This window comes from Aurantimicrobium minutum (genome assembly GCF_029893825.1).
Taxonomy (GTDB): Bacteria; Actinomycetota; Actinomycetes; order Actinomycetales; family Microbacteriaceae; genus Aurantimicrobium; species Aurantimicrobium minutum_C.
Window position 1 is genome coordinate 1,090,230 of record NZ_JARXXV010000001.1, and the last position, 457,114, is coordinate 1,547,343.

The 457,114-nt window shown below is 54.9% G+C and carries 469 protein-coding genes, 12 tRNA genes, 1 other RNA gene and 1 riboswitch (2 of these 483 only partly in view); of the genes, 279 read left to right on the plus strand and 203 right to left on the minus strand.

The annotated features are described in order from the left end of the window. The 3 genes in view from M2120_RS05215 to M2120_RS05225 are tightly spaced (at most 10 nt apart) and all read left to right on the plus strand, a layout consistent with a single transcriptional unit that may run on beyond the window. Positions 1-43: the final stretch of a response regulator transcription factor gene (locus tag M2120_RS05215; protein ID WP_280797658.1), read on the plus strand. Its footprint begins 641 nt before the window's first position; 43 of the gene's 684 nt are visible here — the last part of the coding sequence; its start codon lies beyond the left edge, outside the window; the stop codon is at positions 41-43. 10 nt (positions 44-53) lie between these two features. Next, positions 54-734, plus strand: a complete 681-nt coding sequence (locus tag M2120_RS05220; protein WP_280797659.1) for an MIP/aquaporin family protein — start codon at positions 54-56, stop codon at positions 732-734. Beyond that, complete coding sequence (locus M2120_RS05225) at positions 724-1,134, plus strand: arsenate reductase ArsC (protein ID WP_280797660.1); 411 nt, start codon at positions 724-726, stop codon at positions 1,132-1,134. Before M2120_RS05220 ends, M2120_RS05225 begins: the two co-directional genes overlap by 11 nt. A gap of 4 nt (positions 1,135-1,138) precedes the next feature. Here the strand turns inward: M2120_RS05225 and M2120_RS05230 are convergent, their stop codons facing one another. Beyond that, positions 1,139-2,491, minus strand: coding sequence for an FAD-dependent oxidoreductase (locus M2120_RS05230; RefSeq protein WP_280797661.1), 1,353 nt, complete (start codon positions 2,489-2,491; stop codon positions 1,139-1,141). A 70-nt stretch (positions 2,492-2,561) separates the two neighbouring features. Here M2120_RS05230 and purD point away from each other — a divergent pair, with 70 nt between their 5' ends. The 10 genes from purD (at position 2,562) to M2120_RS05280 (ending at position 10,441) form a co-directional block, all read left to right on the plus strand. Further along, positions 2,562-3,830 (plus strand): phosphoribosylamine--glycine ligase, encoded by a 1,269-nt coding sequence (purD, locus tag M2120_RS05235; protein WP_280797662.1) that lies wholly within the window; start codon positions 2,562-2,564, stop codon positions 3,828-3,830. Next, positions 3,830-4,717 carry a phosphoribosylaminoimidazolesuccinocarboxamide synthase gene (locus M2120_RS05240; RefSeq protein WP_280797663.1) on the plus strand — a complete coding sequence of 296 codons (888 nt, stop codon included), beginning with the start codon at positions 3,830-3,832 and terminating at the stop codon, positions 4,715-4,717. Before purD ends, M2120_RS05240 begins: the two co-directional genes overlap by 1 nt. Before the next feature lie 59 nt (positions 4,718-4,776). Continuing rightward, positions 4,777-5,433: a YczE/YyaS/YitT family protein gene (locus tag M2120_RS05245; RefSeq protein WP_280797664.1), complete on the plus strand. Its 657-nt coding sequence runs from the start codon at positions 4,777-4,779 to the stop codon at positions 5,431-5,433. A 67-nt stretch (positions 5,434-5,500) separates the two neighbouring features. Further along, positions 5,501-5,959, plus strand: a complete 459-nt coding sequence (locus M2120_RS05250) for a hypothetical protein (RefSeq protein ID WP_280797665.1) — start codon at positions 5,501-5,503, stop codon at positions 5,957-5,959. 85 nt (positions 5,960-6,044) lie between these two features. Next, on the plus strand, positions 6,045-6,641 hold the full coding sequence (locus tag M2120_RS05255; protein ID WP_280797666.1) for a DUF305 domain-containing protein: 597 nt from the start codon (positions 6,045-6,047) through the stop codon (positions 6,639-6,641). After that, entirely contained in the window at positions 6,641-6,853 is a 213-nt protein-coding gene (locus M2120_RS05260; protein ID WP_280797667.1) for a heavy-metal-associated domain-containing protein, read from the plus strand. The genes M2120_RS05255 and M2120_RS05260 overlap by 1 nt, the downstream gene beginning before the upstream one ends. 68 nt (positions 6,854-6,921) lie before the next feature. Next, on the plus strand, positions 6,922-7,779 hold the full coding sequence (locus M2120_RS05265) for an SGNH/GDSL hydrolase family protein (protein WP_280797668.1): 858 nt from the start codon (positions 6,922-6,924) through the stop codon (positions 7,777-7,779). A gap of 19 nt (positions 7,780-7,798) precedes the next feature. Next, complete coding sequence (locus tag M2120_RS05270) at positions 7,799-8,947, plus strand: glycosyltransferase family 4 protein (RefSeq protein ID WP_280797669.1); 1,149 nt, start codon at positions 7,799-7,801, stop codon at positions 8,945-8,947. An 82-nt stretch (positions 8,948-9,029) separates the two neighbouring features. After that, complete coding sequence (locus tag M2120_RS05275) at positions 9,030-9,551, plus strand: DedA family protein (protein ID WP_280798161.1); 522 nt, start codon at positions 9,030-9,032, stop codon at positions 9,549-9,551. Next, positions 9,548-10,441 carry a UTP--glucose-1-phosphate uridylyltransferase gene (locus M2120_RS05280; protein ID WP_280797670.1) on the plus strand — a complete coding sequence of 298 codons (894 nt, stop codon included), beginning with the start codon at positions 9,548-9,550 and terminating at the stop codon, positions 10,439-10,441. The genes M2120_RS05275 and M2120_RS05280 overlap by 4 nt, the downstream gene beginning before the upstream one ends. A 44-nt stretch (positions 10,442-10,485) precedes the next feature. On the opposite strand, the gene M2120_RS05285 is transcribed toward M2120_RS05280, so the two are convergent. Then, positions 10,486-10,995, minus strand: coding sequence for a hypothetical protein (locus M2120_RS05285; protein WP_280797671.1), 510 nt, complete (start codon positions 10,993-10,995; stop codon positions 10,486-10,488). 137 nt (positions 10,996-11,132) lie between these two features. Between M2120_RS05285 and M2120_RS05290 the strand changes: the two genes are divergently transcribed. Beyond that, on the plus strand, positions 11,133-15,107 hold the full coding sequence (locus M2120_RS05290; protein WP_280797672.1) for a Pls/PosA family non-ribosomal peptide synthetase: 3,975 nt from the start codon (positions 11,133-11,135) through the stop codon (positions 15,105-15,107). A 2-nt stretch (positions 15,108-15,109) separates the two neighbouring features. Beyond that, positions 15,110-16,402 carry a M1 family metallopeptidase gene (locus M2120_RS05295; RefSeq protein ID WP_280797673.1) on the plus strand — a complete coding sequence of 431 codons (1,293 nt, stop codon included), beginning with the start codon at positions 15,110-15,112 and terminating at the stop codon, positions 16,400-16,402. On the opposite strand, the gene M2120_RS05300 is transcribed toward M2120_RS05295, so the two are convergent. Then, positions 16,399-16,968 (minus strand): 4'-phosphopantetheinyl transferase family protein, encoded by a 570-nt coding sequence (locus M2120_RS05300; protein ID WP_280797674.1) that lies wholly within the window; start codon positions 16,966-16,968, stop codon positions 16,399-16,401. The two genes, M2120_RS05295 and M2120_RS05300, sit on opposite strands and share 4 nt — an antisense overlap. A 9-nt stretch (positions 16,969-16,977) precedes the next feature. Continuing rightward, complete coding sequence (locus tag M2120_RS05305) at positions 16,978-18,615, minus strand: alpha-glucosidase (protein WP_280797675.1); 1,638 nt, start codon at positions 18,613-18,615, stop codon at positions 16,978-16,980. Positions 18,616-18,747: 132 nt separating this feature from the next. Here M2120_RS05305 and kynA point away from each other — a divergent pair, with 132 nt between their 5' ends. From kynA to M2120_RS05345, 8 genes are read left to right on the plus strand one after another with little or no spacing between them, the layout of a single operon-like run. Further along, positions 18,748-19,596, plus strand: a complete 849-nt coding sequence (gene kynA / locus M2120_RS05310) for a tryptophan 2,3-dioxygenase (protein ID WP_280797676.1) — start codon at positions 18,748-18,750, stop codon at positions 19,594-19,596. Positions 19,597-19,605: 9 nt separating this feature from the next. Next, the gene (locus tag M2120_RS05315) at positions 19,606-20,562 is read left to right on the plus strand and encodes a hydrolase (RefSeq protein ID WP_280797677.1); all 957 of its coding nucleotides are present in this window, start codon (positions 19,606-19,608) and stop codon (positions 20,560-20,562) included. Continuing rightward, on the plus strand, positions 20,559-21,806 hold the full coding sequence (locus M2120_RS05320; protein ID WP_280797678.1) for a kynureninase: 1,248 nt from the start codon (positions 20,559-20,561) through the stop codon (positions 21,804-21,806). Before M2120_RS05315 ends, M2120_RS05320 begins: the two co-directional genes overlap by 4 nt. Positions 21,807-21,851: 45 nt before the next feature. Then, the gene (gene purS, locus M2120_RS05325) at positions 21,852-22,100 is read left to right on the plus strand and encodes a phosphoribosylformylglycinamidine synthase subunit PurS (protein ID WP_110234659.1); all 249 of its coding nucleotides are present in this window, start codon (positions 21,852-21,854) and stop codon (positions 22,098-22,100) included. After that, entirely contained in the window at positions 22,100-22,801 is a 702-nt protein-coding gene (gene purQ, locus M2120_RS05330) for a phosphoribosylformylglycinamidine synthase subunit PurQ (RefSeq protein ID WP_280797679.1), read from the plus strand. The genes purS and purQ overlap by 1 nt, the downstream gene beginning before the upstream one ends. A 5-nt stretch (positions 22,802-22,806) precedes the next feature. Next, positions 22,807-23,298: a DUF3817 domain-containing protein gene (locus M2120_RS05335; RefSeq protein ID WP_280797680.1), complete on the plus strand. Its 492-nt coding sequence runs from the start codon at positions 22,807-22,809 to the stop codon at positions 23,296-23,298. A 51-nt stretch (positions 23,299-23,349) separates the two neighbouring features. Beyond that, positions 23,350-25,641, plus strand: coding sequence for a phosphoribosylformylglycinamidine synthase subunit PurL (gene purL / locus M2120_RS05340; RefSeq protein ID WP_280797681.1), 2,292 nt, complete (start codon positions 23,350-23,352; stop codon positions 25,639-25,641). Between the two features lie 9 nt (positions 25,642-25,650). After that, entirely contained in the window at positions 25,651-27,126 is a 1,476-nt protein-coding gene (locus M2120_RS05345) for a sialidase family protein (RefSeq protein ID WP_280797682.1), read from the plus strand. Between the two features lie 96 nt (positions 27,127-27,222). On the opposite strand, the gene M2120_RS05350 is transcribed toward M2120_RS05345, so the two are convergent. The 12 genes from M2120_RS05350 to M2120_RS05405 form a co-directional block, all read right to left on the minus strand. Then, positions 27,223-27,681 (minus strand): HtaA domain-containing protein, encoded by a 459-nt coding sequence (locus M2120_RS05350; protein ID WP_280797683.1) that lies wholly within the window; start codon positions 27,679-27,681, stop codon positions 27,223-27,225. 2 nt (positions 27,682-27,683) lie between these two features. Beyond that, the gene (locus tag M2120_RS05355) at positions 27,684-27,986 is read right to left on the minus strand and encodes a chorismate mutase (protein WP_280797684.1); all 303 of its coding nucleotides are present in this window, start codon (positions 27,984-27,986) and stop codon (positions 27,684-27,686) included. Positions 27,987-28,010: 24 nt separating this feature from the next. After that, positions 28,011-28,925, minus strand: a complete 915-nt coding sequence (locus M2120_RS05360; RefSeq protein ID WP_280797685.1) for a DMT family transporter — start codon at positions 28,923-28,925, stop codon at positions 28,011-28,013. Positions 28,926-28,987: 62 nt separating this feature from the next. Continuing rightward, positions 28,988-29,311 carry a hypothetical protein gene (locus tag M2120_RS05365; RefSeq protein WP_280797686.1) on the minus strand — a complete coding sequence of 108 codons (324 nt, stop codon included), beginning with the start codon at positions 29,309-29,311 and terminating at the stop codon, positions 28,988-28,990. A 9-nt stretch (positions 29,312-29,320) separates the two neighbouring features. Further along, complete coding sequence (locus M2120_RS05370) at positions 29,321-30,226, minus strand: hypothetical protein (RefSeq protein WP_280797687.1); 906 nt, start codon at positions 30,224-30,226, stop codon at positions 29,321-29,323. 57 nt (positions 30,227-30,283) lie between these two features. Next, on the minus strand, positions 30,284-31,570 hold the full coding sequence (locus M2120_RS05375) for an adenylosuccinate synthase (protein ID WP_280797688.1): 1,287 nt from the start codon (positions 31,568-31,570) through the stop codon (positions 30,284-30,286). Between the two features lie 100 nt (positions 31,571-31,670). Next, positions 31,671-32,291: a class I SAM-dependent methyltransferase gene (locus M2120_RS05380; protein WP_280797689.1), complete on the minus strand. Its 621-nt coding sequence runs from the start codon at positions 32,289-32,291 to the stop codon at positions 31,671-31,673. Next, complete coding sequence (locus tag M2120_RS05385; RefSeq protein WP_280797690.1) at positions 32,269-33,525, minus strand: APC family permease; 1,257 nt, start codon at positions 33,523-33,525, stop codon at positions 32,269-32,271. The genes M2120_RS05380 and M2120_RS05385 overlap by 23 nt, the downstream gene beginning before the upstream one ends. 10 nt (positions 33,526-33,535) lie before the next feature. Continuing rightward, the gene (locus M2120_RS05390; RefSeq protein WP_432418532.1) at positions 33,536-34,189 is read right to left on the minus strand and encodes a TrmH family RNA methyltransferase; all 654 of its coding nucleotides are present in this window, start codon (positions 34,187-34,189) and stop codon (positions 33,536-33,538) included. A 2-nt stretch (positions 34,190-34,191) separates the two neighbouring features. After that, complete coding sequence (pyrE, locus tag M2120_RS05395; RefSeq protein WP_280797692.1) at positions 34,192-34,746, minus strand: orotate phosphoribosyltransferase; 555 nt, start codon at positions 34,744-34,746, stop codon at positions 34,192-34,194. 36 nt (positions 34,747-34,782) lie between these two features. Further along, the gene (locus M2120_RS05400) at positions 34,783-35,703 is read right to left on the minus strand and encodes a DMT family transporter (RefSeq protein WP_280797693.1); all 921 of its coding nucleotides are present in this window, start codon (positions 35,701-35,703) and stop codon (positions 34,783-34,785) included. Positions 35,704-35,716: 13 nt separating this feature from the next. Further along, positions 35,717-38,923: an efflux RND transporter permease subunit gene (locus tag M2120_RS05405; RefSeq protein ID WP_280797694.1), complete on the minus strand. Its 3,207-nt coding sequence runs from the start codon at positions 38,921-38,923 to the stop codon at positions 35,717-35,719. Between the two features lie 164 nt (positions 38,924-39,087). On the opposite strand from M2120_RS05405, the gene M2120_RS05410 reads away from it, so the two are divergent. The 4 genes from M2120_RS05410 (at position 39,088) to M2120_RS05425 (ending at position 42,137) form a co-directional block, all read left to right on the plus strand. Next, a complete protein-coding gene (locus M2120_RS05410; RefSeq protein WP_280798162.1) occupies positions 39,088-41,055 on the plus strand; it encodes an APC family permease in 1,968 nt (655 codons plus the stop codon). Beyond that, positions 41,042-41,470, plus strand: coding sequence for a fluoride efflux transporter FluC (locus M2120_RS05415; RefSeq protein WP_280797695.1), 429 nt, complete (start codon positions 41,042-41,044; stop codon positions 41,468-41,470). The genes M2120_RS05410 and M2120_RS05415 overlap by 14 nt, the downstream gene beginning before the upstream one ends. Continuing rightward, positions 41,471-41,851: a fluoride efflux transporter FluC gene (locus tag M2120_RS05420; protein WP_280797696.1), complete on the plus strand. Its 381-nt coding sequence runs from the start codon at positions 41,471-41,473 to the stop codon at positions 41,849-41,851. A 91-nt stretch (positions 41,852-41,942) separates the two neighbouring features. Continuing rightward, positions 41,943-42,137, plus strand: coding sequence for a DUF3073 domain-containing protein (locus tag M2120_RS05425; protein WP_280797697.1), 195 nt, complete (start codon positions 41,943-41,945; stop codon positions 42,135-42,137). On the opposite strand, the gene M2120_RS05430 is transcribed toward M2120_RS05425, so the two are convergent. Further along, positions 42,138-42,890: a sulfite exporter TauE/SafE family protein gene (locus M2120_RS05430; protein ID WP_280797698.1), complete on the minus strand. Its 753-nt coding sequence runs from the start codon at positions 42,888-42,890 to the stop codon at positions 42,138-42,140. 9 nt (positions 42,891-42,899) lie between these two features. Beyond that, positions 42,900-44,006 (minus strand): phosphoribosylformylglycinamidine cyclo-ligase, encoded by a 1,107-nt coding sequence (gene purM, locus M2120_RS05435; RefSeq protein WP_280797699.1) that lies wholly within the window; start codon positions 44,004-44,006, stop codon positions 42,900-42,902. Between the two features lie 97 nt (positions 44,007-44,103). Here purM and purF point away from each other — a divergent pair, with 97 nt between their 5' ends. Next, positions 44,104-45,561 carry an amidophosphoribosyltransferase gene (gene purF / locus M2120_RS05440; protein ID WP_280797700.1) on the plus strand — a complete coding sequence of 486 codons (1,458 nt, stop codon included), beginning with the start codon at positions 44,104-44,106 and terminating at the stop codon, positions 45,559-45,561. 12 nt (positions 45,562-45,573) lie between these two features. On the opposite strand, the gene M2120_RS05445 is transcribed toward purF, so the two are convergent. From M2120_RS05445 to ubiE, 4 genes are read right to left on the minus strand one after another with little or no spacing between them, the layout of a single operon-like run. Beyond that, positions 45,574-45,867 carry a potassium transporter Trk gene (locus M2120_RS05445; RefSeq protein WP_280797701.1) on the minus strand — a complete coding sequence of 98 codons (294 nt, stop codon included), beginning with the start codon at positions 45,865-45,867 and terminating at the stop codon, positions 45,574-45,576. 1 nt (position 45,868) lies between these two features. Then, positions 45,869-46,228 (minus strand): sterol carrier family protein, encoded by a 360-nt coding sequence (locus M2120_RS05450; RefSeq protein WP_280797702.1) that lies wholly within the window; start codon positions 46,226-46,228, stop codon positions 45,869-45,871. Between the two features lie 5 nt (positions 46,229-46,233). Then, positions 46,234-47,283: a polyprenyl synthetase family protein gene (locus tag M2120_RS05455; protein WP_280797703.1), complete on the minus strand. Its 1,050-nt coding sequence runs from the start codon at positions 47,281-47,283 to the stop codon at positions 46,234-46,236. A gap of 31 nt (positions 47,284-47,314) precedes the next feature. Further along, on the minus strand, positions 47,315-48,022 hold the full coding sequence (gene ubiE / locus M2120_RS05460) for a bifunctional demethylmenaquinone methyltransferase/2-methoxy-6-polyprenyl-1,4-benzoquinol methylase UbiE (protein ID WP_280797704.1): 708 nt from the start codon (positions 48,020-48,022) through the stop codon (positions 47,315-47,317). 36 nt (positions 48,023-48,058) lie between these two features. On the opposite strand from ubiE, the gene M2120_RS05465 reads away from it, so the two are divergent. Continuing rightward, positions 48,059-49,333, plus strand: coding sequence for an isochorismate synthase (locus M2120_RS05465; protein WP_280797705.1), 1,275 nt, complete (start codon positions 48,059-48,061; stop codon positions 49,331-49,333). Here the strand turns inward: M2120_RS05465 and menD are convergent. After that, positions 49,330-51,021 carry a 2-succinyl-5-enolpyruvyl-6-hydroxy-3-cyclohexene-1-carboxylic-acid synthase gene (gene menD / locus M2120_RS05470; RefSeq protein WP_280797706.1) on the minus strand — a complete coding sequence of 564 codons (1,692 nt, stop codon included), beginning with the start codon at positions 51,019-51,021 and terminating at the stop codon, positions 49,330-49,332. The two genes, M2120_RS05465 and menD, sit on opposite strands and share 4 nt — an antisense overlap. Beyond that, entirely contained in the window at positions 51,018-51,302 is a 285-nt protein-coding gene (locus tag M2120_RS05475; protein WP_280797707.1) for a PLD nuclease N-terminal domain-containing protein, read from the minus strand. The genes menD and M2120_RS05475 overlap by 4 nt, the downstream gene beginning before the upstream one ends. A gap of 62 nt (positions 51,303-51,364) precedes the next feature. Here M2120_RS05475 and M2120_RS05480 point away from each other — a divergent pair, with 62 nt between their 5' ends. Continuing rightward, positions 51,365-51,652 carry a DUF4229 domain-containing protein gene (locus M2120_RS05480; RefSeq protein WP_280797708.1) on the plus strand — a complete coding sequence of 96 codons (288 nt, stop codon included), beginning with the start codon at positions 51,365-51,367 and terminating at the stop codon, positions 51,650-51,652. On the opposite strand, the gene M2120_RS05485 is transcribed toward M2120_RS05480, so the two are convergent. Genes M2120_RS05485 through M2120_RS05495 form a run of 3 tightly spaced genes read right to left on the minus strand, consistent with a single transcriptional unit; the run spans position 51,623 to position 54,625 of the window. Continuing rightward, positions 51,623-52,552 (minus strand): 1,4-dihydroxy-2-naphthoate polyprenyltransferase, encoded by a 930-nt coding sequence (locus tag M2120_RS05485; RefSeq protein ID WP_280797709.1) that lies wholly within the window; start codon positions 52,550-52,552, stop codon positions 51,623-51,625. The genes M2120_RS05480 and M2120_RS05485 overlap by 30 nt on opposite strands. 11 nt (positions 52,553-52,563) lie before the next feature. Further along, a complete protein-coding gene (locus M2120_RS05490) occupies positions 52,564-53,727 on the minus strand; it encodes an AMP-binding protein (RefSeq protein WP_280797710.1) in 1,164 nt (387 codons plus the stop codon). 7 nt (positions 53,728-53,734) lie between these two features. Then, the gene (locus tag M2120_RS05495) at positions 53,735-54,625 is read right to left on the minus strand and encodes a 1,4-dihydroxy-2-naphthoyl-CoA synthase (protein ID WP_280797711.1); all 891 of its coding nucleotides are present in this window, start codon (positions 54,623-54,625) and stop codon (positions 53,735-53,737) included. A gap of 45 nt (positions 54,626-54,670) precedes the next feature. Here M2120_RS05495 and M2120_RS05500 point away from each other — a divergent pair, with 45 nt between their 5' ends. After that, entirely contained in the window at positions 54,671-55,645 is a 975-nt protein-coding gene (locus M2120_RS05500; protein WP_280797712.1) for an o-succinylbenzoate synthase, read from the plus strand. Positions 55,646-55,648: 3 nt separating this feature from the next. Here the strand turns inward: M2120_RS05500 and ccsB are convergent, their stop codons facing one another. The 5 genes from ccsB to M2120_RS05525 are packed head-to-tail and all read right to left on the minus strand — an operon-like array spanning position 55,649 to position 60,193. Further along, on the minus strand, positions 55,649-56,566 hold the full coding sequence (gene ccsB / locus M2120_RS05505) for a c-type cytochrome biogenesis protein CcsB (protein WP_280797713.1): 918 nt from the start codon (positions 56,564-56,566) through the stop codon (positions 55,649-55,651). Next, positions 56,559-58,199: a cytochrome c biogenesis protein ResB gene (gene resB, locus M2120_RS05510; RefSeq protein ID WP_280797714.1), complete on the minus strand. Its 1,641-nt coding sequence runs from the start codon at positions 58,197-58,199 to the stop codon at positions 56,559-56,561. Before resB ends, ccsB begins: the two co-directional genes overlap by 8 nt. Continuing rightward, complete coding sequence (locus M2120_RS05515; RefSeq protein WP_280797715.1) at positions 58,183-58,935, minus strand: cytochrome c biogenesis CcdA family protein; 753 nt, start codon at positions 58,933-58,935, stop codon at positions 58,183-58,185. Before M2120_RS05515 ends, resB begins: the two co-directional genes overlap by 17 nt. After that, positions 58,935-59,537 (minus strand): TlpA disulfide reductase family protein, encoded by a 603-nt coding sequence (locus M2120_RS05520; protein ID WP_280797716.1) that lies wholly within the window; start codon positions 59,535-59,537, stop codon positions 58,935-58,937. Before M2120_RS05520 ends, M2120_RS05515 begins: the two co-directional genes overlap by 1 nt. Then, positions 59,534-60,193, minus strand: a complete 660-nt coding sequence (locus M2120_RS05525) for a histidine phosphatase family protein (RefSeq protein ID WP_280797717.1) — start codon at positions 60,191-60,193, stop codon at positions 59,534-59,536. Before M2120_RS05525 ends, M2120_RS05520 begins: the two co-directional genes overlap by 4 nt. Before the next feature lie 66 nt (positions 60,194-60,259). Between M2120_RS05525 and aspS the strand changes: the two genes are divergently transcribed. Both aspS and M2120_RS05535 read left to right on the plus strand, forming a co-directional pair. Further along, on the plus strand, positions 60,260-61,570 hold the full coding sequence (aspS, locus tag M2120_RS05530; RefSeq protein WP_280797718.1) for an aspartate--tRNA(Asn) ligase: 1,311 nt from the start codon (positions 60,260-60,262) through the stop codon (positions 61,568-61,570). 9 nt (positions 61,571-61,579) lie between these two features. Further along, on the plus strand, positions 61,580-62,281 hold the full coding sequence (locus M2120_RS05535) for a GNAT family N-acetyltransferase (RefSeq protein WP_280797719.1): 702 nt from the start codon (positions 61,580-61,582) through the stop codon (positions 62,279-62,281). A gap of 46 nt (positions 62,282-62,327) precedes the next feature. On the opposite strand, the gene M2120_RS05540 is transcribed toward M2120_RS05535, so the two are convergent. Further along, complete coding sequence (locus M2120_RS05540; protein WP_280797720.1) at positions 62,328-62,588, minus strand: glutaredoxin domain-containing protein; 261 nt, start codon at positions 62,586-62,588, stop codon at positions 62,328-62,330. Between the two features lie 94 nt (positions 62,589-62,682). Here M2120_RS05540 and M2120_RS05545 point away from each other — a divergent pair, with 94 nt between their 5' ends. Next, on the plus strand, positions 62,683-63,066 hold the full coding sequence (locus M2120_RS05545) for an SHOCT domain-containing protein (protein ID WP_280797721.1): 384 nt from the start codon (positions 62,683-62,685) through the stop codon (positions 63,064-63,066). 59 nt (positions 63,067-63,125) lie between these two features. Here the strand turns inward: M2120_RS05545 and M2120_RS05550 are convergent, their stop codons facing one another. From M2120_RS05550 to M2120_RS05565, 4 genes are all read right to left on the minus strand, one after another. Next, the gene (locus M2120_RS05550) at positions 63,126-63,428 is read right to left on the minus strand and encodes a Dabb family protein (protein ID WP_280797722.1); all 303 of its coding nucleotides are present in this window, start codon (positions 63,426-63,428) and stop codon (positions 63,126-63,128) included. Continuing rightward, complete coding sequence (locus tag M2120_RS05555; RefSeq protein WP_280797723.1) at positions 63,425-63,682, minus strand: glutaredoxin family protein; 258 nt, start codon at positions 63,680-63,682, stop codon at positions 63,425-63,427. The genes M2120_RS05550 and M2120_RS05555 overlap by 4 nt, the downstream gene beginning before the upstream one ends. A gap of 83 nt (positions 63,683-63,765) precedes the next feature. Further along, positions 63,766-63,864 (minus strand): 30S ribosomal protein bS22, encoded by a 99-nt coding sequence (locus tag M2120_RS05560; protein ID WP_003792170.1) that lies wholly within the window; start codon positions 63,862-63,864, stop codon positions 63,766-63,768. Between the two features lie 82 nt (positions 63,865-63,946). Beyond that, entirely contained in the window at positions 63,947-64,426 is a 480-nt protein-coding gene (locus tag M2120_RS05565; protein WP_280797724.1) for an ArsR/SmtB family transcription factor, read from the minus strand. Positions 64,427-64,475: 49 nt separating this feature from the next. On the opposite strand from M2120_RS05565, the gene M2120_RS05570 reads away from it, so the two are divergent. Beyond that, on the plus strand, positions 64,476-65,861 hold the full coding sequence (locus M2120_RS05570; RefSeq protein WP_280798163.1) for a TrkH family potassium uptake protein: 1,386 nt from the start codon (positions 64,476-64,478) through the stop codon (positions 65,859-65,861). After that, positions 65,854-66,525 carry a potassium channel family protein gene (locus tag M2120_RS05575; RefSeq protein WP_280797725.1) on the plus strand — a complete coding sequence of 224 codons (672 nt, stop codon included), beginning with the start codon at positions 65,854-65,856 and terminating at the stop codon, positions 66,523-66,525. Before M2120_RS05570 ends, M2120_RS05575 begins: the two co-directional genes overlap by 8 nt. Positions 66,526-66,528: 3 nt before the next feature. On the opposite strand, the gene proC is transcribed toward M2120_RS05575, so the two are convergent. Then, positions 66,529-67,380 (minus strand): pyrroline-5-carboxylate reductase, encoded by an 852-nt coding sequence (gene proC, locus M2120_RS05580; protein ID WP_280797726.1) that lies wholly within the window; start codon positions 67,378-67,380, stop codon positions 66,529-66,531. A gap of 47 nt (positions 67,381-67,427) precedes the next feature. Between proC and M2120_RS05585 the strand changes: the two genes are divergently transcribed. Further along, the gene (locus M2120_RS05585; protein ID WP_280797727.1) at positions 67,428-68,390 is read left to right on the plus strand and encodes a cation diffusion facilitator family transporter; all 963 of its coding nucleotides are present in this window, start codon (positions 67,428-67,430) and stop codon (positions 68,388-68,390) included. Here the strand turns inward: M2120_RS05585 and tadA are convergent. After that, positions 68,387-68,857: a tRNA adenosine(34) deaminase TadA gene (tadA, locus tag M2120_RS05590; protein ID WP_280797728.1), complete on the minus strand. Its 471-nt coding sequence runs from the start codon at positions 68,855-68,857 to the stop codon at positions 68,387-68,389. The two genes, M2120_RS05585 and tadA, sit on opposite strands and share 4 nt — an antisense overlap. A gap of 234 nt (positions 68,858-69,091) precedes the next feature. Between tadA and M2120_RS05595 the strand changes: the two genes are divergently transcribed. Further along, the gene (locus M2120_RS05595) at positions 69,092-69,709 is read left to right on the plus strand and encodes a winged helix-turn-helix domain-containing protein (protein WP_280797729.1); all 618 of its coding nucleotides are present in this window, start codon (positions 69,092-69,094) and stop codon (positions 69,707-69,709) included. A gap of 181 nt (positions 69,710-69,890) precedes the next feature. Next, the gene (locus tag M2120_RS05600) at positions 69,891-71,312 is read left to right on the plus strand and encodes a cryptochrome/photolyase family protein (protein ID WP_280797730.1); all 1,422 of its coding nucleotides are present in this window, start codon (positions 69,891-69,893) and stop codon (positions 71,310-71,312) included. 74 nt (positions 71,313-71,386) lie between these two features. Here the strand turns inward: M2120_RS05600 and M2120_RS05605 are convergent, their stop codons facing one another. The 5 genes from M2120_RS05605 to M2120_RS05625 form a co-directional block, all read right to left on the minus strand. Beyond that, positions 71,387-71,746: a rhodanese-like domain-containing protein gene (locus M2120_RS05605; RefSeq protein WP_280797731.1), complete on the minus strand. Its 360-nt coding sequence runs from the start codon at positions 71,744-71,746 to the stop codon at positions 71,387-71,389. Between the two features lie 37 nt (positions 71,747-71,783). Next, a complete protein-coding gene (locus M2120_RS05610) occupies positions 71,784-72,629 on the minus strand; it encodes a transglutaminase family protein (protein WP_280797732.1) in 846 nt (281 codons plus the stop codon). Continuing rightward, positions 72,626-73,555 carry an alpha-E domain-containing protein gene (locus tag M2120_RS05615; RefSeq protein WP_280797733.1) on the minus strand — a complete coding sequence of 310 codons (930 nt, stop codon included), beginning with the start codon at positions 73,553-73,555 and terminating at the stop codon, positions 72,626-72,628. The genes M2120_RS05610 and M2120_RS05615 overlap by 4 nt, the downstream gene beginning before the upstream one ends. Further along, positions 73,555-75,243, minus strand: a complete 1,689-nt coding sequence (locus M2120_RS05620; RefSeq protein ID WP_280797734.1) for a circularly permuted type 2 ATP-grasp protein — start codon at positions 75,241-75,243, stop codon at positions 73,555-73,557. The genes M2120_RS05615 and M2120_RS05620 overlap by 1 nt, the downstream gene beginning before the upstream one ends. Before the next feature lie 81 nt (positions 75,244-75,324). Further along, entirely contained in the window at positions 75,325-76,410 is a 1,086-nt protein-coding gene (locus tag M2120_RS05625; protein ID WP_280797735.1) for an alpha/beta hydrolase family protein, read from the minus strand. A 92-nt stretch (positions 76,411-76,502) separates the two neighbouring features. On the opposite strand from M2120_RS05625, the gene M2120_RS05630 reads away from it, so the two are divergent. Both M2120_RS05630 and M2120_RS05635 read left to right on the plus strand, forming a co-directional pair. Further along, entirely contained in the window at positions 76,503-78,002 is a 1,500-nt protein-coding gene (locus M2120_RS05630) for an APC family permease (RefSeq protein ID WP_280797736.1), read from the plus strand. An 8-nt stretch (positions 78,003-78,010) separates the two neighbouring features. Beyond that, a complete protein-coding gene (locus tag M2120_RS05635; RefSeq protein WP_280797737.1) occupies positions 78,011-79,342 on the plus strand; it encodes a flavin monoamine oxidase family protein in 1,332 nt (443 codons plus the stop codon). A 21-nt stretch (positions 79,343-79,363) separates the two neighbouring features. Here M2120_RS05635 and M2120_RS05640 read toward each other — a convergent pair whose 3' ends face one another. After that, on the minus strand, positions 79,364-79,624 hold the full coding sequence (locus tag M2120_RS05640) for a DUF2256 domain-containing protein (protein ID WP_280797738.1): 261 nt from the start codon (positions 79,622-79,624) through the stop codon (positions 79,364-79,366). On the opposite strand from M2120_RS05640, the gene M2120_RS05645 reads away from it, so the two are divergent. Beyond that, positions 79,623-80,153 carry a PadR family transcriptional regulator gene (locus M2120_RS05645; protein WP_280797739.1) on the plus strand — a complete coding sequence of 177 codons (531 nt, stop codon included), beginning with the start codon at positions 79,623-79,625 and terminating at the stop codon, positions 80,151-80,153. The genes M2120_RS05640 and M2120_RS05645 overlap by 2 nt on opposite strands. Before the next feature lie 3 nt (positions 80,154-80,156). Next, on the plus strand, positions 80,157-81,887 hold the full coding sequence (locus M2120_RS05650) for an ABC1 kinase family protein (RefSeq protein WP_280797740.1): 1,731 nt from the start codon (positions 80,157-80,159) through the stop codon (positions 81,885-81,887). Here the strand turns inward: M2120_RS05650 and M2120_RS05655 are convergent. The 3 genes from M2120_RS05655 to M2120_RS05665 form a co-directional block, all read right to left on the minus strand. After that, entirely contained in the window at positions 81,884-82,624 is a 741-nt protein-coding gene (locus M2120_RS05655; protein WP_280797741.1) for a DUF429 domain-containing protein, read from the minus strand. The two genes, M2120_RS05650 and M2120_RS05655, sit on opposite strands and share 4 nt — an antisense overlap. A 70-nt stretch (positions 82,625-82,694) precedes the next feature. Continuing rightward, positions 82,695-82,767: transfer RNA gene (locus tag M2120_RS05660), tRNA-Arg, on the minus strand. Positions 82,768-82,837: 70 nt separating this feature from the next. After that, entirely contained in the window at positions 82,838-83,632 is a 795-nt protein-coding gene (locus M2120_RS05665; protein WP_280797742.1) for a transglutaminase-like domain-containing protein, read from the minus strand. A gap of 111 nt (positions 83,633-83,743) precedes the next feature. On the opposite strand from M2120_RS05665, the gene M2120_RS05670 reads away from it, so the two are divergent. After that, the gene (locus tag M2120_RS05670) at positions 83,744-84,577 is read left to right on the plus strand and encodes an exodeoxyribonuclease III (protein WP_280797743.1); all 834 of its coding nucleotides are present in this window, start codon (positions 83,744-83,746) and stop codon (positions 84,575-84,577) included. 5 nt (positions 84,578-84,582) lie between these two features. Continuing rightward, positions 84,583-84,921, plus strand: coding sequence for a hypothetical protein (locus M2120_RS05675; RefSeq protein ID WP_280797744.1), 339 nt, complete (start codon positions 84,583-84,585; stop codon positions 84,919-84,921). Here the strand turns inward: M2120_RS05675 and M2120_RS05680 are convergent. After that, positions 84,918-85,520 (minus strand): hypothetical protein, encoded by a 603-nt coding sequence (locus M2120_RS05680; protein ID WP_280797745.1) that lies wholly within the window; start codon positions 85,518-85,520, stop codon positions 84,918-84,920. The two genes, M2120_RS05675 and M2120_RS05680, sit on opposite strands and share 4 nt — an antisense overlap. A gap of 83 nt (positions 85,521-85,603) precedes the next feature. Beyond that, the gene (locus M2120_RS05685) at positions 85,604-86,437 is read right to left on the minus strand and encodes an SDR family NAD(P)-dependent oxidoreductase (RefSeq protein ID WP_280797746.1); all 834 of its coding nucleotides are present in this window, start codon (positions 86,435-86,437) and stop codon (positions 85,604-85,606) included. Positions 86,438-86,564: 127 nt separating this feature from the next. On the opposite strand from M2120_RS05685, the gene M2120_RS05690 reads away from it, so the two are divergent. From M2120_RS05690 to M2120_RS05700, 3 genes are read left to right on the plus strand one after another with little or no spacing between them, the layout of a single operon-like run. Continuing rightward, a complete protein-coding gene (locus tag M2120_RS05690) occupies positions 86,565-87,923 on the plus strand; it encodes a DUF6421 family protein (protein WP_280797747.1) in 1,359 nt (452 codons plus the stop codon). A 10-nt stretch (positions 87,924-87,933) separates the two neighbouring features. Beyond that, positions 87,934-88,986, plus strand: a complete 1,053-nt coding sequence (locus M2120_RS05695) for a threonine aldolase family protein (RefSeq protein WP_280797748.1) — start codon at positions 87,934-87,936, stop codon at positions 88,984-88,986. Beyond that, positions 88,986-89,351, plus strand: a complete 366-nt coding sequence (locus M2120_RS05700) for a hypothetical protein (RefSeq protein ID WP_280797749.1) — start codon at positions 88,986-88,988, stop codon at positions 89,349-89,351. The genes M2120_RS05695 and M2120_RS05700 overlap by 1 nt, the downstream gene beginning before the upstream one ends. Positions 89,352-89,418: 67 nt before the next feature. Here M2120_RS05700 and M2120_RS05705 read toward each other — a convergent pair whose 3' ends face one another. The 3 genes from M2120_RS05705 to M2120_RS05715 all read right to left on the minus strand — a co-directional run bounded on the left by M2120_RS05705 (position 89,419) and on the right by M2120_RS05715 (position 93,585). Continuing rightward, positions 89,419-90,000: a nitroreductase family protein gene (locus tag M2120_RS05705; RefSeq protein ID WP_280797750.1), complete on the minus strand. Its 582-nt coding sequence runs from the start codon at positions 89,998-90,000 to the stop codon at positions 89,419-89,421. Positions 90,001-90,110: 110 nt separating this feature from the next. Next, positions 90,111-92,309 (minus strand): ATP-dependent Clp protease ATP-binding subunit, encoded by a 2,199-nt coding sequence (locus tag M2120_RS05710; RefSeq protein WP_280797751.1) that lies wholly within the window; start codon positions 92,307-92,309, stop codon positions 90,111-90,113. 115 nt (positions 92,310-92,424) lie between these two features. After that, positions 92,425-93,585 (minus strand): class I SAM-dependent methyltransferase, encoded by a 1,161-nt coding sequence (locus M2120_RS05715; RefSeq protein ID WP_280797752.1) that lies wholly within the window; start codon positions 93,583-93,585, stop codon positions 92,425-92,427. Between the two features lie 200 nt (positions 93,586-93,785). On the opposite strand from M2120_RS05715, the gene M2120_RS05720 reads away from it, so the two are divergent. Beyond that, positions 93,786-94,604, plus strand: a complete 819-nt coding sequence (locus M2120_RS05720) for a hypothetical protein (protein WP_280797753.1) — start codon at positions 93,786-93,788, stop codon at positions 94,602-94,604. Between the two features lie 91 nt (positions 94,605-94,695). Here the strand turns inward: M2120_RS05720 and M2120_RS05725 are convergent. The 6 genes from M2120_RS05725 to pheA all read right to left on the minus strand — a co-directional run bounded on the left by M2120_RS05725 (position 94,696) and on the right by pheA (position 99,448). Next, positions 94,696-94,787, minus strand: a tRNA-Ser gene (locus M2120_RS05725). A 70-nt stretch (positions 94,788-94,857) separates the two neighbouring features. After that, entirely contained in the window at positions 94,858-96,177 is a 1,320-nt protein-coding gene (locus tag M2120_RS05730; protein ID WP_280797754.1) for an LCP family protein, read from the minus strand. Between the two features lie 33 nt (positions 96,178-96,210). Then, positions 96,211-96,298: transfer RNA gene (locus tag M2120_RS05735), tRNA-Ser, on the minus strand. A gap of 89 nt (positions 96,299-96,387) precedes the next feature. Further along, positions 96,388-97,215, minus strand: a complete 828-nt coding sequence (locus tag M2120_RS05740; protein WP_280797755.1) for an HAD family hydrolase — start codon at positions 97,213-97,215, stop codon at positions 96,388-96,390. Then, the gene (gene serS, locus M2120_RS05745) at positions 97,216-98,484 is read right to left on the minus strand and encodes a serine--tRNA ligase (RefSeq protein ID WP_280797756.1); all 1,269 of its coding nucleotides are present in this window, start codon (positions 98,482-98,484) and stop codon (positions 97,216-97,218) included. 19 nt (positions 98,485-98,503) lie between these two features. Beyond that, entirely contained in the window at positions 98,504-99,448 is a 945-nt protein-coding gene (pheA, locus tag M2120_RS05750; RefSeq protein WP_280797757.1) for a prephenate dehydratase, read from the minus strand. A 35-nt stretch (positions 99,449-99,483) separates the two neighbouring features. Here pheA and pgm point away from each other — a divergent pair, with 35 nt between their 5' ends. Beyond that, entirely contained in the window at positions 99,484-101,106 is a 1,623-nt protein-coding gene (pgm, locus tag M2120_RS05755; protein WP_280797758.1) for a phosphoglucomutase (alpha-D-glucose-1,6-bisphosphate-dependent), read from the plus strand. A gap of 15 nt (positions 101,107-101,121) precedes the next feature. On the opposite strand, the gene M2120_RS05760 is transcribed toward pgm, so the two are convergent. Further along, positions 101,122-101,856, minus strand: a complete 735-nt coding sequence (locus M2120_RS05760; protein ID WP_280797759.1) for a M15 family metallopeptidase — start codon at positions 101,854-101,856, stop codon at positions 101,122-101,124. Beyond that, on the minus strand, positions 101,853-102,242 hold the full coding sequence (locus M2120_RS05765; RefSeq protein ID WP_280797760.1) for a winged helix-turn-helix transcriptional regulator: 390 nt from the start codon (positions 102,240-102,242) through the stop codon (positions 101,853-101,855). The genes M2120_RS05760 and M2120_RS05765 overlap by 4 nt, the downstream gene beginning before the upstream one ends. A 114-nt stretch (positions 102,243-102,356) precedes the next feature. On the opposite strand from M2120_RS05765, the gene M2120_RS05770 reads away from it, so the two are divergent. Beyond that, positions 102,357-104,165: an MDR family MFS transporter gene (locus M2120_RS05770; RefSeq protein WP_280797761.1), complete on the plus strand. Its 1,809-nt coding sequence runs from the start codon at positions 102,357-102,359 to the stop codon at positions 104,163-104,165. Positions 104,166-104,237: 72 nt separating this feature from the next. Here the strand turns inward: M2120_RS05770 and M2120_RS05775 are convergent, their stop codons facing one another. After that, positions 104,238-104,378: a hypothetical protein gene (locus M2120_RS05775; RefSeq protein WP_280797762.1), complete on the minus strand. Its 141-nt coding sequence runs from the start codon at positions 104,376-104,378 to the stop codon at positions 104,238-104,240. A 36-nt stretch (positions 104,379-104,414) separates the two neighbouring features. On the opposite strand from M2120_RS05775, the gene M2120_RS05780 reads away from it, so the two are divergent. Genes M2120_RS05780 through M2120_RS05795 form a run of 4 tightly spaced genes read left to right on the plus strand, consistent with a single transcriptional unit; the run spans position 104,415 to position 108,065 of the window. Continuing rightward, on the plus strand, positions 104,415-105,176 hold the full coding sequence (locus M2120_RS05780) for a hypothetical protein (protein ID WP_280797763.1): 762 nt from the start codon (positions 104,415-104,417) through the stop codon (positions 105,174-105,176). Next, on the plus strand, positions 105,173-106,282 hold the full coding sequence (locus M2120_RS05785) for a glycosyltransferase family 4 protein (protein WP_280797764.1): 1,110 nt from the start codon (positions 105,173-105,175) through the stop codon (positions 106,280-106,282). Before M2120_RS05780 ends, M2120_RS05785 begins: the two co-directional genes overlap by 4 nt. Next, positions 106,279-107,289 carry a PqqD family protein gene (locus M2120_RS05790; RefSeq protein ID WP_280797765.1) on the plus strand — a complete coding sequence of 337 codons (1,011 nt, stop codon included), beginning with the start codon at positions 106,279-106,281 and terminating at the stop codon, positions 107,287-107,289. Before M2120_RS05785 ends, M2120_RS05790 begins: the two co-directional genes overlap by 4 nt. Beyond that, positions 107,286-108,065, plus strand: coding sequence for a galactosyltransferase-related protein (locus M2120_RS05795; RefSeq protein ID WP_280797766.1), 780 nt, complete (start codon positions 107,286-107,288; stop codon positions 108,063-108,065). The genes M2120_RS05790 and M2120_RS05795 overlap by 4 nt, the downstream gene beginning before the upstream one ends. Here the strand turns inward: M2120_RS05795 and M2120_RS05800 are convergent. After that, positions 108,062-108,862: an HlyD family efflux transporter periplasmic adaptor subunit gene (locus M2120_RS05800; RefSeq protein WP_280797767.1), complete on the minus strand. Its 801-nt coding sequence runs from the start codon at positions 108,860-108,862 to the stop codon at positions 108,062-108,064. The genes M2120_RS05795 and M2120_RS05800 overlap by 4 nt on opposite strands. A gap of 62 nt (positions 108,863-108,924) precedes the next feature. On the opposite strand from M2120_RS05800, the gene M2120_RS05805 reads away from it, so the two are divergent. Together M2120_RS05805 and M2120_RS05810 are read left to right on the plus strand one after the other, a co-directional pair. Beyond that, on the plus strand, positions 108,925-111,126 hold the full coding sequence (locus M2120_RS05805; protein ID WP_280797768.1) for a cysteine peptidase family C39 domain-containing protein: 2,202 nt from the start codon (positions 108,925-108,927) through the stop codon (positions 111,124-111,126). Next, positions 111,123-113,258: an ATP-binding cassette domain-containing protein gene (locus M2120_RS05810; RefSeq protein WP_280797769.1), complete on the plus strand. Its 2,136-nt coding sequence runs from the start codon at positions 111,123-111,125 to the stop codon at positions 113,256-113,258. The genes M2120_RS05805 and M2120_RS05810 overlap by 4 nt, the downstream gene beginning before the upstream one ends. A 44-nt stretch (positions 113,259-113,302) precedes the next feature. Here M2120_RS05810 and M2120_RS05815 read toward each other — a convergent pair whose 3' ends face one another. From M2120_RS05815 to M2120_RS05875, 13 genes are all read right to left on the minus strand, one after another. Next, complete coding sequence (locus tag M2120_RS05815; protein WP_280797770.1) at positions 113,303-114,097, minus strand: hypothetical protein; 795 nt, start codon at positions 114,095-114,097, stop codon at positions 113,303-113,305. Positions 114,098-114,416: 319 nt separating this feature from the next. Next, positions 114,417-114,605, minus strand: coding sequence for a hypothetical protein (locus tag M2120_RS05820; RefSeq protein WP_280797771.1), 189 nt, complete (start codon positions 114,603-114,605; stop codon positions 114,417-114,419). A 27-nt stretch (positions 114,606-114,632) separates the two neighbouring features. Next, complete coding sequence (locus M2120_RS05825) at positions 114,633-114,791, minus strand: hypothetical protein (protein ID WP_280797772.1); 159 nt, start codon at positions 114,789-114,791, stop codon at positions 114,633-114,635. A 67-nt stretch (positions 114,792-114,858) separates the two neighbouring features. Then, a complete protein-coding gene (locus M2120_RS05830) occupies positions 114,859-115,011 on the minus strand; it encodes a hypothetical protein (RefSeq protein WP_280797773.1) in 153 nt (50 codons plus the stop codon). Between the two features lie 125 nt (positions 115,012-115,136). Beyond that, complete coding sequence (locus tag M2120_RS05835; RefSeq protein ID WP_280797774.1) at positions 115,137-115,379, minus strand: hypothetical protein; 243 nt, start codon at positions 115,377-115,379, stop codon at positions 115,137-115,139. Between the two features lie 51 nt (positions 115,380-115,430). Then, complete coding sequence (locus tag M2120_RS05840; protein WP_280797775.1) at positions 115,431-115,571, minus strand: hypothetical protein; 141 nt, start codon at positions 115,569-115,571, stop codon at positions 115,431-115,433. A gap of 244 nt (positions 115,572-115,815) precedes the next feature. Next, the gene (locus M2120_RS05845; protein WP_280797776.1) at positions 115,816-115,980 is read right to left on the minus strand and encodes a hypothetical protein; all 165 of its coding nucleotides are present in this window, start codon (positions 115,978-115,980) and stop codon (positions 115,816-115,818) included. Positions 115,981-116,084: 104 nt separating this feature from the next. Continuing rightward, on the minus strand, positions 116,085-116,237 hold the full coding sequence (locus M2120_RS05850) for a hypothetical protein (RefSeq protein WP_280797777.1): 153 nt from the start codon (positions 116,235-116,237) through the stop codon (positions 116,085-116,087). Positions 116,238-116,282: 45 nt separating this feature from the next. Then, a complete protein-coding gene (locus M2120_RS05855; protein ID WP_280797778.1) occupies positions 116,283-116,471 on the minus strand; it encodes a hypothetical protein in 189 nt (62 codons plus the stop codon). Between the two features lie 382 nt (positions 116,472-116,853). After that, complete coding sequence (locus M2120_RS05860) at positions 116,854-117,045, minus strand: hypothetical protein (RefSeq protein ID WP_280797779.1); 192 nt, start codon at positions 117,043-117,045, stop codon at positions 116,854-116,856. 9 nt (positions 117,046-117,054) lie between these two features. Continuing rightward, positions 117,055-117,213 (minus strand): hypothetical protein, encoded by a 159-nt coding sequence (locus M2120_RS05865; RefSeq protein ID WP_280797780.1) that lies wholly within the window; start codon positions 117,211-117,213, stop codon positions 117,055-117,057. 48 nt (positions 117,214-117,261) lie between these two features. Continuing rightward, on the minus strand, positions 117,262-117,927 hold the full coding sequence (locus M2120_RS05870; protein WP_280797781.1) for a pyridoxamine 5'-phosphate oxidase family protein: 666 nt from the start codon (positions 117,925-117,927) through the stop codon (positions 117,262-117,264). Continuing rightward, a complete protein-coding gene (locus M2120_RS05875) occupies positions 117,920-118,771 on the minus strand; it encodes a DNA-methyltransferase (RefSeq protein WP_280797782.1) in 852 nt (283 codons plus the stop codon). Before M2120_RS05875 ends, M2120_RS05870 begins: the two co-directional genes overlap by 8 nt. A 37-nt stretch (positions 118,772-118,808) precedes the next feature. Here M2120_RS05875 and M2120_RS05880 point away from each other — a divergent pair, with 37 nt between their 5' ends. Beyond that, on the plus strand, positions 118,809-119,135 hold the full coding sequence (locus tag M2120_RS05880; RefSeq protein ID WP_280797783.1) for a GNAT family N-acetyltransferase: 327 nt from the start codon (positions 118,809-118,811) through the stop codon (positions 119,133-119,135). On the opposite strand, the gene M2120_RS05885 is transcribed toward M2120_RS05880, so the two are convergent. The 4 genes from M2120_RS05885 to M2120_RS05900 are packed head-to-tail and all read right to left on the minus strand — an operon-like array spanning position 119,136 to position 123,457. Further along, positions 119,136-119,981 (minus strand): alpha/beta fold hydrolase, encoded by an 846-nt coding sequence (locus M2120_RS05885; RefSeq protein WP_280797784.1) that lies wholly within the window; start codon positions 119,979-119,981, stop codon positions 119,136-119,138. Next, a complete protein-coding gene (locus tag M2120_RS05890; protein WP_280797785.1) occupies positions 119,981-121,447 on the minus strand; it encodes a peptide MFS transporter in 1,467 nt (488 codons plus the stop codon). The genes M2120_RS05885 and M2120_RS05890 overlap by 1 nt, the downstream gene beginning before the upstream one ends. Positions 121,448-121,451: 4 nt before the next feature. Further along, the gene (locus tag M2120_RS05895; protein WP_280797786.1) at positions 121,452-122,177 is read right to left on the minus strand and encodes a type 1 glutamine amidotransferase; all 726 of its coding nucleotides are present in this window, start codon (positions 122,175-122,177) and stop codon (positions 121,452-121,454) included. Further along, positions 122,174-123,457 (minus strand): Mur ligase family protein, encoded by a 1,284-nt coding sequence (locus M2120_RS05900; RefSeq protein ID WP_280797787.1) that lies wholly within the window; start codon positions 123,455-123,457, stop codon positions 122,174-122,176. The genes M2120_RS05895 and M2120_RS05900 overlap by 4 nt, the downstream gene beginning before the upstream one ends. A 139-nt stretch (positions 123,458-123,596) precedes the next feature. On the opposite strand from M2120_RS05900, the gene M2120_RS05905 reads away from it, so the two are divergent. From M2120_RS05905 to M2120_RS05920, 4 genes are read left to right on the plus strand one after another with little or no spacing between them, the layout of a single operon-like run. Beyond that, positions 123,597-125,474: a potassium transporter Kup gene (locus tag M2120_RS05905; protein ID WP_280797788.1), complete on the plus strand. Its 1,878-nt coding sequence runs from the start codon at positions 123,597-123,599 to the stop codon at positions 125,472-125,474. A gap of 42 nt (positions 125,475-125,516) precedes the next feature. Next, positions 125,517-125,948, plus strand: a complete 432-nt coding sequence (locus M2120_RS05910) for an Lrp/AsnC family transcriptional regulator (RefSeq protein ID WP_280797789.1) — start codon at positions 125,517-125,519, stop codon at positions 125,946-125,948. A 33-nt stretch (positions 125,949-125,981) separates the two neighbouring features. After that, positions 125,982-127,565, plus strand: a complete 1,584-nt coding sequence (locus M2120_RS05915; RefSeq protein WP_280797790.1) for a phytoene desaturase family protein — start codon at positions 125,982-125,984, stop codon at positions 127,563-127,565. Positions 127,566-127,573: 8 nt separating this feature from the next. Then, entirely contained in the window at positions 127,574-128,209 is a 636-nt protein-coding gene (locus M2120_RS05920; RefSeq protein WP_280797791.1) for a LysE family translocator, read from the plus strand. Here M2120_RS05920 and M2120_RS05925 read toward each other — a convergent pair. From M2120_RS05925 to M2120_RS05935, 3 genes are read right to left on the minus strand one after another with little or no spacing between them, the layout of a single operon-like run. Beyond that, entirely contained in the window at positions 128,206-129,600 is a 1,395-nt protein-coding gene (locus M2120_RS05925) for a dihydrolipoamide acetyltransferase family protein (RefSeq protein ID WP_280797792.1), read from the minus strand. The genes M2120_RS05920 and M2120_RS05925 overlap by 4 nt on opposite strands. 10 nt (positions 129,601-129,610) lie before the next feature. Beyond that, on the minus strand, positions 129,611-130,591 hold the full coding sequence (locus tag M2120_RS05930) for an alpha-ketoacid dehydrogenase subunit beta (RefSeq protein ID WP_280797793.1): 981 nt from the start codon (positions 130,589-130,591) through the stop codon (positions 129,611-129,613). Next, on the minus strand, positions 130,591-131,727 hold the full coding sequence (locus M2120_RS05935) for a thiamine pyrophosphate-dependent dehydrogenase E1 component subunit alpha (protein ID WP_280797794.1): 1,137 nt from the start codon (positions 131,725-131,727) through the stop codon (positions 130,591-130,593). The genes M2120_RS05930 and M2120_RS05935 overlap by 1 nt, the downstream gene beginning before the upstream one ends. Before the next feature lie 109 nt (positions 131,728-131,836). On the opposite strand from M2120_RS05935, the gene M2120_RS05940 reads away from it, so the two are divergent. Then, positions 131,837-132,235, plus strand: coding sequence for a phage holin family protein (locus M2120_RS05940; protein ID WP_280797795.1), 399 nt, complete (start codon positions 131,837-131,839; stop codon positions 132,233-132,235). Here M2120_RS05940 and M2120_RS05945 read toward each other — a convergent pair whose 3' ends face one another. Both M2120_RS05945 and M2120_RS05950 read right to left on the minus strand, forming a co-directional pair. Further along, complete coding sequence (locus tag M2120_RS05945) at positions 132,236-133,567, minus strand: hypothetical protein (RefSeq protein WP_280797796.1); 1,332 nt, start codon at positions 133,565-133,567, stop codon at positions 132,236-132,238. Continuing rightward, the gene (locus M2120_RS05950) at positions 133,567-133,794 is read right to left on the minus strand and encodes a hypothetical protein (RefSeq protein ID WP_280797797.1); all 228 of its coding nucleotides are present in this window, start codon (positions 133,792-133,794) and stop codon (positions 133,567-133,569) included. The genes M2120_RS05945 and M2120_RS05950 overlap by 1 nt, the downstream gene beginning before the upstream one ends. Positions 133,795-133,910: 116 nt before the next feature. Here M2120_RS05950 and purB point away from each other — a divergent pair, with 116 nt between their 5' ends. Next, positions 133,911-135,290 carry an adenylosuccinate lyase gene (gene purB / locus M2120_RS05955; protein ID WP_280797798.1) on the plus strand — a complete coding sequence of 460 codons (1,380 nt, stop codon included), beginning with the start codon at positions 133,911-133,913 and terminating at the stop codon, positions 135,288-135,290. A 20-nt stretch (positions 135,291-135,310) separates the two neighbouring features. On the opposite strand, the gene M2120_RS05960 is transcribed toward purB, so the two are convergent. Further along, positions 135,311-135,724, minus strand: a complete 414-nt coding sequence (locus M2120_RS05960) for a MarR family winged helix-turn-helix transcriptional regulator (protein WP_280797799.1) — start codon at positions 135,722-135,724, stop codon at positions 135,311-135,313. Between the two features lie 88 nt (positions 135,725-135,812). Here M2120_RS05960 and M2120_RS05965 point away from each other — a divergent pair, with 88 nt between their 5' ends. Together M2120_RS05965 and M2120_RS05970 are read left to right on the plus strand one after the other, a co-directional pair. After that, the gene (locus M2120_RS05965; RefSeq protein ID WP_280797800.1) at positions 135,813-136,193 is read left to right on the plus strand and encodes a DUF6069 family protein; all 381 of its coding nucleotides are present in this window, start codon (positions 135,813-135,815) and stop codon (positions 136,191-136,193) included. A 9-nt stretch (positions 136,194-136,202) separates the two neighbouring features. After that, on the plus strand, positions 136,203-136,466 hold the full coding sequence (locus M2120_RS05970; protein ID WP_280797801.1) for a hypothetical protein: 264 nt from the start codon (positions 136,203-136,205) through the stop codon (positions 136,464-136,466). A 63-nt stretch (positions 136,467-136,529) separates the two neighbouring features. On the opposite strand, the gene M2120_RS05975 is transcribed toward M2120_RS05970, so the two are convergent. The 8 genes from M2120_RS05975 to M2120_RS06010 form a co-directional block, all read right to left on the minus strand. Beyond that, a complete protein-coding gene (locus tag M2120_RS05975) occupies positions 136,530-136,799 on the minus strand; it encodes a hypothetical protein (RefSeq protein ID WP_280797802.1) in 270 nt (89 codons plus the stop codon). Beyond that, positions 136,796-137,356 carry a DUF308 domain-containing protein gene (locus M2120_RS05980; RefSeq protein ID WP_280797803.1) on the minus strand — a complete coding sequence of 187 codons (561 nt, stop codon included), beginning with the start codon at positions 137,354-137,356 and terminating at the stop codon, positions 136,796-136,798. The genes M2120_RS05975 and M2120_RS05980 overlap by 4 nt, the downstream gene beginning before the upstream one ends. Before the next feature lie 39 nt (positions 137,357-137,395). Further along, the gene (gene dnaB, locus M2120_RS05985; protein WP_280797804.1) at positions 137,396-138,763 is read right to left on the minus strand and encodes a replicative DNA helicase; all 1,368 of its coding nucleotides are present in this window, start codon (positions 138,761-138,763) and stop codon (positions 137,396-137,398) included. A gap of 451 nt (positions 138,764-139,214) precedes the next feature. Continuing rightward, a complete protein-coding gene (gene rplI / locus M2120_RS05990) occupies positions 139,215-139,667 on the minus strand; it encodes a 50S ribosomal protein L9 (protein ID WP_280797805.1) in 453 nt (150 codons plus the stop codon). Between the two features lie 11 nt (positions 139,668-139,678). Then, positions 139,679-139,942, minus strand: coding sequence for a 30S ribosomal protein S18 (gene rpsR / locus M2120_RS05995; protein ID WP_280797806.1), 264 nt, complete (start codon positions 139,940-139,942; stop codon positions 139,679-139,681). A gap of 62 nt (positions 139,943-140,004) precedes the next feature. Then, complete coding sequence (locus M2120_RS06000; protein ID WP_280797807.1) at positions 140,005-140,484, minus strand: single-stranded DNA-binding protein; 480 nt, start codon at positions 140,482-140,484, stop codon at positions 140,005-140,007. Between the two features lie 5 nt (positions 140,485-140,489). Then, complete coding sequence (rpsF, locus tag M2120_RS06005; RefSeq protein WP_096382942.1) at positions 140,490-140,867, minus strand: 30S ribosomal protein S6; 378 nt, start codon at positions 140,865-140,867, stop codon at positions 140,490-140,492. Between the two features lie 167 nt (positions 140,868-141,034). Then, entirely contained in the window at positions 141,035-142,459 is a 1,425-nt protein-coding gene (locus tag M2120_RS06010; protein WP_280797808.1) for a CCA tRNA nucleotidyltransferase, read from the minus strand. Positions 142,460-142,520: 61 nt separating this feature from the next. Here M2120_RS06010 and M2120_RS06015 point away from each other — a divergent pair, with 61 nt between their 5' ends. The 5 genes from M2120_RS06015 to M2120_RS06035 all read left to right on the plus strand — a co-directional run bounded on the left by M2120_RS06015 (position 142,521) and on the right by M2120_RS06035 (position 148,270). Then, positions 142,521-144,512: a DUF6049 family protein gene (locus M2120_RS06015; protein WP_280797809.1), complete on the plus strand. Its 1,992-nt coding sequence runs from the start codon at positions 142,521-142,523 to the stop codon at positions 144,510-144,512. Positions 144,513-144,616: 104 nt separating this feature from the next. Further along, on the plus strand, positions 144,617-145,570 hold the full coding sequence (trxB, locus tag M2120_RS06020) for a thioredoxin-disulfide reductase (RefSeq protein WP_280797810.1): 954 nt from the start codon (positions 144,617-144,619) through the stop codon (positions 145,568-145,570). 15 nt (positions 145,571-145,585) lie between these two features. Then, entirely contained in the window at positions 145,586-145,912 is a 327-nt protein-coding gene (gene trxA / locus M2120_RS06025) for a thioredoxin (RefSeq protein ID WP_110232575.1), read from the plus strand. Positions 145,913-145,997: 85 nt separating this feature from the next. Further along, positions 145,998-147,317 (plus strand): PLP-dependent aminotransferase family protein, encoded by a 1,320-nt coding sequence (locus tag M2120_RS06030; RefSeq protein ID WP_280797811.1) that lies wholly within the window; start codon positions 145,998-146,000, stop codon positions 147,315-147,317. 11 nt (positions 147,318-147,328) lie between these two features. Continuing rightward, the gene (locus tag M2120_RS06035) at positions 147,329-148,270 is read left to right on the plus strand and encodes a D-alanine--D-alanine ligase family protein (RefSeq protein WP_280797812.1); all 942 of its coding nucleotides are present in this window, start codon (positions 147,329-147,331) and stop codon (positions 148,268-148,270) included. 30 nt (positions 148,271-148,300) lie between these two features. On the opposite strand, the gene M2120_RS06040 is transcribed toward M2120_RS06035, so the two are convergent. The 8 genes from M2120_RS06040 to rpmH are packed head-to-tail and all read right to left on the minus strand — an operon-like array spanning position 148,301 to position 153,131. After that, on the minus strand, positions 148,301-149,263 hold the full coding sequence (locus tag M2120_RS06040; RefSeq protein WP_280797813.1) for a ParB/RepB/Spo0J family partition protein: 963 nt from the start codon (positions 149,261-149,263) through the stop codon (positions 148,301-148,303). Continuing rightward, on the minus strand, positions 149,250-150,200 hold the full coding sequence (locus M2120_RS06045; RefSeq protein WP_280797814.1) for a ParA family protein: 951 nt from the start codon (positions 150,198-150,200) through the stop codon (positions 149,250-149,252). The genes M2120_RS06040 and M2120_RS06045 overlap by 14 nt, the downstream gene beginning before the upstream one ends. A gap of 36 nt (positions 150,201-150,236) precedes the next feature. Beyond that, the gene (rsmG, locus tag M2120_RS06050; protein WP_280798164.1) at positions 150,237-150,860 is read right to left on the minus strand and encodes a 16S rRNA (guanine(527)-N(7))-methyltransferase RsmG; all 624 of its coding nucleotides are present in this window, start codon (positions 150,858-150,860) and stop codon (positions 150,237-150,239) included. Between the two features lie 17 nt (positions 150,861-150,877). Further along, on the minus strand, positions 150,878-151,381 hold the full coding sequence (locus M2120_RS06055; protein ID WP_280797815.1) for a protein jag: 504 nt from the start codon (positions 151,379-151,381) through the stop codon (positions 150,878-150,880). Between the two features lie 2 nt (positions 151,382-151,383). Further along, positions 151,384-152,340, minus strand: coding sequence for a membrane protein insertase YidC (gene yidC / locus M2120_RS06060; protein WP_280797816.1), 957 nt, complete (start codon positions 152,338-152,340; stop codon positions 151,384-151,386). Positions 152,341-152,347: 7 nt separating this feature from the next. Continuing rightward, complete coding sequence (gene yidD / locus M2120_RS06065) at positions 152,348-152,656, minus strand: membrane protein insertion efficiency factor YidD (protein WP_348519941.1); 309 nt, start codon at positions 152,654-152,656, stop codon at positions 152,348-152,350. After that, entirely contained in the window at positions 152,653-152,985 is a 333-nt protein-coding gene (gene rnpA, locus M2120_RS06070; protein ID WP_280797817.1) for a ribonuclease P protein component, read from the minus strand. Before rnpA ends, yidD begins: the two co-directional genes overlap by 4 nt. Positions 152,986-152,993: 8 nt before the next feature. After that, on the minus strand, positions 152,994-153,131 hold the full coding sequence (rpmH, locus tag M2120_RS06075) for a 50S ribosomal protein L34 (RefSeq protein WP_096382907.1): 138 nt from the start codon (positions 153,129-153,131) through the stop codon (positions 152,994-152,996). A 330-nt stretch (positions 153,132-153,461) separates the two neighbouring features. Between rpmH and dnaA the strand changes: the two genes are divergently transcribed. The 9 genes from dnaA (at position 153,462) to M2120_RS06120 (ending at position 163,366) form a co-directional block, all read left to right on the plus strand. After that, positions 153,462-154,877 carry a chromosomal replication initiator protein DnaA gene (gene dnaA, locus M2120_RS06080; protein WP_280797818.1) on the plus strand — a complete coding sequence of 472 codons (1,416 nt, stop codon included), beginning with the start codon at positions 153,462-153,464 and terminating at the stop codon, positions 154,875-154,877. Between the two features lie 346 nt (positions 154,878-155,223). Next, a complete protein-coding gene (dnaN, locus tag M2120_RS06085; protein WP_280797820.1) occupies positions 155,224-156,366 on the plus strand; it encodes a DNA polymerase III subunit beta in 1,143 nt (380 codons plus the stop codon). Positions 156,367-156,385: 19 nt separating this feature from the next. Further along, the gene (recF, locus tag M2120_RS06090; protein ID WP_280797821.1) at positions 156,386-157,513 is read left to right on the plus strand and encodes a DNA replication/repair protein RecF; all 1,128 of its coding nucleotides are present in this window, start codon (positions 156,386-156,388) and stop codon (positions 157,511-157,513) included. Then, entirely contained in the window at positions 157,506-158,051 is a 546-nt protein-coding gene (locus tag M2120_RS06095) for a DUF721 domain-containing protein (RefSeq protein WP_280797822.1), read from the plus strand. Before recF ends, M2120_RS06095 begins: the two co-directional genes overlap by 8 nt. 123 nt (positions 158,052-158,174) lie before the next feature. Beyond that, a complete protein-coding gene (gyrB, locus tag M2120_RS06100; RefSeq protein ID WP_280797823.1) occupies positions 158,175-160,148 on the plus strand; it encodes a DNA topoisomerase (ATP-hydrolyzing) subunit B in 1,974 nt (657 codons plus the stop codon). Between the two features lie 67 nt (positions 160,149-160,215). Continuing rightward, positions 160,216-162,696 (plus strand): DNA gyrase subunit A, encoded by a 2,481-nt coding sequence (gyrA, locus tag M2120_RS06105; RefSeq protein ID WP_432418551.1) that lies wholly within the window; start codon positions 160,216-160,218, stop codon positions 162,694-162,696. Continuing rightward, complete coding sequence (locus M2120_RS06110) at positions 162,689-163,114, plus strand: DUF3566 domain-containing protein (protein WP_280797825.1); 426 nt, start codon at positions 162,689-162,691, stop codon at positions 163,112-163,114. Before gyrA ends, M2120_RS06110 begins: the two co-directional genes overlap by 8 nt. 61 nt (positions 163,115-163,175) lie before the next feature. Continuing rightward, positions 163,176-163,249, plus strand: a tRNA-Ile gene (locus M2120_RS06115). Positions 163,250-163,293: 44 nt separating this feature from the next. After that, positions 163,294-163,366 (plus strand) — tRNA-Ala (locus tag M2120_RS06120). A gap of 41 nt (positions 163,367-163,407) precedes the next feature. Here the strand turns inward: M2120_RS06120 and M2120_RS06125 are convergent. After that, positions 163,408-164,160 carry a TetR/AcrR family transcriptional regulator gene (locus tag M2120_RS06125; protein ID WP_280797826.1) on the minus strand — a complete coding sequence of 251 codons (753 nt, stop codon included), beginning with the start codon at positions 164,158-164,160 and terminating at the stop codon, positions 163,408-163,410. A gap of 174 nt (positions 164,161-164,334) precedes the next feature. Here M2120_RS06125 and M2120_RS06130 point away from each other — a divergent pair, with 174 nt between their 5' ends. Next, positions 164,335-168,438 carry a fibronectin type III domain-containing protein gene (locus M2120_RS06130; protein WP_280797827.1) on the plus strand — a complete coding sequence of 1,368 codons (4,104 nt, stop codon included), beginning with the start codon at positions 164,335-164,337 and terminating at the stop codon, positions 168,436-168,438. Positions 168,439-169,239: 801 nt separating this feature from the next. On the opposite strand, the gene M2120_RS06135 is transcribed toward M2120_RS06130, so the two are convergent. After that, positions 169,240-169,605, minus strand: a complete 366-nt coding sequence (locus M2120_RS06135) for a DUF1801 domain-containing protein (protein WP_280797828.1) — start codon at positions 169,603-169,605, stop codon at positions 169,240-169,242. A 22-nt stretch (positions 169,606-169,627) separates the two neighbouring features. Between M2120_RS06135 and M2120_RS06140 the strand changes: the two genes are divergently transcribed. Next, positions 169,628-169,894 carry a YdeI/OmpD-associated family protein gene (locus M2120_RS06140; protein WP_280797829.1) on the plus strand — a complete coding sequence of 89 codons (267 nt, stop codon included), beginning with the start codon at positions 169,628-169,630 and terminating at the stop codon, positions 169,892-169,894. On the opposite strand, the gene M2120_RS06145 is transcribed toward M2120_RS06140, so the two are convergent. Genes M2120_RS06145 through M2120_RS06155 form a run of 3 tightly spaced genes read right to left on the minus strand, consistent with a single transcriptional unit; the run spans position 169,895 to position 172,057 of the window. Next, positions 169,895-170,923: a lipid II:glycine glycyltransferase FemX gene (locus tag M2120_RS06145; RefSeq protein WP_280797830.1), complete on the minus strand. Its 1,029-nt coding sequence runs from the start codon at positions 170,921-170,923 to the stop codon at positions 169,895-169,897. Positions 170,924-170,948: 25 nt separating this feature from the next. Continuing rightward, on the minus strand, positions 170,949-171,581 hold the full coding sequence (locus tag M2120_RS06150; protein WP_280797831.1) for an LON peptidase substrate-binding domain-containing protein: 633 nt from the start codon (positions 171,579-171,581) through the stop codon (positions 170,949-170,951). A gap of 5 nt (positions 171,582-171,586) precedes the next feature. Next, a complete protein-coding gene (locus M2120_RS06155) occupies positions 171,587-172,057 on the minus strand; it encodes a hypothetical protein (protein ID WP_280797832.1) in 471 nt (156 codons plus the stop codon). Positions 172,058-172,157: 100 nt separating this feature from the next. Here M2120_RS06155 and M2120_RS06160 point away from each other — a divergent pair, with 100 nt between their 5' ends. Next, complete coding sequence (locus tag M2120_RS06160) at positions 172,158-172,697, plus strand: peptidylprolyl isomerase (RefSeq protein ID WP_280797833.1); 540 nt, start codon at positions 172,158-172,160, stop codon at positions 172,695-172,697. Between the two features lie 195 nt (positions 172,698-172,892). Continuing rightward, complete coding sequence (locus tag M2120_RS06165) at positions 172,893-173,585, plus strand: rhomboid family intramembrane serine protease (protein WP_280797834.1); 693 nt, start codon at positions 172,893-172,895, stop codon at positions 173,583-173,585. 59 nt (positions 173,586-173,644) lie between these two features. On the opposite strand, the gene M2120_RS06170 is transcribed toward M2120_RS06165, so the two are convergent. Continuing rightward, complete coding sequence (locus M2120_RS06170; protein ID WP_280797835.1) at positions 173,645-173,890, minus strand: cell division protein CrgA; 246 nt, start codon at positions 173,888-173,890, stop codon at positions 173,645-173,647. Positions 173,891-173,941: 51 nt separating this feature from the next. On the opposite strand from M2120_RS06170, the gene M2120_RS06175 reads away from it, so the two are divergent. Genes M2120_RS06175 through M2120_RS06185 form a run of 3 tightly spaced genes read left to right on the plus strand, consistent with a single transcriptional unit; the run spans position 173,942 to position 175,481 of the window. Further along, positions 173,942-174,694 carry a class E sortase gene (locus M2120_RS06175; protein WP_280797836.1) on the plus strand — a complete coding sequence of 251 codons (753 nt, stop codon included), beginning with the start codon at positions 173,942-173,944 and terminating at the stop codon, positions 174,692-174,694. Further along, positions 174,694-174,852 (plus strand): hypothetical protein, encoded by a 159-nt coding sequence (locus M2120_RS06180; RefSeq protein ID WP_280797837.1) that lies wholly within the window; start codon positions 174,694-174,696, stop codon positions 174,850-174,852. Before M2120_RS06175 ends, M2120_RS06180 begins: the two co-directional genes overlap by 1 nt. Further along, a complete protein-coding gene (locus M2120_RS06185) occupies positions 174,849-175,481 on the plus strand; it encodes an anthranilate synthase component II (protein ID WP_280797838.1) in 633 nt (210 codons plus the stop codon). The genes M2120_RS06180 and M2120_RS06185 overlap by 4 nt, the downstream gene beginning before the upstream one ends. Before the next feature lie 3 nt (positions 175,482-175,484). On the opposite strand, the gene pknB is transcribed toward M2120_RS06185, so the two are convergent. From pknB to M2120_RS06230, 9 genes are all read right to left on the minus strand, one after another. Next, positions 175,485-177,290: a Stk1 family PASTA domain-containing Ser/Thr kinase gene (gene pknB, locus M2120_RS06190; protein WP_280797839.1), complete on the minus strand. Its 1,806-nt coding sequence runs from the start codon at positions 177,288-177,290 to the stop codon at positions 175,485-175,487. A 31-nt stretch (positions 177,291-177,321) separates the two neighbouring features. Then, on the minus strand, positions 177,322-178,992 hold the full coding sequence (locus M2120_RS06195) for a protein kinase domain-containing protein (protein WP_280797840.1): 1,671 nt from the start codon (positions 178,990-178,992) through the stop codon (positions 177,322-177,324). Then, a complete protein-coding gene (locus M2120_RS06200; RefSeq protein ID WP_280797841.1) occupies positions 178,989-180,446 on the minus strand; it encodes a peptidoglycan D,D-transpeptidase FtsI family protein in 1,458 nt (485 codons plus the stop codon). The genes M2120_RS06195 and M2120_RS06200 overlap by 4 nt, the downstream gene beginning before the upstream one ends. Then, positions 180,443-181,834 carry an FtsW/RodA/SpoVE family cell cycle protein gene (locus tag M2120_RS06205; RefSeq protein ID WP_280797842.1) on the minus strand — a complete coding sequence of 464 codons (1,392 nt, stop codon included), beginning with the start codon at positions 181,832-181,834 and terminating at the stop codon, positions 180,443-180,445. Before M2120_RS06205 ends, M2120_RS06200 begins: the two co-directional genes overlap by 4 nt. Before the next feature lie 3 nt (positions 181,835-181,837). Continuing rightward, entirely contained in the window at positions 181,838-183,064 is a 1,227-nt protein-coding gene (locus M2120_RS06210) for a PP2C family protein-serine/threonine phosphatase (RefSeq protein WP_280797843.1), read from the minus strand. A gap of 9 nt (positions 183,065-183,073) precedes the next feature. Further along, on the minus strand, positions 183,074-183,592 hold the full coding sequence (locus M2120_RS06215; RefSeq protein ID WP_280797844.1) for an FHA domain-containing protein FhaB/FipA: 519 nt from the start codon (positions 183,590-183,592) through the stop codon (positions 183,074-183,076). After that, entirely contained in the window at positions 183,585-184,331 is a 747-nt protein-coding gene (locus M2120_RS06220) for a DUF3662 and FHA domain-containing protein (protein WP_280797845.1), read from the minus strand. The genes M2120_RS06215 and M2120_RS06220 overlap by 8 nt, the downstream gene beginning before the upstream one ends. Before the next feature lie 89 nt (positions 184,332-184,420). Continuing rightward, a complete protein-coding gene (locus tag M2120_RS06225; RefSeq protein WP_280797846.1) occupies positions 184,421-185,812 on the minus strand; it encodes a sensor histidine kinase in 1,392 nt (463 codons plus the stop codon). Further along, positions 185,809-186,486 carry a response regulator transcription factor gene (locus M2120_RS06230; protein WP_280797847.1) on the minus strand — a complete coding sequence of 226 codons (678 nt, stop codon included), beginning with the start codon at positions 186,484-186,486 and terminating at the stop codon, positions 185,809-185,811. Before M2120_RS06230 ends, M2120_RS06225 begins: the two co-directional genes overlap by 4 nt. A gap of 122 nt (positions 186,487-186,608) precedes the next feature. On the opposite strand from M2120_RS06230, the gene M2120_RS06235 reads away from it, so the two are divergent. From M2120_RS06235 to M2120_RS06265, 7 genes are all read left to right on the plus strand, one after another. Beyond that, positions 186,609-187,022 (plus strand): hypothetical protein, encoded by a 414-nt coding sequence (locus M2120_RS06235; RefSeq protein WP_280797848.1) that lies wholly within the window; start codon positions 186,609-186,611, stop codon positions 187,020-187,022. Continuing rightward, positions 187,015-187,401 (plus strand): hypothetical protein, encoded by a 387-nt coding sequence (locus tag M2120_RS06240; protein WP_280797849.1) that lies wholly within the window; start codon positions 187,015-187,017, stop codon positions 187,399-187,401. Before M2120_RS06235 ends, M2120_RS06240 begins: the two co-directional genes overlap by 8 nt. After that, the gene (locus tag M2120_RS06245) at positions 187,373-188,371 is read left to right on the plus strand and encodes an FAD:protein FMN transferase (protein ID WP_280797850.1); all 999 of its coding nucleotides are present in this window, start codon (positions 187,373-187,375) and stop codon (positions 188,369-188,371) included. Before M2120_RS06240 ends, M2120_RS06245 begins: the two co-directional genes overlap by 29 nt. Further along, positions 188,368-189,903, plus strand: a complete 1,536-nt coding sequence (locus M2120_RS06250) for a 2Fe-2S iron-sulfur cluster-binding protein (protein ID WP_280797851.1) — start codon at positions 188,368-188,370, stop codon at positions 189,901-189,903. Before M2120_RS06245 ends, M2120_RS06250 begins: the two co-directional genes overlap by 4 nt. A 46-nt stretch (positions 189,904-189,949) precedes the next feature. Next, positions 189,950-190,032: transfer RNA gene (locus M2120_RS06255), tRNA-Leu, on the plus strand. Positions 190,033-190,171: 139 nt separating this feature from the next. Then, positions 190,172-190,576 carry a hypothetical protein gene (locus tag M2120_RS06260; protein WP_280797852.1) on the plus strand — a complete coding sequence of 135 codons (405 nt, stop codon included), beginning with the start codon at positions 190,172-190,174 and terminating at the stop codon, positions 190,574-190,576. 191 nt (positions 190,577-190,767) lie between these two features. Next, complete coding sequence (locus M2120_RS06265) at positions 190,768-191,184, plus strand: hypothetical protein (RefSeq protein ID WP_280797853.1); 417 nt, start codon at positions 190,768-190,770, stop codon at positions 191,182-191,184. Between the two features lie 77 nt (positions 191,185-191,261). Here the strand turns inward: M2120_RS06265 and M2120_RS06270 are convergent, their stop codons facing one another. From M2120_RS06270 to M2120_RS06285, 4 genes are all read right to left on the minus strand, one after another. Further along, positions 191,262-191,930 (minus strand): HAD hydrolase-like protein, encoded by a 669-nt coding sequence (locus tag M2120_RS06270; protein ID WP_280797854.1) that lies wholly within the window; start codon positions 191,928-191,930, stop codon positions 191,262-191,264. A 66-nt stretch (positions 191,931-191,996) separates the two neighbouring features. Next, positions 191,997-192,692, minus strand: coding sequence for an endonuclease NucS (gene nucS, locus M2120_RS06275; protein ID WP_280797855.1), 696 nt, complete (start codon positions 192,690-192,692; stop codon positions 191,997-191,999). 10 nt (positions 192,693-192,702) lie between these two features. Further along, on the minus strand, positions 192,703-193,419 hold the full coding sequence (locus tag M2120_RS06280; RefSeq protein WP_280797856.1) for an HAD family hydrolase: 717 nt from the start codon (positions 193,417-193,419) through the stop codon (positions 192,703-192,705). Beyond that, complete coding sequence (locus tag M2120_RS06285; protein ID WP_280797857.1) at positions 193,416-194,231, minus strand: SDR family NAD(P)-dependent oxidoreductase; 816 nt, start codon at positions 194,229-194,231, stop codon at positions 193,416-193,418. Before M2120_RS06285 ends, M2120_RS06280 begins: the two co-directional genes overlap by 4 nt. A gap of 64 nt (positions 194,232-194,295) precedes the next feature. On the opposite strand from M2120_RS06285, the gene M2120_RS06290 reads away from it, so the two are divergent. From M2120_RS06290 to M2120_RS06320, 7 genes are all read left to right on the plus strand, one after another. Continuing rightward, entirely contained in the window at positions 194,296-196,344 is a 2,049-nt protein-coding gene (locus M2120_RS06290) for a M13 family metallopeptidase (protein WP_280797858.1), read from the plus strand. Positions 196,345-196,366: 22 nt separating this feature from the next. After that, positions 196,367-197,752, plus strand: a complete 1,386-nt coding sequence (locus M2120_RS06295; protein WP_280797859.1) for a glycine--tRNA ligase — start codon at positions 196,367-196,369, stop codon at positions 197,750-197,752. An 18-nt stretch (positions 197,753-197,770) separates the two neighbouring features. Continuing rightward, positions 197,771-198,670 carry a hypothetical protein gene (locus M2120_RS06300; protein ID WP_280797860.1) on the plus strand — a complete coding sequence of 300 codons (900 nt, stop codon included), beginning with the start codon at positions 197,771-197,773 and terminating at the stop codon, positions 198,668-198,670. 50 nt (positions 198,671-198,720) lie between these two features. Continuing rightward, complete coding sequence (locus tag M2120_RS06305) at positions 198,721-199,050, plus strand: YtxH domain-containing protein (protein WP_280797861.1); 330 nt, start codon at positions 198,721-198,723, stop codon at positions 199,048-199,050. A 2-nt stretch (positions 199,051-199,052) separates the two neighbouring features. Next, on the plus strand, positions 199,053-199,478 hold the full coding sequence (locus M2120_RS06310; protein ID WP_280797862.1) for a phage holin family protein: 426 nt from the start codon (positions 199,053-199,055) through the stop codon (positions 199,476-199,478). Continuing rightward, a complete protein-coding gene (locus tag M2120_RS06315; RefSeq protein WP_280797863.1) occupies positions 199,468-199,782 on the plus strand; it encodes a DUF3618 domain-containing protein in 315 nt (104 codons plus the stop codon). Before M2120_RS06310 ends, M2120_RS06315 begins: the two co-directional genes overlap by 11 nt. A gap of 82 nt (positions 199,783-199,864) precedes the next feature. Continuing rightward, positions 199,865-200,659, plus strand: a complete 795-nt coding sequence (locus tag M2120_RS06320) for a uroporphyrinogen-III synthase (RefSeq protein ID WP_432418533.1) — start codon at positions 199,865-199,867, stop codon at positions 200,657-200,659. Here M2120_RS06320 and M2120_RS06325 read toward each other — a convergent pair. Continuing rightward, positions 200,649-201,554: a rhodanese-related sulfurtransferase gene (locus M2120_RS06325; RefSeq protein WP_280797864.1), complete on the minus strand. Its 906-nt coding sequence runs from the start codon at positions 201,552-201,554 to the stop codon at positions 200,649-200,651. The genes M2120_RS06320 and M2120_RS06325 overlap by 11 nt on opposite strands. Before the next feature lie 80 nt (positions 201,555-201,634). Here M2120_RS06325 and M2120_RS06330 point away from each other — a divergent pair, with 80 nt between their 5' ends. The 10 genes from M2120_RS06330 (at position 201,635) to M2120_RS06375 (ending at position 208,886) form a co-directional block, all read left to right on the plus strand. Then, positions 201,635-202,567, plus strand: a complete 933-nt coding sequence (locus M2120_RS06330; RefSeq protein WP_280797865.1) for a metal ABC transporter substrate-binding protein — start codon at positions 201,635-201,637, stop codon at positions 202,565-202,567. After that, positions 202,564-203,340 carry a metal ABC transporter ATP-binding protein gene (locus M2120_RS06335; protein ID WP_280797866.1) on the plus strand — a complete coding sequence of 259 codons (777 nt, stop codon included), beginning with the start codon at positions 202,564-202,566 and terminating at the stop codon, positions 203,338-203,340. The genes M2120_RS06330 and M2120_RS06335 overlap by 4 nt, the downstream gene beginning before the upstream one ends. 2 nt (positions 203,341-203,342) lie before the next feature. Beyond that, a complete protein-coding gene (locus M2120_RS06340; protein ID WP_280797867.1) occupies positions 203,343-204,197 on the plus strand; it encodes a metal ABC transporter permease in 855 nt (284 codons plus the stop codon). After that, positions 204,194-205,003, plus strand: a complete 810-nt coding sequence (locus tag M2120_RS06345; RefSeq protein WP_280797868.1) for a metal ABC transporter permease — start codon at positions 204,194-204,196, stop codon at positions 205,001-205,003. The genes M2120_RS06340 and M2120_RS06345 overlap by 4 nt, the downstream gene beginning before the upstream one ends. Then, on the plus strand, positions 205,000-205,395 hold the full coding sequence (locus M2120_RS06350) for a Fur family transcriptional regulator (protein ID WP_280797869.1): 396 nt from the start codon (positions 205,000-205,002) through the stop codon (positions 205,393-205,395). Before M2120_RS06345 ends, M2120_RS06350 begins: the two co-directional genes overlap by 4 nt. Before the next feature lie 189 nt (positions 205,396-205,584). Next, complete coding sequence (gene rpmB, locus M2120_RS06355) at positions 205,585-205,821, plus strand: 50S ribosomal protein L28 (protein WP_110234752.1); 237 nt, start codon at positions 205,585-205,587, stop codon at positions 205,819-205,821. Further along, positions 205,821-205,988, plus strand: coding sequence for a 50S ribosomal protein L33 (rpmG, locus tag M2120_RS06360; RefSeq protein ID WP_114128369.1), 168 nt, complete (start codon positions 205,821-205,823; stop codon positions 205,986-205,988). Before rpmB ends, rpmG begins: the two co-directional genes overlap by 1 nt. Then, positions 205,989-206,294 carry a 30S ribosomal protein S14 gene (gene rpsN, locus M2120_RS06365; protein WP_280797870.1) on the plus strand — a complete coding sequence of 102 codons (306 nt, stop codon included), beginning with the start codon at positions 205,989-205,991 and terminating at the stop codon, positions 206,292-206,294. 247 nt (positions 206,295-206,541) lie between these two features. After that, a complete protein-coding gene (locus tag M2120_RS06370; protein WP_096382795.1) occupies positions 206,542-206,820 on the plus strand; it encodes an HU family DNA-binding protein in 279 nt (92 codons plus the stop codon). A gap of 92 nt (positions 206,821-206,912) precedes the next feature. Further along, entirely contained in the window at positions 206,913-208,886 is a 1,974-nt protein-coding gene (locus M2120_RS06375) for a cytochrome c oxidase assembly protein (RefSeq protein ID WP_280797871.1), read from the plus strand. Here the strand turns inward: M2120_RS06375 and M2120_RS06380 are convergent. After that, entirely contained in the window at positions 208,883-209,881 is a 999-nt protein-coding gene (locus M2120_RS06380) for a hypothetical protein (RefSeq protein WP_280797872.1), read from the minus strand. The genes M2120_RS06375 and M2120_RS06380 overlap by 4 nt on opposite strands. A gap of 68 nt (positions 209,882-209,949) precedes the next feature. Between M2120_RS06380 and M2120_RS06385 the strand changes: the two genes are divergently transcribed. The 5 genes from M2120_RS06385 to M2120_RS06405 are packed head-to-tail and all read left to right on the plus strand — an operon-like array spanning position 209,950 to position 213,321. Further along, entirely contained in the window at positions 209,950-211,245 is a 1,296-nt protein-coding gene (locus M2120_RS06385; RefSeq protein ID WP_280797873.1) for an ATP-dependent DNA helicase, read from the plus strand. 2 nt (positions 211,246-211,247) lie between these two features. Further along, positions 211,248-211,670 carry a thiol-disulfide oxidoreductase DCC family protein gene (locus M2120_RS06390; protein ID WP_280797874.1) on the plus strand — a complete coding sequence of 141 codons (423 nt, stop codon included), beginning with the start codon at positions 211,248-211,250 and terminating at the stop codon, positions 211,668-211,670. A gap of 41 nt (positions 211,671-211,711) precedes the next feature. Then, on the plus strand, positions 211,712-212,317 hold the full coding sequence (gene dcd, locus M2120_RS06395; protein ID WP_280797875.1) for a dCTP deaminase: 606 nt from the start codon (positions 211,712-211,714) through the stop codon (positions 212,315-212,317). Then, positions 212,280-213,005 (plus strand): TetR/AcrR family transcriptional regulator, encoded by a 726-nt coding sequence (locus M2120_RS06400; RefSeq protein ID WP_280797876.1) that lies wholly within the window; start codon positions 212,280-212,282, stop codon positions 213,003-213,005. The genes dcd and M2120_RS06400 overlap by 38 nt, the downstream gene beginning before the upstream one ends. Before the next feature lie 37 nt (positions 213,006-213,042). Beyond that, on the plus strand, positions 213,043-213,321 hold the full coding sequence (locus tag M2120_RS06405) for a LuxR C-terminal-related transcriptional regulator (protein ID WP_280797877.1): 279 nt from the start codon (positions 213,043-213,045) through the stop codon (positions 213,319-213,321). Here M2120_RS06405 and idi read toward each other — a convergent pair whose 3' ends face one another. Further along, the gene (idi, locus tag M2120_RS06410) at positions 213,322-213,867 is read right to left on the minus strand and encodes an isopentenyl-diphosphate Delta-isomerase (RefSeq protein ID WP_280797878.1); all 546 of its coding nucleotides are present in this window, start codon (positions 213,865-213,867) and stop codon (positions 213,322-213,324) included. It abuts the gene before it with no gap. 61 nt (positions 213,868-213,928) lie between these two features. Between idi and M2120_RS06415 the strand changes: the two genes are divergently transcribed. The 9 genes from M2120_RS06415 to M2120_RS06455 all read left to right on the plus strand — a co-directional run bounded on the left by M2120_RS06415 (position 213,929) and on the right by M2120_RS06455 (position 229,744). Continuing rightward, positions 213,929-214,972 carry a polyprenyl synthetase family protein gene (locus M2120_RS06415; RefSeq protein WP_280797879.1) on the plus strand — a complete coding sequence of 348 codons (1,044 nt, stop codon included), beginning with the start codon at positions 213,929-213,931 and terminating at the stop codon, positions 214,970-214,972. Beyond that, positions 214,969-215,883 carry a phytoene/squalene synthase family protein gene (locus tag M2120_RS06420; protein ID WP_280797880.1) on the plus strand — a complete coding sequence of 305 codons (915 nt, stop codon included), beginning with the start codon at positions 214,969-214,971 and terminating at the stop codon, positions 215,881-215,883. The genes M2120_RS06415 and M2120_RS06420 overlap by 4 nt, the downstream gene beginning before the upstream one ends. Further along, positions 215,880-217,493: a phytoene desaturase family protein gene (gene crtI / locus M2120_RS06425; protein ID WP_280797881.1), complete on the plus strand. Its 1,614-nt coding sequence runs from the start codon at positions 215,880-215,882 to the stop codon at positions 217,491-217,493. The genes M2120_RS06420 and crtI overlap by 4 nt, the downstream gene beginning before the upstream one ends. Before the next feature lie 5 nt (positions 217,494-217,498). Then, positions 217,499-217,831 carry a lycopene cyclase domain-containing protein gene (locus M2120_RS06430; protein ID WP_280797882.1) on the plus strand — a complete coding sequence of 111 codons (333 nt, stop codon included), beginning with the start codon at positions 217,499-217,501 and terminating at the stop codon, positions 217,829-217,831. Further along, positions 217,832-218,155 (plus strand): lycopene cyclase domain-containing protein, encoded by a 324-nt coding sequence (locus tag M2120_RS06435; protein ID WP_280797883.1) that lies wholly within the window; start codon positions 217,832-217,834, stop codon positions 218,153-218,155. It abuts the gene before it with no gap. After that, positions 218,152-219,033, plus strand: coding sequence for a prenyltransferase (locus M2120_RS06440; protein WP_280797884.1), 882 nt, complete (start codon positions 218,152-218,154; stop codon positions 219,031-219,033). The genes M2120_RS06435 and M2120_RS06440 overlap by 4 nt, the downstream gene beginning before the upstream one ends. Before the next feature lie 157 nt (positions 219,034-219,190). Further along, the gene (locus tag M2120_RS06445; RefSeq protein WP_280797885.1) at positions 219,191-227,608 is read left to right on the plus strand and encodes a DUF7507 domain-containing protein; all 8,418 of its coding nucleotides are present in this window, start codon (positions 219,191-219,193) and stop codon (positions 227,606-227,608) included. A gap of 34 nt (positions 227,609-227,642) precedes the next feature. Then, the gene (locus tag M2120_RS06450; protein WP_280797886.1) at positions 227,643-228,734 is read left to right on the plus strand and encodes an NADH:flavin oxidoreductase/NADH oxidase; all 1,092 of its coding nucleotides are present in this window, start codon (positions 227,643-227,645) and stop codon (positions 228,732-228,734) included. A gap of 71 nt (positions 228,735-228,805) precedes the next feature. Continuing rightward, positions 228,806-229,744 carry a hypothetical protein gene (locus tag M2120_RS06455; protein WP_280797887.1) on the plus strand — a complete coding sequence of 313 codons (939 nt, stop codon included), beginning with the start codon at positions 228,806-228,808 and terminating at the stop codon, positions 229,742-229,744. A 66-nt stretch (positions 229,745-229,810) separates the two neighbouring features. Here the strand turns inward: M2120_RS06455 and M2120_RS06460 are convergent, their stop codons facing one another. After that, positions 229,811-231,187: an MFS transporter gene (locus tag M2120_RS06460; RefSeq protein WP_280797888.1), complete on the minus strand. Its 1,377-nt coding sequence runs from the start codon at positions 231,185-231,187 to the stop codon at positions 229,811-229,813. A 74-nt stretch (positions 231,188-231,261) separates the two neighbouring features. On the opposite strand from M2120_RS06460, the gene M2120_RS06465 reads away from it, so the two are divergent. The 7 genes from M2120_RS06465 (at position 231,262) to M2120_RS06495 (ending at position 238,674) form a co-directional block, all read left to right on the plus strand. After that, entirely contained in the window at positions 231,262-232,023 is a 762-nt protein-coding gene (locus tag M2120_RS06465; RefSeq protein ID WP_280797889.1) for a TetR/AcrR family transcriptional regulator, read from the plus strand. A 251-nt stretch (positions 232,024-232,274) separates the two neighbouring features. Continuing rightward, positions 232,275-234,134 (plus strand): molecular chaperone DnaK, encoded by a 1,860-nt coding sequence (gene dnaK, locus M2120_RS06470; RefSeq protein WP_280797890.1) that lies wholly within the window; start codon positions 232,275-232,277, stop codon positions 234,132-234,134. A 2-nt stretch (positions 234,135-234,136) separates the two neighbouring features. After that, positions 234,137-234,757, plus strand: coding sequence for a nucleotide exchange factor GrpE (locus M2120_RS06475; RefSeq protein WP_280797891.1), 621 nt, complete (start codon positions 234,137-234,139; stop codon positions 234,755-234,757). A 33-nt stretch (positions 234,758-234,790) separates the two neighbouring features. Then, positions 234,791-235,765, plus strand: coding sequence for a DnaJ C-terminal domain-containing protein (locus M2120_RS06480; RefSeq protein WP_280797892.1), 975 nt, complete (start codon positions 234,791-234,793; stop codon positions 235,763-235,765). A 25-nt stretch (positions 235,766-235,790) separates the two neighbouring features. Continuing rightward, positions 235,791-236,207, plus strand: coding sequence for a heat shock protein transcriptional repressor HspR (locus M2120_RS06485; RefSeq protein WP_280797893.1), 417 nt, complete (start codon positions 235,791-235,793; stop codon positions 236,205-236,207). Between the two features lie 24 nt (positions 236,208-236,231). Then, positions 236,232-236,408: a hypothetical protein gene (locus tag M2120_RS06490; RefSeq protein ID WP_280797894.1), complete on the plus strand. Its 177-nt coding sequence runs from the start codon at positions 236,232-236,234 to the stop codon at positions 236,406-236,408. Between the two features lie 244 nt (positions 236,409-236,652). Then, complete coding sequence (locus M2120_RS06495) at positions 236,653-238,674, plus strand: DEAD/DEAH box helicase (protein WP_280797895.1); 2,022 nt, start codon at positions 236,653-236,655, stop codon at positions 238,672-238,674. 57 nt (positions 238,675-238,731) lie between these two features. Here M2120_RS06495 and M2120_RS06500 read toward each other — a convergent pair whose 3' ends face one another. Next, entirely contained in the window at positions 238,732-239,646 is a 915-nt protein-coding gene (locus tag M2120_RS06500; protein ID WP_280797896.1) for a DMT family transporter, read from the minus strand. 166 nt (positions 239,647-239,812) lie between these two features. On the opposite strand from M2120_RS06500, the gene M2120_RS06505 reads away from it, so the two are divergent. After that, the gene (locus M2120_RS06505) at positions 239,813-241,834 is read left to right on the plus strand and encodes an acyl-CoA dehydrogenase (RefSeq protein ID WP_280797897.1); all 2,022 of its coding nucleotides are present in this window, start codon (positions 239,813-239,815) and stop codon (positions 241,832-241,834) included. A gap of 71 nt (positions 241,835-241,905) precedes the next feature. Here the strand turns inward: M2120_RS06505 and M2120_RS06510 are convergent, their stop codons facing one another. Further along, on the minus strand, positions 241,906-243,519 hold the full coding sequence (locus tag M2120_RS06510; RefSeq protein ID WP_280797898.1) for an MFS transporter: 1,614 nt from the start codon (positions 243,517-243,519) through the stop codon (positions 241,906-241,908). 55 nt (positions 243,520-243,574) lie between these two features. Between M2120_RS06510 and M2120_RS06515 the strand changes: the two genes are divergently transcribed. Next, positions 243,575-244,876 carry an Nramp family divalent metal transporter gene (locus M2120_RS06515; protein WP_280797899.1) on the plus strand — a complete coding sequence of 434 codons (1,302 nt, stop codon included), beginning with the start codon at positions 243,575-243,577 and terminating at the stop codon, positions 244,874-244,876. Here M2120_RS06515 and M2120_RS06520 read toward each other — a convergent pair. Further along, a complete protein-coding gene (locus M2120_RS06520; RefSeq protein ID WP_280797900.1) occupies positions 244,873-245,103 on the minus strand; it encodes a DUF5652 family protein in 231 nt (76 codons plus the stop codon). The two genes, M2120_RS06515 and M2120_RS06520, sit on opposite strands and share 4 nt — an antisense overlap. Positions 245,104-245,162: 59 nt before the next feature. On the opposite strand from M2120_RS06520, the gene M2120_RS06525 reads away from it, so the two are divergent. From M2120_RS06525 to M2120_RS06545, 5 genes are all read left to right on the plus strand, one after another. Further along, on the plus strand, positions 245,163-245,813 hold the full coding sequence (locus tag M2120_RS06525) for a Pr6Pr family membrane protein (RefSeq protein ID WP_280797902.1): 651 nt from the start codon (positions 245,163-245,165) through the stop codon (positions 245,811-245,813). A 41-nt stretch (positions 245,814-245,854) separates the two neighbouring features. After that, positions 245,855-246,787 carry a polyphosphate kinase 2 gene (gene ppk2, locus M2120_RS06530; RefSeq protein ID WP_280797903.1) on the plus strand — a complete coding sequence of 311 codons (933 nt, stop codon included), beginning with the start codon at positions 245,855-245,857 and terminating at the stop codon, positions 246,785-246,787. Between the two features lie 2 nt (positions 246,788-246,789). Next, positions 246,790-247,518 carry a dienelactone hydrolase family protein gene (locus M2120_RS06535; protein ID WP_280797904.1) on the plus strand — a complete coding sequence of 243 codons (729 nt, stop codon included), beginning with the start codon at positions 246,790-246,792 and terminating at the stop codon, positions 247,516-247,518. A gap of 23 nt (positions 247,519-247,541) precedes the next feature. Continuing rightward, positions 247,542-251,141: a methionine synthase gene (metH, locus tag M2120_RS06540; RefSeq protein ID WP_280797905.1), complete on the plus strand. Its 3,600-nt coding sequence runs from the start codon at positions 247,542-247,544 to the stop codon at positions 251,139-251,141. Between the two features lie 123 nt (positions 251,142-251,264). After that, on the plus strand, positions 251,265-251,750 hold the full coding sequence (locus tag M2120_RS06545) for a hypothetical protein (protein ID WP_280797907.1): 486 nt from the start codon (positions 251,265-251,267) through the stop codon (positions 251,748-251,750). Here the strand turns inward: M2120_RS06545 and M2120_RS06550 are convergent. From M2120_RS06550 to M2120_RS06560, 3 genes are read right to left on the minus strand one after another with little or no spacing between them, the layout of a single operon-like run. After that, a complete protein-coding gene (locus M2120_RS06550) occupies positions 251,747-252,514 on the minus strand; it encodes an ECF transporter S component (protein WP_280797908.1) in 768 nt (255 codons plus the stop codon). The two genes, M2120_RS06545 and M2120_RS06550, sit on opposite strands and share 4 nt — an antisense overlap. Beyond that, on the minus strand, positions 252,511-254,265 hold the full coding sequence (locus M2120_RS06555; protein WP_280797909.1) for an ATP-binding cassette domain-containing protein: 1,755 nt from the start codon (positions 254,263-254,265) through the stop codon (positions 252,511-252,513). The genes M2120_RS06550 and M2120_RS06555 overlap by 4 nt, the downstream gene beginning before the upstream one ends. A gap of 35 nt (positions 254,266-254,300) precedes the next feature. Continuing rightward, on the minus strand, positions 254,301-254,828 hold the full coding sequence (locus M2120_RS06560; RefSeq protein WP_280797910.1) for a hypothetical protein: 528 nt from the start codon (positions 254,826-254,828) through the stop codon (positions 254,301-254,303). 108 nt (positions 254,829-254,936) lie between these two features. Between M2120_RS06560 and M2120_RS06565 the strand changes: the two genes are divergently transcribed. Then, the gene (locus M2120_RS06565) at positions 254,937-255,311 is read left to right on the plus strand and encodes a hypothetical protein (RefSeq protein WP_280797911.1); all 375 of its coding nucleotides are present in this window, start codon (positions 254,937-254,939) and stop codon (positions 255,309-255,311) included. Here M2120_RS06565 and M2120_RS06570 read toward each other — a convergent pair. From M2120_RS06570 to M2120_RS06605, 8 genes are all read right to left on the minus strand, one after another. Further along, complete coding sequence (locus M2120_RS06570) at positions 255,308-255,919, minus strand: hypothetical protein (protein ID WP_280797912.1); 612 nt, start codon at positions 255,917-255,919, stop codon at positions 255,308-255,310. The genes M2120_RS06565 and M2120_RS06570 overlap by 4 nt on opposite strands. Positions 255,920-256,046: 127 nt before the next feature. Continuing rightward, positions 256,047-257,237, minus strand: coding sequence for a YncE family protein (locus M2120_RS06575; protein WP_280797913.1), 1,191 nt, complete (start codon positions 257,235-257,237; stop codon positions 256,047-256,049). 270 nt (positions 257,238-257,507) lie between these two features. After that, complete coding sequence (locus M2120_RS06580; protein ID WP_280797914.1) at positions 257,508-258,068, minus strand: TetR/AcrR family transcriptional regulator; 561 nt, start codon at positions 258,066-258,068, stop codon at positions 257,508-257,510. Between the two features lie 47 nt (positions 258,069-258,115). Beyond that, a complete protein-coding gene (gene hemL, locus M2120_RS06585) occupies positions 258,116-259,426 on the minus strand; it encodes a glutamate-1-semialdehyde 2,1-aminomutase (RefSeq protein ID WP_280797915.1) in 1,311 nt (436 codons plus the stop codon). After that, the gene (gene hemB, locus M2120_RS06590; protein WP_280797916.1) at positions 259,423-260,397 is read right to left on the minus strand and encodes a porphobilinogen synthase; all 975 of its coding nucleotides are present in this window, start codon (positions 260,395-260,397) and stop codon (positions 259,423-259,425) included. Before hemB ends, hemL begins: the two co-directional genes overlap by 4 nt. Beyond that, a complete protein-coding gene (locus M2120_RS06595) occupies positions 260,394-261,140 on the minus strand; it encodes a uroporphyrinogen-III synthase (protein ID WP_280797917.1) in 747 nt (248 codons plus the stop codon). Before M2120_RS06595 ends, hemB begins: the two co-directional genes overlap by 4 nt. Further along, positions 261,137-262,063 (minus strand): hydroxymethylbilane synthase, encoded by a 927-nt coding sequence (gene hemC / locus M2120_RS06600; protein ID WP_280797918.1) that lies wholly within the window; start codon positions 262,061-262,063, stop codon positions 261,137-261,139. The genes M2120_RS06595 and hemC overlap by 4 nt, the downstream gene beginning before the upstream one ends. Further along, positions 262,056-263,309: a glutamyl-tRNA reductase gene (locus tag M2120_RS06605; protein WP_280797919.1), complete on the minus strand. Its 1,254-nt coding sequence runs from the start codon at positions 263,307-263,309 to the stop codon at positions 262,056-262,058. Before M2120_RS06605 ends, hemC begins: the two co-directional genes overlap by 8 nt. Before the next feature lie 74 nt (positions 263,310-263,383). Here M2120_RS06605 and hemE point away from each other — a divergent pair, with 74 nt between their 5' ends. From hemE to M2120_RS06625, 4 genes are read left to right on the plus strand one after another with little or no spacing between them, the layout of a single operon-like run. Continuing rightward, on the plus strand, positions 263,384-264,463 hold the full coding sequence (gene hemE / locus M2120_RS06610; RefSeq protein WP_280797920.1) for a uroporphyrinogen decarboxylase: 1,080 nt from the start codon (positions 263,384-263,386) through the stop codon (positions 264,461-264,463). A gap of 5 nt (positions 264,464-264,468) precedes the next feature. After that, positions 264,469-265,815, plus strand: a complete 1,347-nt coding sequence (hemG, locus tag M2120_RS06615; protein ID WP_280797921.1) for a protoporphyrinogen oxidase — start codon at positions 264,469-264,471, stop codon at positions 265,813-265,815. Further along, on the plus strand, positions 265,812-266,498 hold the full coding sequence (gene hemQ, locus M2120_RS06620) for a hydrogen peroxide-dependent heme synthase (RefSeq protein WP_280797922.1): 687 nt from the start codon (positions 265,812-265,814) through the stop codon (positions 266,496-266,498). The genes hemG and hemQ overlap by 4 nt, the downstream gene beginning before the upstream one ends. Then, a complete protein-coding gene (locus M2120_RS06625) occupies positions 266,495-267,592 on the plus strand; it encodes a ferrochelatase (protein WP_280797923.1) in 1,098 nt (365 codons plus the stop codon). Before hemQ ends, M2120_RS06625 begins: the two co-directional genes overlap by 4 nt. A 52-nt stretch (positions 267,593-267,644) precedes the next feature. On the opposite strand, the gene M2120_RS06630 is transcribed toward M2120_RS06625, so the two are convergent. The 4 genes from M2120_RS06630 to M2120_RS06645 form a co-directional block, all read right to left on the minus strand. Further along, positions 267,645-268,310 (minus strand): hypothetical protein, encoded by a 666-nt coding sequence (locus tag M2120_RS06630; RefSeq protein ID WP_280797924.1) that lies wholly within the window; start codon positions 268,308-268,310, stop codon positions 267,645-267,647. A 485-nt stretch (positions 268,311-268,795) separates the two neighbouring features. Continuing rightward, positions 268,796-268,871, minus strand: a tRNA-Phe gene (locus M2120_RS06635). A 51-nt stretch (positions 268,872-268,922) separates the two neighbouring features. Then, positions 268,923-268,996 (minus strand) — tRNA-Asp (locus M2120_RS06640). Positions 268,997-269,025: 29 nt separating this feature from the next. Then, a tRNA-Glu gene (locus tag M2120_RS06645) sits at positions 269,026-269,101 on the minus strand. A gap of 158 nt (positions 269,102-269,259) precedes the next feature. On the opposite strand from M2120_RS06645, the gene M2120_RS06650 reads away from it, so the two are divergent. After that, positions 269,260-270,546, plus strand: a complete 1,287-nt coding sequence (locus M2120_RS06650; protein WP_280797925.1) for a M23 family metallopeptidase — start codon at positions 269,260-269,262, stop codon at positions 270,544-270,546. 64 nt (positions 270,547-270,610) lie between these two features. Here the strand turns inward: M2120_RS06650 and M2120_RS06655 are convergent, their stop codons facing one another. Then, positions 270,611-271,102, minus strand: a complete 492-nt coding sequence (locus tag M2120_RS06655) for an inorganic diphosphatase (protein ID WP_280797926.1) — start codon at positions 271,100-271,102, stop codon at positions 270,611-270,613. Positions 271,103-271,148: 46 nt separating this feature from the next. Between M2120_RS06655 and tilS the strand changes: the two genes are divergently transcribed. From tilS to M2120_RS06725, 14 genes are all read left to right on the plus strand, one after another. After that, a complete protein-coding gene (tilS, locus tag M2120_RS06660) occupies positions 271,149-272,174 on the plus strand; it encodes a tRNA lysidine(34) synthetase TilS (RefSeq protein WP_280797927.1) in 1,026 nt (341 codons plus the stop codon). Positions 272,175-272,201: 27 nt separating this feature from the next. Further along, positions 272,202-272,771: a hypoxanthine phosphoribosyltransferase gene (gene hpt, locus M2120_RS06665; RefSeq protein WP_280797928.1), complete on the plus strand. Its 570-nt coding sequence runs from the start codon at positions 272,202-272,204 to the stop codon at positions 272,769-272,771. An 80-nt stretch (positions 272,772-272,851) separates the two neighbouring features. After that, on the plus strand, positions 272,852-274,870 hold the full coding sequence (gene ftsH, locus M2120_RS06670; protein WP_280797929.1) for an ATP-dependent zinc metalloprotease FtsH: 2,019 nt from the start codon (positions 272,852-272,854) through the stop codon (positions 274,868-274,870). Between the two features lie 2 nt (positions 274,871-274,872). Further along, the gene (gene folE / locus M2120_RS06675) at positions 274,873-275,457 is read left to right on the plus strand and encodes a GTP cyclohydrolase I (RefSeq protein WP_280797930.1); all 585 of its coding nucleotides are present in this window, start codon (positions 274,873-274,875) and stop codon (positions 275,455-275,457) included. Then, positions 275,450-276,265, plus strand: coding sequence for a dihydropteroate synthase (folP, locus tag M2120_RS06680; RefSeq protein ID WP_280797931.1), 816 nt, complete (start codon positions 275,450-275,452; stop codon positions 276,263-276,265). The genes folE and folP overlap by 8 nt, the downstream gene beginning before the upstream one ends. Continuing rightward, positions 276,258-276,620, plus strand: a complete 363-nt coding sequence (gene folB, locus M2120_RS06685; protein WP_280797932.1) for a dihydroneopterin aldolase — start codon at positions 276,258-276,260, stop codon at positions 276,618-276,620. Before folP ends, folB begins: the two co-directional genes overlap by 8 nt. Beyond that, positions 276,620-277,129 (plus strand): 2-amino-4-hydroxy-6-hydroxymethyldihydropteridine diphosphokinase, encoded by a 510-nt coding sequence (folK, locus tag M2120_RS06690; protein ID WP_280797933.1) that lies wholly within the window; start codon positions 276,620-276,622, stop codon positions 277,127-277,129. Before folB ends, folK begins: the two co-directional genes overlap by 1 nt. Further along, entirely contained in the window at positions 277,126-277,608 is a 483-nt protein-coding gene (locus tag M2120_RS06695) for a DUF3180 domain-containing protein (protein WP_280797934.1), read from the plus strand. Before folK ends, M2120_RS06695 begins: the two co-directional genes overlap by 4 nt. Continuing rightward, entirely contained in the window at positions 277,592-278,314 is a 723-nt protein-coding gene (locus tag M2120_RS06700; RefSeq protein WP_280797935.1) for a Rossmann-like and DUF2520 domain-containing protein, read from the plus strand. Before M2120_RS06695 ends, M2120_RS06700 begins: the two co-directional genes overlap by 17 nt. A gap of 2 nt (positions 278,315-278,316) precedes the next feature. Beyond that, positions 278,317-279,186 (plus strand): pantoate--beta-alanine ligase, encoded by an 870-nt coding sequence (panC, locus tag M2120_RS06705; RefSeq protein WP_280797936.1) that lies wholly within the window; start codon positions 278,317-278,319, stop codon positions 279,184-279,186. Beyond that, a complete protein-coding gene (gene lysS, locus M2120_RS06710) occupies positions 279,183-280,685 on the plus strand; it encodes a lysine--tRNA ligase (RefSeq protein WP_280797937.1) in 1,503 nt (500 codons plus the stop codon). The genes panC and lysS overlap by 4 nt, the downstream gene beginning before the upstream one ends. A gap of 27 nt (positions 280,686-280,712) precedes the next feature. Beyond that, positions 280,713-280,892, plus strand: coding sequence for a hypothetical protein (locus M2120_RS06715; RefSeq protein WP_280797938.1), 180 nt, complete (start codon positions 280,713-280,715; stop codon positions 280,890-280,892). Continuing rightward, positions 280,889-282,352: a cardiolipin synthase gene (cls, locus tag M2120_RS06720; protein WP_280797939.1), complete on the plus strand. Its 1,464-nt coding sequence runs from the start codon at positions 280,889-280,891 to the stop codon at positions 282,350-282,352. The genes M2120_RS06715 and cls overlap by 4 nt, the downstream gene beginning before the upstream one ends. An 8-nt stretch (positions 282,353-282,360) precedes the next feature. Next, the gene (locus tag M2120_RS06725) at positions 282,361-283,371 is read left to right on the plus strand and encodes an aldo/keto reductase (RefSeq protein WP_280797940.1); all 1,011 of its coding nucleotides are present in this window, start codon (positions 282,361-282,363) and stop codon (positions 283,369-283,371) included. Here the strand turns inward: M2120_RS06725 and M2120_RS06730 are convergent, their stop codons facing one another. From M2120_RS06730 to M2120_RS06745, 4 genes are read right to left on the minus strand one after another with little or no spacing between them, the layout of a single operon-like run. Further along, the gene (locus M2120_RS06730; protein ID WP_280797941.1) at positions 283,372-283,854 is read right to left on the minus strand and encodes a YbaK/EbsC family protein; all 483 of its coding nucleotides are present in this window, start codon (positions 283,852-283,854) and stop codon (positions 283,372-283,374) included. Then, complete coding sequence (locus M2120_RS06735; protein WP_280797942.1) at positions 283,851-284,174, minus strand: TfoX/Sxy family protein; 324 nt, start codon at positions 284,172-284,174, stop codon at positions 283,851-283,853. Before M2120_RS06735 ends, M2120_RS06730 begins: the two co-directional genes overlap by 4 nt. 1 nt (position 284,175) lies before the next feature. Then, entirely contained in the window at positions 284,176-284,523 is a 348-nt protein-coding gene (locus M2120_RS06740; protein ID WP_280797943.1) for a carboxymuconolactone decarboxylase family protein, read from the minus strand. Beyond that, complete coding sequence (locus M2120_RS06745) at positions 284,520-285,452, minus strand: pirin family protein (protein WP_280797944.1); 933 nt, start codon at positions 285,450-285,452, stop codon at positions 284,520-284,522. The genes M2120_RS06740 and M2120_RS06745 overlap by 4 nt, the downstream gene beginning before the upstream one ends. Before the next feature lie 180 nt (positions 285,453-285,632). Here M2120_RS06745 and M2120_RS06750 point away from each other — a divergent pair, with 180 nt between their 5' ends. From M2120_RS06750 to M2120_RS06775, 6 genes are all read left to right on the plus strand, one after another. Next, positions 285,633-288,152, plus strand: a complete 2,520-nt coding sequence (locus M2120_RS06750) for an ATP-dependent Clp protease ATP-binding subunit (RefSeq protein WP_280797945.1) — start codon at positions 285,633-285,635, stop codon at positions 288,150-288,152. A gap of 25 nt (positions 288,153-288,177) precedes the next feature. Further along, positions 288,178-288,687 carry an amino-acid N-acetyltransferase gene (locus M2120_RS06755; RefSeq protein WP_280797946.1) on the plus strand — a complete coding sequence of 170 codons (510 nt, stop codon included), beginning with the start codon at positions 288,178-288,180 and terminating at the stop codon, positions 288,685-288,687. A gap of 13 nt (positions 288,688-288,700) precedes the next feature. Next, positions 288,701-289,339, plus strand: a complete 639-nt coding sequence (locus M2120_RS06760; protein WP_280797947.1) for a hypothetical protein — start codon at positions 288,701-288,703, stop codon at positions 289,337-289,339. Between the two features lie 52 nt (positions 289,340-289,391). After that, positions 289,392-290,669: a GAF domain-containing protein gene (locus tag M2120_RS06765; RefSeq protein WP_280797948.1), complete on the plus strand. Its 1,278-nt coding sequence runs from the start codon at positions 289,392-289,394 to the stop codon at positions 290,667-290,669. A gap of 96 nt (positions 290,670-290,765) precedes the next feature. Beyond that, positions 290,766-292,289 (plus strand): acetaldehyde dehydrogenase ExaC, encoded by a 1,524-nt coding sequence (exaC, locus tag M2120_RS06770; RefSeq protein ID WP_280797949.1) that lies wholly within the window; start codon positions 290,766-290,768, stop codon positions 292,287-292,289. Between the two features lie 29 nt (positions 292,290-292,318). Beyond that, the gene (locus M2120_RS06775; RefSeq protein ID WP_280797950.1) at positions 292,319-292,711 is read left to right on the plus strand and encodes a DUF779 domain-containing protein; all 393 of its coding nucleotides are present in this window, start codon (positions 292,319-292,321) and stop codon (positions 292,709-292,711) included. On the opposite strand, the gene radA is transcribed toward M2120_RS06775, so the two are convergent. Beyond that, positions 292,708-294,072, minus strand: a complete 1,365-nt coding sequence (gene radA, locus M2120_RS06780; protein WP_280797951.1) for a DNA repair protein RadA — start codon at positions 294,070-294,072, stop codon at positions 292,708-292,710. The genes M2120_RS06775 and radA overlap by 4 nt on opposite strands. A gap of 73 nt (positions 294,073-294,145) precedes the next feature. Between radA and M2120_RS06785 the strand changes: the two genes are divergently transcribed. From M2120_RS06785 to M2120_RS06805, 5 genes are all read left to right on the plus strand, one after another. Next, positions 294,146-294,235: transfer RNA gene (locus tag M2120_RS06785), tRNA-Ser, on the plus strand. A 45-nt stretch (positions 294,236-294,280) separates the two neighbouring features. Beyond that, the gene (locus M2120_RS06790) at positions 294,281-294,535 is read left to right on the plus strand and encodes a hypothetical protein (protein WP_280797952.1); all 255 of its coding nucleotides are present in this window, start codon (positions 294,281-294,283) and stop codon (positions 294,533-294,535) included. A gap of 9 nt (positions 294,536-294,544) precedes the next feature. Continuing rightward, a complete protein-coding gene (locus M2120_RS06795; protein WP_280797953.1) occupies positions 294,545-295,084 on the plus strand; it encodes an NUDIX hydrolase family protein in 540 nt (179 codons plus the stop codon). 119 nt (positions 295,085-295,203) lie between these two features. After that, the gene (locus tag M2120_RS06800) at positions 295,204-296,358 is read left to right on the plus strand and encodes a hypothetical protein (RefSeq protein ID WP_280797954.1); all 1,155 of its coding nucleotides are present in this window, start codon (positions 295,204-295,206) and stop codon (positions 296,356-296,358) included. Between the two features lie 2 nt (positions 296,359-296,360). Beyond that, positions 296,361-297,419: a hypothetical protein gene (locus tag M2120_RS06805; RefSeq protein WP_280797955.1), complete on the plus strand. Its 1,059-nt coding sequence runs from the start codon at positions 296,361-296,363 to the stop codon at positions 297,417-297,419. 3 nt (positions 297,420-297,422) lie between these two features. On the opposite strand, the gene M2120_RS06810 is transcribed toward M2120_RS06805, so the two are convergent. From M2120_RS06810 to M2120_RS06820, 3 genes are read right to left on the minus strand one after another with little or no spacing between them, the layout of a single operon-like run. Continuing rightward, on the minus strand, positions 297,423-297,893 hold the full coding sequence (locus tag M2120_RS06810; protein WP_280797956.1) for a hypothetical protein: 471 nt from the start codon (positions 297,891-297,893) through the stop codon (positions 297,423-297,425). 49 nt (positions 297,894-297,942) lie between these two features. Next, positions 297,943-298,401: a SprT-like domain-containing protein gene (locus tag M2120_RS06815; RefSeq protein WP_280797957.1), complete on the minus strand. Its 459-nt coding sequence runs from the start codon at positions 298,399-298,401 to the stop codon at positions 297,943-297,945. 5 nt (positions 298,402-298,406) lie between these two features. Next, positions 298,407-299,267: a spermidine synthase gene (locus M2120_RS06820; RefSeq protein ID WP_280797958.1), complete on the minus strand. Its 861-nt coding sequence runs from the start codon at positions 299,265-299,267 to the stop codon at positions 298,407-298,409. 232 nt (positions 299,268-299,499) lie between these two features. On the opposite strand from M2120_RS06820, the gene rpoB reads away from it, so the two are divergent. The 44 genes from rpoB (at position 299,500) to glmM (ending at position 337,836) form a co-directional block, all read left to right on the plus strand. Then, positions 299,500-302,994, plus strand: a complete 3,495-nt coding sequence (gene rpoB / locus M2120_RS06825; protein WP_280798167.1) for a DNA-directed RNA polymerase subunit beta — start codon at positions 299,500-299,502, stop codon at positions 302,992-302,994. A gap of 40 nt (positions 302,995-303,034) precedes the next feature. Further along, positions 303,035-306,910 (plus strand): DNA-directed RNA polymerase subunit beta', encoded by a 3,876-nt coding sequence (gene rpoC, locus M2120_RS06830; protein WP_280797959.1) that lies wholly within the window; start codon positions 303,035-303,037, stop codon positions 306,908-306,910. Between the two features lie 88 nt (positions 306,911-306,998). Beyond that, the gene (locus tag M2120_RS06835) at positions 306,999-307,637 is read left to right on the plus strand and encodes a hypothetical protein (RefSeq protein WP_280797960.1); all 639 of its coding nucleotides are present in this window, start codon (positions 306,999-307,001) and stop codon (positions 307,635-307,637) included. Positions 307,638-307,850: 213 nt separating this feature from the next. Further along, positions 307,851-308,225: a 30S ribosomal protein S12 gene (rpsL, locus tag M2120_RS06840; protein WP_096382570.1), complete on the plus strand. Its 375-nt coding sequence runs from the start codon at positions 307,851-307,853 to the stop codon at positions 308,223-308,225. After that, entirely contained in the window at positions 308,225-308,695 is a 471-nt protein-coding gene (gene rpsG, locus M2120_RS06845) for a 30S ribosomal protein S7 (RefSeq protein WP_096382567.1), read from the plus strand. The genes rpsL and rpsG overlap by 1 nt, the downstream gene beginning before the upstream one ends. Positions 308,696-308,738: 43 nt before the next feature. After that, entirely contained in the window at positions 308,739-310,856 is a 2,118-nt protein-coding gene (gene fusA / locus M2120_RS06850) for an elongation factor G (RefSeq protein ID WP_280797961.1), read from the plus strand. Between the two features lie 83 nt (positions 310,857-310,939). Beyond that, positions 310,940-312,133: an elongation factor Tu gene (gene tuf, locus M2120_RS06855; RefSeq protein WP_280797962.1), complete on the plus strand. Its 1,194-nt coding sequence runs from the start codon at positions 310,940-310,942 to the stop codon at positions 312,131-312,133. 223 nt (positions 312,134-312,356) lie between these two features. Continuing rightward, positions 312,357-313,847 carry an APC family permease gene (locus M2120_RS06860; RefSeq protein WP_280797963.1) on the plus strand — a complete coding sequence of 497 codons (1,491 nt, stop codon included), beginning with the start codon at positions 312,357-312,359 and terminating at the stop codon, positions 313,845-313,847. Between the two features lie 72 nt (positions 313,848-313,919). Further along, on the plus strand, positions 313,920-314,816 hold the full coding sequence (locus tag M2120_RS06865) for a cytochrome b/b6 domain-containing protein (RefSeq protein WP_280797964.1): 897 nt from the start codon (positions 313,920-313,922) through the stop codon (positions 314,814-314,816). A 64-nt stretch (positions 314,817-314,880) separates the two neighbouring features. Further along, positions 314,881-316,548, plus strand: a complete 1,668-nt coding sequence (locus M2120_RS06870) for a SulP family inorganic anion transporter (RefSeq protein ID WP_280797965.1) — start codon at positions 314,881-314,883, stop codon at positions 316,546-316,548. 361 nt (positions 316,549-316,909) lie between these two features. Then, positions 316,910-317,218, plus strand: coding sequence for a 30S ribosomal protein S10 (rpsJ, locus tag M2120_RS06875; protein ID WP_030147986.1), 309 nt, complete (start codon positions 316,910-316,912; stop codon positions 317,216-317,218). Between the two features lie 8 nt (positions 317,219-317,226). Continuing rightward, positions 317,227-317,883 carry a 50S ribosomal protein L3 gene (gene rplC, locus M2120_RS06880; protein WP_280797966.1) on the plus strand — a complete coding sequence of 219 codons (657 nt, stop codon included), beginning with the start codon at positions 317,227-317,229 and terminating at the stop codon, positions 317,881-317,883. A gap of 3 nt (positions 317,884-317,886) precedes the next feature. Further along, the gene (rplD, locus tag M2120_RS06885) at positions 317,887-318,534 is read left to right on the plus strand and encodes a 50S ribosomal protein L4 (protein ID WP_280797967.1); all 648 of its coding nucleotides are present in this window, start codon (positions 317,887-317,889) and stop codon (positions 318,532-318,534) included. Beyond that, entirely contained in the window at positions 318,534-318,839 is a 306-nt protein-coding gene (gene rplW, locus M2120_RS06890; RefSeq protein ID WP_110232724.1) for a 50S ribosomal protein L23, read from the plus strand. Before rplD ends, rplW begins: the two co-directional genes overlap by 1 nt. A gap of 25 nt (positions 318,840-318,864) precedes the next feature. Next, entirely contained in the window at positions 318,865-319,701 is an 837-nt protein-coding gene (gene rplB, locus M2120_RS06895) for a 50S ribosomal protein L2 (protein ID WP_277494943.1), read from the plus strand. Positions 319,702-319,716: 15 nt separating this feature from the next. Continuing rightward, on the plus strand, positions 319,717-319,998 hold the full coding sequence (gene rpsS, locus M2120_RS06900; protein ID WP_096382546.1) for a 30S ribosomal protein S19: 282 nt from the start codon (positions 319,717-319,719) through the stop codon (positions 319,996-319,998). 26 nt (positions 319,999-320,024) lie between these two features. After that, positions 320,025-320,420: a 50S ribosomal protein L22 gene (gene rplV, locus M2120_RS06905; RefSeq protein WP_280797968.1), complete on the plus strand. Its 396-nt coding sequence runs from the start codon at positions 320,025-320,027 to the stop codon at positions 320,418-320,420. Then, positions 320,420-321,175 (plus strand): 30S ribosomal protein S3, encoded by a 756-nt coding sequence (rpsC, locus tag M2120_RS06910; RefSeq protein ID WP_280797969.1) that lies wholly within the window; start codon positions 320,420-320,422, stop codon positions 321,173-321,175. Before rplV ends, rpsC begins: the two co-directional genes overlap by 1 nt. Before the next feature lie 2 nt (positions 321,176-321,177). Continuing rightward, positions 321,178-321,597: a 50S ribosomal protein L16 gene (gene rplP / locus M2120_RS06915; RefSeq protein WP_096382539.1), complete on the plus strand. Its 420-nt coding sequence runs from the start codon at positions 321,178-321,180 to the stop codon at positions 321,595-321,597. After that, positions 321,597-321,899, plus strand: a complete 303-nt coding sequence (gene rpmC, locus M2120_RS06920) for a 50S ribosomal protein L29 (RefSeq protein ID WP_280797970.1) — start codon at positions 321,597-321,599, stop codon at positions 321,897-321,899. The genes rplP and rpmC overlap by 1 nt, the downstream gene beginning before the upstream one ends. Next, on the plus strand, positions 321,899-322,195 hold the full coding sequence (rpsQ, locus tag M2120_RS06925; RefSeq protein WP_096382535.1) for a 30S ribosomal protein S17: 297 nt from the start codon (positions 321,899-321,901) through the stop codon (positions 322,193-322,195). The genes rpmC and rpsQ overlap by 1 nt, the downstream gene beginning before the upstream one ends. A gap of 31 nt (positions 322,196-322,226) precedes the next feature. Next, entirely contained in the window at positions 322,227-322,595 is a 369-nt protein-coding gene (gene rplN, locus M2120_RS06930) for a 50S ribosomal protein L14 (protein ID WP_280797971.1), read from the plus strand. A gap of 2 nt (positions 322,596-322,597) precedes the next feature. Next, positions 322,598-322,957 (plus strand): 50S ribosomal protein L24, encoded by a 360-nt coding sequence (rplX, locus tag M2120_RS06935; RefSeq protein ID WP_280797972.1) that lies wholly within the window; start codon positions 322,598-322,600, stop codon positions 322,955-322,957. Next, entirely contained in the window at positions 322,957-323,544 is a 588-nt protein-coding gene (gene rplE / locus M2120_RS06940) for a 50S ribosomal protein L5 (protein WP_110232731.1), read from the plus strand. Before rplX ends, rplE begins: the two co-directional genes overlap by 1 nt. A gap of 60 nt (positions 323,545-323,604) precedes the next feature. Then, positions 323,605-324,003, plus strand: coding sequence for a 30S ribosomal protein S8 (rpsH, locus tag M2120_RS06945; RefSeq protein WP_110232732.1), 399 nt, complete (start codon positions 323,605-323,607; stop codon positions 324,001-324,003). Positions 324,004-324,009: 6 nt separating this feature from the next. After that, positions 324,010-324,546, plus strand: coding sequence for a 50S ribosomal protein L6 (gene rplF, locus M2120_RS06950; RefSeq protein ID WP_280797973.1), 537 nt, complete (start codon positions 324,010-324,012; stop codon positions 324,544-324,546). A gap of 2 nt (positions 324,547-324,548) precedes the next feature. Further along, positions 324,549-324,920: a 50S ribosomal protein L18 gene (gene rplR, locus M2120_RS06955; RefSeq protein ID WP_096382520.1), complete on the plus strand. Its 372-nt coding sequence runs from the start codon at positions 324,549-324,551 to the stop codon at positions 324,918-324,920. Further along, positions 324,917-325,594, plus strand: coding sequence for a 30S ribosomal protein S5 (rpsE, locus tag M2120_RS06960; RefSeq protein ID WP_432418534.1), 678 nt, complete (start codon positions 324,917-324,919; stop codon positions 325,592-325,594). The genes rplR and rpsE overlap by 4 nt, the downstream gene beginning before the upstream one ends. Next, the gene (gene rpmD / locus M2120_RS06965; protein ID WP_280797974.1) at positions 325,594-325,779 is read left to right on the plus strand and encodes a 50S ribosomal protein L30; all 186 of its coding nucleotides are present in this window, start codon (positions 325,594-325,596) and stop codon (positions 325,777-325,779) included. Before rpsE ends, rpmD begins: the two co-directional genes overlap by 1 nt. Beyond that, the gene (rplO, locus tag M2120_RS06970; RefSeq protein WP_280797975.1) at positions 325,779-326,474 is read left to right on the plus strand and encodes a 50S ribosomal protein L15; all 696 of its coding nucleotides are present in this window, start codon (positions 325,779-325,781) and stop codon (positions 326,472-326,474) included. The genes rpmD and rplO overlap by 1 nt, the downstream gene beginning before the upstream one ends. A gap of 88 nt (positions 326,475-326,562) precedes the next feature. After that, complete coding sequence (gene secY / locus M2120_RS06975; RefSeq protein WP_280797976.1) at positions 326,563-327,885, plus strand: preprotein translocase subunit SecY; 1,323 nt, start codon at positions 326,563-326,565, stop codon at positions 327,883-327,885. Then, positions 327,885-328,472 (plus strand): adenylate kinase, encoded by a 588-nt coding sequence (locus tag M2120_RS06980; RefSeq protein WP_280797977.1) that lies wholly within the window; start codon positions 327,885-327,887, stop codon positions 328,470-328,472. Before secY ends, M2120_RS06980 begins: the two co-directional genes overlap by 1 nt. A gap of 15 nt (positions 328,473-328,487) precedes the next feature. Further along, the gene (gene map, locus M2120_RS06985; RefSeq protein ID WP_280797978.1) at positions 328,488-329,333 is read left to right on the plus strand and encodes a type I methionyl aminopeptidase; all 846 of its coding nucleotides are present in this window, start codon (positions 328,488-328,490) and stop codon (positions 329,331-329,333) included. Positions 329,334-329,396: 63 nt separating this feature from the next. Further along, positions 329,397-330,989: an RCC1 domain-containing protein gene (locus M2120_RS06990; RefSeq protein WP_280797979.1), complete on the plus strand. Its 1,593-nt coding sequence runs from the start codon at positions 329,397-329,399 to the stop codon at positions 330,987-330,989. A 160-nt stretch (positions 330,990-331,149) separates the two neighbouring features. Further along, a complete protein-coding gene (gene infA / locus M2120_RS06995) occupies positions 331,150-331,371 on the plus strand; it encodes a translation initiation factor IF-1 (RefSeq protein ID WP_096382508.1) in 222 nt (73 codons plus the stop codon). A gap of 61 nt (positions 331,372-331,432) precedes the next feature. After that, positions 331,433-331,546 carry a 50S ribosomal protein L36 gene (gene rpmJ / locus M2120_RS07000; RefSeq protein ID WP_047561540.1) on the plus strand — a complete coding sequence of 38 codons (114 nt, stop codon included), beginning with the start codon at positions 331,433-331,435 and terminating at the stop codon, positions 331,544-331,546. A 170-nt stretch (positions 331,547-331,716) separates the two neighbouring features. After that, on the plus strand, positions 331,717-332,091 hold the full coding sequence (gene rpsM, locus M2120_RS07005; RefSeq protein WP_096382505.1) for a 30S ribosomal protein S13: 375 nt from the start codon (positions 331,717-331,719) through the stop codon (positions 332,089-332,091). Between the two features lie 43 nt (positions 332,092-332,134). Continuing rightward, on the plus strand, positions 332,135-332,533 hold the full coding sequence (rpsK, locus tag M2120_RS07010) for a 30S ribosomal protein S11 (protein ID WP_096382503.1): 399 nt from the start codon (positions 332,135-332,137) through the stop codon (positions 332,531-332,533). A gap of 80 nt (positions 332,534-332,613) precedes the next feature. Then, the gene (locus M2120_RS07015) at positions 332,614-333,606 is read left to right on the plus strand and encodes a DNA-directed RNA polymerase subunit alpha (RefSeq protein ID WP_280797980.1); all 993 of its coding nucleotides are present in this window, start codon (positions 332,614-332,616) and stop codon (positions 333,604-333,606) included. A gap of 48 nt (positions 333,607-333,654) precedes the next feature. Further along, entirely contained in the window at positions 333,655-334,239 is a 585-nt protein-coding gene (rplQ, locus tag M2120_RS07020) for a 50S ribosomal protein L17 (protein WP_280797981.1), read from the plus strand. A 90-nt stretch (positions 334,240-334,329) separates the two neighbouring features. Beyond that, positions 334,330-335,325, plus strand: a complete 996-nt coding sequence (gene truA, locus M2120_RS07025) for a tRNA pseudouridine(38-40) synthase TruA (protein ID WP_348519942.1) — start codon at positions 334,330-334,332, stop codon at positions 335,323-335,325. A gap of 145 nt (positions 335,326-335,470) precedes the next feature. Next, positions 335,471-335,917: a 50S ribosomal protein L13 gene (gene rplM, locus M2120_RS07030; RefSeq protein ID WP_280797982.1), complete on the plus strand. Its 447-nt coding sequence runs from the start codon at positions 335,471-335,473 to the stop codon at positions 335,915-335,917. Between the two features lie 34 nt (positions 335,918-335,951). Then, positions 335,952-336,443 carry a 30S ribosomal protein S9 gene (gene rpsI / locus M2120_RS07035; RefSeq protein ID WP_280797983.1) on the plus strand — a complete coding sequence of 164 codons (492 nt, stop codon included), beginning with the start codon at positions 335,952-335,954 and terminating at the stop codon, positions 336,441-336,443. A 31-nt stretch (positions 336,444-336,474) separates the two neighbouring features. Next, positions 336,475-337,836, plus strand: a complete 1,362-nt coding sequence (glmM, locus tag M2120_RS07040) for a phosphoglucosamine mutase (RefSeq protein WP_280797984.1) — start codon at positions 336,475-336,477, stop codon at positions 337,834-337,836. Between the two features lie 7 nt (positions 337,837-337,843). Here glmM and coaA read toward each other — a convergent pair whose 3' ends face one another. Further along, positions 337,844-338,797 carry a type I pantothenate kinase gene (gene coaA, locus M2120_RS07045; protein ID WP_280797985.1) on the minus strand — a complete coding sequence of 318 codons (954 nt, stop codon included), beginning with the start codon at positions 338,795-338,797 and terminating at the stop codon, positions 337,844-337,846. Between the two features lie 57 nt (positions 338,798-338,854). Between coaA and glmS the strand changes: the two genes are divergently transcribed. The 9 genes from glmS to M2120_RS07090 all read left to right on the plus strand — a co-directional run bounded on the left by glmS (position 338,855) and on the right by M2120_RS07090 (position 348,190). Further along, positions 338,855-340,705 (plus strand): glutamine--fructose-6-phosphate transaminase (isomerizing), encoded by a 1,851-nt coding sequence (gene glmS, locus M2120_RS07050; RefSeq protein ID WP_280797986.1) that lies wholly within the window; start codon positions 338,855-338,857, stop codon positions 340,703-340,705. A 4-nt stretch (positions 340,706-340,709) separates the two neighbouring features. Continuing rightward, on the plus strand, positions 340,710-341,069 hold the full coding sequence (locus tag M2120_RS07055; protein WP_280797987.1) for a holo-ACP synthase: 360 nt from the start codon (positions 340,710-340,712) through the stop codon (positions 341,067-341,069). Further along, positions 341,066-342,193, plus strand: coding sequence for an alanine racemase (gene alr / locus M2120_RS07060; RefSeq protein WP_280797988.1), 1,128 nt, complete (start codon positions 341,066-341,068; stop codon positions 342,191-342,193). Before M2120_RS07055 ends, alr begins: the two co-directional genes overlap by 4 nt. Continuing rightward, positions 342,193-342,663: a tRNA (adenosine(37)-N6)-threonylcarbamoyltransferase complex ATPase subunit type 1 TsaE gene (gene tsaE / locus M2120_RS07065; RefSeq protein WP_280797989.1), complete on the plus strand. Its 471-nt coding sequence runs from the start codon at positions 342,193-342,195 to the stop codon at positions 342,661-342,663. The genes alr and tsaE overlap by 1 nt, the downstream gene beginning before the upstream one ends. Then, entirely contained in the window at positions 342,660-343,301 is a 642-nt protein-coding gene (tsaB, locus tag M2120_RS07070; protein WP_280797990.1) for a tRNA (adenosine(37)-N6)-threonylcarbamoyltransferase complex dimerization subunit type 1 TsaB, read from the plus strand. The genes tsaE and tsaB overlap by 4 nt, the downstream gene beginning before the upstream one ends. Continuing rightward, positions 343,298-343,780 carry a ribosomal protein S18-alanine N-acetyltransferase gene (gene rimI / locus M2120_RS07075; RefSeq protein WP_280797991.1) on the plus strand — a complete coding sequence of 161 codons (483 nt, stop codon included), beginning with the start codon at positions 343,298-343,300 and terminating at the stop codon, positions 343,778-343,780. The genes tsaB and rimI overlap by 4 nt, the downstream gene beginning before the upstream one ends. Beyond that, positions 343,780-344,835 carry a tRNA (adenosine(37)-N6)-threonylcarbamoyltransferase complex transferase subunit TsaD gene (gene tsaD / locus M2120_RS07080; protein ID WP_280798170.1) on the plus strand — a complete coding sequence of 352 codons (1,056 nt, stop codon included), beginning with the start codon at positions 343,780-343,782 and terminating at the stop codon, positions 344,833-344,835. The genes rimI and tsaD overlap by 1 nt, the downstream gene beginning before the upstream one ends. A 9-nt stretch (positions 344,836-344,844) precedes the next feature. After that, positions 344,845-345,207, plus strand: coding sequence for a DUF4190 domain-containing protein (locus M2120_RS07085; RefSeq protein WP_280797992.1), 363 nt, complete (start codon positions 344,845-344,847; stop codon positions 345,205-345,207). 118 nt (positions 345,208-345,325) lie between these two features. Then, positions 345,326-348,190 (plus strand): aminotransferase, encoded by a 2,865-nt coding sequence (locus M2120_RS07090; protein ID WP_280797993.1) that lies wholly within the window; start codon positions 345,326-345,328, stop codon positions 348,188-348,190. On the opposite strand, the gene M2120_RS07095 is transcribed toward M2120_RS07090, so the two are convergent. Continuing rightward, positions 348,187-349,386, minus strand: coding sequence for a class I SAM-dependent methyltransferase (locus M2120_RS07095; protein ID WP_280797994.1), 1,200 nt, complete (start codon positions 349,384-349,386; stop codon positions 348,187-348,189). The genes M2120_RS07090 and M2120_RS07095 overlap by 4 nt on opposite strands. A 130-nt stretch (positions 349,387-349,516) precedes the next feature. Here M2120_RS07095 and groES point away from each other — a divergent pair, with 130 nt between their 5' ends. Next, the gene (gene groES / locus M2120_RS07100) at positions 349,517-349,813 is read left to right on the plus strand and encodes a co-chaperone GroES (protein ID WP_096382469.1); all 297 of its coding nucleotides are present in this window, start codon (positions 349,517-349,519) and stop codon (positions 349,811-349,813) included. A 153-nt stretch (positions 349,814-349,966) separates the two neighbouring features. Further along, a complete protein-coding gene (gene rarD / locus M2120_RS07105; RefSeq protein ID WP_280797995.1) occupies positions 349,967-350,914 on the plus strand; it encodes an EamA family transporter RarD in 948 nt (315 codons plus the stop codon). Positions 350,915-350,931: 17 nt separating this feature from the next. Here rarD and M2120_RS07110 read toward each other — a convergent pair whose 3' ends face one another. Then, on the minus strand, positions 350,932-351,579 hold the full coding sequence (locus M2120_RS07110) for a glycosyltransferase (RefSeq protein ID WP_280797996.1): 648 nt from the start codon (positions 351,577-351,579) through the stop codon (positions 350,932-350,934). Between the two features lie 273 nt (positions 351,580-351,852). Between M2120_RS07110 and M2120_RS07115 the strand changes: the two genes are divergently transcribed. The 3 genes from M2120_RS07115 to M2120_RS07125 all read left to right on the plus strand — a co-directional run bounded on the left by M2120_RS07115 (position 351,853) and on the right by M2120_RS07125 (position 355,709). Continuing rightward, positions 351,853-352,656, plus strand: coding sequence for an ABC transporter substrate-binding protein (locus M2120_RS07115; RefSeq protein WP_280797997.1), 804 nt, complete (start codon positions 351,853-351,855; stop codon positions 352,654-352,656). Positions 352,657-352,852: 196 nt separating this feature from the next. Beyond that, positions 352,853-354,166, plus strand: a complete 1,314-nt coding sequence (locus tag M2120_RS07120; protein WP_280797998.1) for an ABC transporter substrate-binding protein — start codon at positions 352,853-352,855, stop codon at positions 354,164-354,166. 229 nt (positions 354,167-354,395) lie between these two features. Continuing rightward, on the plus strand, positions 354,396-355,709 hold the full coding sequence (locus tag M2120_RS07125; RefSeq protein ID WP_280797999.1) for an ABC transporter substrate-binding protein: 1,314 nt from the start codon (positions 354,396-354,398) through the stop codon (positions 355,707-355,709). A 125-nt stretch (positions 355,710-355,834) separates the two neighbouring features. On the opposite strand, the gene guaA is transcribed toward M2120_RS07125, so the two are convergent. The 6 genes from guaA to guaB are packed head-to-tail and all read right to left on the minus strand — an operon-like array spanning position 355,835 to position 363,126. Next, positions 355,835-357,400, minus strand: coding sequence for a glutamine-hydrolyzing GMP synthase (guaA, locus tag M2120_RS07130; protein ID WP_280798000.1), 1,566 nt, complete (start codon positions 357,398-357,400; stop codon positions 355,835-355,837). Next, complete coding sequence (locus tag M2120_RS07135; RefSeq protein WP_280798001.1) at positions 357,397-357,915, minus strand: DUF3817 domain-containing protein; 519 nt, start codon at positions 357,913-357,915, stop codon at positions 357,397-357,399. Before M2120_RS07135 ends, guaA begins: the two co-directional genes overlap by 4 nt. 9 nt (positions 357,916-357,924) lie before the next feature. Then, on the minus strand, positions 357,925-358,683 hold the full coding sequence (locus M2120_RS07140; protein ID WP_280798002.1) for an SURF1 family protein: 759 nt from the start codon (positions 358,681-358,683) through the stop codon (positions 357,925-357,927). A gap of 2 nt (positions 358,684-358,685) precedes the next feature. Further along, positions 358,686-360,440, minus strand: a complete 1,755-nt coding sequence (locus M2120_RS07145; RefSeq protein WP_280798003.1) for a glycerol-3-phosphate dehydrogenase/oxidase — start codon at positions 360,438-360,440, stop codon at positions 358,686-358,688. Beyond that, positions 360,440-361,603 carry a GuaB3 family IMP dehydrogenase-related protein gene (locus M2120_RS07150; protein WP_280798004.1) on the minus strand — a complete coding sequence of 388 codons (1,164 nt, stop codon included), beginning with the start codon at positions 361,601-361,603 and terminating at the stop codon, positions 360,440-360,442. Before M2120_RS07150 ends, M2120_RS07145 begins: the two co-directional genes overlap by 1 nt. 20 nt (positions 361,604-361,623) lie before the next feature. Next, a complete protein-coding gene (guaB, locus tag M2120_RS07155; RefSeq protein ID WP_280798005.1) occupies positions 361,624-363,126 on the minus strand; it encodes an IMP dehydrogenase in 1,503 nt (500 codons plus the stop codon). A 263-nt stretch (positions 363,127-363,389) separates the two neighbouring features. On the opposite strand from guaB, the gene M2120_RS07160 reads away from it, so the two are divergent. The 4 genes from M2120_RS07160 to M2120_RS07175 are packed head-to-tail and all read left to right on the plus strand — an operon-like array spanning position 363,390 to position 367,438. Further along, entirely contained in the window at positions 363,390-364,739 is a 1,350-nt protein-coding gene (locus M2120_RS07160; RefSeq protein ID WP_280798006.1) for a branched-chain amino acid ABC transporter permease, read from the plus strand. A gap of 11 nt (positions 364,740-364,750) precedes the next feature. After that, entirely contained in the window at positions 364,751-365,737 is a 987-nt protein-coding gene (locus M2120_RS07165; protein WP_280798007.1) for a branched-chain amino acid ABC transporter permease, read from the plus strand. Continuing rightward, entirely contained in the window at positions 365,730-366,680 is a 951-nt protein-coding gene (locus M2120_RS07170; protein WP_280798008.1) for an ABC transporter ATP-binding protein, read from the plus strand. The genes M2120_RS07165 and M2120_RS07170 overlap by 8 nt, the downstream gene beginning before the upstream one ends. Next, a complete protein-coding gene (locus tag M2120_RS07175; RefSeq protein WP_280798009.1) occupies positions 366,680-367,438 on the plus strand; it encodes an ABC transporter ATP-binding protein in 759 nt (252 codons plus the stop codon). The genes M2120_RS07170 and M2120_RS07175 overlap by 1 nt, the downstream gene beginning before the upstream one ends. Before the next feature lie 95 nt (positions 367,439-367,533). On the opposite strand, the gene M2120_RS07180 is transcribed toward M2120_RS07175, so the two are convergent. The 3 genes from M2120_RS07180 to M2120_RS07190 all read right to left on the minus strand — a co-directional run bounded on the left by M2120_RS07180 (position 367,534) and on the right by M2120_RS07190 (position 369,993). After that, positions 367,534-368,463, minus strand: coding sequence for a HaeIII family restriction endonuclease (locus M2120_RS07180; protein WP_280798010.1), 930 nt, complete (start codon positions 368,461-368,463; stop codon positions 367,534-367,536). Positions 368,464-368,477: 14 nt separating this feature from the next. Continuing rightward, a complete protein-coding gene (locus M2120_RS07185) occupies positions 368,478-369,539 on the minus strand; it encodes a DNA cytosine methyltransferase (protein WP_280798011.1) in 1,062 nt (353 codons plus the stop codon). 64 nt (positions 369,540-369,603) lie between these two features. After that, positions 369,604-369,993 (minus strand): hypothetical protein, encoded by a 390-nt coding sequence (locus M2120_RS07190; RefSeq protein WP_280798012.1) that lies wholly within the window; start codon positions 369,991-369,993, stop codon positions 369,604-369,606. A gap of 58 nt (positions 369,994-370,051) precedes the next feature. On the opposite strand from M2120_RS07190, the gene M2120_RS07195 reads away from it, so the two are divergent. Then, positions 370,052-370,483: a cupin domain-containing protein gene (locus M2120_RS07195; protein WP_280798013.1), complete on the plus strand. Its 432-nt coding sequence runs from the start codon at positions 370,052-370,054 to the stop codon at positions 370,481-370,483. On the opposite strand, the gene M2120_RS07200 is transcribed toward M2120_RS07195, so the two are convergent. The 3 genes from M2120_RS07200 to M2120_RS07210 all read right to left on the minus strand — a co-directional run bounded on the left by M2120_RS07200 (position 370,480) and on the right by M2120_RS07210 (position 371,333). Further along, positions 370,480-370,866, minus strand: a complete 387-nt coding sequence (locus M2120_RS07200; protein ID WP_280798014.1) for a type II toxin-antitoxin system VapC family toxin — start codon at positions 370,864-370,866, stop codon at positions 370,480-370,482. The genes M2120_RS07195 and M2120_RS07200 overlap by 4 nt on opposite strands. Next, a complete protein-coding gene (locus M2120_RS07205) occupies positions 370,863-371,132 on the minus strand; it encodes a hypothetical protein (protein WP_280798015.1) in 270 nt (89 codons plus the stop codon). The genes M2120_RS07200 and M2120_RS07205 overlap by 4 nt, the downstream gene beginning before the upstream one ends. 116 nt (positions 371,133-371,248) lie before the next feature. After that, positions 371,249-371,333: transfer RNA gene (locus tag M2120_RS07210), tRNA-Ser, on the minus strand. A 111-nt stretch (positions 371,334-371,444) separates the two neighbouring features. On the opposite strand from M2120_RS07210, the gene ffs reads away from it, so the two are divergent. The 12 genes from ffs to M2120_RS07270 all read left to right on the plus strand — a co-directional run bounded on the left by ffs (position 371,445) and on the right by M2120_RS07270 (position 384,411). Continuing rightward, positions 371,445-371,541: signal recognition particle sRNA small type (gene ffs, locus M2120_RS07215), an RNA gene on the plus strand. A 74-nt stretch (positions 371,542-371,615) separates the two neighbouring features. Beyond that, positions 371,616-373,691: a DNA polymerase III subunit gamma and tau gene (locus M2120_RS07220; protein ID WP_280798016.1), complete on the plus strand. Its 2,076-nt coding sequence runs from the start codon at positions 371,616-371,618 to the stop codon at positions 373,689-373,691. A 2-nt stretch (positions 373,692-373,693) separates the two neighbouring features. Next, on the plus strand, positions 373,694-374,290 hold the full coding sequence (gene recR, locus M2120_RS07225; RefSeq protein ID WP_280798017.1) for a recombination mediator RecR: 597 nt from the start codon (positions 373,694-373,696) through the stop codon (positions 374,288-374,290). Positions 374,291-374,311: 21 nt separating this feature from the next. After that, positions 374,312-375,409 carry a M20 family metallopeptidase gene (locus tag M2120_RS07230; protein ID WP_280798018.1) on the plus strand — a complete coding sequence of 366 codons (1,098 nt, stop codon included), beginning with the start codon at positions 374,312-374,314 and terminating at the stop codon, positions 375,407-375,409. Between the two features lie 86 nt (positions 375,410-375,495). After that, entirely contained in the window at positions 375,496-376,761 is a 1,266-nt protein-coding gene (locus M2120_RS07235; RefSeq protein WP_280798019.1) for an aspartate kinase, read from the plus strand. Next, positions 376,758-377,819 (plus strand): aspartate-semialdehyde dehydrogenase, encoded by a 1,062-nt coding sequence (locus M2120_RS07240; RefSeq protein ID WP_280798020.1) that lies wholly within the window; start codon positions 376,758-376,760, stop codon positions 377,817-377,819. Before M2120_RS07235 ends, M2120_RS07240 begins: the two co-directional genes overlap by 4 nt. Positions 377,820-377,952: 133 nt before the next feature. Further along, entirely contained in the window at positions 377,953-379,428 is a 1,476-nt protein-coding gene (locus M2120_RS07245; RefSeq protein ID WP_280798021.1) for a malate:quinone oxidoreductase, read from the plus strand. Between the two features lie 59 nt (positions 379,429-379,487). After that, positions 379,488-380,678, plus strand: coding sequence for a sensor histidine kinase (locus M2120_RS07250; RefSeq protein WP_280798022.1), 1,191 nt, complete (start codon positions 379,488-379,490; stop codon positions 380,676-380,678). After that, positions 380,671-381,768 carry a hypothetical protein gene (locus tag M2120_RS07255; protein WP_280798023.1) on the plus strand — a complete coding sequence of 366 codons (1,098 nt, stop codon included), beginning with the start codon at positions 380,671-380,673 and terminating at the stop codon, positions 381,766-381,768. The genes M2120_RS07250 and M2120_RS07255 overlap by 8 nt, the downstream gene beginning before the upstream one ends. Continuing rightward, positions 381,768-382,424 carry a DNA-binding response regulator gene (locus M2120_RS07260; protein ID WP_280798024.1) on the plus strand — a complete coding sequence of 219 codons (657 nt, stop codon included), beginning with the start codon at positions 381,768-381,770 and terminating at the stop codon, positions 382,422-382,424. The genes M2120_RS07255 and M2120_RS07260 overlap by 1 nt, the downstream gene beginning before the upstream one ends. Beyond that, positions 382,424-383,086, plus strand: coding sequence for a thymidine kinase (locus tag M2120_RS07265; protein WP_280798025.1), 663 nt, complete (start codon positions 382,424-382,426; stop codon positions 383,084-383,086). The genes M2120_RS07260 and M2120_RS07265 overlap by 1 nt, the downstream gene beginning before the upstream one ends. Before the next feature lie 11 nt (positions 383,087-383,097). Further along, a complete protein-coding gene (locus tag M2120_RS07270) occupies positions 383,098-384,411 on the plus strand; it encodes a UDP-glucose dehydrogenase family protein (protein ID WP_280798026.1) in 1,314 nt (437 codons plus the stop codon). Between the two features lie 7 nt (positions 384,412-384,418). Here M2120_RS07270 and murJ read toward each other — a convergent pair whose 3' ends face one another. Then, the gene (gene murJ, locus M2120_RS07275) at positions 384,419-386,035 is read right to left on the minus strand and encodes a murein biosynthesis integral membrane protein MurJ (protein WP_280798027.1); all 1,617 of its coding nucleotides are present in this window, start codon (positions 386,033-386,035) and stop codon (positions 384,419-384,421) included. A gap of 69 nt (positions 386,036-386,104) precedes the next feature. Between murJ and M2120_RS07280 the strand changes: the two genes are divergently transcribed. After that, on the plus strand, positions 386,105-387,181 hold the full coding sequence (locus M2120_RS07280; RefSeq protein WP_280798028.1) for a lipid II:glycine glycyltransferase FemX: 1,077 nt from the start codon (positions 386,105-386,107) through the stop codon (positions 387,179-387,181). Positions 387,182-387,184: 3 nt separating this feature from the next. On the opposite strand, the gene M2120_RS07285 is transcribed toward M2120_RS07280, so the two are convergent. Both M2120_RS07285 and M2120_RS07290 read right to left on the minus strand, forming a co-directional pair. Further along, the gene (locus M2120_RS07285; protein WP_280798029.1) at positions 387,185-388,132 is read right to left on the minus strand and encodes a metallophosphoesterase; all 948 of its coding nucleotides are present in this window, start codon (positions 388,130-388,132) and stop codon (positions 387,185-387,187) included. Beyond that, positions 388,132-390,732 carry a transglycosylase domain-containing protein gene (locus tag M2120_RS07290; protein ID WP_280798030.1) on the minus strand — a complete coding sequence of 867 codons (2,601 nt, stop codon included), beginning with the start codon at positions 390,730-390,732 and terminating at the stop codon, positions 388,132-388,134. Before M2120_RS07290 ends, M2120_RS07285 begins: the two co-directional genes overlap by 1 nt. A gap of 48 nt (positions 390,733-390,780) precedes the next feature. On the opposite strand from M2120_RS07290, the gene M2120_RS07295 reads away from it, so the two are divergent. Together M2120_RS07295 and M2120_RS07300 are read left to right on the plus strand one after the other, a co-directional pair. Further along, positions 390,781-390,942, plus strand: a complete 162-nt coding sequence (locus M2120_RS07295; RefSeq protein WP_280798031.1) for a hypothetical protein — start codon at positions 390,781-390,783, stop codon at positions 390,940-390,942. 20 nt (positions 390,943-390,962) lie between these two features. Beyond that, positions 390,963-391,433: a RidA family protein gene (locus M2120_RS07300; protein ID WP_280798032.1), complete on the plus strand. Its 471-nt coding sequence runs from the start codon at positions 390,963-390,965 to the stop codon at positions 391,431-391,433. Positions 391,434-391,517: 84 nt separating this feature from the next. Here M2120_RS07300 and acs read toward each other — a convergent pair whose 3' ends face one another. After that, a complete protein-coding gene (gene acs, locus M2120_RS07305; RefSeq protein WP_280798033.1) occupies positions 391,518-393,473 on the minus strand; it encodes an acetate--CoA ligase in 1,956 nt (651 codons plus the stop codon). A 361-nt stretch (positions 393,474-393,834) separates the two neighbouring features. Between acs and M2120_RS07310 the strand changes: the two genes are divergently transcribed. The 9 genes from M2120_RS07310 (at position 393,835) to M2120_RS07350 (ending at position 402,746) form a co-directional block, all read left to right on the plus strand. Then, positions 393,835-394,749 carry a CpaF family protein gene (locus M2120_RS07310; RefSeq protein ID WP_280798034.1) on the plus strand — a complete coding sequence of 305 codons (915 nt, stop codon included), beginning with the start codon at positions 393,835-393,837 and terminating at the stop codon, positions 394,747-394,749. A gap of 43 nt (positions 394,750-394,792) precedes the next feature. Next, positions 394,793-395,584 carry a hypothetical protein gene (locus M2120_RS07315; RefSeq protein WP_280798035.1) on the plus strand — a complete coding sequence of 264 codons (792 nt, stop codon included), beginning with the start codon at positions 394,793-394,795 and terminating at the stop codon, positions 395,582-395,584. An 80-nt stretch (positions 395,585-395,664) separates the two neighbouring features. Next, positions 395,665-395,856 carry a DUF4244 domain-containing protein gene (locus M2120_RS07320; protein ID WP_280798036.1) on the plus strand — a complete coding sequence of 64 codons (192 nt, stop codon included), beginning with the start codon at positions 395,665-395,667 and terminating at the stop codon, positions 395,854-395,856. Next, on the plus strand, positions 395,834-396,172 hold the full coding sequence (locus M2120_RS07325) for a hypothetical protein (protein WP_280798037.1): 339 nt from the start codon (positions 395,834-395,836) through the stop codon (positions 396,170-396,172). The genes M2120_RS07320 and M2120_RS07325 overlap by 23 nt, the downstream gene beginning before the upstream one ends. After that, entirely contained in the window at positions 396,162-396,503 is a 342-nt protein-coding gene (locus M2120_RS07330; protein WP_280798038.1) for an Rv3654c family TadE-like protein, read from the plus strand. Before M2120_RS07325 ends, M2120_RS07330 begins: the two co-directional genes overlap by 11 nt. 63 nt (positions 396,504-396,566) lie before the next feature. Continuing rightward, a complete protein-coding gene (gene topA, locus M2120_RS07335; RefSeq protein WP_280798039.1) occupies positions 396,567-399,401 on the plus strand; it encodes a type I DNA topoisomerase in 2,835 nt (944 codons plus the stop codon). 3 nt (positions 399,402-399,404) lie between these two features. Continuing rightward, positions 399,405-400,025: a dTMP kinase gene (tmk, locus tag M2120_RS07340; protein ID WP_432418536.1), complete on the plus strand. Its 621-nt coding sequence runs from the start codon at positions 399,405-399,407 to the stop codon at positions 400,023-400,025. A gap of 37 nt (positions 400,026-400,062) precedes the next feature. Then, positions 400,063-401,232, plus strand: a complete 1,170-nt coding sequence (locus M2120_RS07345) for a DNA polymerase III subunit delta' (protein ID WP_280798040.1) — start codon at positions 400,063-400,065, stop codon at positions 401,230-401,232. After that, positions 401,229-402,746 carry an alpha/beta hydrolase gene (locus M2120_RS07350; RefSeq protein ID WP_280798041.1) on the plus strand — a complete coding sequence of 506 codons (1,518 nt, stop codon included), beginning with the start codon at positions 401,229-401,231 and terminating at the stop codon, positions 402,744-402,746. Before M2120_RS07345 ends, M2120_RS07350 begins: the two co-directional genes overlap by 4 nt. Here M2120_RS07350 and M2120_RS07355 read toward each other — a convergent pair. Both M2120_RS07355 and M2120_RS07360 read right to left on the minus strand, forming a co-directional pair. Beyond that, positions 402,743-403,510, minus strand: coding sequence for a M48 family metalloprotease (locus M2120_RS07355; RefSeq protein ID WP_280798042.1), 768 nt, complete (start codon positions 403,508-403,510; stop codon positions 402,743-402,745). The two genes, M2120_RS07350 and M2120_RS07355, sit on opposite strands and share 4 nt — an antisense overlap. A gap of 4 nt (positions 403,511-403,514) precedes the next feature. Then, the gene (locus tag M2120_RS07360; RefSeq protein WP_280798043.1) at positions 403,515-403,877 is read right to left on the minus strand and encodes a BlaI/MecI/CopY family transcriptional regulator; all 363 of its coding nucleotides are present in this window, start codon (positions 403,875-403,877) and stop codon (positions 403,515-403,517) included. 83 nt (positions 403,878-403,960) lie between these two features. Here M2120_RS07360 and M2120_RS07365 point away from each other — a divergent pair, with 83 nt between their 5' ends. The 6 genes from M2120_RS07365 to M2120_RS07390 all read left to right on the plus strand — a co-directional run bounded on the left by M2120_RS07365 (position 403,961) and on the right by M2120_RS07390 (position 410,387). After that, the gene (locus tag M2120_RS07365; protein WP_280798044.1) at positions 403,961-404,467 is read left to right on the plus strand and encodes a copper chaperone PCu(A)C; all 507 of its coding nucleotides are present in this window, start codon (positions 403,961-403,963) and stop codon (positions 404,465-404,467) included. A 45-nt stretch (positions 404,468-404,512) separates the two neighbouring features. Beyond that, positions 404,513-405,769: a Dyp-type peroxidase gene (locus M2120_RS07370; RefSeq protein WP_280798045.1), complete on the plus strand. Its 1,257-nt coding sequence runs from the start codon at positions 404,513-404,515 to the stop codon at positions 405,767-405,769. Beyond that, entirely contained in the window at positions 405,766-406,365 is a 600-nt protein-coding gene (locus M2120_RS07375; RefSeq protein ID WP_280798046.1) for a copper resistance CopC family protein, read from the plus strand. Before M2120_RS07370 ends, M2120_RS07375 begins: the two co-directional genes overlap by 4 nt. Positions 406,366-406,408: 43 nt before the next feature. Beyond that, positions 406,409-406,484: transfer RNA gene (locus M2120_RS07380), tRNA-Thr, on the plus strand. Between the two features lie 43 nt (positions 406,485-406,527). Continuing rightward, positions 406,528-408,780: an MMPL family transporter gene (locus M2120_RS07385; protein ID WP_280798047.1), complete on the plus strand. Its 2,253-nt coding sequence runs from the start codon at positions 406,528-406,530 to the stop codon at positions 408,778-408,780. Between the two features lie 134 nt (positions 408,781-408,914). Then, entirely contained in the window at positions 408,915-410,387 is a 1,473-nt protein-coding gene (locus tag M2120_RS07390; protein ID WP_280798048.1) for an NAD-dependent succinate-semialdehyde dehydrogenase, read from the plus strand. A gap of 79 nt (positions 410,388-410,466) precedes the next feature. Here M2120_RS07390 and M2120_RS07395 read toward each other — a convergent pair whose 3' ends face one another. From M2120_RS07395 to M2120_RS07465, 15 genes are all read right to left on the minus strand, one after another. After that, positions 410,467-412,392: an ABC transporter ATP-binding protein gene (locus M2120_RS07395; RefSeq protein ID WP_280798172.1), complete on the minus strand. Its 1,926-nt coding sequence runs from the start codon at positions 412,390-412,392 to the stop codon at positions 410,467-410,469. 21 nt (positions 412,393-412,413) lie between these two features. Continuing rightward, entirely contained in the window at positions 412,414-412,776 is a 363-nt protein-coding gene (locus M2120_RS07400) for a hypothetical protein (protein WP_280798049.1), read from the minus strand. Between the two features lie 13 nt (positions 412,777-412,789). Further along, the gene (gene ribH, locus M2120_RS07405; protein ID WP_280798050.1) at positions 412,790-413,263 is read right to left on the minus strand and encodes a 6,7-dimethyl-8-ribityllumazine synthase; all 474 of its coding nucleotides are present in this window, start codon (positions 413,261-413,263) and stop codon (positions 412,790-412,792) included. Then, positions 413,260-414,543, minus strand: a complete 1,284-nt coding sequence (gene ribA / locus M2120_RS07410; RefSeq protein WP_280798051.1) for a GTP cyclohydrolase II — start codon at positions 414,541-414,543, stop codon at positions 413,260-413,262. Before ribA ends, ribH begins: the two co-directional genes overlap by 4 nt. 1 nt (position 414,544) lies before the next feature. Then, the gene (locus M2120_RS07415; protein ID WP_280798052.1) at positions 414,545-415,171 is read right to left on the minus strand and encodes a riboflavin synthase; all 627 of its coding nucleotides are present in this window, start codon (positions 415,169-415,171) and stop codon (positions 414,545-414,547) included. Further along, positions 415,171-416,208 carry a bifunctional diaminohydroxyphosphoribosylaminopyrimidine deaminase/5-amino-6-(5-phosphoribosylamino)uracil reductase RibD gene (gene ribD, locus M2120_RS07420; protein WP_280798053.1) on the minus strand — a complete coding sequence of 346 codons (1,038 nt, stop codon included), beginning with the start codon at positions 416,206-416,208 and terminating at the stop codon, positions 415,171-415,173. Before ribD ends, M2120_RS07415 begins: the two co-directional genes overlap by 1 nt. Positions 416,209-416,299: 91 nt before the next feature. Next, a riboswitch (FMN riboswitch) is annotated at positions 416,300-416,441 on the minus strand. A 72-nt stretch (positions 416,442-416,513) separates the two neighbouring features. Further along, positions 416,514-417,527, minus strand: coding sequence for a tryptophan--tRNA ligase (gene trpS / locus M2120_RS07425; RefSeq protein ID WP_280798054.1), 1,014 nt, complete (start codon positions 417,525-417,527; stop codon positions 416,514-416,516). Positions 417,528-417,535: 8 nt separating this feature from the next. Continuing rightward, on the minus strand, positions 417,536-418,375 hold the full coding sequence (locus M2120_RS07430) for an exodeoxyribonuclease III (protein WP_280798055.1): 840 nt from the start codon (positions 418,373-418,375) through the stop codon (positions 417,536-417,538). A 16-nt stretch (positions 418,376-418,391) separates the two neighbouring features. Continuing rightward, on the minus strand, positions 418,392-419,297 hold the full coding sequence (locus M2120_RS07435) for a YihY/virulence factor BrkB family protein (protein WP_280798056.1): 906 nt from the start codon (positions 419,295-419,297) through the stop codon (positions 418,392-418,394). 72 nt (positions 419,298-419,369) lie between these two features. Next, on the minus strand, positions 419,370-419,645 hold the full coding sequence (locus M2120_RS07440) for an HPr family phosphocarrier protein (RefSeq protein ID WP_280798057.1): 276 nt from the start codon (positions 419,643-419,645) through the stop codon (positions 419,370-419,372). Further along, positions 419,638-420,756, minus strand: a complete 1,119-nt coding sequence (locus M2120_RS07445) for a PTS fructose transporter subunit IIC (protein WP_280798058.1) — start codon at positions 420,754-420,756, stop codon at positions 419,638-419,640. The genes M2120_RS07440 and M2120_RS07445 overlap by 8 nt, the downstream gene beginning before the upstream one ends. An 87-nt stretch (positions 420,757-420,843) precedes the next feature. Further along, on the minus strand, positions 420,844-421,263 hold the full coding sequence (locus tag M2120_RS07450; RefSeq protein ID WP_280798059.1) for a PTS fructose transporter subunit IIB: 420 nt from the start codon (positions 421,261-421,263) through the stop codon (positions 420,844-420,846). Beyond that, a complete protein-coding gene (locus M2120_RS07455) occupies positions 421,263-421,724 on the minus strand; it encodes a PTS sugar transporter subunit IIA (protein WP_280795514.1) in 462 nt (153 codons plus the stop codon). The genes M2120_RS07450 and M2120_RS07455 overlap by 1 nt, the downstream gene beginning before the upstream one ends. Continuing rightward, entirely contained in the window at positions 421,721-422,707 is a 987-nt protein-coding gene (locus M2120_RS07460; RefSeq protein WP_280798060.1) for a 1-phosphofructokinase family hexose kinase, read from the minus strand. The genes M2120_RS07455 and M2120_RS07460 overlap by 4 nt, the downstream gene beginning before the upstream one ends. Then, positions 422,704-423,465 carry a DeoR/GlpR family DNA-binding transcription regulator gene (locus M2120_RS07465; RefSeq protein ID WP_280798061.1) on the minus strand — a complete coding sequence of 254 codons (762 nt, stop codon included), beginning with the start codon at positions 423,463-423,465 and terminating at the stop codon, positions 422,704-422,706. Before M2120_RS07465 ends, M2120_RS07460 begins: the two co-directional genes overlap by 4 nt. A 217-nt stretch (positions 423,466-423,682) precedes the next feature. Here M2120_RS07465 and ptsP point away from each other — a divergent pair, with 217 nt between their 5' ends. Further along, complete coding sequence (ptsP, locus tag M2120_RS07470) at positions 423,683-425,326, plus strand: phosphoenolpyruvate--protein phosphotransferase (RefSeq protein ID WP_280798062.1); 1,644 nt, start codon at positions 423,683-423,685, stop codon at positions 425,324-425,326. Between the two features lie 87 nt (positions 425,327-425,413). On the opposite strand, the gene M2120_RS07475 is transcribed toward ptsP, so the two are convergent. The 4 genes from M2120_RS07475 to sdhC are packed head-to-tail and all read right to left on the minus strand — an operon-like array spanning position 425,414 to position 428,893. Beyond that, entirely contained in the window at positions 425,414-426,169 is a 756-nt protein-coding gene (locus M2120_RS07475; protein ID WP_280798063.1) for a succinate dehydrogenase iron-sulfur subunit, read from the minus strand. Positions 426,170-426,171: 2 nt separating this feature from the next. Beyond that, positions 426,172-427,986 carry a succinate dehydrogenase flavoprotein subunit gene (gene sdhA, locus M2120_RS07480; RefSeq protein WP_280798064.1) on the minus strand — a complete coding sequence of 605 codons (1,815 nt, stop codon included), beginning with the start codon at positions 427,984-427,986 and terminating at the stop codon, positions 426,172-426,174. Positions 427,987-428,018: 32 nt separating this feature from the next. Further along, positions 428,019-428,471 carry a succinate dehydrogenase hydrophobic membrane anchor subunit gene (locus M2120_RS07485; RefSeq protein WP_280798065.1) on the minus strand — a complete coding sequence of 151 codons (453 nt, stop codon included), beginning with the start codon at positions 428,469-428,471 and terminating at the stop codon, positions 428,019-428,021. Beyond that, a complete protein-coding gene (gene sdhC, locus M2120_RS07490; RefSeq protein WP_432418538.1) occupies positions 428,468-428,893 on the minus strand; it encodes a succinate dehydrogenase, cytochrome b556 subunit in 426 nt (141 codons plus the stop codon). The genes M2120_RS07485 and sdhC overlap by 4 nt, the downstream gene beginning before the upstream one ends. Positions 428,894-428,950: 57 nt before the next feature. Between sdhC and M2120_RS07495 the strand changes: the two genes are divergently transcribed. Next, on the plus strand, positions 428,951-430,075 hold the full coding sequence (locus tag M2120_RS07495; protein ID WP_280798067.1) for a mannose-1-phosphate guanylyltransferase: 1,125 nt from the start codon (positions 428,951-428,953) through the stop codon (positions 430,073-430,075). A gap of 3 nt (positions 430,076-430,078) precedes the next feature. Next, entirely contained in the window at positions 430,079-431,203 is a 1,125-nt protein-coding gene (locus tag M2120_RS07500; RefSeq protein ID WP_280798068.1) for an adenosine deaminase, read from the plus strand. Between the two features lie 5 nt (positions 431,204-431,208). On the opposite strand, the gene M2120_RS07505 is transcribed toward M2120_RS07500, so the two are convergent. Beyond that, positions 431,209-432,063 (minus strand): purine-nucleoside phosphorylase, encoded by an 855-nt coding sequence (locus M2120_RS07505; RefSeq protein WP_280798069.1) that lies wholly within the window; start codon positions 432,061-432,063, stop codon positions 431,209-431,211. 40 nt (positions 432,064-432,103) lie between these two features. On the opposite strand from M2120_RS07505, the gene M2120_RS07510 reads away from it, so the two are divergent. Continuing rightward, positions 432,104-433,540 carry an NAD(P)H-quinone dehydrogenase gene (locus M2120_RS07510; protein ID WP_280798070.1) on the plus strand — a complete coding sequence of 479 codons (1,437 nt, stop codon included), beginning with the start codon at positions 432,104-432,106 and terminating at the stop codon, positions 433,538-433,540. An 83-nt stretch (positions 433,541-433,623) separates the two neighbouring features. Here M2120_RS07510 and M2120_RS07515 read toward each other — a convergent pair whose 3' ends face one another. Continuing rightward, on the minus strand, positions 433,624-435,399 hold the full coding sequence (locus M2120_RS07515; RefSeq protein WP_280798071.1) for an acetyl/propionyl/methylcrotonyl-CoA carboxylase subunit alpha: 1,776 nt from the start codon (positions 435,397-435,399) through the stop codon (positions 433,624-433,626). A gap of 88 nt (positions 435,400-435,487) precedes the next feature. After that, complete coding sequence (locus tag M2120_RS07520) at positions 435,488-436,114, minus strand: Maf family protein (protein ID WP_280798072.1); 627 nt, start codon at positions 436,112-436,114, stop codon at positions 435,488-435,490. A gap of 33 nt (positions 436,115-436,147) precedes the next feature. Between M2120_RS07520 and M2120_RS07525 the strand changes: the two genes are divergently transcribed. Further along, complete coding sequence (locus M2120_RS07525; protein WP_280798073.1) at positions 436,148-437,437, plus strand: class I SAM-dependent RNA methyltransferase; 1,290 nt, start codon at positions 436,148-436,150, stop codon at positions 437,435-437,437. Between the two features lie 13 nt (positions 437,438-437,450). On the opposite strand, the gene M2120_RS07530 is transcribed toward M2120_RS07525, so the two are convergent. After that, the gene (locus tag M2120_RS07530) at positions 437,451-437,666 is read right to left on the minus strand and encodes a hypothetical protein (RefSeq protein WP_280798074.1); all 216 of its coding nucleotides are present in this window, start codon (positions 437,664-437,666) and stop codon (positions 437,451-437,453) included. Next, positions 437,663-439,261 (minus strand): acyl-CoA carboxylase subunit beta, encoded by a 1,599-nt coding sequence (locus tag M2120_RS07535; protein ID WP_432418539.1) that lies wholly within the window; start codon positions 439,259-439,261, stop codon positions 437,663-437,665. The genes M2120_RS07530 and M2120_RS07535 overlap by 4 nt, the downstream gene beginning before the upstream one ends. 77 nt (positions 439,262-439,338) lie before the next feature. Between M2120_RS07535 and M2120_RS07540 the strand changes: the two genes are divergently transcribed. Next, positions 439,339-440,148: a biotin--[acetyl-CoA-carboxylase] ligase gene (locus M2120_RS07540; RefSeq protein WP_280798076.1), complete on the plus strand. Its 810-nt coding sequence runs from the start codon at positions 439,339-439,341 to the stop codon at positions 440,146-440,148. 36 nt (positions 440,149-440,184) lie between these two features. Continuing rightward, positions 440,185-440,724, plus strand: a complete 540-nt coding sequence (locus M2120_RS07545; RefSeq protein ID WP_280798077.1) for a PH domain-containing protein — start codon at positions 440,185-440,187, stop codon at positions 440,722-440,724. Positions 440,725-440,733: 9 nt separating this feature from the next. On the opposite strand, the gene M2120_RS07550 is transcribed toward M2120_RS07545, so the two are convergent. Together M2120_RS07550 and M2120_RS07555 are read right to left on the minus strand one after the other, a co-directional pair. Continuing rightward, positions 440,734-441,486, minus strand: coding sequence for a polyprenol monophosphomannose synthase (locus M2120_RS07550; RefSeq protein ID WP_280798078.1), 753 nt, complete (start codon positions 441,484-441,486; stop codon positions 440,734-440,736). After that, positions 441,483-441,959, minus strand: a complete 477-nt coding sequence (locus M2120_RS07555) for a GtrA family protein (RefSeq protein WP_280798079.1) — start codon at positions 441,957-441,959, stop codon at positions 441,483-441,485. The genes M2120_RS07550 and M2120_RS07555 overlap by 4 nt, the downstream gene beginning before the upstream one ends. On the opposite strand from M2120_RS07555, the gene M2120_RS07560 reads away from it, so the two are divergent. The 3 genes from M2120_RS07560 to M2120_RS07570 are packed head-to-tail and all read left to right on the plus strand — an operon-like array spanning position 441,950 to position 445,039. After that, complete coding sequence (locus tag M2120_RS07560) at positions 441,950-443,143, plus strand: 5-(carboxyamino)imidazole ribonucleotide synthase (protein WP_280798080.1); 1,194 nt, start codon at positions 441,950-441,952, stop codon at positions 443,141-443,143. The two genes, M2120_RS07555 and M2120_RS07560, sit on opposite strands and share 10 nt — an antisense overlap. Positions 443,144-443,159: 16 nt before the next feature. Continuing rightward, positions 443,160-443,660, plus strand: coding sequence for a 5-(carboxyamino)imidazole ribonucleotide mutase (gene purE / locus M2120_RS07565; protein WP_280798081.1), 501 nt, complete (start codon positions 443,160-443,162; stop codon positions 443,658-443,660). After that, complete coding sequence (locus M2120_RS07570; protein WP_280798082.1) at positions 443,657-445,039, plus strand: LCP family protein; 1,383 nt, start codon at positions 443,657-443,659, stop codon at positions 445,037-445,039. The genes purE and M2120_RS07570 overlap by 4 nt, the downstream gene beginning before the upstream one ends. A 54-nt stretch (positions 445,040-445,093) precedes the next feature. Here the strand turns inward: M2120_RS07570 and M2120_RS07575 are convergent, their stop codons facing one another. Genes M2120_RS07575 through M2120_RS07585 form a run of 3 tightly spaced genes read right to left on the minus strand, consistent with a single transcriptional unit; the run spans position 445,094 to position 448,865 of the window. Then, entirely contained in the window at positions 445,094-446,365 is a 1,272-nt protein-coding gene (locus M2120_RS07575) for an O-antigen ligase family protein (protein WP_280798083.1), read from the minus strand. Between the two features lie 7 nt (positions 446,366-446,372). Beyond that, the gene (locus tag M2120_RS07580; protein ID WP_280798084.1) at positions 446,373-447,677 is read right to left on the minus strand and encodes an O-antigen ligase family protein; all 1,305 of its coding nucleotides are present in this window, start codon (positions 447,675-447,677) and stop codon (positions 446,373-446,375) included. A 9-nt stretch (positions 447,678-447,686) separates the two neighbouring features. After that, positions 447,687-448,865, minus strand: coding sequence for an acyl-CoA dehydrogenase family protein (locus tag M2120_RS07585; protein WP_280798085.1), 1,179 nt, complete (start codon positions 448,863-448,865; stop codon positions 447,687-447,689). 21 nt (positions 448,866-448,886) lie between these two features. Between M2120_RS07585 and manA the strand changes: the two genes are divergently transcribed. The 4 genes from manA (at position 448,887) to M2120_RS07605 (ending at position 454,982) form a co-directional block, all read left to right on the plus strand. Beyond that, positions 448,887-450,047, plus strand: coding sequence for a mannose-6-phosphate isomerase, class I (manA, locus tag M2120_RS07590; RefSeq protein ID WP_348519946.1), 1,161 nt, complete (start codon positions 448,887-448,889; stop codon positions 450,045-450,047). Positions 450,048-450,190: 143 nt separating this feature from the next. Beyond that, complete coding sequence (locus M2120_RS07595; RefSeq protein ID WP_280798173.1) at positions 450,191-450,514, plus strand: WhiB family transcriptional regulator; 324 nt, start codon at positions 450,191-450,193, stop codon at positions 450,512-450,514. An 81-nt stretch (positions 450,515-450,595) separates the two neighbouring features. Next, positions 450,596-453,493 carry a glycosyltransferase gene (locus M2120_RS07600; RefSeq protein WP_280798087.1) on the plus strand — a complete coding sequence of 966 codons (2,898 nt, stop codon included), beginning with the start codon at positions 450,596-450,598 and terminating at the stop codon, positions 453,491-453,493. Further along, complete coding sequence (locus tag M2120_RS07605) at positions 453,477-454,982, plus strand: DUF5719 family protein (RefSeq protein WP_280798088.1); 1,506 nt, start codon at positions 453,477-453,479, stop codon at positions 454,980-454,982. The genes M2120_RS07600 and M2120_RS07605 overlap by 17 nt, the downstream gene beginning before the upstream one ends. A 7-nt stretch (positions 454,983-454,989) precedes the next feature. Here the strand turns inward: M2120_RS07605 and M2120_RS07610 are convergent, their stop codons facing one another. Next, positions 454,990-455,424 carry a metallopeptidase family protein gene (locus M2120_RS07610; RefSeq protein WP_280798089.1) on the minus strand — a complete coding sequence of 145 codons (435 nt, stop codon included), beginning with the start codon at positions 455,422-455,424 and terminating at the stop codon, positions 454,990-454,992. Positions 455,425-455,503: 79 nt separating this feature from the next. On the opposite strand from M2120_RS07610, the gene M2120_RS07615 reads away from it, so the two are divergent. Continuing rightward, the gene (locus M2120_RS07615) at positions 455,504-456,436 is read left to right on the plus strand and encodes a hypothetical protein (protein ID WP_280798090.1); all 933 of its coding nucleotides are present in this window, start codon (positions 455,504-455,506) and stop codon (positions 456,434-456,436) included. Positions 456,437-456,441: 5 nt separating this feature from the next. Further along, positions 456,442-457,114, plus strand: partial view of a hypothetical protein gene (locus M2120_RS07620; RefSeq protein WP_280798091.1) — the 5' portion only. Its footprint extends 176 nt past the window's final position; 673 of the gene's 849 nt are visible here — the first part of the coding sequence; the start codon lies at positions 456,442-456,444; its stop codon lies off the right edge, out of view.

A 457,114-nucleotide genomic window follows, 5' to 3' on the forward strand; every position in this document is an offset into this window, starting at 1 on the left:
CCTAGTGACTGTTCGTGGCTTGGGTTATCGCTTCGACGCCTAGGTTTTCCCAGGTGCACACTCTCAGACTCGCCCTCGCAGAGTTCTTCGGAACTCTCGTCCTCGTTGCCACCGTGGTGGGCTCAGGAATCATGGGCACAAACATGTCGAGTGACCCTGGTGTTGCGTTATTGATTAACACACTCTCCACCATCTTTGTGCTGGCACTTCTCATTGTGATCTTGGGTCCCATGAGTGGCGCCCACTTCAACCCTGCTGTCACTCTGGTTCTGTGGGCAAAAAAGCTTCAACCAGGCAACAACGTCATCCCCTATGTCATCGCCCAGATTGCCGGAGCCTTCAGCGGAGCAATCTTGGCGAATGTCATGTTTGACCAAGCACCTATACAAATCGCGACAACCGAACGTGTTTCCCCTGGACTCTTTATCGGTGAGGTCGTAGCCACAGCAGGTTTGCTGGCGGTGATACTTGTTTTCATCGCCCGTGACCAGGCACGGTTTGTTCCCTTTGCCGTGGCGGCATGGATTGGCTCTGCCTACTTCTTCACTTCCTCCACGTCCTTTGCTAACCCTGCCGTGACGATTGGCCGCGTCTTTAGCGACACCTTTGCCGGTATTGCTCCTGCTTCTGTTGGCCCCTTTGTTCTCGCCCAGTTCATTGGTGCAGGACTAGGTGCTGTGTTGGCCTGGGCCATCATCGACCCCACACACAAGAAAGAAAATCATGTCGGATAAGAAAGCAACTGTTCTCTTCGTCTGCGTTCACAACGCAGGCCGTTCCCAGATGGCTGCTGGCTACCTCCAGCACCTCGCGGGTGACCGCATTGAAGTACTTTCGGCTGGTACCGAACCCAAAGAACAGATCAACCCTTCGGCCATTGCCGTAATGGCAGAAGAAGGTATCGACCTGACCTCTTCTATTCCCAAGGTTCTCTCTGACGAGGCAGTCCTTGCTTCTGACTACGTCATCACCATGGGGTGCGGGGATAAGTGCCCGTTCTTCCCCGGTAAGACGTACCTCGACTGGCCATTAGAAGACCCCGCGGGGAAGGGGATCGACTCTGTTCGACCCATTCGTGATGAGATTCGCGCCAAGGTGGAAGCACTCATCGAAGAGATCGACGCAAAGTTCTAACTACTTAAGGGCGTGAAGCCTTGAGCATGGTCTCGCGATCAACAACCTTGATGCGCGCACGGCCCTCTGGTTCACCAAGCTTCTGCTCGTATTCATCCAGAGCAGTCCAGCCCTCAGCGGTGGTGAATTCAATACCGCGTGATTCCATCAGATCCACGATGGCACCCTCTTCAGGCTCTTCGGGAGTCCACCAAGACGACGTGTCTTCTAAGACATGCGCAATGGTTTCCATGGCGTCGCTCTTGGTGTGACCAATGAGACCGACTGGACCACGCTTGATCCACCCAGTGGCATAGACTCCCGGAATGTGCTTGCCGTTGGCGTCCACAACTTGACCCTCGTGGTTTGGGATTACACCCTTTGCAGTGTCAAAGGGAACATCCTTGAGTGGGGAGCTGTAGTAACCAATGGCTCGGTAGTAGGCCTGGATTTCGATCTCGCGGATTTCACCGGTTCCCACAACACCCCCGTTGCCATCGGGTGCGGTGCGCTCGTAACGGAAGCCGGTCACGTTGCCGTCAGCATCTCCGAGTACTTCGAGTGGGTTGGCATAGAAGTGCAGGTGGAGTCGACGTGATGCCTTACCCGTTTCACGGGTGCGCCACTCGTTCATCACCTTGTTGAGAACAAAGACCTGCTTGTTGGAATCAATGAGAGCCTGGCTTGCAGGGTCCATTACAAAATCTTCGTCATAGACGATCATGTCCACGTCGCGCAGTTCACCCAGTTCACGAAGCTCCAGTGGTGAGAACTTGGCTTGTGCTGGGCCGCGGCGACCAAAGACGTGAACGTCGGTCACAGGAGAGGCCTTGAGGCCCTGGTAGACGTTGTCAGGGATCTCGGTAACAAGAAGGTCATCTGCGTGCTTGGCCAGCATGCGGGCAGCATCCAGTGCCACGTTTCCGTTACCAATCACTGCAACAGATTTCGCAGTCAGTGGCCAGGTGCGAGGAACATCAGGGTGGCCGTCATACCAGCTGACAAAGTCAGCAGCACCGTAGCTACCGTTGAGATCAATGCCAGGAATGTTCATGGGAACATCCTTAGTTGCACCGGTGGCGAAGATGACCGCGTTGTAGTGCTTCTTCAGATCGTCCATGGTGATGTCAACGCCATACTCCACGTTGCCAAAGAGGCGGATATCTCCACGATCGAGAACCTCACGCAAAGCAGTGATGATTCCCTTAATGCGTGGGTGGTCTGGTGCTACGCCGTAACGAACAAGACCATAGGGAGCAGGGAGGTGCTCAAACAAATCGATTGAGATATCGAAATCACGCTCCGCTTTCATCGCAATATCTGCTGCGTAGATTCCTGCGGGGCCGGCGCCAACAATGGCCAGACGAAGCTTAGTCACGGGGTATTAATCCTCATACGTGTCATATCAAGTGAATCCCCAGTTTAGCTGGGGGCAATAGGCTTAAGAGGTGAAAATCCTGGTTCTTGGCTCCGGCGCTCGCGAGCACGCAATTGTTACTGCCCTCTTAGCTGAAAATGCTGACCACGAAATCACTGTTGCCCCCGGCAATGCAGGCATTGCCCACGATGTTCCATGCGTGACCACAGACATTCTCGACCCCGAAGCTGTCGCTTTCTTGGCCGAAGGCCTCGACGTCGACTTGGTCGTGGTTGGCCCCGAAGCTCCCCTGGTTGCTGGTGTTGCTGATCCACTGCGCGAGATGGGCATTCCCGTCTTCGGCCCCAACCAGGCAGCCGCTGCGCTGGAAGGTTCCAAGACATTTGCCAAGCGCATCATGGATGAAGCCGGCGTTCCCACGGGTCGCGCGATCAAGGTGTCCACTTTGCTCGATGCCGAGACAGCTCTCGACGACTACGGTGCTCCCTACGTCATCAAGGCTGACGGTCTCGCTGCGGGTAAGGGTGTTCTCGTAACGCACGACCGTGATGCTGCAGTTGCTCACGCTTCCCACTACCTCACTCAAGGTTCTGTCCTGATCGAGGAATTCCTCGACGGCCAAGAAGTGTCCCTGTTTATGTTTGCCGACGGGCACGATGTTCTGCCGCTTTCTCCTGCACAGGATTTCAAGCGCCTGAAGGACAACGACGAAGGCCCCAACACTGGTGGCATGGGTGCCTACTCTCCCCTGCCGTGGCTTGCAGACCAGTTCGGCAGTGAAGACGCATTCGTCACCGAAGTCATTGAGACCATTGCTCTTCCCACCGTGCGCCAGCTCGAGAAAGAAGGCACACCCTTCCAGGGTCTGCTCTACTGCGGCCTGATTCTGACCTCTAAGGGAATTCGTGTCATTGAGTTCAATGCTCGCTTTGGTGATCCTGAGACCCAGGTTGTTCTTCCTCGTTTGAAGACTGCGTTATCTGAGCTCATGATGGCTTCGGCAGAGGGAACTCTTGCCGGACGCGAACGTCCCGAGTTCTCCGACGAAGCTGTTGTCACCGTGGTACTGGCGAGTGAAAACTACCCCGAGACTCCCGTGACCGGGCGCGTACTTCTTGGGATTGATGACGCCAATGAGATTGAGGGTGTTCATGTCACCCACGCTGCCACCGCAGTTTCTGACGGTGACCTCATTGCCACTGGTGGCCGCGTGCTGAGCGTTGTCGGACGTGGAGCGGACTTCGCCGAAGCACGTTCACGTGCTTACGAAGGCCTCGCCAAGATTCAGCTTGAAGGCGGACAATTCCGCAGAGATATTGCACTAAAGGTAGTCAAGTAATGACTGGCTTTACCGGAGGCGACAAGCTCGACCTAGCTGGGTGGGAGCACGCCTATTCCGGCAAGGTTCGTGACTTGTATGTGCCCACGGGACAGACCCTGGAGTCCACCCCACGTGTTCTGGTCGTCGCCAGTGATCGTGTGAGTGCATTCGATCACGTGCTTGAACCTGGCATCCCTGGTAAGGGCGAGCTGTTGACGAAACTTAGCCTGTGGTGGTTTGAGCAACTCGGTGTTCCCAATCACTTGCGTGAAGGTGACATCCCTGCCGAGGTTCAGGGCAAGGCAATGCTCGTTGCCAACCTGGACATGTTCCCCGTGGAATGCGTCGTCCGCGGCTACCTCTCCGGTAGTGGTTACCTCGAATACCTCGAGACCCAGAGCGTGTGTGGAATTGCACTACCTGCAGGACTCAAGGATGGCGACAAGCTTCCTACTCCGATCTACACGCCCGCCTGGAAAGCTCCCTTTGGTGAGCACGATGAGAACATCACCTTTGAGCGCACCGTTGAACTCGTGGGTCTTGAAGATGCCACTGCGCTGCGTGATCTCTCTCTGCAGATTTTCACCCAAGCATCTGAACTTGCCGCAGCCAAGGGAATCATCTTGGCCGACACCAAGTTCGAGTTTGGTCGTGACCGCGAGACCGGTGTGATCACCCTCGCCGACGAAGTGTTGACCTCTGACTCTTCTCGCTACTGGGATGCTGCTGCTTATGCAGCTGGCACTACTCCAGCCGAGAAGATGACCAGCTTTGATAAGCAGATCGTGCGCAACTGGCTTTCAGCACATTGGGACAAGCAGGGAACTCCTCCTGTGCTCCCTGCTGAGATCGTAGAGAAAACTGCTGCGCGTTATCGCGAGCTCATCTCCCGCATGCTCGGCTAGGCGTAACAATTCTCTGGCGATATTTAGCTCTGAACCAACAGTGGTCCTAGCCTAAGAACATGCGTCGTTTGCTTGGCACCATCTTTGAGGTTCCCACTCAGGGTGCTGCACTGTGGAAGCGCATTGCACTTGTTGAAGTAGGTCTCATCGTCTGCGGTGTGGCATTTGCCATCATGCTGCGTGCCAATATCGGGCTCGACCCGTGGGATGCGTTTCACCAAGGCATCTCGAGGATCACTGGCGTCGCCATTGGCACAGTAACCGTCATCGTGAGTTTTGCAGTTCTTGTGCTCTGGATTTTCCTACGCCAAAAGCTTGGCATCGGCACCATCATGAACTCCATCACGATTGGTCTCACCATCAATGTGTTCTATGCCTGGATTCCTGACGCCCCCAACTACTTAATTGGTGTGGTCTATTTCCTCGTAGCCATCCTGATCAACGGTGTGGGCATCTCGATGTATATCGGTGGTGGATTGGGCCCAGGTCCCCGTGATGGTTTGATGACCGGATTGGTCAAGAAGACGGGCCGTCCTGTCTGGTTCGTCAGAACAGCCATCGAAGTTGTTGTTCTGGCATTAGGTTGGGCTTTCGGCGGAACACTGGGTCTGGGAACAGTTCTCTACGCCTTCATTATTGGCCCCGTTGTTCACGTGATGCTGCCCTGGTTCAACTTAGACAAGGTCAAAGAACCTGAGGAAATGGAAGGGCACTAACCCCCCCTCTCGCTGGCCGGAACCAATTCCTAGCTCATTCATAGGTTCACCTGTCACACTGACAACTATGAAACGTCACAGTGTCTTGCCCGCGATTTTCGCAATGGTGACAGTGGCGTTCCTTTTTGCACTTGCACCGGCTTTTCACGCCGTGTGTGTTTCTGCACTTAGTCACAGTTCTGAATCACACATGAGCCATGTCATGGCTGATGGAACAGTAATGAATATGACTACCGAGGTCACTACTGCAGTGATGAACATGGACTCATCCCTTCCGAATGTGCCCGAAGGCCTCTCCGCAATTACGGGTTCTGACACAGCGCATGTGATGGGAAACATCATGATTACTGCTGGGCTCACCTTGCTGACGTTCTTAGCATTTCGTTATTGCAAACATGTTCTTGCCCGTGAATTTAGAGTCATTGCCACACAACTCGCTTCGGCAATAATCCCCACTAGAGGAATCGTCAGAGCGAGACCACCCAGCCAAGTCGATCTGAACATGTTGTGTATTTCCCGAACATAAACCTTTCGTCATTGTGCGCAGGCGACGTATGCCGCCATTGCACTGCGAAGTTCACTTACAAACAAAGACAAAAAGGTAAAAACTAATGTTCAACAAGAAATACACAATTGCTGGAATCACTGCCGTTGCACTCGCAGGAGCAGTCTCCCTCTCCGGCTGCACCATCAACATTGGAGGAACTGACTCTAAAGGCATGATGGACGGCGGCATGATGAGCAACAACGAGAGCTCCTCTGCCTACTCTGGAACCGACATCATGTTCGCCCAGATGATGATTCCCCACCACCAGCAAGCCGTGGATATGTCCACCCTTGCTGAAACCAACACCACCAACCCTGAGATCTTGGCTTTGGCCAAGCAGATCAAGGACGCTCAAGCTCCAGAGATCAAACAAATGACAGCATGGATTGAATCTTCCGGTGCTGGAATGGACATGGGCCATGACATGGGGATGGGTGGCATGCTCACCGATGAACAGATGACAGCACTGAAAAACGCAACCGGTGCTGCCTTCGACAAGCTCTACCTCGAAGGCATGATTGGTCATCATCAGGGCGCCCTGCAAATGGCCAAGATGATTGAGAACTCAGATAATGCTGAGGCCAAGAAACTCGCTGCCAACATTATCTCCAGCCAAAGTGCAGAAATCGACAAGATGAAGCAGATGCTGGCGAGCATGTAATGACCACCGCATCATTCACCGCAACAGGAATGACGTGTCAGCACTGTGTTGCCAGCGTCACCAAGGAAGTGAGCGAACTCGCTCACGTCACCTCGGTCACGGTTGATTTGCCTACCGGAAAGGTACTGGTGGACAGCGATGCTCCTATCCCTCCGGCTGAGGTCATCACTGCTATCAACAAGGCTGGCTACTCAGCTGAAGTGAGTAAATAGCCCCCACTGTTTGCCTACCGTTTAGTGTCAAGTGGCCACACGTTAATCCTCATCGTGACGATTGAAGTGTGGCCACTGCTGTCATTCGACGATACGTAGCCCTAGGTGATTCGCTCACAGAGGGTATCGGTGATGACCGTTTCGAACAGGATCGAATATTCGCAGGCTGGGCAGATCGATTTGCTGTCTTGCTCAACCAGGATGCTATAGCTGCAGGTGAAGATTTCCTCTATGCCAATCTCGCCGTGCGGAGCAGAAATTCATCAGAGATTCTTTCCCACCAAGTTGACGAGGCTTTATTACTTGAGCCAGACCTGGTGACCATCATGGCGGGTGCGAATGACTTGTGGCGTCCTCGCAAAAGTTGGGAACTCGTTAGAGCACAATTCACTGTTGCTGTTGAGCAACTGAAAGCAGCAGGCGTCACTGTTGTGTTAACCAATTGCATCAATCCAGTGCACCATTGGTCCTTTCGAGGCGGAGCACTTCGCGCCAAAGAACTCACCAAACTGATCGAAGAGGTTGCGCGAGAACAAAACGTCTTAGTACTTGATGTCTATCGCAGCCCAACGCTACGACGCTTACGAGTCTGGTCAGACGACTGTGTTCACTTTGGCCCTCGCGGACACGCACATGTTGCAAACAAAGCAGCGAAGCTTCTAGGTCTGCCCTATCGAATCGAAACCCCGGTACTTGAGCCGCGCCTCAAAGATGGGATGACATTACTGGAACATGCCAAATGGATTGTCACACACGTGACGCCATTTGTTGGCAGAAGATTGCGTGGCATTGCAGCTGGTGACGGCATCAAGCCTAAGCGTCCCGTGTTGTCTCGCATACACGACCACCCCTGGACAATTCGCCGTTCGAAGTCTTCACCACTCGTTCACTCGCCATTTCCCACAGCGACAGTTCTGGCCGAATAAGTCTTTATAGCTTGGGGACATGAGCATGCGGATCGCTATCGTGACAGAGTCTTTTCTCCCCTCACTCAATGGCGTGACTAACTCAGTACTGCGAGTAGTTGACACACTCAAAGAGGCAGGCCATGAAGTCATCATCATTGCCCCCACTGCGCCAACTAAGCGATATCTAGGGTTCAAAGTTGTTCGAACATTGGCCTTGCCATTTATGCAATTCCAAGTGGGACTTCCCCCATTGGCGCTTCAAGCAACTCTTGAAAATTTTAAGCCAGACGTGATCCACGTTGCTTCCCCGTTTTTCTTGGGAGGTCAAGCAATTGCAATCGCCAACAAGCTCGGCATTCCGACTGTCGCGATTTACCAGACCGACATTGCCGGGTATCTCCAGCGCTATGGGATGCAGTTTGCAAAACCTGTGGTTGATCGGTTTGTTGCCGCTATCCACGGCCCCGCCACAATGAATTTGGCACCTACTCCCGAATCTGCCGCATACCTGCTCAAGCTTGGCGTACAGAGGGTAGGCGTGTGGGGTCGAGGAGTAGACCTGGAACTCTTTCACCCCCGCAACAAGGACGAAGCAGCTACTTCAGAATTCCGCGCTCTCCACGCGCAAGGAAAAAAGAACCTGATCGGTTTTGTGGGTCGCCTGGCGCCCGAGAAGCAAGTTCATCGCATGCTCGAGTTGGCTGACCTGCCAGATACCGCACTGGCCATCGTGGGCGATGGGCCTGAACGAAAGAAACTCGAAGCCCTCTTCGCAGGCAAATCAGTGAGCTTCACTGGCGCATTGCAAGGCCAAGAACTCTCATCCGCTTACGCTGCCTTTGATGCTTTTGTTCACTATGGAACTGAAGAGACCTTCGGGCAGACCATTCAAGAAGCTCAAGCTTCTGGAATTCCGGTGGTTGCCCCCGCTGTAGGGGGGCCACGTTTCCTCATCACCGATGGCGAAAATGGTCGTTTAATTGAACCTGAAAACAAAACAGGTTTCATTGATGCCGTGACCGAAATCTTGTCTGTCCCTCGACTTGCTGCCCGTATGGGTGAAGCAGGTCGACGTTCGGTCTTGAAGAAGTCCTGGAAAGCAAACAACGAAAACCTGCTGAAGACCTACCGCGCAGCGGTGGCCTTCACCGGCACTGAGCTGGAGTCCAGTCCTGAACTGGTTTGATGCCCAAGGAATCATTGAGGCTCTCGGGGCTCTCGCCGTCCTGGGAGTAGCTGCGCTAATTTTTGCTGAAACTGCCACGATTCTGGGATCGTTCCTCCCTGGGGACTCATTGCTGTTTCTACTCGGGCTAACCCTGTCGACGGTGTTGACAACTATTCCGTTGATCGCCGCAATAGGGCTTGTCTTTTGTGCCGCGGTGGCAGGGTCTGAGTTTGGATACTGGTTAGGGCACAAGTTGGGTCCTCGAGTGTTTAACCGTGATGACACCTGGTTTTTCAACAAGAAAGTCGTAGAGAAGACAAAAGAGTTTTATCGCCACTACGGGGCGCGTGCAATTATCTTGGCCCGGTTTATCCCCGTTCTTCGTGCACTGGTCCCCTTGACAGTGGGGATGTCTGATTTCGGCTGGCGTCGCTATTTGGTTTACAACATCGCAGGCGCCATCGCGTGGGTGGCTGGTCTGACGACAGCTGGCTATTTCTTAGGAACAATCCCCTGGGTTCGACACAACATCGAATTAGTGGTGATCAGCTTCGTCATTATTTCTTCGTTGCCACTTCCCTTTGAAATCATCCGAAACAGACTCAAGAATCGCTCATCGTGATCACATCAATTACAAAAGCAGTCATTCCTGCAGCGGGTATGGGAACGCGCTTCCTCCCCGCTACCAAGGCCATGCCCAAAGAAATGCTCCCCGTCATTGACAAGCCTGCAATTCAATATGTCGTAGAAGAAGCGATTGGCAGCGGACTGAATCACCTTCTCCTCATCACTGGGCGAAACAAGCAAGCTCTGGAAAATCATTTTGATCGGAACGTGGAGTTAGAGACCATACTCACTGCCCGAAAAGATGTGGCGAAGCTAGAACAGATCACCACAATTACCGAAGATGTTGATCTTCACTACGTCAGACAGGGAAACCCCCTTGGACTTGGTCATGCCGTGCTCAAGGCAGAAACCTTTGTAGCAAGAGAACCTTTCGCGCTACTCCTGGGCGATGACATCATCGAACATGGCGACGACCTCCTCGCTGAAATGATGTGGATTGCTCACACAGAACGAGCATCAGTCATTGCTCTCATGGAAGTTCCACAATCACATCTGTCCCGTTATGGTGTTGCTGATGTGGTCCCCACTGAAAGTGAGCACATTTTTGGGATCAAAGGGTTCGTTGAAAAACCGGAAGTGGAGTCAGCACCGTCTCGGCTCGTTGCCATCGGCAGATACGTTCTGCAGCCTGGTGTGTTTGACGTACTCAATAAACTTGAGCCAGGTTTTGGCGGCGAAATTCAACTCTCTGATGCACTAGACCAAATGGCAAAGAATCCCACCCTGGCAGGGCCTGTATTTGGCTTGGTCCACGAATACCGCCGATTTGATACCGGAGACAAACTCTCATATCTCAAGGCCATCGTTCAGCTCGCTGGCGAACGTGAAGACCTCGGCCCTGCCTTTAATAAGTGGCTCAAGAAATACACCAAGGATCTTAAATAATTAGAGGCGCCGGTTACCCAACGCCTCTAATTGATGAATCTGTCTTACTTTCCTGACGCCTTGATCTTGGCCAGGAGAGCCGCCTTGGTCAGGCCGGTGTAACCGGTAATTCCCTTAGTTCGGGCGTAGTCACGAAGTGCAACAACAGTCCAGCTAGCAGAAGGTGTTGCAGAACGTGCAGCGGGCTTCGCGGCAGGATTTGCAATTGGCTTTGGTGCTGCCTTCTTTACTGCTGGCTTAGAAACAGGCTTCTGTACCGCAGGAGTTGAAGCAGCTTTCACCACTGGCTTCGCTGCAACCTTTGCTGCAGGCTTCGCTGCTGACTTAGTTGCCTTCTTTGCCTTTTCAACCTTTGCAGTGGCCTTGACGACAACCTTCTTTGCGGACTTGGTTGCCTTTTTGAGGTCCTTCTTGGCGAGGGATTCTGCCTCGTCAGCTGCCTTCTTGATTGACTTCTTTGCCTTGGTCTCGAGCTTCTTTGCGAGGCCGCGAGCTTCAGTCAGTCTTTTGGAGAGCTTCTTTTTGAGCTCTTTTTTGTCTTTAGCATTTGCCATGAGAATTCCTTCAGGGGTTTTCGTTTCTCTTGCTTGCGAGAAAAAGCTATGGGGCGAAGGTTAACAAACCGCTTACTTCGTGCCGTGTCGCCAACTTGTTCATTTAGCGTTCACTGGCACGCGCAATAATGTGCCCCATGTCCGAAAATCCTTCTGAGCGCCTTGAGACACAGTCTGCGCTTTCTCGAGTGAGCAGTGCCTCGGCCCCACGGACACTCATTGACATATTCCGCGAGGTTACCAATTCCAATGCTGATGAAACAGCCTTGGACGACGGTTCTACTCGTCTGAGTTATCTCGACTTGACCGAACAAGCTCAAGCCGTTGCTCATCAACTCCACTCTTTTCGAATCGGTCGAGGTGACCGAGTGGGAGTTCGAATTGAATCCGGAACCGTTGATTTATACATCGCAATTTTGGGAATTCTTCATGTTGGAGCTGCATACGTCCCTGTAGATGCTGACGATCCTGATGATCGTGCCCGAATTGTCTTCTCTGAAGCACAAGTCAAGGGAGTCATCGAAACAGGTGGCAAATTCTTCCAACCTTTTGGGCCAGATCAAGAACTGAAAGAAGTAGGCCACATAGATTTTGAATTCAGAGAGCGCTTCACTCCTGAAGCATTCGACCCGACTCCCACTGATGACGCGTGGATAATCTTTACCTCCGGCTCGACGGGAACGCCCAAGGGCGTTGCGGTCTCCCACCGCTCTGCTGCTGCTTTTGTAGATGCTGAGTCTCGGATGTTTTTGCAAGCCGAACCAATCAATGCCCAGGATCGAGTGCTCGCTGGTCTCTCCGTTGCATTTGATGCATCGTGTGAGGAAATGTGGCTTGCCTGGGGTCATGGTGCATGCCTTGTGCCTGCGCCTCGTTCTTTGGTGAGATCAGGTACTGACCTTGGGCCTTGGCTGATGGCAAATGGCATAACCATCGTCTCGACCGTGCCCACATTGGCAGCGATGTGGCCTGAAGATGCCCTCGAAAACATTCGACTGTTGATTTTCGGTGGTGAAGCGTTCCCCCTCGAGTTGGCTGAAAAGTTGACTTCACCTGGCCGCGAAGTCTGGAACACCTATGGCCCCACCGAGGCAACCGTCGTTGCCTGCGGGGCTCAAACCACAGGTAGTGGGCCCATCAGAATTGGGCTTCCCCTTGACGGCTGGGACCTCGCAGTAGTGGACGCCGAAGGGCACCGTGTTGCTGAAGGTGAAACCGGTGAGTTAATCATCGGCGGTGTGGGGCTTGCGAGATATCTCGATACAGATAAAGATGCCCAGGTTTACGCTCCCTTCCCCACATTGGGATGGGACCGTGCTTATCGCAGCGGCGACATGGTTCGCTTTGAAGCAGAAGGTTTGATCTTTATTGGTCGTGTTGATGACCAAGTCAAGGTCGGTGGACGCCGGATCGAACTGGGTGAAATCGAAAGTGCTCTGAGTGCTCTTCCCGATGTCACCGCAGGGGCTGTGGTTGTGCAGACAACTCACGCAGGAAACAAGGTTCTTGTCGGCTACATCAGCGTCAATGATGTTGAGGCTTTCTCTATCGCTGATGCACTGGCGTCCTTGCGTGAATCTCTCCCAGCACCTCTCATTCCGTTACTGGTTCCTCTTTCTGAGCTTCCGGTCAGGACCTCCGGCAAAGTAGATAAAGCTGCTCTGCCTTGGCCACTAGCTACCGCCGACCTTGATGAACTCGATTTCACAGAGATCGAACGACGCGTCGCCAGCGAATGGGCAGAGGTTCTCGGCGTTCCCGTGACGGACCTCAACACACACTTCTTCGACATCGGTGGTGGTTCTCTGGCAGCTGCCCAACTAGTTGGAAGACTCCGTACCCTGTACCCCAGCATGACGGTGGCAGATATCTATGCCCACCCTCGGTTGGGTTCCATGTCTGACTTCATCGATGTCAGCACAGCAGGAGAACTTATTCCCTCCGGGTCGTTCCACAAATCACCTAAAGTTCCCCAATCCCCGCAGCTCATCCAGGCAGTGCTCTCAATTCCCTTGTTTGCGTTGGCAGGACTGAGATGGTTGTTTTATGCCCTGACCGCATCCACGTTGCTGGGCTTGCTGGGCGTTGTTGACTTCCTGCCGTCTGCTCCGCTTGCCATTTTGATACCGGGCATTTTGTTATTTGGCTCCCCGTGGGGCCGAATGTTGCTCAGCGTTGCGATTTCCAGAACTGTGCTCGCAGGGTTGCGACCCGGAAACTATCTCCGCGGAGGCTCCACCCATTTGCGATTATGGTTCGCTGAACAGGCAGCCTCGCATATCGGTGCGGTGACCTTGGCAGGAGCGCCCTGGGTCACCGCGTATGCGCGGGCACTGGGTGCTCGAATCGGAAAGGGTGTCACCATGCACACCCTCCCTCCCATCACTGGGATGTTGTGGGTTGGTGCCGGGGCGTCGATTGAACCTGAGGTAGACCTCTCGGGGTATTGGATTGATGGCGATGTTGTTCGAGTAGGAGAAATCCGAATTGGTGCTCATGCAACCATTGGTGCCCGCAGCACTCTCGCCCCTGGAACTCGTATTGGCAAATTGGCTGAGATTGCTCCCGGCTCGAGCGTGTTTGGAAAAGTTCCTGCAGGACAGCTCTGGAGTGGATCTCCTGCAAAGCGTGAAGGCAAGGTCAAAGCGTGGTGGCCACAAGAACCAGCCAGACAATCTCGCGCATGGGGGGCGCTCTTCGCGTTCTCCTCCGGAGTCTTTGCTCTCTTCCCACTCGTGTCTTTGTTGGGAGGTGCGGCTGTCGTATTGGCCGCATTGCAACAAACACAGTCTGTCTCTGATGTGCTCTATAGCGTTGCAGTGGGATTTATCCCTGCGACTTTGCTCGCAGGATTTATCTTCACAGTTCTTGTTCTTGCTTCTGTCCGCATTCTCAGCCTCACGATGCGAGAAGGCATCTTCCCAGTTCACAGCTGGGCGGGGTGGCAAGCATGGAGTGTTGAGCGAATCCTTGATTTGGCTCGCACGTTCCTCTTTCCTCTTTACTCAAGCCTTTTCACCCCGATCTGGCTGCGCATGCTGGGGGCCAAGGTTGGACACAACGTGGAAGCGTCAACAGTCTTGATGCTTCCGAAAATGTCCACCATTGGAGACGATGTCTTTTTGGCAGATGACACCATGATTGCTCCCTACGCGCTCGGAAACGGTTGGATGTTTATTGGGCCGGTAGAAATTGGGAAGCGAGCTTTCATCGGCAATTCAGGCCTGGCGCCTGCCGGACGCAAAGTTCCCAAAGATGCCTTGGTAGCTGTCCTTTCGAGTGCTCCTCGGAAGGCAAAAGAAGGATCATCTTGGTTGGGCTCTCCACCCATGCGCTTGCGCAGACTCATCGCTGAGGGGGACCGCGAGCGCACCTACAAGCCATCTCGCTGGCTGCGGATAGCTCGTAGTTTGTGGGAGCTGACCAGGTTTGTTCCAGTGCTCGTTACCGCCCTCATTGGTTTTGCCGTGGTGTGTGGAATTTTGCTGGCGGATTCCCTGTGGGGAATGTGGGCAGCAATCCTGCTCAGTGGACCTCTGTTGTGGGCCGCAGGAATCATCGCCGCTGCTGTGAGCACCATTGCGAAGTGGGTTCTTGTGGGCAAGATCAAGCCCCAAGAGAAGCCACTGTGGTCTTCATTCATCTGGCGCAATGAAGTGGCCGATACGTTCGTGGAAATGGTAGCTGCCCCTTGGTTTGCTAACTACATGAATGGCACACTCGGACTTGTCTGGTGGTTGCGCAGCCTGGGCGCCAAGATTGGTGGCGGAGTCTGGTGTGAAACGTATTGGCTCCCTGAAGCTGATCTGGTCACTCTCGGCGACGGCGCCACTGTCAATAGAGGCACTGTTCTGCAAACACATCTGTTCCATGACAGAGTGATGAGTATGGACACGGTAACGGTGGAAGCGGGCGGAACTCTCGGCCCCCATAGTGTGATTCTTCCTGCCGCACGAATCGGTGCACACAGCACTGTCGGTCCGGCATCCCTCGTAATGCGTGGTGAAGGTGTTCCAGAAGGAAGCCGCTGGAGTGGCAACCCTATTGGCCCATGGCGTGAAGTAACTGTGCGGAAGTACTTTTCAGACACCGCGTCAGTGAAGACGGTGTGATCGTGGCGGTAGATTCCTACACCCCAGATTCAGGCAGTGCAGATTTCTTCATTGAGCACTACTCACTCAATCTGCATTACAGAATGTCATCAGGACACCTCAAGGCTGTTGCCACCCTCGCAGTAACGTTGCTGCGTGCAGTTCAACAAATCTCTCTAGACATCTCAGGGCTTCATGTGGGAAAAGTCTCTGTTGATGGCAAAGCGAATAAAAACTTCAAGCAAAGCCCTACAAAACTCTCGCTCAAACTCGGTGAGGAGCTTCCTGCGGGTTCCAGCTTTGAACTTGAAGTTCACTATTCTGGTACCCCTCGCCCCCGCAGTTCTCGCTGGGGAACAGTCGGATGGGAAGAGCTAAACGATGGGATCGTTGTTGCTGCACAACCCACGGGCGCACCCACCTGGTTCCCGTGCAACGATCTCCCCCGCTACAAATCAACTTTTGAAATATCACTCACTACCGAACGTAGTTACGCTGTCGCTGTAACTGGCGAGTTGATGAGTTCCTCGGACAAGTCAGGATTTACAACCTGGAACTTCCGGCAAGACATTCCTACACCTACCTACCTCGCTTCCATTCAAATTGGGCGTTACCGTCAGCGCGAAGAAGAATTTTCTGGGGTCACAGTTCACACCTTCTTCACACCTGCAAACCAAAGCAAAGTCACTTCTGATCTCTCCAAACTTGAAGATATGCTCTCGTACTTTAATGAGACCTTTGGCGAGTACCCCTTCCACAGTTACACCGTAGTTGCCACCGCAGACGAACTGGAGATTCCTCTCGAAGCCCAAGGTATGGCTATCTTTGGCGCCAATCACCTCAACGGAACCAACCCTGAAGAGCGACTGGTTGCTCATGAGCTGGCCCACCAATGGTTTGGGAACAGCGTCGGGATTGCCCAATGGCGCGATATCTGGCTCAACGAAGGTTTTGCGTGTTACGCCGAGTGGCTCTGGTCTGAAAAAGCAGGTGGAATAACCACACAAGGGATGGCGGAGTCCCACCATGTCTTGTTACGCCAGCTCGATCAAGACCTTCTGCTCGCCGATCCCGGCCCCGACCTCATGTTTGATGATCGAGTCTATAAAAGAGGTGCCTTAACACTTCACGCTTTGAGATTAGCTGTTGGAGACAAGGCATTCTTTGCCATCCTGAAGCAGTGGGTTGCTGAACATGCTCATGCTCTTGGTACGACCGAAGATTTCATCGAGTTATGCCAGAACAGCACAACTGAAAATCTAGAGCCCCTGTTTGAGCGTTGGCTTTTTCAGAGAGCTCTCCCTGCCCTGAACTAACGGCTCACTGCAAGAGCAAGTACATGCCTCTCGTGCTGTGTGGCGTTGTGCACGGTGTACTGGGAAGTGACGACAGTTGGGTCCAACTCATCGATACTGACGGCATTTCCAACTCCCATGGCTTTCACAATCGCTTCGTATTCACACCAAGAACCTAGGGTGACTGTGTGGGTTCCTGCTCTGCCTGCCACCTCTCGAGTGTCGTCTATGTATCCCCGCTCTATATCAACGCCAATCCGACGACCACTGATGCCTGCTGCAACTAACTTCTCTCCGCTCGATGACAAGCTGATGTGAACATCAGTGTCTTCCAAGATGATGGCGCCATGATCCATTCCACATTCTCCACAGCGTGCTATCGGAATTACTGAAGTCCAATCCTCCCCCAGAATATCCCCGCCCAATTTTCTGGCGAGATACCTACCAGAGAGATATCGCTGTGACAACACCTGCCCAAGGGAAGCAGCGCGAGCGCGCTCTGAAGAAGTGAGTAATGAAAATAACTCAGCAGATTCCTGTTCACTCAGTGATGTTGCGCCCCAGAGCAAAACAAAGGAATCAGACATTTATGGAAATCAGTTCTGTAGCGTCACGAAAGCTTGCCACGGAGCAAGCACATCAGACTTAACACCGAGAACTGCATCGCCAGATACTGATTCTGGAAGTTCGACAGTCTCATTCGACAGGTTAGCCACTACGGTCAAAATGCGGCCGTTGAGTTCACGAGTGTAGGCGAAGAGCTGCTCATGTTCCATCCAGAGCATGTCGAACGACCCATTAACAACGACATCCATGCCGTGACGCATGGCGATGAGTTTTTGGTAATGGTGGAATACAGAATCAGCGTCATCAACAGCAGCTGCTGCGTTGACCTCAAGGTAGTTGGAGTTCACCGAAATCCAGGGTTCACCGGTGGTGAAGCCAGCATTGGCGGAGTCATCCCACTGCACTGGCGTGCGGGCATTGTCGCGTCCTTTATAACCAACCGCGTTCAGCACATACTCTTCGGAAATACCCTGCTCTGCCGCTTCTGCTGCCCAGTTGAGGGTTTCGAGGTCGCGGTATTGGCTGAGCTTGGTGAAGTGCGCACTTGTCATACCGAACTCCTCACCCTGATAGACATAGGGCGTTCCGCGCATCAGGTGCAGCACGGTGCCAAAAGCTTTTGCTGAGTTCACCCGGTGCTCGGCAGAGTCATTACCCCAGCGCGAGACGATGCGTGGCTGGTCGTGGTTGTTCCAATACAGGGAGTTCCAGCCAACCTGCTCTAGACCCTTTTGCCACTTGTTCAGGTTTTCTTTAAGTGCCTTGACGGTAAAGGGAACCAGATCCCACTTGCCGAAACCACCCTCACGAGTGTCGAGGTCCATGTGTTCGAAGGTGAACACCATGTTGAGCTCGTGGCGTTCAGGAGCGGTGTATTGCTGAGCAAGCTCAACGGTGCAGCCTGGCATCTCGCCTACCGTGATGAGTCCCTTATCTCGCAGAACCTCACGATTCATTTCCTGCAGGAATTCGTGAATACGTGGACCGTTCATCCAGGGGCCGAACAGGTCCTCCCCATCCGAGAAGTCCTGATGCTTGGAGATGAGGTTGATCACGTCCATCCGGAAACCATCAACACCCTGCTCGAGCCACCAATTCATCATCGAATACACAGCTGCACGAACTTCGGGGTTCTCCCAGTTCAGATCTGGCTGTTTCTTGGAGAAGATGTGCAGGAAGTATTGCTGCGTGGTTTCGTTCCACTGCCAGACAGACCCAGAGAATGCAGCTTGGTGTGATGTGGGTTCGTGTCCATCCACGGCATCGCGCCAGATATACCAATCACGCTTGGGGTTATCGAGCGAGGAGGAGCTCTCTACAAACCAGGGGTGTTCATCGGAGGTGTGGTTAACCACGAGGTCCATCACGAGCTTCATGCCGCGGGCATGGGTCTGCTCAATCAGATGACGAATATCCTCGAGCGTGCCAAAGAGGGGGTCAATGTCTTGATAGTCCGAGATGTCATAGCCGTTGTCATCTTGTGGGGACTTATAGACCGGAGAAAGCCAGAGAACATCAACGCCGAGGTCTGCAAGGTAGTCGAGCTTGGAGGTAATGCCGGGGATGTCTCCGATGCCGTCACCATTCGAATCAGCGAACGAGCGAGGGTAGATCTGGTACACAACGGCACCCTTCCACCAGTCTTCTTTGCCCAGAGTGATGCTCATGTGTCTCCTTGTTGTCTCAAGAGTCAACTTTATTAGTGTGTGGTCTACTAGAAACTTTTTCTCACAAAGTGCTGACGAAGAGGGTTCACTTCTAGCTAGGGTTGGGGAGTTCCCACAAGGAGGTAGAACCACATGGGCGTAGAAAATAACACCCGAGATATTGAAGAAACCGTCGTCACGGACTTTAGTGACCGCATGAGCTATGGCGGTTATCTTGACCTCGACACGTTGCTCTCCGCCCAGAAGCCGCTGAGTGACCACCACGATGAACTGTTGTTCATCATTCAGCACCAGACCACTGAGCTCTGGATGAAGCTGATGGTGCACGAACTGATCGGTGCTGCAAACTATCTGCGCAACGATGACCTTGGACAAGCCCTCAAGTGTATGGCGCGTCTGAAGCACATCCAGAAGACCCTCACCGAACAGTGGGCCGTGTTAGCCACGCTCACCCCCAGCGAATACGCCCAGTTCCGTGACCGCTTGGGAAACTCAAGCGGCTTCCAGTCCTTCCAATACCGTGCCATCGAGTTCATGCTGGGCAACAAGAACGAGAAGATGATCCGCGTCTTCGACGCCGACCCTGATGCTCAGGCGCTTCTGGTCTCTGCGTTGAATGCACCCAGCATCTATGACGAATTCCTTCGTTACCTTGCACGTAAGGGATATGACGTCCCCACCTCCATCCTTGAACGCGATGTGACGAAAGCATGGACGTTCACTGATGAATTGATGCCCGTTTTCATCGAAATCTATAACAACCACGATGAGCACTGGGAAGCCTACGAAACCTGTGAAGAGCTGGTAGACCTCGAGGAGAACTTCCAGTTCTGGCGTTTCCGCCACCTGCGCACCGTTCAGCGCATCATCGGCATGAAGATGGGCACCGGCGGATCTTCCGGTGCCCCCTTCTTGCAGAAGGCACTCGAACTCACCTTCTTCCCCGAGCTCTTTGCCGTGCGCACAGAGATAGGTCAGTAGCTCTTCTTCATGAGCACAGCAACGCAACCCACTAACCCCTACGGGGTTGGGGTTGGCGCACGTCTGAACTCCGGCGAGCGCGGAACTGTGTTCCCCCTATTCGGTGATGCACACGTTCACCTAGGTCTGGTTGAACCTGAATCTCTGCCGAGCGGTGGCATCGGCAGGGTTCTAGATCTCGGCTGGTCCTTAGCTGCACAACAAGACTGGTCACAGGGAAGCATTACCGGTTTGAATGTTGATTACGCCGGTAACTTCTTGGCTGCTCCTGGTGGATACCCTTCGGATCGTTCCTGGGCACCGCGCGATGCAACCGTCTTCGTGGAAGATCCTGTGTTAGCAATTGCGCAACAAGTTGCTGCGGGTGTCAGCGCCATCAAAATCACTCTCAATGCTGATGCCGGACCTGTGCACTCGGATGAGGTCCTCCTGCACTTGGTTAAGGCAACACATGCAGCAGGACTCACCCCTGTAATTCACGCTGAAGGTGAGGGACAGGCTGAACGGGCGATTCATGCAGGCCAAGTAGTTCTCGCCCACACCCCGTTCTCTGAGCTGTTGAGCGACGAAGAAATTTCTTTTGCCGCACAGAATAATGTGGGGTGGATGAGCACCCTCGACATCCATGGCTATGGCGACTATGGCACCGTTTTTGAGATTGCATCGGCAAACCTGACGCGATTTATAGCTGCCGGTGGCAACGTGTTCTATGGCACGGATCTGGGTAATGGGCCGCTGCCGCTCGGGATCAATGTGCGAGAGCTTCGTGCACTGCAGGCTTGTGGTCTCACGGATTCCGGGCTTGCTGCCTCGCTGTTCTCGTGGTGGGAAAAGACCGGCTCGGTCTCTGCTCCCTCAAACCGGATGAGCTTTATCTCCGACATTTCAGACAGCAACAGTTCAGATGTGTGCACGTGGCTTGCCTCTGCGCGTATCGTCGAAACCACCGAAGTGGAGTCATCATGACCAGTTTTGAAACCCGAGCAGCCCAGCTTGATGCTGCTGATCCGTTAGCTGCCCACCGCGCCAAGTTCTATGGCACTGATGAGGCAACACAGTCTTCAACGCCGGGAATGCCCCTGGCCTATTTCGATGGCAACTCTCTGGGACGGCCCATGACGGCGAGCTTCGATCGCATCGAAGCTTTCTTGCGTCACGACTGGGGCACTCGCCTCATTCGCAGTTGGGATGAGCAGTGGCTGAACTTTCCCCTCGAGCTGGGAAACAAGATTGGTGCCGCTGCACTGGGTGCTGCACCTGGTCAAACCTTTGTGGGGGACTCCACCAGCGTGCTGCTCTACAAGATGGCACGTGCAGCTATCGCTGCGCGTCCCGGTCGCACCGAGATCGTGCTCGATACCGACAACTTCCCCACCGACCGCTACCTCCTGGAAGGTATAGCGGATGAGCTCAAGATGACCTTGGTGTGGATTGAAGCAGACACTTCTGCTGGTGTCACCCCTGAACAGGTTGCTGCCGTGGTGAACTCCAACACCGCGCTAGTTCTGCTGAGCCACGTTGCCTACCGCTCAGGCTTCATGGCAGATGCTCCTGCCATTACCCAGATCACTCACGATGCTGGTGCATTGATCGTCTGGGACTTAAGCCACTCGGTGGGATCAGTTGTCGTTGAGCTGGACAAGTGGAATGTCGACATTGCCGTGGGATGTTCCTATAAGTATCTCTGTGGCGGTCCCGGTGCTCCTGCCTGGGCATATGTGCGCAAGGATCTTCAGACCCAGATTGAACAACCTATTCAAGGCTGGTGGGGAACCAAAAACATGTTCCTCATGGGACCTGGCTATGACCCCGAGAATGACCTGCGCCGCTTCATCACTGGAACCACTCCGGTCGTGGGCATGCAAGCCATGATTGACCCTGTCGAACTCATTGGCGAGGTCGGCATTGAGGCCGTTCGTGCCAGGTCTCTCCTGCTCACTCAGTACGTCATTGACTACACCGATGAGGTGCTGGCGCCTCTGGGCGTGACCGTGGCTACGCCTCGCGATCCCGCCCAGCGTGGTGGTCACGTCACTCTCAACCACCCTCACATGCATGAAGTGAATGCGCTGTTGTGGAAGGAAGACATCATCCCCGACTATCGCGATCCACACGGATTGCGTATTGGCCTCTCACCTTTGACAACTTCCTTCCACGAAGTCTTCATTGGTTTGGAAAGAGTCAAAGAGACACTGCTTTCTCTCGGGTAGGATTGAGGTATTCCCCCCGCTCGCGAAATCGCTGGAGTCGCCCCCATGCCCACCATCGTCGTCGAGGTAATGCCCAAGGCTGAAATTCTTGACCCCCAGGGCAAGGCAGTCGCTGGTGCGCTTACCCGTCTAGGTCACAACCAGTTCTCCGGTGTTCGCATCGGTAAGCGCTTCGAGCTCACCGTAGACGGTCCCGTCACCGCTGAGACTCTCGCAGCAGCCAAGACCATCGCAGAGGACATCCTCTCGAACTCGGTCATCGAAGATGTCGTCAGCATCTCCGAGGCCAAGTAATGCGCGTCGGAGTCATCACCTTCCCCGGCTCACTCGATGAGCGTGACGCTCAGCGTGCTGTAAAGCTTGCGGGTGGAACACCCGTTGCCCTGTGGCACGGAGCTCACGACCTAGAAGGCGTGGAAGCAATCATTCTTCCTGGTGGCTTTAGCTACGGCGACTACCTGCGTGCAGGATCTATCGCCAGCCACGCCCCCATCATGGCTGAGGTCATTGATGCAGCCCACAAGGGTATGCCGGTTCTGGGTATTTGCAACGGTTTCCAGATGCTTGCCGAGGCTCGTCTGGTTCCTGGTGCTCACGGTCGTAATGACTGTGGCACTTTTGTTCGTCGCGATCAGAAGTTGATCGTGGAGAACAACAACACCGCGTGGACCAAGGACTTCGCCCAGGGCGAAGAAATCATTATTCCTCTCAAGAACGCTGATGGTCGTTTCGTCGCCGACGCAGACACCATCAAGCGCATTGAAGACAACGGTCAGGTCACCTTCCGTTATGTCGGTGTGAACCCCAACGGTTCACTCGATGACATCGCAGGTGTCTCCAACAAAGCTGGCAACGTTGTGGGCTTGATGCCTCACCCTGAGCACGCGGTTGAGCCTGGCTTTGGTCCAGACACTGCGGCAGCAATGCGTTCAGGTCTTGATGGTTTGAAGTTCTTCACCTCTGTAATTCAGAGCACGCTGCTGTCCAAGGCATAAACACCGTGTCCGTAACCAGCACACAGAAGCAGGCAGGGTTTACCCCTCGCAAGCTCTACTTTGTGCTGGCTATCGCAGAGGCCTGTACATGGACCTTGCTCATTACTGGCTTGATCCTCAAAGCAACAGTGGGAATTGAACCCTCACTGCTGACCACCATTGGTGGACTGCACGGATTTGTTTTCATCACCTATGGTGCAACGTCCATCCTGATTGCCTTCAACCAGCGCTGGGGTTTCTGGGTTGGTTTGCTCGCCGTCATCACGGCGATCTTGCCTTACGCCACAATTCCTTTCGAGTTGGTTCAGGCCAAGCGCGGAGCGCTCGAAGGGCAGTGGCGTTTCGAAGCAACAGATGATCCTCGCGATAAGAAGCCGCTGGATCGCTTGTTCCGCTGGTTCCTCAAGCACCCTTTGCTGCTCATCTTGGTGATCGTGATCGCCATTGTTGTTGTCTTTTCAACCCTGCTCATCCTCGGCCCTCCTGGAGGACGCTAAGGACATGAGTACCAATTCTTTCCACACCACCCACGAAGAAGGGACCGACGCGTGAGCAGCCACGTCGCCGACACCGTAGAAAACGCCATTGCGACTCCAGACAAGGTTCAGCCCTACGGCGCCCTTGGTCTCAAGGATGACGAATACGCAGAGATTCGCAAGATCCTTGGTCGCCGTCCCACCTCGGGCGAGCTGGCGATGTATTCCGTGATGTGGTCGGAACACTGCTCCTACAAGTCTTCGAAGATCTACCTGCGCCAGTTCGGCCAGAAGGTCAGCGAGAAGATGAAAGAAAAGCTCATGGTTGGCATGGGTGAGAACGCTGGTGTTGTCGACGTGGGTGAAGGCTGGGCTGTCACTTTCAAGGTGGAGAGCCACAACCACCCCAGCTACATTGAACCTTTCCAGGGTGCTGCCACCGGTGTGGGTGGAATCGTCCGTGACATTATCTCGATGGGTGCTCGCCCCGTTGCCGTGATGGATCAGCTGCGCTTTGGTGCCATTGACCACCCCGACACCCCTCGTGTTCTGCACGGTGTTGTGGGCGGTATTAGCTTCTACGGGAACTGCCTGGGTCTTCCCAACATTGGTGGCGAGACCTACTTCGATGCCTGCTACCAGGGCAACCCTCTCGTTAACGCACTCTCTGTGGGTGTTCTCCGCCACGAAGACCTTCACTTGGCTAACGCGTCTGGGGTGGGCAACAAGATTGTTCTCTTCGGTGCTCGCACCGGTGGAGACGGTATCGGTGGAGCATCAATCCTGGCATCCGACTCGTTCGACTCCACAGGACCCACCAAGCGTCCCGCCGTACAGGTTGGTGACCCTTTCGCCGAGAAGGTACTCATTGAGTGCTGCCTCGAGCTCTACCGCGAAGGCCTGGTAGAAGGTATTCAGGACCTCGGTGCTGCGGGTATTTCTTGTGCAACGAGCGAGCTTGCTTCGAACGGCGATGGCGGCATGTTTGTTGAACTCGACCACGTACTTCTTCGCGATCCCACCCTCACCGCTGAGGAAATCCTCATGTCGGAGAGCCAGGAGCGCATGATGGCTGTGGTCAAGCCTGAACTGCTGGATCAGTTCATGGCTGTAGTAAACAAGTGGGATGTTGAAACGAGTGTTCTTGGTGAAGTAACCGACACCGGTCGTCTCATCATTCACCACGGTGGTGAAGAGATCGTGAATGTCGATCCTCGCACCGTAGCTATTGATGGGCCTGTTTATGAGCGCCCCGTTGCCTACCCCACTTGGATTGATGCCCTACAGGCAGACTCTGCTGACAAGCTGGCTCGCCCCACATCAGGTGCTGAGCTCAAGGACCAGTTCCTGACCCTCGTTGCCAGCCCCAACCTGGCTGACAAGTCGCTCATCACCACACAGTATGACTACTTCGTGATGGGAAACACTGCGCTCAGCTTCCCTGATGACGCCGGCATGATCCGCGTGGATGAAGAATCTGGTCTCGGTTTCGCTATTGCTACCGACGCCAACGGTCGCTACTGCCAGCTCGACCCCTACCAGGGTGCTCGCCTGGCTCTTGCTGAGGCTTACCGCAACGTTGCCGTCTCGGGTGCTGTTCCTGCAGCGGTTACTGACTGCCTCAACTTCGGTTCTCCTGAGAACCCTGAAGTGATGTGGCAGTTCAAGCAGGCTGTTGCTGGCTTGGCAGATGGATGCTTGGAGCTCGAGATCCCCGTTACTGGTGGAAACGTCTCCTTCTATAACCAGACAGGTGATGCCCCCATCCACCCCACACCTGTTGTGGGCGTGCTGGGTGTTATAGATGATGTTGCACGTCGTATTCCTTCCGCTTGGCAGGACGAAGGCAACAACATCTACCTCCTCGGCTTCACTCGCACTGAGCTCGATGGTTCAGCTTGGGCTGGCACCATCCACAACCACCTCGGTGGTGTTCCACCTGTGGTTGACCTGAACCAAGAGAAGGAACTTGCAGACCTTCTGCAGGGCGCTGCTATTGAGAGCCTTATTCTCTCCGCACACGATCTCAGCGATGGCGGTCTGGGACAGGCACTTGCTGAATCGGTTTCACGCTTCGGTGTTGGTGCACGCATCTGGCTCGATGAAATCATCGAGCGTGACGGTGTTGATGCTGCGACTGCATTGTTCTCTGAATCCACCGGTCGAGTGATTGTCTCTGTTCCACGAGAAGATGATGTTCGCTTCGTGGGACTGTGTGAAGCACGCAACTACCCTGTCCTTCGCATCGGCGTGACCGACCAGGGTGGAGCTGATGCCAAGCTCGACGTTCAGGGACTGTTTGAGGTTTCTGTCGACGAGATTCGTCAGCGCAGCAACGAAACACTGCCCAAGTACTTCGGTTAGGAGTTGAAGATGCTTCGACGACTCAGAGCCTTAGCAATAAGCTTCATTGTCTTTGCCTTCTTCATCGTCGAAATTCCTGCTGCACAGGCGACCACATCGTGGACTCCGCCGTTGGAAATTTCAGCGCCGCTGACTGACAGCAATGCGCCTCAAGTCGTTTCTGATTCTTCAGGCAATTTCATCACCCTTTTTCAAAACAAGGTTGGCTCCAACTTTGAAATTCGCTCCAGCTACAGCACCGATTTCGGCACTACGTGGAGTGCTCCTGCAACTATCTCTTCGGGGACGAGTGCGGTCAACCCAAACATCATCTCAGTTGGGCCACGCGCATTTGTTGCCGTGTGGAACCAAAACGATGGAACCACCACACGAGTTGCCTCCGCAAAGACAACAGACAATGGCGTGACCTGGAGTTCACCGGTTTACATTTCCATTGCTGGGCAAAACACTCGTGCCGCCGACATCGCTTTTGACGGACAGAACAGCCTCGGCGTTGTCTGGACTAGGCAGTTAAGCGGCTTCACTTATTCGACTACGGCTTCAGGCAGTTCCGACCTGGGAACTACGTGGGCAACTCCACAAGATCTCACGTCAACAACACCTGGAAGCATTTCCCCACAAATTGCCAGTACGGGCACGGGTTCCTTCGTGGCGATGTGGCATCGGCTCACAAGCCCCGTGGGCGTCCAAAGTTCTTCCACCACAAACTCCGGCACAACGTGGAGTGCTCCAACTTTGGCAAGTGACGCTGCGGTCGCTTCTTCATACCCTCAACTTGTGAGTACTTCATCAAACAAAGTTGTCGCCACCTGGCTCCAAGACATTAGCTCAGTCAATGTATTGAGTAGTTCAATCAGCCTGAACAACGGGGCGACGTGGTCGACCCCAGTCCGGATTTCAAACCCAAGTTCGACTTCAACTGCCGCCCAACTGATCAGAACTGCTAATGGCACCCTCGTGAGCGTGTGGTATCAAAACATTGGTTCCGGTGACCAAATACTTTCGTCGCGTAGCGTCAATGACGGGGCAGCGTGGAGTGCGCCCACGCTGGTTTCTTCACAAACTGCTTGCTACATCCCCCAGATTGCAGCTGATTCCTCGAGCACACTCACTGTTGCATGGTTGTGCGGACAAAGCCCAAACTCTGTGATTTCGGTTTCCACCTCCACCGATAATGCCTCATCATGGGCCCAGCCGACAGCACTAACTCAGTCACCACTATTTGGAGATTTTGTTTCACTAGCGGTCAGCCCTGCTGGTGACACCACAGCTGCCTGGCAGATGAATTATTCAGGACAGCTCTACAAGGTGTATTCATCGAGCTACATCGTGAGCGTGGTTCCGCCTCAGCCTCAGCCAAATACGCTTCCGCCAACTGGCGTCAACTCTTCACTCGAGCACTTTGCCATTTGGCTGCTTGCGAGCGGAGTCGTGTTCCTGGGTGTTCGCCGCATCTCACGTAAGAAAACACTTCCCACCTGCTAGGTGTCACAGGCTCTTAACGAGCTTCGAGCAGGCCCCATCGCAGGGGCCCACCCGAAGAATCTGAGTTTCTCAGAAAAATATGCCTGTTGGCAAGGGTTATTTGGTTACCAGCGTGAGCGGGTTGAGCTCTTGGCCCACGTTATATTGCTCACCCATCACGCCTCTTCCTTCTGCAGTGAGTGCAGTGGTGAACATGAGTGGGTGTGAACCGGGAACGACGTTGAGTTCAACGAATGGAACTTGAGCCTCGGGTGAAAGAACACCACCTTGGGCAATGGAAAGTATTCCGTGGCCTGCGGTCAGTTCAATACGAGGATCCTTGATGGAGATATTCATCATTCCCCAGTGCCCTGAGAAGTGAGCAGTTCCCAAGAAATGCAGCACTCCAGTGTGCTCTGTTTCGTTGAAGTCAGACGCCGCATCGTTGAGCGCAAAAGTGAAACCTTCTGCAGTTCTCAGCGCAGGTTCTTTGGCTTCGATCACGCCATCTTCGATGCGGGAAAGATACGCAATCAGGCTGTCTTTAACAGCCCAGTGCAGTTCATATTCAGCCATGATTAGCCGCGAGCTTGTTCGTGGTGGTGAATAACCTCTTCCACGACAAAGTGGAACCACTTCTCAGCGAATGTGGGGTCGAGGTTTGCTTCCTCCGCCAGCGCACGCAAGCGTGCGACTTGGCGGGCTTCACGAGCTGGGTCTGAGGGGGGTAGATCGTTGTTGGCCTTGAGTGTGCCAACCTTCTGAGTGAACTTGAAGCGCTCAGCAAGCATGTGAATCAGTGCTGCATCAATGTTGTCGATGCTCTCGCGAATCCCAGCGAGTTCAGCTGCAACCTCAGGGGTCATCTCGTTCGAAGCCATGCTCTCAGGTTATCGCAGGAGAGATTAGTTCTTGACTTGCCTACGCATAATCAAAACACCGGCAATCACGATGGCACCGCCCACAGGTTCATACCAGTGCAGGGTTTCTCCTAGGAAGACCACACCCAGCATGATTCCCACAATGGGCATGACATAGGTCACTGATGAAGCTCGGGTGGGACCCCAGGACTCCAGCACATCGTTGAACCAGAGATAGGCAAGTCCAGTGCCGCCCAGACCAATCACGCCGATGGCCGCGATGGTGGTCCAATCAATGGTGACCGGGCCCATCGCCAGAAATGGCGTCATGAGCAACATAAATGCTGCTGCCGCAGCAATTTCAATGATGGAAATGGCTTTGGCTGAGACTCCTGAAGGGAACACGAACTTCTTCAGATACGTGCCAGAGAACCCATACATCACTGCGGCAGAGAGGGCAGCAACCTGACCCCAGAAACTTCCCCCCAGATCGGTGATGGTCCAGGGCGCGATGATGACAACCAGACCCACTAGGCCCACCGAGACACCCAGTGCCTGGTTGCGGTTGAAGTTCTCAACGCGCAACACATAAACCGCGATGATGGCGGTCATGATGGGCGTGAGGCCGTTGTAGATGGTGGCAACAGCAGAGGTGATGTATTGCTCTGCCCAGGGGAAGAAGATGAAAGGGATGCCAATACCGATAACACCGGCAACAGCGATGTGACCCCAGAGCTTGATGTCTTTGGGGAGCTGTTGTCTGGATATTGCCCAGAACACGAGCATGAAAATACCGCCGGCGACGACACGAGACCAGGCAACCTGTCCCCAGCTCAACGTGGTCAGCGCAATCTTGATGAAGAAGAAACTCGAGCCCCACAGCAGTGCCAGCGAGATGAACTTGATCGCAATAAGTGCGGAAGATTGTCCCTGTTTGTTGGCAGCAGCAGAGGAATTCATAACCTCTTCAGCCTAGACCTGCGCAGGTCATTTGGGTATGAATAATTGAGTTATGCCCGCGGTTATCTATGTGCCTCAGACTCTGCGCGCTGGCGCCAGAAATCTAGAGTTCCATCCGAAATGGCCTGCTTCGCTGTGGCCACTTCGGCTGGTGTCACCAGTCCGCTTTCCACTGCAGAGCCAATATCTGCGGTCGAAAGAAGCACTGCGGCCAGAATCACACCTTTGGCGCTGACGTCACTGGGGAGCTTTTTTGTGAGAATGTCGCTGGTGGCTGAAGGTGTAACCGCTGGCTTTGCCTCGGGGACACACGCAGTGAGCCCTGCCGCACATATTGCGGCAAGGCTTAGTACTGCAAGGAAACTCTTCACAACAACAACTCGCACAAATTCAGGCTAGTGGTTGCTCTTGCCCGAATTTCCCTTGCCCTGACTTCCAGGGTTTGATGGCTTACCGGACCCACTTGAGTTCTGACTTCCGCTGACACCGGAGTTGTCGCCGTTAGATACTTCAGGGATGGTGATGGAACCAGAATTAGATGAACCACTCTGACTGTTCTGCTGTTCCTGCTCGGGAAGCGTTGGTGTGTGAGCTCGTCCGCGGACCTCACCGACAACTGAGTTGAGGCGTGCCTGAACCTCGGCATTAGCACCGGGGATCCCCGCAACAACTGCTGCATCAAGCTTTGCTGTTGCACGATTAAGCCGTGCTTCCAGTTCTGCGCGCTGTGCTTCCAACTCTGCTAGCGCGGTAACCTGCTGATCTTCTGGAAGGTCAGCTACTGCGGCGATGGCGGCGTCAAGATTCGTGAGCTCTGCCTGAGCATGTGCAATCTGAAGCTGAAAGCCAAGAGTGCGGGCACAGGTGGAAGTGGACTGGCCGTCAGTGCGACATGCTTCAAAGTCAGAGCGGATTTGTTCGAAGGCAGCAGCCCATGCCGGTGCTTCTTCTTCCCAGACCTCGGTTTGCTCAGTCAAGTTTTCATCAATGAGGTCTGACAGTGCCGGATCCGTTGTTGGATCTGGAGCAGGTGTTGCCTCTGGTGTCGTTTGATCGGCTGCATCAACAATCGCGGGGTCAATGATGCCCTGCTCAACAGCATCAGAAATATCCTGTTGAAGTTCATCGAGAAGCGTGGGGTCTGTTACTTCAGTTCCCAGGCCTTCGAGAGATGAGTTAATGATTGTCTCAGTAGTGGCGTCAGATGTCACTGCTTGAGCGGCACTCACTCCAAACCCAAACACAAGTGCTGGGAGGATGGTGCCAACGGCAAGAACAGATAACAGAGATCGTGACTTCATGTCACAAGTCTGCTCTGTGAAACTGAGCGAAACCTGTGTAAAGAGTGGACTTTTTCTCTAGCCGACGAGGTCGTGCTGCACGATAATCGCATCGCGTGCTGGGCCCACACCAATGGCGGAGAAACGTGCACCACTCATGGCTTCCAGAGCAGTGACATAGTCCTGAGCGTTCTTGGGCAGATCGCTGAAAGTGCGAGCTCCGGTGATGTCCTCATTCCAGCCTGGGAAGTATTCCAGGATGGGCTTGGCGTGGTGGAAGTCACTCTGGTTGACCGGAACCTCATCGTGACGAACACCGTCCACGTCATAGGCAACACAGACAGGAATCTTTTCAAGTCCGGTCAGCACGTCCAACTTGGTGATGACGAAGTCGGTCACACCATTAATGCGAGCGGTGTAGCGAGCAATCGGTGCGTCATACCAACCACAGCGGCGAGGGCGCCCAGTGGTGGTTCCAAACTCAAAGCCCTTGGCGCGGAGGTATTCACCGTCCTCATCGAAAAGCTCCGTGGGGAATGGACCTGCACCCACGCGGGTTGTGTAGGCCTTGATGACCGCAATCACGCGCTCGATCTTGTTAGGACCTATACCCGAACCGGTCGAAGCACCACCTGCGGTGGCATTCGACGAGGTGACGAAAGGATAGGTTCCGTGGTCGATGTCGAGCATGGTTGCCTGACCACCTTCGAACAAGACGACCTTGTCTGCATCGAGTGCCTGGTTGAGCTCCAGTGCGGTGTCGGCAACCATCGGCGCCAGACGCTCACGGTAGGAGAGAAGTTCATCAATCACGGCATCTGCAGAGATGGCACGACGGTTGTAGATCTTGGCAAGCAAGTGATTCTTGATTTCGAGTGCTGCCTCTACCTTTTGACGCAGGATGCCTTCGTCGAAGATGTCTTGGATACGAATACCCACGCGGTTGATCTTGTCGGCATAGGTGGGGCCAATGCCGCGGCCGGTGGTGCCAATCTGGCGCTTACCAAGGAAGCGCTCGGTGACCTTGTCCAGTGTGCGGTGGTAGTCGGTGATGACGTGAGCGTTCGCGCTCACACGCAGCTTGGAAGTGTCGATGCCGCGGGAGTTCAGGGCGTCGAGTTCAGCAAAGAGAACAGAGATATCGATAACCACACCATTAGCAATGACGGGAGTAACACCGGGGGTCAAAATGCCGGAAGGCAGGAGGTGGAGGGCATACTTCTCGTCACCAATAACAACGGTGTGACCGGCATTGTTTCCACCGTTGAACTTCACAACGTAGTCGATGCGCTCGGCGAGAAGGTCGGTAGCTTTACCCTTACCCTCATCGCCCCACTGGGCACCAATCAAGACGATTGCTGGCATGACGATTTCCCCTCGTCTTCAGTACGGCCTGTGCAACTGCGACCTGCCAGTAATTCATTCTACCGGCTAAATAACGCCCATTTCCTGCGGTTACTTCAGGCTAAGTAGTGGCCACAAGCACAACGTCGATGGCCTTGCGCTCGTGTCCACCAGAGATGAAGAAACGATCACGCAACGTCAGGGTGTGCACGGTCAGCCCCAGCGCTTCACACGCTGCACGAAGCTCGTCCTGAGTGGGGTTCAGCTCGGGACTGGGTGGTCCACCAAAGCCATGCTCGAGGTTTTCGCGAGCGTGCCACACACCAAAGAGCGTGCCGCCTGAGCGCAGACTCTGCGCTGCCGTGGTGATCGCGGCAGCGAGGTCTGCGGAAGGAATTTGAAGATAGGCCAACACAGCCAAATCAACAGGCTTAGTCACACAAGATTCAGGGTTGGTCGCGTCAACAGCTGTCCCGGTGCAGAGGTCCGACAGGCCTTCGTGCTCTGCACGCTTGAGAAACTTTTCCACGGCAACGGCAGAGAAGTCAGAGTTCTCCACGCGCCAACCACGGCTGGCAAACCAAAGTGCGTTACGGCCTTCTCCGCCACCGAGGTCCAGCATCTTGCCGGCAGGGAGATCGGAGAGGTATTCGACCACAAACTCGTTGGGTTCTTGAGACCAGACCAGCTCTGCTTCGGCGTAACGTTTGTCCCAGGCCTCAGGTAAGTTTCGAGTGGTCATTCCTGAAGCCTATTCTTTGCATGCGAATAATTCTGAAGGTTACTCCCGCGGCAATGACCACCAAAGCAGAGACGAGTGAAAATATTGGCAAGGTGAAAATCAGTCCTGCACACACGATAGCCCCTAGTGCAGACCACACCCTCGGGTAGCGGCGATGTGACTGATCTTGTCTCAAGGCAGAGATGTTAGTAATGAAGTAATAAAAGAGAACCCCGGCGGAACTAAAACCAACAGCGCTTCGAAGATCTGTGACACTCACGAGCAGGATTGATATCAGACCAACGAACAGTTCTGCACGGTGTGGAACCTGAAATCGTGGATGCGTGGCAGAAAGCCAACTAGGCAAGTCGTTATTTCTCGCCATGGCAAACATAGTTCGACTTATTCCAGCTATCAAAGCCAACAGAGATCCCCCGGTCGCCAATGCTGCAGCGACAACAATGAGGGGGCCCCACGACTCAAACCCCAGAAAGTGCACCGCGTCAAGCAGCGGTTGAGAACTACTGGCTAACCTTTGTGCTCCAAGAATGTGCAACAAACTCCACCCCACCCCGGCATAAATCGCCAGGACAATGACCAGAGAAATCACGATTGCTCGAGGAATAGTTTTCTGAGGTTGCTGAACTTCCTCTCCCAAGGTGGCAAGTCGTGCATATCCAGCGAAGGCGAAGAAAAGCAAACCTGCCGCTTGAAGAATTCCATAGATATCAAATTCCGAGCTGGCCCCTTGGCTTCCTGGGGAGCTCAGAATTCCCACACCGATGAACATCGATAAGACAATGCCGACAGGAATCACAATAAGAATTGCCAGCACAGCTGTGCGAGTTATTCCTCTCAAATTCACAAACGTCAGAAATGCGATTGCAGTGATGGCACCGGGCCTTTGCCACGGCTCAGGAAGAACATAAGCCGCAAAGGTCAACGCAATGGCGGCGGAGCTGGCAAGTTTTCCAATAACAAATGACCAGCCGGCAAGAAAACCCCACCACGGCCCCAGCATTTCTCTGCCGAAGGCATATGTCCCACCTGAGGTAGGAAATTGTGCTGCCAATTGAGCAGAAGATGTGGCGTTCAGCCACGCCACAAGTGCGGCCAATCCTAGAGAAACCAGTAACCAAGATCCAGCTGACTGTGCAGCCGGTGCAAAGGCGGCGAATACGCCAGCCCCGATCATGGAGCCAAGTCCGAGGGCAACGGCTCCGGGGAGTCGAAGTCCTCTGCGCAATTGGCTCATACGTCGGATATTAGCTGGCGGAGGTGTCGGAAAAGTTAACGTGCTGCATGACCCATGAGTGCATCGTCACGGCAGCAGCTGCACTGGCATTAATGGAACGCGTGGAACCAAATTGAGTAATTTCAATCACTGCCTCAGCAGCCAAGATGGCCTCGGGAGAAAGCCCGGGGCCTTCTTGTCCAAACAGGAACAAGCAACGCTCTGGCAGAGCATAGGTTTCGATCTTCACGCAACCAGGGACATTGTCAATGGCGAGGATAGGCATGTTCTCTGCCTTCGCCCACTCGACAAGCTCTGCCACGGTGTCGTGGTGGACAACGTGCTGGTAGCGGTCAGTCACCATTGCTCCACGCTTGTTCCAGCGGCGGCGTCCCACAATGTGGACGGTGTCTGCCCCAAAGGCATTGGCTGAGCGAACGATGGAACCGATGTTCATATCGTGCTGCCAGTTCTCAATGGCGACGTGGAACGGGTGACGCTTCTCATCCAGGTCAGCCACGATGGCTTCCATGGTCCAGTAACGGTAACGGTCAATGACGTTACGAGTGTCGCCCTTTTCTAGAAGCTCCGGGTCAAACCAAGGTTCTTGAGGAAGTTCGCCAACCCATGGGCCAACACCAGAGGTGCTCAGCTCATGCGTCGGAGAATCAGGCAGTTCAGCCACAGTCACTGAGGCTCGAGACCGAGGTCCTCGAGACCAATCGCATAGAAGTAGGGGTAGCCAGCAGTTTCAATACGCTGACGAGCATCGGTTGCACGGTCCACAACCACAGCAACACCGGCAATCTCAGCGCCCACCTTCTCAAGGGCTTCGATAGCCTTCAGCGGTGATCCACCGGTGGTGGAAGTGTCTTCGAGCACAACCACACGCTTGCCGGTGAGGTCAGGTCCTTCGACCTGACGGCCACGGCCGTGGTCCTTAGGCTCCTTGCGCACAACAAAGGCGTCATAGGTCAAACCCTTGGCAGCGCCTTGGTGAAGAACTGCGGTGGCGATGGGGTCAGCACCCATTGTGAGACCACCCACGGCGTCCACATCTGGAATCTGTGCCAGCACGTCCAGCATGACCTGACCGATCAGTGGGGCAACGCGGTGGTCGAGAGAGATCTTGCGCATGTCCACGTAATACGTGGCCTTCTTACCGCTGGTCAGAGTGAAGTCGCCGTGAAAGACGGCTTCTTCTTTAATGAAGTTGATCAGCTGTTCGCGTGCAGAAGTCATGGCTTCAGTTTATCGAAGTGCTGAAGGCAGGAATTCCTAGTGAGCCAGTGGCTCGAGCGGAACGATGTCTTCATCTTCTTCACCGGGAGTTCCGGCAATGTGTTCCTTCTTACCCTTGGTGGGCCACTCCACAATCACCATGGCGCAGACCATAAATGCGCCACCAATAATGGTCTTCAGCGCGAGAGTTTCTTGGCCCACTGCGACGGAGACCACGGCCGTGAAGATCACCTCAAGGGTCAAGATGATGGCCACGCGTGCAGGTTCCATTTGTGCCTGCGCCCAGGTCTGCACAAAGAAGCCGATCACGGTGGCAAAGATTGCCGTGAAGAGGACAGCGAGCCAGACATCCACGGTGGGAGGACCTTGATAGCCATCTGGTAGTGCACCAATCCAGCACACCACCGCAACGAAAAGAAGCTGAACGAAGGTCAGCGCATAGGAATCAAGTCCGGAGCTGAAACGTCCCAGACCCACGATGTGCAGGGCATACAGCACAGCACACACAATTCCCCAGATCTGACCAACCTCAATCGAGACGCCCGTGATGGAAATCAAACCCAAACCAATCAGCGCCAAAATGGCACCGATAGCCACCTTCACCCCAACCTTGCGGCGGAAGATCAACCAGCCCAACACCGGCGTGAGCACCACATAGGTTCCGGTGAGGAATCCAGTAATTGCCGCAGTCGTCATTTCTAATGCAATGGTTTGCGTGATGTAGGCAAGTCCGAGCAAGACACCCAGCACGGCTCCCACGGCCAACATCTTGCCCTTGAGGGCAAGGACCACCTTGGGTTTGATCAGCAACATAATTGCTGCTGCAATCGTGAAGCGAATAGCAAGGAAGTCAAAGAAGGGCTGTTGCTCAATTGCCGGCTTCATCACGACAAAGGCAACGCCCCACATTGCGGCCACTGAAACCAGTGACCACAATGCGAGGCGGGATGTCTTCATCCCTCCAGCCTAGCTAGGCAGAAGGAGTGCGGCGACGGATAGGAGTGTCGTCGTCACCGTCGTCATCAATCACGAGGGTGTCGAAAACTGGTTCCTTGGTCACAACTTCTGAAGCAGTGGTGCCAGCCTTCGCTGCCTTCTTCGCTTCACGCTTTTGTTTGCGCTTTTCGCGACCACCTTCAACCAGGTTGTAGATGGTGGGCAGCACAACCAGAGTGAGCAGTGTGGAGGAGATCAAACCACCAATCACGACGATGGCCAGCGGCTGAGAGATAAACCCACCAGAACCTGTGATGCCGACAGCCATTGGAATCAAAGCAAAGATGGTCGCCAGTGCTGTCATCAAGATGGGGCGCAGACGACGCGAAGCACCCTCAATGAGTGCCTGCGTAACGGCAAGACCCTTAGCGCGGTACTGGTTGACCAAGTCAATCAGTACGATGGCGTTCGTCACGACGATACCGACCAACATCAACAGACCGATGAAGGAAGGAACACCGAGTGGAACACCGGTGATGACCTGCAGGCCAATCGCACCGGTTGCGGCAAATGGTACCGAGATGAGCAACAGCAAGGGCTGGAGCAGCGAACCGAAGGTTGCCACCATGATGATGTACACCACGAGGATGGCAACAAGAAGAGCAATACCCAGCGAGCTGAAGGCAGCTGCCTGGTCAGCGCTCACGCCACCAATCTTGGCCGAAGCACCTGCAGGAAGGTTGATGTCCTTGAGCGCCTTGGTCACTGCAGCAGTTGCTGTTCCGAGGTCAGCACTGTTGGGAGTTACAGTCACAGTCGCACTGCGCTGACCCTTCACGGTGGTGACCGTGGCAGGGCCATCCTTGACCGAGACGCTGGCCAAGGTCTCCAGTGCAACTGGTCCCTTGTTTGTGGGAATACTCAGTGCAGCAATCTCTGCTTCAGTGGTGGGTGGATCGTTAGATGCGATGTAGATATCCAGGGTGGTTCCCTGAATCGCAACCGTGCCGATAGTGGTCGGACGCATGGCCTGGGCAACATAACCTGCGAGCGCAACCTCAGAGAAACCTGCAGCGGCAGCATCTGAGCGGTTGACGGTAATCGCAACATAGGGGCGAGCCTCAGTGAGGTTGCTGGTGACCTGCTTGACCGCAGGAAGGTTACGCATGGTCTTATCAACCTGGGCTGCCGCCTTATCTAGTGCTGCCTGGTTGGGCGCAGTGATGTCAATGGCGATGTCACTGGATGCACCGAAACCACTGGAAGCACCAACCGTAATGGTGTCCTTAGGGGCAACCTTCTCAGCTGCGACGCGAGCTGCGTCTTGGATCTTCTGTTGGTCGCCGCCTTCTTTGGTGGTGACCGAATAGGTGATCGCGGTATCGCCACCACCGACGAAGGCATCGCGCAGAGCATTACCGGAGGAACCGATGGAGACCTGAACAATCTCCACACCTTCGGTGTCAAGCAAGGCACCTTCAATGTCGGTAGCCATGACGTCTTGGGCTTCCAGGCTGGTGCCGGGCTTGATCGCCTCGGTCACGGTGAAGGTGTTCTGGCCGGAGGATCCCAAGAAGTTGGTCTTCATCAGGGGCAGGATTGCTCCGGTGCCAACAAGAACCAGCACCGCCAGAATGATGGTGGTGACGCTGTGCTTGAGAGTCCAGTTGATAACTGGCAGGTAGCCCTTCTGCAGGAAGCCTGCCTTTTCTTCACCAGCTAGTTCAGCAGCCTTAGCCTTGGCAGCGTTCTTGCCTGTTTCCGAGGGAGCGCGCAGGAACCAGTAGGCCAGCACGGGAACGATGGTGAGCGAGACCAGCAGTGACGCAACAAGTGCGATGGTGACGGTCAGGGCGAAGGGACGGAACAGTTCACCGGTGATGTCACCGACGAAAGCCAAAGGCAAGAACACGGCAACAGTGGTTGCTGTAGAAGCAGTAATTGCTCCGGCAACCTCGCGGACAGCATCCACGATGGTCTTCGCACGATCAACACCAGGCACCAAGCGACGCTTGATGTTCTCAATGACCACGATGGAGTCATCAACCACACGACCAATAGCGATGGTCAATGCACCGAGGGTCAAAATGTTGAGGGTGTAGTTCGCGGCTTGCAAACCGATGAATGTAATCAGCACCGAGGTGGGGATGGAGATAGCGGTCACCAGGGTGGATCGAATCGACATCAGGAAGATGAGGATAATGATTACCGCGAAGAGGAGACCGAGCAGTCCTTCAGTGGTGAGCGACTCAATCGACTTCTGAATGTAGGGAGCCTGATCGAAGACGGTAGTGAAGACTGCATTGTTACCCACACTTTTTTCGAGAGTAGGAATGACCTTCGTTACTGCCTTGGACACGTCAACCGTGTTGGCGCCAGGAAGCTTGGTCACTGCAATGGTGAGCGCTGCTTTTCCGTTCACGCGAGAAAGCGTGGTGACAGGTGCATCGGTCAAGGCAACGGTGGACACATCACCGATGGTGACGACACCAGGACCTGTTGCCCCCACGATGGGCAGTGCAGCAATCGCATCAACCGAGTTGATACGTTCACCAATCTGAACCGAAAGGGTCTGGTCGTTCTCAGTGATTTCACCGGCAGGAATCAGGAGGCCATTGGCATCCAGAGTGTCCTTGAGTGCGGCAGAGGTGAGTCCTTGTGCAAAAAGTGCCTGCTGGTTGGGTTCGATGGTGACGCGCTTCTCAGGAGCACCCAACAAGATAGCGTCACGAACACCAGTGACATCCTTGATGTCAGCCAGAGTAGATCCGCGCAGAATATCTGCAAGTTCAAGAGTGTTCAGATCACTAGAGACGGCAATCTGCATCACGGGGAAGTCACTGAATGATCCGGAAATGACCTGGGGGTCAACATCAGATGGAAGCTGCGACTTAATGCGGTTGATGGCCTGGTTAATTTTCTGTTCAGAAATGATCAGGTCGGTGCCATAGGTAAAGGACACCGAGATCAGGCTCAAGTTGGTGCTTGAGGTTGCTGTTGTGTTTTCGATGCCCGGAACACCTTGGATAGCTGTTTCGATGGGGCCAGAGACGTCCTGGTTCACTACCTCAGGCGCTGCACCGGGGTACACCGTGAGCACAGCAAGCTGAGGGAACTGCACGCTGGGAGCCAGTTCCTGCTTGAGATTGGTCAATGCAAGGCCACCAAAGATGGCGACAACAATGGTTACCAGCGCAATCAGGGCGCGGTTTTTCATACTGGCTTTAGCTAAGAAATACACAAACCACAGTCTGACAGTTCTTTTTAACGAACTGTTGTGAGTTCTCTGACGGGTGAATCGGCGTAAAGTTACTGTTCGTGAGTCCTGAAGACACCGGAACTGGTTCCATTCCTGAATCAAAGTCACCTAAGCGCTGGATTATTGGTGACCCACTCCCGACAGCCATGCTTGAAGGTGAGTTGCTGAAGAAGCGCATCGCCCTTCCGATCTTCGCCAGTGACCCACTTTCCTCGGTTGCCTATGCACCGCAAGAACTTCTCATGATTCTGCTCATCGGTGGATTAGCTTTCTTGAGCTTTGCTCCGTGGATTGCAGCTGCCGTGATTTTGCTGATGGTCGTGGTGATTGCCAGCTACCGCCAGCTGATCAAGGCATACCCTTCCGGTGGTGGTGACTACGAAGTTGCTCACAAGAACCTGGGAGAAAAAGCCGGTGTCGTCGTTGCCTCGGCGCTGCTGGTTGACTACGTCATGACCGTGGCAGTGTCTGTTGCTTCTGGTGTGGACAACATCATCTCTGCCATCCCCGAGCTCGCACCAGAACGCGTGTTGATCGCTCTGGTGTGCGTCGTCATTCTTGCTGCGATCAACCTGCGCGGTGTTCGAGAGTCTGGCAAGGCATTCGCCATCCCCACCTACTTCTTTGTTTCCAGCGTTTTCATCATGATTGTGGTTGGTCTCGTTCGCACCGCTATGGGTGATGCGCCTATCGCAGAATCCTCCCAGTACATGGTCGAAGGTGAGAGCGTTGCTCAAGCTGCGTTGATTCTGTTGCTGCTTCGTTCCTTCGCCAGTGGTTGTGCTGCACTGACCGGTGTGGAAGCAATCGCGAACGGTGTGCCCGCATTCCGCGTGCCCAAGATTAAGAACGCGCAGACCACCCTGCTGATGATGGGTGCCATCGCAATCACCTTGTTCGCCGGCTTGATTGCCCTGTCTTTTATTTCAGGCGTGCACTACGCAGAAAATGCTTGCCAACTTATTGGCTACGCCAACTGTGAGACGGTGCCGCAGCGCTCACTGATTGCTCAGATTGCTGCTGCCACTTTTGGTAACAACACCATCTTCTTCTACGCCATTCAGGCAGGTACTGCGCTGGTTCTTTTGCTGGCAGCTAACACTGCATTCAATGGCTTCCCACTCTTGGGTTCTGTTCTTGCCCACGATGGCTATGCACCTAAGGCACTTGAAACCCGCGGTGACCGCTTGATCTACTCCAACGGTGTGATTGCCCTAGGCCTAGCCGCCGCCATCATCATCGCGGTGTTCCGAGCTGACCTGACACAACTTATTCAGCTCTACATCATCGGTGTATTCGTCTCCTTCACCCTGGGTCAAACCGGCATGGTGGTGCACTGGACCAAGCTACTTAAGACAAACCCTGACAACCGAGGCAGCATCATACGTTCGCGTCTGATCAATGTGACAGGTGCCACTTTCACCGCCATCGTGTTGATTATCGTGACCATCACCAAGTTCTCTCACGGTGCCTGGATTGTCTTTGTCGCAATGCCCATTCTCTACACCCTGATGATTGGTGTGAACCGCTACTACCGCGACGTTGAGGCAGAAGTTGCCGTAGATGCAGACACCACCTTTGGCGCCAAGGGCGACCACGCCATCGTGCTCGTGGGCAAGATGCAAAAGCCCATCCTCAAAGCCATCGACTACGCCATCGCTGCTCGACACGATTCCATCGAGGCGGTGCACGTGTCCATTAACGAAGTCTCCACAGCCAAGCTGGAACTCGACTGGATTCGTCAAAACATTCACTTGCCCCTGCGCATCATTAGCTCGCCTTATCGCGATCTGAGCTGGCCACTGATTCAGCACATCCGTGAACACCGTGCTGCGCACGGTTCCGAGATTGTGACCGTATATCTTCCCCAATACATCGTGGGTCACTGGTGGGAGCACGCTCTTCACAACCACAAGGCACGTCGCCTCAAGATGAAGCTCATGCTTGAACACGGTGTTGCTATTGCTCTCGTGCCCTGGCTGCTCGACTCGACTGACCTGATATATGGTCGTCGTTCACGTCCGGTTCCTGGGCAGGACCGTCGTGGTGAACCGGTGCGTCCACTCGCGCGCAAACCCATGACTCCTGCAAAGCGTGCAGATGACGAGAAGTAAGAAGTTAGCTTCGGCGAGGAAAGACATCCTCGCAGTTGCAATTGGTGGTGCCCTAGGCACCGCCTTGCGCATACTTCTCGACATCTTGTTGAGCTTGGTGTTCTTCACCATGTCGCTGGTGAGCATCATGACCATTAACGCCATCGGTGCTTTACTGCTCGGTTTCCTTGTTGCCGGTATCTGGACCAGGAAATCCACACCACAGTGGATGAAGCTCGCGGTTGGCCCAGGTGTGCTGGGCGGTTTCACGACCTTCTCTGGTGTGATGCTGCAAGCACTGTTGGTTCAAAACCCGTGGGCAACTGCTGGCTATCTCGCCCTTTCTATCGGAACAAGTCTTTTTGCTGCGTTGCTCGGCTTCTGGCTGGGAACACCGTTCGCTTGGAAGAGGGCAACCCGAAAGGTGGCGAAGTAAATGAACTTCATTTCCCTCATCCTCGCCATCATTGCTGGCGGTATTGGCGCCGCTCTGCGCTATGGCACCACGGTGATCTTTCCAGCAAAGAAGGATGGCTTCCCGCTGGCTATCCTGGTCGTGAACTTGGTGGGTTCGATGCTGGTTGGATTGTTCACTGCCCTTTTAGCCAATGCGATCCTTTCCCCTGAGGTGGGCTTTGTTCTCGTTGCCGGGTTCTGTGGTGGCTTCACCACCATGAGCACCTTCGCCGTGGACTCGATTGAGAGATTGCGCTCTGGTCACTGGATGCTTGCCGGGCTCAACATTGTGGGCAGCACTGCACTCGGACTTCTGGCCGTGAGCGGCGGATACCTCCTTGGCGGCGGTCCGCTCAGTTAAACACTGAAATCCCAGTGTTAGACTTACGTTTAGATTTTTCCTAATGGTCATCCGGTGAATTTTTCCCGGTTAGCAAGGTAAGGGGTCTCGCATGGGGCGTGGCCGTCAAAAAGCGAAGCACACTAAAGTTGCGCGCGAGCTGAAGTACTTCAGCCCAGACACTGACCTTTCGGCACTCGAAAAAGAGATCGGTCATGTTTCTGAAAGCGACGAGTATGTCGATAAGTGGGCTGACCTTTACCCAGACGACGAAGACGAAGAAAGCGAAGCTGCCGCTTCCGCCTAACTACTTCCTGTTCAGTCTGCGCACTGAGCTCTGAATAGCAACACCCAGCAGCAGTAATCCAAACAGCTGTGCTGAAAGTTGTGCGGGCAACAAGAATGCCAACGCAACTCCGCCGAACGATGCTGCCACGGCAGCTAGTCCGACAATCGCGCCTTCTTTGAGAACAACCAACCCCGCGCGTAGATTCGGGATAGTGCCCGAGATCGCGGTGGGCACCATCGCCAGTAGAGATGTTCCCTTGGCCAACAATGGCGCCAGGCCAAAGACTGACATGAAGACCGGGACCGCAATAACTCCGCCGCCAATGCCCAGCATGCCTGAGGCAACACCCATGAGCAGCCCCAAACCAATCAACCCTGCGCCTGAAACAAACGTCAGCTCGAAAGCACCGTGAGATACCTCAGTGATGAAAATCAATCGGATAGCTTCAATCACCATCATGGTGATGAACGTCCAGTGCACAACCGCAATGGGGAGCACCCGCAATAACTTCGAGCCCAGTGGAGCACCCACGATGGCACCGAGAGAAACAAAGACAGCAACCAGCACGTCCACCTGGTGATTGGCGGCATAGGTTAATGCGCCAACAAAGGATGTGGGAACAATGGCAAGCAGTGATGTGGCAGAAGCTCGACGCTGATCGAACTTTGCCCACATCATCAACAGCGGCACCATGATGATGCCACCGCCGACACCGAAGAAACCGGAGAGGAATCCTCCCACCACACCTGTGATGAGCAGAGGAAGAATCATGTGTGTGAACTAGTTGGCGTAGTTTCCAACTAGGCGCACAGCACCACCGTTGACACCCTTAGCGCCCTGCTCGAAACCGGTGAAGTCACGCTCTGAAGTTGAGACCATGCCAACAACCCATGAAGGAATACCGAGCGAGGAAAGCTTGCTGGTCACAGCAGAAGCAGAACCTGCACTCACCACGGCAAACATGCCGATGCCGAGGTTCCAGGTTCCTTCAGTGCTTTCGAGAGATTCGCCCGAGAGTGAAGTGAGGACACGGAACACATTGGAGGGAGACCAGGTCGAGCGATCCACTTCAACCCATGAACCCACCGGGAGAACGCGAGCCAAGTTGGCTGCAATTCCACCACCGGTGACGTGGCTGAGGGCGTGAACACTGCCGGCAAGTGCGGGGTCTGCGAGAACCTCAACGAGTGGGCCGGTGTAGAGACGAGTGGGCTCGAGCAGAACCTCACCAACAACCCCGCCAAAGTCTGCGGAAGTGTCTGAGTATGCCAACTTGTTCTCGGCCAGGATGTGGCGAACAAGGGAGTAACCGTTGGAGTGGAGTCCGGAGGATTCCATGGCGATAACGACATCGCCGTTGACCACGCGCTCAGCGCCGAGAGCATCAGCTGCTTCAACAACACCAACCGCGGCACCGGCCACATCGTAGTCATCCACGCCAAGCAGGCCTGGGTGCTCTGCCGTCTCGCCACCAACAAGTGCAGTACCGGTTGCTGAGCAGGCATCTGCGATGCCTTTGACGATGGCAGCAATGCGGTCAGGGAAGACCTTGCCGCAGGCAATGTAGTCGGTCATAAACAGTGGACGTGCGCCACAGACGATGATGTCGTCTACAACCATGCCGACCAGGTCCTGGCCAATGGTGTCGTGCTTGTCGAGTGCTTGCGCAATCGCAACCTTGGTTCCCACACCATCGGTGCTGGTTGCCAGCAGTGGACGATCAAAAGTTTTGAGGAATGAGACGTCAAAAAGTCCCGCGAAACCACCTACGCCACCGAGGACTTCGGGCCCATGAGTGGCCTTAACGGAGGCCTTCATGAGTTCAACGGCAAGGTCTCCGGCTGCGGTGTCGACACCTGCACGTGCGTAGGAAGAATTCTGGCTCACAGCATCAAGTCTATCCTCAGGAAAGATGTGCCAGACTTGACTAGGAACTCGCCAGAGCTCCTTTACGCACCTCGAGTTTCAGGAGCTCCCACCGCATATGTGTGGCATCGTCGGAATCGTCTCTACTGAGCCGGTCAATCAGCAAATCTACGACGCACTGTTGCTTCTGCAGCACCGCGGTCAGGACTCCACAGGCATCGCTACTGCAGATGGTTCACACCTGCACATGCACAAGACCAAGGGTCAGGTTCGTGAAGGATTCCGCACCCGCGACATGCGTAACCTGGTTGGAAACGTCGGCCTGGGCCACGTTCGCTACGCCACAGCTGGTGCCGCATCGAACGAAGAGGAAGCTCAGCCCTTCTACGTCAATGCTCCCTATGGCATCATCTTGGTTCACAACGGTAACCTCACCAACACTCGTGAACTCACCAATGACCTCTTCCGTGTTGACCGTCGTCACGTCAACACTTCCAGCGACACTGAACTTCTGCTCAACGTTCTGGCAACCGAATTGCAAGGAACCGTTTCTGGTACCGAGCTGGGCCCTGAGCATGTTTTCACTGCGGTAGAAAACCTTCACAAGCGCGTGGAGGGCTCCTACGCCGCCATCGCCATCATTGCCGGCCATGGCCTGCTCGCCTTCCGCGACCCCTTCGGCATTCGCCCCCTGATCTTGGGCAAGCGCCCTACCGAAAACGGTAAGACCGATTACGTCGTTGCCTCAGAATCTCTGGTTCTGGAATCCGGAGGCTACGAAATTGTTCGAGATGTCGAACCCGGCGAAGCTGTATTCATCACTAAAGACGGTGAACTCTTCTCTCGCCAATGCGCAGAGAACCCCATTTTGCGTCCCTGCTCGTTTGAGTATGTCTACCTTGCACGTCCTGACTCGGTCATGAACGGCATCTCGGTTTATGAAACTCGTCTGCGCATGGGTGACCGCCTGGCTGCCACTGTTGCGCAGTATGCGCCACTGGGTGACATCGATGTTGTGATGCCCATCCCCGACTCGTCACGACCTTCTGCCATGCAGGTGGCACGCAAGCTGGGCGTGGAATACCGCGAAGGTTTCTTCAAGAACCGCTACGTCGGTCGCACCTTCATCATGCCTGGCCAAGCACAGCGCAAGCGTTCAGTGCGCCAAAAGCTCAACGCCATGTCCGCAGAGTTCAAGGGCAAGAACGTGCTCATCGTGGATGACTCGATTGTGCGCGGAACAACCTCACGCGAAATTGTGGAGATGGCCCGTGCAGCTGGTGCAAACAAGGTGACCTTCACCTCTGCAGCTCCACCGGTTCGTTACCCCCACGTATATGGCATCAACATGCCTTCGCGTCAGGAGCTCATCGCTCACGGTCGCAAGATTCCAGAGATTGCTCAGGAGCTTGGTGCAGACCACCTGATCTACCAAGAGGTTGCCGATATGGAAGCAGCCATCATGGAGGGCAGTAACCTGACCGCTCTCGACGTGAGCTGCTTCACCGGTGAATACGTCACCGGAACCATCACTCCTGAATACCTGGAGTGGGTCGAGCGTAATCAGCTCAGCTAGTTCTGTAAAGAACTACTTCTTCGTCACTTCGATGTGCTCGGCAGTTGCCTGAGTCACATGGCGTGAGTAGTAGCGGTCAGCGATGAGCGCAAAGACCAGCCCGAGCGTTCCACCGAGGGTTCCGGTGATCAGCAGCATGAAGCCAAAGATCTGGGTGAGAGTGAACTCACTGTCATTGGGCAGCGAGAAGGTCAGAATCAACGCGGCAACAATGCCAAGAATGATTCCGGCAATCATGAATGCCAAGAACTTGGGTGAACGGCGAACCGTGACCTGCTCTGTGGTGATGCTTTCTTTTTCGCTCATGTCACCATTGTGCCAGTGGTAGCTGGGAGCTCAGATCACTGCGCACACCAGAGGCACTGATTTTTCCTGCGTCATAGGCTTCTGCCCAGCTCACCATGCCGGTAGCCAGCGCAATCCAGGTCAGTGAATCCATCTCCACCACATTCGGGGGTGTTCCCCGAGTATGTTCTGGACCTTCCACGCACTGGATTGCTCCAAAAGGTGGAACTCTAAGCTCCACGGTGTGCCCTGGTGCTGCATCGCTCATCATCTGAAGCAAATACCGCACCGCACCTGCCACATCGTTTCGTTCGGTGGAGCCGGCCTGCACCGCAACAACGGCCGCGTGGCCCTCAACAGGATCAACCCGAGGTTTTGCCATGGTGCTTATGCCGAGCGAGATACGACGTGCTCTGCAAAAGCAGACAGTGCCTGCTTCACTGGACCTGAGGGAAGAACCTCCAGTGCAGCAACAGCTTCTGAAGCCCAGCGTCGTGCTTCTTCACGAGTGGCCTGAGTGACAGGGTGTGCATAGAGCTCAGCAATAGCTAGTTCTAGGTCGGCATCTGCTTCGGCAGAATCAACATCGGCATCATCGCGAATACGGGCAAGCAGTGTTGCTGCCTCTGGGTCAGTTGCCGCCTGCTGTTCCAGCAGAAGTGTGGGCAGTGTGGGAACACCTGCACGCAGGTCTGTTCCTGCCTTCTTGCCAGTGTCACCCGAGTCTGGTGAGAGGTCTAGAACATCATCAGCGAGCTGGAACGCAACACCGATCTTGTCCCCGAACTCGACCATGGCGTCTTCGTATTCCAATGGAGCGCCCGAGTAAACAATGCCGCAGCGTGCTGCTGCAGAAATCAATGAGCCGGTCTTGTCTGCCAAGACCTGGATGTAGTGGGAGATGGGATCTTCATCCGGGCGAGGGCCGATAGTCTCGTGCAGCTGCCCGAGGCACAGGCGCTCGAAAGTTTCAGACTGGAGCAGCATTGCCTTCTCGCCCAGACGGGTCATCAGGGTGCTTGCTCTGGAGAACAACAGGTCACCGGTCAGGATTGCTACCGAGTTTCCCCACACCTCGTGAGCGCTGGGAACACCACGGCGAAGCGGAGCTTCGTCCATCACGTCATCGTGATAGAGCGAAGCCAGGTGGGTAATTTCGATGGCTTGTGCTGCGGTGACAACCTCAGGAGTTGCACCATTACCCAGCTGTGCAGTGAGCAAAGTCAGCATGGGGCGCACGCGCTTACCACCCGCACCGAAGAGGTAGCGGCCGGAGACATCAGCCAGGGCATCAGCGAAGTGAAGCTCTTTACTCAAGCCGTCTTCGATGGTGGCGACACCGGCATCAATGACGTCTGCCAGCTGCTTTGTCTCGGGCGAAGCAAACAGGCGCTGGCGCAGAGAAAGACGACCGGTGACTCCGGCTACTCCGCTCACGCTTGCATTCACCCGTTTAGCCTAGTCCTGCTTACTCGACTGGCTTAATGCCGCGGTGCAGGGCAACCACGCCTGCGGTGAGGTTGCGATACGCCACGTTCATAAAGCCAGCTTCACGAATCCACGTTGCGAGAGTTGCTTGGTTGGGCCAGTCCGCAATCGAGTCTGCGAGATAGGTATACGCCTCGGTGTTTGTGGACGAAAACTTCGCTACAACAGGCATCACCTTACGCAGGTAGAAGTTGTAGCCGGCGCGAATAGGTGCAACCGGTGGAGTCGAGAACTCGCAGATCACTATTCGACCACCAGGTTTGGTCACGCGGTAAAGCTCAGCAAGTGCCCTCTTGGGCTCAACAACATTCCGAAGACCGAAAGACATGGTCACTGCATCAAAGCTGTTGTCTGCAAAGGGAAGCTTGGTTGCGTCAGCTTCAACAAACTCCAGCAAAGGATTTTGGCCATGCTTTTTTCGACCAACCTCGAGCATGCCGGGTGAGAAGTCGGCAGCTACGACATGCGCACCGGACTTCGCCAATGCGACTGAACTTGTGCCCGTGCCGGCAGCAAGGTCCAACACTCGCTCGTCTGCTTGAGGGTTCACTGCACGGGTCGTGGCAATACGCCACAACACGGCATTACCGGCAGAGAGCAGGTTGTTGGTGACGTCATAACCGGCAGCAACGTCGTCAAACATTGCCGAAACGGCTTCGGGCTTCTTAGACAGGTCAGCGGTAGTCACAAGAGAAGTCTACGGCTCAGGCGTAGGCTGTCTCGGGTGAGCTTGTCAGCATCCCGTGGACTACGTGTGGAGTCGGTGTCGTTAACCGCCTCGCCTGAGTTGTTCACGCTTCTTCGCGTCGACTCACCACTTATGTGGTGGCGACGCGGTGACGGCATGGTTGGCATTGGCGAAATCGAGACGTTGAGCTTCTCCGGGAAGACCCGCATCGCAGAGGCGGGCGCCACTTGGCGTGAAGTTTCTGATGCAGCACAGATCACAGATTCTGTGAATGTTGCCGGTTCTGGCCTTATCGCCTTTGGCACTTTTGCCTTCCGCTCCACTTCGGCTGTTCCCAGTGTGCTGATCATTCCTCAGCTTGTTGTTGGACACCGTTCAGGGCAGTCGTGGCTCACTCGTATTTCCTTCGCTGACGAAGAGGTATCGCCGCTGACGACACAGGCGGCTTCGGAACTACTTACCGAACTTGTGAACTCGAATGCGTCACTGGGTCAAGCACCTCTCGTCCCGCTCTCCCCAGCCAGCTTGTCCGAGGCAGGATTCACCACTGCGGTGAACAAAGCAATTGAACGCATTGAGAGCGGCAAGGTGGAGAAGGTGGTTCTCGCTCGTGAACTGGAAGGAACACTGGGCACAGGAGCAGACCTCCGTGTTGCCATCACTCGCCTTGCTGAAAGCTATCCCGACTGCTGGACTTTCAGCGTTGATGGACTGTTTGGTTCTAGCCCCGAAACATTGATTACTGTTCACGGGAAGAAGGTCACTGCACGAGTTCTTGCTGGAACAGCGAAGCGGGGCAATGACAGCGCCACTGACCTTGCTTCCGCTGCAGAGCTAGCCTCCAGTCACAAAGATCTCGATGAGCACGGCTTTGCCACGCGTTCAGTTCTGAACGCTCTGGCTCCCTATGCTCAACAGCTCACCGTCAGTGAGTCACCGTTCACACTCAAGCTTCCAAACGTGTGGCATCTGGCCACCGATATTGCTGGAACCTTAGCCAGTGGTTCGAACTCTCTGGACCTGGTTTCTGCACTCCACCCCACTGCCGCAGTTGCCGGAACACCCACCCAAGCAGCCGTAGAAGTAATCGACGACCTGGAACCTTTTGATCGTGGCCGCTATGCCGGACCTGTTGGGTGGATCGGTGCCGAAGGTGAAGGCGAGTGGGCAATCGCGTTGCGTTGTGCTCAGCTCACCGATTCCACAATCACTGCCTATGCAGGTTGCGGCATCGTGTCGGACTCGGTTGCTGCCCAGGAACTGGTGGAAACAGAAATGAAGTTCCGTCCCATCATTGATGCACTGAGTTAGCGCTCGAGTTCCACTTCAACAAGCTCGGGTCCATCCCCGGCACCGGTGAGTGCACGTTCAAGTTCACTCACAGTTGCCACCTTGGTGTAACCCCAGCCATAGGCCGCTGCGAGTGCGGCTAGATCTGCGTTCTGTGGCGTCAGAAAAACGCGATCCATATCTGCTGGCGATGCGCTCTGACCAACCTCAAGGGCATCAAAGATTGTTCCACCGCCATCATTGCCCACAATCACCTGGATGCGGGGGCGCACTTCCTGTGTGCCAAACAGCAGTGAACCAGCATCATGCAGAGCAGCGAGGTCCCCCACGACAACGCGAGTCAAAGCATTCTCTGAGGCAAGCGCAACACCTATCCCAGTGCCGATGGTGCCATCAATACCGGCAAGACCGCGATTGGCATGAACCCTGATCTTCTTCCCGCCAACAAACATGTCAGCAACTCGAATCAACCTCGAAGCGGCAAAAACCAAACGGTCATGTGGCCAGGTTGAGCGCCACAGCGCATCCACCAGAAGTTCTCTGGAAATCTTTACCCGCGAGGCAGCAAGTTCTGCTGCCAGGAATGCTTTCTTTTCCTCGATGCTTTCTGAACGTGATGCCGAGACATTAGGAGCAGTTGCCAAGGCTGCATCTATGGCTAAGGATTCGTAACGCTCAAACGCGTCGCGTCCATTCACAATCCATAGCCCAAGCCAGTCTCGATCTGTGTCACCGTCTTCAACAACGACTTCATTGACGAAGGACGCCACGTTAAGACCTGGGTTGTAACCCTCTGGTGCGCTCCCACGAACCACAATGGTTTCGATACCGGTGCTGGAGTCTCCAATGAGAGCAGGAATCTCGCGACTGAGTGTGGGGTGACCAAACACCACGATGCGGTCTATCTGACTTGTGAGTTCAGGGTTGGCCAGTAATTCACGATAGGAAGGGATGAGATTTCGGCCATAGCGGGAACCGCTCGTCACTTCCGCAATGAGGGGCCAGCCACCTTCGTGAGCAACCTCTTCTGCCCGTGGGCCTGCATCTGCACCAGCGATGACGATTGTTCGAGGACCGCGCTCTAGAGCAAGCGTTATGCCCTTCGCCGTTGAATCTTGTGACGAAGTGACCCGAGCGAGTTCTCGAACCTCAACCACACTCGAGAGTGGCTCACGGAACCCCACATTCAGATGAACAGGGCCTGGTGCGAACAGGTCAGTGGCGGTTTCATAGGAAAGTTCTGCCAGTTCGGTTCCACGACGCTGAGCCGTAGAACCGGGGACCGGTGCTGGCTCATCGATGCTTAGGCGAACTGCGGGACCAAAGATATCGTGTTGGTGCGTGGTCTGGTTGCTGCCTATTTCTCGCAGCTCTTCGGGGCGATCTGCGGTAACCAGAATCATCGGAACGCCGGCATGATGTGCTTCTAGAACAGCAGGGTGAAGATTCGCAACAGCCGAACCCGATGTTGTGATCACTACTGCTGGCTTGCGTGATTCAACCGCTATTCCTAATGCCAAGAATCCGGCAGCTCTCTCATCGATGCGCACATGCAGTTTGACATCTCCACGGCGTTCGAGTTCAGCAGCAACCAAGGCGAGAGCCTGTGATCGTGCTCCCGGGGACAGCACAATGTGCTCCACGCCCAGCTCCACCACATGGGTAAGGAACTCAGCGGCAAAGAGTGAGGCAGGTGCTGGCTTGGTCACTGGGGACCATCACCCGGGGGGTTTGTGTTGAGCCCGCGAAGGAAGTCAATGTCATCATCTGGAGCAATTGGTCCACGGCGTGATCCTGGAGCGTTCTTTTTGCCACGCCCCACGGTCCACCACAACACGGACCCCACAATCGGCAGAACAAGAATGAGGAAAATCCATAGCCCCTTGGGAACGCCTCTCACACGAAAGCGATCAATGAGAATCGCATCAATGAGTGAGAACACCGTGAGTGCCACGGCAACGGCAACCAGGATGATGATCAGTCGGGTCATAGTTATTCCAGTCTAGGTTGGCTCTCGAAAAGCTCACAGCCACCTCCACCTAGACTTGGACTGTGAAGAAAACAACCTGGGTCTGGTTCACGTTGATGCGTTTGGCAGCTTTCGCCATTCCGCTGATCATCATGCTGTGGCTGGGAATGATTCCTTGGCTTGCTGCCACTCTCTCCGCCATTATCGGCCTCTGTGTTTCTTACATCTTCTTCTCAAAGACGCGCAATGAGCTCTCTGCTGCGCTCTATGAAAAGCGTGCTGCCAAGAACATTCCTTCAGATAAGGATGCTGAAGCTGAAGACGCTGAGGTTGAAGCAGGCTTAGCTGAAGAAAGCAAAGGCAAGGCCTAAGCCATAGAGCAGGCCAGTCAGGCTGGCCAGCTTCAATGCCAAGACGTATTCCTTGGCTGACTTCGACATCACCGTGATCAAGCACGCTGGCAGTCCTGCCAGCAATGCAAAGAAGGTCAGGAAGGCTGCAGAGTAAAACAGCCCGAGGTAGATGACGATTCCAAACGGAATGAGCATCAAGAAGCAGAACAACACTGCCGAGGGGGTGCGACCCATTCGTACAGCAAGGGTTTTCTTTCCGGCACGAGTATCTGTCTTGATGTCACGAATGTTGTTGACCACCAGCACGGCACACGAGATCAAACCAATACCAATGCCACCGATGAGAGCTTCCTGGCTGAACACCCCAGTTTGCACATACGCAGTTCCAACAGTTGCCACGAGGCCAAAGAAGATAAAGACCATCACTTCACCCAGGCCCGCATAGCCATAGGGGCGACGACCGCCGGTATAGAACCAGGCAGCGACAATGGCGAGAGCACCAACTACCAACATCCACCAGGCGCCGGTGAGGATCACGATGACAAGACCAGCTGCGGCAGAGATCCCAAAGAACGCGAGAGCAACCGCCAGCACACGCTTAGGGTGTGCCATTCCTGAACCGGTGAGACGTGCAGGCCCAACCCTGAAGTCGTCTGTTCCACGAATACCGTCCGAGTAATCGTTGGAGTAGTTCACGCCAATTTGGAGAGCAAGCGCAACTACTAAACACAGCAGAGCGATCGGTGCGTTGAACTGATCGGTGATTGCAGCTGCACCTGAACCAATGGCGACCGGAGCAAACGCTAACGGAAGAGTGCGTATACGTGCACCCGAAATCCAATCCCCGGCTGTGGCCTTGCGAGGTTTGTGTGACGGGGTTGAGCCTCTGTGGTTTTTCTTCTTGCTGGTCTTACTCATAGCTCAACAGCCTACTTTCCGGATGAGGCGAGTGTGGCGAGGGTGATCAAGTCTGGTTTGCCTGACGTCAGCCTCGGAATCTCTTCAACAAAGCACACCGTCTTGGGTGCTGCGACGCGTCCTAGCTGTGCAACGATCTCGTCATAGATGAGCGCAGAAAGTTCTGCATCTTCGTCTCGACCAGGGATAACAACTGCGGGACGAACACCCCATTCCGAATCTGGAATATGAATAACGAGTGCTTGTGAACAGCCCGCAATACCGCGAACTACTTGATCAACTGCATCGAGATCAATCTTCAATCCGCCCGAAGTAATGACCCGGTCTAAGCGCCCAAGCACTGTAAGTAAGCCGTTTTCTAAGCTTCCTGCATCACCCGTGTGATACCACGTCACTTCATTCCGTTTTTGGAATGTTTTTGCTGTGCGCTCTTCATCACCCACATATCCGGTAGCGAGCTGAGGTGCAGAAATAAGAATCTCTCCGGTTTCTTCCGCAATCTCTATCGCAACGGCATCCAAAGGGACTCCGTCATAAACACACCCACCTGAGGTTTCACTCGAGCCATAGGTTGTGACAATTCGTGCACCTAGTTGTGCTGCGCGTTCACGGAGTTCCGGCTCCAACGCTTGGCCGCCAATGAGGATGGCATCCAGGCGCTGCAGCAGCTTCGCTGCGTGCTCGCTTTCTTCAGCCTCGTCTAACACTCGAGCCAACTGAACAGGTACAAGTGCGGTGTAGCGACGAGAACCCGTCATCTCCTCGACAGAGGAGAGAAAGGTTCTGGCGTCGAATGGACCGCTGGGCATCAACACCGGTTCACTACCTGACTCAATGGAGCGAACCAAGACGGACATTCCTGCAATGTAAGTCAGGGGGAGCGCTAGGAGCCACTGTCCTGGCCCACCCAGTCGTGCGTGTGCCGCTGTTGCACTTGCCTTGAGTGCCGCTGCACTCAGCGCCACCGTCTTGGGTTTGCCTGAGGTTCCCGAAGTTTGAATCAGTAATGCTGTTCCTTCAGGTGCAACCGTGAGTGGCTCCTCCCCTGCTGCAACCATGCGTGAAGCTCTGGCATCGCGCACAAGCACTGCAGGCCCATTGTTGTTCAAGGCATCAGTGAGCGCGACGAGAACGTCGTGCGGCGCAGAAGCATCGCAGAGGATCACACTCGTCATGGGTTGCCTAGTAGTGCCAGGGGTATGGCGACCAGTCTGGTCCGCGCTTTTGTAAGAAAGAGTCGCGGCCTTCCACTGCTTCATCCGTGCCATAGGCCAGCCGAGTCGCTTCACCTGCGAAAACCTGCTGCCCCATGATTCCGTCATCAACTGCATTGAAGGCGAACTTGAGCATACGAATGGCAGTAGGTGACTTGGTCATGATGGTGCGGGCCCACGCCAGAGCTTCGGTCTCCAGATCTGCGTGATCCACAACCTTGTTGACGGCACCCATTTCATAAGCTCGCTGAGCACTGTATTCCTCAGCAAGGAAGAACACCTCGCGAGCAAACTTCTGACCAACCTGCTTGGCGAAGTAGGCACTGCCGTATCCGGCATCAAATGAGCCCACATCAGCATCGGTCTGCTTGAAGTGTGCATGTTCACGGCTGGCGATTGAAAGGTCACACACCACGTGCAGTGAGTGTCCGCCACCAGCAGCCCAGCCAGGGATGACCGCAATAACAACCTTGGGCATGGTGCGAATCAGGCGCTGCACTTCAAGAATGTGAAGGCGACCGGTTCCTGTGGAACCGTCGGCGTATTCATAGCCTGCCTTGCCGCGAATGCGCTGGTCTCCTCCGGAGCAGAAAGCCCATCCGCCATCTTTAGGGCTGGGTCCGTTACCGGTGATCAGGACAACGCCTACTTTGGTGTTCTGGCGAGCATCATCGAGTGCGCGATACAGCTCATCTACCGTCTGGGGGCGGAAAGCATTGCGCACCTCGGGGCGGTTGAAGGCAATACGTGCCACTTGGCCGCGCACATCAAGGTGATAGGTGATGTCCGTGAAGCCCTCAGAGCCAGGTGCAACAACCCACTGTGTGGGGTCAAAGATGTCCGAAACGGGAGATGCCATGCCTCCAGCCTACGAGAACCACGGCAACGGTGGGAGACTAGGCATGTGCATCCACCCCTGTCAGAGCTTCTCGCCTCCGCGCGCGTCGTCGCGTTACCTCTTGCGGTGAAGTTCCGTGGGTTGTGGACCAGGGAGCTGATGTTGTTCCAGGGGCCTGAGGGCTGGACCGAATTTAGCCCCTTCGTCGAATACAACGATGATGAAGCGGTGCACTGGTTACGCGCAGCTATTGAGTTTGGTTGGAGCCCCCTGCCTGAGCTGCATCGCGACGCCATCATGGTCAATGCCACTGTGCCGGCGGTGGGCGCCGAGCAGGTTGCTCAGGTTCTCTCACACTTTGACGGCTGTCGAACAGCCAAGGTCAAAGTGGGAGAACCCGGACAGCAACTCAGTGACGATGTGGCCAGGGTTCGTGAAGTGCGTCGAATTTTGGGTCCAGAAGGTCGCATCCGGGTTGATGCCAATGCGGCGTGGAACGTGGATGAAGCTGAGCATGCCTTCCATGCACTGGCAGAGTTTGATCTGGAATACGTCGAGCAGCCTTGTGAGACGCTGGCAGAACTTGCGCAGCTGCGTGAGCGCACCCAGTACATGGACGTGCCCATTGCGGCGGATGAAAGCATCCGCAAAGCAGAAGACCCGCTGGCTGTTGCCCAAGCCGTTGCCGCAGATGTTCTGGTGCTCAAGGCGCAACCCTTAGGTGGAATCTCCACGATTGTGGAACTTTCCGAATCCGTGTCACTGCCGGTGGTGCTCTCCAGTGCCCTCGAATCTTCGGTCGGCATCGCCATGGGACTTTATGCCGCCGCTGCCGTGAAGGAACTGAACTTTGACTGCGGCTTGGGCACCGCCTCACTACTGGCAGCAGATGTCACTGCTGAACCTCTGGTTCCAGTTGCTGGCCAGATTGCCGTGCAGCGTCCGGTAGTTAGCGAAGAGCTGGTGGAGCGCTTCGCAGCAGATCCTGACACCACTTCGTGGTGGCTGGAACGGCTGGAGCGCTGCTACGACCTGCTCTAGCTTTTAGAGGCCTGAGTATGCGTGCAGGCCCTTGAAGAAGATGTTCACCACGGTGAAGTTGAACATGACCGCAGCAAAACCAATCATGGCCAACCACGCTGAACGGCTTCCGCGCCAACCACGAGTCGAGCGTGCGTGGATGTAACCGGCATAGATAGTCCAGATGATGAAGGTCCAGACTTCCTTGGTGTCCCAACCCCAGTAACGGCCCCATGCCTTTTCTGCCCAGATCGCGCCGGCGATGAGGGTGAAGGTCCACAGAACGAAACCGATAATGATCAGGCGATAGGCGTAGTTCTCAAGCTGCACCGAATCTGGCAAGCGAGTAAGGAACCCGAGGCGAGTCTTTTCATTCGCCGCGACAGAGTTCTCTCGCTTGGTTTGCAGCAACTGCATGAGTGAGAGCGCGAAACCAAGTGCAAAGAATCCGGTAGCAAGGGTTGCCACGAAGACGTGGATCACTAGCCAGTAGGACTGCAGTGCCGGTGGCAATGGCACGATCTCGACGTAGTAACGAGTGGCAGCAAGTCCTAGCAACAGCAGAACCAGACCCGTCACGAAGGAGCCCAGGAATTTCATATCCCACTTGAGGTTCACCAGCAGGAAAACACCGGTGATGATGAGGGTTCCGGTCATCGCGAACTCATACATGTTGGCCCAGGGCACACGTGAGGCAGCCAAACCGCGCATGACGGTGGCAGCAAGTTGCAGCAGCCAACCAATCACAGTCAGTGACATGGCAATACGGGCGAGCTTGCGACGCTCGGGAACAACAGTGACGGTCTTAGCTTCACCAACGGGTGCACTGTCCTGGCTCGCACCACGTGCGAGGTCTAGGGTGAACAGCACGAAGGCAATGGCATAGACGGCCATCGCGGAGTAAAGAGAAAGTACTGAGTACTGGGAAAGAGTGTCAGTCACGGGTTAATCCTAAAGCTCGTTCTAGCTTGTCTTTCAAGGTGGTTACAGCACCTTCGAGCGTGGGGTCGTCACCACGGGCGAGACCTGCACATTCAGCTGTGACCGAACCGTCCGAGTTTTCAGTGACCGAAACCCACATGCGTCTGCGCGGGATGAACAGTGAGATCAGCAGCCCGGCAAGCGCGGTCAATGCAAAGACCAGCACCCAACCCTGTGTGGGGTCACGGTGAATATCCAGGGACACAAAACGCTTCACGCCATCGAAGGTGACTGTTCCCAAGCCGTTGGGAAGATCAGCCGTTTCACCCGGCTTGAGCTCAATCGCTTCGAGTGGAGAATTACGACCGGCAAGTTTGGTCATGTCTTTGGTGTCGAGGGCAAAGACTGAGCGGGGCACCCCGTTATCCAGGCCAAGGTCACCGCTATAAACGTCAAAGGCAAGCTGTGGGTCAATCAGGTCTGGATACATGGAGAAAGATGCTCCGCTGTGACCGGTGCTCACAGTGGGATAGAGGAACCCAATCAGGCCAAGCTGTTCACTGAGTCCATCTGGCAGCTTGATCACACCCAGTGAGGTGAGGTTCTTATCCTGAGGCAAGAACTCGACAGAGTCGGTGAAGATCACGTTTCCTTGTGGGTCACGAATGGTGACGGTGGGGGCATAGCCGTTACCAAGGAGATATACATCAGTGCCGGCAATACGCAAAGGTTCATTGACCTTGATGGTCTGCTTCTGTGGCTTTTCGCCCTTGATCTGTGTGGTCACATCAGCGGTGTAGTCCACTGGCTGGCCAATCGCATTGGTGTTCTGCTCTTCATAAACAGCAGTGAACTTATCCAGCTTGATTGTGTAGGGAGGAAGAGTGACGGGGTCGAAGAAGCGACCTGGGTTGAAGGAGTCGAAAGCGATGAGTGAGTTGGTGAAAGCTTGGCCTTCATATATTGCGCGCTGGCCGGCGAAGCCAAAGCCACCGCCGAAACCAACAGCTATGAGCACACCCACCAAGGCAAAGTGGAAAATGAGGTTACCGCTCTCGCGCATATACCCGCGCTCTGCAGAGACGGTAATGGCTGCTGCACTCTTGAGCTTTCCCTTGCCGCCGGCAGCTCGGTCATAGCGGGCAACGCGGTAACGATCTGCCTTGAGGACTGAGCGTGCTGCCTCGAGAACTTCTTCAGCACTCTTGCCTGAGACTGTCAGCTGCGCATATGCGGGAAGTCGAACCAGGTTCGCTGGGGTCACCGGTGGTGCAGCACGCAGTGCCTCAATGTGGTGCTTGGTGCGGGGAAGAACACAGCCAATCAGCGAGATGAACAGCAGCAGGTAAATCGCAGAGAACCAAGCCGAGGAGTAGACATCGAACATCTGGAACTTATCCAGAATTGGTGCGGTGTCCTTGTGGTCCACGAAGTATTGACTCACGCCGTTGGGGTCCGAGCTGCGCTGGGGAACCAAAGATCCTGGCACGGCAGCAATAGCCAAAAGCAGAAGCAGTAGCAGCGCTGTGCGCATGCTGGTCAGTTGTCGCCAGAACCAGCGCAACCAACCCACAACGCCCAAGTTGGGGTTCACAATCTTGGCGTCGGCATCAACAACCGGCTTGGAATCAATGTGATCAGAGGGACGGGACAAAGTTACTGATCACCGCCTGTAGTTGATAGATCCACGCAGTCCATAATCCGGTCACCATGAGAACACCCATGACAATCAGCAGAACTCCACCGAAAATGTTGATTGCTCGAATGTGGCGCTTGAGGAACGCAACCGAGCCTGTTGCCCAGCCTAAGCCCAATGCCAGTAACACAAACGGGATACCTAAACCGAGGCAGTAGGCAAGACCCAGCAATGCCCCGCGCCAGGGCGAGGCAGCATCAATACTCAGCGACAGAATCGCGGTCAGTGTGGGACCCATGCAAGGAGTCCAACCCAGCCCAAACACAATGCCAAGAAGTGGCGCACCTGCCAGGCCAGTAGCCGGTGAGATCTTGAGCTTGGCTGTGCGCTGGAAGAATCCGAACTGGCCAATGAATACCAAGCCCATGGCAATCACGACGAAGCCCAGGATGACGGTGATGAGTGCTTGGTATTGAACCAACCATGCACCTAGAGCACCGAAAGCTGCGCCGTAGGCAATGAACACGACAGAGAATCCGGCAATGAACAAGCACACTCCGGCCACCATGCGTCGAATGTTCTTTCTGCGCTCCTGCGCAGTCGTTGCCGGAGCAGTCACTCCGCTGACATAGGCGAGGTATCCAGGAACTAGTGGGAGCACGCACGGTGAAGCAAAAGAGATGAGCCCGGCAAGCAATGCCAAGGGAATGGCAACAAGCAGTTGCCCGCTGTAAACCAGCTCACCCACGTTCATTAATTCGAGCCCGATTCCTTGGAAATATCGGTCACCAGTGTTTTCAAGATCGAGGGATCTTTGAGCTGGCCCAAAATGCGGGCAGCAACGCGGCCTTGGGAATCCAGAATCAACGTGGTGGGAACAGCGTTAGGTGGAACCTGGGAAGCAAAAGCTAACTGAACCTGACCATCTTGATCAATGATGCTGGGATACGTAATCCCGAAACGAGAGTTGAAAGTATCGATGGTGGGCGCTTGATCACGCACATTTACACCCAGGAAGTTCACACCCTGAGGAGAAGTCTCTTGAAAGACCTGCTCTAAATCAGGAGCTTCCGCGCGGCACGGTGCACAGCCTGCGTACCAAAAATTCACGACCAGAACATTCCCGAGGTAGTCAGCCGAAGAAACGGTGGCACCGGTTTCAGTCGTGCCCGAGAACGTGATGACGTCTCCGCGGTTTTCCAGAGTGATCTCTGTAATGGAACCATCCCCGGCGATGTAGTTCTTATTGGAGCCTTCACGATATTGCTCGGCGAGGGGATCGCTCGCGCAACCGGTGAGAGTGAGGGCAAGTGCGGCAACACCTGCTGCAAACACAATGCTGAGGTTCTTTCTCATACTGCTCCCACATCCAATGCAGTAGCGGTGAGTTCGGCTGCCGGCTCGACGTAACCCACTTCAACAAAACCCAGCTCAGGTTTCATGGGGTCAATCAGCTCAAGAGTGGTGATGCTCGAAAGCGTGCACCTGCGAGCGCGAGGATCATGGAAGAGGTTCTTTCCATTCACGTCACGGTGCACCATCCAGATCGGCAGCTGGTGGCTGACGATGACAACGTCACCACCAGGAACAGAGGTTGCAGCGTCAATCATTGCCTCGCGCATACGTGCTGCAATGGATTGGTAGGGCTCACCCCAGCTGGGACGGAACGGGTTGATCAAGTATTTCCAGTTACCAGGATCCTTGAGAGCTGACTCAGAGCCTCGCATGCGCTTGCCCTCAAAAGCGTTGGTGGGTTCAATCACTCGTTCATCGATATCGATGGGCAATGCCAGTGCCTTCGACACTGGCGTAGCTGACTCTTGTGTGCGCTGCAGAGGGGAAGCAATCAGGCGCGAATAGGCGCGTCCACGACCTGCTAAATCTTCGGCAGCGAGGGCTGCCATCTGGTGGCCTGCATCGGAGAGTCCATACTCAGGCAAGCGTCCATACAGAACCCTGTTCGGGTTATAAACCTCGCCGTGGCGAACGAGGTGTAACTGCGTGGCCACCATGCTTCTAAGTCTACGGAAGGCGTACCGGTGAATTTGCCGAGAGTCCCCACAGTAAACTTGGTGCTTGTGACTGAACGCATCGTAATTAAGAACCTGGCAACCATCCCCGAAGGCCCCGTCACCGTGGCCGGATGGGTCGATAAGGTCCGTGACCAGAAGAAGGTGCAGTTCGTTGTGCTCCGTGACGAGAGTGGCGCAGCGCAGCTGGTTCACCCTCGTGCCGAAGAAACGGACCCCATTGCAGAGATCATCTCTGGACTGGCAACTGGTTCCTTCATTCGCGTCACTGGTGAGCTCAAGCTTGATGAGCGCGTCAAGCTCGGCGGTCTGGAAATCAAGATCGAGAACATCGAAGTCGTCACCGCGGCAAACCCTGAGACTCCTATTGCTGCAGACAGCGGCATTGACAAGCGTCTGGACTGGCGCTTCCTCGACCTGCGTGAAGCTCGTAACAACCTCATCTTCCGTGCTCAGACCACTCTTGAGCACGCCATGCGCACCTACTGGATTGAACGTGACTTCATCGAGATTCACACTCCCAAGCTCATGGCTAGCGCGAGTGAGTCCAACGCTGAACTGTTTGAGGTTGAATACTTCGAAGGCAAGGCTTACCTTGCTCAGTCTCCACAGTTCTTCAAGCAGATGGCTCAGTCTGCTGGTTTCGGCAAAATCTTCGAGATCGGCCCCGTCTTCCGCGCAGACCCTTCTTTCACTTCTCGCCACGCAACCGAGTTCATCTCTGTTGACGCCGAGATCAGCTGGATTGACAGCCACGAAGACGTCATGAAGATGCAGGAAGAACTTCTCGTTGCAGCCATTAGTGCCGTGAAGGAAAAGCATGGCGAAGAGATCAAGGAACTCTTCGACGTTGATGTTGTCGTCCCTAGCCTTCCCTTCCCCCGCATTCCTCTGGCTGAAGCTAAGAAGATTGTTGCCGAGCGTGGCTATGAAGTTACTCGCAACGATGACGACATGGACCCTGAAGGTGAACGCCAGATCGCTGCCTACGTTGCAGAGAAGTATGGCCACGAGTTCGTCTTCCTGACCGACTACGCAACAAGCATTCGCCCGTTCTATCACATGCGAAATGCAGAAGATCAGACCATCACCAACAGCTACGACCTGATCTGGCGCGGTACTGAAATCACCACCGGTGCACAGCGTGAACACCGCATCGATGTGCTCGAGGCTCAGGCTCGCGAGAAGGGCCTTGACCCTAAGGAACTCGAGTTCTACCTCGACTTCTTCCGCTACGGAGTTCCACCACACGGTGGATTCGGTATGGGTCTCTCCCGCGTGATGATGCTCATGTTGCACCAGCCCAACCTGCGTGAAGTTACCTACCTCTTCCGTGGACCTAACCGTCTCACTCCGTAGGCTTGTGACGTGTCGCACCTCAACGAATTTGACCAACCGGTTGGAGAAGTTGTTGCTGGCTGGTCACCTCGGCAGTTGCCAACAGAAACGCACATAACTGGCTCGTACTGCAGACTCGAACTTCTCGATTTGAGCACTCACGCTGAAGATTTATTTGAGGCACACTCACTAGATACTGACGGACGCAATTGGACCTACATACCTGTGGGGCCGTTCGAGAATAAGTCAGAATTCATTCATTGGGCTCAGGGAGCCGTTGCTCTATCTGACCCGCGACACTATGCAGTGATTGACCTCCAAACTAACAAAGCCACTGGAACGCTTGCCCTCATGCGCCATGACCCTGCAAATGGCGTTATCGAAGTGGGGTATGTACTGTTTTCCCCACTTCTTCAACGCACTCGAGTTTCTACAGAAGCCCAGTATCTGTTGATGAAATATGTATTCGATGATTTGGGGTATCGCCGGTACGAATGGAAATGCGACAGCCACAATATTCCTTCGCAGAAAACCGCAACACGATTAGGTTTCAAGCTCGAAGGAATATTTCGAAATCACATCGTCTACAAGGGGCGCAATCGTGACACTGCGTGGTACTCCATTACCCGCGAAGAATGGCCTGAGATAAAAAACAGGATTTCTTCTTGGCTCATGCCTGAGAACTTTGACAGTACCGGTGCACAGTTAAAGCCACTGAGAGCAAACGTCTGAGATTTTTGACTAACCCCGACAACGGGATGTCACAGATTGTGATCCGCTAGATTGCACCGAGCTCGGTGAGCTTGGCGTGAAGTTCACTATCTGCAGGCTCAACCTGGAATGCACCGTCAGGGAAAGCAATGACTGGAATGTTCTTGCGCCCAGCAATACCTTCGGCAATAGCAGCGGCTTCGGGAACTGCCTCGAGGTCAACGTAGTCATAGTCGACACCGAGAGTGTCGAGAAGTGACTTGGAGCGACGGCAGTCGCCGCACCACTGTGCGCCATACATTGTGATTCGGTCTTGTGGATTACTCATACCTTTAGCTTAATCCTCGCTACGATTACATGTTGGGTAAATTTCCCACACAGGTTTCGGTTTCACCGCTTCCACTCTTGAAAGGTTTATCACTATGGGCGACATGTCCTTCCTCACAATGTTCATCTGGGCATTCGTATTCATTGCTTACCTGATGGTTCTCTTCTCGATCGTGGGAGACCTCTTCCGCGACCACAAGATGTCCGGTTGGGCTAAGGCTGCATGGATCTTCTTCCTCATCATCGGTTTCTGGATCACCGCGCTGATCTACCTCATCGTTCGCGGTGGCGGTATGGCTGCACGCCAGCAGGCTGCAATGCAGGAAGCACAGCAGCAGGCTGACGCTTACATCAAGCAGGTTGCAGGCGAGTCTTCTCACGCAGACGAGATCGCCAAGGCACAGGCGCTCAAGGACTCCGGTGCACTCACCGCAGCAGAGTTCACTGCTTTGAAGAAGAAGATTCTCGCTTCAAAGTAGTCAGTAACTACAGCGAAGGCCCCGGGGAAACCCGGGGCCTTCGTCGTTAAGTCTCTGACTTAGAACTCGTAGTCAACTGCGGTGCGTTCTGCCGCATACTTCTTGATCACCTTGGCCGCTTCCTCGTGGGCAGGATGTGCTGCATAGGCGGCAAGACCTTCGGCATCATCAAAGGTTGAATCAAGCACGACGTCGTAGTTTGCTCCCACGAACAAAGCGTTAGGTCGAACCGTCAGAGACCGCAGAGTGGGAACCACTCCGTTGAGACCTTCGAGTGCTGCCCGAATCTCTTCCGCCTGGGCGAGCTTCTCCTCGGGTGAGTCAGTTGCTAGTTTCCACATCACGATGTGACGAATACTCATGAGAGCTCCTTGAGTGCATTGGTGAGGCGGTCAGGGTCGATACGCCAATAGTTGTGAACGTTGCCGTTAATTAACAGCACAGGTATTTGATCCCAATAGGAATCGAAGAGGTTTTTATCATCCTCAATGCTGAGCTCTTCAACAGTTATAGGGAGCTCAGGCAGAGAGGTCACCACGGTATTGACTACCGCTTCTGCGTCTTCACAGAGGTGGCATCCTGGCTTGCCTATCAGGGTGAGGGTGATCTGGGACACCCCTCCAGACTAGGACACCTCAGGAACGCAAAAAGCGTCAGACCCTGACGGTCTGACGCCTTTACGCGGTCAAGAAGTAGTGTCTACTTCTTGTTACGACGCTGGTGACGAGTCTTACGAAGCAACTTACGGTGCTTCTTCTTCGCCATACGCTTGCGGCGCTTCTTAATGACTGAACCCACACGAACCTCACAAAATTTGGGCTAGATCGCGATGACTGCGATCAATGATTAGGCAATTAATGCCTCGTGGAAGTCTAGCGGATTACTTACCGCTGGATTTACGTAGGCGGGAAACTACATTACGGACAGCATCTTTGGTGGTGTTCTGGAGATCACCAAAGGCTTGTGTCACCTGGAACACAGTGGTGGCAGCTGCACTACCCACCGAGGTTCCCGCTGCAACAACAGCTTCATCTGCCGCGGCAAAGAGTCGTTCCTGGCCGGCATCATCTAGATCGCCGGGGAAGTTCACACTGAGGAAAGGAATCGCCCAGTCTTCGAGCTCCTCGAGTGGGGTGGGGTCCAGGTGGTAGAGACGGTGCTGTCCTTCTTCACGCACTCTCACCAATCCCGCATCACGCAAGACCTTGAGCTGCTTGGAAACGGTGGGCTGACTCAGGCCGGTGCGAGCTACCAGCTCGCTCACGCTCATCTCACCAGAACCTGTTTCCAGGTTCTCTAAAAGAATCTGCAGCATCTCGCGGCGGGTGGAGTCTGCGACTACGTCAAAAATGTCAGCCATGAAACAAGGTTACCGCCCTATATGCACCGCGTAGCATGAAGAGGTGAAGATGATCCGTGAAGCGATAGAGGCATTCGCCTCCCGCTCACCTTCCCGTTTTGCCATTTTGGTATTTGCGGCCATCATCGCGCTCTTCACGATTTTGCTGAGCTTGCCAGCAGCAAGTGCTGATGGCACAGCAACCAACTTTCCTGACGCCTTCTTCACTGCAACCTCAATGGTGTGTGTGGCAGGACTGACCACTGTGGACATGGCCACACACTGGTCCCCCTTGGGTAATGCTTTTGTTTTCCTTGCCACCCAAATTGGTGCACTCGGTGTTTTGACCTTGGCGTCAATTCTGGGTGCCATCATTGCTGGCCGTTTGGGTCTTCGTGCCCGTCTGATGGCCGCTAGCGACACCAACCCACTGCGACTTCACGCAGGTCCCGTAGCCGAAGGTCAGGCCATTCGTCTCGGTGAAATCGGTGGATTGCTTGCCACCGTGGCCATCAGTGCATTGGTCATTGAAGTGGGCGTTGCCATTGCGGTGCTACCCAGCGTCTTGGCCACAGGCTACGGCTTGGCGGAATCGCTGTGGTACAGCATTTTCTACTCCGCGATGGCCTTCACCAATACTGGGGTGACTCCCAATGTGGAAGGTCTCACCCCCTTCGCGCATGACTACTGGTTCTTACTGATGCTCATGTTCGGTGTGACGTTGGGAAGTATTGGTTTCCCAGTTCTCTACGCACTCTCACGAAACTTCCGTCGCCGCGCCAAGTGGTCTCTACACGTCAAGCTCACGATTGTTGCGTGGAGCGCTCTCTGGATTCTGGGAACGATTGCGTTCTTGCTGCTGGAGCAAAGCAACGGAGCAACGTTTAGAAACATGAACCCTGGTGAGCAGGTGTTCCAGTCTGGCTTCATGTCGACCATGGCACGCTCTGGCGGTTTTGCTTTGATTCCCACCAGTGAATTGGACTCTGCCAGCTTGTTCTTGACGGACATGCTCATGTTCATCGGTGGTGGCTCTGCATCAACTGCCGGTGGTATCAAGGTGACCACGATTGCTGTGTTGTTGCTGGCTGCCTTTGCTGAAGCTCGTGGACGTTCCTCCATAGAAATCTTCCAGCGCCGAATTCCTGGTGATGTTCTCCGCCTCGCGGTGAGTGTGTTGTTGTGGGGAGCAGTCACTGTTGCATTGGCAACCATTGTGCTTCTCACCATGACAGATGCACCTTTCGAATTTGTTCTCTTTGATGTCATCTCTGGTTTTGGCACGGTAGGTCTCTCTACTGGTGTCACAGCCAACCTTCCCGACCCGGGGGTTTACCTCATGGCTCTTGTCATGTTCATGGGTCGTGTCGGTACAGTTACCCTGGCGGCTGCACTTGCTGTGACCCAAAAGGGACAGTTGTTTACCCGCCCTGAAGAAAGGCCGATCGTTGGCTAAGAACACCCGCAAAGACGATGCAGTCCTCGTGATAGGCCTGGGGCGCTTCGGTGCCGCCACAGCTGACACCCTGGCCAAGCTCGACCGTGAAGTCCTCGCTGTCGATACCGACATGGACCTCGTGCAGCAATGGTCTGAGCTCGTCACCCACACCGTTCAAGCAGATGTGACCAAGCTCGAAGCACTCCAGCAGATTGGTGCAGAGAAGTTCAACACAGCCATTGTGGCTGTGGGCTCTTCTATCGAGGCCAGCGTGCTCATCACGGCGAACCTGGTGGATCTTGGTATTCCACAAATCTGGTCTAAAGCAGTTAGCGCTTCACACGGAAAGATTCTTGAGCGCATCGGCGCCACCCACGTGATCTATCCCGAAGCTGAAGCCGGCGAGCGCGTTGCTCACCTGCTCAACGGTCAGATGTTGGACTTCATTCAGGTCGACAGTGACTTTGCAATTGTGCGCATGCTTCCACCTGCACTTCTGGTGGGCAAGACTCTCAGCGGTGCTGGGGTGCGCAACCAATACAAGCTCACTGTGGTGGGACTGAAGAAGCCTGGTGCTTCTTTCACTTATGCCACTGCTGACACACTGGTTGAATCTGGTGATCAGATTTTGGTCTCTGGACACCCTGACGCCATTGAGAAATTCGCCGCACTTCCTAAGTAGGAATTATTCGCCGCGGGCCATTTCTTCTGAGCGAGCAATCGCTGCTTGAGTTCCCTTGAGCAGGATGTCTTTGATGTCTTCTTCATCGAACACGGCAATCGCACGCTCAGTACTGCCCTTGGGGCTGGTCACCTGGCGGCGCAGTTCCTGAGGTTCTTCACCGGACTGAGCAAGAAGTTCCACAGCGCCGCGGAAGGTGCCCTGCACCATCTTCTGTGCTTGTTCAGCGGTGAAGCCGTGGTCCATGGCCACCTTGGTGAGTTGCTCAATGAAGTAGAACACATATGCAGGTCCTGAACCCGAGATGGCCCCCAGGGCATCAATCTTGCCTTCAGGCAACACGATGACTTCTCCCACTGTGCTGAACATCGAGCAAATCAGTTCAAGCTGCTCAGCAGTGGAACGACTACCGGCAGCAATACCGGTTACGCCCAGCCCAATCTTGCTGGGGGTGTTGGGCATGGTGCGAATGACTGAAACATGTTCGGGTAAGTGAGCTTCCATCGTTGCAGTGGTCACACCAGCGGCAACACTCACCACGATGGCTCCTGGTTCCAGGGCTGGAGAGATCTCATCGAGCAGGTCTGGCACCATTGCTGGCTTCACCGCGACGAGAACAATCTGTGCACCTGCCACCGCTGCAAGGTTTGCCTGGGGGTCACTAGCGGTTGCCCATGCCTGGACACGTGGTTCGGTGTCGAAGCTGGCAGCGTTTTCTGCGCTGCGGTTCGTCACCCGAACTGGACCATCAACACTCACGTGAGGGGCAAGGAGGCCGGCCAGGATGGCGCGAGCCATCGATCCGGCGCCCAGCATGGCGATGTTGGGAAGGGTTACCTGCGTTTTCTCATTCACCTGCTCATTCTAGGATTGGTGAACAAGCCAATGAGGGAGATCCGTACATGAGTGCATCAGGTGGAACAAAAGCAATCATTGCCGCACTGCTGGCAAACCTGGGTATTGCCACCACCAAGTTCATTGCGTGGATGTTCTCCGGCGCAAGTTCAATGCTTGCCGAAGCAGTCCACTCGCTGGCTGACTCGGGAAACCAGCTCTTGCTTCTTCTCGGTGGCAAAAAGTCTCGCAGGCGTGCTGACGGTAAACACCCCTTCGGTTATGGGCGCGAGCGCTTTGTTTATGCCTTCGTGGTTTCCATCATCTTGTTCAGCGTCGGTGGCATCTTCTCCATCTACGAGGGCATCCACAAGCTTGAGCACCCTGAGCCCATCAAGATGTGGTGGCTACCCATCTTGATTTTGAGCATCTCCATCATTTTGGAGAGCATCTCGCTGCGCACCGCGTTGAAGGAAGCCAGCCATTTCCGTGGCAAGGCGTCGTGGATTCAGTTCATTCGTCACGCGAAAGCACCTGAGCTTCCCGTCGTAATCTTGGAAGACACTGCAGCCCTCTTGGGCCTCGTGCTCGCATTCTTCGGTGTTGGTCTGACCGTGATCACCGGAAACAGCCTCTTCGATGCCCTTGGCACTATCGCGATCGGTCTGCTCTTGGTTGTGGTGGCCGTGATCTTGGGGCTAGAAACCAAGGGGCTGCTGGTGGGCGAAGGCGCCAGTGTTGAAGATGTGCAGGCTATTGAGAAGGCCATCATCTCTGGTGGTGAAACTGACGGCATCATCCACATGAAGACCCTCTACCTCGGTCCCGATGAATTCATGGTGGGAGCGAAGCTCGCCTTCCCTGCCGAGCTGCGCTTTGCTGAAGTGGCTCAGGCTATCGACACCATCGAGGCACGGGTGAGGGATGCAGTTCCTGCAGCTCGCGTGATTTATATCGAACCCGATGTTGCCCGACTTGATCGCACCGTTTCTGTTGCTACCGATGCCATCGTGATTAAGGGAACGGACTAACCGAGCTTCTCTCGGAAGAACTCGGTCAGTAACTGACCACACTCTTCGGCACGAACTCCCGGAATCACCTCAACCTGATGATTGAGTCTGCGGTCACGAAGAAGATCAAAGACGGAACCTGCGGCCCCAGCTTTCTCATCCCACGCGCCATACACAACGGTGGGGATGCGGGCTGCCAGGATTGCTCCGGCACACATCACGCAGGGCTCGAGGGTGACCACGAGCGTGCAGTCGCTCAGTCGCCAATTACCCAGCTTCGCTGCGGCCGCACGAATGGCCATCACTTCTGCGTGGCCGAGAGGGTCTTCATCTCGCTCTTTGGTGTTGCGACCGGTGGCAATTACCTCACCATGAGAATCAAGAATCACAGCACCGACAGGTACATCATCGGAGTGTGCACAGGCACGTGCTTCCACCAACGCAAGCTCCATCTGGGCCTTGCGTTCGTGCGAAGTGGGGACAGCCATACCTCGAGCCTATATCCGCTTATTTGACAGGGTTTAGCGCTCTCCGGTTAACTTGTCTTATGACTTCCGGCGCTCACACCATTTCTGGTGCTCACGGCATGATGCCCGTGATGAGCTGTGCCTGCCGTCGAATGTGTTGCAGCAACTAATTCAGCTGCTTTCCCCATTCGACTTTCATCAACACATCGTCCGTGTTAACCCGGCCTGATGTTTAAGGCACCATAAAGGATTCTCATGTCAACACCCACAGAACGTCCTATCCCTAAGGGCTTCGCTCTCTATGTCGGCCTCGACGAGGCAACCGCAGCTGAGCGTGGACTCGATCTCGGCAAGGTTGTGGAAGCTCTCAAGAAGCTCACTAACGAACTTGTTCCTGGGACCGAAACCTATGCCGCAGTTGCGCTTGCTCCAGCCAGCTCACGTGGTCGTCAGGTGGACCTGGTGCGCCTTGCACTGCAGGAGCCTTCGGCTGTGGCCAAATACAAGCCGGAAGATGACTTCGAGCCATCCGATGGAGACGGTGGTGTCGTGGTGGATATCTCACGCAAGCGCGTGCTGATTGACTACCAAGCAGCTCCTCTGACGTTTAAAGAGTTTGAACTGCTTCAGTTCTTGGTGGTGCACAAGGGTGAAACCATTTCTCGCGAGGCCATCATCAAGGCACTATGGCGCGAAGATGATCTCGACATTCCTAATGAGCGCACCATTGATGTGCACGTGCGTCGCCTTCGTTCCAAGCTGGGTCGTTTCGAGGACATTGTTCGCACCGTGCGCGGTGTGGGGTATCGCTATGACCAGCACGCAGACGTGACCGTTATGCATGCAGGGACTCCTTCGCCTGACCTGTTCTAAAGTTCTCAGGAAATCCGCAGGAAAAACTCTTCCCTCTCGTTACCAATCCGTTATAAAGTGACATTACGAGCAAGCTTGCTGTGGCTCTCTCGTGAATGTGATTGCAAAACTCTTGGTGTAAAACAAGGGCCGGTCGGATCCCCCTTTCCGACCGGCCCTTTCCTATCCCTAGGCTGTACTCATGACCTGCTCGATTGTGTGGCTTCGTGATGATCTCCGCGTTGCAGATAACCCTGCCCTTGCTGCAGCGGTAGATCGCGGTGAACCCGTCGTCGTCGTATTCATTCTTGATGAAGTCTCTCCGGGAATACGTCCGCTCGGTGGCGCAACGAAGTGGTGGCTCCACCACAGCCTGACCGCGTTGAAGGACAAGCTCCACCGCCTGGGTGGTCAACTGGTGTTGCGCCAGGGGGCAGCTCCTGATGTATTGCGAAACCTCATTCGCGAAACCGGGGCAACTACCCTTTATTGGAACCGTCGCTATGGCAAACCCGAACGCGATATGGATGCCAGCATCAAGGAATATGCCAAGGCCTCTGGCCTTGACGCACACAGCTTCCAGGCAAATCTGTTGTTTGAGCCGTGGACTGTTCGCACTGGCTCAGGCACCCCCTACACCGTCTTTACTCCGTTCTGGAAGTCGTGCATTAACCGCCCCACACCTCCGCGCCTACCCGCACCGGCGCCTGCTGCAATCACCTCACCGGCTGCACTGCCAGAAAGTGATGACCTGGATTCGTGGGGACTCCTGCCCACAAACCCCAACTGGGCGCTTGCATTCCCCCACCGCTGGACCGTAGGAGAAAACGGAGCACACGCCGCACTGGAGCGCTTCTTTGACTCACGTCTAAACCGCTATGCCAAGGGACGTGACTTCCCTTCGGAGTATTCAACCAGTGAACTCTCTCCCCACCTGCGCTGGGGAGAAATCAGTCCATTCCAGATTTGGCATGCCACCGATGAGCACCGCCGCGCTGCTGGAAACTCTGCCGAAGTCCAGACCAACGCTGCCAAGTTCTTGGCAGAACTTGGCTGGCGTGAGTTCAGTTATCACCTGCTCTATCACTGGCCGGATTTGGCCACCGTGAACTTTGATGCACGCTTTGATCACTTCCCGTGGGGTGCAGCTGATCCTGAGATTCTTGAAGCGTGGCAACAGGGTCGCACCGGTATTCCCATGGTCGATGCTGGAATGCGTGAGCTGTGGCAGACCGGCTATATGCATAACCGTGTTCGGATGATTGCAGCATCCTTCCTCATTAAGAACCTTCTCATCGACTGGCGTGTGGGCGAAGCATGGTTCTGGGACACCCTGGTTGATGCCGATCCTGCCAGCAACGCAGCTTCATGGCAGTGGGTTGCCGGCAGCGGCGCTGACGCTGCCCCGTATTTCCGAGTCTTCAACCCAGTGTTGCAAGCAGACAAATTTGACCCCAAGCGTGAATATCTTCACCGCTACCTGGGTGAATACGAACATCCCATGCTCAGCGGATATCCCGAACCCATCGTGGATTTACTGGAATCACGTAATCGTGCACTTGAGGCATTCAAGTCACTAGCTGATGTTCCCCGGAGTATTGCTCCGCCAACTATTGATCTCTAGAGCATCGATCTCACACTCGTCAACGACGAAGAGGCCCTCACCGTGGTGAGGGCCTCTTCTGTGTGAACTTCTCGTTACTGGACGATCTTGATTCCGGTAGCACTGGAGGCATCGTTGATGCCGTGAGCATCAGTCACCTTGGTGAAGCCAGACGCCTTCATAATCTCCACTGCCTTGGCCGAGCGATTTCCTGAGCGGCAGTAGACAACATAGTCACCGTCGGTGGGGAGCTGGCTGAGGATTGTTCCGAAGTTTGCGTTCTCAACATCTATGTTGACAGCGCCATCGAGGTGACCTGCGCTGTATTCATCAGGGGTGCGCACATCAATCACGATGGTGTCTTTGCTCACGTTGATGTGTGCCGAAGGAGCACAGGCAGCAAGAGCAAATGTTGCCACTAACGCAAGCGCGATGAGGGTAAAGATTTTCTTCATAGCTCAAGAATATCAGATACCCCTAGGGGTATGTGATCTAGGCCTCTTTGGTGATCTCAACCTTGACGAAAACACCTGATGCACTCGCGCCTGCATAGACACCGCGCAGTGGGGATACATCCTTGTAGTCGCGACCACGGGCAATCAGCACGTGGCGCTCACCAATGTTGAGCATGTTGGTGGGGTCATAGCCAAACCAGTCACCGGTGAACCACTCAACCCAGGCGTGTGATTCGCCCACGATGGTCTCGCCAATCTCCGCATCAGGCTTCGACTGAAGATAACCGGAGACATAACGGGCAGGGATTCCCACAGCACGCAAAGCACCGAGTGTGACGTGAGCGATGTCCTGGCAGACTCCCTTTTTGTTCTCCCACGCATGGGTTGCCGTGGTCTGAACTCCGGTCACGCCCTTGGTGTATTCGATGTTGTCATAGATGGCAGCAGCGATGGCCTGCGCGGTTTCTGCTGGGTTCTTGTGTTGAGCAGCAATCTCCTGGGCGAGTGCAACAAGCCCCTCAGGTGGTGAGGTGAGTCTGGTTTGCTCAGTGAACTCAACAAACTTCGTGGAGCTGGTGCGTGCTGCTTCCAGCTCCTCCCAGCTGATGTCGGGAACTTCACGCAAAGCAGGGCGGACTTCAACAACACTGGTTGCGGTCACCGACAGTTCAGTGTGAGGAGTGAGGACTTCAAAGGTGCTCACCTGAGTTCCCCAGTAGTCGACATAGCCGTGCTGGGCAGCGGTGGGGTGAATCTGAAGGTTTGCCTGCAGAACAAACTGCTCGTTGTTACTCACAGGCAACATGCGTGCTTCGTTATAGGAAGCAGTTGCCGGAAGTTCATATTTGAACCCCGTGCGGTGGACTATGCGGAGACGACTCATGAGTTTTCTCCAATCCACACCGGAACGGCGCTGGTGGGGAAATACTTCAAACGAATCTGATCGCTGGCAGCACTGGTGACGGCCTGGACTTCTTCCATGTGGGCAGGAAGGTCATCCATGAGTTCAATGATCGGGCGGAACTCAAGTTCACTACGAATACCACCGAGTAAACGCAGCGCCTGGTCCACAACACCGGCGCGACCTTCGCGTGGATCAATCTCGCGCAAGCATTCCTCGGCCTTAGTGACCGAGTAGAGAATCGAGCGAGGGAACAGGCGGTCTGTGAGCAAGAACTCTGCCGCGTTCCGAGTCGAAGGAACTCCGCGGTAGGTGCGAAGGTAGGCCTCATAGGCGCCACAACTGCGCAGAATCGTGGTCCACGACGGACCGCTGGCGTCAGTCAGCGACCTCGTCGCTAACAGACGGGCGGTCATATCTGCACGCTCAATGGCGCGACCAAGTGTGAAGAACTGCCACGCTTCATCGTGGCTTGTGGCAGAGTCCACAATGCCGATAGCCAGCGCAGCACGTTCCCGGACGTAGCGGAAGAACTCGTGTGTCTTATCCGCAGCAACCTTTTTAGGAATGCGGGCGTTGGTGCTGTTGAGGCACTCCCACAATTCAGTGGAAACAATCTCGCGAGCACGACGAGCATTCTCTCGTGCTGACGCAATAGCAAAGGCAATAGAACCAGGGTGCTGACGATCCACCGCTAGATCGTTGATCACGTCTTCACGGGTGACGAGCCTGCCTGGAGGAAGATCAGTACCCATTACCGAAAGCAGTGAGCGGCAGGCAGTGTCTTCATCAATCCAGGGGTCTTCCAGCAACAGCTGCAGGTGAACGTCCAAGATGCGCGCAGTTCCATCAGAGCGCTCAACATAGCGACCGATCCAGAACAGGGATTCTGCAATTCGAGAAAGCATTAGTTCACCCCTTCCTCGGTTGACTGCTGTTGTTGTTCCTGCTGTTGGTGGCGCTTGGTAGCGTCATGATCTTGCGGCAAGACCGAAGGCAATGATGCCTTCGACTCGTGAGAGGTCTGAGAGGTGGAATCAAGTTCATCCGATTCGAGAGTGGCCTGGCCGGCCACGAGGTCCGAAACACTGACGTGTTCGCGCTTACCCTTGCCGGGTCGTTCGTCGATAGGCCCGACAACCCATGTGTCCTTCGAGCCACCACCCTGGCTCGAGTTCACCACAAGCTCCCCCTCAGGAAGAGCAACACGAGTGAGACCACCTGGAAGTACAAAGACATCGTCACCGCTGTTGACGGCAAAAGGTCGCAAGTCTGCATGGCGAGGTCGCATGCCATCCTCAACGAGTGTGGGGATGGTGGAGAACTGAACTACAGGTTGAGCAATCCAGCCGCGAGGATCAGCAATAAGACGTTCACGCAGTGCATCGAGTTCATCCTTCGATGCGTCTGGCCCCACGACAAGGCCCTTACCGCCCGAACCATCTACAGGTTTGACCACGAGTTCATCGAGGCGGTCTAGAACTTCTTCGAGAGCTGCTGGCTCTTCCAGACGCCAGGTGTCCACGTTGGGAAGGATTGGTTCTTCGCCGAGGTAATACTTGGTCAACTCGGGCACGTAGGTGTAGACGAGCTTGTCATCGGCAACACCATTACCCACAGCATTGGCAATAGTGACGTGACCCAGACGAGCAGCAAGTAGCATGCCAGGAGAACCAAGGATTGAATCCGGACGGAACTGCAGTGGGTCAATGTATTCGTCATCCACGCGACGATAGATCACATCCACACGCTTGGGACCGGCAGTGGTGCGCATCCAGACACGACCGTTCGAGCAGAACAGGTCACGTCCTTCCACCAGCTCCACACCCATCAAACGAGCAAGCAGGGTGTGTTCGAAGTATGCCGAGTTATAGACACCGGGAGTAAGCACCACGATGGTGGGCTCGTCCACACCATCAGGTGCTGAAGCTTGAAGCGCCTGGAGAAGTTTGTAGGGGTAGTCACCGACCGGGCGAACACTCATCTCCACAAAGAGCTCAGGAAGTGTCTGTGCCATCACGCGACGGTTAGAGATGACGTAGCTCACACCTGAGGGAACACGCACGTTGTCCTCGAGTACTCGCCAGTCACCTTGCTGGTCGCGAATCAGGTCAATGCCTGCCACGTGAATACGAACACCATTTGCGGAACGGATACCGGCAGCCTGGCGGTGGTAGTGACTCGAGGTACTGATCAGCTTGGCGGGGATAACTCCATCTCGCACCGCATTCTGTGGACCATAGACATCTGCCAAGAACATTTCGAGAACCTTGACGCGCTGCTGCACACCGCGCTCAACGTTGTTCCAGTCATCTGCTTCGATGACACGGGGAACAGCATCGAGCGGGAATGGACGTTCTTCCCCCGCAAAGTCGAAGGTCACGCCCTGAGCAAGATAGGAGCTCGCTAGCGCTTCGGTGCGACCACGAAGTTCTTCCTGCGACATCTGCGCAAGAGCGTTATAGAGCTCCTTGTAGGGGGCACGAGGATTACCGGGCTTGTCTGTCTTGGGGAACATCTCGTCCCACGCAGCAGCACCCTTGCGCACACGCGGAGTTTCACGCGTGTTGCTATAACCGTCGAACAGGGTCTCCATAGACCGATTCTGCCATCAAAGAGTTACGAGCGGGTTACCGATTTAGTTATTCAGTAACCCGCCCGTAATCAGTGAAGAGTGTTAGAACTTGGAGTTCAGCCAGGTACGAGCCTCATCAACCGAGGCCTGGGGCAACGAGAAGTGGTCGTCATTAGGGTAGGTCGAAGAGCTGATGTCTCCCCCGAGTGCCTTAATGGCGTCAATGTAGCCAAGCTGCCAAGGCAGTGGGCACGGACCGTTAGGGTCTTGACCATCAATGAGAACCAACACAGGGCACACTGGCTTCTTCTGAGCTGCGGATGCTTTCTCAAACGCGCCCATCCACACAGGAAGCTTGGCGGTGTTGACCTGAATTACGGGGCCACTGAGGTTGTAATTGCGGGTCAAGATATCGCTGAAGTGGTGGACAGAAGCTGTGTTCCAATTCTCCTCAAACAGTTTCTTGCCCAGCGGAGAGAACACATCATCGAGAGAGAGTTTGTCGGGGAATGCTGCCGTCATCGCCGCCAAGATCATGAACAAATGTCCATCTGGAGGCACCGGAGTACCACTGCCCAGTGCGCTGCCCAAACCAGGCAACTTCAAAGCAATGGAGGGAACACCTGGCGACATGGCGACTGAACCAATCAGTTCAAGGTCACCGTAATCTGCTGCTTCCAGTTCAGCAGCAGCTGCAACAGTGCCACCGCCTTGAGACCATCCAATCAATCCAACTTTGTTACCCGCGCCAACTTTCATCTCTCGTGCGGCGTGAACGATACGTATTGCGTCAAGAGCGTTAGTGCGGTTAACCGTGTATTGGTGAATGCCTTCAGTCCCGATTCCTTGATAATCCGTTGCCACCACGACATAGCCTTCATCGATGAACTTCTGCAGACCCGGAACACCATAATCAATTGGGGTAGTTGACCCCGAAGCGAAATACAGGGTCAACTCTCGTGCAGGATCTTCCTGCGCAGAGGGGCAGGATGCGTCACCCATGCCCGTTGTGCCATGCGCCCAACTCATGATCTTGCGATCTGTGCCTTCGCCAGCAGGAGCAATCACCAATCCAGTTGACTGCGTTGGCTTGCCATGCAGATCGTAGGACGCGTATCGAATTTTGTAAGCGTCAGCTCCAGCAATAGAGGTCGAAATCTTTTCTTGGCTGATGAGTACGTTGCCCATGAGTTCTCCTGATTAGACGGTTAGTTCAGTCTATGAGAGCAGGATGAGCTCAAGTAGCATGACCTTAGCTGCAGCGTTGGAGAGGATTACCCATGAGCGCAACAATCCAAAGCCCCTCACAAGGCAAAGGGCTCCAAGCAAACACTCTGGGTGTTTTCGGTTCCACCGTCATTGGACTCGCCTCGACTGCACCGCTTTACTCTCTCGCAGCGACCCTGGGATACGTCGTTCTTGCCGTCGGTGCACAGGCGCCCCTCGTTTTCATCATCGCTGCCATCCCGATGATTTTTGCTGCCTTCGCATATCAAGAACTCAACCGCTCCATGCCTGACTGTGGCACGACCTTCGTCTGGGGCACAAAAGCTTTCGGCCCCATTACTGGCTGGATTGGCGGCTGGGCTCTCGCCGTTGCCAGCGTGATGGTGTTGGCAAACGTCAGCGAAGTCACAGCCATCTATTTTTGGTACCTGGTAGGCAATGTCGGTTTTGCTGAAGACCCCGCCATTGTGATTTGGACTGCCGTTGCCTTCATTGCTCTGATGACGGCAATCAGTGTTCTCGGACTCCAGATCGGCGAGCGCATGCAAACCGTTCTCATGATCTTCCAAATTGGCCTCTTGGTCGCTTTTGGTGTTCTCGCATTCATTAATGCCGCCGGCGGATCCAACCCTGACTCCGTTCAATTCTCATGGTCGTGGTTTGATGCAACTCAATTGGACTCGTGGTCGGGCTTTATGCAGGCCGTACTTCTCGCCCTCTTTATCTACTGGGGTTGGGACACCTGTCTGGCACTGAATGAAGAGACCCGCAATCCGAAGAAGACCCCTGGTCGAGCAGCATTGCTCACCATTGTGATTCTCATCGTGGTCTATGTTGGCGTCACCATTGGTGTGATGATGTTCTCCGGCTTTGGAGAAGCAGGCTTTGGTCTGGCAAACCCTGACAACTTAGATGATGTGTTCTCAGTACTTCGAGACGTGTTCTTTGGACAGTGGGGTTGGCTTCTGATCCTGGCCGTCATGATCTCTGCCGCTTCCTCAACGCAGACAACCATCCTGCCCACTGCTCGAGGAACACTGTCGATGGCTGTCTATAAAGCACTACCTGCCAAGTTTGCTCAGATTCACCCCCGCTACAAGACCCCATGGTTCTCCACCGTGGTGATGGGTGTTGCCGCGATTGTCTACTACGTCGTGATGTCCTTCCTCTCCACAGATATGTTGGCGGACTCATTGTCCTCAATGGGTCTCGCGATTGCGTTCTACTACGCCATCACGAGCTTCTCAGCGATGTGGTACTTCCGGAAGACGTTGCGAGAGAGTGCACGTAATCTGTGGATGCGAGGGATCTTCCCCTTCTTGGGTGGTCTTCTTCTGACCTATGCATTCATTCAGTCAGCGCTGGACATGTTCAACGTTGACTATGGCTACACCGTGCTCCTGGGTGTGGGTGGTTCGTTCGTGATCGGTGTGGGCGCCATTTTGATCGGCTTTGTCTTGATGGGTGCCTGGTGGTTACGACCTGGCTCCAAGCAGTTCTTCCGTGGAGAGAGCCTGAACAAGGACACCCCTGTTTTGGTTCCTGACATTTAACGATTGCTATGAGTAAAGAACACACCACCATCGTTATTGGTGCAGGAGTCGCCGGACTTACTGCAGCGCGTCTGCTCAACCAACAACGCACCCAGGTCATTGTGCTCGAAGCACGCAATCGCATCGGTGGCCGTCTGCATTCCGAACACCGAGATGGCTATGTCACCGACCTAGGTGCATCCTGGATCCACGGCATAGATGACAGCCCCGTTGAAAAGATGTGCTCCTACCTGGGAATGCCCATGGTCGAGTTCACGGTGGGCAGCTTCCAACCAGATAGTCGCCCCATTCTCTATTTCAGCCCCGAGGGCGATCAGCTCACGCCTGAGCTAGCTCATGCCTTCACCCAGGACATCCACACCTTCGATGAGATTCTCGTGGCGGTCATCTCCACAATTCCTACCGGCAGTTCCTATGCCGACGCAGTTGAGATAGCTCTGAAGAAAACACGATGGAACGAGGATCGTTGCGCCCGTGTACGTGAATACATGCAGCACCGCACCGAAGAACAAGACGGTGCACACTTCACCCAGATCGATGCGCACGGCCTCGACAACGAAGAAGTGGATGGTGACGAGGTTGTCTTCCCGCAAGGCTATGACCAACTAGCTCACGGTCTTGCCCGCGGCCTTGATATTCGTCTCGAGCACACCGTTACTCGCGTCACCTGGAACAGTAGCGGTGTCTCGATTGAGACTGACCGAGGAAGCTTCTCGGCCGATCAGGTCATCATCACCGTTCCGGTGGGAGTGCTCCAGTCAGAGGGCTTCATTATTGAACCTCCGTTGCCCGAAACGGTTGAGAAGGCTCTGAGTAGTTTCCGGATGAATGATTTTGAGAAAATCATTCTCCGTTATGACCAGAAGTTCTGGGATGAGGACATCTACGCTTTCCGTCGCCAAGGACCTGCCGGTGATTGGTGGCACTCTTGGTATGACCTCACCAGCCTGCATGGAACACCAGCATTGCTGACATTTGCGGCAGGGCCCTGCGCAATTGAGACTCGTCACCTCTCCGATGAGGCGGTTGCTGAACTCGTCACCACTGCACTTCGTCAGATCTATGGAGAAGCTGTCCCCGCTCCGCACACGATTCATCGCACCAATTGGAAAGAAGACCCGCTTGCCCTGGGAGCATATTCCTTCCTCACCGTTGGTGCAGAAACGTCAGAACACGACCATCTCGCAACCCCGGTTGGTGGGGTCCTCCACATCGCCGGTGAAGCCACCTGGCGAGATGACCCTGCAACGGTTACCGCTGCACTGATGTCAGGACACCGAGCTGCCGAGAACGTGTTGAAACGACCCGTTCCCATCAGCACGTTGTGGGAGCAGTACTAGCACAGCACTAGGAAGTACTGCCTAGCCCTTCTTGCATTTCTCGGAGCAGTACTTCACGTTCTCCCAATCACGTGCCCACTTCTTACGCCACTCAAAGGGCAGACCACAACGCTCACAGACCTTGGGGGCAAAGCCGTTCTTTGTCTGGGCGATACGATGCATGGCTTCACCATAACCCAAGCAACCGATTCGCAGAGAGCGAAAGCTCTTCCGGTCTCCCGTGAAGCGATATATCGTTAACACGTTGCTTTCGCCACGGTCCCACCATAAAGGAGCCCCCATGAAGAATTCCTCTACTGACTGGTCACTAGGATCTGCCCTCAACACTCTTGAAGAATTGGGGGGGCAATTCAAGCGCAATGTCGACATGCGCATGCGCAAAGGTGATGTTCGCATGGCTGTCATTCGCTTACTGAGCGAGTCACCCATGCACGGCTACCAAATCATTCACGAGATTGAATCCCGCAGTGGTGGGGCATGGAAGCCAAGCCCTGGTTCCGTTTATCCCACGCTCCAAATGCTCGTCGATGAAGGTCTCCTCGAGTCCAAGGAAAACAAGGGGCGCAGAACATACTCCCTCACCTCCGGCGGTGTTGAAGTTGCCGCCGCAGAAGCAGAGAAACCTGCTCCTTGGGAAACAGGTTTTGATCGCCCCACCGGTCCTCGTGGAACACTTGCCATCTCTGGCATGAAGATTGCGAAGGCCGCCGCTGAAGTTGCGCGCACTGGCTCTCCCGAACAGATGGAGAAGGCGGCACAGTTGCTCGATGAGGCAGCGAAAAAACTTTCTGCCATTGTGTCGCACAATTAAGGGGTGGGTAACCCCGAGACAGGTATAGCCAGCGAGCCATTAAGTGCTCGCGAAGCTCGCGCGCGCTATCGCAGAATTTTGCGCTTTGCCGCTCTTCACCTCGCTTCCCTGTGGTGGTTTGAACTCGTACTACCTCGATTTGGTCTGAACTCTATTGCGAACAAGACCCGAACGAGACGACTTCAACGCATTGCACGCAGCTTTCAAAAGCTAGCTCTAGATCTCAGTGGTCTTCTGATTAAGCTTGGCCAGTTCATGTCAACGCGCCTGGACATCCTCCCCGCGGAAATAACCAAAGAACTTGAAGGTCTCCAGGACGAAGTCCCTGCCGTGGACTTCGCGCTTATCCGTGCCATGGCGGAGAACGAACTAGGGCTACCCCTAGAGCAGGTATTTACTTCTGTTGAATCCACTCCACTGGCAGCTGCATCACTGGGTCAGGTTCACCGTGCAGTCTTATCTGACGACGAAGCTGCAGAGTTGGGATTCTCCAACGTAGTTCTGAAAATTCAACGCCCGGGCATTGACGGCATTGTCGAGGTTGACCTCAGCGCACTTCGTCGAGTGGCAGGCTGGCTCAGCCGAATTCGACTGGTCAATCGTCGTGCAGATGCACCGGCACTGATGGACGAATTCGCTGCCACCTGCCTCGAAGAGATCGACTACCTCAACGAGGCTGCAAATGCTGAGCGATTTGCTGAGAACTTTGCCGACAATCCTCGCGTTCGTGTTCCTGGGGTTGTCTGGGAGAGATCCACTCGTCGCGTACTAGTCCAAGAAGATGTTACAAACATCAAGATCACAGACCTAAGTTCTCTCCGAGCTGCAGGGATTGATCCTGCTCAGGTTGCTGATGAATTCGCAGCAATCATGTTTGATCAGGTGTTCATCCACGGCTTCTTCCATGCTGACCCTCACCCGGGAAATATCTTTATCCAGCCCCTCGACGAAGAGGATGAGTTTGGCCAAACCTGGCGCATGACTTTCATCGACTTCGGCATGATGGGCGAGGTTCCCTCAAGCTTAGGCAAGGCACTGCGCACCACCGTGATTGCTGCCGCATCACGCGATGGTGCTGGAATGGTCGATGGAATGCGCGAGATTGGTGTCCTGATGCCCAGCGCTGACACCGTTGAACTAGAGCGAGCACTCACCAAAGTCTTTGACCGTTTCGGGGGCATCAGCTTTGTCGAGCTTCAAACTATTGACCCTCGCGAGTTCAAGTCATTCGTGAATGAGTTTTCCGACATCGTCAGAGCCTTACCGTTTCAATTCCCTGAGAACTTCCTCCTGGTTATCAGAGCGATCTCGTTGACCTCAGGAGTGTGTAGCTCGGTGAATCCACAATTCAACATTTGGAACGCCATCGAACCCTACTCTGCCAAGCTCATCAAGGCAGAGGGCGGTAACGTCATCGAGGCGTTCCTCAGAGACGGGCTCACTTCTCTGAGCCTTCTTGCTCGATTGCCCAAACGAGTGGACTCTCTCATCACCAGGGCAGAACTCGGTCAGCTCTCGCTGCGAAACCCAGAACTTGAGAAGCGAACATCTTCAGTTGCACGCGCCGTGAGAAGAGTGGTCTCCGCTGTACTTTTTGGGGTGTTCTTCATCAGTGGCCTGATCACTATCGACACCAACACCACTCTGGCCACTTGGATGTTTGTAATTTCAGCAGTGCCTTTATTACATGCTCTTTTTGCAGACGTCATTGCACGTCGAGGCCCGTTGCCCTAATCGATGAGGGAGTTCAGTGTTCCCTGAGGCAAACAAATCCAACCTTCTGTCCTCGCGCGTGACAGTTGATCCTCGCGTGGGGTTAGGGCCTGCCCCCGAGTAACAGCACGTGCAGCAAAAGCAGCAATAACCGCGTCAAAAGCATCACACGACGAAACCATGAGGTCTTCAAAATCTCCCGGGTTGAACCACGCCACTTCTGCTTTCAGTTCACAAATGAGGCCTTTTCGTATGTCTTCGGACGTGCGGTAACCAGAGGTGTGAAAACCCCACAACCGCAAAGATGCTCCTGGATATACCTCTGCGATTCGTTCAGTGCCCACACGATTGAGTGGTACTCCTGCCTCTGAAAGGCGAGAAAGTAACCCTGCGCATCTCATTGCCGTAAGCCCCAAACGATCAGTGGAGACACTCAATGGCCAGCGACCTGTTACTTCTCGAACATGACGGTCCGTCTCGCGATATGCCAAGCTCCTGCGCCACGTCATTCCACCATCAAAGTCATGCTGTGAGAAGTTACCGTCAGCTTGCTGAACCATGAAATTCACAAATTGTTCAGGCCACCCCAATGCGCAATCGATACCGAGCTTGTCTACTTGAGAAGCAAGATTAACAATGGGCTCATCGGTAAGACCCAGTTGGAGATCGACAACTACAGCTCGTGAAGAACTCCACTCCACAACTGCAAGCGCAGTCCCCTTGGGTTCCGCGGCAAGATCTACTCCGGCTGTCAGCACAGCCTCACACTACCTAAACTCTGATGATCGCAGGCAACAAAAAAGACCCACCAGAGTGGGTCTTGATTTGTGCGCCCGAAGGGATTCGAACCCCTAACCTTCTGATCCGTAGTCAGATGCTCTATCCGTTGAGCTACGGGCGCAGTGTTGTAAACAACTTTGAAAGCATAGCAGGGCTCGCGCCTAGCTAAAAATTCGATTGAAGCTCAATCCCTACGCGGGGAGGTTGATTAAGGTTGCATGGTCATCTTCGACCATGTCATCTGCCTCAGCGTTGACTGCCAGTGAACCAAAGTTCACTTGGCCGCCAATAACGGTGAGCCAAGCGGTGTCTGCAGCATCGCGACCGGTCGCAATGCGCATGAGTGTGTGGCGTGGAGCACGTCCCGTTGGGTCAAATACGTGCCAGGAACCATCGATGAATGCTTCGGTAACAGCGTGGAAGTCTGCGGGGGTCACGCCTGGTGCATAAGTGGAGACCAGTCTGGCGGGAACATCCAGTGCACGCAGCAGAGCGATGTTCAAGTGAGCAAAGTCTCGACACACCCCATTGCGAGAGATGAGGGTGTGAAGCGCTCCATCGGAGGAGCGGCTTGTTCCGGGGATGTAGTTCAGTTGCTGGTTCACCCAGTCACGAACAGAGTTCACCAGTTCAACCCCAGCCAGTCCTGCAAACTCAGCACGGGCCACATTTCCCAGCTGATCAGATTCGCAATAGCGACTCTGGCGTGAATACAGAATCAGGTCAGACTCGGTCACAGGAGGCGGTGGAGTGGTTCCTGTGATGGTGGCGTCATAGGCAACGCTCACACGGCCTGAGTTCACCTCGGCAATGTGAATACGACCACCATGGTGGTCTGCTAATTCACGAACCGGAACTTCTACTTCGTCTTGGCGAACGATGAGCTGCTCCTGGACATTGTTCTTGTCTGCCACGGCGACAGAAAGCAACAGCCGGGCTGGTGCTTTGGCGTGGAGAACGATGTGGGTGGAAGCAGTGCGCTGCATATCTACAGTGTCCGGTCTGGTCAGAAGAAAAACAAGAGACAGGCCCCCACCTGTTAGAGAAGAATATCGGTGAATTCGGGTCCTGAGTTCACCAGCGACTACCTTAGAAGCATGCGCATTGCCACCTGGAACGTGAACTCTATTCGTGCTCGTGTGGAGCGCGTGGTGGACTACATCGTTCGTGAAGACATTGATGTGCTGTGCATGCAGGAGATCAAGTGTCGGGATAGCCAGTTCCCTTATGACCAGTTCACTGCCGCCGGATATGAGGTTGTTCTTCATGGCCTCAACCAGTGGAATGGTGTCGCTATCGCCTCACGTCTTCCCCTAGAAGATGTTCAGATTACTTTCCCCTCGCAACCAGGTTTTGGTGAACTTGACGATGAAGGCAACGCTCCGCTGGAAGCGCGTGCGATTGCCGCCACCGTTGATGGTGTTCGGTTGTGGAGCTTGTATGTTCCCAACGGTCGTGAACTCGACCACCCGCACTACGCCTACAAACTCGAATGGCTTCGAGGTCTTGCCCGGGACACCGCAGGCTGGTTGGCAGATTCTCCGGATATGCCACTTGCTCTCTTAGGCGACTGGAACGTTGTTCCTTACGACCACGATGTCTGGGACATCAGTGAGTTCGCTGGCAGCACCCACGTCTCTCCCCCAGAGCGTGAAGCCTTCTTTGCCTTTGAAGCTGTGGGCCTAACCGATGTTGTGCGACCCCTTATCCCCGAGGGCTATACCTACTGGGACTACAAGCAGCTGCGCTTCCCTCGCAATGAAGGTATGCGCATTGACTTCATCTTGGGTTCGCCCGCATTTGCTGAGCTTGTCGACAGCGCAGTGATTGCCCGTGACGAGCGAAAGGGAGATGGCCCTAGTGACCACGTCCCCGTCGTGGTTGACTTAGTGCGCGACGGCAATGACGATGACCGCCCCATGATTTGGTAGGAATGATGACTGCAACGAAGAAGTCCACCACCCTCAGCATTGTGTTGCTGGTTGTGTCCGTGCTCAGCACACTGGTGCTTTTTATACCTGCTCTCTTTCTTGCCATGGTCAGCGATAGCTGCAGCGCGAACACCTGCAACATGACGGTGTTCAGCATTGGTTTCTATATTGCTGTTGCAGGTCCAGCTATTTCGACCCTGTTGGGTTTGGTGTTCACCATCCGGGCCTTGGTGCAAAAGAAAGACGCCGTGAACTTCGCCCTGATTGGGTTGGGTGGAACCTATGGGGCATTCATGCTGGGTGTGGCCATCACGTTTATTGTCGCTGCCAGCAAGACCTCCTAATACTCAGGCGTCTGGTCTTCAATCAGCTGAGCTAGATCCAAGTTGATGAATTGGCGCAGCCGGTCGCTGCGCTCTTCTTCGTAGTTTTCTCCGCCGAACTCGATAGCTTCTTTACGGTCAAGTGTGCGTTCCATTTCACGTGAGAGCTCAGCCCAGGCGAGAGAGTGTGCTTCGGTGATGAGTGCACGAAGCCACTGTTCATTGGTGAGGTTTTCCTTAAGTCTGCGGGCGACTTCTTCCAACGAGCCCAAGCGAATGGTGAGGTTGTTGACGTCTCCGCGGCGATAGTCATCCTTGAACATTGCCTCACCGCGAAGGCGGCGAGCACGGGTGAGATCTGCGGATACAGCTGCAGCGGTCTCGAGGTTTTCTACTGCCAAGGTAGTGATGACTTCTTTGGCGGGTTCTAAATAGATGCTGGGGTCAAAGGCGTCAGGTTGAGTAATGGCCTGCACCAATATCTTGTTCTTGATGGCCATCACAGCACCAAGTCGGGCCATGGCCAAACCATCGTCAGCAGAGGAGGCGATGCTCTCTAGGATTTCTGGGGTGGGTTCAACAGGGGCACTGTTCTTGCGCCACATGCGCCAGTTAGCCATGCGTTCTCCCTGGAATTGCCTACACTTCCAGACTACCGAGGCACAGCTGACACTTCGCTGAAGGGTGAGGTGTTCTCCCCTAGCTACTTCCGCCCAGTGAACTTATCCATGGTGTTGTAAACACCAAAGACGTTGCCGGCGATGGCATCGAACCAGCCCTGAGGCAAGATACCTTTGAGCACCTTAGAAAGGTGAACGGTCCAGGGCAGCATCAGCATTGCTTTGCCTGAGCGCATTGCGCTCCACACCCGGTCCACCACATACTCAGGTTTCATGATGGGGGTCATCAACGGTCCCTTGACGCCCTCAAACATTCCCGTGGAGATATAGCTTGGGCACACTGTGGTGACCTTGATGTTGGTGTAACCCTGCTGGATCAGCTCTAGTCGAACCGAATCACTCCAGCCAATCAATGCCCACTTGCTGGAGGCATAGACACTCATCTTGGGGTTAGACAGGGTTCCTGCAGCGGATGCAATGTTCACAATGCGTGAGGGACGCTTGCCGTCAATCATGCCGCGCAAGAATTCGTGGGTGATATACATCGGAGCTAGTGAGTTGATCTTCATGATGAACTCGGTGTCGCGCTCATTCTCGTGTTCCCAGAAGTAGGTGCCCCGCACAACGCCAGCGTTGTTAATGATGACGTCGACGCCTCCGTGATCGGCGATCACTTTGGCGGCGGCCTTCTCTATTGCTGTGCGCTGGGCAATGTCGACCAGCATGGGCACGATCTCTTGGCTGTCATCAGCGTGAACGCGCAGAGCTTTAGTGGTTTCGGTCAAGGCTTCTTTATTGATGTCCCACAGAATGATGGTTTCTGCGCCTTCGGCAACTGCACGTTCGGCATAGAGGCGGCCCATGCCCATTGCTGCACCGGTGATGAGGAATCTGCTGCCCGTAACAGTGAAAGTCATAGCTTTACTCTACTCGTGGCGATTTATTGCGTGAGATTGCTATTTTGATGCGTTTTCTTGACAAAACTTGCGCTTTTCACGCAAGATTTCGCTGAAACGTGCGCGCATTCAGGCGTACCGTAGAGGTATGACACAACTACTTGACCTCACTGCTGCTGCAGACATTACTGAAACCACTCCTGCATGGGTTGCACTCAAGAATGCGGCCGTTGCTCTTCAGGCAATGCAGATCAAGGATGGCTCTATTCCCGAGACCAGCAACCACGCTGCTGCTCGCGAGCATGTTGCTGTGATCATTGAGTCGATTCACGAACTCCTCCCCGCTTTCCCTCACGATGCTTCCTACCTCGAAGCAGTCATTGCGGACCTGGGTCGCTGGGTTGAAGGTGGCTTTGTCGAGCCAGACTTCCTCGCCTCCATCTTGGAGTTCGCTCCTGCGGCAAACCGTGTCAACGGTGTTCGCCACCTCGTTGTCTTCCCGATGTATACCCAGAACGGAAGCACCAACCGCTTCATTGAGGCCGTACTGGTTGAAGTCATGTGGCCGGACTTCATTGCCGAGCTTGAAGCTGGCGATTACGGTAACAAGTTGTTTGTTCCACTGCGCTTTATCGATTTCACGCCTGGATACGACACCAACTCAGCAGTGCTGTTCCCTGAGACCGTTGCCATGCGTGAAGTTCCTGCCTTCACCTGGGGCGCTATTTTCCAGGATCGCGAAGCTGCCCGCTTCGCCGTGGTGACCAAGGCAGCCGCTGAGATCACTGGACTAGAACTTCCTGCAGATGCTGCCGAGTTGCTCACCAACCAGAAGCTCTCTGAAGAAACCTTCATCATGTGGGATCTCATTCACGATCGCACCCACATGAGTGGCGATCTGCCCTTCGACCCCTTCATGATCAAGCAGCGCATGCCCTTCTTCCTCTACGGCCTGGAAGAGCTGCGTTGTGACCTCACCGCGTTCCGCGAGTGCGTGAAGATTGAGCGTGGCGGATCGGCTGACCCAGAAACCCGTCACCACGCACGTCTGGTTCAGTATGCAGTTGTATTCGACCGCATCTTCCGCTTCGCCATGACCGGTACTCGCAAGCGCAACTACGACGCGGTTGCCGGACAGCTCATGTTTGCGTGGATGCACCAGCGCGGTGTGCTGCACTGGACCAACAACAAGCTTTCCATTGATTGGGCAGCACTGCCCGATGTTGTGGTTGAACTCGGAGACGCAATCGACGAACTCTACTGGCGCTCCATCGACCGTCCCAAGATTGCACACTGGCTTGCTGCCTACGAACTGGTTGCTGCAACCCTCACCCCACACCCCGCTTCAAAGTGGGCAAAGGGTGCTGACTTCCTTCCTGTTGCAGGAGAACCCGGTGAACTCACCGACCAGCTTCTGGATGATGAGTTCCCTCTGTCGATGTTCTATGAAGCACTTCAGCGCAAGATTGCACCTGTGATTGAGTCAACTAAGGGAATCCGGGCGTAGGCTCAGTTTCATGCAACGAGTACATGACGCCGCCTGGCGCGGCTTTGCCTCTGATAACTATGCCGGCGTGCACCCACGGGTGCTGGAAGCACTTTCTGCGGTGAACGGTGGACATCAGATCGCCTATGGCGAGGATGTCTACACCGAGCACCTGCACCAAGTGATGACCACTCACTTTGGTATGGGTATTGAGGTGTTCCCTATGTTCAACGGAACCGGAGCAAACGTACTCAGCTTGCAGTCCATGCTGCCTCGCTGGGGTGGTGTGATCTGTGCAGAAACAGCACACGTGAACAACGATGAATCTGTTGCTCCCGAGGCAGTCGGTGGCATCAAGCTGCTCACCGTGGCAACTCCTGATGGCAAGCTCACCCCTGAGCTCATTGATCAGCAAGCCCATGGCCGTGGTGATGAACACCGTGCCCAGCCTTTGGCAGTCACCATCACTCAGTCCACTGAGCTGGGAACGGTTTACACCCCCGAAGAGGTCAAGGCGATTGCAGACCACGTTCACTCTCTCGGCATGAAACTCCACATGGACGGTGCTCGCATTTCCAATGCCGCAGCGTCCTTGGGAGTTCCCTTCCGTGCGTTTACCCGCGATGCCGGTGTTGATGTGCTCAGCTTTGGTGGCACCAAGAACGGTCTGATGGGTGCAGAAGCAGTTGTTGTGCTCAACCCTGACGCCGTGGATGGCTTGATTTACTTACGCAAGATGAACATGCAGCTTGCCTCCAAGATGCGCTTCACCTCAGCCCAGCTCATTGCTTTGCTGGAAGGTGACCTGTGGCACCACCTGGCAAACCACGCCAACCAGATGGCTCAGCGCTTGCGTTCCGCTCTCGAAGGAACCCCCGGTCTCACCTTCACTCAGCAGACACAGTCCAACGGTGTCTTTGTGACCCTGCCCGCTGGTATTGCTGATGAACTGCGCAAGGAATTCCGCTTTTACGACTGGAATGCCCTCACCGGTGAAGTTCGCTGGATGTGTGCATGGGACACCACCGAGGATGACATCGACTACTTTGCAGAAGCTGTGAAGAAGGTTCTGGCAGGCAAGTAATGCCACACATTGTTCTCACTGGTTCCACCCTCGACATCCAGATGTCCTTCTGGGAACGAGTAGGTTCACTGTCCTCCAACATCTCAGTGCCACTGACTGCTGTTGTTCACGCAACAGATGACACCAGTTTCATTCGTCACGGTCTGGGTTTCCGCACTGGCGGAACCGGCATGCCCGGTTTCATTGCAGAAGGCCACTTCCGCAAGAACGGTAACCGCATCTTCGCCAACTGGCGCCGGGGTGAACAGGTTGTTGTCATTGACCTGCAGGGTCAGAAGTGGGACAAGTTAGCCATCGGCTGCTCAGATGCCAAGGCTCTGGCAACCCAGATCAACACAGCTATCGCTGGCCTGAGCAACAACTAAGACACAACAACTAAGAAACAAAGCAGAACGCCCCCCGATTTCTCGGGGGGCGTTCCGTTTTGAAGATTTAGTCTTCGAAAGCGCCGTAGCGAACAATCTCAGCCAGCTCGTGACGAACACGTGGAGCCTTCTCGCGCTCTGCGAGTGCCTCAGGAAGTTCATCTGCTGGAGCAAGCTTGCCCACAGCAATCGCAACGAATGCTTCGTAGCCCGCAGGAAGGTTGAATGCTTCCTTGAGTGCCTCAACGTCGGTGCCAGCAACCTGGTGAACGTAGAGTCCATCAGTCTGTGCCTGAATGCTGAAGTGAGCTACCGACTGACCGAGGTCATAGATTGCGTAGTGGTTAGGAGTTCCATCAGCACCAGCAGTCTGAGCAATAGCAACAACGATGGCGGAAGCGTTGGGCATCCATGCACTGTTCCAGCCAGCAAGGGTGGGAACGATCTTGTTGAAGGTCTCATCACCGCGGAAACCAACAATGTAGCGCCAAGGCTGGCTGTTGTTTGCCGAAGGCGACCAACGTGCTGCTTCAAATGCAGGGGTGAGATCTGCAGGAGTAAGGGTTGCGGTGGTGTCGAAGGAGCGTGGGCTCCAGCGAGCTGCCAAGACTGGGTTAATGGGGGTGCTGGTGTGTGCGGTGCGAGACATTTTTATCCTTGTGTGTTTGTGTAAAAACGTGGAATAAGCGTGCAAGAACACGGGCATCCGCTAGTGATAACCGGATACCCGTGTTCTTATTCCCTGATTCTCAAAGTTTTTTATTCGTCTTCGAGAAGTTCTGCTTCGATGAATGGATCTTCATCCCCAGCATCGAAAACAGGGTGGATCTTGTCTGCTGTGACGGTGAGCTGATCGCCTTGGAGATCAACGCGAACCAGATCACCATCACGAACTGCGCCACTGAGTAGTGCCGAAGCCAGACGGTCGTCAATCTCGTGCTGCATCAGGCGGCGCAGCGGACGTGCTCCATAAATGGGGTCATAGCCACGCTCTGCCAACCAGGTGCGTGCAGCTGGGGTTACTGCCAGCTCAAGGCGGCGCTCTCCCAGTCGCTTCTGCAGACGGTCGATGTAGAGCTCAACAATTTGTCCCAGGTCTTCCTGGCTCAGTGCTGAGAACACCACGATGTCATCGAGACGGTTCACGAACTCAGGCTTGAATGCTTGGCGAACAGTTTCGTTGACGGCACGTTCCTTCTCGTCCAAACTCAGCTCGGGGTCAACGAGGAATTGTGAACCCAGATTCGAGGTGAGGATCAAGATGACGTTGCGGAAGTCCACGGTGCGACCTTGACCGTCAGTCAGACGACCATCGTCGAGAACCTGAAGCAAGACATCGAACACCTCAGGGTGTGCCTTCTCGACTTCATCGAGCAAAACAACAGAGTAGGGGCGACGACGCACTGCTTCGGTGAGCTGACCACCAGCTTCATATCCGACATATCCGGGAGGGGCACCCACCAGACGTGAGACAGAGAACTTCTCCCCATACTCACTCATGTCGATACGAATCATGGCCTTCTCATCGTCGAAGAGATACTCCGCCAATGCCTTTGCCAGTTCCGTCTTTCCCACACCGGTGGGACCGAGGAAGAGGAACGACCCGGTTGGTCGATCAGGATCAGATATTCCAGCACGTGAACGGCGCACAGATTCTGAGACAGCTTGCACTGCCTTCTTCTGACCAATCAGGCGCTTGCCCAACTCTGCTTCCAGAGTGAGCAGCTTCTCCGTCTCACCCTTGGTGAGGCGGTCAACCGGAATACCTGTCCAGGCAGCGATCACTGAGGCAATGTCGTCACTAGTGACCTGGTCATTGACCATGCGTTCGGTATCTGTTTGCTCAGCAGATTCTGCCGCAGCAAGCTGACGCTCGAGCTCTGGAATTTCTGCATAGAGCAAGCGACTTGCTTGCTCGAGCTGACCTTCACGTTGTGCACGCTCTGCCTGAATGCGGGCAGCATCCAGCTTGGTCTTGAGTTCACCAACACGGTTCAGGGCGTTGCGCTCAAGCTCCCAGCGCTTCTCCAAATCATCAAGTCGCGCTTGGCGCTCCGCCATGTCTTCACGCAGCTTCGCTAGGCGTTCTTTCGAAGCGTCATCCTTCTCTTTCTTCAGAGCAAGCTCTTCCAATTTGAGACGGTCCACGCTGCGGCGAAGTTCATCAATCTCGACCGGAGCCGAGTCGATTTCCATACGCAGGCGACTCGCTGCTTCATCGATCAAGTCAATGGCCTTATCGGGAAGCTGGCGGCTTGTGATGTAACGGTTAGAGAGTGCTGCCGCTGCCACGAGGGCGTTATCAGCGATAGCGACCTTGTGGTGTGCTTCGTAGCGTTCTTTCAAACCACGCAGGATTGCCACGGTGTCTTCAACACTGGGTTCTCCCACAAACACCTGCTGGAAGCGACGCTCGAGTGCTGCATCCTTTTCAATGAACTCGCGATACTCATCCAGCGTGGTGGCACCAATCAGGCGCAGCTCTCCACGAGCAAGCATGGGCTTGAGCATGTTGGCTGCTGCCACGGAGCCTTCGCCACCGCCAGCACCCATCAGGGTGTGGAGTTCATCAATAAAGGTGATGATCTGACCATCAGACTCATTGATTTCTTTAAGTACGGCCTTGAGGCGTTCTTCAAATTCACCTCGATACTTTGCACCCGCAATCAGGGCAGAGATGTCGAGGGAGACAAGCTGTTTGTTCTTGAGGCTGTCGGCAACGTCGCCGGCGACGATGCGCTGGGCGAGTCCTTCCACGACTGCTGTCTTTCCCACGCCTGGTTCACCGATCAGGACGGGGTTGTTCTTGGTGCGTCGAGTAAGCACTTGGCTGACTCGACGGATTTCCGCATCGCGACCGATAACGGGATCGAGCTTGCCGCTCTTTGCAATTTCGGTGAGGTTGACACCGTAAAGCTCGAGCGCGCTCTTGATTTCTTCTTGCGGCTCTTGTTGCATGTTCTTTCGTTCTCCTTGTGTGGATTTCACCCTCAACAAAGTTGAGTGGTGATGACTCAAGTTTACGACAGGCCCACAATAATCTCTAGGGGCCTAGCTGAAAGAAAGCTGAGAACTAGGCCTTGATTGAGCGGGTCACGGTGAACTTGGGCGTCCTGCGGACTTCCCTGGTTTCCCCCACCAAATTACGCAATGCAGGCTTATAGCTGAGGTGTCTATTTGCCACCACCCACAGCTCCCCGCCTGGTTTGAGCACACGCCCTGCCTCGGCAAAGAGCCTCAAGCTTGTTCCGGCGTGAACAGCAGCGCCAGAGTGAAAAGGTGGGTTGAACAGAATCAGATCTGCAGAAGCATCAGGTTGTGCAGAGAGCCCATCGTCTCGGACAACGCTCACCCGATCACTCAAGGCATTTGTCTCAATCGTGGCCTTCGCAGATTCAACAGCGGCGGCGGACTGATCGCTGGCGATCACCGTCGCCGAGGGACGCAACTTCGCAATCTGTGCAGCAAGAACTCCCGTTCCACACCCAAAGTCAATGATGCGCATGCCCTGCTGACCCGATACTCGATCCAAAACAGCCAGCAGGTCATAGGTTCCAATATCTATGGAGGTGCCGGCAAATGCGCCACCCTGAGCACACACCGTCAGATCAATATCGGCATGGTGTTCACTCCTGGGCCAGTTACCTAGCGCCTTGCGTGCGATCTCTTCCTTCGGTCCTCGAACGCGCAACACACGTGACTTCTGTTCCGCCAAGCTCGCTTCAACAGTGTCGAAATAGCGGGCAAGAACCTCGTTCATACTCAGCGTCATGTGTTTGATTCGACCGCCTGCCAACACGAGAACATCAGAGGAGGCATAGGCGGCAATCAGTGCTGCCCACTGATCCAGCTGTTCTAGAGCACGAGGCAATCGAAGAACAACTACACGGGCGCCCTGAACTAATTCCTCACTGAGTGCGAAGTGTTCAAACGTTGCTCCTGTCGGAATCGCAGCAGCAAGTTCGGCAGCGTTATTGAGCAGAGCTCGTTCACCAGAGAGAGCATCTTGGTGAACCTTCACATTGGTGAAACCACACTCTGCCAGTGCTCCCAGCGTGAGAGCGCCATGGGTATCACCGATGACCGTGAGGGTCGTCTCTGTTAGAGAAGGATCAGAAGAGATCGCATCGCTGAGCTCACGAAGCAGTAACCGATCAGCGGCGTCGACCGCCACGAGTTCGGGGGACTCCAAATCAGGCCAGCGCCTGAGGGAATCAAAAGGGAAAGAACTCACCTGTTGAGACTATGTCAGAAAGACAATCTGCCGATGCAGAAGAAAGAACTATTTGCGGAGACGGCGGGATTTGAACCCGCGATCCCCTTACGAGGACTCCGCCTTAGCAGGGTGGTGCACTAGGCCGAACAGAACAAGCCACCCACACTTGTTGTCCTGGCTTCGATGTTCAGGTTGTATTTGGGCGATAGGTTTGAAAGGTGATGAAAGCAGAATCTTCAACCCTTCGCAACACAATGCACAAGTTAGCTATCGGCACAGTTGTTTCCGTTGCCACAGTTCTTGCACTCACAGGTTGCGCAGGGCAGCCGACTTCACAACCATCTGCGTCTAAAGATTCTGAAACCAAGACAGTGGAGTTCGAGTGGATTGCCACCTCAGCCGCAGGAATCATTAGTGGGGCTCCTGAAGATTTCACCCTCGAGATGTCGGGTTTGAATCCTGAGGTGGTGCAATATGCCGAGCGACCCGCCCGTTTTTTCGACACCATTACCCTGAAAGATCTTGTGAATTCGCCCGGATTATGGGTAGCGAGTGACCCACCTAATGCGGTGTTGACCTTTTACACAAGTGACAGTAATCAGGCTCCCGAAACTTTGCCGGTGGTACTGTCAGCCCCGAATTGGGATGAAGCCTCTGGAAAACTTACCTTTCACGGAAAAGTGCTTTCTGAACGCGAAAAGTTACCATCAAACATTTCTGCAGTCACAGCTGCGATTGATGGCACGGTCACGCAATATGGCGCCGTTGGAATGGCTGTGACCTATAACACAGTGCTGTCGACCACCGCGGCAACGGTGATGTTCTCGACTACCGAGGGTATTCCTTGCGCCTCAGTCACGCTCACCCCGGGGAAAGTTAATCTATTGCAAGTCATGTCGCCAGGCTGCAACATGGTCGGCCGAGTGATTTTGACTTACAGTAGCCCAACCAGTTACACACTTACTTATTCAGGTTCAGTTTCTGACGGCCGCAGCGGAACAACGAGCGGCAACTGGCTCGTTGGCAACCTGCAATAGCCAAACAGATAGCTTGGCAAAAACTAATCCCACCACTGAGAAACCCCCTGAAGAGTATGTTCAGGGGGTTTCTCAGTGGTTTGTGGCTTCCTGGCGGAGACGGCGGGATTTGAACCCGCGGTCCCCTTACGAGGACTCCACCTTAGCAGGGTGGTGCACTAGGCCGAACTATGCGACGTCTCCATGTATTTCTGCAAGCAGAACTACCTTGAGCAATCATACCCGGACAGTTCTGCCCGAGAATAATCGAGGATTACTGCTGGTCGAGTGTGCGTCCAGCGGAGCAGGTGTACTGACCAGCTGTCTGGCCAGAAACGTTCTCAGGGAGCACAGCAACTTCAGCAGCGGTTACTGATGGCGTTGGAGTAGCTGTCGCTTTACCTGAAGTAGAAGGCGTTGGAGTTGCCGAAGCCTTCTTGGCTGCCTTGGCTGCGGCCTTTGCCGCTGCTGCTGCATCTGCGGCGGCCTTGGCGGCAGCATCAGGATCCGCTACCGAACCACGACCCGTGGTTCCACTGAGGCCAACTGGCTGATCTGCCAGAATCGCAGCGAAGAGAGCATCTGCCTCTGCCTGGATCGGCTGTACCTTGCCGGCATAGACACCTTCACCGCCGGTGGCACCAGGGTATTGAACGAAGACGATGTTCTCTAGCGGAATGTCCTTCAGTGCCATCGCAATCGACACCATGGTGTCGAGGCTGTTCAAGCTGTTGGAGAGGGTCATGTTGGAGATGGCTGCCTTCGCCAGACCAAACAGAGCAACAGGGTTGGTCAGAGTCTGAGCGCTCTTGAGCTTGCGCACGAGAGAAGACAGGAACACCTGCTGGTTGCTGATGCGGCCCAAGTCACTTCCGTCACCAACGCCGTGACGTGTGCGGAGGAACTGGAGAGCTTCAAGGCCAGAGAGAGTGTGCATTCCGGCATCGAGGAAGGTCTGGGTGTATTCGTCCTCGATGGGCTCGGCGACACACACCTCAACACCGCCGACAGCGTTTGCCATCTGGATCACGCCGTTGAACTGAATCATGGCAGCGAAAGGAATGCTCAACCCGGTGAGTTCTTCCACTGTGAGAACAACACAGGGAAGGCCTCCCTCATTGAGAGAGCCATTAATAGGACCAGTCCAGCCACCGCCGCCATCTGGGCAGTTGGGGTAGTGAACAACGAGGTCACGAGGGATGGAGACAACAGTTGCGTTGGTGTGATCTGCCGAGATGTGAAGCAAAATGTTCACGTCATTGAGCGTGCTACCAGGGTCAGCGTCAAAGACTCCAGGGTCGGTGCCTTCGCGGGAGTCACTACCGACGAGCAGGAAGTTCACACCACCCTCAATGGCTCCAATGTCAGGAATCTTCTGATCATTGGCCAAAGCAACACCGGCGTTTGCGCTGCGACTAATGTCCCAGAACGCGATTCCGGCAATTGACATAGTGGCCACCAGCACAACAGCTAGTGCTGCACCGATGAAACCGAGTACCGAGCGTGACCCCTTAACGGGTGCAACACGACCATGACGGATGGCAGCACGAGCCGAGCGAATACGACGCTGGCGCGAAGCTTTCTCCTCGCTCATGTAGTCCCCTGTCATAGGCGTTGTGAAAATATATGGCGGAGGGCGTGGGATTCGAACCCACGATGCATTGCTGCACACTGGTTTTCAAGACCAGCTCCATCGGCCGCTCGGACAGCCCTCCTTGTTGCTTCAGAAGAAACAACTCGATGAGTCTACCCGAGAACAGCCCTTCTAGGCTTTCAGAGCTTCCTGCGAAAGCCCTGATAGGGGTTAGGGCAGCTTGTTGAGGGCTTCGAGTAGGCCTAAATCCTGCACATTTCCGCAGATTTCGTTGGCCACTGCCTTGATCTCTGGTTCTGCATTGCCCATGGCAACTCCGCGACCAAGTTCAGCTGCCCACTCAATCATCTGGATGTCATTGTTACCATCACCTGCGGCAAAGACCCGTGAGCGGGGGAAGCCGAGTGCTTCGCGCACCTTCTCCAAACCAGACGCTTTGCTCACACCTTCGGGGGCAATGTCCAACCAGGCAGCCCAGCCGATGGAGTAGCTGACTTGCTTCAGACCAATCCGCTCCACAACTTGGAGGAAGTCCTCCGTGTCGTGATCTGGTGAAACCACGACAACGCGGGTGGCACGAAGGTTCAACAGACCTTCGAACTCAACCTGGTGCGCCAGGAGTGTGGGATCAACACCCGGAAGTGGCTCTGTGAAGTAGTAGTCACCGTTCTCATCTTCAACGGCATAGCGACCGTCGGGGAGGTGACCCTTGATCAGCTTCAACACTTTTTCTGGATTAAAGGTTTCGATGTAGTGCTTGGCATATCCATCTTCTGCCAGAGCATCCTTCTTCAGCAACATGGCCCCGTTGGAACACACCACATACTCAGGCCAGATGTTCAACTGACGCAGCACCGGGATTGTTTCCACTAGTGAACGACCGGTAGCCAACATGACTTCGTGTCCACGATCAGAAGCTGCCTTCACGGCAGCTACCACCTCGGGTGCAACATCACCGCGATGGGTCAGCAGGGTGCCATCAACATCGAGGGCAACCAACCAACGCTGGTCTTCGGCAAGTGTTGAATCAGAGGACACTTATGCGCCTACGGGAGAAATAACCGAGATGCCGCCGAGGTAGGGGCGAAGTGCTTCAGGAATAATGACGGAGCCATCTGCTTGCTGGTGGGTTTCCAGGATTGCAACCAACCAGCGAGTAGTAGCCAGAGTTCCGTTGAGGGTGGCAACCGGTGCGGTCTTGCCGCTTTCCGTGCGGTAACGGGTTTCGAGTCGACGTGACTGGTAGGTGGTGCAGTTCGAGGTGCTGGTGAGCTCGCGGAATGCGCCCTGGGTGGGGACCCAAGCTTCGATGTCGAACTTGCGTGCTGCACTGGAACCGAGATCACCTGCGGCAACATCAATCACGCGATAAGCAAGACCAAGGGATTGCAGCATGTTTTCCTGCCAGGCAACCAAGCGGTCGTGCTCTGCCTCTGCCTCTTCCGGAGTGGTGTAGACAAACATCTCCAGCTTGTTGAACTGGTGCACGCGGATAATGCCGCGAGTGTCCTTGCCGCTTGATCCGGCTTCACGGCGGTAGCAGGTCGACCAGCCGGCATAACGAAGTGGTCCGTTTTCCAGGTCGATGATTTCATCAGCGTGGTAACCGGCGAGCGCAACTTCACTTGTGCCGGTGAGGTAGAGGTCGTCAGCAGGGAGGTAGTAAATCTCGTCAGAGTGTTCACCCAAGAAACCGGTGCCCTGCATGATGTCGGGGCGTACAAGTGTGGGGGTGATCAGTGGAACGAAACCTGCTTCGAGAGCACGGTCGAGTGCCAAGTTCATTAGGGCAAGCTCTAGGCGTGCACCAATACCGCGCAAGAAGTAGAAGCGAGCACCAGAAACCTTGGTTCCACGGGTCATGTCGATAGCGCCGAGGCATTCACCCAGCTCGAGGTGGTCCTTGGGTTCGAAGTCGAAAGTGGGAATAGTGCCCACCTCGCGCAGGGTGACGAAGTTATCTTCGCCGCCGGAAGGGATTCCCTCAATGATGGGGTTTTGAATCTTGCGGGCAGCTTCGGTGTAGGCCTCGTCTGCAGCAGATGCTGCAGCGTTTGCTTCCTTCACCTTGGCAGCAAGCTGAGCAACTTCGGCCAGAAGTGCCTTCTTCTCATCACCTTGTGCTTGACCAACCTTCTTGCTGAACACGTTCTGCTCGGCACGAAGTTCTTCGAATGCTGCCAGTGCAGCACGGCGCTGAGCATCTGCTGCCAATGCAGCATCTACCAATGCAGGGTCAGAACCCCTGGCCACCTGGGAGGCTCGAATAACGTCAGGGTTTTCGCGGAGCAATACTGGGTCAATCACATGCCCAGTTTACTCAGCACTAGTCGCCGAGTATTTCCGCGAGCCAGGCGCGTGCGTCGGTGAACACTCCATCGGCATAGCGCTTGGAGTGTTCGGTGGTGACTTTGTCTGCGCGGGGGTAGGAACCCAGGAAGATCACCTTGGGGCTGAAACGGCGCAGTCCCAGTAGTGCGTCAGCAACACGCTCGTCACGAGCGTGACCTTCCGCATCAATAACGAAGCGGTAGCGACCGAACTCATCCCCAATTGGACGTGACTGAATCAGCGAGAGGTTCACACCGCGGGTGGCGAACTGCTCGAGCATTTCCAGCAGTGCACCAGAGCGGTCATCGGGCAATTCCACGATCAAGCTGGTCTTGTCTGAGCCGGTGGGCTCAGGCAGTTGAGTGGTCTTACTCACCAGAACGAAGCGGGTGACGGCGTTGGTGTTATCCGCAATGCCGGAAGCGAGGACTTCTACGTCATAGTGGCGAGCAATCCCGGCAGGGGCAATGGCAGCATCTGCGGTGTTGTCTTCCAGCAGGCTTGCCGCAGCGGCAACGTTACTGGAAGAGGGAATGTGTCCGTGGTGGGGGATGTTCTTTTCCAGCCAGCCTCGGCACTGGGCATAGGCAACCGGGTGGGCATTGACAATGTTCACATCCGCAAGGGTGGTTGCCTTGCGCGCGACCAGTTCAAATTCAACGGGCACCAGGTATTCGCCAATGATGCGCAGGTTGGGGATATTGGCCAATGCATCCTGGGTTGCAGTGACGCCACCTTCCACCGAGTTTTCGATGGCAATCATGGCGGCAACCGAACGCCCTGAAACCACATCGGCGAGTGCTTCGCCCACATTGTTTACTGAGTGCCAGGTCTTTCCCGCGGCTTCAGGAACCTGTGCCAGGGCAGCTTCAGTAAAGGTGCCGGCAGGGCCTAAATAGCTATATGCCGGTGCCGTCGTTACTTTTTCTGAAGAACCCATGTCTCAAATGCTACCGGGAGTGGCAAACTTGGCTTGTGACTACCCGCGCCGGAACCCCAGCCCTGCCTTCCGATCTCATCGATATCGATGCCCTCGTGAAGGCCTATTACGACCTCACCCCAGATATGAGCGTGCCCGAACAGCGCGTGGTCTTTGGCACGAGTGGTCACCGTGGCTCTTCTCTCAACGCTGCGTTCAATGAGCAACACATCCTGGCAACCACTCAGGCCATTGTTGAATACCGTGCGTTGCAGGGCATTACCGGGCCACTGTTTATTGGTGCTGACACACACGGCTTGAGTGCACCTGCGCAGAAGACTGCACTCGAAGTACTTGCTGCTAACGGTGTGCGCACGCTCAAGGATTCTCGTGACGGTTTCACTCCCACACCAGCTGTGTCCCACGCGATTCTCGCTTATAACAATGGAGGCCACGCGGATCAAGCCGACGGCATTGTGGTCACCCCCAGCCACAACCCACCCCAAGATGGTGGTTTCAAATACAACCCTCCTCACGGTGGTCCCGCCGATGGCTCTGCCACCAACTGGATAGCTGCCCGAGCCAATGAGCTCATTGAGGCTGGTCTGGTTGATGTGAAACGCACCAACCCTGAAGGCCTCACCGAGGACTATGACTTCCTCGAGCACTACGTTGCAGATCTAGAGAACGTGATCGACATGACAGCGATTGCCGAGTCCGGTGTAAACATCGGTGCCGATCCTCTGGGCGGCGCATCCGTTGCCTACTGGGCTGCCATCAAGGATCGTTACAACCTCAATCTCACCGTGGTGAACCCCGAAGTTGACCCTGCCTGGTCGTTCATGACCCTGGACTGGGACGAAAAGATTCGCATGGATCCTTCGAGTCCTAACGCGATGGCTTCGTTGATTGCCAAGCGTGGAAGCTTTGATGTGCTCACTGGTAATGATGCCGATGCTGACCGCCACGGCATTGTCACTCCCGATGCGGGGCTGATGAACCCGAACCACTTCTTAGCCGTGGCTATTGAGTACTTGTTTGCGAATCGTCCCGGCTGGCGCCCAGATGCCCGCATAGGTAAGACACTGGTTTCCAGCACCATGATCAACTTTGTAGCTGACGGCTTGGGCCGTGTGCTGTGGGAAGTGCCGGTGGGCTTCAAGTGGTTCGTGCCTGGTCTGGTTGATGGCTCTGTCGGTTTCGGTGGTGAAGAAAGCGCGGGGGCTTCCTTCCTGCGCAAGGATGGCACCGTGTGGACCACCGACAAGGACGGCATCATCCTTGCACTGCTGGCCGCTGAGATCATTGCCGTCACCGGCAAGACTCCCTCTGCTCTCTATCGTGAACTCACCGAGCGCTTTGGTGAACCTGCCTATGCCCGTGTTGATGCGGCAGCCAACCGTGAACAAAAGGCTCGCCTGGGCAAGCTCAGCGGTGATGACATCACCGCGACGGAGCTTGCTGGCGATCCCATCATTGCCAAGCTGTCTCATGCCCCCGGTAATGGTGAAGCTATCGGTGGCGTGAAAGTGGAAACAGAGTATGCGTGGTTTGCTGCACGCCCTTCTGGAACCGAGGATGTTTACAAGATCTATGCCGAGTCCTTCCGCGGACCCGAGCACCTCAAGCTCGTTCAAGCAGAAGCAAAGAAGATTGTCGACGCTGCGCTGAACTCCTAAAGGGAAAGTAGTTCTTTAGTAGCTAGGTGCCGGCTCGAGGCCAAAGAACTCTTCGAGAGTGGCAATGCCCTTGTTGTGCATTGCAGTAGCAACTTCGATTCCGACGTAGCGGTAGTGCCAGGGCTCGAATTCATATCCTGTTGTTCCGGCATATCCGTCTGGGTAGCGCAAGACGAAGCCATACTGCCAGGCATTGGCTGCGAGCCAAATACCGCCAGGGGTGCCCGCAAAACAAACATTAACTAGACAGCCGTTGCCATCATCAAGATCGACAGCAAGCCCAAGCTGATGTTCTGAATATCCGGGGCGCGCAGCTCTCAAGTCTGCGCCTGCTTCTCCGAGAATCCCTAGATATTCGTTGTAGGTATTTTGTTGTCCCAGATAACTTCTATACGCACTCGAAATTGAAAGCGCCACCCCTTGTGACAAAGCTGCTTGGGAAAGTTGATCAAGAGCTGCACTTGCTTCTGCTCGAAGGGCAAAACCATTGACATTCGTGATGGACGTGGGAATTACAAGGTCGGTCGGTTCGTAATCGACCGTCGCCAAGGGGCGATGTTTGTTGACGATTACAGTGACTGCCGCCGGATCATCCAGGTTATAGGTGGGTGTTGGAGTTGGTGTCGGGGTTGGCGTGTGAGTAACCGTGTGGGTTGGCGTGGGTTTAGCCACTGGTGTCACTGTTCCAGCGCAACCACTCAGAGCTATTGCCAGTGGCACTGAGAGTGCAACGGCAACACGAATGCTCACGACCCCGGGTTCTCCTGGTCGTATTGTGCACGCTTTTCAATGATGAGGTCGATGTTATCGAGCGTCCAGTCTGCGAGCGCCCGCACGGGAACAATCAGGGTGCGACCAAGCTCGGTGAGGTCATACTCGAACCAGGGCGGAGTATCCGCATGAACAATGCGCTCCACGAGGCCATCACGCTCGAGCTGACGCAGCGTCACGGTGAGCATGCGCCGTGAAATTTTGGGGATACGCTCTGCCAGCTGGGTGTAGCGCATGGGCTCTTTGCTGAGCATCCCTAAGAGCACCAGGCTCCACTTGTCACCGATGTGGGAGAGCACGGAGAAAAAGACTTCGCGGTCTGTGGCGTGGATACGCTCTTTCAGGCCAGCCATGTCCTGGTTCATGTGTTCACCCCCAGAGAAGTTTGTTTTGTAATTCCTCTGTCTAAGATACTATGGGTAACCGCAGTTACTATTAGTAACTCCTCAAAGTTTCCTTTCCCAAGCCAAAGGCTATGTATGTCAACTAAAGCTGTTGCTGACGCAATCATGTCCAAGCGTGAAATCTTGTTCGTGATGATCGGACTCATGTCCGGAATGTTCCTCTCTGCACTCGACCAGACCGTGGTGAGCACCTCCATGCGCACCATCGCGGATGACCTCGATGGCATGAGCCTCCAGGCGTGGGTCACCACCGCCTACATGATCATGTCGACCATCTCGACCCCGCTCTATGGCAAGCTCAGCGACATCTTTGGACGTCGCCCGCTGTTCATCATTGCAATCTCCGTCTTCGTCATCGGCTCGCTGCTAGCAGGAACTGCAGACACGATGTATCAGCTCGCTGGTTACCGCGCAATCCAGGGTCTCGGTGCTGGTGGTTTGATGGCGCTGCCATTGGCCATCATGGGTGACATGCTCGCTCCACGTGAGCGTGCAAAGTACCAGGGCTTCTTCCTTGCCGTCTTCGGCGTCTCCTCCGTCATAGGACCACTCATTGGTGGTGTTCTTTCCGGAACTCCTGAAATCCTTGGCATCACCGGATGGCGTTGGGTCTTTTTGATCAACGTGCCTATCGGCATCGTTGCACTGGGTATTGTGCTCAAGGCACTTCACCTGCCCAAGACTCACCACCGTGTTCGAATCGACTGGTGGGGTGCGGCAACGGTTATCACTGCAACCGTTCCACTGCTGGTCGTTGCTGAGCAGGGTCGCGAATGGGGCTGGCTATCCACCGCATCCATTTCCTGCTACCTCATTGGTGCCTTCTCGGCTGTTGCCTTCGTCATGATCGAACGCTCCATGGGAGATGACGCACTCATCCCCATGAAGATGTTCAAGTCACAGACCTTCACCATGGCCACCATCCTGGGTGTGTTTGTCGGATTCGGCATGTTCGGTGCAATGATGACCATTCCTCTTTATCTCCAGCTGGTCAAGGGTGCTACCCCCACCGAGAGTGGTTTGCTCATGCTTCCCATGATTTTGGGAATGATGATTGCCAGCATCGTCTCCGGTCAGGTCATGGCTAAGACCGGAAGCTACAAGTGGTTCCCCCGCATTGGTACTGCCTTCATGATCGTGGGCTTCCTGCTGTTCACACGCCTCACCTGGGACAGCCCACTGTGGTTCGTCATGATCGGCATGTTCTTCATGGGAGCCGGTCTGGGTCAGCTGATGCAGACCCTGACCGTTGCCAGCCAGAACTCGGTAGGTCCACGTGACATCGGTGTTGCCACCAGCTCCTCCACCTTCTTCCGCACCATGGGTGGAACTGCCGGAACTGCAATCTTGTTCTCGGTGCTGTTCAACACCATTCCTGAGGCACTCAAGAAGGCTTTCGAAACTCCTTCGATCACCGCAGGTGTTGCCAAGGCCCTGGCAAACCCCAAAGTTCTCTCAGACCCAGCTAACGCTGCCATTCTCGCTGTCTATAAAGACCCCACCCAGGTGGGAAGCTCACTCGACGGTGACACTTCCTTCCTCGTGGGAGCTAACCAGGCGCTAGCTAAGCCATTCTTGGTGGGCTTCGCCGATGCAACGGTGAGCATCTACTGGATCGGTTTGATTGTGGTGTGTATCGCATTCATCCTGAGCTGGTTCCTCAAGGCAACTCCACTTCGTCAGAAGTCCGCCATGCAGGAAGCTGCAGATGCAGACGCTGTCCTCATTGCTGAGAAGGCAGCCGAGATGACCGGTTCCATGGTTGAACCTGGAACTGCCACCGGTGCTATTGCCCTCAAGGCTGCCGAAGAGCGCGAAGCTGCCCGCGAAGCACACAAGGCAAAGACTGAAGCCAAGGCTAAGAAGAAGGCCAAGACTCCCTAGGTCTGATAAACACTACAAGCTTTGCCCGGGTTTTCTCCTGGGCAAAGCTTGTCATTCATGCACTTCCAGGGCCTACTCTTTGAGATGGCTCATCACGCGCGGAGTGACATAGGAAGAATCCTCACTGAGAGCGAGGATTTCTTCGCGTTCTTCTTCAGTGAGCGATTCACATGCTTGAGCGAGAGCGCTGTCGGGTCGAATTGTGCCGGCCATAAATTCAGAATAGTTGGCGGACACTATATTTGAGGAATGCCGCAGACATTTGTGATCATGACACCGCTAAAGAATGCTGCGCGGCATCTCGATAGATACTTTGAAAACATTGCGTCATTGGAGCAAGACCCCAGCGTCATCAGCCTGGGATTTCTTGTGAGCGACAGCACAGATGGCACACTCGAAGCACTGAATGCGCGTCGAGAGGAACTCGAGCAGAAATACCGCAACGTCACGATAGTCGCGAAAGACTTTAATTTCGCCATTCCAGAAGACTTTCACCGGTGGTCAAATGCAATTCAAGCACCCCGGCGCATCGTTCTCGCTAAAAGCAGGAATCACCTCCTTTTTGCGGCACTCAGGGATGAAGACTGGGCAGTGTGGCTGGATGTTGATGTTGCGTGGTATCCCCCAGATGTCTTGACCAAGATGGTTGCGACAGGAAAATCAATCGTTCACCCCAACTGTGTGATCGAACGTGGTGGAAAGGCATACGACGGCAACGCCTGGCGCCAGGACGGAACCCTATTCATGCACGGCATGCGTGGTCACGAACTTGTTCGCCTAGAGGGTGTTGGTGGCACCATGATTCTCATCAAGGCGGACATTCACCGAGACGGTTTGGTATTTCCAGCTTTTCCCTATGGTGTGCGATCTCCCTATTCCCGCAGCCGTAACGAGGTTGTCGGTATTGGTGGTGGTGAATTCGAAACAGAAGGCCTTGCCATGATGGCGAAAGACATGGGGCACGAAACGTGGGGCATGCCGAATCTCGAGATCCTTCACTTGCCCGAATGAACAAACGCGTAACGTTCATCACTCCCCTCGTTCCCGGCTCAACTGGCAACGGTCTCTCAATGCGAGCAGGCGTCTGGTTGGAATGCCTCGCGCAAGATTTCGATGTTGATGTTGTGGTCATACCGATTTACCCTGCTGATCCCAGTGCTCCTGATTTTGTGCGCAGACTGGCTGGAACAGTTTCCGTCTTCGAGTGCTCTCGTGGACAGGTCAGCGGGACAGTGGTGCTCAACGAGGCAGACCAAGGCCGAATAGAACAGCTTGTTCAACACAGTTCCCTTGTTGTGTTCTTCCGGTTAGCTATCTCTGAAATCGTGCGCAGTCCCACGTTTCCCTCCACGCCTCGAATCCTCGATTTAGATGATGCCGATTGGGTGCGAGAAGAACGTTTGGGAAAACAACTTCTTTCCCAGGAGCTTTCCACCCTCACATCCGTGGTGAGTAGTTCGTGTGATGTAGTGACGTTTGCGGAACCACCTGAAACAATCAGTGATGTGCACGATGTGGTGAACTCTCACATTGTGCATGTACCCAACATCAGTAGAGGTCCCTCTTCACCAGTCTCACCTGCTAGACAACCATCCACTGATCTCATTTTTGTGGGAAGTTTGGGCTACGCACCCAATGAGCAAGGAATACTTTGGTTTATTTCAGAGGTGATGCCGCTCCTGACTGAGGCAAGACTGACAATTGTGGGAACGTTCCCTTCACAACAATTACGGGCACTCGAATCAGAAAAAATCCGAATTGCTGCTCACGTTCCCGAAGTTGACTCATGGTATGAATCTGCATCTGTGGCCATCGTTCCACTCTTTGCGGGTTCGGGTACTCGAACGAAAATTCTTGAAGCTTGGGCTCACGAGCTTCCGGTCGTCAGCACAACACTAGGCATCGAAGGTATCGAAGACACTCGTGGAGCACTGATTGCTGATACTGCTAGCGAATTTGCTCGTGCATGCCACAGACTTCTGGTTGACAAAGTATTGGCAAAAAATATTGCTGCCGCTGGTTATGAAACTTGGAGCCACCGCTACTCTCTTTCGCATGCACGTCATCACATATCCTTGGCTGTAGAGAAAGCTCTCGAACTCGGAAATACTCGATGAACCCCACCAAACGTGACGACCTCACCATCGTGCCTGCGCACGACGGCTACTTAGTGACCGTTCCTGATTCTCAACTCGTCACGTGGCTCAATCGCACCGCTTATATTGTGTTGCAGCTGTCAACCGGGACAAATTCAGTTCACGGTATCGCTGCCGCGGTTCGCGAACTCTTCGACCTCTTTCACAACCCGCGAGCTGAGGTAGAAAACGCATTACGTGAACTTCAGTCCTCAGGTCTTATTTCTGATCTAGCTAGTGAAACCACATCAGAGCAATCACTGCTCATACTGGTGTGGGCACCGGGTGAATCCATCTCTGTTTCTACGCTCAAAAACATCACCTCAATAACGCAGACCCTCGACAGCCACGACATAACGCATCACATGGCAATTGACAACCATGCTGATCATGCTCTCTCTCGCAATAGAGCACTCAGTGCCATGCTCATGAGAAATACCTTCTCGCATGTCCTCCTTATGGATGCAACTCAACAAGCAAGTGAAGCAGTGGCCGGGGTCTCACTAGGTCGCATCCTTTCCAGTGAACATGACTTTGTCAGCATTCCCGTGAAAAGCTCCGATCCCAACTGGGCAAAGGTTTCTGCAGGGAGCCTGCTCACCCCTCAACAACTTTCAGGTTTTTCCTTCACCTATAACGTCATGTTTGACGAGCTCAAGGGACCACGCGTTCGTAGCTCAGGTTTTATCGAGGCATCACATACCAGTACGGCAGCGGTGGTGATTTCTCGAACAGGTTTAGAAAAACTAGTCTCCACCTCACATGTCACTCGTTACCGTGGACTAGTTGGGGATGGTCGCATTGAATACCTCGAGCACTACTGGGGTTTCTTTGACACACTTGTTTCTTCCCAAAGGCTGGTCACCGGTGACGTTGCATTTTGCGAACGCTGGAGAGCGGCTGGCGGGCACATCATGGCCGACACCACAGGAGCATTTGGTCTCTCCCTCAGCGGTGCCCGCGAGGCAATCAAACAGAACAAAAAATGACCTTCGTCGCCATAGTTCCCTTCCGCAATGACTCCGCAGGGATTCGTCGCGCCAACGCCGAAGCAGTGCTGAACTGGCTGAGCGGACTTGGGATTTCAGTCCTGCTTTCGGAACATTCTGCTCAGCCAGATAGTGAGCTCATCGTGCCCGATGGGGTTCGGAGAATTCACACACCTTCATCCGAGGCGTTCAATAAAGCTCAAGCCTGTAATGCAGGGTTCAAGAACACCACCGAAGATGCCATTGCCTTGGTGGATGCAGATACCGTGATGAACTCTCGAGTGTTTATCGCTGCACTCAAGCGTGTTGCAGCAAAAGATGAAGTAATCCGCCCATTTGGTTCCCTTACTGACCTGACTGTGACGGAAACAGAAAAATATCTCACGACTCAGGAATTGCCTGTTTCTGCCGATACACAGCGCGATGATCGTAGAAGCGGCGATGTCATTCCGATGTGTGGCGGCATTGTCATCCTCACACGCGAACGCTATTTCTCCGTCGGCGGCTTCGATGAACGATTCCGCGGATGGGGTGGCGAAGACGATGCTTTTGGATATGCACTCGCCCGATCCGGTGCAACGATCATGATTGTGAAAGCAGAACCTGCCTATCACTTGTGGCATGACCGCAACATGATCGCGCGCGCTACACACCCGCACTACCGCAACAATGTTGCCTTATCGCGGTGGTGGCACTCGGCTCCAGCAGAAGAACTCAATAAGCAGATTGAATCAGCGCAATTAATGCTGACGCCGGGATGGCCTGCGCGGAACTAGTTCCCCGTGAAGGCCTGCCACGGAGTCTGGTTGCGCAGCACAATCTTTGCATCCACAACGGTTCCGCTGGAGACATCATCAGCATCCTTGGGGCCACCGCCTGACCACTTCAAGCCATAAGCACCGTTGGGATCGGTTTCCAATTCAACATAGATTTCTTGCACAGGACCTGTTGCCATTAATTCCTGCGCCAACCCGGTGTCTCCCAAGATGAGCTGGAGTCGCTCAGCAGTTGCAGGAAGAGCATCTACCTTGACGATCTTGCCGACAATATAACCGGCCTGGGTGAGGTCAGTTGTGGTGGGGCTCACTTCAACCTTGAGTCCCGGGACAACATCACCCATTGCGGCGACAGGAACAAAGAGGAGTCCGACCATCGGCTCAGTGTTGTGAGCAATAGTCATCACAGGCGCACCTGCCCCAATGAGGGCATAGCTCGATGTGGACAAGGACATCACTGTGCCATTGATGGGTGAGGTAATGGGGACATCAACACCTTCAGGAGTCTGAACAGTGGCAACCACATCACCTTCAGAAACAGATGTTCCAGTGGGAAGGATGTCTTTGGAAATGGTGCCCTCGACAGTGGAATACACCTCAACGTTGCCTGGGGGGTTGACCATGACACCCATTGCTGGGGCCTTGACCGCGAGCTGGCCTCCAAAAAGCCACAGTAAGCCACATACTGCAGCAACTACAGCCACGATCAAACCAAAACGAGCTGGTGTGGTGACGAGGCGGAAGGGGCGGTCAACATCCCCCGAGGGCTCTTTGGCAATTGCACGATTCCTGAACACAATTTGATTGTAGCCTTGAGGAGAAACTTCACAGTTATCTATCAGCCAGGAGGGTGGGGCACTTGTCTATAGAAGCGCCTGCTGCGCCGGAACAAGCCGCACCGGAACAACCAGATGAGTTTGCTTTTACTCACTCTCTGAAGAAAAAACGCACCGCTGTCCCCACTGTGCTTCAAATGGAAGTCACCGAGTGTGGCGCCGCTTCCTTGGCGATGATTCTTGCCCACTACGGAAAGTGGGAAACTCTCGAAAACCTCCGACTAGCTTGTGGTGTTTCTCGCGATGGGGCAAGTGCCAAGAGCGTAGTTCAAGCTGCCCGCCAATACGGACTCGAAGCCAAAGGCGTCAGCATCTCTTTGGAAGGTTTAGCCAATCAGACTTCTCCTGTGATTGCCTACTGGGATTTTGCTCACTTTGTAGTTGTCGAAGGAACCTCAAGTAAAGGCGTTTTCCTCAATGACCCCGCACGCGGTCGGGTGCTGGTCAGTTGGGAAGAGGCAGATAAGTCCTTCACTGGCCTGATATTGAGACTGAAGCCCACCGAAGAATTCACGAAGGGTGGTTCTGCTCCCAATGCGCTCGCCTCAATGAAGTGGCGCGTCAAAGGCATGAGTAGCGGTATTGGCTTTTTGCTTATTGGTGGTCTGGTCTCCGCCGTACCTGCTCTGTTGGGTCCACTCGCCCTCCAAGCATTTGTTCAGCAATATCTCATTGCAGGACTCAAAGAATGGGCAGGCATTGCACTGTTCATCATGAGTGCCAGCCTGGGCTTGGGAATGTTATTGGGGGTTTGGCAGAGCATTGTTGCTCGCAAGCTCACCCAAGCAATGACTGTTCGGGAAGCCCAGATCTTGGTTCGTCGCGCACTGCGACTTCCCACCTCCTTCTATGCACAGCGTTATCCCGGTGAAATTGCAGCTCGCTTGCAGCTCATTGATTCTGTCTCTCAAATAGTTGCCGGAACGATTGTTCCTGCAGCGGTAGGTTTCATTACTTCGATCGCGGTTGGTTTTGCACTCTTTGCCTTCTCCTGGCAGTTAGCGGTCATTGCCTTAGTTGCCGCAGGTACCGTTCTGCTCACCGTGCGCGCAGTGCAGTCCAAGCGTATGGATCTATCTGGCCGTATCGGTCAAGAAAATGCAGCCTATGCCGGCGCAGTCGGATACTCCCTCCGTTCCATCGAAACCATCAAGGCAACAGGTGGTGAAGCACACGCTCTGCGCACTGTATTGGGTCACTATGCCAAGGTGAACTCAGTGAGCAATGACCTGATGATGTCCTCCTCCATTCTGGGAATGCTGCCAGGCCTGGTCAGCACCATCGCGGGTGCGTTGGTGATAGGCGTGGGTGGTTTACTCGTTGAAAGTGGTTCGCTCTCGGCCGGTGGCTACATTGCCGTCATGGCATTGATCCCCATATTCATGCGTCCCATTGGCTTATGGTCTTCTGCTATTGACACACTCCAGCAGGCTCGCACCTGGATTACCCGTCTCGATGACCTTCTCCAGCAGCGTGAAGAAATTGTGGGAACCCAGCAGCCCAAAGGTAACGGGGTTCTCGAAGTCAAAGACATCACTTTCCGGTACTCACCTCTTGCAGCACCCAGTGTTGAATCCCTATCGTTCCGGCTTGAACCTGGAAAACGCGTCGCACTCGTTGGTGCTTCTGGCAGTGGAAAGTCCACAGCGGCTCGTTTGGCGGTGGGCCTTCTCCAGCCCACTAGTGGTGAAGTTCTTCTCGATGGTGTTCCCGTGGCAGAAACTGCACCTGCCATCCGTTCACAATCCCTCGGCTACGTCGAGCAAGATGTGGTCTTGTTTGCCGGCAGTATTCGTGACAACATCACCATGTTCGATGACCTCATCGACACTGCAGAGGTAAAAGCTGCAGCCGAAGCTGCCTCGATTGCGGAAGAGATTGAGTCTCGTCCCGGCGCCTACGAATCCACCCTCTCTGATGGCGGGCGCAACATGTCAGGTGGCCAGCGTCAGCGCCTCGAAATTGCCCGCGTCATGTTGCGCAAGCCCGGCATCGTGGTGCTGGATGAAGCCACCAGTGCGCTCGACCCTATCGTGGAAGAGCAGGTGATGAACTCACTACTTGCCTCCGGATCCGGACTTCTCATCATTGCTCACCGCCTGTCCACCGTGCGTGACTGTGACGAAATCATTGTGATGAACAAGGGCAAAGTTGTTGAGCGAGGAACCCATGAGGAACTTCTCGCCTCAGGCGGTCACTACGCAGAATTGGTAGGTTCCGAATGAGCCAGGCACAGTCAGCACAGCATGCAGTGCGCAGTGTTGTCGAAGGTGGCCGCATGGCTGCCCACGAAACGACCGAAAACGATCTCATTAATGCGGTCTTGCGGTGTGCAGAGTTTGAGAAAATTCAAGTCCCTAAGTCACGCATCTCCCCTGCGCTACGCACCCACCCCACCACACCAGATCATGCTGCGCGCGCGCTCGGTATTGCTGTGCGAAAGATTGATCTCGCCTCTGAAAAGAAATGGTGGATTGCTCAATCAGAAGCACTCCTTGTCAACTTCCGTGGGGAATGGCTAGCTATTACCCCCCGTGGAGTTCGTTCAGTCCTCCACCTCTCAAATGGAGCAACCGTTAACGTCACGGCAGAAGTTGCGCAAGAAATTCAGCCCGATGCCTGGGGTCTCATCCCATCGCTGCAAGATGGGCCCACCGGGGTTAAGCAACTCATTCGCCTGGGATGGAGCCACGGCTCTGTTCGTGATGTGCTGTTCTTGGTCGCAACTGCCGTGGTTTCCATCTTCATTGGCATGATCGTCCCGGTCACAAGCGGTCTGATCATTGGAGAACTTGTTCCCGCCGGGGAAGCTCAAAGCATCGTGGTGCTGATGGTGATCTTAATTTTGATTGCAGTTATGACAACGTTTATTGCAGCAAGCCAAGGCCTCATTATTCAGCGACTCTCAGCACGTTTCGGTATCCGGATTACCGAGGCAATCTATGAGCGCGTGTTCCGTTTGCCTGCATCTTTCCACCGTGAAAATGTTCCCGGCGAGCTTGGAGAGCGTATTGCTGGTGCCGGTATTTTCCGCAGCGCCATGGCCTCTATTGTGCCCTCGATCATCTCTGCAGTTGGAGCTTTGATTGGTAGCGTCATCGTTTTGAGCTACCTCAGCCCCTCGCTTGTTGTCGGAGTTGTTGGCTTAGCGTTGCTCTCGGTTCTCATTGGTGTGGCCATGCTCCCCAAACTTGGCCACAATGCCAGCCGTCAAACAGAGTCAAACATTGAGCTCACTGGTTTGACGTTCTCCATGCTGGTGGGTATTGCCAAGATCCGCACGGCAGGTGCGGAAGAGCGTATGTTCTCTCGCTGGACCTACCGCTTTGCCAAAATGCACATGGCCTTGCGTGATGTCAGCCAGACAAACCTCATCATGGGTCTTGTTTCCAGCCTGCCCACGGCGTTAGTACCGATCATTCTTGTCGTTTCCGAAGCAACCGGTGCGAGCCAGCTCACCATTGGTGAGTTCACCACTGCTACTTCCGCTTCTGCCTCTGCGGCAGCAGCGATTGTGGGCTTGCTGCCCTTAGCTATCGGTCTGGTTTCGGCATGGCCCAGCATTGTCTCTCTCAAACCAGTCCTTGAAGCAGAACCAGAACCTCTGGGTAATGCTGGGGGAGATCCCGGGGTTCTCTCCGGTCGTGTTAGTTTCGACACCGTCAACTTTGGCTACACCCCCGAGATGAACATTTTGAGCGATGTTACTTTCAACATCCCAGCGGGCACCATGACGGCGATTGTGGGAGCAAGCGGTTCCGGCAAGTCCACCATAATTCGACTGCTGTTGGGCCTAGAGACACCTGAGTCAGGAACTGTGCTCTATGACGGCCAAGCACTCAGTTCGCTCGACCGTGCTGCCGTGCTGGCCCAGATGGGTATTGTTCCCCAGGAATCAGCATTGATCCCTGGTTCCATCTTGGAAAACATTTTGGCTAGTGCTCCCGGTAGCACTGAAGAAGATGCCTGGCGCGCTGCCGAGCGCGCTGGTATTGCTCAAGACATCCGTGAGATGCCCATGGGCATGCAGACCGTCATCAGTGACGGTGCCAGCACCTTCTCAGGTGGACAGAAGCAACGCCTCATGATTGCGCGAGCACTCGTCAACGAGCCCCGCATCCTCATCCTGGATGAGGCAACCAGCGCCCTAGATAACCACACTCAAACCATGGTTTCGGAATCTATTGAGAACCTCGGATCCACGCGAATCGTAGTGGCTCACCGCCTGTCCACGATTCGCGGAGCAGATCAAATCATTGTGCTTGATAAGGGCAAGGTGATTGAGGTTGGAACCTATGACGAACTCATGGCGCTCAATGGTGCATTCACCAAACTAGCTTCTCGTCAGATTGCCTAAGTTCAGCTAACACAATCTCTAGCCTTGAGCTAATCGGTAGTAATTCAGTCTTTCTTTAACTCTTGCTGAGCTTTACGTGCCTTGGTGTATTTCGAGGCAGCTTTCAGGCTGTCTTGGATATTTCCTGAAATACGAACAGGGCCGATGTGCTTGGTGGGTGTCTTGAGATCTGCCCATACCTGACCACCGACTGAACGCCAGCGATCACACAGCGCGTAGTCTTCCGAGAGATAGACACCCTTGTCATCGATGAAAGGGTCCATGAAGGTCCAGCCACTCTGTTCACCATCAGATGCATGCAGTCCCTGGGTGGCATGAGAAACGGTGTCACTCTCGGAGATTTTCACGAGAGCTTCGCGTGAGAGCAACATCACTGCCGACCCGATCGCATGTACTGGGATAAACCCATCAACTGCTTTCTGCTTGGGTTCATACCAGAGCGCATACTGGTTGGCGATAACTTGCAGTTCTTCTGCCGAAGCATCTGGGACGTAGTCCAAGTGCTCACGAATTTTGTTCCAATTTACGTCTCTAAAAGGAACAACACAGCCCACAAAGTCATGACCCGAACGAATAATGCGTTCAATGCCTTCTGGACTCACCGTGACATCAGCGTCAAGCATGAGTAAGTGAGTGTATTTCTCGTTTCTGGTGACCACACTGGCAAAGCAATTTCTGCTTCGCGTCACCAACCCATCGGGTTGGGTAATAACTTCAAGAGTCCAGCCGATCTTATTGAAGTGTTTCTGCAGGTTCATGACCGAGTGCAAGTATTCGTGAGAAATTACTCCCCCGGCAACAGGAGTTCCGAGGTAAACGTGGGGGGTTTGAGTAGTCATATTAGAAAGAAGGGTCGAAGGGAATAAAGCCCGATTTGCCGCTTGCAGCGCGCTTTAAGAGATCGTCATCTGGTTTGAGTTCTTCATTTTCAAATATTGGTTCTGTAGCCATTAGATTCCTTGAGAGCAGCGAAGTTGCAGCAAAAAGATGCATACTTGTCTCAGATTACTGCTCTCACTCAACCAAAAAGGTGTTAAACGCCACAAGCTCTCTTTCAATATCGGTGCGTGCCATGTCTGTTCTCGTACCATTTTTCGAAAATGGGCCTTCTCCGCCCTGCTGCTTACTTTCGCTGCAAAACCGTTGTGTACTCGAAGTTCACACTGATACGGTCCCATCTGGCCCAGGTCCCAAAACAACGTTGATATAGACGATGCTGTTGTAGGTGATGTTCATGGAACTAGGTTGATCAAGAATATTCCTGTTGCCGCCTGCGGCGACAGCTAGTGACTCGTCATCTATCTCTAATTCAACTGCAGAATTCACAGATTCTTGTTCATCTTTCATGACTCACAGCCCTTCACACGTGTTGAACTACTGCCGGTGTCCGATGATGTTGATGGTGGAGTTAACGGAATAGTTTAAGGTTCCACCTGTGCCATCTATTGGAGAATTTAACAGAGTCAGTCCACCTGCAGCTAGGGCTAGCGACTCGTCATCTACGTCAACTTCGTTGTCAATATTTTCTGTCATGCGCTTTCCTTACAATCCGAGAACAAGACTCAATCAATCCCCACCTTGCTGAATCACTATCAGCTCTTCACGAGAAATAGATTGTCTCGTTGTAAGTGTAGGTGGTATTTGTCGGTGGATGGTTGGGTAAGTTGTAGTTCACTAAGCCACCAGCTGCTGTCTCGAGCATCTCGTCATCAACATCGATTTCTTCATTGTCTGGAGTTAGATCTTTGCTCATGAGCATTTCTCCCTCAGTTGGCGATGAGATAAGAGTGGTTAAGTAAAATCTTGGACAAATGTCCAAATAGTCTCCACTATTTCAGCTGAATATGAACAGCCGCGTAACTGCGCTAAATCGATTTACTATCCCACAGGACCATGCGGAGAAAGGGTAGGACCGGGCTGTATGAGGTCCATATGGTGCGGAGCAAAGTTAGTTACAGGAGCAGTGACGGAAGGCAAACCCGGGTTAAAAGACACAGGGTTCGATGGTTGAGACTGACTGCCACCAGGAAAAATTTCTCCGGAAGATCCTCCGGATGCAATCTCTAAAGCATCGTCATCGAGTTCAATTTCTTCGTTTTCAGAAGTTGGTTCAGTAGTCATTTGGATCCTCAGAAATTTCTTTAGCACTAGCCCAACAAGTTGCTATCAGGCCTAGTGGTAGATGGTGGCGTTTTGGGAATAGTTGTAGCTTGGGGGTGGGTCTGTTGGAGAATTCATCATCTTTATTCCACCTGCAGCTAGAGCTAGCGACCCGTCATCTACGTCAACTTCATTGTCGATATCTTCTGACATGCACTTTCCTTAACATCCAAGAATGGAACTCAATCAGTCTCACTGTAGCTCAATAAATTCTTGACTTCAGAACAAGTGCTATTTCACGTTATCTCAGAAAATTGGTGCGACTTCTGTCAGTGAATAATGAGGTGTGAACGACCATGTCCCGGGTGTGACATTGGGAAAAGTGAATTTAATCACAACAGTGCTTGTGCTTTGGTGGCTTGGAGCCCCGCCACATCAGCTGCTAACTCTAGAGAGTCTAGACGCCGGTAATCGGATAAGTTAAGTGGCCTGTGGTGGGGTCGTAGGTACCACCGCCAGGCGTGGTTATTGGCGAATTAGTAATAATAGTGCCAGGCCCTGTTCCACCTGAGGCTAGCTCTAGAGCCTCGTCTTCAATTTCAAGTTCATCTTCAAAATTCATGACCTAACCCTACTTCGAAATCTTGCTCAGACATACTTTCTCATTACCGACTTGGCTGACTGAGGAAAATACATCTGCGGCAGAATACTTTCCTCATCCTTTTCCTAAAAGGATGAATCAAAGGGTATAAAAGTCGACGCATACACAATCATGGTTGCATTTGTAGCATCACTAGGTTCAGGATCTGAAACTGCTCCTCCGCCCGAAGCAATTGCTAACTGGTCGTCCTCTAGTTCGTATTCTTTGTCATCGCCCATTAGGTAAACCTCTTTGCGTGTTAGGGAAGTTAAAACCAAGTCAGGTTAGACATGATCTAGGTAATGATCACTGAAGTTTGAGATGACAGTGGTCACGGAGACTGTAACAACTGGATCAGCTATTTGAGAAGGGTCCAAGACAGGTTTGGCGCCCCCTTTTGATGGTGCAACACCACCCGCAGCAAGTGCAAGTGCGTCATCATCAAGCTCTACTTCATCGTTGTCATCATGCATAAGCTTTTCCTCAATCCCGCCTATTGATTGTCAATCAGTAAGCGGGGGCATCTATGTGATGTGTAGAGAAGTTAGAGACGGCAGGAATGGTAGCTATTGGATAAATTACATCACCACTTTGACCAGTGTCCTGGTTCCGCCTTTGAGATGGTGCAAGGCCGCCCGCAGCTAGCGCGAGTGCGTCATCATCAAGCTCAAATTCTTCATCGTTTTCCTGCACTTAATAACCTTAACTCTTTGTGAATGCCCTAGAACCAGAGAATCTCAAAACGAGTATTCACTTCAAGTACTTCTAATTCAAGACTTTCTAGTTTCAGTTGGCTGCATAACTCTTCACAAGGTGCTCTAACAAGTAGCTCTGGGAGATCCCAGGCTGTTGCCTTCAGCGAGTCGGTCGAGAAGATACAGGTGGAGGAGTTACTTGCCCTGTGGTGGGGTCTACCGTATATCCGCCAGGCAAGGTTATCGGGTCCATACCAATCGAATTAGAAGAAGGATTGGATTGAACACCGCCACCTGCGGCAAGCTCTAGAGCCTCGTCTTCGATTTCTAGTTCATCTGGGTATTCAGTCATTATGCTCTCCTAAGAAACCGTGTCCGTGATGGTTGATTGGAAGTAAATTGTCTCGTTCACAGTGTAGTTCGGTTGCGGCGGTGAGTTCAGAAGGTTATGTAATACAACCCCACCGGCTGCAGTTTCAAGAACCTCGTCATCTACTTCAAATTCGTCGTTATCGTTCATGACTTCTCTTACCTCGTTTTTCACCTGTTGCGGAGGGATTCGACTACTTCAGCTTAAGCGTTGAACCTGTGCAATCACAGAGGGTGAAACAGGCGTTCCCTCTGGAGTCATCTCGGAGGCGTAAGGCTCGCCAGCCACTACACGAAGTGGCAGCACGCCCGCCCAGATAGAGCGGTCATCGCCGTCATCTTCGAATTCGTCTGGAGGTGCGGCACTGACTTTCACGCTGGCTCGCTCGAGCGGAACGCGCAAAACCATGGTGGCTGCCAGTTCCTTCTTCGTGGTCTCTCGAACCTCGTCCCAGCGTCCGGGCATCATGTGGTTGGTCAAGATTGCGAGGGCTTCGAGCTTCTCATCGCCTTCGACCACAGTTGCACTACCCATGATTACGGCAGAGCGATAGTGAATGGAGCTTTCAAAAGCTGAGCGTGCATAAACCAGGCCATCGAGCAAGGTCACCGCGATCGAGAGCGGACGTCCGTCCGCCATCTCGCGGAAGATCCCCGAGCCAGTGGAGCCATGAATAAGCAAGGTGTCACCGTCGCGGCCAATACCCACCGGGAGAACAACGGGCTGGTCTCCGCGCAGAATCGCAACGTGACCCACAATGGCATCATCGAGGAGAGCATTCAGTGCGTCTCGATCAAAGACCTGCTTCTCAGGAATGCGCTTCACTCGAAGCTCTTCTGTCCGGGGAAGTTCAGCATTACTCAAAGTGAACAGCTCCTTCAAGCGGTGCAAAGCGCGAGCGCATCACGGCGAGCGCTTCGGGGTTTTGATCAACCAAGATGAAATGACGGCCTAAGGAAGCGGCAACAGCACCTGTTGTTCCGCTGCCGGCAAAGAAGTCCAGCACGGTGTCACCCTCGCGAGAAGACGCCTGGATTATTCGACGCAGAATTCCTTCAGGCTTTTGGGTGGGGTAGCCGGTCTTCTCTTTGCCCGTGGGCGAGACGATGGTGTGCCACCACACATCGGTAGGAAGCTTGCCCTTGGCAGCCTTCTCCGCGGTGACGAGACCCGGAGCCATATAGGGCTCGCGGTCCACCTCTTCTGAGTTGAAGTAGTAGTTCTTAGGATTCTTCACATAAACCAAGATGGTGTCGTGCTTTGCTGGCCAGCGGCCCTTCGCCTTAGCACCGTAGTCATAAGCCCAGATCAACTCGTTGATAAACGAATCACGACCAAAGAGAGCATCGAGCATCACCTTGGCATAGTGGGCCTCGCGGTAGTCGAGATGAAGATAGAGCGTGCCATCATCGGCAAGCAGACGCCATGCTTCACGCAAGCGAGGCTCTAGGAAAGCCCAGTAGTCATCGAAGCGATCGTCATATTTCATGAGGTCGCTGCGGGTGCGCTCATAGCTTTTGCCTTTGAAGCCCACCAAACCTTTAGTGGAATCATCCGCGGCAAGGACCGAGGTCACCTTGCTGCGTGATTGCTCACGCCCGGTGTTAAAGGGAGGGTCGATATAAATCAGCGTGACAGATTCATCCGGCAGGGTCGCCAAGACGTCGAGGTTGTTTCCCTCGATTACGCGACCAGTGCCAAAACTCACGTGCCCATTCTCGCAGTAATCGTCCTAGGCTCGTTCTATGAGCACTGAAGTAGTCCACCAGCCCGGACAAAGCCGCTATGTCATTTTGAGTGATGACAAGGAAGTGGGTGTTGCCCACTACGTCTCCCGTGAGGGTGACATCATGATCACGGGCACCTTCATTGACCCTGCTCATCGCAATGAGGGCTTGGGTGCTGTGCTGGTTCGTCGCACTATCGATGACATCATCGCCACCACAGACAAGAAGGTCACCTCAGGGTGCTGGTTTGTCACCCAGTGGCTGGATCTCCACCCCAACTATGTCGAGAAGGCACGCTCAGGTGGTGTCGACGCAGAGCTGGGCAACACCTGCCGCATTGTCTAGTTAGGACGCGACTCGTTCCGAAATCCACGAGATCATGTCGTCGATGACTTCTTCTTTGTTGGTCTCATTGAAGATTTCATGACGAGCCTCTGGATAAATACCCAGCGTCACATCGGTTTGACCAGCTCGTTCGATATAGCTTTCAGCAAGCTTGATGTTGCTGGGTTTTCCACCCAAGGTGTCATCTTCTCCCACAATCATCAGAAGTGGAACCTGAGCCATGTCCTTGGCAGGCTTGCCAAATAATCGCAGGCCATCGGCAACACCGTAAAGCTTGAGAGTGTCAGCTTCGAAAGTCCAGGGGTCTTCCTTGAATGCTTTCCAGACCGCAGGGTCACGGCTGAGCCACTCGTGTCCTGTGCAGCCGGGTGCATCGAAGCGCTTGTTGAGCTTGCCGGCATTCATCGAACCTGGCTGGCGATATGCACTTCCCGAGAACACCACAGCGGCATAGTCTGCCGCGTGGTCATTAATGAGCACTTGGCCCATCAAAGAGCCCATGCTGTGGCCAAGTAGAACAATGGGAACTCCAGGGTTCTCAGCACGAATGATGTTGGTCATCTCGGTGAAGTCGGCCACGGCAGCACGGAAACCGCCAGGGCCTAACTTGCCGAGTTTGGACAAGTCGCCACCGAACTGCTTCACACCGGTACGGCCATGGCCACGTTGGTCTGGAACATAGGCGGAGTAGCCAGCAGAGTTCAGGGCAGCTGCCACGTGGGCATAGCGACCTGCGTGATCTCCAAGGCCGTGCATGATCTGGACCACGGCACGTGGGTTCGGAACCGAGTACACGTCATAGACAATGACAACGCCCTGGGAGTCAGTGAACTCGGTGGTGATCATTAGCGAACGCCTTCCATCAGCTTCAATACCCACTTACGAATGAGTAAGAGCACAATACCGAGTCCAATGGCCGCAAGACCAGAGTAGGCAAAGTAATCAAAGTTCAGCTCTGGGTGCTTCTCGTCATACAAACCAGCAAGCTGGCCAGACATTGCCGTGCCCAATGCGCTGGAGAGGAACAACAGAGCAACCATTTGGGTGCGGTAGGCAGTCGGTGCCAGCTTGGTGCTCACCGAGAGGCTGACTGGTGAAATCAGCAGTTCAGCAATGGTGAAGACGAAGAGAATTCCCACCAAGGCCAGAAGAGGTGCGGTGTGGGGTGCTGCGTTATAAACGGTGAGGAAGAGCAGGAATGCCACGCCCATCACAATTGTTCCGAGGCCCATCTTCACCGGAGTGCTGGGCTGCTTGGTTCCCCACTTGGTCCACAGTGCTGCAAAGACACCCGAGAGAGCCAAGATGAAGACGGGGTTGATCGACTGCACCCAGGAAACAGGCATGTCCCAGCCGAAGATGCTCAGGTTCAGCTGGTCGTTGGCAAAGACCGTGACCACAGTGAACTGCTGCTGATACAGAGACCAGAAAGCGGCACACGCAATGAAGAGTGGAATGAAGGCCAGCACGCGATTGCGTTCAATCGGCGTAATTAGCTTGCTGCCCAGAATCACGATGAAGTAGGCAATTGCTGCAGCTGCGGTCACAATGATGATCACCGTGGCAAGGTTGCTGCTGGTGATAACTCCGGAGAACACCAGAAGAGCAATGAGAGCGACACCGGCGAGCGCGAGTAAACCAACCAGCCACTTTTTATTGGAGGGAAGTGGGTTAGGAACTACACGAGTCTGGGGCGGAAGCTTGCGGCGACCAATGGTGTACTGGATCAGACCCGCAGCCATACCCACTGCAGCAAGACCGAAGCCCCAGTGGAATCCATAGGTGGTCTGCAAGAAACCGGTTGCGAGCGGACCCACAAAAGCACCTAAGTTAATGCCGAGGTAGTAGAGAGAGAAGCCAGCATCACGGCGAACATCTCCTGGGGCATAGAGCTGACCGACGATGCTCGTCGCGTTGGCCTTGACGCCACCGGCGCCGATTGCAATCAGAATCAGACCAACGGTCAGCCCGGCATAGGCGGGAAGCACCGCCAGTGCCACGTGACCAAACATCACCATCACGGCTGCATAGAACAGGACTCGTTCACTGCCGAAGAGCCGGTCTGCTAACCATGCGCCCAAGATGGTGGCCAGATACACTCCACCGCCATAAGCACCCACGATTCCGGTAGCGACCTTAACGTCGATACCGAGGCCACCCTTAGCCACGGGGTAGAACATGTAGAGCAGCAAGATGCCCTGCATGCCGTAGAAGGAGAAGCGCTCCCACATCTCCACACCAAAGATGGTGGTGAGTTGACGGGGTTGACCGAAGAAGGTTTTCTCAGGCTGAACTGGAGCAGTTGTCGACATGGGATTACCTATTCTTTGTCACAAAATCGAGACGCTCCTTGCGCAGCGCCTCCACTTCAGCCTCGACGATGTGTTCGAGCTTACGGTCAATTGCCCAGCTCAGGAGTTGTTCGGCAACCTGAGGGTTACGAACCAGGCAGGGCCCGTGCAGGTAGGTGCCAATGACGCGGCCATTGATCGCACCTTCGGTAGTGCCGTCGCCGTTACCAATCCCGGAGGTGACGGACGCAAATGGTTCAACCCCAGAACCGAGGTGAGTGAAACCACCGTGGTTTTCATACCCGGTCAGCACCGCAGAAATACCTGCAGGTCCTGAAGACAGTGGGTGTGCCACAAGCTCTCCCACCGCACGCTTCTCTAAGCGGTCGGTAGTGACATCAAGCAGGCCAAGACCTGCCGAAGGCTTGCCCTCAGCATCAAGGAACGTGTGGCCCAAGATTTGGTAGCCGGCACAAATAGACAGCACAGCAGCACCATTCTTCACGCCTTCGGCGAGCGCACCGCTGGCGTGCAGCGCAGCTGCGGCAGCGGACTGCGCGGTGTCTTCACCACCACCTAAGACATAGATATCTGCATTCGCAGGAACCTTGTTGCCGGGAGAAACTTCCTCAACCGAAACAGTGATGCCGTGGAGCGCAGCGATGTGGCGCAGCGCCGCCACATTTCCGCCATCTCCATAAGTGCCGAGCAGCGTGGGATAGATCGACGCAATCTTGACGGTCTTACTCATGCGTCCACCTCGCCTTCAAGTGCACCCACGCGAATCTTTTGGAACGCTGTATAGGTTGCAGCGCAGTCAATGACGTCAATAGCGCGAACGCTGTCAGGAAGATCAGCATCAGGAGCGAACGGGTCTTCCACCACGACAGAATCAACACCGGCGTGGAGCAATCGCACGGCCAGATCGCGGCGGCGATTGCCGGACGCGATCACCGTGCGTCCTGCCAAACGTTCAAAAGGAACATCCCAGAGCCAGGAAGGGTCGCGGCCATCTGCACTGTTTGAGTTGATCATGACAATCACCGGTGTAGGTGCTGGGGGCATGATGTCGAGCAGTTCACTCCAGCCCGCGGGGTTCTTAGCCAACAGCAGTCGCACCTTCAGCGCACCCGATTGAACAACCGCATAGCGGCCAGATACTGCCGAAACGGTGGACATGAGTTCCACAGCCTTGGGCAAGTTGTATCCGAGTTCACTGCACGCGGCTAAAGCCATGGTGGCATTCGAGGCATTGAAACGACCAGGCAGGTTCAGATCGGAGAGATCAAACTTTTCACCCGTTGGTGAAATGGCAGTAGCGGTGGTCTTCCCCTGTGCCGCCTTCCACTCAAAGTTCCATGAAGGGGTGGGGCGTTTTCTTCCGCAACCCGAACAGCTCCAGGTCTTCTCATCACGGGAAAGCAGAGTTCCACACTCTGGGCAGACTGACGAGTCAGCAGTCCATGCCTGGCCTGCTGAAACCCAGACGATCTTCTTTGTCTTCTCGGCAGCAAAGACCACGATGGGGTCATCCGCATTAGCAATGATGAGAACCTCGGGGTTCTCTTCGATCATTTTGCGCCACTTGCGCGCAAGCATCGCCACTTCACTCATGCGGTCAAGCTGATCGCGGCTCAGGTTGGCGAGAAGCACAACCTTCGGCTTCGTCTCTTTCACGATCCGTGGCAGATATGCCTCATCGACTTCGAGCACTGCTTGAGCGCCTGGAGCGCCGGTGGCCAAAGCCCACACAGCGCCTTCGGTCATGTTGGCCCCGGTAGTGGGCGAAGCGATTGGTCCACCCTGGCTCATTGCTGTTGCAAGCAGACGAGTGGTGGAGGTCTTTCCGTTGGTGGCAGAAACTAAGGCTGCAACTCGTCCTTGAGCTAAGTCCTCAAGAGCGTGGGGAGAAAGTTTGAGGGCAACAGTGCCGCCAATGATCATGCCCTCGCCTCGTCCAGCCAACCGCGAAGCGGTGGCAGCAAGTTTGCCCGCAGAAATCGCCAGACGGGTTCGCAGGGGCGTATTCACCTCTCCACTTTATTCTGTGACGAAGTCTTTCCCCTGTTGGCGTTTGCTTGTTTGAAATAACAGTGAATAAGAGTAGTGTCATCCACTGGTGCGCCGGGAAGTCTGGTCGGCAAAATATTTCCTGACCCCGATTGGCAAAATGAATATTCAATCTCCCAGCCGAAAATCTGCCAAAGGAACATTGCTCCTCGCATTAGGCGCACTCGGCGTTGTCTACGGCGACATTGGAACAAGCCCGATTTATGCCTTCAAAGAGTCGGTCAATGCTGCAGGAGCTTCCAGAGATGACGTTCTAGGAATTGTTTCGCTTATTTTTTGGACTCTCACCATAGTCGTAAGCATCAAATATCTCTTAGTCGTACTTCGGGCAGACAATCATGGCGAAGGTGGCGTACTGGCGCTGTTTGCTTTACTTCCCCAGAGGATTCGTGAAGCTCGAAAAGGTCCCAAAGCAGCGATTGTTTTTATGATGCTCTTGGCCGCATCTTTACTCTTTGCCGACGGGCTGTTAACTCCTGCGATTTCTGTGCTTTCCGCAACTGAGGGACTTGGCACAATCAACCCTGACTTAGCTCAGTTCGCTGTGCCTGCAACAGTTGTAATTTTGCTGATCCTCTTTATTTTTCAGTTCCGTGGCACAGGGTTTATGGGGACTATTTTCGGCCCAATCATGATGCTGTGGTTCATCAGCATCGCGCTGTTTGGAATTAGTCAACTTGTCCAAAATCCAGAAGCCTTCATTGGCCTCAATCCTGCATTTGCTATTGAATACATTGGCAACCATGGATGGTTCACTCTTATCGTGATGTCCTCAGTTATTCTTGCGGTTACAGGAGCCGAGGCACTCTATGCAGATCTGGGGCATTTTGGAAAATCACCCATTCGTATCAGCTGGTTTGCGGTTGTAAACATCAGTTTGGTGCTGAGTTACCTTGGACAAGCTGCCCTGGTGCTGCGGAAACCTGAAATGGCAGAAAACCCCTTCTTTGGTCTTGCGCCAAATGAAGGCTGGGTTATCTATTTAGTTCTGCTTTCAACAGTTGCCACCATCATCGCTTCACAAGCTCTCATCAGCGGAGTCGCCTCTATTGCTAGCCAGGCCATTCGTTTAGGTCTTATTGCTCGAATGAAAGTTGTTCACACCAGCCACAAGCATGAGGGCCAAATCTATGTTCCCTTTGTGAATGCAATTGTTGGTATTGGTGCAATCGCTTTAGTAATCATCTTCGAAACTTCCTCCGCTCTTGCCGGTGCATATGCATTTGCCATTGCTGGAACGATGATGATTACGACCATCGCGTTGTTCTGGATTGCGCTAGAAAATTGGAAGTGGCGCCCCTATTTGGCGATTCCATTGCTTTCGGTTTTCTTAGTCATCGACGTCGCCTTTGTGGTGTCAACATCAACGAAGATTTTCAAAGATGCCTGGGTACCACTTCTGATCGGTTTTGTTGTTGCGTCAATCATGTGGATTTGGCGCAAGGGTAGATACCTTCTCAACGAAATGTTGACGAACGAAACCATGACTTGGAACAAAGTCGATCAACTTCGAAGCTCCAAGAAAATATCTGTCACCCCGTCGGTTGGCATTTATCTTGCCGCCAATCCTTCTTTGGTTCCACAGGCACTCGAATCACAAATTCGTGCTCTGAAATCTATGCCCCAGAAGATTGTTATGGTTCACGTCGTGACTACCGAGCAGCCCTATTCGAAAGAAAAGCCGCTATACATAGAACTCTCTGAGTACCTTGCTCGAGTCACTGTATTTTCTGGATTTATGGAGTTGACTGACCTGCCTAAGGCGCTTCGGAGCAAACATATTCGCGAGCACTTTGATGAGAAAGAAGCCACCTACTTCGTGGCGACGCGAAAGTTCGTCAACCCACATGACGGAGACCTCAACAAGGTTGAAGACCTTATTTTCTCTGCCATGCACAGAAACTCTGAATCTGCATCGGAATACTTCAAGCTTCCGGCTGGTCGAGTAATCACAATCTCTGTTTCGATGGAGGACTAATCCAACATCCCCTGAGAGCAAGCGCGCTTATAAGCTCATCTCATGGACAACTTGGACCGTCGCATCATTGACCAGCTGCGTCAGAATTCTCGAGCCGCCTATGGAGACATTGGTGGGGTTATTGGGCTCTCTGCTTCCGCAGTCAAACGACGTGTTGACCGCCTCGTTTCTGATGGTGTGATCCGTGGCTTCACTATCCACGTTGACCCTTCAATCGAAGGCCTCGAGACCGAAGCTTATGTGGAGTTATTCTGCAGAGGAACCGTTGCACCTGACGAACTTCGCCGTTTGCTCGAGGGCGTTCCTGACGTGGTTGATGCAGGAACTGTATCTGGAAGTGCCGATGCGATAGTTCACATGCGCAGTCACAACATTGCCAGCCTGGAAGACGCACTTGAGGCTGTCCGCAATGCTCCCAACGTGGATCACACGAGAACCTCTATCGTGATGTCACGTCTGATTTATCGCCAATAGTTTGTGGCCAAACGTCCCCGCTAGGCTGGGGGTATGAGCAAAGAAGCCTACGACGTCGTCATCGTCGGTGGTGGTCACAACGGTCTGACCGCTGCTGCATATCTCGCAAAGACTGGCCGGTCTGTTCTCGTGCTGGAGAAAAGCGACCACCTCGGTGGTGCTGCTATTTCTGCTCAAGCATTTGAGGGTGTTGATGCTCGCCTGTCTCGCTACAGCTACTTGGTCAGCTTGCTGCCACAGAAGATCATCGATGACTTAGGTCTCGACGTGAAGTTGATCCGTCGTCGCTACTCTTCCTACACTCCTGTTCCCGGAAACCCTGAAGTGGGTCTGCTGGTGGATAACCAGGATGCTGCCGCAACTGCTTCCTCCTTCTCTCGCATTGGAGAAGGTGCCGATGCTGCTGGCTTTGAGAAGTTCTATGCCAAGACCATTACTTTGGCTCAAGCATTGTGGCCTTCGGTGACCGAACCACTCGTGACCCGTTCCGAGGCCAAGGCCCTCGTTGGTAATGACGCTGTGTGGGATGAATTCATTGAGCGCCCTCTGGGCGAAGTCATTGAACGCGACATTCAGGGCGAGATCGCCCGTGGTGTTGCTTACACCGACGGCATCATCGGAACCTTCTCTGCCCCTCACGACGCGAGCTTGGATCAGAACCGGTGCTTCCTGTATCACGTCATCGGTGGCACCACCGGTGACTGGGATGTTCCCACTGGAGGCATGGGTGCCGTCTCGGGAGAGATTGCTCGCGCTGCGCGCGAAGCTGGTGCGACTCTCGTCACCGAAGCTGAAGTGACGGCCATTGCCCCTGCCGAGAAGGCCGGCGAAGCCGCCTCTGTTTTCTATAGCAAGGATGGCGTCGCCACTGAAGTGACTGCGCCATGGGTTCTTTCCAACGTTTCCCCGTGGGTACTTGCTCAGCTGTTGGGTGAAGAACTTCCTGCCGAGAAGCGCCCTGAGGGTGCTCAGGTCAAGGTGAACCTGTTGCTCAAGCGTTTGCCTAAGCTGGCTGATCCCAATGTGACTCCTGAGCAAGCTTTTGGTGGCACTTTCCACATCAACGAGAAGTACTCTCAGCTGCAGACCGCATTTGAGGAAGCTTCCTCAGGAAAGGTTCCGTCGACTCTGCCCTGCGAGATCTACTGCCACTCGCTGAGCGACCCGAGCATCTTGGGTCCCGAACTGCGTGCTTCTGGCGCACAGACCCTGACCGTGTTTGGCATTCACGCACCACATGCTCTCGTCAACCGCGAAAACAACGACGCGGTTCGTGCTGAACTCCAGGCTGCGGTATTGCGCTCACTCAACAGCGTTCTTGCTGAGCCCATCGAAGACGTGCTCATGCGCGATGCCAATGGTGAGCTGTGTGTGGAGACTAAGACCACCCTCGACCTCGAGGACGCGCTCAACATGACCGGTGGAAATATTTTCCACGGACTTCTCTCTTGGCCCTGGGTTGAAGACGGTGATGACCTCTCCACTCCAGCCAAGCGTTGGGGTGTGGCAACGGAGTACCCAGGTGTTTTGCTCTGTGGTTCTGGTGCTCGTCGCGGTGGTGCTGTCTCCGGTATTGGTGGCCACAACGCCGCTATGGCCGTTCTCGAAAGTAACTAATTTCAGCTATGCCTCCTATTGAGAACCTGATTGCGTTCAGCATCGCGGCGCTGGTGATCATTTTGATCCCCGGCCCTTCCGTGATGTTCGCGGTCGGGCGCTCACTTGCCTTGGGCAAGGGCGCCGGTGTTCTCACTGTGGTGGGTAATGCCCTCGGAACTTCTGTCTGGTTAATTGCCGTTGTGCTGGGTCTCGGCGCGATTGTGGCTAGTTCGGAAATCTTGTTCTATGGCATCAAATATGCCGGTGCTGCCTACCTTGCCTATCTCGGTATTCAAGCTTTCCGTCACCGTAAAGACCACGGCTTCGATATTGATTCCTCCGGTGTTCAACAGCCCAAGCTGAAGACTTTGCGTGAAGGTTTTTTGGTGGGCATTAGTAACCCTAAGACCATGGTGTTCTTCACTGCCGTGCTTCCTGGCTTTGTTGACGTGAAGCAGGGCAACGTGATGTTGCAGCTGTTTATTCTCGGTTTAATTTTTGAAATCGTGGGTGTGCTCAGCGACTCGATGTATGCCATCGGTGCAGGTTTAGCGCGCGACTGGTTTGCCCGTGATCCCAAGCGCCTGGCCATCGTTCAGGGCACCGGCGGCATCATGATTGTCGGCTTGGCCATCTGGGTGGCCTTCTTCGACTCGCTCTAGTCGAGAAGTAGCGCAGGCTCTTCAACCACGCTGGCTACGTCTGCCAGGAAGCGGCTTGCCACGTCACCGTCAACTACGCGGTGGTCGAAGCTGGCACCCAAGGTGGTGACAAAGCGAGGACGAACTTCGCCATCCACTACCCAAGGCTTTTGCTTAATTGTTCCCAGCGCCAAAATGCCCACTTCACCAGGGTTCAAGATGGGTGTTCCGGTGTCCATACCGAACACACCAATGTTGGTGACCGTGATCGTTCCACCTGCCATGTCTGCAGGTGACGTCTTACCGTCACGAGCATCCAGGGTGAGCTTCTCCAGAGACTGGGCAAGCTCCAGCAGGCTCATCTCCTGTGAATCTTTCACGTTAGGAACAATGAGACCTCGAGGAGTAGCTGCTGCAACACCCAAGTTCACGTAACGGTGAACAATGATCTCTTTGTCGGTCCAGGTGGAGTTCACTGTGGGGTTGCGTCGCACTGCCCAGATGATGGCCTTAGCCAGAATCAGCAGTGGCGACACCTTTACACCAGCAAAGTCAGGAGAGTTCTTCAAACGCTTGACGAACTCCATGGTGCGAGTGGCATCCACGTCAACAAAGACGGACACGTGTGGAGCAGTGAAAGCGCTCTGGACCATTGCGGTGGCGATAGCCTTACGCACACCCTTGACCGGAATGCGCTCTTCGCGCTCTTCAGGCCATTCGGGGGTTTGAATGTTGCGGAAGACCGAGGCCTGCGATGCGTGACGAATCACATCATCGCGAGTGATTTCTCCGGCAATACCGGTGGCCTGAACCTCTGCGAGGTTCACATCCAAGTCCTTAGCAAGCTTGCGAATCGGTGGCTTAGCAATAACCGGAACAGCTTCGGTCACAGGAAGCGAAACAGGGCGCTTAGCAGCAGGAGCTGCAACAGCCTGTGGAGCTGGTGTCACCACTGCAGGCGCAGCAGGTGGGGTTGGTGCAGGAGCGTTACCGCCGCGGCGGCGGCGGGTGGCAGCGTGTCCACCAACTCCGTAACCAACCAGAACACTTCCGGACGCTTCCTCCTTGGCATCCTTTGCTCCGGCAACCTCGCTGGCATCGGTGACGAACACTTCGTTCGCCATCGCTGCCTGGGCGAGGGTGGGGGTGGGGGCAGTGAGCATCGAATCACCTGCAGTTGTGATGGTGATAATCGCGGTTCCCACCTCGACGGTTTCGCCTTCTTGGGCAAGAAGTTCGCCCACCTGACCCTCATAGGGGCTCGGCAGTTCAACCAGAGACTTGGCAGTCTCAATCTCAACGAGCACGTCGTTGATGGCGACCGAGTCGCCTGGCTTCACTTTCCAGGAGACAATCTCTGCCTCGGTCAGACCTTCGCCAACGTCGGGGAGATAGAACTTAGATACCGTCATCTGGTCACTCCTAGTAACTCAGCACTCGGTCGACAGCGTCGAGGACGCGGTCCGAGTCGGGTAGGTAGATGGCTTCCAGCTTTGCTGGAGGGAAGGGGGTGTCGAAGCCGGCCACACGCAGCACGGGTGCTTCGAGTGAGTAGAACGCCTTCTCAGTAATGGTTGCTGCCAGCTCAGATGCCAGGCTGACATTGCCGGGGGCTTCCTGAGCAATGACGCAACGACCGGTCTTGCGAACTGATTCCAAGATGGGTGCGTAGTCGATGGGTGACAGCGAGCGAACGTCAATGACTTCCAAGCTCATACCCTCAGTTGCGGCAACCTCTGCTGCCTGCAGCAGAACACTCACCATGGCTCCGTGACCAATGACGGTCACGTCGTTGCCTTGGCGAACTACGCGGCTGGCGTGGAGAGGGAAGTTCGATGCCGACGTGTCGACATCTGCCTTAGGCCAATAACGGCTCATGGGCTCGAAGAAGATGACGGGGTCGTTCGACGCGATAGCTTCTTGAATCATCCAGTAGGCGTCGTGAGGATTGCTCGGGCTGACCACGCGCAAACCTGCTGTGTGGAGGAAGTATGCCTCGTTGCTCTCCTGGTGGTGCTCAACTGCACCAATGTGGCCGCCATAAGGAATGCGGATCACGACGGGGAACTGCATGGCACCCTCGTGACGGTTGGTCAGCTTGGCTAGCTGGCTGGTGATCTGGTCAAAGGCGGGGTAGACGAAACCGTTGAACTGAATCTCCACCACTGGGCGGTAGCCACGCATGGCCAAACCGATAGCTGAACCGACGATTCCCGATTCGGCCAAAGGAGTATCGAGCACACGATCTGCACCGAATTCTTGCTTGAGACCTTCGGTCACACGGAAGACACCACCGAGGGTTCCGATGTCTTCACCCATCAAGATGACCTTGGGGTCGTTGAGCATGGCCTGGCGCAGACCTAAGTTGATTGCTTTACCTAAAGGAAGGTTTTCAATAGCCATTAGTGGCCTCCTCCCTGCTCATCAAAAGACGCTTCGTAGTTGGCAAGCCACTCACTCTGTTCGTCCATTACCGGGTGAGGGTCTGAGTAAACGTGGTTGAACATGCTGGCAGGTTCGGGGTTGGGAAGCTCAATCGTGCGGCGACGAACATCGCTGGCAAAATCTGCTGCTTCTTGGTGAACCTCGTCAAAGAACGACTGTGGTGCTCCCGAGTTACGCAAGAACGCTTCCATGCGAGTAATGGGGTCACGGGCAATCCATGACTCCAACTCAGCGTCGGTGCGATACTTCGTGGGGTCATCGCTCGAGGTGTGGGCACCGATGCGGTAGGTGTGAGCCTCAATCAGGCTGGGGCCCTTACCGCTGCGGGCGTCATCGAGCTGCTTTGCGGTAACCGCATAGCTGGCGAAGACGTCATTACCGTCGACCTGAACACCGGGGATGCCGAAACCTTCACCGCGCTTATAGAGCGGAACGCGTGCCTGAGTGCTGACCGGCACTGAGATAGCCCAGTGGTTGTTCTGCACAAAGAAGACCTGAGGGGTTTGGTAGCTCGCAGCGAAGACGAGTGCTTCGCTGACATCTCCTTGGCTGGTCGCACCATCACCGAAGTAAACAATGACTGCCTGGTCGGTGTCTGTGTTTCCGGTGTTGGTTGCACCATCAAAGTTGATGCCCATGCCGTATCCGGTGGCGTGCAGTGCCTGTGATCCGATAACCAGCGTGTAGATGTGGAAGTTGTTGTAGGCAGGGTTTGTTGGGTCCCACCCACCGTGCGACAAACCTCTGAGGACGCGGATGATGTCCACAACATCTATGCCACGAATCATGCCAATCGCGTGCTCGCGGTAAGCGGGGAAGATGTGGTCTTGAGCCTTGGCAGCATGCCCGGAACCAACCTGTGCACCTTCTTGGCCGTGGCTGGGAACCCAGAGAGCGAGTTGGCCCTGGCGCTGCAAGTTCGTTGCTTCGGTATCAAAGCGGCGAATCACAACCATGTCGCGGTAGAACTTGCGGTGGTCTGCTTCAGTCAGGCGCTGGAAATAGGGCAGAAACTCTTCTGCGCTTGCGCTGGGGGCATAGTGTCCCTCGGGCGTGAGGAACTGCACCATGGGATCTAACGTCTCATCGGCCATATACCCAATCTATCCGGTCACAGCCCGCGGAACTGGTAGGTCTTCTACAATCTCTTTCGAAAACCGTAGGAGAATCCCAACTATCAGTCACACCTGCCACAATGGAGATATGAAGTCTCTTCTGCTTTCCACCGTTATTAACGCCATTGCTCTGTGGTTGACCACCGTTTTGATGCCTCAAAACGTGCGGATCATCCCGGAAAACCAGCAAACTCTGGGCTTTGTTTTGACCCTCGCGTTTGTGGCATTCATTTTCGGCATTGTGAACGGCACCATCGGCCGCGTGCTGCGCTTCTTGGCCTTCCCCATCTTTGTGCTGACTCTGGGCTTCATGGCTCTCGTAGTTAATGGCCTCATGCTTATGTTCGTTGCCTGGTTGACTCAGGTTGTGGGCTTTGGTTACGGCCTTGAGGTCTCCAGTTTCTGGGGTGGTTTCTGGGCTGCCATCGTGCTCTCGATTGTCAGCTGGGTTCTGGGCCTCATTCTGCGCCCAGCTGCTGGGAAGTAATTACTTCACGCGATCTGCACGCCACAGCGTGACGGTGGCATCTCCCTGCGTCAGGAAAGTGATGCGCCTGTGCTGAGCAGAAATTGTGCTGTCTCCACTTCGGTCCATCACCGCACCTGTCTCGATATAGCGAGAGAGGTTATGTGCAGGTAAGAGCTCACCCCGTGGCGCAGCAGTAGTTGAATACAACGACCTTGTCACGGTCACATGAGAGGCAACAGCTGCAGTTGTGGCAACACCGCTCAGTGACGGAATGACGTCTTCGGCATGCTCCACCGCAATCAGATTCACTTCTGCTGGAATCTCGACCTGATGCAGTGGTGCACCTACTGTCACCACGTCACTGACGGTGTAGTTACCCGAAGCCGCTAATTGTGCGGCGACTAAACCACCTTGGGAATGCCCCACCAAAATGACGTTGTCTTGTGCAGTGATTCCGGCAGCCCGCATCGCTGCTTCTGCAGCGATGTAGCTGCCAGAATCAAGCTCAGCTATGGCGCTGATATTGCTGGTCATATCCCAGGGTTCTCCAGTGGGTTGAACTCCTGCATCGATGGTGCCGCCGAGATACACCACATAGCCTGAAGGGTAGTGCTCAATCCTGATCTGGGCAGCACCCTCATCTGCTCGGGGTATGCGCTCTATGAGATCTTGATACCCCCGGGGAGGCGGGGTGCTTCCTGCCGCATCTTGATGCACGCGAATAGGGGTTTCCTGCAGTGCCGTGGCACCCACCACACCTAATCCTGTGATGACGGCGGTTGCAACAAGGTCCTCGCCAGCTAATGGACCTGACCTTGCTGGTTGGGGCATTCCCAGCACACCAGCCAGCAAATCATCTGCACCCGAGACGAGGTGTGCTGTGGTCTTCACCACCAGGGGTTGGCTCATGAACTGGCCAGAGTCTGGGAGTTTCTTTTCTAGGGCAGTAATGAACTGATCAAATGGGCTGCCCGGGGTCAGCCGCCGTGCTGCTGCCAGTGCCAACACAATGGCGACTCCTCCCACAACCGCAGGTCCAAAGCTATGAATCAACACAGGCATTGCTCTGCCCAGATTCCACATCAACGTTGAACTGAGATCTTCAGAAATCTGTCGCAGATAGCTTTCCCTCAACGCATATTGACGGGAACCCTCGGCCGTTGCGATGGAGAGTTCTCGAAGTAGTTGAACGGCACGCGTTGCTTGCAGATATGCATGCTGAGCCTGGGGTGATGTGGTGGAGAAGGCGCGGGCATGCTCGAGCGCATGCTCGAGCTTCCACAGTTGAGCATGCAGGCGTCCCGATAAATCATCGAGGGCAATAGTGTCCGCGCCAGTTCCTGCGCGCATCACGGTTGTGTCATCTCTGCCGAGAGGACTTCCCAGCGGGCAGTGTGCAATACCGAAATGACATGTTCAGCACTGTGATCAAAGTTTCTGCGTGAAGGGCCAAACCACAGGGGATCGGGAATACCGACCTTCACTGTGACGAGGGCACTATCGAGAGCATCGGCGAGCGCCAGCCACTGGCTGCGCCCGGCTGGCGTGAAGCCCCCTGATCCCTGTAATTCCCACATTCGAGACACTGTGCCCGGAGAACAGTTCCCTGTTTGTGTGAAACCTCAATCTTGTGGAGTGAATGTTGGGTCTAGCCCTGTGAAGGGATAGCTGTTTTGTTTGGGAGAATAGAAGCATGACGCTTCCTACACAGGTCCTTAGCCCACTCGATGGTCGTTACCAGGCTGTCGTTTCACCTCTGGGTGAATACCTCTCCGAGGCAGGCCTGAACCGTGCTCGTGTCACGGTTGAAGTGGAATGGCTGATCTACCTCACCAACCACAGCATGTTTGGCACCAGCCCATTGAGTGCAGACAACGTTGCTGCATTGCGTGCACTGGTTTCTGACTTTGGTCAGGCTGAGATTGACGAGCTCGCTCGTCTGGAAGCAACTACCCGTCACGATGTGAAGGCTGTGGAGTACTTGGTCCGCGCCAAGCTTTCTGAGCTTGGATTGGACCACATTGCTGAGCTGACTCACTTTGCCTGCACCAGCGAAGACATTAACAACCTCTCCTACGCACTGATCGTGCGCGATGCAACCAAGAACATCTGGTTGCCTGCCCTGCAGGCAGTTATTGCTCGTCTGCGTGAACTCGCTTTGCAATACCGCGACGAGGCAATGTTGGCTAAGACTCACGGTCAGCCTGCAACCCCCACCACCATGGGTAAGGAACTGGCTGTCTTTGTTTACCGCCTCGAGCGCATTCAGAAGCAAATTGAAGGTTCGGAATACCTGGGCAAATTCTCTGGTGCAACCGGAACTTTCTCTGCTCACCTCTCTGCAGACCCTGCAGCGAACTGGCCACAGATTTCTGAAGAGTTTGTAACTTCACTTGGCCTGACCTGGAACCCCCTGACCACCCAGATCGAATCACACGACTGGCAGGCAGAGCTTTACACTCGTATTTCTCACGCAAACCGTGTGATTCACAACCTGGCCACAGACATCTGGACCTACATCTCGATGGGCTACTTCCGCCAGATCCCTCAGGCCGGTGCTACTGGTTCCTCCACCATGCCTCACAAGATCAACCCCATCCGTTTTGAAAACGCAGAGGCTAACCTCGAGCTTTCGTGCGCAGTTCTCGACTCGCTTTCTTCAACCCTGGTCACTAGCCGTTTGCAGCGTGACCTCACTGACTCCACCACCCAGCGCAACGTGGGTGTGGGTTATGGTCACTCTCTCTTGGCTCTGGATAACATCCGCCGTGGTTTAAGTGAGATTGATCTGGACTCTGCCGCTCTAGCTCACGACCTCGACACCAACTGGGAAATCCTAGGTGAAGCCATTCAGACCGTGATTCGCGCTGAAGTTGCTGCGGGACGCTCGAGCATCTCCGACCCTTATGCGCTGCTGAAAGAACTCACCCGCGGTAAGCGCATTGGCCGTGAAGACCTGATTGCGTTTGTCTCTGGCCTAGAAATCGGAGAGGAAGCTAAGGCTCGTCTGCTGGAGCTCACTCCTGCTGGCTATGTTGGCCTTGCTTCAGGCCTTGTTGATTACCTGAAGTAACCACGGTTTCCTCGTCAGTTTCAAGAAATCTTCTCAAGCAAGGTTTTTAAGACCGAACGTTCGCTTTCAGTCAAAGAGTTCATAGCTGGACTGAGTTCTGCAATGCGGGCTTCAAGTCTGTTTCTCAGCTCAATTCCTTGTGGAGTGAGTTCCAGCATTTTGACTCGGCGATCTGGACCGGGTACTCGTTTGACGAGTGACATCTCCTCCAGTTGATCCGCTAGAGGTGTGATGTATGACTTGTCACACCTCAGCCGTGATGCCAACTCAGACATGGGGGCTGGCCCTTCCATGGCGCAAAGGGCTCGAGTAACTGAAACAGGAATATCCATTTCATTCGCGATAGTTGCGAAAAGGTCTTTTGCCTTGTCAGAACTCGCTACAAGCAAATACGAAAGAACTCTGGCCTCGCTGAGCGCGTCTTGTTCGGACATTGAATTCTTTCGTTTAGTTTGTAGATAGTTTAGTTACTAAACTATATTTGTCATTGTTACCGAACTTCTTAATCCCCATTGGAGAAAAATGTCCCATCAATTCCAAATAAGCACGAAGCGTGTTGCTATCGGAACTGTAATTGCTTTACTTGCAAACATCGTCATCTACCTGATTGGTTCAGCAGCTTCAGCAACATGGCAAGTTGGTCTTCCCACAACTGTCAGTTTACCGCTGGTAGTTCTAGCAACCGCTGTCCCGATGATCCTCGGTGGTCTTGTGGTTGGGCTTGTCTCGAAGCGTTGGCCAGGAGTTATTGGAATAGCTTCATGGGTCGTATTGGTCTTTAGCATCGCCGGGGCGCCAAGTGGATACATAGCTTCTCAGAATGCTGCAACTGGAGTTGCTCTTGGCGCAATGCATGTTGTTGTTGGTTTTGCATGGTTTATTTCGATTCGAAACAAGAAGTAGGTGCGTGAAATGAAGCAATATATGGCCGTCAGCACTTTCCACGAAGGCGTGGACATGCAGGAAGTCCTTCGTGTTGTACCCGAAGAAAAACTGAAAGTCGCAGAATTGCAGACAGTTGGACAACTAGGCCAGATTCGGATGGCTGTGCCTCGCGGAAAAGTTTTTCTAGACGTTTTTGCCGAGACTGATCAAGCTGCATTAGAAGTGGTCCGTGAACTTCCCCTGTCTCAGTGGTGGGAAATTGAAGTATTTGAACTTTCTGGAACCGCTTAGTTTTGACCTCAAGCAAGTTCAATCAAGAATGCCCCTCAGGTGAGGGGCATTCTTGGTTAAGTCTTAGTGACCTGTCTTCTCAGGTGCTGTTTTCTCAGGTTCATGGTTCTGCTCTTCAATATCGAGCAGTTCGTTCTTGTTGGGCTTGATTGCCAGAACAAACATGGCCATTGCCACCAGGCAAACAATAAACACGATTCCGAAAGAGATGCTGCTGAGAATCAGGTCGCGTGAGGACATCAGCACAACAAGGCCGGTGAAAATACTCAACAGTGCAGAGACGATGAGGAGCTCTACTGGCTTGAGACGGTCACGGAGTGTGGGGGTGCTCATGAGGAAACCTTTGTCGTTGAGGTGGATTCGGAACGTAGTGAGATGCCGGCAATGACTTGATACACACCAACAATGGCGGCATAGGCACCAAAGATGCCCACGGCATAGACGTCATTCATGGGAATGACTGCTTCAATAATGGCCAAGATGGCTGTGAAACCACCGATGGTGAGCCATTCCTTGGCAACCGTGCGATTGCTTTCGCGGTAACCGGCATAGAGCTCAAGAACTGCAGAGACACCAGCCCAGATGCTCAGCACCAGTAAAAATGCGGGAAGACCACCATTGAGCGTGGCGGCAGCAACAGCTGCTGCCACAACAGTGGCAATGGATTGGATGCCGAAGAGCGTGCGATTGAGACCTTCGAGAGGAATCGACATCACGCTGAACATGATGGTGGCAGCCAAGATAAAGGCAAAGCCGACGAATACGGTCAGTCCCACTGCGGCTGCGTGGTTACGTGTGAACGTAATGATCACAGCAGCAACGAGTGTGGGGATGGCGCGCAAAATAAGCGCGTTGCCCACACGAGGAAGAGAACTTTCAGCGATTGCCACGGTTCAAGTCTACGGCGTCGACCAGGGGTGTTTTCCCGGCTAAACCTTAGGCATATCGGCAAAACGAGAGAGGTGACCCTGGAATCCGACCGTGATTGTGGCGGTAGGACCGTTACGGTGCTTGGCAACGATGAAGTCTGCCTCACCTGCACGGGGGTTCTCTTTTTCGTATGCACTTTCACGGTGCAGAAGGATAACCATGTCCGCATCCTGCTCGAGCGATCCAGATTCACGCAGATCGGAGATTGCGGGCTTCTTATCTGATCGTTGTTCCGGACCACGGTTGAGCTGAGACAGGGCAATAACGGGAACTTGAAGCTCCTTCGCCATGAGCTTGAGTGCACGTGAGAACTCAGAAACTTCTTGCTGGCGGCTTTCAACCTTCTTGCCTGAGGTCATCAGCTGCAAGTAGTCGATCACAACCATTTTCAGGCCAACCTTTTGCTTGAGGCGACGGCATTTAGCGCGAATCTCCACCAAGGTCATGTTGGGGCTGTCATCGATATAGAACGGAGCATCGTTGATGCGGCCACGTGTGCTGGCAATCGTGGTCCAGTCACGGTTGTCCACTGTTCCCTTACGCATGTTCTGGAGTGGAACGGATGCTTCAGCAGAGAGCAAACGCATTGCGATTTCTGACTTACCCATTTCGAGGGAGAAGAAGATTGCCGGCATATTGTTCTTGATCGAGGCAGCACGGCAGAAGTCCAGCGCCAGTGTCGACTTACCCAGAGCAGGACGTGCTGCCACGATGATGAGCTGACCGGGGTGGAAGCCGTTGGTGAGCTCATCCAGGTCAGCGAAACCGGTGGGAACACCGGTCATCTGACCATCGCGACCCTTCGCGGCCTCAATTTCAAGGATTGCCGTGTCCACGGCATCCGTCAGTGGCACGTAATCTTCGGTTTCGACAGAACCGGTGACCTGATAAATCTCTGCTTGTGCTGTGTTGACCAGGTCTACTGCTTCACCTTCACCGGCGTAGCCCATCTGAACGATGCGAGTTCCTGCCTCAACCAGGCGGCGCAAAAGTGCTCGTTCAGAAACAATGTTGGCGTAGTAGCCAGCATTTGCAGCGGTGGGGACCAGCGAAGTGAGGGTGTGCAGATACTCTGCACCACCAGCACGGCCGAGTTCACCTGATTTGGTGAGTTCATCGGTGACGGTAATGACGTCTGTGGGTTCACCGTGTGAATACAGAGACATAATGGCGTCAAAGATGACCTCGTGCTTAGGGATGTAGAAGTCATTCCCACGAAGAATCTCGACGACGTCCGCTACTGCGTCCTTGCTGAGCAGCATGCCGCCGAGAGCACTTTGCTCCGCAAGAAGATCGTGCGGAGGAGTTCGTTCGCCTTGCCAGTTTTCGCGAGAGTCGCCGGGAGTACCGAGGTGTGCAATAGACATGCTCACGACTCCTTATATTTCTGGGCAGGTGGATAGCAATGAAGATAATCCAAGCCTCTGACATTGATCTGAGTAGAGACCTAATGAGAGGTGTATCCCAAGATTAGGAAGTTGGTCTATACACAGCAAATAGTCCTGTGGATAACTCTGTGCATGAAACCTGTGAAACGCCGGTGAGACTGTTCATAAGCTGGGGATTAAGTTGTGGATAGAGGAAAAAGTTTACCTAAAAAATTCATTCTGAACAGCTATTTTAGTTATCCCAAGGTGTGAACATTAATTTCCTTCAAGCATGTGTTTAAGCTTGGGGACAATTCATACATGTGTGTATAAATTTGACCCCTTAAACCTCTTGCGTTGTACCCCATACAGGAGTACATAACGACAATTTCAGGCAACAAGAAAGGGCGGGAAGCATACGCTTCCCGCCCTTGAGAGTTCTTTTCAGGAATTACTTTGCAGCAACAACCTGGATGGTGATGGTTGCAACGATGTCGTCACGCAGACGAACGGTTGCTTCGTGCTCACCAGTGAACTTGATGGGGTTTGCAATCTCGATCTTGCGCTTGTCGATAGCGCCAACACCGGCACTCTCAACAGCAGCAGCAATGTGCTCGGTCTTGACCGAACCAAAGAGACGGCCGTCGCGGCCAACCTTCACAGCAAGCTTGACCTTGTTGTTTTCGATCTTTGCCTTGAGGGCCTGTGCCTCTTCGAGAGTTGCGAGTTCGCGAGCTACGCGAGCAGCACGAATCTGCTCAACTTGCTTCTCGCCACCGCGGGACCAGACAACTGCCAGGCCCTGAGGAACCAGGTAGTTACGTGCGTAACCGTCCTTTACCTCGACAACGTCACCAGCAGAACCAACACCGGAGACTTCATTCGTAAGAATCAACTTAGACATGTGGGGACTCCTTAGCGGCCAGCGCCTGCGTAGGGAAGAAGAGCCATCTCGCGGGCGTTCTTAACTGCCTTGGCGATGAGGCGCTGCTCCTGGACAGAAACACCGGTGATACGGCGAGCGCGGATCTTTCCACGCTCAGAAACGAACTTGCGAAGAGTGGCGACGTCCTTGTAGTCGATCACACCAACGCGGATAGCCTTCGCAGGTGCGAGAGCCTTAGCGCCCTTTGCACCGCGGAGTGGCTTGCGGGCTCCGCCGCTAGCTTTTCCAGCCATGATTACCTAACTTTCGTAAATTTTTAAGGGGTTCAACGTGTGCTGAACCTCAAGAGGGATGCTTAGAACGGCGTATCGTCAGCGGGGATACCAGGGGTGTTCCATGGATCTGCTGCAGGAGCGGTTGGCGAACCCCAAGGTTCGTCGTTGCCTGCAGGCATACCTGGGCGACCCGAGTTAGCCGCGCGGCTCACAGTTGCCGTGGCGTAACGAAGCGAAGGACCGATCTCATCTACTTCGAGTTCGATCGTGGTTCGCTTTTCGCCTTCCTTGGTCTCGTAAGAGCGCTGCTTGAGTCGACCGGTTGCAATGACGCGAGAGCCCTTAGTCAGGCTGCCTGCGACGTGCTCGGCAAACTCGCGCCACACGCTGGCACGAAGGAAGAGAGCCTCGCCATCTTTCCACTCGTTTGATGCGCGATCGAAATTGCGCGGAGTAGAGGCAATGGTGAAGTTGGCGACTGCGAGTCCGTTCTGCGTGTAACGCAGTTCGGGGTCACTCGTGAGGTTACCCACCACGGTGATGACTGTTTCGCCGGCCATGTTACTTACGCGTCCTTCGAAGCCTTGGCGGGAGCGGCAGCCTTGCGGGCAGCCTTCTCGTCAGCAAGCTTTGCAGCAGCGGCAACCATAGCGATGGCTTCCTCTGCACGCAGAACCTTGGTGCGCATAACAGCTTCAGAAAGCTTCAGCTGGCGGTCAAGCTCGACGGTTGCGTCGGCGCTTGAGGTGAAGTTCACGACAGCGTAGATGCCCTCGGACTTCTTGTTGATCTCGTAAGCCAAACGACGCTTACCCCAGATGTCAACGTTCTCGATGGTTCCACCATCGTTACGAATGACGTTGAGGAACTTGTCAAGGCTGGGAGCTACGGTGCGCTCATCGATCTCTGGATCGAGGATGACCATCAACTCGTACTGATGCATGACTAACCCACCTCCTTCGGACTAAAACGGATACAGACGGTCTGTATCAGGAGGGTTGTGCATGTGCCATCTGAGGAGGCCGGATACTTCCGGCGCACAGACAACTTCCCCAGTCTAGACCGGAATCGGGCCTTGCGCCAATCCGCGCAGGCCCACATCGGCTCAAACTAGCGGTTGGCCCACCAGGTCAGCAGTCGTTCCTTGGCTAGCTTTGGGCCGATGGGGCCCTCATCTAGTCGAACGTTGAGCAAGTAGTTATAGGCCTGTCCCACGTCACGGCCTGCCGGAATCCCCAGAATCTCCATGATTTCTTCACCATTGAGGTCGGGGCGAATGGCCGCCATCTCCTCTGCTTCGGAGAGTTCGGTAATGCGATTCTCCAAATCGTCATAGGCAAAAGCGAGGCGGTCTGCCTTGCGCTTATTGCGCGTGGTGACATCGGCGCGAGTGAGGATGTGGAGACGCTCAAGCAGCTCTCCCGCATCGCGGGCATAGCGCCGCACGGCAGAATCACTCCAGGCTGCATCGGAATAACCAAAGAAGCGCAGGTGTAATTCGATCAGTCTGGCCACGTTCTGCGTGGTTTCCTTATCGAAGCGCAGCGCTTTCATGCGTTTGGTGGCCAACTTGGCGCCGACGAGGTCGTGGTGGTGGAAGCTCACCGCGCCACCAGGTTCAAGGTGGCGAGTTGCTGGCTTGCCAATATCGTGCAACAAGGCGGCTAAACGCAGGGTGAGATCGCCTGGTTCTCCCGGGTGTCGCTCTTTCTCAAGATCAATGGCCTGCTCCAGCACGGTCAACGAGTGTTCGTAGACGTCTTTGTGGTGGTGGTGCTCATCAACTTCCAGGCGCAGCGCTGGAATTTCAGGCAGTACCAAAGCAGCAATGCCCGTGCTCACCAGTAATTCAATGCCTGCACGTGGCTTGTCCGTGAGCAAAAGCTTGCATAATTCTTCATTAACCCGCTCGGCCGAGATGTTCTCGATCGAGGCGGCGTATTCGGTCATTGCCCATTCGGTTTCTTCATCCAGGGCAAAACCCAGCTGGGAGGAGAAACGGGCAGCACGCATCATGCGCAACGGGTCTTCGGTAAATGACACCTCTGCGGACTTGGGCGCTCGCAAAATGCCTGCCATCAGGTCTTCAACCCCGCCGGAGGGGTCAACCAGAACCAGTTCAGGTAACCGAACGGCCATCGCATTCACGCGGAAATCGCGTCTGGTCAGGTCTTCTTCGAGACTGTCACCAAATGCCACGATGGGCTTGCGGGTCTTGCCGTCATACTTGTCTGCCCGGTAAGTGGTGATCTCAACCTTCTCGCCGGCTATTTGTGCACCGATGGTGCCAAAGTCACGGCCAATATCCCAGTGTGCTTCCGAGATGGGCTCAACAACCCGGATGATGTCATCCGGTAGTGCATTCGTGGTGAAATCCAGGTCGTGCACTATGTGACCGAGGAACGCATCACGCACTGGGCCACCAACAAGAGCAAGCTCATATCCGGCATCGGCAAATGCTGCCGCCAAGCGTGAAACACTGGCCGACTTACTCAACTGAGTAATGGATTCGATTGCGGAAGAAACACTGAGCATTTCCCGTCAGTCTACGGGGAGCATCCAGATGTTCACCGGTTGCGACGCCTACAATGGCAGGATGCCTTCCCTGCTGATCAGACGCGCTGTGCGCACTGTGTCTGCAACGATTCTCACCGTTGTGGTGAGCGCAGCAGGGGTCATCACTGGCACACAGGTTGCCCAGGCTGCCCACACCGCTTCAATTGTGCTCACCCCAGCTGTGGTCAGTGCAGGCCCGGGCGAGAATTTGGCTATCACCGTGCACGTGAGTAACACCAGTTCCGTGGCCCTGCCCGAAGGTGAAGCGGTGATTACCGCGCCTTCAACGGCCATTTCTTCTGTTGAAGATCTGGACGCCTGGTTTGCTGCCTCAGATAAGGACACTCAGCCTGGTCGCTATCTCGACACCATCGATATTCCCGAGGTTGCAGCTGGAAAAACTGTTGATGTGACGGCTGAGATTGCCCTGTCTGCAGGTCGTTTCGGGGGAGTATGGGGCGCTCGCGGTCTTGCGGTTGATTATGTTCTCGACGGAGACAGCGCGGCGAGCTCCAGGTCTTCATTCATCTGGACCCCCACTGCTGCACCAAGTTCAGTAGCTTTCACCGGAATTTTGCCCATTGTTCCCCCGCCCAGCACCTCAGGTTTGCTCACCGCTCAGGAGCTGACTGAACTGACTGGTCCCAGTGGGATCTTGACCCGCCAACTCTCTGTTGCACAAGCTCGCCCGGTTGCCATCGGTGTTGACCCACGCATTCTCGCCTCGATTGATGCCCTCGGAGACAAAGCCCCCGAGGGTGCTCTGGCGTGGTTAGAACTGCTGACTTCTCTGCCCAACGAGAGCTTCCTGCTCTCCTACGCAGATGCAGACATTTCTGCCCAGGCGCAATCTGGTCTCCAGACACTACTTGCCCCCTCAATCTCTGATGTGGTGACGGCACCGGTTGACACAAGCCCCAGTCCAACCACCAGCGGGGCCCCCAGCACCACTCCTTCTGCAAACCCCGCCCCCGTTGCACGTCCGGTCTTCACCCCCACGGTGAACAACATTGCCTGGCCTGTGGCGAACTCAGTAATTGCTTCTGATCTGGGTATTTTCTCTGGCAGTGGCTTCACGGCTGCCATCTTGTCTTCGGGCAATGTCAGCGGCGATGTTCTTTCTGTCGGTGTGGCAAGTGGGTTGCCCTCCGTGGTGACCCTGGATGGTCTTAGCTCCGCACTGAACAACAATGATGCTTCCCGCGCTGCCGCCTACCTGGCCGTTTCTGCCAGTGACGAGACGCAAGCAGGCAAAGCTTTTGCCGCGTTGCCACGTGAAACATTCAGCATCACCGGACTTACCAAACTTGGCATGACCTTGGACACTGTGCTGGGTCAGAACTGGGTAAGCACTGGCTCGCTGACCACAAGCCTGGCTGGTGCATCGTCAGCATTAGGTATCACAGACTCCCCCGAGTCCTCACAGCGCATTTCGGTCGTGAGCAGCTTGCTTGCACGCAATGCGGCTTTGGGTTCTTTCGCGACCATTGCCGAAGACCCCACGTTGATTACCAACCCGGCAAGCAGGGAACTCGCTGCCGTGCTTTCAGTGGGCTGGATTACCAACTCCCAGTGGTCCACTGCCGTGACCCAGAGCATGCGTGCGAGTCAGAAAGTGCTCAACTCGGTCTCTGTAGTTACCAGTAGCACCATCAACATGGTCGGTGGTCAGGCAAATATCCCGATTTCTGTGCACAACGCCTTGCTGCAACCAGTGACCGTGGTGGTCAATGCTGATCCAAACAATGCCCGCCTGATTGTTAAGGGTGCGGAAAAAATCACCATTCAGCCCGAATCACAGGCCAAGGCACAGATTCCTGTGCAAGCACAGGTCAGTAATGGCAGTGCCATCCTCTCGGTGAGCTTGCAGTCTGTCGATGGTGTGCCCGTGGGTGAACCCGTCTCCATCCCCATCAATGTCCGTGCCGACTGGGAGCTGTGGGGCCTGGGCGGGGTTGCGATTGCCTTTGTTGGTCTGCTCACCGCTGGTGTGATTCGAACCCTGCGACGTCGTCGCAGTTCACAAGCCTAAACAGGCCCACATAATCTCCAGCTGTGGGAATATCCGGCCAGTAGACTGGGTTTACTTCTGTGCCGAATAATTCGGCGTCATTCTTTGTTTTTCTTGGAGTTTTCGTGCGTCAAGTCATCATCATTGGTTCAGGTCCCGCCGGGTATACCGCCGCGATCTATGCTGCACGCGCCAACTTCAAGCCCCTCGTCATTGCTTCCTCTGTGGAGGCCGGTGGCGAACTCATGAACACCACTGAGGTAGAGAACTTCCCTGGATTCCCCGAAGGAATCATGGGCCCCGAGCTCATGATGAAGATGCAGGAGCAGGCAGAAAAGTTCGGTGCTGAAATCCTGATGGATGACGTCGTCAGCGTTGAATTAGCTGGCGACATCAAGCGTGTGACCACCGGTGGTGGCCAGACTTTTGAGGCTCTCAGCGTCATCTTCGCTACCGGTTCTGCCAACCGCAAGCTCGGTCTTCCAGATGAGGATCGCCTCTCCGGTCACGGAGTTTCCTGGTGTGCAACCTGCGATGGTTTCTTCTTCCGCCAAAAGACCGTGGCCATCGTTGGTGGTGGTGACTCCGCTATGGAGGAAGCGAACTTCCTGACTCGCTTTGCAGACAAGGTCTATGTCATTCACCGCTCAGAGACTCTGCGTGCATCAAAAATCATGCAAGATCGTGCACTCGCAAACCCCAAGATTGAATTCCTATGGAACTCTGCTGTTGATTCACTCAACGGAGAGGCTGCATTGGAGAGCGTCACCCTCAAGAACACCGTCACCGGTGAAAAGAGTGAGGTTGAACTCCAGGGATTGTTCATTGCCATTGGTAATGACCCCCGCACCCAGCTCATTCACGGCCAGCTCGACCTCACCCCTGAGGGAACAGTTGCCGTGAAGGGTCGCTCCTCTAAGACCAACCTCACCGGTGTCTTTGCCGCTGGTGACGTGGTTGACCCCACCTACCGTCAGGCAGTTACCGCTGCCGCCAGTGGAACTGTTGCTGCCCTCGATGCAGAACACTTCCTCCAGTCACTTCCTGCCGACGTGCTCGCGCATGCCGAAAACAACTAAACACAAGGAGTAATCATGTCTGCAGCACCCGCAGTTACTGACGCCAGCTTTGACGCTGACGTTCTCAAGAGCGGCAAGCCTGTTCTCGTTGACTTCTGGGCTGAATGGTGTGGCCCTTGCCGCGCTGTCGGACCCATCCTCGACCAGATCCGTGCAGAACACGGTGACAAGATCGAGATCGTGAAGCTCAACGTGGACGAAAACCCACAAACCGCCATGGCCTACCAGATCACCTCGATTCCTGCGATGAAGGTTTTCGTCAACGGTGAAGTGACCAAGACCATCATTGGTGCCAAGCCCAAGCCAGCGCTTGAGCACGATCTGGCCGACTACATCGGCTAATTCGCACTCCTTACGTTGGCCGTCTGAGAATCATCAGGCGGCCAACGGCGTTTAACCCCCAAAATTCCCAACTACGATTGTCTACATGGCCGAGAACACCGAGACCGGTCAAGGAATCAACCTTGACCCCTGGTTCAATCACTATGCCAGCCGTTCGTCCGGTCTGAGTGCCTCTGAAGTGCGCGCGCTGTTCGCGGTTGCCTCTCGCCCTGAAGTTGTCTCCCTCGCCGGTGGTATGCCCTACGTCCGCGCACTGCCTGAGTCGCTGGTCAATGGCGCCTTGGAAAAGGTGATGCAAGAAAACGGGCCTATGGCCATGCAATACGGTTCTGGTCAGGGCGTTCCTGCACTGCGTGAACAAATCCTGGAAATCATGGCCTTGGAGGGTATTTCAGCCTCGGTCGATGATGTTGTGGTCACTACCGGAAGCCAGCAGGCTCTGGACTTAGTGACCAAGCTCTTCATTGATCCAGGTGACGTGATTTTGGCTGAAGCACCCAGTTATGTGGGAGCTATAGGTGTTTTCCGCAGCTACCAGGCAGATGTGGTGCACGTCCTGATGGACGAGCACGGACTCATTCCTGAGAAGCTGCGTGAGGCAATCGCTGAGGTGAAAGCCTCTGGCCGCACCATCAAGTTCCTCTACACAATCCCTAACTTCCACAACCCTGCTGGTGTGACCCTCTCGGCCGAGCGTCGCCCCGAGATTCTGCAGATTTGCCAGAGCAACGGCATTCTCATCTTGGAAGATAACCCCTACGGCCTGCTTTCTTTCGAAGAGGACGTTCCTCCCGCTATTCGTTCACTCAACGAAGACGGTGTGATCTATTTAGGTTCGTTCTCTAAGACCTTGGCACCGGGTTTCCGCGTGGGCTGGGCGCTAGCCCCTCACGCTATTCGCGAAAAGCTGGTTCTGGCTGCTGAAGCTGCCATTTTGTGCCCCAGCTCATTCAGTCAGATGGTGATTTCTGAATATCTCAGCCAGGCGGACTGGAAGGGTCAGATTGAAACCTTCCGTGGTGTGTATAAAGAACGCCGTGATGCCATGCTCGAAGCACTCGAGGAGCACCTGCCCGATTTGAGTTGGAATGTGCCCAACGGTGGTTTCTACATCTGGTGCTCACTACCTGAAAACCTTGATTCCAAGGCGATGTTGCCTCGTGCGGTGACCGAACTTGTTGCTTACACCCCCGGAACCGCGTTCTTTGCTGACGGTGGTGGACGCCAGAACCTGCGTCTGTCTTTCTGCTACCCCACCCCGGAAAACATCAAGGTCGGTATTCGCCGACTGGCCACCGTCATTCGTGGCGAGTTAGACCTGCTTGCCGACTTTGCCGGAACCGGTTCCTTGACCGCAGCCGCCGGTGACGACAACGTTATTGCCCCACCACCAGACCTGAGCTAAAAGAGGCCTTTATGTCATCACTCAACATTGCAGTGCTTTCCGGTGGTATTTCCCACGAACGCGAGGTTTCCTTGCGATCTGGGCGCCGTGTTGCTGACGCTCTGACTGCTCGTGGTCACAACGTCACCATCATTGACCCAGATGCGTCTTTGTTTGCTCAGCTGAACACCCTCCAGCCCGATGTGGTCTGGCCTGCACTCCACGGTTCTAGTGGTGAAGATGGCGCCATCTTGGATCTTCTTCACGCTGCTGGCCACAACTACGTCGGTCCCTCCGCGGCCGCAGCGCGCTTGGCCTGGTCCAAGCCTGTTGCCAAGACGTTGGTTTCACGTGCTGAGGTGAAAACAGCTCCTTCCATCACTGTTGCACGTGAAGCATTCCGTGAACTTGGTGCCGGGTCAGTTCTTGAATTAATTGCCTCTGAACTGGGTAATCATGTTGTTGTGAAGCCTGCTTCTGGCGGCTCAGCACAGGGTGTGTCCATCGTGACAAAGTCCGAAGATCTCCCTCGTGCCATGGTTGATGCCTTCACCTACCACGACGTTGCGCTGGTGGAGAAGTTCATTGCGGGCACTGAAGTGGCCGTGACGGTCACAGATGGTGTTACCGGGGCCTCTGCCCTGCCTGCGGTCGAAATCGTGCCTCTGGATGGCGTCTACAGCTTTGAGGCCCGTTATAACGCCGGCGAAACCACCTTCTTTGTTCCAGCGCGAGTATCGGACGAGGTAGCAGCCAAGATTGCTGCTGCGGCGGTGAATGTTCACGAGACCTTAGGCCTGTCACAGCTTTCTCGTATTGACCTCATCGTGGACGAAAACGGGGAGCCCTGGTTCTTAGAGGCCAATGCGCTTCCTGGCTTGACCGAGACCTCGAGTGCACCACTGGCTATTGAAGCTTCTGGTGTTGACCTCGGTCAGCTTTACGAAGCTCTCGCTCGCGCAGCAGCCAACTAGGCGGTTGCCCGCCCACGTTTCACGTGGAAACTAATTCTGACCGAACGGTGTCTCGCCGAGTTCGGTGAGGATTCGGTTGAGGTCACCAATGGTGGCAAATTCGATGCTGATCAGGCCTTTTTTAGCTGACAGTGCAATTTTCACTCGGGTGTCGAGACGATCACCGAGGCGCTCAGCGATCTCGTCGAGGTGACCGCGACGGGTGCCAGCAACAGGCTTGGGCTTCTTGGCCGTGGGGGCTTCACCCGCGAGTGCTTCAGCCGCGCGAACCGAGAGGTCCTCGTTCACAATCTTGTCAGCCAGGCGCTGCATGGCGTCGGGGTCGCCGACCGCCAAGATGGCACGGGCGTGACCTGCGCTGAGCACACCGGCAGCAACGCGCTTTTGAACCAGGGGTGGCAGGCGCAGCAAACGGATGGTGTTTGAGATCTGGGGACGTGAACGCCCAATACGCTCAGCAAGCTGTTCTTGGGTAATACCAAAGTCAGCCATGAGCTGTTGGTAGGCAGAAGCTTCTTCCAGGGGGTTCAGCTGGGAACGGTGGAGGTTTTCCAGCAGGGCGTCGCGGAGCATGTCTTCATCTGCGGTGTCGCGGATGATGACCGGGATCTGCTCGAGGCCAACTTCCTTTGATGCGCGCAGACGACGCTCACCCATGATGAGTTCATAGTTCTCAGAACCAGGGATGGTGCGAACCACGATGGGCTGCAAGATACCGATTTCACGGATACTGTGAACCAATTCCGCCAGATCTTCGGGGTTGAAGACCTTGCGTGGCTGCTGAGGGTTGGGAACGACCAGGTTGGGGGAGATGAACGCCAGACGCGCACCTGGAACCTCAACCAAATCGGCATCATTGTTTTCCACAACAGGAATAGCCCCGGTGCCCACCTGGTCAGGGAAGAAGACGTCTACGGGGCGCTCGGAAGCTGGCGCTGTCGGAATGAGTGAACCAATACCTCGGCCTAAGCCTGTGCGCTTATTCGTTGCCATGGGTTGCCTCCTGGGTTGTGGTTCCGGCAGACACAGGTGCACCGCGCATAGCGATTTCGTGTGCTGCTTCGATGTAAGAAATAGAGCCGACCGACAAGGTGTCATAGCTGACAACTGTCTGGCTGTAGCTGGGGGCCTCAGAAACGCGCACAGCGCGTGGAATGACGGCGTTGAGCACCTGCTGGGGGAAGTGCTGGCGCACATCTGCTGCAACCTCGTGGGCGAGGCGTGTGCGGCTATCAAACATGGTCAGCAAGATGGTGGAGACCTGTAGGTAGGGGTTCAGCCCCTGGTTAATCATCTCAATGGTGCTCAGCAGCTGAGAGAGGCCTTCCAGCGCGTAATACTCACACTGAATGGGGATGAGGACTTCGCGTGCGGAAGAAAAGGCGTTGATGGTGAGCAAGCCCAACGACGGTGGGCAATCGATGAAGACGTAGTGATACTGGTTGCCTTCGGCAAAGAAACGCTCAAGCGCATCGCGCAGCAGATATTCGCGGCGATCAATGCTGAACATTTGAATTTCGGCACCAGCAAGGTCCAGGTTGGAGGGAGCGCAATACAGTTCTCCTTCCTCGGTGCTCTTCTGAATGACAGAACTTAGCGGCTTACCCTCGACCAATACGTCATAAATGCTGGGGATATCACCGTGGTGGTCGATTCCCAGTGCCGTGGAGGCATTTCCTTGCGGATCGAGGTCAATAACCAGCACACGGGCACCGAACCGGGCTAGTGCTGCCGCGATGTTGACGGTAGTTGTGGTCTTTCCCACGCCACCCTTTTGGTTAGACACCGTGAACACTCGTGGCCTGCTGGGCAATGGGGGTGCAGGGCCGTCCAGAATGCGACGGCGTGCAGTGAGATCACTCAGTTCGCGCGCCAAAGGGGAATCGATCTCCACAGCGGGAGTATCAATCGATTCTTCTGGATGTTTCACGTGAAACCTTTGGGTCAAACAAGTGCGGAACGAGGTCTACTCAACTGTAGCCCGAACCACCCTCGTTACGTCATCGAGGAGGCCTTCACCCAGAGTGAGGACCTCGACATTGCTGAGTTTGAAGGCGCGAATCTGCTTTGTAGCGGCGTCAATTTCCGCTGCGGCGCCTGCGCCCTTCATCAAGACGAGTTCTCCGCCGGGGCGAACCAGGGGAGCGGTCATGGGGATGAGCTTCTTCAGGGCGCTGACCGCGCGAGCGGTGACTTGATCCAGCAGAACGTCCCTGCGCACATCTTCTGCACGATCGCGCACAACCGTGACGTTGGTGAGCCCCAGCGCTGCAACCTGATCGTTGAGCCAGGCCGTGCGACGCTCCATGGGTTCAATCAAAACAAACTCGACGTCTGGGCGGGCAATAGCCAACACCAGCCCGGGAAGGCCGGCGCCACTACCCACATCTCCCACGCGGCCATGAAGCAACGGCGCAACAATGCCGCAGTTGAGAATATGGCGAGACCACAGGCGTGGAAGCTCCAAGGGACCAATAAGCCCCAGTTCTTCGCCGTATTGAGCCAAGTTGGCTGTGAATTGGCGGGCTAGGGCTAACTGATCACCAAATACGAGAGCCGCTTGAGCTGGCTCTGCTTCATACTCGGGAATCAATGTTTCACGTGAAACTATGCGCCGGCGGTGATGACGGTGTGGCGGTCCTTGCCCTCACCATCGGAGTGTGACACCAGGCCACGCTCGCTCACCAAGTCGTGCACAAGCTTGCGCTCGTAGGAACTCATGGGAGGAAGAGCTGCTGCCGCTGCGCCTGCTTCGAGGCGTGCTGCAGCTGCGTCAACGAGAGCTGCGAGCTCCTGCTCGCGGGTTTCGCGAGAGCCGCCCACGTCCAAAATGAGGCGTGAGTACTGACCAGTCTTGTTCTGAACAGCCAAACGAGTGAGCTCCTGCAGGGCAGAAACTGTCTCGGGACGAGAGAGAACGCGAACATTTCCCTGCTCCGATGCGGTTACTGAAACATAGGCGCGGCCATTGCGCGCATCAATGTCGAGGTCGCCGTCGAGATCAGCGATATCAAGGAGTTCTTCGATGTAGTCAGCTGCTACTTCGCCCTCGTTTTCGAGGTCAGAGATGCTGGGAGCAGCTTTGGGCTCAGTTGTGAGGTCTTCAGACATAGTTATTTCTTCTTTCCGGACTTCTTTGCGCGGTTCTTGCTCACGGGCTGCGCGCGTTGAATGGGCTTAGGGGCTTCTACTTCAATAACCTCAGCGGCTCCCTTGGGAAGCTTTCCGCGACGAGCAAGGCGCTCTTCACGGTCTTTAGCTGCCTGGCTACCAGGGGTTGGCATGTTGCGAATAACGATGAACTGCTGTCCCATGGTCCAGAAGTTGGACACCAGCCAGTAGAACATCACGCCGAGGGGGAATGCGAAACCAGAGAATGCGAAAACGAGGGGGAGGACGTAGAGAAGGATGCGCTGCTGACGGAAAGCAGGGCTTGCCTTGGTCTCTTCAGACATGTTCTTTGACACGATCTGCAGCTGAGTAATGAACTGCGAAGCAGTCATCAGCACAACCATGACACCCGCGATCACCATGACGGCAACCTGTGGTGGGTTCATCGAAGCAGCGCCCTGGAAGCTTTCGTGCAGGGGTGCAAGGCCAAACAGGCTTGCGTTAGAGAACTGAACCGCGAGCTGCTGGGTCATGAAGCCGATACCGGCATTACCCTTCTGAGCTTCACTCAGTACGGAGAACAAACCGAAGAAGATCGGCATCTGCAGCAGCAAGGGAAGGCAGGAACTCAGTGGGTTGCTGCCCGTGCGACGGTAAAGCTCCATGGTCTCGCGTGACATTGCCTCGCGAGAGAACTGGTCCTTCTTGCCCTTGTATTTGTCCTGGATCTTCTTGAGTTCAGGCGCAATTTCAAGCATCTTGCGCTGGCTCTTAATCTGTCGAACAAAGACCGGGATCAGGGCCGCGCGAACAACGACCACCAGACCGACAATGGCCAGAACCCAGGTTGCACCTGCAGCGGGATCCATGCCCATCGCGGTAAACAGGGAGTGGAAGCTGACCAGAATGAATTCGATAGCCCACTTAATGGGCCACAGAATCGCGCCGATAATGTCCATAGGAGCGTTATGCCCTTCCTTCGTTCATCACAACGAAACCTAGTGTTGTGACTCTAAAAAACTTGTGCTTCGCTGGCGGTACATCATCGACGCCACCGAGTGCCCACGGGTTGCACCTCCCTAGCCTACGCAGTGTTAGGCCAGAACCCACAATGAGACCCCGTTGTTGAAGTGCTTGAAGTCCGTAATGTGAGCACGTGGGGTAGTACCGACAGACATCTCCATACAGCGGAGAGATCACTTTTCGATAGACCAGCGCTAAAGAAATCATGATGTTTCGTGGCAGTAGATAGAGAAACCACAAGAGCTTCTTCATGCGTGAACCTTCAGCTTCTCTAAGGTCTTGAGCACATCAGAGTGAAGCTCGTCCCAGCTCGCCGCAGCTGCAGCGGGCAAGGCGCGGATGACTATATCCGCACTGCGCGCATCTTTGACTTCCCATGCGATTGCTCGAAGCTGGCGGCGTACCCGGTTACGAGTCGGCGCATTACCTACAGCTTTAGAGGTGACAATCCCGAAACGAGAAAGACCTCGGTCGCTGGCTAGTGCATAAGCAACAACCAAAGACGAGGTCTGTTTCGTTCCGCGACGAGTAATTCGGCGGAAGTCCGTTGGCAAAGCCAATCGGTGTGCCCGATCGAGCACGGCCGATACTAAGCGGAGAGTTCGGAGCGGCCCTTACGGCGGCGAGCTGCCAGGATGGCACGGCCGGCGCGGGTACGCATACGAAGGCGGAAACCGTGCACCTTGGCGCGGCGGCGGTTGTTTGGCTGGAACGTTCTCTTGCTCATAAGTCAATCTCCATAGGAAGCTGATGTCGCGCGCCCACGAGAGCGCGGCGCAAAACATTGGGATGCGCTAAAGGCATCAACCTATTAAATCTAAGGCTTTGTGGCGCTCGCGTCAAACCAGAGCACACATCAACCCAAGATTATGAATGTAAGTGCCCCACCTTTTTTGTAACGACACGCAAAAATGTTTAAACCCGAGTTGCCTTCATCCACAGGTTTTCGATACGGTCGTAGAAGTTATCCCCAGCTTTTCACGCTTACGGTCGTAGGTCTAGGTGAAACAGTCACACTACGGTGGATAACTTGGGCATCTATCAAGAGGGGATTGTGATGAGCGACGACAGCATGCGTTCCACGTGGAACTCCATTCTTGAAGCTCTCGCCTCTGATCCTGGTGTGACCCCTCCGCTGTATGGCTTTGCTTCTCTGATTGAGCCCAAGGGCATCATGGCGGGAACGATTTATCTCGATGTTCCCAATGACTTCACCCGAAGCATGGTTGAACAGCGTCTTCGCGGACCACTGTTGACCGCTATCGGCAGCCTGGGTGAACTCAGCGAAGTAACCACCTTCGCTGTGGTTGTGAATCCCGACTTGGTCGCACTCGACGAACCGGTTGCGGCGGTAGAGGTTGAAGAAGTCAAAGAAGACCGAAACCCGGTAACAGCGCCAACCATCATGGCCACCGAGAGTGAACTGGAATCTAGGCTCAACCCTCGCTACAACTTCGACAGTTTTGTTATTGGTGGATCAAACCGTTTCGCACACGCTGCTGCGGTAGCTGTAGCTGAAGCACCGGCAAAGGCATACAACCCTTTGTTTATCTACGGTGAATCCGGTTTGGGTAAGACCCACCTCTTACATGCCATTGGTCACTACGCCCAGAGCCTGTATCCCACCATTCGTGTTCGTTATGTCAGTAGCGAAGAGTTCACGAACGACTTTATTAACTCCATTGCAAACAACCGTGGTGCTGCTTTCCAGTCTCGTTACCGCAATATCGACATTCTTCTCATTGACGATATTCAGTTCTTGCAAGGTAAAGCAGAAACTCAAGAAGCCTTCTTCCACACGTTCAACACCTTGCATGATCACAACAAGCAAGTTGTGATTACCAGCGATGTTCAACCCAAGCACCTCACTGGCTTCGAAGATCGTATGCGTACTCGTTTTGAGTGGGGTTTGATCACCGACGTTCAAACTCCTGACTTAGAAACTCGTATTGCCATTCTTCGTAAGAAAGCAGAACGTGAAAAGCTCAGTGTTCCTGACGACATTATGGAATTTATTGCCACCAAGGTGACAAGTAATATCCGTGAACTTGAGGGAACTCTCATTCGTGTGACGGCTTTTGCCAACCTGAACAAGCAGGCAGTGGATCTTCCCCTTGTTCAAACTGTTCTCAAAGACCTGATCACCTTGGATGAAGACGACATCATTGCTCCAATTGACATCATCAATAACACCGCGGATTATTTCCGCCTGGGTATTGATGAGCTCACAGGCACTTCACGAGCACAGGCAATTGCTACAGCACGCCAAATTGCAATGTATTTATGCCGCGAAATGACAAACCTGTCTCTTCCTAAGATTGGTCAGCTCTTTGGTGGCCGTGATCACACCACAGTAATGCACGCCTGCAAGAAGATTGCAGAGCTGATGAAGGAACGTCGTTCGATTTATAACCAGGTAACTGAGCTCACGACCCGCATTAAGCAAAGAAATTCCTACGCACGCAACAACTAAGGTGTTTTCCCCTTGTGGATAACTCTGTGAATATGTGGGGAAATCGCCGAGCGGGGCTGTGTACGAAAAATTCTTTAATGTGAATAACAACTATTCATCGAATTCTCTTTGCGTCACTGTGTGAGTAACAACTCACAGTAAAAACACAACTTACGCGAATGTAGTTTCAAGTACTGAGGCGAAATTTGTTGAGTTATTCACACTATCCACAGGCGTTAAGAAGATTAAAGAGTTAATTAATAATTCAGGATCATTCCATAACCTTTATTCGGAGTGCTTTTTTCGCCTGTAAAAACCGCGATAGCATGAGAGACCCGGATTAGGGGAACTACGGAAAGGCTCAACGGTGAAGTTTCAAGTAAACAGAGATGTGCTCAGCGAAGCGGTCTCTTTTGCCGTCAAAATGCTCCCAGCACGCACCACACTTCCCATTCTTTCTGGTGTGCTGATCGAGGCGACTACTGAAGGCCTCGTATTGTCATCGTTCGACTACGAAGTTTCAACACAAACCAAAGTTGCAGCAACTGTAGATACTCCAGGACGAGTATTGGTTTCAGGTCGGCTTCTTGCAGAGATCGCGAACCGTCTCCCTAACGCACCAGTGACCTTCGAAACTGTTGAATCACGTATTCAGGTCAGCTGTGGATCAGCAAACTTCACTCTTTTATCGATGCCTGTTGAGGAATACCCCACAATTCCTCAAGTTGAAGGAGAAACCGGTGTTCTCCCAGCTGAAGAATTCTCTGCAGCTGTAGCTCAAGTAGCAGTTGCCGCTTCACGTGATGATGTTACCCCAGTCATCACTGGTGTTCAGCTAGAAATCACAGGTAATTCACTGAGCCTGGTTGCTACTGACCGCTACCGTGTTGCTATTCGTGATATTCCATGGGAATCAACCGGTTCTGTTGCAGATATCACTGCACTTGTTCCTGCACGTACGATGCAAGAAATTGGTAAGACTTTTGGTCACAGTGGAAACATCTCGATTTCCATCACCAACAAAGACGACCGTGAACTCATTGCCTTCACGGCAGATAACAAGACAGTTACTTCCTTGTTGATCAAGGGAAATTTCCCACCCGTTAAGCGTTTGTTCCCCGAAAAAGTTGAAAACTACGCAGTAGTGAACACCGCAGAACTGATTGAGGCTACCCGCCGCGTGAAGTTGGTTGTTGAGCGCGAAGCAGCACTTCGCTTCACCTTCGCAAACAGCGGTTTGACACTGGAAGCAATTGGTGGAGAACAAGCACAGGCTTCGGAAACCATTGATGCAGTTATTTCTGGTCCTGATGTTGTTGTTTCACTCAAGCCAGACTTCCTGCTAGATGGTTTGGGTGCGGTTCATTCAGAATTCACTCGCATTGGCTTTACCTCGGTTGAAAATCCTGCAAAGCCAGGTCCTGTATTAATCACCAGCCAAACCTCGAAGGACACTCCTGCAGAAGATGCTTACCGCTACCTCCTGCAGCCCAACCTTCTCCTTCGCTAAAGCACTGAAAATCTGAGCGATGCACGTCAGCTCACTCAGTCTTCGTGACTTTAGGAACTACGCCCAGGCCGATATTGAGCCAGGTTTAGGTTCTGTTGTTCTCGTTGGCTCTAATGGCCAAGGTAAAACCAACATTGTTGAAGCCATTAATTATTTGGCAACTCTGGGTTCTCACCGCACGAGTATTGATTCGGCGTTGATTCGACAAGGCTCAGAAGCAGCAATTATCCGAGTCAACTTGGCGCATGACTCTCGTACGATCTTGTTAGAAGCCCAACTCAATAGAAATAGTGCAAATAAAGCCCAGGCAAATCACGCAAATGCCAAAATTCGTGATTTTCCCCGCTACATCTCCACCGTGATCTTTGCCCCCGAAGATCTCATGCTTGTTCGGGGTGAGCCATCGGGTCGCCGAAAATTCATGGATGACCTCATTATTCAGCGCACACCCCGCCTAGCTGGCGTTGTTTCTGACTACGACCGGGTGCTCAAACAAAGAAACACCCTTCTCAAGACGGCCCGAGTGAAAGATATTGATGCAGGGAACCTGGGAACGCTGGATATTTGGGATGAACGCCTTGTTGAGCTCGGAACAGAAATAACGGCAGAACGCACCCGCCTCTTGCAGGATCTTTCCGGACCGCTAGCCCTGGCATATCAAGCTATTGCCGGAAGTGATCACGAAGTCAGTATCGAGCTCAAGCCCTCGATTGACGGAGCCGAATCCGCCACGGCCTATGCCGAAAAGTTCAGAAACCTGTTGGAATCTGGCCGAGTGCAAGAAATCGAACGCGGAATGACTCTGGTTGGGCCGCATCGAGACGATGTTGAATTCGGTTTGAACAATTTGCCCGCAAAAGGTTATGCCAGCCACGGCGAAACCTGGTCTTATGCTCTGTCACTTAAGCTCTCGGCAGCCAGGCTGCTCCGCAGTGAATCAGTTCTGGGTGATCCGATCCTGATTTTGGATGACGTATTTGCAGAATTGGACTCCGCTCGGCGTGAACGCCTCGCGGAGGCCGTCGCTGATTTCGAACAGACCTTCATTACTGCAGCCGTGGCAGAAGACGTTCCTTCACAGCTGATGACACAAGTGTTTCACGTGAAAAAGGGAACCATCAGCACAGAAAACCCTGCTCATGAGTGAAATCAACGCGAACGGGCCTGACGCCGCTGACGCGGCGGGGCCCGAAGAATCGGAAGCCCTGGCGCTGTATTCACGACTGAAGTCCAAGGCAACCGGAACTCCCCGCGGGAAACTCTCCCGGGATGCCCGGGCGCGCAAACGCACCGCAGAAGAGCATGCCAACGAAATGCCCTTCTCCCCTGGCCGGGATCCCAAAGGCCTCGATGATGTGTTGACTTCGCTCTCACAACAACTGGGCTGGAAGGCTCCGCTGGCTAAATCAGACCTGTTGACGGACTGGCCAAATATTGTGGGTCCCGACATCGCTGCCAGAACAACACCGCTAGGAATAGACGACGCCACATTGACCGTTTTGTGTGAGTCAACTGCCTGGGCAACGCAGCTTCGATTAATGCGCACCGAGGTCTTGACTAAGGTTCTCCAAGCACACCCCGAATCAGGTGTGACGGCTATCCGCTTTCAAGGACCCAACGCCCCAAGCTGGAAACGTGGCCCCAAATCAATTCCAGGGCGTGGTCCTCGCGATACTTACGGCTGAGAATAGGTTTCTGGTCAAGCGATAAATAAAAACGCGCCAGAGCCCGTTTCTCCCGATTTTCCCAGCCCCCAAAAGATAGAATTAGGGGCAATTGCGATACATGCATAGGGAGTTACAAAACGTATGTCTGACGAATCTGAAAAGCCAACACCAGATGGCGAATATGGCGCCAGTAATATTCAGGTTCTCGAAGGACTCGAAGCAGTTCGAAAGCGTCCCGGTATGTATATCGGTTCGACCGGACCTCGCGGTCTGCACCACCTGGTCTATGAGATCGTCGACAACTCCGTCGATGAGGCGCTCGCCGGATACTGCGATGACATCAAAGTTTTCATGCGCAAAGACGGCAGCATCCGCGTTATCGATAACGGTCGTGGAATCCCCGTAGATATTCACCCCACCGAAGGTAAGTCGACCGTTGAGGTTGTACTCACTGTGCTGCACGCAGGTGGAAAGTTCGGTGGCGGCGGATACGCCGTCTCCGGTGGTTTGCATGGTGTGGGTAGCTCCGTCGTAAACGCACTGTCTTCTCACCTCGAAGTTGAGGTCAAGCGTCAAGGCTTCTCCTACACCCAGAGCTACAACATTGGTGTTCCAGAAGCACCGCTGGCCAAGGGTGGTCCCACTGACGAAACCGGAACCACCATTACTTTCTGGCCCAGTGCAGACATATTCGAAACCATCGTGTTCGACTACGAAACCCTGCGTGCACGCTTCCAGCAGATGGCCTTCCTCAACAAGGGATTGCGCATCACTCTGATCGATGAGAACCAGGTCGATGACGAAGGCAATGCACTCACCGTTTCCTACATGTTTGAAAACGGCTTGATGGACTACGTCGAGTACCTCAACACCATTAAAAAGAACGACATTGTTCACGATGAGATCATCTACTTCGAATCCGAAGACACCGAGAAGAAGATCTCCTGCGAAATCGCTATGCAGTGGACCACCGCATACAGCGAAAGTGTTCACACCTACGCAAACACCATTAACACTCACGAGGGTGGAACCCACGAAGAAGGCTTCCGTGCCGCAATGACCACACTGGTCAACAAGTACGCACGCGAAAAGGGCATCCTCAAAGAGAAGGACGAAAACCTCTCCGGTGATGACGTCCGCGAAGGTCTTACCGCAGTTGTCTCCATCAAGCTGGGTGAACCACAGTTTGAAGGTCAGACCAAGACCAAACTGGGAAACACTGAAGCGAAGGCATTCGTTCAGCGCATCACCGGCGACTTCTTAGGTGACTGGTTCGAGCGCAACCCCAACCAAGCAAAGGAAATTATTCGCAAGGCATTGCAGGCAGCAACCGCACGTATGGCTGCTCGCAAGGCCCGCGAAACCGCACGCCGTAAGGGTCTGCTTGAGGGTGGCGGTATGCCCGGCAAGCTCAAGGACTGCGCCAGCAAGGATCCGTCCATTTCCGAAATCTTCATGGTGGAGGGTGACTCCGCTGGTGGTTCTGCCGTTCAGGGTCGTAACCCCGAAACCCAGGCCATCCTTCCTCTGCGAGGCAAGATTCTCAACGTGGAGAAGGCACGCCTAGACAAGGCTCTGGCTAACAATGAAGTCCAGGCCATGATCACCGCCTTCGGTGCAGGTATTGGTGAAGACTTCAACCCAGAGAAGGCCAGGTATCACAAGATTGTGCTCATGGCCGATGCTGATGTTGATGGCCAGCACATCACTACCTTGCTGCTGACCCTTCTCTTCCGTTACATGAAGCCATTGATTGAGCTTGGTTATGTCTACCTTGCGCAACCACCGCTGTATCGATTGAAGTGGTCCAACGCTGATCACGAGTATGTCTACTCGGACGAACAGCGTGATCGTCAGCTTGAGGCAGGACTTGCCTCAGGCAAGAAGATCCCCAAGGACAACGGAATCCAGCGCTACAAGGGTCTGGGTGAGATGGACTACCGCGAACTGTGGGACACCACCATGAACCCCGAAACTCGCACCCTGCTCCAGGTCACCCTGGATGACGCAGTGGCTGCGGACGAAATTTTCTCAACCCTGATGGGTGAAGACGTGGAGTCACGTCGAAACTTCATCCAGAAGAATGCAAAGGATGTGCGTTTCCTTGACATCTAACGATCAACTAGTCACCACTGACGAAAACGGAGAGAACCGCATCCAGCAGGTAGACCTGCAGCTGGAGATGCAGCGCTCCTACCTCGACTACGCCATGAGCGTTATCGTGGGCCGCGCACTTCCCGATGTTCGCGATGGTTTGAAGCCAGTTCACCGCCGCGTGATCTACGCGATGTATGACGGTGGCTACCGCCCCGATAAGGCATTCTCTAAGTGTGCTCGTGTAGTCGGTGACGTGATGGGTCAGTTCCACCCACACGGTGACTTGGCTATCTATGACGCACTGGTTCGTCTGGTTCAGCCCTGGTCACTGCGCTACCCACTTGCTCTGGGACAGGGAAACTTTGGTTCAGCCGGTAATGACTCTGCGGCTGCTCCTCGTTACACCGAAACCAAGATGGCTCCTTTGGCGCTGGAAATGGTTCGCGACATCGACGAAGAAACCGTCGATTTCCAGGACAACTACGACGGCCGCACTCAAGAGCCTTCGATTCTTCCTTCCCGTTTCCCCAACCTGCTGGTCAATGGATCTGTCGGTATTGCCGTGGGTATGGCAACCAACATTCCTCCCCACAACCTGCGTGAAGTTGCCGAAGGTGCACTGTGGGCATTGGCTAACCCCGATGCAACGCGTGAAGAACTTCTCGAAGCGCTGATCTCTCGCATCAAGGGCCCAGACTTCCCCACCGGTGCGCAGATCTTGGGCATCAAGGGAATTCAGGATGCTTACCGCACCGGTCGTGGTTCCATCACGATGCGTGCCGTGGTCAGCGTTGAAGAACTCCAGGGCCGAACCTGCCTGGTCGTGACCGAGCTTCCCTACCAGGTCAACCCTGACAACCTCGCCATCAAGATTGCCGAGCTCGTCAAGGACGGCAAGATCACCGGTATCGCGGATATCCGCGATGAAACCTCTGGCCGTACCGGACAGCGCTTGGTCATCGTGCTCAAGCGTGATGCTGTAGCTAAGGTCGTTCTCAACAACCTCTACAAGCACACTCAGCTGCAGGAAAACTTTGGCGCCAACATGCTCGCCATCGTTGACGGAATTCCTCGCACCCTTTCCATCGATGGATTCATCTCCAACTGGGTAGAACACCAGATTGATGTCATCGTTCGCCGCACGCAGTTCCGCCTGCGCAAGGCAGAAGAGCGCATGCACATCCTCAAGGGCTACCTTGCTGCGTTGGATGCTCTCGACGAAGTTATCGCTCTGATTCGTAAGAGCCCCACGGTTGAAGATGCTCGTGACAGCCTGATGTCATTCCTCAAGATTGACGAGCTGCAAGCTCGTGCCATCTTGGAAATGCAGCTGCGCCGCCTGGCAGCACTCGAGCGCCAGAAGATCATCGACGAGGCAACCGAACTGGAAGCTCAGATCACGGAGTTCAACGCGATCTTGGCAAGCCCTGCTCGTCAGCGTGAGATCGTCTCGGAAGAACTCACCGACATTGTTGCCCGCTACGGCGACGACCGTCGCTCCGAGATCATGCCTGGCTTTGATGGTGACATGAATGTGGAAGACCTCATTCCTGAAGAGGAAATGGTCATCACCGTTACCCGCGGTGGCTACATCAAGCGCACCCGCAGCGACAACTACCGCAGCCAGCACCGTGGTGGTCGTGGCGTGAAGGGTGCGCAGCTTCGTGCAGATGATGTGGTCGAGCACTTCTTCGTCACCACCACACACCACTGGCTGTTGTTCTTCACCAACACCGGTCGTGTTTACCGTGCGAAGGCGTATGAAGTTCAAGAGGCAGGTCGTGACGCGAAGGGTCAGCACATTGCTAACCTGCTCGCACTTGCTCCAGAAGAGCAGGTCACCCAGATCCTCGACATCCGTGACTACCAGGCAGCTCAGTACCTGGCCCTGGCAACACGTGATGGTCTGATCAAGAAGACCGCACTGACCGAATACGACACCAACCGCACCGGCGGCATCATTGCCATCAAGCTGCGCGAAGGTGACGAGCTGGTCTCGGCACTTCTGCTGGAAGCAGACTCCGATGTTCTGCTTGTTTCACGCAAGGGTATGAGCATCCGCTTCACCGCAACCGATGAGGCATTGCGCCCCATGGGTCGCTCCACCTCGGGTGTGACGGGTATGAAGTTCCGAGGTGGAGACAGCCTGCTGTCGGCATCACTGGTTTCTGACTCCGGATTCGTCTTCGTGGTCACCGAGGGTGGCTACGCCAAGCGCACCTCAGCAGATCAGTACCGCACACAAAACCGTGGTGGTTTGGGAATCAAGGTTGCCAAGCTCAGCGAAGACCGCGGAGACCTGGTGGGATCACTGATTGTGGAAGAGGAAGACGAAGTTCTTGTCGTTCTCGAATCCGGCAAGGTTGTCCGCTCTTCTGTCAACGAAGTACCCGCCAAGGGACGTGACACCATGGGTGTTGTCTTCGCTAGATTCGAAGAGGGCGACAAGATTCTTGCCGTCGCTCGCAATTCAGAGCGTAATCTTGAATCTGCAGAAGATGCAGTTGAAGAAGAAGTAGCAACAACCAGCGGAGACGCTGTAGTGGAAGAGGCAACAGATGAGTAACGCATTGGCACAGAAGCTCAAGGACAAGCTTCCCAAGAGCGAACCCAAGGGACCCGCAGCTAAGCAGGTTCGCCTGAAGCTCGTCTACATCGACTTCATGTCTGCGCTGAAGATGTCCTTCCTGCTTGGACTTGCACAGTTCATTGTGGTTGTCATCGGAACCTTCCTGCTTTACCTAGTCTTCGTTCAGACCGGTATCTTCACCACCGCAAACAGCGTTGCTGGTGAAGTGCTGGGCAACAACTCCTTCGACATCAACAGCATTGCTTCCATGGGTAAGACCGTGGGCGCGGCTGCTGCCGTGGGCGTTGTGAACATGATTGTGATCACCGTGATGGGTGCAATTTGCGCTGTTCTTTACAACGCAGCAGCAAAGATCACCGGCGGTCTTTCTGTCGGTTTCACCAACCAGCAGTAAATAAACCTAGGCTCGATTTAGAGATTTGCCGGCTTTCCGGTAGTCTCGAATCTGCCTAAGCGGGGCTATAGCTCAGGTGGTTAGAGCGCTTCACTGATAATGAAGAGGTCCCAGGTTCAAGTCCTGGTAGCCCCACGCAATTGCACTGAACATTTTCATGTAAAGTAGTAAAAGCAATCGGGGCCTTAGCTCAATTGGTAGAGCGCCTGCTTTGCAAGCAGGAGGTCAGGAGTTCGATTCTCCTAGGCTCCACATAAAGAAAACACCCGCCAGAAATGGCGGGTGTTTTTTCTTTAGCTTTCTCTCGCACTCAGTATGAGGCGATCGATAAACACTCTCACTTGATGTTGTACGTCAAGCCGATCGTCGACTTCAAGAATTTCTTTGTTTCCACCACCAGCACCTGTCATCCACAGGGTTGGGCCAACCATTGCCCATTGGATTCGAATGGCAGCGGGAACTTCGGCAGCAAAAGGGCTCTCAAGTACATCTTCCGGTTCTCGAACTGTGTCCAACTGAAAATCAGTCATGGTTCCTGCTTTTAAGTCACTAACAAGCATGGACATAACGCCGACCGAAAAACCAACAGCTGCTGCTAGTCGCCTCGGAAACTTTTCATTCAAAATTCGAGTGACGTTTTCGGAAACCTGAGGCAGGTGTGCGATACCCACAACCATGCCGTATTTAATTGCTCGATTAATTTGAGCTTCCAATACTGCCCGCATGCGCTCTTCTGGCGAGGAATACGTATGGCCGAGAGCTTCCTTGATACTTGCAATCCAAAGTTCGTGCACATGCACAAATACTTCTGCGAGCAACCCGTCAAAAGTTCCGAAGTGGTAGGTAATCAGAGAGTAATCAACGCCCAGCAAATCGCACAGAGAGCGCGCGTTCACATCAAGAATTCCTCGGCGGGAAATCTCAGACATTGCCAGCGCGACAAGCTTATCTCTGGTCTCAGACTGATTAGTCAGCCCGTAAAGTGCCCAGAATGTTTCATCTAAAGGCGCAGGTTCACTAGGTGAACTCTTTTTTGCTCTGCTCATAGTTGCTGCTTCCCGCCCACCCCAGATTACTTGACTTTGACGTAATAAAAGCGCGAAATTATGCGGAATTTGACTCTATTCCATAGAATAGAGTCGCTCATTTTGGTTAGTTTTACCCTCATTGTTTTCACCTCTTTTGAGCTGCGCATTTAGCGCCAACAGGAGTAAATAAAAATGAACGTGCTGAAGATCAATCGCCTCACTGCGATTATGAAAAAGTTCTATTCGCTTATTGCAGTGATAGCACTTGTAGTCAGTACCTTCGTTTCACAGGCAACCCCAAGTCCTGCTTTTGCAGCTGATTATTCAGCACCCCTCAACACCACTACAGCACTTTCTGGATACAGCGTTAATGCCTCGATTACCGGAACAGTTCGCGTATTACTCAGAACGAGCAATCCTTCAGGTCAACTCTCTGTCACGAGTTATGCAAACTTATGGGGAATTAGAAATACCCCCAACTACACAGCCACGACGGGTAATTCCACACTAGGAATTGCAGGACAGATGATTGGGCTCTCCGGTCCAGCAGCTTCCATAAATGCGGCATTGGCTACGTTGCAATATTCTTCGTCAACCACTGGAACTGACACAATCACCATGTGGGTATCTAACGGTAGTGAGTACATTCCATTAATGAATGGCTCAAATGTAGAGTTCCACTACTACGTTTTCAGAGATGACGCCCAAATTCCTTCCGTAGCAACATCAATGGCAACTGCTATTGGAACAATGGACGGTCAAACAGGTGTTACGACGTACTTAGCAACACTGCGATATCAGGTCGAGGATGTATTTGCCTCCCAAATCATGGTTGGTTGGGGCAACAGAGATCAGGCCTGGATTGCTGCTAGGGATGATGTCGAAGGCCAGTGGAAATGGTTTGGTCCAGATGCGGAAGGTGTTCAATTCTGGAATGGTGATAACTCGGGAATTTATTCAGTAAATGGTGAGTACTGGAACTGGGGTAGAACTTCCGCAAATGCTGGTTTACAACGGCCTGTGGGCAATGTCGGCAAACACTGCATGATGTTAAATGCGGCTTCAGCATTTACATATGGTCTGGTACGCATGAATGGCGGAAATAACTACTGGTATGGCTGGCACAACGGCCTGTGCAGTTACGGCACTAAGTGGATGTATGAAGCCCTGGTTCCAACACAGCCTGCCGGACAAAACAGCACTGTTTCGGCAGCAAACTATTCAATGACACCCTCACTTAAGACTGTTGTCATTGCAACCCCACCAGATCAACCTACAGGTTTGACTGCAGTAGCGAACTCAAGCGGAAATGTCGATCTTTCGTGGTCTGCTCCTTCGAATACAGGTACAGATCCATTAAGTGACTACACAGTTCAATACTCACAATCCTCAACTTTTGCATCTGGTGTGACTACATGGAGCCACGCTGCGTCTACTCAGACAACAGCCAGTATTAGTGGTCTTTCTGCAGGTGCAACTTATTACTTTCGTGTCGCCGCAGTATCAACCATGACTGGTTCTTACAGTTCAACAAGTACCTTGACTCTGCCACGCCTTCCGAGTTCGCCACTGAACTTTGTAGCTACACCAGGCAATCAAACCATCGACCTGAGTTGGAGCGGCCCATCCGATGATGGCGGTTCTGCCATCACTGGATACAAGCTCGAATATAAGGAAAGCACTTCGAGCACCTGGATTGTGGCAAGCAGTTCTATTGCGGGAACCACCTACTCTCTGAGTTCACTCACTAACGGAACGAACTACGACGTTCGGGTATCTGCGAGCAATGGTTTCTGGGGATCTACAGTCAGCTCAACTTCCGTTAAGCCCTTTGGCGCAGTATCCAATACGGCAGTGCCCACAATTGGCGGTGCAAACGCTGCTGGTGAAATTCTTACTGCTTCTGATGGAAGCTGGAACTCAAATGGTGCCACCGTTACCACCACGAATTATCAATGGCAGACCAGAAACTCCCCTTCAGATGGATGGTCTGACATTTCTGGGGCTACCAACAGTACATATGTATTGACAGGCACAAACGTTGGAAAGTATCTGCGAGTCAAGGTCTCCAAAACTAATGGCGCCAACTCGGGGACATTTATAGATGCCTTCAGTGAGACATCAGGAATTATTCAAACCGGCTTAGCGTCAACTCCAGGAAACCTTGCCACTGTTTTTGGCGATAGTTCAATCAATGTCTCCTGGAGTATTCCCACGAGCAATGGTGGAACCATTTCAGGCATCCGCGTTGAGTACTCACTTGATGGTGACGTATGGAACCTGAGCCAACTCCTCTCCGCAAACAGCACTTCTCACACGATCACAGGACTAACAAACGGCACGGGGTACTTTGTCCGTGTAACAGCAGTGACTGCTGCAGGTAATGGCGCGTACGCCATAAGTGGTGATTTTGTCATCCCAGCAAGCAACCCAATAAACACCTCTCTCCCTTCAGTTTCAGGAACTGCGTCATACGGTTCGATACTGTCTGCTAACGCAGGTTCTTGGAACTCAAACGGGCGAACACTCGGTAATGCCAACTACCAGTGGCAATATTCAACGAACTCAGGCAGCACCTGGAATGATCTCACGGGTGAAACCGGTGATCAATTGACCGTTTCGGGAAATATCGGTGCACAACTCCGTGTGAAAGTGACTCGGTCAAACGCGGTGGGATCCACGATCGTGTATTCGAGTGCAACATCAGCAGTTACAGCATCAGCACCAACGGGCCCACAGAGCGTGAGTGTTACTCCCACTGATCAAACACTTACTGTGACCTGGGTGGCACCTTCGAACACAGGTGGTGTATCTCTCACTGATTATCAAATCCAGTATTCAACTGATGCCGTGACGTGGAACACAGTTACCAGAACCGCATCTTTGACTACCTCTCAAAGCATCACCGGCCTGACCAATGGCACAAATTACTACGTTCGAGTCAGAGCACTCAATGGGTTGAATGGAGCTTGGGCTTTTTCTGGAAGCACCCAGGCCCCTCGAGGGTTACCTCTCCAGGTGAGCTCTCCTGCCGTGAGTGGAACTCCAAACTATCAACAGCTCCTCACCGCCTCCTTGGGCCAGTGGAATTCAAATGGCGCAACGATCACACAAACCACATATCAGTGGCAAACTTCTTCGGATGGCTCCACGTGGACCAACATTTCCGGTGCGACCACGAATGAGTACCGCGTTACAGCACCTGTTGGAAATACGCTTCGTGTGAAAATTATTCAAACAAACTCCGTGGGATCTACAGAAGTCTTCACATCGGCAACTTCAGCAATTGCCGCTGTGAACGCGGCAGCACCAGCGATTGTGCTTCGCGAAACAGGTAATGCACAATTCACTGTGCGCTGGAGCGCTCCTGCACACAATGGTGGTGTCCCTCTAACCGGGTATACCGTTGAGTACTCCACCGACCAGCAGGCATGGACTTCAAGTTCTGAAAGCACAACTGCGTCAGAAAAAATCATCACCGGTCTTACTAACGGTCAAACTTATTACGCAAGAGTGCGGGCAGAAACTGATCGAAACGGTGAATGGACCGTAGTGTTAGGACCTATTCGCCCAGCTGCTCCGGTCGTGCCAGTAGTCACACCTCCGGCATCTCCTCGAGTTATTCCGTCATCGTCATTGGCTCGAACCACTCCTGTGACGACAGTTCAGCCAGATTGGTCTGTTGTTCAGAACAACATCATGCCTGTTCCTGTTGCTCCAAGCACTCTGTCGCTGCTCACTCCTGGCTCAGCAACAATTACCTCTGATGGCCGAGTTGAGCTTGTTCCTTCGGGGTCAGTCGCACTGATAAATGGAAGCGTCGTTTCATCTGCAGTATTCAGTGAAAAAGGCGATCAAGCAGTTGCTGACACAGGATTGACCCAAGTTGGTCTTCAGTTTGCATCCAGTGCCGGTGTTGCTCTCCCTGGGGACAACATCAATCTGCGGGCTAGTGGGTTTGCTCCAGGTAGTCCTCTCGTTGTGTGGATTCAATCCACTCCCACCAAGTTGGTGGCAACGACAGCAGACACAGAAGGTTCTGAAGCTACTGAGTTCATGATTCCTCGTAACCTCAAGCCGGGTTCACACACTCTACAAATCAACGGTGTTGATGCAAACGGAAATATTGTGAGTTTGGCATATGGAATTGAAGTTCAAACCACCCCAACAGATTCACAAGCTCAAACTCAGACTGAGCAGCAATCCACAATTTTCGAAATTTTGGGATTATGTACTCTTCCTGTAATTCTTGCAATTAGTGTGTTTTTCTTCATGCGAAGAAAAACATTGAGATAAATCACATTTCCTTGCTTGGATATGCAAACCGAACACCAAACAGAAATGGCAGATGTCCGTTTTCATTTACGGCATTTAGAATTGTCTAGTTGGGGACCAAAATTTATGGAGAAGTTTTGAGACCTCACATTATTCGCGGAGCTGTTCTCACTGTTCTCACTTTCGCCATTCTAGGTTTTTCGGTCTCGCCAGTACAGGCCAGTCCCAACCCGAATTTATGGTGCTGGTCAATGCAATCTGGTGCGGTGAGAGGGACATTTTCGATGAACCCAGCTACGCCCGGAAATGGGACGGCACCTCAAGGGACATATACCTTGACGGGGTTTAGCGTGACGTCCTCAAACGTTTCGGGAATTTACCCTGGATCAATTTCGAACGGTATTTATGCGTTTGGTACTCAACCTGATTACACGATTGTGTGGAATGGTACTCAACCAACGTCGTGGAATCGTCAAAACGGCTTTTACACAAATGGCTTCGCCATCGAGTCAGGACCTCAAGGCTTTACAACTCGATTTATTTTTGACACGAATTATCAACTGGCTGAGGATGCTTTCGTGGGCCACTTCTACTCCCCAATAACCCCTACGTTGAGCCCCGCTGATACAAATGGATTGTGCCCGGGAGACATTGCTCCTACTGCTACTCCAACTCCAGCACTATCTACGACCTCAGTCTCGCAACCCCAGGAAGCCTTACTAGTCCACACAGGTTTTGAAGATACCTTTACCCTCGGCGCAATAGGCGGCATTGCTGTTTTATTGGGGATTGCCCTAAGACGTTCGAGGCCCAAAAGCTAGGTCACTTGCCTGGGCGAAGTGACCTATAGTCCCAGATAATCTCTGAGCTCAGGCGCAGGTAGCGACGAAGGTCTTCCACATTGATCGACGTCACATCTGTGTAGGTGATGCCGGCAGCCCTGTGCTTACCAATGCCTAACAGCCCGGGCTCTGAGAAATCTTTTCCACTCCAGAAGAGCACCTTCACGCCATGCTTGTGATTTTGGTACCCCACCACGGGAATGTCCTCGAGAAAGAAGACGGGCGCTCCATGCCAGACCTTGAAAGTGGCGGAGGGAAGTGCTTGCTGGAACTCTCCAAAAAGGAAGTCGATGACAGGGCGGTTGGCGGGGTCACTGCCCTCGTTGTATTTCACAACATCATTCATAGCTTCAGACTACGCTGGCCACATGAGCTCTCGAGAGATGCGTGACAAAAAGGGTAACCTGCGTCGCAAGCTCGTGGAGATGCCTGCGGACGTGAAGCTCGCTCTGGAGCAAACAGGCTTGCGTGCTGACTATGACCACAGGCCTGCTTATCAACGCAATGACTACCTCGCGTGGATCACGAGAGCCGTTCGGCAAGAGATTCGCCAGAAGCGGCTGAATCAGATGCTGGACGAACTGAAAAAGGGCGGCGTCTATATGCGGATGGACCACCCTGCTTCGAAGAAGTAATTAGTACCAGTAGTCCTTGCGCAAGCGTGAGTAAAGACCAAGGAACTTGGTCTCAAACTTGTTCCATAACTTCTGCTTGGAGTTCAACGGATACTCAAAGGCAGGCATGTAGGTGTCAACGGTGGAGTTGAAGCCTGTCTTGAAGTGCCAGAGGCCTTCCATGGCACCAGCTGTGATGTTCTCAGGGTCTGGAACGTTACCGAGGTCATAGGCCTCAAAGCCTTCGGCTTTGAGATCTCGCATAATGGTCCACTGCATCAGATGCGGTGCAGGGAGGCGCTTTTGGGTGCGAATGGAACCGCCGTCTTTGTACCAGGCCTTTTTGCCGAAAGTGAAAACTACGGCAGCTGCGATGAGAGTGCCTTCGTGGTGAGCCATGTAGAGGCGGGCTTGGCCGGCTGCATCGAATGTTCCCCAGGCTTTGCGCAGGTAGTCCTCTGATCTAAAGAAAGCACCGGAACGATCTTTTGTGCCTCCCACGAGACCCAACAACTGAACTATGTTCTCCTCGGAGAAGGGAACACGGTTGACTTCGATATCCGCCTTCATGGCAAAGCGCAGGTGATTGCGTGCCTTAGGGCCAAAGCTGGCAAACATGGTTTCTTCGTCTGGGGTCAGATCGACGGTGACCGACCACTGATATTGCGAGGGATAGGCCTCAACCCAGCCATGGCGCTTGTAAGCAGCAATGAGTTCGGGGTCAGTTTCTTGGTAGGTCTCGATTTTGTAGGCAAGGTTCTTACCCCCGGCAAGAGACTTGGCGTGCTCGGTGAGCACGGCAACCTTCTCAGGGGTAATGCCTGAAACTCGCGGAGCATGAATGAGGTTACCGAGACCAAAGGCAGGTCGAGTGAACTCCTGCACAGCAAGAACTTCTTCACCTGAAGCATTGGTCAAGTGCTGACCGGAGGGTTCCCAACCGGAACCGGTCTTGAATTGTGCCCACGCAAGGGATTGCATGAAGTGAGGGTGGTGTTGCGTGTGCAACACAGCGTCATTCCATGATTCAGAGTGCTGTGGGCCGGTCATTGCTCCAGTATCTCGCAGGAAAGACCTAGGGCAGAGGTGACTCCCCGGCATCAAGTCCATCAAGGAAACGGTTACCACCAGCACAAATAGCCAAGGCAGTTTCTAAGAGCGTCTCAAGATCTTCCGACTCCAGCATGGTGTGCTGTTCTTGGGGAGGAACTGGCAGCATGGCTGCCAGTTGCCACACTGCCGCAATGGGATCATCTGAGACTTCGGTGTCGGCTTCCCACATCATCTCGCCATACGAGCTTGCTCTGGCGAGAAGGCTTCGAACTTCGAGTTCAAGACTCATGCGTTGAGAGTCGAATGCGTCATCCCAGACCAGATCCGGAAGATAGGCAACCTCTGCACGCGGATAGGGGTCAGGTTCTAACCATTGAGTGACAACAAAACGTTTGGTGCCAGTGGCAGTAATTCCCAGGAAGTCATCGGTCATGCCAAAGTCATCGACTTTGGCAACTGTGCCGATGGTGAGGCGCTCGGGCTGCTCACCGGCTGCCACGCGTTGTGGATGCAGGGGAACACCAAAGACAGGGTTCTGAGAACCGACGAGATCGCCCATGAGTTTGAGATAGCGGGGTTCAAAAACCCTTAATGCCAAAGGCATATAGGGCATGAGCACTGACCCCACTGGGAATTGGGGCAGAACTAAAGCCATGGGGCTTATTCGTCTTCAGAGACCCAGAGTTCGTCGTCAGCGCGGAATGTTTGCCAGACGACGTAACCAATACCCAGCAGGGCAGCAATACCAATGCCTGCAGCGATGTATTTTCCCGCGCTCGCAGTTGCGGCAGGGGCAACCGCCTTCTTACCTGCAGCAAGCTTGGCAACCTGCTTGGTTACTTCTTTCACGCGCTTGTCGCGGGCAGCATCGATAACTGAAAGAGTGGAGCCAATGACTGAAGCAACGGTGGGAAGTACATCGTCGACGAGCTTGTCACGAGTGTTCTGAGCCGCGACGCGAGAGGTCTTCACCACGCGGGGGAACACTTCTTCGCTGGTGACGCGACCGAGTTCACGACTTGCTTCACGAACAACGCTGCCAGCGTGAGCGAGCACCCTTTGCTGTTCGCGCAGAAGTTCTTCTGCGTGAGCCTTAAGTGCTTCTGCTTCTGTCATCTTTTTGCGTGCCATAGTTCCATCTTGCCACTGTTGTCTGGGAATGCCACTAGAGCTGTTCCCCGGTGAGCGAACGAGGAACATATTCTCAGGCGCCATATGAAAAGATTGAGCCATGTCTATTCACACTGCAGTTGCCACGATGAACACCACTCTTGGCCCCATCAAGATCAACCTCTACGGAAACCACGCTCCTAAGACCGTGAAGAACTTCGTAGGACTGGCCACCGGAGAAATCGAGTGGACTGACCCTCGCACCGGTGCAAAGCGCAACGATCCTCTCTATAACGGCGTTGTGTTCCACCGCATCATTCCTGACTTCATGATCCAGGGTGGCGACCCGCTGGGTACTGGTACTGGTGGACCCGGATACCAGTTCGATGACGAGATTCACCCTGAACTCAACTTCACCCAGCCCTACGTTCTCGCAATGGCGAACGCGGGTACTTACGGTGGAAAGGGAACCAACGGTTCTCAGTTCTTCATCACCACTGCACCCACCACCTGGTTGCAGGGTAAGCACACCATCTTTGGTGCTGTGGAGGACGAAGCAAGCCGCGCCATCGTTGACCAGCTGGGCAATGTCTCGACCGATGGTCGTGACCGTCCACTCGACGACGTGGTGATTGAATCCATCACCATCGAACAGGTCTAACTTTTCGTGACCAACGAAACAGGCTTTGGGGCTACCGCTGAGGTAGCCCCTTCCTGTTATCGCCACCCGGGTACGCCAACCTACATTCGTTGCCAGCGCTGCGAACGTCCTGTGTGTGTGCAGTGCCAGGTGCAGGCACCGGTTGGCGTGATTTGCCCTGAGTGTTTGGGCCAAGCACAGGCCAAGACGCCTCGTATGGGCAGACAACCCTTGGGTGGCCGGGGTAACCAAACCCCCGTTGTGACCTACAGCTTGATCGCCATTTCGGCATTGTTGTATGTGGCCCAACTCATTCCTGGTCTGGATGCCACGAACTATCTGGCATATGCGCCGCTGTATAGCTTTGGCGAATACAGCGCCGTGGGCGCACCATATGAGCCATGGCGCATGCTTACCTCGGTTTTTGCCCACTCAACAGGCTTTGTTTTCCACATCATTTTGAATATGTATACGCTGTGGATTTTTGGCCAAATGCTTGAACGAATGCTCGGCAAGGCTCGATTCCTCACGCTGTATTTAGCATCTGGCCTTGCCGGATCCCTGGGCGTCATGTTCTGGGCACCCCATGACACTTTCGTGGTGGGAGCCTCGGGCGCCATCTTTGGCCTCATGGGCGCCTTCTTGGTGATTCAACGCAAGCTGGGAGGCGAAACAACCCAGTTATTAGTGCTTGTAGGCATCAACTTGGTCATTGGCTTCCTGCCGGGAATGAGCATCTCATGGCAGGCACACCTGGGTGGTTTGTTGGGTGGAGCACTGCTGGGGTTCATCTTTGTGCAGACTCGCAAGTACACCCAACGCAAGCTTCAGCTGGGCTTGCTCAGTCTCACTGTGCTGATCTTTGTGGCATTAGCCCTCTCGCACGCCCCGATGTTTGTCGCAGGTTAACAACGAGAGTTATCCACATGGTTGTCCACATGGGGAGAATTACACGCGTGTAATTAGAGTTAGCGCCACCGAGTGGTCATCAAGAAGCCGATGAAGGCGATGCCGAAACCGACCAGGATGTTCCACGAACCCAGAGCCAAAATGGGCAGTGTGCCCTGGCTGATGTAGAACACAATGATCCACACAAGTCCGATGAGCATGAAGCCAAACATGACGGGCTTAAACCATGCGGGGTTCGGTGCGTCTGCGCCATGTGCCTCAGGGTTACGAGGTGCCTTAGTGCGCTTCTTCTTTTCTGCAGCCATAGTGTTCAAAAGTCTACCCTTTCTTCAGCAACTCCACAGGAAGAGCTCTACATGACGGGTAAAGTTAGACAGGTGTTCAAGCCAGCAACCTTCTCTCGCATCATGGGAATTACTGGCGAACTCTTAATCACCTTCGGCACCATCGTCTTGTTGTTTCTTGCTTGGCAGCTATGGATAAACAACGCAGTTGTCGCAGGCCAGCAGCACTCCGCTACTGCAGAGATGTCTAAGCAGTGGTCGACAGACAAAGATAGGTCAGAGTCGGCCCCGACCACGCAAGACTATGGACCAGCACCCGCTTTTGCTGGCGCTGCAGAGGGTGCCAAGTTTGCCACCATCTACATTCCCCGTCTTGGTGCAGACTCCACGCGTGTAATCAAGAACAGCGTTGACCTAAGCACCGTGCTCAACAATGGCTACTTTGGCCACTACACAAATTCTCAGTGGCCAGGACAGCCAGGAAACTTCGCTCTCGCCGTCCACCGCACCAACTGGGGTAGTCCATTCGGGGATGCACCGAAGCTGCAACTAGGCGACAAGATTTATGTTGAAACAGCGGATGGGTACTACACCTATGCATTCCGCAACTATGAGTTTGTTCTTCCCACAGCAGTAGATGTGTTGCTGCCTGTGCCCGGGTCTAATGCTTCCCCAGGAGATCAGAGCATTCTGACCATCACGACCTGTAATCCTCTGCTTGGCGATGCTGAACGCATGATTGTCTATAGCGTGCTGGAATCCTGGCAGCCTCGTGATGCAGGCCCACCTGCCGAAATGGCTAAAACTCAGAAGGTGAATTCTTAATGTATGCAGCGTTATGGCGCATATTGCCTGGCACTTTGTGGATCAAGATTGCCATCCTGACCGCATCTGCAGCAGTTGTGATTACCCTGCTCATGATGTTTGTCTTCCCTGCCGTGGATGCGGCAATTTCTGTGCGAGAGGTTACGGTTAACCAATGACCAAGATCTTGGTAATCGATAACTACGACAGCTTTGTCTACACCCTCAACGGCTACCTCCAAGAGTTGGGTGCTGAAACTGTCGTGGTTCGAAATGACCAGATTCCTCTCGCTGAGCTGGATGCAACCCTCGCCAGTTATGACGGTGTGCTGGTTTCTCCCGGTCCAGGTAAGCCTTCTGATGCGGGTGTCTCTATTGCTGCTGTCCACTCTGCGCGTCAGCAAAACATTCCCCTATTGGGCGTGTGCCTCGGCCACCAAGCAATTGGTGAAGCTTTTGGAGCAACCGTCACCAATGCTGAAGAGCTCATGCACGGCAAGACTTCATTGATCAATCACAATGACAGCACACTCTACACAGCTGTCCCTCAGCCATTTACTGCAACCAGGTATCACTCACTGGCCGTGGTCAACGACACCGTTCCAGATGAGCTCATCGTAACGAGTTCCACCACCGGTGGAGTAATCATGGGCCTTCAGCACGTCGAAGCGCCCATCTTTGGTGTTCAGTTCCACCCAGAGTCTGTTCTCACCGAGGGCGGCTACACCATGCTGGGTAACTGGCTAGAAGTCTGTGGTCTCGAAGGCGCAGCACAGCGTGCTCTGACCAAGAGCCCACTGATTCGCTAGGGATTAGCCTGCGCAGTAGGTAATGGTGATTGCTGTTCCCTGGGGAACAACACCGGGGGCAACAGACTGTGACTTCACCGTGGGGTTATCGGACTTCGCACAGCTCGTGTCTGCCTGAACAGTGGGGGTAATCGAGAGAGTGCTGAGCAGGTTGTTTGCTTCAGTCACCGTCTTGCCCTTGAGGTCAGGAATCTCAATCTTGCCATCGGAGACAACCAGGTTCACCTTGCTGCCCTGAATGAGCTTGGTTCCGAGGGTGGGGCTGGTGCTGATGACCATTCCTGCAGCATAGGAAGGAGAGTGGCCTTCTGTGGTCGTTCCGACCACGAGGCCAACTGCCTCCAATTGAACCTTGGCGTCGGCCACAGACATGTCGGAGACTTGTGGCACTTCAACCATCGTCTTACCTGCGGAAACATAGACCGTGATTGCAGTTCCTGGATCAACAACAGTTCCCTTGGCGGGCTCAGTGCGAATGACCTTGCCCTTCTTTACCAGTGCAGAGTTCTCGACAACCGTGCTGGTAATGAGGTCGAGGTCTTTGAGCTGTTTGAGAGCGTCCGTGTCCTTTACGTTCTGCAAGGCAGGAACAGTCACGGTGGAGGAGGGGAAGATGTTGGTGGGTTGGAGGGTCGCTACCCACAGTCCCACACCTGCGATAGCACCAAACACCAACGCAATGATTGCCACAACAGCCACCACGCGCTTGGGTTCTGGACGATACTGCTCAGGCTGAATCAACGTGGGAGCGGTTTGAGGGTCGTCACCAAAAAGGAATAGGAAGTCATCGGGCAGCTCAACAGGTGTAGTTGATTTTTCAACTGCCGGGGCAGCAATGTTGGAACCCAGCAGGCTCTCCATATCTGCAGAAGCAGAAGGCGAGGTTGTTTCGATAGCCACAGCAACAACTTCTTCGGCAGGAACAGGAGCTACAAACTTATTCAGCGAGGCAGGCTTAGCGTTTTCGGCAGCACGAAGCTCACGACCGAATTCCGCAGTGGTTTGGAAGCGGTCTGCTTTGTCTTTGGCCAGCGCGGTGAAAACAACCTGATCCAGCGCGAGGGAAACTTTGGGGTTTAGCGAGCTGGGTGCTGGTGGGTGTGCGTGAATGTGCTGGTGTGCAACGGCAACAGCAGTGTCACCCGTGAAGGGAACTTTGCCAGTGAGCATTTCAAACAGCACAATGCCGACCGCATAGAGGTCGGTGCGAATGTCCACCTTCTGGCCCTGTGCCTGTTCGGGGGAGAAGTAGGCAGCGGTTCCCAGAATGGAGGTGGTTGTTGCAATGTCGTCAAAGGTCTCTGCAACAGCTCGAGCAATACCGAAGTCCAGAACCTTCACCTTGCCCTGACGGGTGAGCATGATGTTGTCTGGCTTGATGTCACGGTGAACAATGCCCTTGTTGTGTGCAAACTCAACAGCAGAGAGAAGTTCTTTGGTCACACGAATAGCTTCAGGAACCTTGAGAGGTCCACGAGCGACAAGCTTGGATAGTTCCAACCCGTCCACATATTCCATCACCAGATAGGCATAGGTGTTCTTGGTTCCATCTGGAGATGTCTCAGTGGTTTCCCCGGCGTCGAGAACACTGACAATGTTGGGGTGGTCCATGGCCGAAGACGCCTTGGCTTCTTGCTTGAAACGTTGGCTGAACTTCTTGTTGGCAGCAAGTTCTTCATTGAGCACCTTGATGGCAACCTTGCGGCCCAGCACAGTGTCCTGGGCTACATAAACGTCTGCCATGCCTCCGCTTCCGATGAGCTTGGTGAGCTCATAGCGTCCAGCGATGACTTTGTTACTCAGTGGCACTGATTCCCCTTGATAAGACTATGTGTCTAATCTATCCCAGCGCTGAGACGGTGAAGGTGGTTGTGGGGGAACTAGAGGTTGCCGCCAGACCAGCACAGGTCACCTGGTAAGCAATGGTGTGGCTACCAATGTTGCTTGGTGCGGTGAACGGTGCAGATGCGTTGGGCACAGACGATACGGGCGAACCATCAACCAAGACGGTGTAGCTTTCCAGGCTGTGACCTGCAGGACATGCTGTGTATCCTGCCCAGGTGGCGATGAGTGCCTGCCCTGGAGTGGCGTTGTCGTCATTGAGCGTTGGTGCCGCCGTTGGTGCTGGCGCTACAGGAAGATCTCCGTAGTAGGTCACATTGATGGTGGTGCCGTTTGGAACCTTGGGTCCGGTGGGGTTTACGTCGTAAACGATTCCTACCTTGTCAGCACTGGGTGCTGCCGTTCCCTTCACGGCGTTGACGTTCATGTTGAGCTTTTCCAGCGCAGCAGTAGCGTCAGCCAAAGACTTGCCCACGTAGTCTGCCTTGTTGATGGCTGCCGTTGTGGGTGTTGCCGAGCCAGTAGGTGTCGGCGAGGCAGTCTTCGTCTTGGTGGGGCTTGCGGACTGAGTAGTGTCAGTCGGTGCAGGCGTAGGTGAGTTACCACCAGAAGTCAACGCAACGACAGCACCGATGAGAACCAGCACCAACACACCAATGAGTGCGATCAGTGGCCAGGTCCAGGGGCTGCGCTTCTTCTTTTCTGTAGTTTCAACAGGCTCGGGTGCATCAGGAATGTTCAAAACAGTCGTTGCTCCAGTTGCGGCAGTTCGTGGCATGACCACGGTTGCGTCCAATGGGGTGGTTGTGGTGCCCAGCACTCCAGGAACTGCAGCGGCAGCACCTTGAAGATCTCCACGGCGTAGTGCTTGTGCTGCACGGGCCAGGTTGGCAGAAGAGGCGGGACGGTCAGCTGGCTTCTTCGCAATGCAGGAGTAAACCAAGTTGCGAACAGGCTCAGCAATAGTGTCGGGAAGTGGTGGAGGCTCTTCGTTAATCTGAGCCATCGCGATAGCGACCTGAGACTCACCGGTGAAGGGACGCTTACCTGCGAGGCATTCGTAGGCGACGATACCGAGTGAATAAATGTCGGTAGATGGAGATGCGGGGTGACCGCTCGCCTGTTCAGGCGAGAGGTATTGAACGGTTCCCATGACCTGACCGGTTGCTGTCAGTGGAACCTGGTCAGCAATACGAGCAATACCGAAGTCGGTGATCTTCACGCGACCTTCGGGAGTGATGAGCATATTTCCAGGCTTGATGTCGCGGTGAACTAGTCCGGCGCTGTGGGCAGCCTGGAGTGCTGCAGAGGTCTGAGCAATAATGTCGAGGACCTTGTCGATAGACAGGGTCTTCTCTCGTTCAATCACGGCAGAGAGCGGTTCACCGGGAACCAGTTCCATCACGAGGTAGGCAGATCCTTCTTCCTCGCCATAGTCATAGACGTTGGCAATACCTTCGTGGTTCACCAGGGCAGCGTGACGGGCCTCGGCGCGGAAGCGCTCAAGGAAGCCGGGGTCACCCAGGTATTCATCCTTCAAGATCTTGATCGCGACGAGGCGACCAATGACAAGGTCAGTAGCCTGCCAGACCTCACCCATGCCACCAATGGCAATGCGTGACTGGAGTTCATAACGACCACCGAAGGTCATTCCAGCTGTTGGTCTCATTTGTTTAATCCTGCCTCTAGGACTTTTCTTGCGATGGGCACTGCGATGTCGTTGGTGTAACCGTTTTGTCCAAGACCACCACCGTTCTCAATAAGAACAGTGACGGCATATCGTGGAGCATCGGCCGGAGCGAATCCGGTGAACCAGAATGTGTACGGTTCCCCGTCCCCATTTTGGGCCGTACCGGTTTTACCCGCGACCTTTACTCCATCAATTCTCACATTAGTTATGAGATTGCTGTTATCGACGTTGTTGATCATCATTTGGGTGATGGTCGCAGCGTTCTCCGGGCTGATTGCCTGAGAGAATTCTTTCGCTTCAAACTGAGAAATTGGTTTGAGCGTAGGTTCGAGGATTTGGTCGAGCACGGTGGGATACATCACCTTGCCGCCATTGGCGATGGCGGCTGAGACCATCGCTATTTGCAACGGGGTTGCACGCACATCATATTGACCAAATGAGGCCAGTGCTGTTTGTGGGTCATTCATCACGACCGGGAATTCACTGGCAGCGGTCTTCATGGGAATCTCGAATGAGGTGTTGAAGCCATACTTCTTTGCCTGATCCAAAATCGCTTTGCGACCTAGCTGCAGACCCAGCTGAGCAAAGGGGATGTTGCAGCTCAGTCGCAGTGCGGTAGCTAGTGTCACCGTTGCGCCTGGACCGCAGGATGTGTGTGTGGCGTTCTCAATGAATACGTCTGTGCCGGGCAGCTGGAACTGTGCGGGGTTTTCAAATGTGCTCTCTGGTGTGTACTTGCCTGACTCGAGTGCGGCAGAGACCATCACCAGTTTGAACACCGAACCGGGAGGGTTCATGTCACCAGTAATTGACTTATCAATCAAAGGCTTGAGCGGGTCTTCGATGAGGGTGTTATAGGTGGAGATGACTTCATCCGCGTTGTGTGCAGCCAGCAGGTTGGGGTCATAACTTGGCTTAGACACCATAGCCAGAATCTTGCCCGTGCTGGGTTCGATCACCACAACAGCACCCTCGTAGTCACCAAGTGCATCAAATGCTGTTTGTTGCAGAACGGGATCAAGGGTCAGTGCAACAGTTGCCCCCTGTGGTTCCTGCCCGGTGAGGATGGCATTGAGCTGGTTCAAGAATTGAGACCCGGTCTTGCCGCTGAGGTAGTTGTTCAGTGAGCCCTCAATACCGGTCATTCCCTGGTTCAAGGTGAAATACCCGGTCACGTTCGCATAGGTTGCGGGGTTGGGATAGGTGCGCTGGTAGCGGTAGTTGTCATCGACAGGAACAGACTCCGCAATCGGTGCTCCCGCAACCAGGATGGACCCGCGCTTGTAGCGGTAGCTATCAAAAATGGTGCGGGTGTTGCGTGAATCCGCATAGAGCTGATCTGCCGTGATTACCTGGACGGTACTCGCGGCAAGGAACAACACAACAAACATGCCAATCACGGCGATGGTGACGCGTTTGAGCTCCCGGTTCATCCCACCACCAGCCTTGGTTCGCTGCGGATGGAATCAGAGAGACGAAGAAGCAAGGCGGCAATAATCCAGTTGGCAACCAGCGAACTACCACCGGCAGCTAGGAAAGGCGTGGTCAAACCGGTGAGGGGAATGACCCTCATCACGCCACCAATCACGATGAAGCACTGCAGCGCAATCGTGAAAGAAAGTCCCACGGCAAGGAGTTTGCTGAAGTCATCGTGGCCAGCAAAGCCAATGCGCAAGCCACGACCAACGAGCAGAAGATAGAGACACAAGATGGCAAAGATGCCAGCCAGGCCAAGCTCTTCACCCAAGCTGGCAATGATGTAGTCGCTCTGGGCAACAGGAGTGATCTCGGGCATTCCTTCACCCAGACCAGTACCAATTACCCCACCGTGGGCAAGGCCAAACAGGCCCTGAACAAGCTGGTAACTACCACCGTCTGCGGAGAAGTTCGCATCGTTGAAGGCGTCATACCAGTTCGCAAAACGGCCATGCACGTAGTCCAGGGTCTGATTAGCAACGACAGCACCGAAGGCAACCAAGCCCAAACCAAGAGCCACCCAGCTACCTCGACCCGTGGCCACATAAAGCATGACGAGGAACAAACCGAAGAACAGAAGTCCAGTACCGAGGTCACGCTGGAACACGATGACCGCCATCGACAACACCCACACCACCAAGATGGGCCCGAGGTCGCGTCCTCGGGGAAAGCGCATACCGAGGAAAGTGCGACCGACCATGGACAGGCTTTCGCGGCGCTGAACAAGATATCCGGCAAAGAAGACCGCAAGGGCAATCTTGGCAATCTCACCAGGCTGGAAGGTCAGGCCGGCAATCTGAATCCACACCCGGGCCCCGTTCACGGAGATACCAAGACCTGGAACCATAGGTAGAGCAATCAAGATGACAGCAAATAAACCTGCCACATAGGTGTAGCGCTGAAGAATGCGCTGGTGACGAATGAGAACGATGGTTCCCAGCGCAGCACCCAGTGCCAGCGCAGTCCACGCAATCTGCTTATTTGCTAGTGAATCCCAGCCCTCATTACCCAAAGCCAGGTCAATGCGATAAATCTCGGCAATACCTAACCCGTTGAGCACGGTGGCAATGGGCAAGATGAGCGCATCTGCCTGTGGGGCAACAAAACGCATCGCGACATGAATAGAGAGCACCAAGACGGCGAGCAAACCACACACCGCCAGTGGCCCGGCATCAATCTTTCCGAGAACCCCCCATTGCACAAGCACGAGCGCAGCAACATTGATCGCGCTCGCGATGAGAATAAGAATGAGCTCCACATTGCGCATGCGCTGGGACACGCGAACACGCTTGAGACGACCGATAGATCCGGTCGCAACGAAATCTGGAGAAGCTGACACCGACATGAACTACTTGGCCTTGGGGGTGAGCGAGTCGACTAATGACTGAGCTTCTTGATAGCTACCAAAGGGAATGCCGTTTGTGATCTGCTCTTGCTGGTAGGCGGTGAGGCTGTCTAAAGGAATATCGGTGTCGACATAGACATGGGAGAGACCAAACCCAAGAACGTTTTGGGAAATTCCTTGATAAATCACTACAGAGTCGGAATCCCCGCCCACATAAAACTGGGTTTGACTCCAGCGATATCCGAGAATCGCACTAATCACGATGGCACCCAACACCACAATCATGGAGCCGATCAACACTGCGCGGCGGCGAATACGCTTCGCCTTCACGGCATCAAGCTGGGCGGTCAAGGCATTGTGTGGAACACTCATGCCGCCGGTGGAAATGGGGAGCTTTTTAGGCTTGGGCCGTGGCTTGAGGTTGGGCGTCGGGATGAGCTTTGGCTCAGGGGTCTTGACCGCCATCGGTCCTGCGGCGGACCCAACCAGTTCGGCGATCTTTTCAGGGTCATCTGCGGTGATATCTACGACCACCACGGTGACGTTATCGGGAGCGCCACCGGTCAGGCTGGCCTGGACGAGGGTGTCAGCTGCGTCATCTGCGGTTTCTGCCTCCATCAAGAAAGGCTTCAGACGATCGCTATAAACCACTCCGGTGAGACCATCTGAGCAGAGCATCCAGCGGTCACCTTCGGCGACATCGAGAACCACAGTGTCGATCTCAGGGGATGCATCAACATCACCGAGCACACGCATGAGCACGGATCGACGAGGGTGATCGTGTGCTTCTTCTTCAGTGATGCGTCCACTGTCGATCAGTCTCTGAACAAAGGTGTGATCGACGGTGACCTGAGAAAGATTTCCTTCACGCAAGAGATAGATGCGCGAGTCACCGATGTGGGCAATGACCACCTGTCTGCCCACGCGCAGCATGGCGCTGACGGTGGTGCCAAGCCCGGCAAGTTCGGGGTGTTCATAGACAACATCCGAAAGCATGTCATTTGCTTGCAACAAAGCTGCCAGCAGTTCCTGCTGAGCATCTACGACGCTCGAGTATTCCTTGTCCAGCTGCAATAGGTGTCGAATAACCAGGTGTGAAGCAACGTCGCCACCTGCGTGACCACCCATGCCGTCAGCAACAACGCTGAGGTAGGTGCCTGCGTAACCGGCATCCTGGTTGGATGCTCGAACCATGCCCACGTTCGAGGCGGCTGCGCTGTGTTTGGACATAACCTTCGCCTAGCGGCGAACCTCAAACGTCATTGAGCCAACACCGATAGGAGTGTTCAGTGGAATAGGTGTGGGAGTGGTGACGCGAGAACCAGACAGTGTTGTGCCATTGGTTGAATCAAGGTCACGAAGTAACCAGCTTCCACCGCGAACCTCCAGGCGAGCGTGGTGGGTTGAGGTGTAGTCATCCTGGATTACCAAGCTGGAATCGGGAGAACGCCCAATGGTAAGAACGTCGCCTTGCAGCGGAAGTTCCTGGCCTTGCAGAGCACCCGAGGTAATGACGAGCTTGAGGGGTGTCCCATCTGCAGGTGCAATTTCGGTGTTGGCTGGCGCAGAAACCCGTGGCTGTGCAGAAGTGAGGAACGCGCTCGCGTCGGGGGCAACCGCAGGCTTGGCAGCAGCAGGCATCTTGCGCACACGCTGACCAAAGAGATCACTGCGCACGGCATAAACCACGAAGAAGACGAAAACCCACAGCGCAATCAGGAACCCTATGCGCAAGATGAGTAGCGTGAGCTCACTCACGAGGACCCCAGAATCCACCAGGTTCAGCAGCGCGGGGAGTTTGCACTGTTTCTGCAGACGTTGATTCTTGCCCAGCGGCCTGAGGCAGCAGTCTCAACACGATTGTGGTTTGGCCAATCGTGATAACAGAATCAGCTTCGAGAGCTGCCGAGACGAGACGCTGCCCGTTCAGGCTCGAACCATTGGTTGATCCGAGGTCATTTGCTTGGGCACGTGTTCCATCCCAGAGGATCTCCACGTGCTTTCGTGAAATGCCGGAGTCGTCCACGGTGATGTCAGCTTCTGTGCCACGACCAATGATGGTGCGGGATTTAGAGACGGGGTAACGCTTGCCCGCAATCTCCAAGACAGCGACCCAGGTGACGGCTCCGCTGACATTCTCGGAATCAACCTGAACTACGCCCACGGCTAGAGAAGGGTCAGAGCGCAAAGAAATCTTGATACCGCCAGCGAACTGGTAGTGCTGAGTGGCTGCGTGCTTGGTCACGAGTCGAGTGAGCTCATCAGTGAGGGTTGCGCCCATTCCAGCCATACGCTCATAGTCATCTGGTGCGAGGCGAACTGTGAACTTGTTGGGAACCAGCACACGATCACGGGAGACAACAGCTGCCTTGGTGTCGAGTTCACGACGGAGCGCGGCAGTAATTTCTACAGGCTGCAGGCCAGAGCGAAAGGTCTTCGCGAAGGCGCCATTGACAACGCGCTCAAGGCTGCGCTCTAGGTTGTCAAGAATGCCCACGTGTCTCCTTAGTCAGGGATTTAATCCTTCCCAAATCGTACTCGGGCGAGTGTGGAGCTAGCTGAATGCGCGCCGTGATGCAGCAGACTTCAGTTCCGAGCTAAGTCGAAACTGACGCTGGCATCGAGACCGCCTTCGGGTCGTGGCGCCAGCTGCGCTTTGCCGCCTGAAGCCCTGGCAAGTTGAGCAACAATTGCCAGCCCTAAACCACTGCCATGTCGATCAGAGTTTGCTCGCCAGAATCTGTCGAAGGCTCTGGTGCATTCTTCTGGGGTCAAACCTGGACCTTGATCGAGAACATGCAAGCTGGCAAGAGTTCCAGCAGTGATTACACGGACAGTAATTTTGCTCTTGAGCGGGCTGACCGACAAGGCGTTATCGATGTAGTTGTCCACGATTTGCTCAACCGCATTGGGCACGGCAATAACTTCAGCTGAGACGGGACCCTCATAACGGAGCTTGACCCCTGATTCAGCCGCGAGTGCTTGCCACTGTTCTATACGGTCTCGAGTCAACACTGCAAGGTCGACAGTCACACGCTGGACATTTGCTGCTTCGGTTCGGCTGAGCAAGAGCAGACCCTCGATGAGGTTACTTAATCGGTCTGCCTCAGCTTCGGCTGCGGCAAGGCGTTCAGCGGCACCGGCAGGATCGCTCTCGAGAAGTTCGTGTGCTCTCTCAAGTCGCAGTCGCAGTGCGGTTAGTGGTGTGCGCAATTGATGAGAGGCATCTGCCGCGAAGGTGCGCTGCTGGTTAATGAGCAGTTCTAGGCGCTCTGCCATGTCATTGAAAGATTCAGCTAGAGAAGTGATTTCTCTGGTGCCCTTGTCTTCATCCGCTCGAGTGCGCAGGTTCCCGGCAGCCAACTCTTCGGTTGCTTCCTGGAGAGCACGAATTCTCTTGGCAATGGAACCGGCGACAATGTAACCCACGATGGCTGCCAGGAGGAGAGCCATGATGGCAACGATGCTGAGCAAACGGAGTTGGTCATTGACCCTGTTCGCAATGATGTAGTCGGGGTAGGTCAGTCGAACGGCACCCAAAATGTCCGAACCGCTCAAAATCGGAACGGTGACGTAGAGAAGTTCTTGATTGAGCGTCGTTGAAAAGCGATGTCCGGTGCTGATCTGCCCGTTAAGCGCCTGAGCTATTTCAGGGCGGTTCAAATAGGACGTACCCAAATCAGCTTGGTCATCATCGCTGACGACCACTGCGGTTCCCTGGTCATTAACAATCACAACGCGAGATCCACCAGCATCTCGATATTTCTTCACTGCTGCGATGAGCTCACCATCATCACTGACGCTGTCAGTCTCAAGTGCTTGCTCGCTTCGACCAGCCAGGACGAAGGCGTCGCGTTCGAGCGAGGTGGTAATGCGTTCGTGTTCAACCTGTTGCAGATAGAAACCCAAAGGAATGTCTTGAACCAATAGAACCAGCAGGGTCACCGACATGAGTGCTGCGATAAAACGCCATTTCATACCTGTTGCTCAAATCGAAATCCAACACCGCGGACAGACTCAATCCAGTGCGGATTACCGAGCTTCTTCCTGATTGCTGCAATGTGAGCATCTAGGGTCTTGCTGGTTCCATACCAATTGGTGTCCCAGACATCGTGCAAAATATCTGAACGCTTGAAGACAGCACCCGGGTCAGTGCTGAGGTATTCGAGAAGTCCGAACTCTTTGGCGGTGAGATGAATAACCTCTCCGTCTAAGGTGATGCGTTGTGTGCGGGTATCGATGGTGAGCGGTCCGAAGACTCGTTCAGCGGCAGGAAGAACCTCTTGTTCCGCTGAAATTGTCCTGCGCGCTACCGCACGAATGCGAGCCACAAGCTCACGCATACCAAAAGGCTTAACGATATAGTCATCGGCACCTATTTCAAGTGCGACCACGCGATCAATCTCTTCATCGCGGGCACTGACCACGATGATAGGGACGTTGCTCGAGAGACGAATTGTTCGGCACACGTCAGTGCCATCCATATCAGGAAGGCCAAGGTCAAGGAGCACAATTTCAGGATCGAACTCTTTCACAGCGGTCAGGGCAGCGGCACCACTAGTGGCATGGAAAGTGTCGAAGGTTGAACTGCTGAGTCCATCGAGGAGACCGTCGGCAACCGACTGGTCATCTTCAACAAGAAGTACTCGCATAGTTCCATTCTGGCTTTATGCAGCTGAACATTCACCGCCATAAAGCAGTGCTGTGGAAAATTGGACAAATCTTGGATTTTCTCGGGGGCGGTCTTTACTCGCGGTTTCGTAACGTGAAAGGTATGAAGTCTCAACTCATGACAGCCCTCTCGATTGTGGGCGTACTCGGAACCGCTACTACGGCAATGGCCGTCAACACTGACGCGCTGTCCAACTTGGACCCTTCAGCAATTGGAAACGCGACGGACACTCTGCTTCCAGATCCACTGGCAACGACAGACCCCGCACAAGTCACCGACCCTAACGCCCCAACGGCGACACCTGCACCTGTCGACCCCAGCGCAACACCTGCTGTCCCTGCTGTTCCAGGGCAGGCACCAGCTGTTCCTGCGGTGCCTAGCGTTGAGGCTGCACAGGTGCATGGAACATCCGGCGGTTCAGGCACACGGGTCGCAACTGCTAACGGTGTCGCTCCTGCACACCATGAAGAAGATCACGATGACGAAGGCGAACACGAGGAGGAAGATGATGACTAAGAGAATTCATCCTGCCGAATCCTCACGCAAGCTCATTGGAGTTGCCTCAGGAGTTGCCTTGGTAGGTATTGTCACGGGCTTTCAATTTTCTGCCAATGCACAAGAGGACGAACAGGCACAGCAGGTCTCGCCAACTCAGTCTGCATCTTCCTCAGCGGTAGCCAATTCCACAACACCTGTCGAGGAAGCTGTGCCAGCGGCCGTTCCTGCAGCGCCAGCCACTGAAGTTCAGCAGGCAGAAGTTGTTCAACAGCAGGCAGCGGTTCCGGTAGAAGCTCCGGCACCAGCTGCTGTTGCCCCTGTTGCTCCAGCAGCCCCGGCGGCACCTGTGGCTCCCGCAGCCCCCGTCAATGGCACAACGGCAGGTTCTGGCGGATAGTTATTACATGGTGGATGACATCTCTAAAGGTGCCCTGCGCGCGGTTTTCACTGAAACGAATTCCTTGCCCGGGGTACTTTCGCGTAGGCAGAAAATCATGGGTGGTCATGGCACGATCACACTGGTGGGGGGAAGTGAGAAACTCCTCGATCAGTGTTGGGCATTTGCTCACCGGTGTGAACAGCTCTGGAGTCGATTTCTTCCAGAAAGCGATATCACTCGACTGAACTGGGCAGAAGGCAAACCTGTTGACGTAGATCCCCTGACGCGCCAACTCATTGCTGCCATGATTGCTGGGCATACTCTCTCGCAGGGAAGCTATGACCCCACCATGCTTCCACAGGTTCTAGCAGCTGGTTACTCAGCTTCCACTGTTGACCCCACGGCAGTTACGACGCTGCCAAATACAGTGCGGGCACCCGGAAATATTGAAGGAATTCAATTCACCGATGACGCAGTGTTCATGCCTCTGGGAACAACACTGGATCCAGGAGGACTCGGTAAAGGTTTTACCGCTGACCTCGTAACTGCCTTTGGTCTAGAGCAGGGAGCGTACGGAGTGATGGCAGAGTTTGGCGGAGACATAGTTGTTCAAGGAGATGCCCCCGACGGGCAGGCATGGCGTCTTGGTGTGGAGAATCCGTATTCTCCCAACGAGCACGTCTCGATTATTCGTTTGCAACGCGGCGCCATTGCGACCTCTAGCCAGCTCAAGCGACGTTTTGGTGAGGGAGAGGACCAGACGCATCACCTCATTAACCCCGCCACACAGCACAGCGCTCGCTCACGTGCACAGACCGTAACGGTCATTGCCGCTTCAGGTGCTCGTGCTGAAGCGCTCACAAAAAGAGGTTTTGTGGACAAGCCCGAGGACTACCTCGCGTGGTTGCCTAAAGTAGGAGCAGCAGGACTTCTGCTGTTCGCCGATGGAACACAGCAGACCTCCACAAACTGGAGCACGTATCTATGAACGACCCACATATCTGGTGGTATCTCACCAGGGCGAGTGCACTCATTGCCTGGGTACTCATGACGATGTCTGTGCTCTGGGGAATTCTGTTGTCCACCAGAGTGATGCGCAGGATTGACAACCCCGCCTGGTTGCAAGATCTTCACCGTTATTTGGGTGGACTCACCTTGTTGATGGTCGCCCTGCATATGGTCACGCTGATGCTGGACGGTTGGCTTCAGTTCTCGTTAGCCGAAACGCTGGTGCCGTTTGCCACAGACTTCAAACCTCTGGCTGTCTCCCTCGGCATCATTGCCTTCTATATTCTCTTCGCCGTCCAAGCAACGTCGTTGGTGATGAATAAGCTTCCCCGGAAGTTCTGGAAAGGTCTTCACTACTCCAGTTACGTCGCACTCCTTCTCGTGGCGCTGCATGCAGGTTGGACCGGAACAGATGTGGGTGCTTGGTGGTATCGCGTACTTGCCATAGTGCTCATTGGTGTTGCAACCATTTCTGTGTCGGTCCGCATCATTACCGGCACCAAAACCGGCGGTGCATCCAAGCCTGACTCGGCGAAATCTTCCACACCCCCGGCAGAAGAGTTACGCCCAGCACCTCTTCAACGCGAGACCAGGACCATGGTTGTGGGAAGCATTTCTCCCGTCGCCGATGACGTACTTGCTATTCGGTTACTTCCCTTAGGTGGGGGCCAGCTTCCGGTCTGGCATCCTGGTGCCCACATCACACTGCACCTGCCCAACGGTCTCGAACGTCAGTATTCCCTCTGTGGTGATCCCGCAGAGCGCACCCACTTCGACATTGCCGTGCTGAAGACCGTTACTTCTGAGGGAGGAAGTGAATGGATTCACTCCAGCCTCACACCCGGCATGACTTTAGAAGTTTCGGGTCCCCACAATCACTTTGAGCTCGAACCAGCAAACGAATACCTTTTCATCGCTGGCGGCATCGGCATCACTCCCATTAAGGGAATGATCGAGTCGCTTCCTGAACGCCGCAAGTGGAAGTTGGTTTATGCCGGCCGCAGTCGAACTTCGATGGCTTTCCTTGACGAATTACTCGAGCGCTACCCGGATCGAATCGAGGTTTTTGCCTCCGACGAAAACGAAGGAACGCTTGATGTCTATGCATTGACGTCAGCGTCTAAGGCAGAGGTGTATTGCTGCGGACCTGAGTCTCTCATGAGCAGCGTGGCCAGCTTTGTTCCAGCCGAGCGCATGCACCTTGAACGTTTCATCGCGCTTTCCCGAGACAGCATTATTCCGGCAGCGCCTATCGAAGTCACCTGTAAGAAGAGCAGGAAAAGCTTCGTTGTCGATTCTGACGAGAGCATCTTGGAAGCTCTCGAAGAAAATGGCCTCCCCATCATTGGTTCATGCAAAAAAGGTGTGTGTGGAACATGCGAAGTCCGTGTGGTGGAGGGTAAACCTATCCACCTCGACTCCGTCATGGATGATGAAGAAAAGGATCGCCTCAAGGTGATGTACCCCTGCGTTTCGCGTGCTGAATCCGGAAAGCTCGTTCTCGACATCTAGCTCAAATGGCGCAGGGGCCTCACTCCGTGATAGCCTCGACCAGTTCGCGCGAGTGGCGAAATGGCAGACGCGCTGGCTTCAGGTGCCAGTGCCCGCAAGGGCGTGGGGGTTCAAGTCCCCCCTCGCGCACGAACAAAATCCCCGGAGAAATCCGGGGATTTTTCTTTCCCCGACACAGGGTGTCCCACCTCTATCCATATCTGGATGCCCGCTGGGAGAATGGTGAGTACGCGCCCTTTCGGGCTTTCATCACTAAGGAGTCATATTCATGGCTAAGTACACCCTGCGCAAGGTAGCTGCTGTTGCTGCTATCGCCACTGTCGCAACCTTCGGTCTTTCTGCATGTTCAGCCCCAGCACCCGAACCCACGCAGTCGGCAATCGGCGGAGACATCGTTGCTCCCATCGAGCTGAACTACCAGGACATCGACGGCCAGACCCTCGAGCTTGTTGTGGGCCAAGTTGTCAACATCAACTACGGCGGAATCAACGACGGTGAGATCACCGTGTCGATCTCTGACCCCAAGGTTGTTGAGTACTCGGCTGCTGCTTACGAGAACGACACTCAGTTCTCGGCTGGCCTCAAGGCTCTCTCTGCTGGTGAGTCCACCGTGACCTTCACCTTCGCAGGCGAAGACCCCAAGGAGCTCAACATTCAGGTTCTTCTGAAGTAGTTCATCTCTTCAAGGAAAGGGCGCCCCAGTGGGGCGCCCTTTCTGTGTTAAACCCCTCAACAAGCACTCAGAAAACTCTCAGACTACACACAGCTAAATCCCAACTTAAACCTTTGGTACAGAGATAACGTTGTCTCAAGAGCAAACCGCTCACACAGCACAGACTTCAACACCCAAGGAGAAACGCAATCATGATGAAGAACAAGAACATCGCAAAAGCAAGTGCATTTGTCGCTCTCGCAGCAGCAACCGCAATCAGCCTTTCAGCTTGCTCCACCGCAGCAGACGAAGACAGCTCGGCAAACGACGAGTCCAGCGAGTCCAGCCAGGTGGTAGCACCCACGATCATTGACGTCGCAACCGCTGACGGTCAGACCATTGACATCAGCAACGGTGGTTTCGTTGACATCACCACCGGTGACACCGACCCAGCTGACTGGTCAGCAGTTATCTCTGACCCTGCAGTTGCCGCTTTCACCGCTGGTGGAAAGTCTGGCGATGCAGTGATGAACCCAGGTCTGCAGGGAACTGCAGCTGGAAGCACCAAGGTTGAGCTCACTAACAAGACCACTGGTCAGGTTGTGACCTTCACCGTCAACGTCAAGTAATACAAGTACGGCCTCCAACCCCAAGACATACGGCCCTTCCCGAATACGGGAGGGGCCGTTAGTCGTTTAACGAGTGACTATCCCAGCAGGAGTTCGCGCAAGCGATCGGCAGAGTAGACAGTGGCAATTGCGCCGGCAGCCTCGGTAGGTGAGCCGTAACCCCACTCCACAATGATCGTGGGCACGTTGTGAGCAGCTGCTCCCTCGACGTCATAGATGCGATCACCAATCAGGACGCTGTGTGAAGTGTCAGCTCCTGCGTGTGCCAACTCGGAAAGAGCGTGGCCCACCACGTGTGCTTTTGACGTGCGGGCATCATCTTCTGAAGCGCCAGCAATGACATCGAAATACTTGGTGAGATCAAAGTGATCAAGAATGGCACGAGCTTGGGTCTCGGGCTTGCTGGTGGCAATTGCCAGGGGAACAGATGCAGCCTGCAAAGACTCCAGTAGACCAACAACGCCAGGGAAAATTGCGGAATCAAACGCACCATCACGGCGGAAGTCGTTGCGATAGATAGCGAGAGCCTCACGAGCTTTTTCTTCGCTCAGGCCAGCTCGCTCCTGCAACGAAGCAAGAAGAGGCGGGCCGATATACGCCATGAATTCGTCCCGAGAAGGAATGGGGAGCCCAAGGTGCTTAAAGGTGTCGGTCAGAGCTTCAATGATTCCGGGAGCTGAATCAAGGATGGTGCCATCCAAATCGAAGAGAACAGAGGACCACGTGCGAGTAACGACAGAATTCATAACTTGGTAAGCCTAGGCGCGACAGCACTGAAATGGTCTTATCTCAGCTAGGCATTTCACCCTGCGCTAGAAAAGACGACCGTGCTTATCTTCCACACCGCGCATCTCGTCGTAATCAAGGATGAGGGTGCGAATACCGCGGTCTTCGGCCAGGGTCTTGGCCTGAGGCTTGATCTCTTGCGCAGCAAAGACGCCGGTGACCGGAGCTAGGTGGGGATCGCGGTTCATCAGCTCGAGGTAGCGAGTGAGCTGCTCCACACCGTCGATCTCGCCACGGCGCTTAATCTCCACAGCAACAGAATTACCATCTGCATCTCGCGCCAAGATATCGACCGGACCAATCGCGGTGAAGTATTCACGGCGAACTAGGGTGTAGCCCTCGCCCAGAAGTTCAATCTGGGCAGCGAGAAGTTCTTGGAGTTCTGCTTCAACTCCGTTCTTAATGAGCCCTGGGTCTTCTCCGAGCTCATGCTCCACATCGTTGTAAATCTCATAAATGCTCACCACAAGCATGTCTGCGGTCTTGGCGTGTGTTACCCGCCAAATCTCGGTGACCCCCACAGCTGCCTGATCTTGTTCAGGTTCATGGGTGGTGAGGGTGCACGGAGGGCTCATCCAGTTCAGTGGTTTATAGGAACCTCCATCTGAGTGAATCAGGAGAGAACCATCCTGCTTGAGCATGAGCACACGCGTTGCTAACGGAAGATGAGCACTGAGTCGACCGGCATAGTCGACTGAACACTTCGCAACAACAAGACGCATGAGTTAGAGATTACTGAGCATTACCGAGCAGGAGTTCCAGCAACTCTGCTGAATCTGAAACGGTGGCCATGGCTCCAGCAAATTCTTTCTCGTGGGCATACCCCCAGCGCACCAACACCGTGGGGATGCCGTTCACGGCAGCACCCTCGGTGTCATAGAAGCGATCGCCGATCATGAGGGCATTGGTGTTACCGAGCTGCCGCAGTACTTCAGCAATCACAGCAGCCTTATCTTTGCGCTCCTCATTACCGCCAACAATGGCAGTGAAGTAAGGGGTCATGCCGTAGGCATCACACAGCCGCTCTGCTTCGTGCTGAGGTTTGCTCGTGGCAACACCCATAGGAATTCCTGCGCTGTGCAGTGTGGCAAGCGTCTCCAGAATCCAGGGGAACAGGTGCTGATCTTTCAGCCCATCGCGTTCGGAGAGCGAACGGTAATACGCGCGAGATTCATCGATGCGAGCCGTGCCAATAAAACGCAGCAAGGATGTTCCCGTGGGTGGTCCGATGAGGAACTTCAACTGGTCATCGCTGGGTGGTGTCACACCAAAGTGGAGCAAAGTCTCGCGCAGTCGTCTCACAATGGCGACAGCAGAATCGAGCAGAGTGCCATCCATATCCCACAGCAATGGAGTCCAGGGACCTGGAGTGCTCAGCACGGGGCCTGGTGTGTAATTCACCTCAACCGTGGTGGGGGGAGTCTCGACAAACTCGGGGTGCTCACTCATGCGCTAGCTCCCGCACGAGGCACTCGTTCTTCACCGATGGTGTTACCTCCATCAACAGTGATTACCTGACCGGTGATGTAGCTGGCACTAGGAGAGGCAAGCCAGGCAACTGCGGAAGCAACCTCTTCTGGCGTTCCACTGCGACCGGCAGGAACGAGGCGGCCTTCGGCAGCTTCCGACTCCAACTGACTGCCAGTGGCAATCCATCCGGGAGCGACAGCGTTGGCAGTTATACCGTGCTCTGCTTCATCAACGGCTAACCCTCGGGTGAGACCCACCATGCCCGCTTTCGCTGTGGCATAGGCGAGGTCTCCACGAGTAGCCATGGAAGATCCGGAGACACTGGTGATGTTGATAATGCGCCCCCACTTTGCCGAGCGCATGAAGTGAATGACAGCTTGGGTGGCGTGGAAGGCAGTCGTGAGATTCATGCCGAGGGAGTCATTCCACTCGGTCGTGCTCATGCCGATGTTTCCCTGGGGGATGCTCTCATCTGAGACCGTGACCATGCCGGCGTTGTTCACCACGATGGTGGGTTGAGCAGACACGTTGGCCAAAGCAGTGACCAGTTCTGCCTCAGCTTCTTCCGTGTCGAGACGGCACACAATTCCAAGTGCATCAATATCGAGGGCAGCAAGTTCTGTAACTCGTTCATGAATGCGTTCTGTGGTGCCAGTGATGATCACGCGTGCACCGAGTTCGCCTAATGCCTTGGCACAGGCGAAACCAATCCCTGATGGACTGCCCGCTCCAGTGATGAGGGCAGTCTTACCATCGAGGGAAAGCCCTGCAGGCAGATGCGGAAAAGTCATAACTTCAGGCTACCTAACAGCGAACATGCATGAAGCAGCACGAGCCAACTTCTAGGCTGGACTCATGAGTAATAAGAGCGGCCTCTCTGGAATCGACATCACTGAACTGGATGACACAGTTCGTCCCCAAGATGACCTCTACCGTCACGTGAACGGGAAATGGGAAGAGCGCACCCCCATTCCTGCGGACAAGGCACGCTATGGCTCATTCCACATCCTTGCCGAGGAAGCAGAGAAGGCAGTTCGCGACATCATCGTCGAGGGTCAGGATGCCCCTGAAGGATCACAGCAGCGCACCGTCGGCGATTTGTACTCCAGTTTTATGGACACCCAACTTATTGAATCATTGGGAGTCGCCCCGATCGAGTCGCAGCTCGCGGTTGCAGGAAACGTCGCCACGATTTCACAGCTGCTCGACACCGTCGCTCGTCTCGAGCGCCACGGTGTCGGCGGATTTATGCACCTCTTTGTTGATAATGATCCCGGTAATCCTGAGCGTTACCTCGTCTTCGTCGAGCAGGGTGGACTGAACCTGCCAGACGAGAGCTACTACCGCGAAGAGAAGTTTGCTTCTGCTCGCGAAGCATATGTGGGTCACATTCAACGCATGTTTGAACTCACTGCTGAGCACCTTCCCACCACCGCAGGTTTAGATAATGCTGCGGTGCGAGCACAGCGAGTGTTTGATCTGGAAACTGCGCTCGCCGCAGCCCACTGGGACAACGTGCGCACTCGCGACTCCGTTGCCACCTACAACCCGCTGGGTTGGGCAGAAGTTCGTGAGCTCGTAGCCCGCGGTGCTCGCACCGCCATCGACCTCGAGGCAGTGGTGGGCTCTGACCCCGACGAGCACGTGGCAGACCTCGACATCTGGCTCACTGCACTAGAAGCACCTGCTGGCGCTTTTGACACTGTCGTAGTTCGTGAGCCCAGCTTCCTCGAAGGATTGGGTGCTCTGCTCACCCAAGAACATCTTGACGCCTGGCGTGACTGGCTGAGCTGGAACATTATTCACTCCGCAGCCCCCTTCCTGCCCGCCGCCTTCGTCTCAGAAAACTTTGACTTTTATGGCCGCACCCTCACCGGCACCCCTGAACAGCGTGAACGCTGGAAGCGCGGAGTTTCCTTGGTTGAAGGAGCAATGGGTGAAGCTGTGGGACGGGTATATGTGGAGCGGCACTTCCCCGAGCGCGCCAAGGCAGAGATGGATGTGCTTGTTGCGAACCTGATCGAGGCCTACCGCGAATCCATTACCAACCTGGACTGGATGAGCGAAGAGACTCGTGGCCGTGCACTTGAGAAATTAGACAAGTTCACTCCCAAGGTTGGTTATCCCGTCAAGTGGCGTGACTATTCCTCACTCGTGGTCAGCCCAACAGACCTGGTGGGCAATATGCGCCGAGTTGCAGAGTTTGAGTTTGCCAGGGAACTGGGCAAGATCGGCAAACCCATTGATCGCGATGAATGGTTCATGACCCCACAAACCGTCAATGCGTATTACAACCCTGGTTTCAACGAAATTGTGTTCCCCGCCGCCATCTTGCAGCCACCCTTCTTCCACCCGGACTGGGATGACGCAGCTAACTATGGCTCCATCGGTGCCGTGATTGGCCACGAAATCGGTCACGGGTTTGATGACCAAGGTTCTCGCTTTGATGGCGATGGCTTGCTCACCGACTGGTGGACCGACGCTGACCGTGCTGCTTTTGAGCAGCGCACAAAGTCGCTGATTGACCAATACAACGAGCTCTCCCCCCGGCAGGTTCCCGGCCACTTCGTCAACGGTGAACTCACCATTGGCGAAAACATTGGCGACCTGGGCGGACTAGCTATTGCCTGGAAGGCCTACCTCATCTCGTTGAATGGGCAAGAGCCTCCGGTGATCGATGGACTCACGGGAGCTCAACGCTTCTTCCTCAGCTGGGCACAGTCCTGGCAGCAGAAGGGCCGTGATGAGGAAGTTATTCGCTTGCTTGCGATCGACCCGCACTCACCCAATGAGTTCCGGTGCAACCAAATTGTCCGCAACATTGATGCTTTCTATGACGCATTCGATGTCCACCCCTCCGATGCCCACTGGCTTGACGCTGATCAGCGCGTCAGCATCTGGTAGTCGTTAAGTAGAATTGCTCGTTATGGCCCCCACCTCTCGTCTTGACTCTGTAATTGCTCTAGCTCAGCACCGTGGCTTTGTTTTCCAAGCCGGTGAAATCTATGGCGGATCCCGTTCTGCGTGGGACTACGGCCCCTTGGGTGTTGCACTCAAAGAGAACATCAAGAAGCAGTGGTGGAACTTCATGGTTCAGCGCCGCGACGACGTCGTTGGCCTGGACTCCTCGGTCATTCTTCCTCGTAAGGTGTGGGAAGCATCTGGACACGTTGAGGTTTTCTCTGACCCCCTCGTGGAGTGCACGAGCTGCCACAAGCGTCACCGTGAAGATCACCTGATCGAAGCTTTTGAAGAGCGCAAGGGCCGTGCTCCTGAAGGTGGCCTGGCTGAGGTTCCCTGCCCTGACTGTGGTGTTCGTGGCGCATGGACCGAGCCCAAGCCTTTCTCTGGTTTGCTCAAGACCTACCTCGGCCCCGTGGCTGAAGAAGCAGGCATGCACTACCTGCGTCCCGAGACTGCTCAAGGAATCTTCGTGAACTTTGCCAACGTGCTGCAGGCAGCACGTATGAAGCCCCCCTTCGGTATTGGCCAGATTGGTAAGAGCTTCCGCAACGAGATCACTCCTGGAAACTTCATTTTCCGAACCCGTGAGTTCGAACAGATGGAGATGGAATTCTTCGTTGAGCCCGGCACGGATGAAGAGTGGCACAAGTACTGGATTGACCAGCGGTTCAACTGGTATGTCGACCTCGGTATTGACCCTGAAAACCTGCGTCTCTATGAGCACGCTAAGGAGAAGCTCTCGCACTACTCCAAGCGCACCGTGGACATTGAGTACCGCTTTGGTTTCCAAAGCGGAGAGTTTGGTGAGCTAGAAGGTATTGCGAACCGCACTGACTTCGACCTCAAGACTCACTCCGAGCACTCAGGCAAGGATTTGTCCTACTTCGACCAGAACAAGAACGAGCGTTGGACTCCCTTCGTGATCGAGCCTGCGGCTGGTCTGACTCGCTCACTCATGGCATTCCTGGTTGATGCGTATGTGGAAGAGGAAGTCGAAACCGCTAAGGGTGGAACCGACAAGCGCACTGTGCTAAAGCTTGATCCACGACTTGCTCCCATCAAGGCGGCTGTGCTTCCGCTGTCTCGCAATGAGCAGCTGTCACCGCTGGCGAAGGAGATCGCTGCAGAACTGCGTTTGTCCTGGAACATCGACTTCGATGACTCCGGCGCTATTGGTCGCCGTTACCGTCGTCAGGACGAGATTGGTACGCCGTTCTGCATCACCGTTGACTTTGAAACCCTCGAGGACAAGGCCGTGACGATCCGTCACCGCGACACCATGGCACAGGAACGCATCCTCATTGAGGACCTGCACATGTATCTCGCACTTGCTCTCAAGGGTGCCTAAGTAACGAGGTAAATCACCATGGCCTCTGCAAAGCCAGCGAACCGCTGTGATGTGTTGGCCATAGGTAGCGACCTCGCAACCTTTTCCGCAGCGCTTGATTGCGCACGCATTGGACTCAAGGTTGATGTGTGGATTCCTAAGACGGATGAAAACGCAGGTGTTGCAGATTTTTCTCACCGCGGCGCAGTCGTGGCAGCTGCGCTTGATGAGTTAGGTGTTCCCTACGACATCGTCATTCCTGCACCTGGCGAAGAAGAAGTGTGTGGCATTCCTGCCAACCCGTTTTCTCTTCGTGTGAGAAACACTGTGGGATGGAAGGGTGCCTGGCGCGTTTATCTCGATCGCCTCAAGCCCGTTCTCACCATTGGCGCAGAACAGGACTTGGCCAAACTGGTGCGAACCAGAATGGGAGAAGCGGCTCTCGATAAACTGGTTAACCCTGTTCTCCTCGAACGCTATGGATTGCCTGCCGAAGAGCTCACTGTTGATGCAGTAGCTCCGGGACTGTCCCAAGCCCTCACTCGCGGAGGGTCACTGAGCAGCGGCGTGGCAGAACTGGTTGCAGAAGATGCTCGGGTTGCCCAGCGCGTGGTGGTCCCAGGCGGGCTTGCCGCCATCACCTCTGCCGCCGTGGCACAGCTGGAGTATTTCTCGGCAACGGTCACCCGAGTTGCCGACCCCACAAAGAAGCTGGCTAGTGCCTGGAAAAAAGCTGGTGTTGTTCTAGCTGACTTTGGTGAGGTAGAACTGCCGGAGGGTATCGACACTGAACGCGTAGCCGAAGTCGGATTGTCTTCCGAATACCCAGGTTTAGAACGAGCAATCCCTGCCTCTCAACATGCTGCATTGAGCATGCGACGGGTGCTTCTCAGTGACCCTGAAAAACCTCCCGTTGGGACTCTCAGCTTCGAGGGCTAGGCTAGATACGCAACATATGCGATTTTTGACATATTGAACGGAAAGAAATCATGAGAGGCAAGTTCCTTTTCATTGTGGGTCTAGCCGTGGGCTACGTCTTCGGTACTCGTGCTGGGCGTAAGCGCTACGAGCAGATCAAGACTGCCGCCCAGAACATCTGGGAGTCCGAGCCCGTTCAGTGGTCCGTCAAGCAGGCACAGGATGCCGTTGGCGATGTTGCTGAAGAAGCACTGACTGCAGCCAAGCGCGTGATTCACCAGGTCACAGGCGACAAGCCCGCCGCCAAGAAGACTCCTGCTGCAAAGCCTGCAGCGAAGCCTGCTGCTAAGGCAGCGACCGAACCTGCAGCCAAGGCTGCAGCTAAGCCTGCTGCGAAGTAATCATGGCAACCTCGTCCTCATCGCCTGAGAAGGAGAACACCGAGCGATCGCTGTTCGCTCTCTTGCGCGATCTCCCCGGTCTGCTGATGGACCTCGTTCGCGCAGAGTTTGAACAGCTCAAGCGCGAGATGGCTCGCAAGCTGAAGAGCTTGGGCATTGGCGCAATCCTGGTGGTCATCGCCCTCGTGTTGCTGAGCTTCCTCACTTTCACTTTGCTACTGGCTGGAATCTTCGCGCTTGCATTAGTGATGCCGCCGTGGGCTGCAGCACTGACGGTTTCAGGACTTCTGCTTCTGGTCATCCTGATTTTGGTTGGCGCTGCCGCCGTTCAGTTTAAGAAGGGGAGCCCACCACTTCCCACCGAAACCTTCGACAGTGTTGTGAAGGACGCTCACGCCGTGAAGGGGGATGACGACTATGGCTTCTAACTCGAAACTCTCTCAAGTAACTGAAGAAGAGTTCTACGCAGAACCTTCATTCGTTTCCACACTCAGCAACGCTGAGTTGCAAGAGCACCTGGCTGCAACACGAGACAAGCTTTCCTCGACCCTCGATGAACTCGAAGACAAGGCAAATGTTCCTAAGCAGTTGGGCAAGGCCAAAGATCGACTGCAGGCACGCTTTACGGTGCTGAAGGAAGAACAGCCACTGGTTCTTCTGGGTATTGGCGTGGGAGCCGTAGCACTGGCTGGAATCATCATTGCCGGTGTGTTCCGTTCCGGCCGCCGCTAACTTTAAAGACCTGTTTGCCCGCCATTAATGGCGTGAGGCAGTTTTCTCAGTTTGTTGTCTGAGGAAACTGTCGCGACAATAGATGACGATGTCTTTTACCTCTCCTATTGAGACGCGTCCCCTCTATGGGCACCGCGTCCTTGTGCCTCGCGGTGGACCTTGGGGCGACTCTGTCGCATCTGCTCTCCGCGCTAAGGGCGCATCTGCGGTAATCGCACCGATGGTGAACTTCGCCCCAACAGATGACGCCCCCGCTCTCGAAGCAGCGCTTGCTTCACTGGCTGCAGGTGAGTTCGACTGGATCACGCTGACCAGCGCCACCACTGTTGATGTGTTGATGGCTCACCAGGCAGTTATTCCGCCGACCACCAAAGTTGCCTGCGTGGGTGAAACCACCGCGACAGCTTTGGCTGCTGCTGGTTACAAGGCTGACCTTGCACCCAGTGAAGAGAACACCGCACACGGTCTGCTCGAAGAGTGGACTGCTGCAACCGGTGGAGTGATTCCGCTGCGAGTTCTGACTCTGCGTTCACAGATTGCCGTTCCCGTTCTGACCGAGGGTCTGATTCGCATCGGCCACAGCGTTCAATCTGTGGTTGCCTACCGCTCGGTCGGTGTCGATGTCGCCGAGGGCGTCATCAACGATGTGCGCAACGGAAAGATCTCAGAAATCTTGGTGACTTCGGGTTCTGTTGCAGAACAGATTGCCATTCAGATCGGTGACATTCCTGCCAAGACCTTGGTTGCAGCTATTGGTCCTCGCACGGCAAAAGACGCAGATGCTTACGGCTTGCGCATCGACGCTGTTGCGGAATCGATAGATATCGAGTCGATGGTCAACCTATTGGTTGACCGAGCGCTGAGCGTTAAGCCCTAACTTTCGCGTGCTCATCGCAGTAAACGGGGTTTGCTGCACAGTCCTTACAGACAACCATCTGTTCGCGACACATCTTGTCAGCGCAGTTGATCATGTTGTTTGACTTGGTGCCGCAGCACACACAGGTTCCGATCAGAGCAACATCGGGTGCAAAGTCCATCGAGATGCGCTTGTCAAAGACATAGAGCGAACCTTCCCACAGACCCTGGTTTCCACGAGCCTCGCCATAGCGAACAATGCCACCATCAATTTGGTAGATCTCCTTGAAGCCACGAGCTTTCATGATCGGGGTCAAAATTTCGCAGCGAATACCGCCGGTGCAGTAAGTGACGATGGGTTTGTCCTTGATGTGGTCATACTTGCCACTTTCCAGTTCACGCACGAAGTCGTGAGTTGTCTTCACATCAGGAATGATCGCGTTCTTGAAGCGACCAATTTCTGCTTCCCACGCATTGCGGCCGTCGAAGAAGACAACCTCGTCGCCGCGTTCTTCAACCAGTGCATCGAGTTCGTGGGGCTTGAGCTTCTTTCCGCCACCGACGATTCCCTTGTGATTGACCTCGATTTCATCGGGAACACCAAAGGCAACAATCTCGGGACGAGCTTTCACGCTGAGGCGGGGGAAGTCGAGGCTGTAGCCATTCTCATCGAGGCCTGTGCCATCGCTCCACTTGGCATCCATCTTCTTGAAGCCGGGGTATTCCTTGGTCTTGCGCAGGTACATCTTGACGTTGTCGATGTCGCCACCGACGGTTCCGTTGATGCCGTGCTTGGAGATCAGGATTCGACCACGCAGGTTGAGACCTTCGCACAGGTCGCGCTGCCACAGGCGAACGGCCTCGGGGTCAGCAACGGGTGCGAATGCGTAGTAGAGAAGAACTTTGGGGACTGCCATGTATATAAGGGTACGCGCCCACAGCGAACAGCGCACCATCCGTATTGACAATGATTCTCAATAACACCTATTTTTGAGAGGTGAAGAAATTAGCCGCACTCCTTGTTTTGCTCCTGGGAGCACTGGGCTTGACCGCCTGCAGCACCCCTGCCGACCCCAGCCAAGGACTCACAGTTGTGGCAACGACAACCCAAGTGACGGAATTCACTTCCACCGTCGTGGGCACTGCCGGCACAGTAACTGGACTGATCCAGCCCAACCAGAGTGCGCACTCGTTTGATCCTTCCGCCAAGCAATTGCTTCTGCTTTCTCAAGCTGATGCCGTCGTGATCAATGGAGCAGATCTGGAGCCTTGGCTGCAGGATGCTCTCTCTGCAGCAAACTTTTCTGGAGAAGTCATTACCGCTTCCACCGGAATTCCTCTAATTGAGAGTGATCCTCACGTGTGGACCTCACCGAAGAATGCCCAGCAGATGGTGGACAACATCAAGACTGGTCTTGATGGTTTGCCCGGTATTACCGAGGAACAAAAGCAGACATTTGAAACCAATGCAGATGCGTATGACACTCAGCTTTATGCGCTCAACACCTGGATCACCACAAACATTGATCAGGTGCCAGCGGCACAGCGGTTGCTGGTGACCAACCACGACGCCTTCACCTACTTCGTAGATGCCTTCGGCATCAACTTCTTAGGCTCCATCATCCCCAGCTTTGATGACAACGCTGAGCCCAGCGCCGCTGAGTTAGATTCACTCATTGCCCTGATCAAGAACTCGGGTGCCACCGCAATATTCTCTGAAGCCTCCATCTCACCCAAGTTGGCCAAGACAATCGCCAGCGAAGCTGGCGTCAAGGTCTACTCCGGAGACAACGCTCTCTACTCAGATTCTCTCGGCGTCTCAGGCTCAGAAGGTGAGACCTATATCAAGGCGACCATTCACAACGTAACCATGCTGATGAATGCATGGGGATATCCCGTCCAGCCACTACCTGCGGAGTTGACATCATGAGTCCTCGCACCAGGCCCATCCCGATCATCACAGATGACGCACTGACCATCACGGGTGGTTCCTTCAGCTATGGGGACACTCCAGCCCTGACCGATGTGACCATCTCGGTAAAGCCAGGTGAGGCCATGGCACTGATTGGTCCGAACGGGTCTGGTAAATCAACTCTGCTCAAGGGTGTGCTGGGATTGATTCCACTGGTGGAAGGTTCGATGGGCCTGGGCACGACGGCGGGCATTGGCTACCTCCCCCAAACCGAACACATTGATCCTGAATTCCCGGTCACCCTCAAGCAGGTGGTGATGATGGGTCGCTATCGCAAGCTGGGGTTATTCCGCTTCCCCGGCAGTGCTGACCGCGCTGCAGTCAGGGAAGCAATCGCCAGCGTGGGACTGGGCAACGTGGCCAACAAGAGATTCGGCTCTCTCTCCGGAGGTCAACAGCAACGTGGATTCTTAGCTCGTGCCTTGGCAGCCCAGCCCAGTCTGTTGCTGCTGGATGAGCCCTTCAATGGCTTAGACCAGCCCAACCGTGATGCACTGATGCAGACCTTGCGTCAACTCAAGGCTGCCGGTGTTGCCATCATCGTCACCACGCATGATCTCGAACTGGCTCGGGAAGTGTGTGACACTGTGCTGTTTGTCAACGGACGCCAGATTGCCTTTGGCCCCAAAGATGAAGTCCTCACCCTGGCGAACCTGCAAGAGGTATTCCACGAGTTCCAGGTTGAAATCGACGAACACACAGTGGTCGTCCCCGGTCACGAAGGTCACTAAAAGTGAACCTGCTCGACTCCTTCACCACTGCATTCGCTCTGCCCTTCATGGGCCGAGCGCTACTGGTATTGATCGTGTTGAGTATTGCCGCAGGGCTGATCGGTGTCTTCATCAACCTGCGAGGTCTTGAGTTCCTGACAGATGGCCTCACCCACGCGGTGTTCCCAGGTTTAGCAGCCGGCTTCGTCTTCGGCGGCCAAGGCGGTGTTCTCATCGGAGCATTGGTTGCCGCTGCCGCAGCAACCATAGTGCTCACGCTGATGAGTAACAACAAGGTCACCTCTGACGCCACCACAGCAATCGTGTTGACAGCGATGTTCAGCATCGGGGTGATCATCGTGTCAGCATCACCAGGCCGTGCAGGAGGTTTGGAACAACTCCTGTTCGGACACCTGCTGACCGTGACTGATTCGGAAGCACTCATCACAGCGATCGTGGCGGCAATCGCCCTCGTACTAGTTGTGCTCACCTTTCGCCGCCAGGTCTTTCATGCCTTCGACCCCGAAGGCAGTGCTGCTGCCGGCTATCGCCGGGTCAGCACCGAGCTAGTGCTCAACGTGGCTATTGCTTTGGTCATTGTTGCGGCATCAAATGCGGTCGGAAACCTCCTCGTGCTTGCTGTGCTGATTGTTCCAGGCGCACTGTCACGCCTGGTCACGACCAAACTGGGTGCACTCTTTGTCGTTGCCGTGGGTTCGGCACTACTTGCCTCCTGGATTGGCCTCTCCCTTGGCTTCAACATCTCTGTCGTGGGCGGGGTTGATGTTCCTGCCGGGGCAACCGTGGCACTCAGTTTTGTTCTGCTCTATTCGATTGCGCTCATCGTGCGCGTGGCCCGTAAGGGGTTGAACGCATGAGCTATTTCGAACGGGCATTGATTGTGATTGTGCTGGTGGGTGCCCTTGCCGGTCTTGCCGGAGTACTGGTTGTGCTGCGCAAGCGCGTGCTTTTTGCTCAAGCCCTCACCCACGCGACCTTCCCCGGAGCCATCATCGCCACCATCTTGGGAGCGAGCCTCCAGATTGGTGCTCTGATTGCCTGCGTGAGTTTGGCCATCATCATGACCTTTCTCAGCCGCATTCGTGGTCAAGGCACACAAGCCGCTTCCGGCGTGATGCTCACCGCAGGTTTTGCTGCCGGTGTATTACTGCAGGCCATGAATCCGAACATCCCAATTCAAATCGACTCTTTCTTGTTCGGTTCGATTCTTTCGGCAACCTGGATCGATGGACTAGTCACAGCAGGGGTGCTACTCGCCATCATTCTGGCGCTGCTGATCTGGGGCAAGCAGATCCTTTACTTCCTCTTTGATGCAGAAAGTTATGCCGCAACAGGAGCGAAGCCGTGGCTGATTGATGCCGCACTCTTACTCATCACGACCGGTGCAGTTGTGGCAGCAATGCCAGCGGCCGGCGCCATTCTTGCCATTGCCCTCATCGCAGCTCCGGCAGCAGCTGCCAGATACTTCACCGACAAGATTTTTGTCATGTTCTGGCTCGCCCCAACCTTGGGCGCGCTCGCCGGAGTCTGTGGGCTCTTGCTTTCCAGGTGGTTAGCCGTGAGTGCGGGAGCGAGCATTGCCCTTGTTGCTGCAAGCATCTTCTTTATTGCATGGGGAACATTCACCATGCGACGCCCAGCAGTTGTGGGAGTAACCCGATGAAACGCAACACATGGCAACGCGAAGCAGTGAGAGCAGCACTGAATGAGCGCGGAGATTTCATCTCCGCACAGAAACTTCATGCCCTGCTGAAGTCAGCTGGATCCACCATCGGTTTGGCTACGGTGTATCGAGCATTGACCGACCTGGTCGCATCTGATGAAGCCGATGCTCTGCAGTCTCCTGACGGCGAGAACATCTACCGGGCATGTTCGACTGATGGACATCACCATCACCTGATCTGTCGCCAATGCGGTCACACCGAAGAGATTGAAGCCGAAGCGGTGGAGGCGTGGGCAGCCACAGTGGCAGCTGAGCATGGGTTCACCCAACCACGACATGTGGTTGATGTATTCGGGCTCTGCGGTAACTGCTCCGGGCCAACTTCGGCATAATCTCGGGGAAGTAGAGCTGGCCCAGTTTGCTTAATGCCCGAAGGTCAACGTAGACTTGACCCTTGGCTGCGCGGAATTCCTCGCGTAAGCAGTGCACGTTCTCTCTCACTTCGTGAGTTGTGGGTGTTCGTGTGCAGACAAGGAATCTTGGGCAAGACAATCCCGTCTTGCGGTATTAGGAGGATAGACATGGCTGCGACCTGTCAGGTGACCGGAGCCGTACCCGGCTTTGGGCACGCAATTTCACACTCGCACCGACGCACCAAGCGTCGTTTCGACCCCAACATTCAGAAGAAGACGTACTACGTACCTTCTCTTCGTCGCAATGTAACGCTGACTCTGTCGGCTAAGGGAATCAAGGTTATTGACGCACGCGGAATTGAATCCGTCGTCAAGGACCTTCTCGCTCGTGGGGAGAAGATCTAATGGCTAAGCAACAGGACGTACGTCCCATCATCAAGCTGCGCTCAACTGCAGGCACTGGTTACACCTACGTGACTCGCAAGAACCGCCGCAACACCCCCGACCGTCTTGTACTCAAGAAGTACGACCCCGTAGTGCGTCAGCACGTTGAATTCCGTGAGGAGCGCTAAATGGCTAAGAAAAGCAAGATTGCTCGTAACGAGCAGCGCAAGGTAGTAGTTGAGCGTTACGCTGCAAAGCGTCTCGAACTCAAGAAGGCTCTTGTAGATCCCAACGGCACCGATGCTTCTCGTGAAGCAGCACGTGTTGGTCTGCAGAAGCTTCCACGTAACGCTTCCCCCATCCGCGTTCGCAGCCGCGACGCGATTGATGGCCGCCCCCGTGGTGTCCTCACCAAGTTCGGTATCTCTCGTGTACGTTTCCGCGAGATGGCTCACCGTGGCGAACTGCCCGGTATCACCAAGTCGAGCTGGTAATCCAACAGGATTAAGGCACTGGCCACGAACTGTAAAAAGTTCGTGGCCAGTACTGTTTTAACCCCTATTTAAACCCTCAACCTTGGGTCGAGGTCTTCTCGTGCCACGCCGACACGAATTCCCCGTAAATACGCGGATGTGCTGATACTTTTTCGATTGGTCAGACAGACCAAACGAGACGGCCCTTGTGGCTCAACCGTTCCAAACACAGTGCTACCTCGGTAGCTCAACGTCCAGGAGGACACAAATGGCTCTCAACAAGTCTGAGGTTGTCGCAGCAGTTGCCGCTCACACCAACCTTTCGCAGGCAAACGTAAACGGCGTTATCGACGCACTGTTCGCAGTTGTCTCCGCTGAAGTTGCTAAGGGTGGAAAGGTAACCATCCCCGGCTTCATCTCCTTCGAGCGCACCAACCGTGCAGCTCGCACCGGTCGTAACCCTCAGACCGGCGCAACCATCCAGATCGCAGCTTCCAAGTCTGTCAAGGTCTCGGCTGGTAGCAAGCTCAAGGCTGCTGTTAAGTAGTCACGAGTTTCACTCGCTTGAAGTGGGTGTGAGCCTTCGGGCTCACACCCACTCTGCAGTTAACGAGCACTAATCATCTCTAGGCTTGTCTTGTGCCCCGTTTGTTCAAGATAGCCATCCCCGCGCTGACCGTGCTGGTCGCGCTTGCTGTCTTGCTCGCAGCCCTGGCATTTGGCGGAGGTTCCCGCACGCCAGCGCTGGGTGACCCGGGCGTGGTCGTTCGTGTGGGCTTGCCCATTGCCAAGTTGTTGGTGGATCTTTCTGCCGCAACGATGATTGGTTCGCTCGCACTGGCACTGTGGGCTTTCGCCTCGCGGGAACGCGCCTATCTTCGCAGCATTGATATTGCCGCTGCTGCAGCGCTGGTGATGACTCTCGCTTCTGCTGTCACGGGATTCCTCACCTTCTTGAATGTGAGCCTGACCCCCTTCTCTGCTGATGCCACATTCGGCAATCAACTGGGCTTCTTCTTCACCAGCATTCAGCTGGGCCAGGCCTGGCTGATCACCACCTTGCTCGCTGCCTTCGTTGCAGTGCTGTGTATTGCGGTGACTAATCAGACCGCTCTCTTCTTTGTCGGCTTGGCAGCGGTGGGCACTTTGGTGCCCATGGCGCTGCAAGGTCACTCTGCCGGAACCTCAGGTCACGCCATGGCGATCACGTCGATGGGTTTGCACCTGGTATTTGTCTCGGTCTGGCTTGGTGGTGTGATCACTCTGGTCTTGCTGCGTGGAATTATCGACAAGGACCGCCTCGCGGCCATTGTCTCCAGGTTCTCCACCCTGGCCATCATTGCCTTTATCGTGGTTGCTGTTTCTGGTGTGGCCAATGCGATGGTTCGAATTGGAACTTTCGACAAGCTTGTGGGCACGCCCTATGGCCAGCTGGTGCTGGCGAAGGTTGCCGCCATGGTGGTCTTGGGTGTTTTCGGTTTCTGGCAGCGCGGCTTCTTGGTCAAGAGAATGGCCGGGGCTGCTGCGCAGAAGATGTTCTGGTGGTTTATTGCGCTCGAGCTCATCATCATGGGTGTTGCCTCCGGCCTAGCAGCAGGTCTTGCTCGCACACCCACTCCGGTGAGCGAGGCACTGAATCAGAACCCCACTCCTGCTGAAATTCTGACCGGATCTGTTCTGCCTCCTGAGTTCACGTTTGACCGTTACTTCACGGTGTGGAACTTTGACCTGATCTGGTTGCTGTTCTGTTCCTTCGCCATCTTCTTCTATGTGGTTGGTGTCTGGCGCTTGCACAAGCGTGGAGATAAGTGGCCCTGGTATCGCACGGTGCTGTGGATTGCAGGTATGGTCCTGCTGTTCTACATCACCAACGGCGGTATCAACGCCTACGAGATGTATCTCTTCTCAGCCCATATGGGTGCACACATGACTTTGGGCATGATGGTGCCTATCCTGTTGGTGCCAGGAGCTCCCGTCACACTGGCTTTGCGCGCGATTGAAAAGCGTAAGGATGACAGTCGTGGTGGACGTGAGTGGATACTCAAGGCAGTTCACTCCGGTTATGCGAACGTGATCTCTCACCCGCTCTTTGCCACCATCAATTTTGTTGGCTCGCTCTGGCTGTTCTACTACACGCCAATCTTTAGGTGGGCAACTAGTGACCACATCGGTCACGAGTGGATGATTGTTCACTTCCTTCTTGCCGGATACCTCTTTGTTCAGTCCCTGATTGGTATTGATCCGGTCAAGACTCGTTACCCCTACCCTTTCCGCCTCATTCAGCTTTTGGCAGCAATGACCGTGCATGCCTTCTTTGGCCTAGGCATCATGTCCAGCGAAAACTTGATGCTTGCTGACTGGTTCGGCGCCATGGGACGAACCTGGGGTTCAACTCCGCTGGAGGATCAGCAGGCTGGTGGCGCTATCGCATGGAGCGTGGGCGAACTACCAAACCTCGTGCTTGCACTTGTGATCGGATACCAATGGAATCGATCTGACGCGAAGGAAGCCAAGCGTAAGGATCGTCAAGCAGACCGCGATGACGATGCTGAACTCAAGGCATACAACGAGATGCTTGCCCGCCAGGCCGCAGAAGACAACGCGGAGTCCTAGGACAGCACGATTGCCAGGCTGCCGTCTGAACGAATGGTGATAGTGATGTTGAAAACAGCATCAACTATCTCGTCCAGTGGCGAGATGGTCCCGTCATACAGGGACTGCACCTCACCGGTAATGCGCAGTTTCGCCACGGCATTGTTTACTGCCCAGGCACTCTCGCCGGGAACAACATCAATAGTGGGGTATTCCGCTACTTCCCAGCTGGGCTCACCCACAATGCGGTTGCCGGTTTGGTAGCCAAAGTTACAACCGGTGGGTTGCAGCACGCGTTGCTTCACACAGGAATCCAGGAAGTCATCTACCTCTTTTTGCACGCGTTTGTTGAAAGCTGTGTTGGCCTCAACATCGACGACGACTTCTTCGGTGTCACCGGGGGAGGCAATGTTTACTACGACCTTCTTAGCCGTGAGCCACGTTGAGGTGTGATCGAAGACATAGTTCCCTGGAGCAAAGAGGAGATAGGTTCCTGTTCCGCCCCAGACAGTTGACTCTTTACCTGAGGTGGTAGAACGAAGATCAATAAGCCCAGACTTCCCCACATCAAACGAGGCGTCATGCCACACACTCACCTTGGCGGTGGCAACGGGGAGTTCAGCAAAGGCCCACGACTCGAACAGACCCAGCATGGTCCCGATGCGCTTGAGGGTGAAGGTTCCGGTGGCCTTCTCGCCGCCGACAAGATAGCTTGCCGTCACTGTCGTTTTTGCGTCGGTGCCGCTGACCTTGGTGATCTGAATGTTGCTGAGTTCACCCATTGCAGAACCACGAAGGAGTGCACGGTCAGCGCCTTCAGGCAGCTTGTCTGCCACACCTGGCATCGACAGTGCCGAGGCAGCGTCATGCCGAGAGAGCGCGGAAAGGTATTGGCTGACAAACCCCGACGCACTAAAGAGCGACTGGTTGATGCCGATACCGACAAAGAGTGTGACCAAGAGAAGTGCTGCAGTGGCTAACCCAAGATAGGTGCCCTGGCGTTTGGTCAATTTCACCTCTACATCCTACAAAGCGCGCCTGTGAGCAACCGGATGCAGAGCCTGCACGCAGGTAAACTTCACGGGTGAACACCGTCTCCTTATCGGCCCAACAGCAGGAGGTGTTTAACCTCATCGAGGAGACCAGAGAGCACGTGTTCATTACCGGACGTGCTGGAACAGGGAAGTCCACCCTGCTGAACCATCTGGCTTTCACCACCGAGAAGACGATCGCGGTGTGTGCTCCAACTGGCGTGGCCGCACTGAATGTCGGCGGCCAAACAATTCACTCTTTGTTTCGCCTGCCCACGGGGTTGATTGGTTCTTTGGATCTCAACCATGGCCCAGATCAACGCAAGATTCTCAATGCCATCGACACTCTCGTGATAGATGAAGTCTCCATGGTCAACGCGGACATCATGGATGCCATTGACCGCGCCTTGCGTGAAGCACGTCACCGGAAGAAGGAAAGCTTCGGTGGAGTTCAGGTCATCATGTTCGGTGACCCCTACCAGCTCTCACCGGTTCCTCCCCGCACGCCAGAGGAGAAGGAATACCTTCAAGCCCGCTATGCCTCGAACTGGTTCTTTGATGCCGCAGTATGGCAAGACACCCCACTGCGCATCATTGAGCTGACCGAAATCCACCGTCAGCGTGACGATGCGTTCAAAGAAATGTTGAACGCTGTTCGTCACGGAACGGTGACACCCACCCTCGGAGCCGCACTCAACGCTGCCGGTAATCGTCCAGTGCCAGAGGGCGAAGACATCATCATCTTGGCCACCACAAATGCTCGAGTCAACGCCATTAACGCTGAGCAGCTTGCCAAACTTCCCGGCAAGAAGAAGGTGGCGGCAGCAGACGTGAGCGGCGACTTCGCCGCTAATGCATTCCCCGCCGATGAGGACTTGGAGCTCAAACTCGGAGCGCAGGTGATGTTCCTGCAAAACGACAGCGAAGGAAGATGGGTCAACGGGACGGTGGGAACCGTGACCAAGATCACTGATACCGTTTTTGTCTCAGTCGCCGGCTCCGAATATGAAGTGCACCCAGTTACCTGGGAACGCTACAAGTACTCCTACAAACAGAGCACTGATGAGCTCACCCGTGACGTCGTTGCTGAGTTCACCCAGTTCCCACTTCGCCTGGCGTGGGCAGTGACCATCCACAAAGCACAGGGACAAACCTATGACCGTGCTCTGATCGATATGGGCTCACGCGCATTTGCACCTGGACAGACCTATGTTGCACTCAGCCGCATCACTTCGCTCGATGGCCTCTATCTGACCAGACCTTTGCGACCATCAGATGTGATCGTGGATCCCGATGTGGAGAGATTCATGGGCAGGGTTGAGTCTCTAGGTCACAACCTCGAAGGATAAGAATGATTGTCCTCATCGATGGTGACTGCGCACTGTGTGTAGGTTTGGTCGAATGGTTGGGCAAGCGCATCCCTGCCGAGAAACTAAGCCCAGAACACATCATGTTTGTTCCAGGCGAGTCAGGCTGGGGACAGCAGCTACTCCACACCGCAGGGGTGGAGGATTTTGATTCTGTAGTGGTGCTTCGCGGTAACCGAGTGCTCCAAGAAAGTAATGCCGTGCTCGCGCTTGCTGATCTGCTTCCTCGGCGCTGGAAGATGGTGGCAGCGATTGCACGGGTAGTTCCACCACCGATACGAAACGGGATCTATCGCTGGATTGCTCGCAATCGAATCACGTGGTTTGGACGAAAAGAAGTGTGTTCGATTGATCCTCGGGTAGCCGTGGTGACCTACGGCCCCCGCGGACTTCTTAAACGCCCCTGAACTGCCCTAACACCGAGCTTTTCCTTAGATAGGCTTAGGACATGCTTCTTTCTGATCGCGATATTCGTGCTGAGCTCGAGTCGGGCCGTATTGGTCTCGAGCCCTCAGCTGACGACATGATTCAGCCCTCGAGCGTTGACGTTCGCATCGACCGGTACTTCCGTCTCTTCGACAACCACAAGTACCCCTACATCGACCCTGCTGAAGACCAGCCTGACCTCACTCGCTTGATCGAGGTCGACCCTAACGAGCCTTTCATCCTGCACCCTGGCGAGTTTGTTCTTGGTGCAACCTACGAGCAGGTAACTCTGCCTGACGATATTGCAGCTCGCCTCGAAGGTAAGAGCTCTCTTGGCCGTTTGGGTCTGGTGACCCACTCCACCGCGGGCTTTATTGACCCAGGTTTCTCCGGTCACATCACTCTCGAGCTTTCCAACATGGCAACCCTGCCCATCAAGCTGTGGCCAGGCATGAAGATTGGCCAGCTCTGCTTCTTCAAGCTCACCTCTCCTGCAGAGAAGCCTTATGGTTCGGCAGAGTACAAGTCCCGCTACCACGGTCAGCGTGGTCCCACGGCTTCACGCTCGTTCCTCAACTTCCACCGCACTGATGTCAGTGCAACGGATGCCGGAGCTATCGGCGGCTAATTTGGGGAAACCCGTCACCTCAAAGTCCGAAAACACTCGTAACCGCATTCTTGATGCGGCTATTGAGGCGTTTGCAGGAAACGAAGTGGATTCTGTCTCCATCGTGGATATTGCCTCACGAGCTGGAATCACGAGCCAGGGAATTTATCGCTACTTCCCGAACAAATATGAGCTATTTCTTGCCGCGGTTGAAAAGGACTACAGCGAGTTATTCGATTCCGTAATCACAAGGTTGACTCTCCACCCAGCACCTTTTCTTTCCGGAGAAATTTGGCGACAAATTCTTCTGGAGGCACCTGAGCATCCCCTAGCTGTAAAGGAAGTGGCAGGACGTGACCCGCAGGTTCTTGATCGGGTGAACAACAGTGAGCATGCCTTGACGCTTATTGAAGCTCTGAAATGCGAAATAGCTCACGCAATTTCTGAAAAATTTCTTCGCCAAGATTTAGACCCCATCATTCAAGCCGAAGCAACGGGTTTCATCATGCTCAACATATCCATTCCCATGGCCTTTGCTGGGAAATTTAATTCCCCCGAATGGTTTGCCATGGCAGGAACCCAACTTGCAGCCTGGTTTTATCCTCTTCCAAATTTTCAAGACCCATCAGTCGCGAAAGTATTTGAGGAGAAAATCATTTCTCTGGGCCCTAATGCCGTATTAAAAAATTACAAAAACAGAAATATGTAACTAATATTGTGATGTACGCGTCGAAAACAAGGACATCATGATTAACTCATCCTCCGTGAATATCGGTGCTGTTCCGACCCGTTACGGCTTTCCTCACACATCACCAGTTGAGCAGCTCACTCGTCGCCAATACCAAATACTTCGTGCCTTAGCGGTGGGTCAAAGCAATAAATCCATAGCCGCTGAATTAGGTATCACCGAGAACACAGTCAGCAATCATTTGCTTGTCATCTACAAAATCCTTCAGATATCTGAAGAAACAAATCAGCGAGTCATGGCGGCGCTGGTATTTCACCGGCTGGCAGGCAACGAGTAATTAGCCCGCCGGGGAAAGATATCCAGCAACAGCCAATCGAGGCAGCTGCAGGGTGAGCCACGGGCTGAACGCAAAAGCTGATTTTTCGACAGCGGCTAGCAGTCCCGAAGGATCGGCCCAGGCATACTCGGCAACCTCTGAAGGGTTAGGAACTGGTTCCTCATCCACGATGGCGATATAGACGGGGCAAATTTCATTCTCGACAATTCCGGACGCATCTACTGCGCGATAACGGAAGTCCGGTAGCGCACTCTTCACAGATGCCAGCTTGAGTCCGAGCTCTTGCTCTGCTCTGCGGTGGATGGCATCAACAAAGTCTTCCCCAGGGCCTGGGTGGCCACAGAAAGAGTTTGTCCACACACCAGGCCAGGTCTTTTTCTCCAGTGCACGTCGAGTGACAAGAATCTGTCCGTCACGGTTGAACACGTGACAGGAGAAGGCGAGGTGGAGGTGAGTGTCTTCGGTGTGGACGGTCGCCTTATCTGCAGTGCCGATTGGGGAGCCATCTTCAGACAAGAGCACAACCAGTTCACGGGAATCGCTCATGTTTTGCTCCTGCCTTGTCAGTTAGTCTGGGATGGTGAGTGTTCCAAGTCAAGAAACCGAAATGACGCGCCATCTTGCGCTCGTAGAAGAGGTTCTTGAGCACTTCTTTAGCCTATCCACTGAACGTGCTGCTGTATTAGCGCCAGCCTATGAAGCGCTATGGAAGACCCTGCGCTCAAACACCGCCGGTGGGAAGCGTTTCCGCCCGCAGATGGTGATGACCGCCTACACCTCACTGGGTGGATCTGACCTTCGCTCTGCAGCTCATGTGGGGGCATCTTTCGAACTCCTCCACACCGCGCTCATCGTTCATGACGATGTAGTGGACCGTGACTTTGTCCGCCGTGGAATCCCAAATGTCTCCGGAAGTTATCGTGATGTGGCACAAACTGCCGGGTTATCTCTTCCGACAGCTGAACATCGAGGAATGTCGGTAGCTGTCATTGCCGGCGACTTGGCACTGACCGGTTCCTTCCGTTTGATGGAGCGAGCCACAGCGAACCCAGCTATCCGTGATGCCCTGGTTGAACTGCTCGATCGTGCAGTGTTTGACTCTGCAGCCGGCGAACTCATTGATGTGGACTTCTCGCTCTATGCCGGAATGCCCAGCATCGAAGAAATCGTTCACATGGAGCGACTCAAAACCGCTGTCTATTCTTTTGAAGCACCCCTGCAAGCAGGAGCAATCCTTGCCGGTGCTAGTGACGACGTCATAACTGCACTGGGCGAATTTGGTCGCAACATTGGTATTGCCTACCAAATCGTGGATGACCTGTTAGGTGTCTTCGGTAATGAAGCCTCCACAGGAAAGACCACATTGGGCGACCTTCGTGAAGGAAAACGTACTGCCCTCATTGCCTTCGCATCTCAGACATTAGAGTGGAGCTCTATTGCTCACCTCGTCGGGGACAGCACCCTCTCGGATTCTGAGGCGGCCACCGTGCGAGAAGTGCTTGAACGCACTGGCGCGAAGAAGTACACCCAGCGACTCGCTTCGGACTACGCCGACGAAGCTGTCGCTGCTCTTCATGGGGCGGGAGTGCCTCAGCAACTCACCGACCAACTCACCCCACTTGTTTCTGCTGTCGTGGAGCGCGTGCGATGAATAATTCCAAGCTGACACAAGATGCCTCTGTGCCGGTCAGCGAACAGCCCACCAGACAGAGTGCGCTTTATGACAAAGTTGCTGAACAAACCGCGAGCATGATCATTCGTGAGTACTCAACCTCCTTCGGCATGGCCGCGAAACTCCTGGGCTCTGGTGTTCGTCAAGACGTGGAGAACATTTATGGTCTCGTTCGCTTGGCAGATGAAATCGTTGATGGTGTTGCGGCATATGCCGGCGTTGACGAGAAAGAGATTCGTCGCCTGCTGGACGAATTAGAGCAGGAAACCGAAGCAGCGATGAAGCGCGGATATAGCACCAACTTGGTGGTTCATGCTTTTGCCCTCACTGCGCGCAGGACCGGAATCACCCCTGAACTCACCAGGCCTTTCTTCACCTCCATGCGCGTGGACATCACCCGCGTCACCCACACCCAGAAAAGTTTTGAAGACTACGTCTATGGTTCTGCCGAGGTGGTGGGTCTGATGTGTTTGAAAGCATTCTTGGTGGGCAAAGACCTCACCCCTGAAGAGAATGACACTTTTGTCACCGGCGCTAGAAAGCTCGGTGCTGCATTTCAAAAGGTGAATTTCTTGCGCGATCTTTCTGCTGATGTGGATGAACTAGGCCGTAGTTATTTCCCCGGCATCAACATCGCCACCTTCACTGAAGAACAGAAGATGGTTCTAGTTGCTGACATCGATGCAGACCTCGCTGTTTCTGGTGCCATCGTTCCGCTGCTGCCCAGTTCTAGCCGCAAGGCTGTTGCTCTGGCACAGAATCTCTTTGCCGAGCTCAACCGCCGAATTGAACGCACGCCAGCTGCTGAACTCAAGCACACACGGGTGAGTGTTCCAACCTTTGTGAAAGCACGTATTGCCCTGGCAGTACTGATGGGAAAAACCTCATGACCAAATCTGTTGTCATCATCGGTGGCGGTATCGCCGGACTTGCTTCGGCAGCGCTCCTTGCTCGCGATGGGTATCAGGTCACCCTGCTGGAGAAGCACAAAGAAGTAGGTGGTCGTGCAGGAACGTGGGAGAAAGACGGCTTCCGTTTCGACACCGGCCCTTCCTGGTATCTCATGCCTGAAGTGTTTGACCACTTCTATAAGCTCATGGGCACCTCGAGTAAAGAGCAGCTTTCACTATCCAAACTGAACCCTGGATACCGTGTCCTCTTCGAAGAAGACGGTGTCTATCCAGCACGCCCCGTGGATGTGTTGGACAACCGTGAAGACAACCTCGAACTCTTTGAGACACTCGAACCTGGCTCTCGCCCCGCGATGGAGCGCTATCTGGACTCTGCCAAAGACACCTATGAGATGGCCAAGAAGCGCTTCCTCTACACCAGCTTTGAAAAGTATGGGCCTCTCATGCGAGCTGATGTTCTGCGCAGAACCCCCAAGCTGGCCAAGCTCCTGCAGGAGTCTCTGCATAAGTTCGCTTCACGTCACGTGAGCGATCCTCGCCTGCAGCAGATACTGGGATACCCCGCAGTGTTCTTAGGCTCGAGCCCCTTCATTACTCCGTCGATGTATCACTTAATGAGCTACCTCGACCTCGAAGATGGTGTGCTGTATGCGCAGGGCGGTTTCAACCGCGTGATTGAAAGCATTCGCGATATTGCGCTAGCTGAAGGTGTGAAGATCATCACCGAAGCGAATGTGAGCAAGATTCTCACGGTGGTAAACCCTGCTGGCCACAAGACCAAGGCAAAGGCTGCCGGTGTTGAATACACCAAGGGCAAGTCGAAGTCGGTCACAACCTTGTCTGCAGACATCGTGGTCTCGGCTGCCGACCTGCACTTCACCGAGACGCAGCTTCTTCCAGAACCCTTGCAAACCTATGGCGAAAGCTATTGGGAGAAGAAGGTCTCTGGCCCCAGTGCAGTTCTTGTGTATTTAGGCGTCAAGGGTGATATCCCCGAGCTTGAGCACCACACCCTCTTCTTCACGAACGACTGGGACGCGGACTTCAAGAAAATCTTTGGCGAGGACACCTCTGTGCCCACGCCAGCCAATATCTATGTCTGCAAGCCCAGTGCAACAGATGCTTCTGTCGCGCCACAGGGCGACACAAACCTGTTTATCTTGGTGCCCATCCCCGCAGATGTTTCCATCGGTAAGGGTGGAGTTGATGGCAAGGGAAGCAAGCAGGTTGAAGACATTGCCAACAGCGCAATTACTCAGATTGCGCAGTGGACTGGTGTGCCAGACCTTGCCCAGCGCATCACCGTTCGCCGCACTGTTGGGCCAGCTGACTTCGCTCACGATCTCAACTCGTGGAAGGGTGGAGCCCTGGGCCCCAGCCACATCCTCTCCCAGAGTGCGTTCTTCCGTTCGGGAAATATCTCCAAAAAGGTTTCAGATCTTTACTACACCGGTGGAACAACCATTCCCGGAATCGGTCTGCCGATGTGCTTGATCAGTGCCGAGATCTTGGTCAAGCGCTTGCGCGGTGACACCACAACTGAGCCACTTCCAGAACCTCTCTTCCCCACGGTCGACAAGACTGCCTAGAGCCGATGAATTTTCTCTATCTTGCCGCGTTGCTGGTGTCTCTCACCGGCATGGTGATGCTGGATAGACGCTTCACTCTGTTCTTTTGGCACGACGCTCGCCGTGCAACAGTTGTGCTCACAACTGGAGTTGTGTTCTTCCTCATCTGGGATCTCACCGGCATCGATGCCGGAGTGTTCTTCCGAGGCGAAGGCCAGTGGATGACGGGCATTCAGCTGGCACCAGAGTTGCCACTTGAGGAAGTGTTCTTCCTCACTCTGCTGTGTTACATGACCATGAATGTGTTTGTGGCGGTTGGCAGAGCAGTCACCAAAGCTTCCTCCGAGGAGGTGAAGTAGGTGACCTATTCTCTTCTGAACACCATCTTCTTAGGGTTGGCAGTCTGGTTTGCGGTTATTGCGGCCGTGGTCAATAGCAAGCGTGGCGTGAAGGTGACTAGGTCACTGCTATGGACATTCGGGATCACGCTTGCTGTGATGTTGCTCACTACCGCTGTCTTCGACAATGTGATTATTGGAGTCGGACTGGTCGCCTATGACCCCAGCACACTGATGGGTGCTTTCATCGGGCTTGCACCTCTGGAAGACTTTGATTACACCATCGCGGCAGTGATTATCTTGCCGGCTCTGTGGACATTGCTCGGTACAAGGAAGAAGAGATGAACACACTCAAGCAGCTCTTTGTCTCGTCCAGGCCACTGTCGTGGATCAACACTGCTTTCCCTTTCGCGGCCGCGTATCTGATGACCACACGTCAGGTTGACCTCACCTTCATCCTGGGCACCATCTTCTTCCTCATTCCTTACAACCTGGCAATGTATGGAATCAACGATGTGTTCGACTACGAGTCAGACATGCGCAACCCGCGCAAAGGTGGTGTGGAGGGCGCGGTCTTAGACCGCAGTCTCCACAAGGTCACCCTGTGGGCAGTTGTCATCACGAACGTTCCGTTCCTGATTTATTTGGTAGCTATCGGTAATGCCGGCGCCAACATCACCTTGGCTGTCAGCATGTTTGCTGTTGTTGCCTATTCGATGAAGGGCTTGCGCTTCAAAGAGATCCCTGTGTTGGACTCCCTCACCAGCAGCACTCACTTCGTGAGCCCTGCTGTGTATGGCGTTATTCTTGCCGGTGCGACCTTCACCCCGGCACTGTGGTTGATTCTTAACGCATTCTTCTTGTGGGGAATGGCGTCGCATGCTTTTGGCGCTGTGCAAGACATTCAGGCAGACCGCGAAGGCGGGCTGAAATCCATCGCCACCGCTTTTGGAGCAGCATGGACCGCTCGCTTCGCTCTGGTTTGCTACGCGCTTGCTGGTGTTCTGATTCTGTGCGGTGCGTTCTTTGCTGAACCAACCTGGCCGTTCTGGGTAGCTTCCGTTACCGCCGTTCCTTACATCCTGATGGTCTGGCCGTTTAGGAATCTCAGTGACGCAGATTGTGAGCAAGCCAATCGGGGCTGGAAGAAATTCCTCGGGATTAACTTCTTTGCTGGCTTCATTGTCACCATGTTGCTGATCTTCACCTGGTTACACGGCTAACCAAAGTTATTCTCAGAAACCCTCACCGGAATCCGGAGGGGTACAAGGGTCGCAATTTTCATACTTTTCGTATACAGTGGGTAGTTTAGACAGGTGTTTTTCCCTATGAATTAAGGTTAAAACTCCTTACTTTTTCTTCTCCAAGGGGTACAACATCATGAGAAATGCATCAATGTTGTTCCTCTGGCGTGGAATCAAGAGACGTTTCAATCTCCGTCGTTCAGTAGCGAAGAAAGCAGTTGCAGTACTGCTCACCGCCGCGTTTCTTTCCACCACTGCGTTTGCAGATTCAGCATTTGCTGTAGCTGGTTACCCCAACCCCAATAACAACGGAAGCGGAACTCAGGCATTTGCTCAAGGTTCCTACATCATTGATGCAGGTGCGGTTACGGGCTCGGCAACCAAGCAAACAATCGCTCAAGGCATCAAGCCTTATGGTTTGATCTACGCCTTGGTGAAGGCGAAGATCCCAGTTGAGTGGGCAATCGATCCCAATAAAGCACCAATCAGTCAGACCACCGGTAACTCTGCAGCTGATTTTACGTTTGACTGTGATGGCAGTGGCACTACGTATGCAAACAAGGCATACAAATCTGGTGCTTTCATCATTCCTGAGGCATTCGCGGCACAAGCTCAGAGCATTGTCGCAACCTGGCGAACAAAAGGTGTCACTGTTGACGGCCCATGTACTCAGGACCCTGTTACACCTTTCCCCATTTTCGCGACTATTTCAGGTTGGCCACGCGCTGTCCTTGATGCACAAAATGGCTCTGTCGCTGCGACGTATTTTGCCAACGCTGAAATTCCAGCACCTACTGCGACTCTTGATCCAGCAAACCCACCTGCGTACCGAACTGCTGCTCCCAGCCAGCTCACCGCCTGTGATGACATCTACATCATGCCTCACGCGGATCCCACCTATGCCACTCACAACGCTCTGATTCCATTCATTAAAGCTGGTGGATCTTTCTACGCGAGCTGTCACGCAGTGAGCGAAATTGAGAACATGGTTTTCCCTGCGGCGGGTTCCCAGGTTGCTGGTGCGACCGGAACAGCAGGTGCTTTTGCTATGAACCTGCTGGGTACTAGCGGACTGGTCAACTACGGTAGCCACCAAGCACAGGGTTCTGTTCCTTACGCTTTCTACAAGTCACCCACCGACACTGCAGCACCCACGACCGATGCAGGCACTGCGATTGAATCAGTTCGCGCAGGCGACCCTATTGCACAATTCCTCGGTGTGACAGATGCTTCAACTCAAAACGGGTCTGAGCAGATTTACATTCCTAAGGCTGGATCAAAGTGGCGTTCCACCACTCAGATCATTTCTTACGACCCCACCCAGCCAGATGCAACGGCAACTAACAACGTAGGAACCGCGGCATCATTGCTCTACGGACCTGCCTATGGAAACACCAACTACGGCTGGGTCATGTACCAGGGCGGCCACAGCGTCAACAAGGGTACTGTCGATGACGTCGCATCTCAGCGTGCCTTCTTCAACTTCTTGCTCCTCACCGCTGTTGACCGTCGTCTGAACGGCAACGCCAGCACTTCACGTTCACCAATTGTTTCTGTTACCGAGCCTGCGGCGGGAACCGCAATCGCTGGAGGTAACACCGTTCCCGTTGCTGGTGCCGCAACGGGTGGATCAGGAAGCTACAACTACAAGTGGACTGCTGCGTGTTATGACACCAATGGCAATGCAGTAACAGGTGGCACGTTCTTTGACGCGACCAAGGCAAAAACAACCTTTACTGCTCCGGACGTAACAGGAAACGTCAACTGCAACATGACACTCACTGTCATCGACACCTGTGGTCGATTCAGTTTCGGCTACTCCAGCGTGATCTACTCGCCTGAAGCAGATGTCACCGTTACCAAAACCGCTTCTCCCACCACAGCAAGTGTCAACGGAGACATTACCTACACGCTTGAAGTCAAGAACAACGGTAAAACCGCAGGAACTACAGCTGGCGATGGCAACGTTGCGACAAAGGTCACGCTTACTGACCCACTCCCCAGCGGTGTCACATTTGATTCAGTATCAGCTCCTGTCTATTCAGGAACAGCACCTTCTGGTGCGACGTGTACAGAACTCAATGGCACCGTAACCTGTGATCTTAAGTCGATGCAAGACGAGCAAACAGCTACGGTGACGATTGTTGCCAAGGTTGCCTTGAGTGCTCGGGGCCAGACGCTCGACAACACTGCGAAAGTTACATCTTCCTCGGCAGATTCGACCACAGGTAATAACAGTGCGACTGTTTCCACCGTAATTCGTAACTCTGGTATCGCAATTGACGTCACCACCAGCCCTGGTTATGCAGATCCCTCGGGAAGCAGCGTTACGTATACCTACACGGTGACAAATCCTGGCACGAGCGCGATCTCCAGCGTGGTGGTTAAAGATCAAAATGGAACACCCGCTAATACGGGTGACGACATCACGCTCACCACACACACTGGTGATACGGATGCTGATAACCAGCTCGATGTGAACGAAACCTGGGTTTACACCTCGACCCGTTCTGTTTCTTCGTCTACGAATGACGACAACACTGATTCATCCGCTACGACAAAGCAAACTAGCGGTGTTGCTTCAGGTAGTGACGGCTCAGCGACTGTTTCTAGCTCCGATGACGTTGTTGTCACCCTCGTCACGCCCCACATCACATTGAGCAAGACTCCTTCAAACCAGGTTGTTCAAGCTGGCAGCGATGCAAGCTTCACAATCAAGGTCACCAACGACAGTGATGGTCCTGCAACGATTACTAACATTGTTGTTTCTGACACTTTCACAACTGGTGGAACTCTGAACTGTCAGGCAGGGGCAATGCCTTTCACTATTGCCTCACTCCAGAAGGATGAAGTGTGGCAGACGACGTGTAAAGTCGTGGCAATCACCGGAGGCGGAACAAACACCCTTTCTGCAACTGCCAATAACCCTTACAAGGGAACAGCAATGACGATTACGTCATCGGCCGTAAACATCACTTTGGGTACCCCAGCACTTCTTCTCTCCAAGCTTGTTTCACCGGGTGGAGCTGTTTCGCCTGGCGACATCATCAACTACAAGCTCAGTGTCACAAACACTTCAGCGACCACTCAGACGGGTGTAGTTCTCACGGACCAGCTTGGTGCTGGTATGACTGCCGGAACAGCAACCATTACGCGTACTGACACCTCAAGTGCCAGCGGCAAGTCTTATGGAACTGTCGCGTGGGATAAGTTCAATTACACCCAGGGCAGCACCACGATGAGTAACTGGAACATCAGCACTCAAGGCTGGAGTGCAACAACTGCGAACTGGGTTACTGATGGAACGTCTACTGCGACGAACAAGGGGATCAAAATCTCCACTAAAAACTCCAACGGTAACACTCTCCAGAAGATCGAAGATCAGTCGGTCCTGATCGCCACCCAAAGCGGTAAAACTTCGATTCTCAAGAGAAGCGTTCCCCTCTCTTCTGGCAATGAAGCTGTATCCGTTCTGTTTGAGTGCGCTGTTGACACCTCTACAGCGGCGACCAACCAAGCTGGATTCTCGTTTGTCGTCAAATTAGGTTCTTATACTTCTGGCGAACAAGTGTGTACAAGTGCACGGAAGTCGTTCAAGGTTGATGTCCCGGCATCTTTCTACACCGAAGCAACTGCTACGGCGAAGGAACTGAGCTTCACTGCGCAAGGAACTGGAACCACGGCTGGAAGCAACGGTTCAACCATTTATCTTGATGACGTATTTGTTGTTACGGGCGCTGTGATCACCGATTCGTTCACTGGCGCTAACAACTCGTCTTCACCATACGTTTCTAATGGCTTTGGCTGGAGTGGGGCGAACTGGACAGAGACAGATAGCTCTTCAAAGATGAGTCTTTCAACTACGTCTTCGAGCCGTCTAGGTACCGCTGTTTATTGGAGTGGCTCAAGTGGTAACAGCGGTTACATCACCCGCACGTATTCACTTAACCCTGCTGATTATGCTGGCGCCAAAATTGGTTTCAACTGTTATGGCAGCCTCAGTGGAACGTCGAACTATCTCAAGATTGAGGTCGGCAGTGCAGGAACATACACAACAAAGTTCACGACTGCGACTGATGCAAATCCTTGTAACACCAGCACAAGTACAGACTCGTCTACCAGCCGTGGTGTAGTAGACCTTGGCACCTTAACCGCCGGTGAAAAAACTTTGCGCATCACCATGGCAGGTGCCAACAAGATCATGTTCGATGACTTGGTTGTCAGTGGACAAAGCAAGGGTGGAACTGCGACATCAATATCAAGCTCCGCATTTGCTGCAGCGCTTGCGGGCCCCTACAGCTTGGCGCCAAACGAAAAGCTTGAAATCAACTTCCCGGTAACGATCAGTGCACCCTTCCCCGTGCTCGGTGCCACAACAATTACCAACGGCGCAACCGTAGTTAGTACCCAGCAAACAACTCCTTCATCTGCTTCGGTAGTCAGCGACCTTGCTGTGACCGACTATAAGGTCACCAAATCCGTCAGTGCTGCACACATTCTCAAGAACCAGACGGGCAATTTTGTTCGTAGTGGTGAAGCAGTTACCTACACTTACACCGCGGTTAACAATGGAACTGTTCCCATTAAATCCGTCGTCATCAGTGACCCAGCATGTGCTGTAGTTCCTTCACTTGTTTCATCTTCAGCAACCTCGAACAACTTCCTGGATCCAGGTGAAACGTGGGTTTACAACTGCACAGCTAAGACCCTCACGACTACCGATTCAGGGACTGTAACCCTCGATGGTGTTATTGATGACCCAGATAATGCTGGAGCATTCCTGGACATCCCTTCGGTAACAGATGCATTGACAGTCAATGTCTTCAGCCCAACAATGTCGGTTGTTCCAACACCAACATCAAAGACCATTTACTCTGGCCGAACTGTTACTTACAGCTACAGCGTCACTGCTTCTGGTGGAGCTATTGCAAACCCCATTGTTACTGCTCAGAACTGTTTGAACATGCGTTACTCAGCAGGTGACACAAACAGCGACCGTATTCTCCAGACCACTGAAACCTGGACCTTCACCTGTACTACAGGTGCGATTACCTCGAACCTTGTCTCTCAGTCTGTGGTCGCTTCGGGTACCGATGTTTATGTTGGTCTTCCTGTCACTTCCGCTAACGTCCCCGTTGCGGTTACCGTAGTTCTCCCTGCAGCACTGACTATTACCTCAACAGTTTCTAACCCTGCAACGAGTGCGGGCCCAGCATCGACAATCTCTGTTGGCGAAACAAACGCTGTGACCTATCGGTACACCGTTACAAACACCGGCCACTCTGATGTAGCAGCTCCAAAGGTTTCGGATGACCACTGTGCTCCTGTAACTTACTCCAGTGGTGACACCAACAGTGATGGAATTATCCAGACCACTGAAACCTGGATCTACACCTGTTCGCCCTCTACTGCTTTGACACAGACCACCATCAGTGAAGCAACCGCGTCAGGTACTGACGGAGTTGGCAACACCGTAACAAGTGATTCATCCACCAACACGGTCAACGTACTTGCACCTGGACTGCTGCTGTCCATCATTGCTGGAACTGAATACACCAAGGTGGGCAACTCTGTTTCTTACATCTACACCGTTGAAAACTATGGTGCGACAGTAGTCAACTCGTTCACGCCAGTTGACGATAACTGTTCACCACTCACGCGTGTAACTCCTGACCTAGTCGGAGATAGTGATGGCCTTCTTGAGCCAGGTGAAAGCTGGAGCTACCTGTGTACGTCAGGTCCTCGCAACGCAGACACCCTCAGCACCTTTACTTTGCAAAACGTTGTTGACGCTACGGTTGGAACGGCATACACCCCCACACCTGTCAACACCAAGGTCTTTGTCATCGACCCAACTTTGACTGTTGCACAAACCGCAACCTCTTACGTTGGCTCAACAGCTGTTGTTCGTGATGGACCAGACCTCGCAGTTGATGCCTATATCGGCGATAAGGTCATCTTCAACTACAGCGTGCATGCCGACAAGGGTGTTAACGCCTCAAATATTGCCGGCCTGAACTCAATGCTGATTGAGCAGATTGTTGACCCTGCGTGTTCACCACTGTCACCTGTATTAGGTGTCAACGGATTCAACGCTGGAGACCAGAACAACCCTGGAATCCTCGATCCAGGCGAAACGTGGACATTTTCATGTGAATCCACAACTTTGACGAACACCATTGGTTTGAAGACTGCTCAAGCGCTCATTGAAGCAAACTCCACGTTGGATGACCCCAACGCATTGAACAACACCAAGCTTGCGTACTTTAGCCTCCAAGCAACAGCCAACACCGTCGATGTCTTTGCGGCACCGACCGTAACGACTAATGCTGCAACTTCTGTACTCAGCACCACGGCAACCATCAATGGTTCGCTTGAATGGGGTGGCCTCATTACGGCAGCAACCCTGTGTTACTCGAGCGTCCAAGCAGACTTGGCTGGTTGTGCGGCAGGAACAAGTGGCACCAGCGTTCAGCCAACTCCGCACTCCATCGTTGCGAGCGGATCAACTCCAGTTTCCTACAACCTCACAGGTTTGACTCCTGGAGTGACCTACTATTTCAAGGCCCTAGGTCGTAACAGTGTGGGCACTGCCGAGGGCATCGTGCGCTCATTCACCACTGTTGCAATTGCTCCTACTGCTACCACTCAGGCAGCTACTAGTGTCTCGCGAACAGCCGCAACGCTAAATGGTGCCATCGGCTGGGGCGGGTCTACAACCGCGATTTCGTTCTGCTACGGAACCAACAGCAATCTCACTGGTTGCACAACCGGAACACCGACACCTGGTTCTGCCACGTCTGATGGTTCGGTTGCAACGGCACTGAGCCTGACTGGTCTTACCCCAGGAACTACCTATTACTTCCGAGTAAGTGGTACTAACAACACGGGCACCACTGATGGTTCAATCCTGAGCTTTACAACTCCAGCAGGAGTGCTCCCACGTAGTGTTGTTCCTCGAATTCAAGGAAACAACTCCTCAACTCCAACCGTTACTCAGGGTTCTACCGGAACAATGATCCCTGTCTTTAGTGCAGGAACTGGTGTTCCTACATTCTCAACTTCGACCTCGTCGATTTGTACGGTTGATCCTTCGACTGGTGCTGTCTCCTTCATTGGTGTGGGCGAGTGCGTCATTGATGTCACTTCTCCAGCAACTTCTGACTACGAATTAGCAACCCACACTCCAATTCACATCACTGTTGTGGCAACTCCCCAGACCATTTCTCTTGCTAACCCAGGAACTCAGAACTGGACTGGAACCAGCACAACTTTGCCCCTCAACCCCACTTCCTCTTCTGGCCTGCCGGTCTCCATGACCAGCATGACTCCAGCTGTCTGTGAGGTTCGCGGCTCGGACGTTGTTGTCTTGGGACCTGGTTTGTGCCAGATCTTCGGATATCGCGCATCTGGTGCATTGAACGGAATCAACTACTCTGCTGCAACTTCTGTGATCATGTCCTTCACCATCAACGCACCTACACCAGTGCCCGTTGCGCCTGTTCGACGTATCACCTCGATTCCTTCGCTGACGCCAAACCTGCCTGCGCCAAGTTCTGCTCCAGTTCAGCGCACGCAGCCAACTGCCGCACCGGTCATCCCCATCACGTCTTCAGCTACAAAGAGCCTTGCTGCTGCGGCTACGGAAAAGATTTCAGGATTTACCCCTGGTGAGTCACTCACTGTTCAGGTCACGGGTTCTCGTATCTCGGGACAGTTCGTTGTCTCGCCTGGCAGCGTCGGTGATGTTGTGGGCATCGCGAAGGCGCTTGAAGAGTCCACCCAGCGCACCCAGTCTGACTTCGCGAAGGTCACCGCGGTTTCTCCTGTTGAGGGTAAGCCACAAGCTGATGATCTCTATGACGTGCCTGTAACACCTGCAGTTCAAAAGGTGTTTGCTGCTTCCGGACTTCAAGCACCACGCTTAGTCAGTGACGTCTACTCCTCTAAGTCTGCAAACTGGCTCTCGGTTGAGTCAGCAGTTTCTAGCTATGTTCCTGGCAGCAAGGTTTACCTCGTTGTGACAACCCAGCCCATCATTTTGGGTGCTGCCACGGTTGATAAAAACGGTGAAGCAGTCATTGACGGGCTTCTGCCTCTGGACGCACTCGAGCAGGGTGGCCACAACATTCGCTTGGTTGGAACACGTCAAATTGAAGGTGTGTCCGCTGATGCTGATGGAAACATCAAGCTCACCGACAAGGCGATGAAGGCTATCAAGGCATTCGACCAGGGCACTAAAGCCACCGTAGAAATGCAGGGAACCAAAGTTTCTGCAATTCGAGAGATTCCTCTAGAGAAGGAAGTCGCGTGGTGGACTGTTTGGCTTGCTCTCGCGGCGTCTCTTCTTGCACTCTTACTGCGTTTCGTTCGTAAACCTGTCAGATTCCGTCGTCGTGTGATTGCCGGAGTCCTTGCGGTAGCTGCTGGGGTCCCAGCCTTGGCTTACGGATGGTTCACTGCTTCATACGAGTTGTGGATTGGAACTCTCGTCGCTCTGGGAACAGGAATCTTTGTTCTGGTGTGGGGAAGAAAGAATCGCAAGAAGAACTAGCTCGGTCTTGAATTTTCAGGACTAGCTTAGAAACATGCCTCAGCCTGCACTCTTTACTCCTTTCACCGTTCGCAACCTCACGATCCGAAATCGGGTGTGGGTGCCACCCATGTGTATGTATAGCGCGCTGGGTAAGGACGGAGTACCCACTGCTTTCCACACCGCGCATTACGGCGCGATGGCTCTCGGTGGAGCTGGCTTGATCATCGTTGAGGCAACTGCCGTCAACCCTGAGGGCCGCATCTCTTTCCATGACCTTGGAATCTGGAACGACGAGCAAGTTGCTGCGTTCAGACCCATCACTGCTTTCATTTCAGAGCAGGGTGCAGTTCCAGGAATACAGCTAGCTCATGCAGGCCGCAAAGCATCGACCTATCCGGGTTGGGGTTATGACGGCATCGATGGGACCGTGCCAGTGGAAGAAGGTGGCTGGCAGACGCTGGGACCTTCGGCCAATTCGTTCACGGGCTATGCCCCAGCGCATGCCATGAGTGAAGAACAGATAATCCAAGTCGTTGCTGACTTTGCTTCTGCAGCACGTCGCGCTGTTGAAGCAGGGTTCAAGGTTCTAGAAATCCATGCAGCTCACGGCTACCTTATCCACGAATTCCTCTCACCTCTCACCAATGAACGCACCGATGACTTCGGTGGCCCGTTGAAGAATCGTGCGCGACTGCTGCTCGATATTGTTCGAGCAGTGCGCAAGGAGGTGGGCGAAGAGATTGTTCTCTTTGTTCGCTTCTCTGCCACGGACTGGATTGAGGGTGGTTGGAATGAAGAAGAAACCAGCATCGTTACTGACTGGGTAAAGGACCTGGGCGTGGACGTCGCGGACATTTCAACTGGTGGTCTGGTTGCTGAGGCGCATATCCCCACGGGACCGGGATACCAGGTTCCGATGGCTCACTATGTCAAAGAACATGCACATTTGCCCGTGGCGGCGGTGGGCATGATTACCACTGCTCAGCAAGCGAATGAGATTGTGGAGTCAGGCCGTGCTGATGCAGTGTTGATCGGCAAAGAAACGCTCCGCGACCCACACTTCGCACTGCGTGCTGCAGCGACGCTTGGTGCCCAGATTGACTACGGCATCCCCCAGTATCAGTGGGCTCCCTACGGTCGATAGCAAGCGAGTTCCTCAGTATTGTCACGCTCTGATATCCTATTTAATCTAATTAGATTAAATTTGGAGTCTTGATGTTCAATCGAGTGCGCAACGCATTGATTGTTGCTGCTGTAGTAGCTGCAACTGCCTTTTCTGCTCAGGCAGCGAGTGCTTTTCCTGCAGGGGACACCTTGTATGCAATCGCATACGACACCCCTCGCGAAGGAACTCTCAAGATCGTCAACCCTTCAACTGCGGCAACAACAATAGTAGGTACTGCGGGAACGGGTGCCGGCCAAAACCCGGGTCTATCAGTAGGAGATACTGCGCAGGGCGCCTACAACCCCAATGAGCCATCAAAGGGATATTGGATCTTCTTTGACGGCACTACCAAGCTTGCTTCTGTAAACCTTGCTACAGGTACAAGCACAGTAATCGGTCCTTTCGGAGCGCCTTCTGACATGGTTTCTATTGCCATTGGTGCCGATGGAAGTGCGTACGGTTTGGATTCTGCAGGAAGCCTGTTTAGCGTGAATTTGCTGACAGGTGCCGCAACTCTTATCAATACAGCTCCGCCTGCTGCAGTTTCAGCTTTTGCCTTCAACCCGGCAGACTCAACTTTCTATGCTGTGACTGCTTCTAAGCTCTGGAGCGTAAATACAACAACCGGAGTCTTCACGCAGGTTCAGACCGGTTATCCTGCAGATGTTCGCTCTATATCTTTTGATGCTGATGGAGTTTTGTGGGGAACAGAATCAACTTCTTACCGCTTATTTACCACGACGGTTGTTTCAAACACTGTTGCATCGATTAGTACCGTGAGTAGCACGGGCATCAACTCGCAGAGCTTGTTCATCAAGTACGTGCCTGTGACTCCGCCTGCACCTACTCCAGTAGTTCCTTCAACACCAACGCTTGCAAACACAGGGATCAACTCACAGGCTGCTTGGGCAATCGGGGCACTTGGGGCAGTCATTGTGACAAGTGGGTCAGTATTGATTTTCATCGCTCGTCGAAAAAAGCAAAGCTAGGAACCTTCAGATACAGCACTGGCTCATACTGGGGTATGAGCCAGTGCTTATTTAAGCTCTTTAGACCTATCGAATGAATTTTGCGCGGAGGGGAATCATCAAGAGAAGACCTGCGAGCAAGACCACAACGATGCCGAGGATGCCGAAGTAGGTGGCACCACCAAGCACAACGAAGAGCGCAAACAAGGATGGCGCCAAGAAACTAATGGCACGTCCTGTGGTGGCATAGAGACCGAAGAGCTCCCCTTCCTGACCTTCAGGTGCAAGGTGTCCAAGGTAGGCGCGAGCAGAAGCTTGAGCTGGACCTACGAAGAAGGTCAGCATCAAGCCACCGATCCAGAAGGCGGTTGCGCCACCATCGTGGAAGATGAACAAGCCGATGCCTGTGAGCACAAGACCAGCCAGCGCAATGACGATGACGCGCTTGGAACCGATCTTGTCGTCGATCCAACCCGAAAACAGAACGCCAATACCCGCGACAAGGTTGCCGCCGATGGCAAAGAGGATGACTTCGGTGAAACTCAAACCGAAAACGGTTCCAGCCAAGATGCCACCAAAGGCAAAGACTGCTGCCAGGCCGTCACGGAAGACCGCACTGGCGAGGAGGAAGTAGAAGGTGGGGCGAGAGTTCTTATACAGGTCAGCAATCTTGCGGAACAAGATCTTGTAAGACTCGATAATTCCTACATTCTTGCCCTTGGAAGTCGCCACATTCTCGGGGACATTAAGCAAGATGGGGATGGAAAATATGAGAGACCAGATAGCACCGAATACTGCGACAACACGAATGTTCATTCCTGCCTCGGTGGTGACGCCAAACCAATAGGGAGGGTCACCGAGGACAAAGCCAACCAGGGCGATGAGAAGAACAACAATTCCGCCGAAGTAGCCCATGCCCCAGCCAAAGCCGGAGATGCGTCCCATGTTCTTGGGCGTCGAGACCTGGAGCAACATGGCGTTGTAGTTGACGTTTGCCATCTCATAGAACACGTTGCCGATGGTGAGCAGCACAATGCCCAAGACAAAGAACTGTGGTGAACCCTCCACAAAGAACATGGCGGCTGTGGCCAGAATCACGATACCTGTGTTGATGCCCAGCCACAGCTTGCGCTTACCGCCAGCATCGGTGCGCTGGCCCACAATGGGGGCAAACAGTGCCACAGTGACACCACCGATGGCCAAAGCCCAACCAACCCAACTAGTGAGGTTGGCCTCGGCGGCTTGGAAGTTGGCTAAAGCAGGGCCGGTGGCAACACCTTCGCCACCAGCTGCTTCGTAAGCAGCAACAATCTTGGGATCAATGAAATAGCTCGAGACGATGTAGCGAGCAAAGACGAATGTGGTGATGAGCACACTGAAGGCGGAAGTTCCCCAGTCCCAGAGTGCCCAGGAGATGACCTGTTTGCGGGGGACGGAAACTATTACAGCGCCGGTGCTAGACATGTCTTCAGGCTACCGGGAGTTGGTCAAACTCGGCACAACATATTCATGAACTTCTGGCTTGGTATTCTTGGTGAATGGCGGGTAAAAAGAGACTTTCAGCGGGGCAACCCCCAAAGCTCGATGCGTCATTTTGGGCGAGATACACAGCCGACCCAAACCCAAGCCCTCGGGACAGGTTGTTGTATGTGACGATGTCCGAAATATCTCGTCGGGGCATCCTTGACGTCAATGCAGGCGCAATTTGTGAACTGCTTGACGTGAAGCCCCCTATGGTGAACTACTACTTTGAATCTTTTGATGCGCTTCTGGCTGAAGCGGCAGCTCAATGTTACGAAAATTGGCTTGAATGGACGCAGCGAGCAATCGAGAAAAAGGCATCGACGCCATCTCAACGTCTTCGCAACTTTTTTGACAGTGAGGTAGAACGGGCCATTTTTTATGGCCCAGTCATCGTGTTCTCGGCTTATCCAACATTGTCTGAGCAAGTGAGAAATGTCCTTATCAACAAGTTCAAAAAGCGCATGGAAGCAATTTTTGAGTACCACATTTGTGTTCTCGCCTCGATATTCCACGACATGAAGCTAGGTCAAGTAACACCAATCGAATTCGATGTTGACTCCAGACCTTTCAAGTCTTATCAACTCACCAGAACTAAAGAAATGCTCGCTGCCGGAAGCGCGATGTGGTCGATTAGTGGTTTGAATTTGTGGGCAACCGATTCCCATGTAGGTACCGGTAGCCTGCTAAAAACCGGCGGAAAAATAGCCAGGAATGCCGCAATCGAGATGCACATAAACCGTGTCATTTCCTCGTTTGAAGGCGATTTCGCCAAGTAGCTCCTGCATGTCACCGGCAAAAAATCTGTTTGATCCCGAGGTCCTTGAGTCTCCGGTGATCCAGCATGTTTCCGGTTTTTGACCAAAGTTGAGTCGAGAAAGCTCAAGATTTGCTGTGAACACTTGACCTTTCTTCATTCCCTTGGCAAACTTGATATATCAAGACTCAAGTCTTGAACAAGCTTCGGTGAAAACCGCATCAAAACAAGGAATTTCCAGCTCACACTGGAATGAAGAAGGAGAAACAACATATGTCACGTGCAGTAGGAATTGACCTCGGAACCACCAACTCGGTCGTTTCCGTACTCGAAGGTGGCGAGCCCACCGTTATCGCTAACGCTGAAGGTTTCCGCACTACCCCCTCGGTAGTCGCTTTCACCAAGGACGGCGAAGTACTCGTTGGCGAGCCCGCAAAGCGCCAGGCAGTAACCAACGTTGATCGCACCATCGCGTCGGTCAAACGTCACATCGGTACCGACTGGACCGTCGCTATCGACGACAAGAAGTACACCCCACAAGAAATTTCTGCTCGTATCCTGGGCAAGCTCAAGCGCGACGCAGAAACCTACCTCGGTGACACCGTCACCGATGCCGTCATCACCGTCCCTGCATACTTCAACGATGCAGAGCGTCAGGCAACCAAGGATGCTGGTGAAATTGCAGGTCTCAACGTTCTGCGTATCATCAACGAGCCCACCGCTGCGGCGCTGGCATACGGTCTGGACAAGGGTAAGGAAGACGAGCTCATCCTCGTATTCGACCTCGGTGGTGGAACCTTCGACGTTTCCCTGCTCGAAGTTGGCAAGGACGATGATTTCTCCACCATCCAGGTTCGTGCAACCTCCGGTGACAACCGCCTCGGTGGTGACGACTGGGATCAGCGCATCGTGGAGCACTTGATCAAGAAGTTCAAGGAGACCACTGGTGTTGACGTGTCCAAGGACAAGATTGCGCTGCAGCGTCTGAAGGAAGCAGCAGAGCAGGCAAAGAAGGAGCTCAGCTCCTCCATGAGCACCAGCATTCAGTTGCCATACCTCTCCCTCACCGAGAACGGCCCAGCCAACCTCGATGAGACCCTCACCCGTGCACAGTTCGAGTCGATGACCGAAGACCTCATCGCTCGCACCAAGAAGCCATTCGAGGATGTCATCAAGGAAGCAGGCGTCAAGGTCAGCGACATTGCACACGTCGTGCTCGTTGGTGGATCCACTCGTATGCCCGCAGTTGCTGAACTGGTGAAGACTCTCACCGGCGGCAAGGAGCCCAACAAGACAGTGAACCCAGATGAGGTTGTTGCTGTTGGTGCTGCACTGCAGGCAGGTGTTCTTCGTGGAGAGCGCAAGGATGTTTTGCTCATCGATGTCACCCCACTGAGCCTCGGTATCGAGACCAAGGGTGGAATGATGACCAAGCTCATCGAGCGCAACACCGCGATCCCCACCAAGCGATCCGAAACATTCACCACAGCTGATGACAACCAGCCCTCGGTATCCATTCAGGTATTCCAGGGTGAGCGTGAATTCACTCGTGACAACAAGTCACTGGGTAACTTCGAGCTCAGCGGTATTGCACCAGCGCCTCGTGGAGTTCCACAGATCGAGGTCACCTTCGACATTGACGCTAACGGTATCGTGCACGTGTCCGCTAAGGACAAGGGCACCGGTAAGGAACAGTCGATGACCATCACCGGTGGATCATCACTTCCCAAGGAAGATATTGAGCGCATGGTTCGCGAAGCAGAAGAGCACGCAGCCGAAGACAAGGCACGTCGTGAGTCTGCAGAGATCCGCAACGGTGCTGAGCAGCTGGCTTACTCCATCGAGAAGCTCATCAAGGAGAACGAAGACAAGCTTCCTGAAGACGTCAAGAACGATGTCCAGGCAGATGTCGACGCACTCAAGACTGCTCTAGCAGGTGAGGATGACGCAGCAGTGAAGACTGCTTACGACAAGCTCATGGAAAGCCAAGGCAAGCTCGGTGAAGCAATCTATGCAGCCGGTCAAGCTGAAGGTGGTGCCGAAGGTGCTGCTGAAGGCGAAGCAGCATCTGATGACGACGTCGTCGACGCTGAAGTTGTCGAAGATGACGAGGCTGACAAGGACAACAAGTAAGCATGTCCGACCAGAACAACAACCCAGTAGAGGAGCCCCTGAATGGGGGCTCCTCCGCCGGGGAGGCCAACGAAGCTGGCGAGAACGCCGGTTTTGTTGAAGACCCTGGTTATGACAACGCCGAAGCTGTTTCTGTAGAAGACGCTGATGTAGAGACCTCTCTGTCAGATGCCGACCTTTCTTTCCTCGAAGAGGCAGAAAATGATCTGGCCGCAGAGCGTCTGGCAGACCTTCAGCGGGTAACTGCTGAATACGCCAACTACCGCAAGCGCACCGAAGCGAACCGTGAAATCGAACGCGAACGAATCATCGGCGACACTGTGAAGATTCTTCTTCCAGTACTCGATGACATCGACCGTGCCGAGAAGCACGGCGACCTGGCTGAGGGCTCCGCCCTGGCAGCCATCGCCGGCAAGCTTCGCGGAGTGACCGAGCGTTTAGGTTTGGTTGCCTATGGCGCAGCAGGCGATGTTTTTGATCCCAACCAGCACGAAGCAATCTTGCAGCAGCCATCTCCAGATGTCACTGTGGAGACAGTGCTGGATGTTGTCGAGACCGGTTACACCCTCGGCAGCACACAGGTTCGCGCGGCCAAGGTGGTCGTGGCAGTTCCTGCAGAATAATTTTCGAAACGACTAGACAGAAAGGGGGCGCATATGGCCAGTCAAGATTGGTTCGATAAAGACTTTTATAAAGTCCTCGGCGTCTCCAAGGACGTCTCGGAAGCGGAACTGAAGAAGGTATACCGCAAGCTTGCTCGCGAGTATCACCCCGACTCCAACCAGGGCAATGCCAAGGCTGAAGCAAAGTTCAAAGAAATCTCGGAAGCATACTCTGTTCTCTCCGACAAGGAGCAGCGAGCTGAGTATGACCAGATTCGCGCCATGGGTTCTGGTGCACGATTTAGTGCCGGTGGACCCAGCGGTGGCTTCGATGACGCCTTTAGCGGCTTTGGTCGCGGAGGCCAGCAGTTCAACTTCCAGCAAGGCGGCGGGTTCGAAGACATCCTCGGTGGAATGTTTGGCGGAGGCGGCCGATTCGGCCAGTCCTCCGGCGGCTTCCGTGGATTTGGTGGACCGCAGAAGGGGCAAGACATTGTCTCCTCGGTCACGATTGACTTCTTTGAAGCTTTCCACGGCGAAACTATGAGCTTGCAGACCAGCGAGGGTCGCACCGTTAAGGTGAAGATTCCTGCTGGCGTTGCCGATGCGCAAAAGATCCGCTTGCGTGGCAAGGGTTACCCCAGCCCCGACGGTGGTGAAGCAGGCGACATCGTCCTCACCGTCAAGGTGAAGAAGCACCCTGTCTTTGACCGGGATGGATTGAACGTCAAGGTCAATGTTCCGGTCACCTTCGTGGAAGCTGCACTTGGTGCAACTATTGAAGTTCCCACCCCCGACGGGGAAACAGTGAAGCTCAAGGTTGCCCCTGGCACACCCAGTGGACGTTCTTTGCGCGTGAAGGGTCGCGGAATTAAGACCGCGAAGGGCACCGGTGATCTGCTCGCCGTTGTTCAGATTGCTGTCCCCTCTCACCTAGACGACAAGGCACGTGAGGCACTCGAGCAATTCTCTGCAGTTGCGCCAACCGAGAACCCTCGCGCAGACTTAATCCACGACGCCAAGCGTTAGACCCCCACTCGAGAGAAGGAAAAGCATGGACGAAAACCAGCCCATCTTCACTATCTCGATGGCGTCTGAGCTAGCGGGAATGCATCCGCAAACCCTGCGTCAATATGACCGCATCGGCCTGGTTCAGCCAGGCCGAACAGCGGGTCAATCCCGCCGCTATTCCATGCGTAATGTGGCACAGCTGCGTGAGGTCGCCAGGCTCAGCGCCGAGGGACTTTCCCTTGAAGGCATCCGCCGCGTGCTTGAACTGGAAAACCAGAACGACGCACTGCGTGCTCGAGTGCGCGAGTTAGAGGCAGCGCTCGCCGATGCTTTGCTGAACCAGCCTGGCCGTCGCGTCTTTGCCGCCGGCTCTGCCGGTGAAGTGGAGAGCCTGCGTTCTGGAACACGTTCCCGCCGCCGCACAGATGTCGTTATTTGGCGCCCCTTCGGGCGTGACTAAACACGAGAGAGTGAATCCACCATCATGAAGAGACTCAGCCCAGCACTTTCTGCCCTATACCTTGTGCTGATGATTGCAGTAGTGATCAGTGTCGATGTGGCATTCTTCCAACACCATCCAGAGATCCGCTTGATTGGAAACATTGTTGTGGTGGCACTTTTTGCTGGCGGATACTTCCTGCTTGCTCGCCTCAAGAAGTAGTTCCCACCAGGGCAACCTTAAACTTTTTCTTGAACCTTTCGGGCATCTCCCGTATAGTCGAAAGGTCGGCTCTTGACACTGCACAGTGGTGCAGATGGGTTTGTAAGTCAGGTGGGCCGGTTCCCCAACAATTCTGTTGGAGATAGTCACTCGAAGTGAATCGGTCCCGGCCAAAGACTGCCCGGGTTCTTATCAGCACGTATTGTGTGCTGTTTTGCCTTGAATCCAACCCAGAAATAACGTCATGCCTAAGAACAAGAAACCTGCCGGCGGTCGCCCGGCTAAGAACTTTGAACCTCGCTACGGCGCAAAGAAGTCCGGTGGGCCTTCCGCTGGTTCTCGTAGCCCAGGTCACCGCGGTTACCGCCCCGAGTCCACTGAGGCTCCACGTAAGAACCGTTGGACTAATGAAGACCGCGACGCACGTCGCGGCGCACCTGCTGGCGAGCGTCCCTCATACGGTGACCGCGCTCCACGCGGTGACCGTAACGAGCGTCCCGCATACAACCGTGGTGAGCGTTTTGAGCGCCCAGCATATGGTGAGCGCAACGATCGTCCCCGTTACGAGCGTTCTGAACGCCCCGCATACGGTGACCGTGCACCTCGCGGAGATCGTCCTTCTTACGGTGAGCGTTCTGAGCGTCCCCGTTTTGACCGCAATGAGCGTCCCGCATACAACCGTGGTGAGCGTTCTGAGCGTCCCGCATACGGTGACCGTAAAGAACGCCCTCGCTTTGACCGTGATGCTCCTCGTGGAGAACGTCGATTCGAAGAGCGTTCTGAGCGTCCCCGTTACGACCGTGCAGATCGCCCCGAGCGTGCTTCCTATGGTGAGCGTTCAGAGCGCCCTCGTTATGAGCGTTCTGATCGTCCTTCGTATGGAGATCGCGCACCTCGCTCTGACCGTTTCGACCGTTCAGACCGAGGACCTCGTAACTTCGGTGGCGATCGTCCACGCTGGAACAAGGACGAGGCTCCTCGTAGTTCCGCCTCTGATTTCTACCCATCCAAGGAAGAGAAGCCACGCTTCAACCCTGAAGATGATGTCGTACTCGAGCGTCTTGAAGCACAGTCAACCACAGCAGCTGATGTTGATGGTGTGAGCTTCGCCGACCTCGGTCTTGGCGGAAACATCTGCCGTCAGCTCGCAGAGATGGGTGCAGTCGCACCATTTCCCATCCAGGCAGCAACCATCCCTGACGTTCTTGCTGGCAAGGATGTTTTGGGTCGTGGAAAGACTGGATCGGGCAAGACCATTGCATTCGGTTCTCCAGTTGTTGAACGCCTGATGGAAAACAACGGTGGTAAGGACCGTAAGCAGGGACGTCCAGCACGTGCACTGATTATGGCTCCTACCCGCGAACTGGCCATGCAGATTGATCGCACCGTGCAGCCCATTGCGCGCTCGGTGGGACTGTTCACCACCACCATCTTCGGTGGTGTTCCTCAGCACAAGCAGGTGATGAGCCTGCGTCGTGGTGTGGACATCATCATCGCGACCCCTGGCCGCTTGGAAGACCTCGTTGAGCAGGGTCACATCGACCTCTCCAACATCGTGGTGACCGTTCTTGATGAAGCAGACCACATGTGTGACCTCGGCTTCCTTGAGCCAGTCCAGCGCATTATGCGTGCCACCAAGGCAGACGGTCAGCGCCTGCTGTTCTCGGCAACCTTGGATAAGGGTGTTGCCGCAATCGTGAACGAGTTCCTCAAGGATCCTGCTGTGCACGAGGTTGCTGGTGAAGACCAGGCTTCGTCAACTATTGACCACCGCGTCTTGGTTGTTGAGCACCGTGACAAGCCTTTCGTCATCGAGCAGCTTGCTTCTCGCGAAGGAAAGACTCTCATCTTTGCTCGCACCCGCGCATATGCTGAGCAGCTTGCTGACCAGCTCGAGGATGCAGGTATTCCTGCAACCAGCTTGCACGGTGACCTGAACCAGAACCGTCGTACCCGCAACCTTCAGTTGCTTACCAGCGGTCGCGTAAACGTGCTGGTAGCAACAGACGTTGCTGCTCGTGGTATTCACGTTGATGACATTGACCTGGTGATCCAGGCTGATGCTCCTGATGAGTACAAGACCTACATGCACCGCTCTGGCCGCACCGGCCGTGCGGGCAAGCAGGGAACGGTGGTCACCATCATTCCTCGCACCCGCCAGCGTCGTATGAACGACCTGTTGGGCCGTGCTGAGATTGAAGCAGAGATGGTTCCTGCACAGCCCGGTGACGAACTGCTCGATCAGCTCGCTTCATCAAACGCGTAGTAACTATAAAGAAGAGCCGCACCTAAAAAGGTGCGGCTCTTCTTCGTTAAGTCCTGTTTAGCTCAACGCCAACATTCCGGCAGCGGCCAAAGCTAGCACCATGCCCACAAGCTGAAGCTTCGTGATCTTCTCTCGAAGCACAACAGCAGCCAAGATGATGGTGCCTGCTGGATACATCGCGGTGAGTACCGACATCACACTCAGGTTTCCGAGCTGAATACCAATCAGCAGGAGGGCATTTCCGGTTGCATCGAGCAGACCGCAACCAATGGCGAGCAGAATACCCTTCTTGTAGTCCAGTGCACCCCCGTCACCCACAACCAAATCAGCACGAGGCTTGCCATCTTTACCGAATAAACCGCGACGGTGAGCCCAGCGAATAAGTGCCATCACCGCGACGGAACCGAACATGATGGTTACGTTGACCACACGGTTGAACACGAGGGGATAGAGGCCAGCGGAAGAGGGTGCCTGGTCGAGCACGATGAGGAACAACCCGATCAAGATACCGGCGAGCACAGCGAAGATGATTCCGCGAGCTCGTGGCTTCACTGCCTCTTTTTCAGGGGTGAATGCCACAAGAACAATGGCTATTGCGCCAATGCCGAGCGCAAGATAACCAAACCAAGCAAGGCTTTCGTGAGAGACGAAGATTGCCCACATCACCGGGAAGATGGCCGAGACTAACGCGCCCAGCGGTGAAAGGATACTCATCGGGCCAATAGCTAAAGACGCATACAGCAACAGAATGGCAAGAGCCCCGCACACACCAGAAAGAAGACCATAGATTACGGTCTCGGGGGTGATTGTTCCTGGGATGAACAGCGTGAAACCGGCGAGAAGGAATAAGCCCACCAGTCCTGCGGTGCCGGTGGCAAGGAAAGCACCCATGCGCTTGGATGCCATACCGCCGAGGAAGTCACCGCTACCAAAAACGAGTGCGCCTGAGAGGCCAAAAATTACGGTGAGCATTCCTCCAGCCTAAGTGTTTCCTGAGAGTGTCGGTGCGGAAACAACAAACAAATAGCCTCGTTTTTCTGCTGGATTGTAGAAGCCCCACACACGTGTTGCTCAACTTTCCCGTGCAGGGTGAAATAGTTCTGCAGTTGTAGCTATTCACCGTGAAAGGGCTGAGGTCATGTCAGTCATCGACAAAATCGACACTGAAAACGAGTCAGCAACCGTTGACCGTGCTTTTCTGCAGCGCTACTTACTAGGCAAATGGGCAGATATTCGTCTGGCATCTCGCGAATTAGCAGGACGCACAGAAATGCAGGGCATTCCCGGACTCTCGAAAGATGAACACCGTGCCCGGGTTTTAGGCCAACTCAAACTTTTGGTTGAAAACGGCCAGGTTAATCTCTCTTTCCCCAGGGAGTTTGGTGGCCTGGAAGACCACGGCGGCAACCTTGCTGCCTTCCAAGAGCTTGTTGTTGCTGACCCTTCGATGCAGATCAAGTCCGGTGTGCAATGGGGTTTGTTTGCTGCCGCTATTTTGCACCTGGGCACTGCCGAGCACCACAAGCTGTGGCTTCCAGATGCAATGTCCTTGAAGACTCCCGGCGTCTATGCCATGACCGAAACCGGTCACGGTTCTGATGTGTCATCGATTGCCACCACTGCAACCTACGATGAACAAACCCAGGACTGGGTGATCAATACTCCGTTCCGCGGTGCATGGAAGGACTACTTGGGAAACGCTGCACTTCACGGTCGTGCAGCGGTGGTCTTCGCACAGCTCATTACCCGTGGTGTGAATCACGGTGTGCACGCGTTCTATGTCCCTATTCGCGACCACGACGGGAACTTCTTCCCTGGCGTAGGCGGGGAAGACGATGGGCTCAAGGGTGGGCTCAACGGTATTGATAATGGCCGCCTGCACTTTGACCATGTTCGTGTTCCACGCACCAACCTATTGAACCGTTATGGTGACGTTGCCGAAGATGGCACCTACACATCACCTATTGCCAGCCCAGGTCGACGATTCTTCACCATGCTGGGAACACTGGTGCAAGGTCGTGTTTCCTTGGATGGCGCTGCCGTCAATGCTTCCAAGCTTGCCTTGCAGATTGCGGTGACCTACGGCAACGAACGTCGCCAGTTTGGACAGCCAGGTCACAGCGAAACAGTTCTGCTCGACTACCAGCGCCACCAGCGTCGACTCATTCCGCTGATTGCCACCACCTATGCGCAAGCCTTCTCACAAGAGGTGTTGCTGGAAAAGTTCGACTCGGTTTTCAGCGGAGCAGATGACACCGATGACAACCGTCAAGACTTGGAAACACTGGCAGCCGCGCTGAAGCCCCTGTCCACGTGGCATGCACTTCACACACTTCAAGAAGCACGTGAAGCATGCGGTGGCCAAGGCTTCTTGGCAGAGAACAGACTGACTGCACTGCGCGCAGATATGGACATCTATGTCACCTTCGAAGGCGATAACAATGTGCTCTTGCAGTTGGTGGCCAAGCGTTTGCTCACCGACTACAGCCGCAAGTTCAAGGATGCTGACACCGGAACTCTTGCCCGTCTGGTGATGGAACAGGTCACCGAGCGCGCAGTGACCGGGTCTGGTCTTCGCCGCCTGGGACAAAACGTTCATGACCGTGGCTCAACAGCTCGTGCAGTGAAAGAACTGCGTGATCCTGAGATGCAGCGTGATCTGCTCACCGATCGGGTCGAGACGATGATTGCCGAAATTGCTCTGGAACTTCGCGATGCTAAAAAGACGGGCACCGAAGCCGAGGTGTTCAACCAGAAGCAAAGCCAGCTGATTGAAGCAGCCTCTGCTCACGGGCAGCTCCTGCAGTGGGAAGCATTCACCGATGCGCTGGAGCACATCGAAGATGAGGGAACCCACCAGGTTCTCACCTGGGTGAGAGATCTCTTTGGGCTACACCTCATCGAGAACAACCTTGCCTGGTATTTGATGAAGGGTCGACTCTCAGCACAACGAGCTGAAGCAGTGACGGCCTATGTTGATCGCCTCATCACTCGGCTTCGCTCACACGCTCAAGACCTGGTCGATGCCTTTGGCTATGGACCAGAACACTTACGTGCTGAGATTGCCACCGGTATCGAAGGCATTCGTCAAGAAGAAGCTCGTCACTACTTCGAAAAGCTTGCCGCGAGTGGGCAAGCACCTGTTCCAGAAAAGCATTAGACACACAACGCCTCCAAGCACGAGAGAGCCGGCCCCCAGATGGGAGCCGGCTCTCTCGATTTGTGTGCGTGTTAGATCACGTGGGCGTCGGGGCCATCGTGAATCTGCTCAACCTCTTCCTTACGGGTTGACCCGAGGGAGAGGGTGGCCAGGAAGCCCAGGGCGAGGAATCCTGCTGCAGCAAAAGCGCCATAGCGGGTTCCATCAGAGATGGACTGCTTAGCGAAGGTCGCGATGGGTTGAGTCTGAGGGTTCTTCTCAAGACCCACAATGGCGCCACCGGCACTATCTACTACTGCGCTGACCACCTTGGTGACCTCAGCCTGAGGAAGCTTCTCATTGGTGAGGTCGTTGGTGAGCTGGACCTGAACCGAGGTGAACAAGATGGTTCCCAAGATCGCGATACCCAGTGCTGAACCGAGCTGGCGAGCAGTGCTTTGTGTTCCAGAAGCCTGACCGGATTCCTGAACGGGAACGTCCTTGAGGATCACGTTGGTGAGCTGTGCTGTTGCCAGACCGACACCCATTCCATAGACAAAGAGCCAAGGAACGACGTTGATCCAGGTGGAGGTGGGGCTAATGCCGAAACCAACACCGGCAACACCGACGATTTCCAGGACAATACCCAGGCGAACCATGGAGACAGGGGAGACCTTGCCCGAGAGCCCACCAGCAAGACCAGAGGCAACGAAGGCACCACCGGCGAGACCGAGGAGAACAAAACCTGTTTGGAGGGCGTCATAGCCAATGACGAATTGCAACCACAGTGGCAGGGACAAGATGATGCCGAACTCACCGAGTGCGATGACCATCGCAGCGATGTTTCCGTTACGGAAGGAAGAAATACCGAAGAGCTTGAATGCAATCAGCGCTTGCTTGCCTGCCTTGAGGCGGGCAGCACCGTGAGCGATGAAGAGTGTGGTAGCCAGCACGAAGATCAAGAACATGACTGGGATGATCGAAACCTTGCCAGGCCAAGTCCAGTCGCCGACGGTGAAGGGCTTGTTTACTTCCCACCAGCCATAGGTGCGACCTTCGATCAGGCCAAAGACCAGAGTGGACATCGCGATGATGGAGTAGACGGCACCGAGCCAGTCGATTCCGCTCTGAGACTTCTCTTCCTTAGATTCAGGAACGGTAAGAAGTGCGCCGATGATGATGATCAGACCAATGGGGATGTTGATTCCGAACGCCCAACGCCACGAGTAGTCAGTAGTCAGCCAGCCGCCGAGCAGTGGACCAACGGCAACCATTCCACCAATGGTGGAACCCCAAATGGCGAACGCGATACCGCGTTCCTTGCCTTGGAAGTTGGCGTTCACCAGAGAGAGAGTGGTGGGCAGCACCATGGCACCACCAAATCCTTGCAGCACACGTGCAGCAATCAGAAGGTCACCGTCTTGTGAGAATCCTGCAATCACCGAAGAGATCACGAAGATCGCCATACCGATCACCATCAGTCGTCGTCGACCGAAACGGTCAGAGAGAGATCCGAAGACCAGAATCAGGGCAGCAAAGACCAGAGTGTAAGACTCCTGAACCCACTGCACCTGGGTGCTGGTGATTCCGAGGTCTTCAATAATCGACGGAATGGAGACGTTGATAATGGTGGAGTCAACGATGATGAGCGAAACAGCAAGGCTAATAAAGAGCAAGCCAAACCAGCGTGTACGTGGGGAAGTCATTGTTTCAATCTACTCTCGTTCACCCGCGTAGGCTGGGCTTAGAAGGGAGTTCTTCATGAGTATTCACGACGTTGAATTAGTTGATCCTGAAGACTCCACGGCTAAACACCACCCCACGAGAGACACCGTCCGTGGGCGAGGGTACTTCCGCAGGCTCGGTCCGGGTATCGTCACCGGTGCTGCCGATGACGATCCTTCGGGCATTGGCACCTACAGTCAGGTTGGAGCTGCCACTGGTTATCGCCTGCTGTGGAGTGCACCACTACTTCTTCCGCTAGCTTTTGCCGTTCAGGAAGCGTGTGCACGTATTGCTTTAGTCACCGGTCACGGCCTTGCCGGTGTGATCAAGGCACGTATGCCGCGCCCCATTCTCTATATCTGCCTTGCCCTGGTTGTCATTGCGAACACCGTCAACATTGCTGCCGACCTTGGCTCTATGTCTGCAGCTCTCCAGCTGCTGATACCTATTCCGCAGTTCTTGGGTGTAATTCTCTTTGCTGCGGTCATCGTGGTGGCTGAAGTTTTTGTTCCGTATCACCGCTATGCCAAGTTCCTGCGCTGGTTGTGCTTGTCTCTTCTTGCCTACTTCGCTGTGATGTTTGTAGCAAAGGTCGACTGGGCCCAGGTTGGTCGAGATCTTGTTGTTCCCCAGTTCGAGTGGACCAAGGGGGACATCGCGTTGCTCATTGCGATTGCGGGAACAACCATCTCTCCCTACTTGTTCTTCTGGCAGTCTGCCGAGGAAGTGGAGGAGCGACGCTCCACCAAGCACTACCGCGTGACAAAGACACACATCCAAGCCATGCGTGGGGACGTGTTTGCCGGTATGGCTACCGGTGTCTTCGCAATGGCCGCCATCATGATTACTGCTGCTGCCACGCTGCATAAGAACGGTGTGACCAATATCCAAACTGCAGAAGAAGCAGCACAAGCACTGGTTCCTATTGCAGGTGATTATGCCGGTGTGCTGTTCCTGCTGGGCATTCTGGGAACTGGTCTGCTCAGTGTTCCTGTGCTTGCCGGAGCAAGCTCCTATGCCATGGCAGAAACTTTTGGTTGGCGAGAAAGCTTGGAGCGCAGACCCAGTCAGGCACGCGCGTTCTATGCCGTGATTTTTCTCTCTATCTTGGTGGGGCTCACGCTCAACCTCGTTGGCCTCAACCCCATGCAGTTCCTCATCATCGCTGCCATCACCAACGGCTTAGCAGCACCTGTGTTGATGGCTGTGATCTGGTGGATTGCCTCGGATGAGAAATTGCTTGGCAAGTGGAAGTGCCCGCTATGGTCGAGGCTGCTCTTGGGTATCGCAACGATGGCAATGGCACTACTGCCATTGCTGTGGGTGTTGGCTCCCTAGGAAGCTACCTCTTCGTGCTTCTTACGCTTGCTGAAAACGAAGAGGTAAAGGATCTCGAGGATGCCCGCGGTGTTCAAAATGAACAACACCACAAACCAGGGCACCGACTTAAGTGAACCAGCGCGGTAAAGGGCAAAGCCCTTCCAGACCGCGCTCCACAGTGCCAGCACCAAGATGAGAGCAAAGATGCCGGGCTGTTCGGTGAGGAGACCTTGATCAGTATTCATAGTTCAATCTTACAAATTGACCCTGTTAGTTGACTGGGCATGGTGCTAGCGTCGAGCTCGTGAGCACAACGTCGCGCAAAGTCACTGCCGTTATTCGCTGGGGTATTTCTGCCTGGGTTTTAGCTGCCATCGTGACCCAGATCTGGTCTGAGGTTGCCAACAATGCGTTCTACCCAGAGAAGTACTTCAGTTACTTCACCATCCAATCCAGTCTGATAAACATCGTGGCATTTGCGGCCGGTGGCTATCTCGCGTGGACGACCGTTCGCGACACCAGACTGTTCACCATTGTTCGTTTTTCTGTCTTTTCCTATGCCATCGTCACGGGGGTTGTTTATAACGCCCTGCTGCGCAACATTCCTTCGGAAGGCTATGAACCTCCCGCGTGGTGTAACGAGAGCACCCATGTCTGGGTTCCAATTGTCATCGTGCTGGAATGGCTGTTTGCTTCCGGTCGTATAGCCCTGCGTATTCGTGCAATGTGGTGGGCGTTGCTGTATCCACTGGCGTGGGTTGGTTTCACCGTGGTTCGAGGAATGATCACTGGCTGGTGGCCTTACCCCTTCCTCGAACCTGATGGCCCCAATGGTGTCGGTGGCGTTGTTGCCTACGTTCTGGGTATTGCCGCATTTATGTCATTCAACGCCTTCATTGCACTGGTGATTGCAAGGGTGTGGGCGAAGCTACGACACCAACCCCTGCACCCATAAGTATTAACTCAGCGTTAACCATCGAGTCCTAGGCTAGGAAGATGAGCCCCACCAGCGACGGCAACTTCGACACTGCAGAGATCCTCAAGGCAACATTTACTGCCGAGGATCTGCTCGATGACGATGCCCCCAAGACGCTTGCCGAGGATGACGCCTGGCGCCAGGGCTTCCCCTATGACACCAAGCTCACACGCAAAGAGTATGACCACCGCAAGCACGTGCTACAGGTAGAGCTGCTGAAGCTCCAGGTGTGGATCAAGGAAACCGGTCAACGTGTTGTGATTGTGTTCGAAGGTCGAGATGCTGCCGGTAAGGGTGGAACGATCAAGCGCTTCATGGAACACCTCAACCCTCGTGGTGCGAGGGTGGTGGCGCTGGAGAAGCCCACCGAGCGTGAACGTAGTCAGTGGTATTTTCAGCGCTACGTGGAGCACCTTCCTGCTGCGGGTGAGATCGTGATGTTTGACCGCTCCTGGTACAACCGTGCAGGTGTGGAGCGCGTCATGGGTTATTGCACCGACCAGCAGTATCAAGAATTCATGCGCTCTACTCCTGAGTTTGAACGCATGCTGGCGCAGTCAGGTATCAAGATTTTCAAGTTCTGGTTCTCGGTTGGCGAAGCTGAACAGCGCCGCAGGTTCTTAGAGCGTCGCACAGATCCTGTGAAGCGCTGGAAACTCTCACCCACAGACCTAGCCTCGTTGGATAAGTGGGATGCTTACACCGAAGCGAAGGAAGCCATGTTCTTGGCAACCGATACGGACGTTGCACCCTGGACTGTGGTGAAGTCGAACGATAAAAAACGTGCTCGTCTCGAGGCCATGAAATGGGTCCTCAACGCCTTCGATTACGACGGCAAGGATTCTGCTGCAATCGGCCCCAATGATTCACTCGTGATTGGGAGTCCCTCAGAGGTCTATGACCAGGGAGAGAATCCCACCACCGCCATTCCTATTGTGAAGAAACTGCGCTAGCGATGACTCTTGCCGTCACACTCACGGACATCTCTATCCCCCTTGAGGGAGATGACCAACTTCACGGAGTGCTGGCAGTTCCAGCAGGGAAAGGACCTTTCCCTGCAGTTGTGATGGTGCATGAAGTCTTCGGCATCGATGAGTCGATGCGCTCGCAGATTACTCGGATGGCCAGTGCAGGATATCTCGTGCTGATGCCAGACCTCTTTAGCCGAGGCGGAATGAGGAAGTGCCTCAAGGCAACGTTTAGGGCTTTGGTTGATGGAACGGGCCAGGCCTATGTCGACGTGGAAGCTGCCAAGCAATTGCTCCTTGCTCGCCCCGATTGCACCGGCAAAGTTGGCGTGGTCGGATTCTGTATGGGTGGAGGCTTTGCGTTGCAACTGGTCAGTAAGGGGTATGACGCTGCCGCGGTGAACTACGGTCAAGCGGCCAAAGACCTTGATGCCCAGTTAGTGGGCTCGTGTCCTATCGTTGCCAGTTTTGGAGGGAAAGATCTCTCACTCAAGGGTGCTGGCCCCAAGTTGGAAGCAGCATTGACCAAAGCAGGTATTCCGCACGACGTGAAGGTCTATCCAGATGCGTCACACGCATTTATGAATCCCACTCAAGCAGGACCCAAGGCTCTGCGCCCTTTCATGCACACTGTTGTGGGATTTAAGCCTCGGCCAGATGATGCGGCCGATGCGTGGTCACGCATCGAGGCGTTCTTTGGCGAACATCTGGCCTAGTCCAGCCACGTTAAGCTTGAAGGGTGTCTACACCCGCCATTCCCGCACGCTCACAAGCATTACTTGATGCGCTCACGACGCGCGTGGTTATTGCGGATGGTGCGATGGGCACCATGCTTCAAGATCACAACCCCAGCTTGGATGACTTCCAGCAGCTCGAGGGATGTAATGAGATTCTCAACGTCTCCCGGCCTGACATCATCACTGCTGTTCACGATGCCTACTTCGAAACCGGTATCGACTGTGTTGAGACCAACACCTTTGGCGCTAACTGGTCCAACCTGGGTGACTATGGCATCGAAGATCGCATCACCGAGCTAGCCCAAGCCGGTGCCGAAATTGCACGCGCCAGCGCAGAAAAGTTTGAAGCAGCTGATGGCCGCATGCGTTGGGTTCTGGGCTCGATGGGCCCTGGCACCAAACTTCCCAGTCTTGGCCACACAACCTATGCCAATCTCAAGGCCACCTTCGCGGAACAAGCTGTTGGCTTGATTCGTGGTGGGGCAGATGCGTTCCTGATTGAAACTTCTCAGGATCTGTTGCAGACCAAGTCTGCTGTTAATGGCTGCAAGCAGGCCATTGAAGAAGAGGGCATCAAGCTTCCCATTTTCGTTGAGGTGACGGTGGAGACCACCGGAACGATGTTGATGGGTTCTGAAATTGGTGCAGCGCTGACCGCACTCGAGCCGCTAGGCATCGACATGATCGGGTTGAACTGTGCAACTGGCCCTGCCGAGATGAGCGAGCACCTTCGCCAGCTCTCCAAGTATTCAACCGTTCCCATCATGGTGATGCCCAACGCAGGTTTGCCGGAACTCACTGCCGATGGCGCCCGCTACCCTCTCGGCCCAGAAGAGTTGGCCACAGCACACGAACAGTTTGTGAAAGAGTTTGGTCTTGCCCTGGTAGGTGGGTGCTGTGGCACGACACCTGCGCACCTCAAGGCGGTCGTCGACCGTGTCGGCGGCATGGCGCTCACTCCTCGCAACCCTGTCCACGATGCCGGTGTTGCTTCTCTGTATCAGCACGTTCCCTTTACACAGGACAACGCCTTCCTCGCAATTGGTGAACGCACCAATGCCAATGGCTCGAAGGCGTTCCGCGAAGCAATGCTCGAAGGTCGCTGGGATGACTGTGTGGATATTGCTCGTCAGCAGGTTCGTGACGGTGCTCACTTGCTGGATGTATGTGTGGACTATGTCGGCCGAGATGGCACCGATGACGCCCGCGAAATCGTGTCACGATTTGCCAGTGCATCCACGCTGCCTTTGGTGATGGATTCCACCGAACCTGCAGTGTTGCAGGCAGGCATGGAACTGATCGGTGGCCGCCCCGTCATCAACTCCGTGAACTTCGAAGACGGCGATGGCCCCACCTCTCGCTTTGGTCGAATCATGCCTTTGGTCAAGGAGCACGGTGCTGCCGTGATTGCCCTCACCATCGACGAAGAGGGCCAAGCTCGCACCACCGAAGACAAGGTGCGTATTGCCTCTCGCTTGGTAGACACCCTGGTCAATGACTGGGGCATGCGCGTGGATGACATCATCGTCGACGCCCTCACTTTCCCCATTGCCACCGGTCAAGAAGAAACTCGCCGGGACGCGATTGAGACCATCGAAGCCATTCGTCAGATCAACGCCAAATATCCCGGAATCCATACCACTCTCGGTGTTTCCAACGTGTCCTTTGGTTTGAACCCTGCCTCTCGTGCCGTGCTCAACTCGGTCTTCATTCACGAAGCAGTCGAGGCAGGCCTCGACTCTGCCATCGTGGATGCAGCCAAGATTGTTCCCCTGGCATCAATTCCAGAAGACCAGCGCAAAGTTGCGCTGGATCTGGTCTGGGACCGCCGTGAATACGATGCCGATGGCGCCGTCACCTATGACCCGCTGGCCACCATGCTTGACCTGTTTGATGGCGTGGACTCGGCAAGCCTCAAGGATGCTCGCGCTGCAGAACTTGCAGCACTTCCTGTTGGGGAACGTTTAGAGTGCCGCATCATTGATGGCGAAGCGAAGGGTCTGGAAGAAGACCTCGACCTTGCCAGGGCTAATGGCACCAGCCCCCTTGAAATCATCAACGATCACTTGCTGGCAGGTATGAAGATTGTGGGTGAACGCTTTGGTAGTGGCGAGATGCAACTGCCTTTCGTGCTGCAGTCGGCAGAAGTGATGAAGGCAGCAGTTGCTCTGCTCGAACCTCACATGGAGAAGAGTGACGAAGCAGGCAAGGGAACCATTGTTCTTGCCACTGTCCGTGGTGATGTGCACGACATCGGTAAAAACCTAGTTGACATCATCTTGACCAACAACGGTTATGACGTCGTCAACATTGGTATCAAGAAGACCATTAACGAGATCATCCAAGCGGCTGAAGAAAACGATGCCGACGTCATCGGTATGAGTGGACTGCTCGTGAAGAGCACCGTGGTGATGAAAGAGAACCTCGAGGAACTCCAGAGCCGCGGCTTAGGCACGAAGTGGCCAGTGATTCTTGGTGGTGCTGCCCTGACCCGCACCTTCGTAGAAGATGACCTCGCCTCAATGTTCAATGGCACCGTTCGTTATGCGCGTGATGCCTTTGAAGGTCTCGCACTGATGGAACCTCTGGTTGCCATTGCTCGTGGTGCCGATCCAGACTCTGTGGGACTTCCTGCGCTCAAGAAGCGCATCCACAAGAAGAGCTTGCTCGAGGTCACCGAACCCGAGAACATGCCTGCTCGTTCCGATGTTGCCCTGGATAATCCCGTGCCAACGCCTCCATTCTGGGGAACCCGCATCGTCAAGGGTGTTGCGCTGGCAGATTACGCTGCTTTCTTAGATGAACGTGCCACGTTCATGGGCCAGTGGGGCCTCAAGCCCAGCCGCGCCGATGACGGTGCGAGTTATGAAGAACTCGTGGAGACCGAAGGACGCCCACGTCTGCGTTACTGGCTGGACCGTATCCTTGCCGAGGGCATCATGGATGCCTCTGTTGTCTATGGCTACTTCCCTGCTGTGTCAGAAGGTGATGACCTCGTCATCCTCAACCATGGTGATGACCCAACAGGTATTCTGGGCCAACCAGGACTTTTAGCACCGGATGGTGGTTCTGCGTCGCTTCCAGGCGGGGGAGCCCTCGGCTCCGACCGCCTGCGTTTCACCTTCCCTCGTCAACGTAGAGATCGTCACTTGTGCCTCTCAGACTTCGTGAAGTCACGCGAAAGTGGCCAGATTGACGTCGTGGGCTTCCAATTGGTTACCGTGGGTGCCACCGTGGACACCTTCACCGCCAAGATGTTTGCTGAGAGCTCCTACCGCGACTATATGGAGCTCAACGGCCTGGCCATGCAGCTGACCGAGGCCCTAGCGGAGTTCTGGCACTCCAGAATGCGTGAAGAACTGGGTTACAGTTCAGAAGATCCCGCGGATCTTGCTGGAATGTTCAAGCTTGACTACCGGGGTGCCCGTTTCTCTCTGGGATACCCTGCATGCCCAGATATGGAAGACCGTAAGAAGGTTGTCGAACTGCTACGCCCTGAGCGCGTGGGTGTTGAGCTGTCTGAAGAGCTTCAGCTTCACCCCGAGCAGTCCACCGACGCCCTGGTGTTCCACCACCCCGAGGCTAAATACTTCTCTGTTTAGTCAGCTCTAGCGGATTTTCGCTGAGATAGCCCGCAAGGGATAGTTCGCATGCGCAAAATCACTATTTCAAATTTGTACATAAAAAATACACAAAATTATGTACAAATTTGATAAAGTTGCACCGTGTGGTACTCAAACCCGGATGTCATCGTCAGCGTCGCCGATGCACGAGAGAACTTTTCTAAGATTCTGAAGACCTTCCGAGCAGATCCGAATGCTCTTCCCGTGGTACTGGGTGCACACCGCAAACCTGAGGCGGTCATTGTTCCCTATAAGGAATACATGGCCGGCCGCAGGGTGCTCTTAGGTGGTGCAGGAAACGTGAGCATGGATACGCTTGGTGAGATGAGCGATGTGCTTCACAAACTCGCAGCCATGAACAACATTGATGAACTTGCCATCTTTGGCCCTGCACTGACCGATTCACTCGGCGAAGACGATGCCCTCGACATGCTCGTCGGGCCAAACCCCAGTGCCACCTACTTTGACCTGGTGCAGTTTGCTACCGAAATGGAACTTGTTCTGCGAAGATTCGTCAATGTGGTCAATCGCGACGGACTCCACCCCATCGCAGATGCGCAGACCCTCGAAGAAGCTGTCTATATCTAGAGTTTTGCTCTCCTGAGCGCTTTGAGCGCGGGAACCCCGCTCAAAGCCAGACCAATACCGGTGGTCACTGCTCTCACGGTGTCCCAGGTCAGTGTCGAGGTGACAAGGGTGTAAATCCCAAAGCGGCCCAGATTCTCAGGAAGTGAACCGGCAGGCAAGTAACTGATTGAGGTTTCAGGCCCAGCACCAAAAGGCCAGAACCAGAGATTCATCAAAGCTCCGAATAAATACGAGGCAAAAACCCCATAGCCAATGAGCCACAGGATTTCTTTGCGCCTAGCAGCTTTATCTGCTGTGCCCGTGATCTTGCCGGGGAGTAATCCGGCCCCGGCACCAACCCAGCCAGCTGCAAACATTTGAAACGCTGTCCACGGGCCGAACCCGCCCCACAGAATCGAAGACAGGGCAATCGTCAACATGCCAAGCAGGAATCCAAAACGAGCACCGTAGGCTCGTCCACCCAAGATCAAGATGATGAAGACTGCTTCAAAGCCACCCACTCCGGTGCTGGCAATGCGCACGGCTGCGCCTACCGCAGCAAGGAGCCCCAACAAAGCAAGCGTTTTGGAACTCGACACGGCGCCATCAAGAAGAAGAGAGATGACGACCAGTAGAGCAGGAACGAGAGCAAAGACAACCACGGGCACGGCAGCTTGAGCTTGCTGAGGAAGTGCAGTTGCAAACAGGGGCCACGCAAAAGCACACGCGGCCAACGCTGTCGCGAGAAAGACGAAAGAGTTCTTGAGGTTCAATTGTGCAATCATGCACTCACCTCCTCGGAAACAAGTTCCCCTTCTCGAATAGCGAAGACTGGGCAACCCACGTCAGAAACGAACTGCTCATCGTGGGATGCAAAGAGAACGGCAGTTCCGGTCTCCACAACACAGCGCAACACTTCAGCCATTGCTGTGCGCGCAACGGAGTCCAGGCCTCTGGTTGGTTCATCAATGAGTACAACCTGTGGTTTCCACGACAGCTGGAGAGCAATGGCCAGAGCGACCTGTGTTCCTGCAGAGAGGTCGCGGGGGTGTGTTCTAAGCAGTTCAGGATTTTCTTCACTGGCCAAGATTGACCAGAAGGTCAAAGCGCTGAGGCCGCTGTGAGCATGGCCTGCGAGTTGATCTGCACGAGTGAGTTCCTCATCAAGTGTTTCGCAGATAAAGAGTGAACTCAGATTCTCTGGCACCAGACGAACCACAGCGTGTGACTGCGGTGCTGAAGCCAGTGCACTCAACAGACTCGACTTCCCCACACCGTTAGGACCGGTGACAGCACACATCTGGCCTACGTGAAGTGAAAGTGTGGCATCAGTAATGAGTTGTCGTTCTCCGCGTGAGACGGACAAGTTCTCAACTGAGAAGATCTCATCTGTGCCAACCAAGGGAAGCGAGCGGGCTGGGACAACCTGAGAGCTGCTGCTCCACAAACCCTCATTAAGTTCCCCTGAACTGAGGGAAAGCCAGTGAGGTGACAGGCCTTCAAGTTCAGCGGTGTGATGCTCTGCCATCACGATTGTGAGATGTTCTGAACGCTGAAGAGTGCCCAAGAGAGACACCAGTTCAACTCGTGACTGACGATCTAGATCGGCCAGTGGTTCATCTAGAAGCAGGATGCGTGGCCGAAGCGCTAGGGCAGCGGCTATTGCCACACGAGTTGCTTCACCTGCCGAGAGAAGTTCAATCGGCTGGCCCGCAATGTGGTCCAAAGAGAACTGTGAAATAAGTACCTGTGCTCTGGTTGAGGACTCGGCTTTGGTGTATCCACTGACCCTAAGACCGAACTCCAGCTCTTCTCGGGCTGTAGCAGCGGCAAATCCCATGCGTACATCTTGTGGAACGTAACCAATGAGACCAGCGGTGTGACGTGGTGCTGTGGCATTGCGATCAACACCGCCAATGGTGAGAGATCCCGTCACTTTGCCGTTGTGGAAGTGTTGACTCAGTCCTGCGATGCTCTCCAGGACAGCCGTCTTTCCTGAACCGGTATGACCGGTGAGGACAGTGAGCTGTCCAGCTGGGAAGTCGAATGTGATGTTGCTGAGAACGGGAGTAGTTCCATAGGACAGAGAGAAATTCTGGAAGGAGATATTCGCGTGGTCTTCACACTCTGCTGTTCTTGTTGCCCCGAAACCCCGAACATCCATAGCGGCTGCTAAAGCAACAGCTCGTTCAATGGTGTGCTCCAGCAAGGGAACAAGAAAAGCTGAACGAGAGTGCATCCCACGCAGTATGCGCGCAGTGTTCAACTGCCTCACCTGGTGAATCAAGGTGGGATAACTGGAGAGAGCAATAGCTAACGCAGTACCAATGGAACGTCCGTAACGAAGTGCAGACATTGCCGGCAACAGCTTTCGCACATCAACTAATGCACTGAGGAAACCACAGACCACAATTACTGCTGCAAAAGGAAGAGCCAGTAATGCTGCTTGCGAAAGTGCAGCCCAGCTGAAACTGCCGAAGACCAGTCGGTAAGCAATGCGCAGCAGGATGAAAACAGCAGCAAACGTGAGGCTCACCCAGAAGGGAGCCCACCGTCCGCGGCTGTGAGAGATCATTCGACTACGGGTGTGGGTGTGCTGTCACCGGTAGTGAAGACGAAACCGAGAGACTCACCCTTCTTCACCGTGAGGTCACCAAGTCCGGCCTGAGCGTAATCCCACGAAGCTGTGTCAGAACTCTTTTGCCACAGTGCCCAATAGGCGTTTGCGGGAGGCATGCCGGCACAGGTTTCAGTGAACTCAGCTTGTCCGGGAACAACCACGGGTTCGGTGGGCGAAGGAAGACCGTTTACTCGACACACAATCGCGTCACCGTAGGTGGCGGTTCCCTCGGTTGAAAAACCAGCGTCGTGAACTACATCTATAGCTTTGGCAGAGTCGCCCGGTATCTCAATGCACTGAGAACTATTGGTGCCATCTAGAACTCCGAAGTTCACCACAACCTCAACTCCATTGCATGCTGAGGTTTCAGGTGCTGTGGAGCTCTCTGTTGTTGGAGCTGTTGAAGCACAGCCAACGAGAAGCGCTGAGCAAGCTACAACCACGGTTGCAGTGAGAGAAGCCCGAGACAAGGTATACATATTTCTCCAGAGTGGTGACACGAATAACGCAGCTGGAGGCTTCCGGGATGTGCGCGGTAGTGCAAGTTTATCCCGGGAGCTGCCTCGAGACAGACATAGGATGAGCTCATGACTGAACGTGAACTTCTCGAACTCTGGAACAAGAACCGACAGCAGATAGTGGTGTCTCAGATGGCACCGACTTTCCTGCTAATTGTGACCGTGGGGCTGATCACTTTAGGTCTCGCAGGCGGCCCGCTGTTCTTGAGTCTGGCAACCCTAGGCATTCTTCTTGCCTCGGGAATCCTGGGCGCGCTCGTTCAGTATGCAAGTGCTACTGAAGCGATGGCTGTGGCAGCAGATCTAGCCCAGGTGAAGTCTCCCTCAGCGGCAAGCCGTCAAGTGATCAAGTTCGCTCCGTGGTTGAACGTGGTGCGATTTGTCACTCCCGCCATCTTCACGTTGATCTTCCTGTTCCTGGCTTCAATCCTGTTGGTGGGCTAGAAGCCAAAGTCTCCAAAATCACCAAAACCAGCATCACCAAAACCAACGTCACCAAATCCGCCGCCATCGGCAGAGATTGTCTCGGCCCCGCTAAAATCTGAGCCGGCGTCGGTTCCAGTGTCAGCGCCGGTATCTGCTGCCATGTCCCCGCCCATATCCATGGGCATGAAAGCGCTCATTAGTGTTGAAGCAATGACGTAACCTGCCACGCTTCCGAGCAATGAACTGGCAAACATGGATCCAAATCCGGGACCGGTCTGACCTGCTTGGCCGAGTGTGCGCTCCATAGTTCCTGGCTGGCGCATCTCAGAACGAGTTGCCGAAACAGCAAGAGCGCGGGGCTCGTCACTGACCGGCCCTTCGCCGGCAGGCGCGTTGGCGCTGAGCTGAGTAAAGAGCATCTTGCGCTGCTCAGGGGTGAGCTTGGCAAACGCCTCTTCGTGGACCTGCTCGATAGCTTCCGGTGATGCGGTGCGCAGGAGATAGCGGTAACGCTCAACGGCAATCTCATCCTGGTTGCGTGCGGCTGAGGCCTGACGAACATGGTTGGTTGTGCGACGGCACTCCTCTTCGGAGTTTGTTCCAAAGAGTTGATCTAGAAATCCCATGGGTTCAGGTAAAGGAACTTCTCTGTGAGTGAGCTGAGGCTTGACTGAATTTCGAAGCTCCTGAAATATGAACTGAACCCTGAAACCAGCAGTTTGAATAGGGAGTCACTTCTTAGTCAATTAGGAATTAATAATGACGTTCAACGCTTCGAAGATTTCGGCGATGGTAGCCCTTAGCTCGAAGTTTGAGTGATATTCCTAAAACAGTAATTAGTAAAGCGCTACTACTCACCCAGAATGCAACAGGAAGGGGAGCACCAGTCGATGCTAGTTGGGGGGAAGATCCACTGGAACTGTTGATTGGTGGTGATGAAGAAGATGGGGTCACATCAGCTACAAAATCAATAAGTGAGACTGAGTTATCCCACAGGTTTGCAGTCAGGAGCTGCCCACCTGTTGAAGAAACGCTGACACCGTAAGTGGATACTCCAATTTCAACCGGTGCTGTCAAAGTCATTGTTGTCATATCGATAACGCTGAGGTGTGTTTCATATTGACGAGAGATATAAGCAAACCTGCCATCTGTGGACAAGGCAATTGAACTGAGGCTTCCGGAAGCTCCCTCGTTCAAACCCGAAACAGTACTTACTACTGTGTTCGTCATAGTGTCTATGACAGAGATGGAATCGCTACCCCAGTTGAGAACTAGTGCTTTCTCTCCGTCTGGTGTGATTGCAACCCAAGAGGGTTGAGTCCCTACAGGAATCGTCGCTATGACAGTGTTGGTCTGAAGATTAATTACGCTGACGTTGTTGCTTCCGAAATTAGCGACGTATGCGAATGCGCCGTTCGGTGTGACACCAATGTATTCAGGTGATACGCCTACAGTAATTTCAACAGGATTAGCTGTGCCTAATGCTGCGTTAACCAATGCAACAGCATTATTTCCAGAGTCTGCGACTAGCGCTGTTGTATTTCCGGGCACGAATGCAGTTCCACGAACGATATACCAATTAGGGTCTGTAATTGTGTGAGTCACTGAGTTCGTCGCAACATCAATTACAGAAACCGAAGAGTCCCACGTGTTTGACACAAGTGCGAATGTCCCGTTTGAATTCACACTCACAAAATTAGGCCGACTTCCCACTGGGATAGTCGTGCCGAGGGAAGTGCGAGAAGAGGTATTGACGACCGAAACTGTTCCCGCATTTGAATTAGTTGAGTAAGCCTTGGACTGGCCGGGTACAAAAGCAACAGCAAACGTGTTACCTGCCGAGGTAGGAATTCTTGAAATTAAGTACGTAGTTGCGAATGAGACTGCAGGAAATGCAAATACTGCCAGATAGGCTAGGGACGCAATCCAAGGCAGTTTTTTCATATTGAAATTCTAGGCACTTTTTCACGGTGACTCACTGATGCTAGGAGTCACCGTGGTTGGGGATCCTTGTAAACCTAGAACAAGTGATGACTACGACTGGGGTTGATTCCGTGACTTCACGATTTTCAGTCGTGCGCGGATTGATAACGCTGGATGAGTTGCGGTCACAAACCCTTTTATTACACAGGTGATTTGTAAAGCTCGACTATTGCCGTTTGGTCGGTTTGAAGCTGTTGCGGGCTAAACGATTCAATATCAAAACACGAGTTGTTAGAGCGCTGCTTCAATTCCAGCAATGACAAACTTCTCTAAAGCGGCAGCTTCAGTGACGAAAGGTTTGCCTGAATCAATTCGTTCTGCCGCAGAGGTAATCGCGGCAAAAATGAGACTGACTTGGGAAGAAGGATCTTCGAGACCTAGTTCTTTCAGCGGTGAAATGAGGCTGGTTAGAAAATATCCATGCATGGCCATGAGCTCGCCACGTTGTTCTTCGCGAAGATTCTTGACAGAAATTTCTCTGACCACACGATGTTCTTTGCTTGCCATGTGCGCGAGGGAGTAATGAATCCACAAACGCACTTGTTCCATCGGTTCTGGTTCAGCAGAAACAATGCGATCAATCTCATTACTGAGATCTGCCATGTCGTTAATGAGCAACTCGCCAAGAATGTATTCCCGGGAAGAGAAATACTGATAAATCGCTGGGCGTGACAATCCAGTTACCTGAGCGATACGAGCCATGGAAACACCCTCAATTCCTGAGGCATCTAGCAACTCGAGGGAAGCCGTCAAGATTGCTTCTCTGCGGGTATCTGCAATCGGTGAAACCATGATGGTTAATCCTATAAGCGTGCGGAAATGACTCTCACAGTCAGTTCTCAGCTTGAGCGCAATTTCGCTTGTTGAGCCGCAACCTTCGCTGCTTTGGCGATCTTTTCCACGTCTTCATCTGTCAAAGCCCCAGAAACAAACCATGCCTCAAAAGCAGACGGAGGTACAGAAATTCCCTGTTCAAGCAATGAATGGAAGAACACCGCGAAAGCCGAAGTGTCCTGTTCTTTGGCGTCATCGAAGTTATTGACGTGATTTGGTGTGAAGAAGAAGGAAAAGAGGTTTCCCGCTTGCTGAAAACTGTGTTCGACTTCTGCAGCGGTTAAGGCTTCGGAGATAGCAGAACCCACCTCACGAGCTCTGGAATCAAGCGCCGAATACAACTCAGCGTCACACAGTTCTAGCGTTGCGAGACCGGCGGTGGTGGCGACAGGGTTTCCACTCAGTGTTCCTGCTTGATACACAGTTCCGCTGGGGGCGAGAAGTTCCATGACGGCAGCTGAGCCGCCCACAGCAGCTAACGGCATTCCGCCGCCAATAACCTTGCCGAAGGTGAACAAGTCTGGAGTCCAGTCCTCTTCAAGACCAAACTTTCCCCACCATCCGCCTTGAGAAATGCGGAAACCCGTCATCACCTCATCCAGGATGAACAGCGAATGGTGTTTCTTTGTGATGTCCGAGAGGAATTTGTTGAAACCTGGCACAGGTGGAACGACACCCATGTTCGCCGGGGTTGCTTCCGTGATCACAGCGGCAATCTCAGAACCACGCTCATCGAAGAGCTGCGTCAGGGCATTAAGGTCATTAAAGGGAACAACGATGGTGTCTTGGGTCTGACCAGGAGTAACACCTGGAGAGTTGGGCAATCCGAGGGTCGCAATTCCAGAGCCTGACTGCACCAGCAAAGAATCGCTGTGTCCGTGGTAGCAACCGGCAAACTTCACTATGAGGTTGCGGCTGGTTGCAGCACGAGCAAGGCGAACTGCCGTCATCACGGCTTCTGTTCCGGAGGAAACAAATCTCACGCGTTCACATGCAGGTACCCGAGCTGAAATTTCTTCAGCGAGCAAGACTTCTCCTGGTCCAGGTGCGCCAAAGGAGAATGACTTCTCCATCGCTGACTTCACGCGGCTGAGAACATGAGGATGTGCATGACCCACAATCATGGGACCCCATGAACCCACAAGGTCAACGTATTCATTGCCGTCAACATCCCAAACCTTTGAACCCTCACCTTTAACGAAGTAGCGAGGAGTGCCGCCTACCGACTGAAACGCCCGGACGGGTGAACTCACTCCACCAGGAATGATGCGCTTGGCTCGGTTGTGCCATTGGAGAGATGTCTCAAAAGTGGTCATGATTGCTCCTTCAGTTTTTGGGCAAATTCAAGAGCCCAGTAGGTGCAGATAATGTTTGCTCCAGCTCGTTTGAGGGCATAGAGCAGTTCGAAAATGGTTGCCTCGCGTGGGATTACACCTTGGGCAGCTGCTGTTTCAACCATGGAATACTCGCCCGAAACTACATAGGCAGCCACAGGCTTGGAAGACAGTTGCGCTGCTTGGCTGAGCACGTCCATATAGGCGAGGGCAGGTTTCACCATCACCATGTCCGCGCCCTCTTCCAGGTCCAAGAGAATCTCTTCGGCGCCTTCTTTTGTCCGACGGAAATCTTGTTGATAGGTTTTGCGATCGCCCGAAAGTTGTGATTCAACGGCATTGCGGAAGGGGCCATAAAAGTTCGAGGCATACTTCGCGGCGTAGGCAAGGATCCCAGTGTTTACAAACCCGCGAACATCCAAGCCAGCACGAATAGCTGCTACCTGTCCGTCCATCATTCCGCTGGTACCCAGAAGATCAGCTCCTGCGTCTGCGAGAACTGTTGCCATCGCTACGTAGTGTTCAAGTGTCGCATCGTTATCAACTTCGCCACTTGAGTCCAACACTCCACAATGGCCGTGATCGGTGAACTCATCCAGGCACAGATCCGCCACGAGAACTAGCGCATCCCCTACATGCTCACGTGCTGCTCTGATAACTCGAGACAAGATTCCCTCAGACAGGCATGCCTGACTTCCTGTCCCATCTCTGTGTTCTGGAACCGCAAAGAACATGACAGAAACGATTCCGGAAGCTATCGCGTCATCGAGGACGTGAAGGAAGGATTCCTCTGTATGTTGAAGCACTCCAGGCATTCCAGAGATTACGCGAGGTTCAGTAATCCCCTCCTTGACGAATACGGGAAGCATGAGATTCTTGGGGCTTAGTGTGACATCTGCAACGAGCTCGCGCATCGCGGGGGTGGTTCGAAGCCGTCGTGGACGATTAATCATGAGCTGTGTGCTTTCAGATATTCGGAGATGGTCAGGGCAACAGTTTCAGGGCTGGGGTCGGCGGATACTGCGGAAACAGTGAGACCCAGTACCCCTGCTTGGGTAGCAGTTGTACGTCCAGCACAAAAGACAGGAAGATCAACAATTCCGTTGAAACCTACGAACGCTCGCGCAGCGCTAGGGGAGCGGAGCAGCACACCGGAGATCTGATTCGCAGCAATCTGTTTCACAGAAGCAGGGATATGTGTGACCGATTCTGTCGCATAAATAACTTCTTCAATGAGTTCAAATCCCCGTGAATTTAAGGTCTGGGAAAGAGATTTCATGGCTATAGAGCTGGAAGGAATGACGACCGGACAAGGTTCAGTCTCAGCAATCACCTTGGCTAAAGATTGCGAATCAGCCTCCGACGAACGAAGCACCTTTTCCGCCCCCACCTCACGTAATTGCTTTTCGGTTTCAGCGCCGATGGCTGCGAACCTCAGGTCGCGCTGCGTCTGAATAATCTTTTGAAGCTCACCTGTTTTGAGTTCTGCCTGAAAAAATGACAGCGCATTAGTTGACGTTGCTACAAGCCACTTGTTTCCCGGAGCAATCAACGCTTCGCGCAGTCGTGCGATGCCCACTGGGTTATGCACCTTGGCAATGCTCAGATAGGGGTCGACAATACAGTCGACCCCGTAAGACTCAAGTGCTGATTGATCTACTTCATTTCTGTTTGCCCGGATGAGGAGAATGCTCATTTCCATGCCACCCTCTCCGAGATAGGGCTTGCCTTCAAACGCGATGCAATTTCGAGACCTAACTGACTCGCCTGTGCCCAATCTTCTATTTCCAGAAAAGCACTGAGTTCGGCTCGCTGGGCCTCCCCCGAGCTTTCGACGGATAACTCTGCACAAAGAGTGAGGATTCCCTGATCCCACGTTGCCCATGCTCCAATTGCTGTGGCACAACCCGCATCCAGTCCGACTAATACGTGGCGTTCTGCCGCGACAAGTAGTCGGGTCTTCTTATCATCCAGAACAGCGAGGAGCTCTCTGATCTCCGAATCTTCCGATCGGCATTCAATAGACAATGCGCCCTGTCCCGCTGCAGGGATGAAGTCGTTGTTGTCGAAGATTTCACATGCTTCTTCCGCCCGCCCGATACGGTTTAACCCCGCCATTGCTAGCAGTGTGGCATCGAACTCTCCCTGTTTAACTTTGGCAATTCTGGTGTCGATATTTCCGCGGATGGAATCTACTGTGAGATCGGGGCGCAGCTGCCGAATACGTGCCGCTCTCCGAGGTGAAGACGTTCCAACGACTGCCCCTGCATGCAACTGCATCAGGGGGATATTTCCTCTACTGACGAACCCATCACGCGAATCTTCACGGACGGGAATGCATGCAGTGTCGATTCCAGGGAAGGGCTGGGCAGGGAGATCTTTCATTGAGTGCACAATGAAGTCGACCTCATGTGAGAGCAGAGCGTCGCGCAAAGCAGAGACGAAAAGACCCGGGGTCTTTGATTGATTGAGCGGTTCGGTGCTGATGTCGCCCTGTGTCTGGATCAACACTTCTTCGACCGCTAGATCAGGATGCTTCTCGCAAAGCTGAGAGATAAAAAGTCGAGTTTGGGTGAGTGCAAGCAGACTGCCTCTGGTTCCTACGCGTAATTTAGCCACGATCATTGACCTCAATGTTGAAGAGGAGTCGAACAGCATTGATGTAGTCTTCGTGGTTGCCGTCAACTGCAAGCTCTTTTGCCTTCACTGATGGCGCGTGCAAAATCGCATTAGTCACTTTGCGCAGCGACTTTTGTACTTCTTCGGCAGCAGAATTACCTGACTTTCGTCTCACGCTTTCAATCTCTTCATCAACCCAGAGTCCGATGTGTGAACGAAGTGCGGCAACGACAGGATCGATACTCCGAGACGCCATGCTGTTTTCAAAATTAGTCACAGCGGTGTGAATGATTTCTCGCGCGGTGAGGACTGAATCAATGTGTTCTTGAGGTGCACGATGTCTTATTTGATCTAGATCAATCACACTCATTCGATTGAGTTGTGACACCGCGGGTGCAACATCCTTCGATAGAGATACATCGATAAGGACTAAATCTGACTTACCTGATCTGTGAGCAAGTACTTCCTGAGCCAGGGTTTCATCGATGGCGTAGCCCTTTGCCCCGCTTGCACTGATGACGAGATCCACTTCTGCCATAACTTGGACAAGCTGATCTTTGTTCACGGGAGTTGTGTCATGGTTTTCTGAGAACTTTTCTGCTCGTCCCGCACGTGAGTAAACAAAGATGTTGTCCACTCCGGCCCGCTGGATTGCCGCAGTGACAACTCGGGAATATGCTCCAGTGCCAATGAGAAGAACCGACTTTCCGGTAATCCCACCCAGCTCTTCAGAAGCGACATCTAATGCGGTTGTGATGACTGAGCGCCCTGATGCACCCAGACCAGTTTCTGTCGTCACGGCCTTCGCGACAGAGGCTGCGTTTTGGAACAAGTGGTTCAAGTTTTTGGAAACAAAGCCACGTTGATGAGCTTGTGTAAGTGAGCGTTTGACTTGACCAGAAATTTCTTCTTCGCCCACGATCATGGACTCAAGCCCAGAAGCAACAGAAAATAGATGCTGAGGAACACTATCTCCGTAGAGGACCTTTAACATCGAGGCCACTTCATCAGATGGAACACCTAAGGAACTTGCGACAACCGAGGTGACGTAGTCCATGGAGTCATGAAAAGACTCTGCTTCGAAGTAGATCTCAAAACGGTTGCAGGTCGCCAACACGACGACCCCTTCAAGAACAGAATCATTCGGATTCAAGGCGTTTAAAACCTCTGCCGAGGCTGATTCAAACTTCTCAAGTTCAGATAATGGGGTGTCGTGGAAATCGGTTCCTAAATAAACGAGTGCCACAAAGCTCAAGATAACAACAGGCCTTCTGACACTGTGTCAGCTTCTCTCAACACACTGCTCTAGAGAATAAGCCTGTGAAACTACCTGCGGATCATCCACTGAACACCGGCATGACCAGTGCGTCTCTCTTGGTGCTGAACATGCGCGGTCAACGGACTTCTCCACTGCCAGTGTGGTTTATGCGGCAAGCAGGTCGGTCTCTTCCTGAATATCGCAAGCTACGCGAAGGCATTGCGATGCTCGATAGCTGCTTGACTCCAGAACTTGTTGTTGAGATCACCTTGCAGCCTGTTCGCCGCCATAGCGTGGATGCGGCCATCTTCTTCTCAGATATTGTGATCCCGCTCAAACTTGCAGGCCTCGATGTTGATATCAAGCCAGGAGTTGGGCCTGTGCTGGAATCTCCAGTGCGCACCCAAGCAGCTGCCAATAAGTTGCGCCTCATTGATGCAGATGCTTTTGCTCCCATCACCACAGCTGTAGACATGCTTGTGAAGGAACTGGGTTCAACTCCACTGATTGGGTTTGGTGGCGCCCCCTTCACTCTTGCCTCTTACCTCATCGAAGGTGGTCCATCGAAAGAACTTCCACATTCCAGAGAGATGATGCGAAACCAACCTCAGTTGTGGGCACAGATTTTGAACTGGTGCGCAGATATCACGGCACAGTTCATCTCTGCCCAGGTTGTTGCTGGTGCGAGCGCACTCCAGGTATTTGATAGCTGGGCAGGTCGTTTGAGTCCAGAAGAATATGACACATATGCCAAGCCCTATTCAGAACGTTTGTTTGCACAGCTATCCCACTTGGTTGATAGCGACGGAGTTACCGTTCCACGGGTTCATTTTGGCGTAGGGACAGAGCCTCTTCTGGAATCGATGTACGAAGCAGGTGCAACCGTGATGGGTATTGACTCAAACACTGATCTGGAACGAGCTTCAGCACTTTTCAATAACAAGGTTCCTCTTCAAGGCAACATTTCCACAGATGTGTTGTCGGCAAGTTGGGAGGAGCTGGCGAACCATATTGATGCGGTTATTACCTCGGGAGCGAATGCTCCAGGCCATGTGGTGAATCTGGGACATGGCGTTCCCCCCGAAACAGACCCTGACGTGCTCACTCGAATCGCTGAATACGTTCACCGCACAACAGCATGATTCAGGTGGATCGGGTCGTCGTTGGTGCCGGTATTTCCGGCTTACTGGCGGCGCTTCGGGCAACTTCTCGTGGTGAAACGGTTGTCGTTCTTGAGAAAGAATCACGTGCTGGTGGCCTGATCGCCCCCATCACAATTGGTGGAATTGATATTGATGCTGGCGCAGAGGCGTTTTCAAATACTGGTGAGAGTTTCCTACAACTATTGAATGAATTGGGATTGAACGATCACATCGTTTCCCCCCAACGATCCGATGCGCGAATCGTTGCCTCGCCCACGCTTCGCTATCCCATTCCTCACGGGGTATTAGGAATACCGAGTTCACTTGATGATCCCGAGCTGGCTTCGATCATTTCTACGCAGGGACTTGAAGCTGCTCGCCATTTAGATGCCCAACCAGTCGGTGATCTCGAGGGAATGACCGTGGCGGAACTGGTCGAATCACGTCTGGGTTCTGAGTTTGTCGACAAATTAGTTGATCCGTTGTTGAGTGGTGTTCACGGTTCGTCAGCGCACACTCTGTCTGCCGAATCCACTATTCCAGCCCTACTGCGAGCGATGAGAGAAACAGGTTCTCTGTGTTCTGCAGCACAACAGATTCGTGCCGCCCAGCCACGACCTGGAGCAGCCGTGGCAAGTCTTGCCGGCGGCATGTTTACTCTCGTCGCCGAGCTCTATCGCTATTTGGAGAGCAAGCAGGTCTTGTTCTCCTTCAACAACGAAGTTGCCAGTGCCCAGCAGGAGAATGATCAGTGGCGCTTAGTAACAAATGATGGATCCTTCTTCAGCACCCACTTGACGATTGCGACAGGAATCAGCACTGCTGCTCACCTTTTATCCCGTCTTGACAGTTCAGATGGAGATCCTCAGCTCGAATCATTGGAGTCACATTCAGTAGATGTTGCTTTGGTGCTTCTGTTGGTTGAATCTACGCAATTGGATTCCTTTCCCCTCGGTAGTGGCGCACTCATTACTCAACACAGCGGCGTGACCGCCAAAGCATCAACGCATGTGAACGCCAAGTGGGCATGGGTGAATAGTGTGTTGCCGGAGCATCACCATCTCATTCGCCTAAGTTACGGCCGCGACGGTGCTCTTCCTGAGGGTGATCTCATTGCATTAGCGCACAAAGACTTACCCCGGCTCTATCAAATTGAAGACGTGGCTATTCACAGCGCGGTTGTTCAGCATTGGCCAGGTTCGCTCTATCAAGCAAGTACTGCCGCCACAGAACAGCAAGCACAACTCCTTCATATTGCACAGAAACTCGGTATCGAACTGTGCGGTTCCTACATTTCCGGAAACGGACTTCTTGGAATTACTCGTGATCACTACCAAAGGATGACCCCGTGACTGAAACAAAATTCGACACCATCAACGACACCATTCGCTACACGAATTGGACCGCATATCGTATGACGAGTCCCGTCACTCTGCCGGAGACTGCACAAGCAGAGTTCGAAGCATGGTCTGCGAGCTTGACTGACCGAGACATCACCCTGCGTGGAACATACGACATTCGAGGGTTTCGTGGCGATACAGCCTTGCTGTTGTGGATTCATGCCAGCACTGCAGAAGAAGTTCAGGATGCTCTCAAAGAGTTCTCCCGCCTGGCATTCGGCAAACACTTTGAATCCACCTGGTCTGGAATGGGACTTCACCGCCCGGCAGAGTTCAATCGGACTCACGTGCCCGGCTTCATGCTGGGTAAGGAAGCAAAGAAATGGTTATGCATGTATCCCTTCGTACGCTCTTACGACTGGTATCTCATTCCCGAAGAAGAACGTCGCGAGATGCTCGTCGAACACGGTGTTGCGGGTCACAAATACGAAGGCATCACGTCCAGCACGGTAGCCTCCTTCGCTCTGGGGGATTACGAGTGGCTGTTGGCTCTTGAATCTGAAGAGCTCCACGAAATTGTTGACATGATGCGTGACCTTCGATACACCAAAGCCCGAATGCACGTCCGGGAGGAAGTCCCTTTCTTCACCGGCCGAAACATTGACCTCTCACAGATTGCAGAGAACTTCTCATGACCTATGACGCGATTCTCCTCACCTCATTTGGCGGACCTGAAGCACCAGATGAAGTGATGCCTTATCTCGAGCGCGTCACTGCAGGTCGCGGTGTTCCGCGCGAAAGGCTGGAAGAGGTATCTCACCATTACCTCGCTCTAGGAGGTGTGAGCCCAATTAATGAACAAAACCGCGCACTCCTAGCTGCGATGAAAGAAAGATTCCCTGAACGCGGTATCGATATTCCGATTTATTGGGGAAACCGCAACAGCGCTCCCTTCTTCGCTGACGTTGTCAAGGAAATGTATGACAGTGGTCACCGTCGTGTTCTTGCGTGGGTGACGAGCGCATATTCTTCCTACTCCGGGTGTAGGCAATACCGAGAAAACCTCTACCAAGCGCTTGCTGAAAATGATCTGGTCGGCAAAATGGTGATCGACAAAGTTCGCCACTACTTTGACCACCCAGGTTTTCTCCAGCCTGTCATTGAGGATCTTGAAAGCAAGATGAAGGCAATGCTTAGCAGCGGACTAGATTCCTCGGAAATCGAAGTCATGTTTGCCACGCACTCGATACCTAATGCCATGGGTGAAACTAGTGGGCCGCCCTCATTGCGAGAAACGTTTCAACAGCCCGGGGGGGCCTACGCGGCTCAACACCTTGCTGCAGCAGAAATTGTGATGGATAAGGTTCACGCGGATTTAGCTATTTCTCCTCTTTGCTGGCAGCTCGTCTATCAGTCACGAAGTGGTTCTCCGCAGGTTCCGTGGCTCGAGCCTGACGTTAACGACGCAATTCGTGATGCCCATGAGGTGGGTAAGAAAGGCGTCATCGTTGTCCCCATTGGCTTCGTCAGCGACCATGTTGAAGTCATATGGGATCTTGATAATGAAGCACAGGAAACTGCCTCAGGGTTGGGGTTATATTTTGCCCGTGTCACTACACCTGGGCGCAGTCCTGCTTTTGTTGACTGCATAGCAGATCTCATTTTGGAGCGAATGAACGGCGACTCCCCTCAGGCGCTGTCGCCATTAGGGCCATGGCCGAGTTTCTGCGCTGTTGGGTGTTGTCCCAATTTGCGCAAGGAACTCAACGTGATTGCAGAAGCAAAATAAAGCAACAGGACCCCTGTTTGACAGGGGTCCTGTGAGGAATGTGCCTGTGAAACTAACGATTGCTTTGCCCGCGGCGAAGTAGAGCCCAGCCCGCTAGTAGTGAAACCGCTGCACAAATAACTGTTCGAAGCAATGAATCCTGTTCAATTCCAGTTACAGCAAGGGCATCTGATTCGTCGTTTGTAACTGGTGCTCCCGAAACGTTTGCTGAGGAAACCAGAGTGATTTCCGCATAGGGACTCTCTGCGGCGCTGGTTGACAATGTTCCACCAATTCCATCAGTTCCTGAGGAACCATTGACGCCCGCTGCGCCAGGCATACCGTTCATAGGGAAACCACCAATACTAGTTCCAGCTGTGCCTGGACTTCCCCCCGTACCGCCAAGGCCACCTAAACCTGGACTGGTCTGTGAAACGGGGGTCAACCCCGCAAGAACTGCGGTTTCTGTGCCATCCCCGCCATTGCCCCCGTTTCCCCCAGGTGAAGCTATACCGCCAGTTACACCTGATGTTCCTGGCGAACCATCAACGCCGATATTAAATCTCAGGGTGATTGTCGATCCGGTTGAATTTGTGTAAGTGAAACTAGATTTTGCTCCCGAACCCCCAGACCCACCTGTTCCGCCAGCCCCTCCGATTCCGCCCATACCCCCGGCTGTAGAAGTGCCCATACCGCCCATACCGCCATCACCACCACGACCTCCGTTACCGGCCTTCATGACAAAGGTTATTGTCTGGCCAGCTGACAAAGAACAGTAATTAGAGCCACTTGTGTAGACAGTTGGTGCGCAAGCCGGTGCGGGAGCTGCGATTGCAGGCGTAGCTACACCTAGCAAACACAGAGCAGATATAGCACCCAGACCAGTTATTACCTTGGTGAGTCGCACATGCATATGTTCAGTACCAGATTCTCAAGAGGAGCAAGCAAAGTGATGGCTCCCCCAGCCCTCCCCAGAATGCTCAATGTAAACAGGGGTAATTTCACAATAGTTCTCATCACTGTCTTTTGAGAACAAGTTTGACTTAAGTGAGAGTAACTCGACTTGCCACGCGGTATCCGAAAAGCAAATTGCAGGAAAATACATCACTAATTCAGATTGTGTGTGCTGGTTCTCTGTGGGTAAATCTATGCAGTGTATGCACACAACGGTTTGTAAGCCCTGGGATAAAACAACAAAACCCTTGTAATCACAAGGGTTTTTGATGGTGGCTCCGACGGGCGTCGATCCCGTGACCTCACGATTTTCAGTCGTGCGCTCTACCAACTGAGCTACAGAGCCCTAAGCAAACTAGCCGCTTAGATGAAAAACCCTTCCGAAGAAGGGCATCCGCGACCCTGACGGGACTTGAACCCGCGACCTCCGCCGTGACAGGGCGGCGCGCTAACCAACTGCGCTACAGGGCCTTACTTGGTAACTTTTTCAGTCTATATCCTGGTGACCCCAACGGGATTCGAACCCGTGTTGCCGCCGTGAAAGGGCGGAGTCCTAGGCCGCTAAACGATGGGGCCGGGAAGCAGACTGAAGCAGCTACCGAGAGTCAAGCATAGACAATAAATCGGTGCTGCGCTAATCGAGGTATCCACAGGTTCGGAGAGCCTTCCCAGCTTTCTCCAAGTTCGCTTGTTACTGTCGAAGAGACCGTGCCTACACGCAACAGGAGATTCGCATGAAAAACACTGAGGAAACGCCTCTGGCGTCCGTGGTGAAGCTTCGCCGTTCGCGTGCATTTTTAGCTGTCGCAGCTATTGCCGTTGCCGGTTTAATTTCTGGCGTTGTTGTCTCGCAGTCCGCCTCGGCAACTGATTACCCCTCGTGGGCAGATGTTGAGAATGCTCGCGCAAATGAGTCGGCTAAGTCTGCACAGATTGCCAAGATTCAGGGTCTGATTGCTTCCCTCCAAGTTGAAGTTGATGCCGCCGTTGCAGAAGCAACGAAGAAGGGTGAAGAGTACGGCGTTGCCATGGAGAAATTCGGTGCTGCCGAACAAACCGCAGGCAATCTCGAAGCTCAAGCACAGAAGAGTCAAGAACAGGCAGACGCTGCTGCAGCACAGGCCGGCCGCCTTGCCGCACAGCTCTATCGTTCAGGCGGTAGTGATCTCAGCATGAACTTGTTGATGGAGAAATCTTCCGACGGTGCTGACAAGCTGCTGAGCAAGCTTGGCAACATGAGCAAGCTCGCAGAGCGCTCCAATGCCATCTATGCCTCTGCACAAACAGCACAAAATGAAGCTGAGTCGTTGACCAAGCAGGCCAAGGTTGCCCTCAAGGCTCGTGACGAACTTCGCGCCAAGGCGGAAGAAGCATTCAACGCTGCTACCGCTGCGCAGGAAGCTGCTCAAGCAAAGCTGGCCGAGAGCGAAAACCAGAACATGATCATGCAGGCTCAACTTGCTGCGCTACAGGACACCACCTCTGCAACTGTTGCTGGTTACGAAGCTGGTGTTGCTGAGGCGGCACGTATTGCTGCCGAGCGTGCTGCAGCGGAAGCTGCTGCCCGCGGCATCTCAGTCTCTGGCGCTGGCTGGACCCACCCCGTTCCTAACGGATACATCTCAAGTACGTGGGGTCCTCGCGATAACTTCTACATTCCAGGTGTGGGTTGGACTGGTTCCTTCCACAACGCAACCGACCTTGCGGCACCGTGTGGTTCACCCATCTATGCAGCATCCGGTGGTCGTGTGACTTATGCCGGTGCGATTGGTGGCGGTTATGGCTACATGGTTGAAATCAATCACGGTGGCGGTATCCGTACTCGTTACGGTCACGTGACACCAGATGGTTTTGAAGTGGGCTACGGAGACACGGTTGCACCTGGTCAGATGATTGCTCGTGTGGGTGCCACTGGTCTTGCAACCGGCTGCCACGTTCACTTCGAAGTTCACGACAGCCCTGCCTTCAACGGTATTGACCCTGAGCCCTTCATGGCTGACCGTGGAGCACCACTGGGATAATCCAGACTTAACAAAGGAACCCCCGCTCACGAGAGCGGGGGTTCCTTATCTGGTTTGTGAGGTCTTAGTGACCTTCTGCCTTGAGACGAGCGAAACCGTCAACAACAATCTGCTCAGCTTCTGCGGCATTGCCCCAACCTTCAACGTTGACAAACTTGCCAGGCTCGAGGTCCTTGTAACGTTTGAAGAAGTGGTCAATCTCGTTCTTGGTCTGCTCAGGAACATCTGAGATGTCCTGGATGTGTGCCCAGCGAGGATCCTTAGCTGGAACACAGATGACCTTGGCATCTGATCCAGCTTCGTCGCTCATGTTGAGAACGCCGACGGGGCGAACCTTCACACCAACGCCAGGGAACACGGGGTACTCAAGAAGTACTAGTGCGTCGACGGGGTCACCATCGAGGCCGAGAGTGTTCTCGAAGTAGCCGTAGTCGGTGGGGTAAACGAAAGTGGTGAACAGCACGCGGTCCAAGTAGACACGACCAGTTTCGTGGTCAACTTCATACTTGTTACGGCTTCCCTTGGGAATTTCAATGACGACGTCGTAAGCAGCCACGCGGCGCTCCTTCACGGTTGAGATGAATACCTCATAAGGTTACTTGATGATGACCGAACGTCCCCGACTCACGCCAGCTATGGCCGACGTTCGTCGTGCCGTGCGCGAGAACCTCGCCGACCTCTCCTCTGATGCGATTGTCTTGGTGGCGTTAAGCGGCGGCCCAGATTCCCTTGCATTGGCTGCTGGTCTTGCCTTTGAAGCCCCTAAGGCGGGGCTTCTGGCCGGTGCAGTGATTGTGGATCATGGTCTGCAGGCAGGCTCGGATGCTGTTGCTCAGGCGGCCGCAGACCTGGCTCGCGAGTTAGGACTCGACCCAGTACTTATCCGCAGAGTGAAAGTTGAGGGGAGTTCCGGACCTGAGGCAGATGCCCGCACCGCGCGGTATGCCGCACTTGAAGATGCAGCAACAGAGCTCGGTGCGGTTGCTGTTCTGCTGGGGCACACACTCGACGATCAAGCAGAGACAGTACTTCTAGGTCTGACCAGAGGCTCTGGCCCCACCAGCATGGCCGGGATGAGTGAAATCAACGGAATCTACCGCCGGCCGCTTCTAGGGATTCGACGCGCACAAACTGTGGCTGCCTGTGAAGACCAGGGACTATCTGCTTGGAATGATCCCCACAATGAGGACTCTCGATACACCCGTGTTCGAATCAGGCGAGACGTCATGCCGTTGCTGGAAGACCAGCTGGGCCCCGGCGTTGCCGAGGCGCTTGCCCGCACGGCGGAACAACTGAAGCAAGACACCGTCGTTCTGGATGCCTTGGCTTCCGAAGTGCTGCCCTCTATTTTCACTCCCATGCCAGGTGAAGGGACTGTGCCGGCGCGAGCAATGCTCGATGTTTCTGTGATGGATGGGCTGCCCCAGGCCATTCTTAATCGGGTCATTCGCAAGGTTGCCCTCGAGGTTTTTGACTCGTCGTTGAGCTCGATCCACACCAACTCGATTGCTCGCTTGATTACGAACTGGCATGGACAGTCCGAACTCCACGTTCCCGGTATTAGAGTTGAGCGACAGGGTGCACAGATTGTCTTCACTGCATCCACGTCCACACCCACCGAGGCGTAGCCTCACCAGAACCAAAGGAACTCACGCATGGAGTTGCGCGACGTCGAATCCGACATCACTGAAACCCTGTTCACCGAAGAGCAGATTCAGAACCGGCTAGCTGAGTTGGCTCGCGAAATCGAGCGTGATTACGAGGGCAAGGACGTTCTCATCATTGCCGTGCTCAAGGGCGCTGTGATGGTGCTCACTGATCTGGTTCGTGAACTGAAGTTCCATGCACACATCGACTTCATGGCGGTGTCTTCCTATGGCTCCAGCACCAAGTCATCCGGTGTTGTGCGCATCGTCAAAGACCTTGACGCTGAAATTGCAGGACGTCACGTGCTGATCGTGGAAGACATTATTGACTCTGGCCTCACCCTGAACTGGTTGATGGGAAACCTGGAGTCTCGTGGACCAGCATCCATCGAGGTCGTGGCAATGTTCCGCAAGCCTGAAGCAATCAAAGAACCGGTTGATGTGAAGTATGTCGGCTTCGACATTCCTCCCGCATTCGTCATCGGCTATGGCCTGGACTACAACGAGGACTACCGCAACGTGCGCGGTCTGGCAGTACTTGCTCCCCACGTTTACGGCGGAGAAGACCCACACGCATAACTCTGAGGCGGGGTTTACCCATTCCGCCCTCGGCAAACACCCAGCGGGCATAGTGCTCCGACCGATACCCTGAGAAGACCATGAAAATGAAGAACCTTCTGCGCGGTCCCCTGCTCTACATCATCGTCGCGGTGATTGCTGTGTGGGTGGGCTCATCTCTCATCTCGATGACCGGCTTCCAAGCCGTCAGCACTGACGATGGCCTCACCTTCCTCAAAGAGAACAAGGTTGCGAGCGCAACCATTGTTGACGTTGAGCAGCGCGTTGACCTCAAGCTCAAGAAGGCCGATGACAAGTACGGCACAGACGTGCAGTTCTTCTATGTCGCTCCTCGCGGTGTTCAGGTTGTGGATGCGGTTAACGACTCCAAACTCACCGATGGCTTCAACGATGAGGTGCCCAAGGAGAACTGGTTCCTCAGCATGCTGGGAGTCTTCCTGCCCGTTATTCTGATCGGTGCTTTCTTCTGGTTCATGCTCTCCTCCATGCAAGGTGGTGGCCGTGGCGTGATGCAGTTTGGTAAGTCCAAGGCCAAGCTCGTCACAAAGGAAACTCCCACGGTCACGTTTGTTGACGTTGCCGGAGCAAACGAAGCTGTTGAAGAGCTTTCTGAAATCGTGGACTTCCTCAAGGAGCCTGAGCGCTTCCTTGCTGTGGGCGCCCGCATCCCCAAGGGTGTTCTGCTCTATGGCCCTCCCGGAACCGGTAAGACGTTACTGGCACGTGCTGTCGCTGGCGAAGCAGGTGTCCCCTTCTACTCCATTTCTGGTTCTGACTTCGTAGAAATGTTTGTTGGTGTCGGTGCCAGCCGTGTTCGTGACCTGTTCGACCAGGCCAAGCAGAACTCTCCTGCAATCATCTTCATCGATGAAATCGATGCCGTTGGCCGTCACCGTGGTGCAGGTATGGGTGGTGGCCACGATGAGCGTGAGCAGACCCTCAACCAGATGCTGGTGGAGATGGATGGCTTCGACGTCAAGACCAACGTGATCTTGATTGCCGCCACTAACCGCCCAGACATCCTGGACCCTGCACTATTGCGCCCAGGTCGTTTTGACCGCCAGATTGGTGTTGACGCGCCAGATCTCGAAGGCCGTAAGAAGATTCTGGAAGTTCACGCCAAGGGCAAGCCCATGGCCTCGAACGTGGATCTTGAAGTTGTTGCACGCAAGACTCCCGGCTTTACCGGTGCTGATCTGGCAAACGTGCTCAACGAAGCTGCACTGTTGACCGCACGTTCTAACGCACAGCTCATAGACAACCGTGCTTTAGACGAAGCCATCGACCGCGTCATTGCCGGTCCTCAGCGTCGTAGTCGGGTCATGAAGGATCAGGAAAAGCTCATCACCGCGTATCACGAAGGTGGTCACGCACTTGCTGCAGCGGCAATGAACTTCTCTGACCCCGTGACTAAGGTCACCATTCTTCCTCGTGGCCGTGCCCTGGGTTACACCATGGTGCTCCCACTGGAAGATAAGTACTCGGTCACCCGCAACGAACTTCTCGACCAGCTCACCTATGCAATGGGTGGCCGCGTTGCTGAAGAGATCGTGTTCCACGACCCCACTACTGGCGCATCGAATGACATTGAGAAGGCAACCAACATTGCTCGCAAGATGGTCACCGAATACGGCATGAGCTCTACTGTGGGCTCGGTCAAGCTCGGTGGCGCTTCCGGTGAAATGTTCCTCGGTCGTGACATGGGTCACCAGCGCGATTACTCCGAGCAGATGGCCGAGCACGTGGATAAAGAAATCCGTGCACTCATCGAGAACGCTCACAACGAAGCGTGGAAGGTACTCAACTCGAACCGCAAGGTTCTTGACCGCCTCGCCACTGAACTGTTGGAGAAGGAAACTCTCGACCACAACCAGCTGGAAGAAATCTTCAAGGACGTGAAGAAGCTTCCCTTACGTAAGCAGTGGCTCTCAAGTAACGAGCGCCCTGTCTCGAAGCTTCCTCCGGTCAAGGTTCCTGCCAAGAAGGCAGCAGCCCAACCTGATGAGAAGAAGCCCGTTGTCAAGAAGCCTGTAGCGAAGAAAGCACCTGCCAAGGCAGCTGCTAAGCCCGCTGCAAAGAAGCCAGCAACCAAGGCATAGTCATGGCTGTGGACCGGGCTCGAATTGAGGCGGCCGTCGTCGAACTTCTTCACGCTATTGGTGAAGATCCGACGAAGGCTCAGTTCTCGACGACCTCGGAACGCGTTGCGCAGGCCTACTCTGAATTCTTTGCAGGCGTGGGGGAGGACCCCCTCGAGCATCTGCGGGAGAGTGTTCCCATCGACCAACTCTCTGATGCGGTCGTCGTGACCGACCTCACCGTTCGGTCGATGTGTGAACACCACCTGCTGCCCTTCCTAGGTGTTGCTCACATTGCTTATCTCCCAGGTGACCGTGTGGTGGGCTTAGGCAAATTGCCTCGCGTGGTCAACACGCTTGCCGCCAGACCACAAATGCAGGAGAGCTTGACGGAGCAAATCGCAGACGCTTTGGTTGAAGGCCTTGACCCTCGCGGTGTGCTGGTCGTGATTGAAGCTCGACACCAGTGTGTGGCAGCTCGCGGCGTGGAGCAAACTAATGCCCGCACCATCACGATTGCCTCTCGCGGAGAACTCTCCCAGCCAGCTGCACGTGCTGAAATCATGATGCTCATTGGCGCTGCCTCAGGAGATGAGCGCCATGGCTGAGCACCGCACCAAGATCATGGGCATCCTCAACGTCACTGAAGACTCCTTTAGTGACGGAGGTAAATACCTCAATACAGATGCTGCGGTTAAGCACGGCATGGCCATGGTTGAGCAGGGTGCTGACATCATCGACATCGGTGGTGAATCCACTCGCCCAGGTGCACAACGTGTTTCGGTCGAAGAAGAGCAGCTGCGTGTGCTTCCCGTCATCGGGTCGTTAGTGCGTGCCGGTGCAGTAGTGAGTATTGACACGATGAATGCGGCAACCGCAATCCTCGCCATTGAGCGTGGAGCTCAATACGTCAATGATGTCTCCGGCGGTCTCGCTGATTTCTTTATGCCGAAGGTTGTTGCGCAGTCAGATGCCACCTTCATCGCCAGTCACTGGCGTGGTCACTCGGTGGACATGGATAACAGAGCTCTCTATAAAGATGCTCCCACCGACATCACTCGCGAACTGAGCGAACGAGTCGAGGCTCTTCTTGCTGAAGGTATGAAGCCAGAAAAGCTCATCCTGGATCCAGGCCTGGGGTTTGCTAAAAACTCTGAACACAACTGGCAGATGCTGGGTCGTCTGGATGAACTCAAAGAGTTGGGTTTCCCATTGTTGATCGGTGCATCGCGCAAGCGTTTCTTGGCCGCGTTGCTTCCTGAAAACGCCACGATCGAAGATCGTGACTCGGCCAGTGTTGCGGTGAGCGTGCTCGCCGCCCAAGCAGGGGTCTGGGCAGTTCGTGTTCACGATGTTGCCCGCACCGCAGGCGCACTTCGTGTGTTGGAGTCATGGAATAAGGGCGCTCGTGACTAACGACCGCATTACTCTGACCGGCCTGCGCGTTCAGGCCAATCATGGAGTGTTTGATTTTGAGCGTGCCAATGGGCAACTCTTTGTCATCGATGTCACCGCCTGGCTGGATCTTTCTCCTGCCGCACTCAGTGACGACCTCAACAACACAGTTCACTACGGCGAACTAGCCGAAGAAGTAGTCGCGGCAGTGGCCAGCGACCCGGTTGATTTGATTGAGACCGTTGCTGAACGTGTGGCACAGGTTGTGCTGGCCCATGCTGCCGTGCAGCGGGTGGAAGTGACCGTTCACAAACCCCAAGCCCCGATCAGTGTTGAGTTCGCTGATGTTGCCGTCACGATTGAGCGAAACCGCTGATGGATGCTCCACGCCGCAACGCCATCATCGCTTTCGGTGCCAACTTAGGCGACCGAGAAGCAACCATTGCTGAGGCAGCCAGGGAGATCGGCGACTTAGGTGGAACGGTTTTGCTGTCCATGTCACCGCTTTATGAATCAGCTGCCGTGAAGCTTGATGGTGTTGATCTCGATGCACCCGAATATCTCAACGCGGTTGCTTTGATCAACACGGATCTGCCACCTGAAGCATTGCTTGCTGAGCTTGCGGGTATTGAACAAGACCATGGTCGTGAACGTCACGAACGCTGGGGAGACCGCACTCTCGATCTCGACATCATCTGGATGGATGGTGTTCAGATGGAGACCGAAAACCTCACCATTCCTCACCCTCGCGCATTCGAGCGTTCCTTCGTTGTCGTTCCCTGGCATGACGTTCAGCCAACGGCTGTTGTTGCCCCCTACGGAGCTATCGCTGACTTGGCAGAAGGACTGCGTCATGAACTGCACCGTTTCGAGGCAGTGACATGAAGCGCACAACTCCAGCACCCCTGATCGGCCTCTTTTTACTCGGTGCTGTCACCGCCTATCTTCTCGAGCTCATCGTTCAATCGCGTGGTGGGTTCATTTATGTTCCCCCGGTCACCCTGGCCATCACCCTGATTGTGGTTGCCGTTGCCGTGGTGTTGTTAGCTATCCCCATTCGTCGCAAAGTTACCGGTAAGCGCAAAGAACCCATTGATGCGTTCTATGCCGCCCGTGTGTTGGCACTGGCAAAAGCTTCCAGCTTTGCCGGGGCATTGCTCTTGGGTCTCGGTGCTGGAGTGCTGGTGTATCTGCTGGGCAGACCCATTGCACCCAACGGAGCAATCCTGACAAACGTCATTGCCCAACTCATATCAGCAGCTGTGTTGATCACCGCAGGTTTGATCGCGGAATGGCTGTGTGTTCTCCCTCCAGAAGACATGGATAAGTCCGATAAGGAGGTGGCCAGTGAACCAACAGCGTGATGGCCGACTCGGCATCGGCATCATTGGCGCAGGCAAGGTCGGACCCGTTCTGGGTGCTGCTCTCGCCGGTGCTGGACATGCACTTGTGGGCATTTCTGCCATTTCTGAACAGAGCAAAGAACGTGCTCAGGCAATCCTGCCGGATGTTCCGGTATTAGATGTTCCCGTCATCGTGGAACGCAGTGAGCTGGTGCTCATCGCTGTTCCAGATGACGAACTTCCCGGTTTGATCACTGGACTCGCCACTGCTGGGGTGTGGCAACCAGGTCAGATTGTGGTGCACACCTCTGCTGCATACGGAGTGGATGTCTTGGCTCCTGCTACTGCTTCAGGTGTCATCCCGTTGGCACTTCACCCGGCAATGTCTTTCACCGGCACGAGCATGGATATTGCCCGTCTTGCCGATTCTTATATCGCTGTCACCGCTCCCACTCCCGTCCTTCCGATTGGTCAAGCACTCGCCGTGGAAATGGGTGGTGAGCCAATCGTGATCACCGAAGCGCAGCGTCCGGGATATGCGGAGGCCATTGCCACTGCGTCACAGTTCTCTGCCGCCATCGTGGACCAAGCAACCAACATTCTTGCCGAGATGGGCATTGATCGACCTGGTCGCATTGTTGCTCCGCTCATTCGCTCCGCTGTCGACAATGCGTTAGGCCAAGCTGGCGATGCGTCACGTCTGGGATTTAACGGACTCGAGGACTAGACATGGCACTACCTCACGTTCTTCACACCGCTTCGGAGGTGGCAACACTGAGACATCAACTCAGTGAGCAGGGTAGGACGGTGGCGTTGGTTCCCACCATGGGTGCTTTACACGCAGGACACCTCGCTCTGGTTGACCGCGCTCGTGAGCTGGCAGATGTGGTGATTGTGTCAATCTTTGTGAACCCTCTGCAATTTGGTGCTGGTGAAGATTTTGATCGCTACCCCCGAACCCTCGACGCAGATGTTGCCGCGCTCGCAGGAAAAGCAGACTTCGTCTTCGCTCCAGATGTGAATGAGGTCTATCCCGAGCGCATCGGCGGTGAGCCAGTACCTGCCAAGCACGCAGGTGTTGTGGGTGAGAACTTCGAAGGGGCAAGCCGCCCAGGACACTTTGATGGCGTGCTCACCGTGGTGGCGAGGCTTTTCGACATTGTGAAACCTGAGGTTGTTGTCTTTGGCCAAAAGGATGCTCAGCAGGTGTTCTTAATCAGAAACATGATCCATCAGGACGGCCTGCCTATCCGCTTTGAGGTCATCGAGACTATTCGTGAAGTGGACGGTCTAGCGCTCTCGAGTCGTAATCGCTACCTCTCCGAAGAGGAGCGCGCTGCAGCACTAGCATTGCCCCACGCTCTACTTGCCGTTGCCCGGCACGCACTGCACTCACCTGCGGGTGAACTGCGGGAAGTGGGAAGAGAAGTTTTTGAGCAGTATCCGCTGGTTAGACTTGATTATCTCGACATTGTCGATCCCACCACCTTCCAGCCAGTCAGTAATGACTATCAGGGCCCTGCCACTGTTGTGGTTGCCGCAGTGGTGGGAACTACGCGACTTATTGACACCGAAAACCTTGAAAGACTCCACGCATGAGTGAGAACACAGCACCCGAGCCCGAACTGACCGACGCCGAAGTCAGCGAGCAGAAGGCTGTCCGTCTGGCCAAGCGTGATCGCCTCAACGAGCTAGGTCTTCAGGCCTATCCCGTTGCTCTGCCCATCACGGACACTATTCCTGCAGTTCGTCAACGCTTTGATGGTCTCGAAGCAGATGCCACCACCGGTGTGACCGTGGGACTTGCCGGTCGTATTGTTCACCTGCGCAACACTGGCAAGCTCTGCTTTGCCAGCTTGCAGTCAGGTGATGGTTCGCGCATTCAGGCCATGGTTTCTCTGGCAGAAGTCGGAGAAGAGAACCTTGAACTCTGGAAGGACCTCGTCGACCTGGGTGACCACATCTTCGTCTCGGGTGAAGTGATCTCCAGCCGCCGCGGTGAACTCTCGATCATGGTGAAAGAGTGGAAGATGGCCTCGAAGGCCGTTCTTCCCCTGCCCAACATGCACAACGAGCTCAACGAAGAAACACGTGTTCGTGCCCGTTACCTCGACCTCATTGTTCGTGAGCAGGCACGCCACAACGTCTTTGCTCGCGCAAAGACCATGGCATCCCTGCGCAGCACCTTCACCTCGCTCGACTTCATTGAGGTGGAGACTCCCATGCTGCAGGTTATGCACGGTGGTGCATCAGCACGCCCCTTCGTCACGCACTCCAATGCCTTCGATATGGAACTCTTCCTGCGTATTGCTCCTGAGCTCTACCTCAAGCGAGCACTGGTTGGTGGTATCGAGCGCGTCTTCGAAATCAACCGCAACTTCCGCAATGAGGGTGCCGACAGCACGCACTCGCCTGAGTTCGCCATGCTGGAAGCGTACGAAGCATATGGCGACTACAACTCCATCGCCGATCTCACCCAGAAGCTCATCCAAGATGCAGCGCTCGCTGTTGCTGGCAGCCACGTGGTCACCTGGGCAGATGGCACCGAGTTTGATCTGGGTGGTCAGTGGGATCGCATCAGCATGTATCACTCTCTGGCTGAAGCATGCGGCATCGAAATTACTCCTGAGACCTCCGTGGCAGAGCTTCAGAAGCTCGCCGCCAAAGAAGGTGTTGAAGTTCACCTCTCTAATCACGGCAAGCTCGTGGAAGAACTGTGGGAACACTTCGTCAAGGATGGCCTCACTCGCCCCACCTTCGTGATGGACTTCCCCGTTGAGACCAGCCCGCTGGTGAAGGAACACCGTTCCATTCCTGGTGTGGTGGAGAAGTGGGACCTGTATGTGCGTGGCTTCGAACTCGCCACCGGTTACTCCGAACTCAATGACCCTGTTATTCAGCGTGAGCGTTTTGTTCAGCAGGCAGCACTGAGCGCCAAGGGCGATGTTGAAGCTATGCGTCTGGACGAAGACTTCCTCAAGGCGCTCGAGCACGCCATGCCCCCTGCCGGCGGTATGGGTATGGGTATGGACCGCCTGCTTATGGCCATTACTGGCTTGGGTATTCGCGAGACCATCCTCTTCCCACTGGTTAAGTAATCAGGTTCCTTCGGTAGTCTGACCACTATGGACAACTTCTGGCTCAATGCACTCTGGTCGGTCACCCCGACCGTGTTGCTTGGTTTGCTGTTCTGGCTCATTATTCGCTCCATCCTTCGTTCTGACCGCACCGAGCGTGAAACCTATGCCCGGATGGAAGCCGAAGAACGCGAGAAGCGTGGTCTTCCCAAGGCAGATAAGTCATGAATCAGACTGAGTTCTCACTCTGGCTCACGATCTTCGCCCTCGCGGTGGACTTCGTCATCCGTGTTGTTGCCATCATTGTGGTGCCACGTAACCGTCGACCTTCGTCAGCACTGGGTTGGCTCCTGGCCATTTTCTTTATCCCCTATATCGGTGTGATTCTCTTCCTGCTGATTGGCAGTCCACGATTAGGTCGTAAGCGTCGCCGCCGTCAACGGGAAATCAACCAGTTCATCATTGACTCCACCGAAGGCATCGACAAGGTCGAACACGGAAAGACATGGCCTGCATGGCTGGACCGCGTAGTCGAGCTCAATCGCACCCTGGGTGCAATGCCTCTCGTGGGTGGCAACTCTGCCCACATGCAGATTGACTACGAGAAGAACATCATCGATATCGCAGCAGATATCGAAAAGGCCAAGAACTTCGTTCACGTCGAGTTCTACATTCTTTCTTCAGACTCAGTGACCGAACCGGTATTCCAGGCAATGGAGCGAGCAGTTGCACGCGGTGTTGAAGTGCGTGTGCTCTTTGATCACGTTGCTGCCATGCGCACCGTGGGCTACCGCAAGACAAAGAAGCGTTTGACTGCCATTGGTGTCGACTGGCACCTCATGCTTCCCTTCCTGCCCTTGCAGGGAAAGTATGAGCGCCCCGATCTGCGCAACCACCGCAAGCTCGTCATCATCGACGGCAACATCGGTTGGATGGGTTCACAAAACCTCATTGACTCCAGCTATCTCAAGAAGTCGAACCTCAAGCGTGGCCTGCACTGGAAGGACGCGATGGTCCGCCTGCAAGGCCCCATCGTGGCCGGACTTAACGCCATCTTCATTACCGACTGGTATTCAGAAACCGATGTTCTTCTCACCCGTGAAGCAGAACTCATTGAGGCCTACCACGAAGACAAAACCCTTGACTGCCAGATTGTGCCTTCAGGACCTGGCTTTGCTTCCGAGAACAACCTGCGCTTGTTCTTGACCTTGATGTATTCAGCACAAGAGAAGATCATCATCACTTCGCCTTACTTCGTGCCAGACGAGTCGCTGATGTATGCCATCACGTCTGCCTGCCAGCGCGGTGTTCGAGTAGAACTATTCGTCTCTGAGATTGGTGACCAGGCACTGGTTTACCACGCACAGCGTTCCTACTACGAGGCTCTGCTTCGTGCCGGTGTTGTGATCTGGCTCTACAAAGCACCCACCATCTTGCACTCCAAGCACATGTCTATTGATGACGAAGTTGCCGTGATTGGTTCCTCCAACATGGACATGCGTTCCTTCTCACTCAACCTTGAAGTCTCACTCATGGTTCGTGGTGCAAGCTTCGTCCAACAGATGCGTGACGTGGAAGATGCCTACCGCAGCATGTCCCGAGCACTCACTCTTGAAGAGTGGAAGAAGCAACCATTGCGTTCAACCGTTCTAGACGGATTAGCTCGACTCACCTCATCACTGCAATAGGAGAACTCGTGGCATACGAAGCAGCGTCCACCCGCTACGACATCATGAACTACCGCCGAAGCGGACATTCTGGTCTGAAACTGCCAGAGATTTCATTGGGTTTGTGGCACAACTTCGGTGATGAAGGCTCGCTCAAATACCAGAAGCAGATTCTGCGTCGAGCTTTTGACCTGGGCGTGACCCACTTTGACTTGGCCAACAACTACGGCATTCCTGCCGGTTCTGCCGAGTCGCACTTCGGCGAGGTCCTTGCGTCAGACTTCAAGCCCTACCGCGATGAGATGGTGATCTCATCCAAGGCGGGGTATTTCATGTGGGACGGTCCTTACGGAGAGTGGGGGTCACGCAAGTACTTGATCTCGTCTTTAGACCAAAGCCTCACTCGCATGGGACTCGACTACGTCGACATCTTCTACTCGCACCGACCCGACCCCAACACTCCTATTGAAGAAACCATGGGCGCACTGGCTTCCATCGTGCAGCAGGGTAAAGCGCTCTATGTGGGCATCTCTTCCTACACTCCCGAGCAGACTCTCGCAGCAAAGAAGGAACTTGATCGCCTGGGTGTTCCTCTGCTGATTCACCAGCCTCGTTACTCAATGTTTGACCGCACGATTGAGCGCTCAGGGCTCTTCTACACGCTGGACGAAATTGGTGCCGGGTGCATCGTCTTCTCGCCTCTAGCTCAGGGTTTGCTCACCGATCGCTATCTCAAGGGCATCCCCAAGGATTCCCGCGCTGCACTGGGTGAACACCTCAAGTCCTCGAGCATTTCTGACACCTATCTCGAGCGCGTCCGCGGACTCACGACTATTGCCGAGGCCCGCGGCCAGACGCTCGCTCAGATGGCACTGCTATGGACTTTGCGCAACCCAGGTGTGACCTCAGCGTTGATTGGCGCTTCCTCGGTGAAGCAGCTCGAGGACAACTTGGCTGCTATTCACGGCCCAGAGTTTGAACCTGAAGAGCTCGAAGCTATTGACGTTTTTGCAGTGCACGGAACCGAATCGGGTAAGTAACTACTCTCCGATGTCGGCGGGTGTTCCACCGGTCATTCGCACCAATTCACTAAAAGTTGTTTGGTAGACATACGCAGGGTGACCACCGGCAGACCACACAGTGTCGTATTCCGCCAAAGCGTTATCAACCAGGGTGGGTAATTCTGTTGCCAGCCCCACGGGGGAGACGCCGCCAATGACGTATCCCGTTGCTGCGCGGACATCGTCCGCGTTGGCCTTGGTGATCTTCTTACCGCCAAATGCAGCAGAAACCTTGTCGGTGTCTACGCGGTGACCACCAGAACTCATCACAAGCACAGGCTCACCATCGGCGAGAAAGACCAGGGAGTTTGCAATCTGACCGCGAGTAATGCCGAGGCCTTCTGCTGCGGCTTGGGCAGTGTGAGCATTGTCGTCTAGGCGCACAACGTCACCGGATGCACCATACTCTGTGAGGGCGGCACGGAATCGTTCAACGGAATCTGGGTGTGGTGTTTCGGTCATGGCTTCTTCTTTGGTTTGGGAACAGGCAAGGCAGCCCAGGTGAGATCAAGTAGTTCATGCATCCACTCGGTGTCTGAGAACCTCTCGACCGGGACGATGAGGTGCTCCTTGGCACCGGGATAGGGGGAACCCTTTTCTATTCCGGCAGCAAATTCTTCACCAGGGGTTGTGGGTTTCAGGAAGAGAGTGTTGTCACAGATCACTCCGACAAACTTGTCGTCACAGTAGATGCCGTATTCGCCGAACATGGGTTTCACCCGAACGTTGCGGGCGCCGAAAGCGTCGAGGACGTCCTCGGTGAACTCTTTGGCCGTTGCCACGTTAGTGCTCGTGGCCCAGCGAATCACTCACTTGCAAGGCCATGCGGCCATGGGTGAAAGCACCACCAGCACGCAGTGCTGCTGCAATCCAAGCAGCCTCGGCAATCTCTGCATCACTAGCCCCAGCTTTCACAGCGCCCTTGGTGTGAGCATCAATGCAGAATGAGCATTGCGTCGTGAACGCCACGCTCAGTGCCATCAGTTCCCGGAACTTCAGCGGAATAGCCCTGCCCTCTTCGGCAAAGACGGCGTTGTCGAAGGCAACAAAGGCTTCCAGAATGTCTGGAGTTTCTTTCTTATATACGCGTCCGAACTTACGGTTCTCGGTTCCGTCATAGAGATTGCTCATGGCCTGGGCAGCTTTCGTGGTCGAAGTTGAACGTGGGGCATTTCAGGAGCAGGAATGATAGAACCACCGTGCTCTACAGTCCCAAAAATACCCTGTGGGTTCTTTTCTAGCACCACATCTTCTTGCCACTGCTGGCGGAAGGCCACGATTTCGTCGTGAGAGCGGCCTAGGAAGTTCCACCACATCACGAGCTCCTCCTCGAAGGGTGTTCCACCCAGAAGCACGAGCCGAACTGGTTCATCACCTACGGTGATGGCGAGCTCGGTGTGGCCGGGCTCAACATAGGCCAGTTGATCCTTGAGGGTGAGTTCACCATTGACTCCCACAGCGCCCGCATCGACCAAGATGCCGTGCTCAAAGCTGGGGTTCACGGCAATAGTAAAACTGCTTCCTGCGAGAGCAGTAATCTCTGCACCCAGTAGTGGTGTGAACGTGGTTGTCGGTGCCGTTACAGTTCCCGAGTCACCGGTGAGCGTGCCCACAAACACAATCAGCTGAGCATCACCAATGGTGATGCGGGGAGCAATGTGGTGTTCAAAGAAGGGCGGGATGTGACGGTCCTTATCCGCCAGTGCAACCCATAGCTGCACACCGTGCAACACAGGAACCCGACCGGTGGAGTTCTCCGCATGAGAAATACCCATGCCCGCCGTCATCAGGTTCACCTGACCTGGTTCAATCAGTTGAACACTTCCCACGCTGTCACGGTGTTCAACTTCGCCCTGGAAAAGCCAGGTCACGGTTTGTAAACCGGTGTGCGGGTGGGGGCCTAGGTTCATGCCCCCACTGAGCTCAACCTCATCTGGGCCGTAATGATCAACAAAGCACCATGCCCCAATCGTGCTCCGTAGGCGATGGGGCAAAGTGCGCCTCACCGTCATCGCGCGCAAGCCCCCGAGGGGCACATCGCGGGGAGTAAGGATGCTCATGCTTACAGACTACGTAGAGTGAAGAGTTTTTATTCCTAGTGAGGCCTGTTCACCCTCCAGCGAACAAGCCCGTATCTACTCACGCCGTGGGCGAACAGGGGCAGTATTGAGCCCTTCTAGTCGTTACTCTCAATTCAAGACCTGCACCACAGAAGTTCCGTGGGCTGATGGGAGTGAAACATGTTTGAGAGATTTACAGACCGCGCTCGCCGCGTCGTTGTCTTGGCGCAAGAAGAAGCCAAGATGCTCAACCACAACTACATCGGCACCGAGCACATCTTGCTGGGACTCATCCACGAAGGTGAGGGTGTTGCAGCTAAGGCACTCGAGTCGCTGAACATCTCCCTCGATGCTGTGCGGGAGCAGGTTCAGGACATTATTGGTCAGGGCCAGCAACAGCCCACCGGACACATTCCTTTCACTCCACGTGCGAAGAAAGTTCTTGAGCTTTCCTTACGTGAAGCACTTCAGCTGGGACACAACTACATTGGCACTGAGCACATTCTGCTCGGTCTCATCCGCGAGGGTGAAGGTGTTGCCGCACAGGTTCTCGTCAAGCTGGGTGCTGATCTCAACCGTGTTCGCCAGCAGGTCATTCAGTTGCTCTCTGGTTTCCAGGGCAAGGAACCTGTTGCTGCTGGCAACAAGGACGAAGCTGCCTCTGCACAGGGTGGTTCTCAGGTTCTCGACCAGTTCGGTCGTAACCTCACTGCCGCAGCGCGTGAGGGCAAGCTCGACCCTGTCATCGGTCGTGAGAAGGAAATCGAGCGCGTGATGCAGATCCTCTCGCGCCGTTCCAAGAACAACCCCGTCCTCATCGGTGAACCCGGTGTTGGTAAGACTGCGGTTGTGGAAGGCCTGGCACAGGCCATCGTCTCGGGCAATGTTCCAGAGACCCTCAAAGACAAGCAGCTCTACACTCTCGATCTAGGCTCCCTGATTGCCGGTAGCCGTTACCGCGGTGACTTCGAAGAGCGCCTCAAGAAGGTAACCAAAGAGATTCGCACCCGCGGGGACATCATCACCTTCATCGATGAGATCCACTCACTGGTGGGTGCGGGTGCTGCAGAGGGCGCTATCGATGCTGCCTCTATCCTCAAGCCTCTGCTTGCTCGTGGTGAGCTTCAGACCATCGGTGCTACCACCCTGGATGAATACCGTAAGCACTTCGAGAAGGATGCAGCTCTGGAACGTCGTTTCCAGCCCATCCAGGTTGCTGAGCCTTCGCTGCCTCACGCGATCAACATCTTGAAGGGCCTGCGCGACCGTTACGAAGCACACCACAAGGTTCAGATCACTGACGGTGCAATTGTTGCGGCAGCAAACCTTGCCGACCGTTACATTTCTGACCGCTTCCTACCAGACAAGGCCATCGACCTCATCGATGAAGCTGGTGCACGTCTGCGCCTGTCGATTCTTTCGAACCCACCAGAGCTTCGTGAACTCGACGACCAGATCGCACTGACTCGCACCAAGAAGGAAGCGGCAATCGAAGACCAAGACTTCGAACGCGCAGCTGCTCTTCGTGATGAAGAGAAGCAGCTCCAGGGCGAACGTGTTCGCCGCGAAGCTGAATGGCGCAAGGGCGAAGCAGGCGGCCAGGGCATCGTGGACGAAGGCGTCATTGCTGAAGTTCTCGCTCAGGCAACTGGTATTCCTGTGTTCAAGCTCACCGAAGAAGAATCAGCACGTCTGGTCTTCATGGAGAAAGCACTTCACCAGCGCGTGATTGGTCAGGAGAAAGCCATCGCTGCTTTGTCTAAGACCATTCGTCGTACACGTGCAGGGCTGAAGGACCCGAAGCGTCCCGCAGGTTCGTTTATCTTCGCCGGCCCCACCGGTGTGGGAAAGACCGAGCTCGCTAAGGCACTCGCTGAGTTCCTGTTCGATGACGAAGACGCCATGATCTCTCTCGACATGAGTGAATACGGCGAGAAGCACACCGTCTCACGTTTGTTCGGTGCTCCTCCCGGATTCGTCGGGTTCGAAGAGGGTGGCCAGCTCACCGAGAAGGTTCGTCGCAAGCCATTTAGCGTTGTGCTCTTTGACGAAATCGAGAAGGCACACCCCGACATCTTCAACTCTCTGCTCCAGATTCTGGAAGAGGGTCGTCTGACTGATGGTCAGGGCCGTGTTGTTGACTTCAAGAACACCGTCATCATCATGACCACCAACCTGGGCACTAAGGAAATCTCTGGTGGTCCAGTTGGTTTCCAGCTCGAAGGTGATGCCGGCAACGACTACGACCGCATGCGCGGCAAAGTCAACGAAGAGCTCAAGAAGCACTTCAAGCCTGAATTCCTCAACCGTGTTGATGACATCATTGTGTTCCCTCAGCTGAGCAAGGAAGAACTGGTTCAGATTGTGGACCTGTTCACCAAGCGTCTGAGCGACCGCATGCTGGACCGCGACATGACCATCGAACTCACTCAGCCTGCGAAGGACCGCCTCATCGAGGTGGGCTTCGACCCCGCACTCGGTGCTCGTCCACTGCGTCGCGCTATGCAGGCAGAGGTCGAGGACAAGCTCTCCGAGAAGATCTTGGAAGGCGAACTCTCAGCAGGAGACCACGTTCACGTGGACTTCATCGGTGGCGAGTTCGTATTCACCACGTCCTCTCGTGAAGCTGTCGGTGTGAGCGTTGCGTCGCAAGCTAACGGCATCTCGGCAACCCCAGAGATTGTGGCCGACGGCGAATAATTCGCTGCGACACTATTCTTGAGGAATGACTCAAGCCAGATATCACGTTCGTCGTGCTCGCACGTCTGACGTTCCCTGGATCCTTGAGGTGACCAAGCCGCTGGTTGACTCCCGTGTGCTGTTGGGCAAAGACGCAGTGTCGATTTATGAAGCAGTGCAGGAATTTCGCATTGCTGAAGATGCCAAAGGCAACCCGATTGGCTGTGGTGCGCTGCACGTCATGTGGCAGGACTTAGGCGAGATTCGTACCCTCGCCGTGGATCAGGCATGGCTTGGCAAGGGTGTGGGTGCTGCTTTATTGCAGCGTCTTGTTGATGACGCTACTGAGCTAGGGCTTGGGCGTTTGTTCTGTCTCACTTTTGAGGTGGATTTCTTTACCCGCCACGGTTTTGTTGAAGTGTCCGACTCCATCATTGACCCTGAAACATACGCACAACTGGTTCTCTCTCACGATGAGGGTGTTGCCGAGTTCCTGGATCTTGCCCGAGTAAAGCCCAACACTCTCGGAAATACAAGGATGTTGCGCCAGCTCTAGGTAATTTAGGCACATGAGTACTCCTGCGCCTGGACAACCACGTCGAGTTTCTCCTGCTGTGTATCGCCGCCGCAGACTAGTTGCGTTGTTGGCTCTGGTCGCTGTGATTACTGCTGTTGTGCTCATTATTGTTCGTCCTGGTCAAGCAACCCCTGCACCGGTAGCGACTGAAACCGCTGCCGCTAAGCCCGCTGCTACGACAGCCAGTGCTACGCCAACACCCACTCCCACCGTGGATGTCTCTTCCTATAAGGAGTGCTCGGCTAAGAATCTCGAGGTTCTTCCCGTGCTCGATTCTGTTGATTACCAAGCTGGTGTGCTTCCTAACCTTTCTCTGTCAATCCAGAACACCGGAAAGACCGCCTGCTTCTACAACGTGGGAACTTCAGCTCAGGAGCTGACAATCACCAGTGGCGCTGAAACATACTGGGTTTCTACCGACTGCCAAACCGAGAAGAGCGACACCGTCGCCATCTTGGAGCCCGGCGTTGTTTACCCTTCGGCACCAGTTTCTTGGTCACGTGAACGTAGTGCACCGGACACCTGTGGTGGCACCCGAGAAGCAGTTCCTGCAGGTGGTGCCTCCTATTACCTCACTGCTCGAGTCGGCGAGGCAACCTCTAAGAGCTCAGCTCAGTTCCTGCTCTACTAGCGCTAGCAACTTGGGGTTTGCATAACCCAGCAGGGGGCGTAGGCTCAACCTCGTGACAAGTCAATGGCTTGCCGACCCCGATGTTGTGGTTCCCGGCACTGTGCGCACTGTGGTGCGCGACTCGTGGTCGCGCGCGGAACAAAGTCAGCTTGATCCTGACCGGATGCTCTCACCCCTGCTGTTCGACAGTGCAGAGCTGAACGAATATCGAGAAGCTCACCCCCTGGCACAAATGATGCCCGTCATTCGCAAGCTCCTCGTCCGCGATGCAGACAATGATTCGGGCATGTTGGTTGCTGTTGGCGACGCCATGGGCAGACTGCTCTGGGTGGAAGGCGATCAGGGCCTGAAGTCACGTGCTGAATCCATGATGTTCGTTGAGGGTTCCGACTGGAGCGAGTCCGTTGCGGGAACATCAGCACCGGGTACTGCACTCGCTCTCGACCACGCAATCCAGATACGCCGAGAAGAACACTTCAACAGGTTGGTTCACGCCTGGAGCTGCACGGCAGTTCCCGTGCATGACCCGGAGACCAAAGCGATCATTGGTGTGATTGACATCACCGGTGGCGATCAAGCTGTCGACCGTCATACGATGCCGTTGGTTGAAGCAACTGCACACGCAGTCGAAACAGAACTGATGGTCTCTCGACTTCGTAATCGTGATTCACAACCTTCTGCGTCCAGGTTTGTTCTGTTCAACAACTTGCCCTCGTCGCCAAAGAACAAGGCAGCTCGAGCAACCATGCACATCTTGGGACGCGACACTGCACTGGTCACGATTGAAGACCGCTCCATTGAACTGACTCAGCGTCATGCCGAGATCATGACGTTGCTGGCGTGGAATCGATCGGGGCTCTCAGCTGAACGCCTTTCAGAACTTCTCTGGGGAGACCCTTCTTTCACTTCACGTCTGCGTGCTGAGATGGTGCGTTTGCGCAAGCTTCTGGATAAGTTCCATCCCGGTATTGCTCCAGAGTCGAAGCCTTATCGACTGCCTGAGCAGGTAGAGATTGATGCTCAGCAGGTTGTGGCACTGCTCGATCGTGGAGCACACCGGGCAGCGCTGTCCGCGTTCCGCGGGGCGCTGCTGCCGGACTCGGTCTCACCTGGCATCGAAGAGATTCGTGCGGAGCTCTCCCTCCATCTGCGGGAATCGCTCTTGAACGATGCATCCGTTGAAGTCCTGATGGAGTACGCCAACACAGACCAGGGCTTGGAAGACCTGGATGTGTGGCACCAGGTACTCAAAATGTTGCCAGCAAAATCTCCCAAGAGATCTCATGTGGTTGCCCACGTTGAGAATCTTGTCTTTGCTCAAGGGCAGTAACTTTCTTCTCGCAACTTTGTGCAACCTTCACTCTCGTAACGTGTGAACTGCCATATCCGGCACACACGACAAAGACGTCGAAAGGTACACAAAGAAATGACCGTCTATGCAAACCCCGGCACACCCGGTGCCGTAGTCACCTTCAAGAGCAGATACGACAACTTCATTGGCGGCAAATATGTCGCACCGTCGTCAGGTGAATACTTCGAGAACATCACCCCGGTAACCGGTCAGGTGTTCTGTGAGGTTGCTCGCGGAAACGCTAAAGATGTCGACATGGCTGTTGCAGCCGGTTGGAAGGCATTCGAGAGCTGGGGCAAGACCAGCGCCACCGAACGCGCCATCATCTTGAACAAGATCGCTGACGTTATGGAAGCCAACCTGGAACTCATCGCTGTTGCTGAGACCTGGGACAACGGCAAGCCTGTTCGCGAAACCATGGCAGCAGATATTCCACTGGCCATTGACCACTTCCGCTACTTCGCTGGTGCTATCCGTGCACAAGAGGGCGGCATCTCGGAACTCGACCACGACACCGTGGCCTATCACTTCCACGAGCCACTTGGTGTGGTTGGCCAGATCATCCCCTGGAACTTCCCCATCTTGATGGCTGTCTGGAAGCTCGCTCCTGCACTCGCTGCAGGTAACTGCATCGTGCTCAAGCCCGCTGAGCAGACCCCAGCATCGATTCACGTGCTGCTGGATCTGATCAAGGACCTCATCCCTGCCGGTGTTCTCAACATCGTCAACGGTTTCGGTATTGAAGCAGGTGCACCTCTTGCTTCACACAACAACATCCGCAAGATTGCGTTCACTGGTGAAACCACCACTGGTCGTCTCATCATGCAGTACGCAAGTGAGAACCTGATTCCTGTCACCCTCGAACTCGGTGGTAAGAGCCCCAACATCTTCTTCGAAGATGTTGCTTCTCAGAAGGACTCTTACTACGAGAAGGCTCAGGAAGGTTTCACCATGTTCGCCCTGAACCAGGGTGAAGTGTGCACCTGTCCTTCACGTGCACTGGTTCAAGCCTCGATCTATGACGGCTTCATGGCTGACGGTATTGCTCGTGTGGGCAAGGTTATCCAGGGCAACCCTCTGGACACCAACACCATGATTGGTGCTCAGGCCTCGAACGACCAGCTGGAGAAGATCCTTTCCTACATCGACATCGGTAAGGCAGAGGGCGCCAAGCTGCTCTGCGGTGGTGAGCGTGCTGACCTGGGTGGCGACCTCTCCGGTGGTTACTACGTTCAACCAACCGTGTTCGAGGGTAAGAACTCGATGCGTATCTTCCAGGAAGAAATCTTCGGCCCTGTGCTGTCGGTTACTTCCTTCAAGGATTACAACGAGGCAATCAGCATCGCTAACGACACCCTCTATGGTCTGGGCGCAGGTGTGTGGAGCCGTACCGGCGACATCGCCTACCGCGCAGGTCGTGCCATCGAGGCAGGTCGTGTGTGGACCAACACCTACCACCAGTACCCCGCTCACGCCGCCTTCGGTGGTTACAAGCAGTCTGGTATCGGTCGCGAGAACCACAAGATGATGCTCGATCACTACCAGCAGACCAAGAACCTCCTGGTCTCCTACGCAGAAGGCCCCATGGGCTTCTTCTAAATCGGCATTAAACACAGGAGAATTATTCAATGGACTACACGAGAGTTGATTACACGCCAGAGGCTGCTGAGCTTCTGCGCAAGATGACTCTCAAGCACGGTCCACTGATGTTTCACCAGTCGGGGGGCTGCTGTGATGGCAGCTCCCCGATGTGTTACCCCGTGGGGATGTTCCGAATCGGGGGATCGGACGTCCTGCTCCAAAAGCTCGAGGTTGAGGGCCTGGATCCCATCGAGTTCTACATGTCTGCTTCCCAGTTTGAATACTGGAAGTACACCCACCTCACCGTTGATGTGGTGAAGGGCAGAGGAAGCGGCTTCTCAGTTGAAGCTCCTGAGGGAGTCCGCTTCATGATTCGTTCACGCATGTTGGACGATGCAGAGATTGAGCACTTTGGTTTGCTCAAGAAAGAAACTGTTTAGAACGCTGCGTCAATCTCGCGTTCGCGCACATCTTTTGTGGTGTCGAAGGCCGCTTTGAGTGCAGTGCGCAATGTTCCTGACTTTTGATCAATTCGGGTAGTGAAACCCAACCTCGTCGCTTCAGCATCCCGCTGCTTGCCACCATTGACGGGCCGGATTTCTCCGGCAAGAGAGATTTCACCGAAAGCAGCAACGGTGTGAGCAATGGGCTTGTCATGGAAGGCGCTGGCCACCGCAATAGCAATGGCCAAGTCGGCACCGGGCTCGTTTAAGCGGACTCCACCGACGGTGGAAACATACACATCTTTGTCACTGAGCTTGAGTCCTGCCCTGCGCTCTAACACGGCAAGCAGCATCGCAACGCGTGAGCTGTCCACACCATTGGTTACTCGGCGAGGGTTTGGTGCACTGGTGGGAACAACCAGTGCTTGAATCTCCACAGGCAGTGGCCTGCGGCCTTCGAGAGCAACAGTTGCACAGGTTCCAGAAACGGGAATCTGGGATCGGCTAAGGAATAACCCGCTGGGGTCAGGGACTTCTGCGATTCCATCACCGGTCATTTCGAAGCAGCCCACTTCATCTGTGGGGCCAAAGCGGTTTTTCAAAGCGCGGACAAACCGCAACGCGGTTTGGCGGTCACCTTCGAAGTGGCACACAACATCGACGAGGTGTTCTAGAAGTCGAGGTCCTGCAATGCTGCCGTCCTTGGTGACGTGACCGACGAGCAAGATGGGAAGGTTGCGTTCCTTCGCTACGCGAATGAGAACACTGGCTACTTCTTTGACCTGGCTGGGGCCACCGGCCAAGCCCTCCACGGCAGAGCTCGCTACCGTTTGGACCGAGTCAACAATCAGCAAAGCAGGTTGCACTGCATCAATCTGGCCAATGATGGTGGCCAGATCTGTCTCAGCTGCGAGGTAGAGGTTGTCAGTGAGTGCGCCCGTGCGGGATGCACGCAAGCGCACTTGACTAACAGATTCTTCGGCACTGACATAGAGCACCTTCGCACCTGTCTTCGCTGCACGGGAAGCAACTTCCAGGAGGAGTGTTGACTTCCCCACACCAGGTTCACCCGAGAGCAAGATTGCTGCGCCAGGAACAATACCGCCACCGAGCACACGATCGAACTCATTGATGCCGCTTGCCCAGTGCCTCAGCTCTCCATCTGCTGGAACCTCAGTGATGGGCCGGGCAGAGTTTTCTTCGCTGACAAAGACGGGCTGCATCTTGACCTGAATGCCGGTTTTGGTGGCTTCCTCAACAACTGTTCCCCACGCCTGGCATTCACCACAACGACCCACCCATTTCACGGTGGTCCAACCGCATTCGGTGCAGGAGTATCCGGGAGTTGCTTTAGCCATGCGCACAGCCTAGCTTTCACCGCGGACAGTGGATTGGTGACTGGCGTGTGCTGTGCGTAAACTCTTAGCTATTGGTTCCGTGTCCGAGCGGCCGAAGGTGCAACTCTCGAAAAGTTGTGTGCGTGAAAGCGCACCGTGGGTTCAAATCCCACCGGGACCGCCATGAAATCCCCCTCCTAGGAGGGGGATTCTTCGTTAGTGTGGGCACATGGCAACAGAGAATTCCTCTATTTTGAGCAAGGGTTCAACCAACTCAGTGTTGAGCTTGTGGTCTCACAACTCTTTTATGTCTATAGGTTCTCGAGGTTCTGCCTTTTCGATTGGCTCCATTGGATCTTTTGGCAGCATTCTGTCGGTGGGATCTTTCTTGAGTGTGTTGAGCATCATGTCGAGCCTTGCTTTCCTGGGACTCATGAACTCACGCAAGCGTTCGAAGACCCCACTTTCTCGAAAAGTCAGGTAGAAATAGGTCATGAGCGTACGAACTCCAGACCCCAATGGTGGCTGGCTCAGCGAAGATGAGCTGTCCACTATTCGTCGACGTTTGCCCCTTCTCTATGTTGAAGCCGTCCCTGTTCGAGTAGATGGACTCGGTGTGGTGACTGAGGTGGGCTTGCTCCTTCGTGCCAATGCCACTGGCGAGATGACGCGAACTATCGTCTCTGGTCGAGTGATGTATGGCGAGACGCTACGCGAAGCACTCTTTCGCCATCTTGAGAAGGACTTAGGCCCTATGGCCTTCCCCCTGCTTCCTGCGAACCCTAATCCTTTCCATGTGGCAGAGTATTTCCCACTTCCAGGCATCTCCCAATTCACGGATGAACGCCAGCATGCTGTGTCTTTGGCCTATGTAGTTCCCGTCACGGGCACCTGTGACCCCAGGCAAGATGCTCTAGAAATCACGTGGCTTACCCCTGAAGAAGCAGCTAGTGATGCTGTCACTGCCGAGATGGAAGGTGGCCGGGGGACGTTGCTGAGGGCTGCGCTGGCTTCTGTTGGTGCGCTGAAGTAGCCCACCCCTGCTTGGGTGGGGATAAACCCCTATTTGTACCTCTCCCCTAATATTTAGCGGAAAACTGCCCGTATACTTGTCGAGACTGTTTATTCTGGCTTGTTTGGCGAAAGGACACCGTGGATAACGATCTTCCCGTTGTGCTTTCTAAGCGTGGTTTAGACCCCGAGCAAGTCAACCTCGCACTGGGCGATGTCCAGGTTGAGGTATCTCGCCTGGAAAGCGAACGCGCCGAAATCGATAAGCGAATTGACTCTCTGACGCGTGAAATCGCAGAGGTTCGCAGTGCTCTCAAGCGCGCAAGCGCGAAGCCTTCTTTCTCCGACCTCGGCGCCGCTTTTGAACAGACTCTGCGTGTTGCTGAGGAGCAGGCTGGCAAGCTGATTGCTGATGCACAGGCAGCGAGTTCAGCTACCCGCAAGTCTGCAGAAACTGATGCCGCTGCCATCACTGAGACGGCTGAAAAGCAGGCAGCAAAGCTTGTTGCAGATGCGGAGAGCCGTGTTGCTCGACTGATTGCAGAATCAGATAAGAAGTTTGAAGACACCTTGAAGGTGGCACGTGCTGCGCTGGCGAAAGCAGAAGCACAGTATGCAGATGCTGAGAAGCTGGCCGCATCTATCTCTGCCGAAGGTGAACAAAAGCGAGCCAATCTCGAATCAGATTTGGCACGTGAAATTGATCAGTCTCGTGGTGAAATTGCCACCCTTCGTCAGCTCCACGAGCGCGACCAGCGCCGCATTAGTGATGAAGTTGATGCAGCACGTGCGAAGGCAGAGCGTGAGAGCACACGTCTGGCTGCTGAAAACGAAACCTACATTCGTCATCTGTTAGAAGACTCCCAGGCTCAACTGGATGAAGCACGTGCTCGTGCTCGTGAGGTAGTTGTCGAAGCTCAGAAGAACTTTGGCCAGGCTCGCCAGGATGGTGTTGCACTGGTCCGCGAAGCACGTGAAACCGCTGCAGGAATTGTTCGCCGTGCGCGTGCTCGTGCACAGACTTTGACTGAGCGTCTTGAAGAGCGCAACGCAGTCTTGTTGGCTAACGGTGAGCAGATTGTCGAAGACCTCTCCTTCGAACGTGAAGCGGTAGAGGCATTCAACTCTGAGCTGCGCATCATTTCAATGAGTGAGCGCGCAACGGAAGGCTCTGAACTTCCCTACGATTTCGACACTGTTGCCGATCACGCATTTGATGATGACATCGAAGCTGCCGCCCTGGGCATGCTGGATGAAGATGTTGCTGCAGCCAAGAAGACGGAAGGTGAGGGATAACCATGGATATCACTCGTAACTTCCGCACCGTGCGCAAGAACGGCTATGACCCTGCTGATGTGAAGCGCGCATTCCGTGATGCTGAAGCACGCGTTGAAGAACTCATGCAGACAACTCGTTCCGGTATTGCCACCGTGGACAAGCTCGAGCGTGAACTGGCAGACATGCGCGATGCGCTGCGTCGCTCCAACGCTAAGCCCACCTTCGCTGATCTAGGTTCTGCCTTCGAACAAACCCTCCGCGTTGCTGAAGAGCAGGCCGACAAGCTGGTTGCAGATGCTGATGCAGATGCCAAGGTAGTTCGTGAGTCTGCTCGTGCAGCTGCTGAGCAGGTCACTCGTGTCGCTCGCAACCGTGCAAACACCCTGCTGAACGACACCGAAGCCAAGATCGAAGACAAGCGTCTAGATGTTGAGCGCGAAGTGGCCCAGCTGACCATGGATGCGGAGACCCTGGTTCTCCAAGGCCAGACCATTAAAGAGACTGCCATGCGTCGCGAGGCTGCCCTGGTAGCCGAGGCAGAACGTGATGCGGCTGAAGTTCGTTCTCGTCTTCACCAAGAAATTGAAGACGTCAAGACTGAACTTGAAACTCTGCGCCAGATTGCAGAACGTGAGCAGCTGCGTATTGAGCGCGAGATCAAGCTTGCTCTTGAAGAAGCAGAGCGTGAGCGTCTTGCTCGCCACGAAGAAGCAGTAGCTTTCGTTGAAGCACAAACCGCTGAAGCACTTGAAGTCCGTCGCTCTGCAGCAGATGAGGCAGATAACCTCAACCAGCAGACCGATAGTTTCCTTGAAAGCACTCGTAACGATGCTGAGGCATTGTTGGCTGCTGCTCGTGAATCTGCAACCAACATGATCAGCCGTGCACGTTCTCGCGCTGAAACTCTCGCAATCCTTTTCGATGAGCACGCGGCAGAAATGATGGAGAAGGCTGAGCGTCGTCGCGACAACCTGGAACGTCAGCGTGAGGCTATGCGGGACTTCTCTCTCGAGCTCAAGGCTCTTGCTTCGGCCGACGCAATGGTGTCAATCGATGAGTCTGAGTCTCAGCTCGACTAGTTTCTAGCTCCAGCTAGGTGCAAGCTTTTTCAGCTTGGCACCACGGATCTGCCAGAACGCCCACATCCCCAGGAAGATAAACGGGGTGAGCAATCCCGCCTTCACGACGAGGCGGTCTCGATACAGGGTCTGCTTGTTTCCCGTTTCGGACACAGCCATGCGGTGGTCCCACGACTTTACTGCACTTAATGGTCCGGAAAGTGGTTTGCCCGAATCCACCATCATTCGAACACCACCAGGGCGCTGGGTGAAGGACACGTCAATGGTCTGGCGTCCCAGAGGAATGATTCCCAACAATCTCATCGATACTTCGTGGGGACCATCTCCCGTCCACGCCCCAGGGAACCCGCCCTGTTCTTTCGAGACGATTTTCACCAGTGGCGAAGAGACAGCGCGGAACACCTGAGGGTTAGAAATTGCACGCCACGCAGCGTCAGGCTCGCAATCGAGCGTGAGGCGAAGAAAGACGTTCACGAGAAATCCCTTGAGTGTTCACAGGGGAATTACCCCCTCAAGAAACACGCTAGCTGATTTCTCGCTTCTGCCACGTAATTAAATTGGCACGATTAAACCCGCGTCCGCATTCTCCGCAGCTGAGCACCTTCGTGGGTTGGCGGAACCGGTAGTGCTGGTGACCGCGGGGGCATTCTCCCAACCACGGGGCGAGTTCATTGGCGGCACTGCCATCGTGGGTGCGCTTACCGTCATAACCCAGTTCGTAGGCGATACGTTTCCAGGTTGGTCCATGTCCAGCACGAGGACCCGCTATGGCGTGTGCGACTTCGTGCAACAAGATTTGATGCACCTCGTCGTCCTCATATTTGGCCGCGAGGTGGCGAGAGACTGAGATGCGTTTGTCCGTGAAATTACACAGCCCTGCTCGCGTGCGGGCATGGTCGAAGCCAAAGCTCCAGATAGTCGGATCTAAATGCAAGCGGATGAGGGCATCCGCCCATTTAGTCACACGTTCTAAATCAGCCACTTAACTTACTTCTTAGAAATCTGGAACAGCGTCTTATTTGGCGTGGGGCTGGGAATGGCTGTGGTGTCGAGAACGATCGGTGCATTGGCAATGAACTGTTTCATTTCTGCACCCTCAACTGCCTTGGCGGGGTGGGGGCCTCCCGCCAGGAGCCGGGGGAGCCAGTGCCCTATACAGTTGTCAGTGCTTCCGACCAACACCACATTGCCGAAGCGACGACCTTTGAGCACCTGGGTTTCGGCCAAGGCAATGACGTTGGGCAGAACGGCATGCAGTGTGGCAGCTTGGCCGCGGGCAAATGCCAGGCCTGGACCGTCTGCCACATTCACAATCAGGACACCGTTTGGGGAGAGCAGCTTGGCTGCTTCGGTGTAGAACTCGACCGAGGTCACGTGGGCAGGTGTGCGGGCACCGCTAAAGACATCCACGATGACGACGTCGACGTTGCCGTGAAGTCCGGTGGGCAATTTGCCCATCACTTCACGGGCGTCGCCGTAACGTATACGGATATTGGCCCCTCGTTGGAGGGGGAGATGTTCCCGGACAAAATCAATCAGGTCTTGCTCGAGTTCAATCACTTGTTGACGAGAACCGGGGCGAGTGGCCTCGATATAGCGGGGGAGCGTCAGTGCACCACCGCCTAAATGAACGGCGGTAATGGGCTGGCCAGGTTCCCCAACCTGGTCCAGCACATGCCCGATACGGCGGATGTATTCAAAAAACAGCTCACCGGGATCATCAATAAAGACGTGAGATTGGGGGGTGCCGTCAACTTCCAGAATGAAAGCACCGTCTTGATACGGATCGGGCTCGATCGAGGCACGCAATCCGGAGGATTTGAGAGTGATGGCTGGATTCGTTGCCATAGCCTCACACCACCTACAAATTTCAACTAGACACAGACCCGCAAGTCGTTATAGAGTTGTTATTTGCGCTTGAAGTTTTGTCATGCCCTCATATTGCGGTCGGGGTGACAGTTTCTAAACTTGCAGCTAAATCTGCGAGTTGCCCCACTTTAGCGGGAATTTCGAGTTCGCAAAACATCCCACACCAACCAAAACCATGATGGTCCACGACGGACCCACGGAGGTTATTTCCTTGGCTGCTGCGCGCAACGCAAAAGACACCAAGTCCATCAAGAACGGCCGTAGTGCATCGCGCCTGTCGTTCGCGAAGATTACGGACACTTTGACTGTTCCCGATCTTCTGGCACTTCAGACCGAGAGCTTTGACTGGCTCGTCGGTAATGAACACTGGCAGAAGCGGGTTGAAGAAGCAAAGAAGGAAGGTCGTCAGGACCTGCCTTCTCGCACTGGTCTGGAGGAGATCTTCGAAGAGATCTCTCCCATCGAGAACCTCGATGAGACCATGCAGCTCTCCTTCACCAACCCTTACCTCGAGCCAGAGAAGTACTCGATCTATGAGTGCAAGGAGCGTGGCAAGACCTACGCTGCTCCTCTGTATGTAGAGGCAGAGTTCATGAACCACGTCACGGGTGAAATCAAGACCCAGACCGTGTTCATGGGTGACTTCCCCCTGATGACCGAAAAGGGAACCTTCATCATCAACGGCACCGAGCGTGTTGTTGTGTCTCAGCTGGTTCGTTCACCCGGTGTCTACTTCGAGCGTGCACAGGAAAAGACCTCTGACAAGGATGTCTACTCCGCACGCATCATCCCAAGCCGTGGTGCATGGCTCGAGTTCGAAATCGACAAGCGTGACGCTGTGGGTGTTCGTATCGACCGTAAGCGCAAGCAGTCTGTCACCATCTTCCTCAAGGCTCTGGGCCTGACCAGCGAAGAGATCGCAACCGAGTTCGCTGGTTACGACTCCATCCTGCAGACCCTAGAGAAGGACACCATCCTCACCAAGGAAGACGCACTGCGCGACATCTACCGCAAGCTCCGTCCAGGAGAGCAGGTAGCTGCAGAAGCTGCACGTGCACTTCTTGACAACTTCTTCTTCAGCGCAAAGCGTTACGACCTGGCCAAGGTTGGTCGTTACAAGATCAACCGCAAGCTCGGTCTTGAAGCTCCGCTGACTGACTCCGTACTGCGCGTTGAGGACATCATCGCCACCATCAAGTACTTGGTCGCACTGCACAACGACGAGAAGACCATCCCTGGTGTTCGCGACGGCAAGAAGGTTGACATCCGCCTCGACGTAGACGACATCGACCACTTCGGTAACCGTCGTATCCGCGCCGTGGGTGAGCTCATCCAGAACCAGGTTCGTACCGGTCTTTCCCGTATGGAGCGCGTCGTTCGCGAGCGTATGACCACTCAGGACATTGAGGCAATTACTCCTCAGACCCTGATCAACGTCCGTCCCGTTGTGGCAGCAATCAAGGAGTTCTTCGGTACTTCTCAGCTGTCACAGTTCATGGACCAGAACAACCCTCTGGCCGGTCTGACCCACAAGCGTCGTCTCTCGGCACTGGGCCCCGGTGGTCTTTCGCGTGAGCGTGCAGGTGTTGAGGTTCGTGACGTTCACTCGTCCCACTACGGACGTATGTGCCCCATCGAAACCCCTGAAGGTCCAAACATTGGTCTGATTGGTTCGCTCGCATCGTTCGCGCGTATCAATGCCTTTGGTTTCATTGAGACCCCCTACCGCCGCGTCGTCAAGGGCAAGGTAACCGAGCACATCGATTACCTCACCGCTTCGGAAGAAGATGACTTCGTCGTGGCACAGGCAAACGCTGTACTGACCAAGGACAACCACTTCGCTGAAGAGCGCGTACTGGTTCGCCGTAAGGGTGGCGAGGTTGAACTCGTTCCAGCCGCAGAGGTGGACTACATGGACGTTTCTCCACGCCAGATGGTTTCTGTTGGTACCTCACTGATTCCATTCCTCGAGCACGACGATGCTAACCGCGCACTCATGGGTGCCAACATGCAGCGTCAGGCTGTGCCACTGCTGCGCAGCGAAAGCCCACTGGTTGGTACCGGTATGGAAAACTTCGCAGCTATCGATGCTGGTGACGTTATCCTCGCCAACAAGGCAGGTGTCGTTTCTGAGGTTTCGGCTGATGTCGTGACCGTTCAGCTCGACGAGGGTGGAACTGAGGATTACTTCCTGCGCAAGTTCGACCGCTCAAACCAGGGCACCAGCTACAACCACCGTGTCATCGTGACCGCTGGTGAGCGTGTTGAGGTTGGTCAGGTCATCGCTGATGGTCCTGCAACCGAGAACGGTGAACTGGCTCTGGGTAAGAACCTGCTCGTGGCATTCATGCCTTGGGAAGGTCACAACTTCGAGGATGCGATCATCCTCTCGCAGCGCCTGGTTCAGGACGACGTACTTTCTTCGATTCACATCGAGGAATACGACGTTGATGCTCGCGACACCAAGCTGGGTAAGGAAGAAATCACTCGCGACCTTCCCAACGTGTCGCCTGAACTCATCGCAAACCTTGATGAGCGCGGCATCATCCGTATCGGTGCAGAGGTTCGCCCCGGCGACATCCTGGTCGGTAAGGTCACCCCGAAGGGTGAGACCGAGCTTTCTGCTGAAGAGCGACTGCTCCGTGCCATCTTCAACGAGAAGAGCCGCGAAGTTCGCGACACTTCGCTGAAGGTTCCACACGGTGAGTCCGGAACCATCATCGGTGTGAAGGTATTCGACGCAGTGAACGACGAAGACGAGCTCGGCTCGGGCGTCAACCAGCGCGTTGTTGTCTACATCGCCCAGAAGCGCAAGATCACCGAAGGTGACAAGCTTGCTGGTCGTCACGGAAACAAGGGTGTTATCGCCAAGATTCTCCCTGTTGAAGACATGCCATTCCTCGAAGACGGTACCCCCGTTGACGTCGTTCTCAACCCACTGGGTATCCCCGGTCGTATGAACTTCGGTCAGGTCCTGGAGACCCACCTTGGTTGGATTGCGAAGCAGGGTTGGAAGGTAGATGGTTCACCTGAGTGGGCTGCAAACCTTCCTGCAGAAGCATTCGAGGCTGCCCCTGGCACCAAGGTTGCTACCCCTGTATTCGATGGCGCTCTCGAGGAAGAAATCGCGGGTCTGCTTGACTCCACGACTCCTACTCGTGACGGCGACCGCCTGATCGGTTCTTCCGGTAAGGCACGTCTGTTCGACGGTCGTTCTGGTGAGCCATTCCCCGAGCCCATCTCGGTTGGTTACATGTACATCCTGAAGCTGCACCACCTTGTCGATGACAAGATCCACGCACGTTCAACGGGTCCTTACTCGATGATCACGCAGCAGCCTCTTGGTGGTAAGGCACAGTTCGGTGGACAGCGCTTTGGTGAGATGGAGGTGTGGGCACTGGAAGCTTATGGTGCCGCTTACGCACTTCAGGAACTGCTCACCATCAAGTCCGACGACATCGTGGGCCGTGTCAAGGTTTACGAAGCCATCGTCAAGGGTGAGAACATCCAGGAGCCCGGTATCCCCGAGTCGTTCCGCGTTCTCATGAAGGAAATGCAGTCCCTCGGTCTCAACGTTGAGGTTCTCAACGAAGCTGGCGATGTTGTCAGCCTCCGCGACGCCGACGATGAGGCATACCGTGCAGCCGAAGAGCTGGGTATCAACATCTCTACCCGTTTCGAGTCTTCGTCAATCGACGAGATCTAAACGACAGTCAGACAAGTAAGAATCTAAGGAAAGAGTTAAATTGCTCGACGCAACCGCTTTTGACAAGCTTCGTATCGGTCTGGCCACTGCTGACGACATTCGTCGTTGGTCGTTTGGTGAGGTCAAGAAGCCCGAAACAATCAACTACCGTACCCTCAAGCCTGAGAAGGACGGCCTCTTTGGTGAGCAGATCTTCGGACCTTCTCGCGACTGGGAATGCTCCTGTGGCAAGTACAAGCGTGTCCGCTTCAAGGGCATCGTTTGTGAGCGCTGTGGCGTAGAGGTCACCAAGTCATCCGTGCGCCGTGAGCGCATGGGTCACATTGAGTTGGCTGCTCCCGTTACTCACATCTGGTACTTCAAGGGTGTTCCTAGCCGTCTGGGTTACCTCCTGGACATGGCTCCCAAGGACCTCGAAAAGGTCATCTACTTCGCTGCCTACATGGTCATCGACATCGATGAAGAGGGCCGTCACGCTGACATGCCTGGTCTGGAGAACGAGCTTCGTCTCGAGCTGAAGACCCTGGGTGACCAGCGCGACTCTCGAATCGCTGACCGCATGCAGCGCCTGGAGAACGACCTGGCAGCTCTCGAAGCTGAAGGTGCTAAGGCAGACCAGAAGCGTCGTGCGAAGGACGTAGCTGAGAAGGAAATGTCTCAGATTCGTAAGTCCATCGACGAAGAAATCGCTCGTCTTGAGCGCGTCTGGGATGACTTCCGCAACCTCAAGGTAGGCGACCTCAAGCCTGAAGACGCTGTCTTCAACGAGCTGGTAGACCGCTACGGCCTGTACTTCGACGCTTTCATGGGTGCCGAAGCTATCAAGCGCCGCCTGGAGACCTTCGACCTCGAAGCTGAAGCAGAATCGCTTCGCCTGGAGATCACCGAGGGTAAGGGTGCTAAGAAGATCCGTGCGATCAAGCGCCTCAAGGTAGTTTCTTCCTTCCTCAACACCGGTACCTCGCCTGCAGCGATGGTTCTCGATGTTGTTCCTGTGATCCCACCAGAGCTTCGCCCCATGGTTCAGCTCGACGGTGGACGTTTTGCGACCTCTGACCTCAACGACCTTTACCGTCGTGTGATCAACCGCAACAACCGTCTGCGTCGTCTGCTTGACCTCGGTGCACCTGAGATCATCGTCAACAACGAAAAGCGCATGCTTCAGGAAGCTGTGGATGCACTCTTCGACAACGGTCGTCGTGGACGTCCCGTTACCGGTACCGGTAACCGTGCGCTCAAGTCGCTCTCTGACATGCTCAAGGGTAAGCAGGGACGTTTCCGTCAGAACCTGCTCGGTAAGCGCGTGGACTACTCCGGTCGTTCCGTTATTATCGTTGGTCCTCAGCTGAAGCTGCACCAGTGTGGTCTGCCTAAGCAGATGGCTCTCGAGCTGTTCAAGCCATTCGTCATCAAGCGTCTGATCGACCTGAGCCACGCTCAGAACATCAAGAGCGCAAAGCGCATGGTTGAGCGTAGCCGTCCCCAGGTGTGGGATGTTCTCGAAGAGATCATCCGCGAGCGTCCAGTTCTGCTGAACCGCGCACCAACCCTGCACCGTCTCGGTATTCAGGCATTCGAACCTCAGCTCATTGAAGGTAAGGCTATTCAGCTGCACCCTCTCGTATGTGCTGCGTTCAACGCTGACTTCGACGGTGACCAGATGGCTGTTCACCTTCCGCTCTCGGTTGAGGCTCAGGCCGAAGCTCGCATCTTGATGCTTGCTTCGAACAACATCCTCAAGCCTTCAGACGGTCGTCCCGTGACCCTGCCTACCCAGGACATGATCATTGGTCTGCACCACCTCACTACCGTGAAGGAAGGTGCAACCGGTGAAGGTCGCGCATTCAGCTCGATTGCTGAAGCAATCCTCGCTCACGATCAGCACACGCTGGACCTCAACGCAATGGCACGTATTCGTCTGAACGACGTTGTCTTCGCTGAGGGTGAAGCACCTGAGGGTTACACCGGCGGTCCTGTATTGGTCAACACCACTTTGGGTCAGGCACTGTTCAACGAGGCTCTGCCCGCTGACTACCCCTACATCCAGAAGGTTGCTGACAAGGGCACCATCTCGGCTATCGTCAACGACCTCGCTGAGCGTTACCCCAAGACTGTGGTTGCTGCCACCCTTGACAACATCAAGGATGCTGGTTTCCACTGGGCTACTCGCTCAGGTGTGACCGTTGCACTCTCCGACGTTCTCACTCCTCCTAACAAGCGCGAAATCGTTGCTGGTTACGAGAAGCTGGCTGCGAAGGTTCAGTCTGAGTTCGAGAAGGGCATGATCACTGACAACGAACGTCGTCAGGAACTGATCAAGATCTGGACCGACGCTACTGCTGAAGTTGCTGAAGCTATGCAGAAGAACTTCCCTGCGAACAACACCATTAACCGCATGGTCACCTCTGGTGCTCGTGGTAACTGGCTGCAGGTTCGTAACATCGCGGGTATGCGTGGTCTGGTGAACAACCCGAAGGGTGAAATTATCCCTCGTCCGATCATCAACTCGTACCGTGAAGGTCTCTCCGTTGTGGAGTACTTCATCGCTACCCACGGTGCTCGTAAGGGTCTGGCTGACACCGCTCTGCGTACTGCAGACTCCGGTTACCTCACTCGTCGTCTCGTCGACGTATCGCAGGATGTCATCATCCGCGAAGAGGACTGTGGCACCACCAAGGGTCTCGACCTGCCTATCGCAACTGCTAACGCAGCCGGTGAGCTCGTCCGTGACGCAAACGTGGAGAACTCCATCTACGCTCGCAGCCTCGCTGCAGATGCTGTTGACCCCAAGGGCAACGTCATCGCAAAGGCTGGCGACGACGCAGGTGACGTTCTGATCGACACCCTCATCGCTGCTGGTATCCACGAGGTCAAGGTCCGCTCAGTCCTCACCTGTGAGTCCGCAACTGGTGTATGTGCAGCCTGCTACGGCCGTTCTTTGGCTACCGGCAAGCTCGTCGACATCGGTGAAGCTGTAGGTATTATCGCTGCACAGTCCATTGGTGAACCTGGTACTCAGCTCACCATGCGTACCTTCCACACTGGTGGTACCGCTGGTGCAGACGACATCACCCAGGGTCTGCCCCGTGTTCAGGAGCTCTTCGAAGCACGTACCCCTAAGGGTGCATCGCCTATCGCTGAGACTGCTGGTCGCATCACCATCGAAGAGACCGACAAGAGCCGTAAGGTTATCCTCACACCAGACAATGGTGACGAGGCCGTGATCTACCCTGTGCTCAAGCGTTCGACTCTCCTCGTTTCTGATGGAGACCACGTTGAACTCGGACAGCAGCTCCAGGTTGGAACCGTTGACCCCAAGGAAGTTCTGCGCGTACAGGGTGTTCGCGCCGTGCAGCAGCACCTCGTTGGTGGCGTGCAGGGCGTTTACCGCTCGCAGGGTGTTCCTATCCACGACAAGCACATTGAGGTCATCGTTCGTCAGATGCTCCGCAAGGTAACTGTTGTTGAGCACGGTGACACCGAACTCCTCCCAGGTGAGCTCGTTGACCGCTCGCGTTACACCGAGCTCAACCGCGCTGCTCTCACTGAAGGCAAGAAGACTGCTTCGGCTCGTCAGGAAGTTCTTGGTATTACCAAGGCATCACTGGCCACCGAGTCGTGGCTGTCGGCTGCATCCTTCCAGGAGACCACTCGTGTTCTCACCCAGGCTGCGATGGACGGCAAGTCCGATCCTCTCGTTGGCCTCAAGGAGAACGTCATCATCGGTAAGCTCATCCCCGCCGGAACCGGTCTTGCGAAGTACCGCAACATCGCTGTCGAGGCAACCGAGGAAGCTAAGGCAGAGCGTTACCCCAACCGCATCTTTGCGGCAGAGGGCGACTTCTCCGACGCTGACCTGAGCTTTGTCGACTTCGAGTCTTTCTCGTCGGATGACTTCTCTGGTAACTACAACTAAGTAGGAATCGAACTCTTTACCGAGTTTGAGACTTACCGAAAGCCCCGCCACTTGGCGGGGCTTTCGTCGTTATACGCTTAGGCGCATCATGAGTGACCCCACAACTGAGCACCCCGAGTTCTTTAAGCCTGCCCCCGAGGAAGAACCCACTGGCTTGGGCTTTGCCGGGGTCAATGCTTCGGCAACAACCGAGGATGCTCCTGCGGTTGAGGCTGCGCCCAGCAACCGCACAACCGGTGCTGTTGTTGCGCTTGTGGGCGGAGTCGTCTTTACCGTTCTCTATGCACTGGCTTCCTGGGGCTACAGCGCGGCGGCGTGGATGTATGGGGATTCTTCTGAGGGAACCCTTGCCTCAGTCTTTATCCAGGACCGCACTATTACCTTCTTGAGCACCCCCGTATTCTGGCTGACTTCGATTGCGTTCACCCTCTACTTCGTCATCTTGGCGGTGTTGATTAACAAGGGTCACTGGCGCACGTTCGTGCTCTGGGGGCTTGTGGTGGCCATCTTGACCTATGCCACCGCGATTGGGGCAGGTTTGCTTACGGTGCGGGCATGGACGCTCACCTTCAGTGAGGCAATCGACTTTATGTGGCACGGAATTGCCTTTAACCCACTGGTTTTGGTCGCTGTCGTACTCTCTCGGGAGATCCCCATCTGGTTTGGTGGCTGGATTGCAGTCAAGGGTCGCAAGCTCCGTGATGCACCCGAAGGTGTGCAGGAGTAAAACTGCCGTTTGACCGCGCCGGGCTAGCTGAGATAAGCTTTTGCCTTGGTGCGTTTTGCGTGCCAGAAACACCTTAAGGGTCAACCCACTTTCCGGTGGTGAACCCCCACGGCATATCTGCCTATAAATGGCTCCACACTCGTGGCGTCGCGGCAGATGTTTAGCTAAATCGTTTAGCGACTGTCACCGTGCAGTTTTATCAAGGAGTAAATAGTGCCAACTATTAACCAGTTGGTTCGTAAGGGACGTACGCCCAAGGTCACCAAGACCAAGGCACCAGCCCTCAAGTCGAACCCTCAGCAGCGTGGAGTATGCACCCGTGTGTACACCACCACCCCAAAGAAGCCCAACTCGGCTCTTCGTAAGGTTGCTCGTGTCAAGCTCAGCAACGGTACCGAAGTAACCGCCTACATCCCCGGTGAAGGTCACAACCTCCAGGAGCACTCGATGGTGCTCGTACGTGGTGGTCGTGTTAAGGACCTCCCCGGTGTTCGTTACAAGATCGTTCGTGGTGCACTCGACACCCAGGCCGTAAAGAACCGCAAGCAGGCTCGTAGCCGCTACGGCGCAAAGATGGAGAAGAAGTAATGCCTCGTAAAGGTCCCGCTCCTAAGCGTCCAGTAGTTGCCGATCCCGTATACGGCGCCCCCATTGTCACCCAGCTCGTCAACAAGATTCTTCTTGATGGCAAGAAGGGTCTCGCAGAGCGCATCGTTTATGGTGCACTCGAAGGTGTAACCGCTAAGACCGGTGCAGATGCAGTAGTTACTCTCAAGAAGGCACTCGACAACGTGCGCCCCACCCTTGAGGTTCGCTCTCGCCGTGTTGGTGGTTCGACCTACCAGGTCCCCGTTGAGGTTAAGCCTCACCGTGCAAACACCCTCGCACTGCGTTGGTTGACCAGCTACGCAAAGGCTCGTCGCGAAAAGACCATGACCGAGCGTCTCATGAACGAGATTCTCGATGCATCCAACGGTCTTGGCGCAGCAGTCAAGCGTCGTGAAGACACCCACAAGATGGCCGAGTCGAACAAGGCCTTCGCTCACTACCGCTGGTAGATCGAGCCAAACCCTGTTCATCTAACAATTTCGGAGGAATCCTGTGGCTCAAGAAGCCCTCACTGACCTAAGTAAGGTCCGCAACATCGGCATCATGGCACACATTGATGCTGGAAAGACCACCACCACTGAGCGAATCCTGTTCTACACCGGTGTAAACCACAAGATCGGTGAAACTCACGATGGTGCGTCAACCATGGACTGGATGGCACAGGAGCAGGAGCGTGGTATCACCATTACTTCTGCTGCTACCACCTGTTTCTGGAACAAGAACCAGATCAACATCATTGACACCCCCGGTCACGTTGACTTCACCGTGGAGGTGGAGCGTTCGCTCCGCGTTCTCGACGGTGCTGTTGCTGTGTTCGATGGTAAGGAAGGTGTTGAGCCTCAGTCTGAGACCGTATGGCGTCAGGCTGACAAGTACGACGTTCCTCGTATCTGCTTCGTCAACAAGATGGACAAGCTCGGCGCTGACTTCTACTTCACCGTAGACACCATCGTCAAGCGTCTGGGCGCTAAGCCACTTGTTATCCAGCTTCCTATCGGTTTCGAGAACACCTTCGAAGGTGTTGTTGACCTGGTAGAGATGCGTGCACTCACCTGGCGTGGAGACGCTAAGGGTGACGTGGAAATGGGCGCCAAGTACGACATCGAAGAGATCCCTGCTGATCTCGTTGACAAGGCAAACGAATACCGCGCAAAGCTCATCGAAGCTGTTGCTGAAGGTGACGATGACCTGCTCGAGCGTTACCTCAACGGTGACGACCAGTTCACCGTTGCTGAGATCAAGAAGGCCATCCGCAAGATGGTTATCGCTTCTGAGATCTACCCCGTTCTCTGTGGCTCTGCCTTCAAGAACCGTGGTGTTCAGCCCATGCTTGACGCTGTAGTTGACTACCTCCCCAGCCCACTCGACGTTGCCGCAACTCAGGGCCACGACGTGCGTGATGAGGAAAAGGTTCTCGAGCGTAAGCCAGATGCAAACGAGCCTTTCGCAGCTCTCGCGTTCAAGGTTGCAGTACACCCCTTCTTTGGTCGACTGACCTACACCCGCGTTTACTCGGGTAAGGCAGAGTCCGGTGCTCAGGTGCTCAACGCAACTAAGGACAAGAAGGAACGTATCGGCAAGATCTTCCAGATGCACGCCAACAAGGAAATCCCTGTTGACCTGATGTCTGCTGGTCACATCTACGCCGTGATCGGTCTGAAGGACACCACCACTGGTGACACCCTCTGCGATCCTGCAAGCCCCATTGTTCTGGAGTCCATGAGCTTCCCCGAGCCTGTTATCTCGGTAGCGATTGAGCCTAAGACCAAGGCTGACCAGGAGAAGCTCGGTACTGCTATCCAGAAGCTTGCTGAAGAAGACCCCACCTTCCGTGTTGAGCAGGACCAGGAAACTGGTCAGACTGTGATCTCCGGTATGGGTGAGCTTCACCTCGACATCCTCGTAGACCGTATGCGTCGCGAGTTCAATGTTGAAGCAAACGTGGGTAAGCCTCAGGTTGCCTACCGTGAGACCATCCGTCGCAAGGTAGACAAGCACGACTACACCCACAAGAAGCAGACCGGTGGTTCAGGTCAGTTCGCTAAGGTGCAGATCTCACTTGAGCCTCTTGAGGTTCAGGGCGACAAGATCTACGAATTCGATAACCAGGTCACTGGTGGACGTGTTCCTCGTGAATACATCCCATCTGTTGACGCTGGTTTCCAGGCCGCTATGGCAGTCGGTGTTCTCGCCGGCTACCCCATGGTCGGCGTCAAAGGCATCCTCGTTGATGGTGCCTACCACGACGTTGACTCATCGGAAATGGCCTTCAAGCTTGCAGGCTCAATGGCCTTCAAGGAGGCGGCCCGAAAGGCTGACCCCGTACTTCTCGAGCCACTGATGGCTGTTGAAGTTCGTACTCCAGAGGAGTACATGGGTGACGTTATCGGTGACCTCAACTCTCGCCGTGGACAAATTCAGTCCATGGAAGATGCAACAGGCGTCAAGGTCGTTAGCGCCCTTGTTCCTCTGTCGGAAATGTTCGGATACGTCGGTGATCTGCGGTCGAAGACCTCAGGTCGTGCGGTGTACTCGATGACTTTCGACAGCTACGCCGAGGTCCCGAAGGCTGTCGCCGACGAGATCGTCCAGAAAAACAAGGGCGAGTAACTTCGCTCCTTGTGAGTTCAGTAAAATAATCCAAACCCTGTAGTTTCCACCCGGAAGCTACTCGAATGTCCTAGGAGGACCCCGTGGCTAAGGCCAAATTCGAGCGCAACAAGCCTCACGTAAACATCGGAACCATTGGTCACGTTGACCACGGTAAGACCACTCTTACCGCAGCAATCTCCAAGGTTCTCGCTGACACCTACCCATCCGCAACCAACGTTCAGCGCGACTTCGCGTCGATCGACTCCGCTCCTGAAGAGCGTCAGCGCGGTATTACCATCAACATCTCGCACGTTGAGTACGAGACCCCTAAGCGTCACTACGCACACGTTGACGCTCCTGGTCACGCCGACTACATCAAGAACATGATCACCGGTGCTGCTCAGATGGATGGCGCAATCCTCGTGGTTGCTGCTACCGACGGTCCTATGGCTCAGACTCGCGAGCACGTTCTGCTCGCAAAGCAGGTTGGTGTTCCTTACCTCCTCGTTGCTCTGAACAAGTCCGACATGGTTGACGACGAAGAAATCCTGGAGCTCGTAGAGCTCGAGGTTCGTGAACTTCTTTCCAGCCAGGGCTTCGATGGCGACAACGCTCCTGTTGTTCGCGTATCTGGTCTCAAGGCTCTTGAGGGCGACGCAAAGTGGACCCAGTCCATCCTCGACCTCATGGAAGCAGTGGACAACAACGTTCCTGACCCAGTACGTGACAAGGACAAGCCATTCCTCATGCCTGTTGAGGACGTCTTCACCATCACCGGTCGTGGAACCGTTGTAACCGGTCGCGCCGAGCGCGGTACCCTCCTCATCAACTCTGAAGTTGAGATCGTTGGTATCCGCCCCACTCAGAAGACCACTGTTACTGGTATTGAGATGTTCCACAAGCAGCTCGATGAAGCATGGGCTGGCGAGAACTGTGGTCTCCTCCTCCGCGGTACCAAGCGTGAAGAGGTTGAGCGTGGTCAGGTTATCGTAAAGCCTGGTTCCGTAACTCCTCACACCAACTTCGAAGGAACTGCCTACATCCTTTCCAAGGATGAGGGTGGACGTCACAACCCATTCTTCGGAAACTACCGTCCACAGTTCTACTTCCGTACCACTGACGTGACCGGCGTTATCACCTTGCCTGAGGGCAAGGAAATGGTTATGCCTGGTGACACCACTGACATGACCGTTGAGCTGATCCAGCCCATCGCCATGGAAGAGGGCCTCGGCTTCGCTATCCGTGAGGGTGGTCGTACCGTAGGTGCTGGTACCGTAACCAAGATCATCAAGTAATTTTCTTTACTTGAACGTGGGCCCCGGCAAAGCCGGGGCCCACAGTCTTTTAACCTGTGGTGCTTATTTGCCCTCAGCGCCGGCAACTTACCAATAACTCTCCAAATAACAGGGATATTTTCATCTGGCGTTGCGGTATTTCTGGGATTACCCTGAATGTCAGCACGCCGTTGTGCATCCGTAATTCAGGACTGCATGGAGCGTGAAGACCGAAAGGTTTCGCATGTCGGAGTCCGTTTCACAAACGCACCACGAGGATGATGCGCATCTGAAAGCCCTGGGTTACCAGACCAGCTATTCACGCACCATGTCTCTCTGGGGGAACATCGCTCTCGGATTCACCTACCTCTCTCCGTTGGTAGCGATTTATTCACTGTTCGCTCTCGCCGTCTCCACTGGTGGACCACCTGCCATCTGGTGGATTGTGATCGTTGCCGGTGGTCAACTACTCGTTGCACTGGTCTTCGGTGAGATCGTGTCCCAGTTCCCCATTGCCGGTGGACTCTACCCGTGGGCACGGCGCCTGTGGGGTAAGCGGTATGCCTGGCTGATCTCCTGGATTTATGTCTGGGCCATGCTGGTAACCATCACCGCTGTGATTGAATTCAGCACCGGCTACGCCATGGAAATCTTTGGCGTTGCGGTAACCCCTGAATCAACCCTTGCCTTCGCCATTGGCATCTTGCTCGTGGCACTGCTACTGAATCTCGGTGGCACCAAGACCATGTCGCGCATTGCACGCATCGGTCTGGCTGCCGAGCTCGTCGGTGTTGTGGGTGTGGGTCTGTACCTGCTCATCTTCCAGCGTCGTAACGACTGGTCAGTTTTCTTCGACACCTTCGGTAAGGGCGATGGCGACTACATGACTGCCTTCGTTGCTTCCGCACTGGTTGGTCTGTTCATGTTCTACGGCTTCGAAGCTTGTGGTGACGTTGCAGAGGAAGTAAGCAACCCCGGGCGTCGTATTCCGAAGGCAATGTATTTGACGATTTTCGTTGGTGCAATTTCTGCACTGATGTCCTTCGCCGGATATGTCATGGCTGCGCCTAACCTGATCAGCATCGTCAACGGTGAAGACATGAACCCCATTCCAGCAATCCTGGAATCTTCCCTCGGTGTTGTCGGTGCCAAGATCTTCGTCGGTGTTGCCGTGCTGGCATTCATCTCGTGCATCTTGAGCCTGCAGGCAGCTGCTAGCCGCCTGATACAGTCCAAGGCACGCGATGGCATGCTTCCTGCAAGTGCCTGGTTGTCGAAGCTGACTCCTCGCACCAAGGTTCCCCGCAACGCTCTCTTCGTTGCCAGCGTGATCCCCATCATCCTGGCCGTCGTGATCTATGCAATGCCAGACACCCTTGTTCCCATTACCGCTTTCGCAGTTCTGGGTATTTACATCGCTTTCCAGTCGGTCGTTCTGGCCTCGCTGGTTCAGCGCTTCAAGGGTTGGAAGCCTGCTGGTCAGTTCCAGCTGGGTGCATGGGGTCTGATCATCAACATCGCTGCACTGCTCTATGGCATCTGGGCAATCCTGTGGTTGCTCCAGCCTGGAGCTAGCGGCAACTTTGTTGCCGACTGGGCTTCCTGGCTTGGGCTGGGCGTGGTTCTCGTGGCGGGCATTTTGTATATGCTCATCGCGCGTCCAGCGTCCAAGTCTGACGCTCCAGCTGGTGATGCCATTGAGGTGGCAAACAAAATGCGAGCTGCAGCAAAGTAATCCATCACTACTGAACACGGTGTGGGCCCCGGCATTGCCGGGGCCCACACTCGTTGGCGGTAGATTTGAAGGGTGAGTGTGCAGGTCAAGAAGGTTGCTGGGTGGTCAGCGGTGCTTCTGTTTTCGATGACTGCAGTGATCCTGGTTGCCCAGTGGATGCGCACCATTCCTGAGGTTGCCATCTTTATCTCGAACTACCGTGGTTCAACTCCGCTGCCTGAGGGTGCTCCTGTTGGTTTCCCTGCGTGGTTGGGCTGGCAGCACTTCTTGAACTTCTTTTTCCTGCTCTTTGTTATACGCACGGGTTGGATCATTCGTTCCAAGAAGCGACCTCCTGCGTTCTGGACTCCGACCAAGTTTCGCCTGAACAAGAACACCCCCGCTCAGCGCATGGGGCTGTATCACTGGTTTCACATCCAGATGGATTTTCTGTGGGTGCTCAATGGTGTGATTTTTATCGTGATGTTGTTTGTCACCGGACAGTGGATGCGCATCGTTCCCACTTCGTGGGACGTCTTTCCTAACGCAGCTTCTGCTGCCTTGCAGTATGCATCGCTGCGTTGGCCGCTAGAAAATGCCTGGGTGAATTACAACAGCTTGCAGGTGCTCGCCTACTTCGTCACCGTGTTCATTGCGGCACCAATTGCCATCAAGACTGGTTTACGCCTGTCACCCTTGTGGCCCAAGCAGGGATGGTTGCACCGAATCTTTCCTGAAAACGTGGCTCGCAAGCTCCACGTCATTGTGCTGTTCTACTTCTTCATCTTCATCGTGGCCCACGTCACCTTGGTCTTCACGACGGGTGCACTGCGTAATCTCAACATGATGTTTGCCGCCAATGACAGAACTTCGTGGTTGGGAGCAGGAATGTTTGGTCTGTCAGTGGTGGTTATGGTGGCCGGCTGGTTCCTCATGCGCCCCAGTATTCTCAAACCACTCGCTGCATTCTCCGGCAAGGTGCAAGGATAAACCTTCCCCGTGAGCGGAAGCTCAGGTGCTGGTAATTGGGCACCACAGGAATAGCCTTGGACTCATGTGGGCGACGCTGAAGTCACTGCTCCCGAGCCGAGCAGACTATTCCGCCCTACCTCGAACCTGGAAGTCAGACCTTCTCGCTGGACTCACCGTGGGTATTGTTGCCCTGCCGTTGGCGCTGGCATTTGGTGTCAGTTCTGGCGTGGGCGCAGAGGCAGGTTTGGTCACTGCCGTTGTTGCCGGATTTATTGCAGCAGTTTTTGGCGGCTCCAATGTTCAAGTATCTGGCCCCACCGGGGCGATGGTCGTGGTGCTCGCCCCCATCGTTGCCTCTCACGGTGCTGCGTCAGTCATCATTGTTGGCCTGATGGCCGGCGTGATTGTTCTTCTCTTGGGTTTGTTTCGTCTAGGCCGCTCGGTGTCCTTTATTCCGTGGCCCGTGATTGAAGGCTTCACCCTCGGTATTGCCGTCATCATCTTTGTGCAGCAGATCCCTGCTGCTGTGGGTTCCCCAGAGTTTGTGGAATCCACCAATGCGGTGGTCTCCGGTTTCAGTGCCATCCTCGCCGCGAATCTGGATGTTGCACTGTGGTCGCTCGGGGCTGTGCTCATCGTGGCACTGATTATGGTGGTCACCCCGAAGTTCATTCCGGTTGTCCCCGGATCCATCATTGGCATCATCGTGATTACGGTCTTCGCCGAGCTGACCGGTTCACCTTTGGTGCGCATTGGGGAACTGCCCAACTCGCTCGGGATGCCCGGGCTTCCCAACTTTGCCGGAGTGAATGTGGGGGAGCTCGTGGTTCCGGCACTTGCTGTGGCAGCACTCGCCGCAATTGAATCTCTGCTTTCTGCGCGAGTGGCAGCCAGCATGGCAAACACGGGAGTGTTCAATCCCGACCGTGAACTCGTGGGCCAGGGCCTTGCCTCGGTGGGCTCGGCATTCTTTGGTGGCATGCCAGCCACAGGCGCCATTGCCCGCACCGCGGTCAATGTGCGCTCAGGTGGCAAGACACGTGTGGCTGCCATTGTTCACGCCGCAGTGTTGTTGGCCGTGGTCTATCTGGCCACAGGTCCGGTCTCGCGCATTCCGTTAGCGGCGCTCGCCGGTGTTCTCATGGTGACAGCAGTGCGAATGGTGCCGAGCACAGCAGCGTGGAAGATACTGCGCAGCACCAAGCATGATGCGCTCATCTTTATTGCTACTGCGGTGATTACGGTTGCTCTTGACCTGATTGAAGCAGTGGTCGTGGGCATCATCGTCACAGTGTTGTTCTCGATCCGTGCACTCATCATGCGCGGCAGAGTTCATCAGGTCGAACTTCCCGGCCCAGCACAGCCAGGAGACGAGCGAATCGCGCTCTTCAGGATAGACGGGGCTCTCTATTTCGGTGTTGCCGACAAGATCCATGAGGAAGTGACGACACATCCAGATGTGTCCGTAGTCATCGTGCAGCTCTCGGGTGTGCAGTTCCTGGATGCCACCGGTGCCCAGATTCTGGCAGAGATCGTCACCCAGCTTGAAAGAGACGGGAAAACCGCCATCATCAAGGGAATTCCTGAGCAGCACCGAGAACTCATTACCCGCGTGGGAGTGCTGGGGCAGCTGCGCCACCCCAATCATCTCTTTGATAATTTAGAGCTCGCAACAGATCATGCTCGCTCGCATATAACACGGGAAGTTGCTGCAGCGGCGGAAGGTCTGCCCAGACCATTCTTCAGCTAAGGCAACTGTGGCGTGTTTGTAGGGCAAAGCCCTCGACACGCCCGGGTTGCACTCCGGTTATAAAGTGTGGCAGACTCTTCAAGTTCGACATTTTCTGCCCTTGTGCAGAAATCACTACCCTGGCAGTGCATAACGACGGATACATTCCGATCACGTTAGGCCGCAGGTAGAGGACATCGCCAAAGCTCTCCGTCGAGCCTGGGGTAACCCAGACTTTGCCGTGTTCGCGCGGGAGAGAGCCCAAGCGCATTGACATGTAAACAGTGGTGCGACACCTAAAAGTAGAGTGCCAGCGTTTTAACGCGAAGCGTCCAATGCAGCTCCGAGGCTGTACGACGCTCTGAATGAAAGAGAGAGTCACATGGCGGGACAAAAGATCCGCATTCGACTTAAGTCATATGACCACGAGGTCATTGACTCCTCGGCGCGCAAGATTGTCGACACTGTAACCCGTGCGGGTGCAACTGTTGTCGGCCCTGTGCCCCTTCCTACCGAGAAGAACGTGGTTTGTGTAATCCGTTCTCCTCACAAGTACAAGGACAGCCGCGAGCACTTTGAGATGCGCACCCACAAGCGTTTGATCGACATCGTCGACCCCACGCCCAAGGCTGTTGACTCGCTCATGCGTCTTGACCTTCCAGCCGATGTCAACATCGAGATCAAGCTGTAGAGGTCACCATGGCAAATCCAACTAAGACTGTTAAGGGTCTGCTCGGCAAGAAGCTCGGCATGACTCAGGTATGGGACGAGAACAACAAGCTTGTTCCCGTTACCGTTATCGAAATCACTCCTAACGTGGTTACTCAGCTGCGCACCGTTGAGAAGGATGGCTACGAAGCTGTTCAGATCGCCGGTGGCGCTATTGACCCTCGCAAGGTAAACAAGCCTGCGACCGGTCACTTTGAGAAGGCAGGCGTTACTCCTCGCCGCCACGTCACTGAGGTTCGCACCCCTGATGCTTCGTCCTACACCGTAGGCCAGGAGCTCACCGTTGACTCCACCTTTGAAGCCGGCCAGAAGGTCGACGTCATGGGTACCAGCAAGGGTAAGGGTTTCGCCGGTGTTATGAAGCGTCACAACTTCGCCGGTGTATCCGCATCTCACGGTGCACACCGTAACCACCGTAAGCCCGGTTCGATCGGTGCTTCTTCGACCCCAAGCCGCGTCTTCAAGGGCATGCGCATGGCTGGTCGTATGGGTGGAGAGCGCGTAACCGTGCTCAACCTCAAGGTTCACGCAGTAGACGCAGAGAAGGGCCTCTTGCTTGTCAAGGGCGCAGTTCCTGGTGCACGTGGCCGCCTCGTATTCGTTCGCAACGCAGTGAAGGGGGCGTAGTCCATGGCTACCGTTACCACTCTCGATGTCGTTGACCTCAAGGGCAAGAAGGCAGGCTCCGTTGAGCTTCCTGCAGAGCTCTTTGACGTTACCGTCAACGTCCCACTGATCCACCAGGTTGTCGTAGCTCAGCTTGCTGCTGCCCGTCAGGGTACTCACAAGGTCAAGAGCCGCGGCGAAGTTTCTGGTGCAGGTCGCAAGCCTTTCAAGCAGAAGGGAACCGGTCGCGCTCGTCAGGGTTCGATCCGTGCTCCTCACATGACTGGTGGTGGCATCGTGCACGGACCCGTGCCACGTAGCTACGCGCAGCGCACCCCCAAGAAGATGATTGCTGCAGCTCTGCTCGGAGCTCTCTCTGACCGCGCACGTGGTGGACGTCTCCACGCCGTGACCGCATTCGGTGAGAACACTCCTTCGACCAAGGTTGCTTCTGACTTCTTGAACACCATCGCTAAGAGCAAGAACGTTCTCATCGTTCTTGAGCGTAACGATGAGCTTTCGCTCAAGAGCGTTCGCAACCTGCCTAACGTTCACGTTCTGAACTCAGACCAGCTGAACGCTTACGACGTGCTCGTCTCTGACGACATCGTGTTCACTCAGGAAGCAATTACTTCCTTCGTGAACAGCAAGAAGAAGGATGAGGTCAAGTAATGACTCTCGACGTGTGGAACAAGGACCCTCGCGATGTCATCATCGCTCCGGTCGTTTCGGAAAAGAGCTACGGCCTGATCGACGAAGGTAAGTACACTTTCCTGGTTGACCCTCGCTCGAACAAGACCGAAATCAAGCTCGCTATCGAGAAGATCTTCTCGGTTGAGGTTGCTTCGATCAACACCCTGAACCGTCAGGGCAAGACCCGCCGTACCAAGTTTGGCCAGGGCAAGCGCAAGGACACCAAGCGCGCCATCGTCACTCTGAAGTCCGGATCCATCGACATCTTTACGGCCGTTGGCTAAGCGGAACGGATAAAGAGGATTAATCATGGCTATTCGTAAGTACAAGCCCACAACCCCGGGCCGTCGTGGCTCGAGTGTTGCGGACTTCGCTGAAATCACTCGTTCGACTCCTGAAAAGTCGCTGCTTCGCCCCCTGTCCAAGACCGGTGGCCGCAACAACCAGGGTCGCATCACTACCCGTCACATCGGTGGTGGCCACAAGCGCCAGTACCGCGTTATCGACTTCCGTCGTAACGACAAGGACGGCGTATTGGCAAAGGTCGCTCACATAGAGTACGACCCCAACCGCACCGCACGTATTGCACTGCTCCACTTCGTTGATGGCACCAAGCGCTACATCTTGGCACCCAACAAGCTGAGCCAGGGTGACTTCGTTGAGTCGGGCGCAAGCGCTGACATCAAGCCAGGTAACAACCTGCCTTTGAAGAACATCCCAACCGGTACCGTCATCCACGCGATCGAGCTCAAGCCCGGTGGCGGAGCAAAGATGGCTCGTTCGGCTGGTGCATCTGTTCGTCTCGTTGCTAAGGACGGCCCCTACGCGCAGCTTCGTCTGCCATCGGGTGAAATCCGTAACGTTGATGCTCGTTGCCGCGCCACCATTGGTGAAGTTGGTAACGCAGAACAGTCCAACATCAACTGGGGTAAAGCTGGCCGCATGCGTTGGAAGGGCGTTCGCCCAACCGTCCGTGGTGTTGCTATGAACCCAGTCGACCACCCACACGGTGGTGGTGAGGGTAAGACCTCCGGTGGTCGTCACCCTGTCAGCCCCTGGGGTCAGAAGGAAGGCCGTACACGCCGTCCTAACCAGGAAAGCGACAAGCTCATCGTCCGTCGTCGTACCGTCGGCAAGAAGCGCTAGTAGGAGTTACAGAAGATGCCACGCAGTCTTAAGAAGGGCCCCTTCGTTGACGAGCACCTGCTTCGCAAGGTTGTTCGCCAGAACGAGGCCAACACAAAGAACGTAATCAAGACCTGGTCACGTCGATCAATGATCATCCCCGCGATGCTCGGTCACACGATTGCAGTTCACGACGGTCGCAAGCACATTCCAGTGTTCGTTACCGAAACCATGGTCGGTCACAAGCTTGGTGAATTTGCACCAACTCGTACCTTCCGCGGTCACGTGAAAGACGACAAGAAGGGCCGTCGCCGCTAACCGCGGTGACGATAGGAGGAATAGAAATGGTGGAGTCAGTCGCACGCGTGCGTCACATCCGCGTTACCCCTATGAAGGCTCGACGCGTTGTTAACCTGATCCGTGGAAAGCAGGCTCACGAAGCTCTCGCGATTCTGAAGTTCGCACCTCAGACCGCATCCGAGCCCGTATACAAGCTTGTTGCTTCGGCAATCGCTAACGCTCGCGTCAAGGCAGATGCTGCAAACGCATTCCTTGACGAGCAGGACCTCTTCGTTTCGGCAGCTTTTGTCGACGAGGGTGCAACCCTGAAGCGTTTCCGTCCCCGTGCACAGGGTCGCGCATTCAAGATCTTGAAGCGCACCAGCCACATCACTGTCGTACTTGCTACCCCCGACGAGCTCGAGGTTGCTGGCAAGGCTGCGAAGAAGGAGGCCAAGTAATGGGCCAGAAAGTAAACCCCTACGGCTTCCGTCTGGGAATCACCACTGACCACGTGTCACGTTGGTTCTCTGACAGCACGAAGAAGGGTCAGCGTTACGCTGACTTCGTGACTGAGGATGTCCAGATCCGTCGCATGCTCAGCAACACTCTCGACCGTGCAGGTGTTGCACGCATCGAGATCGAGCGCACCCGTGACCGCGTCCGCGTTGACATTCACACTGCCCGTCCCGGCATTGTGATCGGTCGCCGTGGCGCCGAGGCTGAGCGCATCCGCGCTGACCTCGAAAAGCTCACTGGCAAGCAGATCCAGCTGAACATCCTCGAGGTGAAGAACCCCGAGGCTGAGGCTCAGCTCGTTGCTCAGGGTATTGCTGAGCAGCTTGCAGGTCGTGTGGCTTTCCGTCGCGCAATGCGTAAGGGCCTTCAGGGCGCTCAGCGCGCTGGCGCTAAGGGTATTCGTATCCAGGTGTCCGGTCGTCTGGGTGGCGCTGAAATGAGCCGCTCCGAGTTCTACCGTGAAGGTCGTGTGCCACTGCACACCCTCCGCGCGAACATCGACTACGGCTTCTACGAGGCCAAGACCACCTTCGGCCGCATTGGTGTGAAGGTATGGATTTACAAGGGCGACATCACTAACAAGGAACTTGCTCGCGAGCAGGCTAACCAGAAGAGTGTCCGTCCCGAGCGTAGCGACCGTCCCCGTCGCGCCCCACAGGGCGAGAAGGCTCCGGTTGCAGCAGGAGTTGAGGCATAACCATGTTGATTCCACGTCGAGTAAAGCACCGTAAGCAGCACCACCCCGGCCGTTCCGGCCAGGCAACTGGTGGCACCAAGGTGTCGTTCGGTGAGTTCGGTATCCAGGCACTGACCCCCGCATATGTGACTAACCGTCAGATCGAGTCCGCTCGTATCGCGATGACCCGTCACATCAAGCGTGGTGGAAAGGTTTGGATCAACATCTACCCAGACCGTCCTCTGACCAAGAAGCCAGCTGAAACCCGCATGGGTTCCGGTAAGGGTTCACCAGAGTGGTGGGTAGCTAACGTCAAGCCAGGCCGCGTTCTCTTCGAGCTCAGCGGTGTGAACGAGACCATTGCTCGTGAAGCAATGACTCGTGCAATCCACAAGCTGCCCCTCAAGGCACGCATCATCAAGCGCGAGGAGGGAGACGCATAATGGCTATCGGATCCAAGGAACTCGGTTCCAACGAGCTGGACACCTTTGACAACGAGCGTCTCGTAGAAGAGCTCCGTAAGGCGAAGGAAGAGCTGTTCAACCTGCGCTTCCAGTCGGCTACCGGCCAGCTCGAGAGCCACGGACGCCTCCGTGCTGTCAAGCGCGATATCGCACGCATCTACACGGTTCTCCGTGAGCGCGAGCTCGGTATTCGTGCAACGCCTGCTGCAGCATCTGCTCCAGCAAAGGCTGAGAAGAAGACCAAGGCCGCTAAGGCCGAGACCGCGGAGGAGACCGAATAATGGCTACCGCAAAGGCTAAGAAGGCCGAAGAGACTGAGGCAATCGTTCGCGGTTACCGCAAGGTTCGTCGTGGTTACGTAACCAGCGACAAGATGGACAAGACCATCGTTGTTGAGGTTGAAGACCGCGTGAAGCACCCTCTCTACGGCAAGGTTATTCGCCGCAGCTCGAAGGTTAAGGCTCACGATGAGCTCAACACCGCCGGCATCGGTGACCTGGTTGTAATCAGCGAGACCCGTCCGCTCAGTGCTTCCAAGCGCTGGCGTCTGGTCGAGATCGTCGAGAAGGCTAAGTAGGCCACGGCCTGCTTCGTAAAAGGAGTTAGAAGTGCTTCAGCAAGAATCACGCGTCAAGGTTGCCGACAACACCGGCGCCAAGGAGCTGCTCACGATTCGTGTTCTCGGTGGTTCCGGTCGTCGTTACGCCGGTCTCGGTGACGTTATCGTGGCAACCGTTAAGGACGCTATCCCCGGCGGAAACGTGAAGAAGGGTGACGTCGTTAAGGCTGTCGTCGTTCGCACCGTGAAGTCGACCCGTCGTCCCGACGGTTCATACATTAAGTTCGACGAGAACGCAGCTGTCATCCTCAAGACGGATGGTGAGCCCCGCGGTACTCGTATCTTCGGTCCTGTCGGTCGCGAACTCCGCGACAAGAAGTTCATGAAGATCGTTTCATTGGCACCGGAGGTTATCTAGTCATGGCGAACATCAAGAAGGGTGACCTAGTACAGGTCATCACTGGTCGCACCCAGGCTCGCGGCGGAGACCGTGGCAAGCAGGGCAAGGTAATTGAGGTTCTCACCGAGCGCAACCGCGTCATCGTTGAGGGTGTCAACTACATCACCAAGCACACTCGCGTTGGCCAGACCGACCGTGGTGCAAAGACCGGTGGTATCGAGACCGTTGAGGCTCCGATCCACATTTCCAACGTGGCAGTTGTTGACCCCTCGACCAAGAAGCCAACCCGTGTTGGTCACCGCGTCGAGACCGTCACCAAGAACGGCGTGAGCAAGACTGTTCGCGTTCGTTACGCCAAGAAGTCAGGTAAGGACCTGTAATGACTAACACCGCAGTTGCTGGCAAAATCCAGCCACGTCTCAAGGGTAAGTACAAGGACGAGATTCAGAAGGCACTTGCTACTGAACTCGGTCTGAAGAACGTGCACGAGATCCCAACCCTCACCAAGATCGTGGTGAACATGGGTGTTGGTGAAGCAGCCAAGGATGGCAAGCTCATCGACTTCGCTGTCGCTGACCTCACCGCTATCACTGGCCAGAAGCCTTCGGTTACCAAGGCTCGCAAGTCAATCGCACAGTTCAAGCTGCGTGAAGGACAGCCCATTGGTGCACACGTTACCCTCCGTGGTGACCGCATGTGGGAGTTCCTGGACCGCCTCTTGGCACTGGCCCTTCCTCGTATCCGCGACTTCCGTGGTCTTTCTGACCGCCAGTTCGACGGAAACGGAAACTACACCTTTGGTCTCACCGAGCAGACAATGTTCCACGAGATCAACCAGGACAAGATCGACCGTCCTCGCGGTATGGACATCACTGTTGTGACTACTGCCAAGAACGACGACCAGGGTCGCGCACTGCTGAAGGCATTGGGCTTCCCCTTCAAGTCGGTAGAGACCTCTACCAACTAAGCACCACAGGTCGCCGCTCGTGTAACGGACGGCGAAACCTGGTGAAAAAAGGATAAACACATGACAATGACAGATCCGGTCGCAGATATGCTGACCAGACTGCGCAACGCGAACTCGGCACACCACGACACCGTGTCCATGCCGAACAGCAAGCTCAAGACGGGTATTGCTGAAATCCTCAAGTCTGAGGGTTACATCGCGAGCTGGGAAGTTGCAGACGCACGCGTCGGCAAGACTCTGACGCTGAACCTCAAGTACAGCGCTGACCGTCACGCTTCCATCGTCGGCATCAAGCGTGTATCGAAGCCTGGTCTTCGCGTATACGCAAAGTCGACTGAAATCCCCAAGGTCCTCGGTGGCCTCGGTATCGCCATTCTGTCCACCTCTAGCGGTCTTCTCACTGACCGTCAGGCTGAGAAGAAGGGCGTAGGTGGGGAAGTCCTCGCCTACGTGTGGTAACCGAGAATGTCACGTATTGGTCGTCTTCCTATTGACATCCCTGGTGGTGTAACCGTGACCATTGAAGGTCAGAACGTTACCACCAAGGGTCCTAAGGGCGAACTGAAGCTCACCATCTCTTCTCCTATCACTGCTGTGATCGAAGAAAACCAGGTAGTAGTCAGCCGCCCCGATGACGAGCGCAACTCGCGTTCGCTGCACGGTTTGACCCGTACCCTCATCGCTAACCAGATTGTTGGCGTAACTCAGGGCTACGAAAAGGGTCTCGAAGTTGTCGGTACCGGTTACCGTGTTGCTTCGAAGGGCGCTGGCGTTGAGTTCGCACTCGGCTACTCGCACCCCATCACCGTGGAGCCTCCTGCAGGCATCACCTTCACTGTTGAGGGCAACAACAAGCTCGTAGTGAGCGGTATCGACAAGCAAGCTGTCGGTGAAGTTGCTGCCAACATTCGTAAGCTGCGCAAGCCAGAGCCTTACAAGGGCAAGGGTGTGCGTTACGCAGGCGAGATCGTTCGCCGCAAGGCTGGAAAGGCTGGTAAGTAGCCATGGCACTCGGAACCCGAGGAAAGTCCAAGTCGGCCGCACGCGACCGCCGTCACGCACGTCTTCGCAAGAAGATCGAAGGAACTGCTGCACGTCCACGTCTGGTCGTCACCCGTTCCGCTCGTCACGTATTCGTTCAGCTCGTCGACGACTCACAGGGTGTCACCGTTGCTTCGGCATCGACCCTCGAGTCAGACATGCGCACGTTCGCTGGCGACAAGACCGCTAAGGCACGCAAGGTTGGCGAACTCGTCGCTGAGCGCGCAAAGAAGGTCGGAATTGAAGCTGTGGTCTTCGACCGCGGTGGAAACAAGTACGCCGGTCGCGTTGCCGCGATCGCCGATGGAGCCCGAGAGGGTGGATTGAGCCTGTGAGCGAGAACACTGTTAACGAAACTGAAGCTGTTGCAGAAGCAGCAGTGGAGTCTGCAATCGTAGACACCGCTAACGAGCCTCGTGAGGCTCGCCGCGGTGGCCGTGAGCGCAACCCCAACAAGGATCGCAACCGCGACCGCGACGCTGAGAAGAGCCAGTTCCTCGAGCGCGTCGTCACCATCAACCGCGTTTCTAAGGTCGTCAAGGGTGGTCGTCGCTTTAGCTTCACCGCACTCGTCGTCGTTGGTGACGGTAACGGTATGGTTGGTGTCGGTTACGGCAAGGCTAAGGAAGTACCTCTCGCGATTTCGAAGGGTGTTGAAGAAGCTAAGAAGGCTTTCTTCCGCGTTCCTCGCTCGGGTAACACCATTCCTCACCCCGTTCAGGGCGAGGCAGCTGCCGGTGTTGTACTCCTTCGTCCCGCTGCTGCTGGTACCGGTGTTATCGCCGGTGGTCCAGTCCGTGCCGTACTTGAGTGTGCAGGCATCCACGACGTTCTGAGCAAGTCGCTCGGTTCGTCCAACACGATCAACATTGTTCACGCCACCGTGGAAGCACTGAAGCAGCTCGAAGAGCCTCGCGCAGTTGCAGCACGTCGTGGCCTGGACTTTGACCAGGTTGCTCCTGCTCGCCTCGTGCGCGCAGAAGCTGAGGCTGCAAAGGCAGGTGCCTAATGGCTGCTCGTCTGAAGGTCACACAGATCAAGTCCGTAATTAGCGAAAAGCAGAACCAGCGCGACACTCTTCGTAGCCTGGGTCTCAAGCGCATTGGCGACATCGTCGTCAAAGAGGACAGCCCCGTAACTCGCGGATACGTTCGCGCCGTGGCTCACCTCGTCAAGGTCGAGGAGATTGACTAATGGCTGAAGAGAAGAAGGATGCCGCTCAGGCTCCCGCAAAGGCTGCTGCCCCCAAGGCTGCCGCTGCTAAGGCACCTGCTGCCAAGTCCGCTGCACCTAAGGCTGCTGCCGCTAAGGCTCCTGCAGCACCTAAGGCAGCTGCTGAGAAGGCACCAGCTAAGGCTGCTGCTAAGCCCGCTGCTGAAAAGGCTGAGACCGAAGCTCCCAAGGCAAAGGCTGCAAAGTCTGTTGCTAAAAAGGCTGAAGTTGAGACCCGCGAGCACGTCCTCAAGGTTCACCACCTTCGTCCCGCACCTGGTGCGAAGAAGGCTAAGACCCGCGTTGGTCGTGGTGAAGGTTCTAAGGGTAAGACTGCAGGCCGTGGTACCAAGGGAACGAAGGCTCGTTACCAGGTCAAGATCGGCTTCGAGGGTGGACAGATGCCTCTGCACATGCGCACCCCCAAGCTCCGCGGCTTCAAGAACCCCTTCCGCGTTGAGTACCAGGTTGTTAACCTGGACGCTCTCGCCGAGCTTTACCCCAACGGTGGAGATGTCACAGTAGCTGACCTCGTTGCCAAGGGTGCAGTTCGCAAGAACGAGAAGGTCAAGGTTCTCGGTAACGGCGACATCGCTGTTAAGCTGAACATTGCAGTCGACAAGGTCTCGAGCTCTGCTGAGCAGAAGATCGTCGCCGCAGGTGGTTCAATCAAGTAACCACTCGCTGGTTGCGCAAACGTAGCGTTGCTGGCTCCCCTTCGGGGGAGCCAGTGCCCGTTACACCAAAGATTTACAGGAGTCATTTGTGATTAGTGCAGTTGTACGTATTTTCCGTACTCCAGATTTGCGCCGCAAGATTGGCTTCGCGCTGGGCATCGTCGCCCTCTATCGCTTGGGATCGTTCATCCCCAGCCCCTACGTTGACTTCGGTAACGTGCAGGCATGTTTGAACGCGAACCAGAACACTTCTGGTCTGTATGAGCTCGTCAACCTGTTCTCCGGTGGCGCACTGCTCCAGTTGAGCATCTTTGCTCTGGGCATCATGCCCTACATCACCGCTTCGATCATTGTGCAGTTGCTGCGCGTGGTCATCCCACACTTTGAGACTCTCCACAAGGAAGGTCAGGCTGGCCAGTCCAAGCTGACCCAGTACACCCGCTACCTCACCATTGCGCTCGGTGTTCTGCAGTCCACCACCCTTATTACTGTTGCTCGTTCCGGCGCACTCTTCGGAACCAACTCAACTCCTGAATGTTCGCAGCTGCTGACCAATGACTCGTGGTATGCAATCCTGCTCATGGTTATCACCATGACCGCAGGTACCGGTCTGATCATGTGGATGGCTGAGCTCATCACCGAGAAGGGCATCGGTAACGGTATGTCGTTGCTGATCTTCACCTCGATTGCAGCTCGCTTCCCTCAGTCCCTCGGAAACGTCTACAGCGCACGCGGTCTGAACACTCTCCTCATCGTCTTGTTGATGGGCTTGCTCGTTATCGTTGCGGTTGTCTTCGTGGAGCAGTCACAGCGTCGCATCCCCGTTCAGTACGCCAAGCGCGTGGTGGGTCGTCGTACCTACGGTGGCAACAACACCTACATCCCCATCAAGGTCAACATGGCCGGTGTGGTTCCCGTGATCTTCGCGTCCTCGCTTCTCTACCTGCCTGCACTGATTGCTCAGTTCAACCAGCCCGCAGCTGGTCAGCAGCCAGCAGCCTGGGTTACCTGGGTGTCGACCTACCTGGTCAAGAGCGATCAGCCTTCCTACATGATCTTGTTCTTCTTGCTGATTGTGGGCTTCACCTACTTCTACGTCGCCATCACCTTCAACCCTGAAGAAGTCGCTGACAACATGAAGACCTACGGTGGTTTCATCCCCGGAATTCGTGCCGGTCGCCCCACTGCGGAATACCTGGACTACGTCCTCACCCGCATTACTTTGCCTGGTTCTATCTACCTCGGCATTATCGCAATCTTGCCTTTGATCGTTCTTGCCCTCGCTGGCGCTAACACCGACTTCCCGTTTGGCGGAACCTCAATTTTGATTGTTGTGGGTGTTGGGCTGGAGACTGTAAAGCAGATTGATTCTCAGCTGCAGCAGCGGCATTACGAAGGGCTCTTACGCTAATGACGGGAACTCGCCTGCTACTTATCGGTCCTCCCGGCGCAGGCAAGGGTACACAGGCAGCAATTCTTGCTGACACGTACTCCATCCCCGCCATCTCCACTGGAGATATCTTCCGTGCCAACGTGAAGAATGAAACTCCTCTGGGCCTCGAAGTCAAAGCAATCATGGCTCGTGGTGAGTATGTTCCTGACTCCCTCACCAACGCCATCGTGGAAGACCGCCTACACGAAGCAGATGCAGTCTCTGGCTTCCTCCTTGACGGTTACCCCCGCACCATTGATCAGGTGAACGAACTTGACCGCATGCTCTCTGCAGATGGCAAGGCACTCGACGCTGTTGTCTTGATCACCGCTGACACCGATGAGGTTGTTGGTCGTCTGCTCAAGCGCGCAGAAATCGAAGGCCGTGCGGACGACACCGAAGATGTGATTCGTCACCGCATGTCTGTCTATGAAGAGCAGACTGCGCCACTGATCGACACCTACTCCGCTCGTGGCCTGGTTGTCACCGTGGATGGCCTCGGTGCAGTCGAAGAAGTGACTTCACGCATTGTTGCCGCCTTGGCAGATAAGGGAGTTCAGGCGTAGTCCTGACTTCTCCTCATGGGTTTTCGCACCAACATCTATAAGTCCCCAGCTCAGCTGAGGCTGATGGTGGAACCTGGTTTGATTACCGCTGCCGCATTGGATGCTGCGCGTCCCCTCATTCGTGCGGGTGTTTCCACGCTCGAGATTGATGCAGCAGCAGAGAAGGCAATTCGCGACCGTGGTGGTGAGCCCAACTTCATGCTGGTGCCCGGTTACCGTCACACCGTGTGTGCATCCGTGAACGACGAAGTCGTTCACGGTATTCCTGGTGGTCGCATCCTTGAACCTGGTGACATTGTCTCCATTGATGCTGGTGCTCAATACAAGGAATGGAATGGCGACTCCGCCATTACTGTCGTTGTTCCAGACCCCAGCAGGCCAGAGGTTGTGGCTGAGCGTGAACAGCTCTCGAAGATTACTGAAGGATCGCTCTGGGCAGGCATTGCCCGCTTGGCTAAGGCCAAGCACCTCAACGAGGTTGGCGATGCCATCCAGGGTTACATCGAACTCGAAGGCATGAAGGTCGGACACCGTTACGGCATCCTCACCGATTACATCGGTCACGGCATTGGCCGAGACATGCATGAGGCTCCTCCGGTGTTTAACTACCGCGTGAAGCAAAAGGGCCCCGAGGTGAAGCCAGGTTTGGTTGTTGCCATTGAGCCCATGGTGGTCACCGGCAAGATCGACACCTATGTTGCTGAAGACGACTGGACCGTCATCACCGAAGACGGTGGCATGGCTTCACACTGGGAACACTCGGTTGCTGTGCACAAGGATGGCATCTGGGTTCTCACCGCGCACGACGGTGGGGCAGCAGGGCTGGCACCATTCGGTGTTGTTCCAACGCCCATTGCCTAAATCAAGAAGCTATATCCTGTATCCATGGGAACGAGCGGACCTTCTAGAGTTATCTATGGATTTATGTCCACATTCTCGATTTTCTTTCTTTCACTTTTGGGAATCATCGCCCTGGTCTTATTTCCAGCGGTGAGCTCCCAAGCAGCTGTCTCCCCAAACGTCGGACCTGCCAGCGGTGGGACAAACGTCACGATTGACGGCATTAAATTTGTCAAAGTTTCTGTCGGCGTCAGGCATGCTTTAGGCCTCACTTCGCAGGGGACGGTCTATTCCTGGGGATATAACAATTACGGCGAATTAGGAAATGGAACCGCAGTGAGTAGTTCTGTTCCAGTTCAAGTTAAGGGAATTGGTGGTTCTGGATACTTAACTGGAGTGACGGACATTTCAGCTGGTGGTTGGTTTTCGCTTGCCTTGAGTAATGGTCACTTAGTGAGCTGGGGCTATAACGGTGATGGGGAATTAGGTATTGCCAGTAACACAAATAGCACCACACCTGTACTAGTAAAGGGCGTTGGGGGTACAGGAGAACTTATTGGTGTAACAAGTTTTTCTGCCGGATTTGCTCAGGCTTATGCCACAAACGGAACAAATGTTTATGCGTGGGGGACCAATAACTCCGGTCGACTAGGAAATAACCAAGACGGAGTTGATTCGAACACTCCGGTGATAGTGCTTGGAGTTGATGGCGTCACGCCGCTGACAAATGTCTCGGTAGTTGTCGCAGGTGCTGCCAGTGGTTTGGCAATTAGCAACGGAGCAGTATTCGCGTGGGGTGCTAATTATTCAGGAAATCTAGGCGATAACTCGACCACAAATAGAGCCTATGCTGTAGCGGTTTCTGGACCAGGGGGAACAGGAACTTTGACCGGTATGACGATGCTTGCCGCAGGAGAATCTTTCGGACTCGCTTCATCAGGAACCGCCACATATGCCTGGGGTGACAACGGATCTGGAGCTCTGGGAAACGGAACTCTGACTAGCAGTCTGTTCCCGGTGCAAGTAGTAGGAATTGGGGGCACCGGTCACTTGACCGGAGTAACCTCATTAGGAGCCGGCCTCTACCAGTCCCTAGCCCTCACTAATTCTGGGGCAGTTGCATGGGGCAGCAATGTTGCTGGGTCGCTAGGCAATAATTCAACAACAGCGAGCAGCTACCCAGTGCGAATTCTTGGCCTGGGAGGTCAGGGATTTCTAACTACTGCTTCGAGCATTGATGGTGGTGAATACTATTCGATGGCGGCAACACCTTCCGGAATGCTGGGTTGGGGTCAGAGTTCATCAACGCTCATCGGTGACGGTGGATCAGTTGTAGATTCACTAGTTCCAGTTATTGGTCCCAATTTTCAGCCAACTTCGGTTCTATTTGGCACGGCATCAACCCAATCTGTAACAAATAATTCAGGTATTTGGAATGTGATTAGCCCTGTTGGAGCGCCAGGAGCAGTAGTTATCCAAGCAACAGCCAATGTTTTTGGAGGCAGTACGGCAGGTGTTCCTGTTTCGACGTCCTGGAACGCTGGAACTTTCACCTACGAGGCCGCGCTAGCAAATACGGGTTCTCCTAACATGCTTCCATTGGGACTTGCCTCTGCTGGAACGGTTGTGCTTGGTGTTGTATTGCTGATTGCTCTGCGTCGACAAGGGCGTAAGTAGTAAGAGTACGAGGAACTCTTGGCCCAGTCCGAGTTGGATTTCTGAGGGAATATCACATAAGCTTGTATTTTGGTGTCTGTTGCCATGCCTTTGGCGTGTCGTCAGTAACCATATTGCAACCGCAAGACCAGCAATCCCCAATTAAGCGATTAGTGAGTTTATGGCAAAAAAAGACGGCGTCATTGAGATCGAAGGAACGATCACAGAAGCGTTGCCAAATGCCATGTTCCGCGTTGAGCTAACTAACGGACACAAGGTGCTTGCCCACATTTCGGGCAAGATGCGTCAGCACTACATCCGAATCCTCCCTGAGGACAAGGTCATCGTAGAGCTGAGTCCGTATGACCTCACTCGCGGACGTATCGTCTACCGCTACAAATAAGGATTACTGAGAAGTAACGGCCTGTTTACAGGTACGAAGACAGCGAAACTAGGAAATAAAAATGAAGGTTAACCCCAGCGTTAAGCCCATCTGCGACAAGTGCAAGGTTATTCGCCGCCACGGAAACGTCATGGTGATCTGCGAGAACCCTCGTCACAAGCAGCGTCAGGGCTAGTTACAAAGACTCATCCAGACTTTCACTTATTCGTAAGTGAGCCCGCGGTTCGCCGCAACAACTGAAAAAAGCACTCCCAAGAATCTCACGAAAGTGAGAGGACACCTACGGTTGGAGGCCGTGGCACCGGGAATGCTCCACACCTCCACTACACACAAGGAGATGCCACCATGGCACGTCTTGCCGGAGTAGACATTCCACGCGAAAAGCGCGTGGAAGTTGCACTGACATACATCTACGGTGTTGGCCGTACGCGAGCTCTTAAGACTCTCGCCGACACCAAAATCAGCGGAGACATCCGCGTCAAGGACCTCACCGACGACCAGCTGGTCGCTCTGCGTGACTACATCGAAGGCAACTTCCGCGTAGAGGGTGACCTCCGCCGTGAAGTTCAGGCTGACATCCGCCGCAAGGTTGAGATCGGTAGCTACGAAGGTCTTCGCCACCGTAAGGGTCTGCCGGTTCGCGGTCAGCGCACCAAGACCAACGCTCGTACCCGCAAGGGACCCAAGCGTACCGTCGCCGGCAAGAAGAAGGCTAAGTAATCCGCGTAGCGGGTTTAGCCCCCAATAGGTTTTAGGAGAAATCATGGCAGCACCTAAGTCGGCAGTTCGCAAGCCGCGCAAAAAGGACAAGAAGAACGTTGCAGTGGGCCAGGCTCACATCAAGAGCACGTTCAACAACACCATCGTGTCAATCACTGACACCACTGGTGCAGTAATCAGCTGGGCATCGTCCGGTGGAGTTGGCTTCAAGGGTTCACGTAAGTCGACCCCATTCGCCGCTCAGCTCGCAGCAGAGTCTGCAGCACGCCAGGCACAAGAGCACGGCATGAAGAAGGTAGACGTTTTCGTCAAGGGCCCAGGCTCTGGACGTGAAACCGCAATTCGTTCGCTTCAGGCCGCTGGCCTCGAGGTTGGTTCGATTTCCGATGTGACCCCACAGGCTCACAACGGTTGCCGTCCACCTAAGCGTCGTCGCGTTTAGTTTTTTCCCTTTTCATAACTCAATAATTCATCGCTCACGCAAGTGTCATATATCGGACACTTAGCCGAAAGGAATACATAGTGCTCATTGCACAGCGCCCCACGCTTTCCGAAGAGAACATCTCCGAGTACCGTTCACGTTTCGTGATCGAGCCTCTGGAACCAGGTTTCGGTTACACCCTGGGTAACTCCATGCGTCGTACCCTGCTCTCCAGCATCCCTGGTGCAGCAGTTACCAGCATCCGTCTTGATGGCGTACTCCACGAGTTCTCCACCATTCCTGGTGTGAAGGAAGACGCTACCGAGATCATCCTGAACATCAAGTCTCTGGTTGTTTCCAGCGAGCACGACGAGCCCATCACCGCTTACCTCCGTAAGCAGGGTTCCGGTGTTGTTACCGCTGCAGACATCTCCGCACCTGCTGGTGTTGAGATCCACAACCCTGAGCTGGTTATCGCAACCCTGAACGACAAGGCCAAGTTCGAGCTCGAACTGACCATCGAGCGTGGACGTGGTTACGTCTCCAGCGCTCAGAACCGTTCAGAGTTCTCCGAGGCAGGTCAGATTCCTGTTGACTCGATTTACTCTCCAGTTCTCAAGGTGACCTACCGCGTCGAGGCAACTCGTGCCGGTGAGCGCACTGACTTTGACCGCCTGGTCATTGATGTTGAGACCAAGCCAGCTATCACTCCTCGTGACGCTGTTGCTTCTGCAGGTCGCACCCTCACCGAGCTGTTCGGTCTGGCACGCGAGCTCAACACTGCTGCTGAAGGTATCGAGATCGGTCCTGCACCAGTTGACGCAGTCCTCAGCTCTGAGCTGTCGATTCCTGTTGAAGACCTCGACCTCTCTGTTCGTTCCTACAACTGCCTCAAGCGCGAAGGCATCAACACTGTTTCTGAGCTCGTAGCTCTCTCCGAAACTCAGTTGATGAACATCCGCAACTTCGGTCAGAAGTCGGTCGACGAGGTTCGCGACAAGCTCATCGAGATGGGTCTGTCTCTCAAGGATTCTGTCCCCGGTTTTGACGGAGCACACTTCTACGGTGGCTTCGACGAAGACGAGAACATCTAAGCGACTGTCTGTTTAGACACGTCAGAAGTATTTACGGAGATATAAAAAATGCCTACCCCAACTAAGGGTCCACGCCTCGGAGGCGGTCCTGCACACGAGCGCTTGATGCTCGCGAACATGTCCGTTTCTTTGTTCACTCACAAGTCGATCAAGACCACTGAGACCAAGGCTAAGCGCCTTCGTCCCTTGGCTGAGCGTCTCATCACGTTTGCAAAGCGTGGAGACCTTCACGCACGTCGCCGTGCGCTGTCGATTCTGCGTAACAAGGAAGCTGTTCACATCCTTTTCGCTGAAATTGCTCCTCTGGTTGCTGAGCGGGAGGGCGGCTACACCCGCATCACCAAGCTCGGTTACCGCAAGGGTGACAACGCTCCTCTCGCACAGATCGAGCTCGTGCTCGAGCCTGTCAACAAGAAGCCTGCCAAGGCAAAGCCTGCTAAGGCTGAGGCTCCCAAGGCTGCTGCTCCTGTAGCTGCTGAGGTTGTTGAGGAAGTTGTTGTTGACGAGGTGACCGAAGAGGTCGTCGTTGACGCAGCTGGCGAAGCTGAAGTTGAAACTGTTGTTGAAGAGACTGTTGCAGAGGTTGTTGAAGAAGCACCCGCTGCAGAAGCTGCTGAAGAAGAAGCTAAGTAGTCTTCACTACTCTCGTTAAGAAGCCCCGGTGTTCTTCACCGGGGCTTCGAACGTTAACGTGTTGCTTTCTGAGACTTTAGACTCGAAGACGTGAATGAGGATGCCGTGAACGCAGAAGAGGTCGTAGAGGACGACTTCTCAGACCTCATTGATGTTGAAGGCGATGTTCGTCTGCGCCTGGACTTTGGCTATGACGGGACCGACTTCGCCGGCTGGGCGAAGCAGCCAGATAAGCGCACCGTTGAAGGAACCTTGGAGCATGCTTTCGCTCAGGTGTTGCGCATGGATGTCTCTCCGCGCATCGTGGTGGCCGGTCGCACCGATGCCGGTGTTCACGCCTCAAATCAGGTTGCTCACATCGATGTTCCACTCGAGCAGCTCATTCGGGTTTCTTTCTCCCGTGAAGAACGCCGAGAACTCCAAGAACAGGGTGGCATTCCTGTGGTTGACGGACTACCCCAGGTTCCCCACTCCATGCTGCATGCGCTGATGCGCCGCGTGGACGGCTCAGTGGGGCGCAATGCAGATGTGGTGATCAACAAGATAGCTGTTGCGCCACTCGGGTTTGATGCACGGTTCTCGCCCCTGGCCAGACGTTATGAATACCGCCTGGCTGACGGCCTCGAACACGTGAACCCTATTGAACGTCGTCGCACCGCCTTCCACTTCTACCCGCTAGACGTGGACGCCATGAATGAGGCTGCAGAGATGATGCTGGGTCTGCGCGACTTTGGCGCCTTCTGCCGTCCACGGCCAGGCGCCACAACTATCCGTGAGTTGCAAGAGTTCCACTGGGAACGTGATGCTACAGGCGTGATAGTGGCACAGCTGCAAGCAGATGCGTTCTGTCACTCCATGGTGAGGTCGCTGGTGGGGGCATGTGTTGCGGCAGGCTCTGGAACGCATTCCCTCGATGCCATCGAGGACCTGCGTACCAAGGGGGAGCGCACAAGTGTGTTTAAGGTCATGCCAGCACATGGTTTGACCCTGACGCAGATTATTTACCCACCCGATAGCGAGGTTGGAGCGCGTGCAGACCTTACCCGCAGTCGCCGCGAATTGACCGACGACGCTCCCATAGCGTAAATTAGACCCTTGGTGCTTGTTCCTGGTGAACAGGCCGCCGAAGTTGAGCCCTCGACTGATGGGTTCTGGACAGATTCTTCATCTAGAACGCAACGACAGAGCGGGATACACGGACCACTCATTTCGACAAGAAAGCAGTATTACTGTGACTCGTACCTTTACGCCTAAGGCTGGAGAAGTTACTCGCGGCTGGGTCATCATTGACGCAACCGACGTAGTTCTCGGACGCCTCGCATCTCACGCAGCAACCATTCTGCGTGGCAAGAACAAGGCCACCTACACCCCTCACATGGACATGGGTGACTTCGTCATCATCGTCAACGCAGACAAGGTTGTCCTCACCGGCAACAAGGCTGCACAGAAGAAGGCATACCGCCACTCTGGTTACCCAGGTGGTCTGACCGCTACTTCCTACACCGACCTGCTCGAGAAGAACCCAGAGCGCGCAGTGGAGAAGGCTATTCGTGGCATGCTCCCCAAGACCTCTCTTGGTCGCGACCAGTTCCGCAAGCTCAAGGTCTACCGCGGTGCTGAGCACCCTCACGCTGCACAGCAGCCCAAGGTATACACCCTCACTCAGGTAGCTCAGTAGAGCCTCGAAGATTTAGATAAAGGATTAAGTAATCATGGCGGACAACGCAGAAATCGAGACCGAGGCCGTAGAGGTCACCGAGTACTCAACCGAAACTCCTGTCGCAGCAGCTCCTAAGGCTCCTCGCGCAATCCTCAACGTTCCTGGTGCAGCTGTAGGTCGTCGCAAGCAGGCTATTGCTCGCGCACGCCTCGTTCCAGGTTCCGGCAAGATCACGGTCAACGGCCGCGAGCTCGCAAACTACTTCCCCAACAAGCTGCACCAGCAGCTGATCAACGACCCTTTCACCGTGCTTGAGCTCGGTGGCGCATACGACGTCGTTGCACGCATCACCGGTGGTGGCCCTTCTGGTCAGGCTGGCGCACTGCGTCTTGCAATCTCTCGTGCGCTGAACGAGATCGACCGCGACAACAACCGCGCGACTCTCAAGAAGGCTGGCTTCCTCACTCGTGACGCTCGTGTCATCGAGCGCAAGAAGGCTGGTCTGAAGAAGGCTCGTAAGGCTTCACAGTTCTCGAAGCGTTAATCTCGCTTCTTTAGCAGAAGTCGACTGTCCCTTGGCACGTCTATTCGGCACGGACGGTGTCCGAGGCTTAGCAAACCGTGAACTCACGGCAGACCTAACCTTGGCACTGGCCCAGTCGGCCGCGGTGGTTCTCACCAGCGGTCGCCGCGCCGAGGCCAGACGAGCTGAGGGACGTCGTGCTACTGCGGTCATTGCACGCGATCCTCGCATCTCCGGTGAGTTCCTCACCGCTGCCCTCTCAGCTGGTCTGGCCAGCTCGGGTATTGATGTGTTGGACGCTGGTGTGATTCCAACCCCCGCTGCTGCTTTCTTGGTGAGCTCCATCGGTGCCGACTTTGGTGTGATGGTCTCTGCCTCACACAACCCAGCACCAGATAACGGCATCAAGTTCTTTGCTTTCGGCGGAACGAAGCTTCCTGATGAGGTCGAAGACCGCATCGAAGCTTCCTTAGACGCCGATCACCTGCTGCCCACCGGTGGTGAGGTTGGTCGTATTCGTCGCTTCGCTGACGCGGAAGACCGTTACGTCATCCACCTGCTCGGCACACTGCCTCACAAGCTCAACGGTCTGCACGTCGTACTCGACTGTGCACACGGTGCTGCGTCGGCTATCTCTCCTGAGGTGTTCACCGATGCCGGTGCCAAGGTCACAGTCATTGCGGCAGACCCTAACGGGTTGAACATCAACGATGGTGTGGGCTCCACCCACCTCGATGTTGTGGCACAGGCTGTTGTTGCTCACGGTGCCGATATCGGTATTGCCCACGATGGTGACGCTGACCGCTGCCTCGCAGTGGATGCGCAAGGAAACGTCATTGATGGTGACCAGATTATGGCCATCCTCGCGGTGTCCATGAAAGAGCGTGGCCACCTCAAGAATGACACTCTCGTTGCGACCGTGATGAGTAACCTCGGTCTTCACAAGGCCATGGAGGAGCACGGCATCACCGTCATTCAGACCGCAGTCGGTGACCGTTACGTTCTTGAAGGCCTCGCCGAGCACGATGCAGCATTGGGTGGTGAACAGTCCGGTCACGTCATCATGACCGAATATGCCACCACCGGTGACGGTATTTTGACTGGTCTGCACCTGGTTGCAGAAATGGCTCGCACCGGCAAGACCATTGCCGAGCTTGCCCAGGTGATGACCGTCTACCCACAGATTCTTGTCAACGTTCGTGGCGTTAACCACCGTGCTTTGGGCGGCAACGCTGTCATTGACGCTGCGGTTGCCGCAGCGGAAGCTGAACTTGCCGACACCGGCCGTGTTCTGCTTCGCCCCTCCGGCACCGAACCGATGGTTCGTGTGATGGTCGAAGCAGCAGATCAGGCCACCGCAGATCGCCTAGCTCACCAGCTAGCTGACGTGGTGAAGGCAGAGCTCGCGCTCTAACTTTCTGCTAGATCTTGCGCAGCAAAACGGTGGAAACCGCGTGGTTTGCTGCTTTACGCAGCACCAATGTTGCTCGACTTCTGGTGGGACGAATGTTTTCTTCCAAGTTGGGCAGGTTGATTCGGTCCCAGAAGTCTTTCGCTGTGGCTCGCGCTTCTTCTTCTGAGAGTGCTGCATAGCGGTGGAAGTAGGAGTCAGGATCTGAGAATGCACCGCGCTGCAGGCTGAGGAAGCGCTCCTGGTACCAGGTGGCAATGTCTTGGGTTCTGGCATCGACATAGACGGTGAAGTCGAAGAGGTCGCTCACGGCCAGCCCGCCACCGGCGGTGGGGGGCTGCAGAACGTTGAGACCTTCAACGATCAGCACATCTGGCTGGCGCACCACGATCTTCTCGTCAGGCAGGATGTCATAGCTGAGGTGAGAATAGACCGGTGCGGAGACTTCCGCCGCGCCGCTTTTCACTTCGCTGACGAAGCGAAGCAGAGCGCGACGGTCGTAGGACTCGGGGAAACCCTTACGGCCCAGAATTCCGCGGCGTTCCAACTCGGCGTTGGGATAGAGAAAACCATCGGTGGTGACCAGTTCAACCCGGGGAGTGTCCTCCCAGCGGGCCATCAACATCTGCAGCAAACGTGCCACGGTGGACTTCCCCACCGCAACGGAGCCGGCAACGCCAATCACAAAGGGTGTGGTGGTGGCGCGCTCGCCAAGGAAGTTGGAAGTGTCCCGGTGAAGCTTTCTGGCACCGGAAGCATAGATCGAGAGCAACCTGCTCAGCGGAAGATAGACATCCTCTACTTCCTGCAGATTGAGTCGGTCACCCAAGCCACGCAGGCTCTCAATGTCTGCTTCTGTCAGGGGTGAAGCAGTCGTGGGCGCCAGTTCTGCCCACTCATCGCGGGAGATTTCCACGAACGGAGTGGTGTGCACATTGATTGCGCCGGTGTGCTCAAACTTCACCTGCCTATTCTGCCCTACGCGGGCGATATGGCGCTCGTGAACTAAACTGGAACCCTTATGTGTGGAATCGTGGGTTACGTCGGTCAGCAAGACACTCTTGCCGTTCTTTTGGGCGGTCTGAAGCGTCAGGAGTACCGCGGATATGACTCGGCAGGTGTTGCAGTCCTGACCGATGGTGGCACCTTAGAGACCGCCAAGAAGGCTGGAAAGCTCAAGGCACTGGTTGACCTGCTCGAAGCCAACCCACTGACCCCCGGTCACACCGGTATTGGTCACACTCGCTGGGCAACCCACGGTGGTCCCACCGATGTTAATGCCCACCCCCACTTAGGTGATGGCGGCAAGCTTGCCCTCATTCACAACGGCATCATTGAAAACTTTGCTGAGATCAAGGTTGAGCTACTGGCCAAGGGCTACGAGTTCGAATCTGAAACAGACACTGCTGTTGCAGCTGTCTTGCTGGGAGATGTTTACCGCGAGGTGGGGAACCTCACCGAAGCAATGCGCTTAGTGGTGAACCGTCTTGAGGGTGCATTTACTCTGCTTGCTGTTCACACAGATTCTCCTCACGTTATTGTTGCTGCTCGCCACAACTCACCTTTGGTTATCGGCCTGGGCGAGGGAGAAAACTTCCTCGGCTCCGACGTTGCCGCGTTTGTGGAATACACCCAGCGTGCTGCGGCTGTGGGCCAGAACCAGGTTGTCACCATCACTCCAGATGCCGTAGAGGTCATCGGTTTCGACGGCTCACCTGTTGCTATCGAGGAATACGAAATTGCTTGGGATGCGTCAGCATCGGATAAGGGTGGCTGGCCTTCCTTCATGGCGAAGGAAATCACTGAGAACCCCGACGCTGTGGCGAACACCGTTCGCGGACGCGTCGTGGATGGTTTGGTTGAGGTTCCAGAACTGACCGAACTCGGTGATGACGTCTTGAACGGCATCAACCGCATCATCCTGGTTGCCTGCGGCACTGCTTCCTATGCAGGTCTCGTGGGCTCTTACGCCATTGAACAGTGGGCACGTATTCCGGTTGAGGTTCAGCTCTCCCACGAATTCCGTTATCGCGACCCCGTGATCACCCCAGAGACTCTGATCATCTCGATCAGCCAGTCCGGTGAAACCATGGACACCCTGATGGCGGTCAAGTATGCGCGCGAGCAGGGTGCACGCACCATCTCAGTCTGCAACACTCAGGGCGCAACCATCCCTCGCGAATCCGATGCTGTGGTGTACACCCACGCAGGCCCCGAGGTTGCTGTTGCCTCCACCAAGGCTTTTGTTGCCCAGATCACGGCGCTGTATTTGATTGGTCTTCACATCGCCCGCGCGAAGAAGACTGTTGATGAGAAGGAACTGCGTCGTTTAGCCACAGACCTGCAGGCGCTGCCTGCCAAGGTCACCAAGGTGTTGGAAACTGGCGAAAAGATTGCTCAGCTGGCTAAGTGGATGAGTGACACTCCTTCGGTTCTGTTCCTGGGCCGTCACGTCGGCTACCCCATCGCTCTCGAGGGTGCACTCAAACTCAAAGAGCTTGCCTACATCCACGCAGAAGGCTTCGCAGCTGGTGAGCTTAAGCACGGCCCTATCGCTCTGATTGATCACGGTCAGCCCGTGTTTGTGATTGTGCCCAGCCCTCGTGGTTCAGCACTGATTCACTCCAAGGTTGTCTCCAACATTCAGGAAATTCGTGCCCGTGGTGCTCGCGTAATCGCCATTGCGGAACAGGGCGATGCAGCAGTTCTGCCTTATGCAGACGAGGTCATCCAGATTCCTCTGGCAGATCCCATGTTTGAGCCCATCTTGGCTGTTGTTCCGCTGCAAATCTTCGCCATGGAACTGGCAGATGCCAAGGGCTTGGATGTTGACCAGCCACGTAACCTGGCCAAGTCGGTCACGGTCGAATAGTCCCATGATTGTCGGAGTGGGCGTCGACATCGTCGACATCGCTCGCTTTGAGCGGGCGCTTGAGCGCACCCCGAAACTTGCAGAGCGCCTATTCACCGATGCTGAACGTGGTCTTCCTGCACATTCCCTTGCTGGTCGCTTTGCGGCTAAAGAAGCACTCATCAAAGCTTTTGGCGGTTCAGGCTCCATGACCTTCCACGACATGGTCGTGGTCAAGGACGAGCTGGGTAAGCCCTCATTTGAATTGAGGGGTGCTGCCTCGGAGATGGCCTGTGCCAAAGGTATTGACTCGGTGCACCTGTCCATCTCCCACGATGCAGATGCTGCCGTTGCCTTCGTCGTTGCCGAAAGGTCGGCAGCATGAGCCACAGTCCATTCCGTATTGCGCGCATCAACACCGATGCCATTGCAGGCAATGTGAGGCGCATTAAAGAGCTCACCGCGGTCGAAGATGTCATGATCGTGGTCAAGGCAAATGCCTATGGCCACGGCATGGTTCCCGCAGCGAAGGCAGCGCTCGCCGGCGGTGCAACCTGGCTGGGAACTGCCGACATCGCCGAAGCACTAACCCTGCGCGCTGCTGGCATTACCGCACCGGTGCTGTGTTGGATTCACGCACCTGATGAAACCTTTGATGAGGCTGTGGCAGCAGAGATCACCCTGGGCGTTGCCTCGGTGGCACAACTGAACGCTATTGCTGCAGCCGGTCATCGCACAGGAAATACTCCACGCGTTCACCTCAAGTTGGACACGGGACTCAGCCGCAATGGTTCCAGCCCGGAGCAGTGGGCAGATTTCATGCGCACCGCAGCAGAACTGAATGCTTCTGGTGATCTCCACGTTGAGGGTGTGATGAGTCACCTCTCCAATACCTCACCAGAAGATGATCTCGAACAACTCAACGTGTTCCAAGTGGGGCTTTCCGAGCTCGCAGATGCAGGGCTCACCCCACGCTATGTTCACCTCGCCGCATCGATGGCAGCACTGACACTGCCTGCGACCAGATTCAACATGGTGCGCTGCGGTATTGCCGCATATGGCATCTCTCCTCATGAGTCCCAGCGTCCCGCAGACTTTGGGCTGACCCCCGCGATGACGCTTGAGGGAAGAGTTGTTGCCGTTCGCCGCGTTCCCGAATCCACGGGCGTGAGCTATGGCTACCTTCACCGAACAGCCCATGAGAGCACACTGGCGTTGGTGCCCTTCGGTTATGGCGATGGCATCAACCGCAATGCATCGAATGCGGCACCGGTGGTGATCAACGGTTCCCGTTATCACGTGGCAGGTCGTATTGCGATGGATCAGTTTGTAGTGAATGTGGAAGATGACCCCGTCGCCGTGGGCGATCACGTCGTGCTGTTTGGAGATCCAGCAGTAGGTCACCCTTCCATTCACGAGTGGGCGGCGGCAGGTGATTCGATTGGCTATGAGATTGCCACGCGATTGATTCCCACCCGCCTGGAATATGTCTATGAGGGCCAGGTCTAATGCTGGGCACTCGTCACATCGACACCCCGGAAGACATGCATGAGCTCGGCCTCGAGCTCGGCCGTGCACTGCGTGCCGGGGATGTGCTGGTGCTTACTGGTCCCCTTGGTGCAGGAAAGACCACTCTCACTCGTGGCATCGGCGAAGGCTTAGGTGTTCGAGGACCTGTCACTTCTCCCACCTTCGTATTGGCTAGAACACACCCCAGTTTGGTTGATGGTCCACCGCTGGTTCACGTGGATGCGTATCGGTTGAACTCTGCTGTTGAACTCGATGACTTAGATATTGATTTCGCTCACTCTGTTGTTGTGGTGGAGTGGGGCGCAGGAATGATGGATGGTCTGGTCGACTCCTGGCTTGATGTCGTGATCGAACGCCCCGAAGGAGCTAATGCCGGTGAGCTCGGTGACGAGCTGGTCGAGCCCCGCATGGTCACCATCACTGGGCACGGCAGAAGGTGGGTCGCATGAGCTGCGTAATCCTTGCCGTGGACACTTCTGCCGGCACCAGCATTGCCGTGGTGGTAGACGGGGTTGTTAAAGCCCACCGCTCAACTCCTGACACGATGCGTCATGCCGAAATCGTCGGAAGCTACATCAATGAGACTCTCACCGAGGCAGGCATTACTGCCAGCGAAGTCAGCCACGTCGCTGCCGGTATGGGGCCTGGCCCGTTCACGGGTTTGCGGGTGGGGATTGCTGCTGCCGATGCGTTCGCATTCGGCGCTGGAGCAATCCTGCTTCCCATGAATAGTCACGATGCCATAGCCCTTGAACACCTCGATGGTGATCGTGGCAACAACCTTGTGGTCACAACCGATGCTCGCCGCAAGGAAGAGTATGTGAGTTTCTATAACGGGCTCGATGACGACGGTTGCCCGGTGCGAAACTATGGCCCTGCAATTCAGAAGCCGGGTGAGTTTGATGCCGCCGAGAGTGGCTATGTCCGTGCTGAGGAAGTCTCGGCAGCCTGGCTGGGTGTGCTCGCCCAGCGCATGCTGGGTGCCGGACGAGAATTCCTCCCCTTCGAGGCACTGTATTTGCGCTCGCCGGATGTCACGATGAGTAACGGCCCCAAGCGGGTTGTTCAGGAGGGGCGGACTAAATGATTGAAACTATTCAGTTGCGTATTGCCACCACCGAAGATGTCCCCGCCATCATGGATATTGAAACCCCCGTCTTTGGCGGAGAGGCATGGTCGTTCGAAGCTATGGATCGTGACGTGGGGGACAAGAACTGTTTCTACCTCGTTGCCGAAGCACACACCGATGCACTCGGGGGAGAGCCAGCAATAGTCGGCTATGCCGGTCTCTTGGCCCCTCGAGGTTCAGGCGATGGCGATATTCAAACCATCGCGGTCATTCCAGAGTTTCGCAGTGTGGGCCTGGGGCGCATGTTGATGAATGCTCTTCTTGACGAAGCAGAAGCTCGCAATGCCACTCGTGTGTTCCTTGAGGTTCGTGCCGATAACCCTCACGCCATAGCTTTGTATTACTCTCTCGGGTTCGAAGAGATCGCCGTTCGACCTGGGTATTACCAGCCTGAAGGTGTCGATGCCGTGATCATGAAGAAGGGAGCTGATCTGTGATGAATCGAGATGCTCCCTTAGTGCTCGGTATTGAGACCAGTTGTGATGAGACCGGTATTGGCATTGTTCGCGGACGCGAGCTGCTTGCCAATGTCATCTCCTCCTCGATGGATGAACATGCCCGCTATGGCGGTGTTGTTCCGGAGGTGGCAGCACGTGCACACCTGGAAGCTCTGCGCCCCGCGCTGACCGAAGCCGTTGCCACAGCGGGCATCCAGCTCAGTGATCTGGATGCTGTCGCTGTGACCAGCGGCCCAGGTCTCTCTGGTGCTCTCATGGTGGGCGTTGGTGCAGCTAAAGCGCTGGCGCTCTCTCTTGATAAACCCATCTATGCCGTGAACCACCTTGTTGGCCACGTTGGTGCTGATGTGCTCGGTGACGAAGGCCCGTTGGAATATCCCACCATCGCTCTGCTTGTCTCCGGCGGTCACACTTCTTTGCTCTTGGTTCGTGATCTCACTAGCGATGTTGAACTCCTGGGGGAGACCATCGACGATGCAGCCGGTGAAGCCTTCGACAAGGTGGCCCGTATTCTGGGTTTGCCCTATCCTGGTGGTCCCCACATCGACCGCGTTGCAGCCGAGGGTGACCCCAAAGCCATTCGCTTTCCCCGCGGACTCACTCTGCCCAAAGATATGGACAAGCACCGCTACGACTTCTCGTTCTCTGGGCTCAAGACAGCGGTTGCCCGCTGGGTTGAGGTGCGCAGAGATGCGGGAGAAGAAGTTCCCATCGCTGATGTGGCAGCCAGCTTCCGCGAAGCTGTCATTGATGTCCTCACCTCGAAAGCAATCGCCGCCTGCAAGGACTATGGCGTTCCACGTCTGCTGCTCGGCGGAGGTGTGGTGGCCAATGCACGCCTGCGCGAAGTGGCGCAGCAGCGTGCAACTTCTGCCGGAGTTCAGCTGCGCATTCCTGCGTTCTCGCTGTGCACAGACAACGGCGCCATGATTGCTGCCTTGGCATCCGAGCTGATTATGGAAGGCGCAGAGCCCTCAAGCTTGAACTTTGGAGCTGACAGCACTCTCCCAGTTACGGACATTCAGGTTCACTAAAATTGAACTATGACTGAAAAAGCTTCCAAGAGTTCCAAGCCAGCTGCTAGCGCCAAGACCGAAACGGTAGAGGCAGCTCAGGTAACTGTTGTTCCTGCTGCGAAGACCAACACTCTCTCGATTGTTGCGCTCATTGCCGGTATTGCTGGCCTCACCTTCGTGCCCTTCCTTTCCAGCATCGTTGCTGTTGTGACAGGTCACATGGCACGCAAGGAAATTCGTCGCACCGGCGAACAGGGTGATGGCATGGCAGTGGCAGGTCTCATTACCGGTTACATCGGCATTGGTTTCGGCGTGCTGGTAGCCATCTTGCTCATCGCCTTCTTTGGCGTAGTGCTCGCTTCGGGCATGAACGGTTACTACAACTACTAACCGCACCTCTTCACCTCACGCCACCACCTGAGACCAGGTGGTGGCGTGAGTGGTTAATACTGGGGTTGTTGATATCCAGGTGGTAACAACCCGGCTGACACATCAGAATAGAAAAGCTATGGCTACCGAAATCTTTAACTACTTCACTCAGACTGAGCTTCCCTCACCAACCCTTCCCGAGCAGGAAGTCGTGGAGCTGGTTGAAAAGCACTTCGGAGTCCGCACCACTGCCTCGTCCCTGGGGAGTCAGCAAGATCAAAACTTTGTGCTTCGCATTGAGGACTCGGGAGAGATTCTCGGTGTGCTCAAGCTGAGCAACCCTGCCTTCTCGGTAGCAGAAATCCAGATGCAGGATGAGGCTGCAGCCCACCTTGCAGGCAAGGTGGAGCTGCGTATTCCCTCCATCGTCGAGGGGGCGCACGGCCCCATGTCGGCACTGTGGGAAACATCTCAGGGTGAGATTCATGGCCGCGTGATTAAGTTCATTCCGGGGAGTAACTTCATGGGTTCGAGCTATCTCTCACCCCAAGCCATTGCGCGCATGGGCGAGATTGCAGGAATTGTGAGCACCGGGCTAGCCGACTTCTCTCACCCGGCAAGCTCTCGTGTGTTGCAGTGGGACCTCCGCTATGCGGAAAAGGTGATTGATCAGCTTCTCGCTGACGAACCAGATGAGCAGGTCAAGAAACTCGTTGAACGAGCTGTTGAGATGACTGCCCCTGTGCTCAGTGGAGTTGGGCCCAACCTGCCTCAGCAGATGGGCCACTTCGACATCACCGATGACAACATCATGTGTCCCGACGCTCACTCTTTGCCAGATGCCGTGCTTGACTTCGGCGATGTGGCGAAATCGTGGGCTGTCGGCGAGATTGCTACCACTGTCTCTTCGATGCTTCACCACGCTGGTGTTGCACCGGTCAACGTGCTGCCAGCCATTAAGGCATTCCATGCGCTGCGCCCACTGAGCGAAGATGAGATCGATGCGTTGTGGCCATTGGTTATTCAACGCGGTGCCGTCCTGGTGTTGAGTGGTCGCCAGCAAAGCCGCATTGACGAAGACAATGAGTATGCCACGAGTGCACTCGATCGCGAGATGCGCATCTTGGTGCAGGCCCTCACCGTTCCACCGGCGGTCATGGCAGCAACCATTCGTGAAGCACTGGGCTTGCCCGTTGCACACCCTGCATCGTGGTCTGGTGGCAACCTGCTTTCTTCCCTGAGCAGAGTAGAAATCCTGGATGCCGGCACCACCTCCACCCTGAACGACGAAGGCGCCTGGCTAGATGCCACAACTCTCGAGAAGGCGGCACTGTGTGCACTCGATGCCGGTGCACAGCTTGTGGTGCTGCCTGCCTGGCAACCAGTGTTGACCGGTGCACCCTCTCGCACACACACATCACCTGAGACCATCCCCACTCACGCGACGATTTGGCTGGCAGAAGCCACCCAACTCACCACCTCCGCAGCCATCGAGTCACAGGCAGATTCACTGACTGTGAGGGCAGGTGACCAGGCAGTGGCTTTGAGTGCACCGGGAATCACCTCAACAACCCTGCCTGCCCGCACGGCAATCACCGTTTCACCGGTTCACGAATCATTAGATGTTCCTGCCCGCGTCACCGCGGAGCTGGCAGCTGGTTGGCGCAGTGTGCTCGGTGACCCCACCGAGGCACTCGGTCTTGATCTAGGCAGTGCCCGCGATGCGGATGAGTTGTTGGAACGCCGCGAGAAAGTCTTGGCAGAAGTGCAGGAGCACTACTACCAACACCCACCCCAGATGGAACGCGGCTGGCGTGAGTATCTGATGGACACCAACGGCCGTGTGTATTTAGACATGGTGAATAACGTGGCCTCTGTCGGCCACGCACACCCACGGGTGGTGAAGGCAGCGACGAACCAGATGCGTCTGCTCAACACCAACTCTCGTTTCAACTATCACGCCATTACCGAATACGCCGAGATGATCACCGAGACGTTACCTGAGCAGTTGGACACGGTCTTCTTCGTGAACTCTGGTTCGGAAGCGGTAGACCTGGCTCTACGACTGGCGATGGCATACACCAGCCGTTCCGACATCGTCTGCATGAGTGAGTCGTATCACGGCTGGACCTATGCCAGCGATGCTGTCTCTACTTCGATCGCAGATAACCCCAACGCCTTGAGTACTCGCCCCGAGTGGATCCATACCGTGGATGCTGCCAACTCGTATCGCGGTGTTCACCGTGGTGCTGAGGCAGTGAAGTATGGCCCCGAAGCAGTCGAGGTGATCAATGGGATTGCGCAGTCAGGCAAGCCCATAGCCGGTTTCATCTCGGAGTCATACTTCGGCAACGCCGGTGGTGTTGCGCTGCCAGATGGCTACCTCGAACAGGTCTATGCGGCTGTTCGTGCGCAGGGCGGCCTCGCCATTGCGGACGAAGTCCAGGTTGGCTTCGGCCGCCTAGGTCAGTGGTTCTGGGGCTTCCACCAGCAAGGAGTCATTCCGGACATCGTTGCCGTGGCAAAGTCGATAGGTGGCGGTCATCCCATTGGTGCCGTGATCACTAGCCGTGAGATTGCGAACCGTTACCGCACTCAGGGCTACTTCTTCTCCTCCACCGGCGGCTCACCCGTCTCGAGCGAAATTGGCAAGGCCATTCTAGGCATCATCAAGGATGAGGGCTTGCAGGAGAACGCTCTGACGGTGGGAAGCCACCTACAGCAGCGCCTGCAGAGCCTGTCGGAGAAGTACCCCATCGTGGGCAGGGTTCACGGTTCTGGTCTCTACCTCGGTCTCGAATTCATTCGAGATACCGAGTCTCTCGAACCGGCAACGGAAGAAACAGAGGCGATATGTAATCGTCTACTGGAGCTCGGTGTCATCATGCAGCCCACCGGGGATTACCAGAACGTGCTAAAGATCAAGCCACCTCTGGTGGTCACCATGGATTCGGTGAACTACTTCGTGGACATGCTGGAGCACGTCTTGGAGACCGGCTACTAAATCGAGGGTGTGACGCGCTGAGCCAGGATGGCCACGCGGCGTTCGCCGAGGCGGGTCAAGAACAGCGTTGCGCTGTTCTTGCCTGTGAGGCCCAGTTTCTTCCTAAACTCTGCCGGGTCAATATCCACGCCACGCTTCTTGATTTCGAGTGTGCCAATGCCCCGAGCCTTGAGTTCCTTTGCCAACACCTTCACATCGAGGGCGAACTCCTGCACAACCTCAAAGCAGGTGGCAAAGGGGGAGTGCACCTCAGTGTTACTAGACATGTAAGCAATGTGCTCATCGAGCATGTGTGTGCCCAGCGTTCTGGCTAGATCACCTATGAGCCGTGCACGGATGACGGCACCATCTGGTTCATAGAGGTAGCTATCCAGTTCTCCCACCTCGGCATCAGCTGAGTCGGCAACAGCGGTCAGCTCATGCATGCCGTCGGCATGAAGAATCAGCGCCGCACGGGTGATGCCCTCTCGTGCGAGGGGGCCAAACCACAGCCCAACCTCCACCACGTCGCCTCCCACAGAGATCCACTGTGCTTCACAATTGTCTGGAATGAGTTCGCGGTCAAAACCGGGACCCAGTTTGATGCCGGTGGGCAACTTCTCGGCCAGACCAAAGGCAAAGTCGAGGGAGGGGGTGTAGTCCTCGGAGCGAGCAAGCCTATTCGTGTTGGAGTGTCCTGCGGTTCGACGTGCGGGGTCGAGATAGACCGACTCCACACCCGAGAGGTCAGCATCTTCGGCAAGGCAGTGGTGTACCTGTGCTTCGGGGAAAGGCGCCAGGTTGTAGGTGGTGATGGCAGCGGTCACTTCATCCGCGTCCACCGCCAGCACACGTAAACCAGCACCGGCAAATGCCAGTGCATCGGCACCAATTCCGCAGCCCAAATCCGCAACGCTTGTGAGCCCTGCGCGAACATAACGGCTGGCATGCAGTGCTGCTACAGGAAGCCTGGTTGCCTGTTCCAGCCCAGCCTCGGTGAAGAGCATGCGGTTGGCGAAGTCGCCAAACTTGGTCGCAGCTTTGCTGCGCAGTTTGGCCTGCGTGAGCACAGTGGCCACTAATGACGGGGAATTTCCCTCTTTGCGCAGCTGCGCCACCATCTTCAGCACGTCGGTGTTGGATGTGTAAGCAGGCAGAGAGTCCAGTAACGCCACCGCCTCGGGGGTGAGTAATTCGCGTAGTTCTGCGCTCTCCATGGTTGTAAACCTACCAAGAGTAAAGCTGGCACTCACATTGCGCGAGTGCTAGTTCACGCCGTACACTCGTAGTTAGCACTCGACGGGTTCGGGTGCTAATCCCATACTTAGTTCAAGAAAGAGGTCAACCGTGTCGGTCGCCATCAAGCCGCTCGAAGATCGCATTGTTATCAAGCAGGTTGAAGCCGAGCAGACCACTGCTTCCGGTCTCGTTATTCCTGACACTGCCAAGGAAAAGCCCCAGGAGGGCGTTGTCGTTGCAGTAGGCCCCGGCCGCATTGACGACAACGGTAACCGTGTTCCTCTGGACATCGCCGAAGGCGACAAGGTTATCTACTCCAAGTACGGTGGAACCGAAGTGAAGTACGCAGGCGAGGAGTACCTTGTACTCTCCGCTCGTGACGTACTCGCAATCGTGGTTCGATAACACACATTCTCTAGTTGTGGCCCTGGATTCGTCCGGGGCCACAACTGTTTAAAATAGTGTGAGCCTGGCTCGCGAACCGTCCGGAACACTGCCAAGCTCTAAGGGCTACTGCCCGCCACTACCTCAATGATATCTCAGGAGTAGTGTGGAGTCATGACTTCTCCCGCATCTAACGTGCCAGAGAAGCTCTCTCGCTCCGGCCTGTTCTATGCCTTTGGTGCATATGGTCTCTGGGGACTCTTCCCTCTCTACTTCCTCATGCTGGAGCCAGCAACACCCTTCGAGGTTGTTGGCTACCGTATTCTCTTCTCCCTGCTGTTCTGTGCATTCCTTATTGCGGTAACCAGGAAGTGGAAGCAACTCTTCGCAATCATGGCTCAGCGAAAGCTCATGCTCACCTTAGGTGTGGCAGCGGTGCTGATCTATATCAACTGGCAGGTCTTCATCATCGCGGTGTTGAGTAACCAGATTGTGGAGTCCTCTCTTGGCTACTTCATTAACCCCATCGTCACAGTGGTGTTGGGTGTTCTGGTGTTGCGCGAGAAGCTCCGCAAGACCCAATGGGTTGCCGTGGGTATCAGTTTCATTGCGGTCATCGTTCTCACCGTGAGCTATGGCAACATTCCCTGGATCTCGCTGACCCTGGCAGGATCCTTCGGTCTGTACGGATTGATCAAGAAGCGCACAGGTGGTGTCGTAGACGCCATCAGTGGCCTCACCATCGAAACCATCTGGATGACGCCGGTGGCGATCATCCAGTTGATTATTGTCTCCAACATGGTGGGTCTGACCTTCTTTGGTTATGGCGTTCCCCACACCCTGCTCCTGGCTTCGGCAGGTGTGGTCACCGCAGTTCCGCTGATCATGTTTGGTGCGGGCGCTCGCAGGCTTCCCCTTACTGCCATTGGCCTGATTCAGTACTCCACCCCGGTGTTTTCGTTCTGTATGGCGGTCTTTGTGCTGCATGAACCCATGCCACCGGTTCGCTGGGTTGGCTTCTTCATCATCTGGGCAGCCCTGATCGTGCTCACGGTCGACATGCTGCGCCACGGTAAAGCAAACAGACTTGCCCGCGCAGCAGAAGAGCTCACGATTGAGTAGCCAGTAGTGACGAGTGATTACTTAAATACCCGTCCTTGATGCCACAGTTCGGTGTAGTTATTTCCCCCTGGTACACCAGATTCACCGTGGGCAATATTGTTTGGTTTGTACAGCGCCAACAATTCCTTTTCGCGTGTTTCAAAAACCTTGTCCGAACCTCGATGAACGAATTCACCGGTGTGATAATTCACGCCTGGAACTAATCCGATTGCTGCAATTGCTGACCCTAGGAGGGTAGGCCCGGTAACACAGAGAGGTGTATTGCCCAGTACGCGATTGTCGCAATTGAATTGCACCATTTCAATTGCGCGCTTGAGTGAGGGGCTACCCGCACGTGAATAGAACATGCTCGTAGAAATCGACCATGGGGCAGGTTCATCATGGACATCTTTGAACAAATACATAGTGCATTCAGAAACGTCTGGTGGTTCCGATACAAAAAAATTATTCAAGTCGGTGTACCAGCCCCCAAAGGTATACAGCAAGTAATAGCTAGCAAGATCAGACTTGTAGGCCAGAGGAATGAGGGAATTGAAATTTTTCAGTAACGCAAAATCACGACGCGCTCTCATCAACTCTTCGACATCCTGACGGGACCACACTTTCATCGTGTGTCGAGGAAAATAGTGAGCAATCGACTCCGCATTCGCAGGAGTCTCTTTCATAGTCGGTTCTTCACTGAAGTATGTGAGATGAATAGTGAGATGGTTCTCATTTTTGGAGAATGTCACAGTTGGTCCTCTCGCTGTGAACATCGATACTTTGCAATTACCTGATTACGGCTCGGATATTTGTCCTATTGAACTAACTTTATTCGGCGGAACTTGTCATTTATTGAGCAGGTTCACTCCTTGCAGAGCTCACGCGTGCCTGCCAAGTGATGACGGAGTAACTCGATACTGTTGAGCGGTAAGTTCGCTACGACGAAATGGGTAACCGTGGGTAAAAGTAAGTTTGCTTTCGCGATTGTCGCAGGCGCTGTTGCGCTGAGCTTGGCCGGATGCTCCGGTGGCTCTGCAGTTGTTCCCACCGCAACCCCCACACCCGTCACGCCTTCCGGTGATGGCATCCTGCGCATCGGTGACATGACTCCCGTCTCGGGTGACTTGGCTGCCTATGCAGCAGCTCAGGCAGCAGGTGTTGATCTAGCTGCCCAGGAAGTCAACGAGCAAGGTGGCTACAACAAGGTTCCAGTTGAGGTCATTCACCGCAACGCCGGTGATGGTGACCCTGCCGCCACCGAAGCCAGCTTCAATGACCTCGTCTCCCGCGGAGTCGATGTCATCATCGCTCCCGCTTCGGCAACTGTTGTGGCAACTCTGCAAGAACTGGTTGCCAAGAACGACAGCAACGTAGCGATTGTGTCGATTGCGAACGCAAAGACCGCACCCAAAGGCGCAGAGGTCAAGGCCATCTCTCCAGATGAGACCCTCAGCAAGCGTCTCAAGGCTTCCGACCCCAGCGTGACCGAACTGGGCTACGGCGCAGAAGCTTATGACCTAGCAACTGCGACCATCCTCGCTGCCACCGTCACCAAGGATGACGGCGGAGCGTCCATCACCCAGGGCATGCTTGCTGTGAGCAACCAGGCAGGCTTCCCCTGCACCAGCTACGGCATGTGTGTTTCGGCTGTGGGAGATAAGCAACCCATCAACTACACCGGCCCTGCAGGTCAGATTAACTACGACACCAAGACCGGTGTTGCCTACTTCGGCAAGACCATTGAGGCTGCAAAGAAGTAGCGCAACGCACGATTTCTTCACGAAAGGCCCGAAAACTGCTGTTTTCGGGCCTTTTTTGACGTTTTCTTTCGCTATCAAACAGTTTGTTACCTAGTTGTAACCATGAAATGTTGTTTCAAGAAACAACTTGCGCCTAGTTTGGAATTACAACAGAGCGCATTGTCGTGCTCTGGTCAAATAATCACCAAGGAGTACCATGCGAGAAATTTCTCTCCGCACTCGTGCACTCGGTGGTCTCGCTCTCGCAGCTACCTCGGCACTCGTGCTCGCAGGTTGCGCTAGCGGATCAACCGACAGCGGCTCTGCAGAAACTGCTTACAAGGCAGCAGACTGTGCAGCTGACAGCACTAGCGACAACACCTTCAAGGTAGGAACCCTCCTGCCAATCACTGGTTCACTCGCCTTCCTCGGCCCACCCGAAATCGCTGGTGTTGGTCTTGCAGTAGCAGACATCAACGCAGCTGGTGGCGTCAACGGTAAGGACGCCTGCCTCTACAGCACCGACTCCGGTGACTCTAGCGACATGTCTGTTTCTACCGCTTCGGCAGAAGACCTCATCAAGCAGAAGGTATCGGTTGTACTTGGTGCAGCTTCTTCCTCCGTATCTCTCAACGTTGTTGACTCGTTCACCGAGGCTGGCATCGTAGAGATTTCTCCTGCTAACACCTCTGCAGCTCTTTCCGGCTACAGCCCCTTCTACTTCCGCACTGCACCACCAGACACCGTACAGGGCTCTGCTCTCGGTCAGCTGATCACCGGTGACGGAAACTCAAAGGTTGCTTTCCTCGTATTCAACGACTCCTACGGAACCGGTCTTCGTGACTCGACCGAGGCTTCAATCGTTGAAGCTGGTGGCTCCGTTGTTTACGGTGGCAAGGGTAAGGGCCAGGAGTTCCCTCCTGCTCAGACCACCTTCTCCTCCGAGGTAACTGCTGCTCTGGCTACTCAGCCTGACGCACTCGTAGTTATCGCATTCGACGAGACCAAGGCAATCATCCCCGAGCTCGTAGCTCAGGGTTGGGACATGGCTAACACCTACTTCACCGATGGAAACACCGGATCCTTCGAGAAGGACTTTGAAGCAGGTACCCTCGAAGGTGCTCAGGGAACCATCCCTGGTGCAGCTCCTTCGGACGAGCTGAAGGCACTCCTCGGCAAGTACTGGTCTGACGTTCAGGGCGAAGAGCTCACTGACTTCAGCTACGCTGCAGAGTCCTACGACGCAACCATGCTTGCAGCTCTTGCTGCAACCAAGGGCGGCGACAACACCCCTAAGACCATCCAGGCTAACCTGGCTGCTGTTTCGGGTGCTAACGGTGGCGAAAAGTGCACCACCTACGCTGACTGTGTCAAGCTCATCAAGGATGGCAAGGACATCCAGTACCAGGGTCCTTCTTCGGTAGGTCCTTTCAACGCTAAGAATGACCCTTCATCGGCATTCATTGGTATCTACAAGTACAACAACAAGAACGTTCCAGTATGGGCGTCCGCTGTTGAGGGTAAGTCCTAAACAGTAGTTGCACTGAAACAGCACCCCCCGGGCTTCGGCCCGGGGGGTGCTGTTATTTCACCCTATGAAATAAGTCTCTGTGTTACATGGCCCTGCATCCCTGTAACTAAGCGGATGTTGCTCTTTTGGGCGCGAACTAAATCCTTTTCCAGAACGTATCAAATTCAGCATTGTTCTAGCTTGGGCATGGTTTATCACCTGTGAACCATTCCATTTTCAAAGGAGCAACATGCGCGATCTTTCACTTCGCACGCGTGCACTCGGAGGAATTGCTCTAGCAGCAACGTCAGCACTCGTGCTGGCCGGCTGTGCGAGTGGATCTACCGACACCAATGCAGACGCAACAACCTATTCCGCAGCTAACTGTGCGGCAGATAGCACGAGCGAGAACACCTTCAAGGTAGGAACCCTCCTGCCCGTAACTGGTAACCTCGCCTTCCTCGGCCCAGCAGAAATCGCTGGTGCAGGTCTTGCAGTAGCAGACATCAATGCAGCAGGTGGCGTAAACGGCACCGACGCCTGCATTTACGGCACTGACTCAGGTGACTCCAGCGACATGTCTGTTTCGACAGCATCAGCTGAAGACCTGATCAAGCAGAAGGTTTCCTTCGTTCTTGGTGCGGCTTCTTCTTCCGTATCGCTCAACGTTGTTGACGCCATTACTGAAGCTGGAATTGTTCAGATTTCTCCTGCAAACACTGCAGCAGCCCTTTCTGGCTACAGCCCCTTCTACTTCCGTGTTGCACCACCAGACACCGTTCAGGGTGACGCACTCGGACAGCTCATCAGTGGTGACGGTAACGCCACCACCGCATTCCTCGTATTCAACGACTCCTACGGAACCGGTCTTCGTGACTCGACCGAAAAGGCAATTGTTGAAGCAGGCGGATCTGTCGTTTACGGCGGTAAGGGCCAGGGCCAGGAGTTCCCTCCTTCCCAGACCACCTTCTCCTCTGAGGTAACCGCTGCTCTTGCTCAGAAGCCAGATGCACTTGTTGTTATCGCTTTCGACGAGACCAAGGCAATCATCCCTGAGCTCGTAGCTCAGGGTTGGGACATGTCACACACCTACTTCGTTGACGGCAACACCAGCTCCTTCGAGAAGGACTTTGAAGCCGGCACCCTCGAAGGTGCTCAGGGAACCATCCCTGGTGCAGCTCCTTCAGATGAACTGAAGAAGCGTTTTGGCAAGTACTGGTCTGATGTTCAGGGCGGCGAACTCTCTGACTTCATCTACGCAGCTGAGTCATACGACGCAACTACTCTTGCAGCTCTTGCAGCGACCAAGGGTGGCGCAACCACACCAGAGGCTATCCAGGCAAACCTGGCCGCTGTCTCCGGTGCTAACGGTGGCGAAAAGTGCACCACTTACGCTGACTGCGTGAAGCTGATCAAAGATGGCAAAGAAATCCACTACCAGGGCCCATCCTCGGTTGGACCTTTCAATGCTCTGAATGATCCTTCATCAGCATTTGTTGGTATTTACAAGTTCAACAACAAGAACGTGCCCCTGTGGTCGTCAGCTGTTGAGGGTAAGTCCTAACGAGTTCTACCCTGTGGCGTGAACACGTCTCAGTTCACGCCACAGGAACCTCGCTCGTGGTGATTTGAGCGAATACACAAGATGCTCCGAGAAATTCTTCTCGGAGCATCTTTGTTGTTTTTGGGTTATTCCCACTCAATAGTTCCTGGTGGCTTGCTGGTGACATCCAGAACGACGCGGTTCACGCCAGCAACCTCATTAGTAATGCGGTTTGAGATCTTGGCGAGCAGGTCATAGGGCAGACGTGTCCAGTCTGCAGTCATGGCGTCTTCAGACGACACAGGGCGCAAGACAATGGGGTGGCCGTAGGTGCGACCATCACCCATGACGCCCACCGAGCGAACATCTGCCAGAAGAACAACAGGGCACTGCCAGATCTCGTCATCCAGACCGGCTGCGGTGAGCTCGTGACGCACAATTGCGTCTGCTTCACGCAGGAGATCCAGACGTTCCTGAGTAATCTCACCTACGATGCGAATACCGAGACCCGGACCAGGGAAGGGCTGGCGTCCCACGATTTCGTGAGGAAGACCGAGTTCGCGTCCAATGGCTCGCACTTCGTCCTTGAACAGTGCACGCAGAGGCTCTACAAGCTCGAACTGCAGGTCTTCAGGAAGTCCACCCACGTTGTGGTGGCTCTTGATGTTGGCAGTTCCACTGCCACCACCAGATTCCACCACGTCGGGGTAGAGGGTTCCTTGAACTAAGAACTTGATGGGTTCACCATCGGCAGCAGCTTCGGCCATGAGGTCACGTTCTGCCTGCTCGAAGGTGCGAATGAATTCGCGGCCAATAATCTTGCGCTTGGTTTCAGGGTCGCTCACGCCAGCGAGGGCGTTCAAGAACTGCTCGCGCACGTCCACAGTCACCAAACGAATACCGGTTGCCTTGACGTAGTCTTCTTCAACCTGGCGGCGCTCGTCTTGGCGCAGGAGACCGTGGTCAACGAACACACAGACCAGCTGGTCGCCCACTGCCTTGTGAACTATGGCTGCAGCTACTGCAGAGTCAACTCCACCAGAAAGACCGCAGATAACGCGTCCTGTGCCAACCTGGGCGCGGATGGCAGCGACCTGGGTCTCAATGACGTTCTCGCTGTTCCAGTCCGCTGGAAGCCCAGCACACTTGTGTAGGAAGTTCTCCAGTAGATCTTGACCACACTCAGAGTGCTTCACCTCAGGGTGCCACTGAACGCCGTAGAGACGGCGTTCGTCGTTGGCGAAGGCAGCAACAGGAGTTGCTTCCGTCGAGGCAACGACAGTAAAGCCGGCAGGGGCGGTGGCGACCTGGTCGCCATGGCTCATCCACACGGTCTGTGAGGTGGGCTGACCGCCCACGAGTGCGTGGTCTGCCTTGATGGCAACATCGGTTGCACCGTATTCGCGGCCGCCGGTCTGCGCAACAGTTCCACCCAGAGCCTGAGCCATCACCTGGAAGCCGTAGCAAATACCAAAGACGGGAATACCCAGTTCCAAGATGGCGGGGTCGAGAGAGGGTGAACCAGGTTCGTAGACGCTGGAAGGACCACCAGAGAGCACAATACCCACGGGGTTCTTCGCGGTTACCTCAGCAGCGGTAATGGAGTGAGGAACAATCTCGGAATACACACCGGCTTCGCGCACGCGACGTGCAATGAGCTGAGCGTATTGTGCGCCGAAGTCAACGACGAGGACGGGCTGGGGCTGCGTCACGCGGCCTCTCCTTTTACTGGGGTGGTTGTGGTGTCCTGTGTTGCCAGGAATTCCACAACCTGCTTGGCATAGAAGTGTTCAACAACGAAAGAAAGTCCGGGCACGATTCCACCCAGGGCAATAATGAGGAGCTTGCCAAAGCTCCAACGCATCATGGACCAGATGCGGAAGCCAGAGAAGAGGTAGGCAACATAAAGCCAGCCGTGAATAATCAAGATGCCAATAGAGAGGTTGACGGCGGTCACCGTGTCCGAAGGAACCAGAGCAATGAAGCCGTGTGGACCAAAGGCTTCAATCTCAAAACCTGGCTCCAGGAACACAAAGTCTCCGGTGGCCGCATCAGTCATGCCGCCAGGCATGACTAGCGCCCAGTCTCGGGCGTCGATGCAGTACTTCAAGATCATCTCTGCCACCAGCAGCAGAAGGAATGTACCGGTCACATAAGACATGACCTTGTAGAACTTCAGGGCCCCCGGAATTCGTGGGATATCAACGGCGCGTGGGGCTAGTGGCATGGCTCTAGTTTACTTTGCCTCGAGCTGTACTTTTTCTTCGAGTTCACGCTCGTAGGCGTCTTTGACCAGGCGCCACCAGATGTAGAACGCGAAGCCGGCGAAGACGATCCATTCGATGGCGTAGAAGATGTTGAGCCAGTTAATAGTGCCTTCGTTCATGGGTGGCACAGACTCAATGGCTTCAAGACCAGATGGTGCGTTATCTGCCACGAGGTAGCCCTCATAGACCGGGCCGGAGAAGTCTGGCCACAGGTTCACCAGCGATGCCACCGACAGGGTGTTCTCCGCAAAGGGGCTCAGCTGCGCAGAGGGCACCATCGGTGCTTCGGTGGGCATGAAGCGTCCGGTCACGGTTGAAGGCTCAGCTACAGGCTCAGATGAGAGGGCGTCCTTCACAGCCACAGCATCTGCCTCGGTGGAACTCCAGCCCAATGCCACCGGCAAGGAAGCATCAGGGGTAATCATTCGCCCCACAACCCACCAACCGCTTTCACCGTGGTTCAGTCGGCCCTGAAGCAGGGTGTAAGCATCGGGTTGGAGGTAACCGGTGACTTCGGTCATGTGACCGCCGGCAATCTCGGAAACAGGAACACCAGGTTCTTGCAGCTCTTGCAGAGGAACAATCTGTTCAGAAACGGTGTCCACCGGCTGGGCAGCAAGAACAGCACGACCTAACTGCCACTGCCCCAACCAGGCAAAGACAGCAGCCAGAGCCATCACAAAGAGCAGGAAGGCAATCCAGCGAAGTTTCAGTGCAGTGCGCAGCATGACTAAACCGGCATCTCCGTAATGGAGGGAGCAGCGGTGCGAATCGCGTTGGCGGCCTCGTCCGTGGTTTGCTGCTCGGCAGCAAACTCTGCCTCAATACCGAGTCGGAAGTTCTTCACTTCCTTCTTCTCGGTCGCAGCACTCCAGCCCAGCAGTGAGCCCATGATCTTTCCCACCACAGCAGCAGCTTCTAAACCGCGGTCGCGGGTTTCAATGGTGAAACGTGTGCGACGAGAGAGCACATCTTCGATGTGCATGGCACCCTCGTGGGTGACCGCATAGGTGACTTCTGCCAGCAGGTAGTCAGGGTTGCCCGGCAGAGATTCAGCCTGGCTGGGATCCTCGGCGATGATGGCCAGCAGATCATCGGCCATCGAGCCATAACGGTTCAGCAGGTGCTCCACCACATGCTTGGGAAGCCCTGCACGTGCAGCTGTGCGCGTGCGACGGTTCCAGGCGGCCTTGTAACCAGAAGCACCCAACAGAGGAACAGAGGCGGTCACGCTGGCAGGGATTGAACCCTCGCCTGCGGTCGCATTGAGTTCTTCCACGGCGGCATCCACCGCGTCATGAGCCATGACGCGGTAGGTGGTCCACTTACCGCCTGCAACCAAGACCAAGCCAGGCTTGGGCTTGACCACCACGTGTTCACGGCTGAGCTTGGTCGTGGATTCGGAGTCCCCAGCAAGCAGGGGACGCAGTCCCACATACACACCCTCGATGTCGTCGTGGGTAATGGGGTCATCGAGCACGGCATTGACGTGATCGAGCACGTATTGAATATCTGTGGCAGTAGCAGAAGGGTGTGCCTTGTCGTAGTGCCAGTCAGTATCGGTGGTGCCAATGATCCAGTGGCGACCCCACGGAATCACAAAGAGCACAGACTTCTCGGTGCGCAGCAGCAGGCCCATCACCGACTTGAAGCGATCACGCGGAACCACAATGTGGATGCCTTTCGATGCCCGCACGCGCAGCGTGCCACCATCGTGGACGAGCTCCTGGGTAGTTCCGGTCCACACACCAGTGGAGTTGATGACCTGCTTGGCGCGGATGGGGAAGGTTTTCCCGGTTTCCACATCCTTCACCGTGACACCAACAACCTGACCCCGCTCCTGCAGGAAACCCACCACTTCGGTGCGGTTCGCCGCGTGGGCGCCGTTGGCGACCGCAGTGCGAACCAGGTTCACCACGTAGCGGGCGTCATCAACACGGCCGTCGTAATAGCTCATGCCGCCGATGATGCCGGAGGAGCGCAGGCTGGGTGCTGCTAAAGCAATCTGGCGCTTGCTCAGGTGGCGATGGTGTCCGACGCCGGGGCGACGGCCACCGGCATAGGAAAAGATGTCATAGAGCAGCATGCCTGCACCCACATAGGCACGCTCCCAGAAGGGGTGCTCCACGGGGTAGAGGAAACGAATCGGCTTGACCAGGTGGGGAGCCAATTGCTGCAGTAGCAAGCCACGCTCGGTGAGCGCTTCCTGCACCAGGTGGAAGTCGAGTTGTTCGAGGTAGCGAATACCACCGTGTACCAGCTTGGAGGAGCGGCTCGACGTTCCCGCAGCCCAGTCCTGAGCTTCGACCACACCCACGTTCAGTCCGCGGGTTGCCGCATCTAGAGCACAACCAGCACCGACAATGCCGCCACCAATTATGAGAATGTCGAGTTCTTCACTGGCCATCGCGGCAAGTGCTTCAGCACGGGATTGCGCGTTGAGCACACCTTCGGCGAAGGCCCGTGATGAAGAAGGAGAAGACATTAGATCGTGGTGTTAGGCGTGGGCGCAGTTGCAGCAGAGCTGCCGGCTGCGCTGTAAGGGGCAACAACAACCTCAACACGTTGGAACTCTTTTAAGTCGGAGTAGCCAGTGGTTGCCATGGAGCGGCGCAGAGCACCGACAATGTTGGCGGTGCCATCTGCCACCTCGGCAGGGCCGTAGAGCAGCTGCTCCAGCGGAGCAACTTGACCCACCTGCACGCGGCTACCGCGAGGAAGCTCACCGTGGTGTGCCTCGTGGCCCCAGTGCCATCCACCACCAGGAGCATCGGTAGCACGGGCCAGTGCAGAACCAAGCATCACAGCGTCAGCACCGCAGGCAATGGCCTTGACCACGTCACCAGAAGTACCCAGACCACCATCTGCAATGACGTGAACGTAGCGTCCACCAGATTCATCCATGTAGTCACGGCGTGCACCGGCAATGTCTGCAATTGCGGTAGCCATCGGTGCGTGAATACCCAGAGTTGCACGGGTTGTCGAAGCAGCACCGCCACCGAAGCCCACCAGCACACCGGCTGCGCCGGTGCGCATCAGGTGCAAGGCTGCGGTGTAGGTGGCTGCGCCACCAACAATGACAGGAACATCGAGTTCATAGATGAACTTCTTGAGGTTCAGTGCCTCGGTCTCCTTCGAAACATGCTCGGCAGAAACGGTGGTGCCACGGATGACAAAGAGATCCACACCCGCGTTGACCACGGTTTGGTAGAACTCCTGGGTGCGCTGAGGAGACAGCGCAGCTGCCACGGTCACGCCCGAGGCACGAACCTCAGCCAGACGAGCAGTGATGAGCTCGGCCTTGATGGGCTCGGCATAGATCTCCTGCATGCGCTTCGTTGCGGTAGCAGCAGGCAGTGAACGAATCTCAGAGAGGATGGGCACGGGGTTCTCGTAGCGCGTCCACAAACCCTCAAGGTTCAGAACACCCACACCACCGAGTTTGCCCATAGCAATAGCGGTCTCGGGGGAGACCACCGAGTCCATGGGTGCCGCCAAGATAGGAATCTCGAACTGGTATGCATCAATACCCCAGCTGACCGAGACATCCTGAGGGTCGCGGGTGCGACGGCTGGGGACAACAGCAATGTCGTCGAAGGCAAAGGCACGACGAGCACGCTTGGAGCGGCCAATCTCAATTTCAGTCACGGTGATTCCCCAGGTCTGTCTTACTTACGGTAGTTCGGAGCTTCGACAACCATCTGGATGTCGTGCGGGTGAGACTCTTTCAAGCCCGCAGCGGTGATGCGCACGAACTTGCCCTTAGAGCGAAGCTCATCAATGGTGCGTGCACCGACATAGAACATGGACTGGCGCAAACCACCCACCAGCTGGTGAGCCACAGCAGCCAGAGGACCACGGTAGGCAACTCGGCCCTCAATACCTTCAGCAATGAGCTTGTCATCACTGGGAACATCAGACTGGAAGTAGCGGTCCTTGGAGTAGGAGGTGCGCTCGCCACGGGTCTGTAGGGCACCCAAGGAACCCATGCCGCGGTAGCTCTTGTACTGCTTGCCGTTGTCAAAGACCAGGTCTCCTGGGCTCTCGTCGCATCCTGCGAAGAGAGAGCCCAGCATGACCGACTCAGCACCAGCAACCAGTGCCTTAGCAATGTCACCGGAGTACTGCAGACCACCATCGGCAATAACAGGAACACCGGCAGGGCCAGCGGCCTGGTAGGCCTCCCAGATAGCGGTGACCTGGGGAACACCCACACCTGCCACCACACGCGTGGTGCAGATAGAACCAGGACCCACACCGACCTTAATGCCGTCAGCGCCGGCATCCACCAGTGCCTGCGCACCAGAGCGGGTTGCCACGTTGCCACCGATCACATCAATGTGAGCAAAGGAAGGGTCAGCCTTGAGCTTCTTAATGATTTCCAGCACACCAGCAGAGTCACCGTTGGCGGTGTCGACAACGAGAACGTCCACGCCAGCATCGCGCAGCGCCTCGGCGCGCTGCCAGGCGTCACCGAAGAAACCAATAGCTGCACCGACGCGCAAGCGTCCGGCTTCATCCTTGGTTGCGTCGGGGTACTTCTCTGACTTGTCAAAGTCTTTGGTGGTAATCAAACCGGTGAGCTTGCCCGCACCATCGACAATGGGCAGCTTCTCAATCTTGTTCTTGGCCAGCAGGGCAATAGCCTCATCGCGGGAGACACCCACCGATGCGGTGATCAACGGCATCGAGGTCATGATGTCCGAGACCTTCAAGTTCTGCTTATCTGCATCAGAAACGAAGCGCATGTCACGGTTGGTGACAATACCGACCAGTGTTCCTTCCGCGTCCACTACCGGAAGACCGCTCACACGGAACTGACCACACATGCGGTCAACCTCTGCGACGGTTGCGTCCGCAGTGGTGGTCACCGGGTTGGTGATCATTCCGGACTCGGAACGCTTCACCTTGTCCACTTGGTCTGCCTGGTCCTCTATAGAGAGGTTGCGGTGCAAGATGCCAATACCGCCTTGGCGGGCCATGGCAATAGCCATGCGGGCCTCGGTCACGGTGTCCATGGCCGACGAGATCAACGGCTTAGAAAGAGTAATGCGACGAGTGAAACGGCTGGAGGTATTTGCCTCGCTGGGAATGACGTCTGTATGCCCTGGCAGCAACAACACGTCGTCGTAGGTGAGTCCAACAAATCCGAATGGATCGTTCTGGGCCATGAATCCCTCTGGTTTCTTAATCTGTTCGTCTGAAATTCCGGGCAATTTTCCGCGCCGTTACAGTAATGCAACTGTCATCAAGCTTAACGTGTTGGCGCTAGGTGTCATTCCCCTACTAAAGTCATCTCTGGTCCTTTATGTCGCGGTTGTTTAACAAGCACGACATAATTGACACGTATCGTCTGTCAAAGTCGACATTCGATGTAAGTAAATGGAGGGGAACACGTGACCACTAGTTCGGTTTCTCTCCCTATGGAGGTGCAGTGGTAAACACAGCTTTAGCGCGCCGCTCCAGCCCCGTAAACCTGAGATTGATCTTCGGAGTGATCCTCGGTTTGCTGGTTCTTTCATTCACCTTGGGCACAGGCGCACCTGCTGCCCACGCCGCCAGTGACGTCTGTGTCGCTGACTCAGCAACTGGGTGTTTTAACGGAACCATCAAGGGTGTTGGTGCAGGCGTCAAAATCACTATCGACGGCAACGGAGAAAACGTTGTAGTCGAGACCGACAAGTCAGGTAAATGGAACGCTGCGGTTACCACCGCTGGTACGTACACCATCACCCTTGACGAGAAGACCCTTCCTTCGGGAGTCACCCTCAAGGGTGATGCAGTACAGACCCGCGACATCACACTTGGTTTCACCAAGGGTGCAATTTTCGCGGTTAACGGTGGAGACTCCGGCAGCGCTGACGGCGGCTCAACTCCCACTGATACTGCTTCTCAAGGATTCAACTGGGACCGCCTTGCACAGCAGGTCGTCTCCGGTCTTCGACTAGGTCTACTCCTTGCACTGGCCTCTATTGGTCTGTCCCTCATCTACGGAACCACTGGTCTGTCCAGCTTCTCTCACGCAGAGCAGGTCACCCTCGGTGGTCTGTTGGGATACACCTTCGCCAACGTTCTTGGTCTGAACATCTTCCTCACCATCTTCATCGTGATGGTCATCACCGGTGCAACCGGTTATGTCCAAGACGCGGTGATCTGGAGGCCACTGCGTAAGAAGGGCCTGAGCCTGACCCAGATGATCATTGTGACCATCGGTTTGGCACTTGCTCTGCAGTACACCTTCCAGATGATCTGGGGTGCAAAGACCATCCGCATCATGAAGAACAACCCCGAGACCTTCACCATTGGTCCCGTCACCTTGACCTACGAGTCGGTATGGGCAATGGGCCTCGCGGTGATCGTTCTCATCTTGGTAGGTCTGTTCCTGCTCAAGACCCGCACGGGACGCGCAACCCGCGCCGTATCGGACAACCCAGCACTTGCTGCAGCCTCCGGTATCGACGTGGACCGCATCATTCGCCTGGTTTGGGTTATCGCCACCGCACTCGCTGGTCTCTCCGGTGTCTGCCTTGGTCTTGTCCTCAACGGCATCAACTGGCAGACAGGTATGCAACTCCTGCTGCTCATGTTCGCCGCAGTTACCCTCGGTGGTCTCGGAACCGCCTTCGGTGCACTGGTTGGTTCGCTCATCATCGGTATGACCGTCGAGCTCGCCAACTTCGTCGTACCTGGTGACTTCAAATACGCAACAGCCCTTGTGCTTCTGATTATCATCCTGCTGGTTCGTCCACAGGGTATCTTCGGTCGCAAAGAGCGGATCGGTTAAGGAGGACAGTCATGGATATGTGGTTAAAAGTCATCTATGACATGTCGGCGAACATGATTCTGCCGACCACCGCTGCCTTTGCTATCGCAGCAATTGGTCTGAACGTTCACTTCGGTTTCACCGGTCTGTTGAACATGGGTCAAGCGGGCTTCATGCTCATTGGTGCATACGGCTTCGCCGTCTCCACCATCATGGGCTTCCCCTTCTGGGCAGCAACCCTGGTCACCATTGGTGCTGGTGTTCTCTTCGCTCTGCTTCTGGGTATTCCAACCCTGAAACTGCGAGGCGACTATCTGGCCATTGTGACCATTGCCGCCGCGGAAATTGTCCGCATGGTTGGTCGTGCGTCGGTACTGAACTCCGTTACCGGTGGTTCTAACGGTCTCCCCGGTGAGACCTACCGCAACACCTTCAGTGCTCTGTCCCCATTCCCTGACGGACAGACCACCATCTTGTGGTTCACCTTCGACAACACCGGTGTTAACGGTTGGTTCATCCGTATCGTTGCCTGGTCACTGGTAGTTATCTTCGCCATCCTGGTGTGGCTGCTCATGCGCAGCCCCTGGGGTCGTGTGATCAAGGGCATCCGTGAAGACGAAGACGCAGTTCGCAGCCTCGGCAAGAACGTCTTCGCCTTCAAGATGCAGTCACTGATCATCGGTGGTGTTCTCGGTGCTATCGGCGGTATGTTCTACGTCCTGCCCACCTCAGTACAGCCAGATGCTCTCGGTCGTAACATGACCTTCCTCATCTGGACCGCGATGCTCCTCGGTGGTGCTGCCACCATCTGGGGTCCCGTACTCGGTTCCATCCTGTTCTTCGCACTGCGTATCTTCATTCAGGGCACCGTGGACATCATTGTCCCCGACGCCATCTTGAACACGCAGCAGACCGAACAGTTCTCATGGATCATGGTGGGTGTCGCACTGATGCTGCTGGTGATCTTCAGGCCTCAAGGAATCTTGGGTGATAAGAAGGAGCTGAACTTCAATGTCTAATGCAACTCAGAAGACAGCTACTGAAGCTCGTGCAGAGCTGAAGAGCGTTCCTCACACCCCCGGTGCCCCAAAGCCCGACGCCATCCTCGTGGTCGATAACATCGTCCGTGACTTCGGTGGTAACCGTGCTGTGGACGTCGACCACGTCGAGGTTCAGCGCGGTGTTATCACCGCACTGATCGGCCCCAACGGTGCCGGTAAGACAACCTTCTTCAACCTCATCACCGGATTCGACCAGCCCTCTTCTGCAAAGAAGGTCTTTGGTGGTCCTTCCGCTGACAAGGCTGCGAAGTGGTCCTTCAACGGCAAGCTCCTGGGAAACACCTCAGCAGCTTCCGTAGCGAAGAGCGGAATGGTTCGCACCTTCCAGCTGACCAAGGCGCTTTCGCGCCTGACCGTGATGCAGAACATGCTTCTCGGTGCCAAGGATCAGCGTGGAGAATCCTTCCTAGCTGCTTTTGTGAAGCCACTCTGGGCAGCACAAGAGAAGGCAAACATCGAAAAGGCCGAAGATCTCCTCAAGCGCTTCAAGCTCTATGAGAAGAAGGACGACCTCGCCGGTAGCCTCTCTGGTGGTCAGAAGAAGCTGCTCGAAATGGCACGCGCTCTCATGAGTGACCCTGTCATGATCATGCTCGATGAGCCCATGGCTGGCGTGAACCCTGCACTGACTCAGTCACTGCTGGGCCACATCCAGTCGCTCCGCGACGAAGGAACCACCGTTCTCTTCGTTGAGCACGACATGCACATGGTTCGCCACATCTCAGACTGGGTTGTCGTGATGGCAGAAGGTCGCGTCGTGGCGGAAGGTCCAGCGGACACCGTCATGAGTGACCAGGCCGTGATCGATGCTTACCTCGGAGCCCACCACGACACCGACCTCGGCGATGACTCATTGCTCGAAGAAGGCGCTATGGATGCTCCTAAGAAGGAGAAGAAGTAATGGCTGAAGCAAAAAAGCCTGGTGTTGAACCCGTACTGCGCGCCGACAACCTTGTTGCTGGATACCTCCCCGGTGTAAACATCCTCAACGGATGCACCATCGAGGCATACCCTGGTGAGCTCATCGGCATCATCGGCCCTAACGGTGCCGGTAAGTCGACCCTGCTCAAGGCACTCTTCGGTCTGGTCAAGATCCGTGAAGGTTCTGTCACCCTCAACGGTGAAGACATCACAGGCTTCAAGACCAACAAGCTGGTACAGATGGGTGTGGGCTTCGTGCCACAGACCAACAACGTCTTCCCCAGCCTGACCATCCAGGAGAACCTCCAGATGGGTCTGTTCCTGCAGCCCAAGCGTCTGAACGAGCGTCTCGACGCCATCTTTGACATCTTCCCTGTGCTTGCTGACCGTCGTCAGCAAAGCGCTGGGTCGCTCTCTGGTGGTGAGCGTCAGTCCGTCGCAATGGCACGCGCCCTGATGATGGACCCTAAGGTTCTTCTTCTGGACGAGCCATCTGCTGGTCTGTCTCCCGTTCGTCAGGATGAGACCTTCATCCGCACCCGCCGTATTAACAAGGCAGGTGTCTCGGTCATCATGGTGGAGCAGAACGCTCGTCGTTGTCTCCAGATTGCTGACCGTGGATATGTTCTCGACCAGGGACGCGATGCCTACACAGGCACCGGCCGCGAGCTAGCCGATGACCCTAAGGTCATCGAGCTTTACCTCGGCACCTTGGCAAAGGATGTTGACGCGAAGTAGTTGATATTCAAAAAGAAAACCGTGGTTCCCTTTCGGGGGGACCACGGTTTTTTATTTAGGGTCGCGAATTTTGCTTCATTGAGAGTCGAACGAATTTAACTTAGCCGCTGCTCGATATGGTTTTGATAAATTTCTGTTGGCGGCAATCCAGCTGCACTAACTGCAAACTTTAGTGATGGTTCAATTCGAGAACTTGCATTGTGGAGCCGAAAATTAAAAGCGTAGCCTTTATTCATTCTCACGGTAATTGATTCTTTGGAACCATCAATTGTGTCCGTACCCAAGAGATACTCAGGGAGTGCTGTACGTTTACCTGCAAGGGACCCGTCCATATTAAATGCCTGAATTTTCACACCTGATTTTTCACTAATCAATTTGTAGAAATCATTTGATCCGATTGTGTATCTAGAGAGTGCACGGGATGAAAGCGCGGATGAATCAGATTCTTGATCCATCAAGCGGTGAAGTTCGATTTCGAATGCATCGAGAATTGGCAAGTAGATGTCATTGTGCTTATCGGGCAGGTCGGACCATAAGGCCTTTCCATCGCTAACAGTTTTTAGCTCACGAAGTGATTCAAAAATCGGTATGACCGCATGCCAATAGGTTGTGCTGCAGCCTTCAACAGAAAGTCCCCACTGCTTAACGAAATCAATCTTGTCTGAGAGCCTGGGATGTTTGAAATCGGAATGATTAGTTTTGCACGATATTCCAATTTCATCTCTTGTTGAATTAGCAATAACAACGTCTCTTACATCGCCTTTCTGGCCGCTTGCATCTCGAGCAAGTCGAATGCTAGAGGCTCCGGTTATTGCTGGGCTTCGGGACTCTCGAAGAAGGATGTGTTCCACTCCGAGCTGGCTATTTTGAATGAACCTGTCTCTGAGGTCACTTTCCACAGCAGAAAAACAGCGTCTAGCAACTTCTGCCTCGGGAGTATCCAGGATTTCGACGCCCAAAATGTCAGAAAAGGTTAATGCGGTAGCCCACTCGAATGCTTTTCCGTTAACTACTTGAGTTGCCATCCCCCAGCTCCTTTTTATTGAGCTTTATTGAATGTTTGAATCGAACCCGGAACTGTAACTTGTTGCTGAGTAGTTTCGATGCCCTCAAGATCATTCTGAATTTGTGAGGCTAAGCGTCGAGCAAATTCAACTGGGACCGCGTTTCCAATCATCTTGTAGGCGTCGGAGACTCGCTTATAGATGAACTTATGACTGTCCGGAAAAGTTTGAATGCGAGCACATTCTCGAACAGAAAGTCGTCGATATAAATCAACAGCTGAAGGGTCGAACTCCCATTTGTCTTTTTCAACTTTCAACATTTTTGGCGCCTGAGGATGAAGGGGAGCATGCCTTCCTCCTGCCTGTATCGTGAACGAGCCTTCTTCCCAGGACCGAACTCGGTTTCGCGACATATACATCGAGGAAAATCCACCAACCATGTATTCATGGTTAGGAAATTCTTGAGCCGGATTTGTGTAGTTGTTTTCCAAGGCGGGAACTACATTATTTTGTAAATCCGAAATGGCATCAAAAAGATTTAAGCGAATATCGCTTTTCTTCGGGGGAGTGAAGATTTTTCCAGTGTCAGTTCGATAACCAACAATAATTACTCTCTCCCGGTCCTCAGGCACCCCATAGTCACGTGCATTCAACAAGCCGTAGGAAACGTTGTATCCCAAATCTGCAAACCCCTTCAAAATACTGTCAAGGGCGGGGTTATGCCTTGAGAACAAAATTCCAGAAACATTTTCAGCAAGAAAAAAAAGTGGTTTCTTTGCTTCGATCAGCCTCAAGTACTCGAAGAAAAGTTGACCGCGTTTATCTTCAATTCCACGAGCTGAACCTGCCTCACTCCAACTTTGGCAAGGTGGTCCACCGATGAAGCCATCAACCTCTGGAATTTCATCATCAGCTACATCTGTAATGCTTCTGCGATCTAATTTGCTGTTTGGGAAATTAACCTCGTAAGTTGCCCAAATATCTTTGTCATATTCGTTGGCCCAAGGGACTTCAAACCCAGCTTGTGTGAAGCCTAAATCAAGTCCACCGGCTCCAGCAAAAAGAGCAGCAACTTTCAATTTCTTTCTATTTCCCATGATTCTTCAAGACTAATTGCTCCCCCTGACATTGGACTTACAACACCTGGTGAATTAGGAATTACTAAACTGCCACCATCAGTGTGCAGGCGGCACTGACCAGCAAGACAGGAACCCACAGGTTGCGTTCCTTTTTGCTTCTGCTGATGCTGTTCATAATCAAGCCCAGCACGGCAAAGCCAAACCAGAACCAGTTCACTATGGTGTTCTGCATAGGGCTCAGGGCAGGGGAGAAGATGCCTGCCTGGGCGAGGTAGTGACCAGACTGGGCAAGCATGATCACTGCGGACACACCTGCGGTGATCCGCAGTTGTCCATGGAGCTTGCCTGGGTTCATGCCACCCATGGTGTATTCGCCCCAGGGTGCTCCGAATAAGACTGCTGCCTGGAAGGCGGCAACACCCACAGCAATCGTTGCTTGGAGCAGGGCGGCAATGACAACAAGTGTGCTCATAGAGCCAGTTTAGATAACCGCCATTTATCTAGGCTGGGTGTGCTGTTAGCGTGAAGTTATGAAGTACGAAGTAGTCAATGTTGGTGCACTCGAGAACTGGCGCGATTTCACAGGCGGGTGGAGTGCTCACAACACTCGTGAGGGCCGCCGGGTTGTTGATCACGAGATTGAGACCCAATACCTCGGTCTCACTGTCAATGCTTTGCTGCCTGGTCAAGAAGATGCCTATTGGCATGACCATGCAGAGGTGGAAGAGATCTATCTCTTCCTGACCGGTCGTGGTCAGATGGGTCTGGACGAGGACGTGGTTGACGTTGGTCCAGGCACTGTTATTCGGGTCGGGCAGAACGTGATGCGCACCTACCGTTGCCTGCCCGACAGCGAAGACCAACTGAGGTTTATCTGTGTTCGTGCCGGCGGGAGTGAGCTGGGCGTGAAGCCCACAGATGCCACGGTGGATTGGGATCGACCCAAGCCCTGGGCGAACTAGGGACAGTAAACGGTTATTCCTCGCTCTGTGGCAATCCTTGCCACCTGAGCATCTGTGGTTGCCAGTGATGCTGAGTGTGCGTGGGCTGTGTGAATCACGACAGCATCTGGCATGCGTAATCCTGTTTCGCTGCGGACTAGGGCAATTTCAACCGCATCTTCCGGACTAATGGGTGCAATCTCGTAACCGAGCGAATCAATGCTCTTTCTCAACTCCGACAGAACTCCATGGCGGGTGGGGTTCACCAATATTTCTGCATAGTTCAGTGCTGAGATGACAAAGTCTTCTGCTGCTGTGTCTTTGATGAAGGTCATCGCCCAATCGTGGTGAGCATCTTTACTGTTGAACACTGCAATCAGTACATTGGCGTCAAGGGTAATCACGCAGGCCACTCCTGTCGCGATTCTTCACGCCAGTTATCTGGCCAGATATCTGTGTACGCGCCTGAGATTTTTTCGATTGCCTTCAGGCGCTTCTGGATTTTCTTTTCTGCCAGGGAGTGCACGACTTCACTGCCTTGGTCAATGATCTGGCGTAAGAGTTCTGCCCTTTTATTGCGGTACTCGGGCCAGATGGTTGCTGCTTCCTCAAGGGCACGAGAGAGCTGCTCGGTCTCGGTGATCATGTGGCGCTGGCGGGCAGTAGGCATGGAATGAGTGTAACACCGAGCTAAAAGTGTTACACCTTTATCTTTTCCTCACCAGCGCGTGATCACGTGTGTGATAAATCAGAAAAAGCCCCAGATTACTCTGGGGCTTTTCTCTGCGGAAGATGGGGGATTCGAACCCCCGAGGGCGTTAACCCAACACGCTTTCCAAGCGTGCGCCATAGGCCACTAGGCGAATCCTCCTGGTGAACCTACTCACACGAGGTGAGAGGACAACTTGAATATTCTAACCGCACTGAGGCGTTGCTGACGAACTGGCGTGGAGAGCACTCAGGCTTGTGCTTTACACTGGTAACTGGCTCCTCGCGTGGCGCCATCCAGGCCAACTCCCCCAGGACGGAAACGTAGCAAGGGTAACCGGGCTCTGGCGGGTGCGCGAGGGGTCCTTTTTATTTGCGCTGAGAGCGTGTGGCTAAACCTCTTGCGCCGGGCTGAGATGTCCGCTCTGGCACGTACTATTGAAGTGTGGCTACCGCACTGTATCGCCGTTACCGGCCTGAATCCTTCGCTGACGTTATTGGGCAGTCCCACGTTACCGAACCCTTGATGACGGCACTGAGGACTAACAGGGTTAACCACGCCTATTTGTTCAGTGGCCCACGTGGGTGTGGCAAGACAACCTCTGCCCGTATTTTGGCTCGTTGCCTGAACTGCGCTGAAGGTCCCACTGATATTCCCTGCGGCAAGTGCCCCAGCTGTATTGAACTTTCTCGTGATGGGGGCGGCTCACTCGACGTGGTCGAGATTGACGCCGCCAGTCACAACGGTGTTGATGACGCTCGTGACCTACGCGAACGTGCGGTGTTTGCACCTGCTCGTGACCGCTACAAGATCTTCATCCTTGACGAGGCACACATGGTCACCCCGCAGGGCTTCAATGCTCTGCTCAAGTTGGTGGAAGAACCACCCGAGCACGTGAAGTTCATCTTTGCCACCACCGAGCCCGAGAAGGTTATCGGCACGATTCGCTCGCGCACCCACCACTACCCCTTCCGTCTTATTCCTCCAGCACAAATGCTGGAATACTGCGAGAGCCTGTGTGCTTCGGAGAAGATCAGTGTTGAACCTGGTGTTCTTGCCCTTGTTGTTCGCGCCGGTGGCGGTTCTGCACGTGACACCTTGTCACTGCTCGACCAGCTGATTGCTGGTTCTGAGCAGGACAGTGTCACGTATGAGCGTGCTGTCTCTCTCTTGGGTTACACCCACAGCGCACTACTGGATGAAGCCGTAGATGCTCTTGCTGCTGGTAATTCGGCTGAAGCCTTTGCTGCTGTGGACCGGGTTATTCAAACCGGTCAAGACCCTAGGCGTTTCGTTGAGGATCTACTCGAGCGTCTGCGTGATCTCATTCTTGTTGCCGCTACAGGCGCTAACGCCAATGCCGTTCTTCGCAGTATTCCTGCGGATGAACTCGAGCGTATGCAGGCACAAGCTAAGAACTTTGGTTCTGCTGAACTCTCCCGTGCTGCTGACGTGGTGAACTCTTCTTTGACTGAGATGACCGGTGCCACTTCACCACGACTACACCTTGAGCTCATGATTGCTCGCCTGCTGGTTCGTGCCACCGGCACTGCACCTGCAGGGGCAATCTCTTCTAGCCCTGCCGCTTCAGCTTCAGCTTCAGCAGCTGCTCCAGCTGCTCCAGCTGTTCCCAAGGCTTCTGCACCGGCAGCTCCACCCGCTCCTGCAGCACCAGCTGCCAAGGTGGAGCCAGTCAAGGAAGCTGTTGCAGCCAAGCCTGAACCTGTTGTTCCAACCGGGCCGGTGGGAACACGTGAACTTCTTGAGGCATGGCCTGCTGTTTTGGAGAAGATCCAGAACAAGAGCCGTGCTGCCTGGTTGGTTGTTGTCTCTGCTCAGGTTCGTTCACTCGAAGATGACGTGCTCACGCTTGTCTTCAGTAACGAGGCAGATGCTGCCTCGTTCCGTCCACAAAAGGGCATTCCTGGTGGTGTGCACGAGATTCTGCGTCAGGCAATCATTGACACGGTGGGTGTGCGCGTTGCCTTCAAGGTTTCCAGTGACACCACAGCAACCGCTCCTATTGACCGTCTGACCCAGACCGGTTCGGTTGCTACTGAATCTGCTCAGGTGAATGCACCTCGGGAGTTTGCAACACCAGCAGCTGCCGAAGAAGAACCTCCACTGCCAGAGGAACCGCCAGCAGATCTGGACGACGAGCCTCCCTACGAGGACGCTGCGCCAGCTGCTGCTCCTGCAGCTAAGTCTGTTGCACCGGCTCCTACTGCTGCACCTGCTCCTGCTGCTGTTGATGATGACGGCTGGGATGTTGTGGCTATTCCTGGGTCTGGTGCACCTGCCGTGCTGGAAGAAGACGTTGTTGATGAAGAGGTAGAGGTTGCTGTTGCTGTGGCAGAACCTGCTGCTCCTACCAAGAAGCTCACTCCTGAGCAGGCTGCACAAGAAGATGCTCGCTATGGCGAAGCCGTGGTGCGCGAGATCTTGGATGCCAAGTTCATTGCGGAAGAAGTCACTGCACCTATTCCTACCGTTGCTGCAGAACTTGATCCTGAGGACTAGTCATGTATGACGGCATAGTTCAGGAACTCATTGATGAACTGGGGCGCCTTCCCGGTATTGGGCCTAAGTCTGCGCAGCGCATTGCGTTCCACATTCTGCAGACCGAGTCCTTTGATGTGACCAGGCTTTCCTCTGTGCTCATTGAGGTGCGCGAAAAGGTAAAGTTCTGCGACATCTGCGGAAACGTCAGTGAAGATGTCACCTGCGCTATTTGCCGTGATCCTCGCCGCGACCCCAACTTTATCTGTGTGGTGGAAGAGGCCAAGGATGTTGTTGCTATCGAGCGCACCCGAGAATTCCGTGGGCTCTATCACGTGCTTGGTGGAGCAATTAGCCCCATTGATGGCATTGGCCCTGATGACCTGCGTATTCGCCAGTTGATGACTCGTCTTGCCGATGGCACCGTGACCGAGGTCATTATTGCCACCGACCCCAACTTGGAGGGTGAAGCAACGGCGACCTATCTGTCTCGTCTACTCAAGACTCTGGAGATCAAGGTTTCTCGCCTGGCTTCAGGGCTTCCCGTGGGTGGAGATTTGGAATACGCCGACGAGGTCACGCTTGGTCGTGCCTTTGAGGGTCGTCGCACCGTCAACTAACGCCCAGTGAGGGAAGTTGCTATGTCAGTAGAGCAGGAAGCCGTAGAGCTTCTCACCCAGCTCGTGGGCATCGACAGCGTGAATCCTGGCCTGGTTGCTGGTGCTGTTGGTGAAGAAGAGATTGTTAACTTCCTTGCCGCTCGACTTGAAGCACAGGGCTTCACCATTCATATCGTTCCTTCGCAGGGTGCTCCTGACCGACCCAGCCTGGTTGCTGTTGGCCCAGGCGAGGGTGCCACGGTGGTGTTCAATGGCCACCTCGACACGGTCGGGGTGAAAGGGATGGATGAACCCTTCACTGCACGGGTTGACGGAGACAAACTCTTTGCACGTGGTGCTGCAGATATGAAGGGCGGCGTTGCTGCACTGGTTGTGGCGGCAGAACATTTAGCTCGCAGCACTTCCTCATACCGACCAGTGCTGGCACTGGTCGCAGATGAGGAAGATGCCAGCATGGGTTCAGAAGCGGTCATTGCTGCACTTCCTGACATAGGTCTAGCTCCTGAACTGTGTGTGATTGCCGAGCCCACCGGTCTGGACCTGGCGGTGTCTTTGCGCGGCTTTGCTGTTGTTCGTGCTCGTTTTACTGGCCGCGCTTCCCACAGTTCTCAACCGGAACTGGGTATCAATGCTGTGACTCAGCTGGGTCATTTATTAGCTGCCGTGGAGAACAAGGCTCAGGAAATCCGCGCCACCGGCGGTGACCTGATGGTGACGATGGTGCGCGGGGGAGATTCACCCTTCGTCATCCCTGATGAGGCCGAGTGCATCATTGAACTGCGCACTGTTCCAGGTGTTCGTGCTGACCAGGCTGTTGAACTTGTTCACACCCTGGGAGATTCCAGTTGGAACTGGAATCTGGAGCTGGTTGCCTCACGCGAAGCGTGGCAACTGCAATCTGAAGGTCCTGCGGCAGATCTTGCGCAGGCACTGGCTTCGGAGCTGGGAACAGGGTTGAACTTTGTTGCCCCGTATTGGATGGAAGCAACGTTGTGGGAAGAAGTGTGCCCCACCTTGATCTGTGGTCCCACCGGTGGGGGACTTCACGCTATTGATGAATGGGTAGATCTGCAGCAGGTGAGATCGCTCACCTCAGCGTTGATAAAACTGCTCGCGTAATTTTTAGGTCTAAAACTGCCCGTAGAATAGAGTTTCCAGCTCGTGTGAACCGTAGCCGCGAGCAGTAACTTCCAGGAGTTTCAACCGTGAGCTTGATTGTGCAGAAGTTTGGCGGATCTTCCGTTGCAGATGCCGAGAGCATCAAGCGCGTCGCCAAGCGCATTGTCGAGACCAAAGAAGCAGGAAACGACGTTGTTGTCGTTGTTTCTGCCATGGGTGACACCACTGATGAGCTGATGGATCTGGCCAATGAAGTAGCCAGCGATCACCACCCTCGTGAGCTCGACATGCTGCTCACCGCAGGTGAGCGCATCTCGATGGCTCTAGTTGCCATGGCTGTTCGCTCTTTGGGCCACGACGCAAAGTCTTTCACCGGTTCACAGGCCGGCATGATCACCGACGCGCAGCACGGAACTGCGCGCATTGTTGAGGTGACCCCTGGTCGTCTGCGCGAAGCAGTCGACGAAGGCAACGTGGTTATCGTTGCCGGTTTCCAAGGCTTCAACCGCTCCACCGGAGATATCACCACACTTGGTCGTGGTGGTTCGGACACGTCTGCCGTGGCACTGGCTGCAGCACTGAATGCTGATGTCTGTGAGATCTACACCGACGTCGATGGAGTGTTCACCGCTGATCCTCGCGTTGTTCCTAACGCGTCCAAGATTCACCGCATCTCGAGTGAAGAAATGCTCGAACTAGCTGCCAGCGGTGCCAAGGTTCTCAACATTCGCGCAACCGAATATGCACGCCGTCACGGCGTGACATTGCACGTGCGCTCCTCGTTCGTTGCCAACGAGGGAACAATTGTCTACAACCCCACGGAGGGAGAAACAGTGGAAGAGCCCATCATCACCGGTGTTGCCGGGGATCTGAGCGAAGCAAAGATCACCGTTGCCGGTGTTCCAGACGTGCCTGGTAAGGCTGCTCAGATTTTCACCGTTGTCGCAGCAGCTGACACCAACATCGACATGATCGTGCAGAACGTTTCCTCCGGTGGTTCTGGGCAGACCGACATCTCCTTCACCCTGCCTAAGGCAGAAGCAGAGTCTGCTCTTGCTGCCCTGAAGGCAGCACAGGCAGACATCGGCTTCTCTGACCTGGCGCTGGATGAGAACATTGGCAAGCTTTCTGTGGTTGGTGCCGGCATGCGCACCAGCTCAGGTGTTTCTGCTCAGCTGTTCACTGCGCTCTATGAAGCAGGCGTCAACATCGACATGATCTCCACTTCCGAGATTCGCATCTCGGTGATCATGCGTGCTGACCAGCTCAACGAGGCTCTGCGCAAGGTGCACACCGCTTTCGGTCTCGACTCTGATGTTGAGGCTGTTGTCTACGCAGGAACCGGCCGATGACCGTCATCGCCCCTGAGGGGCTCAACGTTGCCGTGGTCGGTGCAACCGGCCAGGTGGGCAAGGTCATGCGTCGTCTGCTCGAGGAGCGTAACTTCCCCGTGAAGTCGATCCGTTTCTTCGCATCTGCCCGTTCTGCAGGAACTGTTCTTCCCTATGCAGGTCACGACGTGGTCGTGGAGGATGTGGAAACTGCAGATCCAAGCGGCATTGATGTTGCCCTGTTCTCTGCAGGTGCAACCGCATCCAAGGCACAGGCTCCTCGCTTCGCGGCTGCCGGTGTGACCGTGGTTGATAACTCGTCTGCCTGGCGCATGGACCCTGAGGTTCCTCTCGTGGTTTCTGAGGTTAACCCTCACGCGATCAAGCAAGCCGTCAAGGGCATTATTGCTAACCCCAACTGCACCACGATGGCAGCAATGCCTGTGCTCAAGGTCCTTCACGCCGAAGCTGGCCTGGAGCGCATGAACGTCACCACCTTCCAGGCCGTGTCTGGTTCCGGTCTTGCTGGAGCTGAAGAGCTGGCTAACCAGGTTCGTGCCGCTGTTGACCAGGGCAACCTGGAAGACCTCGTGCACGACGGTTCCGCTATCTCCTTCCCCGCTCCGGTGAAGTACGTGAAGACCATCGCTTTTGATGTTGTGCCCCTTGCTGGTGCCATCGTCGAGGACGGTCTGAACGAAACCGACGAAGAGAAGAAGCTGCGTAACGAGAGCCGCAAGATCCTTGAGATCCCCGGCCTTCTTGTCTCTGGTCTGTGTGTTCGTGTTCCCGTGTTCACCGGTCACTCCCTGTCCATCAATGCCGAGTTCGGCAAGGCTCTTTCTCCTGAGCGCGCTCGCGAATTGCTCGCAGACGCTCCCGGAGTTCAGCTGGAAGACGTTCCCACGCCTCTTCAAGCAGCCGGCGCTGACCCCAGCTTTGTGGGCCGTATTCGTGCCGATGAGACCGTTGATGGCGGTCGTGGTTTGGCTCTGTTTGTCAGCAATGACAACCTGCGCAAGGGCGCTGCCCTCAACGCAGTTCAGATCGCTGAGCTGATTGCAGCAGACCACTCCTAAGCTCAACGCACCAACGTCGAAAGGCCATCCAGATACTCTCTGGATGGCCTTTGTCATTGCTCCCTTGAGTTCATCCGGTAGGTGGGAATGATAACAGGGGTGCTGGGGTGCTTTCACGCGTAAACTGGCGGATGTGAATGCAAAGACGGTTGATGTTGCCCTGATTGGTGGCGGAATCATGAGTGCCACCCTTGGCGCTCTGATTAAGCAATTGCAGCCCGACTGGAGCATCCAGGTGTATGAACGCCTCGGTGAGGTCGCTCAGGAAAGCTCCAACCCCTGGAACAACGCTGGTACTGGTCACGCAGGTCTGTGTGAACTCAACTACATGCCTGAAGCTCCAGACGGTTCCGTCGAAGCATCCAAGGCAGTGGCAATCAACGAGCAATTCCAAGTTTCTTTGCAGTTCTGGGCACACATGGTTGCCGGCAAGATGCTTGATGTTCCCACTAGCTTTATCAACTCCACCCCCCACATGACCTTCGTCTGGGGAGAGGCCAACGTGGAATACCTGCGCAAGCGTTTCGCTGTGCTCAAGGATGAGCCACTGTTTGCAGGCATGGAGTATTCCGAAGACCCCAAGGTCATTGCCAAGTGGACCCCACTGTTGATGGATGGTCGCACCGGCAATGAACCTATTGCAGCCACCCGCATTGCTGCCGGTACTGACGTGGACTACGGTTCACTGACCAAGCAACTGCTGAACTACATCACTGCCCATGGTGCGAAGCTGCGCACCGAGACTCAGGTGACTTCGCTGAAGAAGCTTCACAACGGTCACTGGCGTGTGAACCTGCGTGACTCGGTTGGGAACACCCCCCACACGATCACTGCCAAGTTTGTTTTTGTTGGTGCTGGTGGTGGCGCTTTGTCACTGCTGCAGAGCGCGGGAATCAAGGAAGCTAAGGGCTTCGGTGGATTCCCCATCTCGGGACAGTTCCTGCGCACCTCCAACCCTGCCCTAGTTGCCCGCCACCAGGCCAAGGTCTATGGCAAGGCATCTGTGGGAGCACCACCCATGTCTGTTCCTCACCTCGACACTCGTGTTGTTGACGGCGAGAAGTCACTCTTGTTTGGTCCCTTCGCCGGCTTCACGCCGAAGTTCTTGAAGCAGGGTTCCTGGTTTGATCTTCCCGGATCCATCCGTTTCAACAACATCCTGCCCATGCTGGCAGTCGGTGCAACCAACCTGGACTTGCTCAAGTACTTGATCGGTGAACTGATGGCAAGCCCTCAGAAGAAGCTCGATGCTCTGCGCGAGTTCTTCCCCGATGCTCAGCACCAAGACTGGGAGCTCATCACTGCTGGCCAGCGCGTTCAGGTGATGAAGAAGGACCCCAAGAAGGTTGGTGTTCTGCAGTTTGGCACCGAGGTTATTGCTGCCTCTGACGGAACCATTGCCGGTCTTTTGGGTGCTTCTCCTGGTGCGTCCGTTTCTGTTCCAGTTATGTTGGATGTTCTCAAGAAGTGCTTCCCCACCGAGTTTGCTGGCTGGGAACCAGAGATCAAGAAGATGATCCCTAGCTACGGAACTCGACTGTCTGACACACCTGCCGCGGCAAAGAAGTCATTCGCAACTAGCGCAAAGACCCTCAAGCTCACCGTCTAACCTCTTTAGATAGGGAAGACTAGGTCGTGTAAACGACAATCTTCAACGGCGGCGGTGAGATGCAGTTAGGTATTCCAGCACAGCTGGCTCCGGTCCTCTTTGCGCAAGCCCTCACCAGATTGCTCTTGGTCTATTCGGCCTACTCCGTGATCTTCGCTGAGGTTTTGATCCTGCTGGCGGGCTGGCACGAGAACAACGCCTGGGTGATGTGGGCAGGGTTCCTCGTGGGCTTTCCCGGCTTTGTGTTGTGGCGCTTGATGTTCACACCCCTGTCGCCGCTGTCTGCCTCCGTATATATTCTTTTTCTCTCTGCCTGCTTGGCCATCGCGGCCTGGGCAGTGCTGGCCACGATGCCCGAGGTGGAGAGCACGAAGTTCCTTCCCTTCACGCTGTTGGGCTTTGCGCTGATCACCGCCTGTGGTGTTGCCTCTCGTGCAGGAGATCGCGTGATGTGGGCACTGGGTGGGTATGCCTCAGCCAATGTGGCATTGATGGTGGGGGCTGGCCTTGCAGGAAAACCCTACGAATTCGACTGGCGCATCTTGGTGGGCTTGGTTGTTGTAATCGGATCTGTCATTGCCACACCCCGTCTACTGCGGGCAAACACCAAGTTCCAGATCACCCTCGATAACAGTGCAGAGACACTGGCCAGCGATGCAGAGCGCCGGGAGAATGCACGAGTGGTGGCTGCTCGATTGCACGACACCGTGCTGGCGAAACTGGCAGTGATTTCTGCCACCAAACCTGGCATGCTGCAAGATCCTCTGCGTGAAGAGATTGAAAGCCAGTTGGCCCTCTTTGAGACCAGTGGCTTTGCTCAGGCACCCCTGTCTTCGAACCCTTCGGGCTCTGCTGATCTGAATGATCTGATGAGCGTGGTTTCCCAGGCAGAGGCTCAGGGACTGACCGTCACTCTGGGTGGAACCCCCACGGCACTGCTTCAGCTCACGCCTGAGCGTCGAGAAGCGTTGTGTTCTGCGCTGGCTCAATGTCTGACCAATGTTCTATTGCACTCCGGACAAGCCGCCGTTGAAGTGGTGATCCTGGCCGCCGGTGAGAACATCGCCGTCACCGTCATTGATGGGGGCGTGGGATTCGACCTCGAAGCCGTGCCGGAAGACCGCATGGGAATCAAGCTGTCAGTTCGAAATCGAATTGAGTCTGCTGGCGGTTCCGTGCGCATCTGGGCCAGTGAAGGCCAGGGCACTGCAGTGATGCTGCAGCTACCGGTTGGAGGTGCTGATGCGTAATCACGAACGCACACTGCAGCAGCTCGATCCACTGGCTGCTGGCACCAGCTGGGATGTTGCGCTGTTCTTCGGCATTGCAACCTGGGCCTATGCAGCTGTGGTCTCCACTTCTAATTTCCGCCACAGTGATCAACCAGTGTTCTTGATTGTGGCATTGGTGCTGTTCTCCTTGGGTGTGTTGGTGCATCTGTGGTCCGCAGCACCTCGCCATGCGCCATATACCCGGCGCAGCTACTCCATCGTGGTGTTCCTCATCATCAGTGCGGGAGCTTGTGAGATTGTCAGCGATGGTGGCGGAACTATTTCGATGCTCACTGACTGGGGTCCCATCGCTGTTGCGTTGATCTTCGCCTCCGCAAGTGGATATCGACCACTGCCGGATCAGTACTACGCCGGTTTGGCCGCGGTGCTGACGCTGGGGGGCATGCTTGCCGTTGATGGACTGCATCACGAACTGCCCTTTGGGCTTGCCTATTTTGCTGTCTCCGGAATAACCCTGATCGCCATCGTGGTGCTGGGACAAGCCAGTTACACCTATAAAGCCAGCCGCATCTTGATGGCCTGGCAGAAGACCGTCAATGAGAACGCCGTGGACCCTGCCGACGTGTCTACACAGGAGCTCTCAGAGCCCATTACCCACGAAGCTCGTGAGTTCTTTATTGGGTTGCTGGATTCGGGCCGTGTCACCGAAGAAGACACAGAGCATGCCCGGGCACTGGCCGGCCAGATTCGTTCACAACTGCTCGAGATGACAGCCCAGACCTGGGTGGAGCGTGCTGGCTGCACCCTGCACGATCCAGAACACGTCTTGAGTGATTTGGAGCTCTCTGCTCAGTCCGCACTCTCGGCACTGATCAGTGGCATGACTGATGCCAATGTGAGCAACATTCAGGTGTCACTGCGTGTGGATCCCACAACGCAGCGGTTGTCCTGTGTGATTCAGGGCACAGAAAATGCCCAGGGACTCAGCGGCGGCAAGCTGCGCACCCACCTCTCTTCATTTTTGCGCGTGATGTATGTCGTCTTTGAAGACGTGCGCTTCATCACCAACGATGGCAACGTGAATGTGATGTTCTACTATGCGAAGTGATGATGAATAATTCTGATCCGGTCTCACTGACCATCCTCGACGACCACGGCCTGCTGGTGGACAGCTTGGCTAGTTGGTTTGAGGCCAATGCGCAGGACTTTGTCGTCGAGGTGGCTGAAACCTCATGGTCTGCGTGTCTGGCCAACTCTGCCTTCCCATCCCAGGTTGTTCTGATGGATTACCAACTGGCCGAGTCTGTCTCTATTGAAGCACGAGTGCTCACCTGTAAGGCAGCCGGTTCACGCGTGGTGGTGATGAGCGCATTGGCGAGCCCTGAGCTGGAAGAGCGAGTGCTCGTAGCTGGCGCAGATGCCTTCTTTGATAAGTCCACTTCGATGAATATCGTGGCAGCCAAGATGAGGACCCTGCTGGGTATGGCCCCGACGGTTGTTGACAGTGTTTCTGGCACACATCCTGCCCCTCAACACGCCGAGGAGCTGGCTAAACCGCGTCTGAGCGCCGGTGAAGAACAGGCGCTTGTGCTGTATTGCCGGGGATTAGCCACCAAAGAGGTCGCCGAAGCCATGAATGTTCAGTTTGAGACGGCCAAAACGTACCTCAGACGCGTTCGCGAGAAGTACGCTAGAGCAGGAAGACCCGCGTCCCGGCGGGCAGATTTGGTTCGGCGTGCAGCCGAGGATGGATATTTGACCTAATGGCCAAGCTTTATTTCCGTTATGGCGCGATGAACAGTGGCAAGAGCACCGCAATGCTCCAGGCTGCTTACAACTACGAAGAGCGTGGACACTCTGTCGTGCTGGCAAAGCCAGCTATCGACCAGAAGGGTGACATGGGCATTCTTTCTCGCGTGGGTATCACCCGCCGCTCTGACTTCGTCATTGCCGAAGAGAGCGACGTCTACGGCCTCTTTCAGCACGAGCGTGAAGAGATCATCCGCAAGACCGGCGCTGACGTGAAGTGCTTCATGGTGGATGAGGCTCAGTTCCTCACCGAAGCACAGGTAGATGACCTGCTGCGTATTGCCCTGCTCGAAGACGTTCCTGTGATGGCCTTTGGTATTCGCACCGACTTCCAGACTGTTGCCTTCCCCGGTTCTCGTCGTCTGCTGGAGATCTCGCACGAGATCGATGAGCTGAAGACCATCTGCCGTTGTGGCAAGAAGGCTATCTTCAACGCCCGCAAATACAACGACCGTTTCATCTTCGATGGTGAGCAGGTTGCTATTGACGGTGTTGCTGTGAACTACGAACCTCTGTGTGGTAACTGCTACCTCATTGAGAGCAACGGTGTTCTCAACGCAGGTCGCCGCCAGTGGCCTGTGGCATACTCCTTCGAGCCAGACCCCGACTTCAGCTAAGTTTCTTTGCCATGCGCGTCTCCGTCATCGGCTGTGGCTATCTCGGCGCTGTTCACGCAGCGGCAATGGCCGACCTCGGTCACGAGGTTATTGCGGTTGATGTGGACGCAGACAAAGTTGCCGCGTTAGCTGCGGGTAACCCGCCCTTCTTCGAACCAGGTTTGCCTGAAATTCTGAGTTCCTCCCTAGCTTCTGGCCGTCTGCGGTTCACCACAGACATCTCAGAGGTCGCAGGTGCGCGCCTGCACTTCATAGCTGTGGGCACTCCGCAGAGCAACGACAGTGGCGCTGCGGATGTGAGCTTTGTCAATGCCGCCATTGATGCCCTTATTCCCCACCTGGGAGACACGGACGTAGTCGTGGGCAAGAGCACGGTTCCGGTCGGAACCGCCCAGCGTCTTGCCGAAAGAATCCTCACCTCAGGCTCTTCGGCAACACTGGTGTGGAATCCAGAGTTCTTACGTGAAGGCTTTGCGGTGAAGGACACGCTCTCGCCTGATCGCTTGGTATTCGGTATTGCTCCCGGCGCCCATGCAAAACAAGCTAGCGCCGCCCTGCACGAGGTCTATGCGGCCACGATTGCGGCAGGAACTCCCGTGGTGGAAACCGACCTTGCCACGGCAGAGCTGGTGAAGACCGCGGCCAATGCCTTCTTAGCCACCAAGATCAGCTTCATCAACGCGATGAGTGAGATTGCCGAAGCTACCGGTGCGAACGTGACCGAGTTGGCAGATGCCATTGGCTATGACACTCGTATTGGCCGACGATTCTTGAACGCCGGTGTGGGCTTCGGTGGTGGCTGTCTACCTAAGGACATCCGTGCCTTCTCTGCACGTGCTGAAGAACTGGGTCTGGGGTCTTCTGTTGCCTTCTTGAGCGAAGTGGACGCAATCAATCTGCGTCAGCGTGAGCGTGTGATCAACCGCGTCATTGCTGATGCCGGTGGCGATGCCACCAGCATCAAGGTTGCCGTGTTGGGTCTAGCTTTCAAGCCGCAGTCGGATGATGTTCGCGACTCACCAGCCCTGGATGTTGCTAGAGGCTTAGTGGATGCTGGTGCGGTCGTTGTGGCCTATGACCCCGAAGCAATGGGGCCTGCACTCAAGCGCTTCCCCGAGCTGACGGTGGCGCAGAATGCTCAGCAGGCACTGCTGGATGCAGACATTGCCGTGCTGGTAACCGAGTGGCCAGAGTTTGTTGACCTAGATCCCCGCAATGTGGGAGACCTGATGAAGCACAAGCGCATCGTGGATGCACGCAATGTGTTGGATCCTGCTGCGTGGAGAGCCGCTGGCTTCCACTACAGCAGTATGGGACGCCCCTAAGAGGTCCCTAGGAACGCTTCAGTTTCCCCTTGACCTGGGCAACCAGCTCAGTGATCTCTTCTGAGCGCAACAGCCACAGCACAACGAAGTAGAGGGCGCCGAGGATGGCGGCATAGACAACGCTTTCAATGATGGCCACAGCAAGACTGTCTAAGCGAATGAGCGTGGCACTGAACTGCAGCATGAAGTAGCCGGCAATCACGACCGGAACAACTGCAATGGCGTATTTGAGGTGGCTGACAAAGACCCGCTTGCCGTCGATGCCACCGAGCTTCTTGCGCAAGAACATGAGCCCCACAATCACCTGAATAATGGTGGCGATGGTGAAGGACAGCGCCAGCATCGAGGCAATCAATTCAACGGGGGAGAAGACAAGAACCAGCAATGAGCCACCCACAAACAGCAGAATCTGCAGCAGGGTGAAGAAGAATGGCGTTCTCGTGTCGTTGAAGGCGAAGTAGGTGCGCTGGATGACAAAGAGCATGCCATAGGGGGTCAGGCTCAAGATGTACATCATGATGACCACAGCCAGGGCGGCGATGTCTGCCGGCTTCGCACCGTCCATCAGAACCCACGCAATGAAGGGAGCGGTGACGAAGATGACCGCGGCAGAGCCGGTCATTACCAGGCCAATCACGCGCAGGGCAGAGGAGACATCCGCGCGCATGTCTTCAGGCTTGTCATTGCGGGCATGCTCAGCCAGGCGGGTGAAGTAGGCAGTGCCAATGGAGAAGGCAAGAATTGAGTAGGGCAGCATGAAGATCAGCCAGGCATACTGCAGGGCAGCAACCGAGGCGCCTTGACCAGAGGCCGTGCTTGCCACGTTGGTTGTGACGATGCCACCAAGCTGCATCACGATGACGGTGGCCAGTGACCATCCGGCAATCTTGCCGAGGGTGCCAAAGCCCACACCGCGCCAAACAAAGTCTGGACGGTAGCTAATGCCGGCCTTGCGCCACGCAATGGAAAGAATGATGGCTTGGGCGATCACGCCGAGGGTGGCACTGCCGGCAAGCAGAGCTATCTGGCCCTCGTGCCAATCGCCAAGCCCACGATTACCGTCAGGGTCTGCACCAAAGAGCGCGATGTAAATGGCAAGGCCAGTGATGGCCACCACGTTGTTGAGCACCGGAGCCCAGGAGGAGGGGCCAAACACCTTCTTGGCATTGAGTACTTCACCCAAGATGTTGAAGAGGCCATAGAAGAAAATCTGTGGCAAACACCAATAGGCAAAGCCGACGGCTAGAGCCAGCTGCTGTGGTGACCATGCCATGGCATAGAGGCGCACCAGCAAGGGAGCAAGCGCCATGGCCAGTGCCGTAATGGCGAGAAGGAACACCATGGCAATGGTGACCAGCTTGTTCACATACGCACTGCCACCGTCATGACCGGCCATGGCTTGCACGATTTGGGGCACCAGCACAGCACTCAAGACACCGCCGATGAGCACCATATAGACGCTGTTGGGGATCATGTTTCCCACGGCAAAGGAGTCAGCACCCACAGATGCGGTCACACCGATTGCGGTGGCGAGCACCATGGCTTTGACGAAACCCAACACGCGTGAAGCAGCGGTGCCGACTGCCATCAGGGTGCTGGCCCGGGCAATGGTGGAAGAAGCCATCTACGGTTTTCCTTCCCACGCTGAGGGCCTTTAGTTTTGGCACAAAGTACTTGCCCTAAGCTTAGTTCGATGACTCTTCCAGTGCGCTTCGCGACCGACGCAGAGATTGCCAATTGGGACAATCTGGTCATTGCTAACCCTGATCACGGGTCGATGTATCAGACCGAAAGCTTCGCCATTGCGAAGGCGATTGGTGGCTGGAGTGCTCGCCACCTCATCTTCAACGAGGCCAACACAGAAGCAGCACCTCAGGTTGCTGGTCTCTTTATCGAACGCAGCATTCCGGGACTGGGCAAGCTCTGGTATGCGCCCACCGGTCCAGGTTTTGCCACCGCGGAACAGGTTGCTGCTGTTGTGCCCGCACTCAAAGAATTCGCAGCTGGGCACGGCGTATTCCTGGTCAAGCTGGAGTCAGAGATTCTTGTCTCTGACCGCGCAGATCAGACCCTGCTTAATGCCGGTCTGATCAAGGTGGACAACGTTCAGCCCATCTCCTCAACCGTGATGCTGGATCTCACCCCCGACATCGACACCATCATGGCGAACATGCCGCAGAAGGGTCGCTATGCGATCCGTCGCGCTATTCGCGATGGCGTGACCGTGGCAGAGGCGCCGCTGACCGAAGAGAACATGCGCATCATGTACAAGCTCCTGGGCGCAACCGGTGACGACGCTGGCTTCATGATTCGCACCTACGACTACTACGTCTCGTTCTGGAACGAATACGCCAAGCGTGACCAGGGCAAGATGTTCTTCGCCTACGTCGATGGTGAGGTTGTTGCCGGTGCCTACACTGGCTGGCTGGGCTACAAGGCTTGGTATAAAGACGGTGCGTCTATTCGTGACCGCAAGGCCTATGGCGCAAGCCACGCCTTGCAGTGGCACATCATCGAATGGCACAAAGCACGTGGTCAGGCTGTCAGCTACGACATGATGGGGTGCCCACCATCTGACCAGCTCAAGGACACCTCCCACCACTTGCACGGCATTGGCATGTTCAAGACCAGCCTGAGCCCCATCGTGATCGACCGAGTGGGAACCTACGACCTGGTCGTGGATGAAAAGAAGACCAAGCTGTGGAACAAGTTCGGCTACCGCATTGCAGGCAAGCTCAACCGCATGTTCCGCAAAGAGGTTTACTTCTAAGCTTTAGCCTTCGCGTGCGGTGAGGGTCACGAGTGACGCCTCCGGAGCACAGGCAAAGCGCACGGGTGCATAAATTGATGTGCCAACACCGGCAGAGACATTGAGGGCTGCTGTGCGGCTGCCGTGGCGCCAGGAGCTCAGTCCCTTGACCTGGTCACGGGGGATGTCGCAGTTGGTGACGAGGGCGCCAAAGCCTGGAACACACACCTGACCGCCATGCGTGTGGCCGGCAAAGATCATGTCAGCACCCTGCGTGACGAAGTCGTTCAGAATGCGCTGATAGGGCGCGTGTGCAACACCCATGGTGATTTCCGGTGTGGTCTCAGACAGGAAGTCCTCAGACTGAATGGACTCGAGTGCGCGCTCCATCCGGGAGAGCGAATCAAAGCAGCGGTGAGGATCGTCCACGCCCATGAAGTCGATGCGACGGCTGCCAATGGTCAGCGTTGCGGCGGAGTTGTTGAGATTAGCCCAGCCCATTTCCTCAGTGAAAAACTCCATCAAAGCTGCAGTGTCTAACCGGGTGGCAACCTTGGTTGCCTTGGAGGGTCCTGCGAAGTAAGCGAAGGGGTTTTTGAACTCTGGAGCAAAGTAATCGTTGGAACCGTTGACGAACACCCCAGGAACCCCAGCAAATGCCCGCAGAGTCTCCTCGAGAGCAGGCAGTGCCTTCTCGTGACCGAGGTTGTCTCCGGTGTTCACAATCAGGTCAGGCGAGAGTGATGCCAATGAGCGAATCCACTCCATCTTTCCCTTTTGCCAGGGGGCAAGGTGAAGATCGGAGATGTGGAGCACGCGCAAGGGGGCAGAGCCAGGCTCGAGAACCTGTGCTTCTATCTGACGGAGCGTGAACGCATTGCGTTCAATCAGCGTTCCCCACACCAGCGCACCTGCACCAATCAGCCCGATGCCCAGAAGGACATCGCGGCCAAGTGATGAGGAGGAGCTCATTACTTCTGGACGGTAATGACGATTGGTGTGGTTGGTTTGACGAAGCCACCAGAAGGTGTCTGCGTGACAACCAGACGCTGACCAACAGGCAGTGGGTTCGGCTGGCCAGGGCAGGCCGTGGGAGACGCACTTGGAGTTGGTGCAGGGGTTGGAGCAGGTGGAAGTGGCACAGGACACAGCGCATCTGGGATGGGCAGTTCCACCGTGGGAGCAACAGTCCAGCCAGCAGCAACCAGGGTGCTGCGAGCCTGAGTCTCAGTCATGCCCACGGTGCTGGGTGGTCCAGCAACCAGGGTGTGGTTAGAGAAGTAGACCTTGACCTCGCCACCAACTGCAGTGGGTTCACCAGAAGCTGGTTCCGACTTCGCAACGGTGTTGAGGGGGAGTTCTGAGTCCATCTCGCCACCATCAACGAAGGTCAGACCAACACTCTCAATGAGTGATTGTGCCTGTTCCTTGGTGAGGCCCTGGATGGCAGGAACACTGACGGACTTACCCTTGACCAGGTTTGGATCTGGTGCGCCGAAGGCGTCACCACCGAACTGGCGGTTTGCCACCGTCATGATGTCTCGCCAGATGTCTTGCTTGGTGTTGTATTGGCGACCGCCGGTGAAGTCGACACTCGAGAGTGCGACGTGACCGGAAACGTTACCGAGCCAGACCACGGTGGCAACCTTGGTGGTTGAACCCATGATCCAGTTCTGTTCCGCGTTATCGGAGGTACCGGTCTTGGCAATCCAGGGGATGTCATCTCCAACTGCAGCGCGTGCAGCAGTACCACCGGCTGAGTGCACATTCTCCATCGCATATGCGGTGGTGCGAGCAATAGCGGGGGTAACCGACTGGGTGCACTTGGTCTTGGGGGGCGTAATCTTCTTACCCTTGTAGTCGATGATTTCATCGATGGCGATAGCAGTACAGGTCTTACCGTCGTTCGCAATACCCGCAGTAGCAACTGCCATGGTCAGCGGAGCGATTTCCTCGGTACCAATAATGGTTGACGGGTTGGACTTCAACTGCTGGTAGTCAGCACGGTGAACACCGAATGCTTCAGCATCCTTACGGATGTTACACAGGTCCATCTTCGAGGCCATGGTGATGAAGTTCAGGTTGTAGGAGTTCTTCAACGCGTTCATCACGGTGGTGGTGGAGTCGAATGCACCGGCGTAGTTCACGGGGCGCCAGTTGGGGCCACCGGTGGGTTCACAGCTGTTCTTAAACTCCGTCATCTTCCAGTCTTTGACCTTGCCGGAAACAACCTCATTGAGACCGTGGCCCTGCTTGAGCCATTCGATCAGGGTGAAGATCTTGTAGGTCGAACCCACGGGGAATCCGGTGGAGCTACCGTACTTGCTGTCGGTGTTGTAGTTCACCGAGGTGAAGTTGGCGCCTGATGCAACAACCTCGGGGTCTGCAGAGTAATCCTTGCTTTGTGCCATGGCGAGTACACGTCCGGTGCCAACCTGAACAGAAACGGCAGAACCTGCGATGTCACCTTCGGGAACAATCTTGGGCACGCGCTCATTGAGTGCAGTTTCTGCAGCTGCCTGCATCTCGACATCCAGTGTGGTCATGATCTTCCAACCACCGCGCTGGAATGCTGCCCAGCGCTCGTCTTCGGTCGCACCGAAGGCGGGGTCGTTCTTGATGATCCAGGTGACGTAGTCACAGAAGAACGCAGCACCACCGGCAGTCTGGCAACCGGTGCTCGACGGAGTAATCACGGGAGTAACAGGTTCTGCTACTGCTTCCTTGTATTGCTTGTCGGTGATCTTGCCTTCAGCAAGCATGCGACCAAGGACGTAGTTACGACGCTTCTCGTTGTAGGGAACGTTCTCAGCGATGTCGATACGCAAGTTGTTGGGGTTGTTCACGGTGGCGATCAAGCTGGCTGCTTGAGCCAGAGTGAGGTCTTTAGCCTTGACGCCGAAGTAGTACTCAGCAGCAGTTTCAATACCGTAGACACGGCCACCGAAGGAAGCAATGTTGAGGTAGCCGTTGAGGATCTCATCCTTGGAGTACTTGGATTCGATGCTAATCGCCAGCTTCATTTCCTTGAGCTTGCGCTCAATGCTGGTCTGGGTAGCTGCGTAGTAGGCAGCCTTACGCGCATCAGGGTCAGAGATTTCTTCGGCGCGCATCACCAAGATGTTCTTCACATACTGCTGGCTGATGGAAGAACCACCCTGCACGCTGCCACCGGTTGCGTTCGAGATGATGGCGCGGGCAGTACCAATGAGGTCAACACCACCGTGCTCATAGAAGCGGGGGTCTTCGGTCGCAATTGCGGCGTCAATGGCGTAGTTGGAGATGTCTTTGAGTGGAACAGTGATGCGGTTCTGTGCATAGAACGAAGCCAGGAGAACGTCAGTACCGTCCTCAGCCTTGGCATACATGCTCGACTTTTCGGCCAAGTCGTTGATCTTGAGGTATGCGGGGAGTTCGTCAAATACGCCCAGCGCACTGTTGGCTGTCACGCCAGTCACGGCGATAGCAGGGGTCACTGCAGCAGCAATGAGAACTGATGCAACAGCACTCATGCCGACAAATGCGAGCAGTCCCCCGATGATTCCTGAACGCGTAGGCTTCTTGGCAAACATAGACTCTAATTTAGCCCGTATTTCTGAGAAATAACCGAACGGAGACCCATGGCCACCACCAAGTGGGAATACATCACCACTCCTCTGCTTATTCACAACACCACAGCCATTTTGAATACCTGGGGTTCAGAAGGCTGGGAGCTCGTTCAAATCGTCACCGGTCCCGAAGGCGGGCTGGTTGCATACCTCAAACGACCACTGGCTGACTAGCCACAAGTAAGGAATAAAACATGTCCAACATTGACGCACGTCTGGCCGAACTCGGCATTGACATCCCCGACCTGGTTCCCCCCGTTGCGGCCTACACCCCTGCCGTCATTCACGGAGACCTCGTCTTCACTTCAGGTCAGCTACCCATGGTCTCTGGCGCACTTCCTGCCACCGGGAAGGTGGGCGAAGGCCACGGACTCATTCCTGCATCTGATGCCAAGGAATACGCTCGCACCTGTGCACTCAACGCGCTCGCCGCGGTGAAGTCCGTACTCGGTGACCTCAACCGTGTGACCCGCGTGGTCAAGGTTGTCGGTTTCGTTTCGAGCGACCCTGCATTCACTGGTCAGCCCGGTGTGATCAACGGAGCTTCCGAAGTTCTCGGAGAAATCTTCGGCGACGCCGGCGTTCACGCCCGCTCTGCCGTGGGTGTTGCCGTGCTTCCACTGGATGCACCCGTTGAGGTCGAGATTGTGGTCTCGTTCAAGTAGTCCACAAGAACACGTTCACAACATCAATAAAGATCCCCAGGCCATAAGGCCTGGGGATCTTTTTGTTGAGCTTCGTTGAGTTGGTTAGTGAACCTGTGCACTAATGATGCTGACCACACCCGTGTCGGCGAGGGTGGTGGTGTCACCAATCTCGCGACCTTCAGCAACGTCCTGGAGCAGTCGGCGCATGATCTTGCCGGAGCGGGTCTTGGGCAGCTCGTCCACGATGTAAACCTTCGAGGGGCGAGCAATTGCACCAATCTGCTCGGCAACGTGCTTGCGCAGGATTGCACTTGCTTCCTCAGGAGTCTGGTCGTTGACGTGGCTCTTCTTGAGGATGACGAATGCAACAACGGCCTGACCGGTTGTTTCATCAGCAGCACCCACCACAGCAGCTTCTGCCACGATCTGGTTGCCCACCAGAGCGGACTCAATCTCTGCAGTGGAGAGACGGTGACCAGAGACGTTCATCACGTCGTCGACACGGCCTAGGAGCCAGATGTCGCCGTCGCGGTCGTAACGTGCACCGTCGCCAGCGAAGTACTTGTCGCCGAACTTCTCCCAGTAGGTCTCCTGGAAGCGGGCAGGGTCTCCCCAAATTCCGCGAAGCATCGAAGGCCAAGGTTCGGAGATAACCAGCAGTCCACCCGAGTTCTTGCCCTGGTGAACGCCCTGCTCATCCAGGATGTCGATCACGACACCGGGGATGGGCACCTGGGCTGAACCTGGCTTGAGAGTGGTGACACCGGGCAGAGCAGCAATCATGATTGCTCCAGTCTCGGTCTGCCACCAGGTGTCCACAATCGGTGCCTTACCGCCACCAATGATGTCGTGGTACCAAATCCATGCCTCAGGGTTGATGGGTTCACCTACCGAACCCAGCACGCGAATGCTGGAGAGGTCGAACTTGGCAGGAATTTCGCGGCCGAGCTTCATGAAGGAACGAATAGCGGTAGGCGCGGTGTAGAGGATCGAGACCTTGTACTTCTCGATGATTTCCCACCAGCGACCTGGGTGTGGTGCGTCTGGGGTGCCCTCATAGACAACCTGGGTTGCACCGTTAGCAAGGGGTCCGTAAACCACATAGGAGTGACCGGTAATCCAGCCCACGTCGGCGGTGCACCAGTAGACATCTGTTTCTGCGTGCAAATCGAAGATGTTCTTGTGGGTAAACGCTGCCTGAGTGAGGTAGCCACCGGTGGTGTGCAGGATGCCCTTGGGCTTTCCCGTCGTACCCGAGGTGTACAGGATGAAGAGGGGGTGCTCTGCGGGGAAGCCCTGAGCTACGTGCTCTGCTTCCACGCCTGCCTTAGCGTCATCCCACCAGATGTCGCGACCTTCGGTCCAAGCAACCTCGTTCTCGCCACGCTTGACCACGAGCACGTTGGTCACGGTGCTTCCGCCACCGTTAGCTTCCAGTGCTGCATCCACGGTTGGCTTGAGGGGGAATACCTTGCCCTTGCGCCAACCACCATCAGCGGTGACAACGAGCTTTGCTTCGGCGTCGTCGATGCGGCTGCGCAGGCTATCTGCCGAGAAACCACCGAAGACGACGGTGTGAACGGCACCAATACGTGCAGAGGCCAGCATGGTGATGACAGCCTCAGGAATCATGGGCATGTAAATCGCAATACGGTCACCTGCAGTGACGCCCAGGGAGAGGAATACGTTAGCGACGCGCTTAACTTCTGCGGTTAATTCGCTGTATGTGTATACACGCTGATCTCCGGGCTCGCCTTCGCCATAGATGGCGACGCGGTCTCCGCGGCCTTCGAGCACGTGACGGTCGAGGCAGTTGTAGGCCACGTTGAGTTCACCGTCATCGAACCACTTCGCAACGGGTGCATCGCTCCAGTCGAGAACGCGAGTGAAGGGCTTGTGCCAGTGCAGCAGCTCTTTTGCTTGCTTGTCCCAGAAGCCCAGGCGGTCCTGGTTTGCTTCTGCATACAAACTGGCTTGACCAACAGCTTGTGCGGTGAATTCGGCGCTAGGTGGGAAGCGACGATCTTCGTGCATCAGGTTGTCAATATTGTTGCTCATTTCGAGCACCTCACTTCATTGGGCGGTGACTAAAACGTGAACTAAGTCTGTACTGAGATTACTCCCAAAAACACACTTTGTATACAAAGTTACTTTTTGTACTCGGGGTACAGAAAATATTCAGTTTTTTGTTCTACACTCGAATAGTTCAGAGCTTCGTATCTGACTGGTGGCGCCGCCGATTCCCCCAATCTGGCGCCACGAAGGCGACACCGTTCCCCCCAACTGGTGTCGCCTTCCTACGTTAAGCAGATCATTCGGGTGCGTACGCCTAGTCCTCCACAGGGGCAAAAGGGGTACAAATACCCCCAAAAGGGCCCAAAAATTCCCACATGATGGATTTTTTGCCTATTTTTACCCGATGCGCGCCAGGCTGGACAGCTACCTTCACGACCCCGAGGTCACCGACATCCTCATTTCCGCTCATGCCGGGCTCTGGATAGATAAAGGGGCAGGTCTCGTTCGTGATGTGGCCTGGAGGGCCAGCGAAATTGACGTGCGCCACCTTGCCGTTGAACTCATTGGACACGGCGGACGACACATCGACCAAGCACACCCCTGCGTGGATGTGCGACTATCGGGAAACATTCGCGTGCATGCCGTGCTGGAACCGATCGCCAGCTCAGGAACGACCATCTCGATTCGTATTCCACGAACCACAGGCCTGAGCTGGGATGACCGTATCGACTCAGGTTTCATCACTGCCCGCCAACGAGACTTTCTCCTGAGTGCTGTGCGCAGCAAGCGCACCATTCTCATTACCGGTGCCGCAGGAACAGGAAAGACTTCACTTCTCGGGCATCTCCTTTCCACAGTTGCTCACACCGAACGCATCGTGGTGCTCGAAGATGTGGGCGAACTCCAGATTGCCCATCCCCAAGTGATTTCACTCGAAGCACGGCAAGCCAATGTGGAAGGAGCCGGGGGAATACCCCTGGAATCTCTCGTGCCCCACGCACTTCGCATGAGAGCAGATCGCTTGGTGTTGGGTGAATGCCGCGGGGCAGAAATCGCACCAGTGCTTGCAGCGCTGAACACCGGTCACACCGGAGGGGGTCTCACTGTGCATGCCAATTCCCTGGAAGAAGTGCCAGCACGATTATCTGCACTGGGATTCCTGGCTGGGATGAGTGTCGAACTTCTCTCTGCGCTTGTCCTAGGTGGTCTAGATCTAGTTGTTCACCTGGAACGAGGTGAACATGGTCGACGCATTGCAGCACTGGGTGAATTTACTCAAAAAGAAGGTGCACTTACACTTCGCGAGCTCAGCATCTGAAGAAGAACATCAGCTTCGCGCTCTCTCCAGCAAGACACAGTTGATGGCCTCGCTGTTGCGAGCAGGTCTCTCACTTTCGATGGCTGCGCGAGAGGCCAAGCTTGAGATCACAACCCCCACCAGGGGAACCCCAGAGGCGTTCTTGCATGAAGTGTGGACATTCGTCCTCGACACTGGAGCAGCACCAGCTGCCGTGTTTGATGTGTGTTCAGAGAGCTTTGCAGCTGCTGCAGAGAATGCCCGAGCTGCCCGGGTCCAGATGGCAGGACCTCAGGCAGCAACACGTCTAGTGATGGGGTTACCTCTGCTCGCGCTCGCCGGAGGTGTAGTTGCAGGCTATGACCCGTGGGGGTTTCTGCTGGGCACAGTCATGGGCTGGGTCATTCTGCTGTTTGCGGGAGGGCTGATGTTTGTTGCCCAGCGCTGGTCCAGGCGAATGCTGCACACAGCACAACTGTGGTCCTGGTCTCGGGGCATGTCCTTAGAGTGCATGGCCATCTCCCTTGCTGCAGGGCAATCACTTTCGGCCTCCCAGTCCTGGGCGGAGTCCATTGCGCAGAATTATCTGAGTCCATCCGAGGCAACGAAAGAAAGGGAAGAGAGTAACTCTCTGGCACAGTTGTCGAGAACTACGGGGGTGGCGCTGGTGGGGCTGCTGCGAGAGCGTGCCACACAAGCACGACTGGCAGCACGGGAATATGCCCAGATTCGTGTAGAGAAGCTTGCGGTTCATCTGATGATTCCGCTCGGGGTGTGCGTTTTGCCCGCATTTATTGCCGTGGGAGTGCTGCCGATTGTGGCCAGCATGCTCTCCTCCACAGCACTGAATACCTAGGCTTCACACACCTCTTATATAGAGGTACGAAAACGTGCAGTTCTCACTGGTTCTAATAGTCACCGAAAGGTGAGGTGAACATGAGAACTCAACGAATACGACAGGCATTCACACGTCTGTATAAAGAGGACGGTTCGGCAACGGCGGAATACGCCATTGCCACCATGGCGGCGGTGGGATTTGCTGGTCTGCTGGTGGCCATCCTGCGCGGTGATGAGGTGAAGCAAATCCTGACCGACATGGTGCATCGTGCTCTCACGTTCGGAGGGTAGTGTCACCGCAGAGCTCGCCATGGTTCTGCCGGTGATCATGTTGATCCTGGGGCTGTGCTTACAAGCCATCGCTGCTCTGGGCATGCAGCTGACCAATGCTGCGCTCGCTAGGCAGGCGGCAGGGCAGCTCTCCCGTGGAACGGACGTGTCCATCGTGGTCGCGAACATGGCCGCGGCAAACGCCGCGGCACTACTCGCCCACGAACACGATGGGGAATTGGTGTGTGTCACGTTGCGCCAATCAGTCGGCGCTGGACCGCTGTCATTGCTCGTTCACGAGGTGAAGGTGAGGGAGTGTGTTGTCGATGCAAACTGAGCAAGGCTCTAGTGCTGCGGCAACCCTGATTCTGGTCGGGGGAGTAATTTCAGTGACAAGTCTTTTACTTTTTTTCGGAACTGCCTTGATCACCCTCGATAGAGCACAGTCAGTAACAGACCAAGCCGCCCTCGAGGCAGCGGATGCCGCCTCGGGGCGAATTCCCGGATATCCCTGTGATCGCGCGGAAAGACTCGCCGAAGCACACCACTTTGAATTAGAAAAATGTGAGGTGGATCATCTCATTACGCGGGTGACCTTCCAGGTCACCGTTTTGGGATTTTTGACCCACACTAGGGCCAAAGCAGGTCCCCAAAATTCTCTTCCGTGATTGACGAACTCAATTTGCCGTGTATCTTGACCTTTTGGAACGCCATTTATTTCGGAGGAATGTTTGTCTAGCTCGAGAAAGCTCGTCATCGTTGAGTCACCAGCAAAAGCCAAGACCATTGGCAAATACTTGGGCGACAACTATGAGGTACTCGCTTCGGTAGGTCACATCCGTGACTTGCCCAAGCCCAGTGAGCTTCCCGCAGACATGAAAAAGGGTCCCTTTGGAAAGTTTGCCGTCAACGTTGAAGACAACTTCGAGCCCTACTATGTGGTCAGTGAGAACAGTAAGAAGACTGTTGCCGAACTGAAGAAGGCACTCAAAGACGCCGACGAGCTCTACCTCGCAACTGATGAGGACCGCGAAGGTGAAGCGATCTCATGGCACCTGCTCCAGGTGCTCAAGCCCAAGGTTCCTGTGCACCGCATGGTGTTCCACGAAATCACCAAGGAAGCTATCCAGGCAGCCCAAGAGAACACTCGTGAGCTCGACACTGCACTGGTAGATGCACAAGAGACACGTCGTATTCTCGACCGACTCTATGGCTGGGAAATGTCCGATGTGATGCGTCGCCGCGTGGGACCTGGCACTTCTGCAGGTCGTGTTCAGACCGTTGCATTGCGTCTAGTGGTCGACCGTGAGCGTGAACGCATGGCTTTCAACTCGGCCAACTATTGGGATCTGCTCGCCACATTGGGAACTTCCACTGAGGCAAGCACCCAGTTTGAAGCCAAGCTGGTTCGTGTTGGCGGCAACACAATTGCTTCAGGTAAAGACTTTGATGACAACGGTCAGCTGATCACCAAGGCAACGTTGCTGAGCGAAGAAGCTGCTGTTGCACTTGCTGCTGCACTTCGTGAAGCAAGCACTGAGATTGTGGTGGCAGGGCTGGAAACCAAGCCCTACACCCGCCGCCCATCAGCACCGTTCACTACTTCCACGCTGCAGCAGGAGGCATCGCGCAAGCTGAAGTTCTCGTCCAAACAGACCATGAGCGTGGCTCAGGGTCTGTATGAAAACGGTTACATCACCTATATGCGTACTGACTCGCCATCCCTATCTGGGCAGGCAATTGCGGCAGCTCGCACCCAGGCAACTGCTCTCTACGGTGCTGACCAGGTAGCGGATGCTCCACGTCAGTACTCGGGAAAGAGCAAGAACGCTCAAGAAGCACACGAGGCAATCCGTCCCGCTGGTGAAACCTTCAAGACCCCTGCCGAATTGCAGAATGTTCTGCGCGGCAACGAGTGGAAGCTTTACGACCTGATCTGGAAGCGCACCGTTGCTTCTCAGATGGCGGATGCCAAGGGTCAAACTGCCACCGTGACCGTGAAGGCAACGCCTGCAACAGGCGATGCTGTCGAATTCACCGCCAGTGGAACAGTCATTACCTTCCGCGGCTTCCTCAATGCGTATGAGGAAAGCACGGATGAAGAGCGCAACGCTCAGGACGCTCAGGCTGAAGCCAAGCTTCCCATCATGACCGAAGGTCAGAAGTTGGTGCTTGCCGATGTCGAGGCCAAGGGCCACGACACCACCCCACCACCTCGTTACACCGAAGCAACGCTGGTGAAGAAGTTGGAAGAGCTCGGCATTGGCCGACCCTCCACCTATGCCTCCATCCTGGGCCTGATCGTGGACCGTGGCTATGTGGTTCCTAAGGGTTCAGCATTTGTTCCTGCGTGGGTTGCGTTCTCCATCGTTCGTCTCATGCAGGAGCACTACTCCGACCTGGTCGACTATGCCTTTACCGCCGAGATGGAAGAAGATCTCGACAAGATTGCCGGCGGCGAAGGCACCGGTTCCCAGTGGCTGAAGAAGTTCTACTTCGGTGAACCTGGCCACCACGGTCTGCGTGAAATCTTGGACAACATCGGCGACATTGATCCCCGTGAGCTCAACACCTTCCGTGTGGGAGACAGCGGGGCTGCGATTCGCGTGGGCAAATACGGCCCCTACATCGAGGTGACCAACCCCGATGCTGCCGAGGATGAGAAGCCTCGCATTGTGAACATTCCTTTGGACCTCGCTCCTGATGAGCTGACCGAAGCGAAGGTGCAAGAACTCATCGATGCACCGATCGTCACCGACCGTGTTTTGGGAGTGAACCCAGAAAACGGCAAGACAGTCGTGTCAAAGGATGGCCGTTTTGGTCCCTATGTCACCGAGCTTGAGCCCGAACCCGAGATTGCCCTCGATGAGGCAGAGATTGACCCTGCAACCGGTGAGGTTGTCGAGGTCAAAAAGAAGAAGCGCGTGGCTAAGGCTGAAGTTGTTAAGCCTCGCACCGCGTCACTCTTCAAGAGCATGGATCCTGCCACCGTCGATCTTGAAACCGCTCTCAAGCTACTCAACCTTCCACGCGAAGTGGGTGCAGATCCTGAGTCGGGCGAGATGATCACTTCACAGAATGGTCGCTACGGTGCTTACCTCAAGAAGGGCACCGACACTCGTTCACTCGAGAATGAAGACCAGATCTTCGCGATTGATCTAGCCGGAGCACTCGAACTGTTTGCTCAGCCCAAATATGGTGCCCGCAAGGCAGCTAGTGCGATCAAAGAATTCGATGCTGACCCTGAAAGTGGCAAGCCCATCAAGATCAAGGATGGTCGCTTCGGCCCCTATGTCACCGATGGCACCACCAACGCGACCATTCCTCGTGGCGAGGTTCCCGAAGAGATCGACTTCGATCGCGCGGTGGAACTGCTGGCTATCAAGCGCGCCAAGGGACCGGTTGTGCGCAAGAAGGCACCAGCGAAGAAAGCCGCTGCTAAGAAACCAGCAGCGAAGAAGAACACCAAGAAGGTCGGCGACACCATTGTGGTGAAGAAGGCAGGCGCAAAGAAGGCAGCCACCACCTTGGGCAAGTCAGGTATTTCTTCCAAGGCCAGCGAGTAGCTGATGGCCGGGTTGTTCATCACCTTCGAAGGTGGAGACGGTTCGGGCAAATCCACCCAAGCAGGCCTACTTGCCCAGTGGCTCACCGAAACAGGTCGCACTGTCGTGCGCACCCGTGAACCCGGTGGCACCGACGTGGGTGTTGAGGTGCGCAACCTCGTGCTCCACCACCGCGGCGAGATTGATCCCCGTGCTGAAGCTCTGCTCTATGCAGCTGACCGTGCTCACCACGTGGCAACCTTGGTGCGCCCTGCGCTTGAGCGCGGTGACGTGGTTATCCAAGACCGCTACTTCGATTCATCCGTGGCATATCAAGGCGCTGGCCGCGTGCTGGATTCGAAAGAAATCCGCGACCTCTCCCTGTGGGCAACCGATAGCTTGCTGCCAGATGTGACCGTGTTGCTTGATCTCGATGAGAATCTTGCCCGCACGCGTCTGGATGCAGCAGATAAGCCCTTTGATCGTCTAGAAAACGAGAAGGCAGAGTTTCACGCACGCGTGCGTGCAGGATTCCTTGCCCTAGCTGAGGCAGAGCCTGAACGCTTCTTGGTGCTTGATGCCACCTTGCCCATCGAGGAGTTAGCTGCTGCTATTCGATCTCGCGTTGAACAAGAGCTGAGCTAGTCAGATTCTTGTCAGCTACTGCCGGTAGCCTTGAGCTATGAGCGTGTGGGATGACCTCGTTGGCCAGCAGGAGGCCATTGATGTTTTCCGTGCTGCCTCCCAGGCAGAACTGGCGAGTTCGACCAGTCACGATTCTGCAATGACCCATTCCTGGTTGGTAACCGGTCCTCCCGGTTCTGGTCGTTCCAACCTGGCCTATGCTTTCGCTGCGTCGCTGCTGTGTCGCGAGGGCGGGTGTGGCACATGTGCTGACTGCAAGCAGGTCGCTGCCCGCACCCACCCAGACCTCTCCACGCTCACCACTGAGCGCGTCATCATCTCCATCGATGAAGTTCGTGCGCTGGTGCAAAGCTCACAGTATTCGCCTGCCGTGGCGCGCTATCGCGTCATTGTGATTGAAGATGCTGACCGCATGGCAGAGCGCACTTCCAACGTCTTACTCAAAGCACTCGAAGAGCCACCAGAGCGCACGGTGTGGATCTTGTGTGCTCCAAGTGAGGCAGACCTAATTCCCACGATTCGTTCCCGCGTGCGATCAGTGAGATTGCGCGTGCCCAGTGTTCAGGCAGTTGCCGAGCTCATTACCGCTCGTGATGGTGTGGATGCATCCACTGCAGAACGCGCCGCTCGTCATGCCCAATCACACATCGGCATGGCTCACCGCTTGGCCACCAACCCTGAAGCTGCTGCTCGCCGCGAAGAAACTGTACGCCTGGTGTTGAACATCATGACCGTGCGTGAAGCTGTGCTTGCCGCAGCCCGCATGATTGAAATTGCCACCGACGATGCCAAGGCACTCACCGATGAGCGAGATGCGGCAGAACTCGAACAGCTGCGCAGATCGATGGGTATTGCCGAAGGCGATGCCATCCCCTCCAATATGCGCAGCCAAGTCAAGGGCCTCGAGGAACAGCAGAAGCGCCGTGCCACCCGAAGCTTGCGTGATGGACTCGACCGGATTCTGGTCGACTTGCTCTCGGTCTATCGTGACGTGTTGCGCCTGCAATTGGGCGTCAGCGAAGAGCTCATCAACGTGGAGTTCGAGTCAGAGCTGCGTGCAGCTGCCGCTGCTCGCTCAAGCGAGGACACCCTCGCCACCATGGAAGCCATTGGTGAGGCTCGGAGTCGTATTGATTCGAACGTGGCACCGGCGCTTGCGATGGAAGCTGTGCTCATACGCGCTTCGCGTTCTGAAGTATCTGCATGAAAAGAACATCACTCCTTCGCGCCCTCGTAGCGGCAGTAGTTGTCACAACGTTGAGTGCCTGCTCGGCAGCTGTCGTTCCTGAGCCGTCCAAAGCACCTGAAGTAGTACCTGCAGAGCTTCAGTCTTTCTATGAGCAAAGCCTGGACTGGACTGACTGTCATGACGGCATGCAGTGTGCTTCGGCAACGGCACCACTGGACTGGGCACAACCCACGGGAGAAACCATCTCGTTGGCCCTTGTTCGCCATCAGGCCACTGGGTCGAACAAGCTGGGTTCTCTGTTTGTGAACCCAGGTGGCCCAGGAGCTTCCGGAGTGAACTTCATTGCCAATTCGCTGGATTATGCGGTCAGCGGTGCGGTGCAAAAGAACTATGACGTGATTGGTTTTGATCCTCGAGGGGTGGGTGCTTCCACCGCCGTGGTGTGTGTGGACACCCCTGCACAACTCGATGAGTATCTCTTTGCTCCTTTCGTTTCCGCCAGAAATACTCCTGAGTGGTTTAACGAGCGGCAGATGAGTAGTGAATCATTTGCTCAGGGCTGTGCAGAGCACACCGGTGACCTCTTGGCCCATGTCGACACCGTGAGCGCAGCTCACGACCTCGACATGCTGCGAGCTGTGGTGGGGGATCGGGAACTGAACTACCTCGGCTACTCCTATGGCACCTTGCTGGGTGCAATTTATGCCGAAAACTTCCCTGGCAACGTGGGCCGCATGGTGCTCGATGGAGCGTTGGATCCTGCCTCGAGCAGTTTTGATGTGAACCTGACCCAATCAGTGGGCTTTGAGAATGCGCTGCGCGCCTATCTCGCCGACTGCCTTGCTGGCTCCGATTGTCCATTCACGGGATCAGTGGATTCTGCAATGGCGCAGGTAGGAGATCTCCTGGCTGGTTTGGAAAGCTCACCCCTGACGGCCTCAGATGGTCGCGTGCTGGGAGCCGATGCCATGCTCACCGCCATCATTGCTCCGCTCTATGACAAAGAAGCATGGAGCTTCTTGACCAAGGTGTTTGCTGGGGTCAATGACGGGGATGCCGACTATGCCTATGGCGCAGTTGATTGGTATTACAACCGCAATGACGATGGCACCTATGCCGATAACTCAACCGAGGCATTCATTGCCATCAACTGCTTGGACTACCCCGTTTCCTCTGACCCGGCGCAGTGGAAAGCAGATGCCCAGAAGCTGGTCGAGAAAGCGCCGATCATTGGCCCCTACATGTCCTATGGCGATCAGCTGTGCTCCGCCTGGCCCTACAAAGCCGTAATGAAACCAGGAAAGGTCAGCGCCAAGGGAGCTGGCGACATCCTGGTTGTGGGAACAACCGGAGACCCAGCAACTCCCTATGCCTGGGCACAGGCATTGGCAAAAGAGCTGGAGGGTGGTCACCTTGTTACCTACAACGGTGAAGGTCACACGGCCTATAACAAGTCCAACGCCTGCGTGAATAACGCCGTGGACGGGTTCTTGCTCAGAGGAAAAGTTCCGGCAACAGATCCCAAGTGCTAGGCCTCGAGCCTGGCTACACGTTCGTCGATGAGCGGGCTTGAACCAAAGCACGCGCGCAGTGCCTGAGCAACAGTCTGCTTGGAGAACTTCTGTGCTGCGGCATCGTCGGCAAGAAGCTCGGTTGTGATGCGAGTGGCCTGAGCCATCTGCTCGCTGGCGGAGAAGCCGGGGGCAACTGCCATGGCTAAAGCGCCAGCAGCGCGGATGATTCCGTGGCGTTGGTCAAGGTGTGCTTGTTCATGGGCGAGGGCAGCATGGAGCAGCTCGGGATTGAGGGTGTTGTTCAGATGCGTGCTCAGCAGGATGTAGCGGGCACTGGGAACGGCCATGAGAAGTGGTTGGTCACTGACCACCAGCGCAACTGCATGGCCGTTGATGGTGCTCACCCCTGTGCTGGGGACGACGAGCGCAATACGTTGCGCCATCTCGTCTCGAGCAGACTTCAGTTCACTCAGAGCTGCAATGAATCTAAATGCCAATATGCCCAGGGCACCCAGTGCAACCCAGCCGAACACATTGATCAAGATGGGAACAAAAATACTTGAGGTGAAATCCTCTTCACTATGTTGCGCAACCGCAAGAGCTATGAGTCCCACCAGTGCGCTCAGCAACGAAAGCGCTGCCACGGAAAGCGAGATGAGCCAAGCTGTGAGAACGAATCCTGGTCGTTTGCTCACCAGTGCTGGCTCGGCGAGCAGACGCGGAACAAAAAGTGAAATTGCCGCATAGGCGGCAAACAAGATTGCGATCGTGCGCAGATCCATGACCCTAGTTGGAGCTGTCTATAGCTTTACGCAAAAACGCACGGTCTTCTTCTGAGAGCGATCCAGCGAAGTGAAGCAGGGCAGCAACTTGGTCATCGGCGCTCTGCAGTGCAGAGGTCATGGTGTTGGCAACGTGGTCGATGCGTGACTGAGTTGCTGCGAAAGTTTGACTGCGGCCCCCAGCAGAGTTCTTGGTGACAAGTCCCTTGACGGTCATTCGATCCAGCACGGTGATGAGGGTGGTGATGGCGGGGACGTTGTCGGTGAACTGTGCTTGCACCTCTTTGGCGGTGAGTGCTTCGCTTGTGCGCCAGAGGATATTCATGATGTCTGACTCGAGTTCACCTCGGTTACGACTGGGGGTCATGAGCACTCCAAGGTTGTGATTCTACAAAACGTAGAATAGTGTTGTTCTACGTTACGTAGAATACACCAAACAAAGGAATTGAAGTGAAGAACTCAACTTCCGCAACTCAGCGCGGATTCTCACTCGTCGTCGTTGCCATCGCTGCACTCGCGCTAGTGGGATGTGCACCAGCCGCGCCAGAGCCTGTTACCCCCACTGCGACCGATGTGTGGATCAAGGCTGTTCCTGAGCTCATGGATGGCATGGCCATGACCGGTGTATTCATGACACTGGAAAACCCAACAGAAGCAGACATCGAGCTCGTGGGTGCGAAGAACACCACCGAAGGTCTCACCGAGACAGCTATGGAAATCCACGAAGTGGTCAAGGGCGACGACGGTGAAATGAAGATGCAGATGGTTGAAGGTGGCATTGTCATTCCTGCCAAGGAATCTGTCACCCTCAAGCCAGGCGGCTACCACGTGATGTATTGGGATCTGCTCAAGCCCATTCCAGTAGGAAGCCACGTCACCCTGACCCTTGAGTTCTCCAACGGAACAACTCTGGATGTTGACGCCGTTGCACGCGACATCTCTACCTACGCAGGCTAAATAAGTTCACACCGAGCTTTCAACAGAGTTCAACAGGATAGAGAAATGACACACACACCAGCAGAAGCACAGGCCGAAACTGAAGTCACTCGACGTGGTTTCCTGGCTTCTGCTGGCGTCGTTTCTAGTTACGTAGCAGCGGGGGTTGCCGGTTTTGCTGGTGGTGCTGTTACTGCTTCGGCAGTCTCGGCTAGCTCGTTGTGCACACAGTCACAACTGCGTGCACAGGAACAAGCAGCAACCATTCCTTTCTTTGGGGATTACCAAGCCGGCATCATGACGCCGCTGCAGGCCTATGGCACCTATATGGCCTTCAACCTCAAATCCTCAACTGGAATTGATCAGGCTCGCTCGATGATGCAGCTGCTCACTGACGATGCAGCGAGGCTTGCTGTGGGCAAGCCCACACTTCCAGATGGTGACCCCTATCTGGCAACCGAACCTGCACGTTTGACCTCAACCTTTGGTTTCGGTCCAGGCTTCTTCTCCAAGCTCGGCTTGGCCGGCAAAATGCCTGTTGGCTTTGGTGAGCTTCCAGCGTTTAGCATCGACAAACTACAGCCCGAATACAGCGGTGGTGACCTCGTCATTCACGTGGGGGCTGATAACCCCCTCACTGTCGCCCACGCTGCACGTCAGCTCACTCGCACGGCGAATACTTTCGCCACACCACTGTGGTCACAGACAGGGTTCAACCGGCCACAATATGGTGAGCCCACCGACCAGACCGGGCGTAATCTGTTCGGCCAAGTTGATGGCACCGTCAATCCACGGTCTGCCCAAGAATTCGATGCTCAGGTGTGGGCATCATCTGGACCACGGTGGTTCCATGATGGAACCTGCCTTGTCATTCGTCGTATTCAGATGGATTTTGCCGGCTGGGACAAATTGGACGACACCAAAAAAGAAGCGTCCATGGGTCGTCGCCTGAGCAACGGGGCACCGCTGACAGGAACTTCAGAATTTGATAAGCCTGATCTCGAAGCTAAGAATGCTCACGGCCTGTCCGTCATTCCTGCTTTTGCTCATGTTCGCAGGGCAAATACAGGCAAGGACACCGAGAAGTTCTTGCGCAGACCCCTGAACTATGAAGACGGACTTCTGCCTTCTGGAGAGCCCAACGCTGGCCTGATCTTCGCCGCCTACATGGCGGATATTCAGAAACAGTTCGTTCCGGTTCAGCAACGTTTGGCAGACTTAGATTTATTGAACACTTGGATCACACCAATAGGTTCAGCTGTGTTTGCTCTTCCACCCGGCGCTCGCCGTGGCGGCTACATAGGAGAAGGACTACTCGGATGATTCGTCGTATTGGTGCAGCTCTTGTTGCTCTCGTATTTGCAGTGGGTTTCTCATGTGGCACTGCCCAGATGGCTTCAGCACACTCTGACTCATTCCAGTCAGTTCCCGCCGATGACTCGACCGTCACAACTCCGGTGACCGAGATTCAGTTCACCTTCGTTGAGCCTGTCAATGCCGAGCTTTCACCACCCGAGGTGGTTTTGGTCAACCAAGACGGCATTGCTGCCGAGCTTGGTGCCCCCATTCTTGATGAAACCGGGGCAACAATGACCGTCCAGATTCTTTCGGGTGCACTGCCTAACGGTGACTACACCGCCAGCTACCGCATCGTTTCCCAAGATGGACACCCTGCTTCTGGCGAGCTGTTCTTTGCTGTTGAAGGATCCGATGCCCCTGCCCTCGTTGCAGCAGATGCCGATGCTGACACGGATGCCATCGCAGAAGCAGACTCCGATGTGATGGTTACCTCGAGTGGTTCCGGTAATGACACACAGCTTCAGCTGGTGCTGGGCTTGAGTGCTGCAGGTGCTGTGGTTCTAGCTGGTGTGCTGGTTCTGGTGTCTTTGCGCCGCCGCCGCAACTCGCAGGCAAAGTAGCGAACTACTAAGCTTGACAACTGTTCCGCATCTTGCGGTTCGCGCCGCCTTAGCTCAGTTGGTAGAGCGATTCCCTCGTAAAGAATAGGTCGCGGGTTCAATTCCCGCAGGCGGCCCCATAGCTCCATTGCTTGTGTACTACGGATCCGTAAGGGGAAACACATGAAGGACTGGACTCCAAAACTCTGGCTGCGTATTTTGCTGCCCACCGTCTTGGTTGTGGTGTGGTTTGCAATCGCTGGCCTGGGTGGTCCCACATTCGGCAAGATCTCTGATGTCTCCACCAATGACCAGGCAGGATTCCTTCCTGCTAGTGCGCAAAGCACCGAGGTCAATGAATGGCAGAGCAAGTTCAACGACTCGGAGAACATCCCTGCCATCGTGGTATTCCAGAAGGACTCTGGCACGGTCACTGACGCTGACAAGCTGAAGTTTGACGAGCTCACTCCAACTCTCGAAGACGCTGAGGGTGTTGCTCCCACCGTTGAAGGCGAGATGCCCTCTGTTCTTGGTCCCACCTATTCAGAAGATGGCCAGGCAGTTGAATACCTGGTGTTCTTTGATGCCAGTGGTGAAGAACTTCTCACCAGCATCAACGGTCTGCGTGCTGAGCTCAAGGATGCAACCCCAGCTGGTTTCACCTCCTATGTGACCGGACCTGGTGGTCTGCTCGCTGACTTCGTCAGTGGCTTCGCTGGTATTGATGGCATCTTGCTGATCGTGGCACTGCTGGCCGTGTTCATCATCTTGCTCGTGGTTTACCGCGCACTGCTGCTGCCGATTCTGGTTTTGCTCACCTCGGTATTCGCCCTCTCTGGTTCGATCCTGGGCATTTACTACCTCGCCCTGAACGACATCATCAAGGTCTCTGGTCAAAGTCAGGGAATCCTCTCGATTCTGGTTATTGGTGCGGCGACCGACTACGCCCTGCTCTTTGTTGCCCGCTACCGCGAGGCACTCTTCGACGTGCAGAACAAGTGGTCTGCTCTGGGCCGCGCATTCCGCGGATCCTTCGAGCCCATCTTCGCCTCGGCGGCAACAGTTATCGCAGCGCTGCTGTGCTTGCTGTTCTCTGACCTCAACTCCAACAAGGCGCTGGGCCCCATTGCCGCCTTCGGTATCGGGTTTGCCTTCCTTGCCGCCATCACCTTCTTGCCCGCGCTGTTGGCCATCTTTGGCCGTGCCGCGTTCTGGCCATTCATGCCTAAGCCTGGCAAGAAGAAGTTGGCTCCGGTTGAGCCCAACACTCTGCCTGGCCTCGAGGGTGTTCGTGGCCTGTGGAAGGGCGTGGGTAACCTCGTAGGCAAGAAGCCTCGTGCGACGTGGATTGTCACCCTGGTGGTGCTTCTCGCTGCCATCGCAGGCTTGCCAGGTCTGAAGGCAAGCGGTATTCCACAGACCGACTTCTTGCTCGGTGACAACATCGAATCTGTCGACGGACAAGATGTTCTGGCCCAGCACTTCGACGCCGGCGACGGGTCACCCGTGGTGATCGTTGCAGACGAGAAGAAGTATGAAGCAGTTCTTGCTGCGACTGAAGCCACCGATGGTATTTCTAAGGCTTCTGTTCAAGCCGATGCCAAAGCAATGGCTGCTGCCTACAAGAAGGCAGCCGAAGACGCTGCTGCAGCGGCTGCTGCCGCCTATGCCAGCGGCCCTCCCGCTGCTGGTGCACCATCAGCTTTCGTGATGCCAGAGATTGAGACCATCCCTCAGGTGGTTGACGGCAAGGTCATCATCAACGCAACTTTGAAGTATCAGGCGGACTCTGCTGAGGCAGAGAACGTAGTCAAGCAGATGCGTGCAGATCTCGTTGCCGAAGACCCCAGTGTTCTTGTTGGTGGTGAGACCGCTATTGCACTCGACACCAACGAAACAGCACAGGCTGACTTGGCCAAGATCATCCCCATCGTGTTGCTGGTGATCTTCTTGATTCTGATGCTGTTGCTGCGCTCGATTGTGGCGCCGCTGGTACTGATCTTCACTGTTGTTGTCAGCTTTGCGGCAACGCTGGGTCTGTCCGCGATCTTCTTCAACAACGTGTTCGGTTTCCCCGGTGCTGATGCGAGCGTGCCACTGTTTGGCTTCGTCTTCCTCGTTGCACTCGGTATTGACTACAACATCTTCTTGATGACGCGTGTGCGCGAGGAAAGCATCAACCTGGGCACGCGCCCCGGAATCCTCAAGGGTCTCACCGTCACCGGTGGTGTGATTACCTCGGCTGGTGTGGTCTTGGCAGCAACTTTTGCTGCACTGGGTGTTATCCCGCTGTTGTTCTTGGTTCAGCTGGCCTTCATCGTGTCGGTGGGTGTGATCATTGACACCGCACTGGTGCGAACCCTGCTGGTTCCCGCGCTTGCCTATGACATTGGACCCAAAATTTGGTGGCCCAGCAAACTCGGAAAACTGAAGTAATTCACTTTCGTTTCACTCCTCAGCCCCCTAGAAATAGGGGGCTGAGTTCTTGTAATATCGTTTGAGTCCAAACGACCCCTTTATTTCGCACCATATTTGCGGTTAGAATAAGGAATTCGTAGAAAAGGTGAAGAATGTCAACGATTTCCGAATCAGAACTGCTCTCTAAGGTTCCATCTCAGCTGTATATTGACGGCAAGTGGGTAGATGCTGCTGGTGGCAAAACTGTCGATGTGATCGACCCAGCAACCGGTCTGGTGCTCAAGAGCATTGCTGACGCTTCACCAGAAGACGGCATGAAGGCCCTGGATGCTGCCGTGGCAGCACAGGACGCTTGGGCGGCCACACCTCCTCGCACCCGCAGTGACATCCTGCGTAAGGCGTTTGAGCGCGTGCAGGAACTCAAGGATGAATTTGCGCTGCTGATGACCCTCGAGATGGGTAAGCCCCTCGCTGAAGCTATTGGTGAAGTGAACTACGGTTCTGAATTCCTACGCTGGTTCAGCGAAGAAGCAGTACGCATCACCGGTCGTTACGGCAGCAACCCTGAAGGCACCGGTCGCACCATCGTGACCCACATGCCCGTGGGCCCCAGCTACTTGATCACCCCCTGGAACTTCCCACTGGCGATGGCAACCCGCAAGATTGCTCCCGCACTTGCTGCTGGCTGCACCGTTGTGGTCAAGCCTGCAACCCTCACCCCACTGACCACCCTCTACTTCGTGAAGATCTTGGAAGAGTGTGGAGTTCCTGCCGGTGTAGTGAACGTGTTCACCACCTCGAACACCGCAGCCGTTTCTGACCCCATCGTGACCGACAAGCGTTTGCGCAAGCTCTCCTTCACCGGTTCCACCGGTGTGGGTCAGTCACTGATGAAGCTTGCCACCGAGAACATGCTCCGCACCTCAATGGAGCTCGGCGGAAACGCACCATTCCTGGTGTTCGAAGATGCAGATCTCGACAAGGCCGTGGACGGTGTGATGATTGCGAAGTTCCGCAACATCGGACAGGCCTGCACCGCAGCAAACCGTGTGATCGTGCACGAGAGTGTTGCCGACGCATTTGCCAAGAAAGTCACCGAACGTGTTCAGGCCATGAAGATCGGTCGCGGAACCGAAGAAGGCGTCAGCATTGGACCCCTCATCGATTCCAAGGCTGTAGCCAAGGCAAACGAGCTCGTGCAGGACGCTGTGGCAAAGGGTGCAACAGTGCTCACCGGTGGCAAGGCTATTGAAGGTGCAGGCACCTTCTATGAGCCCACCGTGCTCACCGGTGTCAAGCCCGGTGCTGACATCATGACCGAAGAAATCTTTGGCCCAGTGCTTTCCATCACCACCTTCTCAACCGAAGAAGAAGGCATCAAGATTGCTAACGACACCGAATACGGTCTCATTGGTTATGTCTACACCGAAGACTTCAAGCGCGGTCAGCGACTGATTGAAAAGCTGCAAACCGGCATGATGGGTCTGAACGCTGGTGTCATCTCCAACGCTTCTGCACCATTCGGTGGAGTGAAGATGTCTGGTCTGGGCCGCGAGGGTGGCTTTGAAGGTATCAACGAGTACCTCTCGGTGAAATACACCATGACACCTAATCCCTTTGCCTAAGCCCTTCGTATAACAACGAAGCAACAAGCAAATGAAGAACGCCTCCCCGCTGGGGAGGCGTTCTTCATGCTTGAGGTCACTAGACTAGCAACTGGTGCTTGGCCAGGTTCTTATACAGCGGGGTAGTCTTCACCAGTTCAGAGTGGGTGCCGGTGCCGACAACAGCACCGTTCTCCAACACAATAATCTGATCACTATCGACCACAGTGGAGAGGCGGTGCGCAATGATGATCAGGGTTCGATCCTGAGCAACGCGGTCAATCGCTTCACGCATGAGTTGCTCATTCGCTCCGTCCAGGCTTGAGGTGGACTCATCAAGCAACAAAATCGGGGGAGCGGCCAAAAGTGCTCGAGCAATAGCTAGACGTTGACGCTCACCGCCGGAGAGCATGACGCCCTCCTCGCCGACTGGAGCATCCAGTCCTAGTCCGCTGCGTTCGAGAACGTTGGACAGGTTCACATCGGCGAGCACCGCAATACAGTCCTCATCGGTTGCCTGGGGCGAGCCCAGCAGCAGGTTCTCGCGCAGCGAACCAGCCAAGACGGGAGCATCCTGCTCCACATAGCCAATCTGTGCACGAAGGTCTTCACGAGGCAGCGCCTTGATATCCACGCCACCGAGGCGAATCTCGCCAGAGGTGGGGTCGTAGAAGCGCTCAATGAGTCCCAAGATGGTCGACTTACCTGCACCCGATGGTCCCACCAGTGCCGCACGAGTTCCGTGCTGAACCGAGAAGGAAACACCCTTAAGAATCTCGGGAGCCTCAACCTCGGGCAGGGCTTCCAAGGCGAGAGCTTCACCGGCAGCTCCGCCAGCCTTGATGCGTGCTTTTTCAGCACGGCTCATCTTTGCGGTCGGGTCTGTGGTGCTCTCATCCTCTTCAGTGGGCAGAACCAGCTTGGGGTAGGAGAAGCGCACATCAACAAATTCAACGGCTACTGGTGAATTCTTGACAGCACCGCGAGCACCACCGTCGAGCACGGCAAGCGGTGCCAGCTCGCGGTCAAACTCACCTTCACTGGGCAGTGCAATGATTTCTTGAATACGTCCTAAAGCACCCAGAGCAGAGTTCACCGAGGTGATCGCACCAAAGGCTTGACCCAGCGGCATGATCATCATGAACAAGAACAGGATGAAGGTGACCAGGTTGGCAACCGTAATCGCGCCAGAAGCAACGCGGTAACCACCGACACCCAGCACGGTGAGGAAGGCCACCTGCATGGCAATGCCGGCAACGGGAACAACCAGGGCAGAAATCTTGGCAACCTTGATGCCCATGCGCCAGGCGCCTTCGGCTTCTTCTTCAACAACTTTGATTTCGCGGTCAGTGGCGTTCGCTGCACGCACTGTGCGGACAGCAGAAATCGCACGCTCCACCGAGGCAGCGAGTTCACCGACCTTTGCCTGAGCCTTGCGGCTGGCAACTCGAATACGGCGCGAGAGCACCGTGACGATGATGATCGCGCTGAATACCACCAGAACGGTGAGACCCAGCAATACGGGGTCAATGATTGCCATCGCGATGATGGCGCCAATGAAGGTCAAAGAACCACCAATGGCTTCCACAAGTCCCTGCGTCAGCACTGCACGCAGCAGCGTGGTGTCTGAGCCCACACGCGAGACGAGGTCACCGGTGCGACGAGTATCAAACTCACTAATGGGCAGGCGCAGAATGCGTCCCACCAGGCGGCGCCTGGAGGAAAGCACAACACCTTCACCCGTGCGCTGCAGGAGGTAGTGCTGGAAACCGTTAATCAAAGCGGTGGCTACCACAAGGCTGATCAGCAGCCAGACCAGGTTCCCCATCAGCTCACCCGCGCTCACGCGGTTGATGACCTGACCCACCAGCAGAGGCTGTGCCAAGGAAGCAGCAGCACCTAGCACGCTCAACACAATCACGAAGGAGAGCACCTTCTTGTGTTCAAGCAGGTAGGGCATCAGCTGCCCAAAGCTAGCTTTAGGCGCTGATGACTTCGAATCTGGGGTCGTTGAACGACGCCCCATGCGGGGGGAGCTCACCAGGGGTTAGTTCCAGGCAACGGCGAGGACAACGTTGAGCAGAGTCAGACCACCGATGGTCCACAGTGCCCACGAAGGTGCTACCTCGCGCTTGCGGAAGATGAGGGCAATCACAGTGATCACAATGAGCACAGAAAGCTTCACTGCAATCTTGGCGTTGTTGACCTCTTCATCTTCAACCAGACCGGCTGAGTAGATGCCGGTGAGTGCAACACCGGTAACAAGCTGGGTGTAAGCACCATCGAGCATGCCGCGCAGAACGCGACCCTTACCAGCAGCAATGTCCTTGATCTGAACCAGGAATGATCCCAGCAAGAAGGACAGACCAACGAAGTGCAGGATGACGAGGATTGTGACTAAAAGTTCCATAGCTTCAGCCTAACTACTTGTTCCGGATAGAACGAAGGGTCACAGCGGTTTCCAAGGCGGCAATGGCTGCTTCAGCACCCTTGTCTTCTTTGGAATCAGGAAGACCAGCACGGTCTAGTCCCTGCTGTTCATCATCGAGAGTGAGAACACCAAAGCCGACTGGCTTGCCGGTGTCGAGAGAAACGCGGGTCAATCCGCTGGTTGCGGCGTCAGAGACAAACTCGAAGTGTGGTGTGCCACCACGAATAATGACACCCAGTGCCACGACAGCATCTGCTCCTGCTTCCAGCACAGCCTTGCTCACCACGGGCAGTTCAAAACTTCCAGCGACTCGAACCAGGGAGTGGGTAGCACCTGCGGCTTCCAGGGTGCGCTGTGCCGAAGCAATCATGGCGTCAGTAATGACCTCATGCCACTGACCTGCCACGATGACAACGTTTAAACCAGTGCCGTCAACGGTAATGGTGGGTGATCCTGCGCCACTCATGCGGTGACCTCCTTTGGGGTTGCTGCGGGTTCAATTGCGGGAAGAACACCGGGAAGCTGGTGTCCCATGCGGTCACGCTTCACGTTGAGATATCCCGTGTTGTATTCACCCAATCCCACCACCAGTGGAACGAGGTCATTGATGGTGATGCCGTAGTTTTCGAGCTGGCGCTTCTTCTCAGGGTTGTTCGAGAGTAGTCGAACCGAGCGAATGCCCATATCTGCGAGCATGCGCGCAGCTGCGGTGTAGTCACGCGCGTCGGCAGGCAAGCCGAGGGCAAGGTTGGCATCGAGTGTGTCCAGGCCCTGCTCTTGGAGTTTGTAGGCCTTGAACTTGTTCACCAGGCCAATACCGCGGCCTTCCTGGCCGCGCATGTAGAGCACGACACCACCGGCAGGATCTGCTTCAATCATGCGCAGGGCCTCATCAAGCTGTGGTCCACACTCACACTTGAGTGAGTGCAGAGCTTCACCGGTGAGGCACTCGGAGTGGACGCGAACCAGTACGTTTTCTCCGTCAGGATTACCTGCCACAATCGCCACGTGATCGGTGCCAGTGGAGTGGTCACGATATCCACGCATGCGGAAGGTGCCATTCTCGGTGGGAACGTTGGTCTCCACCTCGAAGGCAACACGGTGGGCATCAAGCTCACCCTCAATGCGGGCGGGAAGCGGATGTGCTTCCAGGTAGTCGACAAGTGCCGCTACGGTGGTCAGTGGCATATTGTCACGCTGGGCCAGCTTCTCGAGCCCAGGCATGCGCATCATGTCCCCGTCCTCATCCACGATTTCAGCAATCACGCCAACGGGATTCAAGCCGGCGAGACGCAGCAAGTCAACAGTCGCCTCAGTGTGACCAGCACGTTGCATCACACCACCATCCACGGCGCGCAGCGGCAGGATGTGGCCGGGGCGAATGAGGTCTGAGGGAGCAGAGTCGGGGTTAGCCAAGATGTTGACCGTGCGAGCACGGTCACTGGCGCTAATCCCGGTGGTGACTCCCTCTGCTGCATCCACAGAGATGGTGTACGCGGTGGTGCGCACGTCCTGGTTACGCTCAACCATGATGGGCAAGTTGAGGCGGTCTGCCACATCACGTGGCATCGGAGCACACACCAAGCCGGAGGAGTGCTTCACAATCCAGGCCATGGTTTCTTTGGTCGCGAACTCGGCAGCCATGATGGCGTCACCTTCGTTTTCGCGACCTTCGTCATCGGCGACAAGGACAATACGTCCTGCCTTGAGCGCCTCAAGAACTTCGGGGATGGGAGTGAGAGCCATGTTAGGCACCTGCATTCTGTTGGGGTAGGAAGGCCAGCATTCGTGCGACCTGGCGGGCAATAATGTCTGTTTCGAGGTTGACCTTGTCGCCCACGGCGCGTAGGCCAAGGGTGGTCACACTCAATGTCTCGGGGATGAGGGAGACCTCAAACCACTGGGAGGCTTCTCTTGGGGAGCTGATGTTACTCACGGTGAGCGAGACGCCGTCGACCGTGATTGAGCCCTTGTCCACCAGTAACGGAGCAAGGTCGCGGCTGAGCCCAAAGCGCACCACGGTCCAGTCGGCACTGGGGGTAATGGAGAGCACTTCGGCAGTGCCATCAACGTGGCCCTGAACGATGTGACCGCCCAGGCGCGAGCCCAGCTGCGCAGCGCGCTCCAAGTTCACGGGAAGTCCCACAACCGCGTCACGCATCGTGGTCATGGCGAGGGTTTGTTCCATCACATCTGCGGTGAAAGAGGAGGCATCGTGCTCCACCACGGTTAAACACACGCCACTGACTGCGATCGAATCACCCTGCCGCGCACCAGATAGGGCAGTGTTGCCGCTGACGGTCAGGCGCACCGCATCGGGCAGCTGCTCGATTGCGGTGATCGTTCCACGTTCTTCAATCAGTCCGGTAAACATCAGGAGTCCTTCCGGGTTGGTGTGGCAGTGATGAAAATGTCTTCGCCCAGGTTTTCAACCGAGCGAATGTTGAGGTCTATGCGCTCGCTGAGGGTGTTCACGCCGAGATCACCTAAAGCAACCTTGTCGCCGCCCAGCAAGACAGGTGCGAGGTAGATGTAGAGACGATCAACCAGGCCTTCAGCGATAAAGGCACTGGCAAGGGTGGGGCCGCCTTCAACAAAGACAGAGCGAATGCCTTGCGCATACATTTCACTCAAGGCAGCGTGGAGGTCGTTGTGGCCAATGATGAGGGGCTCGAGGGGGTGTTGGTGCACGAGTGCATCACCGGGGATGTTGCGTGAGCCAATGATCACCGGAACGGGTTGGTGGTCGTGTAGGGAACCTTCTGGTGTGCGGGCAGTAAGAGAAGGGTTATCTGCCAACACAGTTCCTGTGCCCACCACGATGGCATCGGCAGCACTGCGCTGTTCGTGCACGCGCACCCGCGACTGTGCACCAGAAATCCATTGGCTGGTCCCATCAGTAGCTGCTGCGCGGCCATCCAAGCTAGCTGCCCACTTCACGGTGACGTGGGGGCGGTGCAGGCGTGCAGAGAGCATCCACTCTTCGAGCAGTTCTTCCACCGCGTCCTCGAGCACACCACCGATCACCTCGATGCCAGCATCGCGCAGACGCTGTGCTCCACCAGAGGAAGCGTGACCAGGGTCAGTAGCTGCGTACACAACCTTGCCAACACCGGCTTCAATGAGCGCAACAGCACAAGGACCAGTTCGCCCGGTGTGGTTGCAGGGCTCAAGGGTCACAACGAAGGTGGAACCCTGGGCCTGCTCGGCAGTGAGTTGAGACAGAGCATCGACTTCAGCATGCGCAGTTCCAGCACCACGGTGCCATCCCTCGGCAATGATGGTGCCGGCAGAGTTCAACACGACACAACCCACCTGAGGGTTGATGCCATTGCTGGGGCCGTTGGCAGCCAGCGCAATGGCGCGACGCATCGCGGGCTCGTAGCCCTGCGAAGGTGTGTTCTGGCTCATCTACCGGTGCTCTCTGTTAGGGAGGCGTGCTTCGGGTAGACGGGTGCCATGACGACAACCGAACTCGACGGGTACAAAAAAGTAGCCCGCCGCGCGCGTTCTCCCATCCGGACTTTAACCGTCGGTTCTGGAGTTTCACCAGATCAACCTCATCCTCTGGCCAGATGGCTTTTGCATGAGGGTCGCGGACTATAACCGCCGGCTCAGATTTTCACTGACCCCGAAGCGCGTTGCTCTAGGTAACAGTCTAGCTGGTGGGTTTATTCCCCGCGAGGTGTTCAGCTGTGGGTTCGCTCAGAGCCAAGTTAGCCGTGGTGGCGAGGAAGCAAACCAATGGCGTCATAAACCTTGGCCAGGGTGGCATCTGCCACCGCTGAAGCGCGATCAGCTGCTTTACCCAGGATGCGGTCCAGCTCTGCAGGATCAGAGAGCAGTTCGTTGGTGCGCTCGCGAATAGGGGTGAAGCTGGCAGTGACCTGCTCTGCCAAGTCCTTCTTCAACGCACCATAACCGCCGCCGGCATATTCGTTGACCAGGTCATCAACGCTGCGACCAGAGAGCACCGAGAAGATGGTGAGTAGGTTCGCAACACCAGGCTTGTTTTCGCGGTCAAAACGAATCTCGCCATCAGCATCGGTCACCGCACGCATGACCTTCTTCGCTGTCACGGCAGGATCATCCATGATCTTCAACAGCCCAGCTTCGGTCTCGGCTGATTTCGACATCTTGGCGGTCGGGGTCTGCAGGTCGTAGATCTTGGCGGTCTCTTTGAGGATGTGGCCTTCAGGAATAGTGAAGGTCTCACCAAAGCGAGAGTTGAAACGCATCGCAAGGTCACGGGTGAGCTCGAGGTGCTGGCGCTGGTCTTCGCCCACGGGAACAACATTTGCTTGATAAGCGAGGATGTCTGCTGCCATCAGGATGGGGTAAGTGAACAGGCCCACAGATGCTGCATCAGCACCGTTCTTGGCGGACTTGTCCTTGAACTGGGTCATTCGGCTGGCTTCACCAAAACCAGTGATGGTGTTGAGCACCCAGGCAATCTGGGTGTGAGCCTGAACATGGGACTGAATGAACAAGGTGGACTTGTCGGTGTCGATACCAGCAGCAATGTATTGCGCTGCGGTGGAGCGGGTGCGCTCACGCAATTCTGCAGGGTCCTGAGGAACTGTGATGGCGTGCAGGTCAACCACGCAGTAGAACGCATCGAACTCATCCTGCATGGTCACCCAGTTGCCGAGTGCACCAATGTAGTTACCCAGGTGGAGGGAATCGCTGGAGGGTTGCATTCCAGAAAGAATGACGGGCTTGTTGCTCATGAAAAGTCCTAGAGGTTGTAGTCGACGACGACGGGGGTGTGATCTGACCAGCGAGTGTCATACGAGTCTGCACGGTCCACGGTGTAATTGGTTGCCACGGCAGCCAAGGCGGGGGTTGCCAGGTGGTAGTCAATACGCCAACCGGCATCTGTATCGAATGCCTGACCGCGCCACGACCACCAGGTGTAGGGACCAGGGACGTTGCCTGCGGCTTGACGTCCCACGTCAACCCAACCCAGGCCAGGGCCGGTTGACCCATCAGGGCCGGTCACGCTCTGGCCAGCAGCACCCATAAAGCGGTCAAAGTAGGCACGTTCTTGGGGTAGGAAGCCAGCACGTTTAACGTTGCCCTTCCAGTTCTTGATATCGAGTTCAGTGTGACCGACATTGAGGTCACCCACCACCAGTGCGTAGTCAGAGTGCTTGGCCAACTCTGGCAGGCGCTCTTGCATCGCTTCTAAGAACTTGAACTTCTCCACCTGCTTAGGAGTGTCCACTTCACCGGAGTGCACATAGGTGCTCACTACGGTGAGGATTTTGTCGCCGATCTTGTAGTCGGCTTCGAGCCAGCGACCTGCCGTGTCGAAGTCGTCTGCGCCAAGGCTGACGCGGTGAATCACGGCAGAGTTGCGGCTAGCCAGAGCGACACCTGCACGGCCCTTGGCCGTGGCAGCGTCGTGCAAAATGTTCCAGTCAGGTCCGAGTAGTTCTTCGAGGTCTTCAGTGGAAGCACGAACCTCTTGCAGGGCAAGGATGTCAACACCGCGGTTAGCCAGCCATTCACCCATTCCTTTGCGGAATGCGGCACGGACGCCATTGACGTTAACGGTTGCGATGCGCACAGACATAGCCCAATTCTACGGGCTAGTTCTTCTCGTGACGGTGGGGCACGACCCAGCCGAAGTCTTCGAGAACAATCCCTGAATCTCTCATATTCACGGCAACCCAGCTCGTGGCCAAGAGGTAAATGCGCGAGGCAAAGTTGAAGTAGATGAGCAAACCAATGAACACGGTGAAGCTGGCCAGCAGTGGGTTGCTTTCTGGGCGAGTCAGCACATACGAGCCCAATACTTTCAGCACCATCAAGGCAAGACCACCCAGAAGTGTTCCATTGCGCAGGATGCGCCATGGAATTGGAACACCGCTCAGGATTCGGATGATGGCTGCTAGTACTGCCGTGTCAAAGAGGAAGACCACAAGTAAACCGATGATTTGGAAAACGATTCTTCCGATACCGCTCTTATCGGCAATGCCGAGCTCAGGGAAAATCAGTCCAGACAGCCTGGTCAGACCCACAGTTGCGGTTGCACTGAACAGGACAAACACGACATAGATCATCGCAAGGACGAGGTCATAGACCTTGAGCAGCAAGTAGTTCACCGTGGTTTGTGGCAGGTAGAAAATGGTGCGCACGGCAGTGCGAACATAATTCAGCCAGTTAATCGCGGTGTACAACACGACGACAACAGCCAACCCTCCAGTCCAGCCAAAGCTGGTGGTGGATTCGAGAACCTTAGGATCGATGGCACCACCAGTGCGAATGAGGTCAGGCACCTGGGCATTGATGAAGGCAATGACAGCATTGCGAATCTCAGGTTTATCTGAGAGAAAAATCCCAGTCAGGCTAAAGCCAATCCAGACTGCCGCGAAGGTGGCAAAGACAGCTTGGAAAGACATTCCCGCGGCGAGAAGATTGCCACCGGCTGCGCTGTATGACTTATAGACGCGATACGGCAACAAGGTTCGTGCCCATGCAAGCGTCTTCTTCATACCTGCCAGCTTAAAGGGAAAGGCCCGTGGGTTTCTTTCGAAAACCCACGGGCCAAAGAGCCCCGCTAACTTTTAGTCAGCGTCGAGGTCAGATGTGAGCAGGCTAGCCAGCTCATCGGCAACAGCCTCAGCGTTGTCACCTTCGACGTCGAGCACGATTTCTTCTCCGTGTCCGACAGCGAGAGCGAGCACCGAGAGGATGCTTGCACCATCTGCGTTGTCACCGTTTGGCTTTGTAATCGTGACGTCGTGACCGGTAGCTGCGACAGCCTGCACAAAAGTGCTAGCTGGGCGAGCGTGAAGTCCTACGCGCGAACCAACAGTGACGGTTCTCTGAGCTTTAGGCAACTGCTTCCTCCAGTGCTTCGTCAGATACACCAGGCTTGATGTTCTTTGCGACGATAACCAGGAGAGCGGTAACTACGGTACCGACAGCAACTGCAACGAGGTACATTGGCCAGTTGCCTACGAGACCGAATACCCACAGACCACCGTGAGGTGCGCGCAGGGTGCAGCCGAAGGCAGCAACGAGAGCACCAGATACACCCGAACCGATCATGATCGAAGGGATCACGCGCAGTGGGTCAGCAGCAGCGAATGGGATTGCACCTTCAGTGATGAAGGATGCACCGAGCAGCCAGGCAGCCTTACCGTTCTGGCGCTCAGCGTTCGAGAACATGTTCTTACGAAGAACAGTTGCGAGTGCGAGACCCAGAGGAGGAGTCATACCTGCAGCCATAACGATTGCCATGATGACGAAACGAGGGTCGTTTGCGTCAGCAGATGCGCCAGCCTCGGTGAGACCAGCAGCAGCGAAGGTGTAAGCAACCTTGTTGACAGGACCACCCATGTCGAATGCCATCATGAGGCCGAGGATGATACCCAGACCAATGAGGCTTCCACCGGAGAGGCCGGTCAGCCAGTCGTTCAGAGCGGTCATGAGGGCCTTGAGAGGACCTCCGAGGATGACGAGCATCAGACCAGCGGTGATGAAGGTTGCAACCAGTGGGATCACAACAACTGGCATGAGCGGACGCAGCCAGTTGGGGAGCTTGATGCGGCTAAGCCACAGAGCTACGAAACCACCGAGGAAACCGGTGATAAGACCACCGAGGAATCCGGCGCCAACGGTACCAGCGATGGCACCACCAACGAAACCGGGAGCCAGACCTGGACGGTCAGCAATCGCGTAAGCGATGAAACCGGAAAGGACTGGTACGAGGAAACCGAAGGTAGCAGCACCAACGGCGAACATGACGTAGGCCCAGTCGTGAGCGGCTAGAGGGTTGAAACCCTTAGCCAGGAACTCTGCCTGGTCCTGGTAAACGATGTCATAACCACCGATCATGAACGACAGAGCGATAAGGATACCGCCGGCCGCCACGAAGGGGATCATGTAGGAAACACCGGTCATCAGCCATTGGCGGATGCGTGTTCCTGTTCCTGAGTTGTTAGACAATTGTGGCCTCCAATGCCTCATTGCATTTGTTTGGTGTTACAGATCCTGCCGTCTCAGCAGGAACTCTATGAAAAAGCTACGCCTTGATCAGCTGAAAAGGCGGGCAAAGAAGCCCTTCTTTTCACCCGTGTCGCTGGCGGGCTTTGAAGCTGCAGCGGGTGCTGCAACCTTGGGAGCACTACCGGCATCCTTAGGAAGGGTGTCGATGGAGCTCACAGCTTTTGCAACAACGTTCTCGGCGTCAGAGAGAGCCTTGCTCACTCCGATCTGAAGGAAAGGCTTGCCGGCGAAGCGAGCGCGGTCCTTGACCTCGAGGTCGGTTGCGAAAATTACCACGTCAGCAGCGTCGATGGTCGACTGCTTCATGGGGGAAGATCCAGCAGAGCCCTGAGTCTCTACAGTGATTTCGTATCCAGCCTTCTTTGCTGCCTGCTCGAGAGCTTCAGCTGCCATGTAGGTGTGGGCGATACCGGTGATGCAGGATGTTACGGCGACGATCTTGGTCATTAGGACTGTACCTCTCGTGTGATGATGGCTGCGATCTCGGCACCTGAGTTGGCGTCGCGCAGTGACTGGCGGAAGTCTTCGTGCACGAGCTTGCGAGCAAGTGCAGCGAGGATGTGAAGGTGCTTGTCGTCTGCGCCGTCTGGTGCAGCGATCAAGAAGATGAGGTGTGCGGGGCCGTCAGCGGCTCCGAAGTTCACACCGTCAACGCTGGTTGCCACGGCAACCGAAGGAACGGTGACGTGGGCAGAGCGTGCGTGGGGGATACCAATACCACCGGGAAGACCGGTAGCCATCTGCTCTTCGCGGGCACGAACGTCGGCGAGGAATCCGTCGAGGTCAGTTACGCGACCATCGTTGGCAAGCTTGACAGCGAGCTGGCGAGTAGCGTCTTCCTTGGTTTCAGCAACCAGACCAACGATGACGATGTCTTCGGTGGTGAGTGCTGCGGTTGCGTCAGTCATACGTGGAGCTCCTTAATGGCGGTGGTGAGACTGGGATTAACAACAGTGTGAACTGCCGTAATAGTAATGTCTTTTGGCCCGGGCACGGTGGTGGCGGGTAATTGGACAGCTGCCGAGCCCCAGGCAACAGCGGTCGAAATCCGCGTAATGTCGCCTTCTACGAGCTGGGAAAGTTCTTCAGAAATAGTTACGTCGGCGCTGAGATATCCAGCCAAAGTACTGTCTCCGGCACCAACAGTGCTGTCTGGAGTGACAGGTTCGTGACCGGCCCAGATGCTGCCACGCTTGTTGACAAGCAAGGCACCGTTTTCACCCAGGCTCACCACGATGGCAGCTTCGTCGTTGCCGAGCAAACTCTGTGCGAATGCAACCACGTCGCCCACGGTGGGCAGTTCGCGGCCAGCAAGTTCTTCCAACTCTTCGTGGTTGGGTTTCATCAGATCTGCCACACCGGAGTGAGCAACGGAAGCAAATGCTCCACCTGAAGTGTCGACGGCAAAGCGCACGCCGTGTTCGTGGGCAAGCTTTCCGAGAGAAACATAGAAGGAACCATCAAGTCCTCGAGGCAAGCTGCCGGCAGCAACAAGCCACTGGGGTGAGCTTTCGAGCACGCCAGCAATCTGAGCCAAGAGGGCGGAAGTCTCAGCCTCGGTCAGTGCAGGGCCTGGCTCATTGATCTTGGTGGTGTCACCGTGAGCATCAACAATAGTGATGTTCTGGCGAACCTCCTCCGCGATGCGGGTGGTGATGGTCTGAATACCGGACTCGCTCAGCGCAGTTTCAATCCAGCCGCCCACAACAGCATCTGCGGGGAAGATGGCTGCGGTGTCGATGTTGTTCTTGTGGAGTGCACGAGAAACATTGATGCCCTTACCTGCAGGGTCCTTGTGCTTACCGGTGGAACGGTTTACTTCACCGGTGGCAAAGGTGTCCAGCTCTAGGGTGAGGTCCACGCTGGGGTTGGCGGTCAGAGTAATGATCATGCGACCACCACATCAGGTCCGGCCATTTCGATTTCGAGCAGGTGCTCGTTATCGATGGAGCTATCGGTAATCACGGTGTCAATACGGCTCAGCGGTGCAACGTGACCAAAGTCTTCACGACCAAACTTGGTGTGGTCGGCCAGGACCACGGTGCGACGGGCTGCATCGACGAAGGAACTCTTGATGCGTGCTTCTTCTAAGTCGGGGGTGGTGAGTCCACGCTCAGGGGTGAGCCCGTTGATTCCCAAGAAGGCAACATCGACTGAGAGTGAACGCAGGGCGTCTTCAGGCCACGAGCCAACCATGGCCAAGGTGAGGGGACGAACGTGACCACCAAGCAGGTGCAACTGAATGTTGGAACGAGTCGCCAGCACAGCTGCAATAGGAATTGAGTTGGTGACGACGGTGAGGTCAATGTCTTGAGGAAGCAGTGCAGCCAGACGAGCTGTTGTGGTTCCGGCATCGATGATGATCGAACCACCCTGGGGCACTTCGGACAGTGCCATGCGTGCGATGCGCTCCTTTTCATCGGAGAGCATGCCTTCGCGGTAGGAAACGTCGGGTTCTACGCTGAGGCGGTCAATAGGGATTGCGCCTCCGTGTGCACGGTGCAGTAGACCACGGCGCTCTAAAGCAGAGAGATCGCGACGAATGGTCTCGGGAGTGACATCGAGTTCTTCGGCGAGGGAGCGAACTTCCACACGGCCCTGATGACGCGCCTTGGCCAGGATGGCCTGGTGGCGTTCAGGTGCGTACATGGGACTCCATTGTCGAGCGGTCGTTGCTTACAAACATTATGACAGCAAAATGTTTGTTTGTCTTTTTTTACTCCCGTATCTACTTGTTTGTCAACATGAAAGGGGGGTAAAGTTTATGTTTGTATCCGTTTGTTGGGGTACATAAGGTTTTTGTCCAACATAAACAAGCCCTCCTTGATTGTGAATTGAGAAGGACTTTCTTCCCCAAGGAGCAGCAATGGAGCTCACCGGTATCGGAGTAGGCCGCGGAATCGCAGCTGGTCCCGTCAAGCGCATGCCCGAGCCTCTGGCCGAGCCCGCAGACATTGAACGCACTGCCGATGCCGAGACCGAGATCGCTGCTGCCAAGGTCTCCCTCGCTGCTGTTGGTGAATGGCTGCGTGAGCGTGGCGTCAAGGCAGGCGGCGAAGCCAAGGATGTGCTCGATGCCCAAGCCTTGATGGCTGGCGACCCTGCCCTGGCCAAAGACATTGCTAAGCGGATCGAAGCAGGTAAGACCGCTGAGCGTGCAGTGTTCGATGCTTTCGCGTCGTTCCAGAAAATGCTTGAAGGCATGGGCGGTTACATGGGTGAGCGCGCAGCTGACCTGGCTGATGTTGCTCAGCGCGTGATTGCTCACCTGCGCGGAGTCCCTGCCCCTGGTGTTCCCGAATCAGACGAGCCCTTCATTCTGATTGCGCACGACCTCGCACCTGCAGACACTGCTCTACTGGACTTCACCAAGGTCTACGCCCTCGTCACTCGCGATGGTGGCCCCACCTCTCACACCGCCATCTTGGCCAGGGCCAAGTCCATCCCCGCGATCGTGGGTGTGGGTCCAGATGCTGAGAAGCTCACCGATGACACTCTGGTCGTGGTCAACGCTGCCACCTCCACTGTCACCGCAGGTGTCAGCCAAGCAGATGTTGATGCTGCACTGGTTAAGCGCAGCGAATGGCTGGAAGCATCCAACGCACCTATTACTGATGGTGCATTGAAGGATGGTCACAAGGTTCCACTGCTGGCTAACCTCGGATCTCCCAAAGAAGCTGCCGGTGCCATTGCCCTCGGCGCTGAAGGTGTTGGTCTCTTCCGCACCGAGTTCCTCTTCCTAGATTCAGCAACTGCTCCCACCGTTGCAGAACAAGAAGCACAGTATGTGGAACTACTCGAAGCATTCCCCGGCAAGAAGGTTGTGGTTCGCGCACTGGATGCCGGAGCAGATAAGCCATTGTCATTCTTGAACGATGCTCACGAAGAAAACCCGGCCCTGGGTCTTCGCGGTATTCGTGCCCTGCGCGTGAAGGAAAACATTCTGCGCGATCAGCTCACCGCACTCGTGAACGCACAGAACAAGACCGAAGCAGACCTGTGGGTAATGGCACCCATGATTGCTGATGCAGAAGAGACCGACTACTTTGTCGGGCTCTGCCGCGAGCTAGGCCTTCGTGTTCCTGGTGTCATGGCTGAGGTTCCCTCACTGGCACTTGTTGCCGACCAGGTACTCGAAACTGCTGACTTTGTCAGCATCGGAACCAATGACCTCACCCAGTACACCATGGCCGCTGACCGTATGCTCGGCACCGTCGGTTCCTACCAAGACCCCTGGCACCCTGCTGTGCTGCGCCTGATCAAGCAGCTCGGTGATGCCGGCGCTGCCGCTGGCAAGCCCGTGGGTGTCTGTGGTGAAGCTGCAGCTGACCCAAACTTAGCGATTGTTCTTGTTGGTTTGGGCGTCACTACCTTGAGCATGACCCCTGCTGCATTGGCAGAGGTTCGTGCCGCACTACTTACTGTCACACTCGACGAAGCCCAGGCTCGTGCCGCTCGTGCGTTGAACGGACGCACCGCCGCCCAGGCACGCAAACTCGGTAGCGAGTAAAACTTCTGCAGGGGAGACGACCTGCGGAACTACAAAAAGACCCGGCCTTCCTCAAAGGGCCGGGTCTTTTTAGTAGATGATCTGTTGTTATGCGCGTCCACGCAGAACAGCCTGCTTCACATCGGCAATAGCCTGTGTGACCTGGATGCCACGAGGGCATGCGTCGGTGCAGTTGAAGGTGGTGCGGCAGCGCCACACACCCTCTTTGTCGTTCAGGATGTCGAGGCGAACATCGCCAGCATCATCACGAGAGTCAAAGATGAAACGGTGAGCGTTCACGATGGCGGCAGGACCGAAGTACTGTCCATCAGTCCAGAACACAGGGCAGCTTGTGGTGCAGGCAGCACACAAGATGCACTTGGTGGTGTCGTCGAAGCGCTCGCGGTCCTCGATGCTCTGGCGACGTTCCTTGCCAGCCTCAGGCTCATTGTTGGAGATGAGGAATGGCTTGACCTCGCGGTATGCAGCGAAGAAAGGCTCCATGTCGACGATGAGATCCTTCTCCAGGGGAAGACCCTTGATGGCCTCAACATAGATGGGCTGAGTGATGTCCAAGTCCTTGATCAAGGTCTTGCATGCCAGACGGTTGCGACCATTGATGCGCATCGCGTCTGAACCACAAATACCGTGAGCACAGGAGCGACGGAAAGACAGCGAACCATCCTGGTCCCACTTGATGCGGTGCAGGGCATCCAGAATACGGTCTGTTGAATACACATCAACATCGAAGGATTCCCAACGAGCTTCCTCATCGATCTCGGGCAGGAAGCGACGAATGATCAGCGTGATGGTGAAAGCCTGTACCTCGGGTACGGCTGCCTGTGTAGCGACTGCGGTAGCCATTCTTAGTACTTCCTCTCCATGGGCTGGTAGTTGGTAATAACAACAGGCTTCCAATCAAGCTTGATGTGGTCACCAGCGTCATCACTCTTAGCGTCACCCGAGAGGTACGCCATGGTGTGCTTCATGAACTTCTTGTCATCGCGGTTGGGGAAGTCGTCGCGCATGTGACCGCCACGGCTTTCCTTACGGTTACGAGCCGAGTAGACAACAACCTCTGCCAAGTCGAGCAGGAAGCCCAGCTCAACAGCTTCGAGCAGGTCAGTGTTGTAACGCTTGCCCTTGTCGTGGATGGAGATGTTCTTGTATTCCTCACGCAGCTTCTCAATGGTCTTGGTGACCGACTTGAGAGAGTCTTCGGTGCGGAAGACCTGTGCGTTCTTATCCATCTCTTCCTGCAGTTCCTTACGCAGGGCAGGAACACGCTGGGTGCCCGACGCGTTGCGGATGCTTTCGATCATCTCGCGCACAGGACCGGCAGGGTCCTTGGGCAGTGGAACGAACTTGGCTGTCTTGGCATATTCGACTGCGTAGCGACCTGCGCGCTTACCGAACACGTTGATGTCCAGCAGCGAGTTGGTGCCCAGACGGTTAGAACCGTGAACTGACACACATGCACATTCACCTGCGGCATAGAGGCCAGGGATCACGGTCTTGTTATCGGAGAGAACCTCTGCCTTGATGTTGGTAGGAATACCACCCATCGCGTAGTGAGCAGTAGGCATCACGGGAACTGGCTCAACCACGGGGTCAACACCCAAGTAGGTGCGAGCGAATTCGGTGATGTCTGGAAGCTTGGTCTCGAGAACCTCAGCACCCAAGTGGGTGCAGTCCAGGAGAACGTAATCCTTGTTGGGACCCGCGCCGCGGCCTTCGGCCACTTCCTGAACCATGCAGCGCGAAACGATGTCACGAGGTGCAAGGTCCTTGATAGTGGGGGCGTAGCGCTCCATGAAGCGCTCACCAGAAGCATTACGCAAGATCGCACCTTCACCACGAGCACCCTCAGTCAAGAGAATGCCGAGACCGGCAAGACCGGTGGGGTGGAACTGGAAGAACTCCATGTCCTCGAGAGGAATACCCTTGCGCCAGATGATGCCCACGCCGTCACCGGTGAGGGTGTGAGCGTTCGAGGTGGTCTTGTAGATCTTGCCGAAACCACCGGTTGCGAACACGATCGACTTGCCCTGGAAGACGTGCAGGTCACCTGTTGCTAGTTCGTAAGCAACGACACCGGCAGGAACCTGCTTGCCCTTGACCTCGACCATGACGAGGTCAAGCACATAGAACTCGTTGTAGAACTCGATGCCGAGCTTGACGCAGTTCTGGAACAGGGTCTGCAAAATCATGTGACCGGTGCGGTCTGCTGCGTAGCAGGAGCGACGAACAGGTGCCTTACCGTGGTCGCGAGTGTGGCCACCGAAACGACGCTGGTCGATCTTGCCATCGGGAGTTCTGTTAAAGGGAAGTCCCATGTTCTCGAGGTCGATGACCGCGTCGATAGCTTCCTTGGCCAGAATCTCAGCAGCATCCTGGTCAACCAGGTAGTCGCCACCCTTGACGGTGTCGAAGGTGTGCCATTCCCAGCTGTCCTCTTCCACGTTGGCCAGCGCAGCAGCCATACCGCCCTGTGCTGCACCGGTGTGCGAGCGGGTGGGGTAGAGCTTGCTGATTACAGCGGTGCGGGCGTTGGGGCCAGCCTCAATCGCTGCACGCATACCTGCGCCACCAGCACCAACGATGACAACATCGTGCTGGTGGTAGTAAACGCCGTCGACGAGCTTTGTTTCTTCGTACGTGTCGTTGCTAGTGGTTGCCACGAGGGATACTCCGTAGTTAGTGATCTAAAGAATTACTGAGGTGGGCAGAACGAGGGCAGCATTCCCAGCTGCTCAGGGCTGACCGAAGGGCATGGGTCAAAGGTGAAGATCACCAAGGTGCCCAAAACGATGAGTGCAGCAGCGGAAAGGAAGACAGCTCCGCGGAGCACCTTTCCGAGAGTTACTGAGCTCGAGTAGTCGTTGATGATGGTGCGCATACCGTTGGCGCCGTGAATGAGGGCAAGCCACAGCATGAGCAGATCCCAGACCTGCCAGAAGGGGGAAGCCCACTTACCGGCTACGAACGCGAAGTCGATGGCGCGGACACCTTCACCGGAAACCATGTTCACAAACAGGTGACCGAAGATGAGGACAACCAGGACCACGCCCGAGGCGCGCATGTACATCCAGCCCCACTTTTCCCAGTTGGTGCCGGAGCGCTGGGTGCGGGCGTAGGGGCTACGGGGTGCTTCTACGGTGCTCACTGTCCGTTCACCTCCAGGATGATGTTGGCAATCTGTCGAGGCAGGAACCCTGCCATCAGGACGACCCACAGTCCAATCACAATCCAGAACATGGTGCGCTGGTACTTCACGCCCTTGCTCCAGAAGTCAACCAAGATGATGCGCAGACCGTTGAGGGCGTGGAACAGGATTGCTCCAACCAGGCCGATCTCGCCAAGACCCATCAGGGGAGTCTTGTAGGTGCTGATCACTGCGTTGTATGCCTCGGGGCTCACACGCACGAGTGCGGTGTCGAGGATGTGTACAAGCAGGAAGAAGAAGATGGCCACACCGGTAATACGGTGCAGAACCCAAGACCACATGCCGGTGTAGCCGCGGTAAAGCGTTCCACCCGGACGGGGCTTATTTTGTGAGCGTGGTGCCGTGACAGCGGACACAGACAACCCTCCTTGGTTGTGGGCAATAACTTCCTCCAACTTTACGCCCGATAGTCTGGTGTTATGGCACGTCTTACGACCCCACTTCAGGACTTCTACGCGGTTATTCCAGCCGGCGGAATAGGTTCCCGCCTCTGGCCTTTATCCCGCGCAGACGCTCCCAAGTTCCTGCATGACCTCACCGGTTCCGGCAGCTCCCTGCTCAAGGACACCTGGGACCGTTTGGCACCGCTTGCCGGCGAGCAGCGCGTCATGGTTGTTACTGGCCGTGCCCACCGCGCAGCGGTGGAAGAACAGCTCCCACAGCTCGCAGATCTCAACGTGGTACTCGAAAGTGAGCCCCGTGACTCCTCCGCAGCAATTGGTCTGGCTGCCGCCATTTTGGAAAAGCGTGAGCCAGGCGTCATCATCGGCTCCTTCGCTGCAGACCACGTGATCAAGGGAAACCGCTTCTTCAATATGGCCGTCGCCGAGGCTGTTGAAGCAGCCCGTGCCGGCTTCATTGCCACCATCGGCATCGTTCCCACCGAGCCTGCAATCGGATTTGGATATATCCACGCAACGGAAGAAACCGAGCTGGAAGGTGCTCCTTCGGCACTCAAGGTGGATTCTTTCGTGGAAAAGCCCAATGCTCACACCGCCGAGGAATACGTCACCAGTGGGGACTACCTCTGGAACGCTGGCATGTTCATCACCAAGGCATCGGTGCTCTTGGAAGAGCTCGCAAAGACTCAGCCAGAACTTCACGCAGGAGTGGTTGCTCTTGCCGAGGTCTGGGATGACCACGCCAAGCGTGGTCCTGCCGTGGACAAGATTTGGCCCACCCTGAAGAAGATTGCCATCGACTACGCCGTGGCTGAACCAGCGGCCGCTGCCGGCAAGCTGGTGGTTATTCCGGGTGAGTTCGACTGGGATGACGTGGGGGACTTTGCCTCCATTGCAAAGCTGCACTCCTCCGGCTACAAAAAAGACCTCGCCATCTTGGGTGAAGGTGCTCGTGTTCTCTCTGATGCCTCTTCAGGAATCCTCATCACCGACACCGGTCGCACCATCGCGCTCGTGGGTGTGAAAGACATCGTGGTGGTGGACACCCCTGATGCACTCTTGGTCACCACCACTGCGCAAGCGCAGAAGGTGAAGTCGGTGGTGGATGCACTGCGCATCTCTGGCCGCGACGACGTTCTGTAATCAATGAACGAAACAGACTTCTTCGTCGACGGCGTCGACGTGCGCACCCTGCCCAAGGTTTCCTTGCACGACCACCTCGACGGCAGCCTGCGCCCTTCGACCATCATTGAGCTGGCCGAAGCAGAAGGCAATGAACTTCCTGTGTTGGATGCAGAGGGCTTGGGTAAGTGGTTTGCTGAGCAATCCAACTCTGGTTCCCTCGTCGAATACCTCAAGACTTTTGATCTGACTTGTGCAGTGATGCAAACCCGCGAGGGCCTTACCCGTGTGGCACGTGAGTCAGTCATTGACCTAGCCAACGACGGTGTGATTTATGGCGAGCTGCGCTGGGCTCCCGAGCAGCACCTGACCAAGGGGCTGACTTTGGATCAGGTTGTGGAATATGTGCAAGAAGGAATTGAGCAGGGCATTGTCGATGCCGCCGCTCAAGGCCAGACCATACGCATAGGCCAGTTGGTCACAGCGATGCGTCACGCCGACCGAAGCCTCGAGATAGCTCAGCTTGCTGTGCGCCACAGGGACAAGGGTGTCGTCGGTTTCGATATTGCCGGTGCAGAGCTGGGTTTCCCCGCCTCCAAGCACAAGGCCGCTTTTGACTACCTCGCCAGTGAATACTTCCCCGTCACCATTCACGCAGGCGAAGCAGATGGTTTGCCCAGTATTGAAAGTGCGATCTATGACGGCCGTGCCCTGCGCCTAGGTCATGGTGTTCGCCTGGCAGAAGACATCAGTATCGATGGCTCTGACGCTAATGCCACCTTCGTCTCGCTGGGTGTGCTGGCACAGTGGGTCAAAGACCGGGGCATCACCCTCGAACTTTCCCCCTCCTCCAACCTGCAAACCGGAGCCATCGCGGCCTGGGGTGAAGACATCATGGATCACCCCTTCGATCTGCTCTATCAACTGGGCATGACGGTCACCGTGAACACAGATAACCGCCTGCAAAGTGGAACCACACTCTCTCGTGAACTGTGGTTAGTCGCAGATGCGTTTGCCTACGGCCTCAGTGACCTCGAAGCATTCCAGCAGAATGCGGCAGCCTCGGCATTCTTGCCACTCGAAGATCGTGAAGCGCTCGCCGATGCGATTACTGACGGCTTCATTGAAGCCGTTCAGAACGCCAGGTAGTACTTCTAGATCTGCTCGAGGATGCGAGCAAGCAGGGCACTGACTCGAGGCTCTGCCTTTGCACCCGCCTCAAGAACTTCTTTGTGAGAAAGCGGAGTAGGTGAAATGCCTGCTGCTTGGTTGGTAATCAGGGAAAGTCCCAACACATCCATACCTGCTTGCCGTGCTGCCATTGCCTCGAGCGCCACAGACATGCCCACCATGTCTGCGCCCAACCCGCGCAGCATCTGAACCTCGGCGGGGGTTTCATACTGCGGCCCAGGAACCTGCGCCAAGACACCCTCACCTAGGGAAGGGTCCACACTCTTGGCTAAATCACGCAAGGCGGGTGTGTAGACATTGGTCATGTCGATGAAGGTTGCCCCTTCGATGGGGGTTGTTCCGGTGAGATTGAGGTGGTCCTTGATCAGCACGGGCGTGCCCGGCTGCCACGCAGGTCGAATACCGCCAGCACCGTGAGTAAGCACCATTGTCTTTGCCCCAGAGGCTGCTGCGGTTCTCACGCTGTGCACAACTCGGCGAACAAACCCTTGAGCACCACGACCTTCATACAGGTGCGTCCTAGCGCCAATCACCAGTGCTCGTTTGTTGTTAGGCAAAATCACGCTGCGAATCGTGCCCAGATGTCCTGGAATGCCAGAGGAGCTAAAACCAGTGATTTCCTCTGCCGGGATTTCTTCGGTGGTCTTACCAATCAGATCCACCACGGCTGCCCAGCCAGAGCCCAAGGTTAGTGCGATGTCATGGTGACCAATGCCGGTGGCAACTGCGATTTCAAATGCGGCCTGTTTAGCAATTTCGGCAGGATCTTGTGATGGGTCTTCCAGTGGGTTGAAACCCCACTCACCTGCAATCGACATACGCATAAGCCTATTGCTCACCTAGTGCCAGAATAAGGACATGGCTTTTGAGTTTGAGCGCAAGCAGCGCATCGCAATTTTGGGTGGTGGCCCCGGTGGCTACGAAGCAGCACTGGCAGCAGCCCAGCTCGGTGCTGAAGTCACCCTGATTGAACGCTCTGGTGTGGGCGGCTCTGCCGTGCTCACCGATGTTGTGCCCTCAAAGACCCTTATTGCCACCGCTGAATTCACCTCCACTCTTGAGCGCTCTGATGAGCTCGGGGTGAAGTACTTCGTGAAAGGCGATGACAAGAAAGCCCACAAGCCCGAGGTTGCCATCAACTTGGCCACAGTGAACAAGCGTCTACTTGCCCTGGCTCATGACACCTCCGAGGACATGCAGAAGGCCTTGAAGAAGGCAGGCGTGAACTTCATCCCAGGTCACGGCCGCCTTGATGGCACCCACGCTGTGATCGCCTCCACCGGCCCTGGCGGAACTGACTTTGACCGCATTGAAGCGGACACCATTATCGTGTCTGTGGGTGCAAGTCCACGCGTTCTGGACACCGCCAAGCCAGATGGGGAGCGCATCCTCACCTGGACCCAGCTCTATAACCTCACCGAGTTGCCAGAGCACATGATCGTTGTTGGCTCTGGTGTGACCGGTGCTGAGTTTGCTTCTGCCTACTCTTCCCTTGGCTCCAAAGTGACTCTGGTTTCCAGCCGTGACACCGTGCTTCCGGGTGAAGATGCGGATGCTGCCGCCGTGCTGGAAGAAGTCTTCATCCGCCGCGGCATGACCTTGATGTCGAAGGCCCGCATGGAGAAGGTGGAGCGCACCGACACGGGTGTGAAGGTCACCTTGGCTGATGGTCAAACCGTAGAGGGAAGTCACTGTTTGATTGCAGTGGGTTCCATCCCCAACACTGCAGGTCTTGGTCTCGAAGATGCAGGTGTTGAACTCGATAGCGCAGGACGCATCGTAGTTAACCGCGTTGCCAGATCCTCAGTTCCCAACATCTATGGCGTGGGCGACTGCTCCGCAGCACTCCCGCTGGCATCTGTTGCCATGATGCAGGGGCGCACCGCGGCCTTCCACGCACTCGGTGATGCGGTGACCCCATTTGATGAGCGCAACGTGGCCGCCAACATCTTCACTCAGCCAGAGGTTGCCTCGGTGGGCTGGAGTCAGGCAGAGATCGAGTCCGGCATTATCCGCGGCACGGTTTATAAGCTTCCATTGACGTCTAACCCCCGTGCCAAGATGCAAGGTATTCGTGATGGTTTCGTCAAGCTCATCACAACCACCACTTCTCGCACGGTTATTGGTGGAGTTATTGTGGCTCCTCGTGCGTCTGAGCTGATCTTCCCGCTGGCTCTTGCTGTGGAGCACCGCCTGACCGTGGATGACGTGGCAAAGAGCTTTGCCATCTACCCCTCCATCGCCGGTAGCATCGTGGATGCCGCCCGTGCGATGCACTCGGTAGAGCGCAAGTAACACAACAGAGGTGTGAACTGAAACTTAAGGATGCCCCGCTGAAATCAGCGGGGCATCCTTAGTTCGAACGAGTTTTGTGAGTTTTACTCTGCGTCGTCGATGTTGAGCAGCACGTGACCGTTGGAGACAGTCTGGCCAACCTCAGCATTGATGCCGGAGATAACGCCGTCCTTGTGGGCTTCGACGGGCTGTTCCATCTTCATCGCTTCGAGGACAAGGATGAGGTCACCCTTGACGACCTTCTGACCTTCCTCAACAGCGATCTTGACCACGGTTGCCTGCATGGGGGCCTTGACGGTTGCGCCGCCGCCACCACCCACTGCATGTGACGCAACCTTGCGCACGGGTGCAGGGCCCTGGGTTGCCAGGTCAGCAGAGTTAGCACGCAGCAACTTAGCGGGCAGGGAGACCTCAATGCGGCGGTCATCAACCTCGATGGTGACGTGCTGACGCTTAGCTAGTGCCGGAGTTTCCTCAGCTTCACCGCTCCAGGGCTCGATGTCGTTGACGAACTCGGTTTCGATCCAGCGAGTGTAGACGGAGAAGGGCATGTCACCTTCGGGAGCAAACGCAGGGTCGCGCACAATCTTGCGGTGGAAGGGAAGCACGGTGGGAAGGCCGGCAACCTCAAACTCGTCCAGGGCACGACGTGAACGCTCGAGAGCTTCTTCACGTGTGGCGCCTGTCACGATCAGCTTGGCAAGAAGTGAGTCGAACGAGCCGGAGATGACATCCCCGGCAGTAACACCGGAGTCCACGCGAACACCGGGTCCACCGGGTGCACGGAATACGTGCACGGGGCCTGGTGCGGGAAGGAAGTTACGTCCACCGTCTTCACCGTTGATACGGAACTCGAAGGAGTGGCCGGTGACAACGGGGTCTGGGTAGTCCAGCACGCCACCTTCAGCGATGCGGAACTGCTCACGAACCAAGTCAATGCCGGTGACTTCTTCAGAGACAGGGTGCTCAACCTGGAGGCGAGTGTTCACCTCGAGGAAGGAGACAGTGCCGTCCTTACCAATCAAGAATTCACAGGTGCCGGCACCGAGGTATCCAACCTCTTTGAGGATGGCCTTGGATGCGCGGTAGAGCTCAGTGGTCTGTGCCTCGGTCAGGAAGGGAGCAGGTGCTTCTTCCACGAGCTTCTGGTGACGACGCTGCAGCGAGCAGTCACGAGTAGAAACTACAACCACGTTCCCGTGGGCATCAGCTAAACACTGGGTCTCCACGTGACGTGGTTCATCCAAGTACTTCTCCACGAAGCACTCACCGCGGCCGAAGGCTGCGATTGCTTCACGGGTTGCCGATTCAAAAAGCTCTGCCACCTCTTCACGGTTGCGGGCAACCTTGAGGCCACGACCACCGCCACCGAAAGCTGCCTTGATGGCAACGGGGAGACCGTGGATGTCGACGAAGTCGAGAACTTCTTCAGCGCCAGAAACGGGGTTGATGGTTCCAGGGGCAAGTGGTGCACCCACCTTTTCTGCCACGTGACGGGCAGAGACCTTGTCGCCGAGCTGTTCAATAGCTTCGGGGCTGGGGCCGATCCAAATCAGGCCAGCTGCCTGCACCTTGCGGGCAAAGTCAGCGTTTTCTGCCAAGAAGCCATATCCGGGGTGAACAGCGTTCGCACCGGACTTGCGGGCCACAGCCAGGATCTTGTCGATCACGAGGTAGGTCTCGGCACTGGTGGTGCCACCGAGCGCATAGGCCTCGTCTGCGAGCTTGGCGTGGAGAGAGTTAATGTCTTGGTCAGCGTAAACAGCTACCGAACCAATTCCGTAGTCGCGGGCAGCACGAATGATGCGCACGGCGATCTCACCACGGTTGGCAATAAGGACCTTAGTAATGCGGGACATAGTCCCCAGCCTAGTAAGCCTTGAGGCTCTTCAGTTGGGCATCTACGACAAAAAAGTCCGCGAGTCGTAGACGATGCCTACAACAAACTCAGCTGTTCCAGAGATCTGGCCAGAACACTCCCAGTTCGTTGGCCATTCGGCGCAGTGCCGGAACGGAGACCCCCACCACGGTGGAAGGGTCTCCTTCGATGCGGTCAATGAAGGCAGCACCGAGTGAATCAATCGTGAAAGCTCCGGCAACTTTGAGCGGCTCACCAGAAGAAATGTAGGACTCCAGCTCTGCGTCACTGATATCGGAAGAGAACGTGACCTGCGCCACCGTGACCTCACCGACGGCGCCGTTGAGCGCGCCACCGCGGTGGTCAATCATCCAGTGACCTGAAAACAACTGCCCGGTTCGACCACGCTGCTTCTGCCAGCGCTCGAGCGCCACCTCGGGAGTGTGAGGTTTGCCATAGGTGATGCCATCGAGCACAAACGCGGAATCGCCACCTAAAACAAGACCATCAATCTCGGCAGAGAGCACGGCCTCTGCTTTTGCCTGGGCCAGTAATTGCACCATGTCTGCAGGTGCCAAGGTGCCGCCGGCAGCAGCCTCGGCCGCTGCCACAGCGGCGTCTTCATCCACTTCGCTGGGCACCACGACAGGTTCTATTCCACTGCTGCGCAGGGTTGCCAAACGGGCAGGTGAGGTGGATGCGAGATAGAAGCGCACGCGACTGCCTTTCAAATATGGGATGCTCGAAGGATGGTCCCCAGAAGTTCTTCACCCCGACGCGGTTCCGAGTTCGTGGGCACACTCTGTGAGCTCGACATTACCAATGTCGCTCACGGTGGTGTTTTTGTTGCCCGTCATGACGGCCGTGTCATCTTCGTTGCAGACACCCTGCCGGGGGAACGTGTGCTGGCCCGCATCACCGATGCGTCCCAGAAAAGCTTCTGGCGTGCTGACACGGTAGAGGTGCTCAAGGCATCGCCAGATCGCCAGGAACACATCTGGTCTGCTGCCAGTGTGACGAGAGATCCAGCACAGCGTGCAGGCGGTGCTGAGTTTGGCCACATCAAGCTTCCTGTGCAGCGTGAGCTGAAGGCTTTTGTTCTCGAAGATTCCCTGGCCCGCATGGCGAAGATCGAACGCCGCGTTCAGGTGGAAGCTCTCGAAGGTGATGACGAATCTCGTGGCACCGGTTGGCGCACGCGTGTTCGACTCCACGTTGATTCAGACGGCAACGTCGGTCCCTATGCTGCCCGCAGTCACAACATCATTGCTGTTGAGGATTTGCCCTTAGCTGCTGCACGCATTGCCGAATTGGCTCCACTGGGCCAACGTATTCCCGGCATTGATTTCATTGACCTGGTTGGCCCCAGTGGTGACTCTGCCAGAGCTATTGCAGGCAACATTGACACAGGCAAAAACAAGAAGCGTCCCGCTGCCGAACCCGTCACCGAAATGGTGGGTAAGCGTGCGTTCAAGGTTGATGTGCGGGGATTTTGGCAGGTGCATCGCCACGCTGCTGCCACGCTCTCAGAAGCGGTCAGCTCAGTCATTGATGAGGCACTCTTTGACCCTCGTGCTGCCAATCATGACCTTTATGGTGGCGTTGGTTTGTTTGCGGCAGCTATCGGTGATCGTTTTGGTTCAACTACCCGGATGACCTCGGTGGAATCCGATGAGATGGCCACCGAGTATGCGCTCGATAACTTGGCTGAGTGGGTGGGAGCTCGTGCCGTCACGGCACGTGTGGATCGCTACCTCGAAAGTGTCCGTCGTGACCTGAACGCCATCGAGAAAGCCCGTTTCGAAGCAGCCACAATTGTGCTCGACCCACCACGTGCTGGGGCAGGTAAAGAGGTCGTGAACTCGCTGGCTGAGCTCTCCCCAGCGCAGCTGGTGTATGTGGCGTGTGACCCGGTCGCACTTTCACGAGATGTGGCATTGCTCGCCGAGCAAGGTTATGAACTGCAGGAACTGCGTGCGTTCGATCTATTCCCCAACACACACCACGTGGAAGCAGTCGCCCGCTTCGTCAGAAGCTAGCTACTTCTTAGGCCTATTTGCCAAAGTCCCATCCAAAGCGGCGAGAGCCGCCCTTGATGTCTTCACGGATGCCGCGCTGTGACTTCTGCCATGCACTCATGCCGGCGCCTTGAACCTCGTGCTCAATCGCCGATTCTTCCTCGATTTGAGCATCGAGGACGGCGAGCACAGCAGCCTTCTCCTCCGGGGTGACCCCGTCGGTGAGGAAGCGCACCTGGTCGAGGTTCACAGTGGGATGTTTCCGTGCTTCTTGGGAGGAAGTGAAGCGCGCTTTCCGCGCAGGGCACGCAGCGCCTTGATCACAGCAACACGAGTCTGTGCTGGCTCGATCACACCGTCAAGTTCTCCACGCTCAGCAGCGAGGAAGGGGCTAGCCACGTTGTAGGTGTATTCGTTGGCGAGCTTGGTGCGCACGGCGTTGACGTCAGCACCCTCTTCTTCTGCCTTCTTGATTTCACCGCGGTAGAGAATGTTCACGGCACCTTGACCACCCATCACGGCGATCTCAGCAGTGGGCCAAGCAAGGTTGATATCAGCACCGAGCTGCTTGGAACCCATCACGATGTATGCACCACCGTAAGCCTTGCGGGTGATCACGGTCACCAGGGGAACGGTTGCTTCAGAGTAGGCATAGAGCAACTTGGCACCACGACGAATCACACCAGCCCACTCCTGGTCAGTACCAGGAAGGTATCCAGGAACATCGACCAGAGTCAGGATGGGGATAGAGAACGCATCACAGAAGCGCACGAAACGTGATGCCTTTTCACCGGCTTCAATGTTGAGCGTTCCTGCCATCTGCGAAGGCTGGTTGGCCACAATGCCGACGGTGCGACCTTCAACGCGGGCGAAGCCCACCACGATGTTGGGTGCAAACAGCGCCTGAACTTCGAGGAAGTCTCCGTTGTCAGCAATACCTCGAATGACTTCGTGCACGTCATAGGGCTGGTTGGTGCTGTCGGGAATGAGAGTGTTGAGTTTCTTGTCCTCATCCGTAATCTCGAGTTCAACCTCGGACTCATAGACGGGCAGCTCTGCCATGTTGTTATCGGGTAGGAAGCCGACCAGGGTGCGGGCGTAGTCAAGAGCGTCGCTCTCGTCTGCGGCGAGGTAGTGAGAAACACCGGAGACGGTGTTGTGAGTCAGTGCACCACCGAGCTCCTCAAAGCCCACCTCTTCACCGGTGACGGTCTTGATCACATCAGGACCGGTCACGAACATGTGGCTGGTCTTATCGACCATGATGACGAAGTCGGTCAGCGCGGGGGAGTACACAGCACCACCAGCAGCAGGACCCATGATGATCGAGATCTGAGGAATCACACCAGAAGCAGCAGTGTTGCGACGGAAGATTTCACCGTACTTACCCAGGGCAACAACACCCTCTTGAATACGAGCTCCACCGGAGTCCAAGATGCCCAGGATAGGAACACCGGTCTTGATAGCCAGGTCCATCACCTTGATGATCTTTTCACCGGCTACTTCACCGAGTGATCCACCGAACACGGTGAAGTCCTGGGAGTAGACGGCGACCTGACGACCGTGGATAGTTCCGGTACCGGTGACGACTGCGTCACCATAGGGACGGTTCTTGTCCATGCCGAAAGCAGTAGTGCGGTGACGGACGTATTCGTCCAGCTCTACGAAGGAGCCTGGATCGAGAAGTTCTTCAATGCGCTCGCGGGCAGTCATCTTGCCTTTGGCGTGCTGCTTCTCAGCTGCCTTAGCGCCGTTCTCAATAACTGCCTCGGTGTAGCGAGCCTTCAGATCGGCGAGCTTTCCAGCAGTAGTGAAGGGGTCAATAGATTTTGCGTTTTCAGTCACGCTTTTCACTCTACTTGCCATAGGTATCGAAAAAGGGTTAGAGCTTCCCTACAAAAAACACCTGCCAAACTGTTCTTATGGAACTTTCCCTCAGCACCCCTCTCGCTTCGAAACTTGTCTGGTTGGACGAAGTTGGCTCCACCAACACCTACCTGGTGGCAGCCGTGAACGCTGAAGATGCCCAGAACTGGCCTGATTTCTCGGTGGTTGCCACCGACAATCAAGTCGCAGGTAAGGGACGTCTTGGGCGTGACTGGAGTGCACCTGCGGGAGCTTCACTGGCAGTGTCTGTATTACTTCGACCAGAAACTCCTGCCGGGCGGCCACTGCCACCAGAGTCCCTGGGGTGGTTTGGTCTGCTCGCTGGGCTCGCGATGGCGAGGGCGTGTAACTCGGTTCTTCCCGAAGGGAAGCAGGCCACTATCAAGTGGCCCAACGATGTTCTGATCGAGGGCAAGAAAGTCTGCGGTGTGCTCAGCGAACTCGTGATCACCCCGCAAGGTCCTGCTCTGGTGGTGGGCGCGGGAGTAAACATTGCGCTCGCCGAGGCAGATCTTCCTGTTCCCACCGCGACCTCCCTCGTTCTTGAAGGTGCCCACACCACACTGGATGCACTCCTTGCCGCCTACCTCACCGAGTTCTCCCGAATTACGAAAGTCTTTGTTTCGGCGGCAGGGAATGTGCGCAGCTCCGGTTTGCTTGACCAGGTAACGCAACTCTGTGACACTCTGGGCAAATCAGTTCGCGTGGAACTGCCCTCGGGGGAGAACCCCGTCGGAACTGCTATCGGAATTAACGAGCAGGGCTCACTCGTGGTGGAGATGAGTAACTGTGCCGAACCACTGGTTGTTTCTGCCGGAGATGTCACGCATCTTCGCGTGGTCTGACCTTGCTGGCCCACCCAGACAGCAATAATTGAGCTGATGTCTAACCCCACTGTTGCCTATGAGCCTGCGCCCACGGAAGCAGCAGAACCGGTAGTTGTGCGACTTCGTCGCCACGGTCGTGTTCTGTTCATGCCCACCCTGGCGTTGATCGGGGTTGCTACCGCCTGGGGGTTCTTCTCTGAAGGTTTCCCTGAGCTGTGGATGAACCTGGTGTTCTGGCTGCTCTCGGCGCTCGCCGTCATTGTGTTGTGGGTGTTCCCTCTGGTGACCTGGTTAGGTAACCGTGTCATCATCACCACGCGTCGCGTGATTATTTATCGCGGGATTCTAACTCGCACCCGCCAAGAAGTTCTCTATGGACGCATCCACGATGTGACCGTGCGCCAGAATGCCGTGCAGGCAGTATTTGGCGCGGGTGACCTGTTGCTCAACACCGGTGCAGAAGCACCCATCCGCCTCTATGACCTGCCAAAGGCAAACCTGGTGCTCTCAGCACTGTCAGAGTTGGTAGACACCCAAGCACCTTTGGCAGCACAGCTGCGTCGAGATGACCAGCGCTGGACGAATGAGTTCTAACCCCACGCACTAAGAAGGGGAAGCTGTCTTCTTTCCGAAGCGACGCTGCCATCCCCACACGGTGACATTCTTCATCGCTTCCACCACGATGTTTTTACTCATCTTGGATTCGCCAGTTTCACGTTCCTTGAACACGATAGGAAGTTCCACCACGGTGTAACCGGCATCGAGTACACGCAAGGTGAGATCAATCTGGAAGCAGTAGCCGTGGGAGCTCACTTCTTCGAGATGGATTCCGCGCAGCACTTCCGCGCGAAAAGCGCGGAACCCTGCGGTGGAATCTTTCACGGAAATACCCAGAGCAATCCGGGCATAGGCGTTGGCACCGCGGCTGAGGAAGAGTCGACGTGCTGGCCAGTTGAGCACTGAGCCACCCTTGACCCAGCGAGAACCAATAGCAAGACCGGGATAGTGAGCGCCGGGAACAGTCGGCTCAGAAACAGCACCGATCAGGGCAGCCAATCGATCTGCAGGATGGGAACCATCCGCATCCATCTCCACAATGATCTCGAAGCCATGCTCGAGTGCCCAGGCGAAGCCGGCAAGATAGGCATCGCCAAGACCGGACTTTTCACTGCGGTGCAGCACATGAACAAAGGGGTCCACACTGGCCAGGGCGTCAGCCTTAGCGCCGGTGCCATCGGGGCTGTTGTCATCCACGATCAGAATGTTTGCCTCTGGCACGGCAGTGCGAACAGAGGCCACTGCCTCTGGCAGGGTCTGAAGTTCGTTAAAGGTGGGAATAACGACAACAACGCTCATCGCTTCACGCTCCACACCCACCAGCGATACAAAGCGAAACGAACCAGAGTGCCCAGACCTAAACCAATGATGTTGGCTGAGACATTGTCTGCTAGTAGGGAGTCAAAGCCCAAGACGTAGTGGGTGAACCACAACGTGGCCAAGGTCACGGCCATGCCGGCAACTGAGGCAATGACAAACTCGATGAGTTCTCTCACCACATCTGAACGCTTATCGCGGCGGAAGGTCCAATAACGGTTGCCCAGCCAGTTCACCACGATTGCCACCGAGGTGCTGATGAACTTCGCCACCAGAGGCTGCGACCACCAACCGGGGCCGGTAATGGAGAGTAGATTAAAGAGGGAAACGTCGACGACTAAGCCGACCAAACCGACCAGTCCGAACTTGACGAAGTAGCCCAACAGGCCTTTTCGCAGGCGAGTAAACAGGCTCGGAGAGGACTCGGTTGCGATTATTCGCTCCGATGTGGTCATGTTTCTCCTACGCAAGTGCACTCTCAAACCCGTTCAACCACGCGAAAGATGAGCCGTTGACAACTGTAGTTGGCGTTATAGGTGGCGGCCAATTGGCCCGGATGATGGTGCCCCCTGCAATCAATCTAGGCCTAGAAATCCGTGTACTGGCTGAGAACGAGGATTCTTCAGCTCAAATTGCTGCCACTGCGGTCGGTGACTACACCGATGTGGAGACGGTTCTTTCATTCGCCGACGGTTGCGATGTCATCACTTTCGATCACGAGCATGTTCCTGCCCACGTTCTTGCAGAGCTCATCAAGCGCGGATATTCCGTGCAGCCAGGACCCCACGCTCTCGAGTTTGCTCAAGACAAACTGCGCATGCGCGAGCGCCTCGGTGAACTCGGTATTCCTGTTCCCGGTTGGGCACACGCCTCCACAGCAGAGCGCGTCACCGACTTCTTAGCAGAGTGGGGTGGACGTGCCGTGGCGAAGACGGCACGTGGTGGCTATGACGGCAAGGGTGTTCGCGTCATCACCAGCGCTACCGAGGTGTCGGACTGGTTAGGACTCCTCCAGCCAGGAGAGTCACTCCTGCTGGAAGAATTTGTTGAATTCCGCCGGGAACTCTCTCAGCTCATTGCTCGCCGCCCCAGTGGCGAGATGGCACTGTGGCCCGTGGTGGAGAGCATTCAGGCTGATGGCGTGTGCAGTGAAGTCATTGCTCCGGCACCACACTCACAAGGCAAGATCGCTGACATGGCAGGCTCGATTGCCTCCCAGATTGCAGCCGAACTCCAGGTCACCGGTGTGATGGCAGTGGAACTGTTTGAAACCACTGATGACCGCATCCTGGTCAACGAGTTGGCCATGCGTCCCCACAACTCAGGACACTGGACTCAAGACGGCAGCACCACCAGCCAGTTCGAGCAGCACTTGCGTGCTGTGCTCGACCTGCCACTGGGTGCAACCGGGCTGACCTCACCGTTTACCGTGATGGTGAACATTCTGGGTGGACCCGCCTCGGGGGACATGCTCTCACCCTTCCCACGCGCGATGGCGGATCACCCAACCGTGAAAATCCACACCTATGGCAAGCAGCCTCGGCCCGGTCGCAAGGTCGGCCACGTCAACGCTTCAGGAGATGACCTGCCAGAGGTTGCCTATCAGGCGCGTGGCGCAGCAGGTTTCTTTCAGGTCTGAGCCCTACCCTTGAACAATGGCTGAATCGCAACCACTCGTCGCCGTTGTTATGGGATCTGACTCTGACTGGACTGTCATGAGTTCCGCCGCCAACGTACTCAACGACTTCGGCATCCCCTTCGAGGTTGAGGTGCTCTCAGCACATCGCACGCCTGAGAAGATGATTTCTTTTGGCAAGGCAGCAGCTAGCCGTGGCCTCAAGGTGATCATCGCTGGTGCCGGTGGCGCTGCACACCTGCCAGGCATGCTCGCCAGCGTGACGGCTCTTCCGGTTATTGGTGTTCCCGTACCACTGGCAAAGCTCGACGGTATGGACTCGTTGCTCTCCATCGTGCAGATGCCTGCCGGTGTTCCCGTTGCGGCTGTCTCTATCGGTGGCGCCACCAATGCTGCCTTGTTGGCGGTCAAGATCCTGGCCACCAGCAACCCTGAACTTCTTTCCGCAGTTGAAACATATGCCGCAGGTCTTGCTGACCTCGTCGAAGAAAAGAACAAGGCGCTCAAGTCTCAGCTATGAGTCAAACCAGCCCACTGAGGTATCCCGACACCAGTTCGCAGAAGGTGATGACCACCCGCGCCTGGTGGTTGGTCGTACTCAATTTCGTGCTGCCAGGTTCTGTGCAGGCGCTGGCAGGCAATAAGCGTTTGGGCAAGATTGGGCTGGGTGCAACCCTGGTCTTGGTTGGTTTCTTACTTCTCACCTTCTTGCTTGGTTTGCTGTGGCCAACCGCTGTCTTCTTCCTCGGCACCTGGGGCCCCACCTTGTTTGTGGGGCAGATTGCACTCTTCTTCTATGCCATCTTGTGGGCAGTGCTGACACTGGACACACTGCGCTTAATTCGCGTTGTGAAGACCGGACCCCGCGCACGCTGGTGGGTCGCCGGAGTCACAGTAGTGATGATGTTCTTCATCTCTGGCACTGCAGCGTATGCAGCAACCCTGACTGGAAGTCTCAACAGTGCTCTTGGCAAGATCTTTGTGGCAGGGCCTAGCCAGCCACCCATTGATGGCCAATACAACTTCCTTCTGCTGGGTGGCGACGCCGGTGAGGACCGCCAAGGTCTTCGTGCCGACACCGCACAGGTAGTGAGCATCAACGCAGAAACGGGAGCGGCCACCATCATCGGTATGCCTCGTGACCTGCAGAACATTCCGTTCAATGAAGACTCTCCTATGCACACCATTTACCCCGATGGTTACACCCAAGAAACCGGTGAATACTGCACCCGTTGGGCATGTTTGAACACGGTCTATGTTGCCGGTGAACTCGATCACCCCGACCTCTACCCAGATGCTGCCGCTAACGGTTCTTCTCCTGGTATCGAGGCCATGCGTGACGCTGCAGAGGCCATTACTGGTTTGCAGATTCAGTACTACGTGCTGATCGACATGCAGGGTCTGCAGAACCTGATTGATTCACTCGGTGGTGTGGACATCACCGTTGAGGAGCGCATCGCGATTGCCGAGCCAGAAACCCCTGAAGATCAGGTCGGTGAATGGATTGAGGTTGGCGAGCAGCACATGGACGGTTACCACGCCATGATGTTCATGCGTTCACGCTGGTCCGGCACTGGCGACTACGACCGCATGGCTCGTCAGCAGCAAGTTCAAGAAGCTCTGCTGCGTCAGATGAACCCTGCCAACGTGTTGTCGAAGTTCCAAGAGATTGCTGCTGCCGGAACCCAGGTAGTGAAGACCGATATTCCGCAGTCCATGCTCGGCTATTTTGTGGATCTGGGTCTCAAGACCAAGAAGCAGCCCATTACCCACGTTGAGCTCACCCCCTACTACGAGCCTTTCCCCGTAGACACCGAGTTCCCTGACTACCCCGGTATTCAGGCTTACGTCAACTCAATCCTGCACCCACCTGCACCGACTGAAACTCCAGCTCAGTAGTCAGTCTGGAGTTTCCCTTGAGTAATTGAGCGCACTGCTGATTGCTGAGATGGTTTAGTTCTTATCGCGACGCCAGCTCAGCTCTGCTGAGCTGCGGGCGACGATCAGAACCACAAAGAGCCAACCCCACTCGGTCAGCGCCGTGCTTTCAGCCAGGCCAGAGATGATCAGCATTGTGAGCACTAGCGGTGCCCAGGTGTAGATCTCACTCTTCTTGCTGGTGCCCAGTCTCCAGCTGCGCGCATAGGCGAAGCCCAACAAGATCAGCAGTAATGCAAGGCCCACAATGCCCACCTGGAGCCAGGCGTCTAGGAAGATGTTGAGACCTGAAGAGTGGATGTCTCCACTGCCCGAGTTCATCACAGTGAAGGGCTGAGTCTTGCGTGGCCACAGGCCCACCCAGCCCCAACCTTCGAGAGGTTTCATGGCGGCTAGGCGCAGCTCTTCGCTCCAGAGCGAGAGTCGGTACTGCAAAACCTCAGATGAACTGAGGGCTTCCAGAATGCGACCACGCAGTGCCCATGCAACAATCAGCGCTAGGACTGCCACGCTTCCCGCCGCAATCTCCGTTCCGCGCCGCACTCCAGCTTCCATCTTGCGAAGCCCGGCAAGCAGCGCAGCAACACCTGCCACCACCAATGCCGTGACGAAGCCGACAGGGGAGGCGGCCAAGAGAACACACAGCACTGCTCCCACAATGGACCAGCCCGCAACCTCGCGGGTGACACTCTTGGTTCGCCACTCAATGATGAAGGTCACGGCAGCAATGAGCGCAACAAGCATGAACGCATTGCGTGAACCAAAGAGTCCTTGAATGCCTTCACCATTAACCAGGTTTCCTCGAATACCCAGGAACTGGATGGGCCCGTCAATGAGCACACCCGCGATGATCTCCAGCGCTAAAGAAGCAGCTAAGAACACGCGAAGCACATCACCGACGGCACGAATGAGTTGGATGGAATCACGTGTTGCCGAAATGGCAAGGGCAAGAGCAGCAATGCTCAGTTGGGAGGCAATACCCAGCAGTGTTGCCTTGGGGTAATACGACCAGAAGTAGCTGATGGAGCACCAGGCCACAAACACGGCAAGTGAGATCGGGAGGAATGCATTCCACCTCACCACGCGCCGGCGTGCAACAAGCATGAGAGCTGCCAGCACGAGCTCGGTTGCAATGATGGCGGTGAGACCTGCCGTTCCTACCACTGAACGCAGCAGGTGCGTGCCGAGAACAGTTGCCAGAACCACCAGGCTGAAGGCCTTGGCAAAGCGGGCATGAGAAAAGAACGAATACGCCGCTTCGGCGATGGGGTGTGTTGTCTCGCTCACGAAGACCCTAGTTCAGCGCTTTGGTAATGCGAGTGGGAACCATCACCGTCAGTGACAAAATCACCATCAGTGCCCACCCGGACTGAACCACGAGCTGACTCTCGGCAAAACTTTGTGCTAATAGTGCAACGGTGACCAGCAGTGGCAGGAGTGAACTCGCGCTATAGGGACGAGTGTCCACGAGATCCCACTGGGGGCGATCAATGGCGATGAACCAGGAACGTGAGAACAGTCCCCACATGGCCAGGATGAGTGCAATCACTCCGACGTATCCAAGCTGCATCCACACATCTAGCCAGACGTTGTGTGCTTGGAGGTAGTGCACGCCGTTGTGCACTGCCAAGTTGTTGAAGGGTTCTAACCAGGGGACCCAGGGGCTCAGCCAACCCCAGCCAAAGACAGGGCGTTGCTCGGCCATCTGGGTCACTGCTGCCCAGATGTCGGTGCGGCCGGTCAGATCTGAGCCCTTACCAAAGATGGACAAGATGGTGGAGCTGGCAACATTCACCAGCACGGCAACGGCAGCAATGATTCCGAAAGTAGTCAGGTAAACGGGACGACGTTTGGTCGCTGGCACTGAACGCATCCAGAGCGCGATCAGCGCAACCGCGGTGACCACCATCAGTGCAATGAGGTCTGTGGCTGAACGCGTTAGTCCAATGGTGAGCAGTGCCAAGGCAACCCAGACATAACCCCAGTTACGCCACACCTTTCGGTCTGCCAATTGCAGGCAGAACACAATCAGGGCAATGACGGCAATGAAACCGAGCTGGTTGCGGTTACCCACCACGCCTTGGATGGGCCCACCCTCAAGCAGAAGGTTGCGGCTCCACTGAAACACAGCAGGAACCTTGCCCTGTGTGGTGTCTACCCACACCGGATAAATGGCATGGCCAATAAACACGCTGACCCAGAGTTCAAACAGCAGTGAGGCAGCAAGAATCCAGCGCAGGGTGGTGCCCAGTGCACGAACGAAATCATTCCAGGGCAGTGTCAACGCAATACCGACACCGCCGATGGTGACCTCAATGAATGGCCACAGCGTCAATGCAGTATTGGCAGGAGAGTAGGCCCAGGTCACTGAGGCAACAGCAAGCAGGGCAAAGAAGGCGAGCCAGAACGGGATGCTGCGCCAGTGGATGAGGTGACGGGCGCGGAAGATAACCACGATGTAAATGACCGTGATCAGGACTCCCAGTCCCATGAAAAGTTCCCAGCCCAGCAGGTTGCGAATAGCCTCACCGGCAAAGAGCATGAACAGCGTGACGACGGCTAAGCCGGTCTTCGCTTTTCTATATTCTGTGGCGGGCATGTATCAAGGCTAGACGAATGCGGCGTGACCTGTGATGGCCCTACCCACAATGAGGGTGTTCATCTCCCTGGTTCCCTCATAGCTGTAGATCGCTTCCGCGTCGGCAAAGAAGCGGGCAACATCATAATCCAGCACGATTCCGTTACCGCCCAGGATCTCTCGACACCATGCAACGGACTCACGCATACGTGCTGTTGCCACCGCCTTGGCCAGTGCTGCATGCTCGTCCTTCAGCTTTCCGGCATCCTGCATGCGAGAAGTTTCCAGAACCAGAGACAGGCTCGAGGTGATGTTTCCCAGGCTCTTGACCAGCAAGTCCTGCACCATCTGGTGGGCCGCAATGGGCTTACCAAACTGGATGCGTTCCTTGGCATAGGCCAGTGCAGCTTCATAGGCACCCACAGCAATACCCACGGCAGCCCAGGCAACCTCAGCACGGGTGAGACGAAGCACTGTTGCAGTGTCTGCAAAGCTGTTGGCCTTTTGCAAACGGTTGGCTTCGGGCACGCGCACATTGGTCAAGGTGATGTCTGCGTTTTGAACCACACGCAAGGACTGCTTTCCCTCAATCTTGGTTGCGACATAACCGTCAGTATCGGTGGGAACAATGAAGCCCTTCACCTGACCATCGGCAGTGTCCTTGGCCCACACCACACAGATATCTGCCCAGGTGGCATTCCCAATCCACCTCTTAGAGCCGTTGAGCACCCACTCATCACCCTCGCGGGTGGCCGTGGTGCGCAGGCCCTGGGCAGAGTCAGAACCCGATAGGGGTTCTGTCAATCCAAAGGAGCCCACAATCTCACCCGAACTCATCTTGGGTAACCAGAAGGCACGCTGCTCATCAGAACCACAGACACCGAGCGATCCCATGGCGAGACCGTTCTGCACACCCACATAAGTGGCAACGCTGGCATCGATACGTGCCAACTCGAGAGCGACCCAGCCTCGGAATATCGCAGTCGTTTCAAAGGGCTGCGTCTCCGGCCATGCCATACCCATCAGCCCCGTGTTGGCGAGCCCGGCAACCAGGGACTTCGGAAACTCTGCCCGCTCCCAGTGGTCGTTGATCACCGGCTTAATCTCAGTCTCGAGATAGCTGCGCAATTCCATCAGCTTCTCAAGTTCCTGAGCAGACAAGCTCGACTCAAGGTGGAAGAAGTCACTTACCAAGTTCTCAAAGCTCATGTGGCTAGGCTAATCCTCGTGATGATTCGTGTCGATAACACCCCGCGTGACTACGCCTGGGGTTCCCTGACCGACATCGCTGAACTTCGAGGCCTAGCCCCTACCGGTTCGCCCCAGGCAGAGCTGTGGCTGGGCACCCACCCCGGCTCTCCCACGCAGATTGTGAACCCTGCCGAGGCTGCCGGGGCAGCCACTATTGCTGAGTTGTTATCTTCCCGTGGAGAGGAACCGCTGCCATACCTGTTGAAGGTGTTGGCCGCAGCGCACCCCCTCTCCATCCAGGCACACCCCTCACCCGAGCAAGCACGTGAAGGCTACGCGCGCGAAAACGCAGCAGGGATTGCGCTCGATGCACCTCATCGCAACTACCGCGATGATGCACACAAGCCTGAACTCATCTATGCACTCAGTGACACCTTTGAAGCACTCTGCGGTTTTCGTCAGATCGACCTCACCATTGCTGAGCTTGAAACACTTGCCGCTGCAAATGCACAGGCTTGTTCACCAACCTCGGCGCTCGCCGAGTTCACTGCTCAACTTATTGAGCGAGGTGACGGAGCTATCCGTTGGGCTCTGGACTGGGCACTCACCGGTGACAATGCTGCTGCCTTGGTCTCTGAAATCTCCGTTGCAGGAAAGCTTGTCAAGGATTCGTTGCTCACAGAACTGGCACAGGATTACCCCGGCGACCCGGGGATAGTGGTGGCGCTGCTGCTCAACCGGGTCACCTTGACTCGAGGGCAGGCACTGTATTTGCCTGCCGGCAATATGCACGCCTATATCCGAGGACTGGGTATTGAGCTGATGGCAGCCAGTGACAATGTGATGCGTGGAGGTCTCACCTCCAAGCACGTGGATGTTCCCGAGCTACTCTCGGTGGTCAGCGATCAGGTCGTACCTGTCCCACTGCTCACCCCCGCACACGTTGGTGCAGGGATTGAAATATTCACTCCGGATGTTCCCGACTTTGTCCTCGCACACGTGCTGGTAACTTCCGGAATGTCCCCTTCCGAGCAGATTTCACTCACTCGTCACGCAATTGTTACGTGCACGGCAGGAAATGTGACGCTGACCGGTCTCGAGTCGACGATTGAACTTGCCCAGGGTCAAAATGCCTTTATTTCCGCGGAAGAAGGCCATATTTCCTTCTCTGGTGAGGGTGAACTTTTCATTGCCCATTAGGGGATAAACCCTCTTTTGACTCTAAAGTCTCCAGCGCGTCTTCAAAGTTTTGAAATCTCGACTTGACTCAAACGAATGACAACGGTGTAATTACTTAGACGCGCCAAGGCGGCGTGCGTAAGACACCGGGGTGGGAGTTCTTGATGGCACCGGAATATCGCGGAAGCGTTCCAGAGAATTGGTTTGTTGATCCAGTTCGTTTGGGAGTTCCAGGAACCCCCTCGTCTCGCACTCTCTTAGAAGACGACAACCCCCTCGCATGGCAGGCTGATGCACTCTGTGCACAGACCGACCCCGAGTCGTTCTTCCCTGAAAAGGGTGGCTCCACTCGCGACGCGAAGAAGATTTGCACCTCCTGCGAAGTTCGTAGCGAATGCCTCGAATACGCCCTCTCCAACGACGAGCGTTTCGGCATCTGGGGTGGTCTGAGTGAGCGCGAACGTCGCAAGCTCCGCCGTCGCGCCTAAGCCTTCTCGAAACCACTAGTTTCCTAGCCACGCCCGCCCAATTGGGCGGGTTTTTGGCTTCTCCTGCCTAGGCTGGCAGGGATGAAAACGAGAGTCACAGCGATCATTGTTGCCCGCCAGGGTGGCGAGCACCTCGCGCGAACCCTCGAAGCGCTCAACAAGCAAACCAGACGGCCAGATATTGTCCTTGCCGTCGACAATTCATCCAAGAACAACGCAGCAGCGCAGCTGCAAGCTTTCGGGGCAAGTCAGCTACTCACCGGGGGCGGTCGTCTCAGCTTCGGTGAAGCCCTCGACGTGGCCGCCCGAGCATTTCCTGCCGTCACTGGACCCGATGAATTCCTGTGGTTCCTCGCTCAAGACAGCGCACCCGAACCCACCGCACTTGCTGAGCTCATTGGCGCACTCGAAGTATCACCTTCGGTAGCTGTTGTTGGTCCTAAACAAATGGACTGGGAACGCCCCGACTACATCCGCGAGTATGGCCTCACCATGGCTCAGGGTGGTCGCACCATCTCCCTCGTAGTTGATGAACTCGACCAGGCCCAGCATGACAACGTCAGCGACGTCATGGCGGTGGGTGCTAACGGCATGCTAGTTCGTCAGCAAGTCTGGGAGCAGTTGGCAGGTTTTGATCACCACCTGCGCGTGGTCGATGATGCACTCGACTTCTGCGTTCGCGCCCGCCTCGCTGGTCACCGTGTTTCTGTAGTTCCTTCTGCCCGCGTGCTCAGCGCCGGCGACGGAGTCATTGGCCCTGTTGGAACTGATAGCTACCGTGCACGCAAGAAGCGTGCTCGACAGTATCGCTCCGCAGAGCTCTACCGTCGTCTCGTCTACTCCAACAGCGGCGCACTGTTCTGGCACTGGATGGGATTGCTGCCTTCGGCCGTCATCCGTTCACTCGGTCAGCTCTTGGCCAAGCGCCCTGGTGCAGTCTCTGGAGAATTCCGCGCAGCACTCTCTGCTGCCTTCTCCGGTGGTTCCGTCGGTCGCGCACGCAAGCTCCTGAAATCGACTCGGGTTGCTTCATGGAGCGCACTGGCACCGTTGCGTGTTTCTCGAGCAGATGTGCGCAGGCGTGAATCGCTCGCCCGTGAAGCAATTCAGTTGCGCATGCACGGCGAGAAGAAACCCATACATTTCTTCTCCACCGGTGGTGCTTGGGTCACTCTGGTTCTCGCTTTTGTGTCGGTAGGAACGTTCTCCACACTGGTTGGTGCCAACGCCATTGCGGGCGGGGCACTGCTGCCTTTGGGTGGTTCAGTCACTGACCTCTGGGCGCAGACTCTCTGGGGTTGGCGAGAAGGCGCATTCAGTGTCGTGGGACCAGCTGATGGGTTTGCTGGCGTTGTTGCCGTGCTGGGAACGCTGACCTTCTGGCAGCCCAGTTTCTCTCTGGTCCTGTTGTGGTTCTTGGCGATGCCATTGGCCGGTTTGGGTGCGTGGCTTCTGGCTGCACGTCTAACCCAGCGCGCTAGCATTCGAGCATTCATTGGTTTGGGTTATGGACTTAGTCCTGCATTACTTGGTGCGCTTACGCAGGGTCGACCCGCTGCCGTCATCGCACACATTCTGCTTCCCTTCCTCTTCTTTGCAGGTATTCGCGCCGCACGTTCTTGGTCTGCTTCAGCAACCACAGCACTGCTCTTTGCTGCTGTGGTGGCGTGTGCTCCGTCACTCACCCCCGCACTGCTGGTGGTGTGGATCGGCACCCTGTTGCTCACTGGACGCTACGTCCCACGCTTCCTCGCTATTCCCATCCCCGCAGCAGCACTGGTTGCGCCCATCGTTTTGGTACAGGTCTTTGGGCTGAACCTGTTTGGTTTAGCTGCAGACCCAGGCCCTGCCATCGGTAGTGCCGTCTCACCACACTGGCAACTGGCTTTGGGCTTCCCCACCGAAGGACTCGGCGGCTGGATTCAGGCTGCAAGCTTCTTGCCGTGGGCTAACCCTGTGGCAAGTGTGTGGGTTGCCATCCTGGTTGGTGTGCTTGTTGCACTGGCATTCGTTGGTTTGTTCTCGCAGTACCCCATCCGTGCACAGCTAGCTGTTGTGGTGATGGTGCTCGGAATTGTCACCGCCGTCTTTGCTTCCGGTTTCTTCGTTTCTTTCAACGGGGGAGAGCCTGTAGCTATCTGGCCCGGCAATGGCCTGAGCCTGGCCTGGCTGGGACTCATGGTTGCAGCTGGCACAGGCGCATCTATTCTTCGTCGCTTCTCCTTCTTCCCCGCTGTGGCAGGTATTGCGGCAGTAGCTTTGCTGGCATTGCCGGCCCTGGCAGCATCGAGTCTGGGTAATTCCAAGGTGGTTGCCGGGAATGGGCAAACCCTTCCTGCCTATGTCGTTGCGCAGGCAGCGATTGATCCCACCGTGGGCACACTCGTACTGACCCCTCAGCCAGATGGTGGTTTGGGTGCAAACCTGGTTCGTGGCACCGGCATGACCTTGGAAGCAACTTCCACGTTCGTCACCACTGGTGCTGGTTTTGCTCCTGAAGAAAAGATTCTTGCCAACACCGTGAGTAACCTCGCCTCAGTCAGTGGTGTTGACTCAACCGAAGAACTCACTTCACTCGGTGTTGCTTTCGTTGTTCTCACTCCGCCCCTTGCCGAGGTGGGAGAAAAGGTTTCGCCTCAAGCTCAGAGCATGTCTGCCCGCGTGAAGGCAACACTGGACGCTAATGCGGGCGTGGAGATTGTGGGAAAGACAGATGCTGGTTTGCTCTGGCGCTTCCCTGGATATGACGCCTCTGCGATTACTCCATTGCAATCGGCTATGCCGGTTGAACCGTGGCGCACCGTGATTGCCAGTGTTCAAGCTCTCGTCATCATTTTGACTTTGCTACTGGCAATTCCAACCGGTGCAGTCATGTCTGATCTTCGCCCCAAGCGTTACCTGCCTGGGCTAGTTGAAAGCGATGACGAACTGGCAGCCCTCGACCCACTGGCAGGTGATCAAGATGTCGAAAGCAACTAAGGCGTTACGTGCTGGTGTGACCGGCGTCACTGGCATCGTCAGTGCAGGTGCGGTGGCTCTGGGTATCGCTGCGCTAGTGACATTGCCACTTCCGGGCTATGTGGGTACAGCTCCCGCGCTGAGCATTGCACCTGTTCCTGCAATTCAGCAGCGCGTGTGCCCTGGCCCGCTTGTTGAAGTGATGTCACAAGGAGCTGACGATATTTCGTTCTACTCCACTGGCCAGACTCAGTACTCAGAAGAATCCAGCGAGAAGAACTACGACAACTTCTGGCTCGATGCAGTCGATAACCAAAACGATGCTCTATCTGCAGCACCCAAGGTCATCACGGTGCCACCTGCCGCCTCTGCCGAAGATGCACCAGTGCTGGCAGGAAACCAGGTTGAGCAGATTTCCACCGAAGCACTCTCTGGTTTAGCCGCGGCTGCCTGCACGGATCCAGGCAATGACCTGTGGTTAGTTGGTGGCTCAACCGAGATTGGTCGCACCACGTTGGTGACGCTATCCAACCCCACCGATGTGACGGCAACGGTGACCCTCGAAGTGTTCTCCGAAAAGGGATACATCGATGCAGTCTCGTCCGAAGGAATCATTGTCCTTCCAGGAGAACAGCGCATTATTTCTCTCGCTGGTTATGCCCCTGACGTCATTGCTCCTGTCGTTCGCGTGATGAGCAACGGCGGTCAGGTTCTGGCAAACCTTCAGCAGTCCGTCACCCGCACCCTCGCCCCTTCTGGTGTTGAGTGGGTTTCTCCCGGTTCTGGACTGGCAACACAGCAGATCATTCCCGGTGTCTTTGTTGCCGGTCAGGCAGAGCATGACCGTTCTGAGGTTGGCAACGTGGTCAGTGACCTCGAGCCCGCTATTCGTGTGGTTGTTCCCGGCGAGAGAGACAGCAAGGTCACTGTGACACTGCTCTCGAGCACCGGCAAGAAGGTCGAATACAGCGCGAACCTCAAGGCTAAGAAGGTAGTTCAGCTTCCTCTGGCAGGTATTGCAGATGGCACCTATACCGTCATTGTGACGGGTCAGGAGCCTCTGGTTGCCGGCATTCGCACAGTCCAAGGAGCGGATAGCGGTGCAGCTGCTGGTGGCGCAACACCTGCTGTGACAGACCCAGCTGCTCCCATTGTTCCCGCAGGTTCAGAAACCGGCGGAGACTTCACGTGGCTGAGCTCAACGAGTTTCCTCACTGACCAGATCCTGATTCCTGTTCCTGTTGGGCCAGCACCGACCGTGACCTTCTACAACCCTGCTAATCGCACGGCCGAGGTCACACTCTCAGCACAGGGGAAGAAGGACATCACTCTCTCCGTCAAGGCCGGAGAAATGGTCACCACGCCACTGGTCTCTGATGCCAAATACACCGCGAAGGGTGTTGAGGGACTGGTCGGTGGATTGACCTTCACCGGTTCGGGAATTGGATCATTCATCCCGCTGAATCCCGCCAATGTCTTGGGCTCCAGCATCACTGTGTACCCCAGATAGGGAAGATCTAAGGGCGTAGTCTTTCAGGACCAAGATCCCACGGGTCTTTGCCGAGGAGTTCTGCCACGGCTCGAAAGACCACACTCTCCACCATCATTTGGCGGTGCAAGGCGTCATCCTTGTGAAGTTTGCTCATGCGCTGAATGGGAACGCGATAGAGCACAATACGGCGGCGTTCGTGGTCGACCTTCCAGCGTTCAACTACCCCGTTCACCTCCACACGTGGCGGAGTGGGGGCCACATCAAAGTGAACATCAGCTAACTCTTCCGACCACATACTGCGCAGGTAGTCGACGGTGTGAGCAATGGTCAGCATGAAGGTTTCGTAGCGGCCACGTATTTGGGGCAGGTGTGGACCGGTGACCGGTCCACGCATTCCTCGCCCATGCCGATTACGGCTCAGTCCACGGTTGGGAACCGTGTTGGGGAATGCGCTGTCCATGCGCCCATGTTACTGGCGCAAAACAGATGACCTCTACAGCAAGGTGAGTAAACTTAAGAAGACCCCTCGGAGGACACAAATGACTGAACTAGATGTGAAAGAGTTCGACCCTCTCTTCTATCGCCCATGCATATTCCCAATCATGGGTGAACTTGGCTACGGGACCTCGGTTTCTGTTAATAATGGGCTAGTAAAGGGTCCCTTTGCATCTGAAATGGACATTACTTTTACCTTCTTATCCGAAGAGGGAAAAGTATTGGGCTCAAAGTACATGGGCACACTAGAACCTGGCCATGTTGTGAAACATGACACACGTGATGTTCTTGATTCAATGGGAATTGAGCGAGAAAAACGGATGCTCGGTGTTGCACATGTGGTACCTGTCCGATTCCGAGGGAAAACTTCAGTTGATGTTTCTCGAGCAGAACTCATGGCCCATGTGTCAGCTTCTGATGACTTCATTGAATTCCGGCAAGAACCGAAGGGGGTTATCACCGGTCTCGCCTATCAGATGGGCCCGCAGAATGATTCCCGATTCAATAAAACCAGGACAACTCTTCTTCAGGCCCCCAAAGTCATTGTTTCGGAATCTGTAGATACTATTTTTGCCCTCCTCAATGTGTCTACGACTTTTGATTACCACGACACCGGAAACATGGAGTACTCGATTGTTGATGCGAGTGGAAATTCGTATGGCCTGGGAACTATTTCAGTGAAACCGTGGACGATGACTTTTCTGAGTGTTCGAGAAGCATTAATTAAGTTGGGGAAACTTGAGCAGTTTATTTCTGCTGGTGGACTTGGAATGATTATTGGTTTGTCTCGAGACTCTGGAATGGTACCTATTTCAATGACTAGGAATCTCGACACTGGTGCTATTGCCTGCGATCACACTCTTCCACCGATTTATTACTTCACGACTTGGGGCGGACAGCGAAGAATTGAAGCGAATGAGTCTCTTCACAAACTTCTTTTTGCTGAATCCAACCTGCTAGAAGGTGCCAACTCATGAGCATAATGTCGACTCTTTCCAAAAGTACCCTTGTTAGATCCTCATATGAGGGTGTACTTGAGGCTGGATTTATACCCCGTAGAGCATTCGCTCATTTTTTCATTAACGATGCAGGTTTGAAGAGCCAGATTCACCTGCAGAACTACTACTCCTTCTTTTTCCCCGACACACTCACCGCTGCGACTGCGACAGTGTGGCTTCACGATCACTCAGGAAAGCAAATAGCGAAAAAGTCTTTCGAGGTTGCACCATTCGGTCAGCTCTACTTGGGCATTGAAGATTTACTTGGTGAAGATATTCCCATGGAGGGAATGGTTTACGTTGATCTCAAACCTCCCCGCATTATTCGCAAACAAATGAAAACCTTGCCTAATGTATTGGGTGCTGAAGCAAACACCCCATTTTGGGTCTCTTATCGGGATGCAAATGAAAACTACATGTATGTCCACTCGATTGAGTCATATCGAGGCAAGGTTTTTGGAGCAATTTGGCCTATTAGCGCCAAATTGGCAAATGCAGCTCCCCAAAGGAATGAATGGTCCTCTTGGCGTTTACTTGATGTCAACTTGTTAGACGAATTACAAGTAGTTGTAATGAATCATTCTCATGTCCCAGGTGAAACTTCTCTTACAGTTTTTGACCAGAACAACAACAAAATTTGGTCTCAGGAGCTGCAAT

Excerpts from the sequence above, each read along its gene's own strand:
- rplC (WP_280797966.1), top strand. The coding sequence starts at position 317,227 with ATGGCAAATCCAACTAAGACTGTTAAGGGTCTGCTCGGCAAGAAGCTC.
- M2120_RS07320 (WP_280798036.1), top strand. The coding sequence starts at position 395,665 with ATGAGAACTCAACGAATACGACAGGCATTCACACGTCTGTATAAAGAG.
- M2120_RS05400 (WP_280797693.1), bottom strand. The coding sequence starts at position 35,703 with ATGAAGACATCCCGCCTCGCATTGTGGTCACTGGTTTCAGTGGCCGCA.
- M2120_RS06055 (WP_280797815.1), bottom strand. The coding sequence starts at position 151,381 with ATGTCTGAAGACCTCACAACTGAGCCCAAAGCTGCTCCCAGCATCTCT.
- M2120_RS07055 (WP_280797987.1), top strand. The coding sequence starts at position 340,710 with ATGATTGTCGGAGTGGGCGTCGACATCGTCGACATCGCTCGCTTTGAG.
- M2120_RS07180 (WP_280798010.1), bottom strand. The coding sequence starts at position 368,463 with ATGGCAACTCAAGTAGTTAACGGAAAAGCATTCGAGTGGGCTACCGCA.
- dcd (WP_280797875.1), top strand. The coding sequence starts at position 211,712 with ATGCTTCTTTCTGATCGCGATATTCGTGCTGAGCTCGAGTCGGGCCGT.
- M2120_RS06180 (WP_280797837.1), top strand. The coding sequence starts at position 174,694 with ATGTATGCAGCGTTATGGCGCATATTGCCTGGCACTTTGTGGATCAAG.
- M2120_RS06225 (WP_280797846.1), bottom strand. The coding sequence starts at position 185,812 with ATGAAATGGCGTTTTATCGCAGCACTCATGTCGGTGACCCTGCTGGTT.
- M2120_RS06305 (WP_280797861.1), top strand. The coding sequence starts at position 198,721 with ATGAGAGGCAAGTTCCTTTTCATTGTGGGTCTAGCCGTGGGCTACGTC.
- M2120_RS05780 (WP_280797763.1), top strand. The coding sequence starts at position 104,415 with ATGCCGCAGACATTTGTGATCATGACACCGCTAAAGAATGCTGCGCGG.
- M2120_RS05225 (WP_280797660.1), top strand. The coding sequence starts at position 724 with ATGTCGGATAAGAAAGCAACTGTTCTCTTCGTCTGCGTTCACAACGCA.
- recR (WP_280798017.1), top strand. The coding sequence starts at position 373,694 with ATGTATGACGGCATAGTTCAGGAACTCATTGATGAACTGGGGCGCCTT.
- M2120_RS06310 (WP_280797862.1), top strand. The coding sequence starts at position 199,053 with ATGGCAACCTCGTCCTCATCGCCTGAGAAGGAGAACACCGAGCGATCG.
- M2120_RS07085 (WP_280797992.1), top strand. The coding sequence starts at position 344,845 with ATGACTGAAAAAGCTTCCAAGAGTTCCAAGCCAGCTGCTAGCGCCAAG.
- M2120_RS06245 (WP_280797850.1), top strand. The coding sequence starts at position 187,373 with ATGGCACAACGGCAGGTTCTGGCGGATAGTTATTACATGGTGGATGAC.
- rpmB (WP_110234752.1), top strand. The coding sequence starts at position 205,585 with ATGGCTGCGACCTGTCAGGTGACCGGAGCCGTACCCGGCTTTGGGCAC.
- M2120_RS07345 (WP_280798040.1), top strand. The coding sequence starts at position 400,063 with ATGAGCGTGTGGGATGACCTCGTTGGCCAGCAGGAGGCCATTGATGTT.
- M2120_RS05680 (WP_280797745.1), bottom strand. The coding sequence starts at position 85,520 with ATGGCTAACTGGCGCATGTGGCGCAAGAACAGTGCCCCTGTTGAACCC.
- M2120_RS07595 (WP_280798173.1), top strand. The coding sequence starts at position 450,191 with ATGGCACCGGAATATCGCGGAAGCGTTCCAGAGAATTGGTTTGTTGAT.
- dnaB (WP_280797804.1), bottom strand. The coding sequence starts at position 138,763 with ATGTCTATTGCACACCTCGGTACTCCCGGCGACTCTCGCGAAAACTGG.
- M2120_RS05305 (WP_280797675.1), bottom strand. The coding sequence starts at position 18,615 with ATGAGCATCACTCTGGGCAAAGAAGACTGGTGGAAGGGTGCCGTTGTG.
- rplX (WP_280797972.1), top strand. The coding sequence starts at position 322,598 with ATGGCGAACATCAAGAAGGGTGACCTAGTACAGGTCATCACTGGTCGC.
- M2120_RS05825 (WP_280797772.1), bottom strand. The coding sequence starts at position 114,791 with ATGACAGAAAATATTGACAACGAAGTTGACGTAGATGACGAGTCGCTA.
- M2120_RS07460 (WP_280798060.1), bottom strand. The coding sequence starts at position 422,707 with ATGATCATTACTCTGACCGCCAACCCCAGCGTGGACCTCACCCTAGAG.
- M2120_RS05770 (WP_280797761.1), top strand. The coding sequence starts at position 102,357 with ATGTCAACTAAAGCTGTTGCTGACGCAATCATGTCCAAGCGTGAAATC.
- M2120_RS05270 (WP_280797669.1), top strand. The coding sequence starts at position 7,799 with ATGAGCATGCGGATCGCTATCGTGACAGAGTCTTTTCTCCCCTCACTC.
- M2120_RS07570 (WP_280798082.1), top strand. The coding sequence starts at position 443,657 with ATGAGTCAAACCAGCCCACTGAGGTATCCCGACACCAGTTCGCAGAAG.
- radA (WP_280797951.1), bottom strand. The coding sequence starts at position 294,072 with ATGGCTAAAGCAACTCCCGGATACTCCTGCACCGAATGCGGTTGGACC.
- M2120_RS06325 (WP_280797864.1), bottom strand. The coding sequence starts at position 201,554 with ATGGCAGTCCCCAAAGTTCTTCTCTACTACGCATTCGCACCCGTTGCT.
- M2120_RS05835 (WP_280797774.1), bottom strand. The coding sequence starts at position 115,379 with ATGACTACTGAACCAACTTCTGAAAACGAAGAAATTGAACTCGATGAC.
- M2120_RS06270 (WP_280797854.1), bottom strand. The coding sequence starts at position 191,930 with ATGAATTCTGTCGTTACTCGCACGTGGTCCTCTGTTCTCTTCGATTTG.
- M2120_RS07175 (WP_280798009.1), top strand. The coding sequence starts at position 366,680 with ATGGCTGAAGCAAAAAAGCCTGGTGTTGAACCCGTACTGCGCGCCGAC.
- M2120_RS06315 (WP_280797863.1), top strand. The coding sequence starts at position 199,468 with ATGGCTTCTAACTCGAAACTCTCTCAAGTAACTGAAGAAGAGTTCTAC.
- M2120_RS06000 (WP_280797807.1), bottom strand. The coding sequence starts at position 140,484 with ATGGCCGGCGAAACAGTCATCACCGTGGTGGGTAACCTCACGAGTGAC.
- M2120_RS05515 (WP_280797715.1), bottom strand. The coding sequence starts at position 58,935 with ATGAACGTGGGTGAGCTGGTTTACAGCGGGCAACTGCTTGTTGCCATT.
- M2120_RS07330 (WP_280798038.1), top strand. The coding sequence starts at position 396,162 with ATGCAAACTGAGCAAGGCTCTAGTGCTGCGGCAACCCTGATTCTGGTC.
- M2120_RS05860 (WP_280797779.1), bottom strand. The coding sequence starts at position 117,045 with ATGACTGAATACCCAGATGAACTAGAAATCGAAGACGAGGCTCTAGAG.
- M2120_RS05970 (WP_280797801.1), top strand. The coding sequence starts at position 136,203 with ATGAAGCAATATATGGCCGTCAGCACTTTCCACGAAGGCGTGGACATG.
- M2120_RS07505 (WP_280798069.1), bottom strand. The coding sequence starts at position 432,063 with ATGTCGATTGCAGGTGAGTGGGGTTTCAACCCACTGGAAGACCCATCA.
- M2120_RS05975 (WP_280797802.1), bottom strand. The coding sequence starts at position 136,799 with ATGAGCACCCCCACACTCCGTGACCGTCTCAAGCCAGTAGAGCTCCTC.
- M2120_RS06570 (WP_280797912.1), bottom strand. The coding sequence starts at position 255,919 with ATGGGATTTCTAGATCAACTCTTTGGAACAAACTCCGAAGAGGAGTGC.
- panC (WP_280797936.1), top strand. The coding sequence starts at position 278,317 with ATGGCACTACCTCACGTTCTTCACACCGCTTCGGAGGTGGCAACACTG.
- M2120_RS05920 (WP_280797791.1), top strand. The coding sequence starts at position 127,574 with ATGCCTCCTATTGAGAACCTGATTGCGTTCAGCATCGCGGCGCTGGTG.
- hemB (WP_280797916.1), bottom strand. The coding sequence starts at position 260,397 with ATGATTAATCGTCCACGACGGCTTCGAACCACCCCCGCGATGCGCGAG.
- rpsF (WP_096382942.1), bottom strand. The coding sequence starts at position 140,867 with ATGCATCAGTACGAGTTGATGGTCATCCTCGATCCAGAGATCGATGAG.
- M2120_RS06595 (WP_280797917.1), bottom strand. The coding sequence starts at position 261,140 with ATGAGCATTCTCCTCATCCGGGCAAACAGAAATGAAGTAGATCAATCA.
- ribD (WP_280798053.1), bottom strand. The coding sequence starts at position 416,208 with ATGAGCCAGAACACACCTTCGCAGGGCTACGAGCCCGCGATGCGTCGC.
- M2120_RS06630 (WP_280797924.1), bottom strand. The coding sequence starts at position 268,310 with ATGAAGGCCGGTAACGGAGGTCGTGGTGGTGATGGCGGTATGGGCGGT.
- purF (WP_280797700.1), top strand. The coding sequence starts at position 44,104 with ATGTGTGGCATCGTCGGAATCGTCTCTACTGAGCCGGTCAATCAGCAA.
- folP (WP_280797931.1), top strand. The coding sequence starts at position 275,450 with ATGGCTGAGCACCGCACCAAGATCATGGGCATCCTCAACGTCACTGAA.
- M2120_RS05315 (WP_280797677.1), top strand. The coding sequence starts at position 19,606 with ATGAGCACAGCAACGCAACCCACTAACCCCTACGGGGTTGGGGTTGGC.
- M2120_RS06745 (WP_280797944.1), bottom strand. The coding sequence starts at position 285,452 with ATGAGCATCCTTACTCCCCGCGATGTGCCCCTCGGGGGCTTGCGCGCG.
- M2120_RS07370 (WP_280798045.1), top strand. The coding sequence starts at position 404,513 with ATGACACACACACCAGCAGAAGCACAGGCCGAAACTGAAGTCACTCGA.
- M2120_RS07500 (WP_280798068.1), top strand. The coding sequence starts at position 430,079 with ATGAACGAAACAGACTTCTTCGTCGACGGCGTCGACGTGCGCACCCTG.
- M2120_RS05545 (WP_280797721.1), top strand. The coding sequence starts at position 62,683 with ATGGGCGACATGTCCTTCCTCACAATGTTCATCTGGGCATTCGTATTC.
- M2120_RS06775 (WP_280797950.1), top strand. The coding sequence starts at position 292,319 with ATGGACTACACGAGAGTTGATTACACGCCAGAGGCTGCTGAGCTTCTG.
- M2120_RS05360 (WP_280797685.1), bottom strand. The coding sequence starts at position 28,925 with ATGAATTCCTCTGCTGCTGCCAACAAACAGGGACAATCTTCCGCACTT.
- M2120_RS06230 (WP_280797847.1), bottom strand. The coding sequence starts at position 186,486 with ATGCGAGTACTTCTTGTTGAAGATGACCAGTCGGTTGCCGACGGTCTC.
- M2120_RS06400 (WP_280797876.1), top strand. The coding sequence starts at position 212,280 with ATGTCAGTGCAACGGATGCCGGAGCTATCGGCGGCTAATTTGGGGAAA.
- M2120_RS06695 (WP_280797934.1), top strand. The coding sequence starts at position 277,126 with ATGAAGCGCACAACTCCAGCACCCCTGATCGGCCTCTTTTTACTCGGT.
- M2120_RS05260 (WP_280797667.1), top strand. The coding sequence starts at position 6,641 with ATGACCACCGCATCATTCACCGCAACAGGAATGACGTGTCAGCACTGT.
- M2120_RS06565 (WP_280797911.1), top strand. The coding sequence starts at position 254,937 with ATGACTGAACGTGAACTTCTCGAACTCTGGAACAAGAACCGACAGCAG.
- M2120_RS06285 (WP_280797857.1), bottom strand. The coding sequence starts at position 194,231 with ATGACTTTTCCGCATCTGCCTGCAGGGCTTTCCCTCGATGGTAAGACT.
- M2120_RS06505 (WP_280797897.1), top strand. The coding sequence starts at position 239,813 with ATGTCAGTCATCGACAAAATCGACACTGAAAACGAGTCAGCAACCGTT.
- M2120_RS07545 (WP_280798077.1), top strand. The coding sequence starts at position 440,185 with ATGTCTAACCCCACTGTTGCCTATGAGCCTGCGCCCACGGAAGCAGCA.
- M2120_RS07435 (WP_280798056.1), bottom strand. The coding sequence starts at position 419,297 with ATGAAGAAGACGCTTGCATGGGCACGAACCTTGTTGCCGTATCGCGTC.
- M2120_RS05845 (WP_280797776.1), bottom strand. The coding sequence starts at position 115,980 with ATGAATTTTGAAGATGAACTTGAAATTGAAGACGAGGCTCTAGAGCTA.
- M2120_RS05765 (WP_280797760.1), bottom strand. The coding sequence starts at position 102,242 with ATGAACCAGGACATGGCTGGCCTGAAAGAGCGTATCCACGCCACAGAC.
- M2120_RS06165 (WP_280797834.1), top strand. The coding sequence starts at position 172,893 with ATGGGCAGACAACCCTTGGGTGGCCGGGGTAACCAAACCCCCGTTGTG.
- M2120_RS06500 (WP_280797896.1), bottom strand. The coding sequence starts at position 239,646 with ATGCTCACCGTAATTTTTGGCCTCTCAGGCGCACTCGTTTTTGGTAGC.
- M2120_RS05910 (WP_280797789.1), top strand. The coding sequence starts at position 125,517 with ATGGACAACTTGGACCGTCGCATCATTGACCAGCTGCGTCAGAATTCT.
- M2120_RS06450 (WP_280797886.1), top strand. The coding sequence starts at position 227,643 with ATGCCTCAGCCTGCACTCTTTACTCCTTTCACCGTTCGCAACCTCACG.
- M2120_RS05415 (WP_280797695.1), top strand. The coding sequence starts at position 41,042 with ATGACGAGAAGTAAGAAGTTAGCTTCGGCGAGGAAAGACATCCTCGCA.
- glmS (WP_280797986.1), top strand. The coding sequence starts at position 338,855 with ATGTGTGGAATCGTGGGTTACGTCGGTCAGCAAGACACTCTTGCCGTT.
- M2120_RS06730 (WP_280797941.1), bottom strand. The coding sequence starts at position 283,854 with ATGACCGAAACACCACACCCAGATTCCGTTGAACGATTCCGTGCCGCC.
- M2120_RS06715 (WP_280797938.1), top strand. The coding sequence starts at position 280,713 with ATGGACAACTTCTGGCTCAATGCACTCTGGTCGGTCACCCCGACCGTG.
- M2120_RS06295 (WP_280797859.1), top strand. The coding sequence starts at position 196,367 with ATGGCCCCCACCTCTCGTCTTGACTCTGTAATTGCTCTAGCTCAGCAC.
- M2120_RS05285 (WP_280797671.1), bottom strand. The coding sequence starts at position 10,995 with ATGGCAAATGCTAAAGACAAAAAAGAGCTCAAAAAGAAGCTCTCCAAA.
- M2120_RS05625 (WP_280797735.1), bottom strand. The coding sequence starts at position 76,410 with ATGGGCAACGTACTCATCAGCCAAGAAAAGATTTCGACCTCTATTGCT.
- M2120_RS06110 (WP_280797825.1), top strand. The coding sequence starts at position 162,689 with ATGAGTAACGCATTGGCACAGAAGCTCAAGGACAAGCTTCCCAAGAGC.
- exaC (WP_280797949.1), top strand. The coding sequence starts at position 290,766 with ATGACCGTCTATGCAAACCCCGGCACACCCGGTGCCGTAGTCACCTTC.
- folK (WP_280797933.1), top strand. The coding sequence starts at position 276,620 with ATGGATGCTCCACGCCGCAACGCCATCATCGCTTTCGGTGCCAACTTA.
- rpsN (WP_280797870.1), top strand. The coding sequence starts at position 205,989 with ATGGCTAAGAAAAGCAAGATTGCTCGTAACGAGCAGCGCAAGGTAGTA.
- ppk2 (WP_280797903.1), top strand. The coding sequence starts at position 245,855 with ATGAGCCCCACCAGCGACGGCAACTTCGACACTGCAGAGATCCTCAAG.
- rplD (WP_280797967.1), top strand. The coding sequence starts at position 317,887 with ATGGCTACCGTTACCACTCTCGATGTCGTTGACCTCAAGGGCAAGAAG.
- M2120_RS05375 (WP_280797688.1), bottom strand. The coding sequence starts at position 31,570 with ATGCCAGCAATCGTCTTGATTGGTGCCCAGTGGGGCGATGAGGGTAAG.
- M2120_RS06390 (WP_280797874.1), top strand. The coding sequence starts at position 211,248 with ATGATTGTCCTCATCGATGGTGACTGCGCACTGTGTGTAGGTTTGGTC.
- M2120_RS06135 (WP_280797828.1), bottom strand. The coding sequence starts at position 169,605 with ATGAATGATGTTGTGAAATACAACGAGGGCAGTGACCCCGCCAACCGC.
- cls (WP_280797939.1), top strand. The coding sequence starts at position 280,889 with ATGAATCAGACTGAGTTCTCACTCTGGCTCACGATCTTCGCCCTCGCG.
- M2120_RS07540 (WP_280798076.1), top strand. The coding sequence starts at position 439,339 with ATGGAACTTTCCCTCAGCACCCCTCTCGCTTCGAAACTTGTCTGGTTG.
- M2120_RS06150 (WP_280797831.1), bottom strand. The coding sequence starts at position 171,581 with ATGGCTTTAGTTCTGCCCCAATTCCCAGTGGGGTCAGTGCTCATGCCC.
- yidD (WP_348519941.1), bottom strand. The coding sequence starts at position 152,656 with ATGAAGAAGCTCTTGTGGTTTCTCTATCTACTGCCACGAAACATCATG.
- M2120_RS05965 (WP_280797800.1), top strand. The coding sequence starts at position 135,813 with ATGTCCCATCAATTCCAAATAAGCACGAAGCGTGTTGCTATCGGAACT.
- yidC (WP_280797816.1), bottom strand. The coding sequence starts at position 152,340 with ATGGACATTATCGGCGCGATTCTGTGGCCCATTAAGTGGGCTATCGAA.
- M2120_RS06260 (WP_280797852.1), top strand. The coding sequence starts at position 190,172 with ATGGCTAAGTACACCCTGCGCAAGGTAGCTGCTGTTGCTGCTATCGCC.
- M2120_RS06760 (WP_280797947.1), top strand. The coding sequence starts at position 288,701 with ATGAGTACTCCTGCGCCTGGACAACCACGTCGAGTTTCTCCTGCTGTG.
- M2120_RS05950 (WP_280797797.1), bottom strand. The coding sequence starts at position 133,794 with ATGTGGGAATTACAGGGATCAGGGGGCTTCACGCCAGCCGGGCGCAGC.
- gyrA (WP_432418551.1), top strand. The coding sequence starts at position 160,216 with ATGCAGCGCTCCTACCTCGACTACGCCATGAGCGTTATCGTGGGCCGC.
- M2120_RS05915 (WP_280797790.1), top strand. The coding sequence starts at position 125,982 with ATGAGCAAAGAAGCCTACGACGTCGTCATCGTCGGTGGTGGTCACAAC.
- rpsH (WP_110232732.1), top strand. The coding sequence starts at position 323,605 with ATGACAATGACAGATCCGGTCGCAGATATGCTGACCAGACTGCGCAAC.
- M2120_RS06370 (WP_096382795.1), top strand. The coding sequence starts at position 206,542 with ATGGCTCTCAACAAGTCTGAGGTTGTCGCAGCAGTTGCCGCTCACACC.
- M2120_RS06160 (WP_280797833.1), top strand. The coding sequence starts at position 172,158 with ATGTCTATTCACACTGCAGTTGCCACGATGAACACCACTCTTGGCCCC.
- M2120_RS06035 (WP_280797812.1), top strand. The coding sequence starts at position 147,329 with ATGTCATCACTCAACATTGCAGTGCTTTCCGGTGGTATTTCCCACGAA.
- M2120_RS06790 (WP_280797952.1), top strand. The coding sequence starts at position 294,281 with ATGGCAACAGAGAATTCCTCTATTTTGAGCAAGGGTTCAACCAACTCA.
- rplF (WP_280797973.1), top strand. The coding sequence starts at position 324,010 with ATGTCACGTATTGGTCGTCTTCCTATTGACATCCCTGGTGGTGTAACC.
- M2120_RS06490 (WP_280797894.1), top strand. The coding sequence starts at position 236,232 with ATGAAGAGACTCAGCCCAGCACTTTCTGCCCTATACCTTGTGCTGATG.
- M2120_RS07260 (WP_280798024.1), top strand. The coding sequence starts at position 381,768 with ATGATGAATAATTCTGATCCGGTCTCACTGACCATCCTCGACGACCAC.
- M2120_RS06195 (WP_280797840.1), bottom strand. The coding sequence starts at position 178,992 with ATGAGACCAACAGCTGGAATGACCTTCGGTGGTCGTTATGAACTCCAG.
- M2120_RS05940 (WP_280797795.1), top strand. The coding sequence starts at position 131,837 with ATGAAGTCTCTTCTGCTTTCCACCGTTATTAACGCCATTGCTCTGTGG.
- M2120_RS05245 (WP_280797664.1), top strand. The coding sequence starts at position 4,777 with ATGCGTCGTTTGCTTGGCACCATCTTTGAGGTTCCCACTCAGGGTGCT.
- M2120_RS06515 (WP_280797899.1), top strand. The coding sequence starts at position 243,575 with ATGAGTATTCACGACGTTGAATTAGTTGATCCTGAAGACTCCACGGCT.
- ftsH (WP_280797929.1), top strand. The coding sequence starts at position 272,852 with ATGAAAATGAAGAACCTTCTGCGCGGTCCCCTGCTCTACATCATCGTC.
- rplR (WP_096382520.1), top strand. The coding sequence starts at position 324,549 with ATGGCACTCGGAACCCGAGGAAAGTCCAAGTCGGCCGCACGCGACCGC.
- M2120_RS05905 (WP_280797788.1), top strand. The coding sequence starts at position 123,597 with ATGAATATTCAATCTCCCAGCCGAAAATCTGCCAAAGGAACATTGCTC.
- ptsP (WP_280798062.1), top strand. The coding sequence starts at position 423,683 with ATGGAGCTCACCGGTATCGGAGTAGGCCGCGGAATCGCAGCTGGTCCC.
- M2120_RS05610 (WP_280797732.1), bottom strand. The coding sequence starts at position 72,629 with ATGAGTCGTCTCCGCATAGTCCACCGCACGGGGTTCAAATATGAACTT.
- tsaE (WP_280797989.1), top strand. The coding sequence starts at position 342,193 with ATGCTGGGCACTCGTCACATCGACACCCCGGAAGACATGCATGAGCTC.
- M2120_RS06030 (WP_280797811.1), top strand. The coding sequence starts at position 145,998 with ATGGCCGAGAACACCGAGACCGGTCAAGGAATCAACCTTGACCCCTGG.
- M2120_RS07135 (WP_280798001.1), bottom strand. The coding sequence starts at position 357,915 with ATGCCACTAGCCCCACGCGCCGTTGATATCCCACGAATTCCGGGGGCC.
- M2120_RS05925 (WP_280797792.1), bottom strand. The coding sequence starts at position 129,600 with ATGACGGTATCTAAGTTCTATCTCCCCGACGTTGGCGAAGGTCTGACC.
- M2120_RS06240 (WP_280797849.1), top strand. The coding sequence starts at position 187,015 with ATGACTAAGAGAATTCATCCTGCCGAATCCTCACGCAAGCTCATTGGA.
- M2120_RS05890 (WP_280797785.1), bottom strand. The coding sequence starts at position 121,447 with ATGTCGACAACTGCTCCAGTTCAGCCTGAGAAAACCTTCTTCGGTCAA.
- rarD (WP_280797995.1), top strand. The coding sequence starts at position 349,967 with ATGACTTCTCCCGCATCTAACGTGCCAGAGAAGCTCTCTCGCTCCGGC.
- M2120_RS06095 (WP_280797822.1), top strand. The coding sequence starts at position 157,506 with ATGAGTGAAATCAACGCGAACGGGCCTGACGCCGCTGACGCGGCGGGG.
- M2120_RS05255 (WP_280797666.1), top strand. The coding sequence starts at position 6,045 with ATGTTCAACAAGAAATACACAATTGCTGGAATCACTGCCGTTGCACTC.
- M2120_RS06740 (WP_280797943.1), bottom strand. The coding sequence starts at position 284,523 with ATGAGCAATCTCTATGACGGAACCGAGAACCGTAAGTTCGGACGCGTA.
- M2120_RS05710 (WP_280797751.1), bottom strand. The coding sequence starts at position 92,309 with ATGCAACAAGAGCCGCAAGAAGAAATCAAGAGCGCGCTCGAGCTTTAC.
- M2120_RS07240 (WP_280798020.1), top strand. The coding sequence starts at position 376,758 with ATGACCGTCATCGCCCCTGAGGGGCTCAACGTTGCCGTGGTCGGTGCA.
- M2120_RS05830 (WP_280797773.1), bottom strand. The coding sequence starts at position 115,011 with ATGAGCAAAGATCTAACTCCAGACAATGAAGAAATCGATGTTGATGAC.
- M2120_RS05250 (WP_280797665.1), top strand. The coding sequence starts at position 5,501 with ATGAAACGTCACAGTGTCTTGCCCGCGATTTTCGCAATGGTGACAGTG.
- M2120_RS06870 (WP_280797965.1), top strand. The coding sequence starts at position 314,881 with ATGTGGGCGACGCTGAAGTCACTGCTCCCGAGCCGAGCAGACTATTCC.
- recF (WP_280797821.1), top strand. The coding sequence starts at position 156,386 with ATGCACGTCAGCTCACTCAGTCTTCGTGACTTTAGGAACTACGCCCAG.
- M2120_RS06265 (WP_280797853.1), top strand. The coding sequence starts at position 190,768 with ATGATGAAGAACAAGAACATCGCAAAAGCAAGTGCATTTGTCGCTCTC.
- M2120_RS06420 (WP_280797880.1), top strand. The coding sequence starts at position 214,969 with ATGAATAATTCCAAGCTGACACAAGATGCCTCTGTGCCGGTCAGCGAA.
- M2120_RS07555 (WP_280798079.1), bottom strand. The coding sequence starts at position 441,959 with ATGACCACATCGGAGCGAATAATCGCAACCGAGTCCTCTCCGAGCCTG.
- M2120_RS05370 (WP_280797687.1), bottom strand. The coding sequence starts at position 30,226 with ATGAAGTCACGATCTCTGTTATCTGTTCTTGCCGTTGGCACCATCCTC.
- rpmG (WP_114128369.1), top strand. The coding sequence starts at position 205,821 with ATGGCTAAGCAACAGGACGTACGTCCCATCATCAAGCTGCGCTCAACT.
- M2120_RS07270 (WP_280798026.1), top strand. The coding sequence starts at position 383,098 with ATGCGCGTCTCCGTCATCGGCTGTGGCTATCTCGGCGCTGTTCACGCA.
- M2120_RS07190 (WP_280798012.1), bottom strand. The coding sequence starts at position 369,993 with ATGAGCACACTTGTTGTCATTGCCGCCCTGCTCCAAGCAACGATTGCT.
- M2120_RS06750 (WP_280797945.1), top strand. The coding sequence starts at position 285,633 with ATGTTTGAGAGATTTACAGACCGCGCTCGCCGCGTCGTTGTCTTGGCG.
- M2120_RS07450 (WP_280798059.1), bottom strand. The coding sequence starts at position 421,263 with ATGACCAAGATCGTCGCCGTAACATCCTGCATCACCGGTATCGCCCAC.
- M2120_RS06990 (WP_280797979.1), top strand. The coding sequence starts at position 329,397 with ATGTCCACATTCTCGATTTTCTTTCTTTCACTTTTGGGAATCATCGCC.
- M2120_RS07580 (WP_280798084.1), bottom strand. The coding sequence starts at position 447,677 with ATGCCCGCCACAGAATATAGAAAAGCGAAGACCGGCTTAGCCGTCGTC.
- rpsR (WP_280797806.1), bottom strand. The coding sequence starts at position 139,942 with ATGGCTGGAAAAGCTAGCGGCGGAGCCCGCAAGCCACTCCGCGGTGCA.
- M2120_RS05685 (WP_280797746.1), bottom strand. The coding sequence starts at position 86,437 with ATGACTTTCACTGTTACGGGCAGCAGATTCCTCATCACCGGTGCAGCA.
- rpsC (WP_280797969.1), top strand. The coding sequence starts at position 320,420 with ATGGGCCAGAAAGTAAACCCCTACGGCTTCCGTCTGGGAATCACCACT.
- M2120_RS07615 (WP_280798090.1), top strand. The coding sequence starts at position 455,504 with ATGACTGAACTAGATGTGAAAGAGTTCGACCCTCTCTTCTATCGCCCA.
- M2120_RS07280 (WP_280798028.1), top strand. The coding sequence starts at position 386,105 with ATGACTCTTCCAGTGCGCTTCGCGACCGACGCAGAGATTGCCAATTGG.
- rplB (WP_277494943.1), top strand. The coding sequence starts at position 318,865 with ATGGCTATTCGTAAGTACAAGCCCACAACCCCGGGCCGTCGTGGCTCG.
- M2120_RS07455 (WP_280795514.1), bottom strand. The coding sequence starts at position 421,724 with ATGACTGACGCAACCGCAGCACTCACCACCGAAGACATCGTCATCGTT.
- purB (WP_280797798.1), top strand. The coding sequence starts at position 133,911 with ATGACGCTTCCTACACAGGTCCTTAGCCCACTCGATGGTCGTTACCAG.
- rplI (WP_280797805.1), bottom strand. The coding sequence starts at position 139,667 with ATGTCTAAGTTGATTCTTACGAATGAAGTCTCCGGTGTTGGTTCTGCT.
- rpmC (WP_280797970.1), top strand. The coding sequence starts at position 321,597 with ATGGCTATCGGATCCAAGGAACTCGGTTCCAACGAGCTGGACACCTTT.
- M2120_RS05410 (WP_280798162.1), top strand. The coding sequence starts at position 39,088 with ATGCTTGAAGGTGAGTTGCTGAAGAAGCGCATCGCCCTTCCGATCTTC.
- M2120_RS07385 (WP_280798047.1), top strand. The coding sequence starts at position 406,528 with ATGAAGGACTGGACTCCAAAACTCTGGCTGCGTATTTTGCTGCCCACC.
- M2120_RS07415 (WP_280798052.1), bottom strand. The coding sequence starts at position 415,171 with ATGTTTACCGGACTGATTGAAGAACGTGGAACGATCACCGCAATCGAG.
- M2120_RS05895 (WP_280797786.1), bottom strand. The coding sequence starts at position 122,177 with ATGAGTAAGACCGTCAAGATTGCGTCGATCTATCCCACGCTGCTCGGC.
- murJ (WP_280798027.1), bottom strand. The coding sequence starts at position 386,035 with ATGGCTTCTTCCACCATTGCCCGGGCCAGCACCCTGATGGCAGTCGGC.
- trpS (WP_280798054.1), bottom strand. The coding sequence starts at position 417,527 with ATGAGCAACAAGCCCGTCATTCTTTCTGGAATGCAACCCTCCAGCGAT.
- M2120_RS07465 (WP_280798061.1), bottom strand. The coding sequence starts at position 423,465 with ATGTACGCACCTGAACGCCACCAGGCCATCCTGGCCAAGGCGCGTCAT.
- M2120_RS07515 (WP_280798071.1), bottom strand. The coding sequence starts at position 435,399 with ATGTCCCGCATTACTAAGGTCCTTATTGCCAACCGTGGTGAGATCGCC.
- M2120_RS06510 (WP_280797898.1), bottom strand. The coding sequence starts at position 243,519 with ATGACTTCCCCACGTACACGCTGGTTTGGCTTGCTCTTTATTAGCCTT.
- M2120_RS07400 (WP_280798049.1), bottom strand. The coding sequence starts at position 412,776 with ATGGAACTTTTAGTCACAATCCTCGTCATCCTGCACTTCGTTGGTCTG.
- M2120_RS07390 (WP_280798048.1), top strand. The coding sequence starts at position 408,915 with ATGTCAACGATTTCCGAATCAGAACTGCTCTCTAAGGTTCCATCTCAG.
- M2120_RS07310 (WP_280798034.1), top strand. The coding sequence starts at position 393,835 with ATGCGCGCCAGGCTGGACAGCTACCTTCACGACCCCGAGGTCACCGAC.
- M2120_RS06575 (WP_280797913.1), bottom strand. The coding sequence starts at position 257,237 with ATGAAAAAACTGCCTTGGATTGCGTCCCTAGCCTATCTGGCAGTATTT.
- M2120_RS06300 (WP_280797860.1), top strand. The coding sequence starts at position 197,771 with ATGGCCTCTGCAAAGCCAGCGAACCGCTGTGATGTGTTGGCCATAGGT.
- M2120_RS06795 (WP_280797953.1), top strand. The coding sequence starts at position 294,545 with ATGAGCGTACGAACTCCAGACCCCAATGGTGGCTGGCTCAGCGAAGAT.
- M2120_RS07375 (WP_280798046.1), top strand. The coding sequence starts at position 405,766 with ATGATTCGTCGTATTGGTGCAGCTCTTGTTGCTCTCGTATTTGCAGTG.
- M2120_RS07265 (WP_280798025.1), top strand. The coding sequence starts at position 382,424 with ATGGCCAAGCTTTATTTCCGTTATGGCGCGATGAACAGTGGCAAGAGC.
- M2120_RS06465 (WP_280797889.1), top strand. The coding sequence starts at position 231,262 with ATGGCGGGTAAAAAGAGACTTTCAGCGGGGCAACCCCCAAAGCTCGAT.
- infA (WP_096382508.1), top strand. The coding sequence starts at position 331,150 with ATGGCAAAAAAAGACGGCGTCATTGAGATCGAAGGAACGATCACAGAA.
- M2120_RS05605 (WP_280797731.1), bottom strand. The coding sequence starts at position 71,746 with ATGAAGAAAATCTTTACCCTCATCGCGCTTGCGTTAGTGGCAACATTT.
- M2120_RS05945 (WP_280797796.1), bottom strand. The coding sequence starts at position 133,567 with ATGCGCGCAGGAACTGGCGCGGACACTATTGCCCTCGATGATTTATCG.
- M2120_RS05665 (WP_280797742.1), bottom strand. The coding sequence starts at position 83,632 with ATGCAGCGCACTGCTTCCACCCACATCGTTCTCCACGCCAAAGCACCA.
- M2120_RS07300 (WP_280798032.1), top strand. The coding sequence starts at position 390,963 with ATGTCCAACATTGACGCACGTCTGGCCGAACTCGGCATTGACATCCCC.
- M2120_RS05675 (WP_280797744.1), top strand. The coding sequence starts at position 84,583 with ATGACTGCAACGAAGAAGTCCACCACCCTCAGCATTGTGTTGCTGGTT.
- M2120_RS06535 (WP_280797904.1), top strand. The coding sequence starts at position 246,790 with ATGACTCTTGCCGTCACACTCACGGACATCTCTATCCCCCTTGAGGGA.
- M2120_RS06755 (WP_280797946.1), top strand. The coding sequence starts at position 288,178 with ATGACTCAAGCCAGATATCACGTTCGTCGTGCTCGCACGTCTGACGTT.
- M2120_RS07095 (WP_280797994.1), bottom strand. The coding sequence starts at position 349,386 with ATGGAGAGCGCAGAACTACGCGAATTACTCACCCCCGAGGCGGTGGCG.
- M2120_RS06250 (WP_280797851.1), top strand. The coding sequence starts at position 188,368 with ATGAACGACCCACATATCTGGTGGTATCTCACCAGGGCGAGTGCACTC.
- M2120_RS06625 (WP_280797923.1), top strand. The coding sequence starts at position 266,495 with ATGACCTATGACGCGATTCTCCTCACCTCATTTGGCGGACCTGAAGCA.
- M2120_RS07610 (WP_280798089.1), bottom strand. The coding sequence starts at position 455,424 with ATGGACAGCGCATTCCCCAACACGGTTCCCAACCGTGGACTGAGCCGT.
- M2120_RS05840 (WP_280797775.1), bottom strand. The coding sequence starts at position 115,571 with ATGTCAGAAGATATCGACAATGAAGTTGACGTAGATGACGGGTCGCTA.
- rpsG (WP_096382567.1), top strand. The coding sequence starts at position 308,225 with ATGCCTCGTAAAGGTCCCGCTCCTAAGCGTCCAGTAGTTGCCGATCCC.
- M2120_RS07205 (WP_280798015.1), bottom strand. The coding sequence starts at position 371,132 with ATGCCTACTGCCCGCCAGCGCCACATGATCACCGAGACCGAGCAGCTC.
- M2120_RS06130 (WP_280797827.1), top strand. The coding sequence starts at position 164,335 with ATGAACGTGCTGAAGATCAATCGCCTCACTGCGATTATGAAAAAGTTC.
- M2120_RS06145 (WP_280797830.1), bottom strand. The coding sequence starts at position 170,923 with ATGACCGGCCCACAGCACTCTGAATCATGGAATGACGCTGTGTTGCAC.
- M2120_RS07255 (WP_280798023.1), top strand. The coding sequence starts at position 380,671 with ATGCGTAATCACGAACGCACACTGCAGCAGCTCGATCCACTGGCTGCT.
- pyrE (WP_280797692.1), bottom strand. The coding sequence starts at position 34,746 with ATGACTTCTGCACGCGAACAGCTGATCAACTTCATTAAAGAAGAAGCC.
- M2120_RS05350 (WP_280797683.1), bottom strand. The coding sequence starts at position 27,681 with ATGGCTGAATATGAACTGCACTGGGCTGTTAAAGACAGCCTGATTGCG.
- M2120_RS07140 (WP_280798002.1), bottom strand. The coding sequence starts at position 358,683 with ATGCTGCGCACTGCACTGAAACTTCGCTGGATTGCCTTCCTGCTCTTT.
- M2120_RS05495 (WP_280797711.1), bottom strand. The coding sequence starts at position 54,625 with ATGGCATCTCCCGTTTCGGACATCTTTGACCCCACACAGTGGGTTGTT.
- rimI (WP_280797991.1), top strand. The coding sequence starts at position 343,298 with ATGATTGAAACTATTCAGTTGCGTATTGCCACCACCGAAGATGTCCCC.
- M2120_RS06860 (WP_280797963.1), top strand. The coding sequence starts at position 312,357 with ATGTCGGAGTCCGTTTCACAAACGCACCACGAGGATGATGCGCATCTG.
- M2120_RS06140 (WP_280797829.1), top strand. The coding sequence starts at position 169,628 with ATGAGCTCTCGAGAGATGCGTGACAAAAAGGGTAACCTGCGTCGCAAG.
- tsaD (WP_280798170.1), top strand. The coding sequence starts at position 343,780 with ATGAATCGAGATGCTCCCTTAGTGCTCGGTATTGAGACCAGTTGTGAT.
- M2120_RS06495 (WP_280797895.1), top strand. The coding sequence starts at position 236,653 with ATGCCTAAGAACAAGAAACCTGCCGGCGGTCGCCCGGCTAAGAACTTT.
- M2120_RS07350 (WP_280798041.1), top strand. The coding sequence starts at position 401,229 with ATGAAAAGAACATCACTCCTTCGCGCCCTCGTAGCGGCAGTAGTTGTC.
- M2120_RS05815 (WP_280797770.1), bottom strand. The coding sequence starts at position 114,097 with ATGACTACTCAAACCCCCCACGTTTACCTCGGAACTCCTGTTGCCGGG.
- M2120_RS05595 (WP_280797729.1), top strand. The coding sequence starts at position 69,092 with ATGTCAACACCCACAGAACGTCCTATCCCTAAGGGCTTCGCTCTCTAT.
- M2120_RS07195 (WP_280798013.1), top strand. The coding sequence starts at position 370,052 with ATGAAGTACGAAGTAGTCAATGTTGGTGCACTCGAGAACTGGCGCGAT.
- M2120_RS05645 (WP_280797739.1), top strand. The coding sequence starts at position 79,623 with ATGAAGAATTCCTCTACTGACTGGTCACTAGGATCTGCCCTCAACACT.
- kynA (WP_280797676.1), top strand. The coding sequence starts at position 18,748 with ATGGGCGTAGAAAATAACACCCGAGATATTGAAGAAACCGTCGTCACG.
- M2120_RS07495 (WP_280798067.1), top strand. The coding sequence starts at position 428,951 with ATGGCACGTCTTACGACCCCACTTCAGGACTTCTACGCGGTTATTCCA.
- rplW (WP_110232724.1), top strand. The coding sequence starts at position 318,534 with ATGACTCTCGACGTGTGGAACAAGGACCCTCGCGATGTCATCATCGCT.
- M2120_RS07090 (WP_280797993.1), top strand. The coding sequence starts at position 345,326 with ATGGCTACCGAAATCTTTAACTACTTCACTCAGACTGAGCTTCCCTCA.
- M2120_RS05420 (WP_280797696.1), top strand. The coding sequence starts at position 41,471 with ATGAACTTCATTTCCCTCATCCTCGCCATCATTGCTGGCGGTATTGGC.
- rpmD (WP_280797974.1), top strand. The coding sequence starts at position 325,594 with ATGGCTGCTCGTCTGAAGGTCACACAGATCAAGTCCGTAATTAGCGAA.
- M2120_RS05855 (WP_280797778.1), bottom strand. The coding sequence starts at position 116,471 with ATGCATGATGACAACGATGAAGTAGAGCTTGATGATGACGCACTTGCA.
- M2120_RS05630 (WP_280797736.1), top strand. The coding sequence starts at position 76,503 with ATGAGCGCAACAATCCAAAGCCCCTCACAAGGCAAAGGGCTCCAAGCA.
- M2120_RS05730 (WP_280797754.1), bottom strand. The coding sequence starts at position 96,177 with ATGAGCGAGGAGAAAGCTTCGCGCCAGCGTCGTATTCGCTCGGCTCGT.
- M2120_RS05690 (WP_280797747.1), top strand. The coding sequence starts at position 86,565 with ATGACACAACTACTTGACCTCACTGCTGCTGCAGACATTACTGAAACC.
- M2120_RS06520 (WP_280797900.1), bottom strand. The coding sequence starts at position 245,103 with ATGAATACTGATCAAGGTCTCCTCACCGAACAGCCCGGCATCTTTGCT.
- trxA (WP_110232575.1), top strand. The coding sequence starts at position 145,586 with ATGTCTGCAGCACCCGCAGTTACTGACGCCAGCTTTGACGCTGACGTT.
- gyrB (WP_280797823.1), top strand. The coding sequence starts at position 158,175 with ATGTCTGACGAATCTGAAAAGCCAACACCAGATGGCGAATATGGCGCC.
- M2120_RS05320 (WP_280797678.1), top strand. The coding sequence starts at position 20,559 with ATGACCAGTTTTGAAACCCGAGCAGCCCAGCTTGATGCTGCTGATCCG.
- M2120_RS05615 (WP_280797733.1), bottom strand. The coding sequence starts at position 73,555 with ATGCTTTCTCGAATTGCAGAATCCCTGTTCTGGATCGGTCGCTATGTT.
- M2120_RS06155 (WP_280797832.1), bottom strand. The coding sequence starts at position 172,057 with ATGGCACGCAAAAAGATGACAGAAGCAGAAGCACTTAAGGCTCACGCA.
- M2120_RS05550 (WP_280797722.1), bottom strand. The coding sequence starts at position 63,428 with ATGAGTATTCGTCACATCGTGATGTGGAAACTAGCAACTGACTCACCC.
- M2120_RS06560 (WP_280797910.1), bottom strand. The coding sequence starts at position 254,828 with ATGTATACCTTGTCTCGGGCTTCTCTCACTGCAACCGTGGTTGTAGCT.
- M2120_RS06460 (WP_280797888.1), bottom strand. The coding sequence starts at position 231,187 with ATGTCTAGCACCGGCGCTGTAATAGTTTCCGTCCCCCGCAAACAGGTC.
- M2120_RS06010 (WP_280797808.1), bottom strand. The coding sequence starts at position 142,459 with ATGCTCAGTGTTTCTTCCGCAATCGAATCCATTACTCAGTTGAGTAAG.
- M2120_RS06205 (WP_280797842.1), bottom strand. The coding sequence starts at position 181,834 with ATGTCGGTGTCAGCTTCTCCAGATTTCGTTGCGACCGGATCTATCGGT.
- M2120_RS06405 (WP_280797877.1), top strand. The coding sequence starts at position 213,043 with ATGATTAACTCATCCTCCGTGAATATCGGTGCTGTTCCGACCCGTTAC.
- rplP (WP_096382539.1), top strand. The coding sequence starts at position 321,178 with ATGTTGATTCCACGTCGAGTAAAGCACCGTAAGCAGCACCACCCCGGC.
- lysS (WP_280797937.1), top strand. The coding sequence starts at position 279,183 with ATGAGTGAGAACACAGCACCCGAGCCCGAACTGACCGACGCCGAAGTC.
- rpmJ (WP_047561540.1), top strand. The coding sequence starts at position 331,433 with ATGAAGGTTAACCCCAGCGTTAAGCCCATCTGCGACAAGTGCAAGGTT.
- M2120_RS06445 (WP_280797885.1), top strand. The coding sequence starts at position 219,191 with ATGAGAAATGCATCAATGTTGTTCCTCTGGCGTGGAATCAAGAGACGT.
- rplQ (WP_280797981.1), top strand. The coding sequence starts at position 333,655 with ATGCCTACCCCAACTAAGGGTCCACGCCTCGGAGGCGGTCCTGCACAC.
- M2120_RS07355 (WP_280798042.1), bottom strand. The coding sequence starts at position 403,510 with ATGGATCTGCGCACGATCGCAATCTTGTTTGCCGCCTATGCGGCAATT.
- M2120_RS05585 (WP_280797727.1), top strand. The coding sequence starts at position 67,428 with ATGAGTGCATCAGGTGGAACAAAAGCAATCATTGCCGCACTGCTGGCA.
- rpsK (WP_096382503.1), top strand. The coding sequence starts at position 332,135 with ATGGCAGCACCTAAGTCGGCAGTTCGCAAGCCGCGCAAAAAGGACAAG.
- M2120_RS05885 (WP_280797784.1), bottom strand. The coding sequence starts at position 119,981 with ATGATCACCACCGAGTTCACTGACTCCCAGGGCGTTGTCATTGTCTAT.
- M2120_RS06550 (WP_280797908.1), bottom strand. The coding sequence starts at position 252,514 with ATGATTGCACAATTGAACCTCAAGAACTCTTTCGTCTTTCTCGCGACA.
- tmk (WP_432418536.1), top strand. The coding sequence starts at position 399,405 with ATGGCCGGGTTGTTCATCACCTTCGAAGGTGGAGACGGTTCGGGCAAA.
- M2120_RS05485 (WP_280797709.1), bottom strand. The coding sequence starts at position 52,552 with ATGAGTAAGACCAGCAAGAAGAAAAACCACAGAGGCTCAACCCCGTCA.
- M2120_RS07120 (WP_280797998.1), top strand. The coding sequence starts at position 352,853 with ATGCGAGAAATTTCTCTCCGCACTCGTGCACTCGGTGGTCTCGCTCTC.
- M2120_RS06650 (WP_280797925.1), top strand. The coding sequence starts at position 269,260 with ATGAAAAACACTGAGGAAACGCCTCTGGCGTCCGTGGTGAAGCTTCGC.
- M2120_RS06350 (WP_280797869.1), top strand. The coding sequence starts at position 205,000 with ATGAAACGCAACACATGGCAACGCGAAGCAGTGAGAGCAGCACTGAAT.
- M2120_RS05790 (WP_280797765.1), top strand. The coding sequence starts at position 106,279 with ATGAACCCCACCAAACGTGACGACCTCACCATCGTGCCTGCGCACGAC.
- M2120_RS07560 (WP_280798080.1), top strand. The coding sequence starts at position 441,950 with ATGTGGTCATGTTTCTCCTACGCAAGTGCACTCTCAAACCCGTTCAAC.
- rplO (WP_280797975.1), top strand. The coding sequence starts at position 325,779 with ATGGCTGAAGAGAAGAAGGATGCCGCTCAGGCTCCCGCAAAGGCTGCT.
- M2120_RS05290 (WP_280797672.1), top strand. The coding sequence starts at position 11,133 with ATGTCCGAAAATCCTTCTGAGCGCCTTGAGACACAGTCTGCGCTTTCT.
- M2120_RS05695 (WP_280797748.1), top strand. The coding sequence starts at position 87,934 with ATGCAACGAGTACATGACGCCGCCTGGCGCGGCTTTGCCTCTGATAAC.
- M2120_RS05430 (WP_280797698.1), bottom strand. The coding sequence starts at position 42,890 with ATGATTCTTCCTCTGCTCATCACAGGTGTGGTGGGAGGATTCCTCTCC.
- M2120_RS05425 (WP_280797697.1), top strand. The coding sequence starts at position 41,943 with ATGGGGCGTGGCCGTCAAAAAGCGAAGCACACTAAAGTTGCGCGCGAG.
- tsaB (WP_280797990.1), top strand. The coding sequence starts at position 342,660 with ATGAGCTGCGTAATCCTTGCCGTGGACACTTCTGCCGGCACCAGCATT.
- dnaK (WP_280797890.1), top strand. The coding sequence starts at position 232,275 with ATGTCACGTGCAGTAGGAATTGACCTCGGAACCACCAACTCGGTCGTT.
- M2120_RS05850 (WP_280797777.1), bottom strand. The coding sequence starts at position 116,237 with ATGGGCGATGACAAAGAATACGAACTAGAGGACGACCAGTTAGCAATT.
- M2120_RS05865 (WP_280797780.1), bottom strand. The coding sequence starts at position 117,213 with ATGAACGATAACGACGAATTTGAAGTAGATGACGAGGTTCTTGAAACT.
- M2120_RS06210 (WP_280797843.1), bottom strand. The coding sequence starts at position 183,064 with ATGTCCAAACACAGCGCAGCCGCCTCGAACGTGGGCATGGTTCGAGCA.
- tilS (WP_280797927.1), top strand. The coding sequence starts at position 271,149 with ATGATGACCGAACGTCCCCGACTCACGCCAGCTATGGCCGACGTTCGT.
- M2120_RS05785 (WP_280797764.1), top strand. The coding sequence starts at position 105,173 with ATGAACAAACGCGTAACGTTCATCACTCCCCTCGTTCCCGGCTCAACT.
- M2120_RS06335 (WP_280797866.1), top strand. The coding sequence starts at position 202,564 with ATGAGTCCTCGCACCAGGCCCATCCCGATCATCACAGATGACGCACTG.
- M2120_RS06290 (WP_280797858.1), top strand. The coding sequence starts at position 194,296 with ATGAGTAATAAGAGCGGCCTCTCTGGAATCGACATCACTGAACTGGAT.
- M2120_RS06185 (WP_280797838.1), top strand. The coding sequence starts at position 174,849 with ATGACCAAGATCTTGGTAATCGATAACTACGACAGCTTTGTCTACACC.
- M2120_RS06015 (WP_280797809.1), top strand. The coding sequence starts at position 142,521 with ATGCCTTCCCTGCTGATCAGACGCGCTGTGCGCACTGTGTCTGCAACG.
- M2120_RS07550 (WP_280798078.1), bottom strand. The coding sequence starts at position 441,486 with ATGAGCGTTGTTGTCGTTATTCCCACCTTTAACGAACTTCAGACCCTG.
- folE (WP_280797930.1), top strand. The coding sequence starts at position 274,873 with ATGGCTGTGGACCGGGCTCGAATTGAGGCGGCCGTCGTCGAACTTCTT.
- M2120_RS05520 (WP_280797716.1), bottom strand. The coding sequence starts at position 59,537 with ATGAGAAAGAACCTCAGCATTGTGTTTGCAGCAGGTGTTGCCGCACTT.
- ribH (WP_280798050.1), bottom strand. The coding sequence starts at position 413,263 with ATGAGTGGCGCAGGATCACCCACCATTACCGTTGACGGCACTGGTTTA.
- manA (WP_348519946.1), top strand. The coding sequence starts at position 448,887 with ATGATTCGTGTCGATAACACCCCGCGTGACTACGCCTGGGGTTCCCTG.
- M2120_RS06170 (WP_280797835.1), bottom strand. The coding sequence starts at position 173,890 with ATGGCTGCAGAAAAGAAGAAGCGCACTAAGGCACCTCGTAACCCTGAG.
- rpsJ (WP_030147986.1), top strand. The coding sequence starts at position 316,910 with ATGGCGGGACAAAAGATCCGCATTCGACTTAAGTCATATGACCACGAG.
- M2120_RS06235 (WP_280797848.1), top strand. The coding sequence starts at position 186,609 with ATGAAGTCTCAACTCATGACAGCCCTCTCGATTGTGGGCGTACTCGGA.
- M2120_RS06820 (WP_280797958.1), bottom strand. The coding sequence starts at position 299,267 with ATGGCAACGAATCCAGCCATCACTCTCAAATCCTCCGGATTGCGTGCC.
- M2120_RS05570 (WP_280798163.1), top strand. The coding sequence starts at position 64,476 with ATGATCCGTGAAGCGATAGAGGCATTCGCCTCCCGCTCACCTTCCCGT.
- M2120_RS07605 (WP_280798088.1), top strand. The coding sequence starts at position 453,477 with ATGTCGAAAGCAACTAAGGCGTTACGTGCTGGTGTGACCGGCGTCACT.
- M2120_RS05540 (WP_280797720.1), bottom strand. The coding sequence starts at position 62,588 with ATGAGTAATCCACAAGACCGAATCACAATGTATGGCGCACAGTGGTGC.
- M2120_RS07230 (WP_280798018.1), top strand. The coding sequence starts at position 374,312 with ATGTCAGTAGAGCAGGAAGCCGTAGAGCTTCTCACCCAGCTCGTGGGC.
- crtI (WP_280797881.1), top strand. The coding sequence starts at position 215,880 with ATGACCAAATCTGTTGTCATCATCGGTGGCGGTATCGCCGGACTTGCT.
- M2120_RS05775 (WP_280797762.1), bottom strand. The coding sequence starts at position 104,378 with ATGGCCGGCACAATTCGACCCGACAGCGCTCTCGCTCAAGCATGTGAA.
- purS (WP_110234659.1), top strand. The coding sequence starts at position 21,852 with ATGCCCACCATCGTCGTCGAGGTAATGCCCAAGGCTGAAATTCTTGAC.
- M2120_RS05380 (WP_280797689.1), bottom strand. The coding sequence starts at position 32,291 with ATGACCACTCGAAACTTACCTGAGGCCTGGGACAAACGTTACGCCGAA.
- M2120_RS06175 (WP_280797836.1), top strand. The coding sequence starts at position 173,942 with ATGACGGGTAAAGTTAGACAGGTGTTCAAGCCAGCAACCTTCTCTCGC.
- pheA (WP_280797757.1), bottom strand. The coding sequence starts at position 99,448 with ATGGGTTCTTCAGAAAAAGTAACGACGGCACCGGCATATAGCTATTTA.
- M2120_RS07475 (WP_280798063.1), bottom strand. The coding sequence starts at position 426,169 with ATGGCTACCGCAGTCGCTACACAGGCAGCCGTACCCGAGGTACAGGCT.
- M2120_RS05490 (WP_280797710.1), bottom strand. The coding sequence starts at position 53,727 with ATGACGAGTGTGATCCTCTGCGATGCTTCTGCGCCGCACGACGTTCTC.
- M2120_RS05475 (WP_280797707.1), bottom strand. The coding sequence starts at position 51,302 with ATGACCCGACTGATCATCATCCTGGTTGCCGTTGCCGTGGCACTCACG.
- M2120_RS07185 (WP_280798011.1), bottom strand. The coding sequence starts at position 369,539 with ATGGGAAATAGAAAGAAATTGAAAGTTGCTGCTCTTTTTGCTGGAGCC.
- M2120_RS06440 (WP_280797884.1), top strand. The coding sequence starts at position 218,152 with ATGAACACACTCAAGCAGCTCTTTGTCTCGTCCAGGCCACTGTCGTGG.
- rplE (WP_110232731.1), top strand. The coding sequence starts at position 322,957 with ATGACTAACACCGCAGTTGCTGGCAAAATCCAGCCACGTCTCAAGGGT.
- M2120_RS07525 (WP_280798073.1), top strand. The coding sequence starts at position 436,148 with ATGGTCCCCAGAAGTTCTTCACCCCGACGCGGTTCCGAGTTCGTGGGC.
- acs (WP_280798033.1), bottom strand. The coding sequence starts at position 393,473 with ATGAGCAACAATATTGACAACCTGATGCACGAAGATCGTCGCTTCCCA.
- M2120_RS05565 (WP_280797724.1), bottom strand. The coding sequence starts at position 64,426 with ATGGCTGACATTTTTGACGTAGTCGCAGACTCCACCCGCCGCGAGATG.
- idi (WP_280797878.1), bottom strand. The coding sequence starts at position 213,867 with ATGAGCGATTCCCGTGAACTGGTTGTGCTCTTGTCTGAAGATGGCTCC.
- purE (WP_280798081.1), top strand. The coding sequence starts at position 443,160 with ATGGCTGAATCGCAACCACTCGTCGCCGTTGTTATGGGATCTGACTCT.
- guaB (WP_280798005.1), bottom strand. The coding sequence starts at position 363,126 with ATGGCCCAGAACGATCCATTCGGATTTGTTGGACTCACCTACGACGAC.
- M2120_RS05635 (WP_280797737.1), top strand. The coding sequence starts at position 78,011 with ATGAGTAAAGAACACACCACCATCGTTATTGGTGCAGGAGTCGCCGGA.
- M2120_RS07250 (WP_280798022.1), top strand. The coding sequence starts at position 379,488 with ATGCAGTTAGGTATTCCAGCACAGCTGGCTCCGGTCCTCTTTGCGCAA.
- M2120_RS07430 (WP_280798055.1), bottom strand. The coding sequence starts at position 418,375 with ATGTCTGTGCGCATCGCAACCGTTAACGTCAATGGCGTCCGTGCCGCA.
- M2120_RS05880 (WP_280797783.1), top strand. The coding sequence starts at position 118,809 with ATGAGCACTGAAGTAGTCCACCAGCCCGGACAAAGCCGCTATGTCATT.
- M2120_RS05300 (WP_280797674.1), bottom strand. The coding sequence starts at position 16,968 with ATGTCTGATTCCTTTGTTTTGCTCTGGGGCGCAACATCACTGAGTGAA.
- M2120_RS05640 (WP_280797738.1), bottom strand. The coding sequence starts at position 79,624 with ATGGGGGCTCCTTTATGGTGGGACCGTGGCGAAAGCAACGTGTTAACG.
- M2120_RS06455 (WP_280797887.1), top strand. The coding sequence starts at position 228,806 with ATGTTCAATCGAGTGCGCAACGCATTGATTGTTGCTGCTGTAGTAGCT.
- M2120_RS05385 (WP_280797690.1), bottom strand. The coding sequence starts at position 33,525 with ATGAGCCAATTGCGCAGAGGACTTCGACTCCCCGGAGCCGTTGCCCTC.
- M2120_RS05820 (WP_280797771.1), bottom strand. The coding sequence starts at position 114,605 with ATGAAAGATGAACAAGAATCTGTGAATTCTGCAGTTGAATTAGAGATA.
- nucS (WP_280797855.1), bottom strand. The coding sequence starts at position 192,692 with ATGCGTCTTGTTGTTGCGAAGTGTTCAGTCGACTATGCCGGTCGACTC.
- purQ (WP_280797679.1), top strand. The coding sequence starts at position 22,100 with ATGCGCGTCGGAGTCATCACCTTCCCCGGCTCACTCGATGAGCGTGAC.
- M2120_RS06200 (WP_280797841.1), bottom strand. The coding sequence starts at position 180,446 with ATGAACCGGGAGCTCAAACGCGTCACCATCGCCGTGATTGGCATGTTT.
- tadA (WP_280797728.1), bottom strand. The coding sequence starts at position 68,857 with ATGGCTGTCCCCACTTCGCACGAACGCAAGGCCCAGATGGAGCTTGCG.
- M2120_RS05445 (WP_280797701.1), bottom strand. The coding sequence starts at position 45,867 with ATGAGCGAAAAAGAAAGCATCACCACAGAGCAGGTCACGGTTCGCCGT.
- M2120_RS05935 (WP_280797794.1), bottom strand. The coding sequence starts at position 131,727 with ATGGCCGATGAGACGTTAGATCCCATGGTGCAGTTCCTCACGCCCGAG.
- M2120_RS06485 (WP_280797893.1), top strand. The coding sequence starts at position 235,791 with ATGGACGAAAACCAGCCCATCTTCACTATCTCGATGGCGTCTGAGCTA.
- M2120_RS05600 (WP_280797730.1), top strand. The coding sequence starts at position 69,891 with ATGACCTGCTCGATTGTGTGGCTTCGTGATGATCTCCGCGTTGCAGAT.
- M2120_RS07585 (WP_280798085.1), bottom strand. The coding sequence starts at position 448,865 with ATGAGCTTTGAGAACTTGGTAAGTGACTTCTTCCACCTTGAGTCGAGC.
- rplV (WP_280797968.1), top strand. The coding sequence starts at position 320,025 with ATGGTGGAGTCAGTCGCACGCGTGCGTCACATCCGCGTTACCCCTATG.
- dnaA (WP_280797818.1), top strand. The coding sequence starts at position 153,462 with ATGAGCGACGACAGCATGCGTTCCACGTGGAACTCCATTCTTGAAGCT.
- M2120_RS06125 (WP_280797826.1), bottom strand. The coding sequence starts at position 164,160 with ATGAGCAGAGCAAAAAAGAGTTCACCTAGTGAACCTGCGCCTTTAGAT.
- M2120_RS05240 (WP_280797663.1), top strand. The coding sequence starts at position 3,830 with ATGACTGGCTTTACCGGAGGCGACAAGCTCGACCTAGCTGGGTGGGAG.
- M2120_RS06430 (WP_280797882.1), top strand. The coding sequence starts at position 217,499 with ATGAATTTTCTCTATCTTGCCGCGTTGCTGGTGTCTCTCACCGGCATG.
- M2120_RS06480 (WP_280797892.1), top strand. The coding sequence starts at position 234,791 with ATGGCCAGTCAAGATTGGTTCGATAAAGACTTTTATAAAGTCCTCGGC.
- M2120_RS05795 (WP_280797766.1), top strand. The coding sequence starts at position 107,286 with ATGACCTTCGTCGCCATAGTTCCCTTCCGCAATGACTCCGCAGGGATT.
- M2120_RS05525 (WP_280797717.1), bottom strand. The coding sequence starts at position 60,193 with ATGGTGGCCACGCAGTTACACCTCGTTCGCCACGGCGAGGTTTATAAC.
- M2120_RS06980 (WP_280797977.1), top strand. The coding sequence starts at position 327,885 with ATGACGGGAACTCGCCTGCTACTTATCGGTCCTCCCGGCGCAGGCAAG.
- M2120_RS07145 (WP_280798003.1), bottom strand. The coding sequence starts at position 360,440 with ATGTCTTCTCCTTCTTCATCACGGGCCTTCGCCGAAGGTGTGCTCAAC.
- M2120_RS05620 (WP_280797734.1), bottom strand. The coding sequence starts at position 75,243 with ATGGAGACCCTGTTCGACGGTTATAGCAACACGCGTGAAACTCCGCGT.
- M2120_RS07395 (WP_280798172.1), bottom strand. The coding sequence starts at position 412,392 with ATGGGGCGTCGTTCAACGACCCCAGATTCGAAGTCATCAGCGCCTAAA.
- M2120_RS07295 (WP_280798031.1), top strand. The coding sequence starts at position 390,781 with ATGGCCACCACCAAGTGGGAATACATCACCACTCCTCTGCTTATTCAC.
- M2120_RS06475 (WP_280797891.1), top strand. The coding sequence starts at position 234,137 with ATGTCCGACCAGAACAACAACCCAGTAGAGGAGCCCCTGAATGGGGGC.
- alr (WP_280797988.1), top strand. The coding sequence starts at position 341,066 with ATGAGCCACAGTCCATTCCGTATTGCGCGCATCAACACCGATGCCATT.
- M2120_RS06835 (WP_280797960.1), top strand. The coding sequence starts at position 306,999 with ATGAGTGACCCCACAACTGAGCACCCCGAGTTCTTTAAGCCTGCCCCC.
- M2120_RS05355 (WP_280797684.1), bottom strand. The coding sequence starts at position 27,986 with ATGGCTTCGAACGAGATGACCCCTGAGGTTGCAGCTGAACTCGCTGGG.
- hemL (WP_280797915.1), bottom strand. The coding sequence starts at position 259,426 with ATGACCACTTTTGAGACATCTCTCCAATGGCACAACCGAGCCAAGCGC.
- rpsQ (WP_096382535.1), top strand. The coding sequence starts at position 321,899 with ATGGCTACCGCAAAGGCTAAGAAGGCCGAAGAGACTGAGGCAATCGTT.
- M2120_RS07285 (WP_280798029.1), bottom strand. The coding sequence starts at position 388,132 with ATGAGCTCCTCCTCATCACTTGGCCGCGATGTCCTTCTGGGCATCGGG.
- M2120_RS07110 (WP_280797996.1), bottom strand. The coding sequence starts at position 351,579 with ATGAAAGAGACTCCTGCGAATGCGGAGTCGATTGCTCACTATTTTCCT.
- M2120_RS06805 (WP_280797955.1), top strand. The coding sequence starts at position 296,361 with ATGGATATCACTCGTAACTTCCGCACCGTGCGCAAGAACGGCTATGAC.
- M2120_RS07315 (WP_280798035.1), top strand. The coding sequence starts at position 394,793 with ATGGCCTCGCTGTTGCGAGCAGGTCTCTCACTTTCGATGGCTGCGCGA.
- M2120_RS05450 (WP_280797702.1), bottom strand. The coding sequence starts at position 46,228 with ATGGCAAAACCTCGGGTTGATCCTGTTGAGGGCCACGCGGCCGTTGTT.
- M2120_RS06280 (WP_280797856.1), bottom strand. The coding sequence starts at position 193,419 with ATGAGTGAGCACCCCGAGTTTGTCGAGACTCCCCCCACCACGGTTGAG.
- M2120_RS06040 (WP_280797813.1), bottom strand. The coding sequence starts at position 149,263 with ATGGCAACGAATAAGCGCACAGGCTTAGGCCGAGGTATTGGTTCACTC.
- M2120_RS05930 (WP_280797793.1), bottom strand. The coding sequence starts at position 130,591 with ATGGCTATTGAAAACCTTCCTTTAGGTAAAGCAATCAACTTAGGTCTG.
- M2120_RS06580 (WP_280797914.1), bottom strand. The coding sequence starts at position 258,068 with ATGGTTTCACCGATTGCAGATACCCGCAGAGAAGCAATCTTGACGGCT.
- M2120_RS07290 (WP_280798030.1), bottom strand. The coding sequence starts at position 390,732 with ATGTTTGCCAAGAAGCCTACGCGTTCAGGAATCATCGGGGGACTGCTC.
- M2120_RS07600 (WP_280798087.1), top strand. The coding sequence starts at position 450,596 with ATGAAAACGAGAGTCACAGCGATCATTGTTGCCCGCCAGGGTGGCGAG.
- M2120_RS05960 (WP_280797799.1), bottom strand. The coding sequence starts at position 135,724 with ATGTCCGAACAAGACGCGCTCAGCGAGGCCAGAGTTCTTTCGTATTTG.
- M2120_RS05700 (WP_280797749.1), top strand. The coding sequence starts at position 88,986 with ATGCCACACATTGTTCTCACTGGTTCCACCCTCGACATCCAGATGTCC.
- hpt (WP_280797928.1), top strand. The coding sequence starts at position 272,202 with ATGGAGTTGCGCGACGTCGAATCCGACATCACTGAAACCCTGTTCACC.
- ribA (WP_280798051.1), bottom strand. The coding sequence starts at position 414,543 with ATGGCTCTCACTCCCATCCCCGAAGTTCTTGAGGCGCTCAAGGCAGGA.
- M2120_RS05810 (WP_280797769.1), top strand. The coding sequence starts at position 111,123 with ATGAGCCAGGCACAGTCAGCACAGCATGCAGTGCGCAGTGTTGTCGAA.
- M2120_RS06415 (WP_280797879.1), top strand. The coding sequence starts at position 213,929 with ATGACGCGCCATCTTGCGCTCGTAGAAGAGGTTCTTGAGCACTTCTTT.
- rpsI (WP_280797983.1), top strand. The coding sequence starts at position 335,952 with ATGGCGGACAACGCAGAAATCGAGACCGAGGCCGTAGAGGTCACCGAG.
- rpsS (WP_096382546.1), top strand. The coding sequence starts at position 319,717 with ATGCCACGCAGTCTTAAGAAGGGCCCCTTCGTTGACGAGCACCTGCTT.
- M2120_RS05670 (WP_280797743.1), top strand. The coding sequence starts at position 83,744 with ATGCGCATTGCCACCTGGAACGTGAACTCTATTCGTGCTCGTGTGGAG.
- M2120_RS06345 (WP_280797868.1), top strand. The coding sequence starts at position 204,194 with ATGAGCTATTTCGAACGGGCATTGATTGTGATTGTGCTGGTGGGTGCC.
- M2120_RS05705 (WP_280797750.1), bottom strand. The coding sequence starts at position 90,000 with ATGTCTCGCACCGCACACACCAGCACCCCCATTAACCCAGTCTTGGCA.
- rpsM (WP_096382505.1), top strand. The coding sequence starts at position 331,717 with ATGGCACGTCTTGCCGGAGTAGACATTCCACGCGAAAAGCGCGTGGAA.
- M2120_RS07510 (WP_280798070.1), top strand. The coding sequence starts at position 432,104 with ATGGCTTTTGAGTTTGAGCGCAAGCAGCGCATCGCAATTTTGGGTGGT.
- M2120_RS07165 (WP_280798007.1), top strand. The coding sequence starts at position 364,751 with ATGGATATGTGGTTAAAAGTCATCTATGACATGTCGGCGAACATGATT.
- M2120_RS07360 (WP_280798043.1), bottom strand. The coding sequence starts at position 403,877 with ATGACCCCCAGTCGTAACCGAGGTGAACTCGAGTCAGACATCATGAAT.
- M2120_RS07170 (WP_280798008.1), top strand. The coding sequence starts at position 365,730 with ATGTCTAATGCAACTCAGAAGACAGCTACTGAAGCTCGTGCAGAGCTG.
- rpmH (WP_096382907.1), bottom strand. The coding sequence starts at position 153,131 with ATGAGCAAGAGAACGTTCCAGCCAAACAACCGCCGCCGCGCCAAGGTG.
- map (WP_280797978.1), top strand. The coding sequence starts at position 328,488 with ATGGGTTTTCGCACCAACATCTATAAGTCCCCAGCTCAGCTGAGGCTG.
- M2120_RS07125 (WP_280797999.1), top strand. The coding sequence starts at position 354,396 with ATGCGCGATCTTTCACTTCGCACGCGTGCACTCGGAGGAATTGCTCTA.
- M2120_RS05345 (WP_280797682.1), top strand. The coding sequence starts at position 25,651 with ATGCTTCGACGACTCAGAGCCTTAGCAATAAGCTTCATTGTCTTTGCC.
- M2120_RS06320 (WP_432418533.1), top strand. The coding sequence starts at position 199,865 with ATGACGATGTCTTTTACCTCTCCTATTGAGACGCGTCCCCTCTATGGG.